This is a genomic window from Corynebacterium lizhenjunii (assembly GCF_011038655.2).
Taxonomy (GTDB): Bacteria; Actinomycetota; Actinomycetes; order Mycobacteriales; family Mycobacteriaceae; genus Corynebacterium; species Corynebacterium lizhenjunii.
This window is the reverse complement of record NZ_CP064954.1, coordinates 2,006,134-2,467,506: the sequence shown is the minus strand read 5'-3', so window position 1 is coordinate 2,467,506 and position 461,373 is coordinate 2,006,134. Positions and strand designations below refer to the sequence as shown.

353 protein-coding genes, 12 tRNA genes, 3 rRNA genes, 5 pseudogenes and 1 CRISPR repeat array (2 of these 374 cut by a window edge) are annotated in these 461,373 nt (G+C 61.6%); of the genes and pseudogenes, 236 read left to right on the top strand and 137 right to left on the bottom strand.

Annotated features, from left to right (window positions below; translation table 11 throughout):
* Window positions 1-602, top strand: partial view of a TetR/AcrR family transcriptional regulator gene (locus G7Y31_RS11225; RefSeq protein ID WP_206215047.1) — the 3' portion only. It extends 31 nt beyond the left edge of the window; only the last 602 of its 633 coding nucleotides appear in the window; its start codon lies beyond the left edge, outside the window; its stop codon occupies window positions 600-602.
* On the opposite strand, the gene yidC is transcribed toward G7Y31_RS11225, so the two are convergent.
* Entirely contained in the window at window positions 599-1,711 is a 1,113-nt protein-coding gene (gene yidC, locus G7Y31_RS11220; protein WP_165010955.1) for a membrane protein insertase YidC, read from the bottom strand. The two genes, G7Y31_RS11225 and yidC, sit on opposite strands and share 4 nt — an antisense overlap.
* A 50-nt stretch (window positions 1,712-1,761) precedes the next feature.
* Here yidC and G7Y31_RS11215 point away from each other — a divergent pair, with 50 nt between their 5' ends.
* Both G7Y31_RS11215 and G7Y31_RS11210 read left to right on the top strand, forming a co-directional pair.
* Window positions 1,762-2,520 (top strand): class E sortase, encoded by a 759-nt coding sequence (locus G7Y31_RS11215; protein WP_165010957.1) that lies wholly within the window; start codon window positions 1,762-1,764, stop codon window positions 2,518-2,520.
* Window positions 2,521-2,673: a hypothetical protein gene (locus G7Y31_RS11210; protein WP_165010959.1), complete on the top strand. Its 153-nt coding sequence runs from the start codon at window positions 2,521-2,523 to the stop codon at window positions 2,671-2,673.
* A gap of 86 nt (window positions 2,674-2,759) precedes the next feature.
* Here the strand turns inward: G7Y31_RS11210 and G7Y31_RS11205 are convergent, their stop codons facing one another.
* Window positions 2,760-3,347, bottom strand: a complete 588-nt coding sequence (locus G7Y31_RS11205; RefSeq protein ID WP_165010961.1) for a DUF2020 domain-containing protein — start codon at window positions 3,345-3,347, stop codon at window positions 2,760-2,762.
* Here G7Y31_RS11205 and G7Y31_RS11200 point away from each other — a divergent pair.
* Entirely contained in the window at window positions 3,346-4,611 is a 1,266-nt protein-coding gene (locus G7Y31_RS11200; protein ID WP_165010963.1) for a sensor histidine kinase, read from the top strand. The two genes, G7Y31_RS11205 and G7Y31_RS11200, sit on opposite strands and share 2 nt — an antisense overlap.
* Window positions 4,612-4,678: 67 nt before the next feature.
* Window positions 4,679-5,314 (top strand): response regulator, encoded by a 636-nt coding sequence (locus tag G7Y31_RS11195; protein ID WP_165010965.1) that lies wholly within the window; start codon window positions 4,679-4,681, stop codon window positions 5,312-5,314.
* A 54-nt stretch (window positions 5,315-5,368) separates the two neighbouring features.
* On the opposite strand, the gene G7Y31_RS11190 is transcribed toward G7Y31_RS11195, so the two are convergent.
* Complete coding sequence (locus tag G7Y31_RS11190) at window positions 5,369-5,995, bottom strand: DUF6474 family protein (protein WP_165010967.1); 627 nt, start codon at window positions 5,993-5,995, stop codon at window positions 5,369-5,371.
* A 78-nt stretch (window positions 5,996-6,073) separates the two neighbouring features.
* Between G7Y31_RS11190 and G7Y31_RS11185 the strand changes: the two genes are divergently transcribed.
* Entirely contained in the window at window positions 6,074-7,555 is a 1,482-nt protein-coding gene (locus G7Y31_RS11185; protein WP_244977398.1) for a TM0106 family RecB-like putative nuclease, read from the top strand.
* Between the two features lie 12 nt (window positions 7,556-7,567).
* On the opposite strand, the gene G7Y31_RS11180 is transcribed toward G7Y31_RS11185, so the two are convergent.
* Window positions 7,568-8,851 carry a copper oxidase gene (locus G7Y31_RS11180; RefSeq protein ID WP_244977397.1) on the bottom strand — a complete coding sequence of 428 codons (1,284 nt, stop codon included), beginning with the start codon at window positions 8,849-8,851 and terminating at the stop codon, window positions 7,568-7,570.
* Between the two features lie 10 nt (window positions 8,852-8,861).
* Complete coding sequence (locus tag G7Y31_RS11175) at window positions 8,862-10,010, bottom strand: MFS transporter (RefSeq protein ID WP_244977396.1); 1,149 nt, start codon at window positions 10,008-10,010, stop codon at window positions 8,862-8,864.
* Window positions 10,011-10,240: 230 nt separating this feature from the next.
* On the opposite strand from G7Y31_RS11175, the gene G7Y31_RS11170 reads away from it, so the two are divergent.
* Window positions 10,241-11,107 (top strand): LysR family transcriptional regulator, encoded by an 867-nt coding sequence (locus G7Y31_RS11170; protein ID WP_165010969.1) that lies wholly within the window; start codon window positions 10,241-10,243, stop codon window positions 11,105-11,107.
* A gap of 432 nt (window positions 11,108-11,539) precedes the next feature.
* On the opposite strand, the gene G7Y31_RS11165 is transcribed toward G7Y31_RS11170, so the two are convergent.
* Together G7Y31_RS11165 and G7Y31_RS11160 are read right to left on the bottom strand one after the other, a co-directional pair.
* Window positions 11,540-11,779, bottom strand: coding sequence for a hypothetical protein (locus tag G7Y31_RS11165; protein ID WP_165010971.1), 240 nt, complete (start codon window positions 11,777-11,779; stop codon window positions 11,540-11,542).
* A gap of 122 nt (window positions 11,780-11,901) precedes the next feature.
* Window positions 11,902-12,504 (bottom strand): superoxide dismutase, encoded by a 603-nt coding sequence (locus G7Y31_RS11160; RefSeq protein ID WP_165010973.1) that lies wholly within the window; start codon window positions 12,502-12,504, stop codon window positions 11,902-11,904.
* 145 nt (window positions 12,505-12,649) lie between these two features.
* On the opposite strand from G7Y31_RS11160, the gene msrA reads away from it, so the two are divergent.
* The 4 genes from msrA to G7Y31_RS11140 all read left to right on the top strand — a co-directional run bounded on the left by msrA (window position 12,650) and on the right by G7Y31_RS11140 (window position 16,128).
* Entirely contained in the window at window positions 12,650-13,300 is a 651-nt protein-coding gene (msrA, locus tag G7Y31_RS11155; RefSeq protein ID WP_165010975.1) for a peptide-methionine (S)-S-oxide reductase MsrA, read from the top strand.
* Window positions 13,301-13,484: 184 nt separating this feature from the next.
* Window positions 13,485-14,462 (top strand): L-lactate dehydrogenase, encoded by a 978-nt coding sequence (locus G7Y31_RS11150; RefSeq protein WP_165011011.1) that lies wholly within the window; start codon window positions 13,485-13,487, stop codon window positions 14,460-14,462.
* Window positions 14,462-15,178, top strand: a complete 717-nt coding sequence (locus tag G7Y31_RS11145; RefSeq protein WP_165010977.1) for a glycerophosphodiester phosphodiesterase family protein — start codon at window positions 14,462-14,464, stop codon at window positions 15,176-15,178. The genes G7Y31_RS11150 and G7Y31_RS11145 overlap by 1 nt, the downstream gene beginning before the upstream one ends.
* A 23-nt stretch (window positions 15,179-15,201) precedes the next feature.
* Complete coding sequence (locus tag G7Y31_RS11140; RefSeq protein WP_165010979.1) at window positions 15,202-16,128, top strand: DUF5926 family protein; 927 nt, start codon at window positions 15,202-15,204, stop codon at window positions 16,126-16,128.
* Window positions 16,129-16,270: 142 nt separating this feature from the next.
* Here the strand turns inward: G7Y31_RS11140 and G7Y31_RS11135 are convergent, their stop codons facing one another.
* Complete coding sequence (locus G7Y31_RS11135; RefSeq protein WP_165010981.1) at window positions 16,271-17,671, bottom strand: LCP family protein; 1,401 nt, start codon at window positions 17,669-17,671, stop codon at window positions 16,271-16,273.
* 199 nt (window positions 17,672-17,870) lie between these two features.
* Between G7Y31_RS11135 and G7Y31_RS11130 the strand changes: the two genes are divergently transcribed.
* The gene (locus G7Y31_RS11130) at window positions 17,871-19,760 is read left to right on the top strand and encodes an MFS transporter (protein WP_165010983.1); all 1,890 of its coding nucleotides are present in this window, start codon (window positions 17,871-17,873) and stop codon (window positions 19,758-19,760) included.
* Between the two features lie 36 nt (window positions 19,761-19,796).
* Here the strand turns inward: G7Y31_RS11130 and G7Y31_RS11125 are convergent, their stop codons facing one another.
* Both G7Y31_RS11125 and G7Y31_RS11120 read right to left on the bottom strand, forming a co-directional pair.
* Complete coding sequence (locus tag G7Y31_RS11125; protein ID WP_165010985.1) at window positions 19,797-20,585, bottom strand: CPBP family intramembrane glutamic endopeptidase; 789 nt, start codon at window positions 20,583-20,585, stop codon at window positions 19,797-19,799.
* Entirely contained in the window at window positions 20,585-21,688 is a 1,104-nt protein-coding gene (locus G7Y31_RS11120; protein WP_235923176.1) for an amidase, read from the bottom strand. Before G7Y31_RS11120 ends, G7Y31_RS11125 begins: the two co-directional genes overlap by 1 nt.
* A 170-nt stretch (window positions 21,689-21,858) precedes the next feature.
* On the opposite strand from G7Y31_RS11120, the gene pheA reads away from it, so the two are divergent.
* From pheA to G7Y31_RS11095, 5 genes are all read left to right on the top strand, one after another.
* A complete protein-coding gene (gene pheA / locus G7Y31_RS11115) occupies window positions 21,859-22,779 on the top strand; it encodes a prephenate dehydratase (RefSeq protein WP_165010989.1) in 921 nt (306 codons plus the stop codon).
* An 11-nt stretch (window positions 22,780-22,790) separates the two neighbouring features.
* Window positions 22,791-23,444: a histidine phosphatase family protein gene (locus G7Y31_RS11110; RefSeq protein ID WP_165010991.1), complete on the top strand. Its 654-nt coding sequence runs from the start codon at window positions 22,791-22,793 to the stop codon at window positions 23,442-23,444.
* Window positions 23,445-23,606: 162 nt separating this feature from the next.
* The gene (locus G7Y31_RS11105; RefSeq protein ID WP_165010994.1) at window positions 23,607-23,846 is read left to right on the top strand and encodes a hypothetical protein; all 240 of its coding nucleotides are present in this window, start codon (window positions 23,607-23,609) and stop codon (window positions 23,844-23,846) included.
* Window positions 23,847-24,167: 321 nt separating this feature from the next.
* The gene (locus tag G7Y31_RS11100; RefSeq protein WP_165010996.1) at window positions 24,168-25,268 is read left to right on the top strand and encodes a class III lanthionine synthetase LanKC N-terminal domain-containing protein; all 1,101 of its coding nucleotides are present in this window, start codon (window positions 24,168-24,170) and stop codon (window positions 25,266-25,268) included.
* A 200-nt stretch (window positions 25,269-25,468) separates the two neighbouring features.
* Complete coding sequence (locus G7Y31_RS11095) at window positions 25,469-26,743, top strand: MFS transporter (RefSeq protein WP_165010998.1); 1,275 nt, start codon at window positions 25,469-25,471, stop codon at window positions 26,741-26,743.
* Between the two features lie 87 nt (window positions 26,744-26,830).
* Here the strand turns inward: G7Y31_RS11095 and G7Y31_RS11090 are convergent, their stop codons facing one another.
* Together G7Y31_RS11090 and G7Y31_RS11085 are read right to left on the bottom strand one after the other, a co-directional pair.
* Complete coding sequence (locus tag G7Y31_RS11090; RefSeq protein ID WP_165011000.1) at window positions 26,831-27,178, bottom strand: metallopeptidase family protein; 348 nt, start codon at window positions 27,176-27,178, stop codon at window positions 26,831-26,833.
* A 96-nt stretch (window positions 27,179-27,274) separates the two neighbouring features.
* Complete coding sequence (locus G7Y31_RS11085) at window positions 27,275-28,378, bottom strand: septum formation family protein (RefSeq protein ID WP_165011002.1); 1,104 nt, start codon at window positions 28,376-28,378, stop codon at window positions 27,275-27,277.
* Between the two features lie 130 nt (window positions 28,379-28,508).
* Here G7Y31_RS11085 and G7Y31_RS11080 point away from each other — a divergent pair.
* From G7Y31_RS11080 to G7Y31_RS11070, 3 genes are all read left to right on the top strand, one after another.
* Window positions 28,509-29,773, top strand: a protein-coding gene (locus G7Y31_RS11080) for an IS3 family transposase (RefSeq protein WP_165011249.1) whose coding sequence is annotated in 2 segments (ribosomal slippage) — window positions 28,509-28,791 and window positions 28,791-29,773 — 1,266 coding nt in all. Because the reading frame shifts where the segments join, the coding sequence is not laid out codon by codon here.
* 208 nt (window positions 29,774-29,981) lie between these two features.
* Window positions 29,982-31,571: an LGFP repeat-containing protein gene (locus G7Y31_RS11075; protein WP_244977395.1), complete on the top strand. Its 1,590-nt coding sequence runs from the start codon at window positions 29,982-29,984 to the stop codon at window positions 31,569-31,571.
* 187 nt (window positions 31,572-31,758) lie between these two features.
* Complete coding sequence (locus G7Y31_RS11070) at window positions 31,759-32,307, top strand: hypothetical protein (RefSeq protein ID WP_165010620.1); 549 nt, start codon at window positions 31,759-31,761, stop codon at window positions 32,305-32,307.
* A 716-nt stretch (window positions 32,308-33,023) separates the two neighbouring features.
* Here the strand turns inward: G7Y31_RS11070 and G7Y31_RS11065 are convergent.
* Window positions 33,024-33,827: a GntR family transcriptional regulator gene (locus tag G7Y31_RS11065; protein WP_165010618.1), complete on the bottom strand. Its 804-nt coding sequence runs from the start codon at window positions 33,825-33,827 to the stop codon at window positions 33,024-33,026.
* A 78-nt stretch (window positions 33,828-33,905) separates the two neighbouring features.
* Between G7Y31_RS11065 and serS the strand changes: the two genes are divergently transcribed.
* From serS to glpK, 4 genes are read left to right on the top strand one after another with little or no spacing between them, the layout of a single operon-like run.
* Entirely contained in the window at window positions 33,906-35,186 is a 1,281-nt protein-coding gene (serS, locus tag G7Y31_RS11060; RefSeq protein ID WP_165010616.1) for a serine--tRNA ligase, read from the top strand.
* Window positions 35,187-35,201: 15 nt separating this feature from the next.
* A complete protein-coding gene (locus G7Y31_RS11055; RefSeq protein ID WP_244977394.1) occupies window positions 35,202-36,125 on the top strand; it encodes a lysophospholipid acyltransferase family protein in 924 nt (307 codons plus the stop codon).
* An 11-nt stretch (window positions 36,126-36,136) separates the two neighbouring features.
* On the top strand, window positions 36,137-36,985 hold the full coding sequence (locus tag G7Y31_RS11050; RefSeq protein ID WP_165010612.1) for an HAD family hydrolase: 849 nt from the start codon (window positions 36,137-36,139) through the stop codon (window positions 36,983-36,985).
* Between the two features lies 1 nt (window position 36,986).
* Complete coding sequence (gene glpK, locus G7Y31_RS11045) at window positions 36,987-38,450, top strand: glycerol kinase GlpK (protein WP_165010610.1); 1,464 nt, start codon at window positions 36,987-36,989, stop codon at window positions 38,448-38,450.
* A gap of 12 nt (window positions 38,451-38,462) precedes the next feature.
* On the opposite strand, the gene G7Y31_RS11040 is transcribed toward glpK, so the two are convergent.
* A complete protein-coding gene (locus G7Y31_RS11040) occupies window positions 38,463-40,373 on the bottom strand; it encodes an N-acetylmuramoyl-L-alanine amidase (protein ID WP_244977393.1) in 1,911 nt (636 codons plus the stop codon).
* A 173-nt stretch (window positions 40,374-40,546) separates the two neighbouring features.
* Between G7Y31_RS11040 and glf the strand changes: the two genes are divergently transcribed.
* The 14 genes and pseudogenes from glf to G7Y31_RS10970 all read left to right on the top strand — a co-directional run bounded on the left by glf (window position 40,547) and on the right by G7Y31_RS10970 (window position 62,852).
* A complete protein-coding gene (glf, locus tag G7Y31_RS11035; RefSeq protein WP_165010608.1) occupies window positions 40,547-41,743 on the top strand; it encodes a UDP-galactopyranose mutase in 1,197 nt (398 codons plus the stop codon).
* A 476-nt stretch (window positions 41,744-42,219) separates the two neighbouring features.
* A complete protein-coding gene (locus G7Y31_RS11030) occupies window positions 42,220-44,163 on the top strand; it encodes a glycosyltransferase (RefSeq protein ID WP_165010606.1) in 1,944 nt (647 codons plus the stop codon).
* Window positions 44,153-44,755 carry a phosphatase PAP2 family protein gene (locus G7Y31_RS11025; RefSeq protein ID WP_165010604.1) on the top strand — a complete coding sequence of 201 codons (603 nt, stop codon included), beginning with the start codon at window positions 44,153-44,155 and terminating at the stop codon, window positions 44,753-44,755. Before G7Y31_RS11030 ends, G7Y31_RS11025 begins: the two co-directional genes overlap by 11 nt.
* Complete coding sequence (locus G7Y31_RS11020) at window positions 44,752-45,744, top strand: decaprenyl-phosphate phosphoribosyltransferase (RefSeq protein ID WP_165010602.1); 993 nt, start codon at window positions 44,752-44,754, stop codon at window positions 45,742-45,744. The genes G7Y31_RS11025 and G7Y31_RS11020 overlap by 4 nt, the downstream gene beginning before the upstream one ends.
* A 21-nt stretch (window positions 45,745-45,765) precedes the next feature.
* Window positions 45,766-47,616, top strand: a complete 1,851-nt coding sequence (locus G7Y31_RS11015) for an arabinofuranosyltransferase AftB family protein (RefSeq protein WP_165010600.1) — start codon at window positions 45,766-45,768, stop codon at window positions 47,614-47,616.
* 268 nt (window positions 47,617-47,884) lie between these two features.
* A complete protein-coding gene (locus tag G7Y31_RS11010) occupies window positions 47,885-48,919 on the top strand; it encodes an alpha/beta hydrolase (protein ID WP_165010598.1) in 1,035 nt (344 codons plus the stop codon).
* A 409-nt stretch (window positions 48,920-49,328) separates the two neighbouring features.
* Entirely contained in the window at window positions 49,329-51,275 is a 1,947-nt protein-coding gene (locus G7Y31_RS11005; RefSeq protein ID WP_165010596.1) for an alpha/beta hydrolase-fold protein, read from the top strand.
* Window positions 51,275-51,793, top strand: a complete 519-nt coding sequence (locus G7Y31_RS11000) for a DUF732 domain-containing protein (protein ID WP_165010594.1) — start codon at window positions 51,275-51,277, stop codon at window positions 51,791-51,793. Before G7Y31_RS11005 ends, G7Y31_RS11000 begins: the two co-directional genes overlap by 1 nt.
* Window positions 51,794-51,926: 133 nt before the next feature.
* Entirely contained in the window at window positions 51,927-52,853 is a 927-nt protein-coding gene (locus G7Y31_RS10995; RefSeq protein WP_165010592.1) for a cutinase family protein, read from the top strand.
* 94 nt (window positions 52,854-52,947) lie between these two features.
* Window positions 52,948-54,804, top strand: a complete 1,857-nt coding sequence (locus G7Y31_RS10990; protein WP_165010590.1) for a FadD32-like long-chain-fatty-acid--AMP ligase — start codon at window positions 52,948-52,950, stop codon at window positions 54,802-54,804.
* Window positions 54,805-55,041: 237 nt separating this feature from the next.
* A pseudogene (locus tag G7Y31_RS10985) lies at window positions 55,042-59,920 on the top strand (beta-ketoacyl synthase N-terminal-like domain-containing protein).
* On the top strand, window positions 59,920-61,464 hold the full coding sequence (locus G7Y31_RS10980) for an acyl-CoA carboxylase subunit beta (protein WP_165010586.1): 1,545 nt from the start codon (window positions 59,920-59,922) through the stop codon (window positions 61,462-61,464). Before G7Y31_RS10985 ends, G7Y31_RS10980 begins: the two are co-directional and overlap by 1 nt.
* 268 nt (window positions 61,465-61,732) lie before the next feature.
* Window positions 61,733-62,638, top strand: a complete 906-nt coding sequence (locus G7Y31_RS10975; protein ID WP_244977392.1) for a GTP pyrophosphokinase — start codon at window positions 61,733-61,735, stop codon at window positions 62,636-62,638.
* Between the two features lie 55 nt (window positions 62,639-62,693).
* Window positions 62,694-62,852 (top strand): hypothetical protein, encoded by a 159-nt coding sequence (locus G7Y31_RS10970; protein WP_244977391.1) that lies wholly within the window; start codon window positions 62,694-62,696, stop codon window positions 62,850-62,852.
* 184 nt (window positions 62,853-63,036) lie between these two features.
* Here the strand turns inward: G7Y31_RS10970 and G7Y31_RS10965 are convergent, their stop codons facing one another.
* From G7Y31_RS10965 to trmB, 5 genes are all read right to left on the bottom strand, one after another.
* A complete protein-coding gene (locus G7Y31_RS10965; protein WP_165010583.1) occupies window positions 63,037-63,465 on the bottom strand; it encodes a DUF3054 domain-containing protein in 429 nt (142 codons plus the stop codon).
* Window position 63,466: 1 nt separating this feature from the next.
* Entirely contained in the window at window positions 63,467-64,474 is a 1,008-nt protein-coding gene (locus tag G7Y31_RS10960) for a lysylphosphatidylglycerol synthase transmembrane domain-containing protein (protein ID WP_165010582.1), read from the bottom strand.
* A gap of 8 nt (window positions 64,475-64,482) precedes the next feature.
* Window positions 64,483-66,879 (bottom strand): MMPL family transporter, encoded by a 2,397-nt coding sequence (locus tag G7Y31_RS10955; RefSeq protein ID WP_165010580.1) that lies wholly within the window; start codon window positions 66,877-66,879, stop codon window positions 64,483-64,485.
* Between the two features lie 94 nt (window positions 66,880-66,973).
* A complete protein-coding gene (locus tag G7Y31_RS10950) occupies window positions 66,974-67,573 on the bottom strand; it encodes an NYN domain-containing protein (protein ID WP_165010578.1) in 600 nt (199 codons plus the stop codon).
* A gap of 1 nt (window position 67,574) precedes the next feature.
* Window positions 67,575-68,315, bottom strand: coding sequence for a tRNA (guanosine(46)-N7)-methyltransferase TrmB (gene trmB, locus G7Y31_RS10945; RefSeq protein WP_165010576.1), 741 nt, complete (start codon window positions 68,313-68,315; stop codon window positions 67,575-67,577).
* Between the two features lie 338 nt (window positions 68,316-68,653).
* Between trmB and G7Y31_RS10940 the strand changes: the two genes are divergently transcribed.
* The 7 genes from G7Y31_RS10940 to G7Y31_RS10910 all read left to right on the top strand — a co-directional run bounded on the left by G7Y31_RS10940 (window position 68,654) and on the right by G7Y31_RS10910 (window position 78,999).
* Window positions 68,654-70,477 (top strand): phosphoenolpyruvate carboxykinase (GTP), encoded by a 1,824-nt coding sequence (locus G7Y31_RS10940; protein ID WP_165010574.1) that lies wholly within the window; start codon window positions 68,654-68,656, stop codon window positions 70,475-70,477.
* Window positions 70,478-70,742: 265 nt separating this feature from the next.
* Window positions 70,743-71,426: an MptD family putative ECF transporter S component gene (locus G7Y31_RS10935; RefSeq protein ID WP_165010572.1), complete on the top strand. Its 684-nt coding sequence runs from the start codon at window positions 70,743-70,745 to the stop codon at window positions 71,424-71,426.
* A complete protein-coding gene (locus G7Y31_RS10930; protein WP_244977390.1) occupies window positions 71,423-72,229 on the top strand; it encodes an energy-coupling factor transporter transmembrane component T in 807 nt (268 codons plus the stop codon). The genes G7Y31_RS10935 and G7Y31_RS10930 overlap by 4 nt, the downstream gene beginning before the upstream one ends.
* Entirely contained in the window at window positions 72,226-73,893 is a 1,668-nt protein-coding gene (locus G7Y31_RS10925; RefSeq protein ID WP_165010570.1) for an ABC transporter ATP-binding protein, read from the top strand. Before G7Y31_RS10930 ends, G7Y31_RS10925 begins: the two co-directional genes overlap by 4 nt.
* On the top strand, window positions 73,890-75,641 hold the full coding sequence (locus tag G7Y31_RS10920) for an ABC transporter ATP-binding protein (RefSeq protein WP_165010568.1): 1,752 nt from the start codon (window positions 73,890-73,892) through the stop codon (window positions 75,639-75,641). Before G7Y31_RS10925 ends, G7Y31_RS10920 begins: the two co-directional genes overlap by 4 nt.
* On the top strand, window positions 75,634-77,397 hold the full coding sequence (locus G7Y31_RS10915; protein WP_165010566.1) for an ABC transporter ATP-binding protein: 1,764 nt from the start codon (window positions 75,634-75,636) through the stop codon (window positions 77,395-77,397). Before G7Y31_RS10920 ends, G7Y31_RS10915 begins: the two co-directional genes overlap by 8 nt.
* Before the next feature lie 126 nt (window positions 77,398-77,523).
* Window positions 77,524-78,999 (top strand): DUF5129 domain-containing protein, encoded by a 1,476-nt coding sequence (locus G7Y31_RS10910; RefSeq protein WP_244977389.1) that lies wholly within the window; start codon window positions 77,524-77,526, stop codon window positions 78,997-78,999.
* A gap of 85 nt (window positions 79,000-79,084) precedes the next feature.
* Here the strand turns inward: G7Y31_RS10910 and G7Y31_RS10905 are convergent, their stop codons facing one another.
* The 4 genes from G7Y31_RS10905 to G7Y31_RS10890 form a co-directional block, all read right to left on the bottom strand.
* Window positions 79,085-79,801, bottom strand: a complete 717-nt coding sequence (locus G7Y31_RS10905; RefSeq protein ID WP_342356033.1) for an MFS transporter — start codon at window positions 79,799-79,801, stop codon at window positions 79,085-79,087.
* Window positions 79,747-81,011, bottom strand: a protein-coding gene (locus tag G7Y31_RS10900; RefSeq protein ID WP_165011249.1) for an IS3 family transposase whose coding sequence is annotated in 2 segments (ribosomal slippage) — window positions 79,747-80,729 and window positions 80,729-81,011 — 1,266 coding nt in all. Because the reading frame shifts where the segments join, the coding sequence is not laid out codon by codon here. Before G7Y31_RS10900 ends, G7Y31_RS10905 begins: the two co-directional genes overlap by 55 nt.
* Window positions 81,012-81,026: 15 nt before the next feature.
* A complete protein-coding gene (locus G7Y31_RS12105) occupies window positions 81,027-81,638 on the bottom strand; it encodes an MFS transporter (protein ID WP_165007489.1) in 612 nt (203 codons plus the stop codon).
* A gap of 100 nt (window positions 81,639-81,738) precedes the next feature.
* Window positions 81,739-82,479: a class I SAM-dependent methyltransferase gene (locus G7Y31_RS10890; RefSeq protein ID WP_165007486.1), complete on the bottom strand. Its 741-nt coding sequence runs from the start codon at window positions 82,477-82,479 to the stop codon at window positions 81,739-81,741.
* Between the two features lie 24 nt (window positions 82,480-82,503).
* Between G7Y31_RS10890 and G7Y31_RS10885 the strand changes: the two genes are divergently transcribed.
* Entirely contained in the window at window positions 82,504-83,580 is a 1,077-nt protein-coding gene (locus tag G7Y31_RS10885) for a glycosyltransferase family 4 protein (RefSeq protein ID WP_165007484.1), read from the top strand.
* Between the two features lie 84 nt (window positions 83,581-83,664).
* Here the strand turns inward: G7Y31_RS10885 and G7Y31_RS10880 are convergent, their stop codons facing one another.
* From G7Y31_RS10880 to G7Y31_RS10870, 3 genes are all read right to left on the bottom strand, one after another.
* Window positions 83,665-83,919: a hypothetical protein gene (locus G7Y31_RS10880; protein ID WP_165007481.1), complete on the bottom strand. Its 255-nt coding sequence runs from the start codon at window positions 83,917-83,919 to the stop codon at window positions 83,665-83,667.
* A gap of 265 nt (window positions 83,920-84,184) precedes the next feature.
* Window positions 84,185-85,666: an MmpA family trehalose lipid delivery protein gene (locus tag G7Y31_RS10875; protein WP_165007478.1), complete on the bottom strand. Its 1,482-nt coding sequence runs from the start codon at window positions 85,664-85,666 to the stop codon at window positions 84,185-84,187.
* Window positions 85,667-85,702: 36 nt separating this feature from the next.
* Window positions 85,703-86,770 (bottom strand): porin PorA family protein, encoded by a 1,068-nt coding sequence (locus G7Y31_RS10870; RefSeq protein WP_165007474.1) that lies wholly within the window; start codon window positions 86,768-86,770, stop codon window positions 85,703-85,705.
* A gap of 50 nt (window positions 86,771-86,820) precedes the next feature.
* On the opposite strand from G7Y31_RS10870, the gene G7Y31_RS11980 reads away from it, so the two are divergent.
* Complete coding sequence (locus tag G7Y31_RS11980; RefSeq protein WP_244977388.1) at window positions 86,821-88,041, top strand: acyltransferase family protein; 1,221 nt, start codon at window positions 86,821-86,823, stop codon at window positions 88,039-88,041.
* Window positions 88,042-89,609: 1,568 nt separating this feature from the next.
* Here the strand turns inward: G7Y31_RS11980 and G7Y31_RS12100 are convergent.
* The 3 genes and pseudogenes from G7Y31_RS12100 to G7Y31_RS10855 form a co-directional block, all read right to left on the bottom strand.
* Window positions 89,610-91,205: pseudogene (locus G7Y31_RS12100) on the bottom strand (alpha-(1->3)-arabinofuranosyltransferase domain-containing protein); the annotation flags it as partial.
* A gap of 113 nt (window positions 91,206-91,318) precedes the next feature.
* Window positions 91,319-91,543, bottom strand: a complete 225-nt coding sequence (locus G7Y31_RS10860) for a DUF2613 domain-containing protein (RefSeq protein ID WP_165007468.1) — start codon at window positions 91,541-91,543, stop codon at window positions 91,319-91,321.
* Between the two features lie 411 nt (window positions 91,544-91,954).
* Window positions 91,955-92,467: a universal stress protein gene (locus G7Y31_RS10855; RefSeq protein WP_165007465.1), complete on the bottom strand. Its 513-nt coding sequence runs from the start codon at window positions 92,465-92,467 to the stop codon at window positions 91,955-91,957.
* 183 nt (window positions 92,468-92,650) lie between these two features.
* On the opposite strand from G7Y31_RS10855, the gene G7Y31_RS10850 reads away from it, so the two are divergent.
* Together G7Y31_RS10850 and G7Y31_RS10845 are read left to right on the top strand one after the other, a co-directional pair.
* On the top strand, window positions 92,651-93,895 hold the full coding sequence (locus tag G7Y31_RS10850; RefSeq protein WP_413227987.1) for a glycoside hydrolase family 3 N-terminal domain-containing protein: 1,245 nt from the start codon (window positions 92,651-92,653) through the stop codon (window positions 93,893-93,895).
* A gap of 45 nt (window positions 93,896-93,940) precedes the next feature.
* Window positions 93,941-95,629 (top strand): VanW family protein, encoded by a 1,689-nt coding sequence (locus G7Y31_RS10845; RefSeq protein ID WP_425321641.1) that lies wholly within the window; start codon window positions 93,941-93,943, stop codon window positions 95,627-95,629.
* Here the strand turns inward: G7Y31_RS10845 and G7Y31_RS10840 are convergent.
* Window positions 95,616-96,194 (bottom strand): MarR family winged helix-turn-helix transcriptional regulator, encoded by a 579-nt coding sequence (locus tag G7Y31_RS10840; protein ID WP_165007462.1) that lies wholly within the window; start codon window positions 96,192-96,194, stop codon window positions 95,616-95,618. The genes G7Y31_RS10845 and G7Y31_RS10840 overlap by 14 nt on opposite strands.
* 180 nt (window positions 96,195-96,374) lie before the next feature.
* On the opposite strand from G7Y31_RS10840, the gene G7Y31_RS10835 reads away from it, so the two are divergent.
* On the top strand, window positions 96,375-98,210 hold the full coding sequence (locus tag G7Y31_RS10835; RefSeq protein WP_165007459.1) for an ABC transporter ATP-binding protein: 1,836 nt from the start codon (window positions 96,375-96,377) through the stop codon (window positions 98,208-98,210).
* 383 nt (window positions 98,211-98,593) lie between these two features.
* On the opposite strand, the gene G7Y31_RS10830 is transcribed toward G7Y31_RS10835, so the two are convergent.
* Window positions 98,594-98,667, bottom strand: a tRNA-Gly gene (locus G7Y31_RS10830).
* A 79-nt stretch (window positions 98,668-98,746) separates the two neighbouring features.
* On the opposite strand from G7Y31_RS10830, the gene dcd reads away from it, so the two are divergent.
* A complete protein-coding gene (gene dcd, locus G7Y31_RS10825; protein ID WP_165007456.1) occupies window positions 98,747-99,310 on the top strand; it encodes a dCTP deaminase in 564 nt (187 codons plus the stop codon).
* A gap of 22 nt (window positions 99,311-99,332) precedes the next feature.
* The gene (locus G7Y31_RS10820; protein WP_196823572.1) at window positions 99,333-100,763 is read left to right on the top strand and encodes a UDP-glucose dehydrogenase family protein; all 1,431 of its coding nucleotides are present in this window, start codon (window positions 99,333-99,335) and stop codon (window positions 100,761-100,763) included.
* A 97-nt stretch (window positions 100,764-100,860) separates the two neighbouring features.
* On the opposite strand, the gene G7Y31_RS10815 is transcribed toward G7Y31_RS10820, so the two are convergent.
* The 8 genes from G7Y31_RS10815 to G7Y31_RS10780 all read right to left on the bottom strand — a co-directional run bounded on the left by G7Y31_RS10815 (window position 100,861) and on the right by G7Y31_RS10780 (window position 112,901).
* Complete coding sequence (locus G7Y31_RS10815) at window positions 100,861-102,138, bottom strand: YibE/F family protein (RefSeq protein WP_165007453.1); 1,278 nt, start codon at window positions 102,136-102,138, stop codon at window positions 100,861-100,863.
* Window positions 102,139-102,282: 144 nt separating this feature from the next.
* The gene (locus G7Y31_RS10810) at window positions 102,283-103,500 is read right to left on the bottom strand and encodes a pyridoxal phosphate-dependent aminotransferase (protein WP_165007450.1); all 1,218 of its coding nucleotides are present in this window, start codon (window positions 103,498-103,500) and stop codon (window positions 102,283-102,285) included.
* A gap of 112 nt (window positions 103,501-103,612) precedes the next feature.
* The gene (locus G7Y31_RS10805; protein ID WP_244977387.1) at window positions 103,613-104,269 is read right to left on the bottom strand and encodes a DUF1707 SHOCT-like domain-containing protein; all 657 of its coding nucleotides are present in this window, start codon (window positions 104,267-104,269) and stop codon (window positions 103,613-103,615) included.
* A gap of 11 nt (window positions 104,270-104,280) precedes the next feature.
* Window positions 104,281-105,684, bottom strand: a complete 1,404-nt coding sequence (locus G7Y31_RS10800; protein WP_165007448.1) for a cation:proton antiporter — start codon at window positions 105,682-105,684, stop codon at window positions 104,281-104,283.
* A gap of 62 nt (window positions 105,685-105,746) precedes the next feature.
* Window positions 105,747-108,413: a (Fe-S)-binding protein gene (locus tag G7Y31_RS10795; RefSeq protein WP_165007445.1), complete on the bottom strand. Its 2,667-nt coding sequence runs from the start codon at window positions 108,411-108,413 to the stop codon at window positions 105,747-105,749.
* A gap of 76 nt (window positions 108,414-108,489) precedes the next feature.
* Entirely contained in the window at window positions 108,490-110,505 is a 2,016-nt protein-coding gene (locus tag G7Y31_RS10790) for an ABC transporter ATP-binding protein (protein ID WP_165007442.1), read from the bottom strand.
* Window positions 110,505-112,334 (bottom strand): ABC transporter ATP-binding protein, encoded by a 1,830-nt coding sequence (locus G7Y31_RS10785; protein ID WP_165007439.1) that lies wholly within the window; start codon window positions 112,332-112,334, stop codon window positions 110,505-110,507. The genes G7Y31_RS10790 and G7Y31_RS10785 overlap by 1 nt, the downstream gene beginning before the upstream one ends.
* Window positions 112,335-112,442: 108 nt before the next feature.
* Window positions 112,443-112,901, bottom strand: coding sequence for a methylenetetrahydrofolate--tRNA-(uracil-5-)-methyltransferase (locus tag G7Y31_RS10780; RefSeq protein WP_165007436.1), 459 nt, complete (start codon window positions 112,899-112,901; stop codon window positions 112,443-112,445).
* 174 nt (window positions 112,902-113,075) lie between these two features.
* Between G7Y31_RS10780 and G7Y31_RS10775 the strand changes: the two genes are divergently transcribed.
* From G7Y31_RS10775 to G7Y31_RS10765, 3 genes are all read left to right on the top strand, one after another.
* Window positions 113,076-113,861, top strand: coding sequence for a phosphoadenylyl-sulfate reductase (locus G7Y31_RS10775; RefSeq protein WP_165007433.1), 786 nt, complete (start codon window positions 113,076-113,078; stop codon window positions 113,859-113,861).
* A gap of 82 nt (window positions 113,862-113,943) precedes the next feature.
* Window positions 113,944-114,840 carry a sulfate adenylyltransferase subunit CysD gene (cysD, locus tag G7Y31_RS10770; RefSeq protein WP_165007430.1) on the top strand — a complete coding sequence of 299 codons (897 nt, stop codon included), beginning with the start codon at window positions 113,944-113,946 and terminating at the stop codon, window positions 114,838-114,840.
* A complete protein-coding gene (locus G7Y31_RS10765; protein ID WP_165007427.1) occupies window positions 114,840-116,120 on the top strand; it encodes a sulfate adenylyltransferase subunit 1 in 1,281 nt (426 codons plus the stop codon). The genes cysD and G7Y31_RS10765 overlap by 1 nt, the downstream gene beginning before the upstream one ends.
* A gap of 222 nt (window positions 116,121-116,342) precedes the next feature.
* Here the strand turns inward: G7Y31_RS10765 and G7Y31_RS10760 are convergent, their stop codons facing one another.
* A complete protein-coding gene (locus G7Y31_RS10760; protein WP_165007424.1) occupies window positions 116,343-117,419 on the bottom strand; it encodes an HNH endonuclease signature motif containing protein in 1,077 nt (358 codons plus the stop codon).
* A gap of 348 nt (window positions 117,420-117,767) precedes the next feature.
* On the opposite strand from G7Y31_RS10760, the gene G7Y31_RS10755 reads away from it, so the two are divergent.
* Window positions 117,768-118,391: a nucleosidase gene (locus G7Y31_RS10755; RefSeq protein ID WP_244977386.1), complete on the top strand. Its 624-nt coding sequence runs from the start codon at window positions 117,768-117,770 to the stop codon at window positions 118,389-118,391.
* Here the strand turns inward: G7Y31_RS10755 and G7Y31_RS10750 are convergent.
* Window positions 118,388-119,965 carry an AI-2E family transporter gene (locus tag G7Y31_RS10750; RefSeq protein ID WP_244977385.1) on the bottom strand — a complete coding sequence of 526 codons (1,578 nt, stop codon included), beginning with the start codon at window positions 119,963-119,965 and terminating at the stop codon, window positions 118,388-118,390. The two genes, G7Y31_RS10755 and G7Y31_RS10750, sit on opposite strands and share 4 nt — an antisense overlap.
* A 207-nt stretch (window positions 119,966-120,172) precedes the next feature.
* Between G7Y31_RS10750 and G7Y31_RS10745 the strand changes: the two genes are divergently transcribed.
* A complete protein-coding gene (locus G7Y31_RS10745; protein WP_165007422.1) occupies window positions 120,173-121,357 on the top strand; it encodes a hypothetical protein in 1,185 nt (394 codons plus the stop codon).
* A 140-nt stretch (window positions 121,358-121,497) separates the two neighbouring features.
* On the opposite strand, the gene G7Y31_RS10740 is transcribed toward G7Y31_RS10745, so the two are convergent.
* Window positions 121,498-124,974 (bottom strand): bifunctional proline dehydrogenase/L-glutamate gamma-semialdehyde dehydrogenase, encoded by a 3,477-nt coding sequence (locus tag G7Y31_RS10740; RefSeq protein WP_165007419.1) that lies wholly within the window; start codon window positions 124,972-124,974, stop codon window positions 121,498-121,500.
* Between the two features lie 946 nt (window positions 124,975-125,920).
* Between G7Y31_RS10740 and dnaK the strand changes: the two genes are divergently transcribed.
* The 5 genes from dnaK to G7Y31_RS10715 all read left to right on the top strand — a co-directional run bounded on the left by dnaK (window position 125,921) and on the right by G7Y31_RS10715 (window position 131,984).
* Window positions 125,921-127,783, top strand: a complete 1,863-nt coding sequence (gene dnaK / locus G7Y31_RS10735; protein ID WP_165007416.1) for a molecular chaperone DnaK — start codon at window positions 125,921-125,923, stop codon at window positions 127,781-127,783.
* Window positions 127,784-127,788: 5 nt separating this feature from the next.
* Complete coding sequence (grpE, locus tag G7Y31_RS10730; RefSeq protein WP_165007413.1) at window positions 127,789-128,604, top strand: nucleotide exchange factor GrpE; 816 nt, start codon at window positions 127,789-127,791, stop codon at window positions 128,602-128,604.
* A 172-nt stretch (window positions 128,605-128,776) separates the two neighbouring features.
* Window positions 128,777-129,964, top strand: coding sequence for a molecular chaperone DnaJ (gene dnaJ, locus G7Y31_RS10725; RefSeq protein WP_165007411.1), 1,188 nt, complete (start codon window positions 128,777-128,779; stop codon window positions 129,962-129,964).
* A gap of 9 nt (window positions 129,965-129,973) precedes the next feature.
* A complete protein-coding gene (locus tag G7Y31_RS10720) occupies window positions 129,974-130,390 on the top strand; it encodes a heat shock protein transcriptional repressor HspR (RefSeq protein WP_165007408.1) in 417 nt (138 codons plus the stop codon).
* Between the two features lie 340 nt (window positions 130,391-130,730).
* Window positions 130,731-131,984 carry an MFS transporter gene (locus G7Y31_RS10715; RefSeq protein ID WP_280527293.1) on the top strand — a complete coding sequence of 418 codons (1,254 nt, stop codon included), beginning with the start codon at window positions 130,731-130,733 and terminating at the stop codon, window positions 131,982-131,984.
* 99 nt (window positions 131,985-132,083) lie between these two features.
* Here G7Y31_RS10715 and G7Y31_RS10710 read toward each other — a convergent pair whose 3' ends face one another.
* Together G7Y31_RS10710 and G7Y31_RS10705 are read right to left on the bottom strand one after the other, a co-directional pair.
* Window positions 132,084-133,289: an alpha/beta hydrolase gene (locus tag G7Y31_RS10710; RefSeq protein ID WP_244977384.1), complete on the bottom strand. Its 1,206-nt coding sequence runs from the start codon at window positions 133,287-133,289 to the stop codon at window positions 132,084-132,086.
* Window positions 133,286-133,591 carry a hypothetical protein gene (locus G7Y31_RS10705; protein ID WP_165007401.1) on the bottom strand — a complete coding sequence of 102 codons (306 nt, stop codon included), beginning with the start codon at window positions 133,589-133,591 and terminating at the stop codon, window positions 133,286-133,288. The genes G7Y31_RS10710 and G7Y31_RS10705 overlap by 4 nt, the downstream gene beginning before the upstream one ends.
* Window positions 133,592-133,684: 93 nt before the next feature.
* Between G7Y31_RS10705 and G7Y31_RS10700 the strand changes: the two genes are divergently transcribed.
* Window positions 133,685-134,491, top strand: a complete 807-nt coding sequence (locus G7Y31_RS10700) for a carbon-nitrogen hydrolase family protein (RefSeq protein ID WP_165007398.1) — start codon at window positions 133,685-133,687, stop codon at window positions 134,489-134,491.
* Between the two features lie 76 nt (window positions 134,492-134,567).
* Here the strand turns inward: G7Y31_RS10700 and G7Y31_RS10695 are convergent, their stop codons facing one another.
* A complete protein-coding gene (locus tag G7Y31_RS10695; protein WP_165007395.1) occupies window positions 134,568-135,782 on the bottom strand; it encodes a 2-polyprenylphenol hydroxylase in 1,215 nt (404 codons plus the stop codon).
* Window positions 135,783-137,130: 1,348 nt separating this feature from the next.
* On the opposite strand from G7Y31_RS10695, the gene clpB reads away from it, so the two are divergent.
* From clpB to G7Y31_RS10665, 6 genes are all read left to right on the top strand, one after another.
* Entirely contained in the window at window positions 137,131-139,854 is a 2,724-nt protein-coding gene (clpB, locus tag G7Y31_RS10690) for an ATP-dependent chaperone ClpB (protein WP_165007392.1), read from the top strand.
* Between the two features lie 125 nt (window positions 139,855-139,979).
* A complete protein-coding gene (locus G7Y31_RS10685) occupies window positions 139,980-140,816 on the top strand; it encodes a sulfurtransferase (RefSeq protein ID WP_165007388.1) in 837 nt (278 codons plus the stop codon).
* A gap of 1 nt (window position 140,817) precedes the next feature.
* Window positions 140,818-142,062, top strand: a complete 1,245-nt coding sequence (locus G7Y31_RS10680) for a type III secretion system chaperone family protein (RefSeq protein WP_244977383.1) — start codon at window positions 140,818-140,820, stop codon at window positions 142,060-142,062.
* A gap of 119 nt (window positions 142,063-142,181) precedes the next feature.
* Window positions 142,182-142,736 (top strand): orotate phosphoribosyltransferase, encoded by a 555-nt coding sequence (pyrE, locus tag G7Y31_RS10675; protein ID WP_165007385.1) that lies wholly within the window; start codon window positions 142,182-142,184, stop codon window positions 142,734-142,736.
* Window positions 142,737-142,986: 250 nt separating this feature from the next.
* Complete coding sequence (locus G7Y31_RS10670; protein WP_165007495.1) at window positions 142,987-143,604, top strand: RNA methyltransferase; 618 nt, start codon at window positions 142,987-142,989, stop codon at window positions 143,602-143,604.
* Window positions 143,605-143,682: 78 nt separating this feature from the next.
* Window positions 143,683-144,879: a glycoside hydrolase family 76 protein gene (locus tag G7Y31_RS10665; RefSeq protein ID WP_165007382.1), complete on the top strand. Its 1,197-nt coding sequence runs from the start codon at window positions 143,683-143,685 to the stop codon at window positions 144,877-144,879.
* A 279-nt stretch (window positions 144,880-145,158) separates the two neighbouring features.
* Here G7Y31_RS10665 and G7Y31_RS10660 read toward each other — a convergent pair whose 3' ends face one another.
* Both G7Y31_RS10660 and G7Y31_RS10655 read right to left on the bottom strand, forming a co-directional pair.
* Window positions 145,159-145,413, bottom strand: coding sequence for a Txe/YoeB family addiction module toxin (locus G7Y31_RS10660; RefSeq protein ID WP_165007379.1), 255 nt, complete (start codon window positions 145,411-145,413; stop codon window positions 145,159-145,161).
* Window positions 145,414-145,674 carry a type II toxin-antitoxin system Phd/YefM family antitoxin gene (locus G7Y31_RS10655; RefSeq protein WP_165007376.1) on the bottom strand — a complete coding sequence of 87 codons (261 nt, stop codon included), beginning with the start codon at window positions 145,672-145,674 and terminating at the stop codon, window positions 145,414-145,416. It abuts the gene before it with no gap.
* 447 nt (window positions 145,675-146,121) lie between these two features.
* Here G7Y31_RS10655 and fbaA point away from each other — a divergent pair, with 447 nt between their 5' ends.
* Together fbaA and G7Y31_RS10645 are read left to right on the top strand one after the other, a co-directional pair.
* Window positions 146,122-147,156, top strand: coding sequence for a class II fructose-bisphosphate aldolase (gene fbaA / locus G7Y31_RS10650; RefSeq protein WP_165007373.1), 1,035 nt, complete (start codon window positions 146,122-146,124; stop codon window positions 147,154-147,156).
* 381 nt (window positions 147,157-147,537) lie between these two features.
* A complete protein-coding gene (locus G7Y31_RS10645; RefSeq protein ID WP_165007492.1) occupies window positions 147,538-148,704 on the top strand; it encodes an FUSC family protein in 1,167 nt (388 codons plus the stop codon).
* 210 nt (window positions 148,705-148,914) lie between these two features.
* Here the strand turns inward: G7Y31_RS10645 and G7Y31_RS10640 are convergent, their stop codons facing one another.
* Both G7Y31_RS10640 and G7Y31_RS10635 read right to left on the bottom strand, forming a co-directional pair.
* On the bottom strand, window positions 148,915-150,168 hold the full coding sequence (locus G7Y31_RS10640) for an HNH endonuclease signature motif containing protein (protein WP_165007370.1): 1,254 nt from the start codon (window positions 150,166-150,168) through the stop codon (window positions 148,915-148,917).
* Between the two features lie 379 nt (window positions 150,169-150,547).
* Entirely contained in the window at window positions 150,548-151,459 is a 912-nt protein-coding gene (locus tag G7Y31_RS10635; protein ID WP_165007367.1) for a hypothetical protein, read from the bottom strand.
* Between the two features lie 108 nt (window positions 151,460-151,567).
* Between G7Y31_RS10635 and gltS the strand changes: the two genes are divergently transcribed.
* The 5 genes from gltS (at window position 151,568) to G7Y31_RS10610 (ending at window position 166,317) form a co-directional block, all read left to right on the top strand.
* On the top strand, window positions 151,568-152,788 hold the full coding sequence (gene gltS, locus G7Y31_RS10630) for a sodium/glutamate symporter (protein ID WP_165007364.1): 1,221 nt from the start codon (window positions 151,568-151,570) through the stop codon (window positions 152,786-152,788).
* A 137-nt stretch (window positions 152,789-152,925) separates the two neighbouring features.
* Complete coding sequence (locus G7Y31_RS10625) at window positions 152,926-154,221, top strand: adenylosuccinate synthase (protein WP_165007361.1); 1,296 nt, start codon at window positions 152,926-152,928, stop codon at window positions 154,219-154,221.
* 392 nt (window positions 154,222-154,613) lie between these two features.
* Entirely contained in the window at window positions 154,614-158,720 is a 4,107-nt protein-coding gene (locus G7Y31_RS10620) for a Rib/alpha-like domain-containing protein (RefSeq protein ID WP_196823570.1), read from the top strand.
* Between the two features lie 493 nt (window positions 158,721-159,213).
* Window positions 159,214-164,853 (top strand): Rib/alpha-like domain-containing protein, encoded by a 5,640-nt coding sequence (locus G7Y31_RS10615; protein WP_165007314.1) that lies wholly within the window; start codon window positions 159,214-159,216, stop codon window positions 164,851-164,853.
* A 204-nt stretch (window positions 164,854-165,057) separates the two neighbouring features.
* Window positions 165,058-166,317: an ATP-grasp domain-containing protein gene (locus G7Y31_RS10610; protein WP_165007311.1), complete on the top strand. Its 1,260-nt coding sequence runs from the start codon at window positions 165,058-165,060 to the stop codon at window positions 166,315-166,317.
* Between the two features lie 167 nt (window positions 166,318-166,484).
* Here G7Y31_RS10610 and G7Y31_RS10605 read toward each other — a convergent pair whose 3' ends face one another.
* The 4 genes from G7Y31_RS10605 to G7Y31_RS10590 form a co-directional block, all read right to left on the bottom strand.
* Complete coding sequence (locus G7Y31_RS10605; RefSeq protein WP_165007308.1) at window positions 166,485-168,269, bottom strand: AIPR family protein; 1,785 nt, start codon at window positions 168,267-168,269, stop codon at window positions 166,485-166,487.
* Between the two features lie 500 nt (window positions 168,270-168,769).
* Complete coding sequence (locus G7Y31_RS10600) at window positions 168,770-169,231, bottom strand: GNAT family N-acetyltransferase (RefSeq protein WP_165007305.1); 462 nt, start codon at window positions 169,229-169,231, stop codon at window positions 168,770-168,772.
* Window positions 169,232-169,273: 42 nt separating this feature from the next.
* Complete coding sequence (locus tag G7Y31_RS10595) at window positions 169,274-169,600, bottom strand: type II toxin-antitoxin system HicB family antitoxin (RefSeq protein ID WP_165007302.1); 327 nt, start codon at window positions 169,598-169,600, stop codon at window positions 169,274-169,276.
* A 5-nt stretch (window positions 169,601-169,605) separates the two neighbouring features.
* Window positions 169,606-169,758: a hypothetical protein gene (locus G7Y31_RS10590; RefSeq protein ID WP_196823569.1), complete on the bottom strand. Its 153-nt coding sequence runs from the start codon at window positions 169,756-169,758 to the stop codon at window positions 169,606-169,608.
* A 235-nt stretch (window positions 169,759-169,993) separates the two neighbouring features.
* Here G7Y31_RS10590 and pta point away from each other — a divergent pair, with 235 nt between their 5' ends.
* Both pta and G7Y31_RS10580 read left to right on the top strand, forming a co-directional pair.
* Window positions 169,994-171,334 carry a phosphate acetyltransferase gene (gene pta / locus G7Y31_RS10585; RefSeq protein WP_165007296.1) on the top strand — a complete coding sequence of 447 codons (1,341 nt, stop codon included), beginning with the start codon at window positions 169,994-169,996 and terminating at the stop codon, window positions 171,332-171,334.
* Window positions 171,335-172,555 carry an acetate kinase gene (locus G7Y31_RS10580; protein WP_165007292.1) on the top strand — a complete coding sequence of 407 codons (1,221 nt, stop codon included), beginning with the start codon at window positions 171,335-171,337 and terminating at the stop codon, window positions 172,553-172,555.
* A 238-nt stretch (window positions 172,556-172,793) separates the two neighbouring features.
* On the opposite strand, the gene G7Y31_RS10575 is transcribed toward G7Y31_RS10580, so the two are convergent.
* Window positions 172,794-172,967 (bottom strand): hypothetical protein, encoded by a 174-nt coding sequence (locus G7Y31_RS10575; protein WP_165007290.1) that lies wholly within the window; start codon window positions 172,965-172,967, stop codon window positions 172,794-172,796.
* Window positions 172,968-173,546, bottom strand: a complete 579-nt coding sequence (locus tag G7Y31_RS10570; RefSeq protein WP_165007287.1) for a hypothetical protein — start codon at window positions 173,544-173,546, stop codon at window positions 172,968-172,970.
* Window positions 173,547-174,293: 747 nt separating this feature from the next.
* On the opposite strand from G7Y31_RS10570, the gene G7Y31_RS10565 reads away from it, so the two are divergent.
* Window positions 174,294-174,665 carry a DUF559 domain-containing protein gene (locus tag G7Y31_RS10565; protein WP_165007283.1) on the top strand — a complete coding sequence of 124 codons (372 nt, stop codon included), beginning with the start codon at window positions 174,294-174,296 and terminating at the stop codon, window positions 174,663-174,665.
* A 515-nt stretch (window positions 174,666-175,180) separates the two neighbouring features.
* On the opposite strand, the gene G7Y31_RS10560 is transcribed toward G7Y31_RS10565, so the two are convergent.
* From G7Y31_RS10560 to G7Y31_RS10550, 3 genes are read right to left on the bottom strand one after another with little or no spacing between them, the layout of a single operon-like run.
* The gene (locus G7Y31_RS10560) at window positions 175,181-177,814 is read right to left on the bottom strand and encodes a serine/threonine protein kinase (RefSeq protein ID WP_165007280.1); all 2,634 of its coding nucleotides are present in this window, start codon (window positions 177,812-177,814) and stop codon (window positions 175,181-175,183) included.
* 2 nt (window positions 177,815-177,816) lie between these two features.
* A complete protein-coding gene (locus G7Y31_RS10555; protein WP_165007277.1) occupies window positions 177,817-178,833 on the bottom strand; it encodes a glutamate ABC transporter substrate-binding protein in 1,017 nt (338 codons plus the stop codon).
* Window positions 178,833-180,263, bottom strand: coding sequence for a hypothetical protein (locus G7Y31_RS10550; RefSeq protein ID WP_165007275.1), 1,431 nt, complete (start codon window positions 180,261-180,263; stop codon window positions 178,833-178,835). Before G7Y31_RS10550 ends, G7Y31_RS10555 begins: the two co-directional genes overlap by 1 nt.
* 56 nt (window positions 180,264-180,319) lie before the next feature.
* On the opposite strand from G7Y31_RS10550, the gene G7Y31_RS10545 reads away from it, so the two are divergent.
* The 5 genes from G7Y31_RS10545 to G7Y31_RS10525 all read left to right on the top strand — a co-directional run bounded on the left by G7Y31_RS10545 (window position 180,320) and on the right by G7Y31_RS10525 (window position 185,283).
* Entirely contained in the window at window positions 180,320-180,811 is a 492-nt protein-coding gene (locus tag G7Y31_RS10545) for an NUDIX domain-containing protein (protein ID WP_165007272.1), read from the top strand.
* 10 nt (window positions 180,812-180,821) lie between these two features.
* Complete coding sequence (locus G7Y31_RS10540; protein WP_165007270.1) at window positions 180,822-181,760, top strand: ABC transporter ATP-binding protein; 939 nt, start codon at window positions 180,822-180,824, stop codon at window positions 181,758-181,760.
* The gene (locus G7Y31_RS10535) at window positions 181,750-182,517 is read left to right on the top strand and encodes an ABC transporter permease (protein ID WP_244977382.1); all 768 of its coding nucleotides are present in this window, start codon (window positions 181,750-181,752) and stop codon (window positions 182,515-182,517) included. Before G7Y31_RS10540 ends, G7Y31_RS10535 begins: the two co-directional genes overlap by 11 nt.
* The gene (locus tag G7Y31_RS10530; protein WP_165007267.1) at window positions 182,514-183,695 is read left to right on the top strand and encodes a multidrug effflux MFS transporter; all 1,182 of its coding nucleotides are present in this window, start codon (window positions 182,514-182,516) and stop codon (window positions 183,693-183,695) included. The genes G7Y31_RS10535 and G7Y31_RS10530 overlap by 4 nt, the downstream gene beginning before the upstream one ends.
* 427 nt (window positions 183,696-184,122) lie before the next feature.
* Window positions 184,123-185,283: an HNH endonuclease signature motif containing protein gene (locus G7Y31_RS10525; RefSeq protein ID WP_244977381.1), complete on the top strand. Its 1,161-nt coding sequence runs from the start codon at window positions 184,123-184,125 to the stop codon at window positions 185,281-185,283.
* Window positions 185,284-185,495: 212 nt separating this feature from the next.
* Here G7Y31_RS10525 and cls read toward each other — a convergent pair whose 3' ends face one another.
* From cls to G7Y31_RS10505, 4 genes are read right to left on the bottom strand one after another with little or no spacing between them, the layout of a single operon-like run.
* The gene (cls, locus tag G7Y31_RS10520; protein ID WP_165007263.1) at window positions 185,496-186,953 is read right to left on the bottom strand and encodes a cardiolipin synthase; all 1,458 of its coding nucleotides are present in this window, start codon (window positions 186,951-186,953) and stop codon (window positions 185,496-185,498) included.
* A 5-nt stretch (window positions 186,954-186,958) separates the two neighbouring features.
* The gene (locus G7Y31_RS10515) at window positions 186,959-187,750 is read right to left on the bottom strand and encodes an exodeoxyribonuclease III (protein WP_165007260.1); all 792 of its coding nucleotides are present in this window, start codon (window positions 187,748-187,750) and stop codon (window positions 186,959-186,961) included.
* A gap of 10 nt (window positions 187,751-187,760) precedes the next feature.
* A complete protein-coding gene (locus G7Y31_RS10510; RefSeq protein ID WP_165007257.1) occupies window positions 187,761-188,963 on the bottom strand; it encodes an N-acetylglutamate synthase, CG3035 family in 1,203 nt (400 codons plus the stop codon).
* A 1-nt stretch (window position 188,964) separates the two neighbouring features.
* Window positions 188,965-189,579 (bottom strand): peptide deformylase, encoded by a 615-nt coding sequence (locus tag G7Y31_RS10505; RefSeq protein WP_165007254.1) that lies wholly within the window; start codon window positions 189,577-189,579, stop codon window positions 188,965-188,967.
* 43 nt (window positions 189,580-189,622) lie between these two features.
* Here G7Y31_RS10505 and G7Y31_RS10500 point away from each other — a divergent pair, with 43 nt between their 5' ends.
* From G7Y31_RS10500 to G7Y31_RS10490, 3 genes are read left to right on the top strand one after another with little or no spacing between them, the layout of a single operon-like run.
* A complete protein-coding gene (locus G7Y31_RS10500) occupies window positions 189,623-189,883 on the top strand; it encodes a DUF3263 domain-containing protein (RefSeq protein ID WP_165007251.1) in 261 nt (86 codons plus the stop codon).
* Between the two features lie 10 nt (window positions 189,884-189,893).
* Window positions 189,894-190,625: a LytR C-terminal domain-containing protein gene (locus G7Y31_RS10495; RefSeq protein ID WP_165007248.1), complete on the top strand. Its 732-nt coding sequence runs from the start codon at window positions 189,894-189,896 to the stop codon at window positions 190,623-190,625.
* Window positions 190,626-190,635: 10 nt separating this feature from the next.
* Window positions 190,636-191,805 (top strand): glutamate--cysteine ligase, encoded by a 1,170-nt coding sequence (locus tag G7Y31_RS10490; RefSeq protein ID WP_244977380.1) that lies wholly within the window; start codon window positions 190,636-190,638, stop codon window positions 191,803-191,805.
* Here G7Y31_RS10490 and G7Y31_RS10485 read toward each other — a convergent pair.
* The 8 genes from G7Y31_RS10485 to G7Y31_RS10450 form a co-directional block, all read right to left on the bottom strand.
* Window positions 191,703-192,989 (bottom strand): glycosyltransferase 87 family protein, encoded by a 1,287-nt coding sequence (locus G7Y31_RS10485; protein WP_165007242.1) that lies wholly within the window; start codon window positions 192,987-192,989, stop codon window positions 191,703-191,705. The two genes, G7Y31_RS10490 and G7Y31_RS10485, sit on opposite strands and share 103 nt — an antisense overlap.
* A 173-nt stretch (window positions 192,990-193,162) precedes the next feature.
* Entirely contained in the window at window positions 193,163-193,516 is a 354-nt protein-coding gene (locus tag G7Y31_RS10480; RefSeq protein ID WP_165007240.1) for a monovalent cation/H(+) antiporter subunit G, read from the bottom strand.
* 2 nt (window positions 193,517-193,518) lie between these two features.
* On the bottom strand, window positions 193,519-193,794 hold the full coding sequence (locus G7Y31_RS10475; protein ID WP_165007237.1) for a monovalent cation/H+ antiporter complex subunit F: 276 nt from the start codon (window positions 193,792-193,794) through the stop codon (window positions 193,519-193,521).
* The gene (locus G7Y31_RS10470; protein ID WP_165007234.1) at window positions 193,795-194,313 is read right to left on the bottom strand and encodes a Na+/H+ antiporter subunit E; all 519 of its coding nucleotides are present in this window, start codon (window positions 194,311-194,313) and stop codon (window positions 193,795-193,797) included.
* Window positions 194,306-196,231 carry a Na+/H+ antiporter subunit D gene (locus G7Y31_RS10465; RefSeq protein WP_244977379.1) on the bottom strand — a complete coding sequence of 642 codons (1,926 nt, stop codon included), beginning with the start codon at window positions 196,229-196,231 and terminating at the stop codon, window positions 194,306-194,308. Before G7Y31_RS10465 ends, G7Y31_RS10470 begins: the two co-directional genes overlap by 8 nt.
* Window positions 196,228-196,731, bottom strand: coding sequence for a Na(+)/H(+) antiporter subunit C (locus G7Y31_RS10460; protein WP_165007231.1), 504 nt, complete (start codon window positions 196,729-196,731; stop codon window positions 196,228-196,230). Before G7Y31_RS10460 ends, G7Y31_RS10465 begins: the two co-directional genes overlap by 4 nt.
* Window positions 196,721-199,780: a Na+/H+ antiporter subunit A gene (locus G7Y31_RS10455; protein ID WP_165007228.1), complete on the bottom strand. Its 3,060-nt coding sequence runs from the start codon at window positions 199,778-199,780 to the stop codon at window positions 196,721-196,723. Before G7Y31_RS10455 ends, G7Y31_RS10460 begins: the two co-directional genes overlap by 11 nt.
* A gap of 209 nt (window positions 199,781-199,989) precedes the next feature.
* Window positions 199,990-201,450 carry a dipeptidase gene (locus G7Y31_RS10450; RefSeq protein ID WP_165007225.1) on the bottom strand — a complete coding sequence of 487 codons (1,461 nt, stop codon included), beginning with the start codon at window positions 201,448-201,450 and terminating at the stop codon, window positions 199,990-199,992.
* A 112-nt stretch (window positions 201,451-201,562) separates the two neighbouring features.
* Here G7Y31_RS10450 and G7Y31_RS10445 point away from each other — a divergent pair, with 112 nt between their 5' ends.
* Window positions 201,563-203,650, top strand: coding sequence for an OPT family oligopeptide transporter (locus G7Y31_RS10445; protein WP_165007222.1), 2,088 nt, complete (start codon window positions 201,563-201,565; stop codon window positions 203,648-203,650).
* Between the two features lie 480 nt (window positions 203,651-204,130).
* Here G7Y31_RS10445 and G7Y31_RS10440 read toward each other — a convergent pair whose 3' ends face one another.
* The 5 genes from G7Y31_RS10440 to G7Y31_RS10420 all read right to left on the bottom strand — a co-directional run bounded on the left by G7Y31_RS10440 (window position 204,131) and on the right by G7Y31_RS10420 (window position 207,803).
* On the bottom strand, window positions 204,131-204,295 hold the full coding sequence (locus G7Y31_RS10440; RefSeq protein ID WP_165007218.1) for a hypothetical protein: 165 nt from the start codon (window positions 204,293-204,295) through the stop codon (window positions 204,131-204,133).
* A gap of 396 nt (window positions 204,296-204,691) precedes the next feature.
* Window positions 204,692-204,856: a hypothetical protein gene (locus tag G7Y31_RS10435; RefSeq protein WP_165007215.1), complete on the bottom strand. Its 165-nt coding sequence runs from the start codon at window positions 204,854-204,856 to the stop codon at window positions 204,692-204,694.
* Window positions 204,857-205,258: 402 nt separating this feature from the next.
* Window positions 205,259-205,423, bottom strand: a complete 165-nt coding sequence (locus tag G7Y31_RS10430; protein WP_165007212.1) for a hypothetical protein — start codon at window positions 205,421-205,423, stop codon at window positions 205,259-205,261.
* A gap of 400 nt (window positions 205,424-205,823) precedes the next feature.
* Window positions 205,824-205,988 carry a hypothetical protein gene (locus tag G7Y31_RS10425; protein WP_165007209.1) on the bottom strand — a complete coding sequence of 55 codons (165 nt, stop codon included), beginning with the start codon at window positions 205,986-205,988 and terminating at the stop codon, window positions 205,824-205,826.
* Window positions 205,989-206,369: 381 nt separating this feature from the next.
* On the bottom strand, window positions 206,370-207,803 hold the full coding sequence (locus G7Y31_RS10420) for an MFS transporter (protein ID WP_235923160.1): 1,434 nt from the start codon (window positions 207,801-207,803) through the stop codon (window positions 206,370-206,372).
* Window positions 207,804-208,011: 208 nt separating this feature from the next.
* On the opposite strand from G7Y31_RS10420, the gene G7Y31_RS10415 reads away from it, so the two are divergent.
* Window positions 208,012-208,716, top strand: a complete 705-nt coding sequence (locus G7Y31_RS10415; protein WP_165007347.1) for a response regulator transcription factor — start codon at window positions 208,012-208,014, stop codon at window positions 208,714-208,716.
* Between the two features lie 15 nt (window positions 208,717-208,731).
* Entirely contained in the window at window positions 208,732-210,156 is a 1,425-nt protein-coding gene (locus tag G7Y31_RS10410) for a sensor histidine kinase (RefSeq protein WP_342356032.1), read from the top strand.
* 64 nt (window positions 210,157-210,220) lie between these two features.
* Here the strand turns inward: G7Y31_RS10410 and G7Y31_RS10405 are convergent, their stop codons facing one another.
* Complete coding sequence (locus G7Y31_RS10405; RefSeq protein WP_165007202.1) at window positions 210,221-210,652, bottom strand: HIT family protein; 432 nt, start codon at window positions 210,650-210,652, stop codon at window positions 210,221-210,223.
* A gap of 34 nt (window positions 210,653-210,686) precedes the next feature.
* Here G7Y31_RS10405 and purD point away from each other — a divergent pair, with 34 nt between their 5' ends.
* The 16 genes from purD to G7Y31_RS10330 all read left to right on the top strand — a co-directional run bounded on the left by purD (window position 210,687) and on the right by G7Y31_RS10330 (window position 233,889).
* Window positions 210,687-211,961, top strand: a complete 1,275-nt coding sequence (purD, locus tag G7Y31_RS10400) for a phosphoribosylamine--glycine ligase (RefSeq protein ID WP_165007199.1) — start codon at window positions 210,687-210,689, stop codon at window positions 211,959-211,961.
* A 365-nt stretch (window positions 211,962-212,326) separates the two neighbouring features.
* Window positions 212,327-213,985 (top strand): SpaH/EbpB family LPXTG-anchored major pilin, encoded by a 1,659-nt coding sequence (locus tag G7Y31_RS10395; protein ID WP_165007196.1) that lies wholly within the window; start codon window positions 212,327-212,329, stop codon window positions 213,983-213,985.
* Window positions 213,986-214,079: 94 nt separating this feature from the next.
* Window positions 214,080-215,021 (top strand): class C sortase, encoded by a 942-nt coding sequence (locus tag G7Y31_RS10390; RefSeq protein ID WP_165007193.1) that lies wholly within the window; start codon window positions 214,080-214,082, stop codon window positions 215,019-215,021.
* Window positions 215,022-215,027: 6 nt separating this feature from the next.
* The gene (locus G7Y31_RS10385; protein WP_165007190.1) at window positions 215,028-215,828 is read left to right on the top strand and encodes an isopeptide-forming domain-containing protein; all 801 of its coding nucleotides are present in this window, start codon (window positions 215,028-215,030) and stop codon (window positions 215,826-215,828) included.
* Between the two features lies 1 nt (window position 215,829).
* Window positions 215,830-216,681 carry a class C sortase gene (locus G7Y31_RS10380; RefSeq protein WP_165007187.1) on the top strand — a complete coding sequence of 284 codons (852 nt, stop codon included), beginning with the start codon at window positions 215,830-215,832 and terminating at the stop codon, window positions 216,679-216,681.
* Window positions 216,681-220,529, top strand: a complete 3,849-nt coding sequence (locus tag G7Y31_RS10375; RefSeq protein WP_165007183.1) for a DUF6923 family protein — start codon at window positions 216,681-216,683, stop codon at window positions 220,527-220,529. The genes G7Y31_RS10380 and G7Y31_RS10375 overlap by 1 nt, the downstream gene beginning before the upstream one ends.
* Before the next feature lie 136 nt (window positions 220,530-220,665).
* Entirely contained in the window at window positions 220,666-222,240 is a 1,575-nt protein-coding gene (locus G7Y31_RS10370) for a class I SAM-dependent DNA methyltransferase (protein ID WP_165007179.1), read from the top strand.
* Window positions 222,240-223,502, top strand: coding sequence for a restriction endonuclease subunit S (locus G7Y31_RS10365; protein WP_165007177.1), 1,263 nt, complete (start codon window positions 222,240-222,242; stop codon window positions 223,500-223,502). Before G7Y31_RS10370 ends, G7Y31_RS10365 begins: the two co-directional genes overlap by 1 nt.
* Before the next feature lie 117 nt (window positions 223,503-223,619).
* Window positions 223,620-223,754, top strand: a complete 135-nt coding sequence (locus G7Y31_RS12015; protein WP_268896629.1) for a hypothetical protein — start codon at window positions 223,620-223,622, stop codon at window positions 223,752-223,754.
* Window positions 223,755-224,229: 475 nt separating this feature from the next.
* A complete protein-coding gene (locus tag G7Y31_RS10360; protein ID WP_165007174.1) occupies window positions 224,230-225,828 on the top strand; it encodes a SpaH/EbpB family LPXTG-anchored major pilin in 1,599 nt (532 codons plus the stop codon).
* 102 nt (window positions 225,829-225,930) lie between these two features.
* A complete protein-coding gene (locus G7Y31_RS10355) occupies window positions 225,931-226,896 on the top strand; it encodes a class C sortase (protein ID WP_165007171.1) in 966 nt (321 codons plus the stop codon).
* Window positions 226,896-227,711 (top strand): LPXTG cell wall anchor domain-containing protein, encoded by an 816-nt coding sequence (locus tag G7Y31_RS10350; RefSeq protein ID WP_165007169.1) that lies wholly within the window; start codon window positions 226,896-226,898, stop codon window positions 227,709-227,711. The genes G7Y31_RS10355 and G7Y31_RS10350 overlap by 1 nt, the downstream gene beginning before the upstream one ends.
* Window position 227,712: 1 nt before the next feature.
* The gene (locus G7Y31_RS10345; RefSeq protein WP_244977378.1) at window positions 227,713-228,609 is read left to right on the top strand and encodes a class C sortase; all 897 of its coding nucleotides are present in this window, start codon (window positions 227,713-227,715) and stop codon (window positions 228,607-228,609) included.
* Window positions 228,609-232,289, top strand: coding sequence for a DUF6923 family protein (locus G7Y31_RS10340; protein ID WP_165007166.1), 3,681 nt, complete (start codon window positions 228,609-228,611; stop codon window positions 232,287-232,289). The genes G7Y31_RS10345 and G7Y31_RS10340 overlap by 1 nt, the downstream gene beginning before the upstream one ends.
* 404 nt (window positions 232,290-232,693) lie before the next feature.
* On the top strand, window positions 232,694-232,858 hold the full coding sequence (locus G7Y31_RS10335) for a hypothetical protein (protein WP_165007162.1): 165 nt from the start codon (window positions 232,694-232,696) through the stop codon (window positions 232,856-232,858).
* A gap of 866 nt (window positions 232,859-233,724) precedes the next feature.
* Entirely contained in the window at window positions 233,725-233,889 is a 165-nt protein-coding gene (locus tag G7Y31_RS10330; protein WP_165007159.1) for a hypothetical protein, read from the top strand.
* A 508-nt stretch (window positions 233,890-234,397) separates the two neighbouring features.
* Here G7Y31_RS10330 and G7Y31_RS10325 read toward each other — a convergent pair.
* Window positions 234,398-235,729: an AAA family ATPase gene (locus G7Y31_RS10325; RefSeq protein ID WP_165007156.1), complete on the bottom strand. Its 1,332-nt coding sequence runs from the start codon at window positions 235,727-235,729 to the stop codon at window positions 234,398-234,400.
* A gap of 180 nt (window positions 235,730-235,909) precedes the next feature.
* Here G7Y31_RS10325 and purB point away from each other — a divergent pair, with 180 nt between their 5' ends.
* Together purB and G7Y31_RS10315 are read left to right on the top strand one after the other, a co-directional pair.
* On the top strand, window positions 235,910-237,370 hold the full coding sequence (gene purB / locus G7Y31_RS10320) for an adenylosuccinate lyase (RefSeq protein WP_413227991.1): 1,461 nt from the start codon (window positions 235,910-235,912) through the stop codon (window positions 237,368-237,370).
* A gap of 131 nt (window positions 237,371-237,501) precedes the next feature.
* Complete coding sequence (locus G7Y31_RS10315; RefSeq protein ID WP_165007153.1) at window positions 237,502-238,377, top strand: phosphoribosylaminoimidazolesuccinocarboxamide synthase; 876 nt, start codon at window positions 237,502-237,504, stop codon at window positions 238,375-238,377.
* A 135-nt stretch (window positions 238,378-238,512) separates the two neighbouring features.
* Here G7Y31_RS10315 and G7Y31_RS12035 read toward each other — a convergent pair whose 3' ends face one another.
* On the bottom strand, window positions 238,513-238,812 hold the full coding sequence (locus tag G7Y31_RS12035; RefSeq protein WP_165007337.1) for a hypothetical protein: 300 nt from the start codon (window positions 238,810-238,812) through the stop codon (window positions 238,513-238,515).
* A gap of 54 nt (window positions 238,813-238,866) precedes the next feature.
* Window positions 238,867-239,157 (bottom strand): annotated as a pseudogene (locus G7Y31_RS10305) (hypothetical protein); the annotation flags it as partial.
* A 61-nt stretch (window positions 239,158-239,218) separates the two neighbouring features.
* Between G7Y31_RS10305 and G7Y31_RS10300 the strand changes: the two are divergent.
* The 4 genes from G7Y31_RS10300 to purL all read left to right on the top strand — a co-directional run bounded on the left by G7Y31_RS10300 (window position 239,219) and on the right by purL (window position 244,745).
* On the top strand, window positions 239,219-241,375 hold the full coding sequence (locus tag G7Y31_RS10300) for a S9 family peptidase (RefSeq protein WP_165007150.1): 2,157 nt from the start codon (window positions 239,219-239,221) through the stop codon (window positions 241,373-241,375).
* A gap of 88 nt (window positions 241,376-241,463) precedes the next feature.
* Window positions 241,464-241,706, top strand: coding sequence for a phosphoribosylformylglycinamidine synthase subunit PurS (gene purS, locus G7Y31_RS10295; protein WP_165007147.1), 243 nt, complete (start codon window positions 241,464-241,466; stop codon window positions 241,704-241,706).
* On the top strand, window positions 241,707-242,384 hold the full coding sequence (purQ, locus tag G7Y31_RS10290) for a phosphoribosylformylglycinamidine synthase subunit PurQ (protein WP_165007144.1): 678 nt from the start codon (window positions 241,707-241,709) through the stop codon (window positions 242,382-242,384). It abuts the gene before it with no gap.
* 105 nt (window positions 242,385-242,489) lie between these two features.
* On the top strand, window positions 242,490-244,745 hold the full coding sequence (purL, locus tag G7Y31_RS10285) for a phosphoribosylformylglycinamidine synthase subunit PurL (RefSeq protein ID WP_235923188.1): 2,256 nt from the start codon (window positions 242,490-242,492) through the stop codon (window positions 244,743-244,745).
* A 147-nt stretch (window positions 244,746-244,892) separates the two neighbouring features.
* Here purL and G7Y31_RS10280 read toward each other — a convergent pair whose 3' ends face one another.
* On the bottom strand, window positions 244,893-245,900 hold the full coding sequence (locus G7Y31_RS10280) for an alpha/beta hydrolase (protein WP_165243317.1): 1,008 nt from the start codon (window positions 245,898-245,900) through the stop codon (window positions 244,893-244,895).
* 383 nt (window positions 245,901-246,283) lie between these two features.
* Between G7Y31_RS10280 and trhA the strand changes: the two genes are divergently transcribed.
* On the top strand, window positions 246,284-246,940 hold the full coding sequence (trhA, locus tag G7Y31_RS10275; RefSeq protein WP_235923187.1) for a PAQR family membrane homeostasis protein TrhA: 657 nt from the start codon (window positions 246,284-246,286) through the stop codon (window positions 246,938-246,940).
* Window positions 246,941-247,088: 148 nt separating this feature from the next.
* Here trhA and G7Y31_RS10270 read toward each other — a convergent pair whose 3' ends face one another.
* Both G7Y31_RS10270 and G7Y31_RS10265 read right to left on the bottom strand, forming a co-directional pair.
* Window positions 247,089-249,203 (bottom strand): acyl-CoA dehydrogenase family protein, encoded by a 2,115-nt coding sequence (locus G7Y31_RS10270; RefSeq protein ID WP_165007135.1) that lies wholly within the window; start codon window positions 249,201-249,203, stop codon window positions 247,089-247,091.
* Between the two features lie 48 nt (window positions 249,204-249,251).
* Window positions 249,252-250,655: an acetyl-CoA C-acetyltransferase gene (locus G7Y31_RS10265; protein WP_165007132.1), complete on the bottom strand. Its 1,404-nt coding sequence runs from the start codon at window positions 250,653-250,655 to the stop codon at window positions 249,252-249,254.
* Window positions 250,656-250,988: 333 nt separating this feature from the next.
* Here G7Y31_RS10265 and G7Y31_RS10260 point away from each other — a divergent pair, with 333 nt between their 5' ends.
* Both G7Y31_RS10260 and G7Y31_RS10255 read left to right on the top strand, forming a co-directional pair.
* A complete protein-coding gene (locus G7Y31_RS10260) occupies window positions 250,989-252,404 on the top strand; it encodes a 3-oxoacyl-ACP reductase (protein WP_165007129.1) in 1,416 nt (471 codons plus the stop codon).
* A 25-nt stretch (window positions 252,405-252,429) separates the two neighbouring features.
* Window positions 252,430-253,524: a MaoC/PaaZ C-terminal domain-containing protein gene (locus G7Y31_RS10255; protein ID WP_196823568.1), complete on the top strand. Its 1,095-nt coding sequence runs from the start codon at window positions 252,430-252,432 to the stop codon at window positions 253,522-253,524.
* A 44-nt stretch (window positions 253,525-253,568) separates the two neighbouring features.
* Here the strand turns inward: G7Y31_RS10255 and G7Y31_RS10250 are convergent, their stop codons facing one another.
* On the bottom strand, window positions 253,569-254,561 hold the full coding sequence (locus tag G7Y31_RS10250) for an acyl-CoA thioesterase (RefSeq protein WP_165007123.1): 993 nt from the start codon (window positions 254,559-254,561) through the stop codon (window positions 253,569-253,571).
* 38 nt (window positions 254,562-254,599) lie between these two features.
* Here G7Y31_RS10250 and G7Y31_RS10245 point away from each other — a divergent pair, with 38 nt between their 5' ends.
* From G7Y31_RS10245 to purM, 3 genes are all read left to right on the top strand, one after another.
* The gene (locus G7Y31_RS10245; protein ID WP_165007120.1) at window positions 254,600-254,989 is read left to right on the top strand and encodes a sterol carrier family protein; all 390 of its coding nucleotides are present in this window, start codon (window positions 254,600-254,602) and stop codon (window positions 254,987-254,989) included.
* 162 nt (window positions 254,990-255,151) lie between these two features.
* Complete coding sequence (gene purF, locus G7Y31_RS10240) at window positions 255,152-256,648, top strand: amidophosphoribosyltransferase (RefSeq protein WP_165007329.1); 1,497 nt, start codon at window positions 255,152-255,154, stop codon at window positions 256,646-256,648.
* Between the two features lie 82 nt (window positions 256,649-256,730).
* The gene (gene purM / locus G7Y31_RS10235) at window positions 256,731-257,786 is read left to right on the top strand and encodes a phosphoribosylformylglycinamidine cyclo-ligase (RefSeq protein ID WP_165007117.1); all 1,056 of its coding nucleotides are present in this window, start codon (window positions 256,731-256,733) and stop codon (window positions 257,784-257,786) included.
* A 707-nt stretch (window positions 257,787-258,493) separates the two neighbouring features.
* Here purM and G7Y31_RS10230 read toward each other — a convergent pair.
* The 3 genes from G7Y31_RS10230 to ygfZ form a co-directional block, all read right to left on the bottom strand.
* On the bottom strand, window positions 258,494-259,888 hold the full coding sequence (locus G7Y31_RS10230) for an HNH endonuclease signature motif containing protein (protein WP_244977377.1): 1,395 nt from the start codon (window positions 259,886-259,888) through the stop codon (window positions 258,494-258,496).
* A gap of 119 nt (window positions 259,889-260,007) precedes the next feature.
* Window positions 260,008-260,202, bottom strand: a complete 195-nt coding sequence (locus tag G7Y31_RS10225; RefSeq protein ID WP_196823567.1) for a DUF3073 domain-containing protein — start codon at window positions 260,200-260,202, stop codon at window positions 260,008-260,010.
* Window positions 260,203-260,319: 117 nt separating this feature from the next.
* The gene (gene ygfZ / locus G7Y31_RS10220; RefSeq protein ID WP_165007111.1) at window positions 260,320-261,387 is read right to left on the bottom strand and encodes a CAF17-like 4Fe-4S cluster assembly/insertion protein YgfZ; all 1,068 of its coding nucleotides are present in this window, start codon (window positions 261,385-261,387) and stop codon (window positions 260,320-260,322) included.
* Between the two features lie 30 nt (window positions 261,388-261,417).
* Here ygfZ and G7Y31_RS10215 point away from each other — a divergent pair, with 30 nt between their 5' ends.
* Window positions 261,418-262,275, top strand: coding sequence for an aminodeoxychorismate lyase (locus G7Y31_RS10215; RefSeq protein ID WP_165007108.1), 858 nt, complete (start codon window positions 261,418-261,420; stop codon window positions 262,273-262,275).
* A gap of 9 nt (window positions 262,276-262,284) precedes the next feature.
* On the opposite strand, the gene G7Y31_RS10210 is transcribed toward G7Y31_RS10215, so the two are convergent.
* A complete protein-coding gene (locus G7Y31_RS10210; RefSeq protein ID WP_165007106.1) occupies window positions 262,285-262,935 on the bottom strand; it encodes a heme-binding beta-barrel domain-containing protein in 651 nt (216 codons plus the stop codon).
* 87 nt (window positions 262,936-263,022) lie between these two features.
* On the opposite strand from G7Y31_RS10210, the gene G7Y31_RS10205 reads away from it, so the two are divergent.
* Entirely contained in the window at window positions 263,023-263,970 is a 948-nt protein-coding gene (locus tag G7Y31_RS10205; RefSeq protein ID WP_165007103.1) for a diacylglycerol/lipid kinase family protein, read from the top strand.
* A gap of 115 nt (window positions 263,971-264,085) precedes the next feature.
* Here the strand turns inward: G7Y31_RS10205 and G7Y31_RS10200 are convergent, their stop codons facing one another.
* Window positions 264,086-264,853: an LmeA family phospholipid-binding protein gene (locus G7Y31_RS10200; RefSeq protein WP_165007100.1), complete on the bottom strand. Its 768-nt coding sequence runs from the start codon at window positions 264,851-264,853 to the stop codon at window positions 264,086-264,088.
* A 54-nt stretch (window positions 264,854-264,907) separates the two neighbouring features.
* Between G7Y31_RS10200 and mshD the strand changes: the two genes are divergently transcribed.
* The 7 genes from mshD to G7Y31_RS10165 all read left to right on the top strand — a co-directional run bounded on the left by mshD (window position 264,908) and on the right by G7Y31_RS10165 (window position 272,217).
* Window positions 264,908-265,942, top strand: a complete 1,035-nt coding sequence (mshD, locus tag G7Y31_RS10195; RefSeq protein WP_165007096.1) for a mycothiol synthase — start codon at window positions 264,908-264,910, stop codon at window positions 265,940-265,942.
* A gap of 95 nt (window positions 265,943-266,037) precedes the next feature.
* Window positions 266,038-267,141 carry a phosphate ABC transporter substrate-binding protein PstS gene (gene pstS / locus G7Y31_RS10190; protein WP_244977376.1) on the top strand — a complete coding sequence of 368 codons (1,104 nt, stop codon included), beginning with the start codon at window positions 266,038-266,040 and terminating at the stop codon, window positions 267,139-267,141.
* A 28-nt stretch (window positions 267,142-267,169) separates the two neighbouring features.
* Window positions 267,170-268,324 carry a phosphate ABC transporter permease subunit PstC gene (gene pstC / locus G7Y31_RS10185; protein WP_235923194.1) on the top strand — a complete coding sequence of 385 codons (1,155 nt, stop codon included), beginning with the start codon at window positions 267,170-267,172 and terminating at the stop codon, window positions 268,322-268,324.
* A gap of 11 nt (window positions 268,325-268,335) precedes the next feature.
* Window positions 268,336-269,241, top strand: coding sequence for a phosphate ABC transporter permease PstA (gene pstA / locus G7Y31_RS10180; protein ID WP_165007093.1), 906 nt, complete (start codon window positions 268,336-268,338; stop codon window positions 269,239-269,241).
* A 56-nt stretch (window positions 269,242-269,297) separates the two neighbouring features.
* Window positions 269,298-270,071, top strand: coding sequence for a phosphate ABC transporter ATP-binding protein PstB (gene pstB / locus G7Y31_RS10175; protein ID WP_165007090.1), 774 nt, complete (start codon window positions 269,298-269,300; stop codon window positions 270,069-270,071).
* 530 nt (window positions 270,072-270,601) lie between these two features.
* On the top strand, window positions 270,602-270,829 hold the full coding sequence (locus G7Y31_RS10170; protein WP_165007087.1) for a hypothetical protein: 228 nt from the start codon (window positions 270,602-270,604) through the stop codon (window positions 270,827-270,829).
* Between the two features lie 239 nt (window positions 270,830-271,068).
* Complete coding sequence (locus G7Y31_RS10165) at window positions 271,069-272,217, top strand: cytochrome P450 (protein ID WP_165007084.1); 1,149 nt, start codon at window positions 271,069-271,071, stop codon at window positions 272,215-272,217.
* Between the two features lie 48 nt (window positions 272,218-272,265).
* Here the strand turns inward: G7Y31_RS10165 and phoU are convergent, their stop codons facing one another.
* Window positions 272,266-272,994, bottom strand: a complete 729-nt coding sequence (gene phoU, locus G7Y31_RS10160) for a phosphate signaling complex protein PhoU (protein WP_165007081.1) — start codon at window positions 272,992-272,994, stop codon at window positions 272,266-272,268.
* Window positions 272,995-273,174: 180 nt separating this feature from the next.
* On the bottom strand, window positions 273,175-274,365 hold the full coding sequence (gene dusB, locus G7Y31_RS10155) for a tRNA dihydrouridine synthase DusB (RefSeq protein ID WP_425321640.1): 1,191 nt from the start codon (window positions 274,363-274,365) through the stop codon (window positions 273,175-273,177).
* A 127-nt stretch (window positions 274,366-274,492) separates the two neighbouring features.
* On the opposite strand from dusB, the gene G7Y31_RS10150 reads away from it, so the two are divergent.
* The 3 genes from G7Y31_RS10150 to G7Y31_RS10140 all read left to right on the top strand — a co-directional run bounded on the left by G7Y31_RS10150 (window position 274,493) and on the right by G7Y31_RS10140 (window position 277,844).
* Window positions 274,493-275,989: a succinyl-CoA:acetate CoA-transferase ScpC gene (locus G7Y31_RS10150; RefSeq protein ID WP_165007078.1), complete on the top strand. Its 1,497-nt coding sequence runs from the start codon at window positions 274,493-274,495 to the stop codon at window positions 275,987-275,989.
* A 226-nt stretch (window positions 275,990-276,215) separates the two neighbouring features.
* A tRNA-Lys gene (locus tag G7Y31_RS10145) sits at window positions 276,216-276,288 on the top strand.
* Window positions 276,289-276,992: 704 nt separating this feature from the next.
* Window positions 276,993-277,844 carry a GDSL-type esterase/lipase family protein gene (locus G7Y31_RS10140; protein ID WP_165007074.1) on the top strand — a complete coding sequence of 284 codons (852 nt, stop codon included), beginning with the start codon at window positions 276,993-276,995 and terminating at the stop codon, window positions 277,842-277,844.
* Between the two features lie 44 nt (window positions 277,845-277,888).
* Here the strand turns inward: G7Y31_RS10140 and G7Y31_RS10135 are convergent, their stop codons facing one another.
* Window positions 277,889-278,218 (bottom strand): metal-sensitive transcriptional regulator, encoded by a 330-nt coding sequence (locus G7Y31_RS10135; protein WP_165007072.1) that lies wholly within the window; start codon window positions 278,216-278,218, stop codon window positions 277,889-277,891.
* Between the two features lie 80 nt (window positions 278,219-278,298).
* Here G7Y31_RS10135 and G7Y31_RS10130 point away from each other — a divergent pair.
* The 5 genes from G7Y31_RS10130 (at window position 278,299) to G7Y31_RS10110 (ending at window position 279,302) form a co-directional block, all read left to right on the top strand.
* Window positions 278,299-278,371 (top strand) — tRNA-Glu (locus G7Y31_RS10130).
* Window positions 278,372-278,409: 38 nt separating this feature from the next.
* Window positions 278,410-278,483: transfer RNA gene (locus tag G7Y31_RS10125), tRNA-Asp, on the top strand.
* A gap of 259 nt (window positions 278,484-278,742) precedes the next feature.
* Window positions 278,743-278,819: transfer RNA gene (locus tag G7Y31_RS10120), tRNA-Asp, on the top strand.
* Window positions 278,820-278,840: 21 nt separating this feature from the next.
* Window positions 278,841-278,916: transfer RNA gene (locus tag G7Y31_RS10115), tRNA-Phe, on the top strand.
* Window positions 278,917-279,011: 95 nt separating this feature from the next.
* Window positions 279,012-279,302: a GNAT family N-acetyltransferase gene (locus tag G7Y31_RS10110; protein WP_413227994.1), complete on the top strand. Its 291-nt coding sequence runs from the start codon at window positions 279,012-279,014 to the stop codon at window positions 279,300-279,302.
* Between the two features lie 114 nt (window positions 279,303-279,416).
* Here G7Y31_RS10110 and epsC read toward each other — a convergent pair whose 3' ends face one another.
* Both epsC and cysK read right to left on the bottom strand, forming a co-directional pair.
* Complete coding sequence (gene epsC, locus G7Y31_RS10105; protein WP_165007066.1) at window positions 279,417-279,980, bottom strand: serine O-acetyltransferase EpsC; 564 nt, start codon at window positions 279,978-279,980, stop codon at window positions 279,417-279,419.
* A gap of 77 nt (window positions 279,981-280,057) precedes the next feature.
* Entirely contained in the window at window positions 280,058-280,996 is a 939-nt protein-coding gene (gene cysK / locus G7Y31_RS10100; RefSeq protein ID WP_165007063.1) for a cysteine synthase A, read from the bottom strand.
* A gap of 312 nt (window positions 280,997-281,308) precedes the next feature.
* Here cysK and ramA point away from each other — a divergent pair, with 312 nt between their 5' ends.
* From ramA to G7Y31_RS12010, 8 genes are all read left to right on the top strand, one after another.
* Window positions 281,309-282,154 (top strand): acetate metabolism transcriptional regulator RamA, encoded by an 846-nt coding sequence (gene ramA / locus G7Y31_RS10095; protein ID WP_165007060.1) that lies wholly within the window; start codon window positions 281,309-281,311, stop codon window positions 282,152-282,154.
* Window positions 282,155-282,165: 11 nt separating this feature from the next.
* A complete protein-coding gene (murA, locus tag G7Y31_RS10090; RefSeq protein ID WP_165007057.1) occupies window positions 282,166-283,434 on the top strand; it encodes a UDP-N-acetylglucosamine 1-carboxyvinyltransferase in 1,269 nt (422 codons plus the stop codon).
* A gap of 354 nt (window positions 283,435-283,788) precedes the next feature.
* On the top strand, window positions 283,789-283,965 hold the full coding sequence (locus G7Y31_RS10085) for a hypothetical protein (RefSeq protein WP_165007053.1): 177 nt from the start codon (window positions 283,789-283,791) through the stop codon (window positions 283,963-283,965).
* Window positions 283,966-284,199: 234 nt separating this feature from the next.
* Window positions 284,200-285,720 (top strand): 16S ribosomal RNA (locus tag G7Y31_RS10080).
* Between the two features lie 445 nt (window positions 285,721-286,165).
* Window positions 286,166-289,253 (top strand): 23S ribosomal RNA (locus G7Y31_RS10075).
* Between the two features lie 128 nt (window positions 289,254-289,381).
* A 5S ribosomal RNA gene (rrf, locus tag G7Y31_RS10070) occupies window positions 289,382-289,499 on the top strand.
* The 16S, 23S and 5S rRNA genes sit together here, the layout of an rRNA operon.
* A 395-nt stretch (window positions 289,500-289,894) precedes the next feature.
* Window positions 289,895-290,509, top strand: coding sequence for a DUF3558 domain-containing protein (locus G7Y31_RS10065; RefSeq protein ID WP_165009552.1), 615 nt, complete (start codon window positions 289,895-289,897; stop codon window positions 290,507-290,509).
* Entirely contained in the window at window positions 290,496-292,229 is a 1,734-nt protein-coding gene (locus G7Y31_RS12010) for a hypothetical protein (RefSeq protein WP_165009554.1), read from the top strand. Before G7Y31_RS10065 ends, G7Y31_RS12010 begins: the two co-directional genes overlap by 14 nt.
* A gap of 221 nt (window positions 292,230-292,450) precedes the next feature.
* Here the strand turns inward: G7Y31_RS12010 and crtI are convergent, their stop codons facing one another.
* Window positions 292,451-294,130 carry a phytoene desaturase family protein gene (gene crtI / locus G7Y31_RS10055; protein WP_165009556.1) on the bottom strand — a complete coding sequence of 560 codons (1,680 nt, stop codon included), beginning with the start codon at window positions 294,128-294,130 and terminating at the stop codon, window positions 292,451-292,453.
* A gap of 14 nt (window positions 294,131-294,144) precedes the next feature.
* On the bottom strand, window positions 294,145-294,984 hold the full coding sequence (locus G7Y31_RS10050; RefSeq protein WP_165009558.1) for a phytoene/squalene synthase family protein: 840 nt from the start codon (window positions 294,982-294,984) through the stop codon (window positions 294,145-294,147).
* A gap of 95 nt (window positions 294,985-295,079) precedes the next feature.
* On the opposite strand from G7Y31_RS10050, the gene G7Y31_RS10045 reads away from it, so the two are divergent.
* Window positions 295,080-295,817 (top strand): ABC transporter ATP-binding protein, encoded by a 738-nt coding sequence (locus tag G7Y31_RS10045; protein WP_165009560.1) that lies wholly within the window; start codon window positions 295,080-295,082, stop codon window positions 295,815-295,817.
* A 6-nt stretch (window positions 295,818-295,823) separates the two neighbouring features.
* Window positions 295,824-298,340, top strand: coding sequence for an ABC transporter permease (locus tag G7Y31_RS10040; RefSeq protein ID WP_165009562.1), 2,517 nt, complete (start codon window positions 295,824-295,826; stop codon window positions 298,338-298,340).
* Here the strand turns inward: G7Y31_RS10040 and G7Y31_RS10035 are convergent.
* Together G7Y31_RS10035 and G7Y31_RS10030 are read right to left on the bottom strand one after the other, a co-directional pair.
* Window positions 298,320-298,706 (bottom strand): fluoride efflux transporter FluC, encoded by a 387-nt coding sequence (locus G7Y31_RS10035; RefSeq protein ID WP_165009564.1) that lies wholly within the window; start codon window positions 298,704-298,706, stop codon window positions 298,320-298,322. The genes G7Y31_RS10040 and G7Y31_RS10035 overlap by 21 nt on opposite strands.
* Window positions 298,699-299,016 (bottom strand): fluoride efflux transporter family protein, encoded by a 318-nt coding sequence (locus G7Y31_RS10030; protein WP_165009566.1) that lies wholly within the window; start codon window positions 299,014-299,016, stop codon window positions 298,699-298,701. Before G7Y31_RS10030 ends, G7Y31_RS10035 begins: the two co-directional genes overlap by 8 nt.
* 119 nt (window positions 299,017-299,135) lie before the next feature.
* Between G7Y31_RS10030 and pgm the strand changes: the two genes are divergently transcribed.
* The 5 genes from pgm (at window position 299,136) to G7Y31_RS10005 (ending at window position 302,321) form a co-directional block, all read left to right on the top strand.
* Entirely contained in the window at window positions 299,136-300,761 is a 1,626-nt protein-coding gene (gene pgm, locus G7Y31_RS10025; RefSeq protein ID WP_165009569.1) for a phosphoglucomutase (alpha-D-glucose-1,6-bisphosphate-dependent), read from the top strand.
* Window positions 300,762-300,771: 10 nt separating this feature from the next.
* The gene (locus tag G7Y31_RS10020; protein ID WP_165009571.1) at window positions 300,772-301,236 is read left to right on the top strand and encodes a MauE/DoxX family redox-associated membrane protein; all 465 of its coding nucleotides are present in this window, start codon (window positions 300,772-300,774) and stop codon (window positions 301,234-301,236) included.
* A gap of 75 nt (window positions 301,237-301,311) precedes the next feature.
* Entirely contained in the window at window positions 301,312-302,076 is a 765-nt protein-coding gene (locus G7Y31_RS10015; RefSeq protein WP_165009573.1) for a DsbA family protein, read from the top strand.
* Window positions 302,077-302,149: 73 nt separating this feature from the next.
* A tRNA-Ala gene (locus G7Y31_RS10010) sits at window positions 302,150-302,222 on the top strand.
* A gap of 23 nt (window positions 302,223-302,245) precedes the next feature.
* Window positions 302,246-302,321, top strand: a tRNA-Ala gene (locus G7Y31_RS10005).
* 149 nt (window positions 302,322-302,470) lie between these two features.
* Here the strand turns inward: G7Y31_RS10005 and nadE are convergent.
* Window positions 302,471-303,301 (bottom strand): ammonia-dependent NAD(+) synthetase, encoded by an 831-nt coding sequence (nadE, locus tag G7Y31_RS10000; protein ID WP_165009575.1) that lies wholly within the window; start codon window positions 303,299-303,301, stop codon window positions 302,471-302,473.
* Between the two features lie 149 nt (window positions 303,302-303,450).
* Between nadE and ykgO the strand changes: the two genes are divergently transcribed.
* The 4 genes from ykgO (at window position 303,451) to nrdE (ending at window position 306,859) form a co-directional block, all read left to right on the top strand.
* Window positions 303,451-303,573: a type B 50S ribosomal protein L36 gene (gene ykgO / locus G7Y31_RS09995; protein WP_075733004.1), complete on the top strand. Its 123-nt coding sequence runs from the start codon at window positions 303,451-303,453 to the stop codon at window positions 303,571-303,573.
* A 402-nt stretch (window positions 303,574-303,975) separates the two neighbouring features.
* Window positions 303,976-304,206 carry a glutaredoxin-like protein NrdH gene (gene nrdH, locus G7Y31_RS09990; RefSeq protein WP_165009577.1) on the top strand — a complete coding sequence of 77 codons (231 nt, stop codon included), beginning with the start codon at window positions 303,976-303,978 and terminating at the stop codon, window positions 304,204-304,206.
* Window positions 304,207-304,211: 5 nt separating this feature from the next.
* Entirely contained in the window at window positions 304,212-304,646 is a 435-nt protein-coding gene (gene nrdI / locus G7Y31_RS09985; protein WP_165009580.1) for a class Ib ribonucleoside-diphosphate reductase assembly flavoprotein NrdI, read from the top strand.
* Between the two features lie 50 nt (window positions 304,647-304,696).
* The gene (gene nrdE / locus G7Y31_RS09980; RefSeq protein WP_165009581.1) at window positions 304,697-306,859 is read left to right on the top strand and encodes a class 1b ribonucleoside-diphosphate reductase subunit alpha; all 2,163 of its coding nucleotides are present in this window, start codon (window positions 304,697-304,699) and stop codon (window positions 306,857-306,859) included.
* A gap of 26 nt (window positions 306,860-306,885) precedes the next feature.
* Here the strand turns inward: nrdE and G7Y31_RS09975 are convergent, their stop codons facing one another.
* Window positions 306,886-307,593 carry a FadR/GntR family transcriptional regulator gene (locus G7Y31_RS09975; RefSeq protein WP_165009583.1) on the bottom strand — a complete coding sequence of 236 codons (708 nt, stop codon included), beginning with the start codon at window positions 307,591-307,593 and terminating at the stop codon, window positions 306,886-306,888.
* Window positions 307,594-307,783: 190 nt separating this feature from the next.
* On the opposite strand from G7Y31_RS09975, the gene nrdF reads away from it, so the two are divergent.
* From nrdF to G7Y31_RS09955, 4 genes are all read left to right on the top strand, one after another.
* Window positions 307,784-308,773, top strand: coding sequence for a class 1b ribonucleoside-diphosphate reductase subunit beta (gene nrdF / locus G7Y31_RS09970; RefSeq protein ID WP_165009585.1), 990 nt, complete (start codon window positions 307,784-307,786; stop codon window positions 308,771-308,773).
* A 467-nt stretch (window positions 308,774-309,240) separates the two neighbouring features.
* Window positions 309,241-310,935 (top strand): aa3-type cytochrome oxidase subunit I, encoded by a 1,695-nt coding sequence (gene ctaD, locus G7Y31_RS09965; protein WP_165009587.1) that lies wholly within the window; start codon window positions 309,241-309,243, stop codon window positions 310,933-310,935.
* An 84-nt stretch (window positions 310,936-311,019) separates the two neighbouring features.
* Window positions 311,020-312,204, top strand: coding sequence for a phosphoserine phosphatase SerB (gene serB / locus G7Y31_RS09960; protein WP_165009694.1), 1,185 nt, complete (start codon window positions 311,020-311,022; stop codon window positions 312,202-312,204).
* The gene (locus tag G7Y31_RS09955; protein WP_235922960.1) at window positions 312,201-312,947 is read left to right on the top strand and encodes a peptidyl-tRNA hydrolase; all 747 of its coding nucleotides are present in this window, start codon (window positions 312,201-312,203) and stop codon (window positions 312,945-312,947) included. Before serB ends, G7Y31_RS09955 begins: the two co-directional genes overlap by 4 nt.
* On the opposite strand, the gene G7Y31_RS09950 is transcribed toward G7Y31_RS09955, so the two are convergent.
* Together G7Y31_RS09950 and G7Y31_RS09945 are read right to left on the bottom strand one after the other, a co-directional pair.
* Entirely contained in the window at window positions 312,886-314,823 is a 1,938-nt protein-coding gene (locus G7Y31_RS09950) for an ATP-dependent DNA helicase (protein ID WP_235922962.1), read from the bottom strand. The two genes, G7Y31_RS09955 and G7Y31_RS09950, sit on opposite strands and share 62 nt — an antisense overlap.
* 6 nt (window positions 314,824-314,829) lie before the next feature.
* Window positions 314,830-316,152, bottom strand: coding sequence for a nicotinate phosphoribosyltransferase (locus G7Y31_RS09945; RefSeq protein ID WP_268896608.1), 1,323 nt, complete (start codon window positions 316,150-316,152; stop codon window positions 314,830-314,832).
* A gap of 56 nt (window positions 316,153-316,208) precedes the next feature.
* Between G7Y31_RS09945 and clpS the strand changes: the two genes are divergently transcribed.
* From clpS to G7Y31_RS09900, 9 genes are all read left to right on the top strand, one after another.
* Entirely contained in the window at window positions 316,209-316,526 is a 318-nt protein-coding gene (gene clpS, locus G7Y31_RS09940; RefSeq protein WP_196823566.1) for an ATP-dependent Clp protease adapter ClpS, read from the top strand.
* Between the two features lie 159 nt (window positions 316,527-316,685).
* Window positions 316,686-317,219, top strand: a complete 534-nt coding sequence (locus G7Y31_RS09935) for a DUF2017 domain-containing protein (protein WP_165009593.1) — start codon at window positions 316,686-316,688, stop codon at window positions 317,217-317,219.
* Between the two features lie 47 nt (window positions 317,220-317,266).
* On the top strand, window positions 317,267-318,199 hold the full coding sequence (locus tag G7Y31_RS09930) for a P1 family peptidase (protein WP_165009596.1): 933 nt from the start codon (window positions 317,267-317,269) through the stop codon (window positions 318,197-318,199).
* 8 nt (window positions 318,200-318,207) lie between these two features.
* Entirely contained in the window at window positions 318,208-318,909 is a 702-nt protein-coding gene (locus G7Y31_RS09925) for a rhomboid family intramembrane serine protease (protein WP_165009598.1), read from the top strand.
* Entirely contained in the window at window positions 318,906-319,706 is an 801-nt protein-coding gene (gene murI, locus G7Y31_RS09920) for a glutamate racemase (RefSeq protein WP_165009600.1), read from the top strand. The genes G7Y31_RS09925 and murI overlap by 4 nt, the downstream gene beginning before the upstream one ends.
* A gap of 80 nt (window positions 319,707-319,786) precedes the next feature.
* Window positions 319,787-320,548 (top strand): MBL fold metallo-hydrolase, encoded by a 762-nt coding sequence (locus G7Y31_RS09915; protein WP_165009602.1) that lies wholly within the window; start codon window positions 319,787-319,789, stop codon window positions 320,546-320,548.
* 10 nt (window positions 320,549-320,558) lie between these two features.
* Window positions 320,559-321,293: a ribonuclease PH gene (gene rph, locus G7Y31_RS09910; protein ID WP_165009604.1), complete on the top strand. Its 735-nt coding sequence runs from the start codon at window positions 320,559-320,561 to the stop codon at window positions 321,291-321,293.
* On the top strand, window positions 321,293-321,895 hold the full coding sequence (gene rdgB / locus G7Y31_RS09905; RefSeq protein ID WP_165009606.1) for an RdgB/HAM1 family non-canonical purine NTP pyrophosphatase: 603 nt from the start codon (window positions 321,293-321,295) through the stop codon (window positions 321,893-321,895). Before rph ends, rdgB begins: the two co-directional genes overlap by 1 nt.
* A 187-nt stretch (window positions 321,896-322,082) precedes the next feature.
* A complete protein-coding gene (locus G7Y31_RS09900) occupies window positions 322,083-323,186 on the top strand; it encodes a DUF418 domain-containing protein (RefSeq protein ID WP_165009608.1) in 1,104 nt (367 codons plus the stop codon).
* A gap of 188 nt (window positions 323,187-323,374) precedes the next feature.
* Here the strand turns inward: G7Y31_RS09900 and G7Y31_RS09895 are convergent, their stop codons facing one another.
* The 3 genes from G7Y31_RS09895 to G7Y31_RS09885 form a co-directional block, all read right to left on the bottom strand.
* Entirely contained in the window at window positions 323,375-324,568 is a 1,194-nt protein-coding gene (locus G7Y31_RS09895; protein WP_165009610.1) for an HNH endonuclease signature motif containing protein, read from the bottom strand.
* 451 nt (window positions 324,569-325,019) lie between these two features.
* On the bottom strand, window positions 325,020-325,376 hold the full coding sequence (locus G7Y31_RS09890; protein WP_165009612.1) for a DUF3817 domain-containing protein: 357 nt from the start codon (window positions 325,374-325,376) through the stop codon (window positions 325,020-325,022).
* A 52-nt stretch (window positions 325,377-325,428) separates the two neighbouring features.
* Complete coding sequence (locus G7Y31_RS09885) at window positions 325,429-325,797, bottom strand: hypothetical protein (RefSeq protein ID WP_196823662.1); 369 nt, start codon at window positions 325,795-325,797, stop codon at window positions 325,429-325,431.
* A gap of 141 nt (window positions 325,798-325,938) precedes the next feature.
* Between G7Y31_RS09885 and G7Y31_RS09880 the strand changes: the two genes are divergently transcribed.
* The 3 genes from G7Y31_RS09880 (at window position 325,939) to G7Y31_RS09870 (ending at window position 328,441) form a co-directional block, all read left to right on the top strand.
* Window positions 325,939-326,024 (top strand) — tRNA-Leu (locus G7Y31_RS09880).
* 133 nt (window positions 326,025-326,157) lie between these two features.
* Window positions 326,158-327,435 carry an alpha/beta fold hydrolase gene (locus G7Y31_RS09875; protein ID WP_165009616.1) on the top strand — a complete coding sequence of 426 codons (1,278 nt, stop codon included), beginning with the start codon at window positions 326,158-326,160 and terminating at the stop codon, window positions 327,433-327,435.
* Between the two features lie 97 nt (window positions 327,436-327,532).
* Window positions 327,533-328,441 (top strand): SPFH domain-containing protein, encoded by a 909-nt coding sequence (locus tag G7Y31_RS09870; protein ID WP_165009618.1) that lies wholly within the window; start codon window positions 327,533-327,535, stop codon window positions 328,439-328,441.
* On the opposite strand, the gene G7Y31_RS09865 is transcribed toward G7Y31_RS09870, so the two are convergent.
* Window positions 328,421-329,092: an HNH endonuclease family protein gene (locus G7Y31_RS09865; protein WP_413227962.1), complete on the bottom strand. Its 672-nt coding sequence runs from the start codon at window positions 329,090-329,092 to the stop codon at window positions 328,421-328,423. The two genes, G7Y31_RS09870 and G7Y31_RS09865, sit on opposite strands and share 21 nt — an antisense overlap.
* A 152-nt stretch (window positions 329,093-329,244) precedes the next feature.
* On the opposite strand from G7Y31_RS09865, the gene G7Y31_RS09860 reads away from it, so the two are divergent.
* The 6 genes from G7Y31_RS09860 (at window position 329,245) to acpS (ending at window position 343,600) form a co-directional block, all read left to right on the top strand.
* Window positions 329,245-338,112 (top strand): type I polyketide synthase, encoded by an 8,868-nt coding sequence (locus G7Y31_RS09860; RefSeq protein ID WP_165009622.1) that lies wholly within the window; start codon window positions 329,245-329,247, stop codon window positions 338,110-338,112.
* Between the two features lie 222 nt (window positions 338,113-338,334).
* Window positions 338,335-339,741, top strand: coding sequence for an Ig-like domain-containing protein (locus tag G7Y31_RS09855; RefSeq protein WP_165009624.1), 1,407 nt, complete (start codon window positions 338,335-338,337; stop codon window positions 339,739-339,741).
* A gap of 587 nt (window positions 339,742-340,328) precedes the next feature.
* Entirely contained in the window at window positions 340,329-341,330 is a 1,002-nt protein-coding gene (locus G7Y31_RS09850; RefSeq protein WP_165009626.1) for a substrate-binding domain-containing protein, read from the top strand.
* Entirely contained in the window at window positions 341,327-342,352 is a 1,026-nt protein-coding gene (locus tag G7Y31_RS09845; RefSeq protein ID WP_165009628.1) for an ABC transporter permease, read from the top strand. Before G7Y31_RS09850 ends, G7Y31_RS09845 begins: the two co-directional genes overlap by 4 nt.
* 12 nt (window positions 342,353-342,364) lie before the next feature.
* Entirely contained in the window at window positions 342,365-343,123 is a 759-nt protein-coding gene (locus G7Y31_RS09840; protein WP_165009630.1) for an ATP-binding cassette domain-containing protein, read from the top strand.
* A gap of 63 nt (window positions 343,124-343,186) precedes the next feature.
* Window positions 343,187-343,600 carry a holo-ACP synthase AcpS gene (gene acpS / locus G7Y31_RS09835; protein ID WP_165009632.1) on the top strand — a complete coding sequence of 138 codons (414 nt, stop codon included), beginning with the start codon at window positions 343,187-343,189 and terminating at the stop codon, window positions 343,598-343,600.
* A 21-nt stretch (window positions 343,601-343,621) separates the two neighbouring features.
* Here the strand turns inward: acpS and G7Y31_RS09830 are convergent, their stop codons facing one another.
* The 3 genes from G7Y31_RS09830 to G7Y31_RS09820 are packed head-to-tail and all read right to left on the bottom strand — an operon-like array spanning window position 343,622 to window position 345,232.
* A complete protein-coding gene (locus tag G7Y31_RS09830) occupies window positions 343,622-344,254 on the bottom strand; it encodes a TetR/AcrR family transcriptional regulator (protein ID WP_165009634.1) in 633 nt (210 codons plus the stop codon).
* An 18-nt stretch (window positions 344,255-344,272) separates the two neighbouring features.
* Complete coding sequence (gene bcp, locus G7Y31_RS09825; protein WP_165009636.1) at window positions 344,273-344,749, bottom strand: thioredoxin-dependent thiol peroxidase; 477 nt, start codon at window positions 344,747-344,749, stop codon at window positions 344,273-344,275.
* 36 nt (window positions 344,750-344,785) lie between these two features.
* On the bottom strand, window positions 344,786-345,232 hold the full coding sequence (locus G7Y31_RS09820; RefSeq protein ID WP_165009638.1) for a hypothetical protein: 447 nt from the start codon (window positions 345,230-345,232) through the stop codon (window positions 344,786-344,788).
* A 168-nt stretch (window positions 345,233-345,400) separates the two neighbouring features.
* On the opposite strand from G7Y31_RS09820, the gene G7Y31_RS09815 reads away from it, so the two are divergent.
* Window positions 345,401-345,679, top strand: coding sequence for a DUF3618 domain-containing protein (locus tag G7Y31_RS09815; RefSeq protein ID WP_165009640.1), 279 nt, complete (start codon window positions 345,401-345,403; stop codon window positions 345,677-345,679).
* On the opposite strand, the gene G7Y31_RS09810 is transcribed toward G7Y31_RS09815, so the two are convergent.
* Window positions 345,676-346,275: an isochorismatase family protein gene (locus G7Y31_RS09810; RefSeq protein ID WP_165009642.1), complete on the bottom strand. Its 600-nt coding sequence runs from the start codon at window positions 346,273-346,275 to the stop codon at window positions 345,676-345,678. The two genes, G7Y31_RS09815 and G7Y31_RS09810, sit on opposite strands and share 4 nt — an antisense overlap.
* 58 nt (window positions 346,276-346,333) lie before the next feature.
* Here G7Y31_RS09810 and G7Y31_RS09805 point away from each other — a divergent pair, with 58 nt between their 5' ends.
* From G7Y31_RS09805 to cas2e, 9 genes are all read left to right on the top strand, one after another.
* On the top strand, window positions 346,334-347,614 hold the full coding sequence (locus tag G7Y31_RS09805; RefSeq protein WP_165009644.1) for a glutaminase: 1,281 nt from the start codon (window positions 346,334-346,336) through the stop codon (window positions 347,612-347,614).
* A gap of 279 nt (window positions 347,615-347,893) precedes the next feature.
* Window positions 347,894-350,686: a CRISPR-associated helicase Cas3' gene (gene cas3, locus G7Y31_RS09800; RefSeq protein WP_165009646.1), complete on the top strand. Its 2,793-nt coding sequence runs from the start codon at window positions 347,894-347,896 to the stop codon at window positions 350,684-350,686.
* Between the two features lie 100 nt (window positions 350,687-350,786).
* Entirely contained in the window at window positions 350,787-352,499 is a 1,713-nt protein-coding gene (casA, locus tag G7Y31_RS09795; protein WP_165009648.1) for a type I-E CRISPR-associated protein Cse1/CasA, read from the top strand.
* A 1-nt stretch (window position 352,500) separates the two neighbouring features.
* Window positions 352,501-353,181 (top strand): type I-E CRISPR-associated protein Cse2/CasB, encoded by a 681-nt coding sequence (casB, locus tag G7Y31_RS09790; protein ID WP_165009650.1) that lies wholly within the window; start codon window positions 352,501-352,503, stop codon window positions 353,179-353,181.
* An 18-nt stretch (window positions 353,182-353,199) separates the two neighbouring features.
* Complete coding sequence (cas7e, locus tag G7Y31_RS09785) at window positions 353,200-354,360, top strand: type I-E CRISPR-associated protein Cas7/Cse4/CasC (protein ID WP_165009652.1); 1,161 nt, start codon at window positions 353,200-353,202, stop codon at window positions 354,358-354,360.
* A gap of 2 nt (window positions 354,361-354,362) precedes the next feature.
* On the top strand, window positions 354,363-355,061 hold the full coding sequence (cas5e, locus tag G7Y31_RS09780; protein WP_165009654.1) for a type I-E CRISPR-associated protein Cas5/CasD: 699 nt from the start codon (window positions 354,363-354,365) through the stop codon (window positions 355,059-355,061).
* Window positions 355,058-355,717 carry a type I-E CRISPR-associated protein Cas6/Cse3/CasE gene (gene cas6e / locus G7Y31_RS09775; RefSeq protein WP_165009656.1) on the top strand — a complete coding sequence of 220 codons (660 nt, stop codon included), beginning with the start codon at window positions 355,058-355,060 and terminating at the stop codon, window positions 355,715-355,717. The genes cas5e and cas6e overlap by 4 nt, the downstream gene beginning before the upstream one ends.
* 3 nt (window positions 355,718-355,720) lie before the next feature.
* Complete coding sequence (gene cas1e / locus G7Y31_RS09770; protein ID WP_165009658.1) at window positions 355,721-356,665, top strand: type I-E CRISPR-associated endonuclease Cas1e; 945 nt, start codon at window positions 355,721-355,723, stop codon at window positions 356,663-356,665.
* Window positions 356,662-356,991, top strand: a complete 330-nt coding sequence (gene cas2e / locus G7Y31_RS09765) for a type I-E CRISPR-associated endoribonuclease Cas2e (protein ID WP_165009660.1) — start codon at window positions 356,662-356,664, stop codon at window positions 356,989-356,991. Before cas1e ends, cas2e begins: the two co-directional genes overlap by 4 nt.
* Before the next feature lie 78 nt (window positions 356,992-357,069).
* Window positions 357,070-359,236: a CRISPR direct-repeat array (repeat unit 28 nt; unit sequence GTCCGCCCCGCGCCAGCGGGGATGAGCC).
* A 135-nt stretch (window positions 359,237-359,371) separates the two neighbouring features.
* On the opposite strand, the gene G7Y31_RS09760 is transcribed toward cas2e, so the two are convergent.
* A tRNA-Lys gene (locus G7Y31_RS09760) sits at window positions 359,372-359,444 on the bottom strand.
* A gap of 215 nt (window positions 359,445-359,659) precedes the next feature.
* Here G7Y31_RS09760 and G7Y31_RS09755 point away from each other — a divergent pair.
* A complete protein-coding gene (locus G7Y31_RS09755) occupies window positions 359,660-360,877 on the top strand; it encodes a L,D-transpeptidase (protein ID WP_235922963.1) in 1,218 nt (405 codons plus the stop codon).
* 51 nt (window positions 360,878-360,928) lie between these two features.
* Here the strand turns inward: G7Y31_RS09755 and G7Y31_RS09750 are convergent, their stop codons facing one another.
* A complete protein-coding gene (locus G7Y31_RS09750; protein ID WP_165009662.1) occupies window positions 360,929-362,452 on the bottom strand; it encodes an alanine/glycine:cation symporter family protein in 1,524 nt (507 codons plus the stop codon).
* A 324-nt stretch (window positions 362,453-362,776) separates the two neighbouring features.
* Here G7Y31_RS09750 and orn point away from each other — a divergent pair, with 324 nt between their 5' ends.
* Together orn and G7Y31_RS09740 are read left to right on the top strand one after the other, a co-directional pair.
* Window positions 362,777-363,412 carry an oligoribonuclease gene (gene orn / locus G7Y31_RS09745; protein WP_165009664.1) on the top strand — a complete coding sequence of 212 codons (636 nt, stop codon included), beginning with the start codon at window positions 362,777-362,779 and terminating at the stop codon, window positions 363,410-363,412.
* A gap of 48 nt (window positions 363,413-363,460) precedes the next feature.
* Window positions 363,461-363,533: transfer RNA gene (locus tag G7Y31_RS09740), tRNA-His, on the top strand.
* 112 nt (window positions 363,534-363,645) lie between these two features.
* Here G7Y31_RS09740 and cmrA read toward each other — a convergent pair.
* The gene (gene cmrA, locus G7Y31_RS09735) at window positions 363,646-364,455 is read right to left on the bottom strand and encodes a mycolate reductase (RefSeq protein ID WP_165009666.1); all 810 of its coding nucleotides are present in this window, start codon (window positions 364,453-364,455) and stop codon (window positions 363,646-363,648) included.
* A gap of 211 nt (window positions 364,456-364,666) precedes the next feature.
* Between cmrA and G7Y31_RS09730 the strand changes: the two genes are divergently transcribed.
* Entirely contained in the window at window positions 364,667-364,858 is a 192-nt protein-coding gene (locus tag G7Y31_RS09730) for a PspC domain-containing protein (protein ID WP_165009668.1), read from the top strand.
* 394 nt (window positions 364,859-365,252) lie between these two features.
* On the opposite strand, the gene G7Y31_RS09725 is transcribed toward G7Y31_RS09730, so the two are convergent.
* Window positions 365,253-365,326: transfer RNA gene (locus tag G7Y31_RS09725), tRNA-Arg, on the bottom strand.
* 79 nt (window positions 365,327-365,405) lie between these two features.
* Here G7Y31_RS09725 and G7Y31_RS09720 point away from each other — a divergent pair.
* The 9 genes from G7Y31_RS09720 to ald all read left to right on the top strand — a co-directional run bounded on the left by G7Y31_RS09720 (window position 365,406) and on the right by ald (window position 376,617).
* A complete protein-coding gene (locus G7Y31_RS09720; protein ID WP_165009670.1) occupies window positions 365,406-367,466 on the top strand; it encodes a bifunctional copper resistance protein CopD/cytochrome c oxidase assembly protein in 2,061 nt (686 codons plus the stop codon).
* Between the two features lie 247 nt (window positions 367,467-367,713).
* On the top strand, window positions 367,714-368,352 hold the full coding sequence (locus tag G7Y31_RS09715; RefSeq protein ID WP_165009672.1) for a single-stranded DNA-binding protein: 639 nt from the start codon (window positions 367,714-367,716) through the stop codon (window positions 368,350-368,352).
* Between the two features lie 142 nt (window positions 368,353-368,494).
* Window positions 368,495-370,165, top strand: a complete 1,671-nt coding sequence (gene ettA, locus G7Y31_RS09710) for an energy-dependent translational throttle protein EttA (RefSeq protein ID WP_165009674.1) — start codon at window positions 368,495-368,497, stop codon at window positions 370,163-370,165.
* 65 nt (window positions 370,166-370,230) lie between these two features.
* Window positions 370,231-370,659: an acyl-CoA thioesterase gene (locus tag G7Y31_RS09705; protein WP_165009676.1), complete on the top strand. Its 429-nt coding sequence runs from the start codon at window positions 370,231-370,233 to the stop codon at window positions 370,657-370,659.
* 9 nt (window positions 370,660-370,668) lie between these two features.
* Window positions 370,669-371,373 (top strand): DUF8185 domain-containing protein, encoded by a 705-nt coding sequence (locus G7Y31_RS09700; RefSeq protein WP_165009678.1) that lies wholly within the window; start codon window positions 370,669-370,671, stop codon window positions 371,371-371,373.
* A gap of 1,294 nt (window positions 371,374-372,667) precedes the next feature.
* Window positions 372,668-373,465, top strand: coding sequence for an ABC transporter ATP-binding protein (locus G7Y31_RS09695; protein WP_165009680.1), 798 nt, complete (start codon window positions 372,668-372,670; stop codon window positions 373,463-373,465).
* A gap of 197 nt (window positions 373,466-373,662) precedes the next feature.
* Window positions 373,663-374,802, top strand: a complete 1,140-nt coding sequence (locus G7Y31_RS09690) for a hypothetical protein (RefSeq protein WP_165241487.1) — start codon at window positions 373,663-373,665, stop codon at window positions 374,800-374,802.
* Entirely contained in the window at window positions 374,799-375,452 is a 654-nt protein-coding gene (locus G7Y31_RS09685) for a hypothetical protein (RefSeq protein ID WP_165009684.1), read from the top strand. The genes G7Y31_RS09690 and G7Y31_RS09685 overlap by 4 nt, the downstream gene beginning before the upstream one ends.
* A 76-nt stretch (window positions 375,453-375,528) precedes the next feature.
* Window positions 375,529-376,617: an alanine dehydrogenase gene (ald, locus tag G7Y31_RS09680; protein WP_165009686.1), complete on the top strand. Its 1,089-nt coding sequence runs from the start codon at window positions 375,529-375,531 to the stop codon at window positions 376,615-376,617.
* Here the strand turns inward: ald and G7Y31_RS09675 are convergent.
* The gene (locus tag G7Y31_RS09675; RefSeq protein WP_165009688.1) at window positions 376,614-377,024 is read right to left on the bottom strand and encodes a globin; all 411 of its coding nucleotides are present in this window, start codon (window positions 377,022-377,024) and stop codon (window positions 376,614-376,616) included. The two genes, ald and G7Y31_RS09675, sit on opposite strands and share 4 nt — an antisense overlap.
* Window positions 377,011-378,078 carry a mechanosensitive ion channel family protein gene (locus G7Y31_RS09670; protein WP_165009690.1) on the bottom strand — a complete coding sequence of 356 codons (1,068 nt, stop codon included), beginning with the start codon at window positions 378,076-378,078 and terminating at the stop codon, window positions 377,011-377,013. Before G7Y31_RS09670 ends, G7Y31_RS09675 begins: the two co-directional genes overlap by 14 nt.
* Before the next feature lie 78 nt (window positions 378,079-378,156).
* On the opposite strand from G7Y31_RS09670, the gene G7Y31_RS09665 reads away from it, so the two are divergent.
* The gene (locus G7Y31_RS09665; protein ID WP_165009692.1) at window positions 378,157-379,338 is read left to right on the top strand and encodes a cystathionine gamma-synthase; all 1,182 of its coding nucleotides are present in this window, start codon (window positions 378,157-378,159) and stop codon (window positions 379,336-379,338) included.
* A gap of 455 nt (window positions 379,339-379,793) precedes the next feature.
* On the opposite strand, the pseudogene G7Y31_RS12140 reads toward G7Y31_RS09665, so the two are convergent.
* From G7Y31_RS12140 to G7Y31_RS09650, 4 genes and pseudogenes are all read right to left on the bottom strand, one after another.
* Window positions 379,794-380,021: pseudogene (locus G7Y31_RS12140) on the bottom strand (ATP-binding protein); the annotation flags it as partial.
* Window positions 380,022-380,358: pseudogene (locus G7Y31_RS11960) on the bottom strand (IS3 family transposase); the annotation flags it as partial.
* A gap of 413 nt (window positions 380,359-380,771) precedes the next feature.
* Entirely contained in the window at window positions 380,772-382,196 is a 1,425-nt protein-coding gene (locus G7Y31_RS09655; RefSeq protein WP_165010105.1) for a DNA methyltransferase, read from the bottom strand.
* Window positions 382,197-382,285: 89 nt separating this feature from the next.
* Entirely contained in the window at window positions 382,286-384,388 is a 2,103-nt protein-coding gene (locus G7Y31_RS09650) for a YhgE/Pip domain-containing protein (protein ID WP_165010103.1), read from the bottom strand.
* Window positions 384,389-384,497: 109 nt separating this feature from the next.
* Between G7Y31_RS09650 and mmuM the strand changes: the two genes are divergently transcribed.
* Together mmuM and G7Y31_RS09640 are read left to right on the top strand one after the other, a co-directional pair.
* Entirely contained in the window at window positions 384,498-385,412 is a 915-nt protein-coding gene (gene mmuM / locus G7Y31_RS09645; protein WP_165010101.1) for a homocysteine S-methyltransferase, read from the top strand.
* A gap of 311 nt (window positions 385,413-385,723) precedes the next feature.
* On the top strand, window positions 385,724-386,980 hold the full coding sequence (locus G7Y31_RS09640; protein ID WP_165010099.1) for an ATP-binding protein: 1,257 nt from the start codon (window positions 385,724-385,726) through the stop codon (window positions 386,978-386,980).
* Here G7Y31_RS09640 and G7Y31_RS09635 read toward each other — a convergent pair.
* Window positions 386,977-388,467, bottom strand: a complete 1,491-nt coding sequence (locus G7Y31_RS09635; RefSeq protein WP_196823565.1) for an amino acid permease — start codon at window positions 388,465-388,467, stop codon at window positions 386,977-386,979. The two genes, G7Y31_RS09640 and G7Y31_RS09635, sit on opposite strands and share 4 nt — an antisense overlap.
* 623 nt (window positions 388,468-389,090) lie before the next feature.
* Between G7Y31_RS09635 and G7Y31_RS09630 the strand changes: the two genes are divergently transcribed.
* The 7 genes from G7Y31_RS09630 to G7Y31_RS09600 all read left to right on the top strand — a co-directional run bounded on the left by G7Y31_RS09630 (window position 389,091) and on the right by G7Y31_RS09600 (window position 398,318).
* Window positions 389,091-390,266, top strand: coding sequence for a PucR family transcriptional regulator (locus tag G7Y31_RS09630; RefSeq protein ID WP_165010095.1), 1,176 nt, complete (start codon window positions 389,091-389,093; stop codon window positions 390,264-390,266).
* A gap of 89 nt (window positions 390,267-390,355) precedes the next feature.
* On the top strand, window positions 390,356-391,111 hold the full coding sequence (locus G7Y31_RS09625) for a CoA transferase subunit A (protein WP_165010093.1): 756 nt from the start codon (window positions 390,356-390,358) through the stop codon (window positions 391,109-391,111).
* Window positions 391,095-391,754 (top strand): 3-oxoacid CoA-transferase subunit B, encoded by a 660-nt coding sequence (locus tag G7Y31_RS09620; protein WP_165010091.1) that lies wholly within the window; start codon window positions 391,095-391,097, stop codon window positions 391,752-391,754. Before G7Y31_RS09625 ends, G7Y31_RS09620 begins: the two co-directional genes overlap by 17 nt.
* A 9-nt stretch (window positions 391,755-391,763) precedes the next feature.
* The gene (locus G7Y31_RS09615; RefSeq protein ID WP_196823564.1) at window positions 391,764-393,272 is read left to right on the top strand and encodes a TIGR00366 family protein; all 1,509 of its coding nucleotides are present in this window, start codon (window positions 391,764-391,766) and stop codon (window positions 393,270-393,272) included.
* Between the two features lie 907 nt (window positions 393,273-394,179).
* A complete protein-coding gene (locus G7Y31_RS09610; RefSeq protein ID WP_165010089.1) occupies window positions 394,180-395,904 on the top strand; it encodes an AbgT family transporter in 1,725 nt (574 codons plus the stop codon).
* A gap of 10 nt (window positions 395,905-395,914) precedes the next feature.
* Window positions 395,915-397,291 carry a M20 family metallopeptidase gene (locus G7Y31_RS09605; RefSeq protein ID WP_244977375.1) on the top strand — a complete coding sequence of 459 codons (1,377 nt, stop codon included), beginning with the start codon at window positions 395,915-395,917 and terminating at the stop codon, window positions 397,289-397,291.
* Between the two features lie 208 nt (window positions 397,292-397,499).
* The gene (locus G7Y31_RS09600) at window positions 397,500-398,318 is read left to right on the top strand and encodes a hypothetical protein (RefSeq protein WP_165010087.1); all 819 of its coding nucleotides are present in this window, start codon (window positions 397,500-397,502) and stop codon (window positions 398,316-398,318) included.
* 384 nt (window positions 398,319-398,702) lie between these two features.
* On the opposite strand, the gene G7Y31_RS09595 is transcribed toward G7Y31_RS09600, so the two are convergent.
* On the bottom strand, window positions 398,703-403,649 hold the full coding sequence (locus G7Y31_RS09595; protein ID WP_165010085.1) for a DEAD/DEAH box helicase: 4,947 nt from the start codon (window positions 403,647-403,649) through the stop codon (window positions 398,703-398,705).
* 225 nt (window positions 403,650-403,874) lie between these two features.
* On the opposite strand from G7Y31_RS09595, the gene G7Y31_RS09590 reads away from it, so the two are divergent.
* The 5 genes from G7Y31_RS09590 (at window position 403,875) to G7Y31_RS09570 (ending at window position 409,850) form a co-directional block, all read left to right on the top strand.
* Window positions 403,875-405,305: an APC family permease gene (locus G7Y31_RS09590; protein ID WP_165010083.1), complete on the top strand. Its 1,431-nt coding sequence runs from the start codon at window positions 403,875-403,877 to the stop codon at window positions 405,303-405,305.
* Window position 405,306: 1 nt separating this feature from the next.
* The gene (locus tag G7Y31_RS09585; protein ID WP_165010081.1) at window positions 405,307-406,608 is read left to right on the top strand and encodes a type I glutamate--ammonia ligase; all 1,302 of its coding nucleotides are present in this window, start codon (window positions 405,307-405,309) and stop codon (window positions 406,606-406,608) included.
* A 301-nt stretch (window positions 406,609-406,909) separates the two neighbouring features.
* Window positions 406,910-407,785, top strand: a complete 876-nt coding sequence (locus G7Y31_RS09580) for an amidohydrolase family protein (RefSeq protein ID WP_244977374.1) — start codon at window positions 406,910-406,912, stop codon at window positions 407,783-407,785.
* Complete coding sequence (locus G7Y31_RS09575) at window positions 407,769-408,974, top strand: M20 metallopeptidase family protein (RefSeq protein WP_165010077.1); 1,206 nt, start codon at window positions 407,769-407,771, stop codon at window positions 408,972-408,974. The genes G7Y31_RS09580 and G7Y31_RS09575 overlap by 17 nt, the downstream gene beginning before the upstream one ends.
* A gap of 15 nt (window positions 408,975-408,989) precedes the next feature.
* A complete protein-coding gene (locus tag G7Y31_RS09570) occupies window positions 408,990-409,850 on the top strand; it encodes a MurR/RpiR family transcriptional regulator (RefSeq protein ID WP_165010075.1) in 861 nt (286 codons plus the stop codon).
* Window positions 409,851-409,879: 29 nt separating this feature from the next.
* On the opposite strand, the gene G7Y31_RS09565 is transcribed toward G7Y31_RS09570, so the two are convergent.
* The 3 genes from G7Y31_RS09565 to G7Y31_RS09555 are packed head-to-tail and all read right to left on the bottom strand — an operon-like array spanning window position 409,880 to window position 413,142.
* Complete coding sequence (locus G7Y31_RS09565) at window positions 409,880-411,496, bottom strand: thiamine pyrophosphate-binding protein (RefSeq protein WP_165010073.1); 1,617 nt, start codon at window positions 411,494-411,496, stop codon at window positions 409,880-409,882.
* 9 nt (window positions 411,497-411,505) lie between these two features.
* Window positions 411,506-412,495 carry an agmatinase gene (gene speB / locus G7Y31_RS09560; RefSeq protein ID WP_165010071.1) on the bottom strand — a complete coding sequence of 330 codons (990 nt, stop codon included), beginning with the start codon at window positions 412,493-412,495 and terminating at the stop codon, window positions 411,506-411,508.
* Between the two features lie 38 nt (window positions 412,496-412,533).
* Entirely contained in the window at window positions 412,534-413,142 is a 609-nt protein-coding gene (locus tag G7Y31_RS09555; protein WP_235922968.1) for a helix-turn-helix domain-containing protein, read from the bottom strand.
* 362 nt (window positions 413,143-413,504) lie between these two features.
* Between G7Y31_RS09555 and G7Y31_RS09550 the strand changes: the two genes are divergently transcribed.
* From G7Y31_RS09550 to G7Y31_RS09535, 4 genes are all read left to right on the top strand, one after another.
* Window positions 413,505-415,079: a sodium:solute symporter family protein gene (locus G7Y31_RS09550; RefSeq protein ID WP_165010067.1), complete on the top strand. Its 1,575-nt coding sequence runs from the start codon at window positions 413,505-413,507 to the stop codon at window positions 415,077-415,079.
* 130 nt (window positions 415,080-415,209) lie between these two features.
* Window positions 415,210-416,400 carry a class II histone deacetylase gene (locus tag G7Y31_RS09545; protein ID WP_342356031.1) on the top strand — a complete coding sequence of 397 codons (1,191 nt, stop codon included), beginning with the start codon at window positions 415,210-415,212 and terminating at the stop codon, window positions 416,398-416,400.
* The gene (locus G7Y31_RS09540) at window positions 416,397-417,878 is read left to right on the top strand and encodes an APC family permease (protein ID WP_165010063.1); all 1,482 of its coding nucleotides are present in this window, start codon (window positions 416,397-416,399) and stop codon (window positions 417,876-417,878) included. The genes G7Y31_RS09545 and G7Y31_RS09540 overlap by 4 nt, the downstream gene beginning before the upstream one ends.
* A gap of 515 nt (window positions 417,879-418,393) precedes the next feature.
* Window positions 418,394-419,674, top strand: a complete 1,281-nt coding sequence (locus G7Y31_RS09535) for an AlbA family DNA-binding domain-containing protein (RefSeq protein WP_165010061.1) — start codon at window positions 418,394-418,396, stop codon at window positions 419,672-419,674.
* 760 nt (window positions 419,675-420,434) lie between these two features.
* On the opposite strand, the gene G7Y31_RS09530 is transcribed toward G7Y31_RS09535, so the two are convergent.
* Window positions 420,435-421,949, bottom strand: coding sequence for a PucR family transcriptional regulator (locus G7Y31_RS09530; RefSeq protein WP_165010059.1), 1,515 nt, complete (start codon window positions 421,947-421,949; stop codon window positions 420,435-420,437).
* 239 nt (window positions 421,950-422,188) lie between these two features.
* Here G7Y31_RS09530 and gabT point away from each other — a divergent pair, with 239 nt between their 5' ends.
* The 8 genes from gabT (at window position 422,189) to G7Y31_RS09490 (ending at window position 432,441) form a co-directional block, all read left to right on the top strand.
* On the top strand, window positions 422,189-423,517 hold the full coding sequence (gabT, locus tag G7Y31_RS09525) for a 4-aminobutyrate--2-oxoglutarate transaminase (protein ID WP_165010056.1): 1,329 nt from the start codon (window positions 422,189-422,191) through the stop codon (window positions 423,515-423,517).
* A gap of 34 nt (window positions 423,518-423,551) precedes the next feature.
* The gene (locus G7Y31_RS09520; RefSeq protein WP_165010054.1) at window positions 423,552-425,033 is read left to right on the top strand and encodes an NAD-dependent succinate-semialdehyde dehydrogenase; all 1,482 of its coding nucleotides are present in this window, start codon (window positions 423,552-423,554) and stop codon (window positions 425,031-425,033) included.
* A 178-nt stretch (window positions 425,034-425,211) separates the two neighbouring features.
* Window positions 425,212-426,495 carry an aromatic amino acid transport family protein gene (locus G7Y31_RS09515; protein WP_244977372.1) on the top strand — a complete coding sequence of 428 codons (1,284 nt, stop codon included), beginning with the start codon at window positions 425,212-425,214 and terminating at the stop codon, window positions 426,493-426,495.
* A gap of 269 nt (window positions 426,496-426,764) precedes the next feature.
* Window positions 426,765-427,427, top strand: coding sequence for a DUF3558 domain-containing protein (locus G7Y31_RS09510; RefSeq protein WP_165010052.1), 663 nt, complete (start codon window positions 426,765-426,767; stop codon window positions 427,425-427,427).
* 18 nt (window positions 427,428-427,445) lie between these two features.
* Window positions 427,446-429,179, top strand: a complete 1,734-nt coding sequence (locus G7Y31_RS09505) for a hypothetical protein (RefSeq protein ID WP_165010050.1) — start codon at window positions 427,446-427,448, stop codon at window positions 429,177-429,179.
* 13 nt (window positions 429,180-429,192) lie between these two features.
* Window positions 429,193-429,822: a DUF3558 family protein gene (locus G7Y31_RS09500; RefSeq protein ID WP_165010048.1), complete on the top strand. Its 630-nt coding sequence runs from the start codon at window positions 429,193-429,195 to the stop codon at window positions 429,820-429,822.
* A complete protein-coding gene (locus G7Y31_RS09495; protein ID WP_165010046.1) occupies window positions 429,822-431,558 on the top strand; it encodes a hypothetical protein in 1,737 nt (578 codons plus the stop codon). The genes G7Y31_RS09500 and G7Y31_RS09495 overlap by 1 nt, the downstream gene beginning before the upstream one ends.
* A 16-nt stretch (window positions 431,559-431,574) precedes the next feature.
* The gene (locus G7Y31_RS09490; protein WP_165010044.1) at window positions 431,575-432,441 is read left to right on the top strand and encodes an endonuclease domain-containing protein; all 867 of its coding nucleotides are present in this window, start codon (window positions 431,575-431,577) and stop codon (window positions 432,439-432,441) included.
* Between the two features lie 279 nt (window positions 432,442-432,720).
* On the opposite strand, the gene G7Y31_RS09485 is transcribed toward G7Y31_RS09490, so the two are convergent.
* The 4 genes from G7Y31_RS09485 to G7Y31_RS09470 form a co-directional block, all read right to left on the bottom strand.
* On the bottom strand, window positions 432,721-434,097 hold the full coding sequence (locus G7Y31_RS09485; RefSeq protein ID WP_165010042.1) for an NAD-dependent succinate-semialdehyde dehydrogenase: 1,377 nt from the start codon (window positions 434,095-434,097) through the stop codon (window positions 432,721-432,723).
* An 81-nt stretch (window positions 434,098-434,178) separates the two neighbouring features.
* Entirely contained in the window at window positions 434,179-435,783 is a 1,605-nt protein-coding gene (locus tag G7Y31_RS09480; RefSeq protein ID WP_165010040.1) for an APC family permease, read from the bottom strand.
* Window positions 435,783-436,730 (bottom strand): universal stress protein, encoded by a 948-nt coding sequence (locus G7Y31_RS09475; protein WP_165010038.1) that lies wholly within the window; start codon window positions 436,728-436,730, stop codon window positions 435,783-435,785. The genes G7Y31_RS09480 and G7Y31_RS09475 overlap by 1 nt, the downstream gene beginning before the upstream one ends.
* Window positions 436,731-436,733: 3 nt before the next feature.
* On the bottom strand, window positions 436,734-438,236 hold the full coding sequence (locus G7Y31_RS09470) for a flavin monoamine oxidase family protein (protein ID WP_165010036.1): 1,503 nt from the start codon (window positions 438,234-438,236) through the stop codon (window positions 436,734-436,736).
* A 117-nt stretch (window positions 438,237-438,353) separates the two neighbouring features.
* Here G7Y31_RS09470 and G7Y31_RS12005 point away from each other — a divergent pair, with 117 nt between their 5' ends.
* Window positions 438,354-439,127, top strand: coding sequence for a TetR/AcrR family transcriptional regulator (locus G7Y31_RS12005; RefSeq protein WP_196823563.1), 774 nt, complete (start codon window positions 438,354-438,356; stop codon window positions 439,125-439,127).
* A 35-nt stretch (window positions 439,128-439,162) separates the two neighbouring features.
* Here G7Y31_RS12005 and G7Y31_RS09460 read toward each other — a convergent pair whose 3' ends face one another.
* Window positions 439,163-440,854 carry a DUF262 domain-containing protein gene (locus tag G7Y31_RS09460; RefSeq protein ID WP_165010034.1) on the bottom strand — a complete coding sequence of 564 codons (1,692 nt, stop codon included), beginning with the start codon at window positions 440,852-440,854 and terminating at the stop codon, window positions 439,163-439,165.
* A gap of 171 nt (window positions 440,855-441,025) precedes the next feature.
* On the opposite strand from G7Y31_RS09460, the gene G7Y31_RS09455 reads away from it, so the two are divergent.
* On the top strand, window positions 441,026-441,322 hold the full coding sequence (locus tag G7Y31_RS09455) for a type II toxin-antitoxin system RelB/DinJ family antitoxin (RefSeq protein WP_165010031.1): 297 nt from the start codon (window positions 441,026-441,028) through the stop codon (window positions 441,320-441,322).
* A gap of 59 nt (window positions 441,323-441,381) precedes the next feature.
* Here the strand turns inward: G7Y31_RS09455 and metX are convergent, their stop codons facing one another.
* The 3 genes from metX to G7Y31_RS09440 form a co-directional block, all read right to left on the bottom strand.
* On the bottom strand, window positions 441,382-442,536 hold the full coding sequence (gene metX / locus G7Y31_RS09450) for a homoserine O-acetyltransferase MetX (RefSeq protein WP_196823562.1): 1,155 nt from the start codon (window positions 442,534-442,536) through the stop codon (window positions 441,382-441,384).
* 36 nt (window positions 442,537-442,572) lie between these two features.
* Entirely contained in the window at window positions 442,573-443,895 is a 1,323-nt protein-coding gene (locus tag G7Y31_RS09445) for an O-acetylhomoserine/O-acetylserine sulfhydrylase (RefSeq protein WP_165010029.1), read from the bottom strand.
* 295 nt (window positions 443,896-444,190) lie between these two features.
* Window positions 444,191-445,825: a cytochrome c biogenesis protein CcdA gene (locus G7Y31_RS09440; RefSeq protein ID WP_165010027.1), complete on the bottom strand. Its 1,635-nt coding sequence runs from the start codon at window positions 445,823-445,825 to the stop codon at window positions 444,191-444,193.
* 205 nt (window positions 445,826-446,030) lie between these two features.
* On the opposite strand from G7Y31_RS09440, the gene G7Y31_RS09435 reads away from it, so the two are divergent.
* The 3 genes from G7Y31_RS09435 to G7Y31_RS09425 all read left to right on the top strand — a co-directional run bounded on the left by G7Y31_RS09435 (window position 446,031) and on the right by G7Y31_RS09425 (window position 447,742).
* Window positions 446,031-446,366 carry a hypothetical protein gene (locus G7Y31_RS09435; RefSeq protein ID WP_165010025.1) on the top strand — a complete coding sequence of 112 codons (336 nt, stop codon included), beginning with the start codon at window positions 446,031-446,033 and terminating at the stop codon, window positions 446,364-446,366.
* Window positions 446,367-446,432: 66 nt separating this feature from the next.
* A complete protein-coding gene (locus tag G7Y31_RS09430) occupies window positions 446,433-446,996 on the top strand; it encodes a sigma-70 family RNA polymerase sigma factor (RefSeq protein ID WP_235922986.1) in 564 nt (187 codons plus the stop codon).
* Entirely contained in the window at window positions 446,993-447,742 is a 750-nt protein-coding gene (locus G7Y31_RS09425) for an anti-sigma factor (RefSeq protein WP_165010021.1), read from the top strand. The genes G7Y31_RS09430 and G7Y31_RS09425 overlap by 4 nt, the downstream gene beginning before the upstream one ends.
* 66 nt (window positions 447,743-447,808) lie before the next feature.
* Here the strand turns inward: G7Y31_RS09425 and pdxR are convergent, their stop codons facing one another.
* The gene (pdxR, locus tag G7Y31_RS09420; RefSeq protein WP_165010019.1) at window positions 447,809-449,218 is read right to left on the bottom strand and encodes a MocR-like pyridoxine biosynthesis transcription factor PdxR; all 1,410 of its coding nucleotides are present in this window, start codon (window positions 449,216-449,218) and stop codon (window positions 447,809-447,811) included.
* 180 nt (window positions 449,219-449,398) lie between these two features.
* Between pdxR and pdxS the strand changes: the two genes are divergently transcribed.
* The 4 genes from pdxS (at window position 449,399) to G7Y31_RS09400 (ending at window position 455,515) form a co-directional block, all read left to right on the top strand.
* On the top strand, window positions 449,399-450,286 hold the full coding sequence (gene pdxS, locus G7Y31_RS09415; RefSeq protein WP_165010107.1) for a pyridoxal 5'-phosphate synthase lyase subunit PdxS: 888 nt from the start codon (window positions 449,399-449,401) through the stop codon (window positions 450,284-450,286).
* A 5-nt stretch (window positions 450,287-450,291) separates the two neighbouring features.
* Window positions 450,292-450,873, top strand: a complete 582-nt coding sequence (gene pdxT, locus G7Y31_RS09410) for a pyridoxal 5'-phosphate synthase glutaminase subunit PdxT (RefSeq protein WP_165010017.1) — start codon at window positions 450,292-450,294, stop codon at window positions 450,871-450,873.
* Between the two features lie 203 nt (window positions 450,874-451,076).
* The gene (ppc, locus tag G7Y31_RS09405) at window positions 451,077-453,743 is read left to right on the top strand and encodes a phosphoenolpyruvate carboxylase (protein ID WP_165010015.1); all 2,667 of its coding nucleotides are present in this window, start codon (window positions 451,077-451,079) and stop codon (window positions 453,741-453,743) included.
* Window positions 453,744-453,979: 236 nt separating this feature from the next.
* The gene (locus tag G7Y31_RS09400; protein WP_244977371.1) at window positions 453,980-455,515 is read left to right on the top strand and encodes an IS1634 family transposase; all 1,536 of its coding nucleotides are present in this window, start codon (window positions 453,980-453,982) and stop codon (window positions 455,513-455,515) included.
* 188 nt (window positions 455,516-455,703) lie between these two features.
* Here G7Y31_RS09400 and G7Y31_RS09395 read toward each other — a convergent pair whose 3' ends face one another.
* Window positions 455,704-456,867 (bottom strand): HNH endonuclease signature motif containing protein, encoded by a 1,164-nt coding sequence (locus tag G7Y31_RS09395; protein WP_165009834.1) that lies wholly within the window; start codon window positions 456,865-456,867, stop codon window positions 455,704-455,706.
* Between the two features lie 472 nt (window positions 456,868-457,339).
* On the opposite strand from G7Y31_RS09395, the gene G7Y31_RS09390 reads away from it, so the two are divergent.
* The gene (locus G7Y31_RS09390) at window positions 457,340-458,896 is read left to right on the top strand and encodes a SulP family inorganic anion transporter (RefSeq protein WP_165009832.1); all 1,557 of its coding nucleotides are present in this window, start codon (window positions 457,340-457,342) and stop codon (window positions 458,894-458,896) included.
* Window positions 458,897-458,976: 80 nt separating this feature from the next.
* On the opposite strand, the gene G7Y31_RS09385 is transcribed toward G7Y31_RS09390, so the two are convergent.
* Together G7Y31_RS09385 and G7Y31_RS09380 are read right to left on the bottom strand one after the other, a co-directional pair.
* A complete protein-coding gene (locus G7Y31_RS09385; RefSeq protein ID WP_165009830.1) occupies window positions 458,977-461,043 on the bottom strand; it encodes a M3 family metallopeptidase in 2,067 nt (688 codons plus the stop codon).
* A 90-nt stretch (window positions 461,044-461,133) separates the two neighbouring features.
* A protein-coding gene (locus tag G7Y31_RS09380) for an NADP-dependent isocitrate dehydrogenase (RefSeq protein ID WP_165009828.1) crosses the window boundary here: on the bottom strand, window positions 461,134-461,373 show its final stretch. 1,932 nt of this gene lie beyond the right edge of the window; only the last 240 of its 2,172 coding nucleotides appear in the window; its start codon lies beyond the right edge, outside the window — the gene reads right to left on this strand; the stop codon is at window positions 461,134-461,136.

Here is a 461,373-nt window from a genome sequence, read left to right as displayed (position 1 = left end):
AGCAAAAGAAGTCTCGCCGTAACCGGCCCAGCCCGCGCAGTCGCCTACTTGAATCCGCGACCAACCTGTTTAGCACGGAGGGAATCCGCGTTATTGGTATTGACCGTATTTTGCGGGAAGCGGACGTGGCTAAGGCCTCCTTGTACTCCCTATTCGGGTCGAAGGATAATCTGGTCATCGCATATATTAATGCCCTTGATGAGCAATACCGCACGCGCTGGAGCGAACGCGCTCAATCCTTAAGCACTGAGGGCCAGCTGCTGCTGTTTTTTGATATGGCGATTGAGGATGAGCCCTCAAAGGAATTCCGTGGCTCGCATTTTCTCAATGCAGCAGGGGAGTATCCGCGCCCGGAAACCGAGGCGGAGCAGGGGATTGTGCAGGCGTGCTTGGACCACCGGGAGTGGATGCACTCCGCACTGACTCGGTTGCTGACAGCCCGAAACGGATACCCTTCAGCAGGCCAAGCCAGCCAGCTACTGGTGCTGCTTGATGGCGGTCTTGCCGGAGCGCGTTTGCTGCGCAGCGTGGAGCCGCTGCGGCTAGCGCGCGATATGGCAGAGCAGATGCTGGCCGCACCTGCGGCCGATTATTCGATTTAATCCCGCTGCTGCTCGACTGCCGGTTTGTCCGTCGGCTCGGGCTTGACTGCCGGCGCGGCTGCCGGCTCGTCTGTCGGATCGGGCTCGACTGCCGGTTTGTTGTCGCCCGCCTCCTTTTGGGCGGCTCGGTGTTTCTTGAGCTCCTGGCGCAGCTGCTTGCGCAGGGCGTTGATGCGAGCGCGCTCCTGCTTGGTCTCTACCTTCTTGGCTTTCTTCTCCGCGCGGCGTACTTTGCGCTTGGGGCGGTTGCGGTGCTTGCGCCAGGACTCGCGGCGTAGCTCGTGGGCCTCCTCGCTCAGCGGGTAGCGGGTGCGCAAGATGACCTCGGTGATGATGGTTTGCGCCAAGGTAAAGGAGTTGGTGGTAAACCAGTACAGGATCACGGCCACGGGTACCGGTCCGGCCATGGCCACGTTCCAGAGCATGTAGGGCACAAAGGCGGTGATCACGGCCATGAAGTAGAGCACCCGCCGGTTTATGGCTTGGTCATACTGGGTAGTCAGCGCGCTGCGATACGTGGAGATACACATGTTGAGTACCGTGGCCACAATCGCGGCCACTAGCAGTGGAGTGATGAAGTGGCGTACCGTTTCACTGTCTACGCCCATCTGCGTGGCCCAGTCCTGGGGCATGGATACGAAGGCGGGGAGGGGGATGCCGTTGATAGTTGTTGCGCGGAAGGCTTCGACCTCTGCAGGGTTGAGCACGCCGATGGACCCAGAAAACTCGGGCTTGGCCATTCGCAAAATTACCTGGTAGAGACCCAGGAAGACGGGAACCATGATCACGGGAATCAGGCAACCCAAGGCGGGGCGGTAACGGTAACGGGTATGGATCTCCTTTAAGGCGGCATCGTAAGCGTGGAGTTCCTGGGGGGTCTGGACCTCCTTGAGGGTGGCCTCATGGGCCAAGACCTCCGGGCGCATCAGGGCTGCCAGACGTGCGGAGCGCACACTGGAGAACGTCAGGGGGATCATCAGCCCGCGCACGGTCAGCACCAGAAGGGGAATGCTCACCAGCCATGCAAGCTGATCGCCTAAGAAGCTGTGCAGGATCATGTGCCACAGCTTCATAATGGCAGACACCGGATAGACAAAAATGTCAATCATGTGACGAGGGCCTTTCTGCACGGGCTCAGCCTGCCGTTAAGGTAAAAGGCATGAAGAAATCCCGGATGAGTGTTTCCCAGGTGCTGGGGGAGCTCTTGCTGACTGCAGGAGTAGTCCTGCTGCTTTTTGCATTCTATGAGTCCTATTGGACAAATATCGAATCTGGGCAGTTGCAGGCGCAGGCCAGTGAGAAGCTGGAGGAAGACTGGGTTAACCCCCGCGGGCGCGTCCAGCCGCAGCTCGGCGAGGCCTTTGCGCGCATGTACATTCCCAGCTTCGGCGGGGACTATCAGTTTGCCATCGTGGAGGGAACTGAGGACGAGGACCTATTGGCCGGACCGGGCCGCTACGTGGAGTCCCAGATGCCGGGGGAAAAGGGCAATTTCGCAGTAGCCGGACACCGGGTGGGCAAGGGCGCTCCCTTTAATGATCTCGGGCACCTGCGCACCTGTGATGCCATTGTGGTGGAAACGCGTACGCAGTGGATTACTTACCGGGTGCTGCCCATCAACGGCGAGCCGGCGGACTGCTTGAGCCCCGAGCAGCAAGCCAAACTAAGCGGTGAATACGCCGGGGTGGTGGGCCGGCACATCACGCTGCCCGGCGATGTGGCCGTGATTAATCCCGTTCCCGGTGGGGACCCCGCGCCGGCGGACGATGGCCCGGTGGCGGCATCGGAAGGCATGATTACCTTGACCACGTGCCACCCGCAGTTTTCCAATGCCGAGCGCATGATCATTCACGCCATGGAAACTGAGCAGCTAGACAAGGCGGATAACCCGCGCCCAGCCGTGTTGGAGGAGAGCTAAATGTACCGTGCACTGTGGAATCTTTTGCCGGGGCCGGTGGCCGTGAAGGCGGTGCTGGCGCTGCTGATCGCCGTCGGGGTCTTCTTCCTATTGATGGAGGTCGTCTTCCCGTGGGTGTCGACGATGATGCCCTACAATGACGTCGCCGTCTAGACCCGCGCCGGCCCGACTCGGCTGCCCCGCGAAGCGGCTACTTAGCCACCGGTCGCGCCGGGCAACGCCCCGCAGGCAAGTGCCCCCTACAGGCCCAGGTTTGCGATGGCCTCCTGGGCAATCTGTTGTGCCTTGATAGTTTGCTGCTGGTTGGTCCACACCAGCACAGCCACGGAGTCCTTCTGCACCGCGTAGACGGCTTGTTCCGGCCCTAAGACTCCGCGCCCGCCGGACCAGCCGTCTTCCTCCACGGGCTCCGTCTGTTCGATGGGCGCAGCCCAGTCCACGGCCGCCCGCGCCCGCTCTACGCTGCCCAGATTGCGCACCATGATGGTCGCTTGTGGGGCTTCCGGGTAGGACCAGAACACGCACGCCGGGGTGCCAAAGCGGGTGTCTTGGCCCACCTGGGTGACCTTTTGCCCGTTGGTCTCTGCCAGCCACTGGCTGTCCACGTAGGGGCAGGGCTCCCACAGGGTGGCAGCGGCGGGGGTGTCTACGGGAAAGCCGTCCACGGCGGCATCGGCAGACTCAGCAGGAGCAGCAGTGCTTGCCGATGCCCCCTGCTGGCCCAGGTGGGCAGGTTCCGCAGGCCCCTGCGGGGTGCAGGCGGCCAGGCAAGCGCCGCCAAGGGCAGCGGTGAGCAGGGCGGTGGCGGGCAGTAGGATATTGCGCATGGATACCAGCCTAACCACCGAGTCTGATGCCGTCCGCAATGGTGTGCACATCCTCACCGCTGCGCTGCTGGTGGTGGCGATTTTTACCTCGGTAAATATGCCTATGGGGCAGGCGGTGAGCAACCTGATGCTGCTGTCTACCTTCGCTATCATCTACTTCGGGGGCTGGGGATTTTTGGACCGTTGGGGCGCGGTGCCCAAGCTGCTGTGGCTGACCATGCTCACGGTGCTGTGGTTTGCGGCCATGCTCAACGCCCCGGCGGCGATGTACCTGGTGTTTTCGCTGTACTTCCTGTACTTGTTTGTGATTGATGATTGGCGGGGCATTATTCTGGTGCTCTTTGCCACGGCACTGGCCATCGGCGTGCAATTGCCCACCGGGCTGACTTTTGGTGGGGTGATGGGCCCGGCGGTATCCGGCCTGGTGACGGTGGCTATCCACTACACCTTCAAGGCGCTAGCGAAGGTGACTCAGGAGCTGAAGGTGGCCCAGGGCAAGCTGGCGGAATCTGAGCACAACGCGGGGGTGATTGCGGAGCGCCAGCGCATAGCGCATGAAATTCATGACACGCTGGCCCAGGGGCTTTCGTCAATTCAGATGCTGCTGCACGCTGCCGACCGCGACTTAGACGCTGGGCAGGCAGATAAGGCCCGCGGGCGCATAGAGCTAGCCCGCAAGACGGCGGCGGAAAATCTGCAGGAGGCGCGGGCGATGATCGCGGCGCTGCAACCGGCGGCCCTGGCGCAGACCTCGCTGGCGCAAGCGCTGGAGCGGATGACGCAGAACTTTGCGTCCACCAGCGGCATCGACATGGACGTGGAGGTGGAGGGGCAGCCGCGGCAGTTACCCATGAAGGTCGAGGCAGCCCTGTTGCGCGTAGCGCAAGGGGCGGTGGGCAACGTGGTGAAGCATTCGGGGGCTAGCCGCGCGCGGGTGACCGTGACCTACCAGCCGCAGCAGGTGCGGGTAGACGTGGTGGATAACGGTGCGGGCTTTGACCCGGAGGCGGTGCGGGCGCGCCCGGCGGGCCTGGGGCACATTGGTTTGTCCGCCATGCGCCGGCGGGCAGCTGAGCTGGGCGGCCAGCTGGAGGTAGAGTCGCACCCGGGTGGGGGCACTGCGGTAATGGTGAGCATCCCGGTGGATGCGGCGACGGGGAGCAACCCAGCGGGTGCGACTGCGGTGAGTAGCCGGGCGGGTGCGACTGCGCAGACGGAGGCAGAGGCAGAGGCAGAGGCGGAGACGGAGCCGGAGCCGCGCTGAGTGCGCGATTGAGGGCGCGCTAAGATAGGCAAGAAGTGTCCGCGCCCCCGGGGTATAAGGAGAAGACGTGATCAAGGTCCTGCTAGCAGATGACCATGAGATTGTGCGAATGGGTCTGCGCGCCGTCTTAGAGGGGGCGCCGGATATTACCGTGGTGGGGGAGGTAGCCACTGCGGAGGCCGCCATTGCCGCGGCTGAAACAGGTGGCATGGACGTCATCCTCATGGACTTGCGGTTTGGCGCCGGGGTGGAAGGCACCCGGGTGATGTCCGGCGCGGAGGCCACCCGCGCCATCCGCCAGCTGGAATCCGCCCCGAAGGTGCTGGTGGTTACCAACTATGACACGGACGCAGACATTTTGGGCGCCATTGAATCTGGAGCGGTGGGCTACCTGCTCAAAGACGCCCCGCCCGCAGAGCTGGTGTCCGCGGTGCGCTCCGCGGCTGAGGGCGACTCTGCGCTCTCGCCAGTCGTGGCGGATAAATTGATGACTCGCGTGCGCACCCCCCGCAGCGCCCTGACCCCGCGCGAACTGGAAGTCCTGCAGCTGGTGGCCGCAGGCGCCTCTAACCGCCAGATTGGCGAGGATCTGATGCTCTCTGAGGCCACCGTCAAGTCCCACCTGGTGCACATTTACGACAAGCTGGGGGTGCGCTCGCGCACCTCCGCCGTGGCCGCCGCCCGCGAACAGGGCGTGCTCTAGGCCTCTGCGGCGAGGTCCGCCTGGTGGACCTGCCCGGCGAGAAAGCCCCGCCCTCTAGAGCCGCTCCTGGATCTCCTGCGTCACGGAGTCAATGTCGCTAGAGATGGAGGCGTGGGCGCGGCGGCGCTGCTGGTCCGTCATGTATTCAGCGTTGTCCACGGCGGCCTCGAGTTCGTCCAGGCGGTCATTAACATCGCGCTTGAACCCGGAAGGCACGTCAACGTCTTCAAGCGTATTGCGCACCCCGGCAATGCGGGCCTTTAGCGGCGCCCCGTGGCCGGAGAAAGCCGCCATCTCATCCGCACTCACCCCAGCCTTGGTGGCCCGGCGCTGTTCCAGGGCCTGCCGCCCAGACACGATGGCGCGATAGACCAGCGGGAGCAGCAGCGGGGCTGCGGTGCGAATAATGCCCGCGTAGCGGTTGATGGTGGAGGCATTGATCTTGCCTGCCCTAATCTTCGCCAGCTCCTGCTTGGCGCGCTTTTCTTCGTGCTTGCGCTTGCGCTTGAGGCCCTTTTCCTCACTCTTGATCAACAGCTTTTCTTGCTTGGCCAGCAGCTTTTGCTGGCGCTGCTGAGCCTTGGACGCTGCCTTGACCTCGGCTTTAACGCGGGACTTGGCGGCCTTGAGCTCCGCCTTGGCTTCCATCCGGCGCTTGCGCAATGTCTTCATAATTCCCATGGCTGTATTCCGTCACTCCTCAAGTATGTGGGGGTTAGGTTTATCGCACTCCAACCTTACCCGTTAGGCTGGGAGCTTGTGAGTGAGCAAACCGGTCAACCCATCCAGGCATCTGATCTGGTGGGCTGCCGCTACCGGCTGGTGCAGCGCCGCGCCCACCCGGATGTTCCCGCCACCCCGGCCGCGCAGGCCCGCGCTGAGCGTGCCGATGCCGCCCGCGCCGCCGTCCTTGCCCACCTACCCGGCCCTTCCAAGAATTTTCGCTGCTTGGATTTAGACACCGAAGCGGATCGCTGGGAGCGGGAGATGGCCACGCTGGAGGCGATGGCCACCGGCGCGCACCTGATCACCCACGCTGCGTTCGCTTACGACACCTGGCAGGTGGACGTTGATGCTCTGGTGCGCGAAGGTGACGCCTACCTGCCGCTGCTGATTACTAATCACCGGGTGGCGCGCCGGGTCCAGTCTGCAGGTTCTCCCTCCCTTCCCGCCGTGCCCACCCACCGGGTGGGGCTGTCTGCGCCCTTGGAGTTGCCCTATCGCTTGCGCCACCACTCGGTGGACGGTTACCGGTTGGGGATGGCCGCGCGTGCTTTGGAGGCCTCAGACTTGGATGCTGGGAGGGGGCTTATCATTGGCCAGGATCGCGACACCGCTTTTTATGTGGATACGCAGTCCTACCAGCCCGCTTTGGAGCGGGCCCTGGAGGCAGCTGCCCCGGCGAATCTGCCTACCAGCCCGCGACGGCTGAAGGAATGCGCGGACTGCCGCTTTTGGCACCTGTGCGAGCCGGTGCTGCGCGCCCGGGATGACATCTCGCTCTTCCTGCCGGGGGACAGGGGGACGCCGTATGTGGAAAGGGGCATCGGCAAGGTGCAAGAGCTTATCGATGCCTCCCTGGGCGAGGTCTCTGCCCTGGCCCAAGCCTGGCGGGATGGCACGGTACTGCTGAAACGGCCGGAGTTTGTGGCGCCGCCGCGTGCGGACGTGGAAGTAGACATCGATATGGAGGCCTACTTGGACCAGGGCGCGTACCTGTGGGGCGCCTGGCACGCCGGGGAGTACACGCCGTTTGTGACCTGGGCGCCGCTGGGCGGGCAGGCGGAAGCACACAATGTTGCGGCCTTTTGGCAGTGGCTGATGCAGCTGCGGGAGGACGCCCATGCGCAGGGGCGCACCTTTGCGGCCTATTGCTATTCCGCGCACGGGGAGAACCATTGGCTGCGCATGTCCGCGCAGCGCTTTGGTACCCCGTCCCCGCAGGAGGTGGCGGAATTTATCGCCAGCCCGGAATGGGTAGACATGTTTAGCTATGTCAAGCGTGGCTTTGCCGGGCCGCATGGCCTGGGTCTGAAGTTGGTGGCCCCGCAGGCCGGGCATGCCTGGGCTGAAGATGATTTTGACGGAGAGGAGTCCGTCAACGCCCGCCGCCTGGCTGTGGCCGGCGACCAGCATGCCCGGCAGCGCCTGCTGGACTATAACGCGGGGGACGTGCAGGCGACCGCCCGGATTCGGGAGTGGATGAGCCAGGGCGCGCCAGGGGTGGCGGAGTTGGGTTAATTGCTCCCGGGGCTAGATGGCGCCGACGGCAAACCATACAATGGCCAGCAGCGCCAGCCCTATGCCCACCTGCTGGAGATCGGGGGCGGGCTCCGGCCCGGGATCGGGGGCCTTTTTGGTGATGACGGCACGCTGGCGTTTGACGGAGCGCACCATGAACACCGGAAAGACGGCCAACGAGCCGAGGCACAGCAAGGACAGCGCCACGTTGCGCCAGCTGTGATCACTAGCCAGCCACAGCAGCAGGCCGCCGTTAAGAAGTGTCCAACGCAGTAGTCCCGCGCGATTGAGCGCCATCAATCCGGCGCGGGTGGCCGCGGGGCCGCCACCCATGGTGGTGGGCAGCAGGTAGCTCATCATGCCCAAGAGGAGCTGGGCGGCAAAACCCACTAAGAGGGCGAGTGTGGGCAGGGCGGGTTCGGCTTCGAAGAAGAGCGTGGCGGTGTAATAGACCAGGGAGAGCACTAGCCACGTTACTGCCGTGATGGAGGAGGCGGACTGGTAGCTAAGTTGTGCCAGATTGACGTTGCCCAGCCATTGCTGCCAGGACAGCACCCAGCCGGTGACGTAGACAATGAGCCCGATTTCCGGCAGTCCTACTAGTGCGCCCACGATGGTGGCCGCCACGCCCGCCGCCAGCAGCACCAGGGAGGGGCGCAGGTAGCGGGAAATACCCTTGCTGCGCCACACCGCGGGCAGCAAAATGTTGAGGCTGGCCGCGGCAGCCAGGCCGGCAAAACCGCCGATGTTGGCCGCGATGTGTGCCAGCAGCAGGCGCGGGTTGCCGGGGTCAAGGGAGAGCCAGCCGCCGAAGAAAGCGCCGACGGGCAAGCACAGCGCACTGGCGGTGTAGGCGGCAACGATGGGGCGGAAGCGCTTGCCTTCGGCACTGCGCCACTGACTAAACAGGCTGGCGGCATGCCATGCCATGAGTACCGCGATGATGGTGGCACCGGTGATAGTCAGCGCCGGGATGAGCAGCATGTTGCCGATGAGGGTGATGATGACGCCGATGTTGATGGCATAAATGCGGTATACCTGTCGGGGGCGCTGGGAATCTGGCAGGCGCTGTTGGACGAACTTCTCCGTTAAGTGCTGCGACCACACCAGGATGGAGTTGGTCAGGACTCCGAGGGTGAAGATGTGAATGAGCACCCAGCGGTAATTGGGGATGACGATGTGGCTTAAGCCCGCGAGGATGAACACGAACATCCAGATGCTAATGGGCTTGGCGGCACGGCGGTGCCACATGCGCGGGGACCAGGCGTCAGGGGTGGGCTTCGCATCCGGTTTCATTACTCCAACTTTAGTCGGAGAATTTCGTTGCTATCAATGCGATTGTGGCGCTAAGCGCTGCGAGGATACTGGCGTAGAGCCCCCAACTCACGCGGTCGAAGATCGCGCCCGTGGCCGCGCCCACTAGTGAGGAGCCTAGGTAGTAGCAGCACACGTACATGCTGGAGGCCTCCGCCCGGTCCGCGGTGGCCAGCGCGCCTACCCAGCCCGATGCCGTCGAGTGTGCCGCAAAGAATCCCGTGGTCAGCGCCAACAGCCCCGCTAGCGCTACCGGCAGCGGGCCGATGGTAGCCAGTGCGCCTCCCGCCATGAGCCCGCTGGAACCGATCAGCGTGGCGCGTCTGCCAAAACGCGCAATCAGGTGCCCCGCGCGCGCCGATGCCCACGTGCCGGAAAGATAAAACAGAAATGCAAAACCAGCCAGAACCGGGGGTACCCCAAAATTGTCGATGAGGCGAAAGCCGATGAAGTTGTACATGGACACGAACGCACCCATGGCGATAAATGCCACCACAAATAGCCCGGCCAGCTGCGGGGTGCGCCAATGCCGGAAGATGGCCGCGCTCTCCCCACGCAGGGAGATCCGCTTGGGGTGGAAATTGCGCTGCTTGGGCAGCAGCACCACCGTAGCCAGGGCAAAGCCTAAGGACACCACTGCCGATGCCCAGATAGCTCCCCGCCAGCTGGTGTGCTCTACTGCGAAGGTGGGGATAAGACGCCCGGTAAGGCCGCCTACGGAGGTCCCGGCGATGTAGATGCCCATGGCACGGGCCAGGTCCGCAGCCGCGAGTTCCTCCGCCAGCCACGCCATGGCGGTGGCGGGCGCGCCAGACATCAGCGCGCCCTGAAGCCCGCGCAGCAGAATCAGCTGCGTGCTGTTTGCGGCTAGCGGGACCACCAACCCCACCGCAGCAGCGGCCAGGCTGGCGATGATGAGTACTCGCCCACGGCCGAAGCGCTCCGAGAGGATCGACGCCGGTACCACGCACAGCGACAGCGCTCCCGTGGCTGCAGAAACCGTCAGCGCTGCTTCGGTGGTGCTCAGGCCGACGTCTTTGACCAGGACGGGCAGCAGCGCCTGGGTGGTATAGAGCCCAGAGAAAATGGCCATGCCCACAAAAAGCATGGCTAACGTGGCGCGCCGGGAATGGGAAAGCATGGTTTCTAGACTGCCTGTCGGCAACTAATGTGTAAAATGCATGTAATTAGCTAAACTCATGCATATTGTGCATGTGTATGGCTCCTGCGGGCGTGATGCGCACGGCCCCGTGGGCCTGATGTGCGCGGCTCCTGCGAGCGTGATGCGCACGGCTCCTGCGGGAGCGATGTGCACGGCTCCCGCGGGAGCGAAGCTTACCGCTCCTGTGAGCGCGATGACTAAGGAGACCCATGCACCTTGACGATGTCCGCGGAGTCGTCACCGTCGCCCGCACCGGGCACGTGGGCGCCGCCGCCGATGAGCTGGGTATTTCCCAATCTGCGCTAACCCGGCGCCTCCAGCGCGTGGAAGCCCAGTTAGGGGCTAGTCTCTTTGACCGGGGTGGGCGCAGCATGACTCTCAACGCGCGTGGTGTCGTGTTCGTGGAGGAAGCCGAGAACATGCTGGCGGCTGAACAGCGCGCCTGCACTGAGGTGTGCCACCTGATGGATCCGGAGCGCGGCACCGTGCGCTTGGACTTCATGCACTCGCTGGGAACCTGGCTAGTGCCCGAGCTGCTGCGCACCTACCGCGCGCAGCACCCCCAGGTGGAATTCGTCCTGCACCAGGGGGCGGCGCAAGAACTCATCGATCGAGTCCAGGCTGGTGCCGCAGACATCGCCCTGGTGGGGCCGCGGCCGCGAGGGTTGGCATGGCACAGGCTAGAAATGCAGCGCTTGGGATTGGCGGTGCCGTCGGGGCACTGGGCCGCTGGGCGTGCAGCAGCCAGCATGGAGGAGTTTCGCAATGAGCCTTTCATAGGCATGTTGCCCGGATACGGAACCCGCATGCTGCTAGACCAGCTAGCCCAGCGCGCCGGGTTTAGTCCCCGCCTGGTTTTTGAGTCTATGGAGCTGACCACCGTGGCCGGTCTTGTGGCAGCGGGCCTGGGTGTGGCCTTGCTTCCAGTCGATGACCCGTACTTGCAGGTAGGCGAACTAGTCCCCCTGGAACCGCCCGCCTACCGCGAGTTGGGATTTACCTGGCGCCCCGGTTCGCCCGCTGCGGATCAATTCGCGGACTTCATCAAGTCCTACTCCCGCGCGCACCCGCGGTGACCTGTTCCCGTCAAAGCGGGACCGGATTTCCAAAGCCTCAGAATCTCAAGCAGGTTAGCTGCCCCGGAAACATCGGGCCACGCTCTACTTGTATATATCGCCCGATAGTTTCATATACAGGTGACCCTCGGGTCATTGCGTTTTCCCAGTTCGCGGTTCATGCTCGAGGCTACTTGTATATAACGCGGGATAGTTTCATATACAGGTAGCGCGTGGGGCAGATGGGACTAGCGCGTGGGGCAGATGGGACTAGCGCGTGGGGTGGATGCCGCGAGCTGGGTTGCGAGGCGGGGTATCGACTGGGCTCGCGGTACAAGGCGGCATAAGGAGACACAAGGAAGCCCCGGAATACCTTGAAGGTGGAGTGATTCCGGGGCTTTTGGGGAGACGCCAGTGGCGGTGACGCCGGAGTGGGCGCCCGAGTGGGCGCTGCTACTTGACCGTGATGGTGACCTCCACCGGCTTGTCGGCAACGGTCACCTCCGTGCTGCCCTTCCGAGCATCTGGGTCAGAGGAGTGCCCGCCGGTACCGCGGCAGCTGGCCTCGATGGTGTGAGTGCCTTCTTCCAGGGCGTAGTAGTACACGCCCTGCTTGGTGGTGCGGTGGACATTCTCTTGCGGCAGGCCGCTGAGCGTGCATTCGCCAGCAGAGCTGCCGTCTGCCGCGACCACGCGGATGGTCGACTGACCGTCGACTGGTGCGCGTTGGGATACCGTGAGCGTAGCAGGGGGGAACCGGATGCAAGGAAAAATGAAAGGACGCCCTCGAAGAGGCGTCCTTGAGAAGTGGCGAATTACTTGGCAGCAGCGGCGAAGCGCTGTGCCACGTCTTCCCAGTTGAAGACGTTCCACACGGCCTTGACGTAATCAGCCTTGACGTTCTTGTACTGCAGGTAGAAGGCGTGCTCCCACATGTCCAGCATCAGCAGCGGGGTCAGGTTGATGGAGGTGTTGCCCTGCTGGTCGGTCAGCTGCTCGATGACCAGGCGGCCAGCAACATGGTCGTAGCCCAGCACTGCCCAGCCGGAGCCCTGCAGGCCGGTTGCGGCTGCGGAGAAGTGGGCCTTGAACTGGTCAAAAGAACCGAAGTCCCGGTTGATGGCCTCTGCCAGCTCGCCGGTGGGCTCGCCGCCACCATTGGGGGAGAGGTTCTTCCAGAAGATGGAGTGGTTGGTGTGACCACCCAAGTTGAAGGCCAGGTTCTTGGACAGTGCGCGGATGGCGTCCGGGTTAGCGTCGCCTGCACGCTCTGCCTCCAGTGCCTCCAGTGCGGCGTTAGCGCCGGCGACGTAGGTGGCGTGGTGCTTGGAGTGGTGCAGCTCCATGATCTCTGCGGAGATGTGCGGCTCCAGGGCATCGTATGCGTAGTCAAGTTCCGGAAGTTCGTAAACTGCCATTGCTAAAATCCTTTCGTTGGGTACCGTTGAGTACGCTGCCCAATGATAGGCGCGATGCAAGAATTTCGCCATGATTAATTGCTTTTTCTGTCTCAGCTGCAGAAAGTTGCAGTAAATTGCAGAAAAGCGTGTAAGGAGCCAAGCCATGTGGCTACATAAACCCGAACCCCGTTTGTTGCCCGCTGCAGACACCCTGCCCGGCCGCCCGGAACCTATCCTGGCCCACCCCCAGCCGCACGCGGTATTGGGCACGCCGATTACCGGACCGTGGGAGGAGGGGCAGGCGTCGATACTGATCGGCATCGGCTGTTTCTGGGGTGCGGAAAAGCTGTACTGGCAAACCCCGGGTGTGCTGGCGACATCGGTAGGCTACGCCGGAGGGGCCACCCCTAACCCCACCTATTTCGAGGTCTGCCAGGGCACGACAAACCACACCGAGGTAGTCGAGGTGGTCTATGACCCGCAACAGGTAAGCCTGCGGGACCTGGTGGTTATAGCGCTAGAAGCCCATGACCCCACGCAGGGATTCCGCCAAGGCGCGGACGTGGGTACGCAGTACCGCTCCGCGTTCTACCCGCGAACTGAGGCCGAACGTGCAGAGATCCAGGAGCTGGTGGATTCCTATGCAGGCAAGCTCAAAGAGCACGGCTTTGGGGAGACCACCACGGAGGTCGTGTTGCTCAGTGATACTGACTCTGGCGCCTACTACTTGGCTGAGGACGATCACCAGCAATATCTGCACAAGAACCCTGGTGGTTACTGCCCCCACCACAGCACGGGTGTTGCCTGCGGTTAATGTCCGTTTATGTGGGATTTGGTCGCGTCGTCGCCCGGCCTGGTCCCGTGAAAACGCCCTGAAACCCCAGAAAACACCCGGAACGGGCCCGGAAAAGCGGTGAAAACGGGCACAATCCCTACCGGAACCGGAAAAATGGGCGCAGAATAGAACTATGTCTGATGCAACTATGTCTGATGCGACCATGTCTGATGTGACAGTGTCCGGATTCGCGGGAAACAAGTTCGTGGGAAACAAGGTAGTCCTCATCGGGGCCGGGGACGTGGGTGTGGCTTATGCCTACGCGCTGGTCAACCAGGGAACCGTCGACCACTTGGCGATCATTGATATTGATGAAAAGAAGCTCATGGGCAACGTCATGGACCTCAACCATGGGGTTGTCTGGGCACCATCGCGCACCCGGGTGACCATGGGCACCTATGAAGACTGCGCGGACGCCGCCATGGTGGTCATCTGCGCGGGCGCGGCCCAAAAGCCTGGCGAGACCCGCCTGCAATTGGTGGATAAGAACGTTTCCATCATGAACTCGATTGTCGGCCAGGTCATGGACAATGGCTTCGACGGCATCTTCTTGGTGGCTTCCAACCCGGTGGACCTGCTCACCTACGCAGTATGGAAGGCCTCCGGTCTGCCGCAAAGCCGTGTCATCGGCTCTGGCACCGTGCTCGACTCCGCGCGCTACCGCTATATGCTCGCGGAAATGGAAGACGTTGCCCCCACCTCCGTCCACGCCTACATCGTGGGCGAACACGGCGACTCGGAGCTGCCCGTGGTCTCTTCCGGCAACATCGCCGGCGTGCCCATGTCCCGCCGCAGCGAGGAGGACCCGGACTACAACTCGCACATCGAGTTCATTTTTGAAAAGACCCGTGATGCCGCCTATGAGATCATCGACGCCAAGGGCTCGACGTCCTATGGCATCGGCATGGGCTTGGCCCGCATTACTCGCGCCATCATTCAAAACCAGGCCGTGGCCCTTCCGGTGTCGGCCTACCTCGATGGCGAGTATGGTAAGAAAGACGTCTACATTGGCACCCCTGCCATCATTGACCGCTCTGGTATCAACCGCGTGATCGAGTTGCCGCTAGACGCCCATGAGCAGGAGCGCTTTGACAAGTCCTATACCACCCTCGACGAGATTAAGAAGGAAATCTTCAAGTAGTGCACATCGTGGCCCATAGGGGATACAACGGAAAGTACCCGGAACAAACCCCACTTGCCTTTGAAAAAGCCCTGGAACTGCCCATTCACGGCGTCGAGTGCGACGTGCGCATGACCAAGGACGGCAAGCTTGTGGTGCACCACGATTCCACTATGGATCGCACCTCCAACATCTCCGGCCGGGTCTCGCGCATGGACTGGGCAGACATAAGAGGCGCAGATATTGGGGATGAGGAGCACGGTGTCCAACACCCATTGCTGCTCGAAGAGCTCATAGAGATGGTGGCCCCCACCGGCCGCCATCTCTACATTGAGACCAAGCACCCCAGCTGTTTTGGTACGGAAGTCGAAGAACAAGTCGCCCTCCGGCTGCGCTACGCCGGGCTGCTCGACGACCCCCACTTTCACCTGATTTCCTTTTCCCACCGCGCCGTGCGCACCATGCTCACTCTGGCGCCCGCCATGGATTGCATCTATTTGCGCCGCGACTGGGAGCGCCGTTTCAATCGGCATGACGTCATGTTGTCGCGCCCCTCGGGCCTAGGAATGTCGCTGGTGCGTGCCAAGCTGTGGCCAGGGGGTATCGGCAAGCAAGGGTTGCCCACCTACCTGTGGACGGTGGACGATCCTGAAGACGTGGCCTGGGCCCAAGCCCAAGGGGTGGATATTTTGGCCACCAACGAGCCCGAAGTGGCCCTGCAAGCTCTGGGCGGGTAGCGCAACAGGTATTCTTAGGCCTTATGGCTAAGAAGAATAAGAAGAACGAACAGCTGCCAGAGGGCATGTCCCGCCGCCAGGCGAAGTTGGCTGCCCGTGCGGCTGAGCGCGCGGCGCTAGAGAAGGACCCGCGCCCCTACGGCGGCCTGGCCGCCGAGTCCCAGCTGGTTGCGCTGCAGGAGTTTGTGCCTTCTGCGGTGGCCAAACTGGCTGTTAAGGGCTTTGACCGTGATGTTTATGTGGCTACCGTCCTGCCGGGCGCGTCTGCTGCGTTGATTCGCGATGAGCAGTTTGGCGGCGATGCCTTCGTGGGCCTGCAGGTCCAGTCCCACTCCCACAACCCCGGCCGTGACCTGGCATTTGCCCTGAATTGGGTCAAGAACCACCAGCCGGGCGACACCCTGGCCTCCACCGTGGCGGATGGCTCCCAGCCTGCCTTGGCAGATCTGCTGGAGGCCGACGCCGTCCTGGACATCGATGTCCACCAGGACTTTGCGTGGTGGATGCCGGAGGGCGCGCAGATTACCCCGCAGGTGGCGCAGTCTTTGCAGATGGCTAATGATTCCGTCATTGAGTCTCACCGCGTGGGTGTAGAGGCTGGCATTACCGGCACTGCTTTTTGGGCTAACGCCGGTGGCGGCAAGGCACACATCCGCTGGGTGCGCCCCAATGATGATGAGTCCGCTTTCCTGGCCGCCCTGGCCCGCGTGGCTGCTCGCGGCGAGCTGAACCTGGGCGAGGGCACCAAGTTCGCCGGCGTCTTCCGCACCCACGGTCTGATTGCTCCGGTCTTTGACCTGCGCCCGGAGGTGGCTCATGACTCTTATGAGTCTGAGCTGGCCCGCGTGGACCAGGCGCTTGCAGCGGAGATTTCCAATGATGCTCAGCTCAGCGCCAATGAGCGCAAGCAGCTCGAAAACATCAAGTCCCGCCAGGTGACCTTGCGCTAGCTGCTGTTTAGGTGTGCCCCTCCCGCAGCCCGGTCCGCATGGACTGGGCTGTTGTGGGTTTTGCCGTAGCTTGCCGATGCCCTCTTAAGGCCCAGCGATTGCCCACCCCCGGCAAGGCCCCGTGTCAGCGCATGGAATCCCCCTAGCGCATGGAATCCCACAGTGCGGCAGTACCGGCGTCGTCCCAGAGCACGACGTTGCCCACGGGGGTATCGGCAAAGCCTGCCACGGGCACTGTTTCAGTCTCTACGCCGTCTGCCATGGCCAGGGCCACCAGCGCTAGGTGCCAGACGTGGTCGCGTTGGCCCACCACGAAGGAATCCACGGTGTTGTTGACCAGGGAGACCGTGCGGAATGGGTTAATCAGTGTGGTGGGGTTGGTGACCTTGTGCAGTAGGGCGGAGAAGAATTCTCGCTGGCGCTCCACACGGTCTAAGTCTCCTAGTGCGGTGGCGCGGGTGCGTACGTAGCCCAGGGCGTCGCGGCCCTGGAGGTTCTGGCAGCCGGGCTGGAGGTCGATACCTGCGAGGGGATCATTCATCGGCTCTTTAACGCAAATGTCTACCCCACCTACGGAGTTGACCACGTTGGCCAGGCCTCCCATGCCGATTTCTGCATAGTGGTCGATGCGCAGCTGGGACCATTCTTCCACCGTCTGCACCAGCAGCGGCGCGCCGCCATAGGTAAAGGCGGCGTTGATCTTGTCCATGCCAAAGCCGGGGATATTTACGTAGGAGTCACGCGGCAGGGACACGAGCTTGGCTTCGCGCTGCGGGGAGATGTGCAGCAGCATGATGGTATCAGTACGCCCCGCGCCGACGTCGCCGCCGGTGCCAAGCTCCATCTGTTCTTCCTCGCTTAAGCCCACGCGGGAGTCTGAGCCCACCAGCAACCAGTTGGTGCCGCGAGTCTGCTCTACCCGCAGATCTGGAAATGCGTCGATGCGGGTGAGTTTCGAGTCCGTCCACAACGCAAACGCCAGCGTGAGCACCAAGGCTGCGACCACCACGAAGCCCAGGCATCCCAGTGCGGACTTGACCGGATTGGACTTGCGTACATGCCGGTGCGGCCGGCCGCGGCGCGCGCTACTGCGCTGGCCTCCTCCTTGGGGTTGGGGCGCTGGCGTGTAGTACGCCGGAGCCTGCTGTACAGGCTGTTGCTGGAACTGTGGTTGTACAGGCTGCTGGTATTGCGGCTGCGCATGCTGCTGGAATTGTGGCTGCGCGGACCGGTCGCTTTGGGTGCGGTAGGTCGGTTGCGCTTGCGCTGGGGGATGCTGCCCTGCCGTGGGCCCAAACTGCTGCCGGGGACGCTCGCCCCGGTTAATGCGCGGTTGGTTGCTGCGCGGTTGGTTGGCCCGAGGCTGGTTGGCCCGCGGCTGGTTCGCACCCGGGCGGGAGGCATCGCGGCGCAGAACAGGGCGGCCGTAGCGATCGGTAAGGGGTTTTCCGTCCGCCCCCAGGACGTAGCGGCCGGACGTGGGGGTGGAGTCATCGCCAGCGCGGCGGTGCTCCCGCCTTGGGTCACGTCCGTGTTCATTCATGCGCTACACCTTACCGCCAGTGTTCAAGATCTACACGTGCAGTGCACCAATGAATTGTTAAATCTAATCCAAGCCGTGACCGCGTGTGCTAGCCTTCCACATGTAAGCCGGTACCGTGAGGGGCGTCACCCTCCAGGTTGCGGGTCATATGGAACAGTCTCAACTGTGTTAGGTGCCGTGGAAAGGTAATTTGTCCCCAGTGAATTCGACTTTTCTGCACCGGTATCGTCTCGCTTATTACCTTAAGTCGACCGCGCTCACCATGCCAGTGCTGCCGATTTGGTGGAGCCAACAGCCCGAAGTTGGAGTATCGCTCTACCTGGGGGGCATGGCTATCCAGGGATTGCTCTCCACGGTCATCGACTTCCCGCTATCGTTTTGGAGTGACAAGTCCCACCCCCGTATCCCTTATGCGGTCGGACTCGGCCTATTTGCGTTGGCGTTCATAGCCGCTGCCTGTGGCGGATTCAGTGGATTTTTGGTGTATCTGGTCCTGATTGGCCTTGCAGGAGCATTGATGTCAGGAGCAGACATGGTTTTGCTGCTGGACATCGCGAAGGACTCGTTTAAGGCTGAGATTTACGAACTCAATCGACGGTTCTACCTCTTCACCAGCGGTCTTTTCCTCGTGGGAGTCGGCCTGTATTTGGTGTCGCCCATATTGCTATTTGTTGTTCAGGCGCTACTTTTAGCTGCAGCCGGTTGTTTGATCGCGACGATAAATGTGACTAGTCACCAGCCAGCAGAATCGCAAACGGATGCGCACAACGTAAATCTCACTGGATCTTGGAGGATTTCGCCCACGCTTTCCTGGGGTTTGGCTGTCGTGGCTATTACCCTGGCCAGTGGTGAGTTCGAATCTGTTAACCAGTTGATCAACCGCAGCCTGCAAATCGTGGTCGCTGACGTGAGCATCCCCGGAATCAACGAGTTGTGGACCGTGGCCGGCGTTCTCGTGGTAACAAATCTATTATCATCGCTTGGCTTGGGCACGCGGGCTCGTCGGATGAGCGAAAAGTACGGACTCCTTGCCACGCTTACTTTTCTTATCGCAGGTGCGCTGGCATCCCTCATCTTCATCAACAGCGGCCAGCTGCTAGTAATCCTCGTGGGCGCAGTCGTCATGGGGATAACAAAAGGGGTGTACCGGCCGCTGTTTACCACCCTAGCTGTGCAGACCTTGCCTGCTTCTCGGTGGCGGGCCCGCTGGCTATCTATAACTGGAATACTCTCCGGAGTAGTCTCTTCCCTTGTCAACGTGCTCATTGTGGTGGGCGAACCCGAGACGTCGGAGATTATCACGCGTATGACGGTGCAGATGGTATGTGTCCTGCTCCCTGTGGTAATTATTCTCGCCACGAAGTTGAGGTTGTCGGTTCCCCTGATTCAAGAAGGCCCCACAGACAAATATGCCCGACGCGTTGTCAGGCTAGGAGCCGATAGTCCTGCATGGCTGGAGCTAACCTATGCGCCACCCGCGGATCAGATCATTCCTACCGCCGTGGAGACGCAGACAGATTCTGACCTGCCGCACCCTCGTATCCTCCGCTGGGATGAGACCCGAATTGAGTGCGAATTCATCGACGGAATTCCGCTTGATGCCGCCTCCCCTGAACACCATGGGGATCTCCTTAATCAGCACCGTGTTTTCAATGCATTGCAAGAAAGAAGGTCGCGTCACGTGGAAACCCTTTCCCCCGCAGTGCGAACGGAATATGCTCGAGAGTGCGAACGGCTATGCTCTTGCCCGGCGGTCTCCCACGGTGACCTGCATCCGGGAAATATACTTCTAACGGGAGAAAGTTTCGTTATCGTCGATTGGGAACACGGCGGAAACAGCTGCCGGGCCTTGGACGAGCTTGCTTTACTGACCCATCCTTATCTTGACATCGGGCGGGAGCAGCGAGCCACCTTCTTCAAGGAACTCGTGACAGCGCACCATGCGGATTGCGCCATCCGCACGCTGACCTTTGAGCAGACCGCGAAGCGTGTGCTGGCGGCCAAATTGTCAGATATTCACGGTTGGGCGGACTCAAAGGCCAAGAGCCGGTTGTTGCTGGCGTACACGGCAGCACAGAAGTCACTGTAATGCGCCCCGGAGTTTGGATAGCCGTTGCTAGACTGTCTAGAGCCCCAGCCATCTTAGATCCGCGAGGACATCGCCCAGGAGGGCGTAGCCCACAAACGCGACGGCATCGATAAGAAAGTGTGCTAACACCAGGGGCCAAATCCGCCCGGTGCGTTGGTAGAAGTAGGCAAAGATGACGCCCATGGCCAGGTTTCCCAGCCCGGCGGAAACTCCCTGGTAGAGGTGGTAGGTACCGCGTAACACTGCCGATGTCCCCACGGCTACCGCCGGTGCCGCTCCCAACCCCCGCAGGCGGTGCAGCAGCCACAACACCACCACGAATTCTTCGGCAAAGGCGTTGGCCGCGGACCAGGTCAGCAGTGCGGGCACCTGGACCCATGGGTGGGCAAAATCGGCAGGGATGACTTCCTTGCTCCAGCCGTGGTGTAGGGCAAAAACATACAACGCCAGACCGGGCAGGCCAATGAGGGCGGCGAAGAAGAGGCCTAAGGGGGCATCGGCAAGCTGAGGCTTTCGGGGGCGGATGCCGTCGCCTGCCAGCAGGAACAGCGCCAAGGCACCCCAGGCGAAGAGTACCCCGGCAGAACACAGCTGCAAAGCTGCGTCTAACCAGGCGGAATGCGCCTGGGAAGAGTTGAGGGTGACCTGCTGGCTGGACAGGGACTCGGGGCGGGTGAGGGCGTCGAGGAGGCGCAGTGCTGAGCGCACTCCGGACATACCAAACGTCACCGCCAGGACAATGGCAATCTCCGCTAACCAGCGGCGGCGCTGCTGCGGGGCAGATGTGGGTGCGGGCGTGGAGGCCGGCGTAGGCACGGTGGGCATCACGGGTGCAACTCCTGGGCCAGGGCCAGCAGTTGTGGTTCGCTGAGGGTAATCGCGCCCAGCTGCAGACCCACCGGCTGCGGGCGCGTGCGCAGGTGCCACGGCAGGCTGATGGCGGGCAGGCGCGCGACATTAAACAGCGAGCCCCACGGGGACCAGCGGGTTTGCTCTGCGAAGTTCTCTGCGTGCGGCAGGGACAGGAAGTGCCCGCGCGGTGGTGGGTCGAAGGCCAACATGGGGGTCAATATGGCATCGACGTGCCAGTGTGCGGCTAACAACTCCGGCAACTGCGCGGCGTGTGCGCGGGCGTGCGCCAACTGCTCTGGGGTGACTTCGCGGCCCATTTCGCGCACCCATGCCGCGTAGCCGCGGGCATCAGGAAGGTCTGCTAGATGTGCGCTAAATAGGCGGCGGAAAGCCTCAAAAGTCTCTGCTGCCTGGGGATATGGTTCTACGTCTAAAACCTCATAGCCGCGGGATTCCAGCACCGCGCGCGCCTGCTCTAAGGCATAACGCATGGGTGCGGCCACCTCCGTGCGGGCAAACAAGGGGGTGCTGAGCATGCCGATGCGCCCCGGGGTACGCACCGCGGGTAAGTCCAGGTTGTGCAAGAAGGCGGCATCGGCAACCGTGCGGGTGATGAACCCGGGGACGCTGAGCTGTTCGCCGGCTGGTTTAAAGCCGACCACTCCGCAGGCAGCGGCGGGTACGCGTATGGAGCCACCGCCGTCGCTGGCATGGGCTGCGCGTAGCAGCCCGCGTGCCACTTGCACCGCTGCTCCGCCGGATGATCCTCCCGGGGTACGCCCTGGCCATAGTGGATTATCCGGGTGGGGCAGGCCCACCGGTTCGGTATCTACCCGCAAGCCCAACTCTGGTGCAGCGGACTTGCCCACAATTTGCGCGCCCTGTTCCTCTAGCGCTGCAATGAACGGGTCCGTCACCTCTGCGACGTATGCCCGGTGCACAGAGCCCAGCGTGGTGGGCATACCCGCCACATCCGTCAAATCCTTCACTGAGAGCAGCCACCCATCTAGACGGCCGGACCCCACCGTTGGCCGGTCCAGATCTATATAGGTAAAACCATGTTCCTGGGGAGACATGCCAGGCAGGAGGCTGCGCAGGTGGTACAGGGAGGGGGCATCGGCAGACTGGGCGGCAGACAGAGTGGCAGACTGGGCAGAGACAGGGTGAGTCATAGAGCACTAGCATAAGGCACCAGCAGCCGGAGCTTGCTTAGGGAGGGCAGCCGCGCGGGTGCTAGGGTGCTGTTATGCAAAAGACCGTTGCCTACCTGGGGCCGCAGGGGACGTTTACAGAGGCTGCGCTGCTGCGCTTCGAGCTGGGGGACATCACTGGGCTGCCAGTGGCCTCGCCGTCGCACGCCCTGGCCGCTGTGCGCGCCGGGCAAGCGGACCTGGCGGTGGTGGCCATCGAAAATTCCGTGGATGGTGCCGTGACCGCCACCTTTGACGCCCTGGTAGAAGGCGGTCCCACCCAGCGCGTGCAGGTCTACCAGGAGGTGCACCTGGATGTGGCCTTTGCGATTATGACTCGCCCCGGCGCAGACCTGGCGCGGGTGCGCACCCTGGCCACGCACCCGGTGGCCTACCAGCAGATTCGCGGCTGGGTGGAAGAGCACCTGCCTGGGACAGAGTTTATTGCCGCGCCGTCGAATGCCGCCGCTGCGGAGATGGTAGCCGCTGGCAGGGCCGATTGTGCTGCCGCCCCGGAGCGCGCCGCGCAGCTCAATGGGCTGCAGGTGCACGCCCGCGGGGTGGCGGATAATGCCCACGCCCAGACCCGCTTTATTCTGGTGGGCCCGCCCGGTGTGCCCACGCCGCGCACCGGCAATGACACCACCTCCGTGGTCTTTACCCTGCCCAATGAGCCGGGCAGCCTGGTAGGTGCATTGCAGGAGTTCGCCCACCGCGGGGTGGACATGAAGCGTATTGAGTCGCGTCCCACGCGCCGGGAGTTTGGTGCCTACCGCTTTTACGCCGACCTGGTGGGCCATATTGATGATGCCCCCGTGGCCGAGGCCCTGCGTGCGCTGTGGCTGCGTGCCGAGGAGCTGGTCTTTGTGGGCTCTTGGCCCTCTGCCAGCGAGTTGGGCACTGCCCCGCGGGACCTGGGCAGGCTAAGGGCTGCCGATGACTGGCTGGCCCGGGTCCGCGACGGGCACTGCGCCTAAACTAGGGCGGTATGCGCATATTCCTTGTTCGCCACGGCCAAACCTTTTCTAATCTTGAGGGCTTAATGGATACGCGCCCGCCCGGTGCGGAACTGACCCCACTGGGGCGCGAGCAGGCCATCGCGGTCGGCGCGCAGCTGGCCGGGCTGGTGGGTGAGCACCCGCGGGTGCTGAGCTCCGTGGCCATCCGCACCCAACAAACCGCGATGGCGGCCATGCGCGAATTTGAGGCCCAGCGCGGTCTGGCAGCACACTCCGTGCCGATAGATCCCACCCCTGGCCTGCAGGAAGTCTTTGCCGGGCAGTTGGAGATGTCCGGTGCACAGGACACCTACCAGTTGTATTTGGAGGCTCTGCGCGGGTGGTTGCGCGGCGATCCTGAGGCTGCCTTGCCTGGTGGGGAGAAGCTGGAGCAGATTCTGGCGCGCTACCGCCCCGTGCTGGAAGCCGCGGCGCGTGGCCAGCGCGACACCATTGTCTTTAGCCACGGCGCCGTCATGCGCGTGGTGGCCACCCACGCCTGCGGCCTGGACCCTCAGTGGGCCTTTGAGAACTATATGCCCAACTGCGGCGTGGTGGCCATGGAACCTGCTGGTCAGCCTTTTGGCCATTGGCAGCTGCTGCACTGGGCCGATGCCCCTGCAGGTGCCCCAGGTACCACCTAGTCTGCCGATGTCCCGCCGTCCCCGACCCCAAACCCCAATCAAGACGACTGGCAATAAATCGCTTGACAACCGATATCCACGACTATACTGTGAACTGCAGCACACACCCTAATTTATGTGGGGTGTGCCGTTCCTTAACCCTTTACTTGAGGAGAAACTGAAATGCAAGCTGTTTTGGACAAGACCTTCGTCGACCGTATGAAAGCCGACCTTGCTCTGGTGGCACAATTCTATGACAACCCTGCTGCCACTCTTGAGGAGGCGGGTGTATCGGAGGAGTTTGCTCGGGCAATCCTGCATCGCGACGGAAATGCATTGTTGGCAATGGGGTGGAATGCGGAGGAGATGAATGTGGCCCTGTCTGGAGGGCATACCAGTAGTCCTTTCCACTGTGGCAGCTAGCTATGCGGGAAATGGTTAGTCTTGACTATTTTGGCGGGAGTTCCCCGATCTCTGTGGATGTACTGCCTGATCCTATGAAGCAACATTGGGAGACGATCTCTGGATACTCCAGCAGTGAGCTCGACGCAGAGTTCTGGGCCGCGTATTACGAATTCGTTGTTCTGGCCTTCCACAGTAGATTCCGACCCCCAGTCTCCAAATGGGCCCTGACATTTAGGGAGCTGGGCTTTAGCCATCCTGGCACCCTGGCGACGATGTTTCACCACTGTTATTCAACCCTAAAGGCCTGCGAGAAGATGGAGGATCAAGTACGTGACAGGGATGTCTCGTCCTGATGGAATTCTGAAACTCTCTGATAGCACCGAGGATTGCTGGGAATTCTATAATACCGGCAAAAGCCTCGATGGGCCGGCGGGATTTAAGATTCACGTAAACTTCTCGGCTGTTGACTTCGACCGCGGTAAGCAAATTTTGCTCCGTTCGTACAACGGGCGAGGTGTAGAGTTCAAAATTTGCAATTCTGCACAATTTTGTGAGCGATTGAACGCGGGTTATTACGGGGTTACACAGGTGGGTAAGGCAGTGACTATATATGTCTCATCTGCAGATAGATTGCTAGCAGAAGTCCGGTATCTGACACAACTTTTGGTCGGATTTACTGGACCTTGTCCACCTACAGACCTCCGTGTCCCACAGAGTGGCACCTTGAGCTATAGATGGGCGGCGCGTACTGAACCAATGACTCGATCTATCGGCAGCGGTGTTCCTTCTCCAGTCCAGGACCCCTTATGCGGGCATACTCCAGTTGGAAATCCGTTCGCAGAGTTGAAAAAGGAGGGGGTCGACCTTATAATTACGGCCAGCCTTCGCCAGGGGGCCAAAGGGGCGGTCTATGAAGGTTTTGCACGAGGGGTACCCATTGGAACTTCAAGAGAATTCCGCCCAATAGTTCTCAAGGAGTTTAGGAAGAATGCCGTTAAATCTGAGCTCGGCCACGACTCATGGTGTTTGGGCGAAAGTGAGATCAAAGCGTATACAAAAGCGGGAGGTGATCTTCTTCCTGAGCTGCTGTGGCACGGCATTTCCAATGAGTCGATGTATTTACTTCTGGAAGCGCCTATCGGGTTTCAGACTCTGCATGACTTTGTCAAAACCTGCGGCCGAGATGATATTCCTGATATTTGTGTGCGTGTGCGGCGTCTGGTTGACGCTTTGAAAGATGCAGGAATTGTATGGCTTGATGTGTCACCTTCGAACATTCTCATAGACGAGCATCGGGAGATGAAAGCGATAGATTTCGAGTCATTCGAAGATGAAACGGGGATTACCTATTATTCATTACAGCCTTTGGGCTCGCCCATCACAGAAGTCGATGAAAGACTTGAAATTCTGCGCGAAAAGCTCCTAGAGCTGATAGAGTGAGACCCTAACGGTAGGTTTACGACCAGAGAGTTTGAGAACAGTGACCACTTTAATTTTCCAGTAATCTCCCGGCGGGGAGTCGTACGACGGCTACGCAGTCTGCCTATTGGGCATCCTGTGAAATTGACCCTGCTTTTGAGTGAATTAAGGCAAATCGCGTGCCATTTTCGGCATGCAAGACTATCTTCTCTGGAGGAATTATGCATCAGCACAAGGACAGTCCTGTAAAATTCTGGTCTGTTGTTCGGAAGGAGCATCCAGACTATATCCGCTGGTTCGTCGCCGATACGGCGAGTGCCCTGGGTGCATCCTTAATCTCAATTCCCGTAGCCCTGGCAAGTTTTCATATTACAGGAAATTTAAGTCAGGCTGGACTCGTGGGAGCTGCCACGTCCTTCGGTACGGTGATAATGACAATCCCGGCGGGGATGATTATTGACCGCTTCAACAAGAAGATTCTGCTGTTCGCCTACGGGCTTGCCCAATTTGCGATATGGGCAAGCTTTTCGGTCCTGCTGTATGGCGGAATTTTTAGTTTTCCACTATTGTTGGCTTTTGGGTTGAGCGCTGGGATGATTACAGGTACATTTGGTGGATTAACCAATGCTATCTTGAGGTTTGTCGTCTCTGAAAAACTCCTCGTGGCAGCGCAAGGGCGGAATCAAACTCGCGACAGTATCATCTGGATGGCTGGCCTTCCCCTGGGGGGATTCCTGTATGGATTAGCACCAATTATTCCATTCATTATCCAGGCCATCTCAGGATTCGGTCCGATGTGGGCAGCGAAAGCCATTAGGACAAATTTACACGAACGAGGCAATACCAGTTCATTTTCGCTGAGGGTATTTTGGGAGGATGCAAAGTATTCCCTGTTATGGATTTGGAAGTACCCGATCCTCCGAGCAATCTTTGGGGTCGACCTTTTCGCCAACTTCGCCAACTTCTTCTTTATCGGGGCCGTCGATTTATGGTTAGCGTACCTAGGTGTAGACGGCTGGATAATTGGATTCGTGTCCTCTACCTTCACTATCGGGATGATTATTGGGGGTGTCCTCCAGGATAAGCTCATGCAATTCTTCCCTGGAAGAAAAATTATTTGGGTAACCATGCTGTGGGAGCTGGGGTGCTACGTTTTCCTTGTTGCTTTTTCGCAATGGTGGCAATTGATCGCATTTGCCACCCTCCTCATAAGTATTCCTTCAATTGCCTGGATGTCTTATTCCGGAGGGTACCTAGCTTTGTCGGCTCCGCCAGAGAAGATAGGGAAATGTTCTGCAGGTGCTCGTTTGGTGATGGGGCTCATGCCTGTGCTGGCATCTGCTGGTGCGGGAGTTCTACTTTCTGCTGTGGGGTTCCGACTCAGTATGGTCCTATGTGCAGTCTGTGTCGTGATTGGTTTCCTCATTTCGGTAAGCCCGGTACTTCGTGGCCTGCCGACCGCGGGCAACTTCGACCAGTTGCCAGTTTATGAATAAGTGTGCATCCAGAAGAGCTAGCGCCTGGGTAGCGATTGCGGGTTCTCTGGATGCCGAAAGCGCGAACGTGGACTCAGCGGGTGAGGCTCAACCCCAGCCGAGGAGGTGGAGTTCGTCTTCTTCGAGACCAAAGTAGTGGCCGAGCTCGTGAAAAACGGTGACTTCCACCTCGTGGGCTAGTTGCTCTTCTGAGGTACACAAGTCCTGCAAGGCGCCGCGGTAAATCCAAATGGCGTCTGGCAAATAACCCGTGTGGTCGAAGGTGCGTTCCGGTAATGCCACGCCCTCGTAGAGGCCTAAAATCCATGGGGAGTCCGGGTGGTAGTCCTCCACCAAAATGGCTAGGTTGCGCATGCGATCCACAAACTCCTGGGGGATCTTATCCAAGGCGGCTTCGACCATCTCCTCGAAGCGCTCCTCGCTTACCTCATACATCAGAGCTCGCTCCGTCCACGAGGCGGCGCTGCATCCACGGCGCGGCGCTGCACGGTACTTTGCTGCTATTCACGGTACTTCACCGGACTTTGGCGCTTAGGCGGGGCCGCTGGGAGCCGGTGCGGGGGCATCGGCAGTGGGGGCATCGGCAGGCTGAGCAGGAGCAGGCTGGGCGGACCCCAACTGGGAACGCAGGGGCTTGCGCTCTGGCTGCGGGGTGGGCGGGGCGCCATTGATGCTCAGGGCCGCGCGGCCGCCCTTGGCAGAGCCGGTGATGGTGGAGAACATCGCGGAGCCGGGGGCAGCGTGCATGAGTGAGCAATTGACTGAACGGGTGCCGCCCTCCCAGGAGCTTTCCGTGATGGAACCCCAGTAGGGCTGCAGGGTGGACTGATAGAGCTGCTCCTCGCCGCCCAAGTAGGCCTCGGCAGCGGCGGTGCAGACCTCGGTCAAGACATGGTTTTGCTCGTCGATGCTAGGGGTGCCCTCCGGGAAGCGCTCCGCCAAGTTGACCACGGAAACAGTCTCCAAGTGGTGCGGCTGGGTGCAGTCCACAGTGCGTAGGACCTGGGCCTCATCAACGGCACGGCATTCGCCTTCGCGGGCAATGTTGGCCTGGTCGGATTCCGCCACCCGGCCCTGGGTAATCAGGGCGGTGCCGTGCTCATCAGTGGTTTGCAGGCCGCATAGCATGGTGCGGTCCCCGTCCTTCCACGCCTGGGCCGGCGGGAGGATGGGCGCAATGGAGTACTTACCCGCGGGATCATAATGGCCATCCAGATACTGCAGGGTGGCGCCGTGGCACAGTTCCTCACGTAACTGAGCCTGGCGGGCTTGGTCTGGCATGGGGGCGTCTTGGCCGAACTCACTGGTGGGGTAGACAGCCAAGTCCTCCCGGGAAGAGACCTCGAAGCGGTGGTCTGCCTGGCAGTCGGTCTGCGCGAAGTCAGAGACCTCGCCGGCCGGACCTACCTGCCAATGGAGGCACGAGCCGGCATCGGCAGTAGTAAACGGGGTAACCTCCCCGGCGGGCTGGATGCTGCTGCCCGTGGAGTGGCTGATGGTGGTATCCCGCGCGGAGATGGAATCCGACATCGTGTCATACACGCCCAGGAAAGCAGCAGCGGAGGCCGCAGAAATCAGCAGCGTGCTCATTCCCAGCGGACTGCGCAGAGTGCGAAACGGCTTCGAGCTAGTCATGGTGCCTGCGAGTCTACACCGGGCACGGGGGCTGGTTAATTCGCACAAAGGCAGGGGGTGTGGGGATGGGTGCTGTGAGGCGTCCTGGGGGTGTGAGAGTGCACGAGCTAAATAGGAGATAATGGGGCCCATGGGCACTATGAGGTTTGATCAAGAGACCAAGGACCGTGCGCTGCGCTTGTACTACGAGGCGGTTGCCGAGGAGGGCGCGACGAAGATTGGGGCGCGCCGCAAGATCGGTGGGATGCTGGATATCAACCCGGCGACACTGAATAACTGGATCCTGAAAGCCGAGAAGGAAGCAGCGGCTTCCTCGCTTGCTGCCGAGCAGGACAAGGACGCCGAGATTGCCCGGTTGCGCAAGGAAGTCAAGCAGCTGACAGAGGCCAACGAGATCTTGAGGTTGGCCTCGGCTTTTTTCGCCCAGGCGGAGCTCGACCGCAAACAAAAATAGTCGTGGAGTTTCTCCATGCTCACCGGCACCTTTATTCCATCGAGCGGATGTGCCAGGTCCTCAACGAGCATCAGTACCAGATTTCTCCTGCTACCTATTACCGGTATCAGGCACGAAATTTCGGTCCTACCGATGCCGAGCTTGACGAAGCATACGAGGCAAACCGGCTCTACGACCTGTGGGTTGCTAATCGGCGGGTCTACGGGCGTCGCAAGCTGTGGAAGGCAGCCAAGCGGGCTGGATGGGACATTGGTCGGGAGAAAGTCAATCGCTTGATGACCCTGTTGGGCATTAGTGGTGTGCTGCGGCGTAAATCCACGCGCACGACAGTGGCCAACCCGAACAATCCCCGGTTTGCCGATCACTGCAAACGAGCCTGGGAAAGCGTAGAACGCCCGGATCAGTGGTGGGTGGCAGATTTTACCTATGTCTACACCAAGCAGGGCTTTTGCTACGTTGCGTTTGTCACCGACGTGTATTCGCGCAGGATACTGGGCTATAGCGTTGCCGAGTCAAAGACCACTGAGTTTATCCTCAGCGCGCTGCGCCAAGCTATTAGCCTTCGCAGCCGCGAAGACCCAAACTTTAGCCCGGTAGGAGTCATCCATCATTCGGATGCAGGCTCGCAGTACACCAGTGCCGAGCTGCGCGGGCTCATAGCCCGGGAAGGAATGACTGGTTCTATCGGAACTGTCGGCGATGCCTACGACAACGGGCTTATGGAGTCCACCATTGGCCTGTATAAGAGTGAGGAGATTGATTTCGAAGGCCGTAAGTGGAGCAACTGGCAGGAAGTCGAAGCAGCCACCGCGAGCTGGGTGAGTTGGTACAACACCGACCGACTACACGGATCCATTGACTACATTCCACCAAAGGAACACGAAATGTGGTACCGTCTCACCAATCCCAACAGGGAGCAATCAGAAGCCCAAGCGGCTTAAACACCCACTCTCACAATCCCGGGGCGAGTCACTGCGTGTTTGGACGGGGGTAATTTTTGGTATTACTTGCGAACTATCCCCTTGCGGCGTAATGTGCCGGGGAACACATTGTTCCCTATCTTTGGAGTTGCATATGAGACTCTTTTGTCGCAAGTTGTTGGCGGTGGTGTCCGCTGCGTGTGTGGTTGGGTTTGGCCATGGTGTAGCTGTGGCGCAAACTGCTGATGCGGATGTGGATTCTGCTGTGGTGGAAGCAGAGGTATTAGCTGAGGCATCACTGGAGGATTTTGATACTTCGGTCTTTGATGAGGATGGCCCGTTTGCCCCGTGGGGTCTTCCTACCCCGCCAGGTGCGGAGGACTATGAGGTTAACCAGGTTGCTGAAGAAGATCTGAACCCGCAGGGTTTAGATGAGTGGCACCCCACGCAAGATCCTAAGGACCATCTTGTTCCGGGCCAGATGCGCTCGGACAGGGAGGAAATCCCTGCTGGCTACAGTAAAGAGGAAGCCGATCAGGCTGAGATCCGTGAGGCCCAGTTGGCTAATCCGAATGGTGCGGCGTTTCGTGCCCGGCCAGGCTGTGGGGTCTATTGGCCGCCACATCTGGAAGTGTGCGGTTTGATCAAAGAAAAATACGACAGCATTGGCGGGCCAACGAGTTTCTTGCTGCTGCCGAAGACTAATGAGCTGACAAACCCCGATGGGGTGGGAAAGCGCACGGAGTTTATTAACGGCTATATTTATTGGCATCCGCGCACTGGTGCTCATACGGTAAGTATCCCGGCGGATTCGGTGTGGATTCGCCACGGGCGAGAACAAGGTTTCTTGGGTTATCCGCTAAGCGATGACATCGCTCAGGGTGATGAGTGGTACCGCCAGGATTTTGAGGGCGGCCATATTTATACCCACAACGTGCCGGTGTTGCCGACGCAGGCGAGTATTCAGGGTGCGATTTTCGATAAGTGGCAGTCTATTGGTGCGCAGAGCAGCCGGTTGGGCTATCCGATTAGTGATGAGCTTGTCACTCCGGATGGTCGGGGTCGGTATAACGTCTTTGAGCATGGGATGATGTACTGGACGCCTGAGACTGGTGCCCATGCGGTCTATGGGCCGATGTTGCTGCTGTGGGGAGCTAAAGGCTTTGAGCGTTCACAATGGGGCTACCCCTCTGGGGATCCTGTATTGTCCCCGGACGCGCCAGTGGTGATCAAGCAGAATTTTGAGCGCGGCGAATTGGATCTGTACCACGAGATTGAAGCCGCCGGTACCGTGATTGTTGATGGCAAGCCGATCAGTGCGCTGCTGGTCCTGTTTTTTGGAAAGGACTCTTTAGGGACTTCCTCGAGCCATGTCATCCCTGGCGGTACAACTTTGCGGGCAAGCGAATGTGTGCTCCCAGACTCTACGCAGCCACAGTATGGTGGGGTGACAATTCCGGCAGAGTATGACTATTGGGCGTGTAATGAGGGGTACCGCTCTCGCGTAAATTTTGGACGCCATGATTTTTGTACGAGGTCACCTGATTCTTTTGTAATTTGGAGGCCCATAAATACGGTAGTACCTGCGCTGCCAGGGCTTGTCGAGCTCAAAGGGCCATGTTCCCGCCATGACATGTGTATGGACGAGGCTGATGCCGTTGGCACTGGTTACGGGCCGTGCAACGCGAAATTTTGGGGATTGATAGCTAAGGTTTGTGCGAACGTGTTCTTGCTGCAACCTGGTAATAATCTGGAATGTTTGGGACGCTCGGAAGCTTATTTCCTTGCTGTCACTTATGTACATCGTAACCACCTTTAGTTAGGAATAGCCTTGCTAGGAGAGCTGTGAGGCACCGAGATATTTTCTCTCTCATTCCGGGGCGCTTCTAAAGCGGAACGCTCAGCCTCCTTGCTGAGAATAAAAGTAGGATTCGTTGGATTTTAATGGGTGATTGGATGCCACCTGTTACTGGTAATCGTAGAAGTTCCGATTGGAGCGGAGACAAATGGCCTATATCGTCCTGGAGGTTGTGGTCAACCTTGTTTTTAATCCTTTTATCCCCGCGGCTTGTTTTGTCATTCCCGCAGTGGTGGCGACCCGCAAAAGGGGCGGCCGCCGGGCGCTTGAGCGGCTAGTGGTTAGTTTAGTCGCTGCGTTCCTTTGCGGAGCGTCCACCACTGCAACCTGGTATTGGATAGCTGCTTTGCCAGGGCAATTTGGGGTACCCGTTGGTTACCGAGGGCTTTTTGAAGACGCGCTGCCCGTTGGGGGCGCTGTTGTCGCCATGTGTGGGCTGTACAGCTGGTTGGCGTGGTGTCGGGCGTACAGCGTACCGGAATTCCTGTGCCTGCCATGGTTTATAGGTACTGGTGTTTCAACAGGATTGTACCTTTGTTTCGGACAAGATTTGGTGCCAATGGCATATATTCCGTGGATGGCGTACGGCACAGCTAGCGCCGCTATCGCGTTCCTCGTTATGTTCATCGCCATGGTTCTGCTTGCGGACAGGTCAGGCAAGGGCCAGGTCGAATTTCGAAGGGACCTTTTTATTTGAGTACTGGGTGATTATGTGGAGATGATCAGATTATAAATCTTTCAGTGTTGTGGGCGAGTCAGCCTTGGTGATCGTCGCTGGGGCTGCGGTGATCCGTACAGTTTGGCATCTCTAGTGCCCGGCCCACCCGCGCGGAGAGATGGTAGCGGCCCGCGCCCTAGGTAAAGAGACCCCGATTGGAGCAGATAGAAATGGCCAGTATCGTCCTGGAGGTTCTGATCAACCTCATTGTGAATCCTTTTATCCCTGCGGCTTGTTTCGGTATCCTTGCGGTGGTGATGGAAGCCCGTAGGGGCGGCCGCCGGGCGCTTGAGCGGCTAGTGGTTAGTTTAGGCGCTGCGTTCCTGTGTGGCATGGCTATCGTTGCAACGTGGTACGGGCTAGCTGCTTTGCCAGCGGCATTCGGGGTGCCTAATGGCTACCGGGGGCTTTTTGAGGATGTGCTACCACTTATGGGCGGTGCGGTAGTCATGTGGGCGTTGTGCAGGTGGCTGGCGTTTCGTCGGGCGTACAGCCTGCCGGAATTTTTGTGCTTGTCATGGTTTATGGGTACTGGGACCTCTACAGCGATATACCTATGTTTTCTACAAGACCTTGTGCCGATGGGATATACTCCATGGCTTTGGTATGGCCAATCCATTGCCATTATCGCGTGCACCACTATGTATGTCCTATTGCTGCTGCGTGCGGACCGAGAGGGCACGGCTAAGCTCTTTTCAGGTCCGCGGTAGTGGGGCGTCCAGCGCCCGTCCCACCCGGGCGGAGAGATGGTAGCGGTCCGTGCGGTAGACGGAGGAGCACCATTCCACCGGTTTGGTGCCGGAGCGGGAGTAGCGGATGATGTGCAGCAGTGGGGTGCCGGGGCTGACATCGAGCAGGCGGGCGACTTCCTCATCTGCAGCTACGGCAGTGACCGTCTGGTCGGCCTCCGTGATGGGGACGTTAAAGTCAGTGTCCAGAATGTGGTAGACGGACTTATAAATGTCATTTTCTAGCAGGTTGGGGACGTAAGCTGAGTTGTACCAGCCATCGTCAATGGAATAGGGTTCCCCGTCGCCCAAGCGTAGGCGGCGCAGGTGAGTGTGGGGGACCTCCGGTGGGGTGCCGAAGAAGTCGGTCACGTCTTCGGGGGCAGTGGAGCGCCCGCCCAGCAAAATCTTGGAAGAAGCCTGGACGTCTTGGGCGCCCATCTCATCTGAAAAAGAGGCCAGGTGGAGCCGGGAGACCAGTGGGTTGGGGGCTACGAAGGTGCCTTTACCGCGCACGCGACGCAGCTGGCCGGCGGCGACCAAATCCCCGATGGCACGGCGCACCGTAATGCGGGAGACACCGTAGGTTTCTTCCAGTACGCGCTCACCGGGAAGCAAGTCGCCTGGGCGCAATTCGGTGCGGCAGAGGTGGGAGAGAATGTCGCGCAATTGGGCGTGCTTGGGCGCGGGGGCATCGGGAGAGATGCGGGCAGAGGAACGTGCCAAAACGGCGGCCGGGTCGGGGCGGGTGGCAGACGTGGAGGCGTTCATATTTCCTCATCTTATGGTGGCTGGTTATGACCGGGCAAGGCTAGGGTCCTTCCGGGGCGGTGCGCTAGACTTGCACGCGTGATTGATCTCAAGTTTCTCCGCGAAAACCCCGACGTAGTCCGGCAGTCCCAAATCACCCGTGGTGAGGACCCGGCGCTGGTGGACCAGCTGATTAGTGCCGATGAGCGCCGCAGGGCAGCGATTGTGCAAGCGGACCAGCTGCGTAGCGAGCAGAAGGCCTTTGGTAAAAAGATTGGGCAGGCCTCCCCGGAGGAGCGCCCTGCGCTGCTGGAGGGCTCCAATGAGCTCAAGGCCAAGGTTAAGGCCGCGGAAGCTGAGCAGGCCCAGGCGGAGGCCGAGGTCAACGAGCTGCAATTCCAGATTTCCAACGTGGTTGAAGGTGCCCCCGCAGGCGGCGAGGATGACTTCATTGTGTTGGAAGAAGTAGGCACCATTCCGGAGTTCGACTTTGAGCCGAAGGATCACCTGGAATTAGGCGAGTCCCTGGGGCTTATTGATGTCAAGCGCGGAGCCAAGGTGGGTGGCGCCCGTTTCTATTACCTCACGGGCGATGGCGCCTTCTTGCAGCTGGGCATGCTGATGTTGGCAGCCCAGAAGGCCCGCGAGGCAGGTTTCCAGCTGATGATCCCGCCGGTGCTGGTGCGCCCGGAAATCATGGCTGGCACGGGCTTTTTGGGCCAGCACGCGGATGAGATTTATTACCTACCGGCAGATGACCTCTACCTGGTGGGCACCTCTGAGGTGGCCCTGGCTGGCTACCACAAGGATGAGATTATTGATCTGTCTAATGGCCCCATCCAATACGCCGGGTGGTCTTCCTGCTTCCGCCGCGAGGCTGGCTCCCATGGCAAGGACACCCGGGGCATTTTGCGCGTGCACCAATTCGACAAACTGGAAATGTTTGTATACTGCAAGCCGGAGGACGCCCAGGAGCAGCACCGCAAGCTGCTGCAGATGGAAAAGGACATGCTCGATGCCATGGAGCTGCCGTACCGCACCATCGACATCGCCGGCGGGGACTTGGGCTCTTCGGCGGCGCGCAAGTTCGACAATGAAGCCTGGGTGCCCACGCAGGGCGCCTACCGCGAGCTGACCTCCACCTCAAACTGCACCACCTTCCAGGCGCGCCGTTTGTCCACCCGCTACCGCGACGAGTCCGGCAAGTCCCAGTACGCCGCCACGCTCAACGGCACCCTGGCTACCACCCGTTGGCTGGTGGCTATCTTAGAAAACCACCAGCAGGCTGATGGTTCCGTGGTGGTGCCGCAGGCCCTGCGTCCCTTTGTGGGCAAGGACGTGCTGGTGCCGCGCGCGCAGCAGAAGCAGACTGAGGCCTAAGCCATGGGGGAGACTATGGAACTGCGCAATGGCCTGGTGCGCGTGCCCGCTTCCCTGCCGCAGCTACCGCGCCACGCGGAGGCAGGCGAGCGGGTGTATCAGCTCGCAATCTCCCTGTTGGAGCGAGTGTTGCGCTTCCAAGGCATTCGCGTGACGGCCCGCGGGGTGGAAAACGTCCCGCAGTTCGGTCCGGCGCTGCTGGCTATGAACCACACGGGCTATTACGACTTCATCTTCGGCGAGATTCCGGCCTACCTGCGCGGGCGCCGCCTGGCGCGCTTTATGGCTAAGAAGGAAGTCTTTGAGGTGCCGGTGTTGGGCAGAGCTATGCGCGCCATGCGCCACGTGCCAGTGGACCGCGCCGCCGGTGCCGCGGCCATTGATGAGGCCGTGGACCACCTGCGCTCCGGGCGCTTGGTCACCATTTTCCCTGAGGCCACCATCTCCCGCAGCTTTGAGCTCAAGGATTTCAAAAATGGTGCCGCTCGCATTGCCTACACTGCCGATGCCCCCTTGATCCCCATGGTCACCTGGGGTTCTCAGCGCATCTGGGCCAAGGGCGGGAAGAAGAATCTGGGCCGCACGGGTACGCCGGTGCTCATTTATGTGGGCCAGCCGCTGGAGCTGAGTGGGGACGCTGCGGCGGATACTGCGGCCCTGAAGGCGGCGATGGAGGAGCTGCTGGCCCAGGCGCGCGCGGAATACGAAGCCGAGTATGGTCCTTTCCCCCCGGGGCAGCCGTGGCAGCCCGCAGCGTTGGGCGGTACCGCGCCGACGCTGGAAGAGGCTAATCGCATGGATGAGGCAGACCGAGCGCGCAAGGCCCGCGAGCGCGAGGAGAAGGCCGCGCGGAAGCGGGCCAAGACGGAACGCAAATTGGACGCTAAGCTGGCCAAGAAGGTGCGCAAGGCCTGGCGGAGGCTGCGCAAGGAGCGTTAGCGGAGATATAAATGCACACTGAGTCCCTGTTGGATATTCCGGCGCCGCGGCTTATTGCCAGCGATATTGACGGCACTTTTTTGGACCGCAACCATCGCGTTCCCCCGCGCAACCGGGATGCCGTGGTGCGCGCGGTAGCAGCCGGGGCTCATTTTGCACTATCCACTGGGCGGCCGTACCGCTGGATTGCTCCCGTTGTGGAGCAGCTGCCGTTGCGTCCGTTGTGCGTGACCAGCAATGGGGCAGTCATTTATGATGCCCACCGGGACCAGGTAGTGCGTTCGACCGAACTGTCCGCGCCGGTACTGGCCCAGGTTGTTGCGGCTGCACATGAGGCGATGGCAAGCCATGGGGGGATTGCCATCGGGGTAGAGCGCGCCGGGACTTCTAGCCTGGACCCAGTAGAAGAGCTCTATGTGGTGGACCCGCTGTATTCAGAAAACGCCATGTTTGATGGCTTTGGGGTGGCGCCGACCGCGGAGGTGGTGGCCCAGCCTGCGGTGAAGCTGTTGCTGCGTAACACGCAGCTGTCCGCCCCGCAGCTCTACGATCTGATTAGTCCGCACATTGACCCGCAACTGGCGCACGTGACGTACTCGATGGATGCCGGAATTTTGGAAGTCGCCGCACCGGGGGTCACCAAGGCTGCCGGGGTGGAATGGTTGGCGCGTCACTATGGGGTGGAGCAGCACCGCACCATTGCCTTTGGGGATATGCCCAATGATGTAGAGATGCTGCAGTGGGCTGGCCTGGGGGTGGCTATGGATAATGCCGCCCCGCAGGTGAAGGAAGCCGCAGATTACGTGGCGCCGCCCAACCATGCCGCCGGGGTGGCTGCGGTGCTAGAGCGGTGGTTCTAACGTGACGTTGATTGCAGCCATCGATCAGGGGACCACGTCTACCCGTTGCGTGTTTATCAACGAGGAAGGCCGGATTGTCTCTTCTGCCCAACACGAACACCGCCAGATTTTGCCTCAGCAAGGCTGGGTGGAACATGACCCGGTAGAGATCTGGAATAACACCCGCCGGGTGGTCAGCGAAGCGATGGTGGAGCTAGACATTACTGCAACGGATGTCTCCGCACTGGGGATAACCAACCAGCGCGAGACCGCCGTGGTGTGGGACAAGGCCACCGGCCAGCCGATCTATAACGCCATCGTGTGGCAAGATACCCGCACGGCACAGCGCTTTGGTCCCGATACGGACCAGCAGTGGTGGAACCAGCGCACGGGACTGCTGGCTAATTCCTATCCGGCTGGGCCCAAGATTGCCTGGATTTTGGACCACGTGGAGGGGGCTCGCCAGCGTGCAGCTGCCGGCGAGCTGCTGGCGGGGACCATGGACACCTGGTTGCTGTGGAACCTGACTGAGGGCAAGGTGCACGCCACGGACGTCACCAACGCCTCGCGGACTTTGTTGATGGATCTGCGCACCCTGGGCTGGGACCCGCAATTGTGCGAGCGGGTGGGGGTACCGCTGGAGGTGCTGCCACAGATCCGGGCCTCCATCGGGCATTTCGGCGCGGTGCGCCACCGCGGCACGCTCTCTGGGGTGCCCATCACCGGGATTTTGGGGGACCAACAATCGGCGCTCTTCGGCCAGGGCGCGTTTGCGTCCGGACAAGCGAAGAATACCTACGGTACTGGGCTGTTTTTGCTGCTCAACACCGGATCTGAGCTGAGGTTTTCGCAACACGGTCTGCTGTCCACCGTGGCTTTCCAGCAAGACGGCCAACCCCCGGTCTATGCCCTGGAGGGCTCGGTGGCCGTGGGCGGATCGCTTATTCAATGGCTGCGGGACCAGCTGGGCATTATCCCTTCGGCGGGGGCATCGGAAAGCATAGCTGCTGCGGACAACGGTGGGGTCTACATTGTGCCTGCGTTCTCTGGGCTGTTTGCCCCGCACTGGCGGCCCGATGCCCGCGGGGTCATCGTGGGCTTGACCCGCTTCGCGGACCGCTCGCATATTACTCGGGCGGCGCTGGAGGCCACCTGTTTCCAGACCCGCGAGGTGGTAGAGGCCATGGTCGCGGACTCTGGCGTGGAACTGTGCCAGCTGCGTGTCGACGGCGGCATGGTGGCCAATAATCTGTTGATGCAGCTGCAGGCCGACATCCTCCAGGCCGAGGTGACCCGGCCGGTAGAGATTGAAACGACTGCGCTGGGCGCCGCTTTCGCCGCCGGGGTGGGCGCCGGGTGCTGGAGCTCCCTCGACGACATCGCAGCGCTGGTGGTCCCGGAACGTACCTGGCGCCCGCAGACCGACCGTGAAGACATCTACGCCCAGTGGAAGCGTGCGGTGGAGCGCAGCTTCGACTGGGCGTAAAGGGGCCGGGTGCTAGTCGGCGAAGACGTTGACGTCGCCGCTAGCCGGGTCGACGGTAATGTGGCCGCCCTGGAAGTCCACCCGCAGCGTAGTCCCGTTCACTGAGTACTGGTCGGACGTGGGCAGGCCCAGCTTCTCCGGGTTCTTCATCCACGCCTTGGCCACGTCGCCCACCAGCGCGTGAGTGCCGGTGTCCTTGGAAGAGAGCACCACGCCGTTGCTAAAGAGCTGGTACAAGACATTACGGTCGATACCCGCCAGGTCCGGCCCGCCAATGGGCAGCCCCAGCAGGGGACCGAAGCCGTTGAGCACGGCGGTCCAGGTTTGGCTCAGCCCCTCATTGCCGGTCAGTGTGACCACCTTGGAGATGATGGTGGGGACTTCGCCCACGGTCAGGCCTCCCATAACCCGCTTGTCCGGGTCCAGGGTCTTGCCAGCCTCGCCGCCATGGTTGGCAGCCACTGCAATACCGGCCAGTGCGGCTGCGATGCCGACCACAGCCTGGATGGTAGACGCCGGAATTTCCTTGCTGCCCAGAGAGGACGTCACGGCGTCGGGGGCAGCCGGGGCGCCGGGCGTGCCAGGCACCCCGCCAGGAATGCGCGGCGTGCCAGGGGCGCTGGGTGCGTTAGCGCCGGGCGCGGTACCACCCGGAGCTTGCGTCAGTGTCAGCGGCTTGCCGTGACCGTTGGCTACGGCTTGGGCCTTCATAGAGGCCTTACGGCGGATCTCTGGCCAGTGCGGCAAGGTGTTGCGGCCCGGGCACTCCGTGTTGTGCAGGTCGCCGTGGCCCATGAACGTCGGCCCGGTGTAGTAGGTGCCGGCTGCGTACTTGCTGCCGCCGAAGCCACCGGAGCGCAGGCTGGTGGTGCCTGCTGGGTCGATGCCAGCTACTGCCGCACGCCAGCCCGCAACCTCAGCCACCGAATCCAGCATGGCCTGGGAGGGCTGCGCGGTGGAGTAGTTGCCCATCATGGAAATGCCCCAGTTATTGGCGTTAAACCCACCCACGTGGGCGCCTTGGACGTTGCGGTCCAGGCCACCAAAGCGGCCCTCGTAGATGGTGCCAAAGCGGTCCACCAGGACGTTGTATCCGATGTCGCACCAGCCCAGGGTGCGCGCGTGGTACTCGTAGATGCCGCGGACAATGCCGGCTGCTTCCGCCTTGCTATAACCATTGGCGCCGGCGGTGTGGTGCAGGGTTAGCGCCTGAATGTTGTTGTCGTAGGTGGGCTGCTGGCAGCGGGTGGCCTCGTTAGCACCCCAGCCCGCGCGGCTGACGATGGCAGGAGCGTTGGCGCTGCGCAGGTCCGCCATGGGGGCAATGCCGTCTTGGGGCTTACCGTCGATAAAGACCACGTCCAAGTCGCTGGGCAGGGTGCGGGAGGCACCGGCGGCATCGGCAGGCGCGGCACCATCGGGGGCATCGGCAAACAAGTCAACATTGCCCACGGAAACCTGCACATCGGTGGTGCGGCCGACGTAGATGAGCTCGGTGCCGGTCTTGGTGCCGGTGTTATCGGCGGTACCGATGGGATCTGCGGCAAACCACTCGGACCAGGAGCCGTCGGGTTGCTTGGCGCGCACGAAGGCCACCACGTCGCGCTCGCCAGTCCAGGTCAGGGCAAACTGGGAGAAAGGCTCATCGCGGTGGAATTCCTTGACAGCGCGGGGGCCGCCGCCCTCACCCTGGGTGGCGATGGCTGGGTCATCGACCACGGTGTTGTGGCCGTCGCCGAAACTGACCTCGGAGACACTGGCAGAAATGGGGCCGGAGCCAAATTCCTGGGTTTTGAGAATGGAATTGCTGCCGAATGCAGCGGCGCCGAAGACAGCCACGGAGGCCAGGACTGCGGTGACCGGCATCAGCCAGGGGGTGCGGTGGCGCTTATTGATGCGGCGTTGCTGCACAGATAGCTGCACGGGGAGCTCCTCACGTCGGTGCGCGCCCGCCTGGGGCACGCGCGAAGATAGTTAACAATTGTGGTTGATGTTAAGACTGTGGAGTCTGTGGTTGGTGTTGCGACACGCCGGGCGGGAACAGTTTCGGCGTGGCGCGGCCAGCGACTTCGCGCGCCTGCCTAGGCTGGGAAGCTATGACTGCATATGACCTCATTGTTGTTGGCTCCGGCTTCTTCGGCCTGACCGTGGCAGAACGCGCTGCCTCCCAACTAGATAAGAAGGTGCTCATCGTGGAGCGCCGCGAGCACCTGGGCGGCAACGCCTACTCGGAGGCCGAGCCGGAGACCGGCATCGAGGTCCACAAGTACGGCGCCCACCTCTTCCACACCTCCAACCAGCGCGTGTGGGAATACTGCAACCAGTTCACCGAATTCACCGGCTACCAGCACCGCGTCTTTGCCATGCACAACGGCACGGCCTACCAGTTCCCCATGGGCCTGGGGCTGATTAATCAGTTCTTTGGCCGCTACTACTCCCCGGATGAAGCCCGCCAACTTATTGCCGAACAAGCCGCCGAATACGACTCTGCCAGCGCGGCCAACATGGAAGAAAAGGCCATCTCGCTTATTGGGCGGCCGCTGTATGAGGCCTTCATCCGCGACTACACCGCAAAGCAGTGGCAGACCGACCCCAAGGAGCTGCCTGCCGGCAACATCACCCGCCTGCCGGTGCGCTACAACTTTGACAACCGCTACTTCAACGACACCTATGAGGGCCTGCCGGTAGACGGCTACGCCGCCTGGCTAGAGAAGATGGCCGCTCATGACAACATTGAGGTCCGGCTGAACACCGACTGGTTTGCAGTCCGCGAGCAGCTGCGCGCCCAGTCTCCCGATGCCCCCGTGGTCTATACCGGCCCCCTGGACCGCTACTTCGACTACTCCGCAGGCGAGCTGGGCTGGCGCACCCTGGACTTTGAGATGGAAGTTCTGCCCACCGGTGATTTCCAGGGCACCCCGGTGATGAACTACAACGACGCTGATGTGGATTACACGCGCATCCACGAGTTCCGCCACTTCCACCCTGAGCGCGCCGATAAATACCCGCAGGACAAGACCGTGATTATGAAGGAATACTCCCGGTTCGCAGAGTCTGGCGATGAGCCCTACTATCCCATCAGTACCCCCGAAGACCGCGCCAAGGTGGAGGCCTACCGCAAGCTGGCCGCCGCCGAAGCCCGCGACCACCAGGTCCTCTTTGGCGGCCGCCTGGGCACCTACCAGTACCTGGACATGCACATGGCCATCGCCTCCGCGCTGTCGCTGTTCGATAACAAGCTGGCGCCCTTCTGGACCGAGGGCAAGGCCCTGGAGCAGGAGCGCGGGCACTAGGAATTAAGTGTGTCAAGGCTTGCTTCTTGTTGCCCGAGGGTTTCTAGTTCCGTGGGTTGAACCGTAACGACCGCCTCAGGTGCTCCAAGTCATAGAACAGATGTAACTCTGGGACTCCAAGAGTGCAAGAGTAAGTCCAAGACTCCCAGAATAAGTACCAGAGTTAGAGCTGTAGTGAGGCTCATCAGCTCAGGTCATGGGGTCAATCTAACTCTGGGACTCCAAGAGTGCAAGAGTAAGTCCCAAACTCCCAGAGTAAGTCCCAGAGTTTCAGGGCCTGGCCGCGCGCAGGGCGCTTCAGCCCGGCGTCACGCACGACAACCTGGCGCGGGGCGCGGCATCGGCAAGCTAGGCAATAGGCACCCGAAGGCCCCGGCAAGCCACACACGGCAAGCCAAACCCGGCGAGCCAAACCCTGCCCGGCGGCGGCGAGCAATTACGCTGGAGAGCAGAAGTCTGCCTATCTAAGGAGAACTGTGTCTACTTCCACCCGAGAGCCGCTTGCCCGCATTTTGCTGCCCAGCCGTGGGGAGCCCGCGGACGTGCGGATGCTCTACCTCATTGAAATGGAGCAGAATAAGGACCGACTGCGTTGGGATAACCGCACGTCGGTGGCCATTCCGGCGGGGGCGGAGGTCTCTTTTGAGACCTACTTCAATGCTTTCCCGGCAGCCTATTGGCGCCGGTGGTCGCAGCTGCGTTCTGTCTTTTTGACCCTGGAGGTCCAAGGCCGCGCGACCCTGTCCTTCTACCGTTCCAAGCAGGATGGCCAGCGCATTTCCATCAGTCACGAGGAAGTCACCACCGGCCACCACGAGTTCGAGCTGGAGTTGCGCAACTTTGAAGACGGCGGTTGGCTGTGGTTTGACGTCACTGCCGATGAAGACACCGTGCTTGCCGATGCCGCCTGGTGCGCCCCCGCCGCACCCGCCGCCCAGGTCCTGCCCGACGGCAGTGAGCTGGCACCGCAGCCGAAGAGGGTAGCGGTGGGCATTCCTACCTTTAACCGGCCTGCCGATGCCGTGGCAGCCCTCCAGGCCCTGCAGTCCGACCCGTTTGTGGATGAGATTATTGACTATGTTCTCATGCCGGACCAGGGCACCGCGCACCCGGCAGACCACCCCGGCTACGCGGAGGCCGTGGAGCACTTTGGGGAGCGCTTCCGGGAGTTCCGCCAGGGAAACCTGGGCGGTTCCGGCGGGTATTCGCGCATCATGTTTGAGGCGCTAGAAAACACCGAGTCCCCGTACATCTTGTACATGGATGATGACATTGCTATTGAGCCGGACTCGATTTACCGCGCCGTGCAGGTGGCGCGTTATGCCGCCAAGCCCATTGTGGTAGGTGGGCAGATGCTTAACTTGCAGGAACGTTCCCAGCTGCGCACCACTGGCGAGCAAGTCAACCGTAAGGACTTCATGTGGGGCGCGGCCCCGCACGCGGTATATGACCATGACTTTGCCAAGTATCCGCTGCGCGCCATCGGTACCCCGCAGACCCACATTGACCCACGCAATTATGACTCCCGCGCGCTGCACCGCCGCGTGGATGTCGAATACAACGGCTGGTGGATGTGTCTATTTCCGCGCGTGGTGGCGGAGACCATTGGCCAGCCGCTGCCGCTGTTTATCAAATGGGATGACACGGAGTATTCGCTGCGCGCCGCTGCCCACGGCTTCCCCACGGTGACGTGGCCGGGCGCGGCCATTTGGCACATGGCCTGGGCTGATAAGGATGACGCCATTGATTGGCAGGCCTACTTCCATCTGCGCAACCGCCTGATTGTGGCAGCGCTGTACCACGAGGGCGACCCAGGCGGCATCTTCCGCTCTATCTTCCGCTCCACCCTCAAGCACGTCATGTGCATGGAGTACTCCACCATCGCCATCCAGATCGAGGCAATGGAGGACTTCCTGGCCGGCCCGGACCAGCTCTTTGACATCTTGGAGACCTCCTTGCCGCGTATCGCGGAGATCCGTAAGGAATATAGCGATGCCGTTGTTATCGAGTCTGCAGATCAGCTCCCGCCGGCCACCGGCGCGCCGGGGGTGCCTACTCGCAACGTTGGTGGTCGCCTGGGCAAGGTTAAGAAGATCCCGTGGTTGCTCAAGTCCGTGAAGCACCTGGTGACTAAGCAGGACCCCGCACACCATGAGGCCCCGCAGCTTAACCTCACCCCGGAGGAGGCCCGCTGGTTTACGCTCTCTCGCGTGGACTCGGCCACTGTGTCTACCGCAGGCGGCACCGGCGTGGCCTTCCGCAAGCGCGACCGCAACTTGGCGTGGGAGTTGATGAGTGAAAGCGTCGAGTTGCAGCAGACTATTGAGAAAGACTTTGACCAGCTGCGCGAGAAGTACCGGGCTGCGCTGCCGGAGTTAACCTCCCGCGAGTCCTGGAGGAAGGTCTTCGATGCCCAATAAGTCCAGCAACCATCCCAGCAACCAGGACCAGGGCAACCAGGGTCAGGGCGACCAGTCCCGCCTGGGCCGGTTGAGCCAGCGCGAAAGCCATGTCCTGGAGGCCATCCAAACTGTGGCTTACGATGCCCCCGGCATCCTCCCCGCCGCCAGGGGTTTAAGCCACTTTGGGGAGCACGCCCTGGGCTGGATGGGTTCAGCAGCAGTGCTCTATGGGCTCAACACCCGCCAGGGCAACGCCCGGCAGGCGCGCCGCTGGGCGGGCGTAGGTGCTGCGGCGCTGAGCGCGCACGCGGCATCGGTAGTGCTCAAGCGTATTGTGCGCCGCAAGCGCCCGGACTACCCGTATGTGCGGGTGGGCGTTGCTACGCCGTCGAAGCTGTCTTTCCCCTCCTCACACTCGACTTCCACGGCGGCGTTTTTGGTGGGCGCGGCGCGTGTCACAGGCAACCGGGCATTCCTGGCGGGGATTCCGGTGATGATGTGCTCGCGCATGGTCCTGGGCGTACACTACCCGTCGGACACCGCCCTGGGTGCTGCCCTGGGCGCCGTGACCGCAGAAGTAATGCACCGACTGGAGGAAAAGACCGCATGAGCCCCAAGGATGACGGCGAGCAGAGCGTTTTCCATTCTGAGCCGCACACCTCTGGAGTAGATACGGGCCGCAAGCGCACTCCGCCCAAGAATCTGGCCGATGGCATGGTGAAAGCCCTGCGCCCCAAGCAGTGGGTCAAAAACGTCCTGGTGTTGGCCGCACCCTTGGCCGCAGGAGCCGAAGCTCTCTTCCACACCCGTGTGGCGCTGGATGTGCTGCTGGCTTTCGTGGTCTTCTGTCTGGCGGCGTCTTCTATCTACCTGATCAATGATGCCAAGGATGTGGAGGCGGACCGGGCGCACCCAACCAAGCGCTACCGGCCCATTGCGGCTGGAGTATTGCCGGTGGGGCTGGCCTACGCCATGGCGGTTGCGCTGATTGTGGCCTCGGTGGGCCTGTCTTTCCTGGCTACCGACGGCGTGCACCTGGCCATGGTGATGGCGGTCTATATTGCGCTGCAGCTGGGCTATTGCTTTGGTTGGAAGCACATGCCTGTCATTGACATCGCACTGGTGTCCTCCGGTTTCATGCTGCGCACTATGGCCGGTGGTGTTGCTGCGGGCATTGAGCTATCCCAGTGGTTCTTGCTGGTGGCGGCTTTTGGCTCGCTGTTTATGGCTTCCGGCAAGCGCTACTCAGAGATCTTGCTTGCAGAGCGCACCGGGGCAAAGATTCGCAAGTCCCTTGAGGGCTACACCCCCACCTATTTGCGCTTTGTGTGGACCTTGGCCGCCACAGCAGTGGTGATGTCCTATACCCTGTGGGGCTTTACCCTTTCTAGTGCTAGCGAGGGCGCGGCCGGGGTGTGGTACCAGGTCTCCATGGTGCCGTTTACCATCGCCATTTTGCGCTATGCTGCCGATGTTGACCGCGGCAACGGCGGCGCCCCGGATGAGATCGCGCTGCAGGATCGCGTTCTGCAGATTCTGGCGCTGTTGTGGCTGGCGTGCATTGCCATGGCCACATACGTGATTCCGGCATTTGGCTAGCCTGCTGGTAATTTCTTTCTCATGCATCGTCTTGAAACCCCCGCCTCCCGCGCCCCGTGGGCTGGTGGGGGTTTAGCACGTCTGGCCCCGCTAAGTGCGGGGTTAAGTGTGCTGCTCATCGGCGTGCTCAGCGCCTGGAGCGGGTGGGCCCGCCGGTGGATTTCTGATGATGGCCTCATCGTCTTGCGCACCGTGCGCAACCTGGCCGCCGGTAATGGTCCCGTGTTCAACGCCGGGGAGCGCGTAGAAGCCAATACCTCCACTGTGTGGCAGTACCTCATCTACGGGGTCCACGCGGTCAGCGGCGCCAAGCTGGAGCTCATTGCCCTGTGGCTGGCCTTGCTACTCTCTGTCGCCGCCATGTGCCTGGGCGCGGGGGCTTCAGCAGCACTGTGGAATGCCCGCCGCTTCCACCTGGTACTGCCCGCCGGTGCGCTGGTCTACCTGGCGTTGCCGCCAGCGCGGGACTTTTTTACCTCCGGCTTGGAGTGGGGGCTGTCCATCTTTTACCTTGCCGCGTTGTGGGCCGTGTTGCTGTGGTGGGCTCAGCGCCCGGACTCCCGCGCCGCGTTGCTGTTGGCCGCCTGGTGGGCGGGGATGTCCTGGCTGGTGCGCCCAGAGCTGGCCCTCTACGGCGCCGCCGCCGGGGCGCTGTTGTTGTGGCAGCATCGCTCCTGGCGCGCGTGGCTGGCCATTTTTGCCGTTGCCCTCCCGCTGCCCGCAGGTTATCAAGTCTTCCGCATGGGCTACTACGGGCTGCTCACCCCGCACACCGCAGTGGCCAAGTCTGCTGCCGATTCCTCCTGGTCCTCCGGCTTTGCTTACCTCCGCGACTTTGTGGGGCCCTATTGGCTGTGGCTGCCGCTATTCCTGCTGGCCGCCTGGGCCGTGGTGGGCCTCGCGTTTCGCCGCGAACCGCGCAGGGAATTTTTCCGGACGCCCCGCGCCGCCGGCAAGGCCGACGCCCCCGATGGTGCCGCACGCCACCAGCCCGCGCGGATTTCGCGGCCCGCGCTGGTGGTGACAGTAATGCTCGCATGCGCACTGGTGCATCTGCTCTATGTCTTGCGGGTGGGCGGGGACTTCATGCACGGGCGCATGTTGCTGCTGCCGCTCTTTGCCGCGTTGCTGCCAGTCTTTGTGATCCCGGTGCGCTCCTGGCGCAGCCTGGTCCTGGGCCTGGCGCTGGCCGTATGGGCCGCGGTTGTAGCGTGGCGCGGCCACCCCACGGACTGGGAGATGTTCAAGGCAGATAGCCTAGGCACTGTCGATGAACGCGAGTTCTGGACCTTCGCCACCAAGCGCGCGCCCGGCAATGGCCCGCTGACCATTGAGGACTTCGCAGATGTCAACCTACTCCAAGGCTTCGATGAGGGCCTGGCAGACCTAGCTTCCGGCGATGCCCTGAGCGTGCGCTACCTAGCCAGCGAAGAGCCACAGGAATTTAGCTGGATGGGCCTGCCAGCAGATCCGCAGCGCAGCGACCCACCCACGCTATACCTCGTTAATATGGGCATGTCCTCCATGCGCAGCCCCCTGGATGTGCGGGTACTCGACAACATTGGCTTGGCCAACCCGCTGGCCGCCCGCCAACCGCGGCTGGAAGACGGGCGCATTGGCCACGACAAAAATCTAGGCCGCGAATGGCAGGTGGCGGATACCGCCGTGGATCTCAACCAGCTGCCTTCGTGGATCGATGCTGACGCAGCCGCCCGCGCCCGCCAAGCCCTAGAACACCCAGACTTCCAAGAATTATTTGGTACCTATCGCGCCCCACTCGATGGCAAGCGGTTTTGGGAAAACATCAAGTGGTCCCTGTGCAAGGGGCGCACGCTACACTTCAACTCCGATCCTGAGTTCTACCTGCGCTAACTCGAGAAAAATCCTCTGGCGGGAACCCCTACGGAAGTGGGGAGGGCAGGGGAAGAGGGGGTATCGGCAAGCTAGGGAGCGGCAGCGGCGCGGCAACAGTCTGGCAATGATCTGGCCATGATCTGGCAATGGTCTGGCACGGGGCCCAGAGGGTCTGGCGCGACTTTTGCGCAGAAGTCCGCTAAGCTACCTGGCGAGTATTCGTTACACTTTTGTGACGTGGCGGCTGACGGCTGAGGCCGCGCCGCAACCAACAACAAGGAGAAGTATGAATAACGCCTCTATCTTTGCTCCCGTGCAATCTGTCCACCGCCGTCTCCTGGCGGTCCTGCTGGCCATCGTGCTCGTGGCTGCCGGCACCGCAGTTGCTGCCCCACGCGCCGCCGCTGGCCCCCGCGATTTCTTGCGTGCCGATGCCACCGGAACCTGCGAGTGGGACCCCGTGGGCTGGTGGGTGCAGCGCTGCGACGTCTGGTCGCAAGCCATGGGGCGCAACATTCCGGTCCAAATCCAGCCTGCTAAGCGCGGCGGCAATGCAGCCCTCTACCTGCTGGACGGACTGCGCGCGACCGACCACACCAACGCCTGGGTGCATGATGTCAACGCTGCGGCACTCTACGAGCCGCACAACATCACCCTGGTCATGCCGGTAGGCGGCGCTGGTTCCTTCTACCAGGACTGGCAGGGCCCAGCCACCTATGACTTCAACAACCCGGTGTCCTATAAGTGGGAGACCTTCCTGACCTCTGAGCTGCCTGGCTACCTGGAGGGCAACTTCGGCGTGGCGCGCAATAACAATGCCATCGCTGGTCTGTCCATGGGCGGAACCGCCGCCATCACCCTGGCCGGCAAGCACCCGGGCCAGTTCCGCCAAGCGCTGTCCTATTCCGGCTACCTGGCAACCTCTTTCCCGGGCGCTCACACCTTCATGCGCCTGGCCCTGCTGGACGCTGGCGGCTTCAACCTCAACGCCATGTACGGTTCCCTGGTAAACCCGCAGCGCTTTGCCAACGATCCCTTTGCGGTTGTTGGTGGCCTGCGTAACACCGATGTCTACATCTCTGCCGCTACCGGTGTTCCCGCGCCTGTCGATGCCTCCATCCCCCTCAACATCCAGGCTTCCGGCGCCATCCTGGAGGTATTCTCCCGTGTGACCACCCGCATGTGGGAAGCGCGCGCACGTGCAGAGGGTATCCGCGTAACCGCTGACTACCCGGGTGTGGGCCAGCACAACTGGAACCAGTTCGGCCACCAGCTGCACCACAGCAAGAACCGCGTGCTGGACGTGATGAACGCCTGGTAAGGAGTTAGCCTCCGGACTGCCTGCTGCGCCTCCTGTCGCGGCCGCGCGGTTCCATACCCCGACTCGGAATCCCCGAGCCGGGGTTGTTTGCGTTTTACCCGATCCGGGCTATCTTCGTGCGGAAACTGGCCCTCGCTCGTGCAGCGCTCTGACAACGGTGAGGGAAGGTGGTATTGGCACTGGGAGGCATCGGCAGGCAGGGGCATCGGCAAGTTTTGGGTGACGGGACAAAGTGTGCACGCGCGGCGTGTCTTTACCCACAAAGTCTCAAGTTTTACTTAAAGTTGAGCGCACAATAGAGACTAGAGCACCGGCGCAGCCGCTGACTTCCGGAGGAGGGGAACCTTCGGAGGACGGCGCTCACGGCTGCGCTGACCCCTGCCCAACTCCAACCAACAAGGACTTTCTCATGCGCACCACCCCTGACCGTTCCCCTGCCCGCACTCGCCGTGGGATTGCTGCTGCTGCGGTGCCTACCGCACTCGCCGTCGGCCTGGCTCTGCTGCCCAACGCTGGCGCCCAGCAGGACCTGGCAGCGCTGTCTTCCGGCAGCAGCAACCTGATTCCCGATGGCGCTACCCCGGGCACCCCGCCACAGCGCACCCCGATCCAGGTGGAGGAATACCCGCACATTGACGGCCTCCCGGAGGGAGTCAGCGTCAATCGCATCGAGTACCTGACCCCGCACCATGTGAAGGTCTGGGTGAAGTCTGCGGCTATGCCCGACCAGGAAGTGGGCTTCCAGGTGCTGCTGGCGCGCGACTGGTACTCCAACCCGAACGCTACTTTCGCGGAGGTCTGGGCACTCGATGGTCTGCGCGCCCGCGATGATGAAAGCGGCTGGACTATCGACACGAACATCGAGAATTTCTACCGCGGCAAGAACGTCAACGTGGTCATGCCCATTGGCGGCCAGTCCTCCTTCTACACGGACTGGGAGCAGCCGGACCAGGGCAAGCACTACAAGTGGGAGACGTTCTTGACCCAGGAACTGATTCCGATCATGGACAACAAGTTCCGCTCCAATAAGGACCGCGCCGTGGTGGGTATCTCCATGGGTGGTACCTCTGCGGTCAACCTGGCGGAGCGCAAGCCGCACCTGTTTAAGTTCGTGGGCTCGTTCTCTGGCTACCTGGATACCACCAGCATCGGCATGCCGCAGGCCATCGACGCCGCGCAAAAGGACGCTGGTGGTTTCACCGCCACCAAGATGTGGGGCCCCTACGGCTCCCAGAACTGGATTGACCACGACCCGAAGCTGGGTATCGAAGCCCTCAAGGACATGACGGTCTACGTCTCTGCTGGTTCCGGAAAGGATGACTTTGGGCTGGCCAACTCTGTGGCGCGCGGCCAGGCCACCCCGGCTGGCGTGGGCCTGGAGGTGCTCTCGCGCATGTCCACCCAGACCTTCATCAACCGTGCGAAGGCCGTCAACGTCGAGCCGGTGGTTAAGTTCCGTCCTTCCGGCGTGCACTCCTGGGAGTACTGGGACTTCGAGATGAAGGAGGCTTGGCCCTACATTTCGAAGTCCCTGAACCTCACGGAGGACGACGGGCGCGCCGAGTGCTCCCCGGTGGGCGCCATCGCGGAGGCCACCAAAGACGGCAAGCTGGGCGAGTGCGTCAACAACGAGTACGACGCCGCCCACGGCAAGGCGGAGGACTTCACCGGCGGTACCGCCTACTGGTCCCCGGCTACCGGTGCGCATGGCCTCTACGGTGCTATTAACGCCCGCTACGCTGAGGCTGGCGGCCCGTCGTCGTGGCTGGGCTTCCCCAAGACCGGTGAGCAGGGCACCCCGGATGGCGTGGGCCGCTTCGTCCACTTTGAAAACGGTTCCATTTACTGGACCCCGGCCACCGGCGCTTGGGCCATCCCGGGCGACATGGTGGCAGCCTGGGCCGAAAATGGCTGGGAGACTGGTGATCTGAAGTACCCGTCGGCCCCGGTTACTGAGGTGGGCGCTGGTTTCCAGCAGTTCTTCCAAAACGGTGTGCTTACGCGCAACCCGGACAAGTCCCATGCGATTGTTCACGGTGCCATCGGCGCTAAGTACAAGGAGCTAGGTGGCGCGGAGTCCAAGCTGGGCTTCCCGCGCGGTGGGGAAAGGCCCGTCAATGGCGGCTACTTCCAGGAGTTCGAGCACGGCAACATCTACTGGTCCCCGCAGACCGGCGCGCACTTCATCCTCCACGGCGCCATCTTTGACGCCTGGGGCAAGGCCCGCTGGGAGCAGGGTGAGTACGGCTGGCCCACGGAAGACTTCGCAGACATCCCCACCGGTGGTCTGGTGCAGAAGTTCCAGCATGGTGAGCTCAGCCAGGTCTTTGGCGTCGTCCAGGGGAAGAAATTCTAATGCGGCGCGCGAGTGTGGCGGCCGCCGTGGCGTGTGCGGCAGGTCTGCTGGCGGCTTGCGGCGGTTCCGCCACCGTCGATAACGACGCACCCCCGACGTCCGTGGCGCCCCTGGAGCGGGGCACCGCCCGGGTTAGCGAGTCTGCCTCTGCCTCTGCGGAGTCTGCCGATGCCTCCTCAACCTCAGCCTCCCAGTCTGCCGCGGCTTCTACAGCCAATGCGAGTGCAGAGCCTGTACCGCAGGACCGCCCTGCCCGCGAGGTGACGGAGTCTGTGGCTCCGGCCGCACCGCAGCAGCAGGACCAGCAGTTCCTGGATGCCTTGGCAGGCCAGGGTGTCAATGTCTCCGGTGTGGAAGATCAGCTGGTGGCCGTGGGCCAGGCCAGCTGTAATGACGCCGATTCGGTGACGGTACCGGCCATCGCCGGGCAGCTCATTGAGCAGCAGCGTACCGAGTTGGACCACGCGCGCCTGACTGAGCTGCTGGTGGTGCAGGGCCGCGGGGCGTACTGCCCGTAAACGTCGGCCCGTGCCCCTCCTGCCAGCGCTGACTGCCGGCGCCGGGCCGGGGCATCGGCAAGCTCTAGCTGCCAGCCGGGGCACAGGTTCTGGCGAGGTGAGTGCAATCAAGGAAAGGTAGAACTATCACCTTATGAAGAAGTTTCTCACCGTTGTCGCGGTGCTCATCGTCTTGGTGCTTATTGGCGGTGGTGCTATGCAGTATTTCCAGGCCAGGCAGGAGCCCGCGCCGCAGGATTCCGCAGCGCCGGAGCCTCCCGCGCCCGCAGAGCCAGCGCAGCCCGAGTGGTGCCCCGCGGTGGAGTTCATCTCCGCGCCGGGTACCTGGGAGTCGGCTGCGGATGATGACCCGCTGCACCCGCAGGCCAACCCGCGTTCTTTCATGCTGTCCATCTCCCAGCCGTTGCAGGATGCCTACGCGCCGGATGATGTGAAGGTGTGGACGTTGCCGTACACCGCGCAGTTTAAGAACATTAATGCGCAAGACGAGATGAGCTACGACGAATCCCGCCAGGAGGGTACTGTCCGCGTGGAGCAGGAGCTGGCTGCCATGCACGCTGACTGCCCGCGTACGAAGTTCATCATGGCTGGGTTCTCCCAGGGTGCGGTGCTGGTGGGCGATGTTGCTGATGCCATCGGGGCCGGCCAGGGCCCCATTCCTGCCGATGCTGTCGCTGGTGTCGCCCTGGTTGCCGATGGTCGCCGTCAGAACGAGGTGGGCATCAACCCGGGTAATCCGCTTGGCGGTATCGGCGCGGAGATTGCCCTAGCGCCGGTGAACCGTCTGGTCCAGCCGGTGGTGCCGGGGGCGAGCATGCGCGGTCCGCGCCCGAATGGCTTCGGCGAGTTGGCAGACCGCACCTTCCAGATTTGTGCCCCGGATGACTCCATCTGTGATGCCCCGCATGATGTCCCGAATGGCGTGGAGCGCGCCCTGGGGTTGATCAGTGCTAACGGGGTGCACGCGCAGTACGCGACTAACCCGAACGTGATTCCGGGTACCACCGCGAATGCGTGGGTGGTGGACTGGGCGCACCAGCTCATTGCCCAATCCCGCTAGACTGTCCCCCAGGTGCCTACCCCCGCGATGTAACGCGGGACGGCACACAAATGATAACTTAGGCAGCGAAATAAAATGACAACAGGAGTACCTTATGAACCTCAACGCCGCTTTTAGTAAGTTCTTTGACGCTCAAGGCAACATTGTGCTGCCGCCGCAGCTGACGCTGGCCGGCCTGGGAGAGCTGCTCTTCCAACAGGAACGCGCCGGGGGAGCAGACCTGCAACGGCCTATCCTGCGCCAATGGAACTACGCGGAAGACCCGGAGGGCACCCCGCTGGACTTCACCCGCGAGCAGGTCAACACCCGCATCAAGGCCGTGGCGGCCCGCTTGCAGCAGGTGGCCGTGGTGGGCGACCGCGTGGTCATCCTGGCAGGCAACTCCCCGGAGTACATCTTCGGCTTCATCGGCGCGCTGTATGCGGGCCTGACTCCCATCCCGCTCTACGACCCCAATGAACCCGGGCACAGTGACCACCTCAACGCCGTGTTCGGGGACTCCAAGGCCAAGCTGGTCCTGACCAACTCCACCTCTGCGGCCGCGGTGCGTAAGCACTTCGCGGACCGCCCCGCCAAGGAGCGCCCGCGCACCATCGTGGTGGACACGTTGCCGGATACCCTGGCGGCGGACTTCGTCAACCCCATGGAGACGCCGACGGGTAAGGCCCTGGCGGCCAACTCCACCCTGGCGCCCATCGATATGCCGGCATTCTTGCAGTACACCTCCGGTTCCACCCGCGTGCCCGCCGGCGTCATGCTCACCAACCGCTCGATTCTGACTAATGTGCTGCAGATTTTCCACGCCGCCCAGATCAAGCTGCCGCCGCGCGTGATCTCCTGGCTGCCCATGCACCATGACATGGGCATTATCTTGGCCATCTTCGTCATGTTGCTGGGCCTGAACCTGGAGATTATGACCCCGCGCGACTTCGTGCAGCAGCCCAAGCGCTGGATTAACCAGATTAAGCGCCAGCCGCAGGATGAGCATCTGGCCGGCACCTACGGCGTGGTGCCCAACTTCGCCCTGGAGTTAGCCGCCCGCTATGGCGCCCCGGCTCCGGGCGAGGAGCTGGACTTGAGCAACATTGAGGGCCTCATCATCGGCTCCGAGCCGGTCACGGAGACCGCCGTGAATGCTTTCTGGGAGGTCTTTAGCGATTACGGCCTCAAGCGCCAGGCGCTGCGCCCCTCCTATGGTCTGGCAGAGGCCTCCCTGCTGGTGTCCACCCCGCAGACTGACACCCGCCCCCTGATTTCCCACTTCGACCGCGAGCAGCTGGCTAATGGCCAGGCGGTGCTGGCAGAGAAATCCGCAGACACCGTGGCTTTTGCCTCCAATGGCCAGACCATTCCCGCCCAGTACCTGACCATTGTGGATCCGGCTACCCGGGCGGAGCTTGCCGATTCCGCCATTGGTGAAATCTGGCTCCATGGCAACAACATGGCTGCGGGTTACCTGGATCGCCCGGAAGACACCGCCCAGACCTTTGCAAATACCCTGGGCGAGCGCCTGGCGGAAGGCTCCCGCGTGGCTGGTGCGCCGGATGATGACAAGTGGATGGCAACGGGTGACTTGGGCGTCATTATTGATGGCGAGCTCTACATCACCGGTCGTCTGAAGGATCTCATCGTGGTGGCAGGGCGCAACCACTACCCGCAGGATATTGAGGGCACGGTGCAGGAGGCATCGGCGCATGTACGCCCGGACTCCGTGGCAGCCTTCTCTGTGGAAGGTGACAACACTGAGCAGCTGGTGCTGCTAGTCGAGCGAGCTGACGGCGCTTCTGCCGACGGTGACGCTGCCGCCATCGAGGCCGTCCGCGCGGCTGTTTCCAAGCACCACGGGGTCAACCCGGAGGTCATCGAGTTCAAGGCGCCGGGCGAGATTCACCGCACCACCTCCGGCAAAATTGCTCGCCGCGTGGCCAAGAAGCATTACCTGGGCTCCTAGGCTTAGTCTTCGCGCCCCGGCCTGCCTGCCTAGCCCCGGACTGTCTGCCTTGCCCGGGCCTGTCTGCCTAGCCTGGGCCTGTCTGCTTTGCCCCGGCCTGTCTGTCCTGCAGCGGCCGGGGACTGGCATGTCGCGAGGCAAGCGCCGGCTAACGCAATGAGACAATGAGCCGATATGTAGGCGTGCGAACCTTCGCGCGCTCCCAACTTTTCACACCGAAGAAAGATTGATCAGTACATGACCGTAGAAGAACTACGCGGTTGGCTCCGCGGCTGGGTTGCCCAAACCTCCGGACTGGATGCCGATGAAATCACTGACAACAAGCCACTGGAGAACTTCGGGCTTTCTTCGCGCGATGCCGTGGTGCTCTCGGGCGAGCTGGAAAACCTGCTGGGTGTGCAGCTAGAAGCCACGGTTGCCTACGAGTACCCCACCATTGCATTGCTGGCAGACCGCCTGTTGGGCGGCGCGCAACCGGCACAACCAGGGCGCACCGCACCGGGACAGGCAAGCCTGCGACGGACGGCGGCATCGGCAGACCAACAGCCAGATATTGCCATCATCGGTATGGCGGGGCGCTTCCCCGGGGCAGCAAATACGGAGCAATTCTGGGAGATGCTCAGCTCCTATCGCACGGGCACCGGCCCGCTGCCGGTGGGCCGGTGGAGCGAATATAGCTCAGACCCGGTGGTCAGCACCAAGATTGAGCAGGAAAACACCGCGGGCGGCTACATGGCAGACATCGCGGCTTTTGACCCGGAGTTCTTTGGGCTCTCCCCGCTGGAAGCAACCAATATGGACCCGCAACAGCGGGTGATTTTGGAGGTGGCCTGGGAGGCGCTCGAAGACGCGGAGGTCCCCGCTAGCTCCCTGCGCGGCAGCGCCACGGGTGTTTATGTGGGCTCTACCAATAATGATTACGCCATGCTAATGGCCGCGGACCCTGCAGAGATGCACCCGTATGGGCTAACCGGCTCCTCTTCTTCTGTGATCCCTAACCGCATTTCTTATGCGCTGGACCTGCGCGGGCCGTCCATTTCTGTGGATACCGCGTGTTCTTCCTCCCTGGTGGCCATCCACCAGGCGGTGCGAGATCTGCGCACGGGTGCGGCGGACGTGGCACTAGCCGGTGGCGTGAACATCCTGGCTGCCCCCTATGCATCCCTGGCATTTTCGGAGCTAGGCGTCATTTCGCCCACGGGAAACATTCATGCTTTCTCTGATGACGCCGATGGCATTGTGCGTTCCGATGCCGCGGGTATCGTGGTGCTCAAGCGCTTGGCAGACGCCCAGGAGGACGGCGACAGGATCCTGGCGGTGATCAAGGGCTCGGCCGTCAACTCGGACGGACACTCCAACGGCATCACGGCTCCCAACCCGGAGGCCCAGGTAGATGTCCTGGAGCGCGCCTACGCAGACGCCGGGGTAGACCCGCACAGCGTGGACTACGTTGAAGCCCACGGCACGGGCACCATCTTGGGGGATCCCATTGAGGCCTCCGCCCTGGGCCGCGTATTAGGCCAGGGGCGCGATGACGCGAACCCGGTGCTGCTGGGATCGGCCAAGTCCAACATCGGCCACTCCGAGTCCGCTGCCGGTGTGGTGGGCCTGATCAAGGTCATCGCCGCTATGCGCGCCGGGGTGCTGCCCGGGCAGGTCAATTTCAGCGCCCCTAACCGCTACATTGACTTCGAGGCCGAGCACATTGAAATTGTGGAGGACTCCCGCGAGTGGCCGGAATACTCCGGACGCAAGGTCGCAGGTGTTTCTGGCTTGGCTTGGCTTTGGCGGTACCAACGCGCACCTGGTGGTCACGGATTACCGCCCCGATCTTGACGGCCCGGTACACCAGCGCGAGCCGCAGGTTCGTGACACTGCGGTATCCCTGCCGCTGTCTGGCCTGCTGCCTTCTCGCCGCAAGGCTTATGCGGCGCAGCTGGCAGACTTTATTGAGTCCACCCACCCGAACCTGCTGGATCTGGCACGCTCCTTGGCTGGGCGTAACCATGGGCGTTCCCGCGCGGTGGTCACCGCCAGCACTGAGGAAGAAGCGGTGCGCCGCCTGCGTCAGGTAGCCGAGGGCAAGGTATCGGTGGGTATTTCCGCTGCCGATTCCCCGTCGGTCCAAGGCCCCGTCTTCGTCTACTCCGGCTTCGGTTCGCAGCACCGCAAGATGCTCAAGGACTTCTTGGAGGTCTCGCCCTTCTTTGCCCAGCGCCTGGCGGAGCTGGATCAGATTGTGGACTTTGAGTCCGGGTGGAGCATCCGGGACATCGTGGCGGATGATGAGCAAACCTACAACACGGAAACCGGCCAGGTGGCCGTGACTGCCATCCAAATCGCGCTGACGGACTTGCTGGCCCACTTTGGGGTGCGCCCAGCAGCAGTCATGGGCATGTCCATGGGTGAAATCGCCGCGGCTTATGCAGCCGGTGGTCTAAGCGCTGAGGACGCCATGCTGATCGCGTGCCATCGCGCGCGTTTGATGGGCGAGGGCGAAGCCATGCTCACGGAGGAAACCCAGGGGGCTATGGCCGTGGTGGAAATGTCCGCTGCAGAGATCGCGGCCCTGGACAGTGACATTGAGCCCGCCGTGTACGCAGGCCCGGGTATGAACACCGTGGGCGGTCCGCGCGCCCAGGTTCTGGAATTGGTGGAGAAGCTAGAGCAGGAGGGCAAGTTCGCCCGCGTGCTCAATGTCAAGGGCGCGGGCCACACCTCTGCCGTAGAACCCTTGTTGGGCGAGCTAGCGGCAGAAATCGCGGGTGTTGAGGCCCGGCCGCTACACACCACCTTGTTTAGCTCTGTGGACAAGGCGGTCATCTACCGTCCGGGTGCAACCGTGCACACGGACGAGTACTGGCTGCGCATGACCCGCCATGCGGTCTACTTCCAGGACGCCACCGAGCAGGCCCTGGCCCACGGCCACAGCCAGCTGGTGGAGATTGCCCCCAACCCGGTGGCGCTGATGGGCATGATGAACACCGCGTTTAGCGTGGGCAAGCCGGATGCCCAGCTGCTCTACACCTTCAAGCGCAAGGTGGATGAGACCGAGTCTTTGCTGGACCTGCTGGCCAAGCTTTACGTTGCGGGTGCCCCGGTGGATTACCGTGCAGTCTTTGGCGATACCCCCGCAACCGCGGCCACTCCTGCTGCTCCCGCCGTTAAAGCACCGTTTACCCAGTTCAAGCACCAGCACTTGTGGACAAATGCGCGCCCCTCTTCCGGCGGCACCGGCTTGCCGGGTATGCGGGTGAACCTGCCTGGCGGCCGGGTGGCTTTTGCCACCAACGCGGACCAGGCGCCTTCCGCACTGGCCTTGCTGGAGTCCGCGGCGGAGGCCGTGTCCCCAGGCGCGGTGCTGGCTGCGGTGGAAGAGCACACGGATTTGCCTCCGGCCGGTGAGGTCACCGTAACCGTCGATACCACCCTGGGCGGCCTGGCCATTGCGGTCTATGTGGTAGATAACCTTGCCTCCCCGGTGGCGGAGGCCTTTGCCACCACCGGCACCTTGGCTGTGGCTGCTGCCGGGGCCTTGGACCCCGCAGGCGGCACGCCTTCCGCCAGCCTTGCGCCGGAGCCCGCCCGCACTTCTGGCCCCGCTGGTTTTACTGACCTGGATCCAGAGGTCGATGCCATCCGCTGGGACCCCGCCACGGAAACCGTGGAGGAGCATCTGGCACTCATCGTCTCTGAGTCTATGGGCTACGACGTCTCTGACTTGCCGCGCGAACTGCCGCTTATCGATCTGGGCCTGGATTCCCTGATGGGCATGCGCATTAAAAACCGGGTGGAAAATGACTTCCAGATCCCGCCGATGCAGGTCCAGGCCCTGCGCGACGCCTCCCTCGCCGACGTCATTGCCATGGTGGAAGCCGCGGTGTCTGCAGATTCCCCGGCACCTGCTCCGTCTGCCGATGCCCCCGCACCTGCTCCGTCTGCCGATGCCCCCGCACCCACCGCTGATTCCGCAGTTGACACCACTGCCGACAACACCGCTGACTCCGCTGCCGACTCGGCTGCCGGGGAGGGCGTAGGCGTGGCCCCGCGCGATGCCTCAGAGCGCATGGTCTTTGGCACCTGGGCCACCTTCACTGGCCAGGCGGCCGCAGGCGTGACCAGTGCGCTGCCAACCATTAGCGAGGAGGTTGCCCAGCAGATCGCGCAGCGCCTGAGCGAGCGCGCCAACATTGAGGTCACCGCAGCGCAGGTTCTTCAGGCCCAAACCCTGGAGCCGCTCGCAGACTTGGTACGTTCCGGCCTGGAGACCGAGGTAGAGGGCAATATCCGCGTCCTGCGGGAAGCTGATGGTCCGGCGGTGTTCATGTTCCACCCGGCCGGTGGGACCACCGTGGTCTACCAGCCGCTGACCCGCCGCCTGCCACAGGACGTGGCCGTCTATGGTGTTGAGCGCCGCGAAGGAACCCTGGAAGAGCGTGCGCAGGCCTACATAGGGGACATCGTCAAGTACGCACGCGGACGCAAGGTAGTCCTGGGCGGCTGGTCCTTCGGCGGTGCCCTGGCCTATGAGGTGGCCTACCAGCTGCAGAAGCTGGCACAGGCCGGTGAGGACGTGCCGGAGGTGGCCTTCATTGCGCTGTTGGACACCACCCAGCCGGCACACCCGGCGCCGGATACGCTGGAGGAGACCAAGGCGCGCTGGGGTCGCTACGCCGCCTTTGCGAAGAAGACCTACGGGCTGGACTTTGAGCCACCTTATGACATGCTGGAGACCCTGGGCGAGGACGCGCTGATGACCATGCTGGCGGAATTCCTGGCTTCCACCGATGCTTCAGAGCACGGCCTGTCCGCCGGTGTGCTGGAACACCAGCGTGCATCCTTTGTGGACAACCAGATCCTGGGCAAGCTGGACATGCGCCGCTGGGCGGAGGTGTCCGTGCCGGTGCTGCTGTTCCGCTCTGAGCGGATGCATGACGGCGCGATTGAGCTAGAGCCTGCGTATGCGGAGATTGCTCCCGACGGCGGCTGGGGCGTTATCGTGGAAGATCTGGAAATTGTGCAACTGCGCGGCGACCACTTGGCTGTCCCGGATGAGCCAGCCATCGGTACCGTGGGTAAGTACATCAATGACTGGATCGAGGAGAAGATTCGCTAGTGAGCACCACCGCTGACAAGCTTGCAGATCTGCGCGCACGCCTGGAACAGGCCCAAGACCCGGGCAGTGAACGCGCCCGCGCCCGCCGTGATGAAGCCGGCCGATCCACGCCGCGTCAGCGGATCAACGCCCTACTAGACGAGGGCTCCTTTGTGGAGATCGGCGCCCTGGGCAAGACGCCCGGTGACCCGGACGCCATCTACTCTGACGGTGTGGTTACCGGATATGGCCGCGTGTCCGGGCGTCCCGTGTGCATTTATGCGCACGACAAGACGGTCTATGGTGGCTCCGTGGGTGTGACCTTTGGGCAGAAAGTCACTGAGGTCATGGATATGGCCATTAAAATCGGCTGCCCGGTTATCGGTATTCAGGACTCCGGCGGCGCGCGCATCCAGGACGCGGTGACCTCCCTGGCCATGTATTCGGAGATCGCCCGGCGCCAGCTGCCGCTCTCGGGGCGCAGCCCGCAAATTTCCATCATGATGGGCAAATCCGCCGGTGGTGCCGTCTACGCCCCGGTTACCACGGACTTTGTTATTGCCGTGGATGGTGAGGCCGAAATGTACGTCACCGGCCCCAACGTCATCCGCGAGGTTACTGGCGAGGACGTGACTTCTGCGGAGCTGGGTTCGGCGCGCCAGCAGGAGCTTAATGGCAACGTCTCGGCAGTGGTGGCATCGGAAGACGAAGCCTTTGACCTGGTGCGCGACCTGCTAGACCATCTGCCGCTGACCTGCTTTGACCCGGCGCCGCAGTTCCCGGCCCCGGCAGACGCTGAGCTTGACGATGCCCCCCTGGCCACCTTCATGCCCGATGACACCAACGCCGGCTATGACATGACGGAGCTGCTGCCACTGCTGGGCGATGATGAGGACATCATCGAATTACAGGAAAATTTTGCGCCGAACATGATCACTGCCTTTGGCCGCATTGACGGAAAGACCGTGGGCTTTGTGGCGAATAACCCCATGCATAACGCCGGGTGCATTGATGCCGATGCCGCCGATAAGGGCGCGCGGTTTATCCGCATCTGCGACGCTTATAACATCCCGCTGGTCTTCGTGGTGGACACTCCCGGTTATTTGCCGGGCGTGGAGCAGGAGCGGGCAGGCCTTATTCACCGTGGCGCCAAGTTCGCCTTCGCCGTGGTGGAGGCCACTGTGCCTAAGGTGACGCTGATTGTGCGCAAAGCCTACGGTGGCGCGTATGCGGTGATGGGTTCCAAGAACCTTACTGGTGACATTAACTTGGCGTGGCCCACCGCGCAGATTGCGGTGATGGGTTCCGCGGCCGCCGTGGTGATGATTGCCGGCAAGCAGCTGGCCGCCGCCGAGACCCCGGAGCAGCGCGCGATGACCAAGAAGATGTTCATGGATTTCTATGATGAGACCATGACGGCCCCCTACGTCGCCGCCGAGCGCGGCTATTTGGACGCCATGATTGACCCCACTGAGTCCCGACTGGCGCTGCGCCAAGCCCTACGCCAGCTGGCGGGCAAGGACGTGCGCGACCTGCCGAAGAAGCACCCCATCGCCCCCATGTAATGAGGTTTGCGCCCCGGTCCTGTGCCCTAATGCCGGGCAGCGGGTGCGGACACACCCCATGTAACGTTTGGGGCAACCCCCGCGATTATATTTGAGTAAGCAAGAGCAACTTAAGGAGACTTTCCCATGCTGAGCAGCGTTCTGGACATCACCGGCGACATCCTCAACTACCTGTACGTATTCCTCACGCAGTTGAGCTCCTTCGGCCGCTAACCCCCGTCGCGCGACCGCGCAACGGCCTACTCACGCAACTGCTTAAGGAGCGTGGGTGGGCCGTTTCCTCTTTGGTCGCAGCGCACCTTACTGGTTCCACAAACACCGGTATATTGGGCGCAAGTCTGATGTGGGAGGTGCAATGCAATTAGCAAACGCGCAGGAATTTCTCCGCCAGGGGCCGCCGTTTTCAAAGAGTCGAGTCAACCGCGAGGCCGACAAATGGCGTGATGGCCTCGATTATGATCCGGAGCCAATCGAAGAGTTTTTGGCCTTCAATGCACTTCACGCTGAAGCTCTTCTAGGCGGTGCCAGGCATACCATTTCCAGCTTGCTCATTAATGTCGCCGATAATGCGGACCAATCCGTCCGCCCTAACACGCGGGCATACAGTTTGTCGGCCCGAGTCAAGACCAAAAGTGTGTTGCTGGAAAAGCTTCGCCGGATGGGTGGAACTCCACTGCTCAATGTGCACGATGTTGCGGGAATTCGATTTGATTGCGATCTGTCCTTGTCTCAGCAGGCTGCAATAGCCGAATCCTTCAAAGCAGACCTTGAAGCTTTCGGCGCTAAGCGCGTGGACATCAAGGATTTTCGTGATGCGCCCCATTCAGGCTACCGGGCAATCCATCTTCATATCCGTTCGACCGCCGGGCGTAGTGAACTGCAAATCCGCACGGCACTGCAATCCAAATGGGCGAACCTCTACGAGGAAGCCGCTGATCTATATGGTCGGGAAATCCGCTACCTCCATGAGGGTGCGGACATGCCTCCAGGCGCGGGCCAGATGGTTCAGGCGCTTCAAAAGGCCTCAATGCTCGTGGCCAAGGTGGAAGGCCTTGCGGGCGGCGAAAATCATTGGTACCGAGAGAAGCCGTGTAAGCTGTCCGAAGAAGCCTATCGCGTGTTGGATGGCTTGCATGCTGAGCTTAAGCAGCAACGAGTGCCAGCTAAACGCTAGAAAGGATCGAATAATGCCGGCTTTTCTCATTAAGTATCATCGCAGGTCAGGTGGCTTGAATGTTATAAAATTCGATTCGCTGCGCGAGGCGACATTGAAGCGCTTGGAGCTGGATCGAACTAACGATAACCCGGACTTGGAGATCGTGGCCATCGCCAGCGAGAGTGAAGACCACCTGCGGCAGTCGCATTCGCGGTATTTCTCCGCTGTCTAAGACCACCTGCCCCACGAGTCCCGTGAGGCTCAACGTCGGCCGCCGAGAACCCTACCGTGACGCGTTTTCTGCGCGAAGGCCCCTCCCCACCCATACCGCGAAGTCGTGTTTGCGCGGAAAATGGGTCACGGTTGGCCACCATCGTAGGGGGTCTTAGCGACGCGGGCGCCGCGTGGGGCGGGAGTTACTGACGCCGCGGGCGACGCGTGGGGCGGGGGTTATCCGTGGGCCGGGCGCTGCCGGCATTTCGCGAGCTGCTCGCATTTCGCGCGCCGCGTGCATTGCGACGCATGGCGATAACGCGCCAACCGAACATCAGCAGGAAGCTCATGATGGAGGCCACCAGCAGGAATGTGTAGTGGGGGAGGTGGCCGTTGACCAGAATCCACAGCAGCATGCCAATGCCGATGGCACACGGCCACACAATGGCACCTTCGCCATAATCATTCTTGGGACGCACGACGCTGACTATGCCCCAGCCCACCAGCGCGCCCACCGCCCACGGCCAGAAGGCGTCCACGGCTCCGGAGAAGGTAAAAGGCGGGTGGGCGGCGCGGGCGAAGAGGGCAAAAAGTATCAGGGCGCAGATGTCGAATAAGGGGGCGGGACGCATGTCAGTCCTTTCGGTTGAGGGCCTGGTAAGTCAAACCCTGGCGGGCGTAGTGGGCGAAGTAAATGATCCATCCAATGATAGTCACCAGGGCAAAGGAAATGAGGCGGTAAATGACCGCGGCGGAGGTGGCATCCACGGCGGTAAGCCCGGTGGCCACCAGTGGGGTGATAATGGCGGCCTCAACAGTGCCCAGGCCAGCAGGCGTAACTTGCGCGGAGCCAGCTAATTTAGCGGTGAGGTAAGCCAGTGCCACTCCGGCGATGGTGGTGTGGTTCTCCGCTGCGTGGAACAGCGGCGGCTGACCGGTGACCGCCCATACGGAAGCCCACAGCGCCAGCAAGTCCAAAAGCCGGTGGAGCAGCGACCAGGTGGCCACGCGGCTAAAAGCCCAGCGGCTGAGGTGAATGCCGTGGAAGTGCTGCATCTCTGCAGCTAGACGCCGCGCACCCCGGAAAGAGCGCCGCCCCAGCCAGCGGGAGACCTCCGCCGGGTGTTCGGTCATCCAAAAGATCACCGCCATGGCCACCATCATGAGTGCCACTGTCGCCAACAAGGAGCCCAGCGCCATGTCTACCTTGAGGAAGAACACCCCCGCAATGCCAATGAGCGCCAGCCACATCGAAGAGACCAGGGCGGAGATAAACAGGAAGTAGCTGCACAGCGCGACGGAAGCACCCCAGCGCCGCTGAACCTGGAAAGTCAGCACGGCCGCAAACGCCGGACCAGCCGGCAAGGTAGTGGACCAGGCGTTAGATGCCATGGAGATGGCGAAGGTCTCGCGCAGCGGCACGCGGTTGTCTCCGGCGGCGAGCAGCAGGCGCATCACCTGGCTCATGGCGGCCACTCCGCCGAAAGAAAACACGGTTACCAGCAGAACTGGCCCCAGCTCAGCGTGGCGCAGGCGCCGCAAGCCCTCTTGCAAGAAGTCGAGCTCCTCGCGGAAAAACCAGCCCAGGGCAGCCAGAATGCCCAGGGAGATGCACCAGGATAGGAGCTTTCTTTTCTCCACGCTGGCCCCTACCGTTGGTCGTTTTCGAGGCGTTTGAGCAGTTCGCTAAAGGGGATGAGGTCTGAGTCGTTGGTGGTGGTGCGCCCGCCGCGGGCGGCCTCGGTGGCCGCGCGCGGGACCGTGTCCGCAACTGTCCATTCGCCCTCAGGGTCCGCGTCTGCCGGTAACGGCGCATTTGCAGAGCTTGCCGATGCCCCTGCATCCCACAGCTCTGCAGTTACCTCTGCGGCAGGGGTTGCGGTGGGGGCTGCGACGGTGACGGGGGAGGGGGTATCGGCAGGCGGGGCATCGGCAGGCTCTGCTGTGGGGGTGGCAGAGCCGTGACCGAGGCGCTCATAGGCGCGCTGGACCAGGCGCGGGGCCCACCAGTTGTCCTCCCGCAGTAGGTGCATGACGGCGGGGACCAGCAACATGCGCACGATGGTGGCATCCAAAAAGAGGGCGAAGATCATGCCGAAGGCGATGTACTTCATCATCACGATGTCGGAGAAGCCGAAGGCGCCGGCGACGACAATCATGATCAGGGCTGCGGCGGTGATAATGCCGCCGGTGTGGGCGGTGCCGCGGGCGATGGACTCGTCGGTGGAGTAGCCGTTGCGGCGGGCCTCGACCATGCGGGAGACCAAGAAGACCTCGTAGTCGGTGGAAAGCCCGTAGATGATGGCGATGATGAGCACTAGCACGGGGGACATGAGCGGGCCGGGGGTGAAGTTGAGGGCGTCGGCGCCAAAGCCCATTACGAACATGCCGGTGAGGATACCCAGGGTGGCCCCGGCGGTGAGCAGCGTCATGATAATCGCCTTGGCCGGGAGCACCAGTGAACCGAAGACTAACGCCATGAGCACGAAGGTGGCTAGGACAATGTAGAGCGCCATCCAGGGCAGCTTCTCAATGAGGGCGTCGAGGGATTCGACTTCCATGGCGGGGGTGCCGCCGACGTAGAGGTCCACGCCCTCCGGGGCGGTGACGGCTTCGAGTTCGTGGACAATGCGGGTGTAGTCGGCGCGGTCTGCGATGCCAGCGGAGAGCACTGTGGTGCCGTCCTTGGTGGGGGAGGACGGGGACATGGGCTGGGTCAAGCCCTCGATGTCGCGCACCTGCAGGTAGACGTCTACCAATTGGGGGTTGGTGGCGCCGGTGACCACGAGCTTGACAGGTTCGGTGCGGAAGGCGGGAAACTCTTCGTTGAAGCGGTCTTGGGCCTGGCGGGTGGAGTGGTTGGGTGGCAAGTAGGTCTCGTTGATACCGCCGAAGCTCATGGAGATCATCGGCAAGGTCAGTGCGATGAGCAGGGCACACAGGCCGGCGGTGACCAGTCCGGCGCGGCGCATGGCCCACTTGGGCAGGCGGTACCACCAGGTGTCCTCCACGCGGCGGGCCCGCCGGGAGGCGCGGCGGACGGAGAATTTATCAATGTTGGTGCCCAGCATGCCAAACAGCGCAGGCAGTACGGTGACGGAGAGCAATGCCGCCAGGCCCACCGCGGAAATCGCGCCATAGGCCACGGATTTCAAGAAGGCCTGCGGGAAGATAAACAACCCGGAAAGGGCCACGGCCACCATGGCGGCAGAAAACACCACTGTTTGGCCTGCCGTGGCGGTGGTGTTGGCCACCGCGGTTTTGGTGTCGCGTCCGGCGTCGAGTTCCTCACGGAAGCGCGAGACCATAAACAGGCCGTAGTCGATGGCCAAGCCCAGCCCCAGCAAGGTCACCACTGCCTGGGCAAAGGTATTGACCTGTAAGAATCCCGCCAGGATGGACAAGATACCCAGGGAGCCCAGGATGGACAGGCCGCCGACAATTAGCGGCATGAATGCTGCCACCACGGAGCCAAAGACCACCAGTAGTAGCAGGCCCACCAGTGGCAACGCCGCCTTTTCGGCGCGCGCGATGTCTCCGGCCATGCCGTCATCAAGGGCGTCGGCCACTGCGGTGGCGCCGCCGACCTCAATGGGCAAGTCCGTGTCAAAGACCGAGTCCTTGATGGCCCGGTAGTCCTTGAGGGTTTGTTCGGCATCCCCGCGCAGGCCGATGGCCGCAAACGCCAGCTGGCCGTCGTCGCTGATCAGGTTGGGGTTGCGTTTATCGAAGTAGCTGGTGATGTGGTTAATCTGCTCCGGGTGCTCCTCGCGCAGAGCCGCCAGGTAGGAGGCTGCGGCGTCGAAGTTGGCGTCGGGGTCCTCGATCAAGATGATGACGTCGCCGTTGTTGTCGCGGCCAAAGGTCTCCAGCTCAATCTTTGCTGCAGCCGTCGATGCCGAGGCCGGATCATCCCAACCCTCCTGGCTCATGCGGCTATCGAGCTGGGTGCCAAAGAGCATGTAGAGCGCCGTAATAGCGCCTATGACAATCAGCGGGACTATCCGCCGGTGGCGGTAAGAAAACTCTCCCCACTTGAAAAACACGCGGGCCTCCTCCGGGTTGATGTGCAGGGTAAGGGGTGGCAGCTTAAGCCGCCGGGCTGGCTTAGTTGCTGTGCTAGCCAGGAAGCTGTGCCAGCTAGCGCTGCTGCTCGACTAGCGCGGTCAGCGGGCGCAGCGGCGCCAGCCACGCGCCTTCCTCAGGCAGGTTATCCAGGCTAATACGCGGCAGCGGCTCCCGGAAGACGCCCTCGATGTCTTCGAGGTCTACGAACTCGATGTCGGGGTGGCTAACCGCCCAGGAGGCGTGCTCGCGAAAGCCCAGAACGGTAACCGGGATGGACTCCGCAATGAGCTCCTCGATGAGTTCCTGGAAGTTCTGCCCATCGGCGCTAGCCACCGTCAGGCCGGTGAGATCCGCCCGGTGGGACTCGATGTAGTCCAGCATGTCTGGGTCCACATCGGAATCTTCCGTCAGCTTGGGCTTGGCAAAAACTCCGAAGCCCACGTTGCGGATGGCCTCCACCCAACTGCGGATGGATTCTGCACCGGTGGGGCTGACATTAGTAAATACGGTGGCATTCGGGGTGGCCTCACGCGCAAACGCCTGGTGGACCACCCACCGGCCTAGGGCATCAAAGCGCGGCCGGTGGGCGGCGGTGGGCCTGCCGCCCAGGATGGATCCCAGCCCCATGTCCATGTTGGGGGCGTCCCATACCAGCAGATAGGTACCGGGCATGTTATTTCTTCTCCCAGAGGTATTCGCTAATCACGTGGTCTTTATCCAGGCCCTTGCCTTCAAACTTGGTTATCACCTGGCGGTCGGTTAGCTGTGGGCATTCTGGCCACGGCCAGCCTTTAAACTCCAGCGCGGGCTCGACGTCTGTCAGTTCGTTTATCCATTCCGCGTACTCCGCGTGGTCCGTGGCCACGTGCAGCACGCCACCTTTCTTTAACCGGGAGGCAAAGAGGTTTAACGGCCCGGATTGGATAATGCGGCGCTTGTGGTGGCGGGCCTTGGGCCAGGGGTCGGGGAAAAAGACCCGAATGCCGTCCAGGGATTCCGGGGCGATCATGCGCATGAGTACTTCCATGCCGTCGCCGCGCACCATGCGGATATTGGGAATCTCACCGCGCACCACGGCGCCTAGCAGCTTGGCCAGGCCGGGTTTGTACAGTTCGACGGCGATAATGTTGGTGTCTGCCTCCAGTGGTGCCATGGCGGCCGTGGAGGTGCCGGTGCCGGAGCCAATCTCTACGATTGTCTTGGCGCCTCTGCGGCCGAACCAGGCGTCGATGTCCAGGCGGGCATCGGCAAGCTCTGCTCCCAGCCGCGGCCAATGCTCGGCGAAGAGGGCCTCCTGGTTGGGGGTCAGGGTGCCGCGTCGGAAGGTGACGTTGCCCAGGCGCGGGTAGTCGAGGTCATTACCAAAGACGGTGTTGAAGTCCGTTTGGAGCGGGCGATTCTGCGGGTTATTCATTGGGTCTATTGTCCATGCGCAGCGCCCAGAATGCTAATGGCGTTGGCCACTTTTTGTGCTTGAGCTTGCCGATGCCCTCCTCCCTCACCGTCACCTGGATATAACCAGCCAGGTGCCGGGCCGGGGTTAGGTGCCAGGCATGTGGGAGCTGGGGCGGCGCTAACCCCGTATTGGGGTGGCTTGGTTCGTGGCATTTTGCGGCCGGGCTGGGTGTGGAGAGCTTTAACAGTAGGTTAACAGGCTGGATATAACCATTGGGAAATTGGTTTAGCCCCAAAGTGTTGCGTAGCGACTAGTCTGGAGGGGTAAAACTCTTACGAGCACTCTAGGAGAGATGAATGACCGTCCAGATTCGTGGCCTCGTCGGTGAATTTCCGTCGAAGAATGAACAGCTCATTTCGTGGATTAGCGAGAGCGTGGATCTCTTTCAGCCGGAGCGGGTGGTTGTCATCGATGGCTCCCAGGAAGAGGCTGACCGCCTCGCGGCGGAATTGGTAGACAAGGGCACCCTGCTCAAGCTGAGTGAAGAAAAGCGTCCTAATTCCTACCTGGCGCGCTCCAACCCGTCGGATGTGGCCCGCGTGGAGTCCCGTACTTTCATCTGTACGGAAAAGGAAGAGGACGCAGGCCCCACCAATAACTGGGTGGATCCGGTGAAGATGAAAGAGGAGATGACGCAGGTCTACCGCGGTTCCATGCGCGGGCGCACCATGTATGTGGTGCCGTTTTGCATGGGGCCCATTAATGATCCGGACCCGAAGCTGGGCGTGCAGCTCACGGACTCCGCATACGTGGTGTTGTCCATGCGCATTATGACGCGCATGGGTGCAGAAGCCCTGGCCAAGATTGGCGATAATGGCGACTTTGTGCACGCCCTGCACTCCGTGGGTGCCCCGCTGGAGCCGGGTCAGGAAGACGTGGCGTGGCCGTGCAATGACACCAAGTACATCACCCAATTCCCGGATACCAAGGAGATTTGGTCCTACGGTTCCGGCTATGGCGGCAACGCCATCCTGGCTAAGAAGTGCTACGCGCTGCGTATCGCTTCCGTGATGGCTAAGGAGGAAGGCTGGATGGCGGAGCACATGCTCATCCTGAAGCTGACCTCCCCGGAGGGCAAGAACTACCACGTGGCGGCGGCCTTCCCGTCCGCTTGCGGCAAGACCAACCTGGCCATGATCACCCCCACCATTCCGGGCTGGTCCGCACAGGTGGTGGGTGATGATATTGCGTGGATGCACCTGCGTGAGGACGGCCTCTACGCCGTGAACCCGGAGAACGGTTTCTTTGGTGTGGCCCCGGGTACAAACTATGCATCTAACCCGATTGCCATGAAGACCATGGAGCCGGGCAACACCATCTTCACCAACGTCGCACTGACTGATGATGGTGACGTGTGGTGGGAAGGCATGGACGGCGACGCCCCGGATCACCTCATCGACTGGCTGGGCAATGACTGGACCCCGGAGTCTGACGGCCTGGCTGCGCACCCGAACTCGCGTTATTGTGTGCCGATTGCCCAGTGCCCCACCGCGGCGCCGGAGTACGACGACTGGCGCGGGGTCAAGATTGATGCCATTCTCTTTGGTGGGCGCCGCAAGACCACCATTCCGCTGGTAACCCAGGCATACTCTTGGGAGCACGGCACCATGATCGGGTCGCTGCTGTCCTCTGGTCAGACCGCTGCAGCGGAAGGCACTGTGGGCGCACTGCGGCACGACCCGATGGCTATGCTGCCATTCATTGGCTACAACGTGGGCGACTACCTGCAGAACTGGATCGACATGGGCCGCAAGGGCGGCGACAAGCTGCCGTCTATCTTCCTGGTCAACTGGTTCCGCCGTGGCGAGGATGGCCGCTTCCTGTGGCCGGGCTTCGGTGAGAACTCCCGCGTGCTCAAGTGGATCGTGGATCGCATTGAAGGCCGCGTGGGTGCTGATGAGACCATCGTGGGCCTTACTGCCCGCGCCGAGGACCTGGACCTGGACGGCGCCGACGCCAATCTGGAGGACGTACGCGAAGCCCTGGCCGTCAACCCCGCGGAGTGGGAGGGCGACCTCAAGGACAATGGCGACTACCTGACCTTCCTGGGCGAGCGCGTACCCGCCGAGGTCCACGCCCAATTCGCCGCGCTGAAGGAGCGCGTGGCTAACGCCCAGTAGCGCTTTTAGCCTTCGTTGTGAGGTAGGGGACCGGCCGGTTGGCCGGTCCCTTTTTTGTATGTTTGGGGCGCGCTTGCGCCGCAACCCCATCCGTGGAGGTGTTCGCGGTGCTGAGGTGCCATACGGAATCGCGCTGCCGGGGGCTGGCCGCCCACCGTTTTTACCCCCGGGGTCTTTACAACGCGCCCGAAAAGGAGTTAAGTAAGGCTGTCCTTAGTTATAGGGCATTTCTTATTCTTCCCTCTTAGACCGTGCGAGGTTCACTATGTCTCAGAAAAACTCCGCCACCCCGGCTCCGACGCCAGTAACCACGAATCCTGCATCGGCAGCCTCAGCCCCAACCCCGGCCCCAACGGGCCTCAACAGTGCACACCGCCTGAACACACGGGACCTGATCAACGCCGGTGTCTTCTCCGCGCTCTACTTTGTGGTTACCTATGCCACCGGAATGGTGGGCTTTGCGGGGCCACAATTCATGTTCCTGGGCTGGTTCATCGGCATCATTGCGAACGGCATTGTGCTGGCGCTGTACGTTGCGCGCACCCCGAAGCTGGGCGCGCTGACAATCCTCGGGGGTCTCAATGGTCTCGTCTTTATGCTCACGGGTCACTACTTTTGGACGCTGCTGGGTGGCATTGGCCTGGGGTTCCTTGCGGATCTGCTAATCACCAAGACGGGGGTGAGCGTTCCGAAGATCTTCCCGGTGGCTTATGGCGTTCTGTGCATGTGGATTGCCTTCCCCTTTATTCCGCTGGTTCTGGACTCGGACGCCTACTTCGCTGACATTGCGGAGCAAATGGGACCCCAGTACGCCGACGTCATGTCACATCTTTTCCAGCCGTGGACCATCGCGGCTGTGGTGCTGGGAGCGGTCATCTCCGGGCTCATCGGCGGATTCTTCGGCGTGCGGGTTAGCCGCAAGCATTTTGAAAGCGCTGGTCTGCTGTGACGCCTCCACCCCCGCGCGCCAGCGTGAGCCAGTCCCAGTGCCTGCCCCACAACTTGCCGATGCCCCCGCGCACCCCGCTGCTGGACCCGCGCACTGTGCTGCTTGCGGTGCTCGTCATCAATGCCACGGCGCTCAGCTACGGGGCGCTGCCCACATTGCTGCTGTGCATCGCGTTCGCAGCCTGTGCGCTGGCCACGCTAAAACCGGTCTACGGCGTGGCTGCCTGCGTGGGCTTCGCCTTCTTTCATCTGGGCTACGTGGGATTACTTAACGGGCCGCCGTCGACCTTCTTCGCCTTCACGGCGGCGATGTGTGCGTGGCTTAGCCGCTTCAGCATCAGCATGGCCATCGGCGCATATGCGCTGCTGACACTCACGCCGTCTACGCTCAATAGCGCGCTGCGGCGCATGCGCCTTCCCGCCTGGGTTGTCATCCCCGTGGTGGTATTTGTGCGCATAGTGCCCATCATCGTCACCGAAGCCCGCGCCATCCGCGACGCGATGGTGCTGCGTGGCCTGCAGCCGGGACTGCGCAGTTGGCTAGCCCACCCGGCCCGTGCTGCCGCGATGTTGGTTATCCCGTTGTTGGGCGCGGTGGTGCGTACCGGCGATGAGCTCGCCGCGTCCGCCATGGTGCGCGGCTTGGGCGCCCCAGTTGCCCCTTCCACTACGGTTCCGCTGGCTTTTAAGCTTGCCGATGCCCTCGCAGCCGCCACCTTAGCTCTCATCATCGTCTCCACCGTCTTGCCCGTCAGCGAGTGGGCGGTGGCGCTGGCCAGTGTACGGGCAGGAGTGGGGCAATGAGTGCTGCAGTTGAGCTCGAGGGCGTGAGCTTTAGGTATGCGGTGGGTGCGGGTTCCCGGCTTTCCGATGCTGGAGTTCAGGACCTGAGCCTGCAGATAGAACCGGGTGAGTGCATCTTGCTTACTGGTGATTCCGGGTCTGGAAAATCCACGCTGCTGCAGGTGCTCAGCGGCTTGATTCCGCATTTTCACCCAGGGGAGTTGATCGGCAGCGTGCGCATAAGCGCCAGCGCCAGCCCTGGTTGCATCGCCAGCCCTGGTTGCAGCGCCAGCGCTGGTTCCAGAGCCGGTACTAGTGCCGGCGCCGCTACCGCTGTCGGCGCTGGCACAGTGGAGTACTCTCCGGCGCAGCAGCCGCTGTCGCGGGCTATTGAGTTCAGCGCGTCTGTCTTTCAAAATCCCCGCACGCAGTTCTTTACGGACACTGTGGACGCGGAGCTGGCTTTTGGGCTCGAGAACCTGGGGGTAGAACCCAGCGAGATTGAGGCCAGAATTAGACATGCTGTTGCCGCGTTGGGGATTGAGCACCTGCGTGGGCGCAATTTGCGGGAACTATCCGGCGGGCAGCTCCAAGTTGTGGCGTGCGCGTGCGCACTGGTCTGCCCGGGTGGGCTGGTGCTTCTGGATGAGCCCAGCTCAAACCTCTCGCTCGAAGGCATTCGCGTGCTCCAGCAGGCGCTGCATCGGCTGAAAGAACTGGGCAAGACAGTGGTGATTGCGGAACATCGCTTGTTCTTCCTGCGCGAAGTTGCTGACAAGGTCTTCTACCTGCACCAGGGCAGTATTGCGCGCACCTTCAACGCGCGAGACTTCTTCACATTAAGCACGCGTGAGCGCCAGGCGTTGGGGTTGCGAGCGCTGGACTTCCAGCCGCTTCCGCGACTGGAAGCATGCCTAGTAACCTCAGGCGAACCCAGCTCCCCGTCGGACCTCGAATTGCACGAGGAGTGTTTAGAGCTGCGTTCCCTGCGCTTCGCCTATGGACGCACGCCCGTGATCGATATTGAACACCTGGCCTTCCCCGCCGGGGAAGTCTGCGCGCTGCTGGGCCCCAATGGCGCTGGAAAGACCACTTTGGCCCGTCTTATTTGCGGGCTCGCTGCCCCACAGCGCGGTGGAAAGATTTCGCTGGGTGGGGTGGAGATGAGCGGCAAGCAGCGCTTGGCGGTCTCCCACATGGTTATGCAAGACGTTGGCCGCCAGCTCTTTGCGGCAACTGTGGAAGAAGAACTGACCTTGGGCTTGAACAAGGCGCAGCGCGCCGGGGTAGATGTCGCTGGTCTGCTGGCGGCAGTGGAACTGGACTCCTGTGCGCAGCGCCACCCCCAGTCGCTGTCGGGAGGGCAACGCCAACGCTTAGCCATCGCGGTGGCGCAGGCCAACTCGGCACGTGCACATTCGCACAAGACTCGCCTACAAGCGAACACGGCCCGCTCGCAAGGGAACACGGTCTACTTCCAACGCACAAACTCCCCACAACCGCAGGTCTACATCTTTGATGAACCCACCTCCGGAGTGGGCTGGAGGCACCTGCAGTCCATTGCACAGCTCTTGCGAGCCCTAGCAGCAGACGGAGCGGTGGTCATCGTGATCACTCACGACTACGAGCTGGTTGCCGCGGCCGCGACCCGAATGATCAATCTGAAAGAGGTGAACCGAGTATGACTCTCCAATCACACAAAGACACACGCGGTGGGACAGCTCTCCGTGAACAATCATCCCTTGCACAATTACCTGCGGAAAACTCTGGCCGCGCCAAACACAAGGCTGGTCAACAGGCCCTGCGCAGGCTCCTAGGGCCAGTGCAGCCCATTGTCTACGGTGCGCAATTCCTGGCGCTGGTGTCCTCAATCTTGGCAGTAGCGCCTTACGTGGTGCTGGTATCGCTGGGAGACGCTCTACTCCTCGGCGAAACCCAGCGCGTCAAGGTCATTGTGCAGTGGCTCATCACCGCGTTCCTGCTGCAGCTGGGCCTGTACTTTGTGGCCCTGCTGGTTAGCCACCTGGCGGATGTGAAATTGGTGGGTGTTAACCGCCGCAAGATTATTGCCTCGCTGTCCCGGGCGCCGTTGAGCTGGTTTAGCCAGAGTAATTCCGGCAAGGTGCGCAAGGCGGTGGAGGATGACACGCTGACCCTGCACACGTTGATTGCCCACGCCCCGGTGGAGCAGGTAGCGGCCATTGTGACTCCGGCGGCGTTGCTGGTCTACGCCTTCATCGTGGACTGGCGTTTAGGACTGCTTTCCGTGGCCAGCGTGCCGGTGTATTTCGCCATCCAGGCCTTCTCTATGAAAGACATGGGCACCAAAACAGCGCAGTTGGATGATTATTTAGGGGCGGTGTCCGCTACGGCGGTGGAGTTCGCAGAAGGCATCTCGGTGGTCAAGGCCTTTGGAACGGTGGGCAAGGCTCATGGGCGCTACCAGGAGGCGGCGCAGCGCTTTGCGGATTTCTATTACGAGTGGGTGCGCCCCCTGCTGCGCCTTAGTGCGCTGTCGGAATCCTTGGTGGCGCTGCCGGTGGTGTTGTTAATTAATGTAGGCGCGGGTTCGGCGCTAGTACACGCGGGCACCGTCACGGTGCCCCAGCTAGTGGCCACCACACTGATTGCACTGGTTATTCCAGGCACCATCCAGACGGTGGGGATGATGATGTGGTCTTATCAGCTAGCTGGAAACGCCGCGCTGCGCTTGGAAGAGGTGATGTCCATCAAGCCTCTGCCGGAGGGCTCCTTCGAGTTAGCAGACGCCCCTAACCTCCCCGTCCAATTCCACAATGTCAGCTTCAGCTATCCCTCCGGTGCGCGGGTGCTGCAGAATTTCTCGGCTACGTTGCACCCAGGTACGGTCACTGCGCTGATTGGGCCGTCGGGTTCTGGCAAGTCCACTGCCGCGACCATGCTGGCACGTTTCCAGGACCCGGACGAGGGCGCTATCACCATCGGCGGGGTGGACATTCGCCAGCTCAGTTTCGCCAGTTTGTACCGTACGGTGGCTTTTGTCTTGCAGGATCCGCACCTGCTGCAGCTGAGCATCCGGGACAATATCCGGCTGGCGCGTCCTGCGGTCACCGATGAGGAGGTCTGGGCCGCTGCGGAGGCCGCCCACATTGCGCAGGACATCCGTGCCCTGCCTGCTGGGTTGGACACGGTGGTGGGTGCCGGTGTGTCCCTGTCTGGTGGACAGCAGCAGCGCATTTCTATCGCCCGGGCAGTGCTTGCCGATGCCCCAATCCTCATCCTCGATGAGGCCACCACCGCCGCAGACCCCGACTGTGAGGCGGAGATTCAGGCAGCCTTGAATGTTCTGGTGCGTGGCAAGACTGTGTTGGTAATTGCGCATAAGCCGGAATCTATTCGGGGCGTTGATCAAATCATTGAACTTGATGTACAAAAGGAGTCCACCGATGACTGAGGTAACGTCTAAGAATCTGCGCCTTCGGGATCCGTTCCTTATCCGCGAAACCGGTACGTTGCAAACCGAGAAGGGACAGCGTTATGGCAGGTGGCAGAGGCTGCTGGCACTCTGCGTGGGTATATTCGATGGCCTGGCGGTATTGGCGTTGGTGCCGCTTACCCGCGCGCTGGTGCAAGGCACTGCTGTGGCTCCGTGGCTGTGGGGGCTGGCGCTTATTGCTCTGCTAGCTTTTGGGGCGCGTTTCTTCTCTACACTGTGGTCCTATTTCAGTGCGCTGGATTTTCTCCATACGGCGCATACGGTGATTGGCGATAAATTAGCCACGCTCCCGCTGGGGTGGTTTGGGGCCCACAACACAGGTGGGCTCTCCCGCTTGGTCTCTGACCGCTTCATGGCGGCGGCGGAGACTGTCGCGCACATGCAAAGTACCATCGTGCGCGATAGCGCTGCTCTGGTCACCTTGGTGGTGGGGGCGTGGGTGTGGAATCCGCGCCTGGGCCTGACGCTGACGCTCATGGCACCCGTGGTGGTGCTGGTGGTACAGGTAGCTGCCTGGATCCGCAAGCGGGCAGCAGACCAGGCGCTGCCGCCCGCGCAGGAACTTTCCGGCCGGATTGTGGAGTTTGCGGCTCACCAGCCGGCATTGCGAGCCGCAGGCCGCAGCGATGAGTTTGCACAGCTCCAGCAGGCACTACAAGCAGACCAGAAGGCTCGGGTGCGCGAATTGTGGCTGTCGACTTTCGCGCTGGTACTCAACGGCGTGGTGGTGCAGGCTTTTATCGTGGCGCTGATTACCGTAGCGGCGCAGGTGCCAGCCGATCCGTTGGAGACCATTGCCGTCATTGGCATCAGTCTGCGCTTTAGTCGCGCCGTGGATCAGGTGGGATCGGCCTATGTAGGTTTGGACCTGGGGCGCGTAGCGCTGACAGAGGCCCGCCAGATTTCTTGTGCTCCCTCGCTTCCTGAGCCCGCCCAGCCCACAGTCCCCACCGGGGCGGAGGCAGGCCGCGTGGAATTGCGCGATGTCTCCTTCGGCTATGGGCACACCCCAGTTTTGCGCAACGTCAGTTTTGTGGCGCAGCCCGGAACTCTCACGGCTATCGTGGGGCCCTCGGGTTCTGGTAAAACCACCATCGCCCGGCTGATATCGCGTTTCTGGGACGTTGATTCGGGCGTAGTGCTAGTCGATGGCGTAGACATTCGCCAATTGGGCACCGAGCAGTTGATGTCCCGGCTCTCCATGGTGTTTCAGGACGTGTACCTCTTCGATGATTCCCTCCTGGCCAACATACGCGTGGGCCGGCCGTCCGCTAGTGACCAGGAGGTCTATCAGGCCGCGGACTTGGCTGGGGTGACCTCGATTGCTCAGCGCCTGGGTTGGCACAGCCGCGTCGGCGAGGCCGGACGGCTGCTCTCCGGTGGGGAGCGCCAGCGCGTCTCTGTCGCTCGCGCTCTGTTGAAGCAGGCTCCCATTGTCATTTTTGATGAGGCCACCTCAGCGCTCGACGCCGAAAATGAGGCCAACATCCTCGCCTCCATGGAAGCGCTGCGGTCTCGTTCCACCCTCATCGTGATCGCCCACAAGCTCGATACCATCCGCAATGCCGATCAGATTGTGGTGCTCGACCACACCGGACACGTCAGCCAGGTGGGCACCCATGCGCAACTTGGCGGTACTCCGGGCATCTACCAACAGTTCTTGCGGCGCCGCGAAGCCGCCCACGGCTGGGCCCTGGGATCCCCGAGCGCCTAGATCCTCGAGCGCCTAGATCCCCCGAGTGCCCAGGACCCCGCGCTCCTAGCGCAATTCGTGGTGCGTTACCTCGTGCTTCTAGCGCGATTCGTGGTGCGTTTAGCCTGCTCGGGTTAGACTCTCTCTATGACCTACGCCCCGGACTTCCAAACAAAAGTTATGACAATCCTAGGCTCCGCCGTCGCGGTCGGACTTTTAAGTGGCGTGGGCGCGGGGGCCGTCGCCTATTCGGCAACGGAGGTGCCCCAGCGCAGTGAATTTAGTGTTTCCACGCCCATCCAGCAAGGAATCAACCATGTGGAGGTCCATGATCCGGATAATGTACTCAGTGCTGAGGATGAAGCCCGGCTGCAACGCGACGCGGAAAGAATCAAGGCTCCCGAGGTAGTACAGCAGCTGCACTACCTGGTCTTTGCGCACAATCACGATAATGTCAATGACTCGGTTGAGGAATACTTGCGCGACAATCACCCGCAACTCGTCGGGGATGAGTCATTTGCCGAAGGCACACTATTCGTTGGTGTTGGCCTGGACCCACGCCAAGCGTTCGTCTTTGCCGGTGAAGATGTTGCTGCACTGTTGTCGCTGCATAAAGGCCACCACTTGGAAACCGCAATTGATGCCATCAAACCCGGGGTCAAAGACAACAACATCCCCGCTGGCCTCTTCGCGGGCGCAGTTGCGGCCACGAATACCGAAGAACTTGCGCAGTCCCGGTATCAGGACGCGTTAAACTCTCGAACCGGGACCGTGGCGGCTGCCGGTCTAGGAACTGGTGGTACTGCGTTCGCTGGCGTTGCCGGAGCAGGCTTCTATCGCCGCAACCGCAGGAAGAAACTCGCCCAGGCACGCGAGGACTTGGCCTTCATTACTCGCGAATACGGAGAGTTGGCGCAGCGTCTTGACGCCATTGACATCCGTGCCAATTCTTTGACTTCTCCCCTTGCACACGCGACCATGCGCGCGGAATGGGAAGATGTCCGAGACAGGTTTCTTAACCTTCACCAGCAGGTCGACGCCTATGGAGGGCTGACGGCCTCGGATGACCCCAAGAAAATTCTGGCTGAGACCGACCGTATCCAAGAGGCCGCTGACACCACCCGGCAATTGTCTTATGCAGAGGACAACATTGACAGGATTTTCCGCATAGAGCACGGTGACCCTGAGGTGCGAGCTCGCGAAGTCAGCGATCTCCGCGCTGACATTATGGAAGCAGAAGCCAGCGTGGACAATACTGACTCCGGGCTGTACCGCAGCCTCGCCGCCGCCCGCGCAGAAGCCGATAAGCTTGTGGCGCAACCGGATTCTCCAGATTTCTTGGACCGTTACACTCAGCTGCTCAAGGACTACCACACCGCATTAACGGTGCTAAAGAAAAAGCAGATGAGCGAGGTGGAAGATACCAACGAATTGCATCAGCCAACCCTCTACGAGTCTGACTATCGCGCAGGCTATGGATATATGGGATTCGTCCCATTCTGGACTCTCGACAGCTGGCACAATTCCAATCTTGAAGCGGCTCAGTCCAGCACGAGCAGCAGCTCAGTCAATAGTGGATTTAGCTCTGGCTTCTCCGGGGCAGGTGGATCCTCAAGTTTCTAAGGAGCTCCAGCAGCGCGGGCAGATACCAGCAGTTTTGGCAGTGCCGCGAAGACTCCCACGGCTTCGGCGCAAGGAAATCGCCTGGCTATAGGGATTTTCCCCTATACCGAACCAAAGCGAACATGCCTAGTAGTCCTATGGACAGTGTCAACCAGTAGATGAAGCTAGCATTGTTGGTCGCAAGCGTCTTTACGCACAGAGATCCCATTGCTGCACCAGTTGACTCGCCGATAGCGCTTGAAATCTGTCGCAGGTTGACAGAGGTCACGCGTTCCGTGGGGAGTCCACCGATTACCGTGTCAAGCCCTGGGACAAACACCACTTCTGCGATGGTGAAGAGAAGAAGCGCAGCAAAAATAAGGTATACGTACCACTGCGAAAGCCCGATTATTGCCATCGCGAATGCGATGAGTGGTACGCAGTGCAAGTTCAGTGCATTGCAAGAGCTACCGGCCTTTAGGCGATTCTCCACGAACCGTGAAGCAACCGGCTGAGCAGCAACGGCCACCAGTGCTGCTGTAGAAAACGTCAATCCTATGAATGATGGGCTGGTAGCAAGTTGTGTGAGGTACACCGGCACCGCTGTGTAGATACTGCCGTATGCACTCCAGAGAACCAGGCTTACGAGGAAAAAGTAACGAACCTCTTTGTGTTTCAATGAATTGACTAAAGCCTTTGCCCAGGAGGATCGCTTTTCGGTTGCGTCAGTGTGAACTTGACTCGCCCCGGGATTGTGAGAGTGGGTGTTTAAGCCGCTTGGGCTTCTGATTGCTCCCTGTTGGGATTGGTGAGACGGTACCACATTTCGTGTTCCTTTGGTGGAATGTAGTCAATGGATCCGTGTAGTCGGTCGGTGTTGTACCAACTCACCCAGCTCGCGGTGGCTGCTTCGACTTCCTGCCAGTTGCTCCACTTACGGCCTTCGAAATCAATCTCCTCACTCTTATACAGGCCAATGGTGGACTCCATAAGCCCGTTGTCGTAGGCATCGCCGACAGTTCCGATAGAACCAGTCATTCCTTCCCGGGCTATGAGCCCGCGCAGCTCGGCACTGGTGTACTGCGAGCCTGCATCCGAATGATGGATGACTCCTACCGGGCTAAAGTTTGGGTCTTCGCGGCTGCGAAGGCTAATAGCTTGGCGCAGCGCGCTGAGGATAAACTCAGTGGTCTTTGACTCGGCAACGCTATAGCCCAGTATCCTGCGCGAATACACGTCGGTGACAAACGCAACGTAGCAAAAGCCCTGCTTGGTGTAGACATAGGTAAAATCTGCCACCCACCACTGATCCGGGCGTTCTACGCTTTCCCAGGCTCGTTTGCAGTGATCGGCAAACCGGGGATTGTTCGGGTTGGCCACTGTCGTGCGCGTGGATTTACGCCGCAGCACACCACTAATGCCCAACAGGGTCATCAAGCGATTGACTTTCTCCCGACCAATGTCCCATCCAGCCCGCTTGGCTGCCTTCCACAGCTTGCGACGCCCGTAGACCCGCCGATTAGCAACCCACAGGTCGTAGAGCCGGTTTGCCTCGTATGCTTCGTCAAGCTCGGCATCGGTAGGACCGAAATTTCGTGCCTGATACCGGTAATAGGTAGCAGGAGAAATCTGGTACTGATGCTCGTTGAGGACCTGGCACATCCGCTCGATGGAATAAAGGTGCCGGTGAGCATGGAGAAACTCCACGACTATTTTTGTTTGCGGTCGAGCTCCGCCTGGGCGAAAAAAGCCGAGGCCAACCTCAAGATCTCGTTGGCCTCTGTCAGCTGCTTGACTTCCTTGCGCAACCGGGCAATCTCGGCGTCCTTGTCCTGCTCGGCAGCAAGCGAGGAAGCCGCTGCTTCCTTCTCGGCTTTCAGGATCCAGTTATTCAGTGTCGCCGGGTTGATATCCAGCATCCCACCGATCTTGCGGCGCGCCCCAATCTTCGTCGCGCCCTCCTCGGCAACCGCCTCGTAGTACAAGCGCAGCGCACGGTCCTTGGTCTCTTGATCAAACCTCATAGTGCCCATGGGCCCCATTATCTCCTATTTAGCTCGTGCACTCTCACACCCCCAGGACGCCTCAACTCGGTTGGAGAACCACTCGGGGTAGAGTAACCAGGCAAATATCGCAGCTACTGCATTGAGCATAGAGCAGGTGCAAAAGACCACAGTGTACGCGGTGGACTCGTAAAGCATTGTGCCGAAGAACGGGCCCAGAACTGCGGCGACATTCACACAAAGATTGATACGGGCGAACAAGGCTAGACGCATGCTTGGGTCCTGGATATTGTTGGCAATCGTAAGCCTCGTGAGGAATCCGTTGATGCTAATACCAACCGCGCCAAGGAGTATCCAGCCGCCAACGAGAACAAAAGAGCTGGCTAGGCCAACTACCCCAAAGCCGATGGCAGTAAGTAGAAACGCGGCTACCACGCTCAAACGGGGAGGGAGACGGGCCAAGACATTTGTCAGGAACATGCTTGAGCTTCGGACCGCAGCTACGAACAAGCCGAGTAGTAGACTCACTGACCATGGCGCTCCACCTAAATCGCCGCTGAGGACGAGGGGCAAAAGTGGAGTAATAGCAAAGTATCCGAGATGGCTGAACAGGTACGATATCGCGACTGGCCATTTATCTCTAACGTTCTCGTTCATCCTTTATCTCCCACCGGCGAAGAGGTGCAGACCTCAGGCCTTGTTGTCTTAACGCTGGAGCGTGCCGTCTCCAACCGTTGAATTAAAGTCCCCACCCATCCTAAGCGCGCGCAACAATGACCAGGTTAGAGGTCAAAAATTCTCGCAGTATCGGCACGCGCACCACCCACCACGCCCAGCGGGGGTGGTAGCGCGGGAAACACAGGCTAGCGCAGTGGGTCCGGGCCCAGTGCAGGCCCTCACTGGCAGAGACCGCAAATAATGATTGGCCAAAGACATTCTTGGGCGGGTGGCCATGGGTGCGCGTGTAGCGGTCCCGGGCAAATTCCCCGCCAATGTAGTGTTGCCACAGCCCGGTCTCATGGCCCCCGAAGGGCCCCAACCACACCGTGTAGCTGATGAGCACCAATCCACCGGGCTTAGTTACCCGCAGCATCTCCGCTGCCATATCCCACGGGCGGGCAATGTGCTCAACCACGTTGGAGGAGTAGGTGAAATCAAAGGTGGAATCGGCAAAGGGCAGGCGCGTGCCGTCGCCGCGCACGGCACCAGCCAGCTCAATTCCGGCAGCAGCCATCTCCCCGGCATCAGGTTCCAAGCCCACGTAGCGCGCCCCACGCTGCGCAAAGGCCTGGGCAAAGTACCCCGGACCGCCGCCGACATCGAGCACCAAGGAACCCGGTAAGGATAAGCCGTGGTCGCGTAAGAGGGCATCGGCAAGCTGGGCGGTATCGCGGGCCAAGCCACCATAGAAGATCTCGGGGCGGGTCTGCTCAAAGCGGAAGGAACGCAGCAGCCGCCAGGAGCGGGCCAAGGTGGCCATGGCGCGGGTGTGTTTCATAGACCACTAGGCTAGTAGCTCGACATGAAAATTCTTCTACTGTGCTGGCGCGATACCACCCATCCTCAAGGCGGTGGCTCCGAACGCTACCTGGAGCGCGTAGGGGAGTACCTGGCTGCGCGCGGCCACCAGGTCATTTACCGCACCGCCGGGCACATGAACGGCGCGCGGCGCGAAACCCGTAACGGGGTAACCTACCAGCGCGCCGGCGGAAAATATACCGTATACCCACGGGCACTGGCTGCCCTGTTCACCCGCCGTTTTGGGCGGGTGGACGTGGTGGTTGATACCCAAAACGGCATCCCGTTTTTTGCGCGCTGGGCTACCCGCGCCCCGGTGGTGCTGCTCACGCACCATTGTCACCGCTCCCAGTGGCCCGTGGCGGGCCCGGTGCTCGCCAGGTTGGGGTGGTGGCTGGAGTCGCAGGTTTCCCCGCGTGTTTACCGCAACGCCCCAACCGTGACGGTCTCGCACGGCAGCGCTCAGGATTTGGGCGAGCTGGGCGTGCGGGGCGTGGAGATTATAGAAAACGGCCTGGACCCCATCCCGGCTCACGTCCCGCGTCTGGAGCGCGAGGCTGATATCCACCTGGTCACGCTCTCGCGTCTGGTGCCGCACAAGCAGATTGAGCACGCGATTGACACCGTGGCGCAAATTCCCGGTTCCGTGCTGGATGTGATTGGTTCTGGCTGGTGGGAAGCACAGTTGCGCCAGTACGCTCGCAGCCATGGCATTGCGGACCGAGTGCGCTTTCGCGGCCAGGTGACCGAGGACTATAAGCACGCGTTGCTGGCGCGCGCGGATGTGCACCTGATGCCTTCGCGCAAGGAGGGTTGGGGCCTGGCTGTTATGGAGGCCGCCCAGCACGGGGTGCCGACCGTGGGCTACACCTTTGGCCTGCGCGACTCCGTGCTGCCCGGGCGCACCGGGCTGCTGGTGGCAGACCAGGACCAGTTGGTTGCCGCCACCGCCCAGTTGCTTGCCGATGCCCCCCTCCGTCACCGCCTGGGCCAGGCCGCCCAGCAGTTCAGCGCGCAGTTTAGCTGGGAGTCCACAGGGCAGCGCTGGGAGCAGCTGCTGCGCCGGGTCGCGGGTGTTTAGTTCTGGGCCGTGGTGCCCCTGCTGCTGAGGAACACATGGCGTCTTTCAGGCCTTCGGTGCATTTCTGAATCTCGCCATCCGAGTTCACCGCCCCGGTGAGGTTTCCTTTTTGGGAAAATGCTGCCTCAAGTTGAGGATTATGCGGGCGAATGCCCATATGAAACAGGCGTTAATAATACAAATCAGTAATGCTGCAGCGATGACTATAAGCCAATTTGTGTTTTCGAGCTTAGATTCCTCAGTGGTGAAAAATGTGATGCCCATTGCAATGACGCTGACGATGAACCCGAATGTGGCGAGATACTGTGGCATATTGTTCTTCGGCATATTGTTCTTCATGTTTCCCTCCTTAAGGGTTGTGTTGAGGGACCTTGGTGTTCGGGTGTCGGGTTTAGGGTGGTCGTACTTTGTGAGGCCCTCTGGAGATTGTCGGGTACGGCGGTTGGCGTTGCTCCGGCCGGGCCTTTTCTTTGCGTCAAATTCATCAACAATTATGTGAATTTGAGCCTCACTTTACGCTCATTGTGTGGTAAGTCAAATTTTCACTACGGATAGAAAATTCTGAAATGGAAGCGTCCGTCAGGAAACTTCGCTATCACGTAGTTCACCGCTTAGCCCCGGAACCACCGCGCGCTGCGGGCAGCAGCGCGGGCAGTGCCAGAAGTGGCAGCAGCAACCACAGCAGGCACAATGCCCAAGGCACCGCGGGTGCGGGGGCGCCAGTGCGGGCTACAATCTGGCCATCGATCACCACGGCGCCAATGCCCAGTTGTTCTAGTGCGTCTAGATCGCCGCGGGCCCAGGCGTCCGCCGCGGCCTGGTAGCGCGGGGTGGGCAAGTCCACTATGGTCCCATCCACGTGCAGCTGGCCAGAAGTCAGCTGCGCGGTGGCCTTGGAGTAGGGGTCCACCGCCACCCCGCCGGAGTCCACCTCTACCAGCGTTGGCCGGTCAGGGAAGTACGCCGTATGTCCGTCCAATTGGGCTACCAGCCGGTTATCCACGCCGGTGTCGCGGGGGGAAAGGACGGTGAGGGAGGAGGGGGCATCGGGAAGCTGTAGCGCAACCGCCAGCAGCGCGACCCACAGCCAGCGCCCGCGCAGGGCACCCAGGGCCACCACATAGGCGGGGATGGCCAGGGCCACCAGCTTGTGGCTATCGCGCAGCAAACCCGCAGGTGGGTAGGCCGCCAACAGGGCAGCCAGTTGGTCCTGGGCCAGCCACGCCGCCAGTGCCCCGCCCAGGCCCAGTGCCGCCAGCGTTGCCAGCCGCCAGTCCCAGGCGCGCGCGCCACGCACCACGCACACCGCCACTACTAGACCAAAAAGCGCGAACCCCGCCTGGCGGGAGGCCGGTATGGCCGCGGCATTCCACAACCCGCCCAGGCTGACCAGCGCCCCGAGTGTGCCCACCCCGGCCTCTGCGCGCGGGGCAAAGGCCGCCACCGCAGCGTGCGGGTCACTGGCAATCTCCCCGCCAGCCAGCAGCGACGGCCACAACCACGGCAAGCAACACAGCATGCCGATACCCGCCGTAGCCCACCGATGCCCCCGCCCACACAGCAGCGCCACCCCCAGCGCCAACAAGGCCCCGCTGGGAGTCAGCGAGGCCAACCATAGCGCCGCCCACATCACCCACGGCTGGCCCTGACGCCCAGCGGCGCAGATAAGCGGCAGCAGCCACGCGGCTACGGCCAGCGACCATTGTCCTTGCAGCAGGCGCTCGACCACGAAGGGATTGCACACTGCAAACGCCATGGCCACCGCCGGGCTGGTGGTGGACAGCCACCACGCACCCACCGCGGCACCCGTCGCCGCAACCACCATGATGGCGCGGAAAGCCCAGGTAGCGGGCATGGCCAGGGATATCAGCGCTAAGGCGCCGTCTTGGGGCGTGGCCCGGGCGGGCAGATCCCCGCCCCCAAAGTTAGCGGGGGTGAACTCCATGTGGTGCAGCACCACCATGTCACGCCATAAAAACTCCCCGGGGGCCAGGAATGGCCAGCACACCGCCAGAACCAGCGCCGCCGCCCACAGTGCCAGCAGCACCCGCGCAGCTGTTAGTGCCCGCGTTGTACCCCGGCCCATGGTCCGGCCCCGCCGCGTGCCCGTCCCTGCGCCCACTTAGCCGCGCCGCCGGACAAAACGCACAGCAGCTACAACCAACAACAACACCGCCAGGGCGCGCGCCAGCCAGCTAAACAGCCCCATGGCCTTGTGCAAGCGCACGGTGGGGCGCACGTAATCCAGTGCCGCGGCGCGGGTGGAGTCATCCCAGCGCAGTGCGGAGACAAAAATGGCCCGGTGGACGGGATCCACGCTGCGGTCGGCGGCCTGGCCGGCATCGGTAGCAAAGACCATATAGACGTCGATGCTCGAGTCCACAATAGTGCCCGTAGCCGGGTCCACCGCCAGGTCACGGCTTAAAGAATAATAGGGATTAAGCTCTACCGGCTGCTCCGGCGCCAACTGGAAGTGCTCCAGCTCCTCCGGGGTGTAGAACTCCTTGGCAGGGCCTTTTTTGGATAGGGCATTGGGCAGCATGGACACGTCTAATTCTGCAGAACCCTGCTGGAGCCGCTGCAGCATCTCTATAGTGGGAACAGCCTCAAGTTCTTGGTGGAAGAGGTAGACGTCTACGCCGTCGCGGGTTTCTGAGTCCACATAGTCCACCGGGGCGGAGTCCTGGGTCAGTGGCTCATAAAACGGGTAGCTGCGCTGCTCCGTATCTGCGGGGAAGAAATACTGCAGGCCCTCGCGCGGGGCGCCAAGGGCGCGAAATCCTGTGTTCATCCCCGGCACCTTGACCGTTTGATACGCCTGGAAGTCATTATCCGGGTAGGTAGACTCCCGGGAGAGCACCACGGAATCCGTCATTGTCGCATAAGGGGTGGTGGGATTATCGACGTCAATGAGCTTTAATATCGCATCTGCCGTTGCTACCGCATCCGAGCGCTCATTGGCAGAGGTAGTCACCTGCTGTTCGACCTTCAAGGTGATGTGCTGGGCGTCTTCTTGCGCGTGGTCCAGGATCAGCGCTGGCGCCGGAGCGTAAGTGGCGGTGTAGCTGCGGTTGGTGGAGAGCCGAATGCTGCTATCTAACACCAGCGCCGGGACGGCCACTGCTAGCACTAATGCGGCGATGGCAGCAGCCACCAACCACAGGAGGGGGTCACGGGTGCGAGCGAACATGTACCATTCCTTTTGACAGACAGCCACAACTGTAGGGGTAGGTTTATGCGATGGCCATAACTTTACCGCAGCACCTGCCTGCCCTGGACGGGTTGCGCGCGGTGGCAGCCCTGGGGGTGATGGTCACGCACGTCTCCTTCCAGACCGCCACCGGCTGGGCCTGGGCGGAGCGCCTGGATTACTGCGTGGCGGTGTTCTTTATGCTCAGCGCGTTTGTGCTGTGGCGTCGCGGCCCGCAGGCCTACGTGGGCCCTGCTGCTGGGCGTTATGCCCGCGCCCGCATTGCCCGCCTGGCCCCCGGCTACCTGGTGTGCGTGGCCGTGGTGCTGACCCTGTTGCCAGGCGCGCACTTTAGCGCCATTCAGGTGGCCAGCAATCTCACAGCCACCCAAATCTATGTTGCCGATGGCCTGGCCCCCGGCCTTACCCACCTGTGGTCTTTGTGCGTGGAGTTTGCTTTCTATGCCTTTCTGCCCGCCGCGGCGTGGCTGCTGCGTGCCCGGCCCCGGCCCACGCGCATCCTGTGGATCGCCGCGGTTGGCGTGGCCAGCCTCGCCTGGGGCTGGCTGGTGTACCCGTGGGAGCAGGTTACTGAGGTCAACGTGCAGATTTTCCCGCCCGCCTACGGTTGGTGGTTTGCCCTGGGCATGCTGGCTGCAGAGGCCGAGCCACGCATGCGCCCATGGCTTAGCGCCGGTGGTGCCCGCAGCCGACGTGCCCTAGTCTGCCGATGCCTCGGTTGGTCCCTCGCCGCCGCCTCCATCTGGTTGGCTAGCCGCGAGTGGTTTGGCCCCCAGGGCCTTGAGCATCCCAGCCCTGCGGAGTTTGCTCGCCGTATTGCCGTGGGCGGGGTGTGCGCGGCCGCGGTGGTGCTTCCCTATGCCTGGGGTGCGGGCAGTCGCCTGCTGGAATCCCGCCTGCTGCAAGTACTAGGCCGCTGGTCCTATGCGATTTTCCTGTGGCACGTGGCGGTGCTGTGGGTGGCCTTCCCCTTGCTGGGCATGGCGCCGTTTCAGGGCGGGTTCTTCCGCGTGGGTGCGCTCACGCTTGCCGGCACCCTGGTGGTCGCCGTGCTGAGCTATTCCTGGGTGGAGGCCCCGGCCCAGGCCTGGCTGCGCGCCGACAAATTACGCTACGGCAAGCTGCGCGCCGGGGCCTCGCTCGTTGGGGCCACGCTCGCCGGGACTTCACACGCAGGGATGGAGCGAACCGCCAGCGTGCCCAACGCCGCGGCGCAGAGAAAGGCCAGTAGCCAGGAGTCCCCGGCGTAAGTGGCCGCAGGCCACGGCGCGCGTGCCAACATGGCTTGGGCGGCTGCCACCAGCCCGGCCGCTAACCACGGTCCGGGCAAGGAGGTATAGCGCGTGGCCGCCCAGCCCGCCGCCACTCCTCCCAGGCCCACCGGCCCTAGCGCCGCCCCGGCCAGTCCGAAGAGCACCAGCTTGCCTGTGCCGCCGCTGCCTGCCCAGCACTCCAGCTCAGAGTCCAGCCCGATGTCCGACGCATCGCCCGGCCCAGCGTCCTGCAGCGAGTCCTGCCCGGCCTCACCCCGACGGGAAGCACGCACCCGGCCGTCCCGCCGCAACAACCACAGGCAACCAGCCACGGTTAGCCCGCCTAGTACCGCGCCAATGCCCAAGCTTGCACGGAAGGTATCAGTGGCGGCAAAGCGCAGCTCAAAGGTACCTGCGGCGCCGGGGGGAAGGGCAAAGGCTTGGGAGGAGGCATCGGCAAGCACGGGCTCCAAACGCTGCCCATCCAGGTAGCCTTCCACACCCGGGTTGAAAGCGCGGCCTGTGTAGAGGGTGCGGGGGCCGGGCGCGGGCGGGATCTGGGCGTCGGTGGGGGTAAAGGTGCCGTAGGGCAGGGCGTTGACGTCGCGCAGCCACACCTGGCGCGCCCGGGTGCGCAGCTGGTGGGCGCCGGGGGCAAGCTGCAAGCTCTGGCCGGGGGAATACTCCTGGCCGTCGATGCTCACCGTCCGGTCGGCCTCCACCCGCACAGTCAGCGCGTGCGGCTGCTGCCACGCCCGGCGCAGCACCGTGGTATCTACCAGCTCCTGCTGGAAGAAGAACTCCCGGGCGTGGTCGGTGACCTCCGGCAGAGTGACTATCCGCTCGATGGGCGCCCCACGCACCTGCGCGTGCACAATGCCTACCGGCTGGGTCAGCTCAATGCGCACCGCAGCGGCCTGCCCGCCGGGTATGCGCACGGTGTGCAGGGTGCCTGCGGTGGTATCTAGCTCCACGGCGGCGTCCCCATTATGCACGCGCACCGTTGTGTCCTTAGTGGTTTGCAGCTCTAACTGGGCGCGGGCGGGGTAGGGGTTATCGGGGCGCAGCTCCAGCCAGGAGTTGCGCTCGCCGGGAGCAGGCCACCAGGCGGTGGCGTCCTCGCCGTCGACAGCGGCCGTAACAGAGCGGGAGGGGGTGGCGCCGCCGAACGCGGAGGCATCGGCAGCCGAAGAAGACGCCGCCACGTGCCCGCCGCTTTCTGCCACCTGCACCGGGGTGCCCACGGAGGCGTAGTCGGGCTGGCGGTTGCGCACATGGGTGGTATCTGCAGGCGCCAAGGGCGCTGAGACCGGGCCGTCCAAAGTGCCATAATTGCGCTCCACCCGCAGCGGGGTATCCGTGACCACCTGGGCACCGGCCCCAGCCGGGACCAACTCCAGGGGCGCGGCGGGCAAAAACGCCGCCACCTCCCCGCCGCCGGCCACCCGCACCGGGGCAGCGTCACTGAGCAGATACTGCGGCTGGGACTCCAGCAGCACCACGTCGATGGGCCCAAAGCTGTGCCACTGGCCCTGCAGATTGGCCAGCGCCCGGTGGGAGTCCACGCCATCCTTAATCAGCACCGCACCAATACCCATGCGCTCCAACCCCGCGGCCTGGCCCCGCGACAGGGCGGCCATGGCGCCGTCCAAGCCCCGGATGGACTCCGGGGGCACTAGCGGGATGGCATCGCGCACCGCCCACGGCACCTCCAACAGGGGTTGGGCGGGCTCGTCGCGCGTCCACCCCCAGTCTGCCCGGGCGAAGGACTCCGGCGGGTAGAGCAGCGTGCGGGTGCCCTGGGCATGGGTGTTGAGGAAATCCGCGGCGTCCTGCCAATACTGCGGCACCTGCTCATAGGCCCCGCGCGGCAGCAGTTGCCCCGTCCACGCTGGGCTTGCCGATGCCCCCACCAACACCACCAGCGCCACCGCCGCGCTGCGGTAGCGGGAGTGGTGGGCGCCAAGCCGGGCGTGGAGGGCGGCACCCACCGCGCCGACGCCGAGTGCCAACGGCAGGCGCACTAGCGGATCAAACTTGTGCACGTTGCGCATAAACGCGCCCGGGCCATCCAGGAAGTCCAGGTAGAACCCATAGCGCATCCCCATGACAGCCAAGCCGACCAACAGCATATAGGTCCACATCCGCGACAGACGGTGCAACCCAGCCACCCCCACTGCCGCCACCAACCCGGTGAGCAGAACAAAAGTCGGTTCCGTGGCCAGCAGCGTGCCCGCCAGGCGTTCATTGTCCACAAATGGTGCCCAACTGGTGGCCCCGCGCAGAATCTCTGCGGGATTGAGCCAGCGAGTGGTCACGAAGGCGGACTCAATGTAGTCCGTAAACGGCGGGGAGTAGCGACCCAAAATCATCAGCGGGCCAATCCACCACAGGCTCACCAACGCGCAACCCGCGAGCCAGGCGGCTAGCGCATTCCACGCGCGCCGATAAACCAGCACCACCAGCGCGGGCACACACGCCGCCAGCGTGGCGGTGGCATTGACCGCACCCATCAAAGCCACCGGCAACACCATGGCTGCTACTGGCGCTGCCAGCGAGGTCGCTGCGGACCAGCGGGACTGGCGGGGGTTGGTGTGCCTGCCGTATTGGCCGGTTGCGGGGCCTCGGCGGCTGTTGGTGTGCGAGCCGAGCCGCGGATCCAGCGCAGCCCACACCACCCACGGTGCCAGCATGGTTGGCCACGTTTCAGAAGAAATCGCAGTAAGCGTGCTCAGCGTGCGCGGCGACAGGACAAAAGCCCCCGCAGCAAGCACCGCCCACGCGCCGGGCAGCCCGGTCTGGTTGGGCAGCCCGGTCTGGTTGGGCAGCCCGGCCTGGTTGGGCAGCCCGGTCTGGTTGGGCAGCACCACGACCACGACGCGCCGGGCTAGGGCCAGCGCCCCGGAGTAGCCCACCCCGAGAACCACGGTCCACCACAGCCGTTGGGCTATCCAATCCGGAAGCGGCTCGGTGAGTAGGAAAAATGCGCCATGGGGGAAGAGGTAGCCGTAAGCCTGATTTTGAAGCTGGCCCAGGGTGAAGATGTCGGTGTAAGGAGTAAGCGCCCGGGCAAGGAAGGCACCCGGGTTCGCGGTGAGGTCATGTTTGGTATCGGCGGCTACCAGGCCGAAGGGCTGCAAAAAGGCCAGCAGCCCGAGCACCACCCATCCGGCAGCGTGTGCGCCCCACCTGCCAACCGGTGCAGCATCAGGTGCTGCACCGCTAGTCGCTGGTGCCCCGCCAGTCCCTGGTGCCCCGCGTGAGCCCACGCGCACTAGTTGCGGGAGCCGTACTCGGGCCCGCCCAAGAGGGCATCGTCAGCAGAGACAGCTTGGGAGGGCGGGACGGTGTTGTGACCGCTGAACTGGGCAATGCCCACCACGGCCACCACGCCCAAGGCAATGCCCACTACAGCGGAGCCCAGCGCGGGGCTCAAGGAGCGCTTGCTTAACCGGGCGCTGTCTGCGCGCTGCGGTGCGGGTTCCGTCTCGTGTGCCATAGCCTCACATCCTAACAGCAGTCCAGGGCATTTACCCCGGCTTGGCTCAAGTCACGTGATTTTTGTGACTGAGCCGCCCCGGGGTCGATGGGACAGAGTCTACTTGTCGAATTCGCCGGATAGTTTCTTCGACAGGTAGCCCGCAAGTGGCTGCGTTTTCCCAGTTCGTGAAATGAGGCAACCTCTACTTGTCGAATTCGCCGGATAGTTTCTTCGACAGGTAGCGCATGGGGTAGATGTGGTTTGGACGGATGTGGTTTGGACGGATGAGGCTTGGGCGGGTGGGGCGGTGCGGAGAATTGGCGAAGACGTGAAGCGGCAGCCACCGGCGCAAGCATCCGCGGGCCGGATACCGGGCCCAAATATCGGACCCAACCTGCTGGCACCAGCCATGCACCCGGCAGTCTGGCCTTAAGACTCCTCGAAGTACTCGGGCTCTTCCTCTTCGTCTTCCTCCAGCTCCGGTGGCACGATGAACACCGGTAGGCCACTGGCACGCACAATCTGGTCCGCGGTAGAGGAGTTCCACCAGGCCCGGAACCCGGACAGCGCGCGGGTGCCGGTGACGATGACATCTACGTCGAGCTCCCGGGCGGCATCGACAATGGCAGAGGCAATGGTGGTGGAAGCCTCCACCAGGTGGGCTCGCCCAGCCAGGCCCAGGGACTGGGCGACCTCCACGCCGCGCCGACAGAGCTTCAGCGCTTCAGCCTGAGCGGGATCCTCCGCGGCGGCCTCAGCGTCGAGCACAGTTTGGTGGACACCGGTGCGGCTGACAGTGCGCGCTGCTTGGCGGGCCACGGGCTCCCAGGCGGTGAGGATTTCTACCGTGGTCGGCCGCAGCAGCCGGGCGGCGTGCTCCAGAGCACGAGCGGCGCGCGGGGAGCCATCGAAAGCGATCAGCATGGTTTGACCATTACTCATGGGTTCTCATCCTAACCCTTTCCGCCAGCTGCGTGCGCCACCCCGTCCGCCAGCAGTGCGCCACCCGTGCGCCAGCCATGAGCTAGTCCTGCGCGCCAGGTGCAAAAGCTGGCGGCCACACGCCTACCCGGCACGTCCGGCCTTGAGTGGTCTTCTGCGTGCGCGTGCGGCACACTGTAAACGGTGAAGGCGTTGATGAGGGTGTGCACCGGGTTGGCAGCAGCCAGCGCGGTGTTGTGCGCCTGCGCGCCGGATGCGGCGCAGTCTTCCCGGGAGTCCGCAACCCCCGCTGCTGCGACGCCGACTGCGTCCCCAACGTCGGCCGCCACACAGAACGCCCACAACGCGCAGAACAACCAGAGCAGCCAGAACACCCGAAACACCCAGAACAGCCCGAGTAGCAAATCCGCCGCGACCCCCGCCCCGGCATTTACCCTGCGCCCCGAAGTCCCGGCGCAGGACCGCCGCGCTGCCGCGGCCTCTTTGCTCTTCCCCGGAGTAAGCAACTTTGACGATGCCCTGCACAAACTCAACGCCGGTGTAGGCGGCATCTTCATTACCAGCTGGGCAGACCCGGCGCTGCTGACAGAACCAGGGCGCGATATTCACGCCCTGCGCCAGCTGGTGGGCCGGCCCTTCCACGTAGCCATCGACTTCGAGGGCGGGCGCGTGCAACGCTTCTCTGAGATCCTGGGTACCTACCCCTCCCCGCAGGCCCTGGCGGCGGGCACCCCGCAGCAGGTGGAAGCCACTGCGTACGACATTGGTACGCGCCTGCACGCCCACGGTATCGATGTCAACTTTGCCCCGGTGCTTGACGTCGATGGCGCTGGGTTGGAAGTGGTGGGGGACCGCTCCTTCTCCCCGGACCCGCAGCGCGCGGGCGAGTACGGCATGGCCTTTGCCCGGGGGCTAGAAAACGCCGGCGTGGGGGCGGTGTTTAAGCACTACCCGGGCCATGGGAGGGCATCGGGAGACACGCACACAGGCACCGCTATTACCCCGCACCTGGCAGAAATGACGGGCTTTGACCTGGTGCCCTGGCGCACCGCCTTGGCCGGGGAGCCGCGCGCGGATGTGATGGTGGGCCACATGGTGGTCCCCGGTCTGGGCGATGGCACCACCCCCGCCAGCCTTAACCCGCACGCCTACGGGCTGCTGCGCAACCACGATGGGTTTAGAAACCTGGCCTATACCGATGACCTGACGGGCATGCGCGCCATTACAGACCATTACACCCCGGCGCAGGCGGTGGTGGCGGCCATTGCCGCCGGAGCGGACCAGGCGCTATGGTCCACGGCGGTAGACATTGATAGCGTGATTGACCAGGTAGTTGCCGCTGTGGAGGAGGGGCGCATCCACCCGCAACGCTTCGCCGCCGCGGTCGAGCGGGTGCGTGCAGACCAAGGGCTGCATCCCAACCCCTAACAGCCAGCTAACAATTTCCTGAGCCTGGGCGATAGTGTGGGTATTGTGAAAAATGTTACCGGCAAGCAGGGTTGGGTTATCTCCCTTGGGATCCTGATGGGGCTTATCGTTTTGGCGGGAGTGGCCTATGCCATGGACGTGGCCGCGCACCAGGGCAAGGTCCCGCGCGGAGTCAGCGTGGGTGGGGTAGACATTTCCACCATGGACCGTGAGGCCGCAGTAGCAAAGCTCTCCACAGAGCTTGCCGATGTCGCCTCCCGTCCCGTCAGCGTCCAGGCCGGGGCCCGCCAGTCCAGCTTCGTGCCTGCCGATGCCGGCCTTTCCCCCAACTTTGCTGCCGCCGTGGCGGGCATTCCAGATGAGTCGCTCAATCCCTTTACCCGGCTAGCTAGCCTGGTGCGCCCGCTAAGCGAACACGCGGTGGCTTTCGATATTGATGCCGCGGCGTTTGCCACCGCGATGGACCGCGTGGAAGACGAACTAACCACCGCCCCTAAGGACGGGGACCTGGACGTGACCCCGGATGGCTTCAACGTCACCGAGCCGGTATTAGGCCAGTCCGTGGAGCGCGCCGAATTGGACCAAGCGGTCCAAGACCAGTGGCTGGATCCTGCTGGTGTCAAGGTGGATGCCACCGAAGTAGAACCGGCCGTCAACACGGAAGCCATCGAGTCCATGCGCAAAGGCCCGGCCGCCCAAGCGCTAGACAAAGACATCGTGGTTCACGGCCGCGAAGGGGTAGACGCCGTGCTAGACCGCGCCGCCCGCGCGGAGTTTGTCTCTATCGCCCGCGAAGACGGCGCCCTGCACTTAAACGTCGATGTCCAGCGCGCCCGGGAACTGCTGGCGGAAGGTTTGGCGGCATCGGAAGTCCAAGGCACCAACGCCAAACTCAGCTTCGCTGGCGGCACCCGCCAAGTCACCCCCTCCGTCGATGGCACCGTGGTGGACTGGGACAAGACCCTCGAAGGGTTTGAAGACCGCGTGCGCGGCATAGGCGGGGCCGAGCGCGAGTTCGCCGCAGAGTACAAGCCGGAACCGGCCACCTTCACCACCGAAATGGCGCAGAATGCCACCTTTGACCAAGTGGTGGGGGAGTTTACTACCTCGGGCTATTCGGCGGCATCGGGAGAAAACATCCGCATTGTCGCCCAGACCGTCAACGGCGCCATTGTTGGGCCTGGGGAGACTTTCTCCCTCAACGGTTACACCGGCCCGCGCGGCACCGCCCAAGGCTACGTGGAATCCGGTGTGATCATCGACGGGCGCGGCGGCACCGCAGTTGGCGGTGGCATCTCCCAATTCGCCACCACCCTCTACAATGCCGCCTACTTCGCCGGCATGGACGACGCCGGCCACACCGCGCACAGCTACTACATCTCCCGCTACCCCGCCGGGCGCGAAGCCACCGTCTACGAGGGCGCCATAGACCTGCGCTTTACCAACTCCTCCCCGCACCCTGTGCGCATTGACACCATCTTCGGCAGCGGCGAAATCACCGTCCGCCTCATGGGCGTTAAGACCGTCAACGTGGAGTCCACCAACAACGGCCGCTGGGCCCACACCCAGCCCACCCGCAAGCAGGTCTCTGGCCCCAACTGCCAGCCATCCGGCGGCGCGCCGGGCTTTACCACCTCAGATACCCGCACCATCCGGGATCTTTCCGGTAACGTGCTGCGACAAGAAACCCAAACCACCGTCTACGATCCGCAGCCGATAGTCAGCTGCGGCTAGCCCCTGGCTTGCTCGCCCTGGCGCCGGGTCCGCCGTGACCGAGCCTGTGGTCGGGATAGTCATCGTGGTGGTCGCCGCGACCGTGCCGGTGGTCGGGGTGGTCGCCGCAACCGTGCCGGTGGCCGGGGTGGTGTCCAGGATGGTCGGTGGCTTCAGCATCGGCAATAATGTGGCGCAGCAGCCGTGCTAGTTCCTGCTGCTCGCGGGGGCTCAATGCTCCGAAGAGCTCCTGAGAAATCTCCGCGCGCTTGGCGCGGGTGGCGGCCAGATACTTGCGCCCAGCGGCGGTAATGCTGACCACCTTGGCGCGCCGATCCTGGGGGTCAGGGCCAGTGGCTACCAGGTTTTCTGCCACCAGGGCATCAACAACGGCGGTGGCGGCGCGGGGGGTGATGCGCAGGGCATCGGCAAGCTGACCTGGCCGAAGGGGGCCGTGGGAGATGACGCCGAGTGCACGGTGCTGGTGCGGGGCCAAAGGGAGCTGGCGGCTGCGGCGGCGCAGAATGTGGCTCACACGCACGGTGAGCTCGCCCAATTCGGCGCTGAGCGGGGCAGTGTCTTTCACGGTGGACAGCCTAGCAGAAGTATTGTACTTTGAACATGGTGAAGTTAGTACAGTAATCTGCGGGGCGTGCCCATGTCGCACACTGTGGCCACTGCGCCTAGCAACGCATAGCGCACGCAGCTGTGCACCCTGCGCCTAGCTGCGCCCAACCGCGCCCCGTACAAACCAAAGGAGGCCATCATGCACCCCGGAGGACCCCCACCCGGCCCCGCGACCAAGGACCGCGCAGACGTCGAACGCCTGCAAGAGCACCCCGTGAGCATGCGCCGCGTCTTCGGCCTCTTTCGCCCGCACGTGCCCACCCTGCTGCTTATCACCGGGCTGATTGTGGCAACCTCGGGGCTAACCGTGGTCCAGCCCTTCTTGGTGCGCCACGCAGTTGATGAGGCCATTCCAGCCCAAGACCTCACCCTGTTGGGCTGGCTGGTGGGAGGCATGGTGGGGCTGGTGGTGCTCACCCAGGGCATCGGCGTGGTGCAAACCTGGCTGTCTACCCTGGTGGGCCAAAAGATTATGCACCGCCTGCGCACGGAGGTCTTTGCTAATGTCCAATCCCAGGCGCTGGCGTTTTTTACCAGCAATCGCGACGGCGAGATTCAATCCCGCCTGACCAATGACATCTCCGGCATGCGTGGCGTGGTCACCACTACCGCCACCTCCATTGCCACCAATGTCACCATGACGGTGGCCACCATCATCGCCATGGTGGCGCTTTCACCCACCTTGTCGCTGCTATCCCTGGTGGTCCTGCCCCCTGCCATTTGGCTCACGCGTCAAACCGCCCTGCTGCGTCGGCGCATCCTGGCCAAACAACAACGCGCCCAGGCGCAGTTGCAGCAGACCATCGCGGAGCACCTTTCGGTCTCCGGCATGCGCCTGAGCAAAACCATGGGCGCCCAGGATCGCGTCTATGCGCAGTTTGCAAAGGTCTCAGAAGAGCTCATTACCCTGGAGCTGGAATCTCAGCTGGCCGGCCGGTGGCGTATGGCGTCCATGCAAATCATTTTCGGCATTATCCCTGCCCTGGTCTACCTGGTGGCCGGGCTGGTGATGGCCCGCGAGCTAGACACCTCCATGACCATCGGCACGCTCATCGCTTTCTCCACCCTGCAAACCCAGCTCTTCCGCCCCGTCACCGGCCTTCTCAACGTTTCTGCCCAGTGGGTGGCCTCCATGGCGCTGTTTAGCCGCATTTTTGAATACTTAGACCTCACCCCGGACCTGCCTGAGCCTACCCAGCCTGCCGATGCCTCCCTAAACTCGCCCTCCCTTACCTTCCGCCAGGTGGGCTACACCTATCCGGGCGCGGACCGGTCAGCCTTGCGCGGCATCGACCTGCATGTGCCCGCCGGAACCACCACCGCACTGGTGGGCCACACCGGTTCTGGCAAGTCCACGGCCGCGATGCTGGCAGCGCGCCTGGCAGACCCCACCGAGGGCACCGTCCTGCTCGGCGGCGTGGACCTGCGGCGGCTTTCTGCCGCTGCGCGCGCCCAGCACATAGGCGTGGTCAGCCAGGAGACCTACCTGCTGCACGCTTCTGTGCGGGAGAATCTGCTGTTCTCTCGTCCCGATGCCACCGATTCCGAACTCTGGGCCGCCCTCCGCCTTGCCCACGTGGACCAGGTCATCGCCGGCCTGCCGGAGGGGCTTGATACCGTGGTGGGCTCGCGCGGCTACCGTTTCTCCGGGGGTGAACAGCAGCGCCTTTCCTTGGCGCGTACTCTCCTGCGTGACCCGGATGTCCTGATTCTCGACGAGGCCACCTCCGCCCTGGACAATGAAACCGAGCGCGCTATCCAGGAGGCCGTCCTGGGCTCCGGCACCACCCGCTTGGTCATCGCCCACCGCCTGTCCACCATCCAAGACGCCGACCAGATTGTGGTGCTTGACGATGGCGCCATCGTCCAACGCGGCACCCACGCCCAGCTGCTGGCCAGCGGCGGCGCCTACGCGGACCTCGTCGCGGCGGCCCAAGCGCGCGACGGTGGCGGTAACGGGGCATCGGCAGACTAGGCCCACTGGCAAGATGCATTGCTGGGTACCGCTGCTGGCACCGGGATAACGACCTGCGAAAACTCTAAAATCCCCCCGGAGCTGCAACTCCATAAATGGGGGGAGTACATAGAATGGTTGAGACCAAAACCATGCCGGACCAGAATAGCACCCCGGCACGGAAACGCCAACGTGGAGCGCGACCCATTCGAAAAAATGGCACCGAGACAGCGGGACGCGGAAGAAATGACAAGCCACGGGCTACAAAAAGCCCCCAGTCTGAGGGCTACCGAAATCCCGATAAACCTGCTGCCAGCTTGCAATTTAGCTACCCCGGCACCCAATACCGCTTAGTACCGGCCCCCCGAAAATAAAGAAAACCCTGCAAGGCGGGGTATACTTCGTGGAGCCGACGACGGGAATCGAACCCGCGCCGTAAGCTTGGGAAGCTCAAGTTCTACCATTAAACTACGTCGGCACTGCGCGCTACTGTTCTGAGCGCTGAGACAACTCTAGCACTTCGAGTACCAGGATTGGCAAACGGCTAGACTGTAGGGGTGCTTCTTTCAGATCGTGACATCCGCGCCGCCATTGATTCTCAACAGTTGGCCATTGAGCCTTATCAGGCGGAGATGGTGCAGCCGTCCTCTATCGATGTGCGGCTGGATAAGTTCTTCCGGGTGTTCAACAACTCCCGTTACACGCACATTGATCCCAAGGAAGAAATGCCGGACTTGACCAGCCTGGTGGAGGTCGAAGACGGGGATGCTTTCGTGCTGCACCCCGGCGAGTTCGTCCTGGGTGCCACATTTGAGAAGTTCACCCTGCCGGCGGATTTGGCCGGCCGCCTGGAGGGCAAGTCTTCGCTGGGGCGGTTGGGGTTGTTGACGCACTCAACGGCTGGCTTTATTGATCCGGGCTTTTGCGGGCATATCACGCTGGAGCTGTCGAATACGGCTAACTTGCCCATCACGCTGTGGCCGGGGATGAAGGTGGGGCAGCTGGCGCTGTTTAGGATGTCTTCGCCGGCGGAAAACCCTTACGGCACCGGCGCGTTGGGCTCAAAATATCAGGGGCAGCGCGGCCCCACGCCCTCGAAGTCGTACCTGAACTTCCGCTAGCTCCTCGCCCGGAGGTCCCCGTATGCACGTGACGGTTATTGGTACTGGTTATTTGGGCGCCACGCATGCGGCTTGCCTGGCGCAGCTGGGCCATCAGGTGCTGGGGCTAGACACGGACGCGCACAAGGTTGCTGCGCTTAATTCCGGGACTCCGCCTTTCTTCGAGCCGGGTTTGCCGGAGCTGCTGCGGCGCAATCTTGCCGCCGGTCGCCTGCAGTTCACCACGGATTATGCCCTCGCTGCGCGGTATGCGAATGTGCATTTCCTGGCGGTGGGCACCCCGCAGCGCCCGGGTTCCTACGCAGCGGATGTCAGCTTCCTGCACGCTGCTATCCGGGCCTTGGCCCCGCACCTGCGCGGGCACCATGTCATCGTTGGGAAGTCCACAGTTCCGGTGGGCACGGCGCAGGCTTTACAAGAGCTTGCCGATACCCTCGCTGCCCCCACCGCCACCATCGAACTGGCTTGGAACCCGGAGTTTCTTCGGGAAGGTCACGCGGTGGCGGACTCGTTGCGCCCGGACCGTATTGTCCTGGGTGTACAGGCTTGCCCCGCGGCTGTCTTGTCGCAACACCCGGCTCCGGAGGCGGCGAAGCCTGCCAAACAACAGCCGGGCCCATCTGCGGATCGGGGATCATTTGCGGAGCCGGCACCGCCAAGTCTCGCCGAGGCTGCCCTGCGCGACATCTACGCTCAAGCCCTCGCGCAGGGCACTGCCTTCCTGGTCACGGACCTGCAGACCGCGGAGCTGGTGAAGGTTTCTGCCAACGCATTTTTAGCGACGAAGATATCCTTCATTAACGCTGTCTCAGAGATTTGTGAGGCCACCGGCGCGGACGTGGTGGCCCTATCGCAGGCGTTGGGGCTGGACCAGCGGATTGGCCCGCACTTTTTGGGCGCCGGCCTGGGCTTTGGCGGTGGGTGTCTGCCTAAGGATATCCGGGCGTTCATGGCGCGTGCAGGCGAGTTGGGCGTGGACCAGGCGTTGACCTTCCTGCGGGAGGTGGACGCGATTAACCAGCGCAGGCGGCAACGGGTGGTGGACTTGGCGCGGGAGGCGTGCGGGGGTGCGGTGCGGGGGCATCGGATAGCTATGCTGGGCTGCGCTTTTAAGCCGAACTCGGACGATGTTCGGGATTCCCCGGCGCTGGCCGTGGCCGGGGCCTTGGCGCTGGCGGGCGCGCAGGTGGCAGTATATGACCCGCAGGGGATGGCCAACGCCGCGCAGGAGTACCCGACCTTGGAGTACGCGGATTGTGCTGCAAGTGCCCTGCGCGGCGCCCACCTGGTTATCTTGGCTACTGAGTGGCAGGAGTTCTGTGACCTGGACCCGCACGCTGCTGCTGGGTGGGTGGCTTGCCCACAGCTTATCGATGCCCGCAATGCCCTCCCCGTCCCCGCATGGCAGGCCGCCGGCTGGACCGTCCGGGCGCTGGGGCGCACCCTGGATTAGCTGCGGGGCCGGGTGGCATCGGCAGACTGGGTGCCGGCGGGAGGGGCATCGGCAGACTGGCGTCGGCGGGAGGGGCATCGGCAGACTGGGCGGGGCGCTACGCCGGGTCGGTCTGACTCACAATGGCGGTGGGGCGACGGTCGGGAACAGTCAGGGCGGCGATGAAGGTGGTGATCGGCACGGTCAGGGTCAGCGCCACCGCGCCCACCCCGGAGCGCAACAGCTCCGTGGCCACCAAATCAGAGGTCAATACCTGGCCCAGGGGCCGCTCGGCGGCGCTAATGAGGATAAGCAGCGGCAGGGTAGCGCCCGTGTAGGAAAGCACAATGGTGTAGACCATAGAACCAATGTGGTCGCGGCCCACCTTCATTGCAGAGACAAAAAGCTGCCCCGGGCGGGCCTTCGGGTCCGCCGCATACAACTCCGTGATGGTGGAGGCCTGCGCAATCGCCACGTCATTGAGCCCACCCAGCGCGCCGATAATGAACCCACACAACAACACCCCCACAATCGACACGGAGGGCAAATACAGCAGCAGCTTCAAATTGTCCTCGGAGCTAAAGCCCTCCAGGCGGGTGGAGTCGATAGTCGCCCACGCCACCAGGGCCGCCAGGGCCAAAGTTGTCAGCGAACCGCCCAAAGCAGACGCCGACTTCCAATTCACTCCGTGGACCAGGGGGATAGCCACCAGCACGATGGTCGCACACGCAACTATGCCCACAAACAACGGCTGGGAGCCTTCAATAAGCGCGGGCAACAAGAAAACAAACACCACGCCCAGGGTGTAGCCCAGTCCTACCAGCGAGCGCACGCCCTGCCAGGCGGCAAAAGCGATGATAATAATCGCAATAATCGCCGCCCACATCCACAGCTCCCCGCTGCGCTGATAGTCCGCAAAGGAATAGCGCACTGTGCCTTCCTCATCGGTGGACTCGGAAAGTAAAATCTCATCGCCTGCTTCCAGCGTGGGGTCTCCAGCCACGCCCCAGAACACCAGCTGCGTGTTGCGGCCAGCATTCTGCCCGGAGGTTAAGGTGATGAAGGAGCGCGCGCAATCGGCAGGCTCCTCGGCGGCGGGGCGCATCGGCGGAGTGTCGAAAGCTAAACCCGTGGCAGGAGAGTGACACAAATTAGAGTCGGTGTACTCCACAGTGCCCGTGACCTGCGGCTGGTTGAGGGCGTAGGTGCGCGTAAACTCCGGGCTTACGTGCTCCTGGGGTTCCGAGCGCGGCCACAGCAACACCAGGCCGGTCAGCGTGGCAATCAACGCCACGGCCAGCAGGGAAATTAGCCCTATCCGCCAAGGGCTGTGGACCACAACCCCAGCGCGGCGCGGGCGGGAAGACCGGGAAGACGGAGCGGAGTGTTTAGCCATGCACGCCATTGTTCATTATTCGGCGGCATTTGCCCAACCCCGCGCGGGCCTGGCTAGCCGCTGAGCCACCCCGCGCGGGCCTGGCCGATTGGCCGCCCGGGGCCATACCGTGCGGGCCTGGCCGGTTGGCCGCCCGGCTGCGCGCTACTGCTTGTAGCTGACCAAGAAATTGCCCAGGCGCTCAATGGCATTTTCTAGCTGGGAAGCCCACGGCAGCGTGACTACCCGGAAGTGGTCCGGGTGCGGCCAGTTAAAGCCGGTGCCTTGCACCATGAGGATCTTCTCTGCGCGGAGGATGTCCAGCATGAGCTTGGAGTCATCGTGAATCTCATACACCTCCGGGTCCAGCCGCGGGAAGGCATATAGTGCGCCCATGGGCTTGACACAGCTGACGCCGGGGATCTGGTTCAGCTTCTCCCACGCGACGTTGCGCTGTTTGAGTAGGCGCCCGCCTTCGCCGGTGAGCTCATAAATAGACTGCCGCCCACCCAACGCCACCTGAATGGCGTGTTGCGCGGGGACGTTGGGGCACAGGCGCGTGCCGGCCAGCAGATCCAGGCCTTCGATAAATCCCTTGGCGTTGTGCGTTGGCCCGGTGACTACCATCCAGCCTGCCCGGTAGCCGGCCACTCGGTAGGCCTTGGACAAGCCGTTATAGGTTATACATAGCAGGTCCGGGGCTAGGGAGGCGATGGAGGTGTGCTTGGCACCGTCATAGAGGATCCGGTCATAGATTTCATCGGCCAAAATTAGCAGGTCGTTCTCCCGCGCCACCGCAATGATGTCAAGTAGGACCTGCTTGGAATACACCGCACCGGTGGGGTTGTTGGGGTTAATCACCACAATGGCCTTGGTCTTGTCCGTGACCTTGGCGCGAATATCTTCAATGGAGGGGTTCCAGTCGTCTTCTTCGTCGCACAGGTAGTGCACGGGGGTGCCGCCGGCCAGGGAGGTCGCCGCTGTCCACAGGGGGTAATCCGGGGCGGGAATGAGCACCTCGTCGCCGTCGTTAAGCAAGGCCTGGGTGGTCATGGAAATCAGCTCAGACACGCCATTGCCAATATAGACGTCATTGACATCAAAGTGCGGGAAGTTTTCCAGCTCGTAGCGGGTGACAATGGCCCGCCGGGCAGGAATAATGCCCTTAGAGGTCGAATATCCCTGGGAGGTGGGCAGCGCGGCGATCATGTCCCGCATAATCACGTCGGGGGCGTCGAAGCCAAACACCGCCGGGTTGCCGGTGTTGAGCTTGAGTATGGAATGTCCGTCGAGCTCCATGCGCTCGGCCTCTGCGGTTACCTCGCCGCGGATGTCGTACGCAACGCCCTTGAGCTTGTCTGCCTGATCAAAAATGCGTGCCATGGGTGCTTACTATACTCGGCGGTTCAGGCCCGCCCCGCAGCTGTGGTTTAGCCGCTGCGGCACGCGCACCCCGCGCAGGCCTGCGCACGCCCGCAGAACAGCACGCGCCTGCTTAGTGCCCGGAGCTGAACTTTTGGGTGAATTTCTCGCGGGCGAGTTTGAGCGCGTCGCCGGTGAGCTCTCCGGCTTGTTGGCGGCGTTGCGCCCACAGTTGGGATTCGATGGCTTTTTGTTCTGCGCGCTGGTAGGCGGTGGCCGCGGCGATTTCGCGTTGGCGTTGTTTCTCAATCTTGCGGGGGCTGGGCACGTTCCAGGAGTCGGGGCCAATTTTGGCCACGTAGAGCAGGATCCACAGGATGGGAATGCAAAACAGCAGCCCGGTTCCGGTTAGCCCGGCTATGATTCCGGCGCCGCTTGAGGCCGCGACAATCGCCGCGATGGCCCCAAAGAGCAACGCCAGGGTGCCGGTGAGCGCGGTGGCTAACCGCGGTTTCTTGCCTGCAGCACGGGCGCGGTTCACGTCGGCTTGCGAGTAGACCTTGAGCTCGGTGGTGGATTGGGCGGGGATGTCTGCAAACAGGGGCACCAGGTCGCGGCGGGTGGTGGCGCGCATGATGTCATCGGAGCGCTCCTCAAATTCGGCCATGCTCAGCCGCCCTTCGCCCACCGCGCGCGCCAGTTGGTTCATGGCGTCGGTGCGGTCGGCATCAGACAGGCGCAGCGAGTTGCTAAAGGGCGAGGCTCCGTAGTCGTTGGTCACCCGGCCCATTATAGGCGTGCTTAGGAGGATGGTTGCTGACCGTCGCGCAGTTGTTGGGCGTACTCCGCTGCCCGCTCAGCGTCGCGTTCGATTTGTTCTGCTGAGCTTGCCGATACCCCCTCCTGCTCCTCCTTTCCTCCTTCCGCACCCTCACCCGCGTCTGCGTGGGTGTCCGGATCCGGTGTTTCTTCGCTGTTTTCTTCGTTGGGCTTTTCTCCCACCAGGCTGGCTAGGAGCGGGAAGATGGCCACGGTCAGGGCCCCGCCGGCAATGAAGATGGACGACATTTCCTCAGACATAATCCCGGAGTGCACGGCCAAGGTAGTTACTGCCACGATGATTGGCAGGCCGGTGGCGGCGTAAAGAGCCACCTGGGCGCGCTCGCGGGTGGTCTCAATATCGGAGCCAGTGTGGTGGACATTTTCGCGCAGGAACACCGGCACGCCGCGGGTAAACAGGATAAGGATGGGAATGCCCAGGACCTTGAGTGGATTGTCCACGATGACATCCCATTTGATGGACATACCCGAAACCACAAAGAATACGGGGATCAGCATGGAGTAAAACAGCACGTCCAGCCGGTTTTCCAGGCCTTTGTGGAACTCATCGGGAATGATTTGGTTGAGGATTATGCCCGCAGCGAACGCACCCAGCACGATGTCGAGTTCAAAGACGGCGGTTACTGCCATGAGGATGGCCAGTATGAGCACGATCAGCCGCAAAATGGTCTGGTTGGTCGATCCCGCCCCGGAGATAAATGCTTTCTTCACCCAGGGCACCAGCATGCTGATTGCTCGTGGCATCACCGCCACCACTACCGCAATGACCAAGAAAGCCAGCAGGATCAACGCCGTGGCCCACGTGGAGCGAGTTCCCAGCAGCAGGGCCATGGCGGTAATTGGGGCTACCTCGCCGATAGCGCCGTGAATCATTACCGAGTCTCCCACCCGGGTACCCAGCAGTTTTTCTTGTTTGAGCATGGGCGTGATGGTGCCCAACGCCGTTGAGGTCACCGCAATCGCCATGACGATAGCCAGTGGAATATCTTTGGTGATTAACCACGCCCCGGCCACGCACATTACCAGGCAGATAAGCCACGTGGAGGTCGCCGTCGCGGCCTCTTTTGAACGCAGGCTGCTCAGGTTGATTTCAAATCCCGCCAGCAGGAATAGCGCACCTACGCCGAGTTCTTTCAGCATGCCGATACCCGGGTCTCCATGCGCCAAGTCCAACACCGAGGGCCCCAGAATCATGCCAAAGATGATCAGCAGTGCCACAGCGGGCATGCGGTTGCCCGTCATGTATGAAACGAAGGGTGCCAACAACGCGGCACCCATAATCCAGGCGAATGACACCAGCGAGTCGGTGTATTCGGTGGCGCCGGCGGCCAAGACCATGGTCTCAGCCAAATTTAAGGTCTCCATGAGAACGAAATTTTAACCACGACCCCGCCCGTGCTGGTATTTGCGCAGCCCACCCCTTCCCGCTAGGGCGCAGGCGGCGCCGGAGGTGCAGGTGGCGTTGGCGCCGTTGGTGGCGCCGGAGGTGCTGGTGGCGTCGGAGCCGCGGGTGCAGTCGGAGCCGCAGGTGGGGCTGGTGGTGCTGGCGGCGTTGGTGGCGCCGGAGGTGTTGGTGCTGCTGGTGCCGCGGGTGCTGCGGGTGCTGCGGGCGGGGTGGGAGCGGCTGGCACGGTTGGCATGGTTGGCGCGGGTGGCGCAGCGGGGCTCGGAGCTGCGGGTATGGAAGGTGCAGCTGGTGCGGCCGGGGCCGCAGCCGGCGTTGGGGCTGGGGGAGCAGGCGGTGCAGTGGGCGCGGCCGGTGCACTTGGAGCAGGCGCAGCTGGTGCGGTTGGGGCAGGTACAGCCGGAGCTGACGGTGCACTAGGTGCGGCGGCGGCAGGGGCTGCGGGTGGTTTGGGTGCAGCTGGAGCTGACGGTGCACTAGGTGCGGCGGCGGCAGGGGCTGCGGGTGGTTTGGGTGCAGCTGGTGCTGGGCCGGGGGCTACTGGTGTGGGCGGGACTGGGGCCGCAGCTGAGGTTGGGGCTGGGGTTGCAGGGGCGGGGGCATCGGGAAGGGCGGCAGGGCGACGGCGCACAGGGGTGCCCAGGAATGCCTTGGGGCGGGGAGCGGGGAGGGTACCGGCGGCATCGGCAATCGAGTCCCGCAGCATGAGGGCGACGTCATTGACCTTGACCGGGCGGTCGGAGGCACTGGCCAGGGCTTTTACACCGCCGGTGAACATCACGTTGCAGAAGGGGCAGCCGGTGGCGATTTCCTGCGCGCCAGTGGCCAGGGCCTGTTCGGTACGGAAACTGTTTATCCGTGTGCCCAGCTTTTCCTCCATAAACATGCGCGCGCCGCCGGCGCCGCAGCAGAAGGCCTCGTTGCGGGTGCGGTCCATCTCCGCAATCTGCACACCGGTGGCCTCCAGCAGCTCGCGGGGCGGGTCGTAGACCTGGTTGTGTCGGCCCAGGAAGCAGGGATCATGGTAGGTAATCGGCTTGCGGTTTTCCGGGGTCCGCGGCACCGGGACCAGCAGTTTCTCGCGCACCAGGCGGTTGAGCAGCTGGGTGTGGTGGAAGACATCAAAGTGGCCGTCAAAGTCCGGGTACTCATTGCGCAGGGTGTTAAAGCAGTGCGCGCAGGTGGTGATGATTTTGCGCTGGCCGGTGGGGATGCCGTCGAAGGCCTCATTGAGGGTCTCCACATTGGCTTGGGCCATCATCTGGAAGAGGAACTCGTTGCCGGCGCGGCGGGCGGGGTCACCCGTACAGGACTCGCCGGTGGCCAACACACCAAAGTGAACCCCGGCGGTGTGCAGCAATTCCACGGTGGCTTTGGTGGTGGCGCGGGCGGAGTCGTCATAAGCCCCGGCGCAGCCCACCCAGAACAAGTACTCCATTTCAGTGAGGTCGTCTTCACCAATGATGGGCACCTCGATGCCCTCTGCGCGCAGCTCCTCAATCCAACCGCGGCGCTCCGCGGCGTTGCGGCCCCACGGGTTGCCTTTGGTCTCGATGTTCTTAAACAGCCCGGCCAGCTCTGAGGGGAAGTCGGACTCGGCCAGGACTTTGAACCGGCGCAGGTCGGCGATGTGGTCAATGTGCTCAATGTCGGTGGGGCATTGGTCTACGCAGGCGCCGCAGTTGGTGCAGGACCACAAGACGTCATCGTCAATCACACTGGTCATGGCCAAGACGTTGAGCCCGGCGTGGGAGTCGTAATTGTCCACCGCGCCCTGGCGCAGGTCCATAATGAACTTCTTCGGCGATAGTGGCTTGCCGGTATTCCACGCGGGGCATAGGTCCTGGCAGCGCCCGCACTCGGTGCAAGACGTGGCGTCTAGGAGCATCTTCCAGGAGCCCGGCGTGGGGGTGTCCTCCTCCAAATTGGGGGTGGGCAGCGCACCGGTGGCCTTGGCGCCATCGGTGTTGCGCTGGAAGAAGATGTTGAAGAACGCCATGAAGCGGTGCCACATCACGCCCCAGGTGAAGTGACGCGAAATCAGGGCAATAAATACCAAGCCGGTCAGTAGCTTAAACAGCGCCAGCGCGCTAACAAGCGTCGGTGAAGCCGGCAGCAGCTTGGCAATGTGAATGGTCAAAAAATCCGCCCACGCGGAGCCGTGCCCAAACGCCGCAATCCGCGCCGCCTTAACCCCCAGCATGCCCAGGCCTTCGCACAGCACCACGGCTTCGACCAGCAGCGCAGGGGTGCGTTGGGAATTATAGAAGCGCGAGGTGCGCTCGGTGTGCCCCAGGCGGGCGCGCACCACGATGAGCACGCTAATGCCCACCACCGTGGCCAGCCCCAGCACCTCTTCCAGGAAGTGGTAGACCGGCCAGTCCCCCAGCAGCGGCCACCCGCGGTGTGGGGCGAAGGTCTGAATATAGGCCTCAAACCACACCAGGATGCCGAACAAAAAGCCCACCATCACGGCCCAGTGCGCGGCGTTAATAACCGGCCGGCCCTTAAAATGAGTGTGGCCAAAGACCTCCACCAGCACGCGCCGCAGGCGCGCCAGCGGCTGGTTAAAGCGCGGCAGCACAGTGGGGCCGCCGGAGCGGATGAAGGTAAACATCCGGTAGGCGCGGTAGAAGAAGTACCCCCACACCGGCAGGGAGGCGAGGACGGCTATCCAACCCAAAAACATGGAGCTCCTTTTGTTTGGTCTCTAGATAGCCTAAACGGTGTGCCGGTGCTGGCGGGAATGCACCGGTCGTTCGCGGCTAGGCTTCCTCAGCGAATTGGGCCTGGTTGAGGCGGTAGTAGGCGCCCTCGTGGGCGAGCAACTGCGCGTGGGTGCCCTGCTCCACGATGCGGCCTTCTTCCATGACAATAATCAGGTCTGCGTCGCGGATAGTAGACAAACGGTGGGCGATGACAAAGGAGGTTCGTCCCGTGCGCAGAGCGTTCATGGCTTCTTGGATAAGTACCTCGGTGCGGGTGTCCACGGAGGAGGTGGCCTCGTCCAAAATTAGCAAGGCCGGCTGGGACAAAAAGGCACGCGCGATAGTAATCAACTGGCGCTCACCAGCAGAAATCGCGCCACTGTCTTGGTCGATGACGGTGTTGTAGCCATCCGGCAGCACGTGGACAAACCGGTCCACATAGGTGGCCTTAGCTGCGGCAATGACCTCCTCATCACTGGCTTCGAGGCGCCCATAGCGAATGTTGTCCATGATGGTGCCCTTAAACACCAACGCGTCTTGGAGCACCATGCCCATGTGAGAGCGCAGCTCCTGACGGGACATGGAGGAGGTATCGCGCCCATCCAGGTAGATGGCGCCAGAATCAATGTCGTAGAAGCGCATGAGCAAGTTGACCAAGGTGGTTTTACCCGCGCCGGTGGGGCCCACAATCGCCGCTGTTTGCCCTGGTTCGACCCGCAGCGTCAAGTCCTGGATTAGCGGGGTATCCGGCTGGTAGGAGAAATCGACGTTGCGGAACTCCACCAGGCCCTGCGCGCGCTGTTCGCCAGGACCGGCAACCCCGGCGCTGACAACCCCGGCACCGGCAACCCCAGCACCGGCAGATACGGCATCGGCAGGCGAGGCATCGGCAGACTCGGAGGGGGCATCGAGGAACTCGAAGACACGCTCGGCAGAAGCCACGCCGGACTGAACCTGCTGGACCATGCCACCCAGCTGGCCCAGCGGCTGGTTGAACTCGCGGGAGTACTGGATAAAGGCCTGGGCATCACCCAAAGTGAGATGGCCATTAGCCACCCGCAACGCGCCCAACACCGCAATAACCACATACGACAGATAAGAAACGAACTGCATAATCGGCATCATGATGCCCGCCAGGAACTGCGCCAGCGACGCAGAGCGGAAAAGCTGCTCATTATGCTCGTCGAATTGGGCCGTCATCGCGTCCATGCGCCCGAAGATTACCGCCAGGTTATGGCCAGAAAAAGACTCCTCCACCTGGCCATTGAGCAAACCGGTGGACTTCCACTGCTGGGTGAACTGCTTCTGGGAACGCGAGCCAATCACGCCCACCACCAGCGCAGTCAGCGGCAGCGCCAGCAGCGCAACCAACGCCAGCTGCCAGGAGACGCTAAACATCATCACGGTAATGCCGGCCACCATCAGCACGTTGTACAAAATCTGCGACACGGCCTGCTGCAGGGCGGTCTGAATATTATCGGCGTCGTTGGTGGTGCGCGAAAGCAAATCCCCGCGCGAATTGGTGTCAAAATAACTCAGCGGTAGAGAATGCACCTTGGCCTCTATGCGCTGGCGCAGGTCAAAGACCGCGCGCATGACAATCGCGTTGAGCAGGTAACCCTGCCACCACTGGAATAGCGCAGAGACCACGTACATGGCAATGACCACGGCAATCAGGCGTGCTAGGCGCTCAAAATCAATACCGAAGCCGGGGTGTAGCTCCATCGCAGCGGCCATGTCCGCAAAGCGGTGCTGCCCTGCGGCGCGCAGGCCGTCGACGGCTTGCTGGGCGGTAATTCCCGCGGGAAGGTTCTTGGAGATCACGCCAGAAAAAATCACGTCCGTGGCCCGGCCCATGACCTTCGGCGCGTACACCGCCAGCAACACGCTGAACAGGTTCATCGCCGCAATCGCCCACAGGGTGGCTTTAAACGGTGCCAGCAGGCCCAGCAAGCGGGCGGCCGAAGGCCAGAAGGCTTTGGCCTGGCGTGGGGCGGAGCCGGACCAGTCATCGCCGGCGGTGGCCTCTTCGAGCTGCTGGATTTCGGCTTCGGTGAGGTTGTGTTCAGCCATTACTTCACCTCCTGGGTGGTTTGCGAGGCATAAATTTCGCGGTAGGTTTCCGAGGTCTCCAGCAGCTGCGCGTGGGTGCCGCGGGCGACAATCTCGCCGGCGTCGAGCACCAGGATTTGGTCGGCGTGCTCAATGGAACTGATGCGCTGCGCCACGATAATCGTGGTGGCCTCCGGCTGGCGGGTGCGCAGGTCCGCGGCGAAAGCGGCGCGCACCTTGGCGTCGGTGACCACGTCGAGGGCGGAGAAGGAATCATCGAAAAGGTACACCGCCGGGCGGGCGACGAGCATCCGGGCGATAGACAGGCGCTGGCGTTGCCCGCCGGAGACGTTGGTGCCGCCCTGGGAAATGGGCATGTCCAGGTCGGTGACAAACTCAGCCTGGGCCACGCGCAGGGCGTCCCAGAGTTCGGTGTCAGTGGCTTCGGGGCGGCCTAGCCGCAGGTTGGAGGCCACGGTTCCGCTAAAAAGGTACGGTTTCTGCGGCACCATGCTTACCAGTTTGACGATGCCCCCTCGCTCCAGCTTTGCCGTATCCTCCCCGCCGAGCAGCACCTGGCCGGCCGTTGGCAGGTAGAGCCGGGGGATAAGCGAGACCAGCGTGGTTTTGCCGGAACCGGTGGCGCCGATAATCGCGGTAGTCTGTCCCGGGCGGGCGTGGAAGCTAATGTTGTGCAGCACCGGGGCTTCGGCGCCGGCGTAGGTGAAGGTGACGTCGCGGAATTCGACGTCGCCGCGCGGCTGGTCCGCCTGGCTGGTGTGCGCCGGTTGTTCAGCTTGACCAGTCTGGCCTGCTTGGCCTGCTTGTCCAGCTTGCCCTGCTTGGCCAGTCTGGCTTGTCAGCGGCGACTCGCCCGGCCCGGCGACCTCCGGGATAGAAGGAGTGTGTTCTAGGACCTCGGTGATGCGCCGGGCGCAAATAATTGCACGCGGAAGCATCATGGCCATGAAGGTGCCCATCATCACCGCGGCCAGAATCTGCAGCAGGTACTGCAAAAACGCGGTCAGCGAGCCGACTTCTACCAGCCCATCTTCCACGCGGTGCCCGCCAAACCACAGCACCGCGCCGGTGGCCACATTCAAAATTACGGTAATGATGGGAAAGAGCAGCACAAATAGCTGGCCCACCCGCAGCGAGAGCTGGGTGATGTCCTGGTTGGCGTCCTCAAAACGGCGCGTCTCATGCTCCTCGCGCACAAAAGCGCGCACCACGCGGATGCCGGTAATTTGCTCCCGCAGGGTGCCATTCATCGCGTCTAGCTTCTCCTGCCAGGCCCGAAAGAGCGGCATGAGCTTGACGATGATCGCTGAGATCGCCGCTAGCAGTACCGTCACCGATACTGCCACCAGCCACGACATGCCGGGGTCTTCCTGCAGGGCCATAATGATGCCACCGATGGACATAATCGGCGCGGTGACCATGAAGTTGAGCATCATCATGTAGACCATCTGGACTTGCTGGACGTCGTTAGTAGCGCGAGTAATCAGTGTGGGCGTGCCAAAGTGGCCCAGGTCCTCGGCGCTAAAGCGCGTCACGCGGCGAAAGACGGCGCCGCGCAGGTCCCGGCCCACGCCCATGGCGGTGCGCGAGCCAAACCATACGGCCGCTACGGCGGTAATTACCTGCACAAATGCCACCGCCAGCATGATGGCCCCGGTACGCCAGATGTAGTCGATGTCCACCTGTGCTACGCCGCGGTCGATGATTTTGGCGTTCAGCGACGGCAAGTACAGCGTGGCAGCGGCAGAGAGGGTCTGCAAAATGAGCACCGCGATGACGAATCCGGCATAGGGCTTCGAGCGCGCGGTGAGGATTCTGAATAAGTCCACAAACAGGCCTTAATTTAGTGAATAAAAACGTGAAAAATTCACTTTAGCTCGCACGTCGCCACCCCGCGACTTAGGTAAACCTGCCTGCCTGTGCTGCGCTCGTGGCGTTTAGAAGCACACCGGTGCCAGCTGGGCGCGGGAGATGACGGTTGCCCAGTCTTCGGGGGCATCGGCAAGCTGTGCGGGGGCGCACAGGCCCTCCCAGGTGGTCACAGCAACGCCGCGGGCCTTGAGCTCGAGGATGATGAGCTCGCGGTCGCCGCGGCTGGCCAGCTGGTGCAGCTCGCGGTGGGTGATGTCTGCGTCCGGGCCGGAGCCCACGCGGACGTTGCCAATCAGGCGCAGGCGGGGGACCATGCCTGCGGCGCAGTGGGCAGGACCGTCCGCTGCCCCCGCCACGGCCTCCGCGAGCACCCCAGACAGCCCCGCAAAACGGCGAAGTAGACCGAACGGTGCAGTCCGGGCGGAGATGAGGTCTACGCACATGCCGGCGCGGAGTAGATTCTCAGCGGCAGACAACGCCGCGGGACCTTCGCCGATGATGGCTATGCGCTGCGGATTACGCATGGAGGACCTCCTTCGTCCGGAATTTGTAGACTAGCTTGTCTAAAAATATAGACCGCTCATTCCGTTCGTGGCAATTTATATTCACGCTAGATTTCGAGCGTGCGCCCCCTAAAGCCCGCGCGCGTCTGCCAGCGCTGCGGGACTCCCGGGCCGGTGACCCTAGAGTGTTAAGGTATGACGGAACCACTGAATCTGCTTGGCGCTGGCAAGCACTACCGCGACCCGGCCATAAGCCCGGAGGGCACCCGGGACACCGCGCCGCTGCCGGCGGAGACCGCTGCGCGCAACGCCCAGCTGGTCGAGGACTGGGCGCAGCGCCTTTATGACGCCAGCGCCGAGGACATCATCGCCTGGGCCGCCGAGCACGCGCCCGGCCGTCTGGCCGTGACCATGTCCATGGAAAACACCGTGCTGGCGGAGCTGTCCCACCGCGCGGGACTAGACGCTGACCTGCTGTTTATTGACACGGGCTTCCACTTTCCAGAAACGCTCGAGACTGCCGATGCCGTCGCCGCTCGCTACCCAGACCTGTCCCTGGTGCGCGTCCTGCCGCTGCTTAGCCCCGAAGAACAAGACCAGGTCTATGGCCCGCGGCTTTATGCCACTGACACCGCCGCGTATAACCGCATGCGCAAGGTCGAACCGCTGAATATGGCTATGGACCCTTACGTCGGTTGGGTCACCGGCCTGCGCAGGGCGGACTCCGCCCACCGCGCCACCGCACCGGCGCTAAGCCTGGACCGCACTGGTCGGCTGAAGATTTCTCCGCTGATCACCTGGGACTTAGACCAGACAGACCGCTACATTGCGGAACATGATCTGATTATTCACCCCCTGACCCTGCAGGGCTACCGCTCTATCGGCTGCGCCCCACTGACTTTCCCAGTGGGCGATGGAGAAGACGCCCGCGCCGGCCGCGTTTTTGCCGACGGCAAAACCGAGTGCGGACTACACGAATAGGCGGCCCGCCCGCGCTGGCAGCCACTTGTACGCTGGCAGCCACCTGTAGAGGTAACCACCCGAATAGGACACCACACACACCATGACTTTCTCCCCACACCTGAAGGACTTAGAAAATGAGTCCATTCACATTCTGCGCGAAGTAGCCGGCCAATTCGATAAGGTAGGCCTACTGTTTTCCGGCGGCAAGGACTCCGTTGTCGTCTTCGAGCTGGCCCGGCGGGCGTTCGCCCCGGCCACCGTGCCTTTTGAACTCATCCACGTTGATACCGGGCACAACTTCCCGGAGGTAATCGAATTCCGCGACCGCCTGGTGCGTAACTCCGGCGCCCGCCTGCACGTGGCCCACGTCCAGGACTGGATCGACCGCGGCGCGCTACAAGAACGCCCCGATGGCACCCGCAACCCGCTGCAGTCCGTGCCGCTGGTAGAGACCATCGCCGAGCGCGGTTATGACGCAGTACTCGGCGGCGCCCGCCGCGACGAGGAGCGCGCCCGCGCCAAGGAGCGCATCTTCTCCATCCGCGACTCCTTTGGCGGCTGGGACCCGCGCCGCCAGCGCCCGGAGCTGTGGGATCTCTACAACGGCAACAAGATGGCCGGCGAGAACGTGCGCGTGTTCCCCATCTCCAACTGGACGGAATCCGATATTTGGGAATACATCGGCGCGCGCAAGCTGGAGCTTCCTTCCATTTACTATTCGCACCAGCGCGAGGTGTTCAACCGCGGCGGCATGTGGCTGGCCGCGGGGCAGTGGGGCGGGCCCCGCGAGGATGAAGAGCTGGAGGTCAAGACGGTGCGCTACCGCACGGTGGGCGATATGAGCTGCACCGGCGCCGTGGAGTCCACCGCGCGCACCCCGGATGAGGTCCTCGCGGAAATCTCTATCTCCACCTTGTCGGAGCGTGGCGCTACCCGCGCTGATGACAAGCTCTCTGAGTCCGCCATGGAAGACCGCAAGAAGGAAGGCTACTTCTGATGACTACCGCACACATTGGCGCCTTGAAGGAGCGCGAGACTCTCCGCCTGTGCACGGCGGGCTCTGTTGATGACGGCAAGTCCACCTTCGTGGGCCGCCTGCTCTACGACACCAAGTCGGTGCTGGCGGACCAGGTGGAGTCGATGGAGCGTTCCTCGACGGACCGCGGTTTCGACGGCATGGACTTGTCGCTGCTGGTGGATGGCTTGCGCGCGGAGCGCGAGCAGGGAATCACCATCGACGTTGCGTACCGCTACTTCGCCACTGACAAGCGCACGTTCATTCTTGCTGATACTCCCGGCCACGTCCAGTACACCCGCAACACCGTGACAGGCATGTCTACCTCCCAGGTGGTGGTGCTGCTTATCGATGCCCGCCACGGCGTTGTCGAGCAAACCCGCCGGCACTTGAACGTTGCGGCACTGCTGGGCGTGCGCCACGTGATTTTGGCGGTAAACAAGATTGACCTGGTCAATTACCAGGAGTCGGTCTTCCGCGAGATTGAGGCGGAGTTCCAGCGTATTGCCACCCGCCTGGAGATCACTGATACCACGGTGGTGCCCATCTCCGCGCTCAAGGGCGATAACGTGGTGGAGCGTTCCACCAATATGGAGTGGTACACCGGCCCCACGGTACTGGAGGTCCTGGAAACCACGCCGGTGAGCGGCGGCCGCGCGGAGGACCTGGACTTCCGTTTCCCGGTGCAGTACGTTATCCGCGAGCACGCCTCTGACTATCGCGGGTACGCCGGCCGCGTGAAGGCCGGCCGGGTGGCGGTGGGCGATACCGTCACCTTGCCCGGCGGGCGCACCTCCACCGTGGAGCACATTGATACCTCTGATGGTGAGCTTGCCGATGCCCCCGCTACCGTCGGTGACTCCATCGTCTTGCGCTTGGCAGATGACATTGACTTGGCGCGCGGCGACCTGATTGCCGGTAGCGACCGCCCGGCCGAAAGCCGCGAGTTCGCCGCCACTGCGGTAGTACTTACGGAAAAGGACTTGGTCCCGGGCGCGGTGTTGACGCTGCGCTATGGTTCCGCGCAGGTCAAGGCGCGTATTACTAGCGTGGACCGCATCCTCGACTTGGACGGCGTGGCGGATACGCTGGCGCCGGAGAAGGCCACGCTCAATGAGATCGCCCACGTGACTATCCAAACCCAGCTGGAACTTCCCGTCGAGGACTACGCCGCCCGCGGCGCGGTGGGTAATTTCTTGCTCATCGATCCGGGCACGGGCAACACCCTGGCGGCGGGCTTTGTGGGCCAGCGCCTGCGCTAATTCCTCCGCCCGCGCGCCGCGTCGCGGCTTTGGTTGCACCTACCCCGCGCCTCTAGCCCCTACGGCCTGCCCTTTTTGTGGGCGCCGTGGGGCTATTTGTTTGCAGCATTTGCCGGTGCCGCTCGCGTCTGGTGGGCGTGCTTCGCTGACGCGCAGTCTGCCGGTGGCTTGTGTGGCCTGCCTGGCCCGGGTGCTGCTGCCGACCAGTGCCGTGCTGGGGACTTAGGTGGTGGGGCTGGTAAATACCGGGTCTCCGCCGCCGGGTGGCAGCCAAGCAATCTGGCCACCTAGGCGGTCCATGCGCCCGCGGTGCTGCGGGATACCACCGGGCGGATTGTCCTCATTAGCTCCGTTGTGATGCGGGCACAGCGGGGTCATGTTAGACACGTTGGTGTCCCCGCCATCTGCCCAAGCGTGCAGGTGGTGGATCTGGCACTTATCAAAAGGCACCGTGCATCCTAACCAGGAGCACTCCGGGCTTTCGGCAGCTAACATCGCACGCTGCTTGGCACTAGCAAAGCGTTGGAAGCGGTATAAGTCCACTGGCCCGTGCTCCCGGCTTACCGCAGCAATAAGCCCCCGGTCAGTAATCAACCGCTCGGCTAGGTCTGCGCCGGTAAGCCGCACTCCGTTGCTGGCGCGCACCACAATATCGGCATCGGTGGGGTTATCCCCGGCCGCTTTGAGCCGGCCGAGCAGCTCACAGTAGTCCTCCACGCGGAAGGTAATCAGCGGCAGGTACAGTATCCGCGGGATTGCGGCGTTGCCGTCCAATACTTCGCGCAGGCTGCCTGCAGGGTCTTCTGGGTTGAGGCAGGCAGCAAACTCGGTGACTTGTGCATCCGGGCCGGTAAGCGAGACGGTGGCTTTGCCATTAGCGTGGCGCCTAATGGTGATCTTGTCGTCTGGTGGTTTTGGCTTAGTGCGCCAGGGCCTGCGGATTGTCCGTGAGGCGGATTCAATCTCACTGGAAGGGGTGCGGCAAAGTTTTTCGCGCAGCTCCCAGCGCTTAGCTTGGCCTAGTTTGGCGGCGACTTTGGCGACTTCGTCTTCAATGAGTACTAATTCGGCTAGTCCGTGGCCGTGGGCGAGTGCTCCGGCTATGGCCCGGCGTTGCCGGCGGGTAAAAGTGGTTTGCCCGAAATACATCGTGCAAAGGCGTTCTATGTCGGCAGCCGTCTTAGGTGATACCCCGCGTGCCTCTAGCTCGGCAGCGCTAAGCCCGGCTGCGAGTCTGAGGTAGTCCATGGCAGGGCCTAGGCCTGCAAGGAAGGCGTCAATGGTTGTATTGCTGTTCATACCCTCAGACGCTAGGTGGGTTGCGTAAGGCTTTCAAGAGGTTTTTCTGGAATTGGCCAAATCTGTGGATAACTTCGAGAGTTTGGGACGGATTTTGGGAGTTATCCACAGGCAAAGAATCTGCACCCTTGACAGTGTGGGCCCCGCACTACTATTGTGGCGCACCCTTTTTGACAGCGCAGGAACTGACAGGGCAGGAACTGGCAGGGCAGGAACTGAACCGCGCGGCGGGGCTTAGCTAGGCGGCAGGGCTTGGAAACCGGGAGGGGTGGCGGCATCGGCAAGCTGGGGCATGTCCTATGGCAGCCCTATAATGCACCCATACACACCACAGCAAAGGAGCCGCACGTGAGCATACCCAGCTACCAAGCAGACCCGGACATCCTATTCGTCGCCGCCGTAGACGCCGAGGTCGCCGGCCTGCCGGAGGGGGCCAGGCGGCTAATAACAGGCATCGGCACGCTGCCGGCGGCTATAACACTAACGGAATACCTCAGCACCGCCCGCGCGCAGAACACCCTGCCGCAGCGGGTGGTTAACCTGGGCACGGCTGGGGGCCTACACGATGGGCTCGATGGTGTCTTTGAAATCGAGCGCGTGACCAAGCACGACTTTCACCTGCAAGTGCTCTCCGACATCGAACGCTACCTACTACCGCGAACCATCATGTTGCCCACCAGCGGAGACCACCCCACGCATAGCCTGGCCACCGGCGACATGTTTGTCTCCGATACCGCCACGCGCACTCGCCTAGCGCGCGACTGGGGCCTGTGCGATATGGAGGGCTATGCCATTGCCGCCGTATGTCAGCGCTTTGACGTGCCGGTGACACTGCTTAAACAAGTCTCCGACCCCGCCAATGAGTCCTCCGTGGGCGCCTGGGACGGCGCCTTGAGCCGAGCCGCGCGCGAGCTCCTAGAAGCCTGCGTGCGCTCCGGCTTCATCACCCCCACCCCGAGCACCCGCGCTTAGCGGGCAGCGTCGGATCCCTCGGCACCGGCGGCACCAGCAGGCCCGGCGGACCCGGCACCAGCAGGCCCGGCGGCGGCTGCGGCGGCATCGGCAGGCCCGGCATCGGCAGACTCTGCAGGAGGCTCAGGGGCCTGCCAGTGCTTCGGGGACATGGCGATGTAGAGCTCGCGAATCTTGCCGCGCGGGGAGTTGGGGTCCAGCTCCGCAACGTCGGTGGCGCCTTCGCGGAGGGTGCGGGCGGCTTCATCGGCAAAGTCGGATTCCTTATCAGCCTTGCGGTCCCGGCGGCTGGCCTTGGGGGCGCCGGTAATAATCTCCGCGGTGTAGGGGTCCACTTCGCCGGCGCGCAGGGCCGTAGTCAGCGCACCGTAGCGCAGTACCACGCTAATGGTCGCCGCCACCGGCACAGCCAGGAACGCGCCAATAATGCCCGCCAGCGCCGAACCCACGGTCACAGACAGCAGCACCACGGTGGCGTGCAGGCCCATGGCCTTGGACTGCAATATCGGCTGCAGCACGTTGCTTTCCAGCTGCTGCACGGCGATGACCACCAGCAACGCCAGCAGCGCGGTAGTCAGCCCCTTGGAAACCAAGGCGATAATCACGGCCAGTGCGCCGGCAACCACCGCACCGATAATCGGGATGAAGCCGCCAAAGAAAGTAATCACCGCAATCACAAACGCCAGCGGCACCTGCAGCACCCACAGGCCTAGACCAATAAACACGGCGTCGACCATAGCCACCGCCGCTTGCGCTTGAATGAAGCCGGACAGGGTCTTCCAAATGCGGTTGCACAGCTCGGTGATGTGCCAGCCAGCCGTCGCGCCGGTGTACTTGCGCAGCCACGGCAGGAAGCGTTCGCCTTCCTTGATAAAGAAGAAGGACAGGAAGAACATGATGACCACGCACACGATGATGGACGACGCGGTGGAAACGCCCGTCATCACGCCGGTGGCGATGTTGGAGGCCTGGCCCTTAACCACATTGGTCAGGTCCTGCAGGGCGTTTTGGACCTGGTCGCCCTCGATGTCGATGGGCAGTTGGTCCAGCATGCCGCCTAGCTGGGCGATGCCCCCTTCGGCCTGGCTTATCAGTTCTGCTCCCTGTCGGCGCACGGTAGGGGCCATGGCGGTAAAGATGCCGCCGATGACGCCGAAGAACACCAGCAGGGTGCTTACCGCGGCCAGTGCGGCGGGGAAGCGCAGGCGGGTGCGGATCCAGGCGGTGACGGGGTAGAGGGCGGTGGTCATTAGCAGGGCAAGGAGGACGGGCAGCAGGCCGGTCCAGATGAAGCGCAGCAGGTAGCCGGCGATGCCGAGGGCAACGACGATGAGGATGAAGCGTGCCGCGACTGTGGCCATGGTGCGCGAGTCTTGGGCGAGGATGGCGGACTTGTGGTCGCGGTTGACGGAGCCGGCGACACCGGAGCCAATGCCTTCCTTATCCTGCGCGACAATCGGCTGGTTGAGGCTGGCGCGGGACTTGCGTTGGAAGTCCGCGGAGTTGGTACGCGACTCTTGCGCTACCGCTTCTTTGCGGTTCGCGTTCGCGGTTTTAGGCGTATTCGAAATCACGTCGAATACTATGCCATAAACCGGCGGCTTCAGCTTTAGCGCACCGGGATCTTCTTATTGAGATTTCCGGCGTGGAAGGGGTGGGGCGCGGGTCTGTTGGGTGTGGGAATTGTGGGTGAGATCTTCGGCATGTACGATACCTTATATTGTAAATAAAACTATGATTTGGATCCGAGTACTTCACACGGATGAGCCGCAGGATACGGCATGACTGCTCGAAACTTTATGGTCGGGTACCCCGCCTTGATAGCGGTTATCGTCGTAGTGGATGCTTTTGCGACATCGCTGTTCGTGGGTAGTATTGGATTTCTGATCGGGGATAGTCCCGCCCTGGACGCGAGTACGGCTATGCGTGTTGTGGGTATTAGCGCTCTGGCCGGGGTGTTTGCGTCTGTATTGCTGGCGCGGCTGGCTGATCGAGTGAGTATTGTTAAGACTCTCCGTCTCATACAAGCTCTCCAGGTACTCGGCTATGTCTATCTTGGTTTTGCCCACGGGCTGCTTGGCGTGGGGGACTTTAGCGTCCCCGGCTCTTCGCTCCCGATAGCGTTGATATTTTTCCTCGGTAGGTTGGTCTCGCCGTTGCGCGGTGCGCTGCCACCGGCGCTAATGGCCAAGGACGAGCTCCTAGGCTTTAAGTCCAAGCTTCGCACCGCAACTCTGTCGGCTGTTTTCCTCGGCGCGTTGGCGGTTGGGGTTCTTGTAGCCTTGCCGGTTAATGTCAGCATTGCGCTTGCCGTAGTAGGAGTAGCTGCGTACGGCATGTGTAGTGTCTTTACAGTTGCTTTGCCATCCACTGCGGGGGTTCCCGCCTCTGGTGCAGTTCGCACTTATGACTCTGTTCGCTCATCGGGCTGCAGTGCGTTGCCGTTTTTCAACGTTTTGTCCCGGCGCGAGTGGGGGAGGTGGTGGCTGCTTTTGACTACGTTCGGTGTCGTAGGAATCGGCCCAGCAATGGTTCCGTATGTGGTCAGTGATGCCGGGGCTTGGGCAGCTTGGTTGCTGGCGTTTTCCTCTATCGCTGGAATTGCGGTCAATGCTTCCTCGGGAAGCCTGGTTCGCCGCTACCAGTTCTCGCTCTCAGGACTACCCGGCCGGATAGTCCTGGTGCTGGCCACTTTTCTTGGCATGGCAAACGTCATGCTCGTGGGTGTTGCAATGCAGCATACGGGGGATACCCTTGTGTTCGTGGCCGTTATGATGCTGTGTTTGGTCGCGAACCAGATAGCGTTCACTGCGAGCACTGTGGTTGCGTGGGGCAGTCAATACGATGCTGGACGGGATGAAAACAGAACCGAGATCGTCGCCTTGTTTTCGATGACTGGGGCGGTTGGCGGTGCGGCAGCACAAATTGCCGGCGGGGAAGCATTCGCGGCGGTTGGGCAGGAGTAGTCCCCCGGGGTAAACACCCGCGGGCCGGGGCGCGGAGGGTGGCGGGGCTGGGGTTTGGCCGGGCCAGAAACCCGGCAAGGCCAGATACCCGGCAAGGCCAGTAACCCGACCGGGCGGAAACCCGGCCGGGGCGCTAGGGCTTAGCGCTCGATGCCGGCGACGGAGCGAATGATGCCGAAGCGGTGCATGGTGATGGACACTGCCTGCTCTAGCAGGTAGGGCAGCAGTTCGCGGCGGCCATCGGCAAGCACGGGCTGGTCCAGGATGACGGAGTTGGACTCCACGGCAGCCAGGCGGGCTTCGTCTTCAACGGCACCCAGGGCGCGCACGCGCGAGGAAGCCGCGCGGGAGAGCTCGCGGGCAAAAGCCTCCGCGTCCAGGGTGCGGACGTTAAAGCCGTGCTTGCTCAGCTCTTCAGCGATGCCAGCCGGGGCGGAGAACTCCACTGCGGTGCCGGTAATGGCGGCGGCCAGTTCCTGGCGGGCGATGTCGCGCAGGGCGTAGCCTTCGCCGATGCGGATGCGCAGCTTGTCCAGCAGCGGGCGGTAGCGGAAGATGTTGGCCTCGGAGACCAGGCCGGTGCGGTCATGCTCGCGGCCGAACTCTTCCTGCCAGGCCAGCTGGTCTAGCTCAGCGGCGCGCCACAGCCAGGCGATGTCCTCTTCGCTGATGGCATCGCGCAGGCGCTCACTCAGACCCCGCAGCTTCTTGGCCGTGGCAGCCTGGATGTCAACGTTGCGCGGCTTGAGCTCGCCTTCAGACCACGTGCCCATCTGGGCCACGTAGTTAGGCCCGCCGGCCTTGGCGCCCGGGCCCATGACGGACTTCTTCCAGCCGCCGAAGGACTGGCGCTGCACAATCGCGCCGGTGATACCGCGGTTGACGTAGGCGTTGCCCACCTCCACGTTGTCGATCCAGTACTCGATCTCAGCGTCGTCGAGGGAGTGGATGCCGCCGGTCAGGCCGTAACCGGTGGAGTTTTGCCAGGCCACGGCCTGCTCCAGGGTCTCGGCGTGCATGATGCCCAGCACGGGGCCGAAGCACTCGTTGAGGTGGTACCAGGAGCCGGGCTTGACACCATCGCGGATGCCCGGGGACCACAGGGTGCCCTCCTCGTTGAGCTTTTCCGGCTTGAGCAGCCACTTCTCGCCCGGCTCCAGGGTGGTCAGGCCGCGCAGCAGCTTCTCGCCAGGGGCCTCTGCCAGGCCGTTCATGGTGGTGGTGATGTCGTAGCCGGGGCCAACCTTGAGGGTCTTGACGGCATCGAGAAGCTGATTGCGCAAACGGTCAGAGGTGCCAGCCGCACCCACGAAGATGACCAGGGAGGACGCAGAACACTTCTGGCCGGAGTGAGCAAAGGCGGAGTGGTACAGGTCCGCAATGGCCAGGTCCGGGTCAGCGGCCGGAGTGATGATCATGGCGTTCTTACCGGAGGTCTCCGCCATGAGGTTCATCTCCGGACGCCAGGAGCGGAACAGCGCGCCGGTGTCGGAAGCACCCGTGAGGATCACGGCATCGACATCCGGGTGGGAGATCAGGGCCTTGCCGGCTTCGCCTTCATCGGTAAGCACCAGCTGCACCAGGTCGCGGTCCAGGCCGTGCTCCTCCAGGGCAAGATGGATGCACTCTACAGCCAGCTTGGCGCAGTGCACCACCTGCGGGGCGGGCTTGATAATCACGGTGGAGCCAGCCGCCAAAGCGGAGAGCATGCCGCCGACCGGGATGGCGATGGGGAAGTTCCACGGCGGGGTCACCACGGTGACCTCGTGCGGGGTGAACACGGAGCGGGCTTCATCCAGCAGGCGGGCGGAGGCTGCGTAGTAGGTGGCAAAGTCGATGGCCTCGGAGATTTCCGGGTCGGTCTGGTCAATGGTCTTATTCGCCTCATAGGCGGCGACGTTGATCAGGCGGTCGCGGTTATCTGCCAGCTTGTCGGCCACGGTCTCGAGCACCTGGGCGCGCTCGTCACCGGACTTGGCGGCCCAGTCGGCGGCCAGGGACTTGGCCTTGGCCACGGCGGTTTCTACCTCGGCCGGGTCGGTGACCTCGTCGATGCCGTGGTGGCCCGGGTCCTTAGCCAGTGCAGCCAGGCCCCAGGCGCGGTTGGCGGCCAGCGCCGGGTCGGTATCCGGCTCGTTGCTAAAACGCCCGGTCTTCGGCGCCTGGCGGCCTTCGCCGGCTTCAGACTCAGCGGCGCGGTCCTGGGTGCGGTTGGGGCCAGCGAAGGTCTCCCAGCGGCGCTCCACCGCCCGGCGGTAGACGCGCTCCTGCTGCTCAATCGGGGTCAGATTGTCGTTCAGCGCGTCCTTTTCCTCCGGCGCAAACAGCGCGTAGAGGAAGTTCTGCGTCGCCGAGTTCTCCTCCAGGCGGCGCACCAGGTAGGACACAGCCACGTCAAAGTCTTCCTTGTGCACCACGGGGGTGTAGAGGATCTGGCGGCCCTCGTAGACCTGGCGCACGGCTGCCTGCTGGGCCGGCGACATGCCCTGGAGCATCTCCGAGTCCAGCATGCGCACCACGCCGCGCTTATTAGCCAGCTCGTAGGCGGTGGCGGCGGTAAACAGGTTGTGGGTGGCTACACCAATGCGCACGGCGTCGGCGTACTCCTCGCGCACAATGAAGTCCAGCAGGCGGTAGTAGTTGGCGTCTACTTCTTGCTTGTCGGTGTAGGTGGCCACCGGCCAGCCGTGGATTTCGCCCTGGACGTGCTCCATGGAAAGGTTCGCGCCCTTGACAATACGGATCTTGATCGGCGCGCCGCCTTCTGCCACGCGCTGCACACCAAACTCCGCCAGCTCCTGCAAAGCCTCAAACGTATCCGGCAGGTAGGCCTGCAGCACAATGCCAGCTTCCAGGTTCTTAAATGCCGGTTCGGACAGCAGTTCCTTGAATAGGCGAATGGTCAGGTGGAGGTCGTGGTATTCCTCCATGTCCAGGTTGATGAACACGTGCGGGGAGCGCGAGACTGCTTCTTCGTACAGCGGGCGCAGGCGCTCCTTCAGGCGCTCCACGGAGCCGTCGATGTCCCAGTGGTTGAGCTGCGCCACCATGGAGGAGGCCTTCACGGACACATATGTCACGCGCGGGTTCTTGATCAGGTCCAGGGTGCGCTGTGCGCGCGAGCGGGCCTCGTCTTCGCCCAGCACGGCCTCGCCCAGCAGGTTGAGGTTGAGGTGCTCGCCGGATTCTGCTGCCTTGTCCAGCAGTTTGTTTAGCGAGTCGGATTCCGCGTCGAGCACCAAGTGTCCCACCATCTGGCGCATGCGCAGGCGGGCTAGCGGCATGACCAGGTTGGGCAGGATGGGGCCCACAAAGCCGCCCAGGCCCACCAGGGTGCCGTTGATAAGGCCCAGGAAGGAGGGATCAAATTCTTGGGTGACTACACGCAGGGCGTTGGCGGCCACGGTGTTGTCTTCGGGGCGCATGACGCGGTCGACGAAGTCCATGGTGAACTTCACGCCGTCTTCGTCGCGCAGCAGGTCCGCTAGCTGCTCGGTGCCTTTGTCTTGTTCGCCGTCGCTGGCGGCGAGCCACTTGTGGGCGCGCTCTACGGCGGCTTCAACAATGGCGTCCATGTCGTCGGATTCTGGCAGACGGGTGTATGCGGGTTCAGTCATTGGTGTTCGTACCTCTACAGTGTTGCGCCGCCCGGTGTCGGTTCCCGTTCCGGTACCCGGTTGCCGGTCAAGCGCTTGGAATGGTTTTCAAAGCTCCATAACGTGCACCACGCTGCTGGCTGGCGTGCCAGGCCGTGGTGGTTTGGGGCATTGGGACAGTAAGAGTTGGCTCTGCCGCGCGCCGCGTTAGCGGCGGGGCAGTGGCTGCACTTGAGGGGGCCTCACGGGTGCGTGCGCCCTTGTAGGTACTGGTTTACCGGGGGTCGGTCGCCTTGGCGGCGGGTGCGCGCGAGTGTCGCTTCAGCCATATGCGTTGCCATATGCGTTGCGGCATTCATCGCGGCGGGTGCCCTTTCCTGTGCGTTCGTGTTCCGGTACGGCCCAGGTTACTTGAGTTATCCTGCTGCGGAAACGTGTTCCGTATTACCTTTAGGCCGCTTAAAAAATATCCCGTTTGCGCCCCCGCGTCAATATGCCTCTTCCTCGCCCCGCGCTGCGCCTTCGGTCCCCTTGGGCCGCGCCGTCGGCCGCTCCTAGTTTGCCGTCGGCCGCTCCAAGTTTGCCGCCGTCCCGCCCTAGTCTGCCGATGCCCCCTCCAGCCCACCCCTTCCCCCTCCCGCAGGTTTTCGCCTCCAGCCCACCCCTTCCCCCTCCCGCAGGTTTTCACCTTTTCCACCACTTCCGGCAGAAAAATTTTCGGGCCTATGACCTGCGGGGATGGGGGTAAGGGGGCATCGGCAAGCAAAAAGTTGAGCGTACCGGGAACAACTTTGGAAGGAGTGCCGTTATAAGGGTTGAGTGGCACGCGCTCAGGTTTGTGGAACTGCGGCGCGGACTTCTGTTAGAGTGGCCAACGTGCTCGGCGGAAGTTGAGTCACCTACAGTCAAGGCCGCCGCAAGGGTGGCTGAACAAAAACACGAATCCCAGACAACAAAGGAGAACATTATGGGACGCGCAGTAGGCATTGACCTTGGTACCACCAACTCGGTAGTTTCCGTGCTTGAAGGTGGCGAGGCCACTGTTATCGCCAACTCGGAGGGTGCTCGCACCACCCCGTCGGTGGTGGCATTTGCAAAGAACGGGGAAATCCTGGTGGGCCAGTCCGCCAAGAACCAGGCGGTGACCAACGTGGACCGCACCATCCGCTCCGTCAAGCGCCACATCGGCACCGACTGGACCATTGATATTGATGATAAGAAGTACACCTCCCAGGAGATTTCCGCCCGCACGCTGATGAAGCTCAAGCGCGACGCGGAAGCCTACCTGGGTGAGGACGTCACGGACGCCGTGATTACCGTCCCGGCTTACTTCGAGGACTCCCAGCGCCAGGCCACCAAGGAAGCTGGCCAGATTGCCGGCCTCAACGTGTTGCGCATTGTTAACGAGCCCACCGCTGCCGCCCTGGCCTACGGCCTGGAAAAGGGCGAGCAGGAGCAGACCATCTTGGTCTTCGACTTGGGTGGCGGCACCTTCGACGTCTCCCTGCTGGAGATCGGCGACGGCGTGGTGGAGGTCATGGCTACCGCTGGTGATAACGCCCTGGGCGGCGATGACTGGGATCAGCGCATTGTGGACTGGCTGGTAGAGAAGTTCAAGTCTGCGAACGGCATTGACCTGACCAAGGACAAGATGGCCCTGCAGCGTCTGCGTGAGGCCGCAGAGAAGGCAAAGATTGAGCTGTCTGCCTCCCAGTCCGCCAACATCAACCTGCCGTACATCACGGTTGATGCTGACAAGAACCCGCTGTTCCTGGATGAGACCCTGTCTCGCACCGAGTTCCAGCGCATCACCCAGGACCTGCTGGACCGCACTAAGGCACCGTTTAACCAGGTAATCAAGGACGCTGGCCTGTCCCTGTCCGACATTGACCACGTGGTCCTGGTGGGTGGCTCCACCCGTATGCCTGCCGTGTCTGACCTGGTCAAGGAGCTCACCGGCCGCGAGCCGAACAAGGGCGTTAACCCTGATGAGGTCGTGGCAGTGGGCGCCGCCCTGCAGGCAGGCGTGCTGCGCGGCGAAGTCAAGGACGTGCTGCTGCTGGACGTCACCCCGCTGTCCCTGGGCATTGAAACCAAGGGCGGTGTGATGACCAAGCTCATCGAGCGCAACACCACCATCCCCACCAAGAAGTCGGAGACCTTCACCACCGCTGAGGACAACCAGCCTTCGGTGCAGATCCAGGTCTTCCAGGGTGAGCGCGAGATGGCCTCGGCTAACAAGCTGCTGGGCTCCTTCGAGCTCGGCGGCATTGCTCCGGCTCCGCGCGGTGTGCCGCAGATTGAGGTCACCTTCGACATCGACGCCAACGGCATCGTGTCTGTCTCTGCGAAGGACAAGGGCACCGGCAAGGAAAACACCATCAAGATCCAGGATGGCTCCGGTCTCTCCCAGGAGGAGATCGACCGCATGATCAAGGACGCCGAGGCCCACGCCGAGGAGGACAAGAAGCGCCGCGAGGAGCAGGAGACCCGCAACCAGGCTGAGTCCGCTGCCTACCAGACCCGCAAGTTCCTGGAGGAGAACTCTGACAAGGTCTCCGAGGACGTTAAGGAGAAGGTCACCGCAGCTGCCGATGAGGTGGATGAGGCCCTCAAGGGCGAAGACATCGAGGCCATCAAGGCTGCGGTGGAAAAGCTCAACACCGAGTCCCAGGAGATGGGCAAGCAGATCTATGAGGCCCAGGCTGCCGAGGCTGCTGCCGATGCCTCCGCTGCTGGCGCCGCCGGTGCTGCCGCTGACCCCAACGTGGTTGACGCCGAGGTCGTTGAGGACGACGCCGACAACGGCGAGACCAAGGAAGAGAAGTAATCTCCATGACTACCCCGCAGGATCCGGGCCACCCGGATAACACAGACCCGGAGGCTACCTCCCCGGAGCAGGCCGAAGCCGCTGCTTCTGCTGCCGAAGCTGCCGATGCCGCTTCCGGTGCCGAGGCTCCCGGCGCCGAGGTTCCTGGCGCCGAGCCCGGCACTGGAGCTCCTTCTGAGCCCGAGCTTGACCCCACCTTGGAGGCCGACCTCGAGGCCGCCCTGGCCGACGCCGAGTTCCCTGACTCTGCTACCGGCGCAGCGGCTGACGCCGCTGCCGACGCCGCTAGCGACGCCACCGTCGCTGGGGCTGACGCTGCTAGTGACGCGGCTGAGACAGGCGAAGCTGACGCCGCCGAGGCCGACGCTATCGCCGCGCTGCAGGCACAGCTTGCCGAGCGCACCGAGGACCTCCAACGCCTCAATGCGGAATACACCAACTACCGCCGCCGTACTGAACGCGAGCGCCAGGCAGTGGTGGAAACTGCAAAGGCTAAGGTACTGGGCGAGTTCCTGCCCATCCTCGATGACTTGGAACTAGCCCGCCAGCACGGCGACCTTGATGAGGGCCCACTCAAGGCCATTGCGGATAAGTTGAGCGCCATCTTGCGTGGCCAGAATGTGGAGTCTTTCGGCGATGAGGGCGACGCCTTCGACCCGGAGATTCACGAGGCCGTCCAGGATCTCTCCTCCGGCGGCGAACAGGTGCTGGGCACCATCTTGCGCCGTGGCTACCGCGTGGGTGACAAGCTCATCCGCACCGCGATGGTCATTATCGCTGATGCACCTGCTGCCAGCGTCGAAACCCCGAGCGAGCAGTAGCCCACCCGGCGGTTGGTTCTGACAGTCGACTCTTACGGTCGACTCTGACGGTCAACTCCGTTAGCGGCGCCGGGCGGGCCCTGAGCCTCCCGGCGCCATACTTTTTAGAATAAATTTATTTTAGTTAGCCATAAAGTTTTCCCGATACTCCACTGAAAGGGGGAGATGCCCAGTGAGTGCAAAACCTGAATGGGCTGAAAAGGACTATTACGCGGACCTGGGGGTCTCCCAAAAAGCGTCCGCAGATGAGATTAAACGCGCCTACCGCAAGCTAGCGCGCGATAACCACCCAGATACCCACCCGGATGATCCAGCCAAACTGGACCGCTTTAAGCGCGTGGCGGAAGCCTACGAAGTCCTCGGGGATCCGCAAGACCGCAAAGAATACGACGAATTCAAAGCCATGATTGCGCGCGGCGGCTTTGGGGCAGGAGGCGCCGGCTTTCCCGGCGGGTTTCGGGCGTCGGGGCGCGGCGCGCGGGACTTCGACCTCTCCGACATTCTCGGCGCCGCTGGAGGAGCGGCTCAAGGCAGTGGTCTTGGGGATATCTTCGGTGGCGTTTTCAACCGCGGCGCTGGTAGTGGCCACGCAGCTCGGCCGTCGCGGGGGGCAGACGTCGAAACGGACGTCACCCTGGAATTCCGCGAAGCGGCGAAAGGAACCACGCTCCCGCTCCAACTAAGCGGCAACGCCCCATGCACCGCTTGCCACGGCTCAGGCTCCACCTCCGGCACACCCAGCACATGTGGAACTTGTAACGGCTCCGGTTTTACCAGTAAAAACCGCGGCGCTTTCGGCTTTTCTGCACCGTGCAGCGACTGCGACGGCACCGGGCACAAAATTACCGACCCCTGTCCAGAGTGCTCCGCCACCGGCACCGTGCACCGCACCCGCTCGATTACCGTGCGCATCCCCGCCGGTGTCGAAGACGGCCAAAAGGTTCGCCTTGCCGGCCAAGGCGAAGCCGGGCCCAACGGCACCCCCGCTGGCGACCTCTTCGTCTCCGTCACCGTTAAACCCGATCCGCTCTTTGAGCGCGACGGCAATGACTTGTTGCTGACCGTCCCTGTATCCTTTGCCGAACTTGCCCTCGGCGACACCATCACTGTGCCCACCCTGGACCAGCCAGTACGGCTGAAAATCCAACCTGGAACCCCTGACGGGCGGACGCTAAGGGTGCGTGGAAGGGGCATCGGCAAGCGCGGCGGCACCACGGGCGACCTGCTGGTAACAGTGCAGGTCACCGTACCCGAGCGCCTGGACGCCGGTGCGATGAGTGCCCTGCGCACCTATGCGCAAGCGGAGAAGGAATCCGGCTTTAGCCCCCGCGCCGGCTGGGCCGGGGCGCGAAACCAGTAGGAGGCAAGCATGAATAACTCCAAGATGTACGTCATTTCCGTCGCCGCGGAGCTCTCTGGCATGCACGCGCAGACCCTGCGCACCTATGACCGCCTGGGCCTGGTCACCCCCGCACGCACCTCCGGCGGCGGGCGCCGTTATTCGGAGCGCGACATTGCGACCTTGCGCAAAATTCAGGAGCTCTCCCAAGACGAGGGCGTCAACCTAGCTGGCATCAAGGCAATTATCCAGCTGCGCGAGCAGCGCGACCAGCTCGCCGCCGAGCGCGATGCCCTGCTCGAAGAAGTCCACCAACTGCGCCGTGATCTCGCCCAAGCTGCCCAAAATGCTCAGGCCGCGCGCAGTGCTCGCGGCGGCGAGCTGGTCCACGTCCCGCGCTCGACCTCGGTGGTGATGTGGAAGCCGCGCCGCCAGCGCGAGCGCTAACGCGCTTTCGCCGCGATCTCGCGAACCCGCGGGGTGCCCCACCACCCCGCGCGGCTGCGCGCTTACTTGCGCTGCGCGCCGTCTTGTGTTGCGTGCTTGCTTGCGCTGCGCGCCTGCTTGCGCTGCACGCCTGCTTGCGCTGCACGTCTGCTTGCGCTGCGCGCTAGCTGACTCTGTCGTTCGTCACCCCCTCAGTTCTAGCTTTTGGGGTGCTCTATATCTGGTATCATCCCCATATCCTGTCTTCAGCACCCCGCCCTATCGTGGTTCGCAATTCCGGTAGAGTGAGCGAATCTAGAGTTCAGCCCCGGAAAGAGCCCTGAGAGAAAGCTCAAACACGTTGGCACTATTTAGAACCAACCCCAGTTACCGCAGCTGGTTTGTGGCGGACATGTCGGGGGAGATTGCCCGGCAGATTGTGTTCGCGGCGATGACGCTGCTGGCCTACTCTGTGACCAATGATGTGAAGCAGACCGGCTTCGTTGCCGCGCTGATGGCCCTGGCGCGCTTTGTCGCGATGCTTGGCGGCTCATGGGTGGTTGACTTTTACCCCAAGCGTCGCCTGATGGTTATCAATGCACTGTGCCGCATAGTGCTTTCCGTCCTCACCGTTGGGCTTTTGCTCGCGGACCGCATGGGTTTCGTGGCGCTGGTGGCAGTGGCCGTAGGGTACGGCGCCATCGGGGGAATCTTTGGCAACCTCACCAATGCCATCCTGCCGTTCATTGTCGATGATCGCGAGCTCAACGAGGCCCTATCGCTCAACGAAACCCGCGATTCAATCATCCAGATCGCCGCCGCGCCGTTATCGGTATTCCTTTTTACCGCGTTGCGGGCGCTGCCCTTTGTGGTGGACATCCTGGGCTTTGCCATCGTCGCTATCGGCGCGCGCTTTATCCATGGTGACTTAGAAGCGGAGGCTAGCGATGACGCAGCCCCCGGGGTGGCCAATACGTTGAAGCAGTTCTGGGAGCGCAGCACCGCTGGACTGCGGTGGGTAGCCCGCCACCCCGGCATACGCGCGATATTAGCGCTGTGGACACTCGACGGGCTGAGTTCTTTTTTGGTGATTAACGCCGTTGAGCTCAATATCTTGGATTCAGACCAACCTACATGGCATGTGGGCGCAGTCTTCGCGTGTTTCTCAGTTGGCATGGTGGGCGGCGGTCTTATTTCGGGGCGACTACGCAAAGCACTCTCAAGCCACCGGATCCTTATCCTGGCTGCCACGGTCAACACAGTGGTCATGTCATGCCTGAGCATCATGGACCATTGGATGGTCGTTGGCGCCCTACTTGCAGTATGGACCCTGCCGACAATCGCCAGCAACGCCGTATTGGGCTCCAGCCAGATGATCGCCACCCCGGATAACCTCCAAGGCCGGGTGGGCGCCGCCTTCGGGTTAATCATCGGCCTGACTCCTATCCTCGGCGCCGGCTTAGCTGGTGTGTTGTTGGATCATGTGGGCTGGCGCATCACCATATTGCTTGCCGTAGCGTTGGGCGTCGCAAGCCTTGCCGTAGTCTTTGCCTCCCGGGCGCTTCGCGACATTGTCCACGATCCGGTCACCCCGCCGTCTGCACCTGCAAGCTAGCCGTACGCCCGCTGGCTCTGCCCGCCGTCCGATCCAGCAAGCTAGCCGTCCACCCGCCTTTGCCTGAAAGCCCATGAGCAGCCCGCTCGCACATGAAACCTACACCGGCCCGCGGTCCCCGGGCACGCAGCGGCCTCGAGCTATGGAACCCACCGCGTCCACAAACGCCGCGTCCTGCCAATAAGAGCCGTGGTCGCCCGGTCGCCTGCCCGCTCCCGGTGCGGAACGCGCGCCGAAGCTGCGACTTCGCGGGTCCGGCCCATGCGGCCCACCGCGCGCGCCGGGCACCAGCGCGATGGGGTCCCCGCGGTTGGTCGCCGTCCACACCCGCCCGCCAAACGCTCGCGCATTGGTCACCCCGGCGCCGGGTGATCCCACCAGCACCACATCATCGGCCCGCATACCCCGGCTTGCCGCGTGCCCGGCCACCACGGAACCATAGGAATACCCGACCACAATTTGCCGAGTGTTCGGCCACCGCCTGCGCATCGCGGCTTGAAACCGCGCGAGCTCAGCCCCGCCGGCCTCTGCCGGCGCGGTCTGAATGGCGCGCGGCACGCTGCTCGGCGCGGTGTATCCCATCCAGGCCACCGCTGGCCCGCCCGTGGCCTGCGCCAGCTTCCGCGCGCGCTCAATCTGCCCGTTCCAATTCGACGCCTCACTCGATCCCACCCCGGGCACAAAAGTCGTCACCGTTGCCGGTGCCGTCCCACTGTGCCCTAGCTTGCCGATGCCCCCATCCACCACCGCCACCAACCTCCCCGGGCTGGCTTCCAGGACGATGAGGTCTGGGTTGGCTTCGAGAAACAAGCGAATGTCTGGAGGGGCGGTAGCGCGTTGAATGGCGTCGATGCTCGCCAGCGGCAAGTCATCGAAGTCCTCCAGCCGTTGTGGCGGCGGCGGTGGAATTGGCGTGCACAGCAGTACCAGCTCGCGCGCGCACATCCAATCCACTGCTGCGCCTACGGTGGCCAGGGTTTCCGCAATTGCAGAGACCTGGCCCAGCGCCGCGGCCCGGTGCAGTTGCGCATAAAGGACCGCGTAGCGTTCCAGGACTTCCGCCGCCGCAGCAATGCTTCCCGCGGTGCTTCCCATCCTTCCCGCTGTGTCTTCTAGCGCTGCTCGCCCAGCTGTGGCAGCTGGTCCTTCCAAGTCGGCGAAAAGCCTGACCCACAGCCGATGGCTGTCGCCGATAAACTCCTCCAGGTCCCCGGCGGCTAAGCGCAGTTGTGCCGCCGCACCACGCAGGGAAGCAGCCGCGCCCACGCCGGTACCGGGCCCCGGGTCCACCCCAGCCCGGATCATGGCCGAATCCCAGCCACCGGCGTCGATGAACCGTCTAAGTTCGCATCCAACGCCCGCGCAAGCGCGGCGTCTTCAGCGACGATGGTATGCACCAGGGCCTCCAGGCGGTGATGGTGAGCGTGGAGTTGGGAGTCGGCATCGGCAAGCTGAGCAGACCACGTGGACAGGATGGTGTGCAGGGTGCGGTGGGTGCGAGGGGCATCGGCAAGCAACGGGGGAGAAGCGGCAGGGTCTGGCACGCGGCGGTTGCGGGCCTGGCGCAGCAGCGCGGGGGCGAGATGGCTAAAGCTAATCGAATTCATGGCGCCCATCGTGGCACTCGGCGCACGCGGCGGCAAGGGCGGGCACGGCGGGCCTGTGGATAACTGCCGCGTTGCACACTACATTGGGCAATTATGAAGATCGCAGCTGTGCAATTCTTAGCAACTGGTAGTACCAAAGACAACATGCAAGCCTGCCTGGAGCGCATCCGTGCTGCGGCAGAAAATGGCGCCCGCCTGGTAGTTTTGCCCGAGGCAGCCTCCCAAGCCTTCGGCACCGGACGCCTGGATACCCAAGCAGAAAACTTAGAAGGCTCTTATGCAAGCGCTTTGCGCGCGGAAGCCACCCGCCTGGGCGTGACAGTCGTGGCCGGGACATTCCGCCCCGCCGATACCATCGAACGCGACGGCAAAACCATCAATCGGGTCTACAACACCGCCCTGATTACCGGCCCTGACCTGCACACCGGCTACGACAAAATCCATACTTATGATGCCTTTTCCTACCGCGAGTCTGACACCGTCAAGCCTGGCACCCAGCTGTGCACCTTTGATGTCGACGGTGTGACCATCGGCGTGGCCACCTGCTACGACATTCGCTTCCCGGAACAATTCCGCGAGCTTGCCCGCGCGGGCGCGAAGGTGATTGTGGTGCCCTTTAGCTGGGCCGATGGCCCCGGCAAGCTCGAGCAGTGGCGCCTGCTGTCCGCGGCGCGGGCGCTAGATTCCACCAGCTACCTCGTTGCCGCCGGCCAGGCGCGCCCCGGCGGTCAAGAGCAGGCAGGGCAGGATTCGGGGCCGACGGGGATTGGACATTCTGTCGTGGTTGACCCCACCGGCCGACGTCTAACTGAGGCCGGCTACGGCGAGGAAATTATCTACGCCGACCTGGACATCGAGCGCGTGGCCGCCGTGCGCAAGCAACTGCCCGTGCTGGGCTAGGCGCGTCTGCCTCGCGCTCGCGCCTGGGTCCCGATCCCGCCGCGCGCGCTCTAGCCCGCCGGGCGCGACGCCGCGCCTAGTTCAACTCCCACAACCCCGCACGGTCAAAGGGATGCGCCTCAATATCCACGGCATCCACCCCGGCGGCCAGAAGCTGCGCCTGCGCCTGCGCCACCCGCTGGCTCGGCCCGCACAGGATAAAACGGTTGCCGCGGGTGGTCTCGCGTTCGAGCATCAGGCTCACCGGGTCCGCGCTGACCTCAAAATCCATTTCCACCACCGGGGGCTCCGCGCCCAGCAATTGCGGGTCCATCGCGGAATCTACCAGCAAATACATGCGCATATCCGGGTTGAGCGCGGCCAGATTCTCCTGCACCACCACGTCATAATGGTGCCCCGGGCTCGGCGCGACCACGTACACCGATGCCTCAATATCCGGCGCCTGCCCGGCCGCGACGGCGGCATCGACCAGGCCCAGCAGCCACGCCCGCGCCGGGGCCCAGCCGGTGCCAAAACACAGCAGGACGGGGTAAACACCATCGGCTGAGCTGTGCTGATGCAGCCCCTGGGCGAACTCGCCGCGCGGGCTACCCACCGTCCATTCATCGCCCACGCGCGCTGCTCGCAACAGCTGCGACGCCGGCCCCGTGGCGTGGATATGAAACTCCAGCTCGCCTGCCGCCGTCGGTGGCGCGGCCGCGTAAAGCTCCCGCCACGTCCCCGGCAGGTGGCGGGTGGTCACCGCAAAGAATTGCCCCGGGGCGAACTGGGTGGGCAGCCCTGCGCTGAGCTTGACGATGCCCACCTGTCTATTCGGCCTGCGCACCCCTACCACATGCAGCCGGTGTGCGGGGGCAGTTCCCGCCAGGTCCGCAGCTTCCGCAGCATCTGCCATCACGCGGGCCAGGTGGTGGAGGCGGGCGGCGGCTGCGGTGGCATCGGCAGGCTTGAGTTCCAGCGTGTCCAGTCCGGATACCAGGCATTCGACAAAAGTGGTGTACACCTGTGGTGGGAAGCCGTGGCGGCGATGCTCCCTCGCCAAGTCAGCCAGGTGCTGCTCGGTGTGCGCTACCGGCGCGTTCGCTGCGCACTGTTCGAAATACCACGCTAGTGCCGGTACCAACTCCTGATGCGCGCTGGCCGCCGACATTGGAAACAGGTCACGTGCGGGCAGAATTTGCGCGAAGAGTTGCTCATGGACTTCCCGCCGGTAGTCCTCTGCGTGGGTACGCAGCGCGTGGGCGACTGCCGCGTAGTCGCAGGTTTCGGGTGCTGGGCGCTTCGCAGTCATGGGGTCCAAGTATAGGCCGCTCGGCTAGGCCGGGGTTCCAGGCGCATAACCCCCACCAACACATTTTGACCATTAGGCCCATAACCCCCACCAACACATTCCGACCATTAGGCCCCATTAGGCCACCATTAGGCCAACAATCCCCAGGCGGAGTGCTGCAGAAAAAAGAAACCGCCCCTCACGAGGAGGGGCGGTCTCTTTAGAAAGGAGGTGACCTATGGGAAGAGTCTCATCAGGTCACTGCCGATTGTATCCCACAGTGGGGCGAGATGCAAAATCTGCGGTTGGCGGCCCTCGTCACGGGAGGTGCACAATGGGTAAGCACTCTTTGAGCCGCACATCCAAGCGCACACCCGGTCGTGAAAACCAAAACCCCGCCGCCAAGTGGGATAACATCCTGGACTTGGCGAACGGGGTTGTGAAACTCACGGCCGAACTCGTGAAGTTGATTAACCTCGTACTTCACGGAGGCCTTTAGGCCCGACGGAACCAGTCAATGGCAGTTGGCTGGTTTCGTTGTTTTCCCAGTCCGATTGCGTTGCCGTAATCCGACTGTTAGTCCCGAGTTTAGCAGCTTGCCCAACCCTTGCAACGGCTTATGTCTATTCCTTGGCGGGTCGGTGCTTGCTAGGATGTGAGGTGGTCCACGAAAATCCCTTCGGGGGATGTGGCTTCCTCGTCAGTGCGCGGCAGGCCCGCGCGTCTGCGTGGGCTTTCTGTGCGCCTGTTGGGCGAGCGGAAAACCCTACTGATTTAGGGAGGTGCACAATGGGTAAGCACTCTTTGAGTCGCAAATCCAAGCGCACACCCGGTCGTGAAAACCAAAACCCCGCTGCCACGTGGGATAACATTCTCAATGTGGCAAACGGGGTCCTGAAATTAGCGACCGAAACCGTGAAGCTAATCAACGAAATACTTCACGGAGGCCTTTAGGCCCGACGGAACCAGTCAATGGCAGTTGGCTGGTTTCGTTGTTTTCCCAGTCCGATTGCGTTGCCGTAATCCGACTGTTAGTCCCGAGTTTAGCAGCTTGCCCAACTCTTGCAAGGCCTTATAGCCAGCCGGCCCCGAAGGGGGTGGCAGATTTGAGTCTTGCCGAGTCGTGAACCAGTGCGTGCGGGGCTGAGGTATTCATGCCAGCAGGATGGGGGAGGGGCATCGGCAGGCTGGGTGTGTAGGCAGGCTAGGCAATCCGGTAGGGGGCATCGGCAAGTTGAGCGGGCTGGGCTCAAGAAATTTTACCTTGAGCGGAATAGACTCAACTTTGGGTGCGTTGTGGGCAGTGAAACACCTACAGTGGGTAGAGCCCACGTACGGAAACAAACACAGAAAACACACAAGGAGAACCATGAACGCCTTTAACCCCACCACTAAGACTCAGGAAGCTTTGCAGTCCGCCATGCAGCAGGCATCGGCAAAGGGCAACCCGGATATTCGCCCGGCCCACCTGCTGCAGGCGATTCTTTTGCAAGAAGACGGTATCGCGGTACCGGTGCTGCGCGCGACGGGTGTAGACCCAGCCACGGTGGCCCGTGAGGCCGGCGAACTAGTCGACGGCTACCCCACCGCCGAAGGCACGGGCATGGCCAACCCGCAATTTAACCGCGACGCGCTTAACGTCCTCACCCGTGCCCAGGAGCTGGCGGGGGAGCTGGGAGATGAATACGTATCCACGGAGGTTCTGCTCGCTGCGATTGCAGGCTCCAAGACCGACGCCGCCCAACTGCTAACGAGCCGCGGCGCAACGTACGACGTGATCAAGGGCGCTTTCCCCTCCGTGCGCGGGGCCGCTAAGGTGACCAGCGAGAACCCGGAAGACCAATTCCAGGCCCTAGAGAAATACGCCACGGACTTAACGGCGCGCGCCCGGGAGGGCAAGATTGACCCGGTTATCGGGCGTGACCAGGAAATTCGCCGCGTGGTGCAGGTGCTTTCGCGACGCACCAAGAATAATCCGGTGCTTATCGGCGAGCCGGGCGTGGGTAAGACGGCCATCGTGGAGGGTCTGGCCCGGCGTATTGTGGCAGGTGACGTCCCGGAATCCCTGAAGGGTAAGACGCTCATCAGCCTGGACCTGGGCGCCATGGTGGCTGGTGCGAAGTTCCGCGGCGAATTCGAAGAACGCCTCAAGGCTGTGTTGGATGAGATTAAGGGATCCGACGGTCAAATCATCACCTTCATTGATGAGCTGCATACTATTGTCGGCGCCGGCGCCACCGGTGAGGGCTCCATGGACGCAGGCAACATGATTAAGCCCATGCTGGCCCGCGGCGAGCTGCGCCTGGTGGGAGCGACCACCCTGGATGAATACCGCAAGTACATTGAAAAGGACGCCGCTCTGGAGCGCCGCTTCCAGCAGGTCTTCGCGGCAGAACCCAGTGTGGAGGACACGGTGGGTATCCTGCGCGGCCTTAAGGAACGCTACGAGGTCCACCACGGTATCCGCATCCAGGACTCCGCCCTGGTGGCGGCCGCAGAGCTGTCTAACCGCTACATCACCAACCGCTTCTTGCCAGACAAGGCCATTGACCTGGTAGATGAGGCCGGCTCCCGCCTGCGCATGGAAATTGACTCCTCCCCGCAGGAGATCGATGAACTCGAGCGCATAGTCCGCCGCATGGAAATCGAGGAGCTCGCCCTGCAGAAGGAAAGCGACGCCGCCTCCCAGGAGCGCCTGGACAAACTGCGCCAGGAGCTAGCAGACGAGCGCGAGAAGCTGGGCGAACTCAAAGCCCGGTGGGCCAATGAGAAGAAGTCCATCGATGACGTCCAGCGGATCAAGGAACAGCTCGAGAACCTGCGCCGCCAGGCAGAAATAGCCGAACGCGACGGCGACCTGGCCAAGGCTTCTGAGATCAACTACGGCCAAATCCCGCCGCTGGAAAAGGAACTCAGCCAGGCCGAAGAGGCCGCCGATAAGCAGCGCAACACCATGCTGGTGGAGGAGGTCACGCCGGATACCATCGCGGAGGTCGTGTCCGCGTGGACGGGTATCCCGGCAGGCAAGATGCTCCAGGCAGAAACCCAGAAGTTGCTGGAGATGGAGGCTGAGCTGGGCCGCCGCGTGGTGGGCCAGAAGGACGCCGTGGTGGCGGTATCGGATGCCGTGCGCCGCGCCCGCGCCGGCGTTGCGGATCCCAACCGCCCGACGGGCTCCTTCCTCTTCCTCGGCCCCACGGGCGTGGGCAAGACGGAGCTGGCGAAGGCGCTGGCGGAGTTCCTCTTCGACGATGACTCTGCCATGGTGCGCATCGACATGTCGGAGTTCGGTGAGAAGCACTCGGTTGCCCGCCTGGTCGGTGCCCCTCCGGGGTACGTCGGCTACGATGCCGGCGGCCAGCTCACGGAGGCCGTGCGCCGCCGCCCCTATTCGCTGGTGCTCTTCGATGAGGTTGAAAAGGCCCACCCGGACGTCTTCGACGTGCTGTTGCAAGTCTTGGATGAGGGACGCCTGACCGATGGTCAGGGCCGTACCGTGGACTTCCGCAACACCGTCATCATCCTTACCTCCAATTTGGGTGCGGGCGGCACGCGCGAGGAGGTCATGGAGGCCGTGCGCCACGCCTTCAAGCCGGAGTTCATCAACCGCCTGGATGATGTGGTGGTCTTCGAGCCGCTGTCCCAGGAGTTGCTGCAGGGCATTGTGGACATTCAGCTCGACGCCCTTTCCCGCCGCCTGGCCTCGCGCCGCCTGCGCCTGGAGGTCAGCCCGGAGGCCAAGGCGTGGCTGGCCCAGCGCGGCTACGATCCGGCCTATGGCGCCCGCCCGCTGCGCCGCCTGATTCAGCAGGCCATCGGCGACAGCCTGGCTAAGGCCCTGCTCGCCGGGGAAATTGTGGATGGCGATCGCGTTGCCGTGGACGTTGCTGCCCAGTCTGCCGATGCCCCCGCCAGCACCGCTGCCCAGTCTGCCGATGCCCCCGCCCCGGCCGACTCCGCTTCCGCCGGGACCGCTGCCGACTCCGCCCCGGCAGGCCCCGCTGCTGCCTCCGTTCCCGCCGAGGCCGCTGCCGAGCCTGCCCCCGCCACCCGCGCGGCGGACGGTCTGGTCTTGCGTCCCGTGCGCGACTAACTCGGCTAGCGCGGCTAACGCAACTAACGCGACTAGCATGACTAGCGGGGATTAACGCGGAACTAGCTGCGGCCCACCCCGCGCCCAACCATCGGAAACGTGCTCATGCCCTTAAGATGAGGGGCATGAGCATTTTGGTTTCTCCACGGCAGTTGCATGAGGACATTCATCAGGGCGCGCGCTTTACGGTGCTGGCGTCGCTGTGGGAGCCGCAGGAGGGCGCGGCTTTCAACCAGTTTTCTTCCCTGCACATCCCTACGGCGCAGTTTTGCGATGCCGCGGGCGCTCTCGCCGGCCTCCCCGGCTCGCAGGCAGGCCGCAATCCGTTGCCGGACCCGGACAAGCTGGCGTTGTGGTTCAAGCGCTGGGGTTTGCGTCGCGATCGCCCGGTGGTGGTCTACGACGAGCAGCGTGGTCTCTTCGCCGGTCGCGCTTGGTGGATTCTGCGCTGGGCGGGTGTGGAGGATGTCCGCATTGTCGATGGCGGCCTGGCCAATTGGCGCAAGCAGGGCCTGCCCACCCTGACGGGCCCGGGCAACATTTCTGTCGGCGCGGACATGGAGGTCCGCCCGGGTTCCATGCCCACGGCCACGCTTGCCGATGTCAAAGCCCACACCGGCCTCCTCATCGATACCCGTGAGCCTAACCGCTTCGCCGGCCGCCGCGAGAATCTGGACTTGAAGGCCGGCCACATTCCGGGCGCGGTCAATCTGCCGGAGCGTCACTTGCACAATCCGGACCATACGTGGAAGTCCCCGGAGCAGGTCCGCGACCTGGTCGCCGAGGCCGGTATCACCGCCGCCCAGCTGGAAAGCGCCATCATTTACTCCGGCTCCGGCAACCATTCTGCCTTGGCCATTGCCGCATTGGAGTGGGCCGGCTTGCCGGTTCCGCGCCACTTTGTGGGCGGCTGGTCGCAGTGGTCGGCGGACCCGCGCAACCCCGTCGAGCGCGGCGACTAGCATGGCTTACCTCCTCATCCTGCTTGCCCTGGCCATCGGCGCCGCTGGTTTCTATCTGCTGCATCTTGCCAAGCTTGCCGATGCCCCCGCCGACCCCAACCCCGCTCCCGCTGCTGACTCCGACCCGGACCCCGCCTCCGTTGCTGGCTCCGCCCCGGACTCGGCTCCATTCGTGGAACCAGCGCTTGCCGCCGACTCCGTTTTGCCATCTGGCTCAGTTCCCACCGCCGACCAGGATCTGGAGCCCACGCCTGAGTCCGACCACAAACCGCGACCGGCGTCGCAACCTGAACTAGACTCAGTACAGGAACCTTCGAACGCAACCGGCCCGGTACCAAAGCTGCAGCCGGGCTCTGGGCTTTTGCCCAGCCGACGCACTTTGCGCTCTTCTTTGCCGGGCGCGGTATTGCGTGAGCGCCGCGAGTGGGCGCAACACCGCGGCTATGAGTTTCACAAGCAGGACCCCTATTTAGTCGATGAGTTCACCCGCGGTGCAGCCGCCGCCGGCGCGGAACCCCGCGACATCGTCGCAGGTCAAGTGCTGGGCCATGAGATGCTGCTGATGGACATCGGCAGTGTAGCGGTGATGGCTATGCGCACGGGGGCGGCATCGGACGTGGTGGTGGACTTCCGCCGCGAGGGCGCCCTGGATGTGGAGTCCGGCGACGACCTGGTCCCGGCCTTCGACGTCGCCGATTTCCACATCTATTCCACGCACGTGCCGGTGGTCGAGCGCCTGGTGGACCCGCGGGTGCGCAGCGCGCTCGACGCCATGCCCGCAGTGGTCACGGCGGTGTGGATGGAATCCGAGTGGGTTCTCGCGCAGATGACCAAGCAGGCCCGCACCCTCGACTGGGATGCGATGCAGGCTCCGTTGGCTTTGCTTGCCGATACCGCCCGGGTCCTCCCTCCACGCTCCGCTGCGGCGCAGGGGTTTGATCCCAGCGCAGGGGATCCCACCCGCGCCATTGAGCCACAGGCGGCTGCCCTGGCACAGGGGCCGACATTGGTGGGACCGCCGCAGGACGAGTTTGTGCACCCGCCCGTCCAGCGTCCTGACGAGCCCGTTCAGTTGCCTTCACGCACCGGCGCGGAGGTCCACGGCACTATGGCGCAGCATGCACTGGGCGCAGACGAAGTCGATGCCATCGCAGACGGCACCGAGCGCCCCCACATTGACGGCGATACCCCGCGCATGCGCCGCCGCCTGGATGGCGGCTCGTCGCTCTTTGACGACGGCGCCTAGCCGCCCCGCCCCGTCCCGCGCTGGCCGGCCCTTGCCGCCTTCGCGTCGCACCGCGCCGAACCCCGGGCCCGGCCGCCCGACGCAGTAATCTATGAGAACCCCAACTTGGAGAGGAACCCATGAACAATCAAGCACCGTCCACCCAACAGCGCGAGCGTTTGGCACAACTGGTCAAGGAATTGGCGGTAGTCCACGGCAAGGTCACGTTGTCTTCGGGCAAGGAGGCGGACTACTACGTTGATTTGCGCCGCGCGACGCTGCAGCATGAGGCATCGCGGCTTATCGGTGCGCTGCTGCGCGAGGCCACTGCGGACTGGGATTTTGACGCTGTGGGCGGTTTGACTCTGGGCGCGGATCCGGTGGCTACGGCCATCATGCACGCGGACGGCCGTCCGATTGACGCATTCGTGGTGCGCAAAGAGGCCAAGAAGCACGGCATGCAGCGCCGTATCGAGGGCGCTGACGTGGTGGGCAAGAAGGTCCTGGTCGTGGAGGACACCACCACCACCGGCAATTCCCCGTTGACTGCGGTGGCGGCGTTGCGCGAGGCCGGCGCCCACGTGGTCGGCGTGGCCACGGTGGTCGATCGCGCTACCGGCGCAGCCGACGTCATTGCCGCCGAGGGCCTGGAGTACCGCTACCTGCTGGGCCTGGAGGACTTGGGCCTTGCCTAATTCCGCCCAGCCTGCCGATGCCCCCGCCACCCCACCCGATCCTTCTCCCGCTCCCGCACCTGAGTCGCAGGGCTCCGAATCAACCCCCGTTGCAGGTGCGCCTTCTTCGGCACAACCCAACGCGGTTGGCAGCGCTGCGGCGCAGGGGCCTTCAGTGAAGGCACTTTCGGCTGCCGGTGTTGTCGTCGCGCCGCCTTCTGCTGCGGGCGCGGTGGGTTCCGCCGAAGAACACCGCGGGCCGACCGAGTGGATGGAAGGCCGCCACGGAGTGGGCCCGCACCCGCAACCGTGGCCGCAGGGCGAGCACTTCGACCCGGAGCTGCTCGAGCACGGCGACACCCGCAACGTCGTCGACGCCTACCGGTATTGGAAGCGCGAAGCTGTCGTCGCCGACATTGATACCCGCCGCCATAGCCTGCACATCGCGATTGAGAATTTTGAGAACGACTCTAATATCGGCACGGTGGTGCGCACGGCGAATGCGTTCGCGGTGAACACCGTCCACATTGTGGGCCGGCGCCGCTGGAACCGCCGTGGCGCAATGGTCACGGACCGCTACCAGCACTTGCTGCACCACGACACAGTGGAGCAGCTGCTCGAATGGGCCCACACTCAGGGGCTGACGGTGGTGGCCATCGACAACACCCCGGGCAGCGTGCCGCTAGAGACCGCCCAGCTGCCGCAGGACTGTCTGCTCCTTTTTGGCCAGGAAGGCCCCGGCGTGAGCGAGCAAGCTCAACAAGGCGCGGTGATGACGTGCTCCATCGCGCAGTTTGGCTCCACGCGTTCGATTAATGCTGGGGTGGCGGCGGGTATTGCCATGCACGCCTGGATCCGGCAGCACGCAGATTTGTCCCGCGCGTGGTAGGCGGCGTTATAGAATATGGCCTGTTGGCTGCCGCGTGACAGCTAACGCTAATGGTTTAGGCCCTGTGGAGCGATAATTGTGATAGAAAAGTGGGCGCACCGCGCCGACCTAGCAGAGACCGCGATTAACGAGCGGCACGCTGCGCGTTTGTGGGGGCTGCCGCGCACCAATTTGGCTGTGGTGTCGTGGCCCCCAACGGCTAAAGAAAAGGTCTTTGTGCACTGGCACTATTGGTGGCAGGCGCACTACTTGGATTGTTTGGTGGACGCCGCCTGGCGCAATAACACCAAGATTCGCCGCCGTCGTATCGCGGACACGGTCACGGGTATTCGCCTGCGCAATCTGGGCCCGCTGGCAAAGAACCGCTATTACGATGACAAGGCGTGGCTCGCCCTCGCCATGGCGCGTGCCGGGGAGCTGAAATCCCTTAAACCCCACAAGCGACTGCCCGCGCTGCAAAGCAATATCATTTCCGGCCTGGACCCCCACCTTGGCGTCCTGCCGTGGCGCGAGGGCGAGACCTTCCTCAACGTCCCCTCTAACGGTCCGGGCGCCATCATGATGGCGCGCATGGGCAAAATCGAGCAGGCCTGCCAAGTGGTGGACTGGATTTATGACAACCTTGTCGACGACCGCGGCCTCATCATGGATGGCATCCGCATGCGCATGGATGGCCCTGAGATTGTGCGCCACATTCACCCCTACTGCCAGGGGGTGGTGCTGGGTGCGTGCCTGGAGATTGTGCTGGCGTTGCGGGAGCGGGCGGGCATCGGCAAGCTAGAGGATATTGAGTCGGTCTACGAGGCTGAGCGGGTGGAGGAGATGATGCGTTTCGTCACCCGCATCCGCGGGCTGGTGCAGGCGGTGGCCTCGCACCAAGCCACGCCCGCGGGGGTGCTCAACGCGCGCACTGGCGACGGTGATGGTGGCCTGTTCAAGGGTATTCTGGTGCGCTATCTTGCCGATGTCGCCGTGCGCCTCCCCGGCGATTCCCCCGCCAATCGGGCCACCAAGAAGCTCGCCGCACGCCTGGTCGCTGCCTCTGCCGAGGCCGCGTGGGAGCACCGCCTGGAGGTCGACGGCCTGCCGATTTTCGGCACCGACTGGACTGCCGATGCCCGCCTCCCGCACAACTATGGCTTCGGCTCCACGTCCTTGTCGGAGCGCGTGGGCCTGGTGCGCGTCGACGAGCGCGACCTGTCTGTGCAGCTTTCCGGCTGGATGTTGCTGGAGGCCGTCGCCCGCGTCTTCCGCCACGACGCCCCCGCTACCTAGCTTCCCGATGCCCCGCTCCCTTCCGCCCCGCTCCTCCTGCGCGCCGGGCCGCTCTACCCGCGCGTCTGGCCGGGGCACGCCGCACTCCCGTCCTGCGCGCCCCGCTCCACCCGCGCGCCGGGCCGCTCTACCCGCGCGTCTGGCCGGGGCACGCCGCACTCCCGTCCTGCGCGCCCCGCTCCACCCGCGCGCCTGGCCGGGGCACGCCGCACTCCCGTCCTGCGCGCCCCGCTCCACCCGCGCGCCTGGTCGCTTCACCCGCCCGACCTGCTCCGTGGATCAGTAGTGGTAGCGGGCCTGCAGGATCACGAGGTCTTCGCCGTTGACGAGGTAGACGAGCCTGTGTTCGGTTGTGATTCGCCGTGACCAGGACCCCTGTGCTCCGTATTTGAGTTGTTTGGGCTTGCCGATTCCGGAGAAAGGATCCCTCATACATGCGTCGATGAGCGAATTAATGCGCTTGAGGACCTTCCGGTCGGCCGTTTGCCAGTACTTGTAGTCCTCCCATGCAGACTCGTCCCAGACCAGGCGCACTTAGCAGTCCTCGTCGGAGCGGTCGAGCTCGTGCACGTGGGTCTTCCCTGCGAGGGCGCGGTCATAGGCGTCGAGGAGGCGGCGAGCGTTGGTGGGCGAACGGAATAGGTACGCCGTCTCTTGCCACGCGGCGTACTCGTCGGCCGGCATGAGGACGACGTTGCCTTTGCGGGAGACGATCTCGATGGCGTCCTGGTCCTCGTTGACGCGTTCGATGAGTGGGTATAGGGTCTTGCGGGCCTGGCTTGCGCTGATGGACATGTTCGGGACCTCTCTACGTGAAGTATCTTCACACGAAATAGTAGTACAGGATTATGGTACCACTTAGAGGTGAGCGCTGAGCCGCCCCACCCGCCTGACCGGCGCGCCGCGCGTTGTCCGCCGCCGAGCCGCCGTTCTCGCCGTGCAGCGCGTGCTCGCCGCGCCGCCGCGCTCCCGGCTTGCCTGTCGGGCCGCGTGCCCGCCACCCCGCCCACTTGCTCGCCGTGCCGCGCGTGCTCGCCGCGCTCCAGTCCGCTGCGTTGCCCGCTTGCTCGCCGTGCCGCGCGTGCGTGAGCACGGCTCCCGGTGCCCGTTCGGGCGCGAATACAGGCCGCGAATACAAGCAACGTCACAGAAATAACCTCGACATGGCCGGGAGGGCCGGGGCATACTAGTAGACGTACGTGACCCGGCCCGTCTCAAGGCCCGATTTACAAGGATGGTTCCATGCCTATCGCAACCCCTGAGGTCTACAACCAGATGCTTGACACCGCCAAGGCTGGTGGTTTCGCATTCCCGGCTATCAACTGCACCTCCTCCGAGACCATCAACGCCGCCCTGCGCGGCTTTGCCGAGGCCGAATCAGACGGCATCATCCAGTTCTCCACTGGCGGCGCGGAGTTCGGCTCTGGCCTGTCGGTGAAGAACAAGGTCGCTGGCGCCCAGGCCCTGGCCGCGTTTGCACACGAGGCCGCCAAGCATTACGGCATCAACGTCGCGCTGCACACGGACCACTGCCAGAAGGAAGTCCTCGACGAGTACGTTCGTCCGCTCATCGCCATTTCCCAGGAGCGCGTGGACCGCGGCGAGCTGCCGCTGTTCCAGTCGCACATGTGGGATGGCTCCGCCATCCACATCGATGAGAACCTGCAGATCGCCCAGGAGCTGCTGGAGAAGGCCCGCAAGGCCAACATCATCCTGGAGGTTGAAATCGGCGTCGTCGGCGGCGAGGAGGATGGCGTGGAAGCCAAGGCTGGCGCTAACCTCTACACCTCCGTGGAGGACTTTGAAAAGACCGTCGACGCCCTGGGCGTAGGGGAGAAGGGCCGCTACCTGCTGGCCGCTACCTTCGGCAACGTCCACGGCGTGTACAAGCCGGGCAACGTGAAGCTGCGCCCGGAGGTGCTGGATGAGGGCCAGAAGGCGGCCATCGCCAAGCTGGGCCTGGACGCCGGCTCCAAGCCCTTCGACTTCGTCTTCCACGGGGGCTCCGGCTCGGAGAAGGATAAGATCGAGCAGGCTCTGTCCTACGGCGTTATCAAGATGAACGTCGACACCGACACTCAGTACGCCTTCACCAACCCCATCGCCCGCCACATGTTCGCTAACTACGACGGTGTGTTCAAGATCGATGGCGAAGTGGGCAACAAGAAGGTCTACGATCCGCGCTCTTACCTGAAGAAGGCCGAGCAGGGCATGTCCGAGCGCGTCGTCGAGGCCTGCCAGGACCTCCACTCCGTGGGCAAGTCCGTCTCCAAGTAGTCCGCACCGCCGCGTTTGTGACTGGCGCGCTCCTGGCGCGCTCCGGGCACTGCTCTCCGCGCACGTCGCTGCCGGCTCCGCCCCCGCCCCCTGCGCGCGTCGCTGCTGGCACCGCCCCCGCCGCTGCCGGCTCCGCCTAGCCCCGCGCCCCGGACTCGCGCGACACCCCGCCCGCCCGTTTACCCCCGGGCGGGCTTCTTCTTGTCTTGCGATATGTTGGGAGGCATCATGACCCACAATCCCATCCCCGACCCCGCAGCCCGTCCTGCCGATGCCGCCTCAGTTCCTGCCCCGGCTCCCGGCTCTGCCCAGCAACCCAACCCCGCCGACAACGCCCGAGCCACCCACCCGGCCGCCACCACGGCCACCGCGCGGGTGCGCATGACCACCGCGGAGCAACTCCGTCACGTGGACAAGTCCCTCAAGGCCCGCCTCGGCCGCGTGCGCTCCCGGCTGGTCTACATTCTGCAGGCCACCCTCGGTGCCGGCCTGGCCTTTTACGTCGCGCATGAGATCTTCGGCCACGCCCAGCCCTTCTTTGCGCCAATGTCCGTGGTCATCATTTTGGGCCTCAGCGGCAGTGACCGCCTGCAGAGGGCGCTGGAGCTTTCGCTCGGGGGCATCGTCGGAGTGGTAGTGGGCACCTTTTTAGTCGATACCCTGGGCACCGGCGCCATCCACATGACCATCATCATCGGGCTGTCGCTGCTGATTTCCTCTTTTATGACTAGTTCCCAGCTGGTCAGCAACCAAATCACCATCGGCGCCATCTTGATTTCTACCATCCTGCCCCCGGCGGAGATGGGCGGCCTCAGCCGTGCGTTGGACGCGATTATCGGCGCGGTTATTGGTATTGGCATGATTGCGCTCATCCCGTCTTCGCCGCTTTCTGCCGGCCGCCGCGAGATTTCTAAGGTCCTGGGCCTGGCTTCGTCCGTGCTTTCCGATGTCGCCTCCGGCCTCCGCGAGCGCGATCCCCAGGTTATCCGCGACGCCCGCGAGGCTGTGCGCGGCTCCCAGGCTGATATCAATGCACTGCTGGCTGCGGCGAAGTCCGGCAAGGAGACCGCGCAGGTCAATCCGCTGTTGTGGGGTTCTATGCGCAGTATTCGTTCTCTGGAGCGAACTCTGGCCCCGGTGGATAATGCGGTACGCGGCGTGCGTGTGTTGGCGCGCAGGGCACTGGTGTTGGTGGAGGACCGTGACCACGTGTCGGCCACGCAGTTGGAGCTCATCGAGGAGCTTGCCGATGTCTGCCACACCCTGTCCCAAATGTATTCCCGCTCTGCGAAGGCCAAGCGCCTTTCTGAGGCGGAGGAGATTCCGGAGCTGGTCGCCCGCCTGCGCGTGGTGGGTGCCCGCGCGCAGATGTCGGTTGTCGAGGAGGATCATCTGCTGTCTGCGTATGCCATCTTGGCTCAGACCCGCTCCATCGTGGTCGATTTGCTCATGGTGTGCGGGATGTCCCGCGAGTCCGCCGTCGCCGCCTTGGCCCCGACGTCCAAGCACCCGGCTTACCCGCCGGAGTTGCCCCGCGATCTCCGCTAGTCTGCCGATGCCCCTCCGCCTCCCTCCAGACCGACTCTCCGTCTCCCCGCCTCACCGCCTCCGGCCAGACCGCCTCACCGTCTCCCCGCCCCACCTGCGGGCCCTGCTACCGCCTCATAGCCGCCGCGCTTGTAGCCCCTCCGGCGGTCCATTTCTGGTTGCCGTGGGGCTGTTGCGCTTCCTGGGCGCCTGCGCTGTGTGCGGGGCGGGTTAGTTGGTGGGGCTGGTGGGTACCGGTGGCCCGCCGCCGGGGCCTTGCCAAGCCACCCGGCCTTTAACGCGCACCATCCGCCCGCGACTTTGCGGGATCCCACCGGGAGGACTGTCCTCATTGACTCCATTGTGGTATTCACACAACACCGCCAAATTCCTGATGTTCGTCTGCCCACCAGCAACCCACGGGGTCAGGTGGTGAATCTGGCACTTATCAAACGCGACATTACAGTGCAGCCAATTACAGCCCGGACCCTCAGCGGCTAACAAGGCACGCTGCTTATCAGAAGCAAAGCGCTCAAAGCGGTACAAGTCCAACGGGCCATGCTCGCGGCTGACAAGGGCTATCATCCCACGGTCGAGAAAGACCCGCTGAAGCAGCTCCGCGCCACTCATACGCACCCCGTTGGTCGCGCGCACGATAACATCAGCATCCGAAGGATTACCCTCCGCCGCATAACCACCCGCGCCAGCATCGGCGCCGACATCAGCGCCGGGAGCGCAAGCGCCTTCGCCAGCGCCGGGGAAGGCATCAACACCGGCCGCATCTGTGGCGTTTGCATGGACGCTTCTAACAGCGCCAGGAGCGCCGGTGCTTTCGCTGGTGGCGCCAGCGCTTTCGTTGGCGGCGGTGCAGGCTGCGGCCTGGGCGCGCCCGTGCAAGGCGGCGAAGTCATCGAGTTGGACTACCACCTGGGCGTGGTAGTGGGTCTGGGACAGCCCGCCTTTGCCGCGGGTTAGGTCGAGGAAGCTCTGGTCGGGGCTGTTTTGGTCGATGCTGTTAAAGACCTCTGTAAACTCCACGTCCCTACCAGTGATAGTCAGTGTGGCGTTGCCGTTGGCATGCCGGGTTAAGGTGGCTTTAGGTTGCGGTTGGGCGCGTGGTTTACGCCAGGTGGCTAAGCGTTTCTTGGCAACCTTGTCAATCTTGGCCGAAGGGGTTGCGCAGAGTTCTTCGCGTAGTAGCCAGCTGCGCTGTTCGCGCTTGGTGGTGCCGACTTTAGCGACGTAGTCTTCGATCAGCATCAGCTCGAACAGGCCGTGGCCTTGGGTGCGGGCTGCGGTAATCGAGCGCCTGCGTCGTCCGGTAAAACTGGTGCCGGTGTAGTAGACGCCGTAGAGGTGCTCGATGTGGCTTGCTGCCTGCGGGGAGGCGCCGCGGGCAGCAAGGTCCGCAGCGCTGCACCCTGCGGCTAGCGCGAGGTGGTCTATCGCGGTGCCGTGTGCGGCAAGGAAAGTATCGAGGTTCATGCCGCTTACGCTAAACGCGTGGTGTCAAGGCCCGCAAGGAGAGTTTTCCCAACCTGTGGATAACTTAGCCTGGTTGCACACTAGAGTAGGCATTTCGTCACGGACCTGTGGATAACTTTCGCGCAGCAGGCCCATTAAATATAGAGCAAAATTGGTGACATAACGTCCCCATCAAGGCTACGACCGCGCGGCAGCAGGCTATGTCGTGCGGTGGCGGGCTATGACCGGGCGGCAGCGGGCTATGTCGTGCGGTGGCGGGCTACGACCGCGCGGCAGCAGGCTATGTCGTGCGGTGGCGGGCTATGACCGGGCGGCGCAGGGAATGACCGCGCGGTGGCGGGCTATGACCGGGCGGCGGGCTATGTCGTGCGGTGGCGGGCTATGGCCGCACGACTTGTAAGTCCCGTAGATGCCGGTAGAAGGTCACCCGCTTGACGGCGCGCTTGCTGGAGACGCCATCGACCACGACGCGCAGCGCTGGCCCGCCGGCTTGGACGGCTCGCCCGGTGAGCACCGAGGCATCGTCAAGCGCACCCGGCCGCACTGGGCGCATGCGGGCCTGGAGTTTGGCACGCAGTCCGCGCGGTGGCGGGGGAGTGCCGAATATCGGGCCGGTAGCGCGGGCGGCTACTATCCCGGGGGCGTCAAGCATGGGCACCAATTTGGCGCCGTACGTAGGCTCGCCGCTGCGGACGCTAGGGGCGCCAGAGCCTTTACCGTGGCGCAAGAGGACGGTGGAGTCTACGATTACTTCGCCGGTGATTTCGCCGGTGTGGCCGGCTTCGTCTTCCCACTGCGTGATGGTGGCGGAGCCTGCGACGGCTTGGCCGGCATCGTTGCGAATCAGTGGGGCAGGGCGCACCTGGCCTGCGACGGCTAACGCCCAGGCCTCGGCGGCATCGGTAGGAAGCCCCCAGTTCTGTGCCGCAGTAGACTCGCCGGAGGGCACAAATGCGAACTCCACCCACAGGTAATCTGCCCGCATGGCGCGGGTGAGTACGGCGGAGAGGGCGGCATCGTTGCCGCAGATCACCACGCGCAACGGCTCCGGCACCGGCTGCGGGGCAAACCCCGGCGCCCCCAAGTGCGCCACGTCCGGGCGCGCGGCAATTTCATCCAGCGACGGCGTGGGGTCAACAGGCAGGATTTCCCGGGCGGCGGCATCGAGTACTCGCAGCTCTTGCCGGCTGGGTACCGCCCCCACCTCGTGCATCTGCACCGAGCCCAACTTGGCCAACATTTCACTACTCGGCGCCCATGCGGAACCACACCGCAGCACAAGGTACTTCATGCCCGTCACTGTACCGCCCGCCGCTAGGTGTGATTAAATGAAGCGCTTTTGCACAGCGCCCGGCAATCACCCCACCAGACATCACCCCATCAGACAAGGACCCCTCCCGTGACTCTAGAGCTCAATCTTATCCAGTCCGCCGGCTTTGCGGTGGTCGTCCTGCTTACCGGCGCGTGGCTTCGCCGCCGCGTGCGTTTCTTCGAGCGCTTCGCCATCCCTTCGCCGGTGATTGGCGGTTTTCTGTTTGCCCTCATCAATCTCGCCCTGCGCCAGACGGAGGTTCTGGATGTCCAGTTCGACGTCACTTTGCAGAGTTTCTTCATGGTCATGTTCTTTACCTCCGTCGGCTATGGGGCGTCGTTTAAGGTGCTCAAGGCTGCCGGCCCGAAGGTAATGGTCTTCCTAATTCTGTCTACGGTGTTGTGTTTCTTCCAGGACCTGGTCGCGGTTTTGTTGGCCCCGTTGGTGGGCGTGAGTAAGGATTTGGCTCTGATGACGGGTTCGGTGTCGATGACGGGCGGCCACGGGGTCTCGGGTGCTATTGCCCCGTTGGTGGAGGATTTCGGCGTCACTGGCGCGCAAACGGTGGCTTACACTGCCGCTACGTTTGGCTTGGTGGCCGGTTCTCTTATGGGCGGCCCGCTGGCTAACCGGCTCATTCTTAAGCGCAACCTGCACCACCAGGCCAGTGAGGAGGTCCACATCGACGCCTCCATCTTGGCCCATTCCCAGCGTCGCCTGCGCCAGGACCGGATTCTGCACGCGTTTGTGATGATTCTGTTGGCCATGTTCATTGGCTCTTTCATCACGGATGCCTTGAATGCCTGGGTGTCGTCGTTTACGGATAAGGCTGCTTTCCCGCTGTATTTGGGCACCATGTTGGTGGCTATCGCGTTTCGCTACCTCAATGATAAGTATGAGCAGCCGGAGTATCAGGAGTTGGTGCCCACGCAGGAGGTGGAGATTGTGGGCAACGTGGGCCTGAATATCTTCTTGGCTATGGCGTTGATGAATGTGCGCCTGTGGGAGCTTGCGGAGCTGGCGGTGCCTTTGTTGGTGCTGCTGGTGGGCCAGGTGGTGCTGATGGCTCTGTGGGGGTATTTTGTTACGTTCCGCGTGATGGGTAGCAATTATGATGCCGCGGTGCTCACGGCTGGCCAGGTGGGTTTTGGTATGGGCGCTACGCCTAATGGTATGGCGAATATGGAGTCGGTGACGGCGAAGTTTAGGCCTTCGCCGTTGGCGTTTTTTGTGGTGCCGATTGTGGGCGGGATGTTTATTGACTTCACCAATTTGTTTATTATCTTGGGCTTTTTGAACTTTGCTTAGCTTGCCGATGCCCCCGCCACCTCACCCTTTGCTGAAGTTTCTGCGCCGTTGTGGCGGTGTTTCCTGTGGGTGGGAGGCTGTGGACGGGTATTGTGAATGGGTATTTGACTTCAGACTTGAGGAAGTGACTTGAACCGATGGCAGCTATTGTGATTGTCGGTGCCCAGTGGGGCGATGAAGGTAAGGGCAAGGCCACGGACATTTTGGGCGGGCGCGTGGATTACGTGGTCAAGCCCAATGGTGGTAATAATGCTGGCCACACTGTGGTGGTTGGTGGGCAGAAGTATGAGTTGAAGCTTCTGCCTGCGGGCATTTTGTCGGAGAATGCGGTGCCGGTGCTGGGCAACGGTACGGTGATTAATCTGGAGGCCTTGTTTGAGGAGATTGATGGTTTGCAGGCGCGTGGGGCGGATGCTTCGCGGTTGAAAATTTCTGCTAATGCGCACTTGGTGGCGCCGTACCATCAGACGCTGGACCGGGTGCAGGAGCGTTTCTTGGGCAAGCGCGCTATTGGTACCACGGGGCGCGGGATTGGTCCGACGTATGCGGATAAGGTGGCGCGTATTGGCATCCGGGTGCAGGATGTGTTTGATGAGTCGATTTTGCGCCAGAAGATCACCTCTGCGCTGGATATTAAGAACCAGATGTTGGTCAAGATGTACAACCGCAGGGCCATAGAGGTCGAGCGGATGGTGCAGTACTTCTTGGGGTATGCGGACCGGTTGCGGCCGATGGTCATTGATGCCACTTTGGAGCTTAATAATGCCCTGGATGCCGGCAAGCATGTGCTGATGGAGGGCGGCCAGGCCACCATGTTGGACGTGGACCATGGCACGTACCCCTTCGTGACCTCATCGAACCCTTCGGCTGGTGGGGCATCGGTAGGCTCTGGCATTGGGCCTACGCGCATTACGCACGCCCTGGGCATCATCAAGGCTTATACCACCCGCGTGGGTGCGGGGCCGTTCCCCACGGAGCTGGATGATAAATGGGGCGAGTACCTGCAGACTACCGGCGGGGAGATTGGCGTGAACACTGGCCGCAAGCGCCGTTGTGGCTGGTATGACGCGGTGGTGGCGCGCTATGCCACGCGCGTGAATGGCTTTACGGATTATTTCCTGACCAAGCTGGATGTGCTGACAGGTATTGGGGAGATTCCTATTTGTGTGGCCTATGACGTCGACGGTGTGCGCCATGATGAGATGCCGCTGACGCAGTCCGAGTTCCACCACGCGACGCCGATTTATGAGACCATGCCGGCGTGGGAGGAGGACATTACGGGCTGCACCACCTTTGAGGAGTTGCCGCAGCTTGCGCAGGACTATGTTCTGCGTTTGGAGGAGCTGTCTGGCTGCCGTATTTCCTACATTGGTGTTGGTCCGGGCCGGGATCAGACGATTGTCCGGCATGACGTCTTGGAGGGCGACGCCTAGCTCTTCTTAGCAACTCCTTAAGGTCCAGTGCGATTGGTGCGCTGGACCTTTTCTGTTGGGTGAGAAGTATATATAACTGCTGGACATGCAGTATTTTGCCTGAGTGTCCGTACGGACTTGTTTGCCTATTTGAGTAGACCTGAAAAGGGTTTACAAGTGCAGGTGTGTCAAGATTCACGATCGCCCTAAAAAACTGCCTCGACCAGCGGCTTAGGTCCTATTAGCGGTGAACTATCTGATTATTGCCTGTATGCACTCTTAGAAAATTCTCATTTGTTTAGTCATTCCTGTAACGTGGTTGTCAAGTGTTCGGGCATGCTCGGCAGTGATCCATCGCCGCCCGGCACGCCAGAACCAATAGAACTCCTGCAAGTTGAGAGGACATCTTAGGAATGATTAATCGGACTGCTAAGTCTGCAGCTGGTCGCCGTCGCGGCACCACCATTGCAGCTGCGGCTCTGTCCATGGCGCTGGTTACACCTTTCGTGCAGCCGGTCGTCGCTCCGTCCCTGTCTGCTGCCGCCTTGGCCCAGACTGCTGACGATGCCGCTGCTGCTAACGATGCCGCCACTCCGGCTGCGTCTCAGGGCGTTCGTGTCATCGAGGCTGACGCTGTAGCCAATGGCCGTATTGATAGTGCTACGGACGCCACCAACGCTGCACAGACTCTTTCGGGTGTTGCGCTGGTAGCTAACCGTGAGGGCAACCCGCAATCCTTTGCTTCCGGAAATATCCCGGTTCCGGACGGCACTGTGGTCTACATGCAGTGGATGGACACTGACGGTGCGGTTTCTCCGGTCTACTCCACGAAGACCCAGTCAACAGTTGATGTCAACGGTGACAACATCCGCGGCGGTGACTTCGCCTTCGATCTTCGCTATGACATCGACGGTGAAATTGCCACGGATGAAGGGGGTAAGGTTGTCGGCCGCGGCTGGACCGACCTTAAGGGCAAGGAACATGTCTACCGCGCAACTTCGGGCCAGTACTACCGTCTGTGGATCCAGGATTACGAGGATCCTAATTCTGGCAACACGGTGACCATGCTGCGCCAAAACGGTGGCTTCTACCCAGGTTCCTGGGTTAACTCCGTTACTGGCTCTAACCTGGGGCAGTTCCCGCTGATCGGCGCCAACATGCAAAAGGTTGGTGTCTTGCTCAGTGAAAAGCCGGGCGATTACATGACCCGTCCTGAGTCCGAGTGGGAAGAAGACGAAGTTGGACCGCTGTCGGGTCCTGCCGGCCTGATTGGCTTTACTGAAGCTGACAAGCAGTCCATCTCCGGTCGCGTGTGGCTGGAAACCGGTGCTGGTGACTATGCCAATAGTGCTACTGGCCCTAACAACAACTCCAAGGACCCCGCAGCTGCTGGCTACCGCGTGGTCGTCTCCCAGCTGACTGCGGAAGGCTACTCTGCCTACGAAGCTCAGGTGGCAAACCTGGATAAGGCTGAGCAGGCGGCTGCAGCTAAGCGGTTGCTCACGGATCACCCGGAGTACATTGCCTACACCCGTTACGCCTACACGGATGCTGAAGGTCGCTACACCGTCCGCGTTCCTGAAGGTTCCCTGGGTCGCCTGATCAACACCGACCGCGGCTTCTACATGTTTGTCCAGGATCCGGAGGGTAAGACCGTCCACTCCTACAACTCGTGGGTAAACCCGGTCTTTGGCAACACCAGCCACAACACTTGGGCACCGCAGACCGCTCCTGCTAAGGGCGGCTTTGGCAACACCTACAACAAGAACTTTGCTGTGGTGCCTAACACCCAGGTTGACTTGGACATCCTCAAGTACAACACCACGGACACCCCGGCCTTCATCGGTGATACCGCAGAGATCGCGCTCGAGGGCGTGACCTTGTCTCCGCTGCAGAACAAGATTGTGTGGGTTGTCAACGGTGATCTGAACAACCCGATCAAGACTTGCGACAACTTGACGTCCCTGAACCAGGCCAAGGATTGCACGCTAGAGCTGGATCAGGAAACTTACCCACTCAACGATGGCGATGTTGTCACCGCAATTCTGTATGCAGGCGATAACGCAGTCAGCTCCGACTCCATGATCATCAAGCGCTACCCGGAGCCGAAGTACGCTGAGACGGAGACCGGCAAGGACGGCGCTTCCTCTGAGGAACCGACCTTCGAGCAGAAGACGGCCGAGAAGAAGCGCGACGGTTCTATTGAGGTATCCACCACTGCCGTTGAGCTTCCGGAAAATGTCGAAGCACGCTTTGAGTTAGGTGAAGGTGCTCCCGAGGGTGCTTCCGTGGACCCGGAGACCGGTGTTGTCACCCTGACTAACCCCAAGGGCAAGAAGGATGACATCATTGACGTCCCGCTGAAGGTCACCTACACCGAGAAGCTTGTTGATGCCAACGGCAAGGCCATCAATGACCCTGCCACTGGTCAGCAGCGCGAGATCACCAGCACGGTCGACGCTGTTGCTTCCTTCAAGCTGACAGAGGATGGCCAGAGCGACGCTGACCGTTATGATCCGCAGCCTAAGGATCAGACCGTTAAGGTCGGTGAGACCCCGGATGCCAGGGACAACATCGTTGACTTTGGCGAGCTTCCGGAAGGCACCAAGGCTGAGTATTTCGAGGCTCCGAAGACTGATGAGCCGGGCGAGCAGAACGTCACCGTGGTTGTGACCTATCCGGACGGTTCTGAGGACACGGTCACGGCTAAGGTAAACGTCACTGAGCAGCCGAACTGGGATGATGATTCCACCACCCCGGGCACCGAGGTCAAGCTGCCGAACACTGGCGGCGCAGTTTCTGGCGATGAGACCATTGAGGTCTCCGGTCCGGGCACCGCAACTCTGGGTGAGGACGGCACCATTACCGTCACCCCGAACGAGGATGCAAAGCCGGGCGACAAGATCGTTGTGACCGTTAAGGACAAGGATGGCAAGGAGATCGACAAGGTCGAGGTGACCATCGATGAGGCTCCGTCTGCTGCTGAGTCCCCGGCTTGGGATGATGATTCCACCACCCCGGGCACCGAGGTCAAGCTGCCGAACACTGGCGGCGCAGTTTCTGGCGATGAGACCATTGAGGTCTCCGGTCCGGGCACCGCAACTCTCGGTGAGGACGGCACCATTACCGTCACCCCGAACGAGGATGCAAAGCCGGGCGACGAGATCGTTGTGACCGTTAAGGACAAGGATGGCAAGGAGATCGACAAGGTCGAGGTGACCATCGATGAGGCTCCGTCTGCTGCTGAGTCCCCGGCTTGGGATGATGATTCCACCACCCCGGGCACCGAGGTCAAGCTGCCGAACACTGGCGGCGCAGTTTCTGGCGATGAGACCATTGAGGTCTCCGGTCCGGGCACCGCAACTCTGGGTGAGGACGGCACCATTACCGTCACCCCGAATGAGAATGCTAAGCCGGGCGACAAGATCGTTGTGACCGTTAAGGACAAGGATGGCAAGGAGATCGACAAGGTCGAGGTGACCATCGATGAGGCTCCGTCTGCTGCTGAGTCCCCGGCTTGGGATGATGCTTCTACCACCCCGGGTAAGGAAGTGAAGGTCCCGAACACTGGTGGTGAGCTGACCGGTGGGGAGACCGTCTCCGTTGAGGGTCCGGGCACCGCAACTCTGGGTGAGGACGGCACCATTACCGTCACCCCGAACGAGGACGCGAAGCCGGGCGACGAGATTGTTGTGACCGTCACCGATAAGGATGGCAACGTCATCGACACCGTTACGGTCACCATCGCCGAGAACCCCAAGTGGGATGACGCTTCCACCACCCCGGGTAAGGAAGTGAAGGTCCCGAACACTGGTGGCAAGCTGACCGGTGGGGAGACCGTCTCCGTTGAGGGTCCGGGCACCGCAACTCTCGGTGAGGACGGCACCATCACTGTCACTCCGAATGAGAATGCTAAGCCTGGCGACGAGATTGTTGTGACTGTCACCGATAAGGATGGCAACGTCATCGACACCGTTAAGGTAACCATCAAAGAGCCTTCTACCGGTGGTTCCTCGAACGGCAACGGTTCCTCGAACAACAACGGTGCTTCCTCGAACAACGACGGTTCCTCCAACAACAACGGGGCTTCGTCGAACAACAACGGCTCCGCCATCTTGGATGGTCTGAGCTCCAACTCCGGCAACGTTGACCTGGCCCGCTGTATCCCGGCTGGTCTGGCTGTTGGCCTGCCGCTGTTGCTGCTGATTCCGGTTGGCTTGGCTGGTCAGGTGAACGTGCCTGGTCTGGAGCCGATGAAGGCTCAGCTTGGCACGGAGATCAACCGCATCAACGACCAGATCGCTAAGGCTAATGTTCAGTTGCAGCGTCAGCTAGGTCTCTACAACCCGGCTCTGGCTAACCAGGTGAACGGCATTAATGCTCAGCTGGGCAAGTTCGGTCAGGATGCTGGCCGTGTGGTCGGCGGCGTGGCTCTGGTTGCTGCTGGTTTGCTGGCTTTGGGTTGGTTGATTGACTCTTGTACTCCGGGTACGGGTTCTTCTAACGGCTCGTCTCGTTAAGGTAACCGACTAGGAAGGTCGTGGGTTTTGCCCGCGGCCTTTTTGGTGTTTTCTGCCAAGTTTGCTCTTTGCAAAGTTTGCCGATGCCCCCTCGCCTCACCCTTGCTTCTTTCCTCGGCTTCCCCCGGGTGGGTACCCCTAGATGGGCGAGTGAGTCGAGCATCACAATTTTGCATTATCGAGCACGTGACAGTTGCATGGGCTAATAATTTTGGTGGTGTCGGTTGGCTGAATAAGTGCACCGTAATACCGATTAACCTTGCTGCAAACCATTTGCACTAAACGGTTTGCTTAAGGTGCAATTGCAATCTCGCCAAATTTCTGGCCATATTTTCCTGATGTTTACCTGAGTTCTAAGTCCAAGCTTTCTGAGTTTTCTTACTCGTGGGTGTAAGCTTCGGCCACAGCGTACGGGCTTCTGTTTTCCAGCATTGTTGGCGCGTCAGTGGGCTCGAGCTATTCCGTATTCACGAAATGAAAGGACTTCTTCAGTATGGCTAAGAAGTTTGCAAAGCCCGCGGCGGTTGGTCGTCGCCGCGGTGTCACGATCGCGGCCGCCGCACTGTCGGTGTCTTTGGTCGCACCGTTCGTGCATCCTGTGCTCTCCCCGCAGACTGCTGCGGTGGCCTCCGCGCAGGATGCCGGCCTTGACCTCGGCGCTTCTGCATCACCGCAGGCGCAGGGCGATATCACTACTGTGGACGGTAAAGAAGCTATCTACTCGCCTGCTAAGGAAGGCGATCGCAACACTGTCTCCGGAACAGTCTGGGGTGAGCGTGGTAACGATGGCACCTCCTCCAGTAGCTACGTAAAGAACACTGGACCAGACGTTCGTGTTCCGGGTGTGAAGGTTTTCGCCCAGTGGGTGGATGGTCATGGTGGTAGTAAGCCTGCCACGTCGCCGATCTACTACGCGATCTCTGATGCTCAGGGCAACTACCACATTAAAATGCAAAACTTCCGCGATTTCGCGGGTAAGCAGCGTATCTTCAGTGCAAACGTTGATATCGGATCGGAGACCTGGCGCGAAAAGGTTCGTATCTGGGTAGAGATTCCTGATGAGCTGAAGGATAAGTACAACTACGGCTGGGGCTACCTCAACATCCAAGGGCCGCAGGACTACGCCCTCGATGAATCCATTGGTGCTGACTGGGGTGGAGAGAAGCTCACGGGCGCTGATCAGTTCCTCTTCCCCAAGTACAAGCAGGAAGAAAAGCCTGTTCTTCACAAGCCCGCTGACCAGTGGGTAAATAATGACGACAAGCGCCGTACCGATGGGCAGGGCCAGCTGTCGGGCCGCGTGTACTGGGAGTTCGGCGGACCTACCCACCCGAAGCCAGTCAACGGTTGGAAGAACAATCTTTCCTACCGTGAGAGGGAAGACCGGGGAATTGGCGGACAGAAGATCGTTGCGTCGTACCTGACTGACCACGCTGTGGGACAGATCAAGAAGTACTACGAAGAAAACAAGAACACCGCTTTTGGTGGCAAGAAACTCCGCGGTGATGGTTGGACCGGCGAGTACGAAGAGAAGCTGCAGGAGTGGATCAAGCAGCAGATTCGTGAAAACAATGGTGGCCCTACCCCGTGGATTGCTGAATCTGTGGTGACTACCACGGACCAGGACGGCAAGTACGTGGTTCAGTTCAACGGTACGTACGGCCATGTGTGGGACCAGGCTGGTAACGTTCCGGAAAAGCAGACGTCACCGAATCAGGAAAACTTCGCTGGCAACGTTGCGTCTTCTCCTGCGTCCGGCGGATTCCATCAAGGTTTGGGTACTATCTCCACCAATGCTCAGTCCAAGCACATTAACTGGGAATGGATGATGGTCACCCCGGTTCAGGAAGATGGCACTTTGGGTCCTGTCCCGGGTGCAGGTCTGGTTGATCCGTGGCGCGGTGGGTTCTGGTCTGGTCGCGTGGGAACAGCGTTCTTGAACTTGTACACCAATCACGAGCTGAGCGATAGGCGCCACTTCATGCCGCAGAACTACACTCTGCATGAAGCCACCACTTATTCTCCAGCAGACTTCCCATGGTGGCGCGACGTGGACTTCGTTCACACCTTGAGCGAGCCGATCTTCCAGGTGGTCGACTATGACTCGATTTCCAACTTCGCTAAGCCTGGCGACAAGGTTGACACTCTGGGTGGCGGATTCCCGGCCCTAGGCGATATCAAGTACGACGTGGTATGGACCGCTACCGATGTTGCTACTGGTGAAGCGCTGAAGCTGGATCCAGACAAGAGCACCTGTAAGCACGTTGTTCCTAATGAAAAGGGCCTGCTGCCATCGTGCTCCATCACTGTTCCGAAGAACCTCGAGAAGTCTACGGTGTTCACGGCAACGCTGTACCCGATTGCCGACAATGGCCAGCGTTCTACTGTTCCGATTGCCAGCGATGACTTCATCGCTCAGGTGGCAAAGGTTCCTGTTTACGATCCTGTTGATGTCACCTCCGGCGGCACTGCAACGTCCCCGGTTCAGGGCGTTGACAACACCGAAACCCCTGAGGTGGAGAAGGAGAAGGTTCCGGAAGGCACCACCTTTGAGCTGGCTTTGCCGGAAGGCGCTGAGCCAATTAAGGACGGTCAGGGCAACATCTCCGGTTACAAGATCGGTGAGGATGTCCGTGACTTCGGTTACTCCGTGAATGTTGATCCGAAGTCGGGTGAGGTTACCTTCATCGCTCCGGAAACCATGACGGATCCGGTAACTAATGAGGAAACTCCATTCACCGGAACGTTCAACGTTCCAGTGACGATGACCCTGCCTGGCGGTGAGAAGGGTACCGCGAACGCAACCTTCGTTGTGTCCGAGGAAGCAGCTGACTACAACCCTGAGTACCCAGGTCAGAACTTCACCCACACCCCTCAGGGCGGCGAGGAGAAGACCACCGACAAGCCGGGCTATCTGGCACCTGCCGGCAAGACTTCCACCGCTGATGTGGTCTACAAGCCAAAGGAAGGCGGCGAGGAGAACAAGCCTGGTGACGGCGTTGCCTCCTACAAGCTGAAGGAAGGCTTCCAGGTTCCTAAGGGCTACGAGATCACAGTCGATGAGAAGACCGGCAAGGTCTCCGTGACCGTTGCTCCTGCTGGTAAGGATGGCGCTCGCGAGGAGATCGTCGAGATCCCTGTCGTCGTGTCCTACAACGATGGCGCTGAGGATGACGAAGCAACCGCCGTCTTCTACCTCGACACCGACGGCGATGGCATCCCGGATGTTCTCGACGAGGACGACGACAACGACGGCGTCAACGACGAGGACGAGAAGAAGTCCGGCCACGATCCGAAGGATCCGTCCGACACCCCAACTACCGTGAGCGGCGAGCCTAAGCCTGTTGAGCCGACCAACGATTCTCAGGACACCGGTATCGTCGTTCACAACCCGGATCCTTCGACTGAGTACACCGCTACCGATGAGGACGGCAACACCGTCCCGGTAACGGTTGACAAGGAGACCGGAAAGATCTCCGTCACCCCGGGCGAAAACGTTGATGGTCCGATCACTCTGGTCATCAAGGACTCTGACCTGCCTGGTGGCTCGGTTGAGTTTGAGATTCCTGTCACCGGCCATGAGAAGGGCCGCGACGACAACGACTCCGACAAGACCGATGCTGACAAGAATGACCCGAAGGGTCAGGATCAGACTGTCAAGGTTGGCCAGACTCCGGATCCGAAGAAGAACATCGAGAACTTCGATGATCTGAATCTGCCTGAGGGTACGAAGGTTGAGTACAAGGGCGGAACCCCGGATACCTCTAAGCCTGGTGAGCAGAACGTCACCGTTGTGGTGACCTACCCAGACGGCTCCAAGGACGAGGTCGAGGCGAAGCTGAAGGTTGAGAAGAACCCAACCGAGGTTAACTCCGAGAATGTGAATCCTGTGAAGCCGAATGGTGAGGATCAGGATACGGGTATTGTCGTCACGAACAATGACGATAAGACCGAGGTGACTGCCAAGGATAAGAATGGCAAGGATGTTCCTGCCCGGATTGATGAGGACGGTAAGGTCATCGTCAAGCCTGGTAAGGATACTGAGGGCCTGATTACCGTGACCATCTCGGATCCTGATCTGCCGGGTGGCAAGGTTGAGGTTGAGGTTCCGGTTACGTCTTGGGCTGACCAGATTGATCCGAAGGGCAAGGACCAGACTGTCAGTGTTGGCAATCAGCCGGATCCGAAGGGCAATATCGAGAACATCGGTGACCTGCCTGAAGGTACCAAGGTTGAGTACAAGGATCCTGTGGATACCTCCACGCCTGGTGAGAAGGACGTCACTGTTGTAGTGACCTACCCGGACGGCTCCAAGGATGAGGTCACGACCACCGTAACGGTTGTCGAGGACCCGACCCTGGCTGACCAGAATGATCCGACCGGCCAGAACCAGGACGTTAAGAAGAATGAAACTCCGGATCCGGAGAAGAACATCTCTAACGTCTCGGATCTGCCGGAACACACCAAGTTCGAGTACGTCACCACTCCGGATACCTCTACTCCTGGCGAGAAGCCGGTGACCGTCAAGGTGACCTACTCTGATGGCTCCACGGACACCGTGGACACCACGGTTACCGTTACCCCGGACGATTCCGATAAGTACGACCCGAAGGGCAAGGACCAGACCGTTAAGGTTGGCGAGACCCCGGATCCGAAGGACAACATCGAGAACATCGGTGACCTGCCTGAAGGTACCAAGGTTGAGTACAAGGATCCTGTGGATACCTCCACGCCTGGTGAGAAGGACGTCACTGTTGTAGTGACCTACCCGGACGGCTCCAAGGATGAGGTCACGACCACCATCACCGTGGAGAAGAACCCGACCTCCGTCAACACTGACAATGTCAAGCCTGTTAATCCGACCGACCAGAAGCAGGACACCGGTATTGTTGTCACCAACAAGGATGATGACACCAAGGTCTCTGCTAAGGATGAGGACGGCAAGGACGTTCCGGTTGAGATTGACGAGAACGGTCACGTCGTTGTCACCCCGGGTACCGATGTTGATGGTCCGATTACCGTGACCATCACGGATCCGGATCTGCCGGGTGGCAAGGTTGAGGTTGAGGTTCCTGTCACCGGCCACGAGAAGGGCCGCGACGACAATGGTTCTGAGAAGAACCCGACCTCCGTCAACACTGACAATGTCAAGCCTGTTAATCCGACCGACCAGAAGCAGGACACCGGTATTGTTGTCACCAACAAGGATGATGACACCAAGGTCTCTGCTAAGGATGAGGACGGCAAGGACGTTCCGGTTGAGATTGACGAGAACGGTCACGTCGTTGTCACCCCGGGTACCGATGTTGATGGTCCGATTACCGTGACCATCACGGATCCGGATCTGCCGGGTGGCAAGGTTGAGGTTGAGGTTCCTGTCACCGGCCACGAGAAGGGCCGCGACGACAACGGTTCCGACAAGTCCGATGCTGACAAGTACGACCCGAAGGGCAAGGACCAAAAGGTTGAGGTCGGCGGTACCCCGGATCCGAAGGGCAACATCGAGAACATCGGTGACCTGCCTGAAGGTACCAAGATTGAGTACAAGGATCCTGTGGATACCACCACGCCTGGTAAGAAGGATGTCACCGTTGTGGTGACCTACCCGGACGGCTCCAAGGACGAGGTCAAGACCACTGTCACCGTGGAGAAGAAGGCTAACGGTTCCTCCAACGCTGGTGGCTCCTCCATCATCAACAATGGTGGTTCCTCCAACAACAGCTTCAACAGCTCTAACACCGGTGCCAAGGTTGACCTGGCCCGCTGCGTGCCAGCTGGTCTGGCTGTTGGTCTGCCGCTGCTGTTCCTGATTCCGGTTGGCCTGGCTGGCCAGGTAAACATTCCGGGTCTGCAGCCGCTGCAGGACAGCCTGGGTGCTCAGATTGCTCGTGTCAACGACCAACTTGCACAGGCTAACGTTCAGCTGCAGCGTCAGCTGGGCATCTTCAATGCCGACGTTGCTAGCCCGCTCAACGGCATCAACGCTCAGCTGGGCAAGTTCGGCCAGGATGCTGGCCGCGTAGCCGGCAGCGTTGCCCTGGTGGCCGCTGGTGTGCTCGCCCTGGCATGGCTGATTGACTCCTGCACCCCGGGCAACAGCTCCTCCGCAGGGTCTTCCAAGACCAAGAACTAAGGTTATTGGTCACAGTTAGGGGATAGCGCTCCGGCACAGTCCGTTAACTGACCCCTTATACAAAGACCGTGGGACTTCCCCACGGTCTTTGTCCCTTTTCACCTACCTCAGGCAACCGCGCGGTCTCCCTCGTCGAGCGGCGGGAAAGGAATCTGGCAAGCATATGGGATAATGGTCCCATTCGTCTGTCAAGGAGAGCCCACTATGACCACTGAGCACACCGCCGCGCCGCACACCAATCCCGCCGGCGGAAGCCACTCGCGCACCCCGCGCGTACTCTTGCTGGGCCCCAACGAACTAGGCGACGAGCTCGTTATCGCTTTTCGCCGACTCGGGGTAGACGTGTACACCGCTACGGGGTGCGATGAACACGCTGTCCTGGACCACTGCATTGAAGTCCAGCCGGACATTGTGCTCCCCATGAGTGACAGAGTCTCCGTCTCCGCTCTCCGCGGACTCGAAGAACGCGGCATTACCGTCATCCCCAGCGCCCACGCCTGCGCATGCACCCGCGACCGCAAAGCAATGTACCGAGCCGCAGAATCCCTTGGCCTGCCAGTCGCTGCGCACCAATTCGCCTCCAGCGAGCAAGAATTGGAGGCCGCCGTTGCGGAACTGGGGTACCCCTGCATGGTCAAACGCAACAGCGGCACAGCAGACGGTGAGCAGTATTTGGTGCGGGACGAAGGGGGCATCGGCAAAGCATGGCACAGCCTACAGCACCCCAACGAAGACAAGCTGACCGTGGTTGCGGAACGGTACGTGGACTTTGACTATGAGATGACGCTGCTGGCAGTGCGCTCCATCGACCCCGCAACCGGAGCACTGGCCACCTGGTTTAGTGAACCCATAGGACACCAACACGCCGGCGGCAAACTAGCAGAGGCCTGGCAGCCGCTAGAGATGAGCCAACGCGCCCTGGAGAACGCGCGGTCCGTAGCCGCGCGCATATCTAACGAGCTAGGTGGCCGGGGGCTATACGGTGTGGAACTATTTGTGGCCGGCGATGACGTGTATTTCTCCGCCGTGACCCCGCGGCCGCTGGATACCGGAATACTGACCAGCTACACGCAGCGATTGAGTCAATACCAACTGCACGCGCGTGCCGCGCTGAGGTATCCCATTGACGTTACGCTGACCTCGCCCGGGGCTGCGGTTGTTGTAGCGGATTTGGATGGGGGTGTTTTGGACGGTGGCGCTTTGGGTGCGGTTGCGTCCTCTGGGAGCGCCTTGTTTGGAGGTGCTTCGTCGGCGGCTGCGACGTCAGGGACAGCCTCGGACGGGATGGCCTTGTCGGGGTTGGCTGAGGCCTTGGCCTATGCAGAAACTGACTTTAGGGTATTTGGGGAGTCTGGCGCGGGTGTCAGGGGCTTAGTCGTGACTACCGCCGAGACTGTCGCAGAGGCGCAGGACAAGGCAGCCTTGGCGGCGGGGAAAGTGCGACTTACCGGGGGTGAGGGGTAGTAGCAGTGTGAGATACCACGAAAAGCTAGCCCGGCCTATGGATCCTTGAAGACCAGGGAGAATGCAGCGTTTACCTCGGCAGCTCTTCCCCTTATCCTGAGCTCGAGATGAATTAGTGACTCAGGATCAGGGGGAGAGAACTCGGTGTTGAGCGAAATTGCTGGAGTCTAGCTCCGGGCGGCTTCGCGGATTGTTCTGACTTTGTCGAGAAATTGGCCGGTCAGAGAATCGCTCTTGAGCTTATCACTGTTTATTTCTCCCATGTCGCCTAGAGCTTGGCAAATCAAGTTCATTGTCTTACGGTTTTTGGACCCCAGATTTCTGCAAAACTCCTCTAGCTCTTTACATTCTTTTATGATCTCCTTACTGGACGGCTGCGCGGGCTTTTTGATCACGTATTGTCGAATGCCGGCCATGAGGTGGTAGATTGCAGGATTGTATTCCTTGAACTCCTGATTTTGAAGGAAAGAGTGCAACTTGTTGTAACAAAAGACCGAAGTGTAGAAAATTTCCTCTCTGTTATCTTGGTGGAAGATCATCTCCGCCCAACTTCTCTTTTCCTTACCGTCAACGACCTTGAACAGTTCATTGGGGTAGCGTTTCGCGATGTGTGGCAGCGTGAAGAATAGGGCGGCTGTGCACCGGCCGAGAGCCTTGAAGTCAAAAGTTCGGTAGGCGATCGCGTCTTGATTTCCGCGGTATTGTTGCGTCCGGCGGGAAAAATACATTGGAGAGGTCTCCGTGTGGGTCCGCTCTATGAAGTACCGTTCGATATTCTTCGAGTACTCAGATATAGCCATGAACTGAGTCGGGTCAACCTGAGATTGACGATTGGTGGACTTAACTATCGAAGCCACAATGTCAGCGTCACTGGAGACGATAACCTTAAGCACTAGTGTTGCGTCGTCTCCGATTAGCTCGCGCTTTTCCCAGAGTACGTTCGACGTTTGACATCCGTTGACGATCTGGAAGTTTTCCAATTGAAGGTTTCGAGATTGGATTGCTGCATTTGGTGAAATGATTGTGATTCCATTATTAAGGATACCGAATCGCGATTGACTCTCGTCCATGTTGAGAGTTTTTACGATTTCTGAATTTACAGCCTCTTCCTCGCCGAGAAAGTCGCGGACGTTTTCGTCGAAGATGGATTTACGAAGATTTCCCTCGTCGTCCGAAAGTATTCGATGGACGTAGTCTTTTGCCTTAATGAGAACGATGTGGCCGGTGTCGATGCCGGGCATTGGGCCAAAATCCATGCTATCCACGATGGGGCTATTTGCTTTTATTGGGGCCGATAGGCCGTTCCAATGATTGACCAGATCTTTTTCTTGCCATAGGGTGGCTTTGCATTCGGCGAACATGTCGAAGTTTTCGAGCATGTCTTCAAGGACGCTGCGAGCTCCTTCAATGTCGTCCGGGCGGGGATTTCGCGTCGCAGTTGCGAAGATTGCTTGTACCTTGGGTTTTCCGTCTCGAATATTGGTGGCATTGCTGAGGATTGCTTTTAGGACCTCTCGCTTCTCGTGGTGCCAATCTGACCATGTCATTTTGGGCGAAGGGGATAGCCAATCCGCGATTCCTGTATGGAAAGTCGTAATCCCTCCCTTCTTCCAGGAAGTCTCTGATTTAGCTTGGGTGAAGATTATCGTGACTTCAGGCTGCCTCTTTTTGCTCTTTGTCAAATGGATGAATTCATCTGCTGTGGCGGCTGGGGAGTCATCGACAAAGAAGAAGACGCCATCAATTCCGTTTTCTGCTCCATGTCCATAGAACTCGGGTATTTCAGGCTCCTCATTAGTCTGGGAGAACCATGCCAATAGATTAACGAACGCCTCAAATGTAGTGTCTAAGGGTTCGTCAACTTGATACTGCTCTTTGAAGTCGTTCAAGGCACCAGATAGTACCAAGCCGAGCTTGTCTGAGTCTGCAGGGCTGAGTTTTATGTTCTTCATGGTCAAATGTTGCTTTGTTAAGCACGCCTTTCTTTCTATCGCTGAACCGGACTAGGGTATAAGTCCCACTATATCAATCTGTCGACAGTCTGCATAGGGATTCAATTTATCCGCTGATGGTTCAATTGTCGGTACTGTGGCTGCTACGCCCGAGCGAGCGGGATGGGAGGCGGGTCGCGGTCGCTTTCGCTCCGTCGCTATTAATGATTCAGAATGGATGGGAGAGCTGGTAATTGACCGGCGTGGGCCACAGGCCATTTTCGGCAGAGTTCAAATGAAACTATGAGGCGTGATGGTGCTTCGCCTCGATGCTGCGCGAAGCCCTGTGGATGTCCTCATTATTGAGAGTATGAAGAAGACTCAGGTGAATAGCATGTTGGGGCAAAGGGCTCGCGATTCTGAAGTGTTTCCCTTGCTATCGCGAGTGCTGGCGGCTGTAGAAGAAAGCCACTTGCCGCCTTTAGAATATGCGACGGAGTAGCGACAGCAACCGCAGCCCTCTACACCCGCCGGAGCATGGGAATGTGGGGGAGGCCTTCCTCGTCGAACTCGGGGCCGCAGATTTGGAAACCGTATTGAGCGTAGTAGGTGGCCAGAGGGGCTTGGGCGTTGAGGTAGACGGGGGCATCGGCAAGCTGTTGCTGGCACAGGTCCAGGGAGTGGGACATCAGCTGTTGGGCAACGCCGGTGCCGCGGGCGCAAGGGTGGAGGGCAAAGCGGCCGAACTGCATGGCGGGCTCGCCGTTGACGGTGGTGGGGAAGATACGGCAGGTGCCCAGCAGGGTGCCATCGGCGGCGCGGGCGAGCAGATGGCGGGTGTCCGGGTGGGCGTCGGTGGAATCAATCTCAGCGTAGGCGATCTGTTGCTCGTGGACGAAGACCTCCACGCGCAGCTTGTAAATGTCATGGACATCCATGCTGCTCAGGTGGGCTATCGGGGCGGTGGTGATGGTGGTTTCCATGGGGCCATATTACGTGGCGGGTGCGGGGCAGTTCTTCATCGACTAGATGGCGGCGAGTTGTTGGTTAACCAACGCATTGAGGGAAATGCCCTCTCTCGCGGCACGGATAGCCAACTTTCGGTGCAATGACGGGGACGTGCGCACGTTGAACTTCCCCGAATAGCTACGGCTTCCCAACGGGGTGGGCACGTCTTCGCCGGAGGCCTCCATGTCCTCCACGACCTCGGCTACGAGGTCAAGTAGGCCTTGTTCAGCTTGCTGCCTGTCCGCGGCCAGCCACGATAGGGAGGGGAACTCGGCCACGGTTGCGACGAACTCTTGGTCTTCTTCAGACCAGGAGACTTGATAGGTGAACTTGTTAATATCCATGTTGGCTACTCCGTTTCCTTCTTGTAGGTGCGATGCGAGGTCTTTTGGGAAGGTCGACGCTCAAAGTAGTGATCGCAGACTTTTGCCAAATCGGCAAACCGCACATTCTTCGGCGAACGCCTCAGGTCCCGGACGATGGTGCCAATACTCTTTCCCACACCCGTATGGTACTGCATGTGGTACCACCGGAGCAATGCGAGCGCCGGGCTGGCAGGCGGTACGACCCTGACCGCGGCCGCCCCGGCGTGGGATATATCTCGTTATGGGGCGCGGCATTCGGTAGGTAAAGGCGCGCGGGGGCCGGTAGAATAGCTGGGTCACTATGTAAATGCTGCGTGCTGCGCGTCACTGGCGGGCGGGTGCGAGCAGAAGAGGATGGAAAGGGCTGCGAATATGGCTAATCCTGCGCTTGTCACCGTTGCTGGCCGCGGATTTGAGGGGCTGGACCTGCCGGCGCTGGCTAAGGAGCTGGGTGCCGGGCAGGTCACGGACATTACGGTGTCGACAATCCCGGAGGTGGTGGCGTCGCGGGAGTCTCTGCAGGGTCTGCTGCGTGGGACGGGCGATGTGCACTTTGATGCCCTGGCGGCCGCGGCGTTGGGGGTGCCGCTGTTGATTATTGGGCAGGGCCAGGCTGCGGAGTTGGCGCTGCGCCACGCCAAGGAACTGCAGGCCACGGCGGTGAAGGTGGCGGATGTGGCGGGGGCATCGGCAGCCATTGCGCCGCAGGGGCCCATCGCACCGGTGATGTCGGCCTCCGTGTTTGAGGCGCAGCTGTTGCAGCAGGCCAAGGCCGCGGGCGCGCACATTGTGCTGCCGGAGGGCGACGATGACCGCATCTTGCTGGCCGCCGGGCAGCTGCTGGCCAAGGGCATAGCTAAGCTGACTATCCTGGGAGACCCCGAGCGCACTCGCGGGCGTGCTGCCGAGCTGGGCATTGAGCTTGCCGATGCCACTATTATCGATCACCGCAGCTCCCCCTTATTGGAAGAATTTGCGGCCGACTTCGCGGAACTGCGCAAGTCCAAGGGGGTCACGTTGGAGCAGGCGCGCGAGACCATGGAGGATATTTCCTACTTCGCCACCATGATGGTGCACAAAGGTCTAGCCGATGGCATGGTCTCCGGCGCCGCGCACACCACCGCGCACACCATCAAGCCTTCGTTCCAGATTATTAAGACGGTGCCTGGGGCTTCGGTGGTGTCCTCGATTTTCCTGATGGTCATGCGCGGGCGCCTGTGGGCGTTTGGGGACTGCGCCGTCAACCCCAACCCCACCGCAGAACAACTGGGGGAGATTGCCGTGGTCTCCGCGCGCACGGCCGCGCAATTTGGTATAGACCCACGGGTGGCTATTTTGTCTTACTCCACGGGCAGCTCCGGGGCCGGGCCAGATGTGGACCGGGCGGTGGCCGCGGTGGCTGCCGCGCGCTCGCTGGACCCCGATCTAAAGGTGGATGGGCCCTTGCAGTTCGATGCCGCCTGCGACCCTGGTGTAGCCGCTAAGAAGGCCCCCGAATCTGCGGTGGCCGGCCAGGCAACCGTGTTCGTCTTCCCCGACCTGGAAGCCGGCAACATTGCCTACAAGACCGCGCAGCGCACCGCCGGCGCCCTAGCCGTGGGGCCGATTTTGCAGGGGCTGAATAAGCCGATTAATGATTTGTCGCGGGGCGCTACCGTCCCGGACATCGTCAATACTGTGGCAATTACCGCTATCCAGGCAGGAGCAAAGTAAATGGCGTATGTATTGGTGCTGAATTCTGGCTCTTCCTCTGTGAAGTTCCAGCTGGTAGACCCCGCTGGCGAGGCTACCGATGCCCCCTTGGTCTCCGGCCTGGTGGAGCAAGTGGGCGAGCCCATGGGTGCTGTCAGTGTCACCGTGGGTGGGCAGGAACACCGCGAAGAGCTGGAAATCCCCACGCATTCTTTCGGTCTGGAGCGTGCTTTTGCCATTATGGGCGAGCACAACGTGGGGCCTACCGATGTTGAGGTCATTGCCGTTGGCCACCGCGTGGTGCACGGCGGCAAGCTCTTCTCCGAGCCGCAGTTGATTGTCGATGAAATCGAGTCCATGATCGAGGACCTGATCCCTCTCGCGCCGCTACACAACCCCGCCAACCTGGACGGCATTCGGGTGGCCCGTGCCATGCTGCCGGATATTCCGCACGTGGCGGTGTTTGATACCGCGTTCTTTAATCACATTCCGCCGGCTGCCGCGCTGTACGCCATTAACAGCGAGGTGGCCTCGCAGTACGATGTGCGCCGCTATGGTTTCCACGGCACGTCCCACGAGTTCGTGTCCCAGCAGGTGCCAAAGCTGTTGGACAAGGACCCCGCCACCGTCAACCAAATTACCTTGCACCTGGGCAATGGTGCCTCAGCTGCTGCTATTCGCCACGGCCGGCCTATCGATACCTCCATGGGCCTGACCCCTTTGGCGGGCCTGGCCATGGGCACGCGCTGCGGAGATATAGATCCGGGCATTATTTTCCACCTGGTCCGCCAGGCGGGCATGTCGATTGATGAGATTGATAATCTGCTGAACAAGCAATCCGGTGTCAAGGGCATCGCCGGAGTCAACGACTTCCGTCTGCTGCGCCAACGCATTGAGGAACAAGACCAAGACGCCTGGCTGGCCTACAACATATACATCCACCAGCTGCGGCGATTCATTGGCTCCTACATGATCGCCCTGGGCCGTGTGGATGCGATTACGTTTACCGCCGGCGTCGGCGAAAACGATACCGAGGTCCGCCAAGACGCCCTCTACAACCTGGACATGTACGGCATCCACTTCGACAAGGAGGCCAACTTGGTCCGCTCCAAGGAGCCCCGCATGATTTCTACCGCGGACTCGCCCGTGAAGGTCTTCGTGGTCCCCACCAACGAGGAGCTGGCCATCGCCCAAAAGTCCGCGGCCGTCGCTGCCCAAGCCCGCGCGGAGGGCCTCTACTAGCCCCGATCCCCTCTTCTTCCCGCTGGCCGGCGCCTCCCCCGCTGGCGGGCGCCCCTAGGCAGGGTGTTCCCCTCGTTGGCTGGCGCCTCCCCCTAGGTAGGGCGTTCCCCTCGCTGGCGGGCGCCCCTAGGCAATCCTCTTCTTAGTGGGGTCGCTCCTAAGTGGGCCCTGGCCCGTCCCCCGAGCGGTGCCCGCCAATAACCCGGATTGCCGCCGAAGTAGCTGTTGTAGTGGGTGTTTATGCGGAGCGGTAAGCGTCGACGAAAACCTGCTTCCACGTGCGCTTTTTGTTGGGATCAAATGGATAAGCTGCCTCGATGGCGCGGACAGCTTCTTCCGCTGCTTCCCTTAAGTTGCGGAGTTGTTGTTCGGTGAGATGGTCCCATTGCGTGTTCGCATTTTTGGAAGACATTTAGTGTTCCTCACTTTCGTGGCGTTCCTGTTCACAGTCTACAAGGTTGCCTGGGCCTGCGGGTGCCTTGTCATCCAGCGATGAGGAATCCGGCTGTTTTGCAGGGAGCACGTGCGTGATCTGCTGGGTAAACCAACGGAGTGGATAGTATAGAGTCTTGTCAGAATACCGATTTGTTGGCGGTTGCATGCTGCTGGAAATTAGTTGAAGTCCTAGTGCTTGGTGGTCTGGATTGCCAGTCTGTAAGGTGAGCTCAACGGCCCACTTCATTTTGGCCAGGAACTCCTCGCGATGGTCGGCGCGCATCTTTTGGCCAACGGCATCTAGAGCCACGGAAGCAGTAAGTAAGGTGGCAAAGGCACCCACTAGCGGTCCTTGATAGGTCGCTAAATCTGCGACGATTGTTCCCATACTCGAGTGGGTAAGCAGGGCCGTTAGAGCTAGGGTGACTGCTGTCAGGGAGCCTAGCGCGATAATGATGACCACAAGACGTACAACCCCCAGCATTGAGCTAATGGCTGTGGGGAAAACGGAGTCGGCTAATCGCTGCGCTGCAGTTGTTTGTTGTTGGGCTGTCATGGTGAAATCTCCTTATTCTTGAAGGTGAAAAGGAGATTAGCAGGAACCCTGGACATTAAGCGCGCTTCCGCATAACGGCTGGTAGAAGCCTAAGAGTTGCTCCTGCGGGGCGGCCAGGGTGGACTCTTCGTAAGCCCAGCTTCCTTCGCGGGCATTGATTGGTTCTGTTTGTCCATGGCGGATTGCTTTAGAGGAAATCTTGCCGGGACCCCTTGAGTCCGTTCCCGGGCTAACCCCTTGCGCTGCGGGGCGAAATGTGGTGGGCTAGTGCCTATGGAACTTCTGCGCATACAGAAGCTCTCGGGGGATACCGCCCACTCGGTGACATTGGCTCGCGGCTATGGCGTAGACCGCGCAGCCTACGAGAAGCTTCAACGACACGAACAATATCGCCTTCGCTGCCTTGCACAAGCCCTAAGTTTGCGCAGGGCGGTGCTAGTGGGGGAATCGGCAGGCAGTGTTCACAACCTGTGGGTCCTGCCATCCAGGGAGCAGCCTGCGCCGGTGATGTTAGCGGCGTTCTCGGGCAGCCTTCCTCCGAAGGCGAATTGGCCACCGCAAACCGAGTACCGACGAATGCGGCTTGAAGGAGCAGTGACTACAGTGTGCGGCGTTAGAGCGACCACCGTGGACCGGACAATATTTGACATCGCCAGATTCAGCGGGTGGATCCGCGGATTTGTGGCGGCCGAAGGTCATCTGCACGGGGGTGAGAGCTTGCAAGGGGTACAAGACATTCTAGATTGCATGCGTAATGTCAAAGGCCGCGGTGAGGTTCGGCGAGTTCTGAAGCTGGCGACCGGCTTGTCTGAGTCTCCATATGAAGCCCTTGCATACGCATTACTGCATTACGAGGGGATTTCGGCCCGGCAGCAAGTCAATGTGTTGGAGGGAATACGGGTGGACTTGTTAGTTGGAAAGAGTGTGGTGGTTGAAATCGACGGCGAGGTCAAATACAGCAACAGCTGGGACGGTCGCAGCGCTGACGAAATGATACGCGATGAACGCCGGCGGGAAGTCCGTCTTCAAAACGCAGGGTACCGCGTGCTCCGCTTCTCTCCGGGGGAACTTTTTCAACGACCAGTGGAGTTTGTGCAGACTGTACGGCGGTGGATGTAAGACAGTAACTCATTGCCTTTTGTGGGTGGTGGGCGATTGCTCAGTCCCGAGGGTCTTGGCAATGCGTCTTGCTCCAGTGGTGTCTACTTGTATAAGTTGCGGGAAAGTTTCGTATCCAGGTGGCGAAAGGACAGTAGGGTTTTCCCAGGTCGCGGATTTTGAATTTGTCTACTTGTATAAGTCGCGGGCTAGTTTCGTATCCAGGTAGCTGAAGTGACGGATGGGGTTGCGGTCTGTGTTGTCCGGGCGGGTTGGATGGCCTGCGTGGTCAGCGTAGTCTGCGTGGCCAGGCGGTGGATGCGGTGCTGCGCGGACCGTTGTGCGAGCGACCAGCGGCAACCGCGCCGGTACACGACAGATTGACTGTCGGGCCCGCGAAAGGCCAGCTAGGACTGGGGGCCAGACCCGGGACAAACATGCAGCCCCAGACCCTCGGCAAGTGCACCACGAAAGGCCAGCTAGAACATGGTCACCGGCCTAGAACATGGTAACCGGCCTAGAACATGGTAACCGGCCTAGAACATGGTAACCGGGCGGACTTGGTTGGCCAGGTCGACTAGGGCGTAGCGGTGACGGCTGAAAGGGGCCTGGCGGGCGAGGGCGCGCAGGGTCTCGGCCAGGCCGCGCTGCAGGCCCCGCTGGGAGAATGGGTACTCAAATAGGTCATTGGGAGAAGCCGCGTGGTCCAGGTCGGAGTTGCGCAGGAAGTTTAGTCCTGCAGAGATGACGGCAACCTTAATCTGCAAAAAGCGTGGCTCGTTGGTGGGGATTTCCTCGAGCCGACGGGCGGCTCGGCGCACCCGGGACTCTGAGAGCCCGTGGGCGATTAGCTGCACAATAGTAGTCAGCCGCGCCATACGATGGTGGCGTGAAGCATTGGGCACGCGGTCCAAGGTGGATACGGCCAGCTCAATTTGGTGTTCGGTGCGCAGTTGGCGCGCCAGCCCGAAGGCGGAGGATACCGTGGTGGGATTGGTGGCCCACACTACGGCGTAGAGCCGCATGGAGTTAAATCGCAGCAGGGCCGGATCAGTGGTCACATGGTCCCAGATGCCGGGTTGGTCTTCGAAGGCGGTATCGGGAAGCTCTGCAAGGGAGGTGTTGATACCGGAAACGGCGCGGGAGACTTCGGGGGTGAGCAGGGAGGCATCGTTAAAGCCTTGCTGCTGGAGGATGAGTTCATTCACAGCCGCAATCGCCAGCTTGGGTGCGGCCTCACCGGGCAAAATGGTTAGCACCTGCGCAAAGTATTCCTGCGCGGGGATGTAGCGGTCCAGCAGCAGCTCGGTCAGGCCGGAGTACCAATAGTAGCGCCAATTATCGCCCTGGGTCTCCTTGATGGAGTCCAGCCAGGAACGCGCCTGGCCGATAAAGCCCAGGTCAATCATGGAGCGCACCACGCCGAAGGGGATTTCTACGGATTGGGCGTACTCGGGGGTTTGCATGGCTTGGCGCAGGGTTTCCAGGGCCTCTTGGGGCTCGGTGTAGGAATAGCCTTGCAGCAGGGGCGCGCCGATGTCGCTTCGGTCCAGCAGCGGTGAGGGCAGCGCCGCGGCCACCTCGGGGGCGGTGATGCGCACCGTGCGTTCGATGCCGTCGATGAGCTGGTCCGTGCGAAACACCAGGTGCTTGGTGCCAAAGGTGGTGCGCTGTGGGGAGAAGGCGGAGTGCTGGGCGGGGTGCTGGATTTCATCACGCAGGGCGATGACCTCGCGCAACACCCCGTAGAGCTGAATGCGCATTTCCTGGACGGTGCTAAAGCGTTGCTCCGGGTCGGGGTGGGTGGCGCGCAGCAGGAAGCGGTAGAAGGACAAGTATTTGCGCAGCATGGGCTCGGCGGTGGGCGAGGGAATACCAGGCAGATAGATGTTGTCCTCGTCGCGTGGCAGTTGTAGCGTCAGCGCCGCGAGCGTGCGGCCGATGGTATATATATCGCTGGCAATTGACGGCCCCTGGGTGGCGACCTCCGGGGCTTGGAATCCCTTGGTGCCGTAGATATAGCCGTAGGCTTCAATGCCGGACACGGCGCCCAGGTCAATGAGTTTGACCTGGTCTTCGGTGACAATAATGTTGTCCGGCTTCAAGTCGTTGTACACCACCCCGCGCGAGTGCAGGTAGTCCAGCGCGGGCAGGACCTCCAGCAGGTAGGCAATGGCAATGTCGATGGGCAGCAGGTGCCCCGGCTGCAGGTTGCGCCGCGCGCGCAGGGAGGGCCCGCCCACGTACTCCATCACGATGAAGCCGCCCGGCACCCTGGCATCGTCGACAAAGTTGAAGATCTTGACGATGCCCGGGTGGGTAATGTCTGCCAAAAACTCCCGCTCTGCTGCGGCTGCGGCGGCTTCCTCGGCGGATTTGTGGGATTGCAGGCCCTTGAGCACCACAACGCGGCCTGACACCACATGGTCCTTGGCCAGGTAGATCCACCCCATGCCGCCTCGGGCGATGACGCCTAGAATCTCGTATTGGCTAGCCACCATGTCCCCGGGCTGGAGCTGAGGTGCGGGCACGGGGTTTGCGCGGCTGCCGGTTTGTGTTTCGGGGTCAATGAGCGCGTCGAGGGGATCATTGGGGACCACGAAGGGGAGGGAGACCATGCCATCGGCAACCTCGCGGTCGGTGCGCGCGGCGGAGCGGCGCTGGCGGAAGGTGTTCAGTGCCTGTTCACGCGAAGACTGCGTGGGGTTGTTGTCCCGCAAATTGGACAGGGACTCGATGAGCGCGGCGATGTTGTCCTCGTCCGGGTCCTCATCCGCGAAGGGGTCGAAGGTGACAGCGCTGGTGCCAGTGTCGGCGTCGAGGTCATCGGCAAACGGATCGAAGGCGACTGCACTGGTGCTCGTGTTGTCGGTATCGAGGTCGTCAGTATCGAGGTCGTCCGCGAAGGGGTCGAAGGCTACCCCGCTGGTCGCGGCCCCGCCGTCGGCGAGGTCGTCGTCGAGGTCGTCGGCGAAGGGGTCGAAGAAGGCGGCTTCCGTCGCGGCCTCCTGCTCGGACGCGCTGGTCGCGCCGCCTGCGCCGCCCGCGCTGGTCGCGCCGCCTGCGTTGGACGCGCCGCCTGTGCTGGGCGAACCGGAAGCGGCGGGTGAGGTGGACGCGGCGGGGGCATCGGCGGACTGGGTGCGCGGATTGGGGCGGGGGTTGCTCATGGCTAGTTATCCTCCTCGCGGTAATTGGGCGCGGGTAGCGGGGTAGGTTGCAGGTAAGGGCCAAACCAGGTGGTGAAGCTGCGCTGCCAGGTGCCGTCGCGGCGCACGCGCTCGAGGGTGGAATTGACCTGGCGGATGAGCCCGCGCGAATCATAATGGTGGTCCGGTTTGCGCACGGCCACGCCATAATACTCGGTGGACAGGGGCACGCCGACGAGTTCCAGGGAGGAGTCTTGGGCGGCCATGCCGGAGAGGAGGGCGTCGTCGGTAACCACGGCATCAACCTGGCCCATCTGCAGGGCCATCAGGCAATCGCCCCAGTTGCGGGTGGCCAGGGCGGTGGCGCCGGGGGCACGTTGCCCAACGATGCCCAGTGACGTCGACCCCGCAGCCGCGCACGCCGTGCGTTCAGCCAGGTCTTCCACGCCGGTAATCCCGGAGTTCTTCAGCACCAGCAGCCGCGTGGAGGTGGCCAGGTAGGGCAGGGAGAACTCGAGTTCTTCTTGGCGCTGCGGGGTAATGCTCATGGAGCGGATGATGACGTCCACGAGGCCGCTTTGGAGGGCATCGGCACGCTCGGCGGAGGTGACAAACCGGAAGTCCACCTTGTCCGGGTCATCGAAGATGTCGCGGGCAATCTCGCGGGCCAGGTCCACCTCGAAGCCTTGCAATTGCCCAGATTGGGTGTCCCGGTAGGACAAAAGGTTATTGGATTGGTCTACGCCCACGATTATCCGCCCGCGCCGGTGGATGGACTCCACGCGCTGCTGCGGCGCTGCGTCATCTGGGCGCAGGGAACCCCGCAAGTCCGCGTACTCGGTGGGGGACCAACTATCCGCGAACTCCGCGGCGGGCAGGAGCTCGGAACCGGCGGGCAGGGGCCGGCCCACGGGGGCATCGTTGGAGGAGATGAAGCCGTCGGCAGGCTCGGGCGCAGAAGCGCACCCAGCAGCGCAAACAGCCGCGATGCACAGCGCGCCCGCTGCCGCCTGGGCGCGCCACCAGTGCCACATACTCATCACAGATACTCCTGAAGCCGGGGGCGAATGCCCAAGCACACGCAAATGATAGCCAGTACCGTTAGTGCGCCCACGCCGCCGCCCAGGGCGCGGTTGGCCCGCACGCCGTCTTGGATGAAGGAGCGCATGACATCGCGGGTATCTGCAATCAACTCCGTTAGCGAATGGTCTACCTTATTAAAAGACTCCGCGGCGGACACCGCTCCCAGCGGCTTGCCGGATTGCGACATGCCGGTGGTATGCGCCACGGCCCGGTCGTAGCGCCCGGCGCTCAAATCCGCCACCAGCGCGTGGTGGGCGGTAGACCAATTATCGGCCGCTGCCCGCGCCGTATACACCGCAAAGCGCTGCGAACGCTCCAAGTACTCGGCGTCCTCATAGGCATCTAACGCCTGGTGCAGTTGGCTGAGCATCTGCTCAAACCCCACCCCACCGGTAGACTCTAAGGACGCCTGGCGGGAGACCAACATTAACGTCTCCGTGGTGCGCGCCTGCTGCGCGGCAATCTGCGCATTGGTCAGTTGCTCCCACGGCGCGGCGGTGGACTCAAAGCGCTGCGACCCGGCCGTCCACGTCAAAACATTAGCCGTGACTACCCAGGCCAGCGCAATCACCAGCAGTGCCGTGGCCGCTAGGAAGCCGCGGTTAAAGCGCCGTCTTGATAGCCGCCACAGCCACCACTGCGCCGCCAACAACAACGCCAATGCCGCCAAGAACCCGGAAATGGGCACCCACTGCGGTGAGGTTAACTCGTTTTGCTGCTGTTCGACCTTGATGCCGGTCAGGCGAAACAGCTCGGCGGCCGCCGGAAGAATCTCCTCGCGCATCAGCGCAGAGGCATTGGACATGTAATTCACGGCCACCGCGTTGTCCTCCCGGTGGTTCGCGCGCGCCGTTTCCACCATCCCCGCATACACCGGCAACTGGCGCTGAATATAGACCACCAGCTCGCGGATCTCCCTATCCTGCGAGTCCGTGCCCAGCACCGACTCCGTCGCCGCCACCGTAGCGCGGTCCAGCGCGGCATGGTAGCGCGCCCGCGAGTCCGCCGATTCCAACCCCACCTGCACAAACCCCGTAGTAGCTACCGTGTCTGCCAAAGACAACGAGGTGTAGAGCTTGTGCGCCGCGGAGTTCATCGGCTCCGTCGAATTGAGCAGCACATCCAGGCGCTCGTGGCGTACGGAAGAAAAATTCGCCATCGACAGCCCCGCCGCCCCAATAGCCACCGTGAGCACCAATGTTAGCGCCGTCAGCTTGCCCGGCGTGGTTGCCACAAACCCGTAGGCCTGCCGCACCAGACGCGCCGGCCCCGCAAACCACGCCATAGCGCGGTGCGTCGCGCGGTCAAACAGCGGCTGCGAGGGCGAGGTGACCTCATCCAGCCAATGGTCCGTGACCACGCCATCAGTCGGTGCGGGCTTAGTCATTGCTTCAGAATACACACTTAGCCTGCCGATGCCCCCTCCCCGCTAGGATGGCAGGCATGGCTACAGGTAGGCAGGGCATCGGCAAGCAAGGCAGCGGCGACGGCTGGGCACAGGGGCCCAGCGGGCAGCCGGTGTGGGGGCGCTTTGGGGCGGCCGGGCTGTTTCTTATCGCCGACGGCGCGGTGCTGCTACAACACCGGGCACCCTGGACCAACATGGGCGGGACCTGGGGCATTCCCGGTGGCGCGCGCGATGCCGGGGAATCCGCCCAGGCCGCGGCGCTGCGCGAAACTGTGGAAGAATGCGGCATTGACAGCCGCGAGGTCACCGTCGTCGCGCAGGAAGTCACCGCCGGACCCGGGCCCAGCGGCTGGACATACACCACCGTGATAGCCACCGCACCGCGCCAGCTAGAAACCCAAGCCAACGCCGAGTCCGTAGAATTGCGCTGGGTTCCGCTAACCCAGCTGTGGGCCGGAACCACCGGACTGGACCTGCTGGAGCCTTTTGCCCAAGCACTGCCCCGGCTGCGCGAGATTTGCCGGTAGGGTAGTGCGCATGATTGACGTACAAGGATTGACCAAGGAATACGGGTCAGTCCGCGCAGTAGATGACCTGACCTTTACGGTCACCCCCGGGCAAGTCACCGGGTTCCTCGGCCCCAACGGCGCCGGCAAGTCCACCACCATGCGGATGATTCTGGGCCTGGACCGGCCCATCGCCGGGCAGGCGCTCATTGACGGCAAACCCTACGCCGAATGGAAACAACCCCTGCGCAAAGTCGGCGCCCTGCTGGATGCCAAAGCGGTCCACTCCGGGCGCAGCGCCGCGAATCACTTGAAGTGGCTAGCGCACTCCAACGGGATTCCGCTGCGGCGGGTTGATGAGGTACTGGGCATAGTGGGGCTTAGCGATGTCGCCGGCAAGCCCGCCGGGGGCTTCTCCCTGGGCATGGGACAGCGTCTGGGCCTAGCCGCCGCGCTGCTGGGAGACCCGGAAGTGCTGCTCCTGGACGAGCCAGTAAATGGTCTAGACCCAGAAGGCATCCACTGGGTGCGCACCCTGGTGCGTTCCCTGGCCGCTGAGGGACGCACCGTGCTGATTTCCTCGCACCTGCTCTCAGAGATGGCGCAGACCGCGGACCAGCTGCTGGTCATCGGCCGCGGGCGCCTGATTGCTAACCAGCCGGTGGGCGAGTTTGTCCAAAACCACGCCGCCTCAGCCGTCCTGGTGCGTGCCGAACATCTGTCCGAGCTTGCCGATGCCCTGCGCGCCGAAGGCCTTTCCGCCACCCAAGACACCGACGCCGAAGGGCGTGCCCGCCTGGTGGTGCCGGATACCACCACCGACTACGTGGGCAAATTGGCCTACTCTGTGGGCGTGCCGCTGGCCGAACTCACCGCGCGCCGGGCCTCCCTGGAGGAAGCGTTTATGCACATGACTAAAGATGATGTCCAGTACCACGCCGGCACGAAAGGGGACGGCAATGTTGCTTAACGTTCTGCGCGCGGAATGGTCCAAGCTGACCTCAACTAAGTCCTTCTGGTGGACCACCGCGCTGTTCTTCGTCTTCACCCTGGTGTGGGCATGGCTGGTGACCACGGCGACGTCACTGTTCGAGGGAGCTCCCGCCATCGCTGACGCCGCCGCCTTGGTCTCCGGCCTCCAGTGGCTCAACCTGTCGGTGTTGATGATCCAGGCCATCATGGTGGTCACCACCGAATACCGCTACAACCTGCAAGTCCCGGTGTACCTGGCCACGCCAAAACGCGAGGTCGTCGCCGCCGCCAAGCTGTTGCTCTACGCTGTCGTCGCCGCAGTCATCATGCTGGTGGGCCTAGCAGCGGCCCTGCTTTTGGCCGGCCTGCTTGCCGATGAAATCCACGGCGGCTACACCACCCTGTTTTCCGATCCCGCCGCACAGCGAGCCCTGTGGGCATTCCCCCTGGGAACCGCACTGCTAGTGCTCTTTTCCCAAGGCCTGGCGCTGCTGTTGCGCCAATCCGCCGGCTCGATTGCCGTGGGCCTTATTCTCTTCTGGGGCATTGACACCATGGTTCAGCTGATCCCCAAGATCGGCTCCGACGCCGTCCACTTCTCCCCCTTCTACGCCCTGCGCGGCTGGCTGGGCGACATCCCCGCCGCCGATGGCCCCCTCGAAGGCAACGTCTGGGGCTACCTCTTCGTCTTCATGGGCTGGGGGCTAGCCCTATGGATCCTAGGAGTAGTCAGCCTGGTAAAACGGGACGCATGATTTCTGCCCCCTTGTTGTTTGTCTTGGCGCTGTTGTCCGCAACAGCGCCTTTTGCAACTGACATGTACCTCCCGGTCATGCCGCAGATTGCCGACGAGTTCGGCGCCACCCAACCGCAGGTCCAACTCACCCTGACCGGCTTCTTTGTGGGCATGGCCATGGGGCAGCTGCTTATCGGGCCGGTCTCAGACATCGTGGGCCGGCGCCGCTTGCTGTTGGCGGGGGCGGTGGTGGCGCTTGGGGCATCGGCAGTGGCGGCGATGGCACCGGGCATCGGCACGCTAGTGGCGGCGCGCATATTCCAAGGCCTGGGCGGCGGGGCTTGCGCGGTGCTGGCGCGCTCCGTGGTGCCGGACCTGCTCAGCGGTGAGGCCGCCGCCCGCGCGTTTTCCCTGCTCATGGCCATTGGCGCTCTGGCCCCGGCCGTCGCGCCGATTCTAGGCGGCCTGCTTGCGCAGCCAATTGGCTGGCGCGGCATCTACTGGGTCCTCGTGGGCCTGCACGCCCTCCAACTGGTGCTGGCGTATTGGCTGCTGCCTGAAACCGGCGGCGGCGTTGCGCGCACCGGCAGCCTGGTGCGCACCGTCGCCGGCAACTACGCGCGCGTCCTGCGCACCCCCGTGCTGTGGGGGTTTATTCTCACCGTTGCTTTCGCGTTCGCGGCGCTGTTTAGCTACATTTCCGCCTCTTCCTTTGTGGTGCAGTCCGTTTACGGGTTTAGCCCGCGGGTCTACTCGCTGCTCTTCGCGCTAAACGCCCTGGGGATTTTCGCCACCACCGTGGTCAATGGGCGTCTTGTCGGCCGTGTTGGCCCGGCCACCATGCTGCGCGCCGGGACGGTGCTTATGGTCTGTGGCGGGGCGGGTGCCGCTGTGGCCACCGCTCTGCACGCCGGCCCGGCCGTGGTGCTTCCACTGGTGATGCTCGCTACCGCCCCCGTAGGCGTCATCATGGGCAACTCCACCGCCTTGGCCACCGGCTACATGCGCCCCTACGCCGGCTCCATTTCTGCCGTCATGGGTTGCGTGCAGTCCCTGCTGGGCGGCGCGGTCTCCCCGCTGATGGGCTTCGGCTCCTACCCGCCGGCCACTATGGGTCTGGGCATCTTCTGCAGCGGTGCGTTGGCCGCTGTCGCTGCTTTCTGGTCCGTTCGCGCCCTTGCCCGCGCAACACCCTAGCTTGCCGATGCCCCTTTCCCTCACCCGCCTCAGCCCCTTACCGGGCTAGGCTGGGTTCCCTCCCTGCGCGCCGCAATAGTCTGCCGCTGCTCCCTCTCGCGTGCGTCCCAATCCGCCCGTGCGCCGCACAACGCAGTTCGCGGCCCTTTCCCGCGTGCGCGCGCCACAGTCTGCCCGTTCTCCACGCAACCCATTTTGCGGCCCCGCCCCGCGTGCGCGCGCCGCTGTTTTATTGCCGGCCCAGGCTGAGTCAGCACCCCGTTTGTCCGTGCGGGGCTAGATTATGTCACGTTTGTGGCATTCTCCCTGTGGAATTCTTCGACAATTGTCTAATAGAGTGCACATTTTCGCCGAGTTATCCACAGATTTCGGGTTTTCCCAAAATTCCCCTTGCGCGGGGTTGCACAATCGCCTTAGCGTCAACACCATGAACGAGATCAACATCGCCGCCCTGTTAGGCAGCGTCATCGACGCACTGCCTCAGCTTGCGCGTGCCACCACCACAGACCTGGAGGGCTTAGGTGTTGCACCAGATACCGCAGAGTTCCTGGTGCGCCTCTACCAGCTGTACTGCGGGCCTGGCCAGCCTAGCCGCAGGCAAAGGAGCGCTATTAAAGGGGCACAGCGCCACGGACATGGGCTTATCGCCATGCAAGAAATAGAACGCGAAGTCACCAAGACCAAAACCACCCAGCAGTGGAGGATGCGCCAACACCTGTGCGCCACACCTGCAGGCCAGTTCACTACTGTGGCGCGTAAACTACGCCGGGAATGGAACCCGAAGGATGACACCCCGGTAGAAAAAGTCTCTATACGTCGCTACGCCAATGGCACAGCCACCATGTCGATTACTGCTCGCGATGTGGACATTACTGATGTCTACGATGCTATCGATCAGGATGCCCCGGCAGAAAGCTTCTTTAACCTGGTGCGTGGTGAAGGTGGTGCCGGGCGGTTGAACTACATCCCCATGATTACCCTCCAGCTAGATACCTTCGCCAAACTGCTCGCCGTTAACGAATGCAACCACACCAGTGCCACCGGCACCGGTGCAGACCTCACGGGCAACACCCACACCAGTGCCAGCGCAAGCAGTGCCAACGCAGGCAATGCCAACACCAGCGGTGCTAACGCAGGCGGCGCGGGGGAAGCTGGCGACATTATTGTTCGGGCGAATAATGGGGCGCGGATGACTGGGAAAGAACTAGCTGAGCGCATTTTGTTCAAGCACGGGTTTGTCGCAATCCTTAGCCGGGTGCATGGTCCGGTGGATGTTTACCGTATGGAACGCTTTGCCACCGACAAGCAGCGCCTCCTGCTTGCTGCGGAGAGCCCTGAGTGTGCGTGGTTGGATTGTCACGTGCCGTTTGATAAGTGCCAAGTCCACCACATCACGTCGTGGGCTGATGGTGGGGAAACCAACATCAGGAATCTCACGGTGTTATGCCCGCATCATAATGGTGCCAATGAAGACCACCCGCCAGGAGGAGTGCCCGTCCGGCGGGGTCGGATGGTAAGGGTTGGTGGGCAGGTGGCGTGGCAGTCACCTGGTGGTGGTGTCCCGGTGCCGACTAGCCCCACCAACTAACCCCCGTGCCCGCAGCGCCGGCAGCACGCCAAGCGCGACGCGACAGGCTGCGCAACGAGTAGCGCAGCAAGCAGCGCAACGCGCCAGGAAGCGTCCCGCCACCTGCGACGCAGCGCAGCACCCCAGCCCCACGGCAGCCGAAAACAGGCAGCCGGAGGGGCTAGAAGCGCGGGCAAGGGAGTGGTAGGGGTGCGGGGAGGGGCATCGGCAAGCTATTGCAAAGCGGAGGTCAGGCGCATGACATTGTCGATGTAGCGGCGGAAGAAACCGCGCCGGTTCCATTCCTCCAAGGTGAGCTCGTAGCACACGGCGCGGTAGTTATCGGCAAGCGTGTTGAACTTGTCTATCAAGTTGCCCTGGGCGACCAGCATGGTGGATTCGTAATTGAGACCAAAGGAGCGCATGTCCATGTTGGAAGAGCCGAACATGCACAGGGCGAGGTCGTCGGCGGGGTCGGCGAGCAAGAACTTCGAGTGCAACACAAAAGGCTTGGGGAACTGGTAAATGCGCACCCCGGCCTCCAGAAGGGCCTGATAATAGGAGGACTGCGCGTGGTGGACCATGAATTGGTCGGCTTCCTCGGAGACAAACAGTTCGACCTCGACGCCGCGGTAGCAGGCGGTGGTCACGGCCTCCAGCATGGACTCGTCGGGCACAAAATACGGCGACGCCAGAATCAGCCGCTGCTTGGCGTGGTGGATAACGGAGTTGAACATGCGCAGGTTCGGCTCAGTGTCGAAGCCGGGCCCGGAGGGGATAAGCTGCAGGTAGTTGGTTTCAGGACTTTTGTTCTTTTCCAGCTCGGGTAGCTCGAATTCGAGGACCTCGCCGGATTCGGTGTACCAGTCGATACCAAACATGGTCTCCAGGGACGTCACAATCGGTCCGTGGAGTTCGACCATGTAATCCACCCAGGCGCGGTCTTTGGTCTTGTACTGGCGCTTAATCAGGTTCAGGGAGCCGATGAAGCCCACCTGGCCGTCGATGACAATTATCTTGCGGTGGTTACGCAAGTCCGGCCGGCGGAAACGCAGCCGGTGGAGGTGGATGGGCAGCATCAGCCGCCAGTCGAGGCCAGCCGCGGTCAGCCGTTTGCCCAGCCTAAAATAGCCCGGGTATTTCAGGCTGCCCACTTGGTCTAGTAGCAATTTGACCGTCACGCCCCGGGCGGCGGCGCGCTCCAACGCCCGGTAGAAGACGTCTGTGACTTCGTCCCAGGATTGGATGTAGACCTCGACGTAGACGTAACTGCGGGCGCGGTCGATGGCCGCCGCCATTTCCTCTATGGCCAAGTTGTAGTCCGCGTGCATGATGGCGCGCTCGCCGTCCATGGCGGGAAAGCCCGTCAGGCGACGGTTGAGCTTCAAAATGGACTCGATTTCCGCCGGTAGCCTGTCCGAAGGGTGGTCCGGCAGTTCCGCCTGCACGTCTTGAATCGCGGCCTGGGCTTGTTTGTGGATTTTGTGGCGCCGACGGTTGATGTAGGGCGAGCCCATGAGCAAAAACAGCGGCAAGCCGACGAAGGGCAGCAGCAAAATAGCCAGCAGCCACGCTGTGGAGCTGGACGGGCGCCGGCCTTCGGGCACCATGCCGACGGCTATGGCTTTAATGGCGTAATCAATGGTTACCGCCACACCTTGCCAGGCGGGAAAATCAATATGGATATCCATCAGTGTCAGCGCACCGAGTCAAAGTCGGTGACGTCTAGTTCGGCGACTAGCGGGCAGTGGTCGGAGGTGCCTTCGGCGGCGCGTTCGGCGACATCGACAAACGCCTGTCCTGTCGGCAGGGACGCGCTTGCCAGCAGGAAGTCAATCTTCATTCCTTGGCCGCGTTCAAAGCGCGCGCCTTTGTAGTCGAAGTACGTGTACGGTTCCGTGTGCTCTAGCGGGCGCAGCCCGGCTTCAAGCAGCATGTCGAAGGCCGCACGTTCCGGTTCGCTGACGTGCGTCTTGCCGCGAAACGCCCCGATGTCCCACACATCGCCATCCGTGGGCGCGACGTTAAAGTCCCCGGCCATGAGCAGTTTGCCGCGCGAGTGAGATTCCGCATACCGCGCCGCTGCGTAAAGAAACGCCAGTTTGTACTGGTAGTGTGGGTCTGTCAGTTCGCGCCCATTGGGCACGTAGAGAGACCAGATGTCGACTCCGCGCAGCCGTACGCCCAGTGCGCGGGCCTCTAGTGTCTGCTCCTTTGTGGGGTCTTTGTGGAACCCGGGCTGGCCGGGCAGGCCCACGCGGATGTCTTCGGGTTCGTCGCGCGAGATGATGGCCACGCCGTTCCATTGGTTGAGCCCGTGGTGTGCGACGTGGTAGCCGGCGTCGTGGAACGCGGCTGCGGGGAATTTGCCGTCGGTTACTTTGGTTTCTTGGAGGCACATCACGTCCAGGTTGTGCTTGGCCATGAGGTCGATGGCGCGTTGGGTGCGCGCCCGCACGGAGTTGATGTTCCACGTCGCGATTCGCATGAAGACCAGGTTACCGTGGCGCTACTTCGGTGGCGTAGCGGTGACGGTGTTGTTCGATGAATCCCAGCTTGTGGTAGAGGCCAATGCCGGCGATGTTGCTGCTGAGTACTTGCAGGTAGGCGCGTTGTGCGCCGTTGTTGCGTCCCCAGTCCAGCATGTGCAGGCCGAGGGCGGTTCCCAGTCCGCGGCGTCGGTGGGTGGCGGCGACTTCGACGGCGGAGTATCCGAGCCAGCAGGTGCCGTCGCCGGATTCGGTCAGGGTGCCGCGGGTGATGGCGACGGTGCGCCCGGTGGCGTCGAGCAGCCGCCCGAACCCCATGGTCCCGTCTATGCGTTGCCGCAGGTACCGCAGCGCTTCGGCTGGCAGGGCTTGCCCGCGGAAATGGTATAGCTCCAGCCAGTCTGGGTCCGGCTGGTCTGTAATCTCAAAGCGCCAGGGCGTGCTGTCCTTTACCGTGCTTGCCGATGCCGCCCCTTCCGGTACGTCCCCGTCCCGTTCCGCCTCTGCCGGTGCGGGCGGTTCCTGGGTCAGTGATCGCACCATGACGGTTATTTCTGGGCCTAGTTGCCATCCGGGTTGGGTTACGAGTTTTTCGGCTGGTTTGCCGATGCGCTCCGGGATCTCCAATTGCACCGGCAGCCCGTGGCGGGCGTAGAAGGCGCGAATCTCGTCTAGCGGCACGGGGCTAAATCCGGCCGATGGTCCCAGGGGGGTGGCGGAGTTGGAGCGTTCCGTCACGCCGTCGCCGGCGCGCATGAGCCACTGGCCGTCGCTGGTCCACGCGTGTTCCTTGCCGGGGAAGGCTGCTGCGGTGGCGGTTTCGACGGCGCGGATATCGGAGTTGCGCACCATGCGTGGGGAGAGCTTTTTGATGATCTGAATCTGCTCCGCAGGGATTTTTACCGCCTCCAGGTTGGAGGGGTAGCCGCCGATTTCCTGCGGGCGCACCACGAGCGGGTCAGTCGACAGCACATGCCCGATGACATCCGAGTGCACCACCGACCCGCCCGCGCCAGCCCCCGCGCCCAAACCCGCGCCAGCCCCGGCGCTGGGATCTGCACCAGCTTCCGCGCTCGCGGTTGAACCTGCGCCAGCCCCGGCGCTGGGATCTGCGCCAGCTTCCGCCGTCGTGGGAGCGGGTACGGTGAAGCGGCGGCGCACCACCACGCGGTCGCCGACGGCGGGGGCATCGGAACGGAAAATGTAGCTCATCTTAGTCGTCGTGGCCGAAGGGGTCGGGGCCCTCGCCGGGCAGCCAGGTTAGTCCCGGCTCGGTCCACCCGTTGGCCTTGATGGTCTTCTTGGCGGCGCGCTTGTAGCGCCCGGTGAGAACGTCGGTGTAGACGAAGCCATCCAGGTGGCCGGTCTCATGCTGGAGCATGCGCGCGAAGAAGCCGTAGCCTTCGATGGAAACCTCTTCGCCGTGTTCGTCTACGCCGGTGACTCGCGCCCAGTCCGCGCGGCCGGTGGGGAAGCCTTCACCGGGGACGGATAGGCAGCCTTCGTCGTCGGAGCCGTCGTCGGCGGGCATGGTCTTGGGGATCTCGGAGGTCTCGAGCACGGGGTTTATCACGCAGCCGCGCCGCATGCCGCCGCCGGGCAGCTCGCTGCCGTCGGGGCCGTCGGTGTCCGGGCAGTTGTAGACAAATAGCCGTTTGCTTACGCCTATTTGGTTGGCTGCCAGGCCTACGCCGTGGGCGCGGTCCATGGTTTCATACATGTCCGCGATGAGTTCTTGGAGCTCCGGGGAGCTGATGGGCTCCGTGACGGGTGCGGTGGGATTGTGAAGGACGGGGTCGCCGTGAATGACGATTTCGCGAATAGTCATGGCTCATAGTCTAAGCCGTGCCCGGGGCGCCTACTGTGGTGGCATGTCTGAGTTGTCTGAGCTTGATGTCGCCATCCTCGATTTTGAGGCCCACGCCCCCCGCGCGGTGGGGGCGAAGGAGGCGGCTATTCGCGAGCAACTGGATATGTCGCCGGTGCGGTATCACCAGCGTTTGAACCAGTTGGTCGATGATCCGGCGGCGCTGGCTGCCGCTCCGGTGTTGGTGGGCCGGTTGCGGCGTTTGCGCAACCGCCGGGCGGATCTTCGGCGCGCCGCACCGCCCCTTGAGGAGGCTGATAGCTAAAGTTACGCGTGTGAATCCCGAAAACTCTTCTGCCGCTGCCCAGTCTGCCGATGTCCAACCTGCCGATGTCCAGTCCACTGAGGCCCAGTCTGCCGATACCCGCCCCACTCTGCCCCTGCGCGGCCTGGCCATGGTGCTCATCGCCGTTGCGGTAGCCCTGGCCCTGTGGGGTCTCTACGCTTTGACCCGCGATACTGATTCCCCCGCAGGTTCCAACCCCGCCGCCACCGGCCCCGAACACGGCGGGAATGGCGCAGGCGGTGCGGGCGCGCCGGGTGCCATGAAAGGCGCGGGCACGCCGGGTGGTGCGAACGGTGCTGGCGGTGCGGGCGCGCCGGAAGGTGCGAATGGTGCGGGCGCGCCGGGCGGTGCGAACGGCCCCGGAGAAAACGGCGCGCCAGCCGACGCCGGGGCGCAAGGACGCGCGGAAGGGGCGCAGCGGGGCCGGGAGGGGGCATCGGCAGACAAGCTGGTGGTCAACGTGCTGAACAATTCCACGGTGGCGGGCCTGGCGGCGCAGGAAGCACAAAAGATTGAGGCGGACGGCTACGCAGTGGGCGAGGTGGGCAACTTCAACCAGGAAATTCTGCCCCAGACCACCGTGTTCTTCCCCGCGGGCGATGCCGATGCCCAGGCCCGCGCCCGCGAACTCGCGGACCGGCTGGGTGGCATTGCGCGGGAGAACATCGACGGGCTGCCGCAACAGGGGCGGGCGCTCACGGTGGTATTGGTCAACCAGTAGACTATCAGGCGTGAACGTTGCCGCCACCCCTGAAATCTTTGCGCGCTCGCCCCGGCCGACCCTGGGCGTCGAGTGGGAAATCTGCCTGGTAGACCCCCGCACGCGCCAGCTGGTCTCCCGTGGGCCGGAAGTTATTGAGCTAGTCCACCAGCGCGCCCCGGAGGTGCACCTGGAAAAGGAGTTCCTGCTCAATACCGTGGAACTGGTGACGGGGGTGTGCGATACGGTGCCGGAGGCCATCGGCCAGCTAGCGCACGGCCTGGACGCAGTGCGGGCGGCCGCCGGGGAACTGGGGCTAGCGCTGTGGGCCTCCGGGGGACACCCCACGGCAACCTACCAAGACAACCCGGTGGGGGATAAGGAATCCCACCAGGAGATTATCAACCGCACCCAATACTGGGGCAAGCAGATGCTGCTGTGGGGCACGCACGTCCACGTGGGCATTTCGCACGAGGACCGGGTGTGGCCGATTATCAATGCGCTGTTGACCAAGTACCCGCATTTGCTGGCGGTATCGGCAAGCTCACCGGGGTGGCAGGGGATTGACACCGGCTACGCGTCGAACCGGACCATGCTCTACCAGCAGCTGCCCACCGCGGGGCTGCCGTACCAATTCCAAACCTGGCAGCAGTGGCAAGACTACATGCGTGACCAGGCGATATCCGGGGTGATTAACCACACTGGGTCCATGCACTTTGATATTCGCCCGGCATCAAAGTGGGGCACGGTGGAGGTGCGGGTTTCCGATGCCTCCTCTAACCTGCGCGAGCTATCCGCCGTGGTGGCACTGACGCACTGCCTGGTGGTGCACTACGACAGGATGATCGATGCCGGCCAGGAGCTGCCCAGCCTGCAACCGTGGCACGTGGCGGAGAACAAGTGGCGCGCGGCGCGCTACGGGCTAGACGCTTTGGTGATCACCTCCCGCGACACCGAGGAGCGCTGGGTCAAAGACGAGCTAGCGGACCTGGTGGAGCAGCTGCGCCCGCTGGCTGCAGAGCTGGGGTGCGCGCAGGAGCTGGATATTATCCCGGAAATTATCGCCGCCGGGGCCGGCTATGAGCGCCAGCGGGCCCGTTATGCGGAGACCGGCCAGTGGGAATCCGCAGTGGACCTGGCCTGTGCGGAGTTAGAGCGAAACAACTTTGGAGACTTGCCGGCAAAGCCGCTCAGGGCATAAAGCGCCATGTAGAGAATACAGGCGCCAATGAAATACTCCTGGCCCAGCGGCCAGATGCTCTGGTAGTCCTCCGAGGAGCGGTAGGCGACTTCTGGCCACACCGTCTGGGAGACAAACGGCACCATGGAGGCCATGGCGACCAGCAGCGAAAGCGCGCCGGTGAGCTGGCCCGCGCCGGGGAAGGACCGGGGGCTTTCCACCAGCCAGCGGCCCAGCAGTTGGTTGGCCCCAATGAAGATGCACAGCGCCAGCGGCACCAGCCACACGTAGTGGTGGAACCAGCTAAACGGGGAAATCAGGCAGGCGCCCAGGCCGCTAAACGACATGGCCAGCGCCGTGTTGCCCCGCCACATGGCCACCAACACCGCGGCGCAATTGAGGATGCCCACCACCACAACCGCCATGATCCACTGCGGGCCGCCTTCGACGCCGTACTCGCGCTCTAGGAAGGAGCGCAGGGCCATCGCGCCGGGGTTGAGGTGCTCGCCCACGCGGGAAGAGTTGAAGATGGCATCGGTCCAAAACACCATCGCGTCGGGGATCAGTCGCAAGCCCAACCAGACGGTAAAACCGAAGGTGACCACGCTGCCCAGCGCAGCCCACCAGCGCCGCTGGAACAACAACACCAAGCCCAGGTAGGCCGGGGTGAGCTTCAAACCGGCAGCCAGGCCAATGCCCACGCCCGGCAACCGCCAGCGCTTAGGCAGCAAATCCAGGCTGACCAGCAGCATGAGCCAGACGTTGATCTGGCCAAAGAAGTAGCTGCCGTGAATCGGCTCGATGGCCAGCGACGCCAAAGAAAAGACCAGTGCGGTGTACACCGTCAGCGGCCGCAGCGCGATGTCGCGATTGCGCAGCACCAGCAGCAGGATTACCCATAGCGCCAGGGCGGTACCGATCTGCCACACGGAGATGATCCAGTTGTCGCTTAAACCGGCCAGCCAGCTAAAGACTACCCCGGCAAAGGGCGGGTAGGTGAAGGGGAGGTCGCCGATGTAGGGGGCATCGTAAAGGTCGCCGCCTGCGGCCACCTCTTGGCCGGCCAGCAGGTAGATTTTGAGGTCGATAGGGATGCGCCAGTGCAGGGCGTGCGGGAAATCCGATTGCGGAATCAGCCACAAGATCCACGCGACGAAGGCGGTGAGCAACGCCGCCACCGTGGGCACACCATAAAGTCTCTTCACAGCGCTTCATCTTAGCGTGCGCCCGCCACCCCACCGCCGCACGCTGTCCGCGCGCCTGCCGCGCCTGCTGCCCCACTGTCTAGCGCCGCCGTGTCTGTCGATGCCGCGCGTGCTGGCGGCCACCCCACCGCCGCACGCCTGCAGCGCCGACCGCGCGCCTGCTAGCCCACTGCCTACCGCCGCCGCGCCCGCGGCCTGTCGTTGCGCGACATGTCCGGCGCGTACAAGCCCTCGCGGCGCGCGATACGCGAGATACGCTGCGCGGTCACCGGCGCCGTCATCAGAGCGAACAGCCCCAACAACACCACGATGCCCAAATCAGAACGGTGGTTCACATCAAAATCGGGGTGGAACACCACCCGTATACACGCGCCAATCAGGCACAGCACCAGTCCGATGGTCTGCGGTTTGGAAATGGCATGCACCCGCGACATAGTGTCGCGGAAACGGGCCACGCCTACGGCGGCTGCGAAAATGAGCAGGGCGCCGGTGAGGATGAAGATTAGGGAGGCGGCATCGGCAAGCATGGTTATTGCACGTCCCTTCGGCGGTAGCGGGTCACGGCCACGGTGGAGATGAAGCCCAAAAGGGCCACCACCAGCATGGCGTTGACTACGGTGGTATTGAGCGAGTAGCAGATGTAGGTGGCCATGGCGCACTGGAACATGGCCACGAAGCCGTCCATGCCCACCAGGCGGTCTAGCGAGTTGGGGCCGACAATAATCCGCCACGTGGTGATCAGAAAGGACACCGTGATGAGCACCGCGGCCACTGTCAGTCCGATGTTGTACAAACTGGGGTCCATCTAAACCGTCCTTTCAAAGATGTGGATCATTGACTTTTCTAGCCGCGCGATGGCGGCGAGTTCGCGCGCGATTGCTTGCGGGTTGTCTGCGTCGAGTATGTGCACGGTCAGTTGCCGCGAGGCGATGTCGATGTCGGTCACAGCCCCGCCGGGCTGCAGGTTGTAGAGCATGACGGACAGGGCGAGGACAAATTCGCTGTCCACGCGCATGGGGACGGTGAGAATCGCGGTCTTCGGCGGGGCGGCCGGGCGTAGCGCCAGCCAGGCAACTTTGACGGAAGCTTGGAAGAACTCGCCAATCCATACCAGGATGAAGCGCGCCAGCAGTCCCCAGGAGATGTCCAGGCCGGATAGCGGCATGGCTGGCAGGGGCAGCGCCATGGTGACTGCCAGTCCGACGAGGATGCCGCCCACGATGTTGGCTACGGAGACCTCGCCCATTAGCAGGCACCACATGATGGTGAGCCACAGGACGAAGAGCGGGTGGAAGCGGTGTTTGAGGCCGCTGAGTTTAGCCATGGAGGTCCTCCTTCGCGGGCGCGGTGCTAACCGGGGTGGGGGAGGGGGTCACGGGTGCGGTGGAAATGCCGGGCGCCGGGTCTGGCAGCGGGGTGCTGCGGCGGTCCAGGCTGTCGCTGCCGCCGGTGTTTTGTTCCGGGGCATCCAGCGTGCGCCCGGGTTTGCGCTCTTGCTTGCCGATGCCGCCGTCACCGTCACTGTCAGCGCCAGCCGGGCTGCCCGCGCCGCTGCCGGCCGCGCTGCCGTTTGCGTCGTTGCCGGCCGCGCTGCTGCCTGCCGGGCCAGCCGAGCCAGCCGCAGCGTCGAAGTCGGGGCCCAGGACTGCTTCGCGGTAATTGCGGGTGTCTTGGGCGGACTCCGCGGCACGCGAGGTCACGCCGGAGATGGGCCCGGCCAGTACGGTGATGGATAGTGATGCCACCACCAGCAAAGTGGTGGATGCCACCATGCCGAAGGGGAGTTTGCCCACGTCGGCGCGCTCGTCGAACTCGACTTCGTCGGTGACATCGCCCAGGGGAGCGGGACGGGCTTGGGCCAGGTGGCCTTCGGGGGCATCGGCACGGTCGCGCTGGAAGCCTTTGGCCCACACCAGCACCATGACGTAGAGGGTGAGCAGGGAGGTCACCACGGCGCCGATGATAAGCACCCACGCCAGCCAGGAGCCCTCGTTGGCGCCGGCCTGGAGGAGGATGACTTTGCCCAGGAAGCCGGAGAACGGCGGGATGCCGCCCAGGTTCATGGCGGGAATGAAGTACAAGATGGCGATCAGCGGGGCGGAGTAGAGCAGCGAGCCCAGGCGCCGCAGGGAGGACGTGCCTGCTTGGCGCTCAATCAGGCCGACGACCAGGAAGAGGGTGGTCTGGACCAGAATGTGGTGGATGGCGTAGAAGATGGCGCCGGAAAGGCCTTGGGCGGAGCCTAGGCCCACGCCGAAGATCATGTATCCGATGTGGCTGACCAGGGTAAAGGACAAGATACGTTTGATGTCCGTTTGCGCCATGGCGCCTAAGATACCGATGATCATTGTTGCGAGCGCGACCCACAAAAAGAGGGTATCTAGGCTGCCGTCGCTAAACACGGAGGTGCGCATGCGGATGATTGCGTACACGCCCACTTTGGTCAGCAGGCCGGCGAAGACGGCGGTGACCAGGGCCGGGGCGGTGGGGTAGCTATCTGGCAGCCAGGCATCCAGCGGCACCACGGCCGCCTTGATGCCAAAGGCAATCAGCAGCACGCCGAAGATGGCGGTGCGCGTGCCGGCCGGGATTTCTTCCATGCGCAGGCCGATTTGGGCCATGTTCATGGTGCCCACGGCGGCGTAGACCAGGGCCAGGCCCAGCACGAAGACCAGGGATGAGGCCATGGAGACCATCACGTAGACCACGCCGGCGCGCACGCGTTGTGGGGAGGCGCCTAGGGTGAGCAGCACGTAGGAGGCCACCAGGAAAATCTCGAAACCGACGTAGAGGTTGAACAAATCTCCGGCTAGGAAGGAGACGTTAATGCCCATGCTCAGCAGCATGTAGGTGGGCTGGAATACGGCGACGGGGTCTTCTTTGCCGCCGTCGCGCAGGCCCTGGCTGATGGCGTACCACATCACGCTAAAGAGCACGACGGAGGAGGTAAAGAGCATCATGGCGCTGAGCCGGTCAGCGACCAGCGTGATGCCAATGGGCGCGTCCCATCCGCCTAGCTGCAGGGTCTGGATGCCGGCGACGTCGGCGATCACAATCAGGGCGGCGGCCACCACGGCATTGGCAAGCAAGGAGAAGAATGCCAGCACGCGTTGCAACCTGGGAGTACGCCCCAGCAGCAGCGCCAGGGCGGCGGCGACGGCCGGGATGAGAATCGGCAGCGGGATCAGGTAGCTGACCCACGGCAGCAGCGCGTCTACGAAGGGGTGCAGGGAGTCGCTCATCGCTGGCCTCCCGTGGCGTCTTCGACGGGGCCTTCAAAAAAGCGCGGGCCAAAGCTATCGCCTTGCTTGGTGGCGCGCCCGGTGGCTGGGTCCGCGGAGGCGTCCATGTCTGCGCTGGCGCTGGCCGGGGCCTTGGTGGCGATGGCGGCGATGGCGGCATCCTCAGTGTCGTCTTCGATAATGTCCGCGGAGCGGTAGCGGTACTGACGGTATGCCAGGGTGAGGATGAACGCGGTCAGCGCCATGGAAATAACAATTGCCGTCAGTATCATGCCCTGCGCCAGCGGGTCTGCAATCCGCTCGCCGTAGGGGGCAACATCGCGGCCCATAATTGGCGGGGAGCCGGGCGGTCCGCCGGCTTGTAGCATGAGTAGGTTTGCCCCGTTGCCGATGAGGAGGATGCCCATGAGCATCTTGGTCATCGCGCGGTCGAGCAGTAGGTACACGCCCGCCGCCACCAGGGCGCCGGTGGCCAGAAGCAGCATGAGGTTAGCTTCCATTGGTCTCCTCCTGTGGCTGGTGGTGGGTGGGGATGGCCCGGAATGTTCCGGTGATAGGGCTGGTGCCTGAGCTTGCCGATGCCCCCGCAGCCCCACCGCCGCGCACCCCCACCGGTTCCCGGGTGGAGCTAACCCCTGCGGAGCGTTGTTGTTGGCGGGCAAGGGAGCGCTTGCGGTCGCGAGCGCGCTGCTTGCGGGCTTCTTCTTCCTCGTCGAGCTTGATGCCCAGGGAGTCGAGGATTTGTTTAATCAAGCCCACCACAATCAGGTAGACGCCGGCGTCAAAGACCAGGGCAGATGGCAGGGAGACTCCGCCGATAAGCGGTATGTCCACGCTGGTGTAGCCGGAGGTTAGCGGCGGGTGGCCAAAGCCCATGGGCACTATGGCGGCGATGGCGGAGATGATAAGCCCGCTGCCTAGGAGGCGGGAGGCGTCGATGGGCAGGGCCTCTTCGAGTTCTTGGCGCCCGCCGGCCAGGTAGCGCAGGGTGAGCGCCAGGGCGGCGACCAGGCCGCCGGCGAATCCGCCGCCGGGGGCGTTGTGGCCGGCGAAGAAGAAGTACAGCGATAGCGCCATGATGGAGGGGAAGAGCACGCGGGTGGCCACGTCCACCATGAGGGAGCGGTTTTGTTGCTGCTCGGACTCGGATCCGGCAGCCAACCAGCGCCGGCCGGTGACTTGCAGGGTGGGCCGGCGCGAGGCGCGGGTAAAGGACTGGGTGCGGTAGATCAGGGAGGCCACGCCGGTGGCGGCGATGACTAATACGGTGATTTCCCCAAAGGTATCCCATGCACGCATGTCCACCAGCAGCACGTTGACGGCGTTTGCGCCGTGGCCTATCTCCTTGGCCAGCTCTGGCATGTATTCCGAGATGGGCCGGGATACGCGCGCATTGATGGCGAACAAGCCCACTAGCACGGTGGCTAGACCGGTGGCCACGGATAGCCACGCGCGCAGGCGATTGCGCGAGGGCTCCGGGCGCCAGTCTACGTTGGCCGGCATCTTGCGCAGCACCAGCATGAAGATGACCACCACGATGGTCTCCACCAGCAGCTGGGTCAGCGCCAAGTCCGGTGCGCCGTGCAGGGCGAAAATCGCCGCCATCGCGTAGCCGGTTACGCCAACCACCAGCACTGCGGAGAGGCGGTTGTGCATGACAGTCGCGGCCACGGCAGCGGCGATGATGATAAACGCCGCGATAGCCTGCCACGGGTTATCTGCAATGATCATGCGCACATCCGTGAGGTCCCCACTAATCAGCGCGATGGTGGTAATCAGGATGAAGCAGATGAAAATGGTGGTCAGGCTCGCCTGCAGGGAACCGCGCTGCGTGGACGCAGTAATGCGCAGCGACCACGTGCGCAGCTGTGCCAACACAAAGTCATAGGCGTTATCCGCAGAGCCCAGTGCCGGGGTTTCAAACTGGGCCTTGGCCAGCAGGTCGCGCTGCCAGTGCAGCACACAACCGGCCACGATAATGACCACAGAGATTCCCAGTGCCGGGGTAAATCCATGCCACAAGGCCAGGTAGCCGTGCGCGTCTGGACCGAAGATATTGTTCAGGTGCGCATTGATGGCGCCGCTGAGCGGGCCCGGGTTAAGCCCGAAGAAGATGGTCAGCGCCGTGAGCACCGCGGGGGGAATCCACAGCAGCGGACCAACGGCGTGCATGCCAGCCACAGCAGGCGACAGGCCGGGGTGCTCGGTGGAGCCACTGGGGGCATCGGCAGACTTGGTAGCAAACGCCCCCCACAGGAAACGCAAGGTATAAGCCATGGTCAGCATGGAGCCCAGCACAATGGCCACCAACATCATGTTGCGTGGCATGCCCACCAGCAGCTCCTCAGCCATCACGGCCTCCAGCACCGTCTCCTTAGCCACAAAACCCAGCAGCGGGGGCACGCCAGCCATGGACAGCCCGGAGACCACAGAAATCACCAGCAGGATGGGCGCGCGCCGCCACAGGCCGCTAAGCTTGCCGATGTCCCTGGTCCCCGTCACGTGGTCAATCGCGCCCACCACCATAAACAGGGCGGCCTTGAACAGGGAATGCGCGAAGGTCAGCGCCAAGCCCGCGAGCATAGCCTCGCGCGAGCCGATGGCCACGACCGACATGATGAAGCCCAGCTGCGAGACCGTGCCATAGGCCAACACCAGCTTCAGATCGCGCTGCTTGAGGGCCATCCAACCGCCCAGCAGCATGGTGAACAAACCGGCCGGGATTACCACCAGATGCCAGGTGGCAACCTCATGCAACTCCGGGGCCAGGCGGGCAATAAGGTAGATGCCTGCCTTGACCATCGCCGCGGAGTGAAGGTAAGCCGAAACCGGTGTAGGTGCGGCCATTGCCCCTGGCAGCCAGAAGTGCGCCGGGGCAATCGCGGACTTGGTCAGCGCGCCGGCCAGGACCAACACAATCGACGACGTGATGAACGGCGTGGCGGTGATATCAACATCCAGGGTGGCGATCCCGCTGAAGTTCCACACCCCAGTCTGGCGGCCAAAGCCAATCATGCCCAGCAGCATGGCCAGGCCGCCCAGGACGGTAACCATGAACGCCTGCTGCGCCGAACGCCGGGAGCTCGCGCGCTCCCCATAGTAGCTGACCAGCAAGAACGACAGCAGGGAGGTGATTTCCCAGAAGACGTAGAGCAGCAGGAAGTTATCTGCGATAACCAGCCCGTACATCGCGGCGGCAAAGCCGGACATTTGGGCGCCGAACATGGTCAGGCGCCGCGGGGTGTGGTCGAAATACCCCCAGCAATACAACAGGATAAGCGTGCCCACGCCCAAAATAATCAGGGCAAACAGGCCGGCCAGTGCGTCCATGCGGAAGCCAAACTCCAGGTGGGCGCTGGGCATCCACCGGTACGTGGCCTCCAAGGCGGCGCCGTTGGCGAACGCCCCGGTATGGAAGAGGTTGAGGACCCAGAAGAATCCCGCGCCGGGAACCAGCGCGATGAGTCCAAAGGCCGGCCGGCCTAGATAATAGATGAGCGCGGGTGCTGCAACAGATGCGGCGAGCAAGGCGATGAGCAAAAGCAGCACGGCAGTGGCGGACCCCTCGTTTAGTTAAAGCCTGTAGTGAACGGGTACCACAGTACCGTAATTTTTTCACTTGCGTAAAGGTGCGTAAGAGGCGTAAAGGGGCGGGCCTTGCCCGTCGCCGCGCATTTGCCGCTGGCTGCCGGCTTCCTCCCGCCGACGGCTGCCGGCTTGCTCCCGCCAACGGCTTCCGAGGGGCTGCGCCTTCGGGGTTAGAGTCGCGTGAGGAACAGCGCCTCAGCGATGGCGATGGCGCTGAGCTCCTCCGGATCCACCGATTCATTTGCGGAGTGGATAGTGCACTGCGGCTCCTCCACTCCGAACAGCGCGATTTCGGCCTCCGGGAATGCCTCTTGGAGTTCCACCGTCAGGGGAATCGACCCGCCCATGCCCTGTGCGCTGACGCTCACGGGTGCCGCGTCCTGCGCAGATCCCTGCCCGACGGAACGACCGGCGTCCTGCGCGGAGTCCTGCCCGGCGCTGTAGGCGTCTGCCAAACACTCGGCTAGCAGCTTCGCAGCGGGCTTGTCCGGATCGGTCTCGAAGCCACGGTTGGCGTCCTTGATGCTCCAGCTCAGCTTCGCGCCCCACGGCACGTGGGCTTCCAAGTGCGCGCACACGGCCTCCGCCGTGGCCTGGGGGTCCATGGTGGCTGGGGTGCGCAGATTCAGGTTCGCCGCGGCCGTCGCCGGCACCGCGTTGACGGCCTGCTCCACCGGTGTGGAGCTAAAACCAGTCACGCTTATCGCGGGGCGGGCCCAAATCATATCCGCCACCGGGGTGGCACCGGCCGGGTCCCCGGCGCCCATGATTTCGGTGCCGGGCAGCATCTGGGCATCGGCGGCAAAGTCCTCCGGCGGATAGGCCTGGCCAGGCCATACGCCCGCGCAGTCCACGCCGTCAATGACGGTGCGGCCGTAGTCATCCGTCAGCGAATCAATCGCCCGCATCAGCGCCTTGACGGCATCCGGCGCGGCCCCACCAAACTGGCCCGAGTGCACTGCTGCGCTCAACGTGTCCACGCGGACCTCAATCTGCGCACCGCCGCGCAAGGACGTGGTTAGGGTCGGTTGGCCGGCTTTGGCGTTGCCGGCATCGGCAATCAAGATGACGTCCGCAGCAAAAAGTTCCGGGCGGGTGGCAATCAGGTGGCTCAGGCCTTCACCACCGCGCTCCTCCGAGCCCTCGATGAGCACCTTCACGTTCACCCGCGTACCCCCAGCGGCCTCCACCGCGCGCAGCGCCGCCAGGTGCATGACCAGGTTGCCCTTGCAATCCGCCGCCCCGCGGCCGTACCAGCGCGGGTTGCCCGCCGCGCCTGGGCGTTCCGTGAGCTCAAAGGGGTGCGACTCCCACGCCGCGTGGTCCCCGGCGGGCACCACGTCGTAGTGGGAGTAGAGCAGGACGGTGGGGGCATCGGCAGCATCGGCAGACTTGGTGCCCAGCAGGGCCGTGGAACCATCGGTGGTGGCAATGGCCTCCACTGCAAACCCGGCCTCGCGCAGGCGGTCCTGCACCCACTGCGCGGCAGCGGCATTGTCGGCCTCACAGCCGGGCTCGTTGTGTACGGAGTTGAAGGCCACAATCTCCGCCAGCTGGCTAAAGATGCGCTCGCGGTCAGCCTCGATAAAGGTGCGCACGGCCTGGGCAGTATCAGTAGTAGAAGAACTCATGCGTCCCACTCTATCCCCCAAACGTGCGGTGATGTGCATATTCGATGTGGCATTTCCGCGCGCGGGGACTACCATTCGAGTGTTCACTATTAGTCAATAGAAAGGGTCTTCCATGGCTACCCCACTAGCCCCGGATGGCACACGCGAGCACTCCGAGCTGCGCGAGCTGACGCTGCGCGGCGTCATCATCGGCGGACTGATCACGCTTGTCTTTACTGCCGCAAATGTCTACCTGGGTCTCAAGGTGGGCCTGACGTTTGCTACCTCCATTCCCGCAGCCGTGATTTCCATGGCCGTGTTGCGCAAATTTGCTGGCCACAATATCAAAGAAAACAACATCGTGCAGACCATCGCGTCTGCCGCCGGCACTTTGTCCGCCATCATTTTCGTCCTGCCTGGTCTGGTGATGGTCGGTTATTGGACCGGTTTCAGCTTCTGGGAGACTACTGCGGTGTGCGCCATCGGCGGCATCCTGGGCGTGATGTACTCCATCCCCCTGCGCCGCGCTTTGGTCACCGGCTCTGACCTGCCCTATCCCGAAGGTGTGGCCGCCGCCGAGGTGCTCAAGGTCGGCGATTCCGCCGGCATGTCTGCCGATGCCGCCGACGCCTCGCTTGCCGATGCCGCCAATGGCGCCAGGTCTGCCGGTGTGACCTCCGCCGCCGGTGCCAGGTCTGCCGACGGTGCCGCGCCCGCCGACCCTGCCGCCGAAAACGCCAAGGGCTTGCGGGTAATCCTGGTAGGCAGCCTGGTTTCTGCCGCAGTCTCCCTGCTGGCGGCCACCAAGGCCATTGCCTCCTCGGTTTCGGGCTACTTCAAGTTTGGCACGGGCGCTACCACGCTGGGCTCCTCGCTGTCCATGGCGCTGATTGGCGTTGGCCACCTGGTGGGGTTGCCCGTCGGTATAGCCATGTTGGTGGGCGTGTTTATTTCCTTCTTCGTGCTCCTGCCGCTGCGCAACGCGGGGGAGGTAGCGGCCGCGACGGACACCGCAGCGCTGGCAGATATTGTTGATACCGTCTTTTCTTCCGAAATCCGCTTCATCGGCGTGGGCACCATGGCCATCGCCGCAGTGTGGACCTTGATCAAAATTGCCGGGCCGATTGGGCGCGGCATCGCCCAGTCCTTAGCTTCTTCGCGCAACCGTAAGTCCGGCCAGGAAGTCGCCGTAGAAGAGCGCGACATTCCTTTCCCGTATGTGGCAGGCACGATTGTGCTGCTCATGGTGCCTATCGCGGGGCTGTTGTGGAACTTTGTCGCGGGTACTGATATTGAGGAACACAAGGTAGTCCTTATCACAATTTCGGTGCTCTTTACCCTGGTTTTGGGCCTGGTCATTGCGTCTGTGTGTGGTTATATGGCTGGTCTGATTGGCGCGTCTAACTCGCCTATTTCCTCCATTGGCATTATCGCCGTTTTGGCGGTCTCGCTGCTGATTGCTGCCGTCACCCGCGGCACCGACGCGCAGCCGCTGTCCTTGGTGGCATATACGCTGTTCACCGCCGCCATTGTCTTTGGCATCGCCACCATTTCTAACGACAACCTCCAGGACCTTAAGACCGGCCAGCTGGTGGGCGCCACCCCGTGGAAGCAGCAGGTGGCGTTGATTATCGGCGTGCTGTTTGGCTCCGTGGTTATCCCGCCGATTCTGCAAATTATGCTCACCGGCTTCGGCTTCCAGGGCATGGAGGGCGCCGGCGAGGACGCACTCGCTGCTCCGCAAGCTGCGCTGATGTCCTCGGTGGCCTCCGGTATTTTTGATAATTCGCTGGATTGGTCGCTCATCTTCACCGGCATGGGCATTGGCGCGGTGCTCATCATTATTGATGAGGTCCTCCGCGCCACCACTGACAAGTACTCCCTGTCCCCGCTGGCCGTCGGCATGGGCATGTACCTGCCGGTATCCCTGACGATCATCATTCCGCTGGGCGCCATCCTGGGTAAGTTCTATGATCGCTGGGCCGCCCGCCAACCGAACCCCGAGTTCAAGCAGCGTACCGGCACCCTGCTGGCCACCGGCTTGATTGTGGGCGAGTCCCTCTTCGGCGTGGTCAACGCGGCTATCATCGCGGCCTCTGGCGGCGCCAGCCCGCTGGAGATTTTCCCCGGCGGCACCGCTGCCAGCGTCCTCGGCGTGGTGGTCTTCGCCGTCGCCATCGCGGGCATTTACTCCTGGACCCGCAAGAAGGCCGCTAGTTAACCTCCCACGCCCGTTCGGGGTTTGACTACTTTGGTCTTACCCTGCGGGATCTTGTTGCTGGCCCTCGCACCCTCCTTGGCGCTAATTCCATAGCCTCTGTCTGGCGAATTAGACAAGGAGGGTGCGCTGCATCGAAACGGCGCGGCGTGCGTCGTAAGGCGAGATGCCAGGCTGAAGCATCTGGTGTCTAGTACCATCCGCCCCACGCGATACCTGGATACGAAACTACCCGGCGACTTATACAAGTAGCCGCGAACCCGCAATGCGACCTGGGAAAACGCAACCGGCGGCGGGTCACCTGGATACGAAACTATCCCGCGACTTATACAAGTAGGGCTTGTCCTATCGACCTGGGGCAGCTTCGGTTGCGCTGTTGGTTGTTGGTGCTAGACTGTGGGACAACAGTTTGGCCGCTTGCGCGGGCAGGCTGGAAATGGAGCGTCCCCAGCCTCCGTAGATTTCAGCTGAGGACGCTTGGGCCTAGTGGCCCGTGTGGACTATGGCTGTAACCAAGTCCACCAGTGCGGCCGCGAGAATTATAACTCCGCTGACCAGCTCAAGGACGGCAATCCGGCTGGCAGTGGAGTTTTCTTTTCCGCGACCGGGTGTGCGCTTAGGGCGCTTGCTCAGTGAGTGTTTGCCCATTACACACCTCCCTTCGTTCGGAGGGGTTGGTCCCTCGCCCGTTTGGAGCGCGGGAGTTAGCCCACGTTGGCGCGGGCTTTGGCGCGCACCGACGAGGAAGTCACATCCATTTGTCCCGAGCGTCGTGGTTACCTTGCGGTTAGTCCGCGGACCCCCGAGTCAATCGTGTTTGTGAACCACCCAACACTATACCTGTTGATTGCGCCAGCGGGAAGGGCTTTTAGGCTCCTGCGAAGGGTGCGGTTCTAGTCTTGAGCAGGTCTGACCGAGAATTTGGGGGTTGCGCTGTTGGCTGGTGGTGCTAGACTGAGGGGCAACAGTTTGGCCGTTTGTGCGGGCAGGCTGGAAAATGGAGCGTCCCCAGCCTCCGCAGATTTCGGCTGAGGACGCTTGGGCCTAGCGGCCCGTGTGGACTATGGCTGTAATCAAGTCCACCAGTGCGGCCGCGAAGTAGATTGCTCCGCTGACCAGCGTTAGGATGGTGTCCCAGCTGGCAGTGGAGTTCTCTTTTCCGCGACCGGGTGTGCGCTTAGGGCGTTTGCTCAGTGAGTGTTTGCCCATTACACACCTCCCTTCGTTCGGAGGGGTTGGTCCCTCGCCCGTTTGGAGCGCGGGAGTTAGCCCACGTTGGCGCGGGCTTTGGCGCGCACCGACGAGGAAGTCACATCCATCTTCTTGTCCCGAGCGTCGTGGTTACCTTGCGGCTAGTCCGAGGACCCCCGAGTCAATCGTGTTTGTGAACCACCCAACACTATACTCGTTGTTCGGCAGCGAGGGAAGGGAGCCAAAGGCTCGACGAAAGGCGAAGTTCCGACCTCTAGTAGGGGTTGCTGGGAATTTGGGGGGGGTTGCGCTGTTGGTTGTTGGTGCTAGACTGTGGGGCAACAGTTTGGCCGTTTGTGCGGGCAGGCTGGAAATGGGATATCCCCAGCCACGTGGTAGTTCGGCTGAGGATATCTGGGCCTAGCGGCCCAGGTGGAGCAGTGCAGTTACTAACTCCACGATTGCAGCCGCGAAGTAGATTACTCCGCCCGTCAGCTGAAGTTTGAGTGTCCAGCTGAGGGTGGAGTTTTCTTTTCCGCGACCGGGTGTGCGCTTAGGGCGTTTGCTCAGTGAGTGTTTGCCCATTACACACCTCCCTTCGTTCGGAGGGGTTGGTCCCTCGCCCGTTTGGAGCGCGGGAGTCAGCCCACGTTGGCGCGGGCTTTGGCGCGCACCGACGAGGAAGTCACATCCATTTTTTCCCGAGCACCGTGGTTACCTTGCGGTTAGTCCGAGGACCCCCGAGTCAAGCATGTTTGTGAACCACCCAACACTATACCTGTTGATTGTGTCGGCGGGAAGGACTTTTAGGCCCCCTGCGAAGGGTGAGGTTTTAGTCTTGAGCAGGTCTCTCTGACCGAGAATTTGGGGGTTGCGCTGTTGGCTGGTGGTGCTAGACTGTGGGCAACAGTTTGGCCGTTTGCGCGGGCAAGCTGGAAATGGAGCGTCCCCAGCCTCCGTAGATTTCGGCTGAGGACGCTTGGGCCTAGCGGCCCAGGTGGATGATGGCACTAATCAAGTCCACCATCGCAGCCGCGAAGTAGATTACTCCGCTGACCAGCTCAAGGATGGCATCCCAGCTGGCAGTGGAGTTCTCTTTTCCGCGACCGGGTGTGCGCTTAGGGCGCTTGCTCAGTGAGTGTTTGCCCATTACACACCTCCCTTCGTTCGGAGGGGTTGGTCCCTCGCCCGTTTGGAGCGCGGGAGTTAGCCCACGTTGGCGCGGGCTTTGGCGCGCACCGACGAGGAAGTCACATCCATTTCTTTTCCCGAGCGTCGTGGTTGCCTAACGGCTAATCCGAGGACCCCCGAGTCAATCGTGTTTGTGAACCACCCAACACTCTACCGGTTGCCCGCGCGTTAGGGAAGAGGGGCTATGTATTAAGGAGGAGGGGCTACGCATGGAGGAAGAGGGGCTACGCATCGGCGGAAGAACGATAGTCCCCGAAGGTAAGAACAGCATCCCGTCAATGCGCCGGGGTGTCTAGGCCAATCATCCTAGGCGTCCCGGCCACTGGCTAGCTCCCGTTTACTAGTGCACCACCGCGTGTGATCCGGACTTGGGGTTGTCGCGGAAACACCAGACGGTAATCACGGTGATGGTCAGCAGCACCAGCGCCATGAGGCCGATGGTGGTCAGGTAACCGCTGTTGTAGGCGGGGGCGGCGAGGCTGTGGAGGTCGGGCTGGTGGAGGGCATCGGTGGACAGGTCAGTGTGGCGTGCCATGAAGAAAGGCACCAGAGAGCCGGTGATGGCGATGGCCAGCAAGGTTCCGAACTCGTAGGAAACTTCTTCCACGCCGGCGGCCATGCCGGTGCGGTGGAGGGGAGCGCCGCCGATAATCGCGGTGGAGGACACGGACATTACCAGGCCCGCGCCCAGCCCGCCGAGGATCATCGCCACGACGAAGACAGTGAAACTATCCCGCCCGCCGGCCCACCAGACGGTGGCGGCGGATACCGTCATCAACAGGAATCCGCCGCTAATCAGCGGCAGGAAGCCAACTTTGTGCAGCACAGCGCCGCCCAGGACGGAGGTGGGCAGGGCCGCGATAGCCATGGCGGAGATCACTAGGCCTGCCTCCAGGGGAGTGAATTGGTCTACCAGTTGTAGCTTCTGGGTGGTAGACATCTCCAGGCTGGCGAGGCCGAACATGGCCCCGCCGGCTGCCAGCACGCCGCCGCTGAAAATCCGGGAACGGAAGATCTCAAACGCCAGCAGAGGATCGTCCAGTTTGCGTTGCCGCAGCGCAAAAACGACCGCGCCCACCACGGTCACTCCCAGTGTGATTGCCGCGGTGCCGTAGTGCGCACTGGCGGTGGATTTAATCACCATCACCAGGGCAGTCAGTGTTACCAGTGCGTATAGTGCCGACGGCAGGTCCCAGTGCTTGTCTGGGTTCGGCTGGTTGGGCGGCGCCAGCCACAAGGTCAGCAGAAAGGCCACGGCGACAATCGGAACGTTGATAAGGAATATCGATCCCCACCAAAAGTGTTCTAGCAAAAACCCGCCGACGGTCGGCCCGGCCGCCGCACCGGTGACTGCCACGGAACCCCAGATGCCGATGGCGGTGTTGCGCTCGACTTCATCGGGAAAGGTATGCCTGATCAAAGCCAGCGTCGCGGGCATCATCACCGCGGCGCCCAGACCCAGGAAGGCGCGTGCGGCGACCAATAGCCATGCCGAAGGCGCAAAGGCCGCCGCCAAGGAAGATAGACCAAAAATCGCGAGACCCACCAGGAACATGCGTCGGTGGCCCACCTTGTCGCCCAGCGTGCCGGTGCCTAGCAGTAGTCCGGCCAGTACCAGTGCATATGCGTTGATAATCCACAGCTGCTCAGTATCAGAGGCGTCCAGCTCGGTCGCTAAGGTAGGCAGCGCGGTATACAAAATAGAATTATCAAGGCCAATCATCAGCAGGCCAATGGAAATGACCGCGAAGAAAGTCCATCGGTGGGTTCTCATGGCTGACTATTCTAATGATGTTTGTTCATTTTTGTTTACGCCCGCTTCCGTGTGCTCTTTCGTGCGCCCCAGCCGCCCCTTCACAGCATTCTGACAGCTTCTGGGAAGAACCTCCTATAGGCTAGATGGCATACTGCCTTGTAATTGAAGTTGTTTAGCCCTTTAACCCCAAAACCCATAACCCCCAACCCATACCAAGGAAGGCTTTCTGGTGGAAGAAAAAGACGTCACTGTCCTAGTAGTTGATGATGAGCCCAATATCGTCGAGTTGCTCACGGTGTCCTTGAAGTTTCAGGGCTTCGAGGTGCATACGGCTGGTTCGGGTAATGAGGCTTTGCGGGTTGCCCGGGAGATTAACCCGGACGCCTACATTTTGGATGTGATGATGCCCGGCATGGACGGCTTTGAGCTGCTGACCAAGTTGCGTCAGGAGGGCTTGGATGGCCCGGTGCTGTTTTTGACGGCTAAGGATAGTGTGGACCAGCGTATACATGGGCTCACTATTGGGGCGGATGACTATGTGACTAAGCCTTTCAGTCTGGAGGAGGTCATTACCAGGCTGCGGGTGATTTTGCGCCGTGGCCAGCTGGCAGATGATGGCCGCGCGGACGCCACCATGACGTATGCGGATTTGACGCTGAATGATGACACCCATGAGGTCACCAAGGCTGGTGAGATCATTGATCTCTCGCCCACGGAGTTCAACCTCTTGCGCTACCTCATGCAGAACAAGGAGGTGGTGCTGTCGAAGGCAAAGATCTTGGATAACGTGTGGCACTACGACTTTGGTGGTGACGGCAACGTGGTGGAGTCCTATATTTCTTATCTGCGCCGCAAGATTGATACGGGGGAGACCCAGCTGATTCATACGGTGCGCGGCGTGGGCTATGTGTTGCGAAAGCCGCGCAGTTAGCTTATGCATTCCCGCTTGACTTCGGGGCTGGCTACGTCAGTGCCGCTGCGCGTGAGTTTGATGGTCATGGTGGTGGTGGTATCTGCGTTGGGTTTGGGCATTAGCTCGCTGGCGGTAAACACCATCATGCGGGAGACTGTCTATGGCCAGGTGGATAAGGATCTGCGCGCCGCGGTCAATGGTTGGGCGCGCAATGAGGAGTTGTTGGGCGATGATAACGCCCGCCACCCGCCCAGTGAGTACTCCCTGATTAGTTTTCAGCCCAATGGCCGCGAGCAGTACTTCAACTTGGAGCCGTCGGCGGTGCCGAAGGTGGAGGACTTGGTCATCGACGGCCCGCCGCAGACGGTGGACGCCACCCCGGTGGATGGCACCCGCGCCACCTCGCCTAAGAACAGCCCCCAGTGGCGCGCGATTGCCACTGAATACGGCGGCACTGTCATTGTGGTGGCCAAGCGGGTGGAGCGTGAGAATAACCAGCTGCGTGGCCTGGCGGCTATCCAGATGCTCATTTCTTTCGCCGTGTTGGTCATTATCAGCTTGGTCAGCTATTGGGGTATCCAGCGGGCCTTGCGCCCTTTGCAGGTGGTGGAAAAGACGGCATCGGAAATCGCGGCTGGCAACCTGGACAAACGTGTGCCTAAGTGGGACGCCCGCACGGAGGTGGGCGAGTTGTCCCAGGCGCTTAACGGCATGTTGGCGCAGATTCAGCGTTCGGTGGAGACTGCGCAGAATAAGGAGGAGCAGATGCGCCGCTTTGTCGGGGATGCTTCGCATGAGCTGCGCACTCCGCTGACTAGTTTGCGCGGTTACACGGAGCTGTACCGTTCGGGCGCTACGGATGATGTGGACCGCGTGTTAGAGAAGGTCAATGAGGAATCTACCCGCATGTCGTTGCTGGTAGAGGACTTGTTGGCGCTGACTCGCGCGGAGGGCAATCGCCTGGAGTTGCGCACGGTAGACCTTTTGGAGTTGGCGCTGTCTGCTGGTTCCTCTGCTCGGGCGGCTTTTCCGGGCCGCAAGGTGGAGGTTCACAATCAGTCCAAGGGAATCCCGTTGGTTAATGGCGACCCGGACCGTTTGCACCAGGTGTTGTTGAACTTGGTCAGCAATGGTCTACGCCACGGCGGCGAGGACGCGGAGGTCAGCATCGATTTGCGCGAGGTGGGCACGCACGTATGTATTGATGTCACGGATAATGGCCGGGGCATGAGCCCGGATGTTGCCTCCCATATTTTTGAGCGCTTCTACCGTGCGGATACTTCCCGCACGCGCGATACTGGTGGCTCTGGCCTGGGCTTGGCCATCACTAAGTCCATCGTGGAGCAGCACGGCGGGGAGATCACTTTGGTCTCCGAGGAGGGCGTGGGCTCTACCTTCACCGTGGCTTTGCCTAAGCTTGAGCAGCCTCAGCTTGCCGATGCCCCCTCAGGCCCCTAGCTAGAGCCCCCGGCAAGCGCCCCCTAGCTAGAGCCCCCGGCAAGCGCCCCCTAGCTAGAGCCCCTCAGTCCTGCACTACGTAGCCGTCGGTATCGGTGCCCAGGTGCTGGCGGATGCGGGTGGCGGCCTCGTCCATGGCGGCGGCATCGGTGGCATCGGCAGCATAGCAGCGCTTGAAGTCGTATTCTTCCATTTTGTCGGTGGGGAAGACGTGGATGTGGGTGTGCGGGACGTCAAAGCCTGCAATGATGTAGCCGGCACGTTGGCTATCCCACGCGTTCTTGACGGCGTTGCCCACCTTCATGGCTACTTCGTTGAGGTGCGCCCAGGTCTGTGCGTCTAGGTCGGTCCACTTGTCTACCTCGGCAACGGGCACCACCAGGGTGTGCCCGTAGCGCAGTGGTTCGATGGATAAAAAAGCCACGACTTTATCGTCGCGGTAGACAAACCGTCCGGGCAGTTCGCCGTTGATGATCTTGGTAAATACAGAAGACATGGGTCTTACCCTACCGGCAGTTAAGATAGATGGCATGCGAATTCTTGTTATTGGTTCGGGCGGCCGTGAACACGCCCTGCTCAAAGGCCTGAAAGCTGATCCGTTGGTTTCTCAGCTTCACGCAGCACCTGGCAGCGCCGCCTTTGCTCAGCTGGCCACTGTCCACCCGGAGTACTCGCAGGTGGACGATCCTGCCCGGATGTTGGAGCTGGCCCAGGCTATTTCCCCGGATTTGGTGGTGGTGGGTCCGGAGGTCCCCCTGGTGGCGGGTGTGGCGGATGTGCTGCGTGAGCAGGGTTTTGCAGTCTTTGGCCCCAGCCAGGCTGCTGCTCAGATTGAGGGCTCGAAGCAGTTTGCTAAGGAAGTCATGGCCGCTGCGGGAGTGGCCACTGCCCGCGCGGAGCAGCTGACCCCGGGTGCCCAGGACGGCGATATTGAGGCCGCCTTGGACCGCTTTGGACCGCATTTTGTGGTTAAGGATGATGGCCTGGCAGGCGGCAAGGGTGTGGTGGTCACCCAGGATCGCGCCCAGGCGCGTGCCCATGTGGACGCGGTGTTGGCGGCGGGTAATCCGGTGTTGTTGGAGTCTTTCCTGGAGGGCCCGGAGGTTTCTTTGTTCTGCCTGGTGGATGGGGAGACGGTGGTTCCGCTGCTGCCCGCCCAGGACCACAAGCGGGCTTTTGATGGTGACCAGGGCCCTAACACAGGCGGTATGGGGGCGTACACGCCGTTGCCGTGGTTGCCAGCTGATGGAGTCAGCCGCATCGTAGAGGAGGTTTGCGTGCCGGTGGCCCGGGAGATGGTGCGCCGGGGTACTCCGTATTCCGGCCTGCTGTATGCGGGCCTGGCGTGGGGGCCGCAGGGCCCGGCGGTGGTGGAGTTCAACTGCCGTTTTGGAGATCCGGAGACGCAGGCGGTGTTGTCTTTGCTGCGCTCCCCGCTGGCGCAGGTGCTGCACGCCACGGCGACGGGCACCCTGGCTCAGTTGCCGCCGTTGGAGTGGGAGGACGGTTATGCCGTGACGGTGGTTCTGGCGGCAGAGGGCTACCCGGCTGCCCCGGTTAAGGGCGCGCAGATTACCTCCCCTGACTTGGGCGATACCGCCAAGATTCTCCACGCTGGCACTGCCGCCGCGGGCCAGGGCTTTGTGGCCAGTGGGGGCCGGGTGCTCAATGTGTTGGGCAAGGGGCCCCAGCTTGCCGATGCCCGCGCGGCCGCCTACGCCGTACTAGACCAGGTGGACATGCCTGGTGGGTTCTACCGCAGTGATATTGGTCTAGCCGCCGCGGAGGGCCAGATCTCCGTTTAAGGTCCATTTCTTAACTGCAATCCGCGCCCGATTCTAAGGAGCTTCCTTAGCTTCGGGTGCGCTTGGAATAAGTTGAGATTTACCTGTGATGATTCTCACCTGCATGTGATGCTCGGGTATTTGTGCAGGTAATCGCGGGGGGGGGTAAGGCTTTTCGGGGTTTATTTCTCCAGTGAACTACCGAAAACTGTTAATTCCATTCAGCCTGGGTTACGGTGGCCCTGAGCTTCGATCTATTTGGAGCACTTGCCTAAGACGTATCTGAATAAGGGTTGGTCCACTTCCTAACCCTTGGTACGCCATGTCCGATTTAAGGCCCGATCAGTGTTTTCGGGTGCTACAAGTCACCAGTGAGGAATTACCACATGGCTAAAAATGTTATCGCGCTGCGCAGCGTCTCTGCTGCCGCCGTCATCGGCCTGTCCCTGGGCCTGGGCGCTACGGGTGCCGTGGCCCAGGATGGCGAGCAGCCTGCTGGCACTGCTGCGCAGGATGGCGAGCAGCCTGCCGGCACCCCTGCTCCGGCTGGCAACCCCGCTCACCCCGCCACCATCAACCAGACCACCGGTACGCTGACCATCCACAAGAAGGCCAACCCGGAGAGCACCAGCGACCCCACCGGTGAGGAAGACGCCAACGTTTCCGGCACGCCACTGGAGGGCGTGGGCTTCAAGTTCTTCAAGATCAAAGACATTGATCTGAACACCAACGATGGTCTGGCTAAAGCTGCGAAGCTGAAGGCTAGTGACTTCACCTATGCCGACGGTGCCGTCGCTGGCGCTGACCTGTACGAGGATAAAAATGCCGTCAAAGGTGAGCTGACCACTGATGGCGATGGTGTGATCAAGCTCGAGAACCTGCCCATTGGTGCTTACTACGTGGTGGAAACCACTCCGAAGCCTGGCTTTGCTCCGGCATCCCCGTTCATTGCTTTTGTGCCGATGACCAAGGGTAACGCTGCCAAAGGTGGCACTGAGTGGAACTACGATGTTCACGCTTATCCGAAGAATTACGAGTCCACTGCAACCAAGGCTGTTGAAGATACTAATCAGCAGGTGGGTCAGGACATCACCTTCTCTATTACCGGTGATGTTCCGGGTGGTCTGGATCGGGACAAGGGCCTGACCAAGTTTGTGTTTAGCGATGACCTGGATCAAACCAAGGTCACCTACAAGGCAGGCCAGACTCCTACTGTTGAGGTGCTGGGTGCAGATGCAACCGCTGATGCTTTGGGGACCTTGACCTACAAAGACGACTTCACCGTTGCAGTGGATGAAGGCACTCAGAAGCTGACCGCTGAGCTGACCAAGGATGGCCTGGCCAAGTTCAATAAGGATTACAAGACGACCGGTAAGAAGCTGCGTCTGTCCTTCGCCGCTACTGTGAAGGCCTCTGGTGAGTTGACCAACAAGGCCACCGTGGTTTCTAACAACGGTACCGGTGGTGGTGACTACACCACCGAGACCAATGAGACCAAGTCTTACTGGGCGAAGGTGAACATCGTCAAGAAGGACGCTGAAGACGAGAAGAAGGTTCTGAAAGGCGCTGAGTTCGAGGTCTACGGTTCTGCAGACAATCAGTGCACTGAGGCTGATTTGGTCGAAGACAACAAGATCGAAGTTGATGGCCAGAAAAAGTGGACCACCAACGACAAGGGCCAGGTGACCATCAATGGCCTGCACGTCAACGACTGGGATGATAACTCTGGCGCCAGCGAACAGCAGTTCAAGGCGTACTGCCTGCTGGAGACTAAGTCCCCGACTGGTTACGAGCTGCTGTCTAAGCCGATCAAGCTGGAGCTGAAGAAGACTCCGGAGACTGGCTTCACTGGTACCGCTGGCGAAGGTGCTACCGATGTCAAGGCGGAGAACTATGAGCTGACTGCAACGGTGAAGAACCTGGAGGACACCACTCCGAAGCTGCCGCTGACCGGTGGTGCTGGTATTGGCATCCTGGCTGCGATTGCAGCAGTACTGATTGGTGCTGGAGCTCTCTACGCACGTCGCAACTCCAAGACGGCTTAATTTCTTAGTCGCTTGAGAGCTGGGTGGGATGGCCTGGGGCCGTCCCACCGTGCAGACTTTTTGATTAGCTTCTTCATTCTGCTGGGTGAGATTTATGACTTTGGGTACGCAACCTGCACCCGGTGCCGGGCGGCACCGCGATAAGCGCTCCCATGACCGCAAAACCATCCTGGTGACCACGCTGTTGGTGCTTTTGGGTCTGGCCGTGATGGTCTACCCGGTGGTAGCTACGCAGCTGAATAACTTAAGGCAGCAGCGTGTTGCGGATGCGTACGCCCAGTTGGAGAAGGAGGCTGATCCGGAACAATTAAATACTGCTATTGAGGACGCCCGGGCCTACAACCAGACCCGCTCCACCGGTCCCATTTTGGACCCGTGGTTGGCCCAGGTGGAAAAGGACAATGGCGATTACAAGGCCTACACGGACCAGCTCAGCTATGGCGATGCCATGGCGCGTCTGGTAGTGCCTACTGCAGGGGTTAACCTGCCGGTGTACCACGGCACGGACCACCACACGTTGCAAATTGGTGTGGGTCACCTCTATGGATCGGACTTGCCGGTTGGGGGCGAGGATACCCATACGGTGCTTACTGCGCATACGGGACTTCCTAATGCCACGCTCTTTGACAATCTGAAAGATGTCGCAGAAGGCGATGCCATCTATGTGCAGGTCTCAGGCGAAAAGCTCAAGTACGAGGTGGATCACATCGAAGTGGTGTTGCCGAATGAGACAGACAGCCTGCGCCCGCAGGCAGGGCAGGACCTTATCACGTTGGTTACCTGTACCCCCTATGGCATCAACACCCACCGCCTGTTGGTCCACGGCCATCGCGTGGAGTTGGACCACGAGGACTTGGAGGCTTTCGACGCCGCCCCAGCCCTTGCTTGGCAGTGGTGGATGTGGGCCTTTATGGCAGGTGCCGTGCTGGTAGCGCTGCTGCTGGCAGCGTGGCTATGGCGCACCCTGCGCAAGGCAGACGATAGTGGCGGCGAAAGCCATGACGGCGAACCTACTGGCAACAGCGAGGAAGACTAAACCATGATGACAAAGGCAACTACCCGTGTGGGGATAGCCGCAGCGTGCGTGGCTGTCAGCCTGGGTGCCCTGCCAGCTGGTGCCAGTGTGGTTACGGGGGACATCGGCAAGCTAGAAGTAGCAGACGTCTCCCAGTGTGACACGGTAGAGCTCACACTCATTGTGGAAGACGGTGGTGCGGGCACCAAGTTTAGCGTGACCAGGCTGGCTGATATTGACCTGCACACGCAGGCAGGCTGGGATGCTGTAGAGAATCTGGATATTCGTAGCGCTGCTAGTTTGCCTACCGATGGCACCTGGCGTGCGACCACGAATAGCACGGGCCACGCGCGGCTGCAGGGCTTGCCAGTCGGCGCGTACCTCGTGAGCGCTGAGGCTGCTGCTAATGCTGATGCTAGTCCGCAGGACTTTGTGCTCACCCTGCCGGTGGGAAGCGAGACCGGGTGGGATTGCGCGCCGGAAGTCCACGCCAAGGTCAAGACCCCGGATGATACTCCGGAGACTACCCAGCCGCGCCCACCATATCCACCTTTTGTGCCGCCCACGCCTCAGTCGGAGCCCACACCAACGCCGACCCCAACTCCGCGCGAGACACCGTCGCAGCCTGCCGATGCCCCGCGGACCTCGGTGCCTTCCCAGCCTGGCACCACCCCGACACCGAGCAACCCCTCGCCACCTGGCGGGCTGGCGCGCACTGGTGCGTCCGTACTCGGCGTGGTGGGCCTTGCCGCGCTGTTGATTCTGGCCGGTGTGCTGCTGAAGCGCCGCAACCGCGGGCACAACGGCAGCGGGCAGGAAGGCCGTTAGCATGGCGGAAGCGAGTACCACCAGGCGCAAGGCCTCCAACGTGCTAATACCGGTGCTGTTGGTGCTGGCAGGGCTGTGCGTGCTGTTATACCCCGTGGTGGCCACCCAGTGGAATAACTGGCAGCAGGCCCGCGTGGCGGATGCCTACTCCCGCTTTGAGTCTGAGCAGCCGGCGGAGGTCATTAACCAGCAGCTTTCCGATGCCCTGGCGTATAACGCCACCCGCGGCCAAGCCTCCATCTCGGATCCCTGGTCCGGTGAGGAGGACCGCCACAGCGCCGAATACCAGGCCTATGCCCAGCAGCTGGCTAACTATGATGCCATGGGCCGGATCGCCATCCCGAAGGCAAACATCATTTTGCCCATCTACCACGGCACTAGCCATGAAGTCTTGCAGCGCGGTGTAGGCCACCTTTTTGGCACGGACCTTCCTGTGGGCGGGGAGAACCGCCACGCGGCACTGACCGGGCACACGGGCCTGCAAAATGCGACGCTGTTTGACAACTTGAACAAGCTCGCCGTGGGCGATGCCGTCTACCTGCACGTGGCCGGGCAGAAGATGAAATACCAAGTCTTCGACATCGAAGAAGTCCTGCCGGAAGAAGTCGATAGCCTGGCGCGGGTAGAAGGCAAAGACCTGATCACCTTGATTACCTGTACTCCCTATGGCATTAACACCCACCGCTTGTTGGTGCATGCCGAACGGGTCCCCATGGATCCGGAGGAAGAAGGAGTCTTTGAAGACTCTGGCTTCCACTGGCAGTGGTGGATGTGGGCATTTCTTGCCGCCGCCCTTTTGGTTCTGTTAGTCCTTGGCCTCTGGCTGCGTTCAACCCTGCGAAAGAATAAGTAATGCGAAACGTGAATCTAGGCAAAGCCACCGCCCTCAACACCACGGGCAAGAAAATCCTGGCCGCAATCCTGGCGCTATTCCTGGCCCTGGGCCTGGCGTCCTATGCCGCTAGCAACGCCCCCCAAGCCCAGGCGCAGGGCACTATTCCAGTCAACGATCAGCGCGTGGACCAATCTCGTGGTCAAATTCGGCAGTCTGGCAGGATTGGCGCTACCGGAAGGCTGAACAGTGTGACCTTTCAGTTTAATTACGGCGACGGTCGATTTGCGCCGATTATTTCTAGTCCTATGCGGATCCAGGTTGGTGGCCGGGCCTATCAGTCTCCAGCAAGCGCGTTGAGGAAAAGCGGTGCGACGTATCGCCTGACGTACACGATCCCGGGTGGCCAAGACGTTACTAAGGATCAGGATATTTCCTTAAGCTTCAGAGATGAGCGCGGCGTCGGTGGTGGTGGCTATCGAGTAGCAAACACCGGACACTCCATCACCGCTACCGGAGAGGTGGTGCAAGAGGCTAAGGAGTGGGCTAGCGGAAACCTCACCACCACAGCAACCCAGGGCAGCAGTTCTCTGGTGACCATGACGGAGGAAATAGATCGTTCGGGCCGGCTCGATGGGCAAATCTTTGCTCGTGTGCAGCATAAGAATGGTTACGACATCGAGGGAGGCAAGGACGTCACCTTCAAGGTTCTGGATGGTGCGGGCCGCGTCGTCTATACCCGCTCTGCCAGGCCGAACGCCAGTGACAAAATCATGCGGACTAGCCCTGCCCTGGAAGGTGAGGGAAGCTGGGGCGGCATTATCAATAACGATAGCCGGTTGAAAGAAGGTATTCAGGTGGAGCCCGGCTACCGTATCGTGGCTGAGCTGCCCTTCGGGGATCGCAATGGAGACCGTAAAGATCCCAGTGTGAGGTCTCCGCTGGGTCCCGGCTCCATCACGTACACGATTACCGAGCCGTTGCCCCCGCAAGAATGGGAACTCGACAACCTCACTACTACTGCAACCCAGGGCAGCAGTTCCCTGGTGACCATGACGGAGGAAATCGACAGGTCTGGCCTGCTCCACGGACAAATCTTTGCTCGTGTGCAGCATAAGAATGGTTACGACATCGAAGGCGGCAAGGACGTTACGTTTAAGGTCCTGGATCGCTCGGGCCGCGTGGTTTATACCAGCTCTGCCAAGCCGAATGCTGATGACGACCTCATGTGGACTCGCCCTGCCCTGGAAGGTGAGGGAAGCTGGGGCGGCATTATCCACAACAATGACCGATTGAAGAAGCAAGGTATTCAGGTGGAGCCCGGCTACCGGATCGTGGCTGAGCTGCCCTTCGGGGATCGCGATGGAGACCGTAAAGATCCCAGTGTGAGGTCTCCGCTGGGTCCTGGCTCCATCGAGTACCGGGTTATGGAGCCGATGCCCACGCGCTGTGAGGCTGGTGGTCCGCAGGTGGAGCGTCGTCTACCTCCACGTGAGCTGAGCAATGAGGAACGCCAGCGCGGAACCTCGGTGTATGTTACGGCATCTGAGCCCCGTAACCAGGGCCGCAATAAGTCACAGCTTTACTTGCAGACCAGTGTTGCCGGTGACTTCGTGCCCGTGGGGGAGCCCAATAATTGGGTGGTCAACGCCCTGGCGTACAACCCAGCAGACAATTGGCTGTACGCCATTAGCCAGGGGCGCATCGGCAAGGATGCCAAAGGCCTGGATACCCGGGCCATTAACGGCCAGCAAGCATTGTTCTATGAGGACCCGTGCTACCCGGCTGGCCACTTGCTGCAGATTGACCCGCTTAGTGGGGTAGTCCACGACTTGGGCAAGGTGGCCAAAACCGCAGGCAGCACCGCACAAAACTCCAAAGGCTACGGCTTCCAAGGTGAGTACGGCCAGGCTTGGCCGAATGATCTCTGGGGCGGCATCAATGTTGGCGTTTTCGACTCAGACGGCGGCTTCTGGGTTGCCAACGGCTCCCTTTCGGGTACCGGTGCTCTGTATAACGTGAACCTGGATAATGCTTCCGCCAAGACGCAGTATTCTTTCGATAACCAGATTCGAAAGGGCGGCGACTACGGCAAGGCCCATCGCACCGCCTCTGAGGACTACGCAGTGCTGCCGGGTGCAGGCAACTATGCCTGGGGCATTGTTAACGGGTGGAATTCCGATGACCGCCAAAGCATCTACATCGAACGGATTGATCTGAAAACGGGTCAAAGCAAGCGGTGGAACATTACCGATATGCAGACTGAATATGGTGCGAAAATCCGTTTGGGCAACCAGTGGAGTAAGGCCTGGACTTATGGTGATGGAACCCTGGGCTTTGGTACTGGCTCCAGTGGTGCAAACTCTGATGTGATTCGCATTCACGTCACCAATCCGACGGCGGACAAGCCCACGTTTGAGCTGGCTAGCGTGATCCAAAACGCGCCCACGGCGTACAACACGAACGGCACCAGTAACGGCTACAGCTCGCCGTTTGACACCGACCTGGAGATTATCAAGCACCGCGAAGAAATTCGGGACGGTCGTATTTACTGGTGGATTGATGCGTGGAATAACGGCCCGGATGGCATCAGTGGCTTTAGCCTGCGCGATAAGGTGACGCAGGATTTCTCTGACCTGCGTAAGGAAGAGGTGGTTTTTAACACCAAAGCCGACATTCCTTACCTGGAGCAGCAGCGCCCAGATGGCTTGACCATAGAATTTGGCCAGCTGCCTGCCCGCGCCGCAGACGATGACCGCCCACAGGTTAGCGTCAAGGTCAGCGCCAAGCTGAACGATGATGCCCCGGACCGGTGCGTAAGCAACACTGCCACGGTGGTGAACAATGAAAAGGACACCAACATCGATAACAACACCTTCACCTCCACGTGCGACATCATTGTGGAGAAGTCGGTGGTGGATACCAACAACAATCGCGAGGTGGACAGCAAGGATGTCCAAGGCCCGGATAAGGACGGCAAGTACACCGTCTTCTATGACGTCAAGGTAACTAATAAGGGAACGGAGAAGACCTCTTACAACCGCGTGGTGGATACGCCGCGGTTCTCTGAGGCCTTTGCGGTGGAGACTTTCGCCGTCAAGCGCCCGGGTGCCCAAGGCTTTGAGGTGCTCAAGGGTGAGGAAGACGCAGCACCGGAGGGCGGCTCCTATACACTCGGCGGTCCGGGTGTCTTGGATAAGGGCGCTTCAGCGATTTACCAGGTCCGGGTGGTGTTTAAGGCTGATGAGGGAAAGCTGGAGGCAAACAAGGATTTAGGCACCTGCGAGGGCGATACCAAGGGCTTGCTCAACGCGGTAAACGTAGATGGCTCCGAGGATGACGCCTGCGTGGATTTCCCCACGCCGCAGGATATGACTGTCAAGATTGTGAAGATGCGGGCCAATTCCCCGGAAACCTCGCCTATCTCGGGCGCTGACTTCGCGGTCTATCCGGCTACTGAGGACGGCACCCTGGACACGGCCACCACCGAGCCGATTACGTTGAAGGATGGCGCCAGCGGTACCTTCACCGTGCAGCTCAAGGCCCCGGGCACTTATTTCCTGCTGGAGACCCGGGCCCCGGCGGGTTTGAGTTTGCTGTCGCAGCCGGTGAAGTTCACCACGGAGTGGGTGACTAAGGGTGACACTGAGGAGCCTTCGGCCACGATTGTCGATGGCGGCAGCACCCTTATTACCGCCGGTACGGAAGATAGTTCTGCTGGCAAGGTGGCCATAATCAAGGTCGCCGACGTCCAAGACCAGACCGGCACCCTCCCGCGGACTGGCGGCTGGGGTGTGGGGTTGCCGCTGGCTGCATCGCTAGGGCTGCTCCTTGCCGGTTGTGCCTACGCTGTGCGCCGCAGGGCTTAGCCTCTCCAGCCGGTCCCTCCCCAGGGGCCGGCTGTGGCGTTTTTGCCTCAGCTTGCCGATGCCCCCAATTCCGCACCGTCCATATTCCGCACCGTTTATCCCCTTCATGTCCACCCCTGCGTTTATGGTTATAGGCATGATTACTGGCGCATTGAAGAACAGCGTTGACCGCATTTGGGATACGTTTTGGTCTGGGGGTATTTCTAACCCGATTTCGGTGATCGAGCAGTTCACCTACCTGCTGTTTATCCGGGAGTTGGATACCCGCCAGGCCTATATTGATACCCGCCGCAACCTTGGTGATCCCACCGCCACCAGCGATATTTTTAATGCTTCCCAGCAGCACCTGCGCTGGCGCAACCTGATTGAGGACGCGGATTTGGCTCGGCGTAAAGCCACCATCACTACAGAGGTCTTCCCGTTTATCAAAACCATGGGCGGGCATGGTTTCCAACAACACATGGCTAATGCCTCCTTCGACATCGAATCAGAGGCCACCTTAGGCCGAGTGATGGAACTTATCGACGCCCTAGAGTTCGCCAACAAAGACATCGCCGGCGACCTCTATGAATACATGCTGGACAAACTATCTACCTCTGGTACCAATGGGCAGTTTCGCACCCCTAGCCACATCATCGAACTACTAGTAGCGCTTATGGCCCCAACCCCGTCCCTGCGCATTATTGACCCGGCCTGTGGAACCGCAGGGTTTTTGGTAGCAGCTAATGATTGGATCAAGACCCATCACCAGGACCAGTTGTTTGATAAACCCACCCGGGATACCTTCCTGGAGCAGGGGCTAACGGGGTTTGATTTTGATAAAACCATGGTGCGTATCGCAGCGATGAATATGTTCATGCATGGTTTTGATGAGCCTGCCATCGCCTATCAAGATTCCTTAACTCATCTTGATGCCGAGCATTTTGGGGCCTATGACCTTATTTTGGCTAATCCTCCTTTTGCTGGAAGCTTGGATAAAGACGCCATCGACCCAGCACTGAAATCTGCTACCACGGCGAAGAAGACTGAGCTGTTATTCCTTCACCGTTTTCTGCAACTGCTCAAGCCTGGTGGGCGGGCTGCGGTGATTGTTCCGGAGGGTGTGCTGTTTGGTTCCACCAAGGCACACAAAGTCTTGCGCCAACACTTAGTTGAGGACCAGCGCCTGGATGCAGTCATCAAACTACCCTCCGGGGTGTTCAAGCCGTACTCCGGGGTCTCGACTGCCATTGTGTGTTTTACCCGTACTGATTCTGGTGGTACGGACCAGGTGTGGTTTTATGACGTCACCGCTGATGGGTACTCGTTGGATGATAAGCGCACCCCGTTGCTGGAGGCGCGTTTGTTGGGTCCTGCACCGGTTTCGCATGTTCAGGATTATGATGACCCGCAGTGTGCTGCTGACCCCCACCCGGTGGTCCTGACTGCTGAGCAAGCGCAGGTGAACAACCTGCCGGATGTGGTGGCCCGCTGGCATGAACGCACCGGCACGGAGCGGGACCGGGCACGCACCGAGTACTCGTTTACTGTGCCCCGGGAAGAGATTGTGCGGGCTGGGTATGACTTGTCGATGAACCGGTACAAAGAAATTGTTCTGGAGGCTACTGAGACCCGGGACCCGCTAGAAATCATCGCCGAGATCGAAACCCTCGACCACGACATCACAGCTGGCCTGGCTAAGCTCAAGGCCATGCTCACGGAAGGCAAGTAATGGCACGCAATGGAATTTACCCACGTATTGAGGACTTCAACAGGATTCCTGACAAGGCACTCGTGCCTAAGAATGAGCAGCCGCATTCGATACCTGAAAGCTGGAAGTGGGTTCGGTGGGGGTCATTGGGGACATTTGTAGGTGGAATGGGCTTCCCTAAGCGTTACCAAGGAATAGAGCAGGGAAGGTATCCGTTTTTCAAAGTTGGGAGTCTTAAGAACGCGAATTTCAGAGGGCAGCTCACTGTTGCGGCTGACTACATCAATGAAGATATTTCCCAAGAACTCAAAGCTAAAGTCATTCCATGTGGATCTTTGGTTTTTGCTAAAATTGGCGAGGCAATAAGACTTAATCGGCGCGCACTCGTCGCTCAAGAGTCATGTATAGATAACAACTTGTTCGCATTCTTACCATCTACTCTTGTAGATTCTTCATTTCTGCTGTCCTGGTCGCGGAGCATTGACTTTTACCAATACGCATCAACTACCTCCGTGCCATCAATTCGAAAGACAGTCTTTGAAGCGATTCCATTCCCCCTCCCACCGCTGGAGGAACAACACCGCATCGCATTACTACTTGATGAGGCTGCCCAGAATGTACAGGCGACGCAGAATGAACTATCGAGTATCCTTCTACTGAAGCAGTCAGAAATTGAGCGATTTATCCTCGGAAAGCCCCAGTGTCCGCTGTCGCACTACGTTGAGGACATAAGTTCTGGAAAGAGTCTTAAAGAGGCCGCTTCGGATAACGTTCAAAATCGAGTTCTTAAAGTAAGCTCGGTGACTACCGGCGAGTTCTTGCCGGAGGAATCCAAGCCATTGCCTGACGACTATGAGCCGGCTCCGCACCATGCCGTGAACCGGGGTGATATTCTGGTGAGCCGCGCTAACACTATGGAGTTAGTGGGAGCGTCGGCGCTGGTAAAGGGAGATTTCTCGAACCTATATCTTCCAGACAAATTGTGGCGTCTCGGACTGAAGGACACAGTTGAACCGAGCGCATTAGTGGGGATCCTTCAGCACAGGCAAGTCCGAGCGCGGATTAGTGCGAAGGCGATGGGAAGCGGTGGGAGTATGAAAAATATAACCCAATCTGCGTTTCTTCAGATCCAAGTCCCCGAATTGAGTTCCATCGAGCAACTCGCGTTGGCAGCTACTATCCAAGGCATCGAATGTGTAACTCGAAGGTTGCAAGAAAAGCTGGGCTTACTCAAGCAACTTCAAGCTGTACTGTCCGTTCGCGCGTTCCAAGGCGAGCTCTGACGATTGCGAGAAGTGACCCGTAATCTGGCCATTGCCCTTGGAGGGACTTCAGTACCTCGCTAGGAGTGATTGGCCGTGAGGGGCTGTGTTCCCAAAAGGCTTCCGTAGGGCCCGGCGGTGGTTCTGGCTGCGCAGGGCTACCCGGCTGCCCCGGCTAAGGGACCCCAGCTTGCCGATGCCCACGCGGCCGCCCACGCCGTTTTGGATCAGGTCGCCATGCCGGGGTTTTCCACCGCAATGACATTGGTTTAGCGGCTGAACAAGGCCACGAAATTATTTAAGGTACAGACAGAATTGGCTTCGAATGCTCCTGGTATTTGTCTATACATTTCAGGCAAATCTACTTTAAGGCTCCTGTCAGTACCCTGTGGCGAATCTCACTAAACCTTAAGATTCTATTATTTCCGCAGGTCAAAGACTCGCGGGGGGGGGGTGTCCTCGGAAGGTTTCCTGTCTGTAGTGCTTGGGCTATGTATTTAAAATTCTGTGGGTTATGGTGACCCTAAGCTTCAAGCGAATCTTGGAGCAGAACCCTTAGACGTATCCGGGCTTTGGTTGGTCCGGTTGGCTGTTCCATCGGTTACCCCCGGTCTTACCCCCGGTTTGACAGTGTGGTCTAGCCGCCGGAATAGCTGCCACCGGCCTGACTCCCGGTGCGCCATCTCCGTTTCATCAGCTCCCGGCAGCGACGTTCGGGTGCTACAAGTCACCAGTGAGGAATTACCACATGGCTAAAAATGCAATCGCGCTCCGCAGCGTCTCCGCTGCCGCCGTCATCGGCCTGTCCCTGGGCCTGGGCGCTACGGGTGCCGTGGCACAAGAAGGCGGCCAGCCTGCCGGCACCGCTGCTCCGGCTGGCAACGCTGCCACCATCAACCAGGAAACCGGCACCCTGACCATCCACAAGAAGGCCAACCCGGAAACCACCGGTACCCCCACCGGTGAAGTAGACCCGAACGTTTCCGGTACTCCGCTGGACGGCGTGGGCTTTACCTTCTTCAAGATCGACGCCGTGAACCTGAACACCAACGCTGGTCTGGCTGCAGCCGCTAACCTGGATGCTCGCAACTTCACCCTCGCAAACGGTCAGGTTGCCGGTGCTACCAAGTACGGGGAAGAACAAAAGACCAATGCCGCTGGTGAGATCAAGCTCTCGGACCTGCCCATCGGTGCCTACTACGTGGTGGAAACCACCCCGAAGGATGGCTTTGCTCCGGCATCCCCGTTCATTGCTTTTGTGCCGATGACCAAGGGCAACACTGCCGACGGTGGCACCGAGTGGAACTACGACGTTCACGCTTACCCGAAGAACTACCAGTCCCGCGCTGAGAAGGCCGTTGAAGACACCAATAAGCAGGTGGGGCAGGACATCACCTTCTCTATTACCGGTGATGTCCCGGGTGGTCTGGATCCGGTCAATGGTCTGACCAAATTCAGCTTCGTTGATGACCTGGATGAGGCCAAGGTCGCCTACAAGACAGGGGAGACCACCAAGGTGGAGATCCTGGGTGCAAATGGCGAAGTTCTGACCGCTCTGGCTGCTGGCGACTTCACCGTCAACCACACCGAGGCTACCCAGAATCTCGAGGTCACCCTGACTGACGCCGGCCTGAAGAAGTTCAACGATGGCTACAAGACGACCGGTAAGAAGCTGCGCCTGAGCTTCGACGTGACGGTCAACGCCCATGGCGAGTTGGCTAACAAGGCTACCGTGATTTCCAACAACGGTACCGGTGGCGGCGACACCACCGACACCACCACCCCGACCAATGAGACCAAGTCCTACTGGGCCAACGTCAAGATCGTCAAGAAGGACGCCGAGGACGCGAATGTCAACCTCCAGGGCGCTGAGTTCGAGGTCTACGGCTCTGCCAATGAGACCTGTGATGCTGCGGATCTTAACGGCGATAAGCTCACCGTCAAGGGCAAGGACAAGTGGACTACCGCTGCTGATGGCACCGTGACCATCGAGGGCCTGCACGTCAACGACTTCGACGACAACTCTGCGGCAAGCCCAGAGCAGTTCAAGGCTTACTGCCTGCTGGAGACCAAGTCCCCGGCTGGCTACGAGCTGCTGTCCAAGCCGATCACCCTGCAGCTGAAGAAGACTGACCAGACCGCATTCACTGCTACTGCAGGTGATGGTGCTGAGGCGGAAGTCAACGCCCAGGCTTATGAGCTGACTGCAACGGTGAAGAACCTGAAGGACACCACTCCGAAGCTGCCGCTGACCGGTGGTGCTGGTATTGGCATCCTGGCTGCGATTGCTGCAGTGCTCATCGGTGCTGGAGCTCTCTACGCACGCCGCAACACCAAGACGGCTTAATTTCTTAGCCGCATTACTGCCGTAGGGCGGGGCAACCCCCGCGCCCTGCGCGCAGAGTATTTAGTTCGCACTTTTTCTAAGACTTCTTGCTGGGTGACTGTCATGACTGTGGGTACGCAACCAAGGCCAAATTCAGCCCGGCGCCGGGCAAAGAAACACCACGACCGCAAGACCATCCTGGTCACCACGTTATTGGTAGTTCTGGGCCTAGCGGTGATGGTCTACCCCGTGGTGGCCACCCAGTGGAATAACTGGGGCCAACAGCGCGCCGCGCAGGCCTATGACCGCTTGGAAAAAGGTGTCGAACCCGAACAACTTAATACCGCCATAGAGCTGGCGCGTGAGTATAACCAGACCCGCTCCACTGGCCCCATCCTGGACCCCTGGTTGGCCCAGGTGGAAAAGGACAATGGTGACTACAAGGCCTATACGGACCAGCTCAGCTATGGCGATGCCATGGCACGCCTGCTGGTTCCCGCCGCAGGGGTCAACCTGCCGGTGTATCACGGCACGGACCACCACACGCTGCAAATTGGTGTAGGTCACCTTTATGGATCGGACTTGCCGGTTGGTGGCGAGGATACCCATACGGTGCTTACTGCGCATACGGGCCTTCCCAACGCCACGCTCTTTGACAACCTCACCAACGTCAAAGAAGGCGATGCCATCTATGTGCAGGTCTCCGGCGAAAAGCTCAAGTACCAGGTGGATCACATCGAAGTGGTGCTACCAAATGAGACAGACAGTCTGCGCCCGCAGGCAGGGCAGGACCTTATCACGTTGGTTACCTGTACCCCCTATGGCATCAACACCCACCGCCTGTTGGTCCACGGCCATCGCGTGGAGTTAGACCACGAGGACTTGGAAGCTTTCGATGCCTCCCCAGCCCTTGCCTGGCAGTGGTGGATGTGGGCCTTTATGGCAGGTGCCGTGCTGGTAGCGCTGCTGCTGGCAGCGTGGCTATGGCGCGCCCTGCACGCACACCGCGCCACCCGCCCGGGCCAAGACCACCCCAACGAATCTGATAGCAGCGAATCTCCCAACGGTAGCGAGGAAGGCAAACAGTGATGAAGAAGGCAACTACCCGCCTTGCCCTGGCAGCGGCCTGCATGGTCGCCGGCCTAGGGGCGCTGCCGGTGCAGGCAAAGGTGGTCACGGGGGACATCGGCAAGCTAGAGGTAGCGCAGGTGGCCCAGTGTAAGAGCGCGAACCTGACGCTGAGCATCCAACCCAGCGGGGAAGAAGGCATAGCTGGCACCGAGTTTTCCCTGGCCAAGCTGGCAGACATTGACCTGAGCACCCAGGTCGGCTGGGATGCTGTGGGCGAGCTCGATGCTGCCAAGGCCGCGCAAGCTCGCACCGAGGGCACCTGGCGTGCCACCACGGATGCCGCGGGCGATGCTCGTTTCCACGACCTGCCGGTAGGCGCCTATCTGGTCAGTGCCACTGTGCCTGCCCATGGGCGCAATGCCACCCCGCAGGACTTTGTGCTGACCCTGCCGGTGGGAAGCGAGTCTGGGTGGGATTGTTCCCCGAAGGTGTTTGCAAAGATGGACACCCCGCCGGAGTCCACCCCGGCGCAGCCGCCCGCGGAGTCTACTCCGCCGCGCCCGCCGTACCCGCCTTTTAATCCGCCAACGTTGCGGCCGGAACCCACCCCAACGCCTACGCCGACGCCAACCCAGACCCCCACCCGGCCGAGCGAGCCGACGGCCCCGGCGACCACGCCGCCGCAATCTGGCACCTCGCAGCGCCCGGGCCTGGCCTCTACCGGTGCGTCTGTACTGGGAATCGTTGGCATAGCTGCGGTGCTGATACTTGCGGGTGCGCTGCTGGCCCGGCGCAAGCGTGACGCGGACCAACCTGGCCAGGAAGGCCGCTAGCATGACGGTGGAAACAACCAACCGACCGCTGGGCCCGCCCGGGCCGCCCGCAGGCCAGGGGCAGAAGCGGCGCAAGGGATCCAACGTCCTCATCCCTGTGCTGTTGGTGCTGGCCGGGCTGTGCGTGCTGTTATACCCCGTGGTGGCCACCCAGTGGAATAACTGGCAGCAAACCCGGGTGGCAGATGCTTACGCGCAGTTTGAAAGCACGCAAGCCCCGGAGGTCATTGACCAGCAGCTTTCCGATGCCCTGGAGTACAACGCCACCCGCGGCCAAGCAACGCTGAGCGACCCGTGGTCCGGCACACAAGACCGCCACAATGCCGAATACCAGGCCTATGAGCAACAGCTGGCCAACTATGAGGCGATGGGCAGAATTGCTATCCCCAAGGCCAGCATCAATCTGCCCATCTATCACGGCACCAGCCATGAGGTCTTGCAGCGCGGCGTGGGTCACCTCTTTGGCACGGACTTGCCCGTGGGCGGGGAGAACCGCCACGCGGCTCTGACCGGGCACACGGGACTGCAAAATGCCACGCTCTTTGACAATCTCTCCACCGTTGCGGTGGGTGATGCCGTCTACCTGCACGTGGCCGGGCAGAAGATGAAGTATCAGGTCTTTGACATTGATGTCGTCTTGCCTGAGGAAGTCGACAGCCTGGCGCGGGTAGAAGGCAAAGACCTGATCACCTTGGTCACCTGTACCCCCTATGGCATTAACACCCACCGCTTGTTGGTGCATGCCGAACGGGTCCCCATGGACCCGGAGGAAGAAGGAGTCTTTGAAGACTCTGGCTTCCACTGGCAATGGTGGATGTGGGCATTTCTTGCCGCCGCCCTTTTGGTTCTGTTAGTCCTTGGCCTCTGGCTGCGTTCAACTCTGCGAAAGAATAAGTAATGCGAAACGTGAAACATGGCAACACCTCTCACAGCCGTTCCGCAGCTGCGGACCCGGCCCACCCAGCAGCACTTGGCGCGATGAAGAAACTCTTCGCCTTCATCGCTGCGGCGCTGCTGGCGCTGAGCCTGGCGTCCTATGCCGCCAGCAACGCCCCGCAAGCTCAGGCGCAGGGCACTGTTCCGGTGTCTGTTGACGGGATAGTTAGCAATGGTCCTAGTCGTCCGATGATCTATTCGGGCACGGTGCAAGCCGACGCCACGATCACCAGCATTACCTTCAGGTTCACCTATAACAACCCCCGGACACCATTACAACCAGGCAACCGACAAGTCACAGTGCGGGTTGGCGATCAAACCTATACGCGCAATGGTGTCCAATTCCAAGGTGGACGGGGTGATTTCTCCTATACCCTCAACATTCCTGGCGGAAAGACTGTCACCAGGGGCGACCTGGTGTCAATGACGTTTATTAATGATCCGGGTCTTGGTGCTAGGCCGAATAGCATTACCGCCATCGGCCAGGTAAATAGCGTTCCCGAGGAAGAGATTCCTGGCGGCGATGAGGACCAGGACCCGGGTACTGAGGTGCCGGGCACTGACGATCCGGGGACGGAGACTCCGGGTACCGAGGATCCGGGCGCGGGCGAAAACCCCGGCGCGGGTGAAAACCAGAATCCCCCGGCTGACCCAGGCCAGGGCGCAGGCCCTGGAACTGGTGGGAACACCGAAGGTGACAATCGCGCTGACGATAACTTTGAACGCTGCCAGTTTAGGGACAACACCTTCCGGTGGACCCGCGGAAACCTAACCACGGTAGTCTCCAATACCCGTACCAATGTGGTGATGACCATGACGGAGGAAGTTAGGGGCACTGGAGATTTGCGCGGACCCATTCTGGCGCAAGTTCAGCACCGCAATGGTTATCAGCTGGATACTCGTCGACCCGTCCGAGTGAGGCTTTTGGACTCCCGTGGTGTGCAGAGGTACATCCGTTCCGTCGTGCCGAGTGATAGGGCCGGTAGCCAGATGCTTATCCGCGAAGCTGTGGAAGGCGAAGGCAATGGCGGTGGCGTTTTGCACACCGGGGCCGCCCAGAAGGTAGAACCTGGTTGGAAGATTGAAGTCACCATGGAATTTACCAACACTGGCGATGCCCGCCCGTGCCCGGAGGTTCCCTCCCCGTTAGGTCCTGGCCAGATCCAGTACCAGATTTTGGGCTCTCCGCCAGAGGTCTGCGTTGGTGAAGGCTCCCAGGTGGTTTCGCGTAAGCCTGCCCGCGAATTGACCAACGCGGAACGCCAGCGCGGTACCTCCGTCTACGTCACGGCATCCCAGCCTAGCGATCAGGGGCGCGATCATTCCCAGCTCTACCTGCAGACCGCTGTCTCTGGTGCATTCGTACCCGTTGGACAGTCCACTACGTGGGTGGTAAACGCCTTGGCGTATAACCAGCAGGATAACTGGCTGTATGCAATTAGCCAGCCGCGCATTGGTAAAGATTTTTATGGCAATGACACGACGGCGTTTACCGATGTCAGAAACGCGTTGTTCTATGAAGATCCCTGCCGTCCTGCCGGCCACCTGCTGCAAATCGATCCGGTAACTGGCGAGGTCCACGACCTGGGCAAGGTGACCAAGGGTGGCGGTTCTGCTCCTACCCACAATGGGTACGGATTCCAAGGTGAGTACGGCCAAAAGTGGCCCAATGACCTGTGGGGCGGTATCAACGTCGGCTTCTTCGATGCTAACGGACGTTACTGGGTGACCAATGGATCGCTGTCTGGTACGGGTGCGCTCTACAGCGTGGACTTGAACAGTGTCTCTGCCCGCACGGATTACCAGTTCTCTTCCTCCGAGCCACCGCGTGCTCCCGGTGACTATGGCAAGCGGTACCGCACTGCTTCCGAGGACTACGCCATGCTTCCGGATACCGGAAACTATGCGTGGGGCATTATCAACCGGTGGAACTCCAATCTGGATATGAACACCCGGCCAACAACTGCTCGATCCGTTTATATCGAACGCATCAATTTGGATAACGGACAGAGCCAACGGTGGGACATCACGAGCTTGAGCACCAGGTATGGTGCAAGGATTCCCCTGAACCACCAGTGGTCGAAGGCATGGACATACAGTGATGGCACCCTGGGCTTTGGTACCGGTTCTAGTGGACAGTCCTCTGACGTGATCCGTATTCGGGTGGAGAACCCGACGAGTGCGAACCCCAGGTTTACCCTGGCCAGCGTGGACCGAAATGCACCAGCGGCATACAACACCAACGGTACTTCTAACGGCTACAACATGCCGAAGCCTACGTTCAAGACTGACCTGGAGATTGTCAAGCGCCGTGAGGAAATCAGGGACGGACGGATCTACTGGTGGATCGACGCCTGGAATAACGGCCCCGATGGCCTGAGCGGATTTAGCCTGCACGACACCGTGGAAGCTGGCTTTACTGACCTGCGCAGGGAAGAGGTGGTGGATAACACCGGCACCAACATTCCTTTCGTGGAAAAGCGCTACGCCAACGGCTTGACCTTAGAGTTCGGTAACTTGCCTGCGCGAGCCCAAGGCGATACCCGCCCGCAGGTGAGCGTGCGTGTAAGTGCCCAGCTGACGGCGCAAGCCCGAGGGCAGTGCGTGGCTAATACCGCCACGGTAGTCAACAATGAGCACGACACCAATGCCAATAACAATACGTTTACGTCTAGCTGTGACGTGCGGGTAGAAAAGTCCGCCGTGGACATCAACCGTGACGGCACCGTAGATAGCAAGGACGTCGAAGCCCTTGGTGAAAACGGCCCGTACAAGGTGACCTATGACGTCAAGGTCACCAATACTGGCCGGGTCAAGACCTCCTATAACCAGGTCAAGGACACCCCGCAGTTCTCCGAAGCCTTTACGGTCAATAGCTTCAAGGTCAAGCGCCCTGGCGAGTCTGGCTTTAGCACCCTTGAGCCGACCAATGGTGCCTACATCCTGGGCGGACCACGCGTGCTAGAAGCTGGCCGCTCCGAGACCTACCGGGTCGAAGTGGAGTTTAACGCCGACAAGGACAAGCTGGAGAAGAACCCAGACCTGGGCACCTGTACCGGCAACACCAAGGGCTTGTTGAACAAGGCGGCCGTTGATGGCTTTGAGGATGAAGGCTGTGTGGACTTCCCGCCGCCGGAGGTACCGAAGGACATGCAGGTCCAGATTGTGAAGATGCAAGCAGGTGGCGCAACCACCCCGATTAGCGGCGCTGACTTCGCGGTCTACCCGGCCTCCGAGACCGGTGAGCTGGACATGGCCAACACCGAGCCGGTTGCGTTGAACGACAACGGTCAGGGCACCTTCAGTGTGGAGCTCAAGACTCCGGGCACCTACTGGTTGGTGGAAACCCAAGCACCGGCTGGGCTGAGCCTGCTCTCACAGCCTATTAAGTTCACCACGGCGTGGCAGACCCGCAACGGCCAGGATGTGGCCGCGGTGCGAATCCTCGACGGTGGCAGCACCTTGATCACCGCTGGTGCTGGTGGTGCTAACAACACGGTGGGCATAATCAAGGTCGCCGACGTCCAGGACCAAACTGGTACCTTGCCGCAAACTGGCGGATGGGGCGTTGGGTTGCCGCTGGCGGCATCGCTGGCACTGATAGTCTCCGGATGCGCATACGCACTGCGACGCAGGGCTTAATGTGCAGCGTTTAATCTGCTGGGTCTAGTTTGCGGGCCATAATCCAGCGCCCGCAACCATAGAAGCCGGCCCCCACTCGGGGGCCGGCTTTTTGACCGTTAGGTCATCACTGAGCAGAAGAAACTCGCCCCCAGCGATCCCGCAAAGATCAAGCTGGTGAGCGAGTTAACTCGTTTCGCAACAGCGATAGTTGAGGCGTTACTACCACTCGACAACAGAGGAAAGCGCCACTAATCTGGGAGACGGTTCACAAACACGGTGCGCTTGGGGGTCCCGCGACCTTTAAGCCTTAAGTGGGAGTGACTTCCTCGTCGGTGCGCGGTAGGTCCGCGCGTCTTCGTGGGCCATGTTTCCGCGCGCCATATCTGGCGAGGGAACCAACCCCCGACGAAGGGAGGTGCAACATGGGTAAGCATTCCAAGCGGAAGCGCCCACGGCGCATGCCCGGTCGCGAGCAGAAGAAACTCGCCCCCAGCAACCCGGCAAAGGTCAAGCTGGTGAGCGAGCTAACTGGTCTTGCGACCGCAATTGTGGAGCTGGTTAACGCCATGCTTCACACGGGCCGTTAGGTCCGAGGAATCCTCAGTCAATTCGCACCTGGCTGGGGATTCCTTCATTTCCAGCCTGGCCGCTGCTAGCACCCAAACTGTTGACCCCAGTATAACGTGACGACAAAGAAGCGCAAGCCTCCCACACGAATCACCCGGAGGCATTACCGCCCCTCGACAACCGAAGAGAGCACCACTAATCTAGGAGACGGTTCACAAACACGGTGCGCTTGGGGGTCATTACGGCCATTAAGCCTTAAGTGGGAGTGACTTCCTCGTCGGTGCGCGGTAGGTCCGCGCGTCTTCGTGGGCCATGTTTCCGCGCGCCATATCTGGCGAGGGAACCAACCCCCGACGAAGGGAGGTGCAACATGGGTAAGCATTCCAAGCGGAAGCGCCCACGGCGCATGCCCGGTCGCGAGCAAAAGAAACTCGCCCCCAGCTGGACTGCAATCCTAATGCTGGTGAGCGAGTTGACGCGGTTCGCGACCGCAATTGTGGAGCTGGTTAACGCCATGCTTCACACGGGCCGTTAGGTCCGAGGAATCCTCAGTCAGCTAACCCCTGGCTGGGGATTCCTTCATTTTCCAGCCTGGCCGCGACCAGCAACCAAACTGTTGCCCACAAGTGTATCAGGACTGTGCGTAAGTGCAAGCCTCCCACACGAATCACCCGGAGGCATTACCGCCCCTCGACAACCGAAGAGAGCACCACTAATCTAGGAGACGGTTCACAAACACGGTGCGCTTGGGGGTCCCACGACCTTTAAGCCTTAAGTAGGAGTGACTTCCTCGTCGGTGCGCGGTAGGTCCGCGCGTCTTCGTGGGCCATGTTTCCGCGCGCCATATCTGGCGAGGGAACCAACCCCCGACGAAGGGAGGTGCAACATGGGTAAGCATTCCAAGCGGAAGCGCCCACGGCGCATGCCCGGTCGCGAGCAGAAGAAACTCGCCCCCAGCGATCCCGCAAAGATCAAGCTGGTGAGCGAGCTCACTGGTCTTGCGACCGCAATTGTGGAGCTGGTTAACGCCATGCTTCACACGGGCCATTAGGTCCGGGGAATCCTCAGTCAATACCGGTTGGCTGGGGATTCCTTCATTTTCCAGCCTAGCCGCTGCTAGCAACCAAACTGTTGCCCACAAGTGTATCAGGACTTCGCGTAAGCGCAAGGTCCCATGGCCTCACTGTGGGCAGTGGGGTGGGAGCGGTGAGTGGGCAGAGGAGGCATCGGCACGCTCGGGCATCAGCAGAGATGAGCCAAATCTGGAGCCCCTAGAGCGCAAAATTGTGCTGGAGCGCCAGCTGTGGATTGCAGTAATGAAAGCCGAGTTAGGTCATTTTAGTCAGACTTTGGGAGCTACAAACAGTCTTGAACACCCGCACGGAGGGATCAGTTAGTCTGGCTTTGCCTAGGGGCCCATCCGAGTTTGCGGGCTCGTTCGTCTAGGAAAGCGATGAACTCGGGGATCTGGGAGACGGTTTCTGTCCCCGAGGAACTTCGGGAAAAATTCTGAGGGTACCTTTCATGCAGTGAACTTTTTTGGTGGTCACAACTTCCCCTTAGACCCTGGGGACGCCCCCTAGGCGTCCGGACATGTAGAAGGATAGCAGATCGGCGTCCTTACGCACTCCGATGTCGGAGAAGTCCGACACCCGCACCAGCTGAGACTGTCCCGAAACTTTTTCCGCTAACCAGATTTCATCACGCCGGAGTAGGTCTGCGCGCATGAGCTGAACCTCATGGGTAGTGAAGATGAGTTGGCGACGAGCGTCGCCATCCAAATCCTCTAGGAAGCTGCGGATGAAGTCTTCCGTCAGTTTCGGGTGCATGGAGCTCTCGAGTTCGTCTACCAGGAAGACGGCACGAGCATCTTCCTCGCGTAACTGGAACAAAACGGGTAGAAGGTTCATGAAGCGCTGAGTTCCATCCGACTCATCCCGCAGATTCAAGGTGAAAGTCTGAGGATCTTCCATTGGCCCTATGGAGATTGCGTGCTCGGCCACTAGACGCCGCGCCCTGAGTTGGTCAGCCTCAATGTCAAGAACAGCGTAATCCCCGGCATCGCCACCGATGACAAAAGTGCCGCCCTTGTCAGAGAGCATTTCCACCAAACGGTCCAGCACGTCAGCCTCAGTAGGCAGGGCGTCTACCTTCATTTCCTCCAGTTTGAGGGCAGTGATTCCTGTGTCGGCACGCGTGAGTCCTTCATTCATGGCCTGAGCAAACAGCTTGTCCGTATCGAAGCGAGCCGGCAGGTGGATGAACTGGGAAGACCGATAGATCACTGTAAGCTGCTTGGCAAACCACTCGTAGGCTGCGTGAAGGTAGGGATCCTGGACCGACTGGTCGGAGCCAATGGCGCCCAGGATTGTCGCGTTGGGGGCGACGACGGAAGCATGAGCTTGGACCCTGGAATTAGACTCGAGGGCCCCATAGAGGGTGACTGTTTGTCCTTCGCGCTCAAAGAAGAAGTCCTCTTTGGTAGAGCGACGAATCAAGAGCGCCTCATGGTGGATGCTGCGCTTATCCAAGGTTAGCTCGTAGATGAAGATCTGATCCTTGAGCGTCCCATTCCCTGTATCCACGCCCGCGACGAACTCTACGGTGAAAGTCGAAGGCTGTCCTGTTCCGTGGGGCTGGTTGGGGGATACGGGAAGGAGCGCGGTAGGACGTCGTGCACCCGTGACGATGTCCCGCAATGCGGCAATTGCTCCGACTAGGGTGGATTTTCCTGCGGCGTTGGCGCCGTAAATCGCCCCAACCGGCAGTACTCGGGAACGGCGGATTCGAGCGAGGCGATCACCGTGCTTTTGCTCGCGCGTGGCCAACATCGAGAATTCGACCTGATCTTGGTAGGACTTCCAGTTGCCGAACGTAAAGGACAGTAACACCCTCGCCTCCTTAGCTTTAGTGTTTGTCGCTTGTCGTAGAAATTCTACGACAAGCGTAACGGCGCAAGATTCTTCCGCGCAACCTGCGGGGGCAACGAGCAGGGGTGTGGGAGAGGGGAGGGGGGCATCGGCAAGCTAGGGCATTGCCAAGCTGGAGCAAGCAAGGGCCAGCCTAGGGAAATGCGGGGTGGGCGTGGAATAATAAACGCCGTGGCTGAAGTAAAGAAAATTTCCAACGTACTGTCCTCACGCTATGCCTCGGCAGAGATGAACCAGATTTGGTCGCCAGAGCACAAGATTGTGCTGGAGCGCCAGCTGTGGATTGCAGTAATGAAGGCGCAGCGGGACCTGGGGGTGGACATTCCCGCGCAGGCAATCGCGACCTATGAAGCGGTAGTAGAGCAGGTGGACCTGGACTCCATTGCGCAGCGGGAGCGGGTGACGCGCCATGATGTCAAGGCGCGCATTGAGGAATTTAATGCGCTGGCCGGATATGAGCACATCCACAAGGGCATGACCTCGCGGGATCTGACGGAAAACGTGGAGCAGCTACAAATTCAGCGCGCACTGACCCTGGTGCGCGACAAGGCCATTGCAGTCGCTGCGCGCATGGGGCGGCACGCGGCCAACTACCAATCGCTGGTGATGGCCGGGCGTTCGCACAACGTGGCAGCGCAGGCCACCACGTTGGGCAAGCGTTTTGCCTCGGCGGCCGATGAGATGCTGCTGGGCATCGAGCGCGTAGAAGAGCTGCTGGGGCGCTACCCGCTGCGCGGAATTAAGGGACCCATGGGAACCTCCCAAGACATGCTGGATTTGATGGGCGGCTCTGAAGACAAGCTGGCCTCGCTGGAGACCTCCATTGCAGACCACCTAGGCTTTGGGCGGATTTTTAACTCTGTGGGCCAGGTGTACCCGCGCTCGCTGGACTTTGATGTGGTCTCTGCGCTGGTAGAGCTGGGCGCCGCACCGTCTTCGCTGGCAACCACCATCCGACTGATGGCAGGCAATGAGACGGTGACGGAAGGCTTCAAGGAAGGCCAGGTGGGCTCTTCAGCCATGCCGCACAAGATGAACGCGCGCTCGTGTGAGCGCGTGGGCGGGTTCCAGGTAATCCTGCGCGGCTACCTGACCATGGTGGCAGACCTGGCCGGCCAACAGTGGAACGAGGGCGACGTGTTTTGCTCCGTGGTGCGCCGCGTGGCGTTGCCGGACGCGTTCTTTGCGCTGGACGGGCAGTTCGAGACCTTCTTGACCGTGCTGGATGAATTCGGGGCATTCCCGGCCATGATTAACCGCGAACTGGAGCGCTACCTGCCGTTCCTGGCTACCACGCGCATTTTGATGGCGGCCGTGCGCGCCGGCGTGGGTCGGGAGACTGCACATGAGGTGATCAAGGAAAATGCGGTGGCAGTGGCGTTGAATATGCGCGAAAACGCCGGGGAGCAGGACTTGATTGCGCGCCTGGCTGCCGATGAGCGCCTGCCGATGACCCAAGAGGACCTGGAGCGGGTTTTGGACGATAAACACGCGTTCATTGGCGCGGCGGAGTCCCAGGTGTCGCAGGTGTTGGGCCGGATTAAGCGCCTGACGGACCAGCACCCTGACGCAGCTAACTACACGCCGGGGGAGATTCTGTAGGGCGTAGGGCCCGGGCACTGGGCTAGGGGTGGGGCCTGGGTTTGGGGCTAGGATGGGCCCTGGCCGCCGGGCTGGAAGGTCTGGGCACGCAGCTGCGGGAGGCAGGTGGGCAGTCAGTTAAGCTAGAAGGCATGCGCCCTGAACTATCTAGCTACACCCACCTTGCCTCTGGCAAGGTGCGCGACATTTATGACGTTGATGAGTCCACGCTGCTGATGGTGGTCTCTGACCGAATCTCTGCCTATGACTACTCCCTAGACCCGGCTATTCCGGATAAGGGGCGGGTGCTCACGGCAACGTCGCAGTTCTTCTTTGATGCCATTGATTTCCCCAACCACCTGGCGGGGCCTTTGGATGATGAGCGGATCCCGGAGGCGGTGCTGGGCCGCGCGATGGTGGTAAAGAAGCTGGACATGCTGCCCTTTGAGTGCGTGGCGCGCGGATACCTGACGGGATCAGGGCTCAAGGAATACCAGGCTGATGGCACTGTGTGTGGCATTGAGCTGCCGGAGGGGTTGGTGGAGGCTTCCCGGTTGCCGGAGCCGATCTTTACCCCGGCTACCAAGGCGGAGCAGGGGGAGCACGATGAGAATGTGTCCTTCGATGCCGTAGTAGAGCGGCTGGGGCGCGAGCGTGCGGAAGAGCTGCGTGAGGCTACGCTGCGAATCTACTCTGAGGCCGCCGCGCTGGCAGAGGCCAAGGGAATCATCCTGGCAGATACCAAGTTTGAGTTTGGTCTAGACGACGATGGGCAGCTGGTGTTGGCTGATGAGGTGCTCACGCCGGACTCCTCACGCTACTGGCCAGCAGAAGGCTACCAGGAAGACCAGGTGCAGCCCTCTTTTGATAAGCAGTACGTGCGGGATTGGCTGGCGAAGGAGTCCGGCTGGGATGGCCAGTCCACCCCGCCGCAACTACCGGAAGAAGTTGTGGAAGCGACCCGGGCACGCTACGTGGAAGCCTATGAACGGCTTTCCGGAAAGTCCTTCGCAGATTTTCTGGGCTAGCGGCAGTACTTGAGCCACTTTCGCGTGTCACCGTGTGCCTGTGCCCCCACCGGGTGCTCGGAGTGTGTTCCGAGTGCCTAGGTGATGGTGGGTATTGGGCGGGGATTGCGCGCTGCGTGGGGACTGAAGAGTCCATTAGCCGCTTTGCATGAACCAATCTGTTAATTCTTTTTCTGCTCGCTCGCGTCCTCCTGGGTAGTTTTCGTTGACTTCTTCGGCAACGTATTTGAATACATCTTTGGCTAGAGCTTCAGCATGATCTTGACTGAGCGTCCCTTTCAGCTCATTTAATGGAGCAGAGAGGGTGATATCCGGGGTGGGGCGCATGGAATACCCGCACATATTAGGACCGAATACTCGAATGTCTGTACCCATAATGTGGGACTCGAGAACGACATTGCCGAAGAATAATGACGATAACTTTTTCTCTTCCATGGCCGGTAGCATGCAGAATTGGTTCATCTTCTCTGCAGTGTTCATTAACCGCCCTTGCATGAACCAGTCTATTAACTCTTTTTCTGCTCGCTCGCGTCCTCCTGGGTAGTTTTCGTTGAGTTCTTCGGCAACGAATACAAATACCCTTTTGGCTATAGCTTCCGCATGGTCTTGACTGAGCTTCCCTTGTAGTTCGTTCAATGGAGCAGAAAGGGTGATATCCGGGGTGGGGTGCATGGAATACCCGCGCATATCAGGGCCGTATACCCGGACGTCCGCGCCCACACTGTGCGACTCAAGAACGACATTGCCGAAAAACAATGACGATAACTTTTTCTCTTCCATGGCCGGTAGCTTAGCGGCCGGGTGCCGGGGTCGGGGGTGACGGCGCGTACACTGGGGCGCCATGAGTGAAAAGCATGCTGCACCTGTAGAGTCTGTGGTCCCAGGGGCCCCAGTGGCCCCGAAGCGACCCGTGGTTCGCTCCTTCCATGGACGGGACTTTGTGGATGACTACGAATGGTTGCGCGATAAGGAATCTGCGGAGACCCTGGAGTATCTGCGCATAGAAAATGAGTACACGCAGGCGCAGACGGCGCACCTGGAGACGCTGACGGAAAACATCTTCCAAGAGGTCAAGTCCCGGATCAAGGAAACGGATATGTCCGTGCCGGTGCGGCGGGGGAATTACTGGTACTTCGGGCGCACCGAGGAAGGAAAGAACTATGGCATGTCCTGCCGGGTACCCGTAACCGCGGGTGCAGACCCGTGGGTAGCGCCAGTGGTGCCGGAAGAAGGCACCCTGGATGGGGAGCAGGTGGTGCTCGACGCTAATGAGTTGGCGGAAGGCACGGAGTTTTTTGCCATGGGGGCGCAGGCAGTCTCAGACTCCGGAAAGCTGTTGGCGTATTCGGTGGACAACGCCGGGGATGAGCGCTTTGAGCTGTTTATCAAGGACATTGATACCGGTCAGCTGCTAGACGACCACCTGGAGGGGATTTTCTACGGCGCCCTCTGGGTAGGCGATGACTACATCTTCTACGTCACCGTTGATGATGCCTGGCGGCCAGATACCGTCTGGCGCCACCGCGTGGGCACCCCGCAATCGGAGGACGTGAAGGTATTCCATGAGGCTGATGAGCACTTCTCGCTGGGCGTGGGGGCCTCCCGCAGCGAAAAGTATCTGTTTATCTCCATGGCCTCGAAGGTGACTAGCGAGTTCTGGGTGCTCGAACAAGACAACCCCGAAGGCGAGTTCCGCCGGTTGTGGCAGCGCGAATCCGGGGTGGAATACGACGTGGACCACGCCGTGGTAAACGGTGAAGACCTGTGGATAGTTACCCACAACGCCACCGGGGTCAACTTTGAAATCGCCTACAGCCCAGCTGTGGCCGGCGATGACCTTCCCGGCCTGCGGGAGCTGCCAGTGCTCATGGCACATGCAGAGAGCACCCGCATTGAAGGCGTGGATACCTACCGTGATCAGATCGTGGTGGGGTATAGGCACGGGGGCATCGGCAAGGTAGCCATCATGCACCTTGACGGCGGGCACTGGGGTGAGTTCAAGGAACTCAACTTCGCAGAGGAGCTCTACACCGTCAGCGTGGGCGGCAACCCGGAGTGGGACGCGCCGGTGCTGCGGGTGAGCTACACCTCCTTTATCCAACCGGGGCAACTTTTTGATTATCGGGTGGCCACCGGGGAGTACACGCTGCTCAAAGAGCAGGAAGTACCCGGCGGGTACAACCCGGATGATTATGTGGCTTACCGGATATGGACGCAGGCGCGCGACGGGGCGCAGATCCCGGTGTCCGTGGTGCACCGGGCGGACCTGGACCGCACGCAGGTCAACCCCACGCTGCTCTACGGCTATGGGTCCTATGAGACCAGCCTGGACCCGTACTTCTCCGTATTCCGCCTGTCCCTGATGGATAGGGGGATGATCTATGCCATGGCGCACGTGCGCGGCGGCGGTGAAATGGGGCGCAACTGGTATGACCAGGGCAAGTTGCTGCAGAAGAAGAACACGTTTACGGACTTTATTGATGTCGCTGATGACCTGATTGCCCGCCAGGTAACCACCCCAGCGCAGCTGGTGGCCGAAGGCGGTTCTGCCGGGGGGCTGCTGATGGGCGCGGTGGCCAATATGGCGCCGGACCGCTTTGTGGGCATTCAGGCTTCGGTGCCGTTTGTGGACCCGCTGACCTCCATCTTGATGCCGGAGCTGCCGCTGACGGTTATCGAATGGGACGAATGGGGCGACCCGTACCATGATCCGGAAGTTTATGACTACATGAAGTCCTATGCGCCGTATGAGAACATTGAGGCCAAGGACTACCCGGACATTTTGGCCATTACCTCGCTCAATGACACGCGCGTGCTCTACGTGGAGCCAGCCAAGTGGGTGGCCAAGCTGCGCGATGTAGCTACCGGCGGGAAGTTTTTGCTCAAGACCGAAATGGTGGCCGGGCACGGCGGTGTCTCCGGGCGCTACGATAAGTGGCGGCAAAGCGCGTTTGAGTACGCCTGGAGCATTAACAAAGCCACCGGGTTGGAGGAGTAGGCCCCGGCTGGGCAAGTTAGGAGATAGCCCTGTTAGCGGGCTAAACTGGGCGGGCATCTAACACTCACGTACAGTAAGGCAAAAATTCATGGCTCGTGTAGTTGTCAATGTCATGCCCAAGGCGGAAATTTTGGATCCGCAGGGCCAGGCTGTCGTTCGCGCCCTGGGGCGCATTGGGGTCCAAGGGGTGGCAGACGTCCGCCAGGGCAAGCGCTTTGAAATCGAGGTAGATGACTCGGTTTCGGCCGCGGACCTGGACAAAGTTGCCGCCACGCTGCTGGCTAATACCGTCATCGAGGACTACGAGGTAGTCAGCGCGGAGGTTAAGTAAATGGCTGCGAAAATCGGAGTCATTACCTTCCCCGGCACGCTGGATGATGTTGACGCCGCCCGCGCAGCCCGCCTAGCCGGTGCAGAGGTAGTAAGCCTCTGGCACGCGGATGCAGACCTGCACGGAGTAGACGCCGTGGTGGTGCCCGGCGGCTTTTCTTATGGCGACTACCTGCGCACCGGCGCTATCTCAGCGCTGGCGCCGGTTATGCGCTCGGTCATCGATGCCGCCCGGGGTGGTATGCCGGTACTGGGCATTTGCAACGGCTTCCAAATTTTGACCGAGGCCGGCCTGCTGCCTGGTGCTTTGACCCGCAACCAGGGCCTGCACTTCCACTGCGTAGACACCTACCTGGAGGTAACCAACGCCCAAACCGCGTGGACCACGCAGTTTAACCAGGGCGATAAAATCTTCGTCCCCGCCAAGCATGGCGAGGGCCGCTTCCAGGTCGACGCCCAGACCCTGGAGCGCCTCGAAGGCGAAGGCCAGGTGGTCTTCCGCTACACAGATAACTTCAATGGCTCCCTCAACGGCATTGCCGGGGTGACTAATGAGTCCGGCCGGGTCGTAGGCCTGATGCCGCACCCGGAGCACGCCGTGGAAGAGCTTACCGGCCCGTCCACGGATGGCCTGGGCCTGTTCGTGTCCGCAATCAATGCCGTGACGGCATCTGTCTAAGGAGTAGGACCTGTGACTAATAACGCTGCTGACAAGGCTGCTGGCCAGGCCGCTGCCAGCGCCGACAAGGCTGCTGGCGCTGCGGGGGCCGTTCACAATGACACCGTGGCTAACGCCCAGGCCACCCCGGACCTGGTCCAGCCCTACCGCGAGCTGGGGCTTAAGGATGATGAGTACGCGCGCATCAAGGAGATCCTGGGCCGGCGCCCCTCGGACGCGGAGCTGACCATGTACTCGGTGATGTGGTCGGAGCACTGCTCCTATAAGTCCTCCAAGACGCACCTGCGCTACTTTGGGGAAACCATGACCCCGGAGATGGGGGAGAAGATCCTCGCCGGCATTGGGGAGAACGCCGGTGTGGTTGACATCGGCGGCGGCAACGCGGTGACGTTCCGCGTGGAGTCCCACAACCATCCCTCCTACGTGGAGCCGCACCAGGGTGCTGCCACGGGTGTGGGCGGCATTGTGCGTGACATTATGGCCATGGGCGCGCGCCCGATTGCCGTGATGGACCAATTGCGCTTTGGGCCTGCCGATGCCCCCGATACCAAACGCGTCCTGCCCGGCGTGGTGGGCGGCATTTCCCACTACGGCAACTGCCTGGGCCTGCCCAACATCGGCGGCGAGACCGTCTTCGACGCCTCCTACGCCGGCAACCCGCTGGTCAACGCCCTGTGCGTGGGCACCCTAAAGGTTGAAGACCTCAAGTTGGCTTTTGCCTCCGGCACGGGCAATAAGGTGATGTTGTTCGGCTCGCGCACGGGCCTGGACGGCATCGGCGGTGTTTCGGTGCTGGCATCGGACAGCTTTGAAGACGGCGCGGAGCGCAAGCTGCCCGCCGTGCAGGTTGGCGATCCCTTCGCAGAAAAAGTCCTTATTGAATGCTGCCTGGACCTATACAAGGCGGGCGTGGTCGTGGGCATCCAGGACCTGGGCGGAGCTGGCCTGGCGTGTGCGACCTCGGAGCTGGCGGCATCGGGAGACGGAGGCATGGAGGTCAACCTGGACGCCGTGCCGCTGCGCGCAGAAAACATGACCGCGGCAGAAATCCTGGCCTCTGAGTCCCAGGAGCGCATGTGCGCCGTGGTCACACCGGACAACGTGGAGAAATTCAAGGAAATCTGCGCCCACTGGGACGTAACCTGCGCCGAAATTGGGCAGGTCACTGACGGCAAGCACCTGGTCATCCGCCACCAGGGCGAGGTCGTGGTCGACGCCCCGGCGGGAACCATCGCCGATGAGGCCCCCGAGTACCAGCGCCCCTACGCGCGCCCTGCCTGGCAAGATGAGCTCCAGCAGTTCCGCGGCGTTGAGCAGGCCCCACTTGGCAGTGCCCTGCGCCAGCTGGTGGCCTCCCCCGCGCTGTGCTCCCGCGACTTCATCACCAACCAATACGACCGCTACGTGCGCGGCAACACCGTACAGGCCCAGCATGCCGACGCCGGTGTGCTGCGTATCGATGAAGAATCCGGCCGCGGCGTGGCCGTGTCTGCCGATGCCTCCGGGCGCTACACCAAACTCGACCCCAACACCGGCGCCCGCCTGGCCCTGGCGGAGTCCTACCGCAACGTCGCCGTAACCGGCGCCCGCCCCGTGGCCGTGACCAACTGCCTTAACTATGGCTCCCCGGAAAACCCGGATGTCATGTGGCAGTTCCGCGAGTCCGTGCACGGGCTTGCCGATGGCGCCGTGGAGCTCGGCATTCCCGTCTCCGGCGGCAACGTCTCCTTCTACAACCAGACTGGCGATGAGCCGATTTTGCCCACCCCGGTGGTTGGCGTGCTGGGTGTCATTGACAACGTGGAGGACACCATTAAGAACTCCCTGCCGCAGGTGGGTGAGCCGCAGGTGCTCATCGCCCTGGGTGAGACCTTTGATGAGTTCGGTGGTTCCATCTGGCAGCAGGTCTCCGGCGCTGGCCTCAACGGCATGCCGCCGCGCGTGGACCTGGCCAACGAGGCCCGCCTGGCGGACTTCTTCGTGGGCAATGAGCTGCTCACCGCCGCCCATGACGTCTCCGAGGGCGGCCTGGCCGTGACCGTGTTTGAGATGATTAAGCGCACCGGCGTGGGCGTGGAGCTGGACCTGAGCCAGGTCCACGAGGACGCCTTTGTGGCTGCCTTTGCAGAGTCCGCCTCCCGCGCCGTGGTGGCCACCTCCGCCGACCGTGCCGATGCCGTCTTGGCTCGCGCCGCCGAACACGGCGTGCCCGCTGCCATTATTGGCAAGACCACCGATGACGGCCAGTTCACCTTCGCCGGACACGACCAGGTTGCTGTTGCCGAGCTGGTCGAGGCCTGGTCCGCGACGCTGCCCGATCTCTTCGGCCATGCCGTGGGCGCGAACTCGGTAGTCGACTAGCCCGCACCGCCGGGTCCCACACCACCGGGCCCGGCGCGGGGCAGCCTGGTGCGGGCAACCCGGCGCGACTGGCAGCCTGGTGCGGCGGGGGCATCGGCAAGCTGCAGCCTCTGGGCCTGGGGTGGGGCTCAGCCGCAGCTTGGCACCTTAGGCGCCGAGCGCCGGACCCAGGGTGGTGTGCCAGGCCTTATAGAGGTGCTCTTCGAAGAAGTCCCAATTGTGGATGCCGTAGCCCTCCCGGTCGTAGTGCACCTCCACGCCTTTGGCGCGGGCATCATTGACCCAGGGGTCCGTCATCAGCCGGGCGCCCCACTCGCCGATGGCCTCCTTGACCGTCTCGAAGCTAAAGCCCGCAAAGTTGCGGACCAGGCCGTTGCCGGTCGAGGTGTAGACCTTTATCCCGCGGAGGCGCTCGGTCTGGGCGTAGGGGTCATTGCGCAGCCAGGCGGGATCATCCCACCAACCCCACAGGTTCTGGACCTGGCCGCCGCCATCAGCGACCACCAGGGTTTGCACCAGGCGGCCTAGCAGCGAGGTGGTCGACGGGTAGGTGCTCAGCGCGGCGACCGCTTGGTACTGCTCCGGCGCGGCAATGGCTGCATTGAGCGCGCCCACGCCCGACATGGACAACCCGGCAATAGCCGCGCGCCCATTGCCCTTGAAGTCGCGTTCCATCACGATGGGCAATTCTTTAGTGAAGTAGGTCTTCCAATACGTGTTCGGCCCATCCGGCCCGGTGGACTTCCAGTCCGTGAAGAAGGTGCGGCGCCCGCCGATAGGGGAGATGACCTGCACGTGCTTATCCGCAAAGAACTCCTCGTACTTGGTGTTCACCGGCCAGGTGGACCCGGTCTGGCCGCCATCGGAGCCCTGCATTAGGTACAGGGTGGGCCGCGGGGTGTCCTCGCGGGGCAAGAGCAAGTTATTAGTGATGGTCTCCTGCAACGCCGGGGAGTAGATGTCTACCTCATAGAGGTTGTCGTGCTTGTGGCGCAGCGCCACCACGTGGGCCTGGGTGGGGTCGGTGTGCGGCTGGGAGTGGTTCGGCACGGCAGGTAGCACCTGTGAGGAGCCTTGTGGAAGGGGCGCAGGTTGCAAAAAGGGGTTTGAGGACTGCGCGTGGGCCACCGGTGTAGCCAGCAGAGAAGAAGCCATGAGACACGCTATGAGAGAGGAGCGAATTCTTTTCATCCGGTTGATTCTAGGGCCTGCCAGCTGGCGCCCCTAATTCCCGTGCTAAACTTACGCGCACGTAGGTAAGGGTGTTTCCCAAGCTCCCCGGCCCTTCTGGCTTCACGGCCACTTACTGTAGAAAGCAGGCACCCATGTCCCACCCGGGCCGTATGGCGGGGGATTCCCAATCGCAGGCCGCCGCGGCGCGCACCACGCAGGATGCTGCGCAGGCCGCCGCGCAAGCTACCGCACAGGCCGCCGCGCACTTGCACCGCCCGCAGCAGCCCCAGCTGCACTCGCAACAGCAGCCCCAGCTGCAACCCCAGTCCCAACTCCGCTCCCCGCAGCATGGCCCCCGGCCTGGCCTGGCACCGGCGGCGCGCGGAGAGCGCCCGCGCTTGCGTGGCTGGATTCACGCGGTAGCGGCGGCGGTATTCTTCTTTGCGGCGCTGGTGCTGGGAATCTTCGCGTGGGTGACGTTGCCGGCCGGCCAGGCGTTGGCGGTCAATGTGTACGCGGTGTGTAGTGTGGCGCTATTTGCGGTCTCGGGGGCGTATCACCTGGTGCCGTGGCGCTTGGCGCGCACGGTGGCGTGGTGGCGCCGGGCTGATCATTCGACAATCGCGGTGTTCATTGCCGCGACCTACACCCCGTTGTTGGTGCTAACGGATTCCGGCACGATGGGCCGGTGGATCCTGGCCATCGCGTGGGTGGGCGCGGTGGCGGCGGTGGCGCTCAATCTGCTGTGGCCCACGCACCCGCGGTGGTTGGGGGTGGCGGTCTACTTGGTGTTGGGCTGGCTGGTGGTGCCGCTTATTCCGCACTTGTGGCGCAGTGCGGGCCCGGCGGTGGTGTGGCTATTGGCAGCCGGTGGGCTCATCTACACCGCCGGTGCGGTGGTCTATGGCGCGCGCTGGCCCGGCCGCCAGGCTCGGCTGTTTGGTTACCACGAGTACTTCCACTCTGCCACGGTGGCGGCCGCGATTAGCCACGCTGTGGCCGTGTGGCTGGTGGCTGCCTAGCTGGCCAGTGCCTTGTCTACCAGTGCCTAGTCTGCCGATGCCCCGTGTGCCCCGGCCCTGCCGCACCCGGCCCTGCCGCATCCGCCCTGCCGCTTCGCCACCGGTGCTGGCGGCATCGGCCCGCCAGCGCCGTCCTGCCAACGCCGCTTTAGGCCGGGTCTACCCCTGCGCCGGTGAGCATGGGCACGTTGGAGACTTCCTTGGGTAGCCCAAAGGCGTCGACGAGCACCAGCGACCAGGGGGCCAGGGAGTCCACCAGGTCGTTGATGGCGGCGCGGGCGGCTTTCATGCGGCCATCGGAGATGAGGTTGTGCTCTTGGTACCAGCCGGCGTGGGTGACGATGGTATTGAGCACAAAGAGGTGACGCAGTTGTTCAAACACGCGCCGCTCCATGGAGTCGGGGGCCAGTTCTTGTTCGGCTTCGACCATAGCTTGGACCAGCAGGGCGTCCACGCGGGCCCAGCCCACGGCAATGAGGTGGTCTTGGCATTGGTCAACAATGGCGGCGGCTTGAATCCGGTCGGCTTTACGCGCGGGCTGGATGCGCCGCACCAGCGAGCGCAGCACGGATTGGGCGCGGTCATCGATAACGCGGGCTTGGAAGTTGGCGTCAAACAGCGAGGTGGATTCGGAGTCGCCGACCAGGTCGCGCAGGTTTTGCAGGCGGGTGGTAAATCCGGTGCGTCGGCGCACCACGTCGGAGGCGGTGTTGGCTGCGTACTTGACGATGTCCCATGGCGACATGTCGGCCATATCCCGCCCGTATGCAGTGAGTAGGTTCTTGCCCACCATTTGAATCAGCACGGTGTTATCGCCTTCGAAGGTGGCAAAGACATCGGCGTCGGCGCGGTAGATGCTCAGCCGGTTTTCTGCCATGTATCCGGCACCGCCGCAGGCCTCGCGGCATTCTTGGATGGTGCGGTTGGCGTGGGTGGTGGCGGCGGTCTTAATCGCGGCAGCTAGGGACTCCATCTCGCGGGAGGCGTATTTTTGCTCTTCGGTGGGCTCGGTAACTGACCACTGGCCGCTGGCTTGCTGGGCCAGTTGCTCTTGGTAGCGGTCGTTGATTTGGTTGTAGAGCAGTTGGAGGGCGTAAGTGCGCGCCAGGGGGATCAGTAACCGACGCCGGTGTGCGCGGTGTTCGATCAGCCGCTTTTCATTCCCGGTGGCTCCTTCGAATTGGCGGCGGCGGTTGGCGTAGCGCACCGCGATGTCCAGGGAGGCCTGGGTAGCTCCTCCGGCGGCACCGGCAACGGAAATCCGGCCGCGGATGAGGGTGCCCAGCATGGTAAAGAAGCGGGAGTTCTTGTTGGCAATGGGGGAGTGGTACTTGCCTTCGGGGCTCACGTCTGCGAAGCGGTTGAGCAGGTTCTCGCGGGGGATGCGCACTTTGTCAAAGGCGAGGGTGCCGTTGTCTACGCCTACCAGGCCGCCTTTGGGGCCGTGGTCGCCGATGGTCACGCCGGGCAGTGGGTTGCCCTCTTCATCGCGAATGGGCACGATGAAGCAGTGCACGCCATTGCTGCGCCCGTCGGAATCGGGGGTAATCAGTTGGGCAAACACGGCGGCTGCCCGCCCGTGCACGGCGGCGTTGCCAATGTAATTCTTGACCGCAGATGGCCGCGGGGTGTCGATGATGAATTCTTGCGTTGCCGGGTCATAGGTGGCCACCGTTTCGAGGTTCTGCACATCGGATCCGTGTCCGCGCTCGGTCATGGCAAAACATCCGGGCATCTCCAGGGAGGCGGCTTTCTTGGCCCATTCACTGTGCCGGTCGGTGCCCAGTTGGTCGAGCGCCCCGCCCCATAGTCCCCACTGCACGCCAGATTTAACGGCCAGTGATCCATCAATCCACGCTAGGCCCTCGAGGGTGGACATGGCTTCCCTGGCGCGAGACTGTCCGCCATTTTCTGGCCTAAACCCGAGCTGGAATCCGCCGAAGTCGCGGACTTTTTGGGCGTTGTTAAACGTCACTTCGCGCTGGGTGGCCAGGTCTAGTTCGGGGCGCGGGTATAGCGAGGCGTCCTCGCCAAATTCGCGCAGTTTGGCGCGAAACTCCGCATTGGTACCGTCGAGCAGGGCCCGAAGTGCGGCGGTGACTTCTGGTGTCACCTCGGGGTCGGGGGTGCTGGGCAGACGCTCGGGGCTGCGCGGTTCGGCTTTGGCGGTGGCTGCTGCGGGGGCATCGGCACCGGGGGCAAATTCTTGCATGGCTGGGTTAGTGGCTGGGTGAGGGTTGGCAGAGGCCTTGGAGCTGCGCATGGGTCGGTCCTTTCTGTTTCGGGCGTGTGGGTTGACGTTGCGTGTGGGTTAGCGTTCGATGATGGCGGCGATGCCCTGCCCGCCGGCAGCGCAAATGGAAATCAGGGTGCGCCCGCCGCCGCGGTTGGCCAGGTGCTGGGCGGCAGTAGCCAGAATGCGGGTACCGGTGGCGGCGAAGGGGTGCCCCGCGGCCAGGGAAGAGCCGTTGGGGTTGAGCTTGGCTTTGTCGATGCCCCCTAGTCCCGCGTCCTCCCATGCCTGCAGCGTGGCCAGGACTTGGGAGGCAAAGGCCTCGTGGATTTCATAGGCGTCGAAGTCTTGCAGGCTGAGCCCATTGCGCTCTAGCAGGCGTGGCACGGCGTAGGTGGGGGCCATGAGCAGACCATCGCTGCCGTGGACAAAATCGACGGCGGCGGTTTCGCTGTCTACTAGCCAGGCCAGGGGTTCGAGGTGGTGGCGGGCGGCAAAGGCCTCGTTGCCCAGCAGGGCCACGGAGGCGCCATCGGTAAGCGGGGTGGAATTACCGGCGGTCATGGTGGCTTGGGCCAGGTGTTGTTCGGCATCACGGGTGCCAAAGACGGGCTTTAGCGCCGCGAGTTTTTCCACGGAGGTATCTGGGCGCAGGTTGGTATCGCGAGTCACGCCCAGGAATGGGGTGACCAGGGTGTCGAAGAAGCCGGAGTCCCAGGCCCGGGCCAGGTTGTGGTGGGAAGCAGCCGCGAGTTCGTCTTGCGCTTGGCGGGTTATGCCATATTCGCGCGCGGTAATCGCGGCGTGCTCGCCCATGGATAATCCGGTGCGGGGCTCGGCGTTGCGCGGCTGCTCCGGGGCTAGTTGGGCTGGGCGCAGGGAGCCGATGAGCTGGGCGCGCTGGCCCAGGGTCTTAGCCCGGGTGGCGGCCAGCAGCGTGCGGCGCAGGCGGTCGTTGACTGCCAGCGGGACGTCCGAGGCGGTGTCGGTGCCGCCGGCGAGTCCCGAGTCGATGCGCCCTGCCGCAATCGCATCCGCTACCACTATCGCCGCGGCCAGGGAGGTGCCGCAGGCCTGTTGGATGTCTAGCGCCGGGGTGGTGGGGTCCAGTGCAGAGCCGAGCACGCTTTCGCGGGTGAGGTTGAAGTCGCGGGCGTGCTTGAGCACCGCGCCACCAGCTACCAGGCCCAGCCGCTGGTCTTGGAGTCCGTAGCGGGCCACAAGCCCGTCGATGGCCGCAGTGAGCATATCCAGGTTGGATGCCTGCGCGTACTCGCGGCCCGAGCGGGCAAAGGGGATGCGGTTGCCACCCAGGATGGCCACGCGTTGGCGTGCCTTCCCGGTGCCTTTCCCGGCCTTAGCTTGTGCTCCTGCGGCTTCGCGCCTTGCAGTCTCGCGTCCGGTGGCGGCCTGTTTGCCTCCGCCGTTGCGCGAGGGGGACTTCTTGCCTGCGGTGGATCGCGGGGTGGATTCAGTAGTCACGGTCAAAACTCCTTTGGGTGTAGAGCGTTTGGCAGCGCTGTGGCCTCACTTGGTGCGGTGTTGACCCCGTGCCGCTTAGCTGCTCGAAAGGTTACAGCTAACAACTATTCGTATGTTGATTCTCACATCGTAGCGTGTAGTGTATGCATTGTCACCTAACCAGTCGTTGCGACAGAATCTATACACATCCGTGCACGTCGTGTAGCTGCTGGCAACCCCGCTGACAGCCCCGGCTCGCTGCTGGTAGCACCCGCCCGCTGACAGCCCCGGCTCGCTGCCAGAAGCGAACCCCAGCTAGCCACAGCACACCGACGCGTCGGGAAAGGAGTCCTCATGCCTCGGTCTACCAGCAAGCCTGCTTCCCCCAAGTCCGCCTCAGCCAAGCCCACCTCCCCCAAGCCCACCGTCTTGGACAAGCTCATCAACTCCCCACTCGCCGCCAAGGCCGGGGTGCCCCAGGGCTACCCGCTGCGCCGCTACAGTCCGGGCCAGCCCCCGCTGGAGCATCCGGTGGTTTTGGGCGGGCATGGCCGCCTGGTCGCTGACCTGACCCAGCTGTTGGAGTCTGACTACCAGCTCATGAACGCTTCCGCCGATACCCCCCGCGGCGCCATCGTCTTCGACGCCACCGCGCTGGAGACCCCGCAGGACCTGCGAGAGCTCTACGATTTCTTCCACCCCCAGCTCAAAAAGCTCGCCCCCTGCGCGCGCCTGCTGGTCATCGGCCCCCGGCCCACCACGGCGGCGCAGCCCCTGGCACACATAACTGCCCGCGCGCTGGAGGGATTTACCCGCTCCTTGGCTAAGGAGATGCGCAAGGGCGCTACCGTCAACCTTATCCATGTCGATCCGCAGACCACCGCCACGCACCTGGAGTCCACGCTGCGTTTCTTCCTCTCCGGCCGTTCTGCCTTCGTCGACGGCCAGGTGGTCCACGTAGGCTCCACCGACCTTGCCGATGCCCCCTCTCCCGCACAGCCTGCCGATTCTGCCGATGCCGCCCCTCCCGCCCCCCTGACCGGCCGGCTGGCAGTGGTCACGGGGGCTGCCCGCGGCATCGGCGCGACTATCGCAGAGGTCCTCGCCCGCGATGGCGCCCAGGTGATTTGCATTGACGTGCCCGGCGCGGGCGAGCACTTGGCCGCCACAGCTAATCGGGTCAAAGGCACCGCGCTGCCCTTGGATGTCACGGCCCCCGATGCTGCCGCCACCATCGCGAGCCACGCCCAAGACCGCTACGGCCGGGCAGTCGATGTCTTGGTGCACAACGCCGGGATTACCCGCGACAAGTTGCTGGTCAATATGGATGCTACGCAGTGGGACCAGGTACTGGCTGTCAACCTTTTCGCCCCGGTGCGCATTACTCAGCAGCTGTTGGAGGCCGACGGCCTGGCACCCGGCGCGGCGGTGGTGGGGGTGTCGTCCATGGCGGGGATTTCCGGCAACCGCGGGCAGACCAATTATGCGACGACCAAGGCGGGCATCATCGGGCTTGTCGATGCCCTCTACGAACCCCTCGCCGCCCACAACTCCACCATCAACGCGGTGGCCCCGGGCTTTATCGAAACCGCGATGACCGCCGCCATGCCCACCGGCCCGCGCGAGGTGGGCCGGCGCATCAATTCACTCCAGCAAGCCGGACAGCCGGTGGATGTGGCCGAGACCGTGGCCTACTTCGCTGCCGCAGCCTCCCGCGCGGTCAGCGGCAACACGGTGCGCGTGTGCGGCCAAAACATGATGGGAGCCTAGCGCCATGCAAAAGGAACCTAGCGCCATGCAAACAGACCAGAGCACCACGAACACCACCACCATGACCGACACCCCCACCCCGCCCGAGCTCCACCGCCTCGATGCCATTCCGGATCTAGGTGCCCTGTATCGCCGCCAGGTGCTCTCCACGGCGCGCCGGGCCACCAGCGCCGCCTGGGCCACCAGCGCCGCCTGGGCCACCCGCACCACCCGGTCCAGCAGCGCCACCCGCACCACCCGGCGCACCCGGCCTGCTCCCGCCGTCACCGATCCCCGCGTGGGCTACGCCGTACCCGGCGTGCGCGTGGACCCGCACCACCTCGCGGCCTACTGCCAGGCCACCGGCTTTAGGCTGCACTCGCAGCTGCCGCAGCTTTACCCCTATGTGCTGAGCTTCCCGCTGGCTATCGCGGTAATGGACCACCCGGACTTCCCCTTCCGCCCGGTCGGTGCGGTGCACGTATCCAACACCTGTACCCAGTCCCGCCCGCTGCATCTTGAGGATCCCCTGGACATCGAGGTTTACGCCCGCAACCTGCGCCCGCACCGCAAGGGCCTACTCATCGACATGGTCACCACCATCTCCGCCGATGGCACCCCAGCTTGGCACCAAGTCTCGACCTTCTTGTCCGTTGGCGCGGCGTTTAACGCCACCACCCCCGCCCAGGTGCGCAACCGTCCCCTTGATTCCGGCCGCGCCCTGCCTGCCGCGGAGTGGGACTATCACCACACTGCCTCCGCGCAGCTGCGCTTCGACCGTGCCAATACTGCCGCCTACGCCGCCGCTAGCGGGGACAAGAACCCCATCCACGTCTCCGCGGTGGGCGCGAAGCTGTTTGGTTTCCGCGCCCCGATTGCCCACGGCATGTATACGCTGGCGCGAATGGTGGCTTTCGGCGAGCACCGCCTGCCGCCCGCTGTCACCATCACCGCTGATTTCCATGCTCCTGTGTTGCTTCCTACCACCACGGCGCTCTACACCACGCTTGCCGATACCCCCGCCACCTCACCCGCTCCCACCTCGGCCACTCCTGCCGCGGACGTCGGCCTTGTCTTGCGCGATGCCCGCAACCCCCGGAAGGTGCATGTGGTGGCGCGGACCGGGGCATCGGCAAGCTAGGCGGCAAGATAGGATACAAGCTGGACAGCAACCTGGGCAGACAGCTAGTCGATGTGCTGCACCCGCGGAGCCACCACCAGCGGCTGCGGGGAGTACTTGCCGCGCAGCCCGCGCAGAATGTGGGCGTGCTCAGCCAAACGAATATCCTCCGGCGTGCGGGGAGTGAACTGGCGGGCGTCCAAAGGCTGCCAGTCCGCATCCATCGCCATATAACTCACCGTGGCATGAATCGCCGTCTGCAGCGCCGCGCGGCCCTGGTGGGGACTGCCGGAGCGCACATGGATAGACAGCTGCATGGTGCGGGTGTCGGTGCGCATCAACCGCGCATCTACCTCAATCAAATCGCCGATAGAAATTGGGCGGTAAAAGCGGATACCTCCGGCATACGTGGCAATAGTGTGCGCCCCGGACCACTCCATGGTGCACGCCGTGCCGGCCTCATCAATCCATTCCATCGCAGTACCGCCGTGGACCTTGCCGCCCCAGTTGACGTCGGTGGGCTTGGCCAGGAAACGGTTGACCATCCGCGGGGCATCCGACGGGCCGTCATAGGTCTGCTTTTCCATCTCCTCCTCGATGGCTTTACGCAGCTCAATGCGCGACTCAGCGGCCTTCCACACGCGGACCTCCTCATCGCTGGCAGGCTCAAACGCTGGCACCGGGGTGGGCCTGCCCGTGGCCGGGTCCTTCGCCACGAAAATAACCAAACAATCGCAGGCGCGGGTAAAAATCCCATCGCGCGGGTCCGCGGAGAGCACCTCGTTGACAATGTGCATCGAGGACCGGCCCGTCATCGCAATCCGGGAACGCACCTCCACAATGTGGCCCGAAGGAATCGGGCGCGTGAAGTGAATGTGGCCCACATACGCCGTCACGCAGTAGGCGCCGGACCATTGCGCGGCGCAGGCATAGGCGGCCTTGTCAATCCACTCCAGCACGCGGCCGCCGCCAATGCCGCGGGCATCGGCGATAATGACGTCCGTGGGCGCCGCCATAAACCGCAGCGTAATCGACGGGGACTTCACAGAATCAGGCATGCGGACAATACTAAGCCACCGCGCTAGCCTGGGGGGCTATGAGTACTGCCCAGGATCCCGCACTCACACGCGCCGCCGTGCAGGCTGTGGCGCCGTGGATAGCTTCTGCCTCCCTGCCTGCCCCTTCCCGGCCCCAGCTTGCCGATGCCGTCCGCCGCACCGCCCGCGCCCTCGCCACCGAAGCCCCCGGCCATAGCGTGGAACTGCGGGTGCCCCCGTTTGTTGCGGTGCAGTGCATAGAAGGCCCCCGGCACACCCGGGGTACTCCGCCTAACGTGGTGGAGTTGGACCCGCACACGTGGCTGGCATTGGCCACTGGGGCCATGAGCTGGGCAGAAGCCGTGTTGATGCCGTCGGTGACAGTCTCCGGCGCGCGGGCCGGGGAGGTGGCGCGGTATCTGCCGGTTGTGCGCATTGCGCTGGGGTAGTGGTCCTGGCCTGGCCTGCGGGTGCATCCAGGGCGAAAGTTTTAGTTTCAGCGGCCGCAAGCGGCTAGTATAGGGCAAGTGATTGACCACAACTTTGCCGCTCAAGCAGGAAAAGAACCCGTGGACCTGGAGGCGCAGCCGGTGAATCTGGACGCGCAGCCGGTGACCGTAGCCACCCAGCCGGTGGATCTGGACACCCACGGGGAGACGGAGCCGCGCGAGGAGTGCGGTGTCTTTGGCGTGTGGGCGCCAGGGGAGGAAGTGTCCAAACTGACCTACTTTGGCCTCTTCGCGCTGCAACACCGGGGGCAGGAGGCCGCGGGTATCGCGGTGGGGGATGGCGAACGCATTGTCGTGTTCAAAGACATGGGCCTGGTGGCCAACATCTTCGACGAGTCCATCTTGTCCTCCCTCCACGGCAACGTGGGCGTGGGCCACACCCGCTACTCCACCGCGGGCGGCAAAGAGTGGGCCAACGTGCAGCCCATGTTCTCCACCGCCGCCAATGGGGTAGACATTGCCCTGGGGCACAACGGCAACCTGGTCAACTATTTGGAGCTACGCGAAGAGGTTGTGGCTAAGGGTTTGATCAAGCCCAACCAGGAGTCCGTGTCGGACTCGATGTGCCTGTCCATGTTGTTGGCCGATGGCGTCGACTCCAACACCGATGTTTTTGCCTCCGCCCAGGCACTGCTGCCGCGGGTTAAGGGGGCGTTTTGTTTGACGTTTACAGACGGACACACGCTCTATGCCGCCCGGGACCCACATGGGGTGCGCCCACTGGTGCTGGGCAGGCTGGCTAAGGGCTGGGTCGTGGCATCGGAGACCTGTGCGCTCGACATTGTGGGTGCGCAGTTCATCCGCGAAATCGAGCCTGGTGAGCTGGTGGCAATTGACGAGGCCGGCATCCGCTCCGAGACCTTCGCCCAGCCCACCCGCCACGGTTGCGTCTTTGAATACGTCTACTTGGCGCGTCCTGATACTGACATCAAAGGCCGTTCGGTCAATGCGGCCCGCGTGGACATCGGGCGCAGGTTGGCGCGCAGCTGCCCGGCAGAAGACGCCGACATGGTCATCCCCGTGCCCGAGTCCGGAAACCCCGCCGCCGTGGGCTACGCCCGCGAATCCGGCATCACCTTCGCCCACGGCTTAGTCAAGAACGCCTACGTGGGCCGCACCTTCATCCAACCCACGCAGACCCTGCGCCAGCTGGGCATACGGCTCAAGCTCAACCCCCTGCGGGAGGTCATCGCGGGCAAAAAGCTGGTGGTAGTCGATGACTCGATTGTCCGCGGTAACACCCAGCGCGCGCTCATCCGTATGCTGCGTGAAGCCGGTGCGGCCGAAGTCCACGTGCGTATTGCTTCCCCGCCGGTGAAATGGCCATGCTTCTACGGTATCGACTTCGCTTCGCCAGCGGAGTTGATTGCAAACGCCTCCCCGTCGGAGGACCCGGAAGTAGTAGCCGAGGTCATCCGCGACGCCATCGGCGCGGACTCGCTGGGATTTGTCTCCGTCGAGGAGATGGTCGCCGCCACCGAGCAGCCACCGCATGAGCTGTGCACCGCCTGCTTCACCGGCAGCTACCCACTGGGCCTGCCCGCAGGTAATGCCAACGCCGATGCCGTGCGGACCCTGCAGGGCCAGCCAGCCAGCTAGGGACGTTGGCAAGCTAGGCACATTGGCCAACTGGGCACGACCGCAAGCTACCCCTTCGAATCTTTCATAAGGAACCAACATCATGAGTGAGAACACCTACGCAGCCGCCGGCGTGAGCATCGAGGAAGGCGACCGCGCGGTAACCCTATTCGCCCCCCACGCCAAGCGAGCCACCCGCCCGGAGGTCATGGGCGGCCTGGGCGGTTTTGCAGGCCTGTTCAAGCTGGGCGACTACAAAGAGCCCATCCTGGCCGCTGGCTCTGACGGCGTGGGCACCAAACTGGCGGTGGCGCAGGCGATGGACAAGCATGACACCATCGGCATCGACCTGGTGGCCATGTGCGTGGATGACTTGGTCGTGTGCGGCGCAGAACCGCTGTTCCTGCAGGACTACATCGCCGTGGGCAAAGTGGTTCCGGAGAAGGTGGCCGAGATTGTCAAGGGTATCGCCGAAGGCTGCGTCCAAGCCGGCTGTGCCCTGCTGGGTGGGGAAACCGCCGAACACCCTGGCGTTATGGACCCTGAAGAATACGACGTCTCCGCTACCGCCGTGGGAGTCGTCGAGGCCGAGGGCCTGCTGGGCCCGGACAAAGTCCGCGACGGCGACGTCCTGATTGCCATGGGGTCTTCCGGCCTGCACTCCAATGGCTACTCGCTGGCGCGCTACGTCCTGCTGGAGCAGGCGGGCCTGCCGTTGGACGGCCATGTAGAGGAGCTGGGCCGCACCCTGGGCGAGGAACTGCTGGAGCCCACCCGCATCTACGCCAAGGACTGCCTGGCCTTGGCTGCGGAGTGCTCCGTGTCCACCTTCTGTCACGTCACCGGCGGCGGCCTGGCCGGAAACTTGGAGCGCGTCATTCCCCAGGGCCTTACCGCCGAGGTCAACCGCTCCACGTGGACCCCTGGTCAAATTTTCCGCACCATTGCCTCCGTGGGCAAGGTCTCCCTGCCGGAGATGGAGAAGACCTTTAATATGGGTGTCGGCATGATTGCCGTGGTGTCCCCCGAGGACCGCGATCGTGCGCTGGCTATGCTGACTGCCCGCCACGTCGACGCCTGGGAGTTGGGCACCATCCGCGAAGCCTCCGCCGATGCCCCCGCCCGCGTCCTCATGCAGGGCGAGCACCCGAGCTTCTAGCTCCAGCCTCGCCCCATCCCGCTCTAGCCCAGTCCTAGCCAGCTGCGGTCTGCTCCAGTCCTAGCCAGCTCCAGCTTCAGCTAGCTGCAGCCCAGCCCTAGCCCGCTCCCGTCTCCAGCCCAACGGCGGTTCGGGTGCCCGGCTCGGCAGCGCTAACGCCGCTGCTTTCGTGTGAGCGCGCCACCGTTCCGGGCTTCCGCACCGCCGGGAAATCGGCTTCATGCCGCCCGGCAAGCCCCTGCGCGCTGCCGGCTAAGCGCCTCGACATCGTATGCCATTACACCGACCTAAATAGTGACGCATTTTCGGCGCGGAAGCCCCTCCCCGCCCATAACACAATGTCGTGTTTGCGGAGAAAATGCGTCAGCGCATGCCGAAGCCCCACGCGCGTGCGAGTGTCTACGCAGGGGTGGCGTCACTTGGCGTGCAGAGCATGGCAGACCACACAGCCGAGTAGGTCCATTTAGGGCCGCGAGCATGCTGGACTGGTGACCTGGGTAAACCCGCCTTGGCGCCAAGCATGCTGAACTTACCGGATGAGGCAGTCCGGTCTGTCAGTGGAGTTGGGCGTGCGGAATTGACCAGCTAGCTGGTGTGCTTTTTCCTATTGCCAAGGTGGCCGTGTGCGTGCGGGACTAGCCGATTGGGGTCGGTCTATTCCCGCTGTGGTGATCCCGGGCATGCCGGACTGGCCGACTGGGGTCGGTTTATTCCCGTTGCGGCGGGTCCGGTGGTGGTGGGTCGGGGTGTGCGGGGCTGGGGATATACCACGGTGGCCCACCCCAGGGTGGGAACCAGACAATGCGGCCGTTGATGCGGTCGATGATGCCTCTGCCTGTGGGTTTGGTGGGGTCATCATCGTTGGTGCCGTTGTGGTACTTGCACAGTGGCACCAAATTAGACGGTTCTGTTTGTCCGTTGTCTTTGTGGCGGCGGATGTGGTGGATCTGGGATTCTTCGGCAGGTTTGTTGCATCCGGGCCAGGCACAGGTGGGGTGTTCTGCCCACGCCATAAGGCGTTGCTTGTAAGAAGCAGAACGAGCCGTGTAAAGATTTACCGGGCCCGCAAAGGGGTGGACGAGGGTGATAAGTCCAATATCAGCTAGTTTGCGGGCAACAAGTTGGGCACCGGTCATGCGTGCCCCGTTGGTTAGCTCTACGGTGATTTCTTCGCCGTGGCCGTGGATGATTGTGTCGAGGTCTTCAAGGCGGATGATGACGTTGGTGCGCACTTGGGGCCTTGCGGCATGCGGGACAGATTCGTCGTTGTCGTCTGTGCCGAAGAAGATGGTGTGGGCAGCATCAACAAGGTCTGCCGGACTCGGCCGATAAGGCCTGCCCGCAAACCGACCACTGTCGCCATCGCCACCGTCATGGTGGTCGGCGGTGTTGCTGCCGTCGTTCTGCTCGGCGGTGTTGCTGCCGTTAAGGTCAGCGTTGGCCTGGCCGCCAGTGGTGTCGGGTTCTGCGCCATTGTGGCCGGGGTCGGCGTTGTTGTCCAGGCCGGGGAGGGACTCTTGCGCGGCGTGGGCCTGGGCTTCAGCGGCAACCTGGGCTTCCGCTGCGGCTTGGGCTTCGGCGGCAGCCTGGGCTTCCGCTGCGGCTTGGGCCTCTGCTGCTGCTTGGGCTTGGGCGGTGAGGACTCCGTACATGTCGGCTACAGCTTGTGGGGTGTCTGTAATGGACATGGTGTGGTTGCCGTTGGCCCGGCGTGTCATGCGTACTCCGCGCTCGGGGTTGGATTGTTTGGAAGGCCCGCGGAAGTCTGCGGCGGCTGCTTCGTGCTCGGCTGCTGGCAGGGAGCAGAGTAAGGCGCGTAGTTGCCAGGTGTGGTCTTTGGTGATTGGGCGTACGAGTCGTTCGATGTTGGTGAGTGTGGCTAGCGTGTGGCCTTGGTTAGCGGCGTGCTCACGCGCAGCGGCTTGGGTGGGGGAATCGGCAGCGCGAACAGGGCCGAAGTAGACGCGTACTAGTGTGGCTAAGTCTGTTGCCGTGGTGGGGTCAGCACCGGCGGCCTGGAAGTCCTCCACGGTCATGCCGGTGCATTGGGCCACTAATCGGATACCCCAGGTCTGTGCTTTTAAGTAATCCCCGAGCTTCATGCCGCACAGTCTAAACCGCCCCAGACACCCGCGCAAGGGGTTTTCCGGCAAAAACTCAGAAAAATTTTCAGCCCACAGGAAGAAACCCCGCCCGGGCTGCGGGCGGGGTAGGGAAGGAGTTAGTCGTCATCCTCATCATCGAGGTACTGCGCGTAGGTGTCTTCGTAGTCCACCTCGTCGTCATCATCCCAGTCGCTGCTTGGCTGTTGCGAGGCCAATTCCCGCTGGAGCGAGTCCAGGTCCATCTCAGGCGAGTTGTACTTCAGCTGGCGGGCAACTTTGGTCTGCTTTGCCTTCGCGCGTCCGCGTCCCATGTGCATGACCCCCTTGAGGTGTATGAAGGCGTTAATCGTTGACAGTATCTTCCTCCTAGACACAATAGCCTGTGAACGGAAAAAATTCCTCACCACCCCCTTAGGGCGTGCCAAAATCTAGCGTCCGCGCAAATTGTTGACTGCGACACGTCCCGCCTGGGGGCCTTCATCAGTGGGAATGTACTCCGGATCCACGCTAAGGGCCACGTCGCCGCACTGTAACTGCGTGCCGGCCGCTAGCGCAGAGCGCTTGACCAACCCCAGGGCAATGGGCCCGTAGTCGCAGTCATCGACCACCGTGCCCATGCGGCCCACCCGGCGCCCGCCCAGCGTGATGTCCTGGCCAGGCTCCGGGGTGGTGGGCGCGGAGCCGTCTAGGTACAGCATGACCAACAGGCGCGGCGAACGCCCCAAGTTCTCCACCCGCGCCACAGTTTCTTGCCCACGGTAGCAGCCCTTGTCCAGGTGCACGGCCCCGGCGCGACCCCCGCGGCCAATCCAGTGTGGGACCTCGTGGGCAATCGCCTTGTGGTCAAGGTCGGCGGCCAGCTCCGGTTCGCGGGCGCGCACCCGCTCTGCGCTAAAGGCCATCAGTCCCGCTAGGCGTACACCGTGCTTTTCTAACGATGCCACCGCACCCTCTACCTGGCCCCGGTGTACTGCTATGTCGTGGCGCGGGCACCCCTGCCAGGGGACGGGGTGGGAGTAGACGGGGGAATCGGCAAGCTCGGGTAGGCCAGCGCCCAGGAGGCTGAGCACCGCCAGGTCAGTCTCTTCTACGGTGACCTGGGACCAAAAGACCATGCGTTGCAGGAAGGTAGCCAGGGTCGCGGCCTGCGCGGCGGGCAGGTCCAGGTAGAACTCATCGGGCGCGGTGCAGGTGACCTCTGCGGCATGCAGGATGTGGCCCTGCATGTCCAAATCCAGGGCAGCGGCGTGGAAACCGGGCGCAACACCCACCAGCTTTTGGCTGAGCAGATTGTTTAGGAACTCCGCGGCGTCCGGGCCGGCTACGCGCAGCACGCGCCGGTGCGAGCGATCCACCACCACCGTGCCGGTTTCTACCCAGCGCTGCTCCACCAGTGGGCTGCCATAATGCCAGGCCACTCCGGCGGCATCGACGGGGGAGGGGTGCTGCAGTGGGGTAGCCCCCGGGCGGGAAAGAAGCGGGGAAACATAATTCATAACCGCCCATGGTAAGGCATAATTGCCAGTATGAGTCCCCGCACCGAACCCGCCGCCGCGCCGATTACCTACGTGATCGAGCCCTATGGCGGGTCTATTCGCCGCCACAACCACGCGCTGCCACTGCTATACCCGGATGACCTGGGAATTACCCGTGGTGACGGCATTTTTGAAACATTCCTGGTGCGCGGCGGGAGGGTGGCTAATATGCAGCGCCACCTGGAGAGGTTTGGGGCATCGGCAAGCGCGATGGAGCTGCCGGAGCCGCACCTGGAGAAATGGCGCGAGGCTACCCTGGCCGCAGTGGAGGAGTGGGGCGAGGGCGAGGGCAAATGCACCTGGACCTACACCCGCGGGCGGGCCAGCACCGGCATCGCCTCCGCCTGGGTGACTGTGGAGGCCATCGACGCCGCCACGCTGGCCGAGCGCGCGCACGGGGTGGAAGTCATCTCCCTGGAGCGCACCTGGCAGTTACCGGAGGAGTTTCCGGCCAAGACCATTAATTATGCCGCGACCATGGCGGCCCTGCGCTACGCCCGGGCCCGCGGCGCGCAAGACGTCATCTATGTCGATGCCGCCGGCCAGGTGCTGGAAGGCTCGCGCTCCACGGTGATTACCGCCAAAGGTTCCAAGTTGCGCACGCCGCAGGCACCAGGGGTTATGCGTGGCACCACCCAGCAGGCTATTTTTGCTGCTGCCGATGCCGCCGGGTGGCGCTGCAAAGCCAAAGCCGTGGACCTGGACTATTTGTTGGGGGCGGACTCCGTATGGTTGGTGTCTTCTACCCGCGGGCCGGTGCGGGTCACCGCCCTTAATGGCACGGTGTTGCCGGAGCCGGATAACGCGGCGCAGCTGCGGGAGATGATGAACGCCGCAGTGTGGGCCTAGCCCCGCCGCCTAGCCCGCCACGCGGGAGAGCTCTGCGGACATGTACGGGCGCATCTCGCCGTCCACGTGGCGCTCGTCTACCCACCCCAGGTTGTTATTCGGCATGAGCCCATACATGCGCTTGCCGGGGCCCAAGGTCTTTGGGCCGGTTTCGGTAACCATGGTGGAGGCGGACTGCAGGGACCAGGCGCGCTCATTGAAGGGTTCGCCGTAGAAGATTTCCACCACACCGTTCGACGAGGTGTAGGTCATCTCAATTTCATCCTTGAGCGAGATACGCCAGAAACCGGTTTCGCGCACATCTGGGCCTACCGGTTGGCCTTCGGCATCAATCTTCCAGGTGCGGGAGCTAAAGGTGAGGTAGTTTTCCCCGTCGTGGGCAATGACTAGCTGCTGGCCAAAGGAGTACTGCTCGCCATCGCTGCCGTGGGCCTGGCCTTCGCCTTGCCACACGCCCACCAGCGGCAGCAGAGCCAACAGGCCATCGTGGAGGGAGGGGCCTTGGCGCAGGTTGGCGGTATCGGCAGGCACGGGGACTTCGGCGACCTCGATGGCGGGGATGTTGCGCTCCGCGGCGTCCTTCCAGGCTTCGGCGGCCTGGTTGACGGCATCATTGCCGTTGAGGGTGTTCGGATCGTTTTCTGGGTGAGTCTGCGTCATGGGGATCTAGGTTACCTGCCATTTCGCCGCGCTTCCTACTAGCCCGCTCTTCCCACTAGCCCGTGCTTCCTACTAGGCTGGGAGCTCATGCGCGTGATGCTCATTGCTAACCCCAACTCCACCTCCCAGTCGGACGCTTTGGTGCGCGCCGTGGTGGCTCAGCTGCGCAAGGTCCCGGACTTGCAGCTGTTGGTGCGCTTGACACATCGCGCTCGGCACGCAGAGGAGCTGGTGCGGGGTTTGCGGCGGGAGGATTTCGCCGCGGTGGTGGTTTTGGGTGGCGATGGCACCGTTAACGAGGTGGTCAATGGCCTCCTGGGCACTCCGGGTACGCAGCCGCCTGCGGAGGAGCTTCCGGTGCTCGGCGTGATCCCTACCGGTTCCGCCAATGTGTTTGCCCGTGCGCTGGGCTTTGACCATGATCCGGTGCTTGCGGCCCAGACGCTGGCGGGCACTATGGCCTATGACCTGCGCCGTTCCATTCGGCTGGGTACGTTTAACCAGCGCTGGTTTGCCGTCAATGCTGGTTTTGGTCTGGATGCGGACATCCTCGCTGCGGTGGACCGGGCGCGCCAGCAGGGCAGGGCGGCGACTCCGGTGCGCTATTTTTGGGCTTCCCTGCGCGGGTGGCACCGTGCGCGCCGTAATCCGCCGCAGATTAACGTGTTTGCTGATAACGGCGCGCGCACCTTCTCCCTCGAGGCCATCCCCCTGCTGTTTGCCTCCAATACTAACCCGTGGTCTTTCCTGGGCCCGTTGCCCATGGTCACCAACCCCCGCAATTCCTTCGACCACGGTCTGGGACTGTTTGGGGTCAGTGATTTGCAGGGGCCGGCCGGCCTGGCGGGCTTGATGTACCTCTTTGGCGCCCACCACTTCACGCGCACGCGCGTGGTGCAGTTTGACGATGCCCAGTTAGTCGAACTTTCCGTCCCCGGCCACCACCGCTTCCAGGCCGATGGCGAGTCCCAGGGCCGCCTGCACCACGTGGTGTTGCGCTCCATCCCGCAAGCCATTGAGGTCTTTGCCCCGTAGCTTGCCGATGCCCCTGCCGCCGCGCCGTGCCAAAGTTCCCCGCCAGCACCGCCCCGGCTAAGGCCCCTGCCGCGCCGTGCCAAAGGCCCCTGCCGCCGCGCCGCGCGGTCTGCCCCTAGCCCGCTGCTGTCCCTGCCCCCGCCTGTTTGCCATTGCTGTCAAACTCCCCGTCGATTTCCAGCGGGGAGAGTAACCCCAGGTGCAGCGGAATATCCCGCCGCTGGACTTCAAAGGAAATGGTCCCGCCGCGCAGGCTAACTTTGGTGGCCTGGCCGGGAAGCGGCAATTTGCGTGTGTCCAGGGAGAGCGAAAATGCTTCCCGTGCGCGCTCATCGGGGGCGTCGGTAGGTCGCATGTAGAAGCGCTCGCCCACCAGCCGCAGGTCCACTTCGACGGTGGTGGGCTCAGTATCACCGGCAATGGTACCGGTCAGGGTGGCTTCGGCAGAGGTGCCGCCCCCAGGGGAGATGTTCTTGGGGTGGGCAATGTCCAGGTCCGTCATGTCCAGCAGTCTGCCCAGCGCCACCCCGTCCAGGCTGATGGAACGCGACAGCGTCGAGGCCTGCGCTCCCGCAAGCTGCCCACTTAAGACCTGCTGGGGCTCTACGGTGACATCGCGCAAGGTGGTGGAGGCATTGACCAGACCCAGTACGGGGACTTCGACGTCAGTAGAGTGGACTTCCACCAGCGGAATCTCCTTGGTCACGGCCGCAGCCAGGTAGGGCATGCCGCCCACGTAGACGCTCGGCGGGGTTTCCAGGTTGGCGGTGGACTGCACTTGGGTGGAGATGGCGTGTTCGGCATGCATGGCCGTGCCCAGGTCCACCACGGCCCCCAGCAGCACCACGGCTAGGCCCGCTGACACTATTTTGCGTCCCTTCATCCTTATATTCTTACCCCATGCACGCCCCGCGCACTCCCGCTAGGCTGGGGCGCCATGACTAATTTGTCCATAAGTTCGAGCCTGGCTCAAGACCAGGTGCCCGCCGTCCGGCAGTTGCTCCAGCGCGTCGAGTCTGCCGATTCCACCGCCGCCTTCTCCGAGCAGTATCTTCTAGGGCTTGCCGATGCCCGCCTTGCCCACCGTCACTTCCTCGCCACCGTCCCGGGTGCGCCGCAGGTGGTGGGCATCTTGGCCGCCGATGGCCCGGTAGTCGAGTTAGCCGTGGACCCGCAGTGGCGCCGACGTGGGGTGGCCACCGCCTTGCTGGAAGCCGCCCGCGCCGAGTTGGGCCCGCTACAGGTGTGGGCCCACGGAAACCTCCTGTCGGCACAGGCGCTAGCGCAGGCCCACGGTATGCAGCAGCGGCGCGAGCTGCTGGTCATGGAGGTGCGCTCTCCCCACCTGGAAGCCGCTGCGCAATCAGCCGCCGCCCAACCAGAGGCCGCCGCGCAACCAGCCGCTGCCCAGCCCGAGGCTGCCGCGCTACCCGAAGGAGTGTGCCTGCTGTCCTACCCGGAGGCCGTGGCGCGGTGGGGACGTGAGTATGTCGAGTCCGAGTGGGTACGCGTTAATAATGAGGCCTTTGAGTGGCACCCAGAGCAAGGGGGATGGGACATCGGCAGGCTCCGCCGCGGTATGGAGGCACAGTGGTTTGACCCTGCACTGGTGCTGCTGCTGTGGGACACCGCCGCGGAGGCCGACAAACCCCGCCTTGCTGGGTTCCACTGGCTCAAGTGGCATGCGCAGGAAACTGGCGGCGACGGCCAGGATGACAGCAGTGGCGGCGACACTGGCGGCGACTTCGGCGAGGTCTATGTGGTCGGACTGGCCAACGACGCCCGCGGCCGGGGTCTGGGCGCACCCCTGCTGCGAGCTGGGTTGGCGGCCCTGTTAGCCAAGGGGGCGCGCCGGGTCATCCTCTATGTGGAAGCCGACAACGCACCTGCGGTGCGCGCTTATGAAAAGCTGGGCTTTGGGGTAGCGCAACGCCATACGACGTTTGCGGATGAGGGGGCATCGGCAGACTAGGCCTGGCAGACTAGAACACCATCTGGAGCAAAGTTCACCAAGAGTTCACCAAAGTGCCCCTATGGGCTTAACCCTGGGCGGATACGGTGAGCTGTGTGAGCTACTCCAAGACTGTCATTCCCCGTCTTCTGACCTGTGCCGCCGTGGCGCTGACCCCCCTTGCCCTGGTGGCATGCACCGAATCCAGTGACCCAGCCACCACCGCCGCTGACGCTGATAACATCACCGGCCAACTGGTGGGCGAGGGTGCATCCTCCCAGCAAAATGCGATGTCGGTGTTCCAAAAGGCCTTCATCGAGGCCTACCCGAAGGCGGACCTGTCCTACAACGCCTCCGGCTCGGGGGCGGGCATTGAGGCCTTCATCAACGGCACCGCCACTTTCGCCGGCTCCGACTCCGCCCTCAAGGACGAACAAGTAGACCAAGCTGCCGTGCGTTGTGAGGGCAACCCGGCTTGGCACCTGCCGTCGACCATCGGCCCGGTGGCCATTGCCTACCACCTGGATGGCGTGGAAGAGACCATCAACTTGTCCACCCAGAACCTGGCACGCATCTTCAGCGGAGAGGTCACCACCTGGAATGACCCGGCTATCGGCGCCGACAACCCCGGGGTGGCGCTGCCGGACAAGGACATCACCATCATCTTCCGCTCCGACGAGTCCGGAACCTCCGACAACTTCCAGAAGTTCCTCGCCGCCTCCACAGGCGCCTGGAACAGCGAAGGCAAGCAATTTCCTGACACCGTGGGCGAAGGTGCAAACGGTTCTGCCGGCGTGGCTGACCAAGTAGAGAAGATCGACGGTGCCATCACCTACGTGGAGGCCGGGTTTGCCCAGGGGCGCGAGAATATCCGCGTGGCCACCGTCGACTTCGGCTCCGGCCGGGTTGAACTAAACAACCAGACCGTCGAAGCCGCCCTGGACTCCCTCGCCTTCAAGGACACCGACTCCCCGCACAACATGGTGGTAGACACCGAGGCCCTGTTTGCCTCCCGTGGGGAAGGGGCGTACCCGCTGATTCTGACCACCTACAACATCGTCTGCTCAGCTGGCTACGACCAAAGCCAATCTGACCTGGTCAAGGCGTTCTTTAGCACCGCCTTGGACAACCAGGGCGCGCAGCTGGAGCAGGCCGGTTTCATTCCCGTCACCGGCACTCACCTGCAGCGCCTGCGCGACGCAGTAGACGCCATCGCTTAAACCCCTACACACGAAAGAGGAACGCCCCATGGCCGCCCATAAACTCAATGAGGACTTCGATGCGGAGCTAGAGGCGCTGTTGCGTCAAGGCGCCAGCACTGCGGAGTCTGCCGATGCCGCAGGTGCCGCCGCTGCTGGTCCCGGTGCCGTTGCTGCTGGTCCCGGTGCCGTTGCTGCTGGTTCTGGTGCTGGCGCTGGCGCTGGTGCTGGCGCTGGTTCTGGTGCTGGCGCTGCTGACCCGGCGCGCGGGATTAAGCGCCCGGCGGACCGCGTCTTTGAATTCCTCTCCACGTCCTCAGCTACGTTGATCACGGTGATGATCGCCGCGATTGCCGCCTTCTTGCTGTGGCGCGCGGTGCCGGCATTGGCCGCAAACGAGGGTGGACTGGTGGGCTTCTTCACCTACGCGGAACGCTGGGACACCACCAATACCTCCGCTATGCAATTCGGCATCCCCACCCTTTTTGCTAATACGGTGCTCATTTCTGCGGTGGCCTTGGCCATTGCTATGCCGGTAGCCCTGGGTATTGCCATCTTCCTCTCCAGTTATGCGCCGCTGCGCTTGGTCAAACCGTTGGGTTTCTTGGTGGACATGCTCGCGGCAGTGCCCTCGATTGTCTACGGCCTGTGGGGCTGGCAGGTGCTGGGCCCGGCGCTGTCCGGCTTCTACACCTGGCTGGAGTCCTGGGCCGGCGGGTTCTTCCTCTTTACTCTGCATGATAACTCGCCGTCATTTGTTACCGGCCGCAATATCTTCACCGGTGGCATTGTGCTGGCGGTGATGATTGTGCCGATTATCGCAGCTACCGCTCGCGAAGTCTTTGTTCAAACCCCGCCTGGCCAGATTGAATCTGCCCTGGCGCTGGGTGCTACCCGCTGGGAAGTCATCCGCATGACGGTGCTGCCCTTTGGCAAGTCCGGCTATATCGCTGGCTGCATGTTGGGCCTGGGCCGGGCGTTGGGTGAGACCATGGCGCTGTACATGGTCATCTCACCACTGATGGACTTCCGCTTCTCCCTCTTCGATGGCGGTACCACCTTTGCCACGGCCATTGCCTTGGCCTCTGCGGAGTTTGGTAATGAGATGCGCGCCGGAGCCTACATTGCTGCGGGCCTCATGCTCTTCCTGCTGACCTTCGTGGTCAATGCTGTTGCCCGGACCATCGTTAAGAGCAAGCACTAAGGAGACTTGTTGTGACTACCCAGCTCACCGGCGCGCCCCAGCAGCCGACCTTCCTGGAGATTTCGCCCACCCGCAAAGCCACCAACACCCTCGCCACCGTCGCGGTGTGGGCCACCATGGCGCTGGCACTAATTCCACTGCTGTGGGTGGTGTGGGAGTTGGTTTCCCGTGGCCACGGCGCGTTGGTCAACGCTGACTGGTGGATGATCTCCCAGCGCGGCGTGACCAATAGCGAGCCCGGCGGCGGCGCAGCCCACGCCATGATCGGCACCTTTGTCCAAACCCTGTTGGCCACGGTTATCTCTGTGCCCATTGGGGTGTTCACCGCCATCTACCTGGTGGAGTACTCCAACGGTGGCCGTCTCAGCCGCATGACCACCTTCATGGTGGACGTGCTCTCCGGCGTGCCGTCCATCGTGGCCGCCCTCTTCGTCTTTGCCCTGTGGATTACGCTGTTTGGCTTTGAACGCTCCGGCTTTGCCGTGGCCTTGGCGCTGGTGTTGCTGATGATCCCCATTGTGGTCCGCAACACCGAAGAGATGCTGCGCGTAGTCCCCATGGAATTGCGCGAGGCCTCCTACGCCCTGGGCGTTCCCAAGTGGAAGACCATCGCCAAAATTGTCCTGCCCACCGCGCTGTCTGGCATAGTCACCGGCATCATGCTGGCCGTAGCCCGCGTTATGGGCGAGTCCGCCCCAGTGCTGGTGCTGGTGGGAACGTCGTCCTCCATTAACTGGGATGCCTTCCATGGCCCGCAGTCTTCCCTGCCGTTGATGATGTTGGACATGTACAAAGCCGGCGCCCAGCCCGCCGTCCTGGACAAGCTCTGGGGCGCGGCACTGACCCTGGTGCTCATTATCGCGGTGCTCAACATCGCGGCGCGCTATATCTCTGCGAAGTTCTCCGTAAAGAAGTAGCGCCCCGGCCCTGTCACCCGCCACCCGTTCGCCTCCCACACAGAAAGCCTCAGCCCGTGTCTAAGTTGGTCCTCAACGATGTCAATATCTATTACGGTGATTTCCACGCCGTTCAAAACGTGAACATGCGCATTCCCGCCCAGGCGGTAACGGCGTTCATCGGCCCTTCCGGTTGCGGCAAGTCGACCGTGCTGCGCACTATTAACCGCATGCATGAGGTCATCCCGGGAGCCTCGGTGCGCGGGGAGATCCTCCTAGACGGGCACAACATCTATGACCCCAAGGTAGACCCGGTCTCCGTGCGCAACACCATCGGCATGGTCTTCCAAAAGCCCAACCCGTTTCCCACCATGTCTATTGAAGAAAACGTGGTCGCCGGCCTCAAGTTGGCGGGGGAGAAGAATAAGAAAAAGCTCAAGGAGGTCGCTGAGCGTTCCCTGCGCGGTGCCAACCTGTGGGATGAGGTCAAAGATCGCCTGGACAAGCCCGGCGGTGGGCTTTCTGGCGGCCAGCAGCAGCGCCTGTGCATCGCGCGAGCCATCGCTGTGGAACCGGAGGTCCTGCTCATGGACGAGCCCTGCTCCGCCCTGGACCCCATTTCCACGCTGGCGGTAGAAGACCTCATTCACGAGTTGAAGGAAAACTTCACCATCGTCATCGTTACCCACAACATGCAGCAAGCCGCCCGCGTGTCCGATAAGACCGGCTTCTTCTCCCTGGAAGCCACCGGCAAGCCCGGCCACTTAGTCGAGTTCAACGACACCAAGCAGATCTTTGAAAACCCCGCCAAGAAGGAAACTGAGGACTACATCTCCGGCCGCTTCGGCTGATCTCGCCCTAAAGTCCTTCGGCTAGGCCCGCCCTAAAATTCTTCGGCTGATCTCGCCCTAAAGTCGCTGCGCGCCTTTCCTCGGCGACGTATAGTGATTGGAGACACTATGTCCCCTATCCCTAGGAGTTACCGTGAAGGCTCGAGATTCGTATTGGATAGCGGCGGCTGGCCACCACCCTATTAAATCGGCAAGGAGTTAGGGTAGTGGGCTTTCATGAGACTCAGTTTCTGGCGGAGATGGCTATTCCTCTGGTGTTGCTAGCGTTGATTGGCACACCAGTTGTTCGCAGGGCTTTGCGGACGGCCAATCGCACCGGGGACACCGGCGCGCGACGGCGCATGCTTGTGGGTAGTGCAAAGGCTGCACTGTGTGGCTTAATTCCGCCGGTGGTTTGGTTGTCCTGGAATTCCACCACCACCTTTTGGGACACGTATCGCTACGGGGCGCCTACGCAGTTTCCTGTGTGGCAGATAGTTGCCTGTGGGGTAACGTTAGGCCTGCTTGGCGTGTACTTAAACCTCAAAGTAATGCAGAATGGCTTTGACATCGCGTTGTATTCATTGATGATGGGTACCGGGTTCGCCCTGGCTTTCTCCTTGGGACTACGCGCTTCTGTGGCCAGTCAAGACGGCATCGGCACGGTGTTGGCCTTCGTAGGGATCGGGCTGGCAGCGTTCATCTTTAGCAAGGCGGTCCAGAAGATCTGCGCCCTGGTCATTTGGGTCCGTGACCGCCGGGCAAGGCTGAACCGCTAGAAGGGTCAATACATAATGCGAAGTCTTGACGCGTGGCAGCTCATCGGTTCGCTAGTGCTGCCGCTGATTAATCCTGGTGGCAAGCGCTCTGCTGCTGCGTGAGCCAGATGCTTCTGCTTGCGTGGACAGGCAGGCGAGGCGCGTGCCCATGCTTCGCAAAGGCACCGGCGGCGACACCCTCTAGATCCCTGGCGGGGCCAAGGGTTTGTCCCGCCTCTGGCAGGGCTAACGTAGGAGCCATGACTGACCATGAACGCCCCCGTGAACCCCAGAATGAACCCGAGCATGAATGCCAGCGTGAACCACAGCAGGATCCCCGCGAGTATGCCATTGCTCTCCACCAAGACAAGGTGGGGGCGACGCTCCAGGGCGAAGATGGAGAGCGTGAGCTGGTGATAGTCGGTCACAAAGAGGTGGTGGAGGCAGCGCAGAATCCGCAGGTGTTTTCCTCCGCGGTCTCTGCCCACTTGCAGCTTCCCAACGGTTTGGACGGCCAGGAGCACCAGCGGGTGCGCGCGTTAGTCGATAGCTACTTGGCACCAGAGGTTGTTGCGGAGTTTGCCGGGAAGTTTGCGGCCGTGGCAGATGAGGTAGTCGCAGATGGCGAATTGATGCAAGACCCCACCCGGGCTGCGGATGTTTTTGCAGTGCGCGCCATGTTGCGGTGGCTAAGCTGGCTCGCCGCGTTGGAGGCTCCGCTGCTGGACTGGATGGAGCGAAGTGAACAGCTCGCGGCGGTCAAGGACCGGGAACTTGCCGCAGCGGTGGCGCAGGAGTATGACCAGCTAGTCACCCAGGCCGTGGCGGCAGCTCCCAAGGGTTCAGTCACTCACCACCTGGCCCACAGCCACGACCTTGAACATGCAGAGATCGTCTCTATTCTGCGCAATTGGACGGCGGGGGACCTGCGTTCGCTGGCCAAGTGCATCATCGTCATAGCCCAGGGCCTGGCCACCCGCCGGGAGGTACAGGAGCGGTTGCGGGAGGGGGCATCGGCAGAAGAGTTTGCTGCTATAGCCAATGAATTATTGCGGATGGATGATCCGTTTGTGTCCAACCGGCGTATCACCACCTGCCCGGTGAGCATCGGCGGGCAAGACGTTCCCGCCGGTCAGCGCGTACGGCTGCACTGGACGGGCGCCAACCTGGACCCGAGCGTCTTTTCCGGTTTCGACTCGCAAGCGCATGCAGACGCCAACCTGGTATGGGGCACTGGCGTGCACGCGTGTCCCGGCAAGGAGCTCTCCCTGCGTGAGTTGGAGGCCTTCTTTACGCGGCTGCTGCGCGACTATGAGATTGAGCTGCAAAGTGGCCCTAGCGGACGTAGTGCGCGGCGCAGCCCGACCGGTGGTTGGGAGACCACTCCGGTGCATTTCGCGCGGCTGTAGATCCGATGATGAGGCCGACCTCCTGGCCACACACCTATCAGCCCAGGCTTAGCGGCGGAATTGCCGCTCCAGGGCCTCGAAGCGGGCCTCGAAAGCATCATGCTGGGCGTCTTCATCTTTCTTGGCCAGGTACTGCTCGGGGGCTAGGCCAGTAACCAAGAAGACCACCCGGGAATTTACGCTAACGGCGTGGTCAGCGAAGCGTTCATAGAAGCGTGACAACAGTGCCATGTCCACGGCCTGGCGGGTGGTGTGGCCCCACTCGCGCATGGTGAGCAAGCCGATGATGTGCTCATTAATATCATCAATGGCGTCATCATCCTTAGCCGCGGCGATGGCGACTTCCGGGTCCGGTTCGATAAGGATGTCGCGCGTCTGGGCCACCATCTGCAGGCAGATACGGAACATCTCTTCAAAAAATCCCCGGTGCTCCTCCGGCACCGCGCACTCCGGGTGGCGGCGCCGGGCAGTGTTGGCCACGTGGCGCACCAGCTGGCCCATGCGGAAAAGGTCTTCAACGATATAGATGGAAGACACCACTTGGCGCAAGTCCTTGCCCATGGGATTTTCCAGGGCCAGTAGAGTGACCGCACGGGACTCACAGCGGGCGCGGGTTTCTTCCAACTCGTCTTTTAAAGACAGGGTTTCTTCGGCTTTTTGCAGGTCAGAATGCAATAGTCCCTGGGAGGCTAGGGTGAGCATGTCGCGGACGGTGTCACACATGACAATGAGGTCATGGGAGAAATTGTCTAGGTGTTCACGATAAGCCGCTCGCATGCCCCAAATCCTATAATGTGCGAGCGCCTTTTGCACGCCCCGCACGCCCCGCACGTTCTCGCATGCTCCCGCACGCTCCCGCACGCTCCCGCACGCTCGAGCATGCTCCCGCACGCTTCCGGCACCTCCAGTGTGCAGTGCAGCCGGTGGTCGGATGCCATGGCGGCCAACCGGGTGGGTCTAACCCCCGGAGTTCATCATGTCCGCCCCGGCAGGCACAGTGTCATCCTCAGGGTCATCCAACCAACCGTCGGGCAGCGCCACCTTGGACGGCGACCCCTGGCGGCCGCGCGGGCCGGAGGCATCGTCAGCCACGGCATCGGAGTCAGCCCACGGGGCCAGCAAATCACGCAGAGCCTGCAGGGAGGAAACCTGCGCCAGCTGAGCACGCACCTGGCCGCCTACCGGAAAACCCCGCATGTACCAGGCAATATGCTTGCGGATGTCCCGCGATGCCGCGCGCTCACCATCATAGGCAGCCAGCAACTCCGCATGTCGAATGATGATCTGGGTGACCTCGCCCAACGTAGGCGGCGCAGGCAGCGGAAGGCCGCGCAGCTGGGCGGACAATTCCGCAAAAAGCCACGGCCGGCCCAGGCACCCGCGGCCCACCTGCACACCATCGCAACCGGTCGCGTCCATCATCCGCTTCGCGTCATCGGCCCGAAAAATATCCCCATTACCCAGCACCGGCACGCCAGTGTCCGCCAAGTGCTCCTTGAGGCGAGCAATCTCCTCCCACCGTGCCGTGCCAGAGTAACGCTGGGCTGCGGTGCGCCCATGCAGCGTCACTGCCGATGCCCCGTTATCCACCGCAATCCTGCCCGCCTCCAGGTGGGTGTGGTGTTCATCGTCTATACCAATGCGCATCTTGACCGTGACCGGGACCCTGCTTCCTTCGGTTGCCTTGACCGCGGCGGCGACGATATTGCCAAACAAGCGCCGCTTGTAGGGGAGGGCAGAACCACCCCCGCGGCGGGTGACTTTGGGCACAGGGCAGCCAAAGTTCATGTCAATGTGATCGGCGAGGTTTTCGTCCACAATCATCTTCGCCGCCCGGTAGGTGTAGTCCGGGTCTACCGTGTAAAGCTGCAGGGAGCGCGGGTTTTCCTCCGGAGCGAAGGTGGTCATGTGCAGAGTCTTTTCATTGCGCTCCACCAAAGCGCGGGCGGTGACCATCTCGCAGACATAGAGGCCGGAAACAGTGCCTGTGCGGGCGAGCTCTTGTTCGCGGCATAACGTGCGAAAAGCCACGTTGGTAACCCCGGCCATGGGGGCGAGGATGACCGGGGAGGCTAGCTCGATATTTCCAATGCGCACATTCACTCCCACATTCTCTACTTCCGGCAGGTTGCAGGCAAATTCCTTCATCGCTAGCCCCTATAACAAAAATTCGCTATTGTGGTCTGCGTAACGTCAGCCTACCGGGGCGCGCGATGTGTGCGTGCCGGGAGCCTGAGATGCACACTTCAACCTTTTTGATATGAGGAGGCACGCTTTGACTGAGCGTATCGGTTATTACAAGGACCTGGTTGTTTCCGCAGAGGAGGCAGCGAAGCATGTAAACCACGGTGACCGGGTAGGCATCTCCGGCTTCACCGGTGCGGGTTACCCCAAGGCCCTGCCAGCCGCTATTGCGGAAAAGGCCAAGGCCGCTCACGCCAAGGGTGAAGAGTTCACCATCGACTTGTTCTCCGGCGCCTCCACCGCACCAGACTGCGACGGTGTACTGGCAGAGGCAAAAGCAATCCGCTTCCGCTCCCCGTACAACTCTGACCCACTGCTGCGTAACCAGTTCAATGACGGCACCGCCCTCTACCAGGACATTCACCTGTCCCACTCCGGCCAGCAGGTAGAGGAAGGCTTCTACGGCGACTTCCAGGTTGCCATCATTGAGGCAGTGCGCATTACCGAGGACGGCAACATTGTGCCGTCCTCCGCAGTGGGCAACAACCTGGAGTACATCGACGCTGCTGAAAAGATCATCATCGAGGTCAACGAGTGGCAGTCCCTCAACCTTGAGGGTATGCACGACATTTACAAGCTTGAGAAGCTTCCCAACCGCCAGCCCATCCCGATTACCAAGCCGGGCGACCGTGTTGGCACGACCTTCATCGAGCTGCCGAAGGAGAAGGTTGTTGCCGTCGTGGAGACCAACGCTCCGGACCGCAATGCCGCGTTCAAGGCACCGGATGAGGTCTCTGAGAAGATCGCCGCCAACTTCATTGAGTTCCTGGAGGGCGAGGTCGCCGCTGGCCGCCTGGCGTACGACGGCTTCATCATGCAGTCCGGCGTGGGCAATGTTCCCAACGCCGTGATGGCTGGCCTGTTGGACTCCAAGTTTGAAAACATCCAGGCCTACACCGAGGTTATCCAGGACGGCATGGTGGACCTCATCGACGCCGGCAAGATGACCGTGGCTTCCGCCACCTCCTTCGCGCTGTCCCCCGAGTACGCGGACCGCATGAATGAGAAGGCAGACAAGTACCGCGAGTCCATCATCCTGCGCCCGCAGCAGATCTCCAACCACCCGGAGGTCATCCGCCGCGTGGGCCTGATCTCCTCCAACGGCATGATCGAGGCCGACATCTACGGCAACATCAACTCCACCAACGTGGGCGGCTCCCGCATCATGAACGGTACCGGCGGTTCCGGTGACTTCACCCGCAACGGTTACATCACCACCTTCGTCTCCCCGTCCGTGGCTAAGGACGGCGCCATCTCCGCTATCGTGCCGTTCGTCTCCCACACCGACCACACCGAGCACGACACCATGGTCATCATCACTGAGTACGGTGTAGCAGACCTGCGCGGCCTGGCTCCGCGTGAGCGTGCGGAGAAGGTTATTGCGGTGGCTCACCCGGACTACCGTCCACTGCTGCAGGAGTACTTCGAGCGCGCACAGGCCAACAAGTTCCAGCACACCCCGCATGACCTGAAGACCGCTTTCGACTTCCAGGTCAACTTCGCTGAGAAGGGCGATATGCGCGGCTAATCGCACCGTGCTGCGGACTTAACCCCCGGCTTAGCTTTAGCCCTGGCCCGTGCCCTGGTTGTAGACGGGCCCGTGGTCTGGTTGTAGCCTGGTCGCTGGCTTTGCTTAGCCCGACCCCGGCTCAGCTTTAGCCGGTCCCCTGGCTTTGCTTAGCCCGACCCCGGCTCAGCTGAGTCCGGGGGTTATTTCGTCTTTGCCGCCCTGGCTAGTAAACTAGTGCGGCGTTGGGCCTTTAGCTCAGTTGGTAGAGCTACGGACTTTTAATCCGCAGGTCCCGGGTTCGAGCCCCGGAGGGCCCACTTTTAGCCAAAACCCCTGGTCGTGATTGACCGGGGGTTTGCTGCTGTTGTCGGGCCGAATGGGCCTAATGGTCAAAATGTGTTGGCACCAAGTTGCACATCTGATGACGTGGCCCCCTGGGCCCGCCCCGGCCCCCTCGGCCCCGGCACTCCCAAGCCAGTGAACCCGGTCCCTCTACTTGTATATATCGCCGGATAGTTTCATATACAGGTGGTCCCTGAGTGAATCCGTTTTCCCAGGTCGCAGATCGGGATCGAGGCTACTTGTATATATCGCGGGATAGTTTCATATACAGGTAGCGCGTGGGGCAGATGGGATCAACGTGTAGAGGCGATGGAACGAGTGCACCGCGGGAAGTGGGATAAGCAGCCAGAGGTGATGGGACTACCGGCCCGTGGTAGCGCGCGGACCAGCTGTCGCACGGGAATTAGTCAGCTCGCGACTACGGAAAATGGCCCGTAAAGGGCAGGGTGGGGGAGCATGCGCTAAAATTTTTGCCGTTGTGACTGTTGTCTTAATAGAGGAGCAATTTTAAGCTATGGCCGCCCGCTATTCCCTACGCCTGCGCCACCGTATAGCCACCGTGAGGACCGCTGTGTCCAGCGCAGCATCCGCCCCGGCCCTTGCAGGCAGGTCCACCACGGCCCTTGCAGGCAGGTTCGCCATGGTCCGCGCAGCACGGACCGCCACAGCCCGCGCGACGATGGCTGTTGTCGCCTCTGTCGCCTTTGTTGCGACACTTGGTGCCGTGGCTCCGGTGGCCGGGGCCCAACCGGCCGGGGCGCAGGCAGTATTCTTCGGCGATTCTTTCCTGGCCAACCCTGCGTACCGCGACGTCGCTTCGCTTCGCGGCCACTTCGAGCGCTCGGGGCTCTCCTCCCACTCGCGGCTCGGCTCTCAGCCGGGCGCGCCATCTCCCCAGGGCTGCCCGCAGGGCGATCAGACCGTTGCTAAGGCTTATGGGGAAATTCACCGGGTCTCTGTGGCCAACTATGCTTGCTCGGCGGCCAAGATGGCCGGTCCGTCGGCTCGGCGCTCGGTTGGCGACCAAATCAGCGGAGCCATCGCCCGCGGGGACCTAGGCCCGGCAACCGGGAAAGTCTTTATCCAGGCCGGTGCAAACGATCTGCCCGATATTCTGGCCGGCCAGATGGGCTCGAGTGCAGGGGTCTTTAACTCTGCGGTGGTCAACCACGTGCGCCGGGTGCGCGAGGCAGCCCCGGGCGCCGAGGTGGTCATTGTGGGCTACCCGGCTATTGCTGCGGAAAACGGCGCGGTGTGTCCCGTTCGCGTTCAGGGGGAGCGCGCGGGCTTCAACCTCGACTTCGCGGGTGCGGTGCGTGCCGGTGAGGACACGGTGGGGGCGGCATTGTCCCAGGCTGCCGCCCAGGCCGGGGTGCGCTACGTGAACCTGCGCGCGGCGACCCTGCCGGGCAATATGTGCGCCCCGGATAGCGTGCGCAACGTCGCCGGTGTGCTGGAGCACAGTGCCGGCCACAATCTTTACAATCACCTCACTCATCGTGGAGTCTGGCAGGTTGCCCGTATTATTTAGCCAGAGCTTGCCGATGCCGCAACATCGGCAAGCTTTGCAGGGGGCTAGCTTTTGACCATCTTCTTGATGGCGTGCATGGCTTCCTCCAGCTTGGCGTTGGCTTCGGTGGGGTTGTTGGCCGCGCCGGCGACGCAATGCGCAATGTGATCCTCCAGGAGGGCGAGGGCGACGTTTTCCAACGCGGACGTGACTGCCGAAATCTGGGTGATGATGTCGATGCAGTACTGGTCTTCATCGACCATCCGCTGGATGCCGCGGGCCTGGCCCTCGATGCGGCGCAGGCGGGCAAGGTAGCGCGACTTAGACTGGGCATTTGAGTTATAACCGTGGACTCCGGGCTCGTGACAAGTGCAAGGTTGTGGCTGCTCAGGCATGGTTTTCTGGCTCCTTTTTTGCGCAATTTTGTCAGCATTGGCTTGTACAGTATAGTTCTAAAAGTCGCCTGGTGCGACGGGCCCCCATCGTCTAGCGGCCTAGGACACTGCCCTTTCACGGCAGCGGCACGGGTTCGAATCCCGTTGGGGGTACGAAGGACTTCTCCCTTCGTACGTTAATAAACGAATATGGCCCTGTGGCGCAGTTGGTTAGCGCGCCGCCCTGTCACGGCGGAGGTCGCGGGTTCAAGTCCCGTCAGGGTCGCTTTCAGTGCCGGTCTCAATTTTGAGGCCGGCACTTTTGCGTCTGTGCAGTGCTGTGCCTTCGTAGCGCTTGCCGCTGTGCCTGCGTAGCGCTTGGGCCTGCGCCTGCCGCGCTTCATGGGCCCGGCAGGGGGCGCCGTTGCTGCGCTGACGGCTAGAAGAGGGGGCGAAAACGCTGATTGAGGTGCGGATTTGTTGAGCTTTCCTATCGTTGTGTAGAGTAATGAGCCGTGCCAGAGAGCACCACGATAATGAAATATGGCCCTGTGGCGCAGTTGGTTAGCGCGCCGCCCTGTCACGGCGGAGGTCGCGGGTTCAAGTCCCGTCAGGGTCGCCAAGATTGCCTTGGGTAGTCTTCGGCCAGATAGCTCAGTCGGTAGAGCACACGCCTGAAAAGTGTGGGGTCGCCAGTTCGATCCTGGCTCTGGCCACCATCAATCCCCTCCCTCGCGGAGGGGATTTTTGTTTCTCCGGGCCACCAGTTGGGGCCCGCCGACGCGTGCGGCGAATTACAGGCATAATGGCGTGCATGACTTCTCAGAACGAACAATCAGTTGCCCACCAGACCGATAAGGCCCGCTTCGTCATCACTGTTGACGGAGAAGAGGCCGGATTTGTCCAATACACCGACGCCGAACGCACCCGGGACTTCCACCACACGGAGGTTTTCTCCCAGTTCCAGGGCCAGGGACTGTCCAAGCCGCTGATCAAGGCCGCATTGGATGATGCCCGCGAGGCCGGCTACAAAGTCATCGCCTCCTGTAGCGCCGTAGAGGCCTTCATTAACAAAAACGAGGACTACGCAGACTTGTTGGCCTAAACACCAGCCAGGAACCCCTCGGCGGGGGTCTGGGTGGGTAGAGGGGGCATCGGCAAGCTCTAGCAAAAAGGCCACCAGAACCTAAAGAAGGAACTGGTGGCCTGAAGGGGAAAGCTAGATGTAGTAGTCCGGGTCCACGAGCTTGACGCGTTCATCGGGGTTGCGGGGGCGGGACTTGGCGGGAATGCCCACCGCGATGTGCTGGGCGGGGACGTCCTTGGTCACCACCGCGTTGGCACCCACAGCGCTACCGGCGCCGATGGTAATGGGGCCCAGGACCTTGGCCCCAGCACCGATGGTTACGCCGTCTTCAATAGTGGGGTGGCGCTTGGTCTGGGTGAGGACCTGGCCGCCCAGGGTGACGCCGTGGTAGAGCATGACGTCATCGCCAATCTCTGCGGTCTCCCCAATCACAATGCCCATGCCGTGGTCGATGAAGAAACGGCGGCCAATGGTCGCCCCCGGGTGAATCTCCACGCCGGTGAGGAAGCGAGTGGCCTGGGCCAAAATGCGGGCCGGGCCCTTGAGGCCGCGCTTCCACAGCGCGTGTGCCGCCCGGTGGGCCCAAATGGCATGCAGGCCGGAATAGACGATCGCGTTTTCTACATCACCGCGCGCAGCTGGGTCATGCTCCCGGGCGTTTGCTAGATCCTCGCGGATCATCGAGATTAGGTTCATGGGGTCCTATCCTAGTGCGAAAGAAAAAACGCCTGCCAAATTTGGCGGGCGTTTTATTCAGGGGTAGCGGCAGGCGATTAGGCCTCGCGGATGTCCTCGAAGAGGACGGTGGAGACGTAGCGCTCGCCGAAGTCCGGTGCCACGACCACAATGGTCTTGCCCGCGAACTCCTCGCGGTCAGCCAGCTTGAGGGCTGCGGAGACGTTAGCGCCGGCGGAGATGCCAACCAGCAGGCCTTCCTCGGTGGCCAGCTTGCGGGCGTACTCGATGGCTTCCTCGTTGGTGGCGGTGAGGATCTCATCCACCAGGTTGCGGTCCAGAACCTCCGGAATGAAGTTGGCGCCCAGGCCCTGGATCTTGTGCGGGCCGGCCTTGCCTTCGGTCAGCAGCGGGGAGGCGGCGGGCTCAACGGCGACCAGCTTGATGTCTGCGTTTTGCTCCTTGAGGTAGCGGCCCGCACCGGTGATGGTGCCGCCGGTGCCCACGCCAGCGACGAAGGCATCAATCTGGCCGTCGGTGTCATTCCAGATCTCCGGGCCGGTGGTCTCGAAGTGGATCTTCGGATTGGCGGAGTTGCCGAACTGGCGGGCCAGGATGGCGTTGTCGGTCTCAGCCAGAATCTCGTTGGCCTTGTCCACGGCACCCTGCATGCCGGCGGCACCAGGGGTGAGGATGATCTGTGCACCGTAGGCACGCAGCAGCACCTTGCGCTCGTTGGACATGGTCTCCGGCATGGTCAGGATGACCTTGTAGCCCTTGGCCGCGCCAGCCAGTGCCAGGGCGATGCCGGTGTTGCCAGAGGTGGCTTCCACGATGGTGCCGCCGGGCTTGAGTTCTCCCGATGCCTCCGCAGCCTCAATGATGGCCCGCCCAATGCGGTCCTTAACGGAGTTAGCGGGGTTGAAGGACTCGACCTTGACCAGGACGGTTGCCTTCTTGCCTTCGGTAAGGCGGTTGAGGCGGACCAGGGGGGTGCCGCCGATGGTGTCCAGGATGGTGTCGTAAATCTGCGCCATGCTTGTGTGGCCTCCTTAAGGCTTGTTGCTCTGAATCTCTAGTTTGTTGTTTCTTGCGGGCGTTGCACCGCATCCCACCCTACACTACACACCTAGACCGAGTAGTACACAAGAAATAGACCGATTTTTATTCAGGGACTTCTTGTTGGGTTTCTGGTTATGGCTTGAGTTATGGGGCTGATGGGATTAGGTGGAGGTGGTGGGTGTGGCTTAGAATTACCCCCGCAAGCCGAATTTCTATCGGAGAATTGCCCGCTTTGCCAAGCGGGCTAAGGGTAACTTTTTGGGTGCCCCCGACGTTGGAGAAGTTTCATGGACACGGTCCGCATCAAAACCAGAGATGACGATGAAGCCGTCCGTACCGCTCTGTCTTCTTTGAAGACCGCCACCGGTATCCCCGTCACCATGTACGGAACCTTGCTCGCAGATAATCGCCTGCAAATCACCCAGTGGGTCGGGTTGCGAACGCCTGCGTTGCATAACCTCATCATTGACGCCGGGGTGGGCGTGGGGGGCCGCGTGGTCTCTACCCGCCGCGCCGTCGGTGTCACGGACTACACCCGGGCTAATACCATTTCACATGAAAATGATCGCCTGATTCAGGATGAGGGGCTTCATTCCATCGTGGCCGTGCCGGTGATTGTGCAGCGCGAAATTCGTGGTGTTCTCTATGTAGGCGTCCATTCTCCGGTCCGTCTGGGGGACAAGGTGATTGAGGAGGTCACCATGACGGCCCGCACCCTGGAACAGGATCTAGCGGTGAACTCCGCCATGCGCCGGGCAGAGGGCGTGCGCGGCACTCTTGCGCGCGTCGGCTCCTTGAGCGGGGCGGAATGGGAGCAGATCCGCTCCACGCACTCCAAACTGCGCATGCTGGCTAACCGGCTGGAAGACGATGATGTGCGCAAGGAACTGGAAGTCCTGTGCGATCAAATGGTCTCCCCGGTGCGTGTGAAGCAATCCACCAAGTTGTCCGCCCGCGAGCTGGACGTTCTTTCCTGCGTGGCACTTGGGCACACCAACGTGGAAGCCGCGGAAGAGATGGGCATCGGCGCAGAGACTGTGAAGTCTTATCTGCGCTCCGTTATGCGCAAGCTGGGCGCCCACACTCGCTATGAGGCGGTCAACGCCGCGCGGCGTATTGGCGCGTTGCCGTAAACTGTCTCCCTGTGAAAGACATCTTTATTGTTTCCGGTGGTGCCCGCCTGTCCGGCACGGTTTCCGTGGACGGCGCCAAAAACTCGGTGCTCAAACTCATGGCGGCCGCGCTGTTGGCGGAGGGCACCACCACGCTGACTAATTGCCCGGAGATTCTCGATGTCCCCTTGATGAAGAAGGTCCTCGAGGGCCTGGGCTGCACGGTTGAGATTAGTGGTGATCGGGTGGACATCACCACCCCGGCCACGTTGGCGTCGAACGCTGACTTTGATGCCGTGCGCCAATTTCGTGCCTCGGTGTGCGTGTTGGGGCCGTTGACCGCGCGGTGCGGGCACGCGAAAGTGGCGCTGCCCGGCGGGGATGCGATTGGTTCGCGGCCTTTAGATATGCACCAGTCGGGTTTGGAGAAGATGGGTGCGCGCACGCGCATTGAGCATGGTGCGGTGGTGGCAGAGGCCGACGGTCTCACAGGTGCGCACATTCACTTGGATTTTCCGTCGGTGGGCGCAACGGAAAACATTCTGACGGCCGCGGTCTTGGCGCAGGGCACAACCGTGCTGGACAACGCCGCGCGCGAGCCGGAGATTGTGGATTTGTGTGAGATGTTGGTGTCTATGGGCGCCAAGATTTCCGGTGCGGGCAGTTCCACTATCACCATCGAGGGGGTTGATTGCCTCCAGCCCACCCAGCACAAGGTTATTGGCGACCGCATTGTCGCAGGTACCTGGGCTTATGCCGCCGCTATGACCAGGGGAGACATCACGGTGACAGGCATTGCGCCGCGGCACCTGCATTTGCCGCTGGAGAAGCTGAAGTCCGCAGGTGCCACCGTCGAGTCTTATGAGAATGGATTTCGCGTACGCATGGACGGCCGCCCCCGGGCGGTGAACTTCCAAACCCTGCCGTTCCCCGGTTTCCCCACGGACTTGCAGCCGATGGCTATTGGCCTGTCCGCAGTTGCGGAGGGAACCACCATGATCACGGAGAATGTGTTCGAGTCCCGCTTCCGCTTCGTTGATGAGATGATGCGCCTCGGTGCCGACTGCACTGTCGACGGCCATCATGTGGTGATTCGTGGCCAGGAGCAGTTGTCTTCGACTCACGTGTGGTCTTCGGACATTCGCGCCGGTGCAGGATTGGTGCTAGCCGCCTTTTGTGCTGATGAGACCTCCACTATCCACGACGTCTATCACATTGACCGCGGCTACCCGAAGTTCGTGGAGAATCTCCGCGCCCTCGGTGCCGAAGTCCACCGCTCCCAGGAGGAGAGTCTGTATTAGCTCCGTCGCCCTCTGCCTACAGTGCTTGCCGATGCCGCTTGTGGGTGGGGGGTTTGTTGGTGGTTGGGGTTGTTGGTGGTTGGGGTTGTTTGGGTGGTGGTTGGTGTGGGGTGGAATTGGGGTGTGGGCTGGGGATTTGTGTTGATGGTTGGGTGTGTGTAGATTTATCCGAGTCGCCAGCGAGGTGGCCGGTTGGTCTTCTGGTTGGTGGTTCCTGGTTGGGAGTGCTGATTTGACTGTGGTTGGTTGGTTCTTCTAGAGTGGGACGAGCTGCTCTGCTGAGTGTGGGCCCTGTGTTGTGGGTCGGTGTTTGGTGGGTGTGCTGATGTTGTTTGAGAACTCAATAGTGTGCCAATGTACTTTTATTTTTGTTTGTCTGCTGTGGCGGTCATTGTGGTGGAAGTGTGTTGTGCTGGCTGCGCCTGTTTTGTGGGTGTGGTTGGTTGGTGTGTGCCGGGTGATGCCCTGTTCCGAATGTGGGGTGTCACTGTAAAAGAACTGATAATTTTTGGTTTGGTGCATACTGTTTAAAAGTCGCATTTTTGCTGTGGTGGCGTTTGTTGTCATGGTGGTAACCGGACCGTCTGGGCTTCCTCGTCGGTTGTTGGGTGGTTCGGGTGATTTTTTCTTTATGTAGTAATTTTTTGGATTTGCCAGTCCGCTGCTGCTGTTTGTGGTGGTGGTTTGGTTTGTCTTTTTTGTCTAGGTTTTGGGCTTTTCACGCCCTGGTCCGGCACTCTTTTTTGTTTGGGTGTTGGTGCCTTTTTTGTGGAGAGTTTGATCCTGGCTCAGGACGAACGCTGGCGGCGTGCTTAACACATGCAAGTCGAACGGAAAGGCCTCCCGCTTGCGGGGGGTACTCGAGTGGCGAACGGGTGAGTAACACGTGGGTGATCTGCCCCTAACTTCGGGATAAGCTTGGGAAACTGGGTCTAATACCGGATAGGACCATGCTTTAGTGTGTGTGGTGGAAAGTTTTTTCGGTTAGGGATGAGCTCGCGGCCTATCAGCTTGTTGGTGGGGTAATGGCCTACCAAGGCGTCGACGGGTAGCCGGCCTGAGAGGGTGTACGGCCACATTGGGACTGAGATACGGCCCAGACTCCTACGGGAGGCAGCAGTGGGGAATATTGCACAATGGGCGGAAGCCTGATGCAGCGACGCCGCGTGGGGGATGACGGCCTTCGGGTTGTAAACTCCTTTCGACAGGGACGAAGCGTAAGTGACGGTACCTGTATAAGAAGCACCGGCTAACTACGTGCCAGCAGCCGCGGTAATACGTAGGGTGCGAGCGTTGTCCGGAATTACTGGGCGTTAAAGAGCTCGTAGGTGGTTTGTCGCGTCGTCTGTGAAATTCCGGGGCTTAACTCCGGGCGTGCAGGCGATACGGGCTGACTTGAGTGCTGTAGGGGAGACTGGAATTCCTGGTGTAGCGGTGAAATGCGCAGATATCAGGAGGAACACCGATGGCGAAGGCAGGTCTCTGGGCAGTAACTGACGCTGAGGAGCGAAAGCATGGGTAGCGAACAGGATTAGATACCCTGGTAGTCCATGCCGTAAACGGTGGGCGCTAGGTGTGAGGGACTTCCACGTTTCTCGTGCCGTAGCTAACGCATTAAGCGCCCCGCCTGGGGAGTACGGCCGCAAGGCTAAAACTCAAAGGAATTGACGGGGGCCCGCACAAGCGGCGGAGCATGTGGATTAATTCGATGCAACGCGAAGAACCTTACCTGGGCTTGACATATGCAGGATCGGCACAGAGATGTGTTTTCCCTTGTGGTCTGTATACAGGTGGTGCATGGTTGTCGTCAGCTCGTGTCGTGAGATGTTGGGTTAAGTCCCGCAACGAGCGCAACCCTTGTCTTATGTTGCCAGCACGTTGTGGTGGGGACTCATGAGAGACTGCCGGGGTTAACTCGGAGGAAGGTGGGGATGACGTCAAATCATCATGCCCCTTATGTCCAGGGCTTCACACGTGCTACAATGGCCGGTACAATGCGTTGCGATACTGTGAGGTGGAGCTAATCGCTTAAAGCTGGTCTTAGTTCGGATTGGGGTCTGCAACTCGACCCCATGAAGTTGGAGTCGCTAGTAATCGCAGATCAGCAATGCTGCGGTGAATACGTTCCCGGGCCTTGTACACACCGCCCGTCACGTCATGAAAGTTGGTAACACCCGAAGCCAGTGGCTCAAACTCGTTAGGGAGCTGTCGAAGGTGGGATCGGCGATTGGGACGAAGTCGTAACAAGGTAGCCGTACCGGAAGGTGCGGCTGGATCACCTCCTTTCTAAGGAGCTTTTAGTGTTGGGGTGTAGTTACATCCCACATCATTTGTACGTCGCGCTCTGTAGGAGCGCGACGGTTGGTTGAGTGTGCGAGTGTCATGCTGCCAACGTTTTTTAATCGGAGTGGAGACACACCAGTTGATGACACTTTTTTGTTGTGGTGGTCGTCGTGGTGGGCAGGCAAGAATTGTTTGTGGGTATGTTGGTGCATTGTTGGGTGTCTGGGGCATCATTGTGTTGCTCATGCCCATGCTGGTTGCGTGGTATCACCGTGTGGTGGTGCCGTGTGGTGGTGTGGGGTGTTGTGTGAGAACTGTATAGTGGACGCGAGCATCCGTGACAATGCTGCTTTTGGGTGGTGTTGTTGCGTGTGTGATTTCTTTGTTCTTTTTGTGTTTTGTGTAGTTCACGCCTCGTAGCCGGGCTTGGCCCGGGTACGTGGTTTGTGTGTTCGTTATTAAGGGCGCATGGTGGATGCCTTGGCATGCTGAGCCGATGAAGGACGTGTAAGGCTGCGTTAAGCCTCGGGGAGTTGTCAATTAAGCGTTGATCCGAGGATGTCCGAATGGGGAAACCTGGCTGCCGTTATGGGTAGTGACCCTTCAGTGAATTCATAGCTGTTGTGGGGGCAACGCGGGGAAGTGAAACATCTTAGTACCCGTAGGAAGAGAAAATAATAATGATTCTGCTAGTAGTGGCGAACGAACGTGGATGAGGCTAAACCGTGTGCATGTGATACTTGGTAGGGGTTGTGTGTGCGGTGTTGTGGGGCCTGATGTGCGGCAGCTACCACTGTCGTGCCAATGCGCATGTTGTTAGGTGAAGTGGTCTGGGATGGCCTACCGGAGAAGGTGAGAGTCCTGTAGCTGAAGATGGTGTGTGGTTGGTTGTTGGTGTCCCCGAGTAGCAGCGGGCTCGTGGAATCTGCTGTGAATCTGCCGGGACCACCCGGTAAGCCTAAATACTCAGTGTGACCGATAGTGGATAGTACCGTGAGGGAATGGTGAAAAGTACCCCGGGAGGGGAGTGAAATAGTTCCTGAAACCATGTGCTTACAATCCGTCAGAGCACCTGAAAGTGTGTGATGGCGTGCCTTTTGAAGAATGAGCCTGCGAGTCAGCGGCATGTCGCGAGGTTAACCCGTGTGGGGTAGCCGTAGGGAAACCGAATCCTAATGAGGGTGATTTGTTTAGTGGCATGTCCTGGACCCGAAGCGGGGTGATCTACCCATGGCCAGTGTGAAGCAGCTGTAAGAGGTTGTGGAGGCGCGAACCCACGTAGGTTGAAAACTGCGGGGATGAGCTGTGGGTAGGGGTGAAAGGCCAATCAAACTCCGTGATAGCTGGTTCTCCCCGAAATGCATTTAGGTGCAGCGTCGTATTAGCTTGTTGGAGGTAGAGCTACTGGTTGGTTGAGCGGGACTACAATCTTAGCAATGTCAGCCAAACTCCGAATGCCAGCAATGTGGTGTACGGCAGTGAGACTGTGGGGGATAAGCTTCATAGTCGAGAGGGAAACAGCCCAGATCGCCGGTTAAGGCCCCTAAGGGTGTGCTAAGTGGAAAAGGATGTGGGATCGCGAAGACAGCCAGGAGGTTGGCTTAGAAGCAGCCATCCTTGAAAGAGTGCGTAATAGCTCACTGGTCGAGTGGTTTCGCGCCGACAATGTAGTGGGGCTCAAGCACACCGCCGAAGCCGCGGCAAGACACACCTTGTGGTGTGTGTTGGGTAGGGGAGCGTCGTGCACGTGGTGAAGCGTTACCGTAAGGCGGCGTGGAGTGTGTGCGAGTGAGAATGCAGGCATGAGTAACGAATTGGAAGGTGAGAATCCTTCCCGCCGGATGACTAAGGGTTCCTGGGTCAAGTTCGTCTTCCCAGGGTGAGTCGGGACCTAAGGCGAGGCCGACAGGCGTAGTCGATGGACAACCAGTTGATATTCTGGTACCCGTATTTCCGCGCCCATGATAAAGCACTGATACTAACCACCACAAACGCGCCCTTTCTGGTCTTTGGCCGGGTTGGGTGTGTGCGTCGTGGGGCCTGATGTGTGGTTCAAGCGATGGGGTGACACAGTGGGGTAGCCATGCCGCTTAGTGGATTGTTGGTGTAAGCGTGTAGCCGGGTGGTGTAGGTAAATCCGTACCACCGTTTGTTGGTAAGACGTGATGCGTAGCCCATATGGGGTGAAGTTGGTGATCCCGTGCTGTCGAGAAAAGCCTCTAGCGATGTGGATGTATGGCCCGTACCCTAAACCGACACAGGTAGTCAGGTTGAAAATACTAAGGCGTTCGGGTGAACTGTGGTTAAGGAACTCGGCAAAATGCCCCCGTAACTTCGGGAGAAGGGGGACCGCACCGTGTGAGCACCCTTTGCGGTGTTAAGCGTGGTGTGGTCGCAGAGAATAGAGGGAAGCGACTGTTTATCAAAAACACAGGTCCATGCGAAGACGTGAAGTTGATGTATATGGACTGACGCCTGCCCGGTGCTGGAAGGTTAAGAGGACCGGTTAGATACCCTTGTGGTGTCGAAGCTGAGAATTTAAGCCCCAGTAAACGGCGGTGGTAACTATAACCATCCTAAGGTAGCGAAATTCCTTGTCGGGTAAGTTCCGACCTGCACGAATGGCGTAACGACTTCCCTGCTGTCTCAACCACAGGCCCGGTGAAATTGCACTACGAGTAAAGATGCTCGTTACGCGCGGCAGGACGAAAAGACCCCGGGACCTTCACTATAGCTTGGTATTGGTGTTTGGTTCGGTTTGTGTAGGATAGGTGGGAGACTGTGAAGCTATCACGCTAGTGGTGGTGGAGTCGTTGTTGAAATACCACTCTGATCGGATTGAGCACCTTAACCTTGGCCCATGATCTGGGTTGGGGACAGTGCCTGGTGGGTAGTTTAACTGGGGCGGTTGCCTCCCAAAATGTAACGGAGGCGCCCAAAGGTTCCCTCAGCCTGGTTGGCAATCAGGTGGTGAGTGTAAGTGCACAAGGGAGCTTGACTGTGAGAGTGACAGCTCGAGCAGGGACGAAAGTCGGGACTAGTGATCCGGCACCTACTTGTGGATGTGGTGTCGCTCAACGGATAAAAGGTACCCCGGGGATAACAGGCTGATCTTCCCCAAGAGTTCATATCGACGGGATGGTTTGGCACCTCGATGTCGGCTCGTCGCATCCTGGGGCTGGAGTAGGTCCCAAGGGTTGGGCTGTTCGCCCATTAAAGCGGCACGCGAGCTGGGTTCAGAACGTCGTGAGACAGTTCGGTCTCTATCCGCCGCGCGCGTTGAAACTTGAAGAAGGCTGTCCCTAGTACGAGAGGACCGGGACGGACGTACCTCTAGTGTGCCAGTTGTTCCGCCAGGAGCACCGCTGGTTGGCTACGTACGGAAGGGATAACCGCTGAAAGCATCTAAGCGGGAAGCCTGTTTTAAGATGAGGTTTCATTTGAGGTCCCCTAAAGACGATGGGGTTGATAGGCCAGACCTGGAAGCATCGCAAGATGTGAAGGCTACTGGTACTAATAGACCAAAACAAACACACCCAACACCACGACGTGTTGGATGGTCCTACCAAGCACAAACAAACACACACCTGTGTGCGCGTCCACTATGCAGTATCTGACACAACACTGCAACACACCCACACTCTGTGGTGTGCCCCGCAGATGTGTCGGTGGTTGATAGCGGCAGGGAAACGCCCGGACCCATTCCGAACCCGGAAGCTAAGCCTGCCCGCGCTGATGGTACTGCACCCGGGAGGGTGTGGGAGAGTAAGTTACCGCCGACACTACAAACACAACAACATAACAGAATAAAACTCAACCGGCCCGGCCCACACCCCCACCACACAACGAGGGGACCACGTGGACCGGGCCGCACAGCGTTTTCCCACACCAACCACCCACCACAACAACCCACTCTAGAATGACCAAGTCTCCAGGTGAGCTTCTTTGTGGTGGGTGGTGTACAGAGATTTTTTCTCACGGTCACGGAACCTTCCGCCTCTTTCGGCAGTCTAATAGACAAGGACACACCGAAAGGAGCTTGGACAATGTGCACCACACTGTACCTTTATCACTCAACCGAGTTTCCCGCCATCGGGCCGCGGGGAGGGCCGCTCGTTACAGTGACGGCAGCGGTCGGTCGATCAGTTTCGATGGGACGCATTGAGAGGACGCTCTGATGCGCGCAGATCTGGGGTTCTACGCTCTTGCCCTAATGGCTGCAGGCGCTTTCGCGTTGACGGGTTGCACTAGCGACCCAGTTTCAAATTCATTCCCAGATTTAGACGAGGGGCGCGAATCTGAATCAGCAACTGTCAATGCTTACGGGTTTGCTATGCCGGCACCGGGGCCCTTCGACCGCAACGCGCTAGGGTTCAAGCCTTTCAAGCCGTGCGAAGACATCCCGGACGAGGTTTTTGAGCGACTTGGCGTGCGGATACGGTCAGAGTCCAGGGACAGTCTGCCGCCCTATCCGTGTTTTATTGATGCAGAAAGATTGAAAGCCAATGGCACTTTGGAACTTGCGTCCTACCAGTTGAGTCTTGCTGATCTGACTAAGGACGGAGTTCTCCAGGCTGCGGCGGAACCAGGGCCTGCTGTGGAGCGGAGCGTGGTGCTTACCTCCCATGAATACTTCGATGACGGCTATTGCATGGCCGGTGTCGAGACCGCAGGCGGGTTTATCAGCATCGCATATGCGAGTTGGCTCAATGAGCCGAGTGGTGCCTCAATGTGCGAGGTGCCGACACAGTTAATTCAGGAACTCTATGGGGTGAAAAATGATCAACATTGATTTCAATTCGTATTCGGAGGCAGGGCAGTCTATCAACGATATAAAGGCACTGATCATGCGGGTCTCTCGTGATCCTGGTATAGGCATGTCCTCCGCATTGTCGTCTATCCCGGGTGTCAGTGAGGCTGGCGGGATTCATGGTCGGTTCTTGCAGGGGGATCCGGCGTCTGCGCAGGAGACGTTGCGGAAGTTCACCAGCCAGCTGGATTGGATCGGCAGCCAACTAAAGAATCAAGCGACTGCGTTTGCGTGGCAGGATTCACTGGCGGCGAAGACTCTGGACATGTTGCATGTGGGGATTAGCCCGGATTTCCTGGAGGTTCGCTTTGTCGACCAACCCCCGGCCGACTACCAAACCCTTGACTTCGTGCCTCCGGTAGTCATGCTGTCTGGGCTAGACATTAGCCAGGTGGCCGCCGAAATCAACGCCATTGATTTGGCCTCAGTCGTAGCGTCCAGTAGCCGCTGGAGTGACTTGCATATCGCAGCTACAGAGGCAGTGGATCAATTACAGTCGATTGCCGGGGTGCTGGCGAGCAACAACTCCGGGGAAGCTGTAGACCGTGCGGTAGAAACCTTAGGCACAGTCGCTGCCACAGGTACGGATTTTGCTGCCAACGCATTGTTGATGCAGGCGCACACATCATTGTTGAACTCACTAGGGATCATGGCCAAACTCCGCGCAGCTACCGCAGAGGCCGTCATCCGGGCAATCCCAGACCTTGCAGCCCAAAAAGTCGCAGAACGCGCCGCAATTGCTTCCCTGCAGGGCCATCTGCAGTTCATGGTGGATGCCTCACTGCCAAAAATTGGTAATCTGGCTAGCCCCGAGATGGCCGCCGGTGGTGGCCTCGCTAAGGCTGGTATGAACGCGATTGCTGGTATCGACGGGCGCTACGGCACTGATTCACTATCTATCCCGAAGGCCATGGTAGAGGCAGCTATGGCAGGCCAACTAGGCCCAGGATCTTTCGAGGTGGCAGACGGGTTGTTGCGCCCGGTGGCTGGCATGGGGGCTCATGATACTGGGGTAGAAGAGTTTGTCCGTGGCCTTGGCCGCGATGTTGCGGGCATGTTTGGTAATTCCGTGTTGCCCGCTACTGTGGGGGAGTCGTTGACTGGTCCCACATCAGCGACACTATCCGGTCTAGGCCATGGCGCAGGCGCTGGTGTACTGGGTGGTGCGCCCAGTGGGGCGGCGGTACCCGGTGGTGGCTTGGTGAAAATGGGTGCAGTGGGCACAACCCCGTCAGGTGCCGGTGCTGGTGCTGGTGTCCTTGGTGGTACTGGTTCTGGTTGGGGTGGTGCTATGCCAGGTCTGGTTGCTGGAAACACTGGCCGCCACGCCGCCGGGCGGACCGGTGGTGTGCCAGTCGCAGGTGGTGGTGCTGGTGGCATTGGGGCCGCTGGTGGTCTTGGCGGGGCCGTTGGCGGTGGTATCGGCGGTGGAGGTGCGCCAGGCGTTGGCGGTGGTGTCCCAGGTGCCGGGTCAGGTGGTGCCGCAATGGCCCGCGGGACTGTCACACCAGCCGGGGTTGCTGCGCAAGGTGGGCGGTCGGTGATGCCGGTGATGGGCGCAGGCGCCGGCGGTGGGGCGAATAATCGGGGTCGGGTCAAAGCGGTGACAACCAAGATTGAACAAGACGTCAACAAACGAGCCCTAATCGGTGACTTGCCACCAGCAATCCCAGGCGTCATCGGCGCATGGGTGCGAGACTAGGGGGTTGCGTTTTGCACTCCGAGAGCTAAAAGGGTGACGCGTTTTCTCCACAAACACGACATCGCGGCATGGGCGGGCAGTGTCTAAAGCGCAGAAAATGCGTCACTATGTTTGGAGACCGCAACGCTTTTGCTCGGAGACCGCAGTGCTTCGCTTGACTCCCGCAACGCTTTAGTTTGGTGGCCGCAATGCTTTACCGTAGAGGTCAAGGATTGCGGGGGCTACAGGCGTGGGATGGTGGACAGAGGTGCGGTGTCGTGGATGCCGGCGATGTGCTTAAGCACGTTCTCCGCAGAAATCAAGCACAGTGGCACACCTACGCCGGGGAGGGTAGTGGCACCTGCGTAGTAGAGTCCCCCCAGGCGGGTGGATGCCTGAGTACCGCGCAAGAAGGCAGACTGGGCAAGCGTGTGCGAGGGGCCAATCGCGCCGCCTTTCCAGGCGTGGTAGCGCCCGGCGAAGTCGGCTGGGCCGACCGTGCGGCGGACAACGATGCGCTGGGCAAGATCTGGGATGTTGGCCCAGGTGGCGATTTGGGTGATGGTGGCATCGGCAAGCTGGGTAATAGCGGGGGAAGGGGTGTGGCCGTAGGCATCGCCGTGGCCCAAAGTGGGATCGGGGGCGACGGGGATGAGGACGAAGAGGTTCTCGTGGCCAGCGGGGGCAACGGTGGGGTCGGTGGCCGAAGGTTTCGAAATGTAGATGGAGCGCGAGGCGCCGCCGTGGCGAAAGACAGCAGCGAAGTCGGGCGTCCAGTCTTCGCTAAAGAGCAAAGTGTGGTGGGCAAGCTCTGGCAGCTCGCCGCGCACGCCCAGCATAAGCAGGACGGCGCTAACGCCGGGTTCGCGCTTGTCAAAGAAGTGCTCAGGGAATGTGCGCTGCTCGGGTGCGAGTAGCTGTGTCTCCGTGTGGTACAGGTCCCCGGCGGCTACTACAGCTTTGGCAGGAAGGGTGTGTTCGCCGTCGGTGTTGGTGTAGCGCACTCCGGTGACGGTGCCGACGGGACCGTGGGTACTGGCATGACTGGCGGCGCTGGTATGACTGGCGGCGCTGGCATGGCTGGCGGCGCTGGCATGGCTGGAGGTACTGCCTTGACTGACGATGCCGCTGACCTCACAACCCAGCCGTATGTGCGCCCCGGCCGCGAGGGCGAGTTCATAGATGTGCTGGGTTAGACCCCAAAAGCCGCCGTGGGGGTAGCGAACACCTTCGACAAGATCGGTGTGGCTCATCAGCGAATACAGTGCCGGTGTTGCGGCAGGGTGAGAGGAGAGGAAAACGGCCGGGTAGGACAAGATTTGTCGCAACAGCGGATCCTGGAAATCCCGGGCCACGTGGGTGTCTAGGGTGCGGGTTAGCAGCTGCGCCAACAGGCCCGCGTGGCGCAGCGTCTCTTTGCTGGCTAGTGAGCGCGGCGAAGAAAACGTGGTGTAGAGGTAGTTACTCAACGCCACGCGATAGGTCAGGCTGGAACGGTCCAAGTACTCGCGCAGGCGGGCACCGGCGCCGGCTTCGCGGGATTCAAAGAGCTCCGGCGCAGAACCAGTGCGCACGTCTACACGTTCGCCGGAGCTAGAAATTACCCGGTAGGCCGGGTCTAGGGTTTGGGGTTCGGGGCTAGGGTGGGTACCGCAGAGTTCAAAGAAGTGGTCGAAGGCCTCTGGCATCAAGTACCAGGAGGGCCCGGCGTCCCAGCGAAAGCCGTCGGCGGTAACGGTGCCCGCGCGCCCGCCCACTGTGTCTAGGCGTTCCAAGACAGTCACGCGCAGCCCGGCCCGGCTGAGCAAGGCGGCAGTGGCCAGGCCCGCGATTCCCGCCCCAATGACCACCACGGGGTCACCGGCACGCAGTTGCGGGTGTTTTGCAGTTCCGGGAAGCCAAGAACGAAGTGCAGGGTGCATAAACAGGAGTCCAATCAGTGGGTGCGGCGCAGGCTGGTGGCCAGTGTCAGGAGTTTGCGGGGGTTGGATACGCGCACACGGGTGCGGGTGAGTTCTGCGGGCGGGGTGGCGGCGAGGGTATCGGCAAGCTGAGTAAACACGGCCGTGGCCGCGGTGACGGCACAGCGGGGCCGCAGCGGCAGCATCGCCGTAGCGGGGGCGGCGGCGGCCAGGTCGGCGCGAATATCAGCAATAATCCCCGCCTGAATATCAGCGTCGAGCGGGTGGTCGCGCAGCTGCGGGAAGTAGGTGCGGCCCAAGCCGCGGGAGTCAGCGCCCAAGTCGCGCAGGAAGTTGATTTTCTGGAAGGCCGCGCCCAGCCGCCGGGCACCGGCCTCGAGTTGGGGGCGATGGGTGGGGCAGGGGGCATCGGCAAGAAAGATGTCTAAGCACAGCAGCCCGATGACCTCTGCGGAACCGTATATATAGGACTCCAGACTGGAGGGGGTGTGCATGGTGGTGTCGATGTCTTGGCGCATGGAGGCAAAAAATGCCTGCAGGTGCTGCGGGGCAAAGCCACACCGACGGGCAGTAAGCGCATAGGCGTGCAACACCGGGTCGGTGTGAAAGCGCTGCGCAGGCGCAGCCAAGACCGCGCGCTCATAAGAATCCAACAGGGCGCGGACGTCCTGGTCGGCGGCGCCATCGACAATTTCATCCGCAATACGCACCACCGCGTAGAGGTTGGCCACATCGCGGCGCATGCGCGGGCCCAGCAACCGAGTCGCGGCGGAGAAGCTGGTGGAGTAGCCAGCCAGGACCTGGGTGGCGGCGCGGCAGGCGGTGGCATCATAAAGACGAAGCGCAGCGGGCATGGGGCCGATCCTAGCGCGCACAGGCAAGCCCGCTAAGGTAGGGGGAAGTTTTGTTTACAGTTTTGTTCATCGACCCCATGTGAGGAGCATCCAGGATGCACGCCAGCCCCGAAGCGGCCGCCCGCGCGGAGAATTTGTTTAAGCAGTACGGCCAGGGAGAGGCCTCCGTCACCGCATTAGACCACGTTAGCGTGGAGTTTGGGCGCAACCAGTTCACCGCGATTATGGGCCCTTCGGGTTCGGGAAAGTCCACACTCATGCACACGATGGCCGGGCTGGACTCGGCGACGTCGGGTGCGGCTTTCATTGGGCAGACCGACATGTCGCGGCTTAGCGATAAGGAGATCACGGCCCTGCGGCGCGACCGCCTGGGTTTTATTTTCCAGTCCTTTAACTTGGTGCCCACGCTGACTGCGGCGGAAAACATCACTTTGCCCACCGATATTGCAGGCAAGAAGGTGGACCAGGAGTGGTTTGAAGAGATTACTACGCGCCTGGGCCTGGACAAGCGGCTGCACCACCGCCCGGCGGAGCTTTCTGGCGGCCAGCAGCAGCGCGTGGCGTGTGCGCGGGCTTTGGTCTCCCGCCCGGACATCATTTTTGGGGATGAGCCCACGGGCAACCTGGATTCCAATTCCTCTGCGGAGGTGCTCGACATTTTGCGCCACGCCGTGGACCATGACGGCCAGACCGTGGTGATTGTGACCCATGATGCCAAGGCGGCAAGCTACGCGGACCGCGTGATTTTCTTGGCCGACGGCCGAGTGGTCAACGAGCTGCACGAACCCACCATGGAGGCCATCCACAAAATCATGGCGGAAATCGAGGGTTAATTTCTTATGGCAGCCACGAATACCATGCGCAAGGTTTCCCTGCGCAACATTTTGGCCCACAAGCTGCGATTGGCCCTGACCGTGCTGGCAGTGGTGCTGGGTACGTCCTTCATTGCGGGTTCGTTTATGTTTACCAACTCGCTGTCGGCCACGTTTGACTCCGCAGTGTCTAATGCCTTTACCGGGGTCGATGCCGCCGTTAATGGCAAGAATTTCGACGAGGCCTACCGCCAGAAGCTTGCCGATGACCCTAAGGTCAAGGGTGCGAACCTCCGCTCCAGCCAGACTGTGGTGGTCGCCGACAAGGATGCGCAGCCCTTCCAAACCGGCAGCGGTTCTGCCACCTTGAGCCCCTACTACGGCCCCGAGGACACCGTGGGACAGCCGGGGGAGTTGACGTCAGGAAAAGCCCCGCACGGCAAGGGTGAGGTGGTGATCAACGACACTGCGGCGGAGAAGTACGGCATCGAGGTTGGCGATGAGCTGATTGTGGTCCACCCGCAAACCCGCGACCACGTTACTGTCAGCGGCATTGTCACCCTGGCCGTGAGCCAGGGTGACGCCCTGGTGCTGGAGATGGACGCGCCGGGATTTGTAGAGCTCTACGGCAAGACATCCCAAATGGCGGTGTCTGCTGCTGAGGGCGTGGATGCCGACGAGTTGGTGGAACACCTCAACGCCACCTATGAGGACATCGAAGCCGAGTCTGGTGAGGCCCTGGCAGAAGAGCTCAGCGACGCGATTGGTTCCGCGCTGAAGTTTGTGAACTATTTCCTGATCGCCTTCGGGTTGATTGCTCTGCTGGTGGGCACGTTTATTATTGCGAATACTTTCTCCATGATTGTGGCTCAGCGAACCAAGGAGTTTGCGCTGTTGCGCGCGCTTGGTGCCTCCAAGAGCCAGATTTCGCGTTCCGTGGTGCTTGAAGCTCTGGTGGTGGGTCTGATTGGCTCTGCCGTGGGCGTGGTGGCCGGCGTGGGCCTGGTGGCAGTGATCAAGGCGATTATGGCCGGCCGGGGCATGGAGATGGGATCCTCCCTGGGGTTGTCCCCACTGGCCGTGGGGGTGCCGATTGTGCTGGGAACGTTGGTGACGGTGGTCTCCGCGTGGGCTCCGGCTCGTCGCGCGGGCGCGGTGGAGCCCGTGGAGGCCATGCGCTCTACTGAGCAGGCCGCCGGGTCTTCCCTGGTGGCGCGCACCGTGTGCGGCTTGGTGGCTATCGCCGCTGGTATTGCTGCCGCACTGGTGGGTGTGTATGGCGTCGAGCGCACCGGTGTGGCCGCCAGCTTGGTGGGTGTGGGTGCCTTTGCCATCATCGTGGGCTTCTTCTTGGCTGGTCCCGCGTTGTCGTTGCCGGTGGTGCCCACTTTGGGCAAGATTATCGGCTGGCCATTCGGGGCGGTGGGGGCGCTGGCGGCAACCAACTCCCGGCGCAACCCGCGCCGTACCGCTGCGACGGCCTTCGCGCTGACGCTGGGTGTGGCGCTGGTGACGGCCATTGGCATGCTGGGGGAGACCATGAAGTCCTCGGTTGCTGACACCGTGGACTCCACCTTGACGGCGGATTACCTGCTTTCGGGTCCGACCAATGGCAACTTCCCCACCCCGGAGGAGACTCCGGACTTGGTTGCCGATGTCCCCGGTGTGGCCGAAGTGGTCTCCCTGAGCACCGCCCCGGTCACCGTGGGTGGCGAGGCCGGCATGAACTATGGCCCCCAAGCCCAGGTTTCTATGGTCTTTGACAAGGCCCCGGGGGCGATGGTGGCCTTCGATATGCGCGAGGGCACCGCCGAGTTTTCCCAAGGCGTGATCATTAGCGAGTCCTTTGCAGACAAGCACGGCTGGAAGCTAGGCCAAACCCAACCCCTGGAACTGGCCGGCACCAAGGTGGGCGAGGTCGAAGTCAAGGGCATCTTCGCCAACAACGACGTGGTGCAGAACCTGGCGGTGGTCAGCGACAAGATCCCCGAAGAGGCCCGGACCATTTACATGGTGGGCGTCAACGGCGAAGAAGGCGTGGACCAAGAGCAGCTACGCGCCGACCTGGAGAAGGCAGTCAAGGAACTGCTGGTGGTTCAGGTGATGTCCGCGCAGGACTTTGCAGGGCAAGCCGCGAGCATGATTAACCAGATGCTGGCCATTTTGTATGGCCTGTTGTCGCTGGCGGTCATCATCGCTGTTTTGGGCATTGTCAATACCCTAACCCTGGGCGTGATCGAGCGCCGCCAGGAAATTGGCATGCTGCGTGCAGTGGGCACAGCCCGGCGCCAGATTCGCACCATGATCACCTTGGAAGCAGTCCAGATTGCCATCTTTGGTGCGCTCGCAGGCGTGCTCATCGGCTTTGGCCTGGGCTGGGCCTTCATTGAGGTCCTGGGAGATAGCGGCCTAGAAAGTGCCGCCGTGCCCGGTGGGCTGATTGCGGCCATGCTGGGTGGTTCCGCCCTGGTGGGCGTGGTGGCCGCCCTGTGGCCGGCTGCGCGTGCGGCTAAGACTCCGCCGCTAGATGCAATTGCTGATTAGTAGCGTCAGCGCCAAGGTGAGCATCGCGTAGCCCACCGCCTTGGCCCAGCGCCGCTGGCGCACCCGCGTGCCCAGCTCGCGGGCCAGGGTAGACCAGGTGGATAGCCCGCCGGCAAAGCCGGTGGCGCATAAGGCCACCGCCAGCTGCTGGGCCACGAAATACTGAAGGGCCATCACGGCCACCACCGTGGCCAGCACGTTGGCCACCAGCGTGCCCCAGGGGGAGGGTAGCCGCCGGGCCAGTGCATAGCGCAGCATGCCGCCCACGCCAGCGCCAAGGGCCACGGCGCCAGCCTCAAGCAGCACAGAAACAGGTTCGAGCACCGCCGACGCAGGCTCGAGTGCCACCGCGGCTGCCTCAAGCATCCCGGCGCTCCCGCCAGACATCCCCCAATAGGTAGGCGCCTACGCATCCGCTCAGTGTGGCAGCCACATAGGCCGCAGCCACACCAGGAGCCAAGTGGGCGCTCAGGACGGCAAAGGCACTCAACGAGGTAAACCCGCCCAACACGCCGGTGCCCCAAAACAGCCCCGGACGCACCAAACCCATCAACCCGGAACCCGCCACGTTGATGGCGAGGAGGACCCAGGGGGCATCACCAAGCACCTGGCCTAAACCCCAGCGGGCAAGCGCCCCCAAGGCCGCACCCAACCCAACAATCATGGCTTCACGCATGGCCCACATACTAGTTTGCTCCCAGTTGGGTGTGAGTTCTCCCCCAAACCTCGCGCACACGCCCCGGAACAGGGAAAGATGGAAGGGAAGTATCCATTCACGCAAGGAGCGCGAACCCCATGGCACACGAGCATGCCGGGCGCCCGGCCCGCCCCCAGGACCTCATTGACATCGCTGAACTAGTCGCCGCCTATTACACCCTGCACCCGCAGGTAGACACCCCCGGCCAGGAGGTCGCCTTCGGTACCTCCGGCCACCGTGGCAGCGCCCTGGACCGGGCTTTCAACGAAGACCACATCCTGGCCATTACCCAAGCCATCGTGGACTACCGCACGCAGCACGGCGTGCGTGGCCCACTGTTTATCGGCCGGGATACCCATGCGCTCTCCGAGCCCGCCCTGCTCAGTGCCCTGCAGGTGCTGCTGGCCAATGGCGTTGATGTGCGGGTCGATGCCGCCGGTGGCTACACGCCCACCCCGGCCATCTCGCATGCCATCCTCACCCACCCGGGTTCCGACGGCATAGTCATCACCCCCTCCCACAACCCGCCGCGCGATGGCGGCTTCAAGTACAACCCCAGCCACGGTGGCCCAGCCGGTAGCGAGGCCACCAGCTGGATTGCCAGCCGGGCCAATGACTACCTGCGCGCCGGGCTCGACGGCGTGGCCACCACCCCGGTAGAAGGTGTGCGCGACGGGAGAGCGCAGGCCTTCGACTATCGCAGCCACTACGTCAAAGACTTGGGCGCGGTGATCGACATGGAAGCCATTGCCGCAGCCGGGGTGCACATTGGGGCGGACCCGATGGGAGGGGCATCGGCAAGCTACTGGCCGTATATCGCGCAGGAGTACGGGCTGAACCTGGAGGTGGTCAACCCGGACGTCGACGGCACTTTCCGCTTTATGACTTTGGATACCGACGGCCAAATTCGCATGGACTGCTCCTCCGCGCACGCCATGGCCTCGCTTATTGCTAACCGGGAGCGCTTTGACCTGGCCACGGGCAACGACGCTGATGCAGACCGCCACGGCATTGTCACCCCCGATGCCGGTCTGATGAACCCCAACCACTTCCTGGCGGTGGCCATTGACTACCTGCTGGGGCACCGGCCGCAGTGGGACGCTGGGGTGGGTATTGGCAAGACAGCCGTGTCCTCCTCCCTGATTGACCGGGTGGTGGCGGCGTACGGGCGTGAACTGGTGGAGGTGCCGGTGGGATTCAAGTGGTTCGTCGACGGGCTAACTGAGGGCCGCATTGGCTTTGGTGGGGAGGAATCTGCCGGGGCGTCCTTCCTGCGGCGCGACGGAAGCGTGTGGACCACCGATAAGGACGGGATTATCCTGGCGCTTCTGGCCGCAGAAATCCTGGCCGTGACCGGGCAAAGCCCCTCCCAGCGCTACGCCGAATTAGCCGCGCAGCTGGGCGAACCTGCCTACGCGCGTACCGATGCCCCCGCAGACCGCACCGCCAAGGCCCTCCTGGCTGCCCTGTCCCCGGAGCAGGTCACCGCCACCGAGCTGGCGGGCGAGCCCATCCTGGCCAAGCTGACCGATGCCCCCGGAAACGGCGCCGCCCTGGGCGGGCTCAAGGTAGCCACGGAGAACGCCTGGTTTGCCGCACGGCCTTCCGGAACGGAGGACAAGTATAAAATTTACGCCGAGTCTTTCCGCGGGGAAGAGCACCTGCGCCAGGTGCAACAGGAGGCACAAGCTGTGGTTTCCCAGGTTTTAGGAGTTAACGGCTAAAGTGAATCGGGTGAATTACAAGATAAATAAGGAACTAGTGCTTGACGTCATTAGTGCCTTCGCGCGCTTTTATCTGGCCTATATCTGGATCAAGGCTGGCATGGCCAAAATTGGTGAAAACATGTCGGTGACCCAGACCATCCAGGCCTATGAGATTTTCACCCCGGAGTGGTCTGGGTACCTGGCCCACCTCATTGGTCCACTGGAAATCGCCGGCGGCCTGATGCTCCTGCTGGGGTTGTTCCTGCGGCAAGCAGCCAGCGTTTCTCTGGTGGTGCTGGTGCTATTCATGATTGGTATTGCGCAAGCCTGGGGGCGTGGACTGGGTATCGACTGTGGCTGCTTCGAAGTCAGCCCCGAGCAGGATGCGCAGGTGATGAACTACATGAAGACGCTGGCGCGCGACGCCTTCTATGTGTTCTTGACCATCTGGACCATCAAACGCCCGTGGAAGAAGTGGGCTATCTATGCCTAGGGTCCGTTAAAATAAACCGCTAGTCGGCCCCGGAGAAGGGGCCGGTTCCTATATGTATGAAGGATTAAAACATTCATGTCGAAGAAAGTCACCAACCCCAACGCCAAAGGCAGTTCTGGGTTCCTGTGGGGCCTGGTGGCCCTGCTGGCCATCATCGCCGCGGTAATTGCCTACATTGTCTGGAACGGCCAGGGGGCCAAGACTGAGCATCTGGCCGAGCGTGAGCTTGAGGATGTCTCCATGACCATGGAGTACAAGGACGGCGCTATCTTGCTGTCGTCGGCGAACACCGCCAAGGACGCACCCACGCTGGAGCTGTACGAGGACTACTCCTGTCCTCACTGCTCTGAGCTGGCAGAGGCCACCGATGAAGACATGAAGGCCGCCATCGAGGCCGGTGAGTTCAATGTCCTGATTCGCCCCCTGAACTTCCTGGATGTGTCCGGCAAGGAGCTGACCGAGGATGTCCTCTCTGGCGCCACTGGCCACTCCACCAAGGCCGCTGCTGCTATGAACGCCCTGGCTGCAACTGGAGATGCCAAGACCTACTGGAACCTGCGCACCTACCTGATGGAGGACCAGGAGAAGGTCTACAACAAGTGGGATGCCACTGACTTTGCTCATGCTGCCAAGCAGATGGGTGCGTCTGCCGATACCGCCGATGCCGTCAAGGCTGCAGACCTCAAGGCCCAGGGTGGCGACATCGCCGCTGCCAACGCCATGCGTCTGAAGGAAGAGACCGGCACCATCTCCTCCCCGCGAGTTATCTACCAGGGCAAGGACTTTGATGAGGAAGGCGAGTCCATCCTTGATTGGGTGGAAAAGGCCAAGGCTCTCTAGCCGATTTGGCTGCGCCCCGGTTGGGCGTATATATTAAACGGCGTTGTCCACTCCTGTGGGCACGCTTGAATAAGGGGCTATGGCGCAGCTGGTAGCGCACCACACTGGCAGTGTGGGGGTCACGGGTTCGAATCCCGTTAGCTCCACTCCACAATTTCATAAACTCAATGGGGCTATGGCGCAGCTGGTAGCGCACCACACTGGCAGTGTGGGGGTCACGGGTTCGAATCCCGTTAGCTCCACCATATGCAGGGGCTGTCACCTTTCGGGGTGGCAGCCCCTTTTCTTCCCTCTGTGGTCCTCTCTTTGCGGGTCCTCTCCTCACCGACATCGGTTGGCTTGCGTCGTGAGGTGTGCAGCCTGGTGCCAACACGCTCGACCAGGCACCCGGCCCTTAGCTGATAGGGGCGGTGACGGGGCCGCCGGGCATCCGGCGCTTGTGCGCGGCGCGGAACCATAGCTGCTCGAGGCGGGCGCGGGCATCGGCAGGAATGTCCTTGCCCTCCAGGTAGTCATCAATGTGGGCGTAGGTAACACCCAGTGCCTCCTCGTCGGGTAGCAACGGCTTGTCGTCCTCTAGGTCAGCGGTGGGGACCTTAGTCCACGTCGACGATGGGGCGCCTAGGTGCTCTAGGAGCTGTGCGCCCTGCCGCTTGTTCAAGCCCTCGAGGGGGAGGACATCGGCTGCGCCATCGCCCCACTTGGTGAAGAACCCCGTGATGTTTTCGGCAGCATGGTCTGTGCCCACCACGAGGGCGCCTACCTCGCCCGCGATGGCGTACTGCGCGGTCATGCGCAGCCGAGCCTTGACATTGCCGCGGTTGAAGTCGCTCAGCCCGCCGGGAAAGCTACTGGCCATAGCCTGGTCTAGGGCGGTGGTGGGCTGTTGAATATTTACAGTTAGCGTGTGGTCTGGCTGGATAAACTGTAAGGCGGTCTGTGCGTCGGCCTCGTCCGATTGGATGCCATGGGGCAGGCGGACGGCCCAAAACTCGGCGCCTTCCACACGCTCACAAGCCAGCTGGGCCAGGCGTCCGGCCAAAGTCGAGTCTTGGCCGCCAGAAATGCCCAGCACGTAACCTGTCGCACCGGTGTGGCGCAGGTAGTCTGCGAGATAGTTGACCCGCTTAGCTGTCTCGGTAGCTGGGTCGATGGTGGGTAAAGTGCCTAACGTGGCAATGATGTGGCGTTGCAAAGAGGCGTCTGCGGTGCGGTCGGTAGTCATAAAGACATGGTAGCCACTGCGAAGCTTTAAGGGAGTTTTGGCAAAAGGGCCGGGTTCCGGTATTGTATTCCCTCGTGTCATGGCTACGTGTGTAGCCGTACTTAAAGTATTCATCCGCTTGGAATAGCGCATAAGGAAAGGAGCGCCCGATGAAGGTTCGCAAGTCGCTTCGGTCGCTGAAGAACAAGCCGGGCGCTCAGGTTGTCCGTCGCCACGGCAAGGTCTTCGTGATCAATAAGAGGGATCCTCGTTTCAAGGCTCGCCAGGGCTAAGGAACGATTGTTCTTAACGCACACACCCCGCCAACTCCGTGCAGGAGCTAGCGGGGTGTTTGCGTTGTGGCGCTTCTAAGGTTGGCGGGCTTGGGGCCGGCGGGGACAGTGTGGAGGATCGCCGGGGTGTTTCGATCAGGGCATGTGATGTTAATCACTGACACCTGTGCAATTCCCAGGAGGGCCTGTGGATAAAGATGGGGAATTTCATGTGTGTAACTCGAGGGGTAGAAAAGGGTGTCAAGATGTGGGGCGGATGGGCGGGCTATGCTGGGAATATCATGGCTGTAACTACTATATGTTGTGTCGCTTGCGGTGAAAGGGCACAAAGTATAGTGTCGTTCGTGTTGAAGGGGTCGAGGAAGACCGGCCCCGCATGCTTTACCTAGAAGGACTCCCGCTATGCCTATTACCGTCTATACCAAGCCCGCTTGCGTTCAGTGTGAAGCCACCAAGAAGGCCCTGGATCGGGCCGGCCTAGACTACGACTTGGTGGACCTGTCGATGGATAGTGAAGCCCGCGACTACGTTATGGCCCTGGGGTACATCTCTGCTCCTGTTGTCGAGGTAAACGGTGAGCACTGGTCCGGGTTCCGCCTGGAGCGCATCAAGGCCCTAGCAAAGGCTGCCTAAGTCCCATGCTGGTGGTGTACTTCTCCTCCGCAACGGAAAACACGCACCGCTTTGTGGGAAAACTGGGTCTGCCGAGCGTGCGGATTCCACTGCGGAAGTCCGCGGAGCCCATCACGGTGGATGAACCCTATGTGCTGGTATGCCCGACCTACGGGGGAGGGGCGAGCATTAGCCGCCAAAACTCCCGGCCAGTACCCCCGCAAGTAATCCAATTCCTTAATAATGAGCACAATCGCAGTCTGATACGCGCAGTCATTGCGGGGGGCAACTCCAACTTCGGCTCGGACTTCGGTAAGGCGGGAGAGGTAATCGCCGCCAAGTGCAGGGTTCCCTACGTCTACCGGTTTGAACTCTTGGGTTCGGCAGAGGACGTCGCTGTATGCCGCGAAGGCCTCTTAGCCAACGCGCAACAGCTGGGCCTGGAGCCTGTAGCTAACTAAAAACGTGAATTTGTGGGGGAAGTGCCCCGTGAGAGGAAAGGCGGCCTTAAGTGTCGAATCTGCTTGGAAAGAACGTCCCGGAGCCGGTGTCTCAGGAACAACAGCTGGACTACCACGCGTTGAACGCGCTGCTCAACCTGTACGATGAGCAGGGCAAGATTCAGTTCGATAAGGACCGCGAGGCCGCGAACCAATTCTTCTTGCAGCACGTCAATCAGAACACCGTCTACTTCCATGACCTGGAAGAAAAGATTGACTACCTGATCAGCAACAAGTACTACGAGCCGGAAGTCATTGCGCAGTATGACTTCGGCTTTATTAAGGACCTGTTCAAGAGGGCTTACTCCTACAAGTTCCGCTTCCAATCCTTCCTGGGTGCCTACAAGTACTACACCTCCTATACGCTCAAAACTTTCGATGGGCGCCGCTACCTGGAGCGCTTTGAAGACCGCGTGGCAATGACGGCGCTGTTCCTGGCCGACGGACATCAGGACATCGCAGAGCATGTTGTCGACGAAATCATGACCGGGCGCTTCCAGCCGGCAACGCCGACCTTCCTGAATGCGGGCAAGGCGCAGCGCGGTGAACTCGTTTCATGCTTCCTGCTGCGCATTGAAGACAACATGGAGTCCATTGGGCGGTCGATCAACTCTGCTCTGCAGCTGTCCAAGCGTGGCGGCGGTGTGGCACTGTTGCTATCAAATATCCGCGAATCGGGCGCCCCGATCAAGCACATCGAAAACCAGTCCTCTGGGGTTATTCCGGTGATGAAGCTGCTGGAAGACTCTTTCTCCTACGCCAACCAGCTAGGTGCCCGCCAGGGCGCTGGTGCGGTGTACTTGCACGCACACCACCCGGACATCCTGAGCTTCCTGGACACCAAGCGAGAGAATGCGGATGAGAAGATCCGCATCAAGACGCTATCGCTGGGCGTGGTCATCCCCGACATCACCTTCGAGCTGGCCAAGAAGAACGACGACATGTACCTGTTCTCCCCGTACGACGTCGAGCGAGTCTACGGCAAGCCCTTCGCAGACCTCTCGGTCACCGAACACTACGAAGAGATGGTGGAAGACCCGCGGATCCGCAAGAAGAAGATCAACGCCCGGCACTTCTTCCAGACCCTGGCAGAGATCCAATTCGAGTCCGGATACCCGTACATCATGTTCGAGGACACCGTCAACAAGGCCAACCCGGTCAAGACCGGGCGGATTAACATGTCCAACCTGTGTTCGGAGATCCTGCAGGTTAACAAGGCCTCCGTGTTTAACGAGGATCTGTCCTATGCCCAGATGGGCAGCGACATTTCCTGCAACCTGGGCTCGCTGAACATCGCCATGACCATGGACTCCCCGGACTTTGCCCAGACCGTAGAGACCGCCATTCGAGCTCTGACGGCGGTGGCAGACAAGACCAGCATCGACTCGGTGCCCTCCGTGCGCGAAGGTAACGATGACTCACACGCCATCGGCCTAGGCCAAATGAACTTGCACGGATACCTAGGCCGCGAGCACATTGAGTACGGCTCCGAAGAAGCCCTCGACTTCGCCAACGCCTACTTTGCGGCAGTAATGTACGCCGCACTGCGCGCCTCCAACAAGATTGCCCGCGAGCGCGGCCAGTACTTTGGGGAGTTCCCGCAATCGGACTACGCCAACGGCGCGTTCTTCGACCGCTACAACCCGGAAGAGTTCACACCGAAGACGCAACGAGTCAAGGACCTCTTTGCGGCCTCGTCCATCCACACGCCTACCGCAGAGGACTGGGAAGACCTCAAGCAGCAGGTAGCCGAGCACGGACTCTACAACCGCAATCTGCAGGCAGTCCCGCCCACCGGATCGATCTCCTACATCAATAACTCGACATCGTCCATTCACCCGATTGCGTCCAAGATTGAGATCCGCAAAGAGGGCAAGATTGGCCGCGTCTACTACCCCGCGCCGCATATGAACAATGACAACTTGGAGTACTTCAAGGACTCCTATGAGATCGGCTACGAGAAGATCATTGACACCTACGCGGAAGCCACCAAGTACATCGACCAGGGCCTGTCCCTCACGCTGTTCTTCAAAGACACCGCCACCACCCGCGACATCAACCGTGCGCAGATCTACGCATGGCGCAAGGGCATCAAGACCCTGTATTACATCCGCCTGCGGCAGATGGCCCTGGAAGGCACCGAGATCGAAGGCTGCGTGTCCTGCATGCTGTAGGGCACGGGGGCATCGGCAAGCTAAGGCTAGACCACATGCGCGCGAGCCTCATCGAGGATTGCGCGCGCAAGCCTTTCAGCACGCTCGCCCTGGCGGTCATGGATGGCCTGGGCAAGCTCCAAGTGAAGCTGCGTGGTCCCCGCAATGGGATCACGCTTGCGGGAACCAAAAACAGACTTGCCCTTGAACATAGCCAACAAGGAAGGGGCGAGGCCCGCAAACATCTGATCCCCCGAAGCCTGCAAGATAAGCGTGTGGAAGCTTAAGTCCACCGAGAGCTCCTCACCCACACGCGGGGAAGGGTTGACCTCCAGCTCCTGCAAGCGGTGGGCGAGCTCCACCAACTTTCTCGCCTGCTCCGGGGAGGCGTGCGTGGACGCCAAGCGAGCTGCAATAGGCTCGACCGCCAGACGCATATTATTCAAAGAACGCAGCTGCTCAGCGCGGGTACGTTCACTGCGCATGCGCCAACCGATGACCAAGGGGTCAAAGAGATTCCACTCAGAAATGGGTTGCACCGTCAAACCCACGCGGCGCGAGGACATGATGAGGCCGAGCTGCTCCAGGGCGCGCATGGCTTCGCGGGCAACAGTGCGTGAGATACCGAAACGAGCGCCGATGTCCTGGAGCGTAAAGCGCTGATCCACGCTGAGGGTGCCAGTGACAATTTCTGAACCGATGGTGTCCACGACGGTCGATTGCAACAGTGTGGCGCTATCTGAGAGTTGGGCCATGGTGCTTCCTCTGTTGGGCAGGGGACTGGTCTAACCCACCTTAATGAACAACTCGCCGTCGCGTAGACTGAGGGGCAGTGTCAATAACGACCGCGACTGGCCAAGTCAATAGCGGACACGACTGGCGAAGTAAATAGCGGCCACGACTGGCCAATGAAATTACAAGGAATCAAGAAGGGGTATTTCCGCCGTGACGCAGGAATATGATGCTTATTTGGAAAGCCACGACAAACCCGTGAAGGCCATCAACTGGAACACCGTCCCGGACGAGAAGGACGCGGAAGTGTGGGACCGGTTGACCGGAAACTTCTGGCTGCCGGAAAAAGTTCCAGTGTCCAATGACCTCCCCTCCTGGAAGACCCTGACGGAGAAGGAGCAGGAAACCACCATGCGGGTGTTTACCGGCCTGACCCTGTTGGATACCATCCAGGGCACTGTCGGTGCGGTGTCGTTGCTTCCCGATGCCGTCACGCCGCACGAAGAAGCGGTGTACACCAACATTGCCTTCATGGAGTCCGTGCACGCGAAGTCCTACTCCAATATCTTTATGACGCTGTCGAGCACGCCGCAGATCAATGATGCCTTCCGTTGGTCCGAAGAAAACGAAAACCTGCAGAAGAAGGCGAAAATCGTCTTGTCCTACTACCAGGGCGATGATCCGCTGAAGAAGAAGGTGGCGTCCACGCTGCTGGAGTCCTTCCTGTTCTACTCCGGGTTCTATCTGCCGATGTATTTCTCTTCGCGTGCCAAGCTGACAAACACGGCGGATATTATCCGGCTGATCATCCGCGACGAAGCCGTGCATGGATACTACATTGGCTACAAGTACCAGCAGGGGCTGAAGAAGCTGACGCAAGCGGAACAAGAAGAGCTCAAGGGCTACACCTTCGACTTGGTCTACGACCTCTATGACAATGAGCTCGACTACACCGAAGACCTCTACGATGATCTGGGCTGGACCGAAGACGTGAAGCGCTTCTTGCGCTACAACGCGAATAAGGCCCTTAACAACCTGGGCTACGAGGGATTGTTCCCGGATGATGAGACGAAGGTTTCGCCGGCAATTCTGTCCTCGCTATCGCCGAATGCAGATGAGAACCATGACTTCTTCTCTGGGTCTGGCTCTTCCTATGTGATTGGCAAGGCGGAAGACACCACCGACGAAGACTGGGATTTCTAGCACAAGCGGGGTGGCCGGAGCTGGGGTGGGCAGCTGCGGCCATACTACTGCGGCGCAGCCGGGTCTGTGGCGCGAGTGCGGCCATCGCCCGGCTGGTGCCGTGGTCTTGCAGCGCGGCCGCCCTGCCGTGGTGTTGCGGCGCGGCGGTGCGACTGCCGGGTAAGGGCGTGCTAATCATCCGAAGGGTTGATTACTAGTGGGGGTGTAAGGGCTGTGACGTAGGAAGCGTTTTCCGGCGCGTGGTGTGGGGTATGCCACTCGCGCGAGTGGAAGTTTTGAAAATCCTGTGAAGGACGGCGCCTGCGTACTGCACGAACCTGATCCCAGGCGTCACAAGCGCAGGTGGGGGAGGGAGTTGGGCGGTTGGGGATAGCTGGCAATTGCATGGGTGGGTGGCCTATCATTATGCGATGTAAACCTTAGGCATGCGTGTTTGTGCACGTGCGCCATTCATTCAGGAGGATTTTATGACCGCTGTGGCGCCACGGTTGGACGACTACGTCCAGCCCACCCGTCCAGAGCCGCAAGGAAACGGTAAGAACGGTTCCAAGGCCTGGGTATTTTTGACCACCACTGACCATAAGCAGCTGGGCATCATGTACTTGATGATGTCCTTCAGCTTCTTCTTCCTCGGTGGTTTGATGGCCCTGCTGATCCGCGCTGAGTTGTTTGTGCCGGGTCTGCAATTCCTGTCTAACGAGCAGTTTAACCAGCTGTTTACCATGCACGGCACCGTGATGCTGCTGCTTTTTGCTACCCCGGTGGTGTGGGGCTTTGGTAACTACGTCTTGCCGCTGCAAATCGGCGCGCCGGACGTAGCCTTCCCGCGCCTGAACGCCTTCGGTTTCTGGATTACCCTTATCGGTGGTGTGGTCATGCTGCTGGGCTTCGTCACCCCGGGTGGCGCTGCTGACTTCGGCTGGACCATGTACATGCCGCTGGCTGACTCCGTCCACACCCCGGGCATCGGTGCCGATATGTGGATTGTGGGTGTGGGTGCTACCGGTGTGGGTACCGTGGCCTCCGCCATCAACATGGTCACCACCATCTTGACCATGCGTGCGCCGGGCATGACCATGTTCCGCATGCCGGTGTTTACCTGGTGTGTGTTCACCGCTTCCGTCATCGTGCTGATGATCTTCCCGCTGCTGCTGGCCGCCGCACTGGGCATCCTCTACGACCGCAAGCTGGGCGCGCACATCTACGACTCCGCTAATGGCGGTGCCATCCTGTGGCAGCACCTGTTCTGGTTCTTCGGCCACCCGGAGGTCTACGTTCTGGCCCTGCCGTTCTTTGGTGTGATTTCGGAAATCGTGCCGGTCTTCTCCCGCAAGCCGGTGTTCGGCTATGTGGGTCTGGTCTTTGCGGTGCTGGCTATTGGCTCCCTGTCCATGGCCGTGTGGGCACACCACATGTTCGTGACCGGCGCCATCCTGCTGCCGTTCTTCTCCTTCATGACCTTCCTGATTGCAGTGCCCACCGGCGTGAAGTTCTTCAACTGGGTAGGCACCATGTGGAAGGGCCACATCACCTGGGAGACTCCGATGATCTGGGCCATGGGCTTCATGTCCACCTTCCTCTTCGGTGGCATGACCGGCGTTATGCTGGCCTCCCCGGCTCTGGACTTCCACCTGGCTGAGTCCTACTTCCTGATTGCCCACTTCCACTACACGCTGTTCGGTACCGTGGTGTTCTCCGCCTTCGGTGGCCTGTACTTCTGGTTCCCGAAGATGACCGGCCGCATGTTGGACGAGCGCCTGGGCAAGATTCACTTCTGGCTGACCTTCATCGGCTTCCATGGCACCTTCCTGGTTCAGCACTGGGTGGGCAACATGGGTATGCCGCGCCGCTACGCCGACTATCTGGAGTCTGACGGCTTTACCGTGTACAACCAGATTTCCACTATCTTCTCCTTCGTGCTGGGTGCCTCTGTTATCCCGTGCGTGTGGAACGTGTTCAAGTCCTGGCGCTACGGCGAAGTGGTCACCGTGGACGACCCGTGGGGCTACGGCAACTCCCTGGAGTGGGCAACCTCCTGCCCGCCGCCGCGCCACAACTTCACCTCCCTGCCGCGCATTCGCTCCGAGCGCCCGGCCTTCGAGCTGCACTACCCGCACATGGTTAAGCGCATGCGCGAAGAGGCCCACGTCGGCCACCACTAAGGAGAGCTCCTCCTACTCCTGAAGCACCAAGCCGCTGCCCCGGACGGGGTGGCGGCTTTTGCTGTGCGCGCTATAAGGCGGATAATCAGAGGCGTGGAATCCCAAGTTGATGAACTAACAAACCTCGTGATCACCGCCTCCGGCCCGGACAAGCCGGGGGTGTCTGCGGCTTTCTTCCGGGTGCTGGAGGCACACCAGGTGCAGCTGGTGGATGTGGAACAGGCCTTGTTTAACGGGCGTATCTCTCTGGCGGCATACGTGAAGGTAGCTCCCTCCCGTCGCGATCGCCTGCACAAGGGTCTGCGAGAGACGCTGAGCATCTATTCCCAATCGATCACGGTGGAAGAGACTGCGAAGACGGCTCGTCCGCGCTCCACGCACGTGGTGGTGCTGATGGGGCGCACGCTTACCGCCGGCCATGTTTCCGCAGTGGCCCAAGAGCTGGCCAACTTCAACGCCAACATCGACCGTATCCGTGGCCTGGGACATACTCCCCTTCACGCGCTGGAGCTGCCCATTACGGTAGAGGGCCCGGCGGAAGGTCTGCGGGCGGGGTTATCCCGGTTGGCGGCGGAGTTGGGCATCGACATCGCAGTTGAGCGCGCAGGCCTGCACCGTCGGGCTAAGCGGCTGATCTGCTTCGACTGCGACTCCACGCTGATTACCGGCGAGGTCATCGAAATGCTGGCAGCATTCGCCGGTAAGGAAATTGAGGTCGCAGAGGTCACGGAGCGCGCCATGCGTGGCGAGTTGGACTTTGAGGAGTCACTGCGCCAACGCGTCGCAGTCCTAGAGGGCTTGCCGGAGGAAGTCATCGCGCAGACTGCGGCGGCGCTGCAGCTGACCCCGGGTGTGCGCACCACTATCAAAACGCTCAAGACCTTGGGCTACCGCGTGGCCGTGGTCTCCGGCGGCTTTATCCAGGTGCTCGAGGACCTGGCCCAGGAGCTGGACCTGGACTACGTCCGTGCCAACACACTAGAAATTGTGGACGGTAAGCTCACCGGCCGCGTGGTTGGCAAGGTCGTGGACCGCAAGGCCAAGGAGGAGTTCTTGCGGGAGTTCGCCGCGGATGCCGGGCTGCGCATGAGCCAGACCATCGCTGTAGGCGACGGCGCCAATGACATCGACATGATTTCCGCCGCCGGCCTGGGCATCGCGTTCAACGCCAAGCCCGCGCTGCGTGAGGTCGCAGACGCCGCCGTCAACCACCCCTACATGGATGAAATCCTGCGTATTCTGGGCATCCCCGCGGAGGACGTGGAGTGAGCCTGGAGCTTGCGCACGCCCGCCTGGTGGCCGGTTGCGCTCAGCGCGAGGGCTGGGAGGACCCGCAGCGTCCGGAGACCGTGCAGGCCATGCAGATTGTCCTGCATTTGCCCAAGCAGGATCCGCCGCCGCGCACTCAGGTGCTGGAGGCCGCGGCCCGCGCGGTGGTGGCGGCGTGTTTGGATGAGCGCGCAGGCCAGGATGGGGCCTACGCCCAGGCGTTGGCGCAGTGGTATGGCCACCGGATTCGTAAGGTGGCCCGCCGTGCCCGCAATAAGGCTTGGCGCGATGTGCAGGCTTTGCCGGGGGTGACGGTGGATGAGCGTGCGCGCGCTTTTGCGCCCTCGGCGGTGGGGGCGGTGGAGCCGCTGGTGGCTAAGTTGCAGATTGGTGGTACCGATCTGCCTGCCGATTCCCCCGATGCCCCGTCTGCCGATGCCCCCGTCATCTACGCCGATGCCGGCCTGGGCATGTCTGTGGGTAAGGCTGCCGCCCAGGTGGGGCACGCCTCGATGTTGTTAGCGGCCGCCCGGCCGATGGAATGGGTGCGGGATTGGGCGGGACGCGATTTCCCGCTGAGCGTGCGCGAGGTGCCCACGGCTGTCTTTCGTCAGGCGTGCGCGGCACCGGGAGCGGTGGTGGTGCGCGACGCCGGGTTTACGGAGGTAGCCCCGGATTCGCTTACCGTGGTTGCTCTCGACTCACCAGCCGCTGCAGGGCTGCCAGCACGGTCTGTTGGTTAGTGCTTTGCCAAAAGCGCGGCAGCGAGGCCTTGAGGAAGCCGCCGTAGCGTTTGGTCTCTAGCCGGTTGTCCAGCACGGCGACCACCCCGCGGTCGTTTACGGAGCGCAGCAGCCGTCCGGCGCCTTGGGCCATCAATAGGGCGGCGTGGGTGGCGGAGACCTCCATGAAGCCATTGCGTCCGGCTGCTTGGGCGGCTTCGGCGCGGGCTTGGAGTAGGGGGTCATCGGGCCGTGGGAAAGGAATGCGGTCGATGATAACCAGCGAGCACGCAGGTCCGGGGACGTCCACGCCTTGCCACAGCGTCAGGGTGCCGAAGAGGCAGGAGTTCTCATTCGCGGCAAACTTCTCCACCAGGGAGCTGATGCTGTCTTCGCCTTGCAGGTAGAGGTCGAAGGGGAGCCGCGGGCGCAGGGCTTGGGCGGCTTGTTCGGCGGCGCGGCGGGAGGAAAACAGTCCCAGGGTGCGCCCGCCGGCGGCCATGATGAGTTGGTAGATTTCCTCAATGGCTTCCGGGGCCAGGCCATCGCGGCCCGGTTGCGGCAGGTGCGTGGCGGTGTACAAGATTGCCGATGCCCCCGGGTCAAAGGGAGTGCCCGCGTCCAGGGCGTCCCAGGTTCCCTTGGGCATGCCCCACTGGGCGGCAAGGGCGTCGAAGCGCCCGCCCAGCGCCAGGGTGGCAGAGGTTAGTACCACGGTGTTTTCTCCGAAGAGCTGCTCACGCAGGAGCTGGGCAATCGACAAGGGTGCTACCGCCAGGGTGCCGCCTTCTTCGAGCCAGACCACATCGTCTTGCTCGGCGGGATTGCCGGTGGCAAAGACGTCCAGGATCCGTACCACCGCCTGGGCCATGTCTGTGAGGTGATTGGCCAGGTTCTGACGCTCCGCAAAGCGTTCCGGGTCTGCGGTGGCCTCGCCTTCGGGGGCGCGCGCTATGGAGTCTTTGGTGTGCTGGAGCCCTTCGGCAAGGGCTGTGAGGTGCCCCTTGACTACGTCGTCCATATCAGACCAGCGGCCGGGAGCATAGCCAGATAGTAAGGTGGAGAACTCCTCCGCCAAGTCGGAGAGGGAGGACCCGCCCAGCGGCTGGGCGCGCTTGTCGGCGGCTGCGATAGCTCGCGCGGTGATTTGCTCCGTAGACACGGAGGTGATGCGGGCGTCGAGCTCATGGGCCTCGTCGATGACCACTACGTCATGTTCGGGCAAGATGGTGGCATCCGACATGGCGTCGATGGCCAGGAGGGCGTGGTTGGTCACCACAATGTCTACATCGGCGGCAGCTTGGCGGGCGAGTTCGGCAAAGCAGGCTTCGCCATGGGGGCATCGGGAAGCTCCCAAGCACTCGCTAGCGCTCACGGAGACCCCACGCCAGACCTCATCGGGAACCCCGGGGTCCAAGTCATCGCGGTCCCCGGTGTCTGTTTCCTGCGCCCATTCGTGGATCCGCTGCACGGCGCGCCCACGCCAGGAAAGCTCCTCTTCACCAATTAACGCCGCCGGGTCATCCGCACTGATCTTGTTCAGGCACACATAATTGGCCCGCCCCTTCATGATGGCGAAAGTAGGGGTGGCCTCCAACTCCGGGGCCAGGGCCGCAGCTAGCCGCGGCAGGTCCCGCTCCACCAGCTGGCGCTGCAGCGCGATCGTTGCCGTGGAGATAATCACCGTGCTCTCCGTGGCCTGGGCATGCCGAATAGCCGGGACCAGGTAAGCCAAGGACTTACCAGTGCCGGTTCCGGCTTGCACGGCCAGGTGGCGGCCGCTGTCTAAGGCGTGCGTGACGGCTTCCGCCATGCGGGCCTGGCCCTCCCGGCGGGTGCCACCGAGGGCGGCCACTGCGGTATCGAGAAGCTGCTGCGTCGAGGGGGATTCGTGCACAGCGGCCTACCGCGTAGAGTCAAAGCCCACCAGGCGGGTGGGAACTGCAGGCTCGCCGCGGGAGAGGGCTAGGCCCTCCCAGGGAAGGGTGCCGCGAACGGCGGCGCAGTGGGCGCGGGCATCGGCAAGAGTGGGCAGGCCGGCGACGGTGGCGCCATCGCGCATCAACGGCACCGTCAGCTCACGCACCTCCAGGTGCTCCGGGATGTCGGGGCGCTGGGCACCATAGGGGTAGACGATTTCCTCTAACGCCACCCCAGTGGAGCGGTGGGTACGCACCGCGCGCTTAGCGCTACCCATGGACTGCTTGGAGGAAGAACGCTTGGCCACCGGGTGGCCGTCGACCTCCACCAACTTGTAGACCATAGAGGCCGTTGGCGCGCCGGATCCAGTAACTAAGGAAGTTCCCACCCCGTAGGTATCTACCGGGTCTCCGCGCAGCCCGGCGATGGTGAATTCATCCAGATCAGAAGAGACCACAATCTTGGTGTTATGCGCGCCAAGATCATCAAGCTGCTTACGCACCCGGCGGGTTACCGCGCCCAAGTCTCCGGAATCAATGCGCACCGCGCCCAGGGAGGTGCCCGCGACCGCGATGGCGGTTTCCACGCCCTTGGTGATGTCATAGGTATCCACCAACAACGTGGTGCCCACGCCGTCGGATTCGATTTGGGAACGGAACGCGGCTTCCTCATTGGGCGTGCCATCCGGATTAATGTGAGCCAGGGTCCAAGCATGCGCGGCGGTACCCGACGCGGGGATAGAGTAGCGGTGCGCGGCCTCCAAGTTGGAGGTAGCCGAAAAGCCGGCCACGTAAGCCGCGCGCGCGGCCGTGACCGCGGAGTACTCGTGGGTGCGCCGCGAGCCCATCTCGATAATCGGGCGGCCGTCAGCAGCGGTAACCATGCGCGAGGCCGCCGAGGCGATAGCGGAGTCAGCATTCATAATGGACAAGATCACCGTCTCCAGCAGCACGCACTCGCCAAAAGTGCCCTGGACGGTCAGCAGCGGGGAATAAGGGAAATAAATCTCGCCCTCCCGGTAGCCGTCCACGCTGCCACTAAAGCGATAGTTGCGCAGATAGTCCAGGGTCTGCTGGTCCAGGAAATCCAGGCCGGCTAGCTGTTCTTCGCTAAAGCGGAAGTCCAAGATCGCTCGCAGGACACGGCTGGTGCCAGCCACCACGCCGTAGCGGCGCTCGTTGGGCAGGCGGCGGGCAAAGACTTCAAAGGCCGCGCGGCGGTGGGCGGTGCCATCACGCAGCGCGGCTTGCAGCATGGTCAGCTCGTACTTGTCGGTGAGCAATGCGGTAGATGCGGTGTAATTCACGCCACCTGAGTGTACTCGCATTCGCAGACGAAGAAAGCGTATTAGGCTGTGGAGGTATGACTGTGCTTATTACTGCCTCGTCTCCCATGGCAACTCCGGACCTGGAAGAAGACCTGCAGCTTGACCTGGCCACCAGCGAAAACCTGCCCTGGATGTGCATTGTATGGGATGACCCGGTCAATCTGATGTCCTATGTCACCTACGTATTCCACACGGTGCTGGGCTATGACAAGCAGCGCGCCCAGGAGTTGATGATGCAGGTCCACACCGAAGGCAAGGCCGCCGTCAGCTCCGGAGAACGCGACAAAGTAGAAGCCGACGTGAAGAAGCTCCAAGTGGCCGGGCTGTGGGCCACCATGCAGCAGGCCGGCTAAACCCCGTGCCGCCTGTCCGCCCGTCCGCCGCAGCCCGGCTAGTCCTGCGCTGCCCGCCCGACCGCCGCAGCCCAGCTAGCCCCGCACCACCCACCCGCCCATCGCAGCCCGGCCCGCCGCGGCCGTTTTCGCACAACCTTTGAAGGAGACATCGCAGACATGGAACCGTGGAAAAAGAAGAAGCACCTCATGCGCCCCGCCAGGTATGTCACGCGTTTTGAACCCATCGAGCGGGAGGTCATTGGCAACCTCACCGCTACGGTGAGCGAGGCCATTATTGCGCGCGCTCAGTCGGCGCCCAAAGACGAGCTGGCAGAGATGATGGGCATTGCCTCGGGCCACAAAGAAGCCCCGGAGGACCCCAGCCTGGCCCGGCTCTTCCCGGATTTTCAAAAGCCGGGCGATGAAGAATACGAGGGGGATAATTCCCTGCTGCGCTCCATCCATGAAAATGACATTGCGCGTGCCAAGCTCGAGCACCTGCAGGTGGTCAACTATGCGTTGGGCCCCACCGGTGGGGTAGAGGTCAGCATTGAAGAAGATGAAGCACCGGCGTTTGTGGCCGCGCTTAATGACATGCGCCTCTATGTTTCCGCCAGCGAGCGTCCCCTGGAGGAACTGGCGGATAAGGAGGCCATTGTGGAGTGGCTGGCCTTTGCGCAAGACTCCCTGCTGCAAGCCATGATGGAGTAGTCCGGTGTCGATGAACGAAGAGCGAACGGCGTGCGGATGGCGAGCTAATGCGTAGCGATTTTTCGGTAGCAGTAGGCCATGCGCGGGTGGGTGATACCGGCGTGACCGCCTTGTATTGCGGCCCCAGTGGCGGTATCGGCGCGGTGGATGTGCGCGGCGGCGGCCCCGGCACCCGGGAAACTGACCTGCTGGCCCCACATAATACTGTCGAGCGTGTGCACGCCTTTGTGCTCTCCGGCGGCTCCGCCTTTGGGTTGGCGGCTGCCGATGGCGCCATGCGCGAGCTCGCCCGCCACGGCGAGGGTTTTGCCGTAGGCCCGCTGCGGGTGCCGATTGTCCCGGCAGCAGTCATTTTTGATCTCGCCGCTGGCGCGCCCTCGTACCCGGATGCTGCCACCGGCGCCCAGGCGCTGCGCGCAGCCCGCAGCGCTTGGCATGACCACCGCGCCCCGGACTCCGGCAGCGTGGGGGCGGGCTTTGCTGCGGTGGCAGGCAAGCTGCGCGGCGGTTTCGGCTACGCCCGTGTGTCCGCGGCTGGCACCTACGTGGAGGCCTTCATCGTGGCCAATCCCGTGGGTGAGGTCATCTGTCCTCGTACGGGCAGGCTGTATGGCGCGCCGGGCCTAGAGCCTGTCGATGCCCCCACCTACGCCGCCTTACCCCACCCCCGCGCCAGCCTCAATACCACCATTGGGGTGGTGGCCACCCCGGCGCCGCTGAGTAAAGCCCAGGCTAAGCGGCTGGCATTGGCCGGCCACGACGGCATCGCTAGGGCCGTGCGCCCAGCCCACTCGCCACTGGACGGGGACACCATCTTCGCCTGGGCGGATACCCAGGGCCGGGGTGGAACCTGTTCGGTAGAGCAGGTGGCGCAGTTGAGTGCGGCATCGGCAGACGCAGTCCAAGCTGCCATCGTGGACGCCGTTGTGGCAGCTCAACCCGGATTGGAGCTGCCCACATACCGGGAACTGTTAGGCTAGGTTGCATTATGAGCAGCCGCTATAACTACACCTACAAGCCGGGGGCATACCCCGCTGCGCAGACCCAACCGCCGGGGCGCACCAACCGGGGCGCGTCGAAGAATTACAACAGCTCTGGCAGGCTGCGCACGGGTATTTCCCTGGCCGTAAGTTATCTGGTGGTCTTGTGGGGGGTCCACATTGTCAACACGTTCCTCTTCGGCGGCGGCCTGGCGCTGTTTGGCATCCGTCCCCGGGACTGGAGCGGGATTTGGGGCATTTTCTTCGCACCTTTCCTGCACGCGAACTGGGAGCACCTGATTGGTAATTCGGTGCCGGGGGCGCTGTTTTGCTTCATCGTGGGCCTGTCCGGGCGGCGGGCATTTTGGGAGGTCTCCGCTATTGTGCTCCTGGTGGCTGGCATTGGCACCTGGTTGCTGGGCGGGCCGGGAACACTGCATATCGGGGCATCGGGAATGGTCTATGGCTGGCTGGCGTACCTAATTGTGCGCGGGATATTCAACCGCTCGCTGACGCAGTCCTTGGTGGGTATTGGTTTGGCCTTTGCGTATTCGGGCCTGGTGTGGGGCGTGCTGCCGCTGTACGAGGGCATCAGCTGGCAGGGGCACCTCTTCGGGGCCATCGGCGGGATTATCGCTGGCATGACCATTACCTCCGATGATCCGGCGCGCGCCTTGAAGCGTCCGCGCACGCCGCAGGTGCTGCCATGACGGAAAGCACGGCACCCATTGGCATTTTTGACTCCGGCCTGGGCGGGCTGACGGTCGCGCGCACCATCATGGACCAGCTGCCGGGGGAGTCCATCCACTACATTGGGGATACCGCCCACGGCCCTTATGGTCCATTGCCCATCGCGCAGGTGCGCGCGCACTCGGAGCGCATTGCAGATGAGTTGGTGGCCCGCGGCTGCAAGATGATTGTCATTGCCTGCAATACGGCCTCGGCGGCTTTTCTTCACGATGCCCGCGAGCGCTACAGCGTTCCCGTGGTGGAGGTGATCAAACCTGCAGTGCGCAGGGCCCTGGCCACGACGCACAACCGCAAGATTGGGGTCATCGGCACGCAAGGCACAGTCAACTCAGGGGCCTACCAGGACCTTTTTGCCATCAACCCGGACGTGAGCGCGTTTGCAGTGGCGTGCCCGGACTTTGTGCCCTTTGTGGAGCGCGGCGTGACCTCTGGGCGCCAAATTCTGGGGGTGGCGGAGAACTACCTGGCCCCGCTGCAGGCGGCCGGCGTTGACACCCTGGTGTTGGGGTGTACGCACTACCCGCTGCTTTCCGGCATTATCCAGCTGGCCATGGGGGATAATGTCAACCTGGTGTCGTCTTCGGAAGAGACCGCCAAGGACGTGCTGCGCACGCTCACGCAGCTGGACCTGCTGGCGCCGGAAGGCACTGTGCCTACCCGGACCTTCGAGTCCACCGGCGACCCGGAGCTTTTTGGGCGGCTGGCGGCGCGCTTTTTGGGCGCCGGGCCGGGTGAATTTAACCACATCGCCGGTTAAGGCGTGATTGTTTCCTCGACACCCGGGCAAAATTGCGCCCGGGTTAAGCATTTTGCCAGCATTCGTGGAACGATGGGGCCATGAAACTGACTGTCCTCGGTTGCTCCGGAAGCGTGCCTACCCCTGGCAACGCCGCCAGTGGATACCTGGTGTCTTTCGATAATGCTCCGTCTATCGTCATGGACTTAGGGCCTGGGACCCTGGCGCAGCTGCAGCGCCACCAGGACCCGTGCGAGGCCCACGTGCTCTTTAGTCACCTGCACGCGGACCATTGCCTGGATTTCCCCTCCCTGTTGGTGTGGCGGCGTTTCCACCCCACAGCTCCTGCAGCCTCGCGCAATCTGTGCTTTGGCCCGCAGGCCACGCCCCGGCACCTGGGGCGGCTGTCTGCCGATATCCCTGATGCCGTCGACGACATGTCTGACACCTTTGCTTTTAGCGCGTGGCAGCACGGCCGCCGCGAGCTCATTGATGAGGTCTACGTGACGCCGTTTAGCGCCGTGCACCCCATTGAAACCTATGCCCTGCGCATGGAGCACCCGGCAACGGGCAAGGTAATTGCGTATTCAGCGGACTCTGCATATACGGAGGACTTGGTGCCCCTGGCGCAGGGCGCGGACGTGTTTTTGTGCGAAGCGGCGTGGGGAGCTAGCAGCGAGGGCAAAGTTCCCGGCATGCACATGTCTGGCGCGGAGGCCGGGCGGCTGGCCCGGCTGGCAGGGGTGCGCACTTTGGTGTTGGTGCACTTGCAGCCGTGGGGTGATCCGGAGGCAACGGTGGCGGCCGCGCGCGCCGAGTTCGACGGTGAGGTAGTCCTTGGCGTCCCGGACATGGAATTGTAGGGTGGAAGCCATGTCTGATTTCACTCGCGCCGATGGGCGCGCGCTCGATGAACTGCGCCCGGTGCGTATCACCCGCAATTTCACCACCAACCCCGCTGGTTCTGTGCTGGTGGAATTTGGAAACACCCGCGTGATGTGCACGGCGTCCGTGGAGGAGGGGGTGCCGCGGTTTAAGCGGGATTCCGGCGAGGGCTGGCTGACTGCCGAATACGCCATGCTGCCTTCTGCTACTCACGAGCGTATGCCGCGCGAGTCCATGCGTGGCAAGGTGAAGGGCCGTACGCATGAGATTTCCCGTCTGGTGGCTCGCTCCCTGCGTGCTGCGGTGGATTTGGCGGAGCTGGGGGAGAACACTATCCAGCTAGATTGCGATGTGCTGCAGGCCGATGGCGGCACCCGCACCGCCTCTATCACCGGGGCTTATGTGGCGCTTGCCGATGCCGTGGCGTACCTCGAGCGGCAGGGCGTCGTTCCGGGTAAGCCATTGCTAGACCCCATCGCTGCGGTGTCGGTCGGCATTATTGATGGCCACCCGTGCCTGGACCTGCCGTATGAGGAGGACTCCCGAGCAGAGGTGGACCTCAATGTAGTCATGCAGTCTTCCGGCAACTTTGTGGAGGTCCAGGGCACGGGCGAGCACGGCTTGTTCGGCCGCACTGAGCTTGATGCCATGCTGGACCTGGCCCAGAAGGGCTGCGCGGAGCTTATTGCCGCGCAGAAGGCTGCTTTGGGGTGGGAGGCCTAATGCGGCTGCTGGTGGCCTCCAATAATGCCAAGAAGACGTTGGAGCTGGAGCGCATTCTTGCCGATGCCGGCATCAACGGCCTGGAGGTCCTCCCGCTGGCGAGCGTGCCGGAGTACCCGGAGCCGGTGGAAGATGGCCGCACTTTCGCGGATAATGCCTTGATCAAGGCCCGCGCCGGGGCAGCGCACAGCGGTTTGCCCACGGTGGCGGATGATTCTGGCCTGGTGGTCGAGGAGCTCGGCGGCATGCCGGGCGTGCTTTCCGCCCGCTGGTCCGGCACGCATGGGGATGATGCTGCCAACAATCGTTTGCTGCTCGCCCAGATGGCTCATGTGCCGGATTCCCGCCGGGCGGCGTCCTTTGTGTCCGTGTGTGCCCTGGTCACCCCGGATGGACAGGAGTTTGTCACCGAAGGCCGCTGGGAGGGAACGTTGCTGCGCGAGCCAGCTGGCGAGGGTGGTTTTGGCTATGACCCGCTGTTTCAGCCTGAGGGTGAGGCTCGTTCCTCAGCCCAAATGAGCCCCGCGGAAAAGAACGCCGTCTCCCACCGTGGCCGCGCGCTCGCGCAACTGGTCCCGCACTTGGCACAGCTGGTGCGCTAGCCCTGCTCGCCGCGCCCGGCGCTGCTGCTTGCTCGCCGCGCCCGGCGCTGCTGCTTGCTCGCCGCGCCCGGCGCTGCTGCTTGCTCGCCGCGACCCCGTCACCACTGCTGCCGGGTCGCTTACTCTCCCAGGCGACCGGCAGCTAAACCGTATGGTGCTTTAGGCCGGTGGGGCTTAAGATTGCCCAATGCATATTGAAAATCGTATTCATGGCATTGACCTTGCCCGGGGTCTAGCCATTATTGGCATGGTCTACGTCCACCTAGGACGCTACGATTTCCCGGGTTCGCAGATATTCTCCGGTTACGCCTCGGCGCTATTTGCCACCCTGGCGGGGGTCTCGGTGGCACTGATGATGTCGCGTGCAGAAGACCTGCGCCTCGCTCGGTATCGGTTGGTGCTGCGCGGGGTCATCATCATGGCCATCGGGGTGGTGCTTAGCGCAATCCAGATGCCCGTGGTGGTGGTCCTCACGGCCATCGCCTGGATCCTGATGCTGCTGGGGCCAGTCGCCGGCTGGCGGCTGCGCAACCTCTTCCTCCTGGAAGGTGCGCTGGTCTTTGGCGGCCCGGCACTAGTTTTGCTGGTGCACACCCTGGGCTACGGCAGTGACCTCCTCGATGGCACCTACCCGCTGCTGGCATGGTTGGCTTATGGCACAGCGGGTATCATCATCCATCGCACTCTGTTGGATAACCACCGCCGCCAAGCGCTAGTGGCGGTGGTGGGCTTTGCCCTCGTGGCAGGCACTTATCCGTGGCGTTATGACCACACGGTGGACTTGCCTTATGTTTCCTTGATGCCGCACTCGGGTGGCGTGGGGGACGTAGTGTGTTCCATTGCGTGGTCTGCAGCCGTGGTTAGCGTGTGTCTGCTGGTTGCTACCCCGGACTGGTCTAGCCAACTGCTCTACCCCCTGCGCGCCCTGGGGTCGATGGCGCTGAGTATCTATATTGTCCACGTGATTACAGCAGGGTGGCTGCTTGGTGGTGTGGCTCCCGGGCTGGACAGCGCTGGCGAGGAGACTTACAGCGAAGGCCCCATGCCGTGGGAGGATTATCAGTCTGCGGTGGCCGAGGCCAAGGGCTTCGACGAGCTCTACGAGGCCGAAAACCAGTGGTGGGAAAAACACCAGGGCCCCGTTGACCCGGGCGCGATTGATGAGCCCAGCACCAATTGGGCCTTCTGGGCCACCGTACTTGGGGGGATGTTCTTCGCCACTGCCTGGAAGACCAAGTTCCGCCGCGGCCCAGCCGAAGCGGCCATAGCAAAGGTCCTCGCCAAGGCATAACCGCCCCGCCCCTTCCGTCCTGTGGTGCGTTCCTTGCTCACCAGCAGCCGCACGTTTGGCCCCTTCCGCGCGCTTTTGTGGTCGCGGTTGGGGCTGTGTGCTTTCCGATGCCGCCAGCTTCCTACCTTCAGCATTCCTGTCATCTGGCAAGAGGTCGCTTATCTTCCGGTTGGTCAGCTGGCTAGCGGTTAGCTTTCCGGTGGCGGTGTCGCCTGGCGGTGGGCTTCCGGTGGTGTTGCCTGGTGGTGGGCTTGCGGTGGTGGTGTGGCCTGGTGGTGGGTTTCCGGTGGGGAGTCGGTGGGTTGGTAGTTGGTGGGTGTGGCTGATGGCGGTGCTGCTGTGGGCCGGGTTTGTATGGGTGGGGCGCCACCGGGTGCTTGCCACCCAACCCCGGTACCCATGCGCACCATCCGACCCCGGGCTATCGGGATGCCATCTGGTGGGTGGTCCTCATTAGCACCGTTATGATGCGGACACAACGGTGTCAAATTCGACATGTTGGTCTGGCCACCCTGGTTCCAGGGCTGGATGTGGTGGATCTGGCACTTATCAAACGGCAAGTGACAGTCTATCCAGGAGCATTCCGCACCTTCTGCGAGCAGCAATAAGCGTTGCTTAGAGTTAGCGGTACGCGAATAGCGGTACAAGTCCAACGGGCCGTGCTCACGCGATAGCGCTGCGATAAACCCGTAGTCCAGGCACAACCGCTCCAGGAGGTCTTTGCCGGTGAGGATGGCGCCGTTGGAGGCGCGGACGCGGATATCGGCATCGGTGGGGTACCGGCCGGGGTTGTGCATCCGGTCGACGAACTCACAAATCTGATCCAGGTAGATAGGGATGATCGGGATGTAGCGTTGTTTGCCAGCGCCCCCGCCCCTGAAGGCTGCCAGGAAGCTTTCTACTTGGTCTTGAGGGTCTACTACGGCGTGGACGTCCATAATGTCGACAGACTTGCCTGTGGCTTTGAGCGTGGCCAGGCCATTAGCGTGATGGGTGAGTTTTACGCCTTCTTTAACCTCACGTGGCTTAGCTAGTTTCTTCAACTGCTCGCGCGCAACGGCCTCAATTTGTGCGGCAGGCGTTTTGCACAGTTTGACGCGTAGTTTCCATTTGGCGAGTTTGTCACTAACTCGCTTGGTTTTGGACTCGATGAAGTCTAAGGCTTCAGCGGAGTGTCCTTGGGTGCGGGCGGCGGTTAGGGCTTTGTATTGCAGGCCAGTGTAGGTGGTGGGTCCGTAGTAGGTGTTGTACAGCGTGACGTACTTGCGTGCGACAAACGGACACAGCCCATCTGCGGTGAGGTCTTCGACGCTGTGGCCGGCGAATCCGGCTAGGGCGTCGATGACGGGGCCTTGGCCCGCAAGTAGTGTCTCGAAGTTCATGCCACCGAGAATAAACACTTTCGTGTGGCGTTCGCAAGGGTTATCGGAAAATTGTCCGCTCGAGTGTGCAATGAGGGTAAACTTTGGGACGATTTACCGATGGTAATGGGGGCACCCAAACAGGGGTAGCGCACTTATGGCGCGCAATCAGGTTGGCGGTCGCGATGTCGGCGCCGGGTCGTGGAAACGGGTTACGCGTAGACTTCAGGTGATCGGGATGGCGGCCAGGGAGTCGGCGCCAGGTCGCGGAGACGGGTCACGCGTAAGCGCCAGGCGGTGGAAGCGGCCCGGGCATAGGCGCCAGGCGTTGGGGAGCGGGCCGGGTGCGGGCGGCAGAGGAGGGCATCGGCAAGCTGGGGACGGCCGGTGGGATTTGGCGGTCTGGGCGTGGGCGCTAGGCAACGGGGGTCGCGGCAGGAGCCGGACACCGCATGTGGGACGGGGAACAGACCTAGAGGCCGAACTCTGCCTTGACCTGGCGGCGGCGCTTGGCCTCCATCACGAAGGAGAAGAACGGCACTACGCCAGCAAGGGCGGTGAGGATCATCCGGCTAAACGGCCACAGCGCCTTCATACCCAGGTTGAGCACGCTGACCACGTAGGCCATGTAGACCCAGCCGTGGGCAATGGCAATCCACGTAGCCCAGGCCGGAATGTCCATGTTGAGCAGGTACTGGCAGACCATGCGGATGACGAGCGCGATGAGGAAGACACCCGTCACCCACGCCAGTACGGAAAAAATGTTCAAGGCGGTGGAGACACGGGCCTGGCGCTGTGGGTGATGGGTGGCGGGGGTGGGGGTATTCATAGTGAGGCAACCTCCTTGGGGTGTGTGGGGTGGGGCTGGAGGCATCGGCAAGCTAGGGCTGCCGGGGTCGGCGGCGCTGGACATTAGCGGCATTGAACTGCTCAACATCCATCTGCGGGCGTGGGGGGAGGAAATCGGCAGAGATTTCGGTGATCTCCTCGCCGGGTGCGACGTAGTGGAAGTCGCTCTCACCAGCGGAAGCAGCCTGGTTTTCGGCGCTGATGCGCTCATTTTCATAGCGCACAGTCATGCGGTAGGCGTAGACAACAAAGGCGGCAAACAACGGCCACTGGAAGGCGTACCCCAAGTTCTGGAATGTGCCGGAACCGGAGCGGAAGCGCGTCCATTGCCACCAGGCCAGGGACAAAAAGGCGACCACAACGACGGCAATGAGAAGAATGTGCCACCATTTGACCTTGATTTTCTGTCGCGGTGGGCGCGTGGGGGGTTCTTGTCGCGCCGGATTGCCGTTGCTGTTCACGCGCTACAGCTTACCTGGCATGCCATTATGGCGCACGGGGCCAGTATTGCTATGCTAGTTCGTGCTGCTTCAATGCGGCTTGCGCCCGTGGCGGAATTGGCAGACGCGCTAGATTTAGGTTCTAGTGTCCGAAGGACGTGTGAGTTCAAGTCTCACCGGGCGCACCATTAAATCACCCCAAACACCCCAAACACCCAGGTTAAACACCAAAAACTACCACCCCATAACCATCATTCCACGATTAGCCCACGTCATTTCGGTGCCGTTGTGCATGCGGCTTGTGCGGCATAGGATGGGTGCATGTCCACACCTGAAATCCGCCGTTTCGGCCATACATTCAAAGAGCACACCCTGACCGTCCCGTGGGATTACGACAATCCTGAGGGCGGGACTTTTGAGTTGTTCGCCCGCGAAATCATCCCGCCGGGAGGGCAGGACTACCCGGTCATTGTGTACCTGCAGGGCGGCCCGGGTTTTCCAGCGCCGCGCCCCTATGGCACGAACGGGGAGTTTGGCGGCGTGTTGGGGGCCGCGGCCAAGAAGTACCGCTGGATTTTGTTGGACCAGCGTGGCACGGGACGTTCCCACCGCATTGATGGTGCCTCCCCGGAGGAAGATCGGAGTGTGGAGCGTCTGCGCCTGTTGCGCCAGGACAACATTGTCCGCGACGCGGAGGCCCTGCGCGAGCACCTGGGCATTAAGCGTTGGACCCTATTTGGGCAGAGCTTTGGCGGTTTTTGTATTACGGCGTATGTGTCGCTGGCCCCGGAGTCGGTGGAGCACGCCTACCTCACGGGTGGGCTGCCCACGCTGGATAAGCCGGTAGATGAGCTCTACCGCGCCACGTACCGCAAGCTGCTGGCCCGCCAGAATCGTTTCTATGCTGAAATTCCGTGGGCGCGGGCGCGGGTGGAGGAAATCATCCACCACCTGGATAATTCTGAGGAGTTGCTGCCCACCGGCGAGCGCCTGAGTTCCCGGCGTTTCCGTACTATCGGCATTGAGCTGGGGCAGGGTACGGGTTTTGATTCGCTGGCGTACTTGTTGGAGGATCCGTTCCACCCGCACGGCGGCGAAAAGCGCCTGCGTACGGACTTTTTGGCGGGAGTGGGCCAGCGGGTGAGTTTTGCGGACGGCCCGCTGTATGCCGCGATCCATGAGTCGATTTATGGCGGCGTGGGCGGCGCGGGGGCTACCAATTGGTCTGCGCAGCGGGTGCGCGAGGAGTTCCCGGAGTTCGCAGAGGACGGCACTTACCTGACCGGCGAGCACATCTATTCGTGGCAGTTCGAGGAGGATCCTGCCTTGCGTCCCTTTGCTCAAGGCGCGCAGGATTTGGCGCAGTACCACTGGCAGGCGTCGCCGTATGATGCCGCCGTGCTTGCCGATGCCCCCGCCACCGCCGCGGCCGCTGTCTACCTCGACGATATTTACGTCCCCTTTGAAGAATCCATGGCCACTGCGGCTACCTACCGGGACTTGCGCCTGCACGTGACCAATAAGTACCAGCACAACGGCATTGGTGTTGATGGGGCGGGGATTTTCACGGAGCTGCAACTGTTGGTGGATGACCATTAAGCCCGTGTGCGGAATTCCGTGTTAGGTTTGGGTTACCTGTGAAAGGCAGCCCGCTGTGACAAGCTGGTAGTTCGCAGCTATAAGAAGGAGAAGAGAAATGATTGGGTTAATCGTGGGCGTCGTGGTGGCGCTCATTGTCCTGGTGACCATTCTGGACGGCTTTATTATCGTGCGCACCCGGGAGGCGGCGATTATCGAGCGCCTGGGCAAGTTCCAGCGGGTGGCACACGCGGGCCTGAATTTTAAGATGCCCTATATTGACCGCGTCCGCGACAAGATTAGTTTGCAGGTCCGCCAGCTGGATGTGATGGTGGAGACCAAGACTAAGGACAATGTCTTTGTGCAGATTCCCACCGCGGTGCAGTATCAGGTGGTCGAAGGCCGCGAGCGCGAGGCGTATTACATGCTGTCCAACCATGAGCAGCAGATTGTGGCTTATGTGCAGGATAATGTGCGTTCCTCGGTGGCGAATATGAACTTGGATGACTCGTTTTCTTCCAAGGACACCATCGCCCAGAATGTGGCGGAGTCCCTGCGGGACAACATGGCTGAGTACGGCTGGAACTTTGTTAATACCCTGGTCACGGACATTCGTCCGGATGCACGTGTGCGCGAGTCTATGAACTCCATCAACGCCGCGCAGCGAGAGCGCGAGGCTGCGATTGCCCAGGCGGAAGCGGAGAAGATCCGCGTGGTCAAGGAAGCCGAGGGTGCTGCGGAGGCGAAGAAGCTCCAGGGCCGCGGCGTGGCGGAGCAGCGCAAGGAGATTGTGGAGGGCATCGCCCAGCAATTTGCCCTACTACGTGAGGCTGGGGTGGAAGAAAACCCGGAGATCCTCATGCTGATTTCCCAGTACCTGGATGCGATGGTGGATGTGGCGGACCGCTCCCACACCAATGTGATGTATATGCCGTCTAATCCGCAGGGAATGCTGGACCTGTTTGGTGGTATGCGCGATGCGCTCCTGGCTACTAATCGGATTCAGTCAGGACCGACACGTTCCTAGCTGACGCAGCAGGGCGTCGTGCTCAGCCTGGGTTACCCAGAGGGAGTAGGCGGCCTTGACGTCGATAATACGGCGGGCGTAGTCGCACCGGTAAGCCTTGTTCGGGGGCAGCCAGGTGGCGGCATCGCTCGCCTTCTTTTGCATGTTGGCTGGGCCATCGACGGCCAGGAGGTTGCGGGGGTCGTTGGCGAAATTGCGGCGGGTCTGGGCGTCCCAGGATTGGGCGCCTTTTTGCCAGGCATCGGCCAGCGGGACCACGTGGTCAATTTGGACTGCCGCGCTGGTGTCCTTGCCGCGTTGGAAGGCGATGGTCTTGCCGGTGTAGGGGTCTTTTAGGGTGCCGGTGAGCACCACGCAGTTGCGGGTGCGGGGCTTGTAGGTGCGGTTGTCCAGGTCTCGGGTGAGGATGTCGTTGCGGGTATCGCAGCCGTTGTGGCCAAATTCGACGTCGACATCGTCGGACCAGCGCTGCCCAAATTCGGCGCGCGAGTAGCCGGTGTGGGGTGCGCGGCCTTTGATTTCCAGTGTGGCAAGTTGGGCGTGGGCGTAGCTGATGGGGGAGGGTACGGCCACCATGCCGAGCAGGGAGATAATGGTGGTCAGGATGTGAAGGAGTGAGGTGGGAAGGGTGGGGGAAGAAGCGGTGCGCATAGTCTGTTTAGTATAAGTGGCCAGCCCTGGAGCTCCTGGTAGTGGGCACGCCGCGCAAAAGATGATGGTTTCCTCATGATTTTGTGGCATGCTGTTTAACGCGACTTTCGAGTTCCTAAAAATTTGTTGTCTAGTGAGGAGCAGCGCCTACCGTGAACCTGTCTACAACCGCCGATGCCCCCCGTTTGGTCGACCAGCTTGCCAGCGCCCCCTTTGCTCTGGTCTTTTCCGGCCAAGGCTATGCGTGGCTGCCCACGCTGGCCGCACACCTGCCCGCAACAGCGGTGGCCGCGGCGGTCAATAACGCGGTAGGCGGCGCAGCGCAGCTGCTGGCTCCGCTGGCACAGGACTTGGCCCCCTTCTTCCCGCACGGCTTTGACCCGGTGGCGTGGACTCGCCAGCAGCCGGCGGGAATAGACCTTTCTGCTTCTGCGGTGTCTACCCCGGGCATTGTGGTAGCCCAGCTAGCGGTGGTGGAGTCCTTGCGCGCCCAGGGCTTGCCCGTTGATGATGCCGCCGTGGTCCTGGGCCATTCCCAGGGCCAGCTGGCCACGGGGCTGGTGCGCGGGCAGGACCCGGCCCAGGTGGTGGCGGTGGCGCAGCTTATTGGCGCAGCGATTACCCGGGTTAGCCGCGAGCACGCCCTGGTGCGCACCGCTGCAGGGGCTCCCATGGTGGCGGTGCGCGGTGCTAGCCGGGAGGAGCTGGAGGCCGCCGGCGGCCGGGTGGGCCTGCGCAATGGACAGCGCCAATTTGTGTTGGTGGGTACCCCGCAGGAAAACGCCGCGGTGCGCCGCCAGCTGGAGGGCCGCGAGGCGGACCTGGAGTTTAGCCCGCTAGATATTCAGTGTGCCTATCACCACCCGGCGCAGGCCCAGGCCGTAGAGCTGGTGCAGGCCTGGGGGAAGCAGGTGGGCCTGGATGCCGACTTCGTGGCTACCGCTGCCCGTGCCGTCCTCACGGACTTTGTGGACTGGCCCGCCCAGGTGCACACCGCGGTAGAGGCCGGGGTGCGCTGGATCTTGGAGTGTGGTCCCTCCGGCGGGGTGCACGCGCTGACGCGGGCGCAGGTGGAGGGCCGGGGCATCGGCACGCTAGTGGTGTGCGGTGCGCAAGGCCAGGCAGAGCTTTTTGATGCCGGGCGCGCCCCGCAGGCCCCCCGCAGCTGGGAGCACCTGCGGCCACGGCTGCTGCGCAAGCCCGATGGCACCCTGGGGGTGTCTACCCGGTTTACCCAGGTCACGGGCTATTCGCCGGTGATGTTGCCGGGGATGACGCCCACCACGGTAGACCCTGCCATTGTGGCGGCGGCTGCCAATGCCGGCCACTGGGCGGAGCTGGCGGGCGGCGGACAGACCACGCCGGAGATTCTGCAGGCCAACCTGGAGCGCTTAGGCCAACTGCTCGAACCCGGCGTGGAGGCGCAATTCAACGCGATGTACCTGTCGGCCTCCCAGTGGCGCCGCCACATCGAAGGAACACGCGCGGTGCCCAAGGCACGCGCCAACGGCGCCCCCATTAACGGCGTGGTTGTCTCCGCGGGTATTCCGCCCCGGGAAGAAGCTATTGCCCTGGTCCGTCAGCTGCAGGCAGATAACTTCCCATGGGTGGCTTTCAAGCCGGGCACGGTGCGCCAGATCGAGCAGGTCCTCGAGATTGCAGATGCCGTGGATGTGCCCATCATCATGCAGGTCGAAGGCGGCCACGCCGGTGGGCACCACTCCTGGGAGGATCTGGATGAGCTTTTGCTGGAGACCTATGCGCGCATTCGCCAGCGGGAGAATGTGCTGCTGGCGGTAGGTGGGGGTATCGGCACGCCGGAGCGCGGGGCGCACTACCTGCTGGGCACGTGGGCCCAGGCCCATGGGCGCCCGGACATGCCAGTCGACGCCATCATGGTGGGTACGGCAGCGATGGCGGCGGCGGAGTCGACGGCATCGGCAAGTGTGAAGCAAGCCCTGGTGGCCGCCACCGGACGCACGGACAATGGCGGGTGGGCACCGTCGGGCCAGCCCGGCGCGCATGACTGGGACGTGGTCTCCTCCCGCTCGCAGCTGGGTGCGGATATTCATGAGCTGGAAAACTCCTGGTCTCGCGCCGGGCGCCTGCTGGACCAGCTGGCGGGGGACGCGGCGGCGATTAGCCAGCACCGCGAGGAGATTATCGCGGCAATTAACACCACGGCCAAGCCCTATTTTGGGGATGTTGAGTCTATGAGTTACCGCCAGTGGCTGGCGCGTTATGTGGAGCTGTCGTATCGCGGCAGCTGGGTGGATGCCTCCTGGGCCCAGCGTTTTGAGCAGATGGTCCAGCGCACGGAGGCGCGCCTGCACGCGGCCGACCACGGGCAAATAGAGCTGCAGGTGGCTGTGGACACGCAGGACCCGCAGGCTGCGATTGCGGACTTGGAGCGGGTTTATGGCGCGCAGCGGTTGGATGTGGCGGTGCATGTGGCGGATGCCGCGTGGTTTATCACCTTATTGTCTGGCCCGGGCAAGCCGGCGAATTTTGTGCCGGTTATTGATGTCGAGGTGCGCCGTTGGTGGCGCCAGGACTCCCTGTGGCAGGCCCACGATGAGCGTTATGATGCCGATACCGTGAGCATCATTCCTGGCACCATCGCGGTGGCGGGCATTGAGCGCGCTGATGAGCCAGTAGCGCAGTTGCTGGGCCGCTTCGAGGCGGAGGCTGCCGCGCATCTGGAGGGTGAGGAGCTGCGCGTGGATGCCCGCGAGGCAATCGAACGCGCACCCAGCGTGAGCTGGGCTGGCCACCTACAGCCGAACCCGGTGCGCCTGGGCCTGCCCGGTGCGCAGCTGCGTGCCGAGGGGGAGGGGTTTGTCCTTGACGTCCCATTGGATGGGGCGGGGCAGCTGAGCATTCCCATGGCCGCGCCCACTGTGCCGGGGGCGGCCCCGGTGGTTAGCACGGAGGCTGCGGCGCAGGCCATGCGGGAGTTGGCGCGCATTGCTGCCGGTGGGGTGCTGCCGGAGGTTACTGCGGGCCGGGCGCAGTGGCGCGCGGAGCTGACTCCGCAGCTGCTGGCTGCCTATGACAATGTCACTGCAGGCTATGTGCCTGCCGATGCCCCCTCTACCGCCGCCGATGTCCTGGCCGGTACCGCCTGGCCTGCGGTCTTTGCGCTGATCGCCGCTGCAGAGGTTGACGCTGGGCCGCAGGCGGTTGAGGGACTGCTGAATCTGGTTCACTTGGAACACCACGTGGTGGTGCACGCGCCCTTGCCGCAGTCCGCGCAGTTAGAGATCGCCGCGCGGCTAGAGGGGGTGGCGGATACGCCTCTGGGCCGGGTGATTTCCATTGCGGTAGATATTGCCGCCGATGGTAAGGATTTGGCCAGCTTGGAGGAGCGCTTTGCCATTCGGGGCCGCCGCGGGGATGCCCCGCTGCCGGCCGCACAGGAGCGCGAAGTGTTGGCAAAGCCGGCCTCCCACCGGCACCGGGTGGTGCTCAATGCCCCGCAGTCCATGGAGCCTTTTGCCATTGTCACGGGGGACCGCAACCCCATTCACGTCTCTGCAGCTGCGGCGGCGTTGGCCGGTTTGCCCGATGGCGTGATTGTGCACGGCATGTGGACCTCTGCCGTGGCCCAGTTGGCCGCAGCCTTTGACGGGGCGCGGGTGGAGTCGTGGGATGCGACCATGCTGGCCCCCGTGCTGCCCGGGGCGGAATTGACCATTGATGTGGTGCGCACCGGTGTCGCGGGCAACGCGGGGGAGGTGCGCACCGTAACGGCCACGGTAGATGGCGCCCCCGTGCTGGAGGCCACCGCCACGGTGTCCGCGCCGCGGACCTTTTATGGTTTCCCCGGCCAGGGCATCCAAAGCCCGGGCATGGGCATGGAGGCCTTTGCCCATTCCGCAGCGGCGCGCGCGGTATGGGAGCGGGCAGACCGCCACACCCGCAGCGCGCTGGGCTTTAGCATCTTAGACATTGTGCGCACCAACCCGCCCGCAGTGGTGGTCGACGGGGAGGAGTTTGCCCACCCCCAGGGCGCGCTGTATCTGACCCAGTTCACCCAGGTAGCCATGGCTACCTTGGGCTGCGCGCAGATAGCGGAGCTGGCAGAAGCCGGCGTGTGCCAGTCCGGGGCGTATTTTGCCGGACACTCCGTGGGCGAATACAACGCCTTGGCGGCATACGCGCAGGTGCTCTCCCTGGAATCGGTGTTAGAGATTGTCTACCGCCGGGGTTTGACCATGCACCGCCTGGTCGAACGGGATGCGGAAGGCAATTCCAACTACGGCTTGGCAGCCCTGCGCCCCAACAAGATGGGTTTGGGCGCAGCGGAGGTCTTCGACTTCGTGGCAGACCTGGCCGCGCGTACCGGAGAGTTTTTGGAGATTGTTAATTACAACATCGCCGGCGTGCAATACGCCGTGGCGGGCACCCGCGCGGGATTGAACGCGCTGGCAGCAGAGGCGGAGTCCCGCGCGCCGGGCCAGCGGGCGTTTATCCAGATCCCGGGCATTGACGTGCCTTTCCACTCTTCGCACCTGCTTGATGGCGTGCCGGCGTTCCGCGAGCATCTGGACGCGCTGATTCCGGCAGAGATTGACCTTGATGTGCTGGAAGGCCGCTATGTGCCCAACTTGGTGGCCCGCCCGTTTAGCGTGGACCGCGAGTTTGTAGAAAGCATTGCGCAGGTGGTGGACTCGCCGGTGATTGAGCAGATTCTGGCAGATTTCCCCACCGACCGCGTGGCTGTGGGCCGCACTCTGCTTATCGAGCTGCTGGCCTGGCAGTTCGCCTCCCCGGTGCGCTGGATTGAGACTCAGGATCTGCTCCTGAGCAACCAGCCGGACGGCCTGGGCGTGGAGCGCTTTGTAGAGGTTGGCGTGGGGGCATCGCCCACGCTGGCTAACATGCTGGGCCAGACCCTGCGCCTGCCGCAGTACGTCGGGCACCCCATCGAGGTGCTCAATGTGGAGCGCGACCGTGTCCGGGTCTTTGCCGAGGACGCCGTGGAGGCCCCGCTTGCCGACGCCCCACTTGCCGATGCCGCCAGCACCGCGCCCGACTCAGCCAGCGCCCCTGAGCCCGCCGCTGCGTCCGAGCCCCCGGTGGCCCCCACCGCAGATCCGGCTCCCGCTGCGGCCCCTGCGCCCGACAACACTCCCGCCCCTGCGGCGGCAGCGGGGTCCACCCCGGCAGACTTGGCGCTAAGCGCCGCAGATGCCACCCGTATGCTCGTCGCCGTGTGGACCAAGGTCCGCCCGGACCAAATGGGCGCTACCGACTCCATCGAGGCCCTGGTAGAGGGCGTATCCTCCCGCCGCAACCAGCTGCTGCTGGACCTCGGAACTGAGTTTGGGCTTGGCGCCATTGACGGCGCTGCCGATGCCGCCTTGGATGATCTGGCCGCCACCGTTAGCGCCCAGGCCAAGGGGTACCGCGCCTTTGGCCCGGTGCTGAGCGAGCAGGTAGCTCAAACCCTGCACCGCCTGACCGGCCCGGCGGGCAAGAAGCCAGCCTATGTAGCCCAGCGCATTACCGAGACCTGGGGCCTGGGCCCGGGCTGGGTGGATCGTGTCACTGCGGAGCTGGTGCTGGGCACCCGCGAGGGAGCCTCCCTGCGCGGCGGGGATTTGGCTACGTTGGCCACGGGGGCATCGTCAGCAACGGAGCTTGATGAGCTTATCGATGCCGCCGTCACCGCCGCCGGGCAGCGCGCCGGGGTAGACATTGCGCGCCCCGCACAAGCGGCAGCCGCAGCCGTGGTGGACTCCGCAGCCCTGGGCGAGTTTGCAGGCCAGCTCACCGGAGCCTTGGCCACCACCGCGCGAACCTTGCTGCGCGAACTGGGCGTGGACACCCCGCAGGCCGCGGACGATGCCGTCACCGATACCGCCCTGGCCGAGCTGGTGAGCCGCGAACTCGGCGCAGACTGGGCGCAGCAGGTGGCACCCGTGTTTGATGCGCGCCGGGCGGTGTTGCTGGACGATAGGTGGGCATCGGCACGCGAGGACGTAGTCCGGGTGGCCACGGGGGCGCTGGAGAGCACGGACGTTCTGGGCGCCGGGGAGGCTGTGGCCCAACTGGCGGAGTTCTATGGCTTAGACGACCTGGCGCGGGATGCCCGCACGCCGCGCGAGAACCTGACGCGCCACGGCCAAGTAGCGGTGGTCACAGGTGGTTCGCCGCGCTCGATTGCCTTTGAGGTTATCGGCGAGCTCTTGGCCGAGGGCGCGACCGTTATCGCCACGACCTCCCGCCTGGACCACGCGCGCCTGGAGGCCTACAAGGAGCTCTATCGCACGCGCGCTGCTGGCGCTGGCGCTTTGTGGGTAGTCCCGGCGAACCTGTCGAGTTTTGCCGATGTCGAGGCCCTAGTGTCTTGGATTGGCACCCAAGATACCGCCACCGTGGGTGGGAAGTCCGTGCTGCTCAAACCGGCGCTGGTCCCGGATTTGCTCTTCCCCTTTGCCGCCCCGCGGGTAGCTGGCACGCTGGCCGATGCCGGCGCGGGCGCGGAGCTGCAGATGCGCCTGCTGTTGTGGTCGGTAGAAAAGCTCATTGCGGGCCTGTCTGCCCTGGGGGCGGATACCCACGTGGGCCACCGCCTGCACGTGGTGCTGCCGGGCTCGCCCAACCGTGGCCGCTTTGGTGGCGATGGCGCCTACGGTGAGTCTAAGGCCGCTCTGGATGCCCTGGTTACCCGCTGGAATGCTGAGCCGGTGTGGGCGCAGCGCACCTCCCTGGCGCACGCGCACATTGGTTGGGTGCGTGGCACCGGCCTGATGGGTGGCAATGACCCGATGGTGGAGCTGGTGGAGGCCAAGGGTGTGCAGACCTTCTTCACCCAGGAGATGGCTACGTACCTGGTGGACCAGGCCGCGGGGGAGGACACTCGCGCTGCTGCGGCCAGCGAGCCGGTCATCCTGGACTTTACTGGTGGGCTGGGGCAGGCTGAACTGAACCTGCCGGAGCTTGCCCGCCAGGCTGCCGAGACTAGCCAGGCTGCCCACTCTGCCGAGTCTGCCCAATCTGCCGAGTCTGCCGATGCCCCCAAGACCGCCGCCCTGCCCAGCCCGCGCCAGCCCTTGGCGTGGACCACCCCGGACTTTAGTGGGGTTACCCAGTCCTTGGAGGACATGGTGGTTATTGTTGGCGCTGGCGAATTGGGGCCACTGGGCTCCTCGCGCACCCGCTACGAGGTCGAGCTGGGAGGGGATCTCAGCGCCGCCGGGGTGGTGGAGTTGGCCTGGACCACGGGCCTAATTGAGTGGGATGGTGCTACCCGCACCTGGCGCACCGTCGCTGACCAGGAGCCTCTTGCCGAAGAAGACATCTATGAGCGTTTCCACGACCAGGTCCTCGCGGGGTTGGGCGTGCGCCGCTACCACGATGACTTTGGCCCGCACATGCCCATGGTGGACAACCTGGCCCCGGAGCTAACCACCATCTACTTGGAGCGCGATTTGACGTTTGCGGTCCAAGACGAGGCTACCGCGCAGTCCTTCGTGGACTCGGTCGAGGGCACCACCGCCACTTTTGATGGCCAGGAGTGGCAGGTAACCCGCCCGGCGGGTTCCCCGGTGCGCGTGCCGCGGCGCGTGGCCATGTCACGCTTTGTGGGTGGGCAGATTCCGCAGGGCTTTGACCCGGCGGTCTATGGCATCCCGGCGGACATGATTGACAACCTGGATCGCGTGGCGCTGTGGAACATTGTGTGTACGGTAGACGCTTTCCTCTCTGCCGGCTTTAGCCCCGCGGAGCTGCTGGCGCATGTCCACCCGGCGCGGGTGTCCTCGACTCAGGGCACCGGCATGGGCGGGATGGCCTCCCTTCGTTCGCTCTATGTGGATAAGCTGCTGGCCCAGGCGCGCCCGAATGACATTTTGCAAGAGGCCCTGCCCAATGTGGTGGCTGCGCATGTCATGCAGTCCTATGTGGGTGGCTATGGCCAAATGGTCCACCCGGTAGCAGCGTGTGCGACCGCGGCGGTGTCTGTGGAAGAAGCCATGGATAAGCTGCGCTTGCACAAGGCGGACTTTGTCGTTGCTGGTGGTATTGATGATCTGTCTATTGAGGGCATCACCGGCTTCGGCGATATGGCGGCCACGGCTGATTCTGCGGAGATGGAAGCCAAGGGCATTGAGCATAAGTACTTCTCCCGGGCCAATGATCGCCGCCGTGGCGGGTTCATTGAGTCCGAGGGTGGCGGTACCTTGCTGCTGGCCCGCGGCAGCCTGGCCGTCGAGCTGGGCCTGCCCGTGCTGGGTGTGGTGGGCTTTGCGGAGTCCTTTGCTGATGGCGCGCATACCTCCATCCCGGCCCCTGGCTTGGGCGCGTTGTCCGCTGCCCGCGGTGGCGTGCACTCCCAGTTGGCCGCTAGCTTGGCGCGCCTGGGTGTCAGTCCGGATGAGGTGGCGATTGTCTCCAAGCATGACACCTCGACCAATGCCAACGATCCCAATGAGTCGGATCTGCATGAGCGCATTGCTGCCGCCCTGGGGCGCAGCGCGGGCAACCCGCTGTTTGTGATTTCGCAAAAGACTCTCACCGGCCACGCCAAGGGTGGCGCCGCGGCCTTCCAGCTGGTGGGGCTGACACAGGTGCTGCGCGAGGGCATCATTCCGCCCAACCGTAGCCTGGACTGCGTGGACCCGGTGCTGCGCCAGCACCCGCACCTGACCTGGTTGCGCCAGCCTTTGGACCTGCGGGACGGCGACCACGCCCCGAAGGCTGGCCTGGTTACCTCCTTGGGCTTTGGCCACGTTTCCGCCCTGGTGGCTGTGGTCCACCCGGGTGCCTTCCTGGCTGCAGTATCTGCACAGCTTTCCGATGCCGCCGCTAGCAGCTGGCTCCAGCGGTCCCAGGCACGGGAGGCAGCGGGACTGCGCCGTATTGATGCTGCCATGCATGGCGGGGCAGCGCTCTACGAGCGCCCGGTGGATCGCAACTTGGGCGCCACCGGTTCGGCAGCGAAGGAGGTAGAGGCCGCGGTGCTGCTAAGCGATAGTGCTCGCCTGCGTGATGGCCGCCTGCAGGCAGACTAAACTGGCGCGTCCGCAGCCAGACGCGCCCCGCCCGGTTGGCGTGTGGCGTTCGGTGTTGCGCGCGCCCCGCCTGGTGCTGGCTGTGCCTCGCCCGGATGCCTGCGCGTTCGCGGCTTGTTGGGTGCCCCCGGTGCGGTGGGGAAGCTGGCAGAACTGTTGTAGAATGCTGTGTATTTGTGAAATAGTCGTGCTGCGTGTGCACTCAACTTTAAGGACACTCTGATGAAGAAGGCACTGAAGAAGAAGCCGCTGAAGAAGTCACAAGGCTCCCTCAAGCCTTGCGCGTTGGTGGTCGCCGCAGCTGTGGCGGTGACTCCGCTAGTGGTGGTACATGGGCACAGCCCTGTGGCATCGGCGCAAAGTACGTGTCCCACTGCAACTTCGCAACTGCGCGCGGAAGATCTTCTGAAGAAAGCCACCATTGACGGCAAGGACAATCCCACGGTGACCACCGGCGGGGAGGCCTTCCCTCTCAAACTGGAGTGGGATGCCCAGGGCCAGCACCTGGCTGAGGGTTCTTTCTTCGAGCTTAAGCTTCCCCAGGACGTCTTCGATACTTCGAAGGCAGACGCTAAGCCCTTCGAGGTTAAGGATTCCAAGGATGCCGTGGTGGGCTGTGGCACCCTCAGCAACACTGGCGAGCTCAAGGTGGTATTCACCAAGGCTGCCGCGAACTTGGCTGTGCCCACCGGCACCGTAGAGATTCGCGTAGCGTTCACACCCACCGCTGCCCCTAGTGCAGAGTCCAAGGATGAGCGTAAAAGGGTCTCGTTCACCCCGACTGTGAACCTCGAGCTGAACATCAAGGCCGCCAGCCCGACCACCACCCAGCCCTCCGCCACTGCGGAGCCCACGGCTACTTCGGAGCCCGCCGCATCCGCAGAGGCTACCGCCACCGCGACCACGGAGCCGACCTCTACCGCAGCGGCTACCGAATCTGCGCAGCCGACCTCCACCGCCTCCGCCGATGCCACGGCTACTTCCGAGCCCGCCGCATCTACTAAGTCTGTAGAGCAGACCACTGCACAATCCGCTCCTGTAGATGCAGAACCGACCGCAACTGAGGCGTTAAGCACTGAATCGGCAGCTACGGAATCGCGAGCCACTTCGCAGCTGAGCACGGAGGCATCGACCACCGAGTCCGCGGAGCCGTCTACGCCTGCATCCTCGGAGCCGACCACCACCGAGTCCGTGGCACCTACTACCACCGCTGAGAATTTGTCCAACATCCCGGATTGGGCATGGCTGCTTCCGTTGCTGCCGGCGTTGGTTCCAGTCGCTGACTTCTACGCCAAGGGCGGTCCTGCTGCGGTCTCTACTACTGCTTCCACAACGGCAACGTCTAGAACCTCCGCGCGTCCGACCTCCGCGGTGAAGGGGACTTCTTCGGCACGCCCCACCGCTTCTGCTGAGCTGGTTAAACGTGGCGGCGGCGCCGCAAAGACCACGTCCAAGTCTTCTAAGACCAAGGCAAAGAGCACCAAGTCCACCAAAGCCAAGTCCACGAAGTCCAAGAAGCGTGACAAGCTGGCAGATACCGGCGCATCTGTCAAGGGCCTACTGGTCATGGCACTGCTGCTCATTCTGGCAGGCGCGGGTCTGCTCACGCTGCGTCGCCGCGAGAGCTAAATTCGCTGACCTAGCCCAAAGGGCGGCCCGTTCCCGATAATCCTGCGCCGCCATCAAGATTTGCGGCCAACATGGTCGGGAACGACTTACCGCAGCCACCGGTCTCCGGAAAACACCGGAGAGTCGGGAGCCGGACCGAGCGAGTCTGTCGCCACCAAGCCGTGCACCTCATGACGCGAGCCGCCCTGGGAACATCGGACCACAGTCTACTTGTATATATCGCGGGATAGTTTCATATACAGGTGGCCCGCAGGTGGTTGCGTTTTCCCAGGTCGAGGATCGGGCTCGTGGCTACTTGTATATATCGCGGGATAGTTTCATATACAGGTAGCACGTGGGGCAGATGGGACTTGGGTGCGTGAGACCGGTGGGGGCAGCGCGTGAGCCCGGGCAGATGGGACTTGGGTGCGTGAGACCGGTGGGGGCAGCGCGTGAGACCGGTAGGGGCAGACCGGGTGAGGGGAGGGGGCATCGGCAAGCATGGGGGTAATGGGGGTAAAGGAAAAGGCCAGCTGAGACAATCTGAAACGATAAAGTAGCTGGTCAGGCCAGTTGAAATGCAGTGGGGCGTGGGGCACCATGCAGTGATGAAGAATTTCACAACTGCCTTCAAGGCGACTCTTGGGGTCGCTGGCGTCGCTGCCCTAGGCCTGCTGGCCGGATGTTCGTCAACGGGGGGAGCACCCACCAGCGAAGGGGAAAGCAACACCGCCGGTGGCGTGGATACTGAGCGCCTGGTGGTTTCGCTGATTTCCCACGGTGCGCCGGGGGACACCTACTGGGATCTGGTACAAAAGGGTGCCGAGGACGCCGCCCGCAAGTCCAACATCGAGCTGCGCTACAGCTCCAGCCCGCAAGCGCCGGAGCAGGCGAACTTGGTACAGTCCGCGATTGACTCCGGGGTGGATGGCATTGCGGTAACGCTGCCGAACGCAAAGGCCATTGGGCCCACGGCACAGAAGGCTGTCGATGCCGGCATTCCCACCGTGGGCCTCAACGCAGGAATGGACGCCTACCAGGAATACGGCCTGACCGCGTTCTTTGGCCAGGAAGAGCGCGTGGCGGGCACGCAGGCTGGCGCAAAGCTCAAGGAAGCCGGCGCCAAGCACACCCTGTGCGTTATCCACGAGCAGGGCAACTCCTCCCAAGAGGACCGCTGTGCGGGCGTTAAGGAAGGCTCCGGTGGGGAAGTCGAGCTGCTCTACGTCAACGGCCAGGATCTGACCTCTGCCCAGGCGACGCTGAACGCGAAGCTGGCGCAGAACTCCTCTATTGATTGGGTGATGGCGCTGCAGGCCCCCGTGGCGTTGCGTGCGGTCGATGCTATTGCAGACGCCGGTTCCAAGGCGAAGGTGGCTACCTTCGACACGAATGCAGAGCTGGTGGACGCAATTGAAAATGGCACCGTGGCATGGGCCGTGGACCAGCAGCCATACATGCAGGGCTACATGGCTGTCGATGCCCTCTGGCTTGCCCACCGCAATGGCTCCACCGTTGGTGGTGGCCGCCCTGTCTACACCGGCCCGAGCTTTGTGGATAAGGACAACGTCTCTGCAGTGGCGGAGGCAGCTAAGGAGGGCCTGCGATGAGTCAAGGCGCTTCTGTGCGCACTACTCAACGCAGCCTGGGCGCCCGGATTATTCGGCGTCCGGAACTAGCCAGCGTCGTGGGGGCGCTGGCTATCTTCGCGTTGTTCATGGCCGTGGCCCCGGCGTTTCGCTCCTTGGAGGCATTTTCAACGGTGCTCTACGCTAGCTCGACTCTAGGAATTGTGGCCTTGGCGGTGGGCTTGTTGATGATTGGCGACGAGTTCGACCTTTCCTCCGGCGTGGCGGTGACATCCGCGGCGCTGGTTTCTACCATGCTCAGCTACAATCTGCACTTAAACGTCTGGGTGGGCGCCGGCTTGGCGCTGCTGGTCTCCCTGGGAATTGGGGCACTCAACGGGTTCTTGGTGGTGCGCACGCGCATTGCGAGCTTCTTGATCACCCTGGCCGCATTTCTGATGCTCCAGGGGCTGAACCTGGCCATAACCAAGCTAGTCACCGGGCAGGTGGCCACGCCTTCGATTGCAAACATGGAAGGCTATGCCTCCGCGAAGCTGGTGTTTGCGGGCAAGTTTCACATTGGCGGGCTGACTATCCGGGCAACGGTGCTGTGGTGGGTTTTCTTCGTGCTGGTAGCGACGTTTTTGCTGTTTAAGACCAAGTTTGGCAACTGGATCTTTGCCGTGGGTGGTGACCAGGACGCTGCGCGAGCCGTGGGCGTGCCGGTGCGCCGGGTCAAGGTCATCTTGTTCATGCTGGTCGGTTTTAGTGCGTGGTTCGTGGGCATGCACACCTTGTTCGCGTTTGACTCCATCCAGGCGGGGCAGGGCATAGGCAATGAGTTCTTGTACATCATCGCTGCGGTCATTGGCGGCTGTGCGCTAACCGGCGGGCGCGGCACCGCGGTGGGCACCGCCGTGGGCGCGCTGATTTTCGGCATGACCAACCAGGGAATTGTGTACGCGGGCTGGAACCCGGATTGGTTCAAATTCTTCCTGGGCGCCATGCTGCTCTTTGCCGTGATGACCAACATGTCCTTTGCCAAACTGTCTGCAAAGAAATAAGGAGGCGCACCCATGAGCACAATTGAACTGCGCGATATTCAGCAGACCTTCGGCAACTTCACCGCGCTGCAAGACATCAACCTCACGCTGACTTCCGGGACGGTGACCTGCGTGCTGGGCGATAATGGCGCCGGTAAATCCACGCTGATTAAAATCCTCTCCGGGCTCAACCGGCCCACAGCGGGCCAGATTCTTGTTGATGGACAGCCGGTGTCCTTCGCCTCACCGCGCGATGCCCTGGATGCGGGAATTGCCACTGTCTACCAGGACTTGGCCCTGGTGCCCAGCCTGTCCGTGTGGCGCAATTTCTTCCTGGGCCAGGAGCTCACCGGTACGTTTGGGCGCTTGCAGGAGGCCCAGATGCGCCAGATTACCTCTGTGCAGCTGGCAGAGATGGGCATTGAGCTTGACGATGTCGATGTGGAGATCTCCTCCCTCTCCGGCGGCCAGCGCCAGGTGGTGGCCATCGCCCGGGCTATCTACTTTGGTGCGCGCTTCTTAGTCCTCGACGAGCCCACCGCCGCCTTGGGCGTGAAGCAGTCCGGCATGGTGCTGCGCTTTATTGATGCCGCCCGCGAGCGCGGCATGGGCGTGGTCTTCATTACCCACAACCCGCACCACGCCTACCTGGTGGGCGACCACTTTGCCATCCTTAACTTAGGCCGTACGGTCTTGGACAAGTCCGCAGCTGAGGTGGACTTGGAGGAGCTGACGCAACTCATGGCCGGCGGTGGGGAGCTCGACGCCCTACGCCACGAGTTAGGCCGTTAAGCAGCCGCGGAGCGAGTCTGCGTGGCTGCGGGTTTGCTTGCCTGCGGCTAGACTGCAGGGACTATGGATTCCACCGTCTTCGTGGGCACCGACCTGGTGCACATCCCCACTTTCGCCCAGCAGCTCGACATCCCCGGCACCAGCTTCCGGGAGGTGTTTTCTGCCCAGGAGCTGCGCCGTGCCACCGGCTTGGACTCGCACCGCTACGCGGAGCACCTCGCAGGCCGGTGGGCAGCCAAGGAGGCCTTCATCAAAGCCTGGTCCCAGGCCCTCTACGGTAGACCTCCCGTCCTTGCTCCCGATGCCGTGCCCTGGGCACAGATTGAAGTTCAGGCCGATGCCTGGGGCCGGGTGGCGCTGGTGCTGCACGGGGAGGTAGAACGTGCGGTAGGGGGGAGTATCGGCAAGCACAGCACGGCGCTGAGCATCAGCCACGACGGGGACTATGCCACCGCCACGGTGCTGCTGCACTGCTAGGTTGCGCAGACAACGGTGCTGTTAGCTGGTGGCCACCGCAAAAAGGTAGGCGATGAGCATGCGCTTGACCTCGGCGACGACTTTGGCAAAGTTCTCGGCATCACCCTCCGTGGCATAACCCAGCAAAGAGACCACGGTGTGGACCAAAAAACCGGCCATTTCTATGCGATCCTCATAGTCCATGCCCTGGGCCAGCGGGGCGAGCATGCCCGCCAGCATTTCCAGCATGGCGCGCTCGGTATCAGCCGCCGTCGCGCGCGTAGCCGGGGTGGACTGCACGGCATGCCACACCGCACGGCGGGAAGGATCAATCTGCCACATGCGGGCGAGGTGGTCAATGAACTCATCCAAAAAGTCTGGCCACTGCAACGCCGGGACGTGCTGGGAAAAGCGCTCAATCTCCGCGATGTTAGCCGCCGTGTCCTGGCGGTCGAGCTCGCAAATCAACACGTATTTATTTGCAAAGAACTGGTACAGCGTGCCGATGGGCACCTCCGCGCGGCGGGCAACCTCATCGAAAGTAAAGGACTCAAAGCCCACGTCAATGAGTACCGCGCGGGCGGCAGACAGGATGCGCTCGAAGCGCTCCCGGCTGCGGGCCTGGGCAGGCCGGCGGCGCGGGTGCAGAATCTCACTATCAGCGGGGGAGCTCATGGGACAACTGTGGCGCGGCTACAGCTCTTTGAGCATACGGGCAACGTGGCCAGTGGCCTTGACGTTGTACTTGGCTACCTCAATGGCGCCATCGGCGTCAATCAGGAATGTGGAGCGAATAACGCCCTGGACAACCTTGCCGTAATTCTTTTTCTCCCCAAACGCACCATAAGCCGCCAGGACCTGCTTGTCCGGGTCAGACAGCAGCGGGAAATTCAGTTCATGGTCCGCGCGGAACTTAGCCAGCGCCTCTGGCTTATCGGGGCTAATACCTACTACCGCAACGTCTGCGCTGTTGAGCTGGGCCAGCGAGTCGCGGAAATCGCAGGCTTCTGTAGTGCAACCAGGGGTGTTGGCGCGCGGATAGAAATACACCAGCACCCGCTGGCCAGCAAAGTTCGCCAGAGAGACGGTATTGCCAGCATCATCCGGCAAAGAAAAATCCGGTGCCTTATCACCGGGGCTCAAGCGTACCTGTTCGCGTTGCTCAGTCATGCTTACACTGTACATGGTGGCAGCAGACGGCACCGTTCACCGGTCTTCTTCACTGCGGCTTGCCAGTGCCTCAATATCTGGGCCCTGATAATCAAACTTCCGCTCTAGCGCCACGGCCACCACCACCCCCAGCACTGCACACAAAAATGCGATAGGCAGCGAGGAAATAAACATGCGGAACACAGCGGTCAGGAGCACTACTTCGACTAGCGCGCTTAGTGGGGTGGAATATGGCCGCCAGGCGGGAATGACGTAAGTCTGCAGGCGTACCCACCGCGTGACCATTTCAGTTAGCCACGCCAGGACTGCTGCGCCTATGAGTAGCGCGCACCATCCCCACAAGGTGTCCGGGGAGTGGTTGAGCTCAACTCCAGGAACTACCGCACTTGCTAGCAGCGGGAGCACGAATGGTGTTAGAGCGCTGCCCACCAGGACCAACCCCGCCACAGCATAAGCGGAGTAAGTGGACAATTTGCTCAGCATGGTGGAATCCTCCTGCAAAAAACGGAACTGCGAAATACGGAACTGGTCGAACAATAGGATATCGGGGGTTGCGCGGACTAATTCCGGCGGCGTTTCGCCGGGTGCGCTAGTGTGGTCAAGGATAGAACACTCTGTACGCTTTTGACTCGCCCCACAAGGAGAACCCCCGTGGCACGCAACATTGAAGACATTCAGCGCGACATTGAGCGCTCCCGCCGCCAGCTGGCAGGCACTTTGGATGAGTTGGCTAACCGCTCCAAGCCGCAGAACCTGGTCAACGACGCCAAGGCGCAGGCTGCTACAAAGCTCCAGGATCAGAATGTGCAGATTGCTCTGGCCGGGGTGGCTGCTGCCGTGGTGGGCCTGATTGCCCTCGGGGTGGTGCGTTCGCGCCGTCGCAGCAATGACCTCAAGGAGCTGCAGCGTCTGCTGGCACAGCGCGGTTAATACACAATAGTGGCGCCGTCTTGGGAAAGTTCTTCCAGGGCGGCGTTCGCGCGTTGTTCATCTACGGGCGAGCACAGCCCAGCCAGTATGCGCACGCTGAATCCGGCGCGCAGGGCATCGGCAGCAGTGGCGCGCACGCAATGGTCGGTGGCTATGCCGCAAATGTCTAGTCTGCCGATGCCCTCCTCCCGCAGCCATTCCTCCAACCCTTGGCCTTTGCTGGTGTCCTCACCTGTGATTTCGCCTGTGTCCGGGCCTGTAGTATCGCCGGGGCCAGCCAGGGTGCCTTCGAAGCCGGAGTAGGCCGCGGTGTAGGCGCCTTTGCGGAAGGCGGCATCGGCAGGCAATAGTGCTGGGTGGAGTGCGGCGCCGGGGGTACCGGCAACACAGTGCACGGGCCAAGTATCGACAAAGTCGGGCTCGGTGGAGAAATGGCCCGCGGGGTCGATGTGCCAGTCCTGGGTGGTAACCACTGTGTCATATTCGGGCTGGATGGCGGCGATTTTTTCGGCGACTTCATTGCCGCGGGCAGTAGCCAGGGCACCGCCGGGGCAGAAGTCAGGTTGGACGTCAACGATGAGCAAAGCGGTCTTCATGCCTGGCTAGTCTAACTCTTGTCTAACTCTAGCGGTGGCGTTTTATACGCTATAGGGCGTGAAATCTCCGATTCCTTTTTATTTGCAGAAGATTCTGGACTCCGTGCGCGGCAATAAAGACGGTGCAGTGGCGGACTACATTCCAGAGTTGGCGCAGGCCAACCCGGACTATTTGGGTATTGCGCTGTGTTCGACAACGGGGCACATTTATGCGGCGGGTGATGCGCAACAGCGCTACACCATGCAGTCCATCTCCAAGCCTTTCGTCTATGCCCTGGCGCTGCAGGAGCTGGGCTTGGATGCGGTGCGCGACATCGTGGGAATGGAGCCTTCCGGGGAGGCCTTCAATGAGCTTTCGCTCAACCGCAACGACCACCGGCCGGTCAATCCCATGATCAATGCGGGGGCCATTGCCGTTAATCAGCTGATCAATGGCGTGGACTCTACCGTGGAGGATCGCGTGGAGTGTATCCGTTCCTATATTTCCCGTCTGGCCGGGCGAGAGCTGGAGATTGACCGCAATGTGTGCGACTCGGAGCTGGAGCACTCGGAGCGCAACCTGTCTTTGGCGCATATGCTGCGCAACTACGGCATTATTCAAGACGATGCTCACGATGCCGTCTTGTCCTACACCAAGCAGTGCTCCATCGCCGTGGATACCCGGGACCTGGCGGTTATGGCGGCCACGCTGGCCAATGGTGGGCGCCAGCCGATCACGGGGGAGAAGATTCTCGATGCCGATGTGTGTCGCCTGACCCTGGCGGTGATGGCGTCTTGTGGCATGTATGACGGCGCGGGCCGTTGGATTGCGGAGGTAGGTATTCCCGCGAAGTCCGGCGTGGCCGGCGGTCTGATTGGCACCCTGCCGGGGCAGTTGGGCGTGGCTACGTTCTCCCCGCGGCTCAACGCCGAGGGCAATAGTATTCGCGGCGTGGAGGCGTTCAAGCAATTGTCTGCCGATATGGGATTGCACTTGATGTCCACAGAAAACCGCGTGGGCATCAACCCGGTGCGCGAGGTGGAGCAAAACGACGATGTTGCCGTGATTCACCTGCAGGGCCACATCAATTTCTCTGCCGTTGAGGCCGTGCTGCACCAGCTGCGCGAGTACGACCTGGAGCGCTCCCAAGTGGCGCTGGATATTTCCCAGGTCTCTACGCTGCACAAAGTGGGCCGGCGCCTGCTGAAAGAGGGCCTGCGGCGCCTGCGGGAAGAGGGCGCGGAGATTGCCGTCATCGACCCCGATGGGATCCTGACCGACCGCGAAATGTCCGATGGCACGTTGGTGCCCCTGGCTGATGCCGAGGACTACCAAATCGCCGGGCAGTCGATTCTTTAGCCTGGGCTAGGCCTGTGGTTCGGCGCAAAGGCCGCGCAAGGGCCCGAGCCCGGGCTGGGCCTGCAGGCCTCTAGTCCGGGCTGGGCCTGCGAAAAAATGAAACCCGCTTACGCGGGTAGTACGTTGCGTGCTCCTCATATCAAGTGTCGAATTAAGGCTCATCCCGTGGGGGCTGTGGGCAACATGTTTCAGCATATTGTGTGGGTGGAAGCTAGGGAAATTTCTAAATACAGGAACTAATTAGACACAAGAGGCCCGGATTTGGCGTATAGTGAAGATATGAATTCTGGAAAGGGTGCTCTCTTAGCGGACCTGGCCTGGGCAAAGTCGGGTGATGGCTCTGGTTATCTCAGTGTGCGGCAGCATCTGGAGGATGCTCACGGTGTGTCTTGCTATGTCTGGGATAGGTTTGTTGCGCCGTCGGCGAAGAGGTGCCTGGCTGAGCTGACAGGTTTGGCGGTGGGGGATGTAAGGCGGCTGGTGCGGTTTGTTTCGGGCGCGCATGATTTAGGAAAGCTAACAAAGGGATTTCAGGGCAAACTCTCCCGAGATCCGCAATACGATTGGCTGCTCTCTTCCATTGAATCTGCCGGTTACCAGCTGGAACAGGGACCCCTGGAGTGCCAGGCGGGGTTCTTCCCGCATGCGTTGGCATCGGCAGTAATCGTAGCTGATTGGCTCAAAGCTCAGGGGGTTAAGCCTCGTGTGGCCAGGTCCATCGCGCGAATAGTGGAAGCCCATCACGGGGTTCCAGCTGGGGCCCAATGGTGGGGGCAAGCGCAGGACGTTTTGTGTGAATACCCTGCAGCATGGATTGCTGGGCAAAAGGAGCTTTTGGGCTATGTAGCCGAACTTAGCGAGTTTGAGCAGCTGCTCCCGCGTTTACACAAGAAGTTGCCGATACCCGCCGTGCAGCTAATAACGGGCATGGTCATCATGTCGGATTGGATTGCCTCCAACATAAGGTATTTCCCGCTGACTGCCTCGGGTTTTGGCGGGCAGGGGCGCTTGGCCCAAGGTTTGGAACGTTGGCAGGTGGCCTCCCCGTGGGATGCCCGCCATACTTTGCTTGCTGATGCCGCCGAGTATTTCCACCAGGCCTTCGCTTGGCCGCCCGGGCGGTTGCCGCGTGCAGTCCAACAGGCTGCCTTTTCGGCCAGTTGCCAAGAAGAGGCAGGGCCGATGTTGCTGGTCATTGAAGCCCCCACCGGAGAAGGAAAGACGGAGGCCGCACTGGCAGCGGCGCACCAGTGTGCAGCCAGCGGTGGGGCACACGGGGTCATTTTTGCTGCGCCCACCATGGCCACCGCAAACGCGTTGTTTTCTAGGGTGACTGACTGGGCCAAACGAGTAGTGCCGGGCGGAAGTCAAGCCGCGGTGTATTTGGCACACTCGAAGAACAATCTGGTAGAGCGCTACCGCGAGTTTAAATTTGTGGGTATTGGCGGCGATGGCCAGGCTAATGGAGATGAAGGAACAGTCGTAGCCATGGAGTGGTTTGCCGGGCCTAAAACCGGGCTCTTGGCGAACTTTTCGGTGGCCACGGTTGACCAGGTGCTGATGTTGGCCTTGCAGACGAAACATAGCATGCTGCGCCACTTAGCGCTTGCTGGCAAAGTGGTAATTATTGACGAGGTCCACGCGTATGACTCCTTTACCAGCGAGTACTTGGCCACGACTCTGGAGTGGCTGGGAATGTACCAAGTTCCGGTCATCCTACTATCCGCCACTTTGCCTGAAGACAAGAAACAAAAGTTTATGGCCGCATATTGGGCGGCTCATGGTGGGCAGCAGTGGAAGCCGCAGTCGGATGCTTATCCGCTGATTACCGTCGGCGAAAGAAGCGGCGTTAAGGAACTTGAAATACCGCCGGGACCCATGCAGATCCGGGTAGAGGTTGAGCTATTAGCTGAGGATTCTTCTGCATTAGTTGAACTGTTAGGTCGGCATCTGGTTGCGGGTGGGACCGCGTTAGTAGTTTGCAACACCATTAGGCGAGCGCAAGATACCTTCCGTGAGCTGCTCGCAGCGTTTCCCGGAGAAGTAGAGCTTTTCCATTCCTCTTTCATCGCTGCACACCGCGTGGCCAAGGAGGAACGGATGGTTGAGGAATTGGGGCCGCAGTCCCTGGCGCAAGGCACTCGCCCGTATCGCAAGATCTATGTGGCCACTCAGGTGGTGGAGCAAAGTCTCGATATAGATGTTGACCTCCTGGTTAGTGACATGGCTCCGATAGACTCTCTGATTCAGCGCGTAGGCCGGCTGTGGCGCCATACGTTCTCCGGCCCGGATCGGCTTGGGCCTGAAGTTCCGCGGTTGTTCATTCGGGGATTGCTGTCCTGGGACGGTGTACCCGTGTTTGATGGAGGTGCCGCGGCAGTCTATGACCCCCTAGTGTTGCTGGCTTCTACCCGGGTGGTCCTGGAAGAGTGGATTCCCAAGGGGTTTGAGCGGCCTGCCGCTGTAGCCCCACTGGTCCGCGAGACTTATGCCGCGGTGGAGCGCGCTAGCGTTGCCGATGCCCCACCAGGATGGCAAACCCGTTGGCAGGAGGCTGTCGAGGAGAGCCTGAGGCAGCGCGCGGTTTCTCGCCGCCGGAGTGAAACGTTCCGGATTCCTTCACCGCATGTGGAAGACTATGGCGCGCTGTTTGCTCGCTTCTTGGACAAGAAACAGACCGCGTCCCAGCGTGAGGAAGCAGCAATTGCTCAAGTCCGCGACGCTGAGCCGAGCATCGAGGTTATTCCGATCGTTTCCGGCGAATATGGCTATGCACTGTGGGGAAGCGACTCGGCGTACATCATGGAGGATGAAACGCTCAGCTATCCAGCGTCCTTAAGCTTTGCGTCAGCCACGGTGCGACTTCCCGCAAGGATGACCAGGTTTGCGTCCACTTTTGATGCAGTGGTGACGCAGTTGGAGTCGGAGACCCCCGTCGGATGGCAGTTCAGTCCGCTGCTGCGCCAAAGCCTTGCGCTCAGATTGGATGAAGACTCCACGGCGGTGCTTGCTGGATTTCGAGTTACGTATTCGGCCGAACTCGGATTGGAGGTGGAGAAGGCACATGATTAGCAGAAAGACGCATGGTGTGGGTGCTCGCGGCGACCCCGCCGCAGAGTACGAATCAACCAATCAACTAATCACAACGAGGAAATCGGATAGGAGGTAGAACATGAATTCCGAGGAAATTATTAGTTTCTCGCTGATTGAAGAGCCCTGGATCTCCTGCGTGGATAGCAAAGGCAACCCACGCTGTGTGGGTTTGCGGCAGATTTTCACAGGCGACGAGCCACTGTTAGCCATTCGCGGCGACTCGCCGGCCCAGGATTACGCGGTATTGCGGGTAATCCTGGCGGTCTTGTGGCGGTCCCACCATGTGGATGGCCCCACGGCGCGGATGGATTTTTCCATGCCGGACTGGTTTGAGGAGCGCATGGAGGAAGTCGCCCAGGGAAAACCAGACACTAAGGTGCTGGACTACCTGGATCGGCACGCCGGGCGCTTTGATCTGCTCCATTCCACTGCGCCTTTCATGCAGGTGGCAGACCTGCACACCAAAAGCGGGGTAACTGCCCCTGTAAGCCGGATAGTGCCGGAGGCGGAGGCGGAGTTCTTTACCATGAGGGCAGGGCAGCCGCGTGAGACTTTGTCTTTCGCGGAGGCGGCCCGTTGGCTGGTGTACGTCCAAGCCTATGACTACTCCGGAATTAAGTCCGGCGCCGTGGGAGACCCCCGGGTGAAAAACGGCAAGGGTTTCCCTATCGGCGTTGGCTGGAGTGGGATGACCGGTGGAACTTTCCTGGTTGGGAAGAACCTGCGGGAAACGCTAGTGCTCAATACCACCCGTGATTGCCTGGTATCCGGTTCTGAGGAGCATCAGGATTTGCCCGTGTGGGAGCGCTCGGTGGACACAGCCGCGCAGCGCAACGGTGGCGTCATTGAGATTGGCGGACCTGCGGACTTGGCTACGTGGCAATCCAGGCGGGTGCGCCTGCACCACAACGGTAGCCAGGTGACTTCAGTATTGGTGTCCAATGGGGACCAGATTCCCGATGCCGGGCTGAATGTCTTTGGGGATCCGATGACTCCGTACCGGTTTAGCCCAAACAAGTCGAAGAAAGGATTTGATGCCTTTTATCCGCGGCCCTTTGACCCGCAGCGTACGGTGTGGCGTTCATTAGAGCCACTTCTTGCCATAGAGTCCGACTTACCGTATTTGAGTGGCGCCACCGGCTCTAAGAAGGGGCTGGCACCAAAGCGGCCAGAGATTTTTAACCAGCTGATGGAGTATTGGGCAGACGAAGTCCTGGAGCGCTCGCTGCTCCCGGTTCAGCTGGTATCCGTGGAGTATGGTGCGCAGGCCTCATCGGTAGCAAGTACCACGGCGTCTACCGTGGTACTACCTCCGGCACTGTTGGCAAGTGATAACCCCGTGGCGCGCCGCGCGGTGCTCAACGCTGCCGCCGCAACGATGGCTGCGGCCATCAACCTGGGGCAATTCGCCGGCAATCTCTTGGTGGCTGCGGGCGGGGATTATGCGTTCCAATCGGGGTCCACTGACTCTATCCTGGGACAGCTGGAGGGTCGGTTTAATGAATGGCTATCCGGCTGGGCCGGACAACCCGACCCAGGAGCTTACGCGCAGTCCTGGCAGCGTGAGGTAGAAAGCGCCATTGTGGCTGAAGCGGAGGTGCTTATGCGTTCCGCTGGCCCGAAGGCACTTGTGGGGCGGCCTGATCCGCGCTCGGGTGCGGATGCTGCGCAGATAGTAACCGCAGCCACCTATTTCTCGCGACTTTGTCGCAGTCTGCGGGCGTCACTTCCTTTATTGGATGACGCCCAAGCACGCTCCCTGTCCACCACCTTAACGTCAAAGGAGGAATAAGTTGACTCAGAAACAAACGCTTTCGCGCCTCTACCAGGCAGTCACCGCCGCCGTGAACGCGTTGCAACAAGACCTACTGTCTGGTGCAGATGCGAAGAGCTCAACCAAGGCTACGCTCGCAGAGCTGCGCCGCCTTGCAGGCAAGAAGCCTACGGATGCCCCACTGGGATTCGCAGCAGCGCTTGACTTGCTCTACCCGAAACTCGCGGAGCCAACGGTGGACTCCCAGGGGTTCGCCACTTATGAGGAGGAAGCTGCATTTACTGCTCTGACTCTTTTTGCGCTTCATGCACAGTCAGCGCGCAGGCCTGTGCATCAGGACGGCATGACTTTTGGCCGTGCGTGCGGCCTGCTGTATCACCGCGGACGTTCAGAGTCTTTGAAGCCTCGCTTTGATGCCGTGCTCCTGAGCAATAACCCAGATACGCAGCTCTACCACATCCGCTCTCTGGTCACCTTGCTGCGCTCAGCCGACCTCGTGCTCGACTATGGCCTTTTGGCTGAGGACCTGCGCTGGCTGCGTAGTCCCCGTTTGCGTAACCGTGTGCTGTTGCGTTGGGGTCGGGACTTTGCGCTGGCACCATACGTGTCTGCCGATGCCCCCGGCCAGTCCACTGCGGGTACAGCGTCGCAGCCTTCTGCTAACTCTGGTTCTGCCAATACTGAGACCATCCACTCCTAATCCGAAAGGACAACTTCCATGTCTATTACTGTTGATATTCACGCCCTCCAAACGATTCCACCCAGCCTGATTAACCGGGATGACATGGGTGCACCCAAGACCGCCCGCTTCGGTGGCGTCCAGCGCCAACGCGTGTCCTCGCAGTCTTGGAAGCGCGCCATTCGCGAAGACTTTGCCCAGCGTTTCCCTTCTGAGCGGCTGGGAAAGCGTACCCGCCTGGTCGGTGACTTGATTTGCCGCCGTATCCAAGAGCTTGCAGAAGAATCCGGGCAAGCCTGGGATGCTGAGGCGGCGGTTGCCGGGGTCAAGTCGCTGTTTTCGGCGGCAAAGATCAAGCTGGTGGATCCCAAGAACTCTGCAGCAGACGATGATGAGCAGAAAGTTGATGAGCAAAAAGTACAGTATCCGGAAATTGGGTATCTGTACTTCATGAGCAGCCACCAGATTGACGCTGCGGCTCGTGCAATCCTCGACAAGAATGGTGAGTCGTTCTCGAAGAAGGAGGCCACGGGAATTCTTGACTCTGAGCATTCTATTGATATGGCCTTGTTTGGACGCATGGTAGCTGATGATGCCGCCCACAATGTGGATGCATCCGTGCAGGTGGCGCACGCCCTGGGGATCCACGAGTCTGAGCCAGAGTTTGATTACTACACTGCAGTTGATGATGTCGTGGTGGACCGCAAGGAGACGGGGGCGGGGATGATCGGTACCACGCAGATGATGTCGTCCACCCTCTACAGGTTTGCCACCGTTGACGTGGACTCGTTGGCGGAAAACTTGGCTGCATCTGAAGAGGTGGTGGAGGTGGTCGCCGCGTTCGTAGACTCCTTTATCACCTCTCTACCCAGCGGTAAGCAGAACTCCTTCGCGCATAATACGCTGCCGGAACTGGTCTATGTGACGGTCAGTGATCAGCGCTCGGTGTCTTTGGTCAGCGCTTTTGAGGAGCCAGTGGTGGCAACTGCGAAGGACGGTCGCCGTCTCACTGGTGCTCGGGCTCTGGCCACTGAAGCTGCTGACATTCAGCACACGTACGGCATTGCACCGCACGCTCAGTTCGTATTGGCAATTGGCGAACTAGCGGAGCCATTTGCTGAATTTGCCCAGGTTGTCACCTTGCCGCAGCTGGGCGAGCGGATTGCTCAAGCGATCCGTGAACTGCAGTCGGAGGCTTAACCGTGCCTCATTCACTGCTTTTATTACTGAAGGGTCCTCTGCAGTCATGGGGAGACGACTCGCGTTATAAGCAGCGCACTACTCAGGCTGTCCCTAGCAAGTCCGGTGTCATTGGCCTGCTTGCGGCGGCGGTGGGTCGGCGTCGTACAGATCCTCTGGAAGACCTGGCAGGTTTGCGCTTTGGTGTCCGGGTGGACCAGCCGGGCACGGTGTTGCGCGACTTCCAGACAGCGTTAGAACCTAAGGCACAGAACCCGAATCTGGTCACGCGGCACTACTTAACAGATGCAGTGTTCGTGGCCGCTGTGGAGTCTGCCGACAGGGAGTTTCTCTCGAGCCTGGAGGCTGCTCTGCACAGCCCACGTTTCCCGTTGTACCTTGGCCGGCGCTCGTGCCCTGCTCCGCTACAACTTAGCTTGGGCATTCGCGAAGGTGATCTGTGCCAGGCCTTGCGCGCGGAACCATGGCATGCAGCCGCGCACCATCGCAAAGCAAGGTCAGCGACCGTGAATCTACCGATCTACCGCGATACTACTCCGGGAGAAAAGGGCGAACCCCACCGCGACGTACCTGTCTCATTCGCCCAGACCCATAGGCAGTATGCGTGGCGGGAGGTCATTCAGGATCCTGAAGGAGTGCTGGTAGAAAATCTTGACTCCCAAGTAACCGACCCATTTTTTGAAGCGGTGATGCGAGCATGAGCACCCTCACCAGGCTATATATCAACCCGCACAAGCGTGGCGCGGCTAAACTACTAGCCAACCCGCAGGCCATGCACGCAGCCGTCCGCTCCGCATTCCCACCAGACATTGATGAGTCTTCCGCAAGAGTGCTGTGGCGGGTCGACAATCGGCAGCATGAACATATCTTGTACATCGTCGGCCCCGAAAAGCCTGAAGTCACGCATATCGTGGAACAGGCCGGTTGGGATACCCGCCCTGGACAATCATTGGACTACTCCAGGTTTTTGGCGCAGATCAAAAAGGGGCAGCGGTGGGCCTTTGAAGTTGTTGCAAATCCCGTACAGGCGGTGTCACAGCCAGGCCAGAGCCGTGGGAAGATTCTTCCGCACGTCACTGTAGAGCAGCAGCTGAACTGGTTGGTGGAGCGCGGTCCCACCCGCGGCTTCTGTATTCCCCAAAGTGATGGCCAAAACCTGGTGCGGGTCGCTGAGCGCAAGGACCTACGCTTTAGGAAGCAGAGCGGCTCTCGGCCTGTCGTGATTCGGACTGCGCGCTTCGGCGGCGTTTTAGAGGTCACTGATGCCGACGTGCTGCGTACCACCTTGACTCAGGGGCTTGGTCGGGCGCGAGCCTATGGTTGTGGGCTCCTGACCTTAGCTCCGGTGGAGGGATAACAAATGTCACGTGGCCCCGGTAGCGTCCCAGTAGACCGCTTAGAGTTGTCTCGTATAAGCACCAGGATTTCCTTCCTGTACGTTGAACGAGCGACCATCAGCAGGGATAACAATGCCCTTACCATTCTTGACGAAAAGGGCGTGTACCATGTGCCGGCTACCAGCCTGGCAGCATTGCTGCTGGGGCCGGGGACATCGGCAAGCTATGCCGCAATGGCCCTCCTCGGGGATTGCGGCGTCAGCGTTGTGTGGGTAGGGGAGAAGGGAGTCCGGTACTACGCGCACGGACGCTCTCCGGCCAAGACCTCACGCATGGCGGAAGCTCAGGCGAAGCTGGTATCTAACCAGCGCACCCGGCTGAGGTGCGCCCGGCGTATGTATGAGATGCGATTCCCCGATGAAGATGTGAGCACTCTTTCGCTGGCCCAGCTTCGCGGCCGTGAAGGGGCACGGATGAAGCAGCTATACAAGCGGTTCGCGGATGCTCACGGGGTCTATTGGGACCGCCGACGCTACGACCCGCAGGACTTCGAATCTAGCGACCTCATTAACAAGATGCTGACTGCGGCCAATGCCGCCTTGTACGGGGTGGTGCACGCCGTTATCGTGGCACTGGGCTTCGTTCCTGCCCTTGGCGTTGTTCACAACGGCACGGATCGGGCACTGGTTTATGACATTGCGGACTTATACAAGGCCGACATTTCCATACCGGCCGCATTTCAAGCCGCTGCTAATCCCAGTGGGGATCCGAGTGCTCAGGTACGAAGGCTTGTGCGTGATTGCGTTGTGGAGCGAAGGCTCTTGGTAAGGATTGTCAAGGATCTGTACGCCTTGATGGAGGTCGATGAGGACCCAGAATCCATCGATGTCGAGCTGCTGCTATGGAATGAGCTAGAGAATATCGCGGCCGGTAGGAACTGGCATAACCTTGAGGGATCGCATCCATGATAGTGCTGGTAGTTACTGCATGCCCAGCTGGTTTACGCGGGGACCTAACCAAATGGCTCCTGGAGATCTCTCCCGGGGTCTTTGTGGGCAGGCCCAGTGCCCGAGTTCGGGAATTGCTGTGGGACCGTTGCGTAGAACTGTCCAAAGATGGCCGAGCTATCTTGGTTTTCCAGACTGACAATGAACAAGGACTTGACTTTCGGGTGCACCGCCATGATTGGGAGCCTGTTGACTTCGACGGAATCACTCTCATGCGGCGGCCCGTTTCTCGCGCCCCGACCAAACGCCGAACCGGATGGAGCAAAGCCCGCTTCATGCGGGGGTAAGCCCCGGAGGAAGCTTGTGCCGGAGCAAAGCTATACCTAAAATGACCTTCCAACGGCTCTTCTTGCTGGTAATCCAGTGTCCGCCCCGCGCCAGCGGGGATGAGCCGCGCGCCTTACCGCCGTCGAGGGCAGCGTGGTGGTCCGCCCCGCGCCAGCGGGGATGAGCCTCGACCCGGCCCCAATACGTGCCGCATCCAGGGGTCCGCCCCGCGCCAGCGGGGATGAGCCCACGGTGGTGAGCTCGTCAGCGATGGGCAAGTGGTCCGCCCCGCGCCAGCGGGGATGAGCCGCACATGCACCTGAGACGCCAAATTCATGATCGGTCCGCCCCGCGCCAGCGGGGATGAGCCCCTCGCCGTCTAGCACCTCCCCCACCGTCTCCTGTCCGCCCCGCGCCAGCGGGGATGAGCCCGACACCGCCAGCAATGGGGCGGCCCTCTGTAGGTCCGCCCCGCGCCAGCGGGGATGAGCCTAGCTCACTGTCAGACTGGCGGGCATAGTAGGCGTCCGCCCCGCGCCAGCGGGGATGAGCCTTGACGCTGCGCCCGTCGCCAAAATGCAGGGTGGTCCGCCCCGCGCCAGCGGGGATGAGCCGGCGCCCCCCGCGTGGAGGTGTCAGTTGGTGGGGTCCGCCCCGCGCCAGCGGGGATGAGCCGCTCAATCCGTGCGCACCCTGCGCCAGGTGCTGGTCCGCCCCGCGCCAGCGGGGATGAGCCTTGACGGTTCACATCAAGCACCAGGCGGGCGGCGTCCGCCCCGCGCCAGCGGGGATGAGCCACGTTCGCAGTCAGCCGGTAGGTAGCCCCAGGTGTCCGCCCCGCGCCAGCGGGGATGAGCCCTCGATCCGAAAGGGTCCATGTGGGCACAGCACGTCCGCCCCGCGCCAGCGGGGATGAGCCCAGGTGTGTGTAGGTGTCTGTCACCCCCGGTTTGGTCCGCCCCGCGCCAGCGGGGATGAGCCCTGACCGCACACCCCCACCGGCCATAATTTGGGGGTCCGCCCCGCGCCAGCGGGGATGAGCCGTGTGAAGCCTGCGACGTTTACCACGCCTACCGGTCCGCCCCGCGCCAGCGGGGATGAGCCGCACCCCAAGCTCCGCGCCCAGGCGGCGCCCCCGTCCGCCCCGCGCCAGCGGGGATGAGCCTGGACCACAGACGAGATACAGGCCGAGGTAGATGTCCGCCCCGCGCCAGCGGGGATGAGCCGCAGATTAAGGCCGATGAGATTCTGCTGGTGCGGTCCGCCCCGCGCCAGCGGGGATGAGCCGTGTGAAGCCTGCGACGTTTACCACGCCTACCGGTCCGCCCCGCGCCAGCGGGGATGAGCCGGCCTGGCGGCGTGCCTGTTCGTGGGTGACTTCGTCCGCCCCGCGCCAGCGGGGATGAGCCTGATGCCGAGCTAGTAGCACTTCCCGCCGAAGCGTCCGCCCCGCGCCAGCGGGGATGAGCCCGTCGCCTTGTGCTACCTTCCGACCCTGGAGTAGTCCGCCCCGCGCCAGCGGGGATGAGCCCGGGGCGTGGAGGGTCTCCGGGTCGGCTAGTTCGTCCGCCCCGCGCCAGCGGGGATGAGCCCACTAGGAAGGCTCGAACGTTCCTGCTACGTGTGTCCGCCCCGCGCCAGCGGGGATGAGCCCTATAGGCCCCGGCGGGAGTGGCGCCATGACCCGTCCGCCCCGCGCCAGCGGGGATGAGCCCCGAGGAAGCTACAGTGTCGGCCGCTACCGCTAGTCCGCCCCGCGCCAGCGGGGATGAGCCCGCTGCTCGGTCATGCGAGCCCGGCGACTACACGTCCGCCCCGCGCCAGCGGGGATGAGCCCCCGCCGAGGTTCCTCTACCTCGACCCGGCGGCGTCCGCCCCGCGCCAGCGGGGATGAGCCCTCTCAGTCACGGCTAGCGCGATAAACGGCACGGTCCGCCCCGCGCCAGCGGGGATGAGCCCGGCAGGGCTTGGCGGCGTGCTTGTTCGTGGGTGTCCGCCCCGCGCCAGCGGGGATGAGCCGTTATGATTGAACTCACGAATGCCCTGCATGATGTCCGCCCCGCGCCAGCGGGGATGAGCCGTATCCACCCTTGCCCTACCGGCGTGACGTCGCGTCTGCCCCGCGCCAGCGGGGATGAGCCCCCCCACCTGGAGCCATGACCTTGGCATCAACAAGTCCGCCCCGCGCCAGCGGGGATGAGCCCTGCGTAGGGCGGAATTTGCGGCCATTCGAGCTAGTCCGCCCCGCGCCAGCGGGGATGAACCCCGGGCTTATGGCGACCATTAGGCCATGGTGATGGTGATTGACCATTAGGCCGACCGCCGGTCGCCGCGTGGTTCCATCGGCAGGCCTGTGGTCACGGCAAAGGCCCGGAAACCGAAGCTTCCGGGCCTGTATTGTGCGCCACCAGGGACTCGAACCCCGAACCCACTGATTAAGAGTCAGTTGCTCTGCCAGTTGAGCTAGTGGCGCTGGCTTGTTGCTCTGTGCTGTGCAACGAGGAATAACTATAACACCGGGGTTTTAAAACGTAAAATCGCCAGGTGACAGGCTGTTTTCTCGGCTACTGCCGTTGGGGCTTGTGGCGGGATATTCTGGTTTGTGGACTTTCGCTCTTCTCCTCGCGCGCGATCCCCATGGCGCGCGGGCGTGGGGCGCCCGTTGATAAGAATTTAAGGCAGCATCACGTGACTTCCCCTCGCCCTTCATTTTGGACTGTCCGGAGCCACCGCACTCATCTGCGCGCTGGAGTGCCGCTCGCGGCGCTGACGGTGGCATCGTTCGCATTGGCTTCCTGTGGCACGCCGGGTGGGGCAGTTGCTGACGATGCCCCCGCAACCGCCAGCTCTGCTGCTCCTGCACCTAAGCTGGCGCCGGAAGTCAGTGTGCGCGACGGGGCCAGCAACGTGGCGGTAGACGTGCCCGTTAAGGTCGAGTCTCGCGGGGAGGGTCTGGCCAAGGTCAGTATGGTTAATGAGGAGGGCCGGGAGGTAGACGCTGAGCTTAGTGGCGATAGCCGGTCCTGGAGTACTACGGAAGTGCTGGGCTATAACCGCACCTACACGCTGGTGGCTAAGGATAAAAACGGCCAGCAGCGCTCGGTGACTTTTACTACGCCCACCCCGGCTTACACCACGGGTGTGGCGTTGAGTCCGCTGCCAGATTCTGAGGTGGGCATTGGTCAGACCATTGGCTTTCGCTTCCAATCCCCGGTGACTGACCGTAAGGCGGTGCAAGACGCGATTACTATTACCACCAGCCCGCAGGTGGACGGTGCGTTTTATTGGCTCAATGACTACGAGGTGCGCTGGCGTCCGCAGTACTACTGGGAGCCGGGCACCCAGGTCAGTGTGGAGGCCAATATCTATGGCTTGGACATGGGCGGTGGGCTCTACGGGGCGCAAGATAATGCCACCAATTTCACCATCGGGGACCGGGTAATCGCTGTGGTTGATGATTCTGCTAAGACCATGAGTGTCTACCGTAATAAGGAGTTGCTGCGGGTCATACCAGTGTCTTTGGGGCGGGACGGCAGCGAGTTTGTTACGCCCAATGGCCGCTACATCATCGGCGATAAGCATGAGAAGTTGCTGATGGATTCCAGCTCTTTTGGCTTAGGGATGGATCAAGGCGGCTATAAGACGATGGTGGATTACGCCACGCAGATGTCTTATTCGGGCATTTATGTGCACGCTGCTCCGTGGTCGGAGTGGGCGCAGGGAAGCACGAACACCTCCCACGGGTGCATCAACGTTACGACAGAGGCGGCGGCGTGGTTCCAGTCTGTGGTCAAGCGAGGCGACATTGTCCATGTGCAAAATACCCAAGGCGGCACGCTGCCGGTGTGGGATGGCTTGGGGGATTGGAACCTGAGCTGGGAAGAATGGTCGGCCGGTAACGCCTAAAAGCCGCCACCACCGGGCGGTGGCAGCGGCTGGCTCAGCAGCGCATGGGGCCTAGGCGCCGGGCTGCGGGGTGTTCTGCTGGTTGAGCGTGGCCTTGCGCTCTACCCAGAACTGGGCATTGGCGATGCCCAGTGCCTCCGGGTCGAATTGCGGGTCCAGGCCGGCTTTCTTCTGGGCGCTGTAGTCCTTGAGGGCCTTGAGCGCCGGGACCTGCAGGAAGAGGATGGCGATGATGTTGAGCCAGGCGGTTGCGCCCACGCCGATGTCGCCCAGGGCCCACGCGGAACCAGGGGTGGTGGTGGCGCCGATGATGACGGAAGCGATGAGCAGCAAGCGCAGTACCCAAATCAAGGCGCGACGGACGGTAGCGCTTTTGATCCAGCGGTTGAAGTAGGCCAGGTTGACCTCTGCCATGTAGTAGTAGGCCAGCACCGTGGTAAATGCGAAGAAGGCAATGGCTAGTGCCACGAAGGAGGGGCCGAAGCCAGCCAGAGCGGAGTTCATGCCTTCTTGGACGAAACCAGGGCCCACGGGGACACCGTCAGGCAGGGAACCGGCGTAGCGGACCGCGCCATCTTCGGATTCGCCCTCGAAGACCTTGTACATGTCAGTGGAGATGATGATGAAGGCGGTGGCAGAGCACACAAACAGGGTATCCACGTACACGGCGAAGGCTTGGACGAAGCCCTGCTTGGCGGGGTGGGAGACCTCAGCGGCCGCTGCGGACTGCGGGCCAGTGCCCTGGCCAGCCTCGTTGGAGTAGATGCCGCGCTTGACGCCCCACATGATGGCCACGCCTAGCATGCCGGAGAAGCCAGCCTCCAGGTTGAAGGCGGACTTGAAGATGATCCCAAAGACGTGGGGGATCTCGGAGAAGTTCATCAGCATGATGATCAGCGCGAAGATGATGTAGAGCACCGCCATGAAGGGCACTACCAGGGAGGCGAAGTTGGCAATACGCTTGATGCCGCCGATAACGATGATTGCCAGGATGCCAGCGAGCACAATTGCGGACCACTTCACCTCTATGCCCCAGGCGTTGTTGATGGCAGAAGAAACGCCGTTGGCCTGGATGCCGGGGAGGAAGTAGCTGGTGGCCAGGATCATGGAAATCGCGAAGATGATGCCGTAGACGAGCATGAAGGGCCCGGCGGCGGTGTGCTTGTAGGCCTTTTCGATGTAGTAGGCAGGGCCACCGCGGTACTCGCCGGTGTCTTGGTCCTTCTCCTTGTAAATCTGGGCCAGCGTACATTCGATAAACGAGGTTGCAGAGCCCAGCATGGCCACGGTCCACATCCAGAACACCGCACCGGGCCCGCCGAAGGCAATGGCGGTGGACACGCCGGCGATGTTGCCCACGCCCACGCGTCCGGCCAGGGAGATCATCAGCGACTGGAAGGAGGAAACGCCGCTATCGGATTTTTCGCCGTTGGCTATTTGGCGCAGCATGTCGGGGATGCAGCGCACCTGCAAGAACTTGGTGACTATGGTGAAGTACACACCTGCGCCCAAGCACAAAAACACTAGAGCCGGGGACCAGATTATGTTGTTGAGGGCGTTGATAAACGCTTCCATGTCAGGCCTTTCTTTTGGACAGTTCATCCCTCGCGGTTGCCGGAGGAAGTCAGCGAGACTAGTTAGTATCCTGCCTCACCCGAGTAGATCCGTGTGAGGGCAATCACCAACAGATCCGCCTCGGGGTGTACGATAGCCTAAATCTATCGGACTGCAGAAATACTACTTCCTGCGGCTTTGTTCTCGCAGCGCTTTCCGCGAACTTTGCAAAGAAAAGTTTTCACAGGCGGCTGAATTACCCCCATGCGGGGGAGGTGTGGCAGGGGGGAAAGGGGAGGGGGAGGGCGCATCGGCAAGCTAAGACTCCCGGGCTAGACTGGCCACATGAGTTCTGACATTGCCGCTAAGCATGACCGTCTGGTGTGGATTGACCTGGAGATGACCGGCCTGGACCCCGCGCGCCACGTGATTGTGGAGGTGGCCGCCGTGGTCACGGACGCTGACCTGAACATTCTGGGCGAGGGCATTGATCTGGTGGTGCACGCCACGGAGGAACAGCTGGCGGCGATGGATGACTTTGTCACGCAGATGCACGGCAGCAGCGGCCTGACGGAGGAGATTCGCGCCGCCAGCACCAGCATTGAGCAAGCCGAGGAAGCCGTGCTGGCACTGATTGCACAACACTGCGACCCGGAGCACCCCGCGCCGCTGGCGGGAAATTCCATCGCCACGGACCGCAGCTTTATCCGTGCCTACATGCCGCGGCTGGACGCCGCGCTGCACTACCGGATGGTGGATGTGTCTACGATTAAGGAGCTATCGCGCCGCTGGTTCCCCCGGGCCTATTTCCAGCAGCCGGACAAGGGGATGTCACACCGCGCGCTGGCGGACATTGTGGAGTCTATCCGGGAATTGGACTACTACCGCCGCAGCGTCTTTGCCCCTGCGCCCGGCCCAGATACCGAGCAAGCCGCCGCTGCCAAGGAAGCCGCGACCGCCGCCTACCAGGCGTTTTTGTAAACCTCGGCGGATGGGTTAATCTGTTCATCGCTGCAAAGCGCGGCAATGGTGGCTGTAGTTCAGTTGGTAGAGCACCAGGTTGTGATCCTGGGTGTCGCGGGTTCGAGCCCCGTCAGCCACCCCGAAGAGAAGTCCCGGCTTACCCGTAGGTAGGCCGGGACTTTGCTTGTGTCATCTTCGCCTTATGGCCCGGCCCGGCCCTGGCCTTATGGGGCCTAGGCCTAATGGCCCACTTATGCCATCTTTGCGTAGAAACGGCCAATCAACGGCGCCACCACCGGAGTGGGCAACACCGCGCCTATGGCATTGAGCGCCTTCGACAGCGGGCCGGGCACCACGCGGCGCTGATTGCGCGCCATTGCCGCCAGGGTCTCCTCCGCGCAGGACTCGTATGTGGTCCACAGAAAGTCCGGGACCACCTTGTCCACGATGGACTGCTCGGCTTCCGGGATCTCCGCCTCTCGCACAGGGCCTGGGGCCAACAAAGTGCAGGTCACGCCGCTGCCTTTGAGCTCGTAGTGTAGCGCCTCTGTGAACGCGTTCACTCCGGCCTTAGTAAAGACATAGGTGGCGTTGTTGGGGATGGACACATTGCCCGCAGCGGAACCGACGTTGCAAATCGCCCCGCGGCGTCGCGGCAACATTTGCTCCAATGCCGCGCGGGTCAACCGGTGCACAGCCGTCCCGTTGAGCTGGAACTGCTTGGTCTCATAGTCCCAGTCCTGGTCCATAAACTTGCCAAAGCTGGCAATGCCCGCGGAGTTGACCACTATGGAAATCTCCCGCTGGCCCATATACTCGATTACCCGGTCAACCTCCTCCGGCTGGGCAAGGTCTGCTGCCAAGACTTCCGATGCCGTCCCCAACTCCTGCAGCTGTCCCGCCAGGCCCTCGAGGACTTCCTGGCGCCGGGCCACCAGAATGGTGTTGTAGCCGCGGCGGGCAAGTTCCTTAGCCATTGCGGCGCCGATTCCCTGGGAAGCTCCGGTAATCAGCGCATAGGAGTCTCGCGTGGGGGCGGGTAGTTTGCTGGATTTTGCCATGTGGCTGGGTCCTTTCGGGTAGCGGTTAGGGTAGTCAATACAGTGCGTCTGTGGAACCAGCGTAGACGCTTGCGCGAAGTTCAGGGGAGGCTCAGGGGAAAATCAGGGCAAACCCGGATGTGCTGGGGGCCTGGTTCTGGTGAAATGGACAGTGTCCCCAAGAATTTGACCGTCAACTAACCGCTTATAAAGCGTTCATTTAAGGAGAACCATGGCCAAGCGCATTTACCGTTCCCGTACAGATTCCCACTTGGGCGGAGTGTGTGGAGGGATTGCGGAATTCCTCGACGTTGACTCCACCATTGTCCGGCTGATTTTCGTCCTTGCAACCTTGTTGGGATTCTCCGGTCTCCTGGCTTACCTCATCGCCTGGATCATTATTCCTGCGGCGCCGGGGTACTAAATTTGGGCGTGCAGGCTTGCGGCCTGCCGCCAAGTTCACAGCCTCTGTTTATGAAATTTTCAGAAAAGTCTGTCATAATCGATACCGTGCGCTGGTGACTAGCGCATGAGAGATAGAGAGAACCCCCGCTTCCTTAGGGGTCCGGCGTGAGACACCGGAGATTAAGGAAACCTTGAGAGAGATAGAGACAACTCCGGGGTCGGCCACTTTTGCGGTGAGGCGGCCCCGGAGTTGTTTTCGCCCTGGGCTCTGGGCTCTGGGCTCTGGGCTCTGGGCTCTGGGCTCTGGGCTCTGGGGTTGTCGCTGTGTACGTCGAGGGTGTCCATGGGACTGAAAATCCCCCTAGTAACAGAGAAGTCAGAGAAATCTCTGCATGACCACGCAAATGAAAAAGTGCCCCCAGCAGGATTCGAACCCGCGACACATGGGGTAGAAACCCACTGCTCTAATCCACTGAGCTATGGAGGCTGGCGGTTTAGCAGTCTACAACACGCCTGCCGCGCGCGAGGGTTTTACCCCAGTCAGGCAGGACCGTAGAATCCCGGGTATGTCCCGCTTGCTGCTGCCTGCCGAATCTGCCGATGCCCCCTCCCCTTCCACTCGTGCCCGGGGTTCCCGGTCCTTCTACCTGCTGGCGGCGGTGGTTGCTGGCGTGGTGGCCGGTGGTATTTCGGCGTTCTTCTTGGCGGACTCCCTGGCGGTGCTGGGTATTCCGGACCCGGGACGGCTGACAACGTTTGGGCTGCCGTTTATTCGCGCGGTGGCGTGGGTGCTGATGGCGGTTGCAGTCGGCGCATTTTTGTCCGCGGCGTTTTTGATCCATCCAGCAGTGGGGGATAACGAGGAACTCTACCGGGCCCGGTTGAGTGTGGATGGGCACATTGCGGCGCGCACCGGCGGCTGGGCCAGCCTGGGCGTGGTGGTAGCCAGTCTGTTGCAGGTTCCTTTGGTGATGTCGGACTTAACGGGCACGCCGTTGCTGCAGGTGCTCAACGCCCAGATGTTTTCCCTGGCGTTTAACCAGATTGCGACGGCCCAGGTGTGGTTTGTAACTGCGCTGCTGGCTGCCGTGGTGGCAGTGGGCGGGCTGGTGTCACAGCGCTGGGCAGCACAGCCGCCGCTGTTGGTGCTGGCTGTGCTGATGGTGGTGCCGTTGGGAATGGAGGGCCACTCTGCTAGCGGCGGTGACCATGACTTGGGTACTAACTCTTATTTGTGGCACTTGGTGGCCATGATGCTGTGGGTGGGAGGGCTCATGGCCTTGGTGGCCCATAGCCGCCGCCGCGGCCCGGACCCGGAAACCATGGTGCGGCGCTATTCGGGGCTGGCACTGTTTTGCGTGATTGCCATGGCCCTGTCGGGTGTGGTCAATGCCGGGATCCGAGTGGAATTTGGGCGCCTGTTGGAGACGAAGTACGGCTGGATCATCGTGGCGAAGGTAGTGCTCACGGTTGTGTTGGCCCTGGTGGGGTTAGCCCACCGCAGGTTGACCATTCCGCAGCTGAGCGCGCGCCCGGAGCTATTTCGCCGCGTGGCTGTGGTGGAGGTGGTGATTATGGCTGCCACCATCGGTGTGGCTGGCACCATGGGGCGCACCCCGCCACCGCCGCCGCGGGATCCGAACTTGAACGCCATGCAGATTCAGCTCGGCTATGAGCTGCATCAGGCGCCTACATTCTGGAATGTGTGGACCATGTTCCGCTTTGACGTGCTCTTTGGCACGCTCGGTTTGTTGTTGGCGGCGTGGTACGTCTGGGCGTTGATCCGCGTGCAACGCCGGGGTTTGAGTTGGCCGTGGCAGCGCACCGCCTGGTGGATGGGCGGCGCGCTGGGGCTAACGGTGGTAATGAGCAACGGAATCGGCATGTACATCCCGGCCCTGTATTCCATGCACATGCTGGGGCACATGGTGTTGTCCATGGTTATTCCGCTCTTCTTGGTCCTGGGCGCACCGCTGACGTTGGTGATGGAAGCCTGGGAGCCAGCCTCTGCGGGCAAGCCGGGGGCACATGAGTGGGCGGTGGCGCTGACTAAGTCCCGTGCCTTGCGGGTTGTTACTCACCCGGCGGTGAACTTGCTGCAGTTCCTGTTCTTCTTTTACGTGGTCTACATGTCCTTTAGCCTCTACCAGTTTGCGATTTCTGAACACGCGGGGCACGTGATTATGAACGCGGTCTTCTTGGTCTCTGGCTACATCTATTTCTGGGAAGTCATTGGCCCGGACCCGCTGCCGCACCGTGCGCCCACGAACGTGCGCACGTTTATCCTGTTCATCTCCATGCCCATTCATCTATATGCGGGGGTGTATCTGATGCAGCTGGGCCAGATTTTGGGCGAGGAGTTCTACATGTCGTTGAACCTGCCGTGGGAGCCGGATCTGCGCCAGGACCAGCGCGTGGGAGGCGGCATAGCCTGGGGCTTTGGGCAGTTCCCGCTGGTGATTGTCTTTGGCAAGCTCTTTGTGGAGTGGCTGCGTGATGATCTTTTTGAGGCCCGCCGCCACGACGCCAAAGCCGATCTCGATGGTGACGCTGACCTGCAGGAATACAACGCCATGCTGGCCGCCTTAGAAAAAGACGGCAACACACAGCACTATCGGCAGCTGTAGTCAAGGGGATCGCGGAAAAAACTTCCAAAACGGCAAAGATTTTTCGCCCCTGTGGATAACTAGTGACGAATCCGGTGACGTATTGCTTAATCAAGTGTGCATCGGGCCCAGGTAGAGCGAAGTTATCCACAGGCAGAAAAACTTCCCCTTGCCAAGAGTTGTGCAGTTGGCCAGTATTCGAGGTGTGACGCCACTTCGGCGCCTACAACCCACTGGATACTCCATAGTTTGGAAAGGAACTGCACTGATGTCTCAACTACCTGTGACGCTGACCGGCCACCTAGCTACTGACCCGCACCTGACTCGCGTGAAGAATGGCAACTACAAACTCTCCATGCGCCTGGCGTCTTCGCGCCGCTATACCACTAATGACGAGCATCAGGGTTTGCAGTGGCATGATGCCGATCAGCTTTTTGTTGATGTCGAGGCCTGGGGCAAGCTGGCGGAAAATGTGCGCCGCTCCCTCAAGAAGGGCCTGCCGGTTATTGTGGTGGGCTCGCTCAATACGGCGTCCTGGAATGAGGGCGACAATCGGCGCTCGCGGCCCTATATCCGCGCTACTCACATTGGCCCCGACCTCAACCGCTTCCTGGTGGGCACCCTGAAGGTGGACCATAATCACGTCCCCGACGGGGTGGACATGCCAGATCCCATGGCTACCATTGTGGACCGCGACTTAACTGCCAAGTCTGCCGATGCCTCTGATCGCTCCGCCGATGCCTCCGCTACCGCCGCTGCCACCTCCGCCGCTGCTACCGGCACTGGGACGCAGGGGCTGGGGGAGGGGGCATCGGCAGACTCGGGGGCGCCTGGCACCCAGCCGCCAGACGCAGGCCACTTAGACAAGGCACTGGTGGGCGCGGGGCAAGCGAACCCGCCGTTCTAAGCCCCGCCCGCGGGTGGAAGGGTGGGGGAGCCTGCGCGAAGTCCCGGCCTGCTGTAGGCTTTGCTATGTTTGCATGTTGCGCGGGGTTGGCTCAGGTGCCATCCGCGGGCAACTGACCCGACTTCGAGTTCAAAGGGGAATAATGGGCGAGTTCATCTACACGATGAAGAATGTGCGCAAGGCTATTGGTGACAAGGTCATTTTGGACAACGTCACCATGGCCTTCTACCCGGGCGCCAAGATTGGCGTGGTGGGCCCAAATGGTGCCGGTAAGTCGTCGATCCTCAAGATCATGGCCGGCATTGACCAACCTTCTAACGGCGAGGCTTTTATCGATCCGGGCAAGACGGTAGGCATTTTGCTGCAGGAGCCGCCGCTGAATGAGGACAAGACGGTGCGCGGCAACGTTGAAGAAGGCCTGGGGGACATCTTCGAAAAGAAGCAGCGCTTCGAGGCCATCGCAGAAGAGATGGCTACCAATTACACCGATGAGCTCATGGAAGAGATGGGCAAGCTCCAAGAGGAGCTCGACGCAGCGGATGCCTGGGAGGTTGACTCCAAGATCGAGCAGGCCATGGATGCCCTACGCTGCCCGCCGTCAGATGAGGCAGTGACCAACCTCTCTGGTGGTGAGCGCCGCCGCGTCGCACTGGCTAAGTTGCTGTTGTCGGAGCCGGACCTGCTGTTGCTAGACGAGCCCACCAACCACCTGGACGCGGAGTCGGTGAACTGGCTAGAAAAGCACCTGGAGTCCTACCCCGGTGCAGTGCTGGCCGTTACACACGACCGTTACTTCCTGGACCACGTTGCGGGTTGGATTTGTGAGGTCGACCGCGGCAAGCTCTACCCCTACGAGGGTAACTACTCCACCTACCTGGAGAAGAAGTCTGAACGCCTGGAAATTGCCGGCCAGAAGGACAAAAAGCTGCAGCGCCGCCTGAAAGAAGAGTTGGCGTGGGTGCGCTCCGGGGCGAAGGCCCGTCAGGCGAAGAACAAGGCTCGTCTGCAGCGCTATGAGGAAATGGCGGCAGAAGCCGAGCAGTACAAGAAGCTCGACTTTGAAGAAATCCAGATTCCTACCCCGCCGCGCCTGGGCAACAAGGTAGTAGAGGTAAACAACCTGGTCAAGGGCTTTGATGGTCGCGTGCTAATTAAGGACTTGTCCTTTACCCTGCCGCGCAACGGCATTGTGGGCGTGATTGGCCCTAATGGTGTGGGTAAGTCCACGCTCTTTAAGACCATCGTGGGCCTGGAGCAGCCGGATGATGGCAGCGTGGAAATTGGAGAGACCGTCAAGCTGTCCTACGTGGACCAGGGTCGCGAAAACATCGACCCGGAGGCCACCGTGTGGGAAGTCGTCTCCGATGGCCTGGACTACATCCATGTGGGTCAAAATGAAATGCCTTCGCGCGCCTACCTGTCTGCCTTTGGTTTTAAGGGCGCTGACCAGCAAAAGCCGTCCAAGGTGCTCTCCGGTGGTGAGCGTAACCGCCTGAACCTGGCCCTGACGCTGAAAGAGGGCGGCAACCTGATCCTCCTGGATGAGCCCACTAACGACCTGGACGTGGAAACCTTGGGTTCGTTGGAGAACGCGCTGGAGAAGTTCCCGGGCTGCGCCGTGGTCATTTCCCACGACCGCTGGTTCCTGGACCGTACTTGTACACACATCTTGGCCTGGGAAGGCAACGTTGAAGAGGGCAAGTGGTTCTGGTTCGAGGGCAACTTCGGTGATTATGAGAAGAACAAGGTGGAGCGTTTGGGTGAGGAAGCTGCGCGTCCCTCGCGTGTGACGCACCGCAAGCTGACTCGCTAAGCTGTTTGCTCATCCCGCTACGCTGTCGCGCACTAACTGTCGCACACTAAGGAGAAACTAACCCCGTGTCGGAACACCACAAGCACCGCGTGGCCGTTCGCTGGTCTGATTTTGACCGCTACGGTCACATGATGAACGCCAACTATGTGGAGATTGCACAGGAAGCACGCCTGTCTTTTGCGCAGGCGCATATCTTCCCGTCTATCCCTACGTTCGCCGCGTTTGTTCGCCACCTGGAGCTGGATTATAAAAATCCCATTGCCCCGCAGGGGTTGGCGGCGGTAGAGGTGGAGACGTGGGTGACCCGCGTGGGTAATTCTTCGTTTACTACCCGCCAAAACATCCGCGTGCCCGATGGCCCGGTGGCGTGTGAGGTTGAGTGCGTGCAGGTGGCGGTGGATATGAACTCCGGGCTGCCGCGCCCGTTGACGCAGGAGGAGCGCGACATTATTTCCAGTACTCCTTCTGAGATTCTCGCTAATTCTGCTGAGTAACCGCCCGCCATGGCAGAACCTACGCTGACTATTACCAGTGGGGGCGCCGGATTACGGGCCCTGCTTTCGCGTGCGGCGGGCTTGGATACGCATGCGACGCTGCGCGCGCGGCAGCTCACCGACAGCGTGGTAGATGTCTTTGTGACCACGCCTTTTGACGTTATTGCCTCGCGCCGGGTGGCTGGCCGGCTGAGCCAGGAGGGGGTCAGCGCCTCCGCTGCGCGGGTGGCGCAGGCTTTGGCCGATGCTCATTCTGGCACCGCCGCCGAGTCTGCCGATGCCCCTTGCCTCATCCCTCTTGGTCCCGCCCAGGATGCTGCCTGGCCCGGCGCCCTGCCGCCTGCTGCGGGTTTTCGTCTATTGGATACATTGCCGGTCACGGTGGTGCGCCAGCTTGCCGATGAAGGCCAGGCCCTAACCCGGCAATTCTCCGGCCCGGCCGGACCGCCCGCTAGTTTGCTCTCGCAGACGGTGGTTACAGTAAGCTCTGGTGGTGCGGATGACCAGTCCGGGGGTGGCGGGCAGGCAAGCGTAGACATTCCCATGCGCCTGATTTTTGCGTGTACAAATTTGGGTCTGATTCCGGGGTGGGGTGCAGCGGATAATGTGCCCCGCTACCTTCGGGTTTCCGCTGCTGGCCGGTGGGTGCGGGTGGATGCACCCTTTGGGACGGTTTACCATTCCAAGCGTTCGCTGCTGCTCTCTCCGCTTTAAGGCAGCGCAGTGGGCTAAGCACAGCTGCGCTCTTTCCAGGAGAATTGCTCCAACCTTCAATATCCGCCGATTTCCTGGCGAACACACGCTCTGCTGTTGGCCCGTACTCGAGGGGGTGCACCGCCTTCAGACTCCTTCCTGTGTCTAGGAGTTGTGGCGAGCGGGGGGTTGTGTCAGTCGCCTGGGAGGTGCTTGGAAAGGGTCGGTTGTTCGCCGTTCGGGGGTAGCAATTTCAGGTAGGCGGAGAGTTGTCGTTGAGCTAACCCGGGTCGGCGTGTCCGGTGAGATCGGATCCCTAGGGCAAGGACTAAAAGGTGTCAATACTTTTAATTGTCCTCATTTGGTGGCGGTGGTTCTTTGCTTGCGACTTTGATAGGTACCTGCGTTCTAGTGGAATCCAAAGTATTTATATGTGCACCGGGTGGCTCTGGGAATTGCTTTTGCGAGCGGATAGTTCTTACTGGAAAGTTGCTTACGCTGGGACGGTGATTGTTGCAATGGTCCTGGCGTGGAGGGGGTAGAGGACAGGTTTTATTGGCTCCGCCCCTTGACAGTTTCCAATCTCACAGAATACGGTGACTGTAACGAGTTGCACGAAGCCGATTGCCCTGGCAGTTAGCTCCACGACGTGTGGTTCGTGTCTATGTCCCGGGACTTCCTGGTCCCTTGAGATTCCTGAAGGAGGAGTCTTGAAAAAGCTAATTGCTTCTGTTGCGGGTGCTGTAGTCGCTGCAGCAGCCTTCGCGTCCCCGGCTTTTGCCAGTACTATGCCGGATGATTTTTCCTGGGTGACCAGCGACAGGCCAGCAACCGCGCCGGATTTTGACAACAGGATCCCGGAAGGGGCTCAACTTTTTGGGGCGGTTCAGCAAAACCCCGGTGGGTGCACATTGGTTGTGTGGGAGGTGTCGCAGAATCCCAATGGTCCATGGCTGGGGGCTCGTGGTGGACGTGAGGGGTGCATTAATTACGCCGAGTATACGGTTCGGATCAAGAAGCATGTTCGGTTTGGGCCCGATAAAACTATTGCAACAGCGTGGGGAAGCGGCAACACTACAGAAGTCGCGTCCGGGCATTGTGATGGCCGCGCTATCTACTATGCCGAAGTCGAAAGCTCTACGGGAAATAGGTTCTCGGGCGGGGAGCGCAGCACACTGTGCTAGCAGTGGCACGTCGCACTCATCGAGGTCAGTGGAGCTGAATACATGAGTGGAAGTCTACGGGAGCGCGTTGCCGGCCCAGATGGGTGGGCGGTGCGCTCTCGCTTCCTCATTTCTATATCTGGGAGGTTGTTGTGATTTCTGTTGAAAATGTGCGCCATAGTTATGGCAAAGGCGGCCGGACTGTGGAGGCATTGAAGGGGGTTTCCACTTCTTTCGGTGCTGGAACGACAGCATTATTGGGGCCCAACGGTTCGGGCAAGTCGACGCTGATGAACATAATCGGCACTACCATTGTGCCAACTGAGGGGCGCCTGTTTCTTAATGGTGTCCTTGTGGGACGGAGTAGTCTTGAAGAGTATCGGTCCCAATTGGGGGTGGTTCCGCAGCATATTGATCTGCCGAAGCGAATGCGCGTGTGTGACGTGTTGAGCTACTTGTGTTGGGTGCACGGGGTTCCGAAGGCTTCGGCTGCTTCTGTGATTGATTCTGTGCTCGAGCGGTTGGAGTTGGCGGACAAGCGTGGTTCGCGGGTGGGGGACTTGTCTGGCGGGCAGTTGCGGCGTGTGGGGTTTGCGTGCGCGATGGTCCACCAACCGTCAGTGTTGTTGTTGGATGAGCCTACGGTGGGTCTAGATCCAGAGGTGAGGCTAGAAATACGGCATTTGATTGCGCGGCTGGCTACTAACGCGACGGTGGTGTTGAGTACGCATTTACTGGAGGATGTGAGCTTTTTGAATCCTGCCGTGGTGATGATCAATGCCGGTGAAAAGGTCTTCGAAGGCTCGTTTGAGCAGTTTGTAGCTGCGCTTCCTGCTGGAGGCGATGTGCGTGAGTCCTCGGTGGAGCAGGCTTACCAGCAAATGCTGCGTGGAGGTGCTGCTTCTCATCAGGGGCCGCTCGCTGGAGAATCTTGGAGTGAGCAACGATGAGTACCCGCCACTCAAAATCACAATTCCGCCCAGTTGGCTTAACAGCCTCCCCTTGGTTGTTGGATCCGATGCATGTGGTCAGTGGGATCCTCGTTTTGGCTTGCTCAGTGGTGTTAGCCCTACGGTTACTGCGTTTGCCCTGGGCGGGGTACGACGACTACGAGTCAGCCGTCCGCGCACTTGGCTTGGTTGCTGGCGTGCTTGCAGCACTAGGGGTGACGTACCATCTGAACCGTGTCAATGCGCACAGCATGCTCATGGCGCCGTCCGGCCGCAATCGGGTGGTCGTCCGCTATGCCTACTTAGCGGCTGCTAGCGTTCTGGGCATTATGGCTTCCTTCCTCCTTGGGGTAGTGCTCCTCTTGCTCATAGCCGTAACGCAAAACTCGTGGAACTCCGTGTTCGCATTGTCCTCAGCAATAGATGCAACGGGGTTCATATTTGGTGCGACGGCAGTGGGAGTTGTAGTCGCTAGCGTCCTCGACAGAGTGCCAGTGATTGTTCGGCTGGTTGTCGCAGGCGGTTTGTGCTTGCTGGTAGGCATGTACTCAGTGACTTTTGAGTACCTGTGGGGATTGGGAATCCTGCGGACGCTGACAGAGGCTCCTGCGAAATTGTGGGCGGTCGGCGCCACATTAGTGCTGGCACTATGTGCCGTTATCGGAGCAGTTATCTTTGCCAGCGGGAAGTCGGATCCCTTCACTCCAGTTGCAAGCCTGGCATTCGCTCCATTTGTTGCTGCAGCTGCAGGCTTGGGATTAGGTGTAGCCACTGGTAGCCTTCCTGTCGCTCCAGTTACCGTGGTCTGCGATGGAACCGATAATCCGAATATCACGGTGTGCGTGAGCCAAGCTCAAGAGGCGGCTCTTCAGCCTAGCCTGGACGCTGTCAACAGGGCGCTAGCGGTCCTGGGAGATAACGCTGGACAAGAACAGGTGGTGTACACACCGTTTTTTGGATCCACGCAAGGGAAGGGAACTGAACTGCTCTACGCCCCGTGGGACCATCACAGTAGTCTAGACGCGCACATGGTCGGCTCTGTGGTAGATACTGCAGCATGCGACAGTGAAGCCCGCCCGGAATCTGCCGCCATTAACAGTGCGCTGCAGAGTTACTTGAGGGCCCAAGCTGGGGTCATTATGAATGCCGGACCTGTTCGCGACGCAACCGGGCGAATTGCCACAAACCCAAATGCTGAGGGCGAAAGCTCGCAGCCGTCGGCGAATCCCTTTGAGGAGCTTCCTCTGGAGTTCATAAATGCCGTGATTGCACAGCATCGCCAGGAGATTGCGGAGTGCACCGCGCAGTGGGAATGGTTTGGGGTGAATCCGCAATGAGGGCATTGATTCCAGTTCCGTGGTTTACCATCGGGGCGTTGATTCTCAGCGCTGCGGTCGCGCAATCTGCTTTGGGCGGATTTTCCTTTGCGGTGCCAGGCCGGGATGATTATCTCTATTTTGGTTTGGCTGAATGGTGGCTTTATCTCGCCACTATTGCTGCGATTGCCACCTGCGTACCCCGTTTGCGCACTGTGGACTTGGGGTGCCGCCGCGCACGCCGCGCTACCGTGATTCATGCGGTCATTGTGGTGCTGCTAGCCCTGGCGGCAGCGGGGCTTGGTGCGTTTGTCACAACGTGGCGTCGTACCCAGACGGTAGCTGGATACATCGCTGAAGTCACCATCCCTGGCAGCGAGTACCTCCTAGTTGGCACCTTGACTGCGGCTGGAATTGCGTTGCTGTTGGTCCCGTTCCTCCGCCCGCTCGTTGGCACCATGGCCAGCTTCGGGGCAGTGGTGGCCGTGGCGGCCGTGCACGTGGTTGTCCCCGAAGACTTCCCGCTCCCTGTGCCTATCCAGCCCTACACGGAGACTTGGTGGCAACCCTGGAGCGTGGTGCAATCCGTGGCTATCTTCTCCCTTGGCCTGGCGGTGTGGGCCATATATGGAGGGGCCAGGAACCCCCACAGTGGCAACGACAATTCATAAACTTCTGACATTGTGGTGCAATTCATGCCACACTGGGTAAGTGACTCGACAACCGTTGCGATCCCAAGGAGGAAACATGCGCATTGGCGTACCTGCAGAGATTATGAATAACGAAAACCGGGTGGGGCTTACCCCGGCCGCGGTGGCCACGTTGGTCGCCGATGGCCATGAGGTCCTGGTGGAGCAGGGCGCCGGTGCTGGCGCCGCTTTCCCGGACGCGGAGTACGCAGAGGCAGGGGCGCAGTTGGTCAGTGCGGAGGAAGCCTGGGGTGCCCAGATGGTGATCAAGGTCAAGGAGCCCCAGGCCAGCGAGTACGGCTACCTGCGCGAGGATTTGCTGCTGTTTACCTACCTGCACTTGGCGGCGGATGAGGAGCTTACCCGCGCACTGTTGGAGTCCGGTACCCAGTCGGTGGCTTATGAGACGGTCACAGACAGTCGCGGCACGCTGCCGTTGCTCACTCCAATGTCTCAGGTGGCTGGCCGTCTGGCCGTGCTGGAGGGCAGCCACCATTTGCTTTCTCGCCAGGGCGGGCGCGGCGTGCTGCTGTCTGGTGTGCCGGGCACGCGGCCTGCGCGCGTGGTGGTCATCGGCGGTGGGCAGGTGGGGGCATCGGCAGTGGCTATGGCCCACGGCCTGCGCGCGGAGGTCACCGTGCTGGACCTGGATGCCCACGTGCTGCAGCGCTTTGATGACACCTACCACGGGCAGGTCCGCACCGTGGTGTCTTCCCCTGCCGCTCTTGCTGCAGAGCTTGCCGATGCCGACTTGGTCATCGGCGCAGTCCTCGTCCCGGGTGCTGCCGCGCCTAAGCTGGTCACCTCAGCGATGGTTGAATCTATGAAGCCGGGTGCTGTGCTGGTGGATGTTGCCATTGACCAGGGTGGTTGCTTTGAGGATTCGCGCAAGACGAGCCATGATGATCCCACTTTCAAGGTGGGTGAGACCCTGTTTTATTGCGTGGCCAACATGCCGGGTGCGGTGGCAAATACGTCCACGCGGGCCCTGGGTGCGGCCACGCTGCCTTATGTGCGTGCCCTGGCGGCGGAGGGATTCGACGGTGCCGTCGAGCGTTTCCCGGGCCTGGAGCCAGGCCTGATGACGCAGGGCGGCAAGCTGCGCTCGCAGCCAGTGGCAGAGGCCCTTGGCATCGATCTCGGCTAGCGCGGGGTGTAGTCCCCGCCAGCGGGTGGGGCGGACTGGTTGACCAGCATGGCGGCCACGCGCTCAAAATGGTCCACCAACAAGTGGCGGTACGCCGGTGGGATGGTCTCTTCCTCAATCTGTTCCAAGGAGTTGTTCATCAGGTCCAGCCAGCGCTGCGCGGCTGCCGGGTCCACGTGGTAGTGGGCGTGGCGCATGCGCAGCCGTGGGTGGCCGCGACGCTCCTGGTAATCGGTGGGCCCACCCCAGAATTGGATCAGGAACCACTTCAGGCGCTCCTGTGCTCCGGCGAGGTCATCGGCGGGGTACATGGGGCCCAGGATGTCGTCTTCGGTGACCTGCGCGTAGAAACCGGCCACCAGGCGGTCGAAGGTGGCTTCACCGCCAATGTCCTCATAGACCGTCATGGGGTGCTACTCCTTTTCCAAACGGGTAGGGGGTGGGGATGCCCTCATCATGCATAGCCTGCCAGATGTGCTCTTGGAGGAAGCGCTGCACCGCCCACTGGGAACCCGGCAGGGTGCGGGCCTGGACGCGGTAGATCACGGAATCGACATCGAATTTGGTCATGCCCAGCATTTCGGGAGCGTCGAGCACCATTTCGGTGACATCGGCATGCTCGCAGCCAGTCTGGGCCGCGCGCTCGATGACCTTGTGCGCCTGGTGGGCATTTGCAGACAAGCTCACGGGGATCTCCACGCGGGCAATCGAGTACTCATCGGTGTGGTTGGCGACCTGGAGGATCTCGCCGTTGCGCACGTACCACAGGGCGCCATCAATGTCGCGGACGGTAGTAATGCGCAGGGTAATATCCTCGACGTCGCCGAAGATGCCGTTGCCCAAATCAATCGTGTCGCCAATGCCGTACTGGTCCTCCAGCAGCATAAAGATGCCAGACAGAAAGTCTTTGACCAGGGACTGTGCGCCAAAGCCCAAGGCCACGCCCACAATACCGGCAGAGGCAATTAGCGGCGCGACGTTGACTCCTAGCTGGGCCAGGATGGTCACCCCGGCCCAGACCCAGATGAAGATGGCCACGGCGGAACGCGCCACCCCGGCCAGAGTCTTGATGCGAGAGACCCGACGGTTTTCATGGGCCTTATCCAGGGCCTCCAATTGCTGCGATTGGGTCTCCCGGCGAGCCGCCTTCTTGCGCCCCAGCGGCTTGCCCAGGCCAAGCGGTAAAGCGGGCAGCGGTCCAGACTTACGCGCAGTGCGAGACTCTTGGGCTTGCTTGGCCAGCCGGTTAATCACATGTACCGCAGCCCAGTGTCCCACCATGGCGATAATCAACACGATGGAGATGGCCACCGGCTTTTCCAGCAGCCACTCACGGGTTGTGGGGTCCTGCCACCATTGGGTGACGGCATCGGCGGCATCGGCAGCGGCATCGGCGGCAGTACCGGCCGTACCGCCAGCGGGAGAGGTACTGGCAAGGAAAATAGTGTCAGAGATACTCATCGCTTACAGAGTTTACGCGTGAATATAAATCCGCCCCAGGTGCGCAAAAATGGACCGCTTGGTCTAGACTGTTGCGTTATGACTGGCACCACTCAGGATAATTCCCATTCGAAGGACTCCCTCGCTGCGGGCTTTACCTCCCGCGCCATCCACGCTGGTTACCATCCGGATCCGCACATGGGCTCCATCAATGTGCCCATCTACGCGTCTACCACCTTTGAACAGGACGGTCTAGCGCAGCTGCGGGGCGGCTTTGAGTACGGCCGCGTGGCCAACCCCACGGTGCGCTCCTTGGAAAAGACCCTGGCCTCCCTGGAAGGCGCGCAGTATGCCCGCGTGTTTTCTTCCGGCATGGCCGCGGTAGATACTCTGCTGCGCATTCTGTTGCGCCCGGGTGATCACGTCATTTTGGGCAATGATGCCTATGGCGGCATGTACCGCCTGCTGCACCATGACTATGGTGCGTGGGGCGTGGAGTTGTCCATCATCAACACCACGGACGTTGATGCCGTGGCCGCCGCCATCCGCGAAAACACCAAATTGATTTGGCTAGAAACCCCCACCAACCCCGCCACCAATATCACCGATATTGCCGCAGTGGCCGCCATCAAGGGCAACGCCGCGGTGGTGGTGGATAACACTTTTGCCACCCCGTACTTGCAAAACCCGCTGGCGCTGGGCGCGGACCACGTGCTGCACTCAACCACCAAATACCTGGGCGGACACTCGGATGTCCTCGGTGGTGCCGTGATTACCAATGATGCTGAAATGGATGAGCGCCTGCTCTATTTCCAGGGCAATGTCGGGGCGGTGTCCTCGCCTTTTGATGCTTATCTCACCGCCCGTGGCATTAAAACTCTGGCGGTGCGCATGGACCGCCACTGCGCAAACGCCCAGGCTGTGGCAGAATTTTTGGAGTCGCGCCCGGAGGTCAAGCAGGTGCTTTACCCGGGTTTGCCCTCGCACCCCGGCCATGAGCAGGCTGCGGCCCAGATGCGCGGCTTCGGTGGCATGATGTCCGTGCGCTTTCACAACCCGGAGCACGCCCGTCAGGTGTGTTTGAACACGCGCCTGGTGGCCCTGGCAGAGTCCCTGGGTGGTGTGGAGTCGCTCATCGAGCACCCGCAGAACATGACGCACATTTCTGCCGAAGGCTCCGAGCTGGTTCCCCCGGCTGACCTGGTGCGCATCTCCATTGGCATTGAAGACATCGAGGACCTGATTGCTGATTTCACCCAGGCCCTCGACGCCTTACACTAGCTTGCCGCTTGTTAGCTACCGGTTGCTTGCCGGTAGCTTGCCGATGCCCCGCCCGGCACCGTCCTATTTGGCGTCGGCCTATTCGGCGCCGGCCTGCTCGGCACCGTCTTGTCCGGCACCGGCCTGCCCGGCGCCAACCCCTTGACGTGAATTGTGATACCCGTTCCGCGGATCGAGCAAATCTATGGCTAGCCGTGACGCATATTCTGCACAAACATGACTTCGCGGTATGGGTGGGAAGGGGCCTGCGCGCAGAAAACGCGTCACTGCGAGCCTCGCTGTGGGCCAACAGAAGAGCTGTGGGCCAACAGAAGGTCTGCTCTCAACTTTGTGTGCAATTCCTGCCAAGTGCGCGTATTTGGTAGGGGTGTTCCGGGAAGTTGGTCGGGGTGGTGTTCCGGGTTGTTGGTAGGGCTGCCAGCCCCGGCGTTGCATGGCCGGGCTGGTGTTTGGGGTTAGGTGTTCGTGTTGTCGCGGATGGTTGCAAGATGCTTGCGCATGTCAAAGTCCCCAATTTCTATATGGCGCTCGCTGCTGATCCTGCTGACGAGTGAGTCTGCTCCGACTCGGTTGGGTAGGGCCTTGAGCCAGTAGCCTGCACTCGATTGCGATCAATTGATGGGCGGGAGTCGGCCGTCTCTTTCAACAAAGATTTTGGTTAGGTCGTCTTGACCACGGGAGTCAGTGTGCATGTGGTCAGCAATAGAAAACCCGACGGACCTGCGGGAATAAGAGTCGATGACGGTCGCGAGATACAGATTTGTTCCTCCTTGGATAGGCAGGTAAGTGATATCGCCAACGTGCAAATGGTTGGTCTCATCGGCACGGAAACTCCTTTTGACCAGGTCTGGGAATATCCGGCGGGAAGAAGCGGACACCGTGGTTTTCGCACGGCGCTTCTTGCTGAAGCCGTGCAGGCCTCATTTCTTCATCACTCGCGCCACACGCTTGTGGTTGGCTCGGCCAACTGTCGTCGCGCTCGGAAAGTTCAGCTGGAATTCGTTTGGCTCCGTAGAGGCCTTTTGCCAGTGCCGTGCCTGTCGACCCAGCTCGATAGGGGATTTCGCGATTGGAGCACCCCAAGGCAGAAGCAATCGCGTCATAGCTTTTGCCTTCCAGCCACATCGCCATGATCTCTTTGAATTCAGCCATGAACATGGCCTCCTTAGCCATGAAAACGTGTCACGATGCCGCAGAATTGACGACCACACCACCACCCAGATCATGACCCGACCACCTAGCCAGAAACACCCCTACCACCTATGCAGACTACCCCGACCAAATACCCGAAATCGGCAATTCCGGCAAGAGTTCCGTTTGTCTTCTTGGTACCTGAGTGCCGTGGATAAGTCCTTGGCTTTGTGTGCGTAAAACTAGCAGGTAAAAGGTTAAGCGAAAGATAGCAGGCGAAAGGTAGCAGGCCAAGCGGGCAATTAGTCCTTGGCGGGAACGTCTACCAGGGTGTTGCTGCGCACCCCAAAGACGTCCACCGCGCTCACCCGTACCTGCCTGCTGCCTGGTTGCGTTGCAGCCACCGGTTGCACGCTGTAGCTGCTAATCAGCGCCAGGGGGTCGGTTGCCAGGACTTTTTCTAGGCGGCGCGCGTTGGTAGCATCGAGGCCCAGCGCAGCGGGGTCAAGCACATAAGACTGGAGTTCTACCTGCACATTTCCATCTGCATCCACGCTGGCGCGGGCGTGCAATACCCCGGTGGGCAGGGTGGCGGGGGTGTCTAATTCCACCACTTGCGTTGCGTCCACGCCTAAGCGCTGGCGCATGAGTGCCACGGCGCTGTGTCCGGAATCCCCAGTGATCCAGCGCCTGCCAGTGCGCTGGGCTACTGCAGCGGTGGTTCCAGACCCGCCAAAGAAGTCCGCGACTAATCCACCGGGCGGGCAGGTGGCCTCTAGCAGGCGTTCTAGTAGACGCTCGGGCTTTTGGGTGTCATAGCCCAGCTTCTCGGCGGCATTGCCTTTGATAATTGAAATGTCATAAAAGACATCATCTTGCAGTTTAAACTCTTGGCGGAAATCAAATAAGACATCCTCGTCAATCAAGGGCCGGCCGAGTTCGCGCTCAAGCTTGCGGGCGCGCCGGGCAATCAACTTGTCCTGGGAATCCTTGGCGTCCGCCCAGTACAAGCGTTCATCACGCAGCCAGCCCGCATAGCGGTTGCGATACTCAGAATCTGCCCCGGCCTGGGGCTGGAAGTAGGCGTTCGCGCTGCGGCCGTAGGCGAAGATAGTGTCGTGATTTTGGGGGAAGCGGTGCGTGGTCAAACTCATCTTGCCATAACGCCAGATGATTTCATTGATAAAGTTGTTGCGGCCGAAGACCTCATCCAATAGCACCCGCACGTAATGGCCCACGTGCCAATCTGTGTGGAGCAATAATGTGCCCGTGGGAGCAAGGAGCTTATGCATGAGTATTAGCCGCGGGGCCAGCATCGCCATGAATCCGGCGCTGCCATCGCTCCAGGTATCGCTATAGGCTGGGCGCGCAATGCGCACCGTTTTTCCGGCGGCGCGCACCGTCACTGTCGCCTGATAGTTTGCCCCCGAATTAAAGGGCGGGTCAATGTAGATACAATCCACCGTCCCCGCTTGGCCTGCGGCGATAAGCTGGGCTAGCGCGGTGAGGTTATCGCCCCAAAAGATGGTGCCCGGCACAATCGATGTGTGCGCGGACCGCGGCGGCTCCGCTTCATCGCCTTCTGCCACGCTGTTTGTCGTGCGTTCCACCGTGCGCTCCGCCGCGAGTTCCACCGTGCGCTCCGCCGCGAGTTCTACCGCCCGGTCCGCGTCCTGCCGGGCCTGCGCCAGAATTTCGGGCAGGGCAAATAGCAGGGACTTAGTCATGGCGCGGGCAGGTTCCTTCGAGTCGGGTGGGCGGCATTATCGGCGGCACTAGCGGGCCAGCATCTAGAGCTGGCGCAGTGCTCGTGGCCCTACTGTACCGAAGCTGCCGCGCGCCCGCGCACCCGCAGTGCGGCCACAGAAATACCCAGGGCAATGATGGTAAAGGCCACCAGGGCGCCGACGGGCCCCCAGAATGCGGCCGCACCAAAGCCACCGGCTAGACCATCGGTGGCCACCACAAACGCATCCTTGGCATACGTCATGGGGTGGACAAAGTGGAAGGCGCGCAGGAAGGCCGGCACGGCCAGGATGGGCCACACGCCACCAAAGACCATCACCCCCAGCGCATAAAAGCCCAGGGCAAAGGCCCCACCGGCTAGCCTGCCAAACATCACGTGGAAGAGCTGGTAGACCGCAGTAGCGGCAGCGGCCGTGGCCAGCAGGGCAACTATCACTAGGCCCCACTTGTGCGGCGACCAGCCCGCGGCTGCAGAGATCCCGGCCAGGGCCAGCAGCAATGCGGCGTTGACGGCTGTCTTGGTTAGCCAGGCACTGGCCACACTCAGCGCCGAGCGCGGGGGGATCCGGCCAAAGTAGTAGGGCAGCAGCAGGGCGACGAGCAGCATCAACAAGAAGCCGAATACCATCACTGCCAGCATGGATACACCGCCGGTAATTTGCTTAGCGGTGGGGTCGGTCTCACTGACCACGGTTTGGACCGGGTGGAGGTTGGTGGAGGTGAAGTTAATTGGCACCGCCATTTGCTCCGCGGACTTATCTGGGTGCGGAATGTGCGGGGCTTTGTTCGCGCCCTCGGCCAGTTTGGTCGATAGCTCACCGCTGCCTTCCTTGAGCTTGCCGATGCCCCCTGCCAGCTCCGCGCCCCCTGCCCGCAGCTGTCCGGTGCCTCGGGACAGGGCCCCGGCGCCATCGGCAAGCTTATGGGCACCGGCGTCGAGCTGGGTGGCGCCATCGGCAAGCCGGCCAATGCCAGCCCCCAAGGTGTCGGTGCCTTCTGCCAGGCGGTGGGCACCATTTTGCAGGGCCAGCACGCCAGAAAGATAGGGCGCAGAGGGGTCAGAAAGATTGTAGTGCAGCTGGGCGGTGCCATCGCGCAGTCTGCCCAGCTGGGAGACCATATTGGTGCCACTGGCCGGGTCCAGCTTGGCGCGCAGGTCCGCGACCTGGTTGGCCTGGGCGTGTAGGCCAGCAGCGCGCAGGGTGTTTTCCGCCTGGGCTAGCTGCGGGGCAATGGCCTGGGCTTGTTCCAGCAGGGGAATGAGCTTGCCGGTTAGTTCAGCTACGCCGGCGTTGATTTGCCCGGCGCCATCGGCCAGCTGGCCCGTGCCTGCAGCCAGGCGGTCTGTACCATTGGCCAGCTCATGGGCCCCGTCGCGCAGTTTACCCGCCCCGGCGCTCAGTTCGCCTATGCCACCGCCCAGCCGGGAGGTGCCTGCGGCCAGGGTGGTGGCGCCATCGGCAAGCTGGGTGGCACCATCATCGAGCTTGCCGATGCCCTCCACCGCCCGGCCCCCGCCTTCTTGCAGCTTGGCCACGCCTTCATCAAGGCGCCCGGCACCATCGGCAGCAGCGGTTAAGCCGTCACTCATCCGGCCCATGCCAGCGAGGATTTGGTCTGCATACTTCTTGGTGATGGCGTTTTCGACCTTCGTTTGCACCTGCGGCACCAGGGAAGCGGTAATAAAAGACGCATTGGTGCCGTAGTAATCATTGGCGGCAAAATTAATCTCTGGGCGCACCGGATTATCGCTGGTCAAACTGGTGGCCTGCTGGGAAAAGACCTCCGGAATGGTCACCACCAGCATGTACTTGCCGCGAGTGAGGCCATCGGCGGCTTCTTGCTCGCTGACTTCTGCAAAATTGAGATAATCAGTCTTGAGCAGGCCCTCGACCACCTGATCGCCATAATTGGTATACTCGCCGCGCTTTTTTACCCCGGCGTCATGGTTGACCACGGCGAGCTCGATATTACGCAGGTACTTTGAGGGGTCCCACATGGCCCACATCATGGTCCCCGCAATGGCGATGGGGGCCACCAGTAGCAGGACAATTGCCGCGCGCGCCCACGGGGAGCCCGGGCGCCAATCCAGCACGCGGTGCCAGCCTAGCTGGCTGGTTGCTTGCCCGGTTGCCTGCTCGGGTTCCCGGCCGGTTGCCTGGGGTGCAGTCATCTGCACACCTCCTTAGAGAGAGAATACTGAGGTTTTTACTGCCCGAAACACTAGGGCACTTCAAGTTTTTTGCAAAGCGACACGAGCGAACGCGGTAGCATGTACCCCCATGGCAGACTTCCGGATACCCCTGCTCTTCGACGGCGGCCTGGGCACCCACCTGGAGGCCCGTGGCAATGACATCAGCGGCGCGCTGTGGTCCGCGGCCATCCTGCGCGATAACCCCGCCGAGGTCGCCGCCGCCCACGCCGACTTCTTCGCCGCCGGGGCCCAGGTGGCCACCACCTGCTCCTACCAGGTCAGCTTCGAGGCTCTTGGCGAGGAGGCTGAGGTCCTGCTACGTCGAAGTGTCGCCCTGGCGCGCCAGTCTGCCGATGCCGCCGCCTCCGGCAGCACGGCTGCCACCGCTGCGCCCGACGGCCCTGCCGCCACCGCTGCGCCCAGAGGCCGCGGGCTGGTCGCTGCATCCATCGGTCCCTACGGGGCAGGACCGGGGGAGGGGACGGACTACGACGGGGCATACGGCATCGGCAAACTAGCCTTGCGGCAGTGGCACGCGCGGCGGGTGCGGGTACTGGCGGACACTGACGCCGACTTTCTGCTGGCAGAGACCATTCCCAACCTGGATGAGGTCGCTGTACTGCTGGAACTTCTCGACGCCCAACCCAAACCCTATGCCTTGAGCATTACCGGCGTGCTGGCGCAGGACCCGCGGCAGGTTGAGCGCGTGGTGGCGCTGGCTGCGGATTCGGGCGTGGGCGCGCTGGGGGTCAATTGCTGCAGCGCGGAGACGGCGATTGCTGTGATTCGGCAGTACGCCGCCGCCACTGACTTGCCGCTGCTGGCCTATCCCAATAGCGGCGAGGAATGGGATCACCGGGCGCGCACCTGGCGGCGGCTTTCCCCGCAGGCCATGGGCCTGGTCGAGGCCGCCGCTGCACTTCGCGACGCCGGGGCCACTCACCTGGGCGGGTGCTGTCGCGTTACTCCCGCGCAGATCGCGGCCCTGGCGGATCGCGGTTAGGTCCGGCGGCTGGCCCCGGGTGCTAGCTTCCGCGGCGTCGCTCCCGTGCGGCGGTGCTTTTATTGGGTGCGTGACCCGTTTTCTGCGCGAACGGACTCTGAATCCATACCGCGAAGTCGTGTTTGTGCAGAATATGCGTCACGGTGGTGGCCGCACCGGACCCGTGGGCTCGGGAGGGGGTGCTGCGCTCGGGCGCGACTGCGGCGGCTCTGCAAAACTACGACGGATCACTTGCAAAACTACGACGGCGGCCCTGCAAAACTACGACGCTTACCCTATTCTTGCTGTTCAGGGATAGAAAGGGGCTAAAAATGAAGGAGCTGGTAACCCGCGGCTTATTTGGTGACGCAGAGGCGCATCTTGACGTGTTCCCGGTGCTAAAGATTCAGGGCGCGCGACAGGTGGGAAAATCCACGTTGGCCAAGCTGCTGGTGGAGGGGCGGGAGTCAGTGTACAAGTCCCTGGACCGCGAACAATTCCGTGAGCAAGCGGAAGAAGATGCTGACTTCTTCGTTGAGTCGCCGCGCGAAGCGACGGTGGTGGTGGATGAGATTCAGCGTGTGCCCAAGGTGAGCTTGGCTGTAAAGAATGCGGTTGACGAGGACCGGCGGCCCGGACGGTTTATTCTCACTGGTTCGTCTGGCTTTGCCCGTGTACGGGGGCATAAGGATTCTTTAGCAGGGCGCGCCGTCGGTATTAAGGTGTACCCGCTGTCATTGGCTGAGCGGGTTGGCACACTTGGCGCCGGGACATTTATAGACCGCGTACGCACTGGCCGGATTGGGCCCGGTGTGCGACCGAGTCACACGTGCACCCGCGATGAGATGGCTGAGCTTGTGGAAGTCGGCGGCTATCCCGTGGTGCAGTCTCTAAAAGACAAGCAGCGACGGGCTTGGTTTAAAGCGTATATAGAAGACGTTGTGGGTATTGATGTTGTGGATCAAGGGCATACTCCCTACCCAGGGCGCTTGCAGGCTGTGTTGAGGATGTTGGCCGCCCAGCAAGCACAAGAGCTGGTCAAGGCGACCCTCGCGCGTGAGACCTCCATCCCGGAGACCTCTATAACTGGCTACATCGATGTGTTGCAACGCATCTACCTGGTGGAATTGCTTCGACCTTGGTCGCGCAATCTGGTCTCGCGCGAAAAGGCTAAGCCAAAAATTCTGGTCAATGACTCTGGACTGGCGGCGTATCTGACTGGGCGTACGCGCAAGCAGTGGTTGGACCCGCAGGAGCCGAGTTCTGGCTTTGGGCACTTTGTGGAGGCTGCGCTGGTCCAGGAATTGTTGGCTCAGCGGGGCTGGGCGGAAACTGATTACGAGGTCTACCACTGGCGCGACCGTACTGGCAAAGAGGTCGACATCGTGGTCGAGTGTGCCGACGGCTCCGTTATCGCCTTTGAGGTCAAGACCGGTGCGCCGCGGGCCAAGCACTTTGAGACCCTAAAACTCTTTAGGCAACTACTCGGGGACAAGTTCCTGGCTGGCTTTGTGCTTGCCGATGCCGCCGAAGTCTCACCGTGGTCCCCCAAACTCTTCTCAGCGCCGTGGTCGATCTTGTGGAGTTAGCTGTCCAAACGGTCGGTGCGGTGGGTGCGCCGCTGTATCAGCCAGTGCACCAGGTAGCACAGGCCCACAAACGGAATTCCGAAATAGAGGGCAGCTACCTGGGACGGGTCGAATGCCACCGCCACCAGGGAGATCACGCACGCAGCCAAGGCTACTAGGGGTAGTACCGGGTAGGCCGGGGTGCGAAATGCCAGGTCTTCCAACCGACCGCCGCGGGCGAGGTATTGGGAGCGATTGCGCATTTGGGCGATAACGATGACTATCCACACCGCCACTACCGCAAAGCCGGCCACCGAGACCAGCGCCAGATACACCGCGCCGGGGGAGAGTACTGAGGACACCAGCGCTGCTAAACCAGCCAGGATGGACAGACTGATGGCAAACAGCGGTACCCCACGGGCTGTGGTGCGGCCAAAGATCTCTGGGAGCTGGCCTACTGTGGACATCGAATACAGCAGGCGCGAGCACGCGTAGAGCCCAGAATTGCCGGCCGAAAGCAGCGCGACAATAATCACCGCAGCCATAATGTCTGCCGCATAGGGGATGCCCACTTGCTCAAAGACGATGACAAACGGGCTGTTTTCTACGGACTCGTCTCCGGAGATGTGCTGAAGCTCGTCCCACGGAATCAGCGCAGCGATGACGCCAATCGCGCCCACAAAGAACACCAGCAAACGCACCAGTGTGGTGCGCAAAGCTGCGGGGATGGCGCGCTGTGGATCCTTGACCTCGCCTGCGGCAATGGCGATAAGTTCCGTGCCGGAGAACGCATAAAACACTGCCAGGATGGTGATCAGTACCCCGCCGGCGCCGGTGGGGAAGTATCCATCGGGCGTGTGGAAGTTGCTCAGCAGCGGTGCTGAGTCCGTGCTTACGCCCATGATTGCCGCCGCGCCGATAACAATTAGTGCCACCACGGCCGCGACCTTGATCAAGGCAAACCAGAACTCAGCCTCGCCAAAACCACGCACCGACAGGGCATTAATCCCAAAAAGTGCGGCGGCAAAAATCAGCGACCACACCCAGACGTCTACTTGGGGGAACCAGCGTTGCATCAAGAGGCCAGAGGCCGTGAGTTCTGAGCCCAGTGCTGCGACCCAGCACAGCCAGTACAGCCACGCTGTGGCAAAACCCGCCGCCGGAGATATGGCCTTGTATGCATAAATGTGAAAGCCGCCAGCTTGCGGATACTGTACTGCCAGCTCGCCCATACACGCCATGACCATCCACGCCACCGCTGCACCTATCACGTATGCCAGGACCGCGCCCAGCGGCCCTGCTTGGGTGATTGTGTACCCGGAGCTGATGAACAATCCCGAGCCAATAACGCCACCCAACGCCAACATCACTACATGGCGGACCTCCATGGCGCGGCGTACACCGGAGGAGGCAGCAGGTTCAGCGGTGGGGTGTCCTGCTGTGGATACGACAGGACCTGCGGCGGAGCGTGCAGTGGACCCGCCGGTGGGAGCAGAAGCATCGTGCATAAGTAAAGACAATAGGCGTGCCGGGGGCCAGGGGAGAAGTCGACGAAGCTGTGCTCTGACACTGAACCGTGTGGTTGCACGCGTTGATGAGGACAAGTTTGTGGGAGCGAGTCGGTGCACGATGGGCAGGCACTCTGCGAGTAAACGCTCTAAGCGCACACCCGGTCGCGAAAAGAACTCCACTGCCAGCTGGAACACAATCCTCAAGCTGGCGAGCGGAGTCATCTTCTTCGCGGCTGAAATAGTAGGGCTGATTACAGCGCTACTACTGTTGGGCCGCTAGGCCCAGGCATCCTCAACTATTGCCGTAGTTGGGGATGCCCCATTTCCCAGCCTGGCCGCCAAGACGACCACACTGTCGCCCACAGTTTAACACCGAAACGCACATCCGCAAGGCCTTCGCAGCAAACTTTTCAGTCCCTGGCGTCATCCGCTCCGCGCAAGGAATTGCATTGATGCACAGGCTTTCATGAGGGCCGCGGCTGGCTCCGTGCGTGGATGGTTCCGGGACCTGCCCGCATTATGCTAACTGGCGGAGAGTACAGGCATGCTGTGGCCAGTTCGTCAGCTCGGCTGGCCGGCCGCATTACACCCATGAAGCCCGAAGCAAGGAGCGTTATCCCATGCCGCAAAGTCCGAACCCGTCGCAAAGCCCCGCGTCGTCCCAAGGCAACAGCCTGGCGCAAAAACCCACCCCGTCATTGCTGAAGCTGATTGGGTGTCTGCAACAGCAGATGTCCACCATTGAACGTGAGGCCACGGACAAGGTCTACGCCTCGCAGCCGGCATATGCGGTGGTGGAGCGGGCAGCCCTGGACGCTTCGACCCGGCGCAATTTGTCCGTGGCTGTGGAGTCCTTGCAGCGTGGCGCGGCGCCGAAGCCCCAGGAGCTGGCGGCGGCGCAGATTACGGCCCGGGAGCGCTTTGAGGTGGGCATCCCGGTGGAGCAGGTGCTTATTGGGTTCCGGACGTCTATTTCGGTCATTCATAGTTATGTGTTGACTTTGGGCATGCCGCTGTTGGACTCGGCGGAGTTGGTTAAGGCTTCGGCGTTGTTGTGGGAGGTGTCGGACGCGTTTACGGGCCGGGTGGTGGCGGTGTATGCAGAGCTGGAGGAGGCGCAGAATCGTTCGGCGCACCTGGCCCGCGAGCATGCGCTGCGGTCTATTTTGGCAGGTTCTGCTGTGCTTGACGATGCCTCTTTGGCCCTGCTTGGCCTCAGCCGCACCCAGTCCTACCATGCTTTTGTTGCTGCGGCACCTATCCCCGGGGTGTTGTGCGTGGCTAGCGACGACGGCGCGCAGGGCCAGGCCTACCTGGGCTTGGTGCGGGCAGGGGACAGTGCGGGGATGGCCCACCTGCACCACGGCCAGTGCGTGGCGGTGGGTAAGGGGATGGGGTTGGAGGGGGCGGGGGCATCGGCAGACTCAGCTAAGGCGGTGTTTGCTACGGCCCGGGCTTTGGGCTGGGAGGGGGTCTTTAGCCAGCGCGACCTGGGCTGGCGGCTGGCGATTTTTGCCCAGGATGCGGTGACGGAGGACTATGTGGGCCGGTTTATTAGCAGGATTGATGAGGTCCTGGTAGAGACCATGGCCGCGTGGTTGCGTTGTGGGCGGCATGTGCCCCGGGCGGCGCAGGAGCTGCGGGTGCACGTCAATACGGTGCGCTACCGGATGGAGCGGTATGCCGAGCTCACCGGCTTTGATGCGGAGGATGTTGATGACTTGATTGGCCTGCTGTGGGCCCTGGAGTTTGTAGGCCGCTACAAAAAACTTCGTCAATCAGACCGTAGAAAGTAGATCCGGGTCACAGATAACCTCCTATCACGCCCATGCGCCAGCTGCATGGGGACAGCTGCGAAGTGATGAAGTGATAAGGAGGACGTCGCGTGAGCAAGGAAGAATCCCAGCAAGATTCCCAGCACGATTCCAAGCAAGCCCTGGCGGCCGCGCTCAAAGACGGCCAGACCATTGCCGTTGGCGGTTTTGGCATGTGCGGAGTCCCGCATGACCTCATTGAGGTCGTGCGCGATACCGGGGTAAATGACCTCACCATCGTGTCTAATAACCTGGGGCTCGACGGCATGGGCCTAGGCCTGCTGTTGGAGGCCGGGCAAATTTCCAAGGTTATGGCCAGCTACATTGGGGAGAACCAGTTCTTCATGTCCCAATACCTCAAAGGCGCCATTGACCTGGAGTTTGTGCCCCAAGGAACGCTGGCGGAGCGCCTGCGCGCAGGCGGGGCGGGCATTGCGGCGTTCTACACCAAGACGGGTGTGGGCACCGAGATTGCCCAAGGCAAGCCCACCGCCATCTTTGATGGTGAGACCTACCTGCAAGAACGCGCAATTGCCGCGGATATTGGCCTGGTGCGCGCACATACTGCCGATGCCGCGGGCAACCTCCGCTACCGGCTATCTGCCCGCAACTTCAACCCCGTGGTGGCCATGTCCGGCAGGCTGACCTTCGCCGAGGCCGAGCATATTGTTCCGCGCGGGGGCCTGGACCCGGATGATGTCCACACTCCGTCGGTGTTTGTCAGCCACGTAATCAAAACCGATACGCCTTCCAAGATTGAGATTGCAACCACCAGAGCCCGCAAGGACGACAACCGAAAGGAGGCCACCGATGGCCTGGACGCGTGAGGAGATGGCCGCCATCGCTGCTGCTGAGCTCAATGATGGCGACTACGTCAACCTAGGCATTGGCTTGCCCTCCCTGGTGGCCAACCACCTGCCGGAAGGGGTAAACATTACCCTGCAATCTGAAAACGGCATCCTGGGCCTGGGCCCATACCCCTACGAGGGCGAGGAAGACGCGGACCTGATCAACGCCGGCAAGCAGACCGTCACCTTGGTCCCGGGCGCGGCCATTTTTGACTCCGCCACCAGCTTTGCCATGATTCGCGGCGGGAAAATGACCGCGTCTTTCCTCGGCGCAATGGAGGTCGCGGCCAACGGGGACCTGGCTAATTGGCAAATCCCCGGCAAGCTGGTCAAAGGCATGGGCGGGGCCATGGACTTAGTTGCCGGTGCGCGCCGGGTAGTGGTGCTTATGGAGCACACCTCCAAGCATGGGGAGTCCAAAATTGTTCCCCAGTGCACCTTGCCGCTTACCGGAGCTGGGGTAGTGGACCGCATTATCACCAACCTGGCGGTTTTCGACGTTGTGGATGGCGCCGGTGCTGGGGATAAAGGCCTGGTGCTGCGCCAGATTGCCCCGGAGGTGAGCCTTGAGGAGCTCACCGCGGCCACCGCCGCCCCCTTTGTAGTTGACCTTGAGGTTTAAGGAGTTGCCATGTCCCATACCCCTTCCGGGAAGGTGTCCCCGGCGTCCCAGTCTGCCCAATCTGCCCAATCTGCCGATGCCCAGTCTGCCGATGCCTCCTCCGCCACCCCCGCACGCCCCTCCTTCATGGACCGTTACCTGGCGTGGTTTATCAAGTGGATGCCGGAGTCCTTCATTATCTGCCTGTTCCTGACCGTCCTGGTGGCCCTGCTGGCCTTCTTCCTGACGGATACGCCCGTGTGGGACCCGGACCCGGAGGCGACATCGTTAGTCGGTGCCTGGGTGGGGGCGTTTTGGAACCTGCTGGCGTTTACCATGCAGATGACCGTGCTGGTGGCTACCGGTTCTGCGGTGGCGTCCTCCCCGCCGGCGAAGCGAATGCTCTCGCGCGTAGCGCGCTTGCCGCGCAACCGCACCCAGGCCATTGTGCTGGCCGCTGGTACCGCCGGCCTGCTGGGCTTTGTGCACTGGGGCCTGGGCATGATGGCCGCCATTGTTCTGGGCAAGGAAATCCTGGCCCACGCGCGCACGAAGGGTATGCCTATTCACCCGCCGGTATTGGTCGCGGCCATGTTCATGTCCTTCATCCCATCCTCGTCAGGTCTTTCCGGTGCCGCGGTGCTCTATTCCGCCACGCCGGGATATTTGAAGGACCTGGTCCCGGAGGACTACCAAGCCGCCACCCCGGAGGCCGTGCCCATGACGGAGACCGTGCTGCGCTGGGACTTTGTGGCCCTGTTGTTTATCTGCATGGTGATTACCATGAGCTTTGCCATCTTCATGCACCCCAAGGACCCCGCCAAGATGGGCGTGCTGGATGATGCCGTCTATGAAGAAGTCACCACCGCCAGCGAAAAGCTGGACATCCCGCGCGGCACCCCTGCCGAAAAAGCCAACGGCTCGCGATTCTTCATGTACCTCCTGGGTGGTATTGGCCTGGCATATAGCCTGTGGAACCTCTACGCCCAAGGCGTTACCGGCCTGAACCTGAACTCCTTTAACTTCCTCTTCCTGACCTTGGGCATTGTTCTGTGCGCCAACTACGGCCCGGAGTATTATGCATCGCTGATTCGGGAGGGCATCGGCGGAACCTGGGGCTTCATCCTGCAGTTCCCCTTCTACGCCGGTATCTTTGGCCTGATTTCCACCACCGGCCTGGGCGTGGTGATTTCTAATTTCTTCACCTCGATTTCCACCGCGAATACCTGGCCGGTGATTGCCTTCCTCTACTCCGGCATCCTCAATATCGCCGTCCCGTCTGGCGGGTCCAAGTTCATCATCGAAGCACCCTACATTGTGCCCACCACCCTTGACCTGGGTGCGGACATGGGCCTGGTTCTCCAGGCCTACCAAATGGGCGATGGCATCACCAACCTGCTCATCCCCTTCTTTGCCCTGCCCTACCTGGCCAACTTCAAGCTCAAGTTCTCCGAAGTCGTGGGCTACACCGTGCCTGCGGTGATTACCACCATGGTGGTCACCGCCGTTTACCTATTCATCCGCACCTTTGCGGGGTAGGAGAAAGGCTTATGGCTCAGGGCCCAGACCGTGAGTAGTTTGGCTACTAGCGAGGACAAGGTCCGGATTGTAATTTCGCCGATTACTTTCCGGGCTTTTCCCTCAATTACACGCCCATGAGCTAGGTCAGGTTTTAGCGGTGTGTTGGCGGTTTTGAGTAAGCTTGCCGGTGACGCTGTTGTGGCGTCCCCTCTTCTAGCGGTGCGAATAAGTCTCCGCCGCTAGTGTGGAGCTTAAAGTAGCGCTTGCTAGTTTTGGGTCCACCTCGCCTGCGGGAAGGGGGTGAGACGATATGCCGAAGCCTGCAGACGGCGGAAAGCCGGATAAAGGAAAAGCTCGGAGGGTAATCGGAAAGATTACGGTCCGAGCCTTCGGGGCGCTAGTTACTAGGCTACTCGCGGATGTAATCCGTGAGTTTATTGCCTGGCTGACTAGCTAGTCTCACGAAGCCCTCACGTGTGTTTTAGCCGACCGCGTGGGGGTTTCGCCATGTAGGTGACATTGGAGCGGCGAGCTTTCATGTCGCCACCCACTATAGCGAAAGGCGAGCAGTGTTGTCACCCCAGTAGGTTCAGTTCCACCTCAGCTTAACGCCCGCGGTAGGCGGGCGGCATAGACTTTGTATGAGAGAGCCGGGAACGGGCCATTAGCTCCCACCTCCTTCCCTATGTCGGCGGCGGATCCGTCCCGCTGACGCGTTCAGCCCGCAGAAAAAATTTTACTATACGGCTCGCCTCGTTTAGTCACGCTTGTCGATTCCCTTCCGTTGTTGCCGCGCGCTCTCTAGGGTGCCCCTGTGCTCCCGACGGATTTGTTGCATGGAACGCACTCACATTACAGTGAGGCGCTAATTACATTCCGACGGCGGCGAAATCCTTCGGCCGCGCACCACCTGCAAGGAGGACCGATGGGCAAGCCACATAACCCGGTTAGCAGTGCTAACCCGCAGGAAAGCCGCCCCGGCGACCCCAGCCGCCCCGGCGAACCCAGCCGCACCAGCACCGGCCCCGGTACGAGCAGCTCCACAAGCGATAAAGCCAAGGCCGCGGGCCAGAAGCCTGCCAGCAAAGGCGCCCTGGACAAGTTCCTTAATGGAGTGGAATACCTGGGCAACAAGCTGCCGGAGCCGTTTACCATCTTCCTCATCCTGTTCTTGATTACGGGGGTGCTCTCCTCGATTATGGCGTGGACGGGAGTTACCTTCACCGTGCCAGGGGCGGAGGAGGAGCAAGCCGTCAAGGGCCTGTTTACGGGCGAAGGCCTGGCGTGGTTTACCACCACGGTGGGGGAGAACTACATCAAGTTCCCGCCGTTGGTAACCGTGCTGCCCATCATGTTGGGCGTTGGTGTGGCGGAGCGTTCCGGGATGCTCTCGGCGCTTATCCGCAAGCTATTCGGCTCGGCTAAGCCCTGGCTGCTGCCATATGCCGTGGGCGTTATTGGCGTAACGGCCTCTGTGATGGCGGACGCCGCCTTTGTCATCGTCCCGCCCCTGGCCGCCATGGTATTCAAGGCAGCTGGCCGCCACCCCGTAGCGGGCCTGATTGGTGGCTTTGCAGCGGTGGGCGCGGGCTACTCCACGGCGCTGGTGCCGACCTCGCTGGACGCCCTGTTTGCGGGCATTACCACGGCAGTCATGGAAACCTTGCCAAATACCCACTTCAGCGACGTGACTGCCATGTCCAACTACTACTTCAACGTCGCCTCCTCTGTGGTGCTGGGCCTGATTGCTGGTTTCATCATCGACAAGATCATTGAGCCGCGCATGTGGGCCCAAGACGTCCCCACGGAGGAAGAAGTTGATCCCACGGAGGCAGCCGGACGCGCTGACCGCGACGTCAACGGTAATGCACTTTCCGCGCAGTTGTCCCCGGCAGAAAATAAGGGCCTAGCGTGGTCTGGCCTTGCAGCCGTAGCCCTGACCGTGGCCATCTTGGTCGCCGTGCTCATCCCTACCTCCCCGTGGCGCAACGAGGACGGCGGCTTCCTGCCCAAGTCCCCGCTGATGAGCTCGATTGTCTTCCTGGTCTTCGCCTACTTCCTGGTGCTGGGCATAGTCTATGGCCGTGCTGTCGGCGCAGTAACCGGCGTCAAGAGTGTGGTGGACATGATGGGCGGGGCCATGAAAGATCTGGTCAGTTTCCTCATTTTGGCATTCATCCTCGGGCAATTCGTGGCACTCTTCGCCTGGACGGGCATCGGCACCTTCACCGCCATCCGCGGCGCCGCGTTCTTGGAGTCCATTGGCCTTACCGGCTTTGCTGCCGTCCTGGCGTTTATTGTGCTGGCCTCGTTGCTCAACTTGCTGATTATCTCTGGCTCGGCCATGTGGACCCTGATGGCCGCGGTCTTCGTGCCGCTATTCGCCTTGTTGGGCTACGAGCCGGCCTTCATTCAGGCCGCGTTCCGCGTGGGCGATTCCGCAACGCAGATCATCACCCCGCTCAACCCGTACATGATTGTGATGCTGGGCTTCTTGCAGCGCTATGAGCGTAATGCCGGATTGGGCACCCTGATGTCGCGCCTTATCCCGTTTGTGGTCCCCTTCTTCCTCGCCTGGGCAGCTATTCTTGCCCTGTGGTTCTACATGGATCTTCCGCTGGGCCCCGGTAACTCCATTTTGATTGGATAGTGCTTGTTTTATGTGTGATAACCCCTTGATGTCCGGCCGCAATGATCCTTCCCCGGCCTACCTGCAGGCGATGGAGCGCGCCATCGCGCAGCGTGTCAGCGCCGCAGAAAGCGCCACGGCGCAGCAGCCAGTGGGGGAGGACTACCCCGGCCAGGCTGCGTTGTGGCGGAGGGCATCTGAGCTTGCCGATGCCCTCCGTAACCCCCTTTCCGACATCGTTGCGGATTTGCACGCGCACCCGGAGACCGCTTTTGCGGAGCACCGCTCCATGGATGTGTTGGCGTCATTGCTGAAGGACCGTGGTTTTGCCACCCGCAGGGGAGTCTATGGCGTAGAAACCGCCTTCGAGTCTGAATGGACTAGCGCGGCCTATGATCCCGCTATTCACCCCACGGTGGCGCTCTTTGCTGAATATGATGCCTTGCCCGGCCTGGGCCATGCCTGTGGGCACAACGTGATTGCGGCGGCGGGCATCGGCAGTTTCTTGGCAGCAGTAGGGGCCCTGGAAGGCAGTGAGGTGCAGGGGCGGGTGCTGCTGCAGGGGACTCCGGCGGAAGAGGGGCATTCTGGCAAGGAGTACATGATTCGCGGCGGTGCGCTAGACGGCGTGGATGCGGCGCTGATGGTCCATGGTTTTGGCTATGACATCGGCTCGCATGCGTGGGTGGGCCGGCGAACTGTGACAGCCACGTTCCGCGGGGTGGCTGCGCACGCTAGCTCGCAGCCGTTTATGGGCCGCAATGCTTTGGACGCGGCCTCGCTGGCTTACCAGGGCATTGGGCTGATGCGCCAGCAGATGCCGCCGTCAGATCGCATACACGCCATCATGAGCGGTGGGGACCGCCCCTCGATTATCCCGGACCAGGCGCAGATGCAGATTTACGTGCGTTCGCTGGGAACCCAGACCCTGCTGGACCTCTCCGCGCGACTGGGCCAGATTCTGCAGGGAGCGGCCCTGATGGCTGGGGTAGAGGTAGACATTGAGTGGGACCAGCACCCCATGACTTTGCCGGTGCGCAACAATGAGTCCCTGGTGGCGCGCTGGACCAAAACGCAGTCCCAGCGTGGCCGCACCGCCCTGCCCGCCGGCACGGTCCCCGACACCGTGGCTGCCTCCACCGATTTTGGCAACGTCTCCCACCTGGTCCCCGGCATCCACCCGATGGTGAAGGTCTCCCCAGCCGAGGTCGCACTGCACACCAAGGACTTCGCCACCTGGGCCAACTCCCCCGCAGCCGTAGACGCCGCCGTGGACTCCGCCGCCGGCCTAGCCCAAGTCGCCATCGACTTTCTCGCAGACCCAACCCTTCGCGACCAGGCCCACGCTGAGTTCGCCCGCGATGGGCGGGTTACGGTGGAGGAGCTGCTTGGGCGGGCGGACAGCTAGCTGCTGCTTTCTAGGATTACCCGTGGTTAGCTTCAAATTTCGAATCCGTAGTAACTCCTACTCCGAAACTGAAGCGTCCCTGCTTATAACTATTCTCCCGAGGTAAGCTAATGAGTCTAAAGTGGACAAGACTGTCTATTTCTTTACCTGTTTCAGGAGGGTACTCAGCTAAATGACTAACGGAATATACGAGCCTGGATATAAGCCTATGAGCGATCTGGTCAGTGCGGTCCAGGGGAGAAATAGAACATACGCGCAGATTATCGGGAAGCCGATAAAATCACCAGTTCTCCATCAATTTCGGCTATCTGCCCTTGTAGATATTCCCACCGAGCGCCTTGGAAAAGTGTCAAAGACATTTCTTAATCTCAGTGATTCTCCCGTGTCGCACGTAATGGCGAAATCTGCTAATCGCATCACTAGTCAGGTATGGCAGGAAACTGGCGCACTGGTGGCGATGGACAAGCTCGCTGAAGAAATGCGGAGACAACCTTCTTTGATGTCGGTAGTTCAAATTCCCAAGATTGATATCAGCCCACATCTCCCTCACGCTATCACGGCTCAAGATATTATTGCGGATCGTTATAAAGAGATGTGGTCAGAATCGCTTCGCGAGGCGGCTGAGCGTATGCGACAAACCTTGTTTCAATCACTCTATGAAGATTCATTCCTCAAGCAAATCCGGGAGATTCAAGATTCGCTTGGCGTGAGTGACCTCGACATTTCGGAAACTAAGGCTGATCTGGCTGACGGAGAAACTGCGAAGTGTAGTCCGGAGTTTATTGAACAAATGGTAGAACGTCTCGAATCTAACGAACAACTGAGGCAGAAAGTCCAAAATATATTCGTGGGTCCCTTGACGAAGAAAATGTCCCGTAAAGAATCGTTGGCACTCGTGACAGCTGCATTACTCTACCTCGTGGAATTTGTGGAGCGTTCTTCGGACTCCAGTATCTCAGTCTATGACTTCCTTTTTGCGCTGCTTGCAGCGCTTTCAATTGTAATTTCTTGCGGGGAAAGAGGATGAGCAATTGGATGCGGAGGAAGTGGATAACTGTCATGTAGCAATTGTCCCACATAACGCCTGAAGTTGAGTCTCGAACGTCATGCAATCCTACACGGTTCCGCGTTGATGGCTGGGGTAGAGCGATGAGTCCCTCGCCGGCGTCTCCGTCAATGAGCTCTTCTACTTTGGGCTTGCACCCTCACTGTTGGACTATGTGGTCGTGTTCGTGTTGTCCAAGGCCACGCCCTAGAAGTACTGGTCGCCTGGCTGCCGCACCACCCACGGCGCGCCACAGGAGGCAGAGAAGGTTCGGCAGTAAACAGCGGCGAGCTCTGCGGATGTTCATAGGCCGCAGGGCTCCATCTCGCCTAAGAGTAGGAACTGCCCTCGAGCCTCTAGGCACCCCTACTCCACGCCATCCTGCAACCCATCAACAATCGCCACGGTCTCCATAGCCACTCGCACGACCTTGCCCACCAGGTCCACGATGTAGCGCGGGTTACCCACTTCATCGGCCCAATCGTTCGGGTCTTTCACAATCCCGGAGTCCTTATCGGGCTTGACCTTGTAGCGGTCAATTAGCCACGCCACGGCAGAGCGCGAACCTAGCATGTACCGGTCCGCTTCCTCCGGAATGCCGCTGATGGTTACACGCTTGTTGTAGGTCAGCATGGTCACATCGTTGGGTTTCTTTCCGGTGACAGGGTCTTTCTCCTTCTTCGCCCACGCCATCTTGGTCACGCGCCAGGTCTCCCGGTCGTTCTCATCACCGCGCACATCCAGTGTCAACGGCCACGGCTCGGCATCCTCATAGTTCACATGCAGGGCCATAAGCTTGGCGCCTGCGTCTGCGAACTTGTCAAACTCTTCGCGCGTAGCTGGGGTCTCAATGTGCGGCAGCATCTTTTTCAAGTCCGGAGCAAACGCCTCACGATAGACAGGGGCATGCAGCTTGCCGTAGACGAAGTGGAAGATGTCATCGCCGGAAATATCAGCGCCGAGTGTTTCCCGGTACAGCGCCTTAATCTCCTGAGTGATGTTGTCTACGCGCACGTAGCCGTCCACCACCTCACCAATCTCACCATAGGCACTGGCCTCACCTGCACCTAGCTTGCCGACGCCCTGCCCGAACAACGCACCATCATCCCCACCCTCGGCAGGTTCCCAGGTAAACCGCGGGAAGAACTGGCCGGTATCAAGGGTATGCAGGTTAGGCAAAAGGTCTGTAGCAATAGCACCAAACTCATAATGAGAGGATGCCCCGGTCAATAGGTACCCGATGTTGGTGTGCTGCGGGGTCGGGAACATCGACGGCAGCTGGTAAGTGTCATTATTGAGCTGTCGCTGAGGATCGAAATAAATGTGTTGCTTCGTGAATGGTCGATATAGGCCAAGTCGGAACCCATCGTTACGCACTGAAATCTTTTGCGCCTTAACCACTTGGCTCTTGTTCTTGCGATCCCAACTGAATTTCGACAGGTCTAAATCTTTACTTAAATCGGCAAAGTCAACCTTTTGACCCGCATCAAGGAGCCCTGAAACTCGTTCGGCAACTTGATTATAATAGTCGGCGGTCGCGTGAATTTCTTGGTGAACCGCTGATTCAGAGAAATTCGTTGCCCATGCATCGCGGGAGGTCTTAAGTCCTGAGGAGAACGTGGTGAAGAATGTAGTGGAATCGCCCTTCTTCTCACCAATGACGGGCCAGGTGACGAAATCAGTGGTGCGTTGACTCAGCCAATCACCCTGTTCATTCGGGGCGATGGACTGCCACTCGATAGTGGATGATGAACTAGTCGCAGTGAAGTTGAGCTTGTCCTGCTTGGTGGCGTAATCCGGCAAGCCGTAGTAGTGAATGTTAAAACCGGTTTTTGCTGGGTCCTTAACTCCTAGGAAGATACTCACGCCCACGCGGATATCGAAGACGTTGCCACCTTCCTTCTTCCCCAACTCACCGCCAGAGCGTGAATTACCTCGTAGATTCAGCACATACACATCGGTGAAGTCCTCAGCCATCGAAAGCCGAACACCGCCACCAGTATTACCGTCGAGCCACCCATTGTTGGACACAAAAGCGACGATGCCTTGGTCCTGGATACGGTCAGTGGCCCAACGGAAGGCACGCAGGTAAGAATCATATAAGGAACCTTTACGCTGAGCAGTGGACTTCGCCGCATACGTCTCGGCAATACGCCCATCCAACGTCGGGTACTTCATGTTCGCGTTCAGATCATTGGCGTTCTTCTGTCCCGCGGAATACGGTGGGTTGCCGATGATGACGTTGATGGGGGCAGCCTTCTGCCGCTCGATGCGCTCATTGTTGTTTTTAAAGACTGTGAGATCCAGGATGTCGCCGTCTTCATGGATCTGGAACGTATCCGCCAACGCAATGCCACCAAACGGAACGTATTCTGGTTCGGGTTCACCGTTGCGTTGGGCTTCCTCCGCCCTCAGGGCGTTATAGGTGGTCTCAATGTTGACGGCAGAGACGTAGTACGCCAGGAGCATAATCTCAGTGGCGAACAACTCCCCGGCATACTTACGCGCAATATCCTCGGGTCGAATCAACCCCGACTGCAACAAACGCACCATAAACGTCGACGTCCCAGCAAACGGATCGAGAATACACACCCCCTCATCCGTCAATCCCTTACCAAAGTGCTTCACCGACAAGTCGTTGGCAGCACGCAGGATGAAGTCCACGATCTCCACAGGGGTGTAGACAATACCGAGGGCCTCGGCCTGCTTCTTGAAAGCCTTCTGGAAGAACCGCTCATACAGGTCCTTAATCACCTGCTGCTTACCCGCAGCACTCGTCACCGCCTGAGCACGCTTACGCACCGTGGCGTAAAACGCTTCTAGTGGCTCCGTTTCGGACTCCAGGTTGGCATCGGCTAGGGCATCGGCCATGCGTTGCATGACTTGGGCTACGGGGTTATGCGTGGCGAAGTCGTAGTCGCTAAACAGGGCGTTGAACACCGGGGCGGTAATCAGATGTTGGGAGAGCATGCTGATGGCTTCAGCCTCGGTAATGGAATCATTGAGGTTGCCGCGCAGGCCTTCCACGAAGGCCTCGAACTCGGCGCGTAATTGCGGGGAAGCGTTCTCCACCAAGGCGGTAATGCGGGTGATCTGGGCTTGGGCGATGGAGGCTACATCATCAGCCCAATCCTCCCAGTACGTGCGGGTGCCGACCTTGTCCACCAGCTTGGTGTAGATGGCTTCCTGCCATTTCTCCAAGGAGAATAGGGCGATCTGCTCGGCTAAGTCCTGACGGTCACCCGGATCGCTATCCGGTGTCTGGCCTAACCGGTCAAGCTGCTTGCGCGGGTCGGTGATGTGGTCAACCTCAATGGCGAGAGTGTCCCGATTATTATCATTCAACGCAAGAGCGTTCACGGTTGCGTTGAAACGGTCATCATGGGCGCGCAAGGCATTCAGAATCTGCCACACGACCTTAAACCGGGCATTATCTTGCAGTGCTTCTGAGGGGGAGACGTTCGGTGGCACAGCTACCGGCAAGATGATGTAGCCGTAGTCCTTCCCCTCGGACTTGCGCATCACGCGCCCCACAGACTGGACCACATCGACCATGGAATTACGCGGGTTGAAGAAGATTACTGCATCTAGTGCTGGGACGTCTACGCCTTCGGAGAGGCAACGGGCGTTGGTGAGGATTCTGGTTTGTTCCGTGGTGATGTCGGATTCGAGCCAGGAGATCTTCCCATTACGCTCCATGGCATTCATCCCACCATCGACATGCTGACAGGACGCCTCCAGGTTGGCGTTGAGCAGGCTCACGTCCGACAGTGCCGCTGCTTTATGCAGGGAGTGCTGGTAGGCGCTAATGAGCTTCGGGTAGTTCTCCGCGATCTCCTTCGAGGTCTTGATGTCCTTGGCAAAGGCCACACTGCGGCGCATGGGCACGGCATCGACCTCAAAGCCGGACTTGGTGCCTTGCTCTTTACCGGAACGCTTAGCCAGGCCATTCCACGCACCAATCATCGCGGAGGCCAGTGAGAGGTTCAGGCTGTGGTCTTTCATGTCTGCCATGGCCCCGGCGGTGACGTCCTCATCCACCGTCATCACCAACACCTTGTAATCAGTGAGCAGGTCGGCCTCCACGGCCTCACCGAAACCGAGGCGGTGAAACTCCGGGCCGTAGATGGCTTCATCATCCATCGAGGCAATCTCTGCCGAATGCTGCTCCGCCTTCGACTTCACTGTCTCGTCGTATAACCGTGGCGTCGCAGTCATATATAGTCGGCGTGCTGCCTGGATGTAGTCAGCGTCGTGGATGCGCACGAAGTTGGAGGCGTCCTCCCCGGCTAGGGTGACCCCGGTGGTGCGGTGGGCTTCATCGCAAATGACCAGATCAAACTCATCCAGGCCTGCGGCCTGGGCGTCATGGACGGCCGGTAGCGACTGGTAGGTGGAAAACACCACATGCAGACCCTTAAAGCGCTTACCACCCTGGTTCATACGCTCGGCAATATCAGCACCCGTGGTGGACACCGGGACTTCCAGGTCGTAGGAGGCAATATCTTCGGCCTTTTTGCCCACCTTCGTATCCGAACACACCGCATACGCACGCAGGTCCACCTGAGCCTGGGCAGTCCACTCCTTGAGTGTTTGGGATAGCAACGCGATAGACGGCACGAGGAACAGCACGCGGGCACGGCCCTGATTCGCCTGCGCGATCTTCTCCGCTAGACGCAGCGCGGTAAACGTCTTGCCCGTACCGCAGGCCATAATCAGCTTGCCGCGGTCATGGGTCTCAAACCCCTTTATCGCGGCATCAATCGCGGCCTGCTGATGCGGGCGAGGGCTAAACGTCTGGCACTTGGATAAGTTGATCTGGATATCCGAGCCAGGGAAAGCCACATCCCAGTTAATGGGAGACTCCGCAATGGATGCCAAACCAATACGGTTGGTCGGGATAATCTGATCCGCCAGGGCCGCCTCAGCATTAGCCGACCAACGATCCGTTGTGGAGATCACCAGGCGGTGGGCAAAGTGTTGCGTTCCTTCTTCGGTATCGAAGGAGTGGCCGGAGGCCTCGAAGAACGAGTCCAGGTGGGACTTCTGGATAGAGGTGGTGGATTGGTAGAACTTGCACTGAATCGCCGTCCAGGACTGGTCCTCAGCCCGGCGAGCCACCAGGTCAATGCCGGTATCAGCACGGCCGCCGTTATACGGCCAGTCCACCCACCGAAACACCTGGTCATACTCAGCAGACAAAGTAGGGTCTGTGCGGAAGTAATTGACCATCAACTTCTCAAACGCAACACCATACTTGCCCTGCGGCTGATTATCACGCAGTTGCTCAAGGACCTCAGAGAACTTAGACATGCCCCATATTCTGCCCTATCGGGCTCCTGTGAGAGGCAAAACCCTGAAGTTTGTGACGTTAAAAGCTATCCGGGGCTCACGGGTAAGGGGACGGTAGCTCACCGCTGCCTGCAGGGCGCCTAGGAAGGTAGGTGTCCCGCCCCATTATGACTGCCTATTGCGCTGTGGCTCACACTGTGTAATAATCCTTTCAAAATCCGATGAATTTGGAAGGAGTCTTTCACGATGAGTACATCGCAATCACCGCCTCGTGGTGGGCCAAGGGTTCTCAATACGTATGAAGTCGCAGCTATCTCAATAGGGTTTATGGGGCCAGTGATGGCGATGTCTCTTAACGGGATCGGGGTCGCGGGACTGGTCGGGGCGGCCGTTCCTTTCACCTTCGCGGTAGCTTTCGTAGGTTCGCTATTCGTGGCCTATGCCTTTGTGAGGCTTCTGCAGAGGATCACCCACGCAGGCTCTGTGTATGCACTGGCGGGGGTGACTCTTGGCCCTAAAGCTGGCTTCTTTGGAGGCTTTGCTCTTCTGGGGACCTATATTTTTATGACCTCGTGCATCTTGGGGGCTTGTGCGGTCTTCTTTGAGGCGATGCTCGGAGAACTCGGCGTGGATTCATCGCGTATGCAGATGTGGCTCATCGTTCCGGTTGTGGTGGTTGCTGTGGGGTTATTCGTTAATCTGCGTGAGTCGCAGATAGCCGCTCGGACTACGCTGGCGATCGGTATGGTAGGCATCGCGGTCATGGTCCTTCTCGCGCTTGTCATCTTGTTCCGCGTCGGGATGGGCAATGCTCCGGTAAATACTGGCATAGATTTCTCTGTGCTTACTCCGCGCGGAAATAGCTGGTCAGCCATCATGACAGCTTCAGTTTTTGCGTTTCTCTCTTGGGCGGGATTTGAGTCTGGATCATCGCTGGGCGAGGAAACTCGGGACGCGAAAAAATCCATTCCGGCAGCATTACTCGCGGCTGTGGGGATTGGTGGCTTGGTTTACGTGTTTGTGATGTTCGCTCAGACAATCGGGTTTGGAACGGATGCTGCTGGAGTAGCAGATTTCGCCAGTTCTTCGTCCACATTGACCACGCTAAGCTCCCGCTACATTGGCCCGTGGTTTGCTGTGCTTATTTCGGTGATTGCCTTCGCGGTTGCTTTCGGGTCGTTTCTAAGCTCAAGCGTAGCGACGTCGCGACTGCTCTTTGCACTTGCGCGTGATGGATTCGGCCCGAAGTTCTTGACCGAGGTCCCCGAGGATAAGAATGTTCCGGTCAAGGCCGTCTGGGTCTCTCACCTGCAAGCTCTAATTCTGGCTTTGGCAGTAGGCCTGATCGGCTTTGGCTCGATAGAAATCTATTATTGGTACGCAACCCTTGCGACCCTTTGCATGGTCGTGGCATACGGAATGGCCTCGGTTGGTGCAGCGAACTTCATCCTCAGGGGGCATGGCGGCCTGGCAAAGTGGGAACTCATCTTCCCAGTACTGGCATTGGGCTACTTGAGTTTTGTCTTTTTTGTTCAGATTGTGGGGCAAGGACCTCCTTACACCTATTTCCCCTGGATAGCGGCGCTGTGGTGTGTGGCGGGGCTTGTGATTATTCGTCTTCGACCGTCGTTGGCCAAGAGGATTGGCGAGCGACTAACCAGAGAGGAAATTGTCTAGTATGTTGGCAACAGAGCAAGCCACGTTTACATTCATCGCGACCAGCGACATATCGGCGAAAGCAAAGGGCAGGGCGGTTGCCTCGTCCGATTTCTCCGCAGACACCAGCGTTGGCTGGGTTCCTGCGAACTTAGGAATCGGGCCATTGGGATACATTGTCGATGGTATTCCATTCTGTTCAGAGGGTGACCTGCGGCTACAAGCAGATTCTGCTTCCCAGTACCACATCGCGGGTTTACCGGGCCGGGCACCGTTCTCCGTGTGCTTTGCTGATACTGTGATGCCTGATGGTACGGCTTGGAGCTCATGCGCGAGGTCGCTGCTCAAGGAAACGCTACAGCTGGCGAAAGACCGATATGGGTTGACCTTCAGTTGTTCGTTTGAGCACGAGTTTGTGGAAAAGAACTCTGCCCTGAACACACACCCGTTCTCTTTCGAGAACTTCCTGCAAGGCGAGCCGCTGGGGTCAACGATATTCTCAGTTCTATCCGCTGCGGGCGTGGAACCTGAATGCTGGTTGCCGGAGTATGCACCCCATCAGTACGAACTAACTTTGAAACCAACCGATCCCGTTAGTGCGGCGGACCGGGCCATACTGCTAAGGGAGGTAGTCAAGGAGTCATTCAAAGCGGCGGGCAGGGAAGTCACGTTTAGCCCAGTTGCGGTCCCTGATGGTGGCGGCACTGGGGTTCACGTTCACTATGGAATTTACGGGGAAGGTGGTGAAATCGTGGCGTTTGACCCCGAACGCCCAGGTCGACAGAGTGAACTTGCTGCCCGGTTTAACGCGGGGGTGGTTAAGTATGCTCCCGAAATGACGGCATTATTCGCGCCGCTATTGGTTAGCTATCAACGGCTCCGGCCAAATAACTGGTCCGTTGCCAAAGCATTTTGCGGTTTGCAGAACCGTGAGGCTCTGGTTCGTATTTGTCCGACCAATGAAATTGGCGGGAGGAAACCTGATCGGCAGTACCATTTCGAATTCCGTGGAGGTGACGTTGGCGCGAATCCGTGGACTCTGGTTACTGCTATCCTCAGGGCCGGGTTGGCAGGATTGGAAGAAAACCTTGATCCCGTGAAAGTCTATGAAGGTGGAACGGGCCCCGAGATTGCTGCTGAAGCAGTGTCACTCCCGGGCAGCCTGAAGGAGGCGCTGGCCCGGTTCGAGGAATCAGCGGTAGTACGGTCGTGGTTCTCCGAAGAATGGGTCCAAACGTTCCTGGCAATCAAGCGGAATGAAATTGAGTCTCTCAGTAGTCTGACTTTGAAGGAGCAGTGTGAAGCATATGCGAATCTCTACTAATCAGGCGGGCAACCGTGGCTGGGAGCAAGAAGAGCTTGGCTCATGCATCGCGGGGCTTCCGTTCTTTGACCATCACTGCCACGGCGTAGTGAAGAACTCGCTGAACCGAGATGACTTTGAGAGCCTCATCTCTGAATCCAGTAGTCCCGCTACGCCTGGTACGACGCGGTTTGATAGCAATATCGGGTTTCAGATACGGCGGTTGTGTGCTCCAGTATTGGGGCTGCAGAGCTTTGCGGAGCCCGACGAGTATTTGGAGGCGCGTAGCTCCCTCCCGACCGACACTGTAAACCGGTTGCTCATGCAACAAGCGAAATTGAGCAGATTGGGCGTCGAGACGGGGCATAGTCCAGATATCATCACCTCACCAGAAGAATTGGGGCACCTAGCGAGTGCTCGAAGCTATGAGATTATTCGCCTCGAACGCCTGGCTGAAGACATTGCGCAGAAGCTGGCCGCTGATAAAGCTGGGGACTCTAGGCGCCTGCAAGAGTGCTTCATCGGAAAGGTGCAGGGCTCCCTTGTGGAGGCTAAGAATTACGCTATTGGCGTGAAGTCCATAGCAGCGTACCGTGTGGGCTTAGATTTGGATCCCGCCCGGCCGACGCTAAAGGAACTGGAGCTAGCCGTCACTGAGTTCGTCCGTACTGGTGGCGTGCGCTTGGAGGATCCCGTCATTATCCGTTTCCTACTGTGGCAGGCGATTGACCTGGGCTTAGCGATCCAACTCCATGTCGGATACGGTGATGACGATGTTGACCTGCACCGCTGTAACCCGCTTCTAATGACAGAGCTATTCAGGCGGACCATTCATACGGGCGCGCGGTTCATGCTCCTTCACTGTTACCCATTTCACCGTGAAGCTGGGTACCTGGCTGATGTCTTCCCTCACGTGTATTTTGATGTGGGCTTGGCAGTCAATTACACAGGCGCGCAGGCCTCACAAGTAATAGCTGAATCTTTGGAGCTGGCGCCATTCGGTAAGATTCTGTTCAGCACAGACGCATATGGACTGCCCGAACTATACCTGGTAGGGGCAGAGTTGTTCCGGCAAGGACTGACAAAAGCTCTGTGGCGCTTCCATACAGAGTCGGCATGGCCCATCGAAGAAGCCATGCGCGTAGCCAGAATGATTGCGGTAGATAACGCTGTACGAGCCTATGGAATTGAGGAGTGAGTTGGCTACAGAGAACTACACCAACACGAAGATTGTGGATCAGTGGCTAAGGGAATTGGACGCGGTCCTCCCTCGAGCCGTGGCCCTTCGGCATGAGATCCACAGCAACCCGTGTCTGAGCGGGGCTGAGGAACCCACCGTGGAATTGTTTGAACAGTGGTCGGGGCTGAAGCTGGAACGGGTAGCTCAGACTGGTGGATTGGTACGGATTGGGCAGCCTACGGGGCCTGCCATTGCACTTCGCGCAGATTTGGACGCATTGCCTGTTCAGGAACAAACTGGCTGGTCCTGGGAGTCGCGCAATCCCAGCGTTATGCATGCCTGCGGCCACGATGTCCATCTTGGGGCTTTGTTCGCGGTTGTGGAATCGGCCAGGGGAATTGATTTGCCTGTGTCCATGGTTGGAATACTCCAACCGAGAGAAGAGACTTATCCTTCTGGTGCCTTGGACATCACGGAAACTGGACGACTCAAGGAACTCGAAGTCCAGCATGTGATTGGTGCACACGTACATCCACAGCTTCCTCTAGGCAGCGTGGCCTGTGACGCCGGATTCATTAATGCGGCAGCTGGAGAGATTGAGATCCACATTTCCGGAGCGGGTGGACATGGAGCGTATCCTCATCATGCCAATGACGTAGCAGCGGTGACAGCGCAGATTGCACTGGGGCTTAATGAAGTCGTTCGGCGCAACTTGAACCCAATGGACCCGGCTGTGGTTAGCATTGGGACGATTAGCGTTGGCGATGGTGCTGCCAATGTGCTTCCAGAACAGGGACGCATTCTAGCGACTGTAAGGGGGATTTCCCTGGAAAACAATGGGCTTTTAGCTGACAAAATCCGGCAGTTCGCGTCTTCGGTCGCCTGCGGTTTGGATTGTGTCGCTGAGGTGGATTATGCACAGGGTGAACCCGAGCTAGTTAATGACGCCGAGCTGGCTGCTGCTTTCGGCATTCTTCGCAAGGAGTTCGGGCTCGAGGCAGCGGCGTCAATGCGCTCCCTGGGAGCTGATGATTTCTCCTTCTACTCCCGCGATCTTCCGTCGATAATGTGCTTCGTGGGAGTGGGCGACGAAACCGCCAGTTCATTGCATGATCCTCGATTTCTCCCCGGAGACGAGGCTGTTGGATGTGTGGCAAGAGCTCTGATTTGTGGGTTCTTGGCTGCTGCCCAACGCATGGGAGCCTAAAGGCTCAGGATGAAAATGGAACAGAGTATTACGGAGAAAATCAACGTAGCTTTCGCGGGCCTGACGGCCGCAGAGAAACAAGCAGCGCGGACGCTAGTTCAGAACTTCCCGTGGGCGGGAATGGGAACTGTTGATGATTTTTCCGCAGCTGCCAATGTGAGCTCAGCGACCATTGTCCGATTTGTTCAGAGCCTAGGGTTCCGAGGTTTCAAGGAGTTCCAAAAGGCTCTCATCAGGGAGTCGGCTTTGCGTGATGTGTCTCCACTGGCCAGGGCAGACGAAGCAGCAGGGCCTCTCGCACCCAAAGATTCTGGCCTGGTAGGGGTGTTCCGCGGGGCTGGTGCTTGGTACGTTGAGGGAATCGCTGAAACTTTCGCCAATACCAACATGGAGGAACTGGTTGCTGCGGCGAGTATTCTCTCAGACCCAAGCAAAAGAGTGTTCGCCTTTGGCGGCACATTCTCGCACGTACTCGCTCAGCACCTGGTGTCGCAATTGCAGCTTTTTCGCAGCGGTCTGCACTATGTGAGGACGGGGTCGTTGGAGATGTCGGACCGCCTATCCTCAATCGTTGAAGGGGACGTGTTTGTCTGCTTTGACTTCCGGCGCTATTCCATGGCGGCGTTGAACTGTAGTCAAATTGCCGCGGAGAGAGGCGCAAAGGTGCTGTTGATAACTGACCAGTGGTTGTCGCCAGCATCCAAGTATGCCACATCCACATTGATTGCACGTGTGGAAGCGCCCGGCCCCTCGGACACCATGGTTCCTGCCTTTGCGATGGTGGAAGCCTTGTGCGAGTGCGTGGTCGATGCCCTTGGGGAAAGTGGTCTGAAGCGGCTGCGGGCAATTGAAGCGTTGCGTGGCGGAGAGATCTGATTTTCCTTGCAGGCGGGGGTGTGGGGGTGCTAGCGCCCTAGGTGCGTGGGATCCCACATTTTCAGCAGGGTTTCTACGACCACGATGTTGGGGCCGTCGGCGGCGAGGGCTTCGGACAGGCAATCTTCCAGGCCAGCGAGGTCGGTCTTGCGAGTGGGGATGCCGAAGGCTTGGGCTAGGGCTACGAAGTCGGGGCGGTGGAGTTCGGTGTGGGTGGCTTTGCCGAAGGTATCCGTCATGTACTCGCGCAGGATGCCGTAGCCGCCATCGTCAATAATGAGCCAGGTGACAGGGATGTTGTGCTGAGCGGCAGCGGCAAGCTCGGCGATGGAGTACATGGCGGAGCCGTCGCCGGAGACCGCCAGGACGCGGTGACCAAGGCCAATTGCACCGCCGAAGGCGGCAGGGAAGCCAAAACCAATGCCGCCAGCTCCCTGCGCGGAGTGGAACTGGCCCTCTTGTGGGTCCCACACATTCCAGCCCCAATACGCGGCGATGGTCATGTCCCAAAACGTCTGCATGTCAGTCGGTACAGCGGCACGGATTGCTGCCATGAAAGCGCGCTCGTTGGCCAGGTCCTGCTGGTCTAGACGGTGAGCGATTGTGCCTTTGACTTGGGCAACTTGGCCGGAGACGTGGGGCTTGTCAGGAATGGGGTCAAGTAAGCGATTAATTGCGGCAAGAGCCAGGCTAGCATCGCTGCGGATACCAAGGCCAGGATGGTTGGACGCAAGGACCTGGTAGGCGGCATCGATCTGGATGATTTCGCCGCGCGGGGCCATGGTGAAGTAATTGGAGGTTACTTCGCCTAAGGAGGTACCAACGGCTAAGAGGACATCGGCAGCCTCAAGCAGCTCCGTGACCGCAACGTCTTCGATCCAGCTGCCCAGGGACAGCGGATGGTCCACGGGAAAGCCACCCACGCCGCCGGGGGTGCAGATGACGGGGGATTGGAGGGCATCGGCAAGTTTAAGCAGCTCAGCGCTACCCTGGGCAGAACGGCGCACGCCACCACCCGCGATGATGGCGGGACGCTGGGCACCGGAAAGTAAAGCGGCAGCGCGGCGCAAGGAAGGGGTATGGCCGCGGACGGCAGGGACAGTGGTGTCGAGGTCTTTAGGCGCGGGGATGGTGGTTTCTTGCAGCAGGACATCCTGAGGGATTTCCACCCACACCGGTCCCTGCGGAGCGGTCATGGCCTGGCGCCAGGCGTCCTCAATTGCGTAGGGGATGGCGGAGACCTTGTGCACAGTGGCCTGGAACTTGGTTACATTGCGGGCAGACTCCTTTTGATCATCGAGCTGATGCAGCATGCCCTTGCGGCGGCCGCCCAAACCGGATTCGGGAATCTGCGAGGCAATGACCACCATAGGAACACCGGTGGCATAAGCCTCCTCCAAACCAGCCAGGGATGTTAGCGCCCCGGGACCGGTGGAGAGGAAGAGCGCTGCAGGCTCACCCGTGGCCCGCGCGTAACCATCGGCTGCAAAGGCAGAGTTGTTCTCCACGCGGGAGGAGATAAACCTTAGCGGGGAACGGGAGAGGGCATCAAAAAGCCCCAGTGCATGCTGGCCGGGGATGCCGAAGACAGTGCTAATGCCCAGGGCCTGCAGCGTTTCCACAACGAGGTCGCCACCATTGCGCATGAGTGCTCCTTAGATGTGTGCCAGGCGGTCAGCGATGAGCGTGACCAGTTCATAGGTCACGTGGGAAGCGGCGATGCCGGTGAGCTCCGCGTGGTCGAAACCGGGGGAGACCTCAACGATGTCTGCACCGACAATGTTTAGTCCACGCAGCCCGCGCAGAATTTCCAGGAGTTCGCGGGAAGTCATGCCGCCAGCCTCTGGGGTGCCGGTGCCGGGGGCGTGCGCGGGGTCCAGGACATCAATGTCGACGGAGATGTAGAGCGGGCGCTCACCCACGCGCTCGCGCAGTTGTGTGACCACATCCCCGACACCGCGGCGGAAGATGTCTGCGGAGGTGATAATGCCAAAGCCCATGCGCTCGTCATCCGTCAGGTCCTTCTTGCCGTAGAGCGGGCCGCGGGTGCCCACGTGGCAGATAGCCTCGGTATCAATGATTCCTTCCTCGACGGCGCGACGGAAGGGGGTGCCGTGGGTGTAGTCCGCGCCAAAGTAGGTATCCCAGGTGTCCAGATGGGCATCAAAGTGCAGCAAGGCTACGGGTTGGCCTGCTCTTGCCGATGCCGCCCGTAGCAGCGGCAGTGCCACGGTATGGTCGCCACCGATAGTGACCAGGGTGGCACCATCTTCGGTCAGAGCCATGGCGTCCTTCTGGATTTCTGCAATGGCCTCTCCAATATTGAAGGGGTTGACTGCCATATCGCCTGCGTCGGCTACTTGGACTTGCGCGAAGGGGGAGGTATCCGTAGCTGGGTTGTAGGGGCGTAGCAAGCGGGAAGACTGGCGGATGTGGCCCGGGCCAAAGCGGGTGCCCGGACGGTAAGAGACCCCGGCGTCAAAGGGGATGCCCACGACCTTGATATCTGCGCGGCGGCCCTCCGCCTCCAAGTCGCGCAGGCGAGGTAGGAGGGCATAGGTGGCCTCGCCACCATAGCGGGGGACCAGGGCAGAGTTGACGGGGCCAACGTTGCCGTTGTCGATGACGCGTGGGGTTTCCAGCATGGGGGACTCGCTTTCTAGTTGTGAGTGTGGGTAATGGCTTAGGTTGCAGGCAGGGTAGAGAACCGAGGGCCGGCGGCGCGCGAGGAGCTTAAAGCCCAGAGGACTATTGCTGCGGTATCGCCGGGGTTTTCCCAGGTGTGTGGGGTAAGCCCAGCGAAGGTGGCGGTGTCTCCGGCGTGGAGGGTGAGCGTTTGGCGCTCGAGGATCAGGTTGAACGTTCCAGAGATGACGTGGAGGGATTCCACATCGCAGTCCATTGTGTAAAGCTCGGTTTCCCCGCGCCCGCCAGGGGCAATTTCGGCTCGGATGAGCTGGAGTTGCCGGTTCGAGGGGGGAGTCAGTAGCTGCTCAGTAATACCGTCGCCACCCAGGGAGATTAGTGGTGCGTCTTTGAGGGCGATGTACTCGGTTTCGGGGAAATCGAGGACCTCACCGGGGGAGACGCCTAGCACCTGGCAAATGCTGACCAGGGTGCTGACCGATGGGCTGGTGATGTCCCTTTCGATGCGGGACAAGAAGCTCTTGCTCACACCGGAGAACTCGGAGACTTGGTCCATGGTGAGGCGGCGCTCCTGGCGGATAGCCCGGAGACGTTGGCCTAGCTTGAGCTCTTTGCTGGAGGGCTCGATAGGTAGTGACTTGACCACGGCAGAACCTTTCTTGCGGCAACCTGCGTTGCCATTATGACCTTCGGGGACGCCCCTCGCGGTGCTTCTTGAGGGATGGCACCGTGGGGAGGGTCCCGAAAGTTGCATGATTGGCAACTGAAGTTGACTATAGCGCTATTCTTTGTGATGTGCAATACGGTTGACGGTTGGCTGTATTCCACTCTACTACCTGCGAAGATGGGGAATCTTCGTAGAAGGTATTGCTTTATAGGCAACTAGTGTTTAGTCTGGGTTCACACCATGGTGAGGCGCGTTACTTTTTGTTTTTTGGTTAGCGCGCGGCACATGGGGTGCTGTGGTGGCGGCAGATTCCGCCTCGACTCAACACAAAGGAAGCGAATATGGAATGGCTCGATATAGCCGTGGTTGCGGCGTACCTTCTGGCGATGGTCCTCTTTGGCCTGTGGGGCAAAGCTAAGACGTCGAACACTGATGATTACCTGGTTGCGGGGCGTAACCTTGGTTTCGCGCTCTACACCGGAACGATTGTCACGGTGGTCCTAGGGGGTGCCTCTGCCGTGGGCGGTGTGGGCTTGGGTTATAAGTTTGGGATTTCTGGTCTGTGGTTGGTCGCGGCCATTGGTTTGGGGGTTATCCTGCTGTCAGCATTCTTTGCCCCGAAGTTGCAGCGGCTGAAAATCTACACTGTGGTGGAGATGATGACTCTGCGCTACGGTACAGAGTCCACGCAGGTGGCATCCCTGGTGATGCTCGCCTATACCCTGATGCTCACCGCCACCTCCACCGGAGCGTATGCGTCCATCTTTATGGTGCTGTTTGGGTGGGACCGCTGGGTGTGCATTCTGGTTGGCTCTGCTGTGGTGCTAATTTACGCTGCTACCGGAGGCATGTGGTCTATCACGCTGGCAGACATGGCGCAGTTCGTCATCATGACTATTGGCGTGTTCGCTCTGATGTTGCCGTTCGGGCTACACCACGCCGGCGGTTGGTCTGCCATGCAGGATCGACTGGATGCGACCTTCTTTGATATCGGCGGCATGGGCTTGCAGTCCATTATTACGTACTTCGTTATCTACACCCTGGGGCTGTTGATTGGCCAAGATATTTGGCAGCGTGTCTTTACTGCAAAAACGGACAAGGTCGCGCAGTGGGGCGGGGTTACCGGCGGTATTTACTGCATTGTGTTTGGTGCTGCTGGTGCAATCATCGGTATGACGGCAGCTGTGGCCATGCCGGGGATTGAGAACAAAGATGATGTCTTTGCCCGAGTGGCCATTGATTTCCTACCTGTGGGCTTAGGTGGGTTGGCACTCTCGGCTGGCGTGGCCGCGATGATGTCTACTGCTTCTGGCGGGCTGATTGCGGCGGCAACGGTTGCGCGCACCGATGTTCTGCCTCTGCTCCGCAACCTCAAGCGCGGCCCGCGTACTCTGACCGCTGCAGAGGCTCAGGCTATGGCGCAACAAAATGCGCAAGCAAATCAGGCGGCGGAGGATATAGCGGCCTCGCGCAAGTGGGTTATCGGCCTGGGCTTGTTCGTAATGCTCTTGGCCATGGCGGTTCCTGATGTGGTGGCCGCGCTGACCATAGCCTACGACATTTTGGTAGGTGGGCTGTTCGTTGCCATCCTGGGCGGTTTGGTGTGGAAGCGTGGCAATGGCCTGGGGGCTGCGTGCTCCATGGGGGCGGGCTCGTTGGTAACCCTGGGCACCATGGGTTACCTTGAATTTACGGGTGATGAGCCAATGGCGGGCGTCTATGCCAACGAGCCCATTTACTTTGGCTTGGCTGCCTCATTATTGGTGTATGTGGTGGTGTCTTTGCTGTCCAAGTCCACGGACCCGGAAGTCCTGGCCGCGTGGCAATACCGGACTGTTCATGGTGCGCCGGAAGAGGGGCCAACGGCTTTCGGCGCGCCTGCGGAACACGCGGAGGGCACTCAGGACCTTCAGTAGGGGTTTAGTCAGGAGAAATGAAAACTTTTCTCGAAAAGGCTTCCATCGGTAGCGAATATCTGTTAGTGTGTCCAGAAACACAAAATGAACGCATTTCATTTTGGATCATCGAGACCCAACAGAGGAAGGAATGTCAATGGTGAAAAACTCAGATGGACATAAGCGAGTGGGGTATCTCTGGGACACCCTGTACGGATGGCATGACACGGGCACGGGCGGTAACGAACCCGCAGACCCTGCTCGCGGACTGCAACCTGTAAACCGGCACTACTCTTCACCAGAGCCGAAGCGGCGGTTGCATGAGCTTATTCAAGTCTCCCAGTTGCGCGGGCATTTGGTCCAGCTAGCTGCGAAGCCTGCCACCAGGCTACAAGTGAGTCGGGTGCATTCGGAGGGGCACATCGATAACATGTTGAAGCAGTCCCAGCTCCCGAAGGGCGGTGACTGCGGCGATGGGGGTTCGCCCTTTGGTAAGGGAGGTGCCGGCATTGCCCTCCTCTCCTCCGGAGGTGCAATTGAGTCGGTTCGCGCGGTGCTGGATGGCGAAGTCGACCAAGCCTATGCTCTGATCAATCCGCCTGGACACCATGCGGAGCGCGACCGTGGTCTGGGGTTCTGCCTTTTCAACAACGCTTCAGTCGCAGCGGCATATGCGCTGCAGGAGCGGGGACTAAATCGGGTTGCAATCGTGGACTGGGACGTCCACCACGGTAACGGCACCCAAGACATTTGGTGGGAGGACCGTGACGTGCTCACTATTTCCCTCCATCAGGACCGAAACTTCCCCGTCAATAGTGGATTTGTTTACGAACGCGGAGCGGGCCGTGGTGAGGGCTACAACCTCAACATTCCGCTGCCCCCTGGCTCCGGGGACTTGGTCTACACCACGGCGCTTCGGGAAATCGTAGCCCCGGCCTTGGCCAAGTTTAAGCCGGAGCTGATCATCGTCAGCTCTGGATATGATGCTGCAATGATGGACCCGCTGGGCCGAATGATGGTGACCATGGATGGCTACAAGCAGATGACCAAAATTGTCCTGGACGCTGCTAAGGAACTCTGTAATGGACAACTGGTAGTGGTTCAAGAAGGAGGCTACTGCCAGTACTATGTACCCTTCTGTGGCCTGGGCGTAATGGAAGTCCTTACCGAGCAGGACTCAGGCTTCAAAGATGAGTACCTGGACATTGTGGAGGGACAAGTTCGTGTGCACTATACCCAGGAGCAGCTTGATTATCTGCGGGATGCATATGCTTCCCACTTCGGGAACAGAAGCGCTGCGCTGGAAGAATTGGTCGCCGACACATGGGCGGGCAAACGATGACCGCTCAATCCCGTAATCTCAAAACCCACAACATTGTCTTCCTGGTAGTAGCCGCAGCAGCACCGCTGACTGTAGTCTCCGCCGGGGTTACCGCAGCTTATGCCGCCTCCGGGATGGCTGGCGTGCCACTGGGGTACCTACTATGCGGCGCACTGGTGGCGCTGTTTGCCGTGGGCTTTTGTGCAATGGCCAAGGAGATACCTAATACCGCAGCGTTTTTCTCATACGTCTCTGCCGGATTGGGGCGCAGTCATGGGCTGGCGGCCTCATGGCTAGCCATCGTTTCCTACACCGCAATGCAGATAGCGCTTTACTGTTTGTTGGGGTACACCGCCGCGAGTTTGATAAGCACGGTAGCGGGAGTTCACTGGCCGTGGTGGTTATTCTCCTTTGCCGCGTTGGGCTTAGTGGCATTATTAGGGCTGAAGTCCGCCGATTTTGCCTCGCGCATTCTAGGCGTACTGCTCGCGTGTGAGTTCACCGCGGTGATGTTCTTTTGCTTCCTGGCATTGCGTAATCCAGCCGATAGTCTGGGCGTGCAAACCTTCACCCCGCAGCAACTCATTGGCGCGGGCACCGGTACATTGCTGGCGTTTACCATCGCGGGGTTTATGGGTATAGAGAGCAGCGCAATGTATTCCGAAGAAGCCGTTAATCCAAGCAATACGATTCCGCGCGCCACGCTGATCTCGGTAAGCATCATCTCTGCCTTCTATGGGTTTTCCTCCTGGTGTATCGCACAAAGCACCGGCGAATCACATGTTGTTGAGCAGGCCCAGACATATGGTTCAGACCTCTTCTTTAACTTCATTGGTGAACGAGGCTTCCTGTACTTGGTGCCCGTTATCCAATCGCTCCTGGTGACTTCACTTTTTGCCGCTACCACTGCGTTTCATAACTCCATTTCGCGCTACCTCATGGCGCTGGGACGTGAGGAAGTGATTTGGAAGAGACTCGGGGTGACTAAGGGCAGCGGTGCGCCGGTGGCTGCGTCACTATTCCAGTCAGCCTTTGGGGTACTTGTTCTGCTAGCAGCTGTATTGGCGCAACTGCTCACCGGCTTCGACGAAAGCTTCCCGGCTACCGTCGTCTTTTCTTGGATGAGCAACGCCGGTGGCTTCGGCTTAGTGTTCTTGCTGTTGGTGACATCCATATCTGTGGTGCTGTATTTCCGCAAGACCCTTAATGCGTATTCATGCTTCGTTACCGTCGTTGCACCGGCACTGGCCATCGCCGGCTTTGGAACCATGTTTGTGCTAATTCTCACCAATTTCAGCAATCTCATCGGCGACGCGCAGCTGTGGTATCTGGTGTTCATTATCCCCAGCATCATCCTTTCCTGTGGGGTTGCGGGCTACGCGCGCGGAGAGTACCTCAAGCGGCATCGACCGGAGGTCTACTGCAACATCGGCTCGGGTCGCCCGCCAGTAATCACTGATTTGCTGGTCATTGAGGACACTGCACGGGCAAAGCGGTAACCTATCTGACGATAAATCCCGGTCGGCCGCTTCCCTCTTGAGGAAATGCACAAATGGCCGGGCCGGTTATTCCGGCTTTAAATAACCCAACGTGTGTTCGCTGGGCCTGCGGAGGGTAGCAGTGGGCTATCACCAATGGTCCAAGTTATCCACAGGTGTGCGATTCTTAAACTTGTACTCTGTCGGTCAAGAGTTTGATACTATGCCAATGTGCTTCACGCTTTTATTAATGAGCCCGAATGTACTGGCCGCTACCTTATATTGGCAGCGCTTGTGGTAGCTGATATTGCGGGTATTCGCACCCGTGAAAACCTGCGCGACGTCGGCTTGTACGATACTGTTATCGCCTTGGGATCCCCCACCGCTAGGTGGGTTTCACGGCGCAAGGGTTCATAGCCAACTGGAATACGCTTTCCTGAAGTTTTGTATTCTGTTACATCTATGTCGCGTGCGAGTTGTGTATGGCGCTGCTGAGCTCGCACGCGATAGTGAGAAGTCATAGTTTAAGGAGATTTGTGTTTACACCTATTCATAGAGCACTTGGGATTGAGGCAGGTGAATTGAATTCTGAATTGATTCAGAAGGCGATTGATGAAAGAGTGGAGGAGGCTAGTGACCTTGATTGGAAGCGAGACTTCTACAATCCGAAACACTCCGGGTGGGACGAAGAAGCTGCCAAGGATTTGGCCGCGATGGCTAACACGGGCGGGGGCTGGATTGTATTTGGCGTGGCAGAGGATGGTGTGAAAAATTCGGCCTGCCAAGTATCTCCCATAACATGGTCGGCGGATATTCAGCAGCGACTTCTTAGAGTCGCATACGCTAAGGTTGGTCCTCCATTAGTCGGTTTGGAGTTTCATGAGGTTCCTTGGAATGGGGTGGACGGCTCCGGAAGTATAGTTATGCTTCGAGTCCCTGATTCCCCGGATGCTCCTCATTTTGCGCGCAAGGGAGATGGTGCTTTCGTAGCGCCGCGGCGCAATGGCCCACACACGGTCTTTATGAGTGACCGCGAAATCGAACGTGGATTCCGGGAGCGATTTCAGTATGCCGATGACCAGGAGCGGCTCCTGCAGAATCGTTTTGAACAGGCTTGTGGGACGCTGCGACCTGAGAATGGACTGTTCTTATCATTGGCAGCAGTTCCTTATGAGCCGGTCCTGTCGCGCAAGCCAGTGGCGATGGAAGTTGTTTCGTGTTATGCGGATCAAGAAGGCATTTCGGAGCTATTCTCACGTGATTATTCAGTGGGGTATTGGAGTTCAGGGGAAGTGAAGAAGGGGCTCCGCCAGTGGGTGCTCCGCAACCGTCCTGAGTCGCACATATCTTACCGGAAGAATTTGTTTGACGATGGTACTGTTCTTGGCTCTTATCAGGTCGGTCTCCTGCATCGCGAGGACATGCACAGTGAGTACTATCCGGTCGGCGAGGTAAACCACTGTAAGAATGCAGATCTTGAAGCTGCAGTGATCGATTTTGTCACCATATTGCGAAGTCACGCCCAGGAGCGACAGGTGGGCGGTGGCTTTCGTCTTAGGGCGGGACTCGTGGGCGTAGCAAATGAACCAATCCGTATCCGTACTTTAAATACATGGTCTGGACGGCTGGACGAAGTTGAAAGAGGAGAGCCTATATCGAGATTTCAGCCGATTACGACTGATTTGGCACCGCTCGCGGAGGTGAATGAGCTGTTGCCGATTGTCAGTAGTTTCGCGCAGGACCTCATCAACCAAGGTGGTGTTCAGCGATTGACTGTAATACCAGAGGTGAATGATGAACGCCCAGTGACTTCATAGCGGTACGGACGGGGTTTCAGGTGACGGACCTCTTTTCCGTATTATTTACCTATTAGCTGCTCCTGTGGTGTCCCGGGAAGTTGGTCGGGGTGGTGTTCCGGGATGTTGGTAGGGTCGCCAACCCGGCGTTGTATAGCCAGGCTGGCGTTTGGGTTTAGGTCCGACAATCCAGCACACCACAGACTGTAGTCTCCGCCGGGGTTACCACAGCTTGTTGGACATTCGGGCAACTGGCAGACAGCGGATCTGGCTGCAGACGCACAGAAACCCCGATTAAACGGGGTTTCTGGCAATGTGGAGTTGCTTACAAGCGGCAATCTCTACGCGGTCCACGCTATCGTGTATACGCACCAGCGTCAAGTGCCGTGGGCGGAGGTCGAGGTGAGCAGGATGGAGAGGCCGAACTTCACGTATACTCGCCGCACAGCCACTATCTCGCGGAGGTTTACGACGTGGTTTCTCTGAAAAGATATCGCCTCCGGCTGTTTATTGCCGGTGTCTCGTGCTTAGTGGTTGTGGCCACCATCTTTGCGTTCTTCATTTCGCTGGGCCGGGGTCACCTGCTGAATTGGAGTGATGTAGTCCCCTGGATCGGTGGGGTAGTAATTGCTGCACCCCTGACTTTCGTGTGGGTTAAAAGTCGAGCGAAGAGCTTTCGGGAGCGTGAGAATCTCTGGGGCCCATCCACGCAGTAGATGGGATCCCGGTTTCGGTTGGTACTCGTGCGTGTGCGAGTGACCAACGGGCCCAATGGGGCAGCCTAGCCCGCCGCGTCCGGTTCGACGCTCAGCAGAAGCAGCTCGGCACGGGTGATGGGGTTGGTTAGGTCTGCGTGGCAGAGGGTCTGGATTTTGTCTATGCGGGCGCGGATGGTGTGGCGGTGTAGGCCCAGCTCGGCGGCGGCGGTGGCTAGGTTGGCCCCGGCTACCAGGTAGGTGCGCAGGGTGCGCAGGAGTTCGGTGCCGTGGGTGGCATCGTGGGCGCGCAGGATGTCGGTGGTGGCGGCACGACGGGTGGACAGGGCGGCGTGGACGTGGGGGGAGGCAAGCCAGGAGGGGGCGGAGGCATCGTAAGACTCAGCTGCACCTTGGGGCAAGGAGCGGGCGTGGGTGAGCAGGGCATTGAGGCGGGGCTGGGTGAGCTCCGTGTAGGCGGTGGCAGGCAGGATGGAGATGCGCAGGTGGGGTGCCAGGCGGCCAAAGAGCTGGGTGGGGGAGATGGTGGCAGTGGGGGGAAGAGCAATGAGGGCAGCGCTGTCCTGGGCAAGGGGGAGGGCAAAGTAGGCAACGCCGGTGCGGGTGGCGGCCTGGGAGAGCTGGATTAAGCAGCGTGACAGCCGCGCGGGGGAGTCTGCGGCCACAGCCAGGGCGGTGACCTCCCCGCGGCTGGCCACCGTATTCCACGCGGCCTTGAGTGCGGTGTGCTGGAGGGGGTCCTGCGGGCTGGTTAGCTGGGTAGATAGCGTTAGGGCGCCAAGCAGGGTCTGGGCGGCGGCATCGGGGTGCTGGAGCAACAGGCCCGCCAGGCCAGCTAGGTGGCGGATAAGCGCGCGGGCATAAGAATCGAACTTCTCTGCGCGCGAGACCGCCAGGGCAAAGCGGCGCTGGCCGGGGGCGGGAAAGACCGAGGTTATGGTGGCCAGGCGTTGGCCATCGCGGGTGGTGGTGGCCCGGGCGCCAGCAGAACGCCCGGTCTGCGCGGCGGCCTCCACGGCAGCGGGGGTGGCGTCGATGCCGCGGAAGTCCCGGCGTGCCACCGCCGCACCGGAGTTGCTGGCCAGGGCGACTGCGGCCTTGAGCTCCTGGGAGGCCTGGGCGGTAAGCGCCTCAATCCCACCGTGGGCCGCCTGGTTGAGGCGTTCTTGCTGGCGGTGCAGGGCGAACTGGGCGTTGTTGTCCAGGCGGGTTTGTTCCGCAGTGACCGCGCCCATAATCGCAATAAATGCGGTGGCGCGGGGGACTTCGAAGAGGGTCAGGTGGTGGCGGGTGGCCGCGGCGAGCAGCTGGGGCGGGACTGTGGCAAAGGTCAGGCCGGTGCCAAAGCCGATTCCGGCGACGTTGGCGCTGGCCAGCGCGGCGCAGTAACGCTCGAAGCCGTCTGGGTGCTGCTCGAAGGCCAGGCCCAGGGTGAGGATAATGGCGCCGGGGGCGGTGAATTCGGTGGGATCGGCCAGTTCAGAGGCGTGGATGGTTGAAAACGTTGGCTGGGCGGTGTTCAGCGGGCGCAGGCCCAGGGCGCGTTGGTTAAACAGCCAGTGGAAGGCGATGTCGGTCATGGGGTGCTCCTGAGGGTGCCGGGTGGGGCTGGGGTGTGCGGGCGGGACTGGCGCCGGGGGGTGTGCGGGCGGGACTGGTGCAGGGGTGTGCCGGGGAGGGCGGCTGGCGCGGCGCTGTCACTATACATAGTAAACAGCATCGGGCGGAAAATTTATACGCTGCGGCCATATCGCCAGGCTGGTGTGCCGGCTCACAATATGGGCAGTCCATTGCTGAAATCGCTAACAAAGGAGAGCGCATGTCTGAACTCGAGTACCGCATTGAACAGTCCCGCCACCTGGGCCAGCAGGTCCCCGGCCCGGTCAGTGCCGCGCTGGATGAGCGCCGCAAGAACGCCCTGCCCGCTGGCATGGCCCCGGCACTGCCTGGCTACGTCGTAGATGCTGACGGTGGCATTCTTGCCGATGCCGACGGCAACCGCTTCATCGACCTGGCTTCCGGTATTGCAGTTACCTCTGCAGGCGCCTCCAACCCCGCGGTGGTCAAGGCCGTCCAGGAAGCCGTGGCGCACTTTACCCACACCTCCTTCACTATCTCCCCGTACGAGTCCTACGTGGAGGTAGCAGAAAAGCTCAACGAGCTCACCCCGGGTGACCACCCGAAGAAGACCGCCCTGTTCAACTCTGGTGCAGAAGCAGTAGAAAACGCCGTGAAGATTGCGCGAAACTACACCGGCAAGCGCGGCGTGGTGGTCATGGACCGCGCCTTCCACGGCCGCACCAACTTGACCATGGCCATGACGGCCAAGCAGTCGCCCTACAAGAATGGCTTTGGCCCCTTTGCCCCGGAAATCTACCGCGCACCCATGTCCTACCCGCTGCGCGATGGCCTAACCGGTGCAGAGGCCGCCAAGCGCACCATCACCATGATTGAGCAGGAAGTCGGCGCAGCCAACCTGGCCTGCGTGGTAGCAGAGCCCATCCAGGGTGAGGGCGGCTTTGTGGTCCCGGCGGAGGGCTACTTGCCGGCCATCCAGAAGTGGTGCAATGACAATGACGTGGTCTTTATTGTCGATGAAATCCAGGCGGGCATGATGCGCACTGGCACCTGGTTTGCCTCCGACCATGAGGGCGTGGTGCCGGATATGGTCACCATCGCCAAGGGTGTGGCCTCTGGCATGCCGCTGTCTGCGGTGACTGGGCGCGCTGAAATCATGGATGCCCCGCAGCCCGGCGGCCTGGGTGGTACCTACACCGGCAACCCCGTCGCCTGTGCTGCCGCCCTGGCTACCCTGAAGGAATTCGAGGAGAAGGACTTCGGCGCCCGCGCGCTCAACCTGGAAAAGATTGCCCGCGAAGAACTCGCCCCCATCCTGGAGGACGAGCGCGTGGCCGAGTTCCGCGGCCGCGGCGCAATGTTGGCCCTGGAGTTTGTCACCGCCGAAGGCGAGCCAGACTCTGAGCTGGTCCACCAGATTGCCGCCGGTGCCAAGGCTGAAGGCGTGCTGATTTTGACCTGCGGCCTGGACCACAACGTCATCCGCTTCCTGCCCTCCCTGGCCATCCCGGAGGACCTGTGGCGCGAGGCCCTGCAGGTCGTGGTCAAGCAGTTCAACGAATACAAGTAGCGAATACAAGTAGCGAGTAAGTAAGGACAACACTATGGCAGAGTTTGATTACGCACCCGTCCAAGACCTGCTGGACTCCCTGCCCACCGGCCTGTGGCTAGGCGGCAAGAATGTCGATGCCACCGGTGGGGAAACCTTCGAGGTCCTGGACCCCGCCACCGAGCAGGTCCTGGCCAAGGTTGCCGATGGACGCTCGGAAGACTGGATGGCGGCACTGGAGGGGGCATCGGCAAGCCAAAGCCAATGGGCGGCAGTACCCCCGCGCGAGCGCTCCATCATCCTGCATGAGGTATTTGAGCGCGTGACCGCCCGCAAGGAAGACTTCGCTCGCGTGATGACCTTGGAAATGGGCAAGCCCTACGCCGAGGCCCTCGGTGAGGTCGCCTACGGTGCGGAGTACATTCGCTGGTTTGCGGAGGAAGCCGTGCGCATCCCCGGGCGCTACTCGCAATCCCCGGCCGGCAATGGCTCCATTACCGTCTCGCACACCCCCGTGGGCCCGGTGCTGGCCATTACCCCGTGGAACTTCCCGCTGGCCATGGCCACCCGCAAAATTGCCCCCGCGTTGGCTGCCGGCTGCACCGTCATTGTGAAACCCGCAGCGGAAACCCCGCTGACCATGCTGCTCTTTGGCCAGGTGCTGGCAGAGGTACTCGCCGAGCATGACGCACCAGCTGGGGTGTTTTCTATCATCACCACCCGCAAGTCCTCGGCGCTATCTGAGGAGCTCATGGCCGATGCCCGCCTGCGCAAGGTCACCTTCACCGGCTCCACCGGCGTGGGCAAGGTCCTAGTGCGCCAGTCTGCCGATAACCTGCAGCGCACCTCCATGGAACTGGGCGGCAACGCGCCATTCCTGGTGTGCGAGGACGCCGACCTAGACCTGGTGCTCGGCTGTGCCATGCAGGCCAAGATGCGCAACGGCGGCGAGGCCTGCATTGCCGCCAACCGCTTCATTGTGCATGAGTCCCTGGCCGAAGAGTTCACCCAGCGCCTGACCGAGCAGATGGCCGCCGTCACCGTGGGCCACGGCCTGGAAGACGGCGTGACCCTGGGCCCGCTGATTAGCGCCAAGCAGCGCGATGCCGTCGCTGAGCTGGTCTCCGGCGCCCTGGCCCAAGGTGCTGTGGCTACCACCGGTGGCTCCGTGCCTGAGGGCACCGGCTACTTCTACCCGGCCACCGTTTTGGCTCAGCTTGCCGATGACGCCGATATCCTCCGCCAGGAAATCTTCGGCCCCGTGGCCACCGTCACCACCTTCGCCACCCTCGAAGAGGGCGTGGCCAAGGCCAATGACACCGAGTTTGGCCTGGCAGCCTACGCCTTTACTGAGAACGTCCACACCGCCGACTACCTGGCGCACGCCCTGGAGGCCGGCATGGTGGGCATCAACCGTGCCGCCATTTCCGATGCCGCCGCACCCTTCGGTGGCATCAAGCAGTCCGGCTTCGGCCGCGAAGGCGGCGCCGAGGGCATTGAGGAATACATCTCCGTGCGCTACATCGCCAAGCCTTAACCGATAACCGGCCTGCAGGGCCGTCTTGACCGGCCTGCTGGGCCGCTGGGTCGCCTTAACTGGCGGCGACGGTGAGCGTAAGGGGGCATCGGCAAGCTAAGGCAGAGCTTGTGCTGGTGCCCCCGGCCGAGGACCACCCTCCTCGGCCTCTTTTCTATCTCTACGAGTGGAGGCAACAATGACTACACACAGTTCTGCAACCCCCGCAGGCCCGGGCGACGCTGGCGCGCCGGGAGCTTCGGAAGTTCCGGGAGTTCCGGACAGCATTGCCGCGGCCGCGCACAAGCCGGCGCTGACATTTGTGCAGGGCATCGCACTGATTTTTGGCACCAACATCGGTGCCGGGATTTTGTCCATTCCCTATGCCGCGCGCAACGGCGGCTTTGTGGCGCTAATTATTGCGCTGCTGGTGGCCGGCACGCTGACCACCATTTCCATGCTCTACGTGGCGGAAACCGCCATGCGCACCCGGGCGCCGCTGCAGGTCTCCGGACTGGCGGAGCACTACCTGGGGCAATGGGGGCGCTGGCTGGTGTTTGTGGCGATTATTGTCAACGGCATCGGCGCGCTGATCGCCTACGCCTCCGGCTCCGGGGACCTGATACACAACATCTTCGGCCTGCCGCCGCTGGTGGGCACGCTGATTTTCTTCGGGTTCGGTTCTTGGGTGATGTACCGCGGGCTGCACACCACCGGCGCGACCGAAGGCGCGATTACCGCCGGCATGGCCATTATTATTGCGGTGCTGTGCGGGTGGACCATCCTGGGCCCCGGCATTAAGGCAGAGAACCTGCTGGTGCTGCACCCATTTTATATTGTGCCGATTTTGAACTTGGCGGTGTTTTCCTTCCTGGCGCAGTACGTGGTTCCGGAACTGGTCCAAGGCATGGACCCCACCAAGCCGCGCGAGACCGCCCGCGCGATTGTGCTGGGCATGGTCATTACCGGCTTTACCCTCGCGCTGGTGCCCTTCGCCGCGCTGGGCTTGCTGGGCATGGACGTTACCGAGGTAGTGACCATCGCCTGGGGCGAGGCCCTAGGCCCCGTGGCCTACTACCTGGCCAACATCTTTGCCCTGGCCGCGATGCTGACGTCCTTTTTGGCCATTGGGTTTACCACCATGCGCAATGTGCTCGACATTTTCCACTGGGCTGGTGCGGCGCGTGAGCGCGGCATTGCCGTGGCGCTGACCGTAGTGCCGCCGCTGGCGATTTCCCTAGCTGGCCTTGGTGGGTTCGTGGCCGCGCTATCCTACGCTGGTGGTTTTGCCGGGGCAATTATGTCGATTATCCCGGTCATGTTGCTCCACGCCGCGCGGCGCTCGGGCGACCGCGACCCCGGCTGGGACGTCGGCCGCCTGGCGCACCCGGTTATTCAAGGCACGATCATCGTGGTGTACTTCCTGGCGTTCGTGTACTCCGTGGTGTCGATTCTGGGCCTGGTGCCCGCCGGGTGGGCGTAGGCCCGCGGGGGCTTCGGGGGTTCCGGGGGTTTCGGGGGCTTCGGGCGGAGTGTGGCGCGTTTTCTGCGCGGAAGGGCTCAGTTTTTCGAGGTGGGCCCTTCGCGCAGAAGATGCGTCACCGCCGGGTGGGGCGTAAAAAACTTTTGGCAAAAGGGGGTGACAAACGGGCGTCTGTGGGGCATGATGTTTTTCCATGAGGGGGGTTCTTCCGCACAACCGGCTTAGGTCTCGCCTCATGCGATATTGGACGAGCACTTCAAGGAGCGACCATGCGACTGCCGTTGAGCCTAACCGCCGGAGCCGCGAGCTTGTTAGCACTTGCTGCCTGCGCTGGGCCTGCTGGTCAAGACCATGCGGTACCGGCCGTCGCTGAATCGACTTCTGCCGTGGCAGGTGGCCAGGGAGCAGCTGTGTCTGCCGATGCCCCGCCTTCCGCCACGGCCGTGACTGGGGGCCAGGAAGCAACGGGATCTGGTGGTGCCCCGATTGGTTTCACCATGCCTCCGCCGGGGACCTTCGACCCGAACGCGCCAGGCTACAAGCCCTTCAAACCTTGCGAGGACATCCCAGACGAGGTGTTTGAGCAGCTGGGACTCAAGCGGGTGGACGCAGCGGGGACAACGTACGAACCATATTTCTGTCAAGTCGATGATGGTAGCCATGAGGGGATGGACCTGACGCTGTCTTCGTGGAAGACGGGGATGGATTCCCTTACTAGCATTAACTCAGAGGTTGTCGAGGTCCCGGATGCGTTGCCAGGATCGGTGACTATGATTCCCACTAATGAGCTGCGGGGGCCCATTTGTGATACTGCGTTGGAGACTGCCGTTGGCACGGTGGTGGTAGGGGTCATCGCGCTGGGGTATATCGGGACTCAAGAAAGCCTGTGCTCGATTCCAAATGATCTGATGAAAAAGCTATACCACTATTAAGGGGGATGCGTCATGCATATGAATTTCAAAAATCTGCAGGATAACGGCCAGTTGGTGCTGAGGCTGGCAATGGCTGTGGAGCGCCTGTCAGGAGTTACTCCACCAGTGATGTCAGCGGGGCTGTCGTCGATTGGTGGGGTCAGTGCGGCCGGGGCTATTCATGGCCGTTTCTTGCATGGGGATCCGGCGTCTGCGCAAGAGACGCTGCGGAAGTTTACTAGCCAGTTGGACTGGATTGGGGGTCAGCTGCGGAATCAGGCGGCGGCGGTTGCGTTGCAGGATTCGGGGGCGGCGTGGGCATTTGATATGTTGCACGTGGGGGTTCGCCCGGAGGTGCAGGAGGTTCGGTTTGTGGAGCAGCCTCCGGCTGACTATCAGACCTTGAGCTTTGTGCCGCCGGTGGTTGTGCTGCCGCGCCTTGATATTGGGCTGGTGGCTTCGCAGATCAATGGGATTGACTTGGGTAGCGTGGTTGCGTCGGCTTCACGGTGGGGTGATTTGCAGGGTGCGGCAACAGACGCGGTGGCGCAGCTACAGTCAGTCGCGGGTGCCTTGGCCGCGGAAAATTCTGGTGAGGCAGTGGACAAGGCAGTGGCCACGTTGCAGAAAGTAGCGGGCACTGGCACTGATTTTTCGGCGAATGCTGGGCTGATGCACGCCCAGACAGCCGCGATGAACAGCTTTGGCATTCTGGCCAAGATTCAGGCGGCAACGGCAGAGGCAGTCATTCGATTGATTCCGGACCTCGCAGCACAAAAGGCTGCGGAGCAAGCGGCCATTGCCTCCTTGGAGCGCCAGTTGCAGTTGATGGTGGACGTATCCTTGCCCAAAGTCGCGCACCTGGCCAGCCCGCACATGGCCGCTGGGGGAGGTCTGGCGGAGATCGGCATGAACGCCATTGCTGGTAGCGACAAGCGCTACGGCACTGACTCTGTGACCATTCCGCAGGCGATGGTGGATGCCGCGATGTCTGGGCAGCTGGGCCCTGGCTCATTTGAGGTGGTTGATGGCATGTTGCGCCCGGTGGCCGGTATCGGTATGCATGATGCTGGCGTGCAGCAGTTCCTGCGCGGAGTTGGCCGAGATGTAGCGGGCATGTTTGAGCCTTCGGTGTTGCCAGCGCACTTGGGGGAGTCGTTGACTGGGCCGTCGACGGTTAGCTTGAGTGGGTCTGGTTCTGGAGTTGTGTCTGGCGGTGCTGTTCCAGGCGGTGGTGTAGCACCTAGTGGCCAGGTCGCTTTGGGTACGGCTGGGACTACCCCGACTGGTGTGGGCACAGTCGGTGCGCCAGGGGCTGGTTGGGCCGGTGGTGTGCCAGGCTTTGTGCCCGGTGCCACGGGTGGCCGTCAAGGTGGTGGTGCCGGAAGTGCTCGGTCTGGTTCGCTGCCTGGTGTAGGTAGCAATCCTATCGGTGCTGGTGTCAGCGGTGGCGCGGGTGCTGGGGGCATCGGCAGTGGTGGCATCGGCAGTGGGGGTGCGCTGGGAGCGGGGCAAGGAGCAACCGGGGGCACGGTCCGTGGGGTTACCTCAACTTCTATACCTGGTGCTAATTCTGGAGGCGGAGCTGGGTCCGGTGTGCGAGGTGGTGTGCCGATGATGGGTGCCGGCGCTGGCGGTGGTTCGAACAATCGGGGTCGGGTCAAGGCGGTGACCTCGCGGATTGAACAAGACGCCAACAAGCGGGCCCTGATTGGTGATTTGCCGCCGGCTATTCCAGGCGTCATCGGGGCGTGGGTACGAGACGAGCCCTAAGGAGGTAGTAGAAATGCGTAATCAATTCTGGATTAGTGTGTCGGCCCTGGTGGCAGTGGCTGGGGTGTTGGTGGGGTGCAGTCAGTCGGTGGCGACTTCGTCTGATACAGCGGCGGGAGTTGTGGCTGCGCCAGCTGCAGCATCGGAGCAGGTGGTGGGTGAGGGGGCGGAGTCGGTTGCCCCGAAGTTTGAGATGCCTCCACCGGGGCCTTTTGACCCGAATGCTCCGGGGTATAAGCCTTTCAAGCCGTGCGAGGACATCCCAGATGAGGTCCTGGCCGAGATTGGGGTAAGGAAGGAAACGGGGGTTGGGCAGAGTATTTATCCATACGGGTGCGCGCTGGAGATGGACCAGGTGTTTGGCCGTGGTGCCATCTCTCTGTTAGCGCATCCGGGCACTGCTGAAGATTTGGTACAACGAGGAGTGTTTCAGTTATCGGAAGAACAGGGGGCGCGTATCAGCGGAAGTGCGGTACTTGACCATTTTTGGCTCGATGAGGAGGGCTACTGCGTATCCGGTGTGGATACCACCCTTGGATTTATTGGTGTGGACTACGGCTCAACGGGAAATATCCCAAGCGGTGCTTCGATGTGTGAGGTGCCGACGAAAATCATGGAAGAACTATATGGAAAGGGACAATAATGTACATCGATCTTAAGTCATATTCACAGGTGGGGAATTCCATCGATACGCTCAAGCTGAATTTAGACAAGGCTGCTTGGGATTCGGGTGCTGGTATGTCCGCAGCGTTGTCGTCGATTGGTGGGGTCAGTGCGGCCGGGGCTATTCATGGCCGTTTCTTGCATGGGGATCCGGCGTCTGCTCAAGAGACGCTGCGGAAGTTTACTAGCCAGTTGGACTGGATTGGGGGTCAGTTGCAGAATCAGGCGGCGGCGGTTGCGTTGCAGGATTCGGGGGCGGCGTGGGCATTTGATATGTTGCACGTGGGGGTTCGCCCGGAGGTGCAGGAGGTTCGGTTTGTGGACCAGCCGCCAGCGGACTATCAGACGCTGAGCTTTGTCCCGCCGGTGGTTGTGCTGCCGCGCCTTGATATTGGGCCGGTGGCTTCGCAGGTTAATGGGATTGATTTGGGCAGTGTGGTTGCCTCGGCTTCACGGTGGGGTGATTTGCATGCTGCGGCGACCGAGGCGGTAGCCAAGTTGGAGGCAATTGCGGCGGCGTTGGCCGGTAGTAGTTCCGGCGAGGCGGTGGACCGCGCGGTGGCTACGTTGGGTAAGGCTGCTGCTACAAGTGCGGATTTTGCGGCCAATGCGTTGTTAATGCAGGCGAAGACTATGGCGATGAATAGCTTTGGGATGTTGGCTAAGGTGCAGGCGGCTACTGCCGAGGCGGTGGTGCGCGCGATCCCGGATGTGGCGGCACAAAAGGCTGCGGAACAGTCGACGATTTCTGCGCTGGAGTCGCAGCTGCAAATGATGGTGGATATTTCCCTGCCGAAGGTGGGCAATCTGGCCAGTGCGCAGATGGCTAATGGTGGTGGTGTGGCTGAAGTCGGTGTCAATGGGATCGCGGCGAGTGGCCGTGGGTTTGATGCTGAATCACTGTCGTTGCCGCAGGCGATGGTGGATGCGGCGATGTCTGGGCAGCTGGGCCCAGGGTCGTTTGAGGTGGTTGATGGCATGCTGCGCCCGGTGGCCGGTATTGGTATGGATGATCCTGGTATGCAGGAGTTTTTGCGTAGTGCGGGCCGTGACGTGGTGAGTATGTTTGAGCCTTCGGTGTTGCCAGCGCACTTGGGGGAGTCGTTGACTGGGCCGTCGACGGTTAGCTTGAGTGGGTCTGGTTCTGGAGTTGTGCCTGGCGGTGCAGTTGCAGGCGGTGGCGTAGTTCCTGGCGGCTCGGTCGCTTTGGGTACGGCTGGGACTACCCCGACTGGTGTGGGCGCAGTCGGTGCGCCAGGGACTAATTGGGCTGGTGGTATGCCGGGCTTTGTGCCAGGGGCCACGGGTGTGCGTCAAGATGCTGGTTCTGGAAGTGGTGGCCGGGGTGGTTCGGTACCAGGGTTGGGCAGTAGCCCTATTGGCGCTGGTGCCGGTGTCAGCGGTGGCGCGGGTGCTGGTGCTGGTGCCGGTGGTGGGGCTGGGGGCATCGGCAGCGGAGGCATCGGCGGTGGGGGTGTGCCGGGAGCAGGGCAGGGCGCTACCGGTGGCATGGTTCGCGGAGTTACCTCGACACCGGGTGCTGGTATGCGTGGTGGTGTGCCGATGATGGGTGCCGGCGTCGGCGGTGGTTCGAACAATCGGGGAAGGGTCAAAGCTGTGACCTCGCGGATTGAACAAGACGCCAACAAGCGGGCCCTGATTGGAGATTTGCCGCCGGCTATTCCGGGCGTCATCGGGGCGTGGGTGCGCGAGTAAGAGCTGGGAGGGGGCAATGGACGACTTGATCGTGAAAGGGGTATCGCGCTCGACGGTGCAACGCCGAGTCAAAGCGGGGGAGTACTACAAGGTATTCAACGGCCTCTACCTGACCCGGAAGCCGACCCCGCGGCAGCTGCTGTGGGCGTTGCTCACTACGTTCCCGCGGTCCTGTGCCACCGGGCGCACAGCGGCGGAGTTTTACGCCGGGAAAGAGGTGAGCTTTCCGCTGCAACTAGTGATCGACCGGGACATGCAGCAGATTGATGGAGTGCAGTGGTTTCGCTCGCGGCTGCTCAGACACGTGTGGATGGGAGAGTTCCGGGTGCATGTTCCGTGCCTGGCAGTTGAGCACCTGGACGAGGAACCAGCCATCGCGCTACTGGAGATGGCGTACGCAAACCGACGCGGGCGGGATCTTGCTGAACGTCACGTTGCCGGACTCCGTTTGCCCGCGCGCAGTCGGGCGCTGCTGAGCAAGGCGGCCATCGGCGCCGATAGCGGAGGAGAGGTGGTGCTAACTCGAGCCCTGCGTGAAGTAGGGCTGACCGTCTTGAACAATGTGTACTTGGGGGCTTATTGGTGGGACATCTATGTACCAAAGCTGAAACTGCTGGTGGAGGTGGACGGGTACGAGTATCACCGCAGCGAAAACCTGGAGACCTTTGTGCGCGACCGCGCTAAGGCTAACGATGCCGTCCTAGCCGGCTTTGTGGTGTTGCGGTTTACTGGCAGCTGCGTGACGCATGAGCTGGACCGGGTGGTGCAGCAGATTCTCTCCGTGCGCACCGTGCCGAACCCGCTGCCGACCGAAGGGGTGTGGGACTGGCATTGGGTGTTTGTGCGAGCCGCGCACCCGGAGCATCAGGAGATGTACGAGTAGGGCGCGAGGCCGTTTGGGCGCGTTCGGGTGGAGGATGACTCATTTTCTGCGCGGAGGGCCCCAAATTTTCGAAAAACTGAGCCCTTCCGCGCAGAAAATGAGTCACGGAACTGTGCGTTGGGGCGCTCGGGTCCCGGGCGGGGGCTGAGTGGGGCGCTTGCCCCAGGGCAGGGCCCGGGGGCAGGCCCGGAGCCGCGGGCCAGGCGGGCCCGGGGAGCCCGGCGCTGTCGACCCGGGGGCAGGCCCCGGGCAGGGGCTGAGGCCAGGCGGGTCCCGGGATTACTTCTCTACGTAGTAGAGCTGCTTGTTGACGAACTCGTCCATGCCCAGCGGACCCAGCTCGCGGCCGAAGCCGGAGCGCTTGACGCCACCGAAGGGCAGTTCGGCGCCCTCGCCGGCGGGGGTGTTGACGTTGGCCATGCCGCACTCCAGGCGCCGGGAAATAGCGGCAGCACGCTCGGTGTCCTGGGAGAACACGGTACCGCCCAGGCCGAACTGGGTGTTGTTGGCCAGTTCCAGGGCTTCTTCATCAGAGGTCACCTTGTAGACGGTGGCCACGGGGCCAAAGAACTCCTCGTAGTAAATGTCAGAACCCACGGGAATGTCGGTGATGACTGCGGGGGAAAGGTAGGCACCGGCATCGGCAAGCTCACCGCCTACGCGCAGGTTGCCACCAGCGGCAACGGCGCGGTCGAGCTGCTCACGCAGGCCCTCAGCGGCGGCGCGGGAGGACATGGCGGAGTAGGCGCCCTCGACCTCATTGTCGGGGGTGGACTTCACCGCGGCGCGAGCGAGCTTTTCTAGCTCGGCCACGAACTCATCGTAGATGTCCTCCATGATGATCATGCGCTTGTTGGAATTGCAGGCCTGGCCGGTGTTGTACATGCGGGTGGTCCAGGCCAGCTTGGCAGCGGCGGGGACATCATCAGTATCGAGCAGGATGTAGGGGTCAGAGCCGCCCAGTTCGAGCACGGCCTTCTTCAGGTTTTGGCCAGCCTGGGCGCCAACAATGGAACCGGCGCGCTCAGAGCCAGTTAGGGATACGCCCTGGATGCGGGGGTCAGCGATGATGGTGGCAATCTGATCGTGGGTGGCAAAGAGGTTGGTGTAGACGCCCTCGGGAACTCCGGCGTCATCCATGATCTGTTGCACGGCCAGGGCAGAGCGCGGGCAGATTTCGGCGTCCTTGAGGATGATGGTGTTGCCCAGGACCAGGTTGGGGCCGGCGAAGCGGGCAATCTGGTAGTAGGGGAAGTTCCACGGCATAATCCCCAGCAGCGGGCCGATGGGCAGGCGGCGAATGACGGCCTTGCCCTCGGAGAAGGTGGGAATCTCTTGGTCTTTGGTGAATTCCTCGCCGTGCTCGGCGTAGTAGCCGATGATGTCGCCGGAGAACTCGGCTTCATCGGCGGCCTCGGAGAGGAACTTGCCCATCTCCTCGGCGGCGATGGCGGCGAGCTCATCCTTGCGTTCCTTAAACAGCTCGCCCACGCGGGCTACAATCGCGGCGCGCTCCGCGATGGGACGGGTAGACCAATCGCGGTAGGCGGCGGCGGCCTTGGCCAGAGCGGCTTCGACTTCGGCGTCGGTGGCGGAGTCGAAGGTCTCAATGACCTCATCGGTCACGGGGTTTTGGACGCGGTATTGGGTAGACATGGAATCAAACTCCTTCTATTCGAGTTCAGTTTGAGCCCTCAACGGGCTGCATTCGGTGTCGGACACGAGTGTACGTGGGATCTAGACCAAAGGCATGTGGGTATCCTCGCCGGAGGTGATCCGCCGTAGGGTCTCGCCTTTGAAGAAGCCCGGGTGCGCTAGGCGGGTAAAGACCATCAGGACCACGCCCAGGCCTAGGACCATCATGGACAGGATGAACACCATGCCGATGCCGCCTATCTCCGAGCCTGACCCGTACCCCGGGTCCAGGGAGTCGTAGGCGGTGATGAAGAACATCATCAGCAAGAATCCGCCGCCCAGCAGGGGAAATACCAGTTTGAATATCACGTTGTGGACGGAGTCAAACAGCACGCGGCGGAAGTACCAAATGCAGGCCACGGCGGTAATCCCGTAGTAGAAGCACACCATCAGGCCCATGGTGGAGATGGTGTCCCACAGGGCGTTTTCACTAATCAGGCGGGTGACCACGTAGAAGATGGCTGCCACAGCTGCAGAGACCACGGTAGCCACCGACGGAGTGCGAAAGCGCGGGGAAATCTTCGCAAACGCCGGCGGTAGGGCCCGGTAGTAGCCCATGGCCAGCAGGGTGCGCGCCGGGCCCACCATGGTCGATTGCAAGGAGGCAAAAGACGAGGACAGCACGGCAATGTAGATAAGGATGGAGGCCTTGCCCAGTACGGGCTCGGAAAGCACCGCGAAGATGGATTCCTGGTTATCCGGGTTGCCAGCGCCCAGGCCCTCGGTGCCGGTGCCGGCCCAGGACACCACGGCCAGGGCGGTGAAGATGTAGAGGGCAATGATCACCAGCACGGTGATGGTGGCCGCGCGCCCGGGGGTCTTTTCGGGGTCCTTGGTTTCCTCGTTCATGGTCAGGGTGACGTCCCAGCCCCAGAACATGAAGATGGACAGGGAAATGCCTGCAGCAATGAGGCTGAATCCGCCGATGCCCGCCGGGTTGAACCAGTCCAGCTCGATGGGGGTGAAGTCGAAGCCGCCGTGGTGGTAGGCGTGGTGGATGGCCACGGCATCGAAAAGCACAATGGCACCAATTTGGATGGCCACCAGGAAGTACTGCAGGCCCTGGGTGGAGTCCATGCCGCGGTAGGAAATGTAGCCGGCCACCGCGATAAAGACGATGGTGGTGGGGATATTGACCGCCAGGTTGTGGGTGAGCCCGGAGATAGTGGGGCTGTTAAAGAGCTGCCCCAGCAGCAGGTAGAAGAAGTCCACCGCCACTGCCGCCAGGTTGGAGAGCACCAAGATGGTGGCGGTGATAAGTCCCCAGCCGCCCATCCACCCGGCCCAGGGTCCAAAGGCCTTGGTGGCCCAGGTAAAGGAGGTGCCGGAGTCGGGGACGGCATTGTTAAGCTCCCGGTAGGCAAACGCCACCAGCAGCATGGGGATAAAGCCCAGCAGCAGTACGGCGGGCACGTGGTGGCCGACGGCGGAGATGGTGGGGCCCAGCCCGGAGGTCAGGGTGTAGGTGGGGGCAATACAGCTAATGCCGATGACCACCGCACCAATTAGGCCCACGCGGCCAGCAGCCAGGCCCTTGTCGGAGACGATACCGTCCTTGCCGATGCCCCCGCCCGCGCCACCAGCGCCCGGGTTGCCGCCCGTACCGGCACCTTCAGCGGCGCCGCGGGGAAATTCCACGGTAGTCATTAGTCCACACCGCCTTTCGGATTGAGGTTGGCGTCGGTGCCGGCCTGCATGTAGCCAGCCGGGACCACCACCATGGGGATGGGAATGGAGCGCAACATGCGCGAGGCCGTCGAACCCAGGAAGAGGCGGCCGGGCACCGCCATGCGGGAAGAGCCCACGAAGGCCAGCTCGCCTTCCTCCCAGTCGAGCCGGGACAGAGCGTCTTCGACGTCCATGCCGGAGGCCACCGCGGTGGTGGCGTGGCCGGCATCCAGCATGGATTTGGCTACCTCGCCCAGTTTGCGGTTGCCGTAGGCGCTGACCGCACTGAGCACGTCGGTGCCCAGCCCGTGCATGTCGGATTCCCCGGAGAGCACCAGGGAGACCAACCGCAGGGGGATTTCGCGGCGGCGCGCCCGGTCCAGGCCAATGGCAATGACGTCACTGGTACCCGGCCGCGGCCCAAAGAAGGTGCTGATCCGGGTAATTGGCCCGGGGTAGTTATAGCCGCGCGGGGCCAGTGCGATGGGCACGGATCCGGAGTGCAGCAACACATTGACCGCAGAGCCCATCTGGAACCGGCCCAAGAGCCCGCCCTTGCGCGCGCCCACCACAATCAGGTCCGCTTCCAGCTCTTCGGCAGCGGCATTAAGCGCTGCGGCCTCGGACTCGCCGGGGTAAATACGGGCGGTGGCGTGGATGCCATCGGGGACCTCGTCTAGGGCCTCTTGCAACCAGCCGGCTAGCTGTTCTTCCAGGATGGAACAGTAGCCGCGGTCGTGCGGGTAGATGCCGGAGAAGGAGTTATGCTCCGGGGCGACCATGACTATTTCTAGGTTGACGTCGCGGTCTTTGGCCAGGGCAATGCCTAGCCGTAGGGCGTCGCGGCCAAAGTCTGTGGCTACGTAGCCGACCACAATGCACCCTTGGGCGGGCCGGCGCTGAAAATCCGAGGCAGTGCTGACCATGGCCTAGCCCTTCTCTGCGATAGCCAGGGCTGCCATCTCGCCTTGGCGGATGGCGCCATCAACATGCTGGTAGCCTTCGGCGGCAATATCGGAGCACGCGTAGTAGATAGGCCCGGTGGGCTGGTTTTGCAGGTGGCCCCAGCGTGAGAGCCCGCCCAGATCATAGGAGGTGGCGTACGCGCCGCGGGTCCATTCTTCGGCGGCCATGTCAGACAGGTAGAAGGCGATGGGTTCCTTGGTCTTCGGGCCCAGGTAGTCCGCCATGGCGTCGAGGATGCGCTCTTTGCGCTCTTCTTCCGGCAGGTGCCACATTTGCTCGGCGTAGACGTCGGAGACAAAGCCCACCAGGGTGCCGTAGGTGTCTTCCTCGCCCTCGCGGGAATGCGCGAAGTTCTTGCCGTAGTTGGTGTTGTCGTAGACCTCTTGGACCAGGCGCCCGCCACCAAAACCGGTGCCGGAGAGGCCCTCTTCGCGCCAGAATGGCGTGTCATAGATGGCATGGACCTTGATCACCAGCCCCATGGAGATGTGCTGGTGGGCAATGAGCTGGTCGCGCGGCATGGGCGGGACAAAGGAGATGCGGTTGTACAGGTTTGGCGGCACGGCCAGCACGGCGTAGCGGGCTTTGACGGTGACCTGGTCGGAGTAGGCCACGACCTCGCCTGGCTGGCCGTTGCCCTCGACGCCGTTGCGCACGTCAGCCTTGACGTTGTTGAGCTCGTCTGCAGTGGCGGGATCCACCTGAGCCCAGTGCAGCTCGCGCACGGGGGTGCCCAAGAAGACGTCCTCGCCCAGCTCCTCTGCCAAGGTCAGCGACACGCGCTGCATGCCGCCTACCACGCGGCGGTCCAGGATGAAGTCCTCGTCCACCAGGTTGCTAAAAGAGCCTGCCGATGCCGCCATCAGCACCGCCTGCAGCGTCGAGAAGGCATAAGAGGGCTTGGTTAGCATGCCGGATGCCACATAGATGGAAACGTTGTCGATGGCCTCGGCGTCATCGGAAAGCTGCTCTAGCCACTTGCGGAAGGAAATGGAGTCCAATTCTTGCGCGCGGGGGTGAGCCCACGGGTTGGCGGGGTCCATCTCCGCAGCCAGCTGGTCCATGATGGAAATCAGCCGCTCCATTTCCGCGATGGTCTTGTCGGAGGCCGGGAAGGTGGTGCCCTCATATTCGTGGCGGGTGCCGTCGGGGGAGACGTAGATGGACTTGCCTTCACGGTAGCGCTGGAAGGTCTCCAAGCCGAGCTCGTCTACTAGCTCCAGCAGGCGGGTTTGGTCCGGGGAAATCCACTGGCCGCCGAGTTCGACAAAGTGCTCCACGCCGGCGGCGTCTTTGACCTTGCCGCTCCAGGTGCGTCCGCCCACGCGGTCGCGGGCTTCGAGCACGGCCACTGATAGGCCCTTGTTCTTGAGGGTGCGCGCGGCCATGAGGCCGGAGGGGCCGGCACCGATGACGACGACGTCGCGTTCGATAACCGGGTTTGTGGAATTGGTGAAGCTAGACATGGCTGGAATACTCTCCTTGCTAGTGGAACAGTGCGACAAAATGAATGGCATTCATTTTGTGTTGTGGGACACTTTACCGAATGGATGGCGATACGAAAAGAGTGAAAGGCGAAAAAATTGGAGAGAAGCAAAGGCAGGCCCACAAAAGCACTGGTCACGCGCGAAAAAATTTCTTCCGCCGCGCTGAAAATTGTGGGGGTGCAGGGGTATGAAAAGCTGACCATGGCCCGCGTTGCCCGTGAGATTGGGGTAGGTCCCAGCGCTCTCTACAATCACGTCCACGGCAAAGATGACCTCCTGGCCCTGGTCCAAGACGCCGTGATGGCCCAGGTAGACACCGCCGCTTTGCGTGCCGCCCTGGCCGGTGAACTCAGCCCCGGTACCGCCTTGCGCACGTGGGCGCGCTCCTATCGCGATGTCTTTGCCCTCCACGCGCCCCTGGTGGAAGTCATTGCCACCACCCCCATCTCCGGCGCGCCTGCCACCCAGGAGATGTACGAGCTCGTCGCCCGCGTCCTCGTCGCCGCCGGCGAGCCCCAGGCGCGCATAATCCCCCGTATTATCGCCCTGGAGTCCTTCATCTACGGCAGTTCCTACGATGCCCACGCCCCCGCCAACATCTTCGACCTGCCCTCCGGCGGCCCCGTGTCCACCCATACCTTTGCCGCCGCCCGCGCGGCCTTCGTCGCCGACTCCGCCGTCTCTGCCGATGCCCCCGTCGGCTCCGCCTCGGCAGGCTCCGGCTTCGCCTCGGCAGGCTCCCGCTTCGCCTCAGCCGCTTCTGCCTCAGCAGGCTCCGGCCCCGTTTCCGGGCCCGACGGCGGGGGAAACCCCTTCGCCGACACCCCCTTCCGTCTGGGCCTAGAGGCCCTGCTGGCTGACATCGACTAGGGTCGCCGGTAACAGTGTCACGTGCCCGTACCGAGCTAGAGCTGCCACTGCTTGGTCAGGATTGCCAGGAGGCTGGCCTGGCGCCGCTCGATGACTTCGGGGGTCCACACGTCTTCGGCGAGCACCTGCGTGGTCAGCGCAAAGACCGCAACACCTTTCCCGGACCTAAAGTACTTTTCCTTCTTGACGTCGAAGTCATAATTGCTGGCACTCGAGTTTTTCCGGCGGTTAAGCAGTAGGAGGTTGCCCAGGCGGTGGGTCCACGTTGTAGCCTCTTCCGGCGTGAAGTCCTTGGCCCACTGGCTATCTGGCGCGATGCTCTGCGGTAGGACGTGCTCGACCGATATGATTCCGTGGTCGTAGGAAGCCCCCGGGGTGTCGGCGAGCACGGAGTCCAGGCGCAGCAGCACATATTTGTACACTCGCGGGGCGAGGTAAATGTCCCCGTCGAGGCCTGTCACAGTGTCACGCCGTTCGGTGTCGCTGAGATTGAATGCGGTCGAGTTGAGCCCGTGGCCATCAGCGAGTTGCTTGAGTAACTCCATGTAGCGCTGTTGTCGGGGTGTTGCGTAGACCCTCCGGACAAGCATACTGGCTGCGAGGCGTTCAAGCTTAGCCAAGAAGGCAACCAGGAACTCCGGGTCCTCACCATGTTCGGTGATTGCCCACAACGCTGGGGGCCGCCAGTCATCGTTGTCGAGTCGAGTCAAAATCTTGAGCCAATTGTTGACCTGGTTCCAGTGGGGATCCGCACCCTGGAAATCCTGGGTATTCAACCGGATGTCGGCCTTCGCGTAGGGTTCCAGAACTTCTTGGATGAACCCACTGCCATTGTCCGGCAGGTAGCCAGCTAGGACTTGTTCCGGGAACTCTTGCAGGAGGCTTTTTACGCCGCGAGTTTGGGTCTTGATCGCGCGGAGATAAAGGAACAGGTCTCCGAACTCATCACGGCCTAGGACTTCTTCAAGTTCTTCCCACCGGTTGGCGTAGTGCTGCTTGTCTTGTTCGGGTATCGCGCCAATGACCTGGGACTTAAAGATATCCTGCGGTGACAACGGCAGGCCGCGAGCGTTCATCACCGAGAAAATGCGATATGCGCTGTTCAAGTCTGGGGTGGAGACAACAACCAGGAAAGCTCGGCGTGCGATGAGGCGAAAGAGGTCCTTGCGAAGCTCCGGGGTAAACTGCTCCAATTCTTTGTGCAGAGCCTTGGCGTTATCGCGCAGCCCACGCTGGGCATCGGTCTGCGGAACGTTGTCGCTCAGGCCCACCAGCTTAAAGGTGCTGCCCTCCTTCTGCACGTGATTGAAGAAAAACTGGTTGTCGCGTGGACGCAAAGCCAGACGCGGGCAGGCTGGCTTGTCTTCCCAGTCCACTGCCGGTTCTTCGATGAGCCTGTGAATGTCCCTACGCAGATCCTCGTTGGAAGTCAGGTCGCGTAGGAGCGCAAGCAACAGAGTCAGGGTGGTGAGTCGCTGTTGGCCATCGATGACCTCAGCCCGGGGACTGTTGGGGGCTTTGACAAGGACAATGGAGCCGAGGAAGTATGGCTCGTCCGTGTCCCGATCAAGCGCATCTACCAGGTCCGCAAGAAGCTGCAGGGACTCCTCAGTGCCCCAGGCATAGGGGCGCTGATACTCGGGGATAACGAACTCATAGTCACCAACGTTGAGCAACCTTCCAACGCTGATCTCCTTGGCGTCGAGTTGTCTGCTTTCGGCTGCCATCATTCACTCCCTAGTCATTAACTGATGGTTTATTTAACGGATAGGCTAATTCTCTCAAAGTCTCAAGTTCAGGGGTGATCATCATTATTCAAGCCTTTTCCAGCGCGGGTGCTTGTGAGGCGGATCTGGCGTAAAATGCCCCTACAGTGGACTATCTGAGGAGGCGCTGAAATGAACAGTGCTGCACATACTGTCAAGATCAATTTCCGTACGGATGCGGACACGAAGGCCCAAGCAGAAGAGCTATTTCGGGTTCTAGGGCTGGATATTTCCACAGCTCTAAATATGTTTTTAAAGCAGGCTATACGTGAACAAGGCTTACCCATTCAACCAGCTCTGCATCGCATTCCGAACGAGATTACCCGGAAAGCAATCGCACACACCGAGGCGATCCTAGCGGGCGAAATTGACGATGATGGGATCCCTTACGATCCGGAACGCGGTATCGATGCTCTCTTGGATGACTGAGCCATGGAAATAACTTTTGAGCATCGGCAAGCTGGACGCGCTGGTGAGCTGGGGGTGGGTTAGATGTAGTACTCGTCGCCGATGTAGGCCGTGCCCAGCTCGAGGCCGTCCGGGGTGGAAAGCGTGATGAAGTTGCGCAGGATGCGGTCCATCTGGCGGGCTTCGGTGAGGAAGGCATCATGACCCACGGGGGAGACAATCTTGGCCATGGCCAGCAGGTTGCCCAAGTTGCGGGAGAGGTGTTCCTGCTGGTGGTAAGGGTACAAAATGTCCGTGTCCACGCCGACGACCATGGTGGGGACCTCGCTGCTGGCTAGGGCCTTGATCAGGCCGCCGCGGCCGCGTCCGATGTCGTGGCGGTTAAGAGCCTCCGTCAAGGTGACATAGGAGCCGGCATCGAAGCGCTGAGTGAGCTTGAGTCCCTGGTACTCCAAATAGGAGTTGACGGCAAAGCGCTGATCATCGCGGCGGAAGGCGCCCAGGGGATTTTCGCCGCGCTGGGCTTGGGAGCCAAAGCGCTCGTCGATTTCTTGCTCGCCACGGTACGTCAGGTGAGCAATACGCCGGGCGGCCGCCAGGCCGTCCACCGGGGTGGTGCCGGTGGTGTAGTAATCCCCGCCGTGCCAATTAACATCGCGGACAATCGCAGAGATTTGAGCGGACTGGATGCCGATCTGCCAGCCGGAAGCCCTCGCGGAGACCGCGATGACGCAGGCGGTAGACACAGCCTCCGGGTACATCAAGGTCCACTCCAGGGTGCGGGCACCGCCCATGGAGCCGCCGATGACGGCGTGGACGCGCTCAATGCCTAGTTCTTGGAGGAAGGCGTGCTCTGCAGCGACTTGATCGCGGATGGAGATAGCCGGGAAGCGTGAACCCCAGGGTTGACCGTCCGGGTGCGTGCTGGCCGGGCCAGTGGAGCCCTTGCAGCCGCCCAGAACGTTGGTGGAAATAACACACCAAGTGTTGGTGTCCAAGGCCTTGCCGGGGCCGATGACCTCGCACCACCAGTCGGCGGCATCGGAATCGCCAGTCAAGGCGTGCTCAACCAGGATGATGTTATTGGCACCGTGCGGATCCCCGCGAAAGGTGCCCCAATGCTGATAGGCAATGGTGACGTCGGTGATGTCCGCGCCGGCTTCCGTGCGCAGCGTGCCAATGGGCACGAAGGCAAGCTCGGCTTCCAGGGCGAGTGGTGGTACGGAGTTGGTCACGAAAGAACTACCTCTGGTGTGTGGCGTTAGGGACCCTTAGACGGAAATGGCAGTAAAGCCGGCCTCAAGGTCAGCGATGATGTCCTCGACGGCCTCGATACCCACGGACAGGCGAATGGTGGACTGGCTGATGCCGGCCACGCGCAGGCCTTCCTCATCCGACTGGGAGTGGGTAGTGGTGGCCGGGTGGACCACCAGCGAGCGGGTATCACCGATATTGGCCAGGTTGGAGTGCAACTTCAGGGCGTCGATGAACGCCCAGGCCTCGTCCTTGCCACCGGCGATGTCAAAGGAGAGCACCGAGCCGGTGTGGGTGTAGCCCAACTTTTCCTTGGTAGCAAAGTACGGGGAGGACTCCAGGCCGGCATAGTTGACCTTGGTGACCTGCGGGTGCTTATCCAAGAATTCCGCCACGGCCAGGGCGTTGGCATTGTGGCGCTCCACGCGCAGGGTGAGTGTTTCCAGACCAGCGAGGGTAAGCCAAGCGTTGAAAGGGGAAATCGCCGCGCCGGTATCGCGCAGCAAGCCCGTGCGGGCCTTGATAGCAAAAGCGGGTGCGCCCAGGTCGGCGTACTTAAGGCCATGGTAGGCGGGATCGGGATTAACAAAGTACGGGAACACCGGGGCGTCATCGCGCTCCACGGTCCAGTCGAAGCGGCCGCCATCAACCAAGATGCCGCCGATAGAGGTGCCGTTGCCGGAGTAGAACTTGGTGGTAGAAGCCACCACGATGTCCGCGCCGAGCTCCAGCGGGCGGGCCAGGGCGGCGGTGGCCATGGTGTTATCGACAATCAAGGGAACCTGATTGGCGTGGGCGACGCCGGCGACGGCGGGGATGTCGAGGACATCGGCAATCGGGTTGCCGAAGGTCTCCCCGTAAAAAGCCTTGGTGTTGGGGCGCACGGCGTCTTGCCAGGACTGCGGATCATCCGGGTTCTCTACCAGGGTAAAGTCAATACCCAGACGCTTGAGGGTGACCGTAAACAGGGTGGCGGTGCCGCCGTAGAGGCGTGGGGAGGTAACAATGTGATCGCCCGCTGAGGCCAGGTTCAAAATAGCGGCGGTCTCCGCAGCCTGGCCGGAAGCGAAAGCCACGGCGGCCACGCCGCCTTCAAGGGAAGCGATACGGCTTTCCAGGGCATCCACGGTGGGGTTATTCAGGCGGGTATAGATGGGGCCCGGGTCCGACAGGGAAAAGCGGGCAGCGGCGTGCTCCGCAGAGTCGAAGACATAAGACGTGGTCTGGTAAATGGGTACGTTGCGGGAGTTGGTGGTGCCGTCGAGGTTTTGGCCCACGTGCAAGGCACGGGTGGCCAGGGACCAATCGGCGCTGGCGGAGTTGTCGTAATGAGTAGGCATGCACCATAGAATAGACCACCACTAGACCAAGCGGTATGCCATGGGGGAAATTGGTGCTCTAGTTCCGGGTTTGGGCAGCTCAGGATATGAATAAAAATAGACCAAGAGGTATGGAAGGCGCCAGGGCGACGGTTGAGTTGGGGTACACGCACCCCGCACCCCGGCCTAACTTCGGCCTAGCACCCGGCCTAACTTCGGCCTAGCACCCGGCCTAACTTCGGCCTAACACCCGGCCTAACTTCGGCCTAGCACCCGGCTAGTCCCGGAGCAGGCGCCGGTGGGTGTGGCAGCGGGTCTAGCCGAAGGTGAAGGAGTACAGGCTCACGCCTTCGCTAATATCCAGGTCCAGGATCTCCGTTTGGGGGTCCTTTTCTTTCACCAGGTCAATGGTGCCGTCTTCGCGCACGGGGAACTCCCGGGTGCTGCCATCGGCACGGTGGGCGGTCACGGTGCCGCGGCCAGAGACCACCAGCTGGACCCAGGAGGCGTGATAGTTCAAGCGCAGGTGAGCATCGGGGCCAGCGGTAATCGGCTGCTTATCCAGGGTCCAGGTGCCGCCAAGGGAATACTGGCCCAGCCTAGGGGCACCTAGGTCAAAGGTGTGGGTGCCGTCGCGGTAGCCGGGGTTGTCAAAGTAGCGGGCCCGGGCAGTACCCAGGTAGGTCTCCGGATTGCGATTAGCGGTAGTGGAGGCCTCAGCGCCTTCGATAGGTGCGGGCAGTTCTACATTGGGGTCGCGTTCTTGCAGCAGCTGGCGGATGAGCTGCTCAGTTTCGGCGTAGTTGCCCTCACCGTGGTGGGATTCGCGCAGGTTACCATTGGCATCCACCAGGTAGTGTGCGGGCCAGAACTGGTTTTCAAACACCCCCCAGGTGGCAAAGTCATTATCCTGGGCCACCGGGTAATTAATGCCCTGTTCCTTGGCTGCGCGCTGGACATTGGCAGCCTCGCGCTCAAAGGCATACTCGGGGGCGTGGATGCCCACCATTTCAAAGCCGTAGTCCTTGTAGTGGTCATAGATCTTGGTCAGGTGAACATTGTTGCGCTGGCAGTTAATGCAGGCATAGGCCCAAAAATCGATGAGGGTGACTTTGCCATTGGTGCGCGGATCCACGGGGGCATCGGTGTTAAACCAACCAGTCAGACCCACGAATTGCGGGACGGGGGTGCCAGCGTTACGCACGGGGGCATCGGCAGACTCGGCACCATTGTTGGTGTTGTTCTGGGAAGAACTGGTACTCAGCACCTCGCTGTGGTCCAACTGGAGCGAGGGAAGCTTTTGCTGCAGCCACGCCGGAGCACCCACAGCAATTAGCCCAGCCATCGCAATAACAATGACCCCGGCCCCAAAGCGGAAACTGCGCTGATTGCGCTGGAAGAAATCCACGCGCTTGCCCACCTCATTGCCACCCAGGGCAAAGATCAGCAGGGGAATGGCTACACCAACGGCGAAGGACAAGCACAGCACCAGGATGTGGGCGTCGATATTGCCGGTCGCACCAGCAACAGAAATAGCAGCCAGCACCGGCCCGGCACAGGGCACAAAGACCACGCCAAGCGCCAAGCCCACCACAAAGCCGCCCTTATCGCGAGCCTTAGCCTGCAAGCCGGTGGCCTTCGGCAGCTTGAGGAAGGGCCACTCCAAGATCTCTTGGAACTTGGGGAACATCATGCCCAAGCCCACAAGCACCAGCAGCCCGATGCCCACCTTCCACACCAGGTCACCCGGTAGGTGCAGGGCATTGAGCACAGTGGTGGCAAAGAGCGTGGCCACCGTGAAACTGGTGACCAAACCGCCGACCACCAGCCAGGGACGCGAGCGCCCGCCATTACCACTAACGGCCAGCACCAAGGGCAAGATGGGCAAAATGCAGGGGGAAATACCGGTGATTAAGCCACCGAGAAATCCAACCAACAACGTTGAGAACATGGGAAACCTTTCTTTCGGGTTATACCCCTTCGTTCGACGCGGCTTGCTGTGCTGGATTGCGCAGCGAACTGCGGGCTGGATCACACAAACTTTTTTCGCCAGAGTCCAATCCAGGCGCGCCCGTGGGTCCGAATGACTACACGAGGGGGCCAGAAACACTGGCCTTCACCGATTCACCCCTAACCGATTCTCAAGGAGAACCCCCATGAAGAAGTTCATTGCAACCGCAGCTGCCCTGGCTATCGCTGGTACCGGCCTGGCCGCTTGCGACGACAGCAAGGACGAGATGAAGAAGGACTCGTCGATGACCTCGGAAATGATGACCTCGGAGATGATGTCTTCTGAGATGAAGTCCGACTCCATGATGAAGTCTGATGAGATGATGACCTCTGAGATGATGGCCCCTGAGTCCGATTCCATGATGAAGTCTGATGAGATGATGACTTCTGAGATGATGGCTCCCGAGTCTGACTCCATGATGAAGTCCGAAGAGATGATGATGTCTGAGGAGATGAAGCCTTCGGAGGAAATGTCCAAGTAAGCCCCACCGCCCTCCATGTTCGCGCTTGCACCCTTAACGGAGGTAAGCTCTAGCTCCGTGTCTACCATGTCCCCGCAGCAGTTGGCCCGGCTCAATGACTTGCTTGTTGAGTCCGCAGCCGGGGATAGGCGTGCCTTTGCACAGCTTTACGATGCCCTGGCACCCACCGTCTTCAGTGTCTGCCTGCATGTGCTAAATAATCAGGCCCTTGCAGAAGAAGTAGCACAGGATGTGTTCGTGGAGACCTGGAGCAAGGCGGCGAGCTTCGACCCGCAGCGGGGTAATGCCCGCTCGTGGGTGGCGCGCTTGGCGCATGGCCGGGCGGTAGACAAACTTCGCGCCCACGTTGCCAGTGTGGAACGCGATGACCGGGACGCCTATTTGGATGAGCCCACCCGTTTTATTGACGTGGAGGCGGATTCCCTGGCGCACCTGGAATCTCAGCGCTTGCGTGCGGCGGTGGACGCTATTGGCGAGCCACACCGCACGGCAGTGCTCTTAGCTTTTTTTAGTGGCCTTAGCCACGCTGAACTGGCAGAATCGACAGGAGTCCCGTTGGGCACGGCGAAGACGCGCGTGCGTGACGGTATAAAGAAACTCAAAGCCGTGCTGGGAAAGGAGGAGCGGTGAGTAATACCCGTGAATTTGATGAGTCCACTTTTGACGACTTCCTCGACTCCCTTCCGCCGCTCGACCCGCCGGCGAGCTTGAAGGGCTCCGTCTTCGCCGCCATCGACTCTGCTGATCCTGCCGATGCCGCCGATGCCGCCGACGCCACAGTCATCGCGCTGCCCCAGCGCACGCCCCCCGCAGACCACACGCCTACCGTGGGACGCCAGCCCTCCGACGGGCACCAGGCCTCCGACGGGCACCAGGCCCCCGACGCGCATCAGCCCGCCACGGGTCGCACGCCTTTCGGCAGCCGGTGGGTTGCCGCGGCTGCGGCGGCACTCATGCTGGTAGTTGGGGGCATCGGCGTGGTGCAGCTGACCCAGCCAGAAACCGCGGAGGAATTGCACGCGGAATCCCCGGGTGTGCAGGAAATGCACGCCATCATGGAAGCCGCAGACCTTAAGACCGGCAATGCCAATGCCTCCGGTGCCACGTTGGACATTGTGTCCTCGACGGACATGGGCAAGTCCGGCGCCATGGTCGATGGTCAGCCACAGCTTGGCGATGGCATGGGCGCCCAAGTTTGGGCCGTGTCCTCCGATGGCACAGTGAGCTCCGCGGGGGTTATCGGCCAAGACCCGCACGAGGACGTGTGGATGCCCTTCGAAAGTGACGCCACCAAAGTCATGGTCACCGAAGAACCCATGGGCGGCAGCGAACAACCCACCGGGCGCATGCTGGCCGAGGTCACCCTCGAAGCCTAGCTAACCGCAAGCTACTCTAGTTTGCCGCTCTAGCCTGCCGCTTTAGCGTGGCGCAGACAGGCCTGCTTAGCCGTGGGGCCTGCGTGCCGCGGCTGGTTCGGTGCCGGATTCAGTGCCGGGATCGGTGCCGGCGGATTCGGCCACCACGCCCAACGCTAGCGCCAGCTCCACATCACTAAGGTGGCCAAAGCCGAGCACAACGCCGTTGGGGGCAGCCTCGCCGCCCCAATAATCCGCCAAGGCCGTCAGGCCGATGCCGCGCTCACCCGCACGATGGACCGCCTCGCGCGCCGGGCGCTGGCACAATAAGACCGCGTGCAAGCCGCCGTGAATAGGCAACAGTTCCACGCCGGGGATGTGCGCGAAGGTGTTGGTGACGAGGTCGCGGCGGCGTCGATAAGCTCGGCGCATCTTGCCTGTATGCCGGCGCAAAGCCCCACTGGCCAAAAAGCCAGCCAGCGCAGCCTGGGTAATGGAACTGACTGTGGGGCCAAAGAGCTGGCGCTGGACGCGCAATTCTTCCACCAGGTGCGGGGGCGCCACCATGAAGCCGCAGGCGATGTCCGGCGAAATGACTGAAGAAAACGTTCCCAATAGCACGGTGCGCTCCGGCTCCAGGGTAGCTAGAGCGGGCAACGGCTGGCCCACGTAGCGCAGCTCAGAGTCGAAGTCATCCTCGATAAGCAAGGCGTGATTCGCCCGCGCCCACGCCACCAACTCCGTGCGTCGGGCAGCCGAGAGCGACTCCCCGTAGGGGTATTGGTGGCTGGGGGTGACAATCAGGGCATCCAGCGGCTGGTCCGGTACTTGCACGCCCTCGCTATCGGTGGGGACATCGACCAGCTCGTGGCCCAAGGCAGCAGGAACCTTACGCAAACTGGGATAGCCGGGCGACTCCACCCCAATGCGCAGAGGTCCACTGCGCTGGGGTCCACTGCGCTGACGTCCACTGCGCTGCGGCTTGCCGCGAAGGAGCAGCGCCAAACCCTCCCGGGCACCGGCGGTAATCAAAATCCGCTCAGGCTCCGCCGCCAAACCCCGCATGTGCAGGAGGTGGAGGGAGACCTGGTGGGGGAGGGAGGGGGCATCGGCAAGCACGGCGGCCTCGCGCCAGGCGGCCCGCCATTCGGGGGTAATCAGACCAGCGGTATCCGGCAAACCTGGGGTCAATTCCACCCGAGCGCGCGCCGGCGGCGCCGGGGCCTGGGCGGGGGCGCGCGGCGGGCGCGTGGGCTGTACCCGGGGGTTAATGCGCGTGCCCGAGCCGGACTCCGCCACCAGATAGCCCTCCGCGATGAGCTGATCAAACGCCGTCACCACCGTCCCGCGCGAGACCCCTAGCTGGGCAGATAGTGCGCGGGTGGAGTCAATACGCTCCCCAGGCAGCAACGCGCCGGTGGCCACAAGGTTGCGAATCCCGGCTGCAATCTGCACCGGCAGCGGGCGCGGGTCCGCGGAGTCAAGAGCAAGGTTCATGGGCTCAGTCTAAAGTGGTCTAATCCAACTCGCCCAAAGTGGATCTGGTTATAGTCCACTTGGTGCGCTTGGATGGTGGGCATGACTTCAAACAACACTGAAAACAACGCTGCACACGACGCTGCGCACGACGCTGAAAACAACACTGCACACGACGCTGCCCACAACGGCACCGACGTCGTGGGCGGTCAGAAGGCCACCACCCGCGTCAAGCGCGGTCTGGCCGACATGCTCAAAGGCGGCGTCATCATGGACGTCGTCACCCCGGAACAAGCCAAGATCGCAGAAGACGCTGGCGCATCTGCCGTCATGGCGCTCGAGCGCGTGCCCGCGGACATTCGCGCCCAGGGTGGCGTGGCCCGGATGTCGGACCCGGACCTGATCGAGGGCATCGTCAATGCTGTGTCCATCCCGGTCATGGCCAAGGCCCGCATCGGGCACTTTGTGGAAGCGCAAATCTTAGGCGAGCTGGGCGTGGACTTCATCGACGAGTCCGAGGTGCTCTCGCCCGCGGACTACGTCCACCACATCAACAAGTGGGACTTTGACGTGCCCTTCGTCTGTGGTGCGACCAATCTGGGTGAGGCGCTGCGGCGCATCACTGAGGGCGCGGCAATGATCCGCTCCAAGGGCGAGGCCGGCACCGGCGATGTCTCCGAGGCCGTCAAGCACCTGCGCACCATCCGCGGCGAGATTGCCCGCCTGCGCCACCTGGACCGCGACGAGCTCTACGTCGCTGCCAAGGAATTGCAGGCGCCGTACGACCTGGTCGCAGAGGTCGCCCGCACCGGCAAACTGCCTGTGGTGCTCTTCGTTGCTGGTGGCGTGGCCACGCCTGCCGATGCCGCCCTGGTTCGCCAGATGGGCGCCGAAGGTGTCTTCGTGGGCTCGGGCATCTTTAAATCCGGCAACCCGGCAGCGCGTGCAGAGGCGATTGTTAAGGCTGCGGCTCTCTACGACCAGCCGGGAGAGCTGGCCAAAATCTCCCGCGGCCTGGGCGAGGCGATGGTGGGCATCAACGTCCAAGACGTCCCCGCCCCGCACCGCCTGGCCGAGCGCGGCTGGTAAGCCCCATGCCGCTGATTGGGATCCTCGCGCTGCAGGGCGGGGTGGAAGAACACGCCGCGGTGCTGTCTGGCCTGGGAGCCGAGGTGAGACGAGTGCGCCTGCCGCATGAGCTCGACGGCCTGGACGGGATCGTCTTTCCCGGTGGGGAGTCGAGCACTATTGACAGGTTGGCGCGTTCTTTTGGCCTGGACCAGCCGCTGCGCGAGGCCGTGCGCGCCGGGTTACCGGTGTTGGCCACGTGCGCTGGACTGATTTACGCCGCCCGCGAACTGGATAACCCCGCGCCGGGGCAGCAAACCCTGGGCGTGGTGGATGTCAGTGTACGCCGCAACGGCTTTGGCAACCAGCGCTTTTCTGCGGATCGCCGCGTGGAGGTGGCGTTGGGCGGCCAGCGTATTGGCGTGGACGCCTCCTTCATCCGCGCCCCCGTGGTCACCCGGGTGGGCCCCGGGGTTGAGGTTGTTGCCGAACTTGCCGATGCCCCCGCCATCATCGGCGTTCGCCAACGCAACGTCCTTGCCTTGAGCTTCCACCCGGAAGAGCATGGCGACCCCGCCGTGCACGCCCACTGGCTGCGCGACCTCTAGCCCGGCCCCGCCCTGCGCGGTGACTGCGGCACCAGCTGCGTCCAGGGTGCAGCACCCCGCCCCGCCCTGCGCGGTGACCGCGGGACCAGCTGCGTCCAGGGTGCAGCACCCCGCCCGGCCCCTCTCGTGATGGATTGTCGCGAATATCAATCGTTCGATAGAGTTGGGGCCTGTTAATTCTGCAAACTCGAAAGGGCCCCGCTGTGTCTCAAGCTGCCGGTTCAGAGCAAGTCCGCGAAGATATCCGCCTCCTGGGCCGAGTGCTGGGCAGGGTCCTGGCGCAGCAGGAGGGCGAGGATGTTTTCGAACTCGTCGAGTCCACCCGCCGCATGGCCTTCGATGTTGCCCACGGCGACGCCAAGGCTGAGGACTTGGTGGCAATCTTCCGTGACCTCGACATCAATAAGGTCAACCTGGTCGCGCGCGCATTTAGCTACTTTGCGTTGATTGCAAATCTTGCCGAGGATTTGGAAGACGAGTCCGCAGACGCCCCCGTGAGCCTGCGCAAGACCTTTGCCAAACTGAAGGCGGAGGGGGTGGGGGCATCGGAAGTCGCAGCTGTAGTGCGCAACGCCCACGTGGCCCCGGTGCTGACAGCCCACCCGACGGAAACCCGCAGGCGCACCATCTTTGACACCCAGACCCGCATCAAGGAACTGCTCAAAGAGTGGCACCGCGGTGCGGACCTGGCCGACATCGAGCGCGAGATGTACCTGCGCATGACGCTGCTATGGCAGACGGCGCTTATCCGCATTGCTCGCCCCACCCTGGAAGACGAGGTGGACGTGGGCCTGCGCTACTACAAGCTCTCCCTGCTGGAGCAGGTGCCGGCGCTCAACCGGGCCATCCGCCACAACATGCGCGAGACCTTTGGGCTGCAGCTTCCCGATGCCCCCGTTGTCCGCCCTGGCTCCTGGATCGGCGGGGACCACGACGGCAATCCGTATGTCAACGGCTCCACACTGACTTATGCCACCCGTAAGGCAGCAAAGACGGTGCTGCGGTTCTATGAGGCGCAGCTGGGCGAACTTGAGCGCGAATTGTCGCTGTCGGACCGATATTCGTCGTGTTCCCAGGAGCTACTGACGTTGGCACAGGCCGGGCGCAATGATTGGGAATCGCGCGTGGACGAGCCTTACCGGCGGGCGCTGTATGGCATTCGCAACCGGGTGCGCGCGAATGTGGCGGCGCTGGGGGAGAAGAAGACAACGCGTGCGGAGTTTGCGCCGTATTCCGGACCGGAGGAGCTCAAGCGCGACTTGGACGTCATCGACCGTTCGCTGCGTCAGTTCAACGATGACGTGATTGCAGACGACCGCCTAGCCCGCCTGCGTTCCGCCGTGACGACGTTCGGCTTCCACCTCTACACCTTGGACTTGCGCCAGAACTCGCAGTCGTATGAAGAGGTGCTCGCGGAGGTCTTCGCCGCGGCGGGCCTGTGCGCGGATTACGCGAGCCTGACCGAGGCAGACAAAGTGGAACTGCTGCTTAGCGAATTGCACACAAATCGTCCGCTGCTCTTCCCGGACGCCGAGCAGGATTTTAGCCCCAACACCGCCAAAGAATTGGGGATTTTCCGGGCCGCCGCCCAGGCGGTGCGCTCCTTTGGGCCGGAGAGCGTTTCCCATTGCATTATCTCCATGACGGGCACGGTCTCCGACATTTTGGAACCGATGGTGCTACTCAAGGAGGTCGGCCTGCGGGACGTGGACATGGTGCCGCTGTTTGAGACTATTGAGGACCTGCAGGCCGGGGCGGGCATCCTCAAGCAACTGTGGTCCTTGCCGCTGTACCGCGAGCACCTGCGCCGGCGCGGCAACGTCCAGGAAGTCATGCTGGGCTATTCGGACTCCAACAAGGACGGCGGCTACCTCCAGGCCAACTGGGCGCTGTATGACGCGGAGCTATCCCTGGTGGAGTTGTGCGCGGAACATGGTGTGGAGCTGCGCCTGGCGCACGGCCGCGGCGGGGCGGTGGGACGCGGCGGCGGCCCCACCTACGATGCCATTTTGGCGCAGCCCCAGGGCGCGGTTACTGGCTCGGTGCGCATCACGGAGCAGGGCGAGGTGATTTCCGCAAAATACGGCGCCCCGGAAACCGCCCGCCGACACCTGGAGGCGTTTGTCTCCGGCGCGCTGGAGGCTTCGCTGCTGGATACCGAGCCGATCGCGGACCCGGAGCGCGCCTACGCCATCATGCGCGAACTCGCGGGTTTGTCGGGCCAGCGCTATGCGCAGCTGATTCAGGACCCCGGCTTCATTGCCTACTTCACGCAGTCCACGCCGCTGCATGAGATTGGTGAGCTTAACCTCGGCTCCCGCCCCGCCGCCCGCCGCCAGACCACCGCGATTACAGACCTGCGTGCCATCCCGTGGGTGCTGTCTTGGTCGCAGTCGCGCACCAACGTCCCCGGCTGGTTCGGGGTCGGCTCGGCGGTGAGCACCTGGGCCGGCGAGGACGCATCCCGCTGGGAGGAGCTGGCCGGGCTGTATCGGGATTGGCCGTTCTTCCGCTCGGTGCTGTCCAATATGGCGCAGGTGATGGCCAAAGCGGAGATTTCCTTGGCGCGCCTCTACGCGAACTTGGTGGACGACGCGGCGGTTGCCGATCGCATCTACAACCTCATTGCCGAGGAGTTTGCCCTAACCAAGCAGGCTTACCTGCGTATTACAGGCAATGCCGATTTGGTTTCGGAGAATCAGCGCCAGGCGCGCTCTCTGCGTCGCCGCTACCCCTACCTGCTGCCGCTCAATGCCATTCAGCTTGAGTTGCTGCGCCGCTACCGCGCCGGCGATGACCAGTTCTTGGTCTCTAAGACCATCCAGGTCACCATGAATGGCTTGGCCACGGCGTTGCGCAACGCTGGCTAGTCCGCCGATACCCCAGCGCCTCCGCCAGCCCCGTTCCCCCACCGTCATCCGCCCGCCCCTCTTGCTTCGTGCAGGTGTGCTCGCACCTTTAGCCCCTTCCGCGCGTTTTTCCTGAGTTAGGTCAAATTGGTGTGGTTCGAATCATATTGACACGCTGACCTGCATGGTTGGGTCTGTGGTGTGCTGGTTTGTCTGACTAAGAGGGTGGTTGTGGGGGTGGGATTATGCTGTGGGGTATGTCTCTGCCTCGTATCCGTACTGTTCCGACTGCCTCTGGGGCCACGGCTGTCCAGGTGATCTGGCGCTATGTTGACCGCAAACCGGTGCTCGACCACATTGGATCGGCTCATAGCGATGAAGAATTAGCACTGCTTGTGGCCAAGGCGCAGCGTCTGATTGACGGTGACCAGTTGGCCTTCGATATTGACACCACAGGTGGTGTGGGCAATCGGGGTGCTACGGGGTCTGCTGATAGTCCATTTGCCATCACTAGCGAACGTGCTGGGTATCTTCTCGATGCTATTCGTGGCGCGTTTAGCGTGCTCGGGTTGGATACCGCCACTGGAGATGATCGTGTCTTCTATGACTTGGTGGCAGCGAGGATTATCTCACCAGGTTCGAAATTCGAATCAATCGAGACGCTAGAAGAAGTAGGCGTCCAATCAGCGTCCTACAGCACGATTCAGCGCCATCTGCCTGGGTATGCCACGGCAGAGTTTCTCGACAGGATCAGTGGCGCTCTTGCCTCGTATGCTGGTATTGGCCCCGGGGTGATTGTTCTCTACGATGTGACCACGCTGTACTTTGAAACAGATAAAGAAGACCAGCTGCGCAAACCGGGGTTTTCTAAAGAACGTCGGCTAGAGCCGCAAATCACCGTTGGCATGCTCACTGATGCCACGGGTCTGCCGCTATCGATCGGGGCGTTTGAAGGAAACCGGGCAGAAACCCACACGATGCTACCGATGATTCAGCGCCTAGCCCAGGCCTACAACCTCGATGACATCACCGTAGTTGCAGATGCCGGAATGTTCTCCGCAGCCAATAAACAAGCCATCGTTGACGCAGGCCTGGGCTACATCCTTGGGACAAAGCAACGCGAGATCCCTGCCGTTATCAACTCCTGGCGCACACAACACCCAGGCCAGGACTACACACACGGCCAAATCTGGAGCGCCGTGAACCCGGCCGGGGTGGATAAGCAAGATGGCAATGGTACTCGTTTAGTAACGTACTACCAGTACTCGCAGGACCGGGCGCGCCGAACGCTCAAAGGTGTAGCCGAGCAGGTCGCAAAAGCTGAGCGTGCCGTAGCTGGCACAGTGCCAGTGAAGCGAAATCGGTATGTCAATCTCAAGGCACCACACAAGGCAGTCAATTACAAACTCGCCGAAAAGCACCGGGCACTGGCCGGGATAAAGGGATATGAGACCAACCGCCTGGATTTCACCGCAGAACAAGTCATTGATGCCTACCGGCGGTTATTCAAGATCGAGAAGTCATTCCGGATGGCGAAATCAGATTTGCAGGCCAGGCCAATCTATCACCGCAAGAAAGACTCCATCGATGCCCACCTTGCAGTAGTAATGTGCGCAATGGCCTGCGGCCATGTTCTCGAACAGGCCACCGGTCTATCACTAAAGCGCCTGGTCCGGACACTGAAAAAGTACCGCTCAATCACCCTCAACATTAACGGCCAGACCGTCTACGCCCACGCCCCACTACCCGCCGATGTCAGCGAGCTCATCGAAAAGCTCCCAAAATCTGACTAAAATGACCTAACTCAGGAACGCTGGCTAGTCCGCCGATACCCCAGCGCCTCCGCCAGCCCCGTTCCCCCACCGTCATCCGCCCGCCCCTCTTGCTTCGTGCAGGTGTGCTCGCACCTTTAGCCCCTTCCGCGCGTTTTTGTTGTCGCGGTTGGGGCTGTGTGCTTTCCGATGCCGCCAGCTTCCCACCTTCAGCTTTCCGGTGGTGGTGCCTGGCGGTGGGCTTGCTGTGGAGTGTCGGTGGGTGGGGTGTCGGTGGGTGGGCAGGTGGTGGGTGTGGCTGATGGTGGTGCCGCTGTGGGGCGGGTTTGTATTGGTGGGGCGCCACCGGGTGCTTGCCACCCAACCCCGGTACCCATGCGCACCATCCGACCCCGGGTTATCGGTATGCCATCTGGTGGGTGGTCTTCATTGGCACCGTTATGGTGCGGACACAATGGGGTCAGATTCGACATGTTGGTCTGGCCACCCTGGTTCCAGGGGTGGATGTGGTGGATCTGGCACTTATCAAACGGCAAGCGGCAGCCTATCCAGGAGCATTCCGCTCCTTCGGCAAGTAGCAATAAGCGTTGCTTAGAGTTAGCGCTACGCGAATACCGGTACAAATCCAACGGACCGTGTTCACGCGACAGCGCTGCGATAAACCCATAGTCCAGACACAACCGCTCCAACAAGTCCTTGCCGGTCAAAATGGCGCCGTTGGAGGCGCGGACGCGGATATCGGCATCGGTGGGGTACCGCCCCGGGTTGTGCATCCGGTCGACGAACTCACAGATCTGATCCAGGTAGATGGGGATGATTGGGATGTAGCGTTGTTTGCCAGCGCCCCCGCCCCTGAAGGCTGCAAGGAAGCTTTCTACTTGGTCTTGAGGGTCAACTACGGCGTGGACGTCCATGATGTCGACAGACTTGCCCGTGGCTTTGAGCGTGGCTAGCCCATTAGCGTGATGGGTGAGGCTTACGCCTTCTTTAACTTCACGTGGCTTGGCTAGTTTCTTTAGCTGCTCTCGCGCAACGGCCTCGATTTGTGCGGCAGGCGTCTTGCAGAGTTTGACGCGTAGTTTCCATTTGGCGAGTTTGTCGGCAACTCGCTTGGTTTTGGTCTCGATGAGGTCGAGGGCGAAGATGCTGTGGCCTTGGGTGCGGGCGGCGGTAAGGGCTTTGTATTGCAGGCCAGTGTAGGTGGTGTTCTCGTAGTAGGTGGTGTAGAGGGTGATGGTTTTGGCTGCTGCTAGTGGGCACCAGCCTTGGGCGACGAGGCTTTCTACGGTCTCACCGCCAAGTGTGGCGAGACCGTCAATAAAAGCACCAGGCGCTGTGGGTCCTGGTCCTAAAAGCGTCGTCTCGAGGTTCATGGCATCGACACTAAACCGGCCGCTATGACCTGCGCAAGGGTTAACTAGTGAGGTGTCTAATGGAGTGTGCAATGAGGGTAAACTTTGGGACGATTTACCGATGGTAATGGGGGCACCCACACGGGGGTGGCGCAACCCAGGCTGGGGTAGGCCGATCGCGGCACCCAAGCGGGATTGCGGTCAGGATGTCGACGCCCGGGTCGCGGAAACGGACCGCGTGGGGCCGCCCGGCGGTGAGAGTTGGCGGGCAGCATGCGGGGCGCGCGTAGGCGGCAGCCGGTAGCGAGGACAGTCGCGCTGTCGGGGTCAGGTCGCGGAAGTGGGGCACGCGTAGGCGGCAGCCGGTAGCGATGGCGGGCCGGGTGCGGGCGCCGGGAGATAGGCGGTGGGGGATGGTAGACGGGGAGGGGGTTAGGTGGTGGGGTCGGTGGCATCGGCAAGCTGAGGCAGCAAGGGCCGGTGGGGTAGGGTGATGAGGTTCGAATCTCTGTCAAGTCCGCGCTTCGCTGCGAACCTGCACCAATCCTGTGAGGATGAAGTAGTGACCACAACGGCTGAACCCGCCGCGCCCACTGGGGTAATAGACTCTTTCCGCTTCGCGTTTTCCTCGCCGCGCCGCCTGCGCATTGAGATACTGGGCGGGCTGACGGTGTCTCTGGCACTGATTCCGGAGGCGATTGCTTTTTCCATCCTGGCGGGGGTCAGCCCAGCGGTGGGGTTGTTTACTTCAGTGATTATGGCCATGGTGATTTCTTTCAGCGGCGGGCGTCCAGCCATGATATCCGCGGCCACGGGGGCGATTGCCCTGGTGGTGGCGCCGGTGTCGCGGGCCTATGGGCTGGACTACCTGGTGGCCACGGTTTTGCTGGGCGGTCTGCTGCAGCTGGCGTTTGCGGCACTGGGTGTGGCGCGGTTGCAGCGCTTTATTCCGCGCTCGGTTATGTTGGGCTTCGTCAACGCCTTGGGCATGATGATCTTCATCGCCCAGCTGCAGCATCTGGTGAACGTGCCGTGGATGGTGTACCCGCTCACGGCGGCCGGCATTGTGCTGATGCTCGTCTGGCCGCGGCTGGTGCAGGCCGTTCCGGCGCCGCTGGTGACCATTATCGTGCTGGGATCTATCACCACACTGGCCTCGATCAACGTGCCACGCGTGGCGGACATGGGGGAGTTGCCCAGCTCGTTGCCGAGCCTGTTTTTCCCCACCGTGCCGTGGGAGCTGGAGACCTTGCGCATCATTGCCCCGTACGCGGTGGGGGTGGCGATTGTGGGCCTGATGGAGTCGCTGATGACGGCCAAGCTCGTTGATGACATCACCGACGTACACTCCGATAAGACCCGGGAGAGCTTCGGTCAGGGCGTGGCTAATGTGGCCAGCGGGCTGTGCGGCGGCATGGGCGGGTGCGCGGTGATTGGCCAGACGCTGATTAACGTGCGCGAATCCGGGGCGCGCACTCGCCTGTCGACGTTTTTGGCCGGCGGCTTCCTGCTGGTGTTGCTGCTGGTGTTGGGCGATATTGTGGGCCAGATTCCCATGGCGGCGCTGGTGGCGATCATGATGATGGTTTCCATCGGCACCATTGATTGGCACTCGCTGCGCCCCCGCACACTGAAGTTCATGCCGGTCTCGGAGACGGTGGCCATGGGCGTGACCATGGCGGGCACGCTGCTGACGCATAATCTAGCCGTGGGGGTGATTGCGGGCGTGTTGACCGCCACGCTGACCTTTGCGCACAAGGTCGCCCACCTGGTGCGGGTGGAGCGCGAGGGCCGCGACGTCTACCGCATTACCGGGCAGTTGTTTTGGGCCTCGTCCAATGATTTGGTCTATCAGTTTGATTACACCGATCCGCCGGAGCGCGTGGTCATTGACTTGAGCGGGGCGGAGGTGTGGGATGCCTCTACGGTGGCCACGCTGGATTCGATTACCCGCAAGTATCACGAGCGCGGCGCCGCCGTGGAGATTATTGGTTTGGATGGCCCCAGTCGCGCCCGGCTTGATAAGCTCACCGGGCAGTTGGGCGATTAGCTTGCCGATGCCCCGTCAGCTGGCAGGGCTGGCGGGGGTGCTGGTCCATTTGGTTGCGCAGGGCTGGCAGGGTTGCTGGGCTAGCTGGTTGCGCCGGCTAGGCCGCGGCGGGCGAGCAAGGGGGCCACGTCCTTGTCGCGCCCGCGTAGCTGCCGGTAGGCCTCGCTGAAGTCGCGGGAGGCGCCGCGGGAGAGCACCAGGTCGCGGAAGCGCTGGCCGGCGGCGCGGGCGGCATCGGCAGACGCGGCCTTGCCTGCGGCAGACTGCTCCTGGAACCAGGTGAAGCCATCGGCGTCGAGGACTTCGGCCCACAAGTAGGAGTAGTAACCCGCGGAGTAGCCGCCGGCGAAGATGTGGTTGAAGTAGGTGGAGCGGTAGCGCGGGGCGATGAGCTCGTTGTTCAGCCCGGCTGCGGCCAGGGCCTGGCGTTCGAACTCGGCGATGGCCTCCGGGGTGGCCTCCAGGGGGGCGGCCTGCTCCTGCGTGAGCGAGTGCCACGCCAAGTCAATAATGGACGCGGCTAGGTATTCGCTGGTGCCAAAGCCTTGGCCGAACTCTGCGGCGGCGGAGACGGCATCTAGAAGCTCATCGGGGATCACCTCCCCGGTCTCCACGTGGAAGGCGTAGTCCTTGACCACCGCGGGGTCTAGGGCCCAGTTTTCATTGATCTGGGAGGGGAACTCCACCCAGTCACGTGGCACGCGGGTGCCGGAGAAGGTGGGGTAGCGCACGTCGGAGAGCAGCCCGTGGAGGGCGTGGCCGAATTCGTGGAAGACGGTGGTCAGCTCGTCGAGGCTCAGCAGCGGCTGGGAGCCATCGGCGGGCTTGGTTATGCCCATGACGTTGACAATCACCGGCTTGGTGCCCAGTAGGTGCGACTGCGGGACGAACTCTGACATCCAGGCGCCGCCGCGCTTGGAGGGCCGGCCAAAGTAGTCGGTGATAAACAGACCAATGCCCTCGCGGTTGCCGGCGGAATCCGGGGCGTCGAAGACTTCCCAAACGCGCACACCCTCGGCGTATCCTTGCAGGTCATCCCGGGGTTCTACCGTGATGCCGTAGAGGCGCTCGGCGGCAGCAAAGACGCCACCGGTGAGCACGCGCTCGAGGGGGAAGTATTTGCGCAGCTCGGCTTCGTCCAGGCTGAAATCGCGGGCGCGCACCTTGGACTCCCAGTAGGGCCAGTCCGCGGCGCTAAAGCCTTGGCCGGAGAGCTCGGCTTCCTCCGCCAGCAGTTTGTGTTCGCCGGCGGCGTTGGCATCGGCAGCCGGGGCCAGGTCGAAGAGCATCTGGCGGGCAGCGGCGGCCTCCTGGGCGGTTTCTTCGGCAATGACGTAGTCCGCGTGGCTGGCATAGCCTAGGAGCTCGGCCCGCTCGGCGCGGAGGCGTACGGCCTCCACCAGGCCGGCGGCGTTGCTGTCGATACCCCGCTTTCCCGATGCCGCGTACAGCTTCGCCCGGGACTCCGGCCGGGCCAGGCGGGACTGCTCTGCCTGCACCGTAGGCAGCTCTAGGGGGATGACGTAGCCCTCACGGCCGAGGGCGGCGGCATCGGCAGCCGCGGAGGCAATACGCTCAGCTGGCAGGCCCTCGAGTTCTTCTTCCGTGAACTCCACCGCCAATTCGCGAGTGGAGGCCAGCAGGTTGCGGCCGAACTCCTCGCTCAGCGCGGACAGGCGCTGGTTAATCTCAGACAGCCGGGCCTTGCCTGCAGCGTCCAAGTCTGCGCCCTGGCGGGCGAACGTGCGCAGCAGCTGGGCGTGGAGGCGCTGGGATTCCTCATCCTCCGGAACGGTTACTTCCTTGATGCGCGCGTACAACACCGCATTTTGGTACATGGCGTCATAGTGCGCGGACAGCCGCGGCCACAACTGCGCGCCGATGTCTTCCATCTCCTCCGTTACGTCCGTGCCGGAGAGGTTGCCAAAAATCGTGGTCACCCGGTCTAGGTCCTGGCCGGAGCGCTCCAAGGCCTCCACTGTGTTAGCCCAGGTGGGGTCTTCTGGGCAGTCCACAATCGCGGCAATCTCGGCATTGTGGCGTGCGATGGCTTCCTCAAAAGCCGGGAGAAAATGGCCCACCTCGATTTCTGCGAACGGGGGCAGCTGGTAGGGCAACGGGGACGGGCTGAGCAAAGGATTCGACATAAATGAATACTGTACCCAACAACGAAGGGCGCCCCCGTTATGGGGACGCCCCAGGTGTGGCGACGCTATGGCAACGGCGCGGCAGCCGTGCTACTTCTTCAGCGCGTCGATGATCTCGTTGTACTTGGCCACTGGACGCATCACGGCAGTGATCTTCTCCTCAGCCGGGGCGTAGTAGCCGCCCAGGTCAGCCGGGGAGCCCTGGACTGCCAGCAGCTCTGCTTCAATCTCGGCGGCGTTGGCCTCGAGGGCTTCGGCGACGGGGGCGAAGGTCTGCGCCAGCTCGGCATCCTCGGTCTGGGCGGCCAGCTCCTTGGCCCAGTTGAGGGT

Coding starts and splice junctions, on each gene's coding strand:
- yidC (WP_165010955.1), bottom strand. CDS start 1,711: ATGATTGACATTTTTGTCTATCCGGTGTCTGCCATTATGAAGCTGTGG.
- G7Y31_RS11215 (WP_165010957.1), top strand. CDS start 1,762: ATGAAGAAATCCCGGATGAGTGTTTCCCAGGTGCTGGGGGAGCTCTTG.
- G7Y31_RS11210 (WP_165010959.1), top strand. CDS start 2,521: ATGTACCGTGCACTGTGGAATCTTTTGCCGGGGCCGGTGGCCGTGAAG.
- G7Y31_RS11200 (WP_165010963.1), top strand. CDS start 3,346: ATGGATACCAGCCTAACCACCGAGTCTGATGCCGTCCGCAATGGTGTG.
- G7Y31_RS11205 (WP_165010961.1), bottom strand. CDS start 3,347: ATGCGCAATATCCTACTGCCCGCCACCGCCCTGCTCACCGCTGCCCTT.
- G7Y31_RS11190 (WP_165010967.1), bottom strand. CDS start 5,995: ATGGGAATTATGAAGACATTGCGCAAGCGCCGGATGGAAGCCAAGGCG.
- G7Y31_RS11180 (WP_244977397.1), bottom strand. CDS start 8,851: ATGAAACCGGATGCGAAGCCCACCCCTGACGCCTGGTCCCCGCGCATG.
- G7Y31_RS11175 (WP_244977396.1), bottom strand. CDS start 10,010: ATGCTTTCCCATTCCCGGCGCGCCACGTTAGCCATGCTTTTTGTGGGC.
- G7Y31_RS11170 (WP_165010969.1), top strand. CDS start 10,241: ATGCACCTTGACGATGTCCGCGGAGTCGTCACCGTCGCCCGCACCGGG.
- G7Y31_RS11160 (WP_165010973.1), bottom strand. CDS start 12,504: ATGGCAGTTTACGAACTTCCGGAACTTGACTACGCATACGATGCCCTG.
- msrA (WP_165010975.1), top strand. CDS start 12,650: ATGTGGCTACATAAACCCGAACCCCGTTTGTTGCCCGCTGCAGACACC.
- G7Y31_RS11150 (WP_165011011.1), top strand. CDS start 13,485: ATGTCTGATGTGACAGTGTCCGGATTCGCGGGAAACAAGTTCGTGGGA.
- G7Y31_RS11140 (WP_165010979.1), top strand. CDS start 15,202: ATGGCTAAGAAGAATAAGAAGAACGAACAGCTGCCAGAGGGCATGTCC.
- G7Y31_RS11135 (WP_165010981.1), bottom strand. CDS start 17,671: ATGAATGAACACGGACGTGACCCAAGGCGGGAGCACCGCCGCGCTGGC.
- G7Y31_RS11125 (WP_165010985.1), bottom strand. CDS start 20,585: ATGCCCACCGTGCCTACGCCGGCCTCCACGCCCGCACCCACATCTGCC.
- G7Y31_RS11120 (WP_235923176.1), bottom strand. CDS start 21,688: ATGTCTCCCCAGGAACATGGTTTTACCTATATAGATCTGGACCGGCCA.
- pheA (WP_165010989.1), top strand. CDS start 21,859: ATGCAAAAGACCGTTGCCTACCTGGGGCCGCAGGGGACGTTTACAGAG.
- G7Y31_RS11110 (WP_165010991.1), top strand. CDS start 22,791: ATGCGCATATTCCTTGTTCGCCACGGCCAAACCTTTTCTAATCTTGAG.
- G7Y31_RS11105 (WP_165010994.1), top strand. CDS start 23,607: ATGCAAGCTGTTTTGGACAAGACCTTCGTCGACCGTATGAAAGCCGAC.
- G7Y31_RS11100 (WP_165010996.1), top strand. CDS start 24,168: ATGTCTCGTCCTGATGGAATTCTGAAACTCTCTGATAGCACCGAGGAT.
- G7Y31_RS11095 (WP_165010998.1), top strand. CDS start 25,469: ATGCATCAGCACAAGGACAGTCCTGTAAAATTCTGGTCTGTTGTTCGG.
- G7Y31_RS11090 (WP_165011000.1), bottom strand. CDS start 27,178: ATGTATGAGGTAAGCGAGGAGCGCTTCGAGGAGATGGTCGAAGCCGCC.
- G7Y31_RS11085 (WP_165011002.1), bottom strand. CDS start 28,378: ATGACTAGCTCGAAGCCGTTTCGCACTCTGCGCAGTCCGCTGGGAATG.
- G7Y31_RS11070 (WP_165010620.1), top strand. CDS start 31,759: ATGGCCTATATCGTCCTGGAGGTTGTGGTCAACCTTGTTTTTAATCCT.
- G7Y31_RS11065 (WP_165010618.1), bottom strand. CDS start 33,827: ATGAACGCCTCCACGTCTGCCACCCGCCCCGACCCGGCCGCCGTTTTG.
- G7Y31_RS11055 (WP_244977394.1), top strand. CDS start 35,202: ATGGAACTGCGCAATGGCCTGGTGCGCGTGCCCGCTTCCCTGCCGCAG.
- G7Y31_RS11050 (WP_165010612.1), top strand. CDS start 36,137: ATGCACACTGAGTCCCTGTTGGATATTCCGGCGCCGCGGCTTATTGCC.
- glf (WP_165010608.1), top strand. CDS start 40,547: ATGACTGCATATGACCTCATTGTTGTTGGCTCCGGCTTCTTCGGCCTG.
- G7Y31_RS11025 (WP_165010604.1), top strand. CDS start 44,153: ATGCCCAATAAGTCCAGCAACCATCCCAGCAACCAGGACCAGGGCAAC.
- G7Y31_RS11020 (WP_165010602.1), top strand. CDS start 44,752: ATGAGCCCCAAGGATGACGGCGAGCAGAGCGTTTTCCATTCTGAGCCG.
- G7Y31_RS11015 (WP_165010600.1), top strand. CDS start 45,766: ATGCATCGTCTTGAAACCCCCGCCTCCCGCGCCCCGTGGGCTGGTGGG.
- G7Y31_RS11010 (WP_165010598.1), top strand. CDS start 47,885: ATGAATAACGCCTCTATCTTTGCTCCCGTGCAATCTGTCCACCGCCGT.
- G7Y31_RS11005 (WP_165010596.1), top strand. CDS start 49,329: ATGCGCACCACCCCTGACCGTTCCCCTGCCCGCACTCGCCGTGGGATT.
- G7Y31_RS11000 (WP_165010594.1), top strand. CDS start 51,275: ATGCGGCGCGCGAGTGTGGCGGCCGCCGTGGCGTGTGCGGCAGGTCTG.
- G7Y31_RS10995 (WP_165010592.1), top strand. CDS start 51,927: ATGAAGAAGTTTCTCACCGTTGTCGCGGTGCTCATCGTCTTGGTGCTT.
- G7Y31_RS10990 (WP_165010590.1), top strand. CDS start 52,948: ATGAACCTCAACGCCGCTTTTAGTAAGTTCTTTGACGCTCAAGGCAAC.
- G7Y31_RS10965 (WP_165010583.1), bottom strand. CDS start 63,465: ATGCGTCCCGCCCCCTTATTCGACATCTGCGCCCTGATACTTTTTGCC.
- G7Y31_RS10950 (WP_165010578.1), bottom strand. CDS start 67,573: ATGCCCGGTACCTATCTGCTGGTATGGGACGCCCCCAACATGGACATG.
- trmB (WP_165010576.1), bottom strand. CDS start 68,315: ATGAATAACCCGCAGAATCGCCCGCTCCAAACGGACTTCAACACCGTC.
- G7Y31_RS10940 (WP_165010574.1), top strand. CDS start 68,654: ATGACCGTCCAGATTCGTGGCCTCGTCGGTGAATTTCCGTCGAAGAAT.
- G7Y31_RS10935 (WP_165010572.1), top strand. CDS start 70,743: ATGTCTCAGAAAAACTCCGCCACCCCGGCTCCGACGCCAGTAACCACG.
- G7Y31_RS10925 (WP_165010570.1), top strand. CDS start 72,226: ATGAGTGCTGCAGTTGAGCTCGAGGGCGTGAGCTTTAGGTATGCGGTG.
- G7Y31_RS10920 (WP_165010568.1), top strand. CDS start 73,890: ATGACTCTCCAATCACACAAAGACACACGCGGTGGGACAGCTCTCCGT.
- G7Y31_RS10915 (WP_165010566.1), top strand. CDS start 75,634: ATGACTGAGGTAACGTCTAAGAATCTGCGCCTTCGGGATCCGTTCCTT.
- G7Y31_RS10910 (WP_244977389.1), top strand. CDS start 77,524: ATGACCTACGCCCCGGACTTCCAAACAAAAGTTATGACAATCCTAGGC.
- G7Y31_RS12105 (WP_165007489.1), bottom strand. CDS start 81,638: ATGAACGAGAACGTTAGAGATAAATGGCCAGTCGCGATATCGTACCTG.
- G7Y31_RS10890 (WP_165007486.1), bottom strand. CDS start 82,479: ATGAAACACACCCGCGCCATGGCCACCTTGGCCCGCTCCTGGCGGCTG.
- G7Y31_RS10885 (WP_165007484.1), top strand. CDS start 82,504: ATGAAAATTCTTCTACTGTGCTGGCGCGATACCACCCATCCTCAAGGC.
- G7Y31_RS10880 (WP_165007481.1), bottom strand. CDS start 83,919: ATGAAGAACAATATGCCGAAGAACAATATGCCACAGTATCTCGCCACA.
- G7Y31_RS10875 (WP_165007478.1), bottom strand. CDS start 85,666: ATGGGCCGGGGTACAACGCGGGCACTAACAGCTGCGCGGGTGCTGCTG.
- G7Y31_RS10870 (WP_165007474.1), bottom strand. CDS start 86,770: ATGTTCGCTCGCACCCGTGACCCCCTCCTGTGGTTGGTGGCTGCTGCC.
- G7Y31_RS11980 (WP_244977388.1), top strand. CDS start 86,821: ATGGCCATAACTTTACCGCAGCACCTGCCTGCCCTGGACGGGTTGCGC.
- G7Y31_RS10860 (WP_165007468.1), bottom strand. CDS start 91,543: ATGGCACACGAGACGGAACCCGCACCGCAGCGCGCAGACAGCGCCCGG.
- G7Y31_RS10855 (WP_165007465.1), bottom strand. CDS start 92,467: ATGAGTAATGGTCAAACCATGCTGATCGCTTTCGATGGCTCCCCGCGC.
- G7Y31_RS10835 (WP_165007459.1), top strand. CDS start 96,375: ATGCACCCCGGAGGACCCCCACCCGGCCCCGCGACCAAGGACCGCGCA.
- G7Y31_RS10820 (WP_196823572.1), top strand. CDS start 99,333: ATGCACGTGACGGTTATTGGTACTGGTTATTTGGGCGCCACGCATGCG.
- G7Y31_RS10815 (WP_165007453.1), bottom strand. CDS start 102,138: ATGGCTAAACACTCCGCTCCGTCTTCCCGGTCTTCCCGCCCGCGCCGC.
- G7Y31_RS10810 (WP_165007450.1), bottom strand. CDS start 103,500: ATGGCACGCATTTTTGATCAGGCAGACAAGCTCAAGGGCGTTGCGTAC.
- G7Y31_RS10805 (WP_244977387.1), bottom strand. CDS start 104,269: ATGGGCCGGGTGACCAACGACTACGGAGCCTCGCCCTTTAGCAACTCG.
- G7Y31_RS10800 (WP_165007448.1), bottom strand. CDS start 105,684: ATGGAGACCTTAAATTTGGCTGAGACCATGGTCTTGGCCGCCGGCGCC.
- G7Y31_RS10795 (WP_165007445.1), bottom strand. CDS start 108,413: ATGTTTTTGGGTTGGATAGCCGTCCTCGCCTCCCTGCCGGTGTGGGGG.
- G7Y31_RS10790 (WP_165007442.1), bottom strand. CDS start 110,505: ATGGCTGAACACAACCTCACCGAAGCCGAAATCCAGCAGCTCGAAGAG.
- G7Y31_RS10780 (WP_165007436.1), bottom strand. CDS start 112,901: ATGCGTAATCCGCAGCGCATAGCCATCATCGGCGAAGGTCCCGCGGCG.
- G7Y31_RS10775 (WP_165007433.1), top strand. CDS start 113,076: ATGACGGAACCACTGAATCTGCTTGGCGCTGGCAAGCACTACCGCGAC.
- cysD (WP_165007430.1), top strand. CDS start 113,944: ATGACTTTCTCCCCACACCTGAAGGACTTAGAAAATGAGTCCATTCAC.
- G7Y31_RS10765 (WP_165007427.1), top strand. CDS start 114,840: ATGACTACCGCACACATTGGCGCCTTGAAGGAGCGCGAGACTCTCCGC.
- G7Y31_RS10760 (WP_165007424.1), bottom strand. CDS start 117,419: ATGAACAGCAATACAACCATTGACGCCTTCCTTGCAGGCCTAGGCCCT.
- G7Y31_RS10745 (WP_165007422.1), top strand. CDS start 120,173: ATGACTGCTCGAAACTTTATGGTCGGGTACCCCGCCTTGATAGCGGTT.
- G7Y31_RS10740 (WP_165007419.1), bottom strand. CDS start 124,974: ATGACTGAACCCGCATACACCCGTCTGCCAGAATCCGACGACATGGAC.
- dnaK (WP_165007416.1), top strand. CDS start 125,921: ATGGGACGCGCAGTAGGCATTGACCTTGGTACCACCAACTCGGTAGTT.
- grpE (WP_165007413.1), top strand. CDS start 127,789: ATGACTACCCCGCAGGATCCGGGCCACCCGGATAACACAGACCCGGAG.
- G7Y31_RS10720 (WP_165007408.1), top strand. CDS start 129,974: ATGAATAACTCCAAGATGTACGTCATTTCCGTCGCCGCGGAGCTCTCT.
- G7Y31_RS10710 (WP_244977384.1), bottom strand. CDS start 133,289: ATGATCCGGGCTGGGGTGGACCCGGGGCCCGGTACCGGCGTGGGCGCG.
- G7Y31_RS10705 (WP_165007401.1), bottom strand. CDS start 133,591: ATGAATTCGATTAGCTTTAGCCATCTCGCCCCCGCGCTGCTGCGCCAG.
- G7Y31_RS10700 (WP_165007398.1), top strand. CDS start 133,685: ATGAAGATCGCAGCTGTGCAATTCTTAGCAACTGGTAGTACCAAAGAC.
- G7Y31_RS10695 (WP_165007395.1), bottom strand. CDS start 135,782: ATGACTGCGAAGCGCCCAGCACCCGAAACCTGCGACTACGCGGCAGTC.
- clpB (WP_165007392.1), top strand. CDS start 137,131: ATGAACGCCTTTAACCCCACCACTAAGACTCAGGAAGCTTTGCAGTCC.
- G7Y31_RS10685 (WP_165007388.1), top strand. CDS start 139,980: ATGAGCATTTTGGTTTCTCCACGGCAGTTGCATGAGGACATTCATCAG.
- G7Y31_RS10680 (WP_244977383.1), top strand. CDS start 140,818: ATGGCTTACCTCCTCATCCTGCTTGCCCTGGCCATCGGCGCCGCTGGT.
- pyrE (WP_165007385.1), top strand. CDS start 142,182: ATGAACAATCAAGCACCGTCCACCCAACAGCGCGAGCGTTTGGCACAA.
- G7Y31_RS10670 (WP_165007495.1), top strand. CDS start 142,987: ATGGAAGGCCGCCACGGAGTGGGCCCGCACCCGCAACCGTGGCCGCAG.
- G7Y31_RS10655 (WP_165007376.1), bottom strand. CDS start 145,674: ATGTCCATCAGCGCAAGCCAGGCCCGCAAGACCCTATACCCACTCATC.
- fbaA (WP_165007373.1), top strand. CDS start 146,122: ATGCCTATCGCAACCCCTGAGGTCTACAACCAGATGCTTGACACCGCC.
- G7Y31_RS10645 (WP_165007492.1), top strand. CDS start 147,538: ATGACCACCGCGGAGCAACTCCGTCACGTGGACAAGTCCCTCAAGGCC.
- G7Y31_RS10640 (WP_165007370.1), bottom strand. CDS start 150,168: ATGAACCTCGATACTTTCCTTGCCGCACACGGCACCGCGATAGACCAC.
- G7Y31_RS10635 (WP_165007367.1), bottom strand. CDS start 151,459: ATGAAGTACCTTGTGCTGCGGTGTGGTTCCGCATGGGCGCCGAGTAGT.
- G7Y31_RS10625 (WP_165007361.1), top strand. CDS start 152,926: ATGGCAGCTATTGTGATTGTCGGTGCCCAGTGGGGCGATGAAGGTAAG.
- G7Y31_RS10620 (WP_196823570.1), top strand. CDS start 154,614: ATGATTAATCGGACTGCTAAGTCTGCAGCTGGTCGCCGTCGCGGCACC.
- G7Y31_RS10615 (WP_165007314.1), top strand. CDS start 159,214: ATGGCTAAGAAGTTTGCAAAGCCCGCGGCGGTTGGTCGTCGCCGCGGT.
- G7Y31_RS10610 (WP_165007311.1), top strand. CDS start 165,058: ATGACCACTGAGCACACCGCCGCGCCGCACACCAATCCCGCCGGCGGA.
- G7Y31_RS10605 (WP_165007308.1), bottom strand. CDS start 168,269: ATGAAGAACATAAAACTCAGCCCTGCAGACTCAGACAAGCTCGGCTTG.
- G7Y31_RS10600 (WP_165007305.1), bottom strand. CDS start 169,231: ATGGAAACCACCATCACCACCGCCCCGATAGCCCACCTGAGCAGCATG.
- G7Y31_RS10595 (WP_165007302.1), bottom strand. CDS start 169,600: ATGGATATTAACAAGTTCACCTATCAAGTCTCCTGGTCTGAAGAAGAC.
- pta (WP_165007296.1), top strand. CDS start 169,994: ATGGCTAATCCTGCGCTTGTCACCGTTGCTGGCCGCGGATTTGAGGGG.
- G7Y31_RS10580 (WP_165007292.1), top strand. CDS start 171,335: ATGGCGTATGTATTGGTGCTGAATTCTGGCTCTTCCTCTGTGAAGTTC.
- G7Y31_RS10575 (WP_165007290.1), bottom strand. CDS start 172,967: ATGTCTTCCAAAAATGCGAACACGCAATGGGACCATCTCACCGAACAA.
- G7Y31_RS10570 (WP_165007287.1), bottom strand. CDS start 173,546: ATGACAGCCCAACAACAAACAACTGCAGCGCAGCGATTAGCCGACTCC.
- G7Y31_RS10565 (WP_165007283.1), top strand. CDS start 174,294: ATGCGTAATGTCAAAGGCCGCGGTGAGGTTCGGCGAGTTCTGAAGCTG.
- G7Y31_RS10560 (WP_165007280.1), bottom strand. CDS start 177,814: ATGAGCAACCCCCGCCCCAATCCGCGCACCCAGTCCGCCGATGCCCCC.
- G7Y31_RS10555 (WP_165007277.1), bottom strand. CDS start 178,833: ATGAGTATGTGGCACTGGTGGCGCGCCCAGGCGGCAGCGGGCGCGCTG.
- G7Y31_RS10550 (WP_165007275.1), bottom strand. CDS start 180,263: ATGACTAAGCCCGCACCGACTGATGGCGTGGTCACGGACCATTGGCTG.
- G7Y31_RS10545 (WP_165007272.1), top strand. CDS start 180,320: ATGGCTACAGGTAGGCAGGGCATCGGCAAGCAAGGCAGCGGCGACGGC.
- G7Y31_RS10540 (WP_165007270.1), top strand. CDS start 180,822: ATGATTGACGTACAAGGATTGACCAAGGAATACGGGTCAGTCCGCGCA.
- G7Y31_RS10535 (WP_244977382.1), top strand. CDS start 181,750: ATGTTGCTTAACGTTCTGCGCGCGGAATGGTCCAAGCTGACCTCAACT.
- G7Y31_RS10530 (WP_165007267.1), top strand. CDS start 182,514: ATGATTTCTGCCCCCTTGTTGTTTGTCTTGGCGCTGTTGTCCGCAACA.
- G7Y31_RS10525 (WP_244977381.1), top strand. CDS start 184,123: ATGAACGAGATCAACATCGCCGCCCTGTTAGGCAGCGTCATCGACGCA.
- cls (WP_165007263.1), bottom strand. CDS start 186,953: ATGGATATCCATATTGATTTTCCCGCCTGGCAAGGTGTGGCGGTAACC.
- G7Y31_RS10515 (WP_165007260.1), bottom strand. CDS start 187,750: ATGCGAATCGCGACGTGGAACATCAACTCCGTGCGGGCGCGCACCCAA.
- G7Y31_RS10510 (WP_165007257.1), bottom strand. CDS start 188,963: ATGAGCTACATTTTCCGTTCCGATGCCCCCGCCGTCGGCGACCGCGTG.
- G7Y31_RS10505 (WP_165007254.1), bottom strand. CDS start 189,579: ATGACTATTCGCGAAATCGTCATTCACGGCGACCCCGTCCTTCACAAT.
- G7Y31_RS10500 (WP_165007251.1), top strand. CDS start 189,623: ATGTCTGAGTTGTCTGAGCTTGATGTCGCCATCCTCGATTTTGAGGCC.
- G7Y31_RS10480 (WP_165007240.1), bottom strand. CDS start 193,516: ATGCTTGCCGATGCCGCCTCCCTAATCTTCATCCTCACCGGCGCCCTG.
- G7Y31_RS10475 (WP_165007237.1), bottom strand. CDS start 193,794: ATGGACCCCAGTTTGTACAACATCGGACTGACAGTGGCCGCGGTGCTC.
- G7Y31_RS10470 (WP_165007234.1), bottom strand. CDS start 194,313: ATGGCTAAACTCAGCGGCCTCAAACACCGCTTCCACCCGCTCTTCGTC.
- G7Y31_RS10465 (WP_244977379.1), bottom strand. CDS start 196,231: ATGAGCGACTCCCTGCACCCCTTCGTAGACGCGCTGCTGCCGTGGGTC.
- G7Y31_RS10460 (WP_165007231.1), bottom strand. CDS start 196,731: ATGGAAGCTAACCTCATGCTGCTTCTGGCCACCGGCGCCCTGGTGGCG.
- G7Y31_RS10450 (WP_165007225.1), bottom strand. CDS start 201,450: ATGAGTTCTTCTACTACTGATACTGCCCAGGCCGTGCGCACCTTTATC.
- G7Y31_RS10445 (WP_165007222.1), top strand. CDS start 201,563: ATGGCTACCCCACTAGCCCCGGATGGCACACGCGAGCACTCCGAGCTG.
- G7Y31_RS10440 (WP_165007218.1), bottom strand. CDS start 204,295: ATGGGCAAACACTCACTGAGCAAGCGCCCTAAGCGCACACCCGGTCGC.
- G7Y31_RS10435 (WP_165007215.1), bottom strand. CDS start 204,856: ATGGGCAAACACTCACTGAGCAAACGCCCTAAGCGCACACCCGGTCGC.
- G7Y31_RS10430 (WP_165007212.1), bottom strand. CDS start 205,423: ATGGGCAAACACTCACTGAGCAAACGCCCTAAGCGCACACCCGGTCGC.
- G7Y31_RS10425 (WP_165007209.1), bottom strand. CDS start 205,988: ATGGGCAAACACTCACTGAGCAAGCGCCCTAAGCGCACACCCGGTCGC.
- G7Y31_RS10420 (WP_235923160.1), bottom strand. CDS start 207,803: ATGAGAACCCACCGATGGACTTTCTTCGCGGTCATTTCCATTGGCCTG.
- G7Y31_RS10405 (WP_165007202.1), bottom strand. CDS start 210,652: ATGTCTTCTGTATTTACCAAGATCATCAACGGCGAACTGCCCGGACGG.
- purD (WP_165007199.1), top strand. CDS start 210,687: ATGCGAATTCTTGTTATTGGTTCGGGCGGCCGTGAACACGCCCTGCTC.
- G7Y31_RS10395 (WP_165007196.1), top strand. CDS start 212,327: ATGGCTAAAAATGTTATCGCGCTGCGCAGCGTCTCTGCTGCCGCCGTC.
- G7Y31_RS10390 (WP_165007193.1), top strand. CDS start 214,080: ATGACTTTGGGTACGCAACCTGCACCCGGTGCCGGGCGGCACCGCGAT.
- G7Y31_RS10385 (WP_165007190.1), top strand. CDS start 215,028: ATGACAAAGGCAACTACCCGTGTGGGGATAGCCGCAGCGTGCGTGGCT.
- G7Y31_RS10380 (WP_165007187.1), top strand. CDS start 215,830: ATGGCGGAAGCGAGTACCACCAGGCGCAAGGCCTCCAACGTGCTAATA.
- G7Y31_RS10375 (WP_165007183.1), top strand. CDS start 216,681: ATGCGAAACGTGAATCTAGGCAAAGCCACCGCCCTCAACACCACGGGC.
- G7Y31_RS10370 (WP_165007179.1), top strand. CDS start 220,666: ATGATTACTGGCGCATTGAAGAACAGCGTTGACCGCATTTGGGATACG.
- G7Y31_RS10365 (WP_165007177.1), top strand. CDS start 222,240: ATGGCACGCAATGGAATTTACCCACGTATTGAGGACTTCAACAGGATT.
- G7Y31_RS10360 (WP_165007174.1), top strand. CDS start 224,230: ATGGCTAAAAATGCAATCGCGCTCCGCAGCGTCTCCGCTGCCGCCGTC.
- G7Y31_RS10355 (WP_165007171.1), top strand. CDS start 225,931: ATGACTGTGGGTACGCAACCAAGGCCAAATTCAGCCCGGCGCCGGGCA.
- G7Y31_RS10350 (WP_165007169.1), top strand. CDS start 226,896: ATGAAGAAGGCAACTACCCGCCTTGCCCTGGCAGCGGCCTGCATGGTC.
- G7Y31_RS10345 (WP_244977378.1), top strand. CDS start 227,713: ATGACGGTGGAAACAACCAACCGACCGCTGGGCCCGCCCGGGCCGCCC.
- G7Y31_RS10340 (WP_165007166.1), top strand. CDS start 228,609: ATGCGAAACGTGAAACATGGCAACACCTCTCACAGCCGTTCCGCAGCT.
- G7Y31_RS10335 (WP_165007162.1), top strand. CDS start 232,694: ATGGGTAAGCATTCCAAGCGGAAGCGCCCACGGCGCATGCCCGGTCGC.
- G7Y31_RS10330 (WP_165007159.1), top strand. CDS start 233,725: ATGGGTAAGCATTCCAAGCGGAAGCGCCCACGGCGCATGCCCGGTCGC.
- purB (WP_413227991.1), top strand. CDS start 235,910: ATGCGGGGTGGGCGTGGAATAATAAACGCCGTGGCTGAAGTAAAGAAA.
- G7Y31_RS10315 (WP_165007153.1), top strand. CDS start 237,502: ATGCGCCCTGAACTATCTAGCTACACCCACCTTGCCTCTGGCAAGGTG.
- G7Y31_RS12035 (WP_165007337.1), bottom strand. CDS start 238,812: ATGGAAGAGAAAAAGTTATCGTCATTATTCTTCGGCAATGTCGTTCTC.
- G7Y31_RS10300 (WP_165007150.1), top strand. CDS start 239,219: ATGAGTGAAAAGCATGCTGCACCTGTAGAGTCTGTGGTCCCAGGGGCC.
- purS (WP_165007147.1), top strand. CDS start 241,464: ATGGCTCGTGTAGTTGTCAATGTCATGCCCAAGGCGGAAATTTTGGAT.
- purQ (WP_165007144.1), top strand. CDS start 241,707: ATGGCTGCGAAAATCGGAGTCATTACCTTCCCCGGCACGCTGGATGAT.
- G7Y31_RS10280 (WP_165243317.1), bottom strand. CDS start 245,900: ATGGCTTCTTCTCTGCTGGCTACACCGGTGGCCCACGCGCAGTCCTCA.
- G7Y31_RS10270 (WP_165007135.1), bottom strand. CDS start 249,203: ATGCGCAGCTCCAAGGCCTCTGCCAACCCTCACCCAGCCACTAACCCA.
- G7Y31_RS10260 (WP_165007129.1), top strand. CDS start 250,989: ATGCCTCGGTCTACCAGCAAGCCTGCTTCCCCCAAGTCCGCCTCAGCC.
- G7Y31_RS10255 (WP_196823568.1), top strand. CDS start 252,430: ATGCAAACAGACCAGAGCACCACGAACACCACCACCATGACCGACACC.
- G7Y31_RS10250 (WP_165007123.1), bottom strand. CDS start 254,561: ATGCCTGATTCTGTGAAGTCCCCGTCGATTACGCTGCGGTTTATGGCG.
- G7Y31_RS10245 (WP_165007120.1), top strand. CDS start 254,600: ATGAGTACTGCCCAGGATCCCGCACTCACACGCGCCGCCGTGCAGGCT.
- purM (WP_165007117.1), top strand. CDS start 256,731: ATGAGTGAGAACACCTACGCAGCCGCCGGCGTGAGCATCGAGGAAGGC.
- G7Y31_RS10230 (WP_244977377.1), bottom strand. CDS start 259,888: ATGAAGCTCGGGGATTACTTAAAAGCACAGACCTGGGGTATCCGATTA.
- G7Y31_RS10225 (WP_196823567.1), bottom strand. CDS start 260,202: ATGGGACGCGGACGCGCGAAGGCAAAGCAGACCAAAGTTGCCCGCCAG.
- ygfZ (WP_165007111.1), bottom strand. CDS start 261,387: ATGAATTATGTTTCCCCGCTTCTTTCCCGCCCGGGGGCTACCCCACTG.
- G7Y31_RS10215 (WP_165007108.1), top strand. CDS start 261,418: ATGAGTCCCCGCACCGAACCCGCCGCCGCGCCGATTACCTACGTGATC.
- G7Y31_RS10210 (WP_165007106.1), bottom strand. CDS start 262,935: ATGACGCAGACTCACCCAGAAAACGATCCGAACACCCTCAACGGCAAT.
- G7Y31_RS10205 (WP_165007103.1), top strand. CDS start 263,023: ATGCGCGTGATGCTCATTGCTAACCCCAACTCCACCTCCCAGTCGGAC.
- G7Y31_RS10200 (WP_165007100.1), bottom strand. CDS start 264,853: ATGAAGGGACGCAAAATAGTGTCAGCGGGCCTAGCCGTGGTGCTGCTG.
- mshD (WP_165007096.1), top strand. CDS start 264,908: ATGACTAATTTGTCCATAAGTTCGAGCCTGGCTCAAGACCAGGTGCCC.
- pstC (WP_235923194.1), top strand. CDS start 267,170: ATGGCCGCCCATAAACTCAATGAGGACTTCGATGCGGAGCTAGAGGCG.
- G7Y31_RS10170 (WP_165007087.1), top strand. CDS start 270,602: ATGCAGAATGGCTTTGACATCGCGTTGTATTCATTGATGATGGGTACC.
- G7Y31_RS10165 (WP_165007084.1), top strand. CDS start 271,069: ATGACTGACCATGAACGCCCCCGTGAACCCCAGAATGAACCCGAGCAT.
- phoU (WP_165007081.1), bottom strand. CDS start 272,994: ATGCGAGCGGCTTATCGTGAACACCTAGACAATTTCTCCCATGACCTC.
- dusB (WP_425321640.1), bottom strand. CDS start 274,365: ATGAAGGAATTTGCCTGCAACCTGCCGGAAGTAGAGAATGTGGGAGTG.
- G7Y31_RS10140 (WP_165007074.1), top strand. CDS start 276,993: ATGGCTGTTGTCGCCTCTGTCGCCTTTGTTGCGACACTTGGTGCCGTG.
- G7Y31_RS10135 (WP_165007072.1), bottom strand. CDS start 278,218: ATGCCTGAGCAGCCACAACCTTGCACTTGTCACGAGCCCGGAGTCCAC.
- G7Y31_RS10110 (WP_413227994.1), top strand. CDS start 279,012: ATGACTTCTCAGAACGAACAATCAGTTGCCCACCAGACCGATAAGGCC.
- epsC (WP_165007066.1), bottom strand. CDS start 279,980: ATGAACCTAATCTCGATGATCCGCGAGGATCTAGCAAACGCCCGGGAG.
- cysK (WP_165007063.1), bottom strand. CDS start 280,996: ATGGCGCAGATTTACGACACCATCCTGGACACCATCGGCGGCACCCCC.
- ramA (WP_165007060.1), top strand. CDS start 281,309: ATGGACACGGTCCGCATCAAAACCAGAGATGACGATGAAGCCGTCCGT.
- G7Y31_RS10085 (WP_165007053.1), top strand. CDS start 283,789: ATGTACTTTTATTTTTGTTTGTCTGCTGTGGCGGTCATTGTGGTGGAA.
- G7Y31_RS10065 (WP_165009552.1), top strand. CDS start 289,895: ATGCGCGCAGATCTGGGGTTCTACGCTCTTGCCCTAATGGCTGCAGGC.
- G7Y31_RS12010 (WP_165009554.1), top strand. CDS start 290,496: ATGATCAACATTGATTTCAATTCGTATTCGGAGGCAGGGCAGTCTATC.
- crtI (WP_165009556.1), bottom strand. CDS start 294,130: ATGCACCCTGCACTTCGTTCTTGGCTTCCCGGAACTGCAAAACACCCG.
- G7Y31_RS10050 (WP_165009558.1), bottom strand. CDS start 294,984: ATGCCCGCTGCGCTTCGTCTTTATGATGCCACCGCCTGCCGCGCCGCC.
- G7Y31_RS10045 (WP_165009560.1), top strand. CDS start 295,080: ATGCACGCCAGCCCCGAAGCGGCCGCCCGCGCGGAGAATTTGTTTAAG.
- G7Y31_RS10040 (WP_165009562.1), top strand. CDS start 295,824: ATGGCAGCCACGAATACCATGCGCAAGGTTTCCCTGCGCAACATTTTG.
- G7Y31_RS10035 (WP_165009564.1), bottom strand. CDS start 298,706: ATGCTTGAGGCAGCCGCGGTGGCACTCGAGCCTGCGTCGGCGGTGCTC.
- G7Y31_RS10030 (WP_165009566.1), bottom strand. CDS start 299,016: ATGCGTGAAGCCATGATTGTTGGGTTGGGTGCGGCCTTGGGGGCGCTT.
- pgm (WP_165009569.1), top strand. CDS start 299,136: ATGGCACACGAGCATGCCGGGCGCCCGGCCCGCCCCCAGGACCTCATT.
- G7Y31_RS10015 (WP_165009573.1), top strand. CDS start 301,312: ATGTCGAAGAAAGTCACCAACCCCAACGCCAAAGGCAGTTCTGGGTTC.
- nadE (WP_165009575.1), bottom strand. CDS start 303,301: ATGACTACCGACCGCACCGCAGACGCCTCTTTGCAACGCCACATCATT.
- ykgO (WP_075733004.1), top strand. CDS start 303,451: ATGAAGGTTCGCAAGTCGCTTCGGTCGCTGAAGAACAAGCCGGGCGCT.
- nrdH (WP_165009577.1), top strand. CDS start 303,976: ATGCCTATTACCGTCTATACCAAGCCCGCTTGCGTTCAGTGTGAAGCC.
- nrdI (WP_165009580.1), top strand. CDS start 304,212: ATGCTGGTGGTGTACTTCTCCTCCGCAACGGAAAACACGCACCGCTTT.
- G7Y31_RS09975 (WP_165009583.1), bottom strand. CDS start 307,593: ATGGCCCAACTCTCAGATAGCGCCACACTGTTGCAATCGACCGTCGTG.
- ctaD (WP_165009587.1), top strand. CDS start 309,241: ATGACCGCTGTGGCGCCACGGTTGGACGACTACGTCCAGCCCACCCGT.
- clpS (WP_196823566.1), top strand. CDS start 316,209: ATGACTGTGCTTATTACTGCCTCGTCTCCCATGGCAACTCCGGACCTG.
- G7Y31_RS09935 (WP_165009593.1), top strand. CDS start 316,686: ATGGAACCGTGGAAAAAGAAGAAGCACCTCATGCGCCCCGCCAGGTAT.
- G7Y31_RS09930 (WP_165009596.1), top strand. CDS start 317,267: ATGCGTAGCGATTTTTCGGTAGCAGTAGGCCATGCGCGGGTGGGTGAT.
- G7Y31_RS09925 (WP_165009598.1), top strand. CDS start 318,208: ATGAGCAGCCGCTATAACTACACCTACAAGCCGGGGGCATACCCCGCT.
- murI (WP_165009600.1), top strand. CDS start 318,906: ATGACGGAAAGCACGGCACCCATTGGCATTTTTGACTCCGGCCTGGGC.
- G7Y31_RS09915 (WP_165009602.1), top strand. CDS start 319,787: ATGAAACTGACTGTCCTCGGTTGCTCCGGAAGCGTGCCTACCCCTGGC.
- rph (WP_165009604.1), top strand. CDS start 320,559: ATGTCTGATTTCACTCGCGCCGATGGGCGCGCGCTCGATGAACTGCGC.
- rdgB (WP_165009606.1), top strand. CDS start 321,293: ATGCGGCTGCTGGTGGCCTCCAATAATGCCAAGAAGACGTTGGAGCTG.
- G7Y31_RS09900 (WP_165009608.1), top strand. CDS start 322,083: ATGCATATTGAAAATCGTATTCATGGCATTGACCTTGCCCGGGGTCTA.
- G7Y31_RS09895 (WP_165009610.1), bottom strand. CDS start 324,568: ATGAACTTCGAGACACTACTTGCGGGCCAAGGCCCCGTCATCGACGCC.
- G7Y31_RS09890 (WP_165009612.1), bottom strand. CDS start 325,376: ATGAATACCCCCACCCCCGCCACCCATCACCCACAGCGCCAGGCCCGT.
- G7Y31_RS09875 (WP_165009616.1), top strand. CDS start 326,158: ATGTCCACACCTGAAATCCGCCGTTTCGGCCATACATTCAAAGAGCAC.
- G7Y31_RS09870 (WP_165009618.1), top strand. CDS start 327,533: ATGATTGGGTTAATCGTGGGCGTCGTGGTGGCGCTCATTGTCCTGGTG.
- G7Y31_RS09865 (WP_413227962.1), bottom strand. CDS start 329,092: ATGCGCACCGCTTCTTCCCCCACCCTTCCCACCTCACTCCTTCACATC.
- G7Y31_RS09855 (WP_165009624.1), top strand. CDS start 338,335: ATGAAGAAGGCACTGAAGAAGAAGCCGCTGAAGAAGTCACAAGGCTCC.
- G7Y31_RS09850 (WP_165009626.1), top strand. CDS start 340,329: ATGAAGAATTTCACAACTGCCTTCAAGGCGACTCTTGGGGTCGCTGGC.
- G7Y31_RS09845 (WP_165009628.1), top strand. CDS start 341,327: ATGAGTCAAGGCGCTTCTGTGCGCACTACTCAACGCAGCCTGGGCGCC.
- G7Y31_RS09840 (WP_165009630.1), top strand. CDS start 342,365: ATGAGCACAATTGAACTGCGCGATATTCAGCAGACCTTCGGCAACTTC.
- acpS (WP_165009632.1), top strand. CDS start 343,187: ATGGATTCCACCGTCTTCGTGGGCACCGACCTGGTGCACATCCCCACT.
- G7Y31_RS09830 (WP_165009634.1), bottom strand. CDS start 344,254: ATGAGCTCCCCCGCTGATAGTGAGATTCTGCACCCGCGCCGCCGGCCT.
- bcp (WP_165009636.1), bottom strand. CDS start 344,749: ATGACTGAGCAACGCGAACAGGTACGCTTGAGCCCCGGTGATAAGGCA.
- G7Y31_RS09820 (WP_165009638.1), bottom strand. CDS start 345,232: ATGCTGAGCAAATTGTCCACTTACTCCGCTTATGCTGTGGCGGGGTTG.
- G7Y31_RS09810 (WP_165009642.1), bottom strand. CDS start 346,275: ATGAAGACCGCTTTGCTCATCGTTGACGTCCAACCTGACTTCTGCCCC.
- cas3 (WP_165009646.1), top strand. CDS start 347,894: ATGAATTCTGGAAAGGGTGCTCTCTTAGCGGACCTGGCCTGGGCAAAG.
- casA (WP_165009648.1), top strand. CDS start 350,787: ATGAATTCCGAGGAAATTATTAGTTTCTCGCTGATTGAAGAGCCCTGG.
- cas7e (WP_165009652.1), top strand. CDS start 353,200: ATGTCTATTACTGTTGATATTCACGCCCTCCAAACGATTCCACCCAGC.
- cas6e (WP_165009656.1), top strand. CDS start 355,058: ATGAGCACCCTCACCAGGCTATATATCAACCCGCACAAGCGTGGCGCG.
- cas1e (WP_165009658.1), top strand. CDS start 355,721: ATGTCACGTGGCCCCGGTAGCGTCCCAGTAGACCGCTTAGAGTTGTCT.
- cas2e (WP_165009660.1), top strand. CDS start 356,662: ATGATAGTGCTGGTAGTTACTGCATGCCCAGCTGGTTTACGCGGGGAC.
- G7Y31_RS09750 (WP_165009662.1), bottom strand. CDS start 362,452: ATGGAAGCGTTTATCAACGCCCTCAACAACATAATCTGGTCCCCGGCT.
- orn (WP_165009664.1), top strand. CDS start 362,777: ATGAGTTCTGACATTGCCGCTAAGCATGACCGTCTGGTGTGGATTGAC.
- cmrA (WP_165009666.1), bottom strand. CDS start 364,455: ATGGCAAAATCCAGCAAACTACCCGCCCCCACGCGAGACTCCTATGCG.
- G7Y31_RS09730 (WP_165009668.1), top strand. CDS start 364,667: ATGGCCAAGCGCATTTACCGTTCCCGTACAGATTCCCACTTGGGCGGA.
- G7Y31_RS09720 (WP_165009670.1), top strand. CDS start 365,406: ATGTCCCGCTTGCTGCTGCCTGCCGAATCTGCCGATGCCCCCTCCCCT.
- G7Y31_RS09715 (WP_165009672.1), top strand. CDS start 367,714: ATGTCTCAACTACCTGTGACGCTGACCGGCCACCTAGCTACTGACCCG.
- ettA (WP_165009674.1), top strand. CDS start 368,495: ATGGGCGAGTTCATCTACACGATGAAGAATGTGCGCAAGGCTATTGGT.
- G7Y31_RS09700 (WP_165009678.1), top strand. CDS start 370,669: ATGGCAGAACCTACGCTGACTATTACCAGTGGGGGCGCCGGATTACGG.
- G7Y31_RS09685 (WP_165009684.1), top strand. CDS start 374,799: ATGAGGGCATTGATTCCAGTTCCGTGGTTTACCATCGGGGCGTTGATT.
- ald (WP_165009686.1), top strand. CDS start 375,529: ATGCGCATTGGCGTACCTGCAGAGATTATGAATAACGAAAACCGGGTG.
- G7Y31_RS09675 (WP_165009688.1), bottom strand. CDS start 377,024: ATGACGGTCTATGAGGACATTGGCGGTGAAGCCACCTTCGACCGCCTG.
- G7Y31_RS09670 (WP_165009690.1), bottom strand. CDS start 378,078: ATGAGTATCTCTGACACTATTTTCCTTGCCAGTACCTCTCCCGCTGGC.
- G7Y31_RS09665 (WP_165009692.1), top strand. CDS start 378,157: ATGACTGGCACCACTCAGGATAATTCCCATTCGAAGGACTCCCTCGCT.
- G7Y31_RS09655 (WP_165010105.1), bottom strand. CDS start 382,196: ATGACTAAGTCCCTGCTATTTGCCCTGCCCGAAATTCTGGCGCAGGCC.
- G7Y31_RS09650 (WP_165010103.1), bottom strand. CDS start 384,388: ATGACTGCACCCCAGGCAACCGGCCGGGAACCCGAGCAGGCAACCGGG.
- mmuM (WP_165010101.1), top strand. CDS start 384,498: ATGGCAGACTTCCGGATACCCCTGCTCTTCGACGGCGGCCTGGGCACC.
- G7Y31_RS09640 (WP_165010099.1), top strand. CDS start 385,724: ATGAAGGAGCTGGTAACCCGCGGCTTATTTGGTGACGCAGAGGCGCAT.
- G7Y31_RS09635 (WP_196823565.1), bottom strand. CDS start 388,467: ATGCACGATGCTTCTGCTCCCACCGGCGGGTCCACTGCACGCTCCGCC.
- G7Y31_RS09630 (WP_165010095.1), top strand. CDS start 389,091: ATGCCGCAAAGTCCGAACCCGTCGCAAAGCCCCGCGTCGTCCCAAGGC.
- G7Y31_RS09620 (WP_165010091.1), top strand. CDS start 391,095: ATGGCCTGGACGCGTGAGGAGATGGCCGCCATCGCTGCTGCTGAGCTC.
- G7Y31_RS09615 (WP_196823564.1), top strand. CDS start 391,764: ATGTCCCATACCCCTTCCGGGAAGGTGTCCCCGGCGTCCCAGTCTGCC.
- G7Y31_RS09610 (WP_165010089.1), top strand. CDS start 394,180: ATGGGCAAGCCACATAACCCGGTTAGCAGTGCTAACCCGCAGGAAAGC.
- G7Y31_RS09605 (WP_244977375.1), top strand. CDS start 395,915: ATGTGTGATAACCCCTTGATGTCCGGCCGCAATGATCCTTCCCCGGCC.
- G7Y31_RS09600 (WP_165010087.1), top strand. CDS start 397,500: ATGAGCGATCTGGTCAGTGCGGTCCAGGGGAGAAATAGAACATACGCG.
- G7Y31_RS09595 (WP_165010085.1), bottom strand. CDS start 403,649: ATGTCTAAGTTCTCTGAGGTCCTTGAGCAACTGCGTGATAATCAGCCG.
- G7Y31_RS09590 (WP_165010083.1), top strand. CDS start 403,875: ATGAGTACATCGCAATCACCGCCTCGTGGTGGGCCAAGGGTTCTCAAT.
- G7Y31_RS09585 (WP_165010081.1), top strand. CDS start 405,307: ATGTTGGCAACAGAGCAAGCCACGTTTACATTCATCGCGACCAGCGAC.
- G7Y31_RS09580 (WP_244977374.1), top strand. CDS start 406,910: ATGCAACAAGCGAAATTGAGCAGATTGGGCGTCGAGACGGGGCATAGT.
- G7Y31_RS09575 (WP_165010077.1), top strand. CDS start 407,769: ATGGAATTGAGGAGTGAGTTGGCTACAGAGAACTACACCAACACGAAG.
- G7Y31_RS09570 (WP_165010075.1), top strand. CDS start 408,990: ATGGAACAGAGTATTACGGAGAAAATCAACGTAGCTTTCGCGGGCCTG.
- G7Y31_RS09565 (WP_165010073.1), bottom strand. CDS start 411,496: ATGCGCAATGGTGGCGACCTCGTTGTGGAAACGCTGCAGGCCCTGGGC.
- speB (WP_165010071.1), bottom strand. CDS start 412,495: ATGCTGGAAACCCCACGCGTCATCGACAACGGCAACGTTGGCCCCGTC.
- G7Y31_RS09550 (WP_165010067.1), top strand. CDS start 413,505: ATGGAATGGCTCGATATAGCCGTGGTTGCGGCGTACCTTCTGGCGATG.
- G7Y31_RS09545 (WP_342356031.1), top strand. CDS start 415,210: ATGTCAATGGTGAAAAACTCAGATGGACATAAGCGAGTGGGGTATCTC.
- G7Y31_RS09540 (WP_165010063.1), top strand. CDS start 416,397: ATGACCGCTCAATCCCGTAATCTCAAAACCCACAACATTGTCTTCCTG.
- G7Y31_RS09530 (WP_165010059.1), bottom strand. CDS start 421,949: ATGACCGACATCGCCTTCCACTGGCTGTTTAACCAACGCGCCCTGGGC.
- gabT (WP_165010056.1), top strand. CDS start 422,189: ATGTCTGAACTCGAGTACCGCATTGAACAGTCCCGCCACCTGGGCCAG.
- G7Y31_RS09520 (WP_165010054.1), top strand. CDS start 423,552: ATGGCAGAGTTTGATTACGCACCCGTCCAAGACCTGCTGGACTCCCTG.
- G7Y31_RS09515 (WP_244977372.1), top strand. CDS start 425,212: ATGACTACACACAGTTCTGCAACCCCCGCAGGCCCGGGCGACGCTGGC.
- G7Y31_RS09510 (WP_165010052.1), top strand. CDS start 426,765: ATGCGACTGCCGTTGAGCCTAACCGCCGGAGCCGCGAGCTTGTTAGCA.
- G7Y31_RS09505 (WP_165010050.1), top strand. CDS start 427,446: ATGAATTTCAAAAATCTGCAGGATAACGGCCAGTTGGTGCTGAGGCTG.
- G7Y31_RS09500 (WP_165010048.1), top strand. CDS start 429,193: ATGCGTAATCAATTCTGGATTAGTGTGTCGGCCCTGGTGGCAGTGGCT.
- G7Y31_RS09495 (WP_165010046.1), top strand. CDS start 429,822: ATGTACATCGATCTTAAGTCATATTCACAGGTGGGGAATTCCATCGAT.
- G7Y31_RS09490 (WP_165010044.1), top strand. CDS start 431,575: ATGGACGACTTGATCGTGAAAGGGGTATCGCGCTCGACGGTGCAACGC.
- G7Y31_RS09485 (WP_165010042.1), bottom strand. CDS start 434,097: ATGTCTACCCAATACCGCGTCCAAAACCCCGTGACCGATGAGGTCATT.
- G7Y31_RS09480 (WP_165010040.1), bottom strand. CDS start 435,783: ATGACTACCGTGGAATTTCCCCGCGGCGCCGCTGAAGGTGCCGGTACG.
- G7Y31_RS09475 (WP_165010038.1), bottom strand. CDS start 436,730: ATGGTCAGCACTGCCTCGGATTTTCAGCGCCGGCCCGCCCAAGGGTGC.
- G7Y31_RS09470 (WP_165010036.1), bottom strand. CDS start 438,236: ATGTCTAGCTTCACCAATTCCACAAACCCGGTTATCGAACGCGACGTC.
- G7Y31_RS09460 (WP_165010034.1), bottom strand. CDS start 440,854: ATGGCAGCCGAAAGCAGACAACTCGACGCCAAGGAGATCAGCGTTGGA.
- G7Y31_RS09455 (WP_165010031.1), top strand. CDS start 441,026: ATGAACAGTGCTGCACATACTGTCAAGATCAATTTCCGTACGGATGCG.
- G7Y31_RS09445 (WP_165010029.1), bottom strand. CDS start 443,895: ATGCCTACTCATTACGACAACTCCGCCAGCGCCGATTGGTCCCTGGCC.
- G7Y31_RS09440 (WP_165010027.1), bottom strand. CDS start 445,825: ATGTTCTCAACGTTGTTGGTTGGATTTCTCGGTGGCTTAATCACCGGT.
- G7Y31_RS09435 (WP_165010025.1), top strand. CDS start 446,031: ATGAAGAAGTTCATTGCAACCGCAGCTGCCCTGGCTATCGCTGGTACC.
- G7Y31_RS09430 (WP_235922986.1), top strand. CDS start 446,433: ATGTCCCCGCAGCAGTTGGCCCGGCTCAATGACTTGCTTGTTGAGTCC.
- pdxR (WP_165010019.1), bottom strand. CDS start 449,218: ATGAACCTTGCTCTTGACTCCGCGGACCCGCGCCCGCTGCCGGTGCAG.
- pdxT (WP_165010017.1), top strand. CDS start 450,292: ATGCCGCTGATTGGGATCCTCGCGCTGCAGGGCGGGGTGGAAGAACAC.
- G7Y31_RS09400 (WP_244977371.1), top strand. CDS start 453,980: ATGTCTCTGCCTCGTATCCGTACTGTTCCGACTGCCTCTGGGGCCACG.
- G7Y31_RS09395 (WP_165009834.1), bottom strand. CDS start 456,867: ATGAACCTCGAGACGACGCTTTTAGGACCAGGACCCACAGCGCCTGGT.
- G7Y31_RS09390 (WP_165009832.1), top strand. CDS start 457,340: ATGAGGTTCGAATCTCTGTCAAGTCCGCGCTTCGCTGCGAACCTGCAC.
- G7Y31_RS09385 (WP_165009830.1), bottom strand. CDS start 461,043: ATGTCGAATCCTTTGCTCAGCCCGTCCCCGTTGCCCTACCAGCTGCCC.